The sequence below is a fragment of the Engelhardtia mirabilis genome (genome assembly GCF_007748095.1).
Taxonomy (GTDB): Bacteria; Planctomycetota; UBA1135; order UBA1135.
Window position 1 is genome coordinate 4,381,694 of the sequence record NZ_CP036287.1, and the last position, 461,373, is coordinate 4,843,066.

Here is a 461,373-nt window from a genome sequence, read left to right on the forward strand (position 1 = left end):
GGTCGACGAGGAAGCGGGCGAGCAGCGATCGGGCGCGGGATTCGATGAACTCGGACACTTGGCGGCGCTCGAGCAGGCCGTCGGGCGGGACAGCTACTGCCGACGAGCATCGGAGCGCTCAGCGCTCCACTCTCCTCGGCCCGAGGATAGCAACGCCCCCCGGCGACGGTGAGCGCGCGTTGGCCTCGACCTGTCCGGGCCGCCCCCCCACTCGTCCTCGGGTCGACGGCTCGGCCCGACCCGACCCTCGCAGCACGAGGGTTACGGAAACAGGCGCAGCCCGCGCGGGCCTGGCCCTCGGGGCCCCGGCGCGGTCAGTCGCAGGCGACGACCTGACCAGAGGCGAAGACCACCCGACGGTGCTCACCGGCCGGCACGCGTTCCCCGGCCAGAACCAGGCATTCGGTCAAGTGCGCTCCGGCCGCGACCACGGCACCGGCCATGACCACCGTCCGCTCCAAGCGCGCCGAAGGGTCCACCTTCGCGTCGGGAGCCACGAAGAAACGATGGCCCTCGCGCTCGAGCACGTGGAGGTTGAGGTCGAGCAGGTCGGAGGGTTCGGAGAGGTTGAGGTCGCGCTGGACGACGGGGGCGGGAATCACCCCGTAGCCGTCCTCGATGAAGATCTGGATCGCGTCCGTCAGCTCGTACTCGTCCCGCAGGGCCGTGCGAGGGGTGTGGCGGATGGAGTCGAAGATGGCCGGATCGAAGAGGTACAGGCCGCAACCCTTCAAGTTGGTCCGCGGGTGCCTGGGCTTCTCGATCACTCGCCGCACCATCCCGGCCTCGTCGAGGTCGACAGTGAAGTTGCGCCGGATCGCCGCGGGGTCCGACTCGACCTTGACCGCCAGGACCGCGTCGACACCGGGCCGCTCGAAGAGCTCGAGCATCGAGCCCAGGTTCTCGGTCTCGAAGAAGATGTCGCCCAGGAACAGCAGGAAGGGCCGCGTCAGGTGCGGCTCGAGCTGGCCCACCGCGTGGGCGATGCCGAGCATCTGGTCCTGCTCGACGTAGCGCAGGTGCACGCCGAACTGGGACCCGTCGCCGAGTTCCTGGACCACGCGGTGACCCAGGTGACCGATCACGATCGTGATCTCGCGCACGCCGAGGTCCCGCATGGCCTCGATCTGCCAGACCATCAAGGGCCGGTCCAGCAGCGGCAACAACGGCTTCGGGTAGCGCTCGCTGAAGGGGCGGATCCGCTTGCCCTTCCCGGCAGCGAGGATGACGCCCTCGATCGGGGCGTCGCTCGGGGCCGCCGGGGCGGCGCTCTCGGGGGGGCTCTCGCTCATGGTGTCTGCCGACGGTCGATCGTGGCGCGTTTCGGTGGGTCGGATCGGGGAGAGCCTAACAGCCCCGCAAGGGGAGCCCCAACTTCAGGCGATGCGACGACGCGGGCCGCCCCGACGACACTCGGTCATCGGCAGCTGCCCGCGTCGATCGCGGTCACTTGGTCTTTCCGCGGGCGAACCAAAGGGTGTCGGATTCGGGCGAGAGCATCAGTAGCTCGGGAGCCACGTCGCCCTCGGTATCGACGAACTGGGCGTGCTTCACTCCGAAGGGAATCGTCGCCTGGCCCTGGTCCCCGAACAGCAGCGTCTCGACAAACTCGAGCTGGCCCTCGTTCTTGAGGAAGATCGGGCGGCCCGTCGAGGTCAGGACCGCGAGATCGTCGTCGAGGTCCCCGTCGGCGTCGCCCACCAGGACAGCCGCCGGCTCGTACTCGAACAGCGAGGAGTTGCCCGCCGCGATCTCCAGGGCGACGTAGTCCCCCAACCCGGCCTTCGAGGTCAGGACCTGGATCGCGGTGGCCAACTGCCCGAGCTGGTTGCAGACCAGCTCGTCGATGCCGTCCTGGTCCAGGTCGGCCGGGGTGATCTCCGTCGACAGGAAAGGCAGGGCCACGAACGGCCCGGGAGCCAGTTCGCCGGTCCCGTCGCCGACCAGGACCACCACGCCGGTGACTGTCTGATCGACCTCGCCGGTGGTGATCGCTGCGTCGACGTTGCCGTCACCATCGAAGTCCCCGACGACCACGGCCAGGGGCCGGACATCGGGAGTCTCCACCACGGGCAGGGCCGTGAAGCCCAGCTCGCCGTCGCCCAGCAGCACGCGTACGCCGCGATCACCCGAGAGGGTCACCACCATGTCGGGAAAGCCGTCCCCGTTGAGGTCGCCGCTGTCGACGCCGATTGGCTGCAGGCCCACGCCATAGGAGGTGTTGGCATCGGGAGCTTGGAAGGGCAGCGCCCCGAGGTTCTCCATGATCCGCACCTCGCTCGACTGGTACACGGCGATGGCCACATCGAGGTCGCCGTCACCGTCGAAGTCCTCGAGCGCCAGGCTGCCGGGGGTCTCCGCAGCGGTCGGCTCCAGCGGCACTTCGCCAGCGAGTTCGTAGCCGCCCTCGGGCAGACCGCGCAGGAAGGCCACCGAGCGTTGGAACAGGTCGACGGTGACGACGTCGACGAACTGGTCGCCGTCGAGCTCGCCGGCGCGCAAGAACTGGCTCTCCAGAGGCACCGAGTAGCCCCGAGCCCCGCGGGTTCCATCGCTGTCATTCCGCAGGATGGTCGTGCCCATCGAGTGCCCGCAGACGATGTCGGGAAACTCGTCGGTGCCCAACTGGCGCACCTCGAGCAGGCGCGGGAACTTGCCGAGCTCGATGCGCTCGATGCCGTCGTCGGGTGCCTTGCCCTCGCTCGCGAGCGGCATGATCATCAGTTGGCCCGCGTCGAGCAGACCCACCAGGGCTTCACGCTGGCCGTCCAGGTCCAGGTCGGTGACCTCGAAGGTGCTGACACGACCGCCGACGAAGAGCTCGCCGTAATCCGCCATCACGCCGTCGTCGCCGCGGAGGTAGAGCTGCACGGACAGCGACTCACCGGAGAGGTCGAACACCGCGATGTCCTCGGTCCCGTCGCCGTCCACGTCGCCGGCGGATTCGAGCAACGGAATCCGGGGCGCCGGGAGGTCCCAAGTCGGGTCGGCGAAGCTGCCGTCCGCGTTCTGGAGGAACACGGCCACGCTGCCCGGACCCTCGCCGTCGTAGGCCTGCTCGCCGCCCAGGACGTCGTTCAGACCATCGCCGTCGACGTCGAAGACCAGCGAGCTGAGAACTGCGCCGACGCCGGTCGGACCCGTGGAGGTCAGGATCTCGGCGACCTCGAGGCCAGGTCCGAGGTCGCGGTAGACGTAGATCGACTGCAGGTCGGGGATCGGCACCAGCAGCGAATCGGTCGGATGGCCGAGGTTGCCCGCGGACAGGGTCAAGGCGTAGCTGGGCAGCGCGAACTCGTTGGCCAACTCGAGTTCGCCGACGCCCCCACCGGCGGCGGGGTTCCAGTCGTAGACGCTGAGGCGGCCGATGGTCCCCGCCAGGGCCGCGAGGTCGTCGCCGGCGCGGTCGAGCGCGTTGCCGACGGGCATGTCCGCCGTGACGCCGATCAAGCTGACGACGGCCACCTCGTCGATGCCATCGCCGTCGAAGTCACCCGACCCGAAGGAGAAGGGCACGCCCGCCGTGGTCAGGCTCTGGACCTTGACGAATTCGTCGGGGGCGATCCCCAGCCCCACGGTCAGGCTGGATGAGAAGGGATTGAGCTCCATCAGGTCGTCGAGGCCGTCGCCATCGACGTCCACGAGCGTCACGTCGCTCGCGCCTGGAGCACCGAGGATGATCCGCTGGCCGAGCAGCAGTTCGATCTCGGTGGAGCTGATGCCCGAGAAGTCGGAGGTGGAGTCCCCGCCGCCACCCGTGCAGGCGGTGGAGAGGGCCAGGAGGCCGAAAGGAAGGACGAGAGCGGTTGATCGGAGCAGAATCCGCATGGCGACGACGAGAGTTGAGCCGTCCCCGGATCGGCTGGCCCGCTGACGCCGACGGCGCCTGATTCGAGCTCCACGGCGCCCCTCGCGCCGCACCTCCCAGGGGAACGAGGCGGCTTCCCTGATTGCCGCCCTGAGAAACCTAACGCACGGAAGGGGCGGAAGCCGAACCCGGGTCCGCAAGGTAGCGTCGGATTTTGGAGACGTAGCCCGCCGCGCTGGCCCGAATCGCCGCCTGCTCCGCCTCCGTCACGGGTCGCAGGACCTTGGCGGGCACCCCGGCGACCAGGCTCCCGGGGGGGACCTCGAAGCCCTCCCGGACGACCGCTCCGGCGGCCACGATCGAGCCCGCTCCCACCCGCGAGCCGCCCAGCAGCACGGCCCCCATTCCGATCAGGCAGTGGTCCTCGACAACGGCCCCGTGCAACACGCAACGGTGCCCGACGGTCACCTCGGAACCGATCACGTTGGGCACCCCGGTATCCGCATGGACCATCGTCAGGTCCTGGATGTTGGTCCGCCGGCCGACCGTGAGCGGCGCGTCGTCCCCGCGCAGGACGCAGCCGAACCAGATGCCGACGTCCTCGGCCAAGGTCACGTCACCGGTGACGATCGCGTCGAAGGCACGAAAGGCGCCGTCCTCGATGGGCTCGAAGAGCCCGGCCGTCGGGTAGTGAGCCATGTGCCTCTTGCGCGCGGGTCAGAGCAGGGGATTGATCCCGGTCCAGGCCGCGCCGGCGGCCAAGCCGAGCCACAGGGCCTGGTGCAGGGCGTGGGCGGTAATCGTCGCCGCCAAGGACTGGGTACGCAGCATGATCACGCCCAGCACCACCCCCATGCCGAGGGCCGGGGCGAAGAGCTCCACCGGCTGGAGCAGGGCGAAGAGCAGGCCGCCCAGGGCGATGCCACCGCGCTCGCTGAAGTTCTGGACCAGCAGCGGTTGCAGGAAGCCTCGCAGGACCACCTCGCGCACGACGGGCGCCACGAGCACCAGGGCCAGGGCCCCCATGGTCCAAGCCGTTCCGTCGAGCTGAGCCATGCGGACGGCCGAGCCGACTTCGCGCGGCTCCCCGCCGAAGGCACCCAGCAGCAGCGGCCAGCCGATCGTCAGGCCGACCAGCAGCGGAAGGCAACACAGGTAGGTGGCGACCCCGGCGGCGATCGAGCGTCCCGTCTGGCCGCGGTGGAAGCCGAGCGAGCGCCAGCCCTCCGGTTGGGTGCGCTCCGCGGCCACCACGGCGACGATCGCGCCACCGACCAGCAGCAGATCCGGCCGCAGCAGCGAGGTCAGCTCGCCCTCCGGCAGCAGCCCACCCAACAGGTAGAGCAGCAGACCCGCGATCACGGCGACTGACACCTGACTGAAGCCCCAACGCGCGAAGAAGACGTTGCGACCGGGCCGCAAGCGAAGGGCGACCTGGGCCGCCACCGGCGCCAGGGCGACTCCGGCCCCGGTCAGGGCGAGTGCGGTGGCAACCGTGGACGGCGACGTGGGGAGCATGGCGAGGGTGGACAGGGCGCCGGCGGAGCCTGCGGTCGAGTGAGCGGGCGGAAGGGGACGGGACGGGACGGGACGGTGATGCAGATGCCCCCGCTCAGCCCTCGGCGCCGTCGATGCGGCCGGCCATGGGCGACGAGGCGTTGGCGTAGAGCTTGCGCGGAATCCGGCCCGACAGGTGCGCCAGGCGGCCGGCGATGCAGGCGTGCTTCATGGCCACCGCCATCCGCAGCGGGTCGCGCGCGCCGGCGATGCCGGTGTTGAGTAGCACACCCTCGGCTCCCAGCTCCATGGCCTGGGACACGTCGCTGGCCGTGCCGACGCCCGCGTCGACGATCACCGGCACGTCGATCAGCTCCATCAGGATGCGGATCGCGTTGGGGTTGAGCACGCCCTGGCCCGAGCCGATCGGTGAGCCCGCCGGCATGACGCAGGCGGCCCCGGCCTCGGCCAGGTACACGCCCAGGCGCGCGTCGTCCGAGGTGTAGACCATGACCGTGAAGCCGTCCTCGACCAAGCGGCGCGTGGCTTCGAGGGTGCCGATCGGATCGGGCAGCAGCGTGCGCTCGTCGCCGAGCACCTCGAGCTTGACCAGCGGCGTGTCGAGCAGGTCTCGCGAGAGCTGCGCCGTGCGCACGGCCGACTCCACGTCGAAGCAGCCGGCGGTGTTGGGCAGGATCGTGTAGCGCTGGCGATCGATGTGATCGAACAGCGACGGACCCGCACTGGGGTCCAGGTTCACGCGTCGCACGGCGACGGTCACGCAGTCGGCGCCCGAGAGCTCCAGAGCTCGCGCGGTCTCCTCGAAATCGCGGTACTTGCCGGTCCCGACCAGAAGGCGCGAGCGCAGGGTGAATTCGCCCACTCGGAGCGGGTCGTCGAGGAAGGCTGTTTCGTCCATGGTTCGATGGGCGCAGACGGGCCGCGCGGGGGCAGAGGATAGCAGTCGGCGGGCCGCCGCTGGGCGACTGCGCGCCGGTCAGCCGCCTCCGACGAGGGTCACCAGCTCGACCACATCGCCCTCGGCCAGGATCCGCTCGGCCCGCGTCGAACGCGGCGCCAGCTCGCGGTTGATCTCGACCGCCACGACCTCGGGACGCAGGCCCAGCCGCTCCAGCAGCTCGGCGACGGTGCTGCCGAGCGCGAGCTCCCAGGGCTCGCCGTTGACAGTGATGTGGACGGATTCCGGGTCGCTCATCGCAGTCTCGGTCGCCAACGCCTCGCCCGGCGATCCGCGCTCAGCAGACCCTCAGGATGGCGCACTTGAGGTATTCGCTCTCCGGCAGGGTGATCAGCACCGGATGGTCGGCGCCGGCGCCGTGCAACGCCTCGACGTAGACGTCGCGTCTCGAGTCCCGCGCCGCCTCGGAGACGAAGCCCATGAAGGCCTCGCGACCCACCGCGAAGGAGCACGAAGCCGTGACCAGGTAGCCACCGGGCTCGACCAGGTGGATCGCCCGCAGGTTCAGCTCGCGGTAGCCGCGCCCGGCGCCTGCGGCCTCGCGGCGGTTGCGCGCGAAGGCCGGCGGATCGATGACCACGAGGTCGTAGCGCTCCCCGGCCTCGGCCCGGGCGCGCAGGTCCTTCATGGCGTTGGCGCGCTCGAAGCGCACGCGCCCGGAGACGCCGTTCAACTCGGCGTTGCGGCCGACCTGCTCCCCGGCGGAGGCCGATTGATCGATGGCCAGCACTTCGCTCGCGCCGGCACGTGCGGCGGCGATGCCGAACAACCCGTCGTAGCAGAAGGCGTCGAGCACGCGACCACCCTGGGCCAGGCGCGCGGCGCGTTCGCGGTTCTCGCGCTGGTCGAGGTAGTGACCTGTCTTGTGACCGCCGGTCGGGTCGACTTCGAAGATCAAGCCATCGGCCTGCTCCACGCGCACGGCCTGGACCGGGTCGCCGCGGATCCACTCGACCCGATCGCCCAACTCCTCGAGCCGGCGCACGGAAGCGTCGGAACGATCGAGGACGGCGCGCGGCTCGAAGGGCAGTCGCTCGAGCAGCAGCTCCAGCAGGAAGTCGCGCATGCGATCGGAGCCCTGGCAACCGCTCTGGATCACCAGCACGTCCGCGTAGCGGTCGACGACGAAGCCGGGCAGCCGTTCGGAGTCGCCGCCGAGCAGGCGACAGGCCCGACCGGGCGCGAGCAGGCCGGCGCGCTCGCGCAGGGACACGGCGCGGTCGATCAGCCCGGCCCAGAAGGCCCGATTGGGCTGCTCCGGGCTGCGCGTGACCATCCGCACGGCGATCCGCGACGCGTCCGAGAAGAGTCCCCAGCCGAGGGGGTTGTCGTTCGGATCGAAGACCGGAGCCAGCTCGCCCGACTGGGCTTCCGCTGCCGCGACATCGTCCGCGTAGAGCCAGGGGTGGCCGCCATGCAGCCAACGCCGGCCCTTGCCGGTGGAGATCACCTTCGCCATAAGGCGCGAGAGTGTACGCGCGCGGCCCGTCAGCGCGGTGCCACGAGCGCCTCGAAGGTCGCATCGCCGCGCAGACTGGCGAGGTCCGGGTCCTCCGCGGCCCAACGCCGCTGGCGGGTCAAGGCCCCCGCGGTCAGCCGCGGCGAGGCGAACTCGAGGGCCAGGAACTCCAGGGCCTGGTCCCGATCGCCCAGAAGTGCGTGGGTGCAGGCCAGGTTGTAGTAGAGCTCTGGAGCGGGCACGACACCCTCGAGCAGGAAGCGCGCCTCCTCCGACCGCCCCACCCGAGCCCGGTAGCAAGCCAAGAGCACGCGCATGAAGCCGCTCTGCTGCAACTCGTAGGCGCGCTCGAAGTAGCCCACCGCACGCTCGGCCTGGCCCAGGCGCACGTTGGCGTTCACCGCCAGCGAGACCAAGAGGTCCGCGCGCAGGGTCCGCAAGGCGTCGCGCTGGGCCTCGAGGGCGGCCACCAGGTCGGGCTCGGGTTCGGTCAGCACCCGTCCGCCATCGCGGCCGGCGGCCAGATCGGCGATCCGGTCCGCGACCGAGTTCTCGACGGCCTCGATCCGCTCCAGAGCCGTGGTCAGCTCCTGCTCCGCCTCCACGGGCTGGCCCAGGTCGGTCAGGCACGCTCCGATCTCGCGGCCGACCAGGGCCGCGACCTGGTCGCTGCGCACCGGTCCGAAGTTCAGGCTGGCCCCGTCCAGGGCCGCGCGCAGCCCCTCGACCAGGGTCAGCGCGGACGCGGCATCGCCGTCCGCGCGCAGGTCCCGGGCCAGGTCGAGGGCCGCGGTGGACGGCCGGCGGTAGTCCTCGAAGGCGAACGTCTCGCGCTCGTTCTCGTCCTCGACCAGTCGCTCGAGCAGGCGCTCCTCCCGGTAGATCCAGAGTCGACGGTTGGCGCGGTCAACGGCCATCCGACGACCGACCAGATCCAGCTCCGCGAAGCGCAGCGCGACCATCCGCGCGCGCCGGGGGGCGTCGGCGCGCCAACTCCAATGCTCCGTGTCGCCCAGCGGCGCGATCCCGGGCAACTCCTCGGGCGCCACCGTGGCCAACCAACCGCAGGCCTCGACCAGCACGCCGAGCAACTCGGCGGTGGTCCAGCCAGGCAACTCGGGGTTCGCCACCAGGGTCCGGCGCGGGGCCAGGTCGCGGTCGAGCACCGTGTCGAGGCTCCCGGCCGAGATCCCGAGGTCGAAGGCGAGTTGCAGTCGCTCGGCGTCCAGCAGGAACCCATGCAGCTTGCTCGCGACGACGAGCAAGCGCCGCGGTTCGGCCTCGCCGGCCGCCACCCGCACCACCAGGCGCAGCCATTCGACCGCTGCCTGGAGCTCGACCAGATCGGCCGCTGCCGCGGCATCCAGTCCTGCGCGGGGGGCATCGAGCTTCTCTCGCAGCTCGAGGCGTCGACCGCGCAGCTCCTGCAGCACCCCCGCCGCTCGGTCGAGGGCCGGCTCGACCGCTTCGAGGTCGCGCAGGGCGAGCTGGGTCAGAGCCGTGAGGTAATGGCCGTAGAAGGCCCAGATCCGATCGTCGAAGGCGGCGCCGGCGGCCGAGCGTTGCAGCAGCCGATCGGCGGAGACCAGGGCGCGCTCGGGCGCCGCCCCCGCCGAGAGAGCCAACATCGAGCGCCGATAGTCCAGCCCGCGGGTGTCGTAGCCGTCGGCGGCCAGACCGTCGAGGAACGCGTCGGCGGCCGGGGGCCAACCGGCCACGTCGAAGCGCGAAAGGGCCAGATCGAGCCCGTTCACGGCCTTGGTTCGCACTTGGGCGTCCGGATGGCGCGCACCCAGGACCAGGGGCGCTCGGGCCCGAGGGTCCGATCCGGCGCCGGGTAGGTCCGGCAGGGAGCGGCCATAGGTCTCCAAGAGCGGTGCGAGGGCGGCCGGCGGCAGGCGCCTCGAGGCGTCGACATCGACTGCGCGTGCGACCAGGGCCGCCGCCCCCTCGGTCTCGGCCAGCGCCTCGGCCGCGCCGACCAGGTCATCGCCGTCGAGCAGACCCAGGAGCTCGACCAGGGCCCCGCCGGAGGTCGGACCACCGAGGGCGCCGAGGGTCTCGACCGCGGCCGCGCGCACCGCCCGGTCAGGATCCTCGGCCGCGGCCTGCTTCAGGAGCGCGACCCGCGGCCCCACGTCCCGCGCACCCAGGTCCACTCGACCCGCGGCCCGCGCGGCCAGGACCCGCACCGTGGGGTCGACGTCGGCAGCCAGGGTGGCGAGCTCGCGATCGGTGGGAATCGGACCGCCGGGACTCGCCAGCTCGGCGGCGCGCACCCGTCGGTCGAGGTCGGAGTCCAGGCTCGCGTCCGCGGCCAGCGGCGCGTCCTGGGGCCGAGCCGCGGCGGGCGCGAGCAACGGAAGCAGGGCGAGGAGGAAGGTTCCTGCGCCCATCAGCCGCCGCCTCGCTGACTCTCCGCCTCCGCCTCGTCGTGGTGGCCCCCGTCGTCACCCTCGCCGGTCCGCGCGACCCGGTACTCGAAGGCGCGGCGGGTGAGTCCGACTCGCCGCGCCGCGGCACTCAGGTTCCCGCGCTGCTCGCGCAGGGCCTCGGCCAGGAGCGCCGCCTCGAGCTGCTCGGCAGTCAGGCCGTGGGCCAGGGCCTGCCGCGCCAGTTCCTCGGGAATGCCGGCGGCGACCTCGTCCAGGAAGTCGAACTCGTGGACGTCGATCGGTGTTTGGGCCGGTCCCAAGGCGCAGACCCGCTCCAGGGCGTTCTCGAGCTCGCGCACGTTCCCGGGCCAGGCATGGGCGCCGAGCCGCTCCAGGCAACCGGCACCCAGGGGCCGCGCCGGACGCCCCAGGCGTGCGCCGATGCCCGCCAGGAGAGTCTCCACCAGCCCCGGCAGGTCCTCGGAGCGCGCCCGCAGCGGCGGCACCTCGAGGGTCACCACGGCCAGTCGATAGTAGAGGTCCTCGCGGAATCGCCCGGCCTCGACCTCGGCGCGCAGGTCTCGATTGGTGGTCGCGCAGAAGCGCACGTCGATCGCGACCGGCGCCTCGGCCCCGACGGGTTCGACGACCCGCTCCTGGAGCGCGCGCAGGAGCTTGACCTGCGCCGGGCCGGGCAGCAAATCGACGTCGTCGAGCACCAGGGTGCCGCCCTGCGCCCGGCGAAAGCACCCCGCGCGCGAGCGCGAGGCATCCGTGAAGGCGCCCTTCTCGTGGCCGAACAGCTCCGATTCGACCAGCGTCGGCGTCAGCGCGCCCAGGTGCACCTCGACCAGGGGGCCGTCCGCTCGGCGGCTGGCGGCGTGCAGCCGTCTGGCCGAGGCACTCTTTCCGGTGCCGCTCTCACCCAGAAGCAGCACCGTGGCCTCGGATCCGGCGACCATTCCCAGCTCGGCCTCGAAGGCCCGCTGGATCGGACTGGCCGGACCGCAGCCGCCCTCGGCGGCGGGACGGTCGGGGGGCCGACCCCCCTCTACGGGCCTCGAGGGGCTGCTTCCGCCACGCTTCCAGGGAGCGCCGCTGCCACTGGCGTCGGAATCGGCTGCGGGCGGTCTGGACTGGGTCATCGGCGTGGCCACGTCGGCAAACGTCGGAGGCGCTGTTCTGGAGCCTCCTACTACCCCGCCAGCGTTGACGTGGGCCGGTCCCGTATAGCACACTGCTCGCCCTAAAATCCGGCAAACCCCGGACCGACGGGCTCAACGGACCGTGCCGACCACCCCCTCTGGAGGTGCGACCACGCTCCGCCCGCGACGGCCACCGAGGAAGTCGGCGGACTCCTGCAGACGACTCATCAGGTCGCCTCGCCGGGGGGCCCCGGCTTTCGTCGTGTCAGGTCGTTCGCGGTGGGCACCACCCGGTCCGGATGCGCCCGAAGGAATCGAGACCCAGGCGCTCCGAGCGCCCACGGAACACGGGCGCCCCCAGCGCCCAGAGAACTAAAGTCACCCGCCCATGGATCGCGAAGCGCTGTTGCGGATGGTGGACATGATCCACCGGAATCGCGACATCCCCATCGAAGTCGTCTTCCAGAGCCTCGAAGAGGCCCTGGCCGCGGCGATTCGTAAGCGTTTGGGCGCGGGCGAGGACCTCGTCTGCGAGATCGATCGCAAGACCGGTGAGGTCGTCGTCGAGGACGAGGAGGGCGAGTACGAGCTCGACCTCGAGATCCTCGGCCGCATCGCCGCCCAGGCCTTCAAGCAGGTGATGATGCAGCGCATCCGCGAGGCGGAGCGCGACGTCCTCTACGACGACTTCGAGGCCCGCGTCGGGTCGCTGGTCCACGGCACCGTCCAACGCTTCGAAGCGGACAGCCTGGTGGTCAACCTCGGTCGCACCGAGGCCTACCTCCCCCGCGAGGAGCGGGTCCGCGGCGAGACCTTCTCGATTGGCGACCGCGTGCGCGCGATCGTGCTCGAGGTCCGCAAGGACGGCCCCAGGGTCCGGATCATCATCAGCCGCACCCATCCCGACCTGGTCCGGCGCCTGTTCGAGCTCGAGGTCCCCGAGATCGCGGACGAGATCATCGACATCAAGCGCGTGGTCCGCGAGCCGGGCTACCGCACCAAGATGGCGGTGATCTCCCAGGATCCGAAGATCGACGCCATCGGCGCCTGCGTCGGCGTGCGCGGGTCCCGGATCAAGGCGGTGATCGACGAGCTGCGCGGCGAGCGCATCGACATCATCCGTTGGAGCGACTCGCTCGAGACCCTGATCCAGAACGGCCTGAAGCCGGCCGAGATCAACATCGACAACATCTACCCCGACGTCGACTCGCACTCCGCGACCGTCCTCGTGGACGAGGACCAGCAGTCGCTGGCGATCGGCAAGAAGGGGCAGAACGTCCGCCTCGCCAGCCGCCTCTGCGGTTGGGACATCGACATCAAGACTCGCGCCGAATTCGAGGCCGAGCAGATGGCCTCCGAAGGGCAGATCACCGACGACGACGACCTGGACGAGTACCAGGACGACGACGGAGAAGGATCTGCCGAATCCCCGACGGGCTCGAATGACGGCGCTGAAGCCGACGACGAGTCCAATCGCTCAGCCTCGACTCTCGCGGCCCCCAGTCACCAACAGCCCGCGTCGTTGTCCCAGGGGGGCAACGAATCGTCACCTGGCGCCGATCACCCGGGCGATGCGCCCGAGGCTTCCGGTGTCCGTTGATACCCGGTGTGGGGTTCGCCCCACGCCCACCCCGCTCCGAACCTCGTCGAACTCTCTAGGCCCCATCGGGTCGGTCCTCGGGCCTCGCTGATACCAGCGGGGCGCGGGCTCGACCCGGCAGCCTCCGATCAGCAGCCCACGCGAGCACACGAGTGCCCGCGAACCCCAGGACACCGACCCACCCGTGACCTCGAAGAAGCGCGTCTACGATCTCGCCAAGGAATACGGCATGACCGGCCAGGATCTGGCCGCGAAGCTGCGCGAGATGGGCTTCGCCCAGGTGAAGAGCCATATGACGGCTCTTCCTGAGGCGGACCTGATGTTGATCGAGGGACGACTCGACGCCTACGGCTACAGCCGCAGCGGCGGCGATGCGTCGGCCGAGCCCGAGCCGGAGACCGGCGGTCTTGTGATCAAGCGCAAGAAGAAGCGCCGCAAGCCGGGTGAGGAAGAAGAGGTGGCAGCTCCCGTCGCCGCCGAGCCGGAGTCCGAGCCGCAGCCGGTCGCCTCGACCGAGCGCGGGGAATCGGAAGCCGCGACGCAGGCCACGGCCACCGAGTCGGCAGCCCCTCAAACGGCGGCGGACGCGGGCCTTCACGACGATTCGGACACCGTGCTGGTGCCGGCGAGGTCAGCGAGTACCCCCACGCCCCAGGTTGCCGAGACGCCGTCGGCGCCGGAGCAAACGGTCGCCAGTGTCGCTGCAACGGAACCATCGGTCGGCGAGCCCGCGGCTGCGGAGGCGACGTCGAAGGTGGCTGGCGCGCCGGAGTCCATCGACGCCGCTGGCGAGGGCCCGGCGACGGTCGATACGGCCGGTGCCGAACAGTCCCACGAGACGGAGTCCGCCCCGGCAAGGTCCGACGCGGCCACATCCCACGTGGCGTCGGAAGACTCGATCGGAGTTGAGAGCACACCGTCGGCGGCAGTTGAGTCGGCGGCAGCTGAGTCGGCGGCAGCTGAGTCGGCGGCAGCTGAGTCGGCGGCAGTTGAGTCGGCCGCAGTTGAGTCGGCCGGAGCGGAACCGGCCAGTGCCGGTGCAGGGGCCCCCGCCGCGGCTGCGTCGCCCGACGAGGCCGCCGCTGCATCGCCATCGGCCGCCGCAACACCGGCGGCAACAACTTCAGCGTCAGCCACACCGGCTGCTTCGACCCCCTCGGCGGTCCCGTCCGCAGCGCCTTCCGATCGCGTAGGAGCCCCGGCGCACTCCACTGGAGCAGCGGCCGGAGCGCAGGCCCCGACGGCCGGTCAGGGAGCGGCGGACCGCGCGCGCCCTGCCGCTGCCGCTGCCGCTGCCAAACCCGAAGCCGGCCCCGCTGACGGCGGGGAAGCCAAGCCTGCCGCCGCCCGGGCCAAGACCGCGGCCGCGAGTGGCGAAGTCACTCCGGTCAAGCCCGCTGCAGGCGAGGACTCCGACATCGTTCGCCCCTCGTCCAAGCGACGTCAGGGCAAGGTCGTCGGGTTCATCGACCTCTCGAAGCTGCAGACCGACAAGCCCGTGCGTCGCGAGTCGCGCCGGCACCGCTCGGCTGACGACCAACCGGCGCCCAACGTCCAGCCGACCTTCGGGAAGGACCGTAAGCGCGCCCTCTCGCGCTCCGGCGACGTCCAGCGGGGCGACCTGACAGCCGCCCAGCTACGCGAGCGCGAAGCCGGTCGATTCCTGCGTCGCCAGCGCCCCCAGCACGGCGGCGCCGGTCGCGGTCGCGGCGGCGGACGGCACCACGCCGGTCCCTCGATCTCGCCCTCGCGGGGCGGCACGGTCACCGTCGAGCACCCGCTCACGATCAAGAAGCTGGGCGAGGTGCTCTCGGTCAAGTCGAACGAGCTGCTCAAGACCGCCTTCCGGATGCTCGGCTTCGGTGCCGTCAACATCAACACGAACATCGACGAGGACACGGCGGTGCTGCTGGCCGCCGAGTACGAGGTCGATCTCGAGGTCACGCGCGAGATCGCGGCCGAGGAGGCTCTGCTCTCCCAGCTCGATCAGAAGCGGCAGGCGATCGACGAGGAGGACCTGGTCCTGCGCCCGCCCACGGTCGCGATCATGGGCCACGTCGACCACGGCAAGACGACGCTGATCGACTCGATCCGCGCCAGCCGCATCGCCGACGGGGAATCCGGCGGCATCACGCAGCACATCGGTGCCTATCAGGTCGAGACCAAGGCCGGTCACAAGGTGACCGTGATCGACACCCCGGGCCACGCGGCCTTCACCTCGATGCGCGCCCGCGGCGCCTCGGCGGTGGACATCGCGATCCTGGTGGTGGCGGCCGACGACGGCGTGAAGCCCCAGACCGAAGAGGCCGTCAACCACGCCAAGGCGGCGGGGACGCCCCTGATCGTCGCGATCAACAAGTGCGACAAGCCCGAGGCCAACCCCGACAAGGTCATGAACGAGCTCTCCGGGCTCGGACTGATCCCCGAGGAATGGGGTGGGACCACGGCCATGCTGAAGATCAGCGCGCTCAAGAGCGAGGGCATCGACGAGCTGCTCGAGCGGGTGTTCCTCGAGGGCGAACTGCTCGACCTGCGCTGCCACCCCACCGGTCCGGCCGCGGGCGTCGTGCTCGAAGCCGAGGTCCAGCAGGGCCGCGGCATCGTCGCCCACCTCCTGATCCAGGACGGCAGCCTCGAGCAGGGCCAGGTGATTCTGGCCGGCGAGGGCTACGGCAAGGTGCGCTCGATCCAAGACGACCGCGGCAAGACGATCAAGTCCGCCGGCCCGGCCACTCCGGTCGAGGTCAGTGGTCTCGACAAGCTGCCCGGTGTCGGCGAGCGCTTCCACGTGGTCCCGGACCTCCAGGACGCCAAGCAGGTCGCCGAAGAGCGCGCCCACTCGAACCGCATGGTCTCCCTGGCGGAGCGCCAGGCGGTCAGCCGCGAGAACCTGTTCGAAGCGGTGGCCCAGGCCGACAAGAGCGTCGTCAACCTGATCGTCAAGGGCGACGTGCAGGGCTCGGTCGAGGTGCTCAAGGCCCAGCTCGCGGAGCTCGTCCACGACGAGGTCGTGGTCAAGGTGCTGCACGCCGGTGTCGGCGCGATCGCCGAGAGCGACGTCGACCTGGCCACCACCTCGGACGCGACCATCATCGCGTTCCACGTGGGCACCAACCCCAAGGCCCGACAGTTGGCCGAGCGCGGCGGGGTTCAGATCCGCAACTACAACGTCATCTACGAGGTTCTCGACGACGTCCGCTTGATGATGGAGGGCGAGCTTTCGCCGGACATCAGCGAGCAGATCACCGGCCACGTCGAGATTCGTCGGCTCTTCAAGTCCTCGCGCATCGGCAACATCGCCGGCTCGTACGTCTTGGACGGCAAGATCATGCGTGACAGCAAGGTGCGCCTGATGCGCGACAGCAAGGTCGTCTGGACCGGCGAGATCGGGACCTTGCGACGGGAATCCGACGACGCCAAGGAGGTCCGCGAGGGCTTCGAGTGCGGCATCGTCCTGCGCAACTACAACGACATCCAGGAGGGGGATGTCATCGAGGCCTTCCGCCTGGTCGAGACCAAGCGGAAGATCTGAGCCGCGGCGGGGGTGGCTGGCGTGCCTCGCGGCACGCCGCCGCCCCGCGCGCGACTCGCTCGAGGCTACTGCCCTGTAACGACCCAGGCGGGAACGCCCCAAGCGGTAGCGCCCCACGGAGTAGGAACTCAGGCAGACATGGCCAACCCCCGCACCATCGCGAAGCTCCAGGCCCGGATCCTCGAACGCGCAGCCTATTGCGTGGAGTTCGAGCTCAACGATCCGCGGGTGGGCATGATCACGCTCACTCGCTGCGAGCTGTCCAGTGACCTGGCCCACGCGAAGATCTTCTTCACGGTTCTGGGCGGACCGACGGAGCGGCGCAAGACCGAGCGGGCCCTGGAGTCCGCCGCGGGCTTCGTGCAGCGCCAGCTCGGGCGGGTCCTGCGTACGCGCAAGATCCCGCGCGTGCGCTGGGCCTTCGACGAGTCCGTCGAATACGCCGACGAAATGGATCGCATGATCCGCGAGGCCCTGCAGCGGGACCAGCAGATCCGCCCTCGGGGCCACGAGGACGAGGGCCCCGCCCTCGACGACCCGCTCGAGGAGGACGAGTTGGACCGCGAGGTGGAGGAGTTTCTCGAGGCCCGGGACGAAGAGGCGGACTGAAGGCCACCCGATCTGAATCGGGGATTCGCACCGATCGACTACACCGTTCCAAGTGAACGGGATCGGATCAGAAGTGACGCAGCTTTCCGGTTACGAGATCGAGCGCGAGCTCGGCGCCGGCGCCGGGGGGCGCGTGCTGCTGGCCCGCGCCACGCGGTCGATCGACCGCGTCTCCGCGGGCGATCTGGTAGCGCTCAAGGTCCCCTCGGCCGAGGGTGCGGAGCGCGCTCGCCAAGTCGAGGCCCTGGCTCGGGAGGCCGCCGTCGCGCGACGGGTTCGGCACCCCTCGCTGGTGCGCGTACTGGCCTTCCGCGAGGACGCGGAGCTGCCCTACCTGTCGATGGTCTGGGTTCCCGGCGCGACCCTGTCCGAGGTCCTGGCCGAGGGCGAGCCCCTGCCGGAGCCTCGACTGCGCGAGATCGGCGCCGACCTGGGCTCCGCCCTGGCTGCGCTGCACGCCCACGACCTGGTGCACGGCGACGTCAAGCCCGAGAACGTGCGGCTCGATGCCGAGGGTCGCGCGGTCCTGATCGACCTGGGCTTCGCCCGGGACGCCAGCCTGGACGGCGAGGGCGGCCTCCCCGGCACCCTGGCCTTCCTCGCGCCGGAGTTCCTCTCCGGCGGCCGCTCAGGTCCGCCCAGCGATGTCTTTGCGCTAGGCGCCGTCCTCTACCTGCTCGCCACCGGACACCACCCCTTCGGCGCAGACGATGGCGAGACCTCCGACCTACTGGCCGCGTTGGCGACGGCGCGGGTCGTCCCCGCGTCGCGTCATGTGCCCGAGCTGAGTCCCCTGCTGGACGCGCTCCTGGATGCTTGCCTGCGGCGGAGTCCGAGCGAGCGACCCACTGCGGAAGCCTTGGCCGGCATCTTGCACGAGGGCGAGGAGAGCGGCTGGTGGCGGGCGAGGGTGCAGCAATCCCTGGGCTCCGGCGGCGGACCCGGAGCCCTGCGAGCCGAGAGCCACCGCCTGCAGTTCGTCGGCAGACGCGACGAGCTCCGCGGCTTGAGCCAGGCCTACACCCAAGTGCTGCGCGAGGGCCAGGGACTCGCGATCGCCCTGTCCGGGCCCGTAGGAATCGGCAAGACGCGTCTCGTCAGCGACCTGATCGAAACCCTGCGCGCCGGTGACTCGCCGTGCCTGTTCCTGCACGCGCGCTGCAGCGAGTTGACGGAGTCCCAGCGCTACGGCACGGCGATTCGATTGCTCGAGCATTGGCTGCAATTGCCTCCCCACCGCCCCCTCGGCCCGCGCGAGATCCAACTGCTCGAGCACCTGGTTCCGCCCCGCGATGCCGACGTGCTGCGTAGGGCACTGCTCGGAGACGGGGACGCCCCGGTTCAGGGCAGTGCGGCGGTCGCCCTCGCCGCCTGGATCGCGGCCCTGGCGGCCGGGCGACCGGTCGTGGTGCTGGTGGACGACCTGCACCTGGCCCACGCCGCGACCCTGGAGGCCCTCGACCGCATGCTCGAGCGGTCGGCGGACAGCCGTCTGCTCTTGCTCCTGGCCTATGACGACGACCGTCCGCCGGCAGAACCCGCCGAGCTTGCGCGCCTGCTGGAGCACGCCCGGCGCCGCGCCGCCCAGGTCGACCTCGCCGGCACGATCCACATGGATCCCTTGACCGTCGAAGACGTCACCGAACTCGTCACCCACCACTTCCACCACACCACGCCGCGCCTGCGACTGGGGCGCGTGCTGCACGAGCGCAGCCAGGGCAACCCGGGAATCCTCGAAGAGTTGTTGGTCGGTCTGGTCGACCGGGGCGAAGCCGCGCCGTTGGACGGCGAGCCCGGGCGCCTGCGCCTAGAGATCCAACCCGACCGGATCGCCCTGCCCGGATCGCTGCTGGTGACCATGCGCCAGCGCTACCGCGAGCTGGACCCGCTCATGCGCCGTTGGCTGGAGCGCTTGAGCGTGGTCGGCGGCCGTTTGGAGACCGACTTCCTCTGCACCGCCTTCGCCCCGGCCACTGCGGCGGAGGTCGATGGCGCGCTGGAGGAGCTGGCGCGGCGCGGCTGGCTGGTCGCCAACGGCCCGCGCTATCGCTTCGCCCGCGCCGCCCTGCGCGAGGCGGTCTACCGATCCCTTTCGCCGGACCGTCGCGTGCGCCTACACCGCATGGCGGCGCGCGCCTTGGCGACGATCGAAGACGACCGCGACGTGGACTTCCAACGGGCCTACCACCTGCGCGCAGCCGGTGAGCAGCGTGAGCTGTTGGAGGCCGTCTGGTCCCTGCTGCCGCCCGACGATCGACGCGGCTCGCCCCACCGCCTCTTGCGACTGGCGCGCTGGGGGCTCGAGGCCCTCGACGCCCTCGGAAGGCCGGCGAGCCTTCGCAAGCGGGAACTGAACCTGCTGGAGCGCGGCCTGGGCGCCGCCGACCGCTTGGGAGAGCGCGAGCTGCAACGCCGTTGGCTGGACCGACTGGCCGAGCTGGCCACCGGCACCGGCACCGACGCCGCCGAGGAGGCGACGGTCTACCTGCTGCACGGTCGCCACGCCTACTCGACCGGCGAGTTCGGCACCGCGCGGGGCATGCTCAGGAACGCCGTGGGCCTGGCCAAGAAGGCCCGCGACGCGCGCATCGAGGTCGAGGCGCTGCGCGGTTGGGCCCTGGTGGAGGCCGAATTCGCCTCCACTTCGCGCGCGCGCCAACTCGCCGCACGCGCCCTGAGCGCATCGGTCGAACCCGAGCAGCGGGCCCTCGCCCACCTGGTCAGCGCGCGGATCGAAGTGCTCGACGATCGACTCGAACGCGCGCTCGACGACGTGCGCTCCGCCCTGGCCACCCTGCGTCTGGCGGGCCGCGAGGCACCCGGGATTCGGGCCGGGGCCTACCTGATGCGCGCGCGGGTCTGGCGCGCGGCCGGACGCGTGAATCGCGCCCTGGCCTCGGCCCGCCGCGCCCAGGCCCTGGCACGGGAAGCCGGCGATCGCCGGCGCGAGGCCGAGGCTGCTGCCCGCATGGGCTGGCTGCTCTTGGACGCCGACCGCCCCGACGAGGCCGAGGCGCAGCTGCGCGAGGCACGGCTGGTGACCGAGGAGATCGAAGACCAGCGGGCGGGGGTCTTGGTCGACCTGTGGCTGGGCCTGCTCCTGTGCGAACAGCAGGTCGAGGGTGGACGCGCTTCGATCCAACGCGCCCTGGCAACCGCCGATGACATCGGCTACCACCGCGCGGAGGCCCTGGGCCGCGCCATCCTCGCGCGGGTCCAGTTGCTCGACGGCGACGACGCCGCGGCCCTGCGCAACTCCGACCGCGCCCACGAGTTGTCGGAGATCCACGGCTTGGAGCTGATCGACCGCATCGTGGTCGACGGCACCTGCGCCGTGATGCTGCGGCACGAAGACCGCGGGTCCGAGGCGGATGGATTGGTGCGGAGCCTGAGGCGACGCATCCGCCGTACCACTCGCAACATCAGGCGCCCCGACCTGCGCCTGGCGCTGGGGGCCTACACCGAGCGCCTGCTCGAGGCCGTCCTGACCCTGGACGGCCCCATCTACCCGCGCTCCACCGCCAACGTCGCGACATTGGACTGAGCACCTCGACTGAGTCCGCCGATCGGCTCAGCCACGCACTTGGGCGGCGCCGTCGCGATCGGCCGGGCTGGCACCGACCAGCCGCTCGAGCCACCAACCCAGACGGTGGTGCCAGGACCGCTGCTCGAGCGTCGCGACCAGGTCCGGCAGCAGCCCCCGCCAATCGGCACCGGCGTAGCCGCGCAGGAAGCGGGGCAGGTCGGTTCGGCGCAAGAAGGCCCTGCCGCGGCCCTCACGGCGTCGCACCGAGCGCAAGAGCCGCGCGAGGTTCTGCAGCCGCGCAGCACGGTCGAGCTTGGGAACGAGCTGACTGCGATCGAGGTCCAGAACCCAAAGACGCGGTTGCGCCGTACCGAGGGAGCCGCGCTCCACCAAGAGATTGCGGGGCTGCAGATCCGCGTGAGCCAGGCCGACGTCGTGCAGTTCCGCGATCAGGGCCCCGGTCCGGGCCAGCAGCGCCGCGCGATCCGCCTGCGCCAGCTCCCCCGCGCGCGCCATCTCGAGCACCGTGCCCAGGTCGAGCGCGTTCTCGATCCGTACCGACACCAGGTCCAACAGCCAGCCGGGACGAGCCGGGCGGGCCCGAGCTGCAATCACCTCGGGGGTCGCGAGTCCCAGCCGTCGCAGCTCGGCCGACAGGCACAGCTCGCGGACCGGTCGCGACGCGTCCATGAACCTGGCGCCGGTCAACCAGCGCAGGAGGCCGCCGTGACGGTAACGACGCACCACCAGGCGCGGCCCGCTGCCGTGGATCTCGCCCAGTGGGATGCGGCCCGAGAGGTCGCTGGCCGGCAGCGGATGCCGATCCCCGTCGGGTTCGAATCCAGCCGCCCTGAGCCGCTCGGCGGCGTGGTCGGCTACGACCAGTGAGCCACCGCCCGCGCGCTGGAGCGTGTAGTCAGCCGGCAATTCGGGCGGGCGAGGCAAGGCCAGGGATCGAGCCGTCCGCCGCCGCTCTCGCGAGCGACGGCGGCACGGGCTTTCGATCGGGGTCGGTCAGATTCCAGCGCCGAAGCCGCCGCCGGAATCGCTGGAGGCGCGCTCGCTGCGCTTCTCGACGGGAGCGCGCTCGGGCTCGGGCGCACGCGGTGCCCGCGGCGCTCGGCTCGACTCGCGCTTGGCCTCACGGGAGCTCGCTTCGGCATCGAAGACTCCGAGGCCGAAGCCTCCGGAACCGCGCTGCTGGGGCTTCGAAGCCGCGGCCGGCTCGATCGCGGGCTCCCGCTCCCGACGCGGCGCCCGTTCGGTCTCTTCACGGCGCGGGCGACGCTCTGCGCGGTCGGCATCGCGGTCCCGACGGGGAGCTCGCTCGGCTTCGGGGTCCCGGCGGGGCGCACGCTCGGGCTCGGAATCGCGGCGCGGAGCCCGCTCGGCCTCGGCGTCCCGGCGGGGCCTGCGCTCGGCTTCGGAATCCCTGCGCGGGCCGCGACTCGCGCCGCGATCTCGATCGCCTTCGCTGGGGCGGCTGCCGCGCTCGGGGCGCTCGTCACGCTCTTCACGCCGGCCGCGGGGCGCGCGGTCTTCGCCGCGAGCGCCTCGCTCGTCGGTCCGCTCGGCGCGGGCGGGTGCCCGGCTCTCGCGCTCGTCGGCGTCATCGCCGCGCCCGCGACCGTAGCGCGGAGCCTCGCGATCACCGCCAGCGCGAGCTCCACCCGCACGGTCGCGGTCGGAACTGCCGCGGTCGGAACTGCCGCGGGGGGTCCGATCGCGGCCGCTGCGATCGCGGTCTCCACCGTTCTCGTGCACGTCGGCGCGAGCAACGCGCTCCGGTCGCTCTTCACGCCCGCGGGGGCTGTCGTCGCGATCACGACCGCGTCGGCTCGAATCGGTCGAATCACGGTCCGACGCGTCACGACTGCCAGAGCTGCGGTCCGCCGAGTGCCGGTCGCTCGAGTGCCTCTCGGCCCTGTCGCGATCCCGGCCTTCGCCCTCGCGCGAATCGTCATCTCGACCACCACGGCCACCGCGCTCGCGGCCACCGCGGTCGCGACCTCGGCCGCCTCGCTCGCGCCCGCCGCGCTCGCGCCCGCCGCGCTCGCGGCCACCACGCTCCCGTTCGCCACCCTCGCGGCTGTCGTGCCGGATGGGATCGGACCCATCGTCGAAGGACTCCCCGATCTCGAGCATCTCGGTCGGGATCTCCTCGGCCAGGAACAGGGCCTTGCGGTCGTAGAAGCAGACGCCGTCCTCCCACGCGTCCAGGGCGTGGATGGTGAGCAGCGTGTACTCACGCGCCAGGCGCCGACCGGACTCGCGGGCGTCGTCCGGAGTAAGGGCCAGGTGCAGGTAGGAGCGGCGTCCGCCGCGCAGGCCGTAGCGGCGGGCGCGGTCCACGTCGCGGGTCGGCACGCAGACGTAGAGCTGCTCGGGCGGTTGGGCGTCGGGCCCGGCCTCGACGGGAATCGAATGGCCGTAGAGGGCTCGAATCTTGCCCTTCTCGATCTCGTAGCGCTGTCGGTCTCCACTCTCGACCGCGTCGGTGAGCTGGTCTTCGTCGACCGGCTCCCCGAGGCGCTCGTTCAGGGCGTGAATCACGTCGTCGACGTCGGCGAAGCCGTAGGCGTCAACTTCCAGATCGAATCGCTCGGGCTTGTGGCGCAGCATGAACGCCAGCGAGCGGGTGATCCTCTCGATGAGGGCCGAATCGGTCATGGGCGGTCGCTCGATACGGTGATCGAGCTCGCTTGGGGCCCGCGCGGGCGGGCGGGTGCCAGCGGCGCAGGGCCGCGTTGGAAGATGGGACCGTTGGATCTCGGGACCAGTGTCCGGCTGGGAAGCCCCCGGAGGGACTGCCTGGCAAGGAACACAGCGAACTCGGTGCGGTCAGGCACCGGGACCGGGGACCAGGGGCCGTTGGCTCCCGGGGCGCCGGCGGGCGCTCGCAAAGGGTCGGTTTCGAATCGGAACGGCTCGGAAAGGCCCGAGGCGGCCCAGCTTAGGACACGCCCACCAGGGGTGCCAGGGCGCTGAGGCGCCGGAGTCGATCCAGTGCCCCCGCGCCCCCCGAGAGGGCCTTCCCGAGGGCGGATTTGCCCTCGGAAGGGTCTCCCCCGAGCGTCTTTCCGGGGCCGGCCGGCCGGGAGCCGGGGCCAGCTCGCTCCGTCACCAGGATGCGTGGCCAGTGCGTCCAACTCGTCCGTCAGCGCGCGAGAGGCGGCCGCTGGCCCCCGCTCGGGGCTGCGGGGCGCGGATCATGGCGATGGATGTGGGTTAGTGTCCTGGATCAGAAATTCGGCGTCACTGCCCGGAGGTCCGATCGATGCTGGCTAGGCGCGCCGACGACGCGTATCCGCTGCGATGCTCGGAGGAGGCGCTGGCGACGCCAGCGGCGATCGGAGCCCGGGAAGTGACGCCGAATTTCTGATCCAGGACATTAGGTCCCGGCCTGCAGGGGTCCGGTCTCGCCCTCGGAGCGGGCGATGATCGCCGCCCCACAGGAGTCCGACCACACGTTGACCACGGTCCGCAGCATGTCCAGGGGCCGATCCACCGCGAGCAACAGGGCGGCGCCCTCCGCCGGCAGGCCCAGGGCGGCCAAGATCGTCAACATCATCACCAGGCCGGCCGAGGGGATGCCGGCGGCGCCGATGCTGGCCAGGAGCGCCAACAGCACGACGGTCGCCTGGCTGGCGAGGGTGAACTCGTAGCCCTGGGCGCTGGCGTAGTACTGGGCCAGGAAGACGACGCCGATGCACTCGTAGAGCGCGGTGCCGTCCATGTTGATCGTGGCCCCCAGGGGCAGGGTGAAGGACGTGATCTTGTTCGAGACCCGGCCGCGCTTCTCCACCGTCTCCATCGAGACCGGCAGGGTCATGCTGGACGAGCTGGTGCTGAAGGCGGTCATCAGCGCCGGTGCCATGGCCTTGGCCCAGCCGATCGGCGACAGCCGCCCGACGAACTTGAGCAAGAGCGGCAGGGTCACCGCGCTGTGGATCACCAGGGCCAGGGTGACCGTGAACATGTAGAGCAGGAGCGGCTCGAAGACCGAGAAGCCGGTCTGGGCCACGACGCGCGTCAAGAGGGCGAAGACACCCAGGGGCAGCAGTTTCAGCACGCCCTCGGCCATGCGCAGCATCACCGCGAAGAGCCCATCGACCAGGCCGCGCACGCGCGGCGCGTGGGGCTCCCCCACCTGAGTCAGGAAGTAGCCGAACAGCAGGGCGAAGAAGATGATCTGGAGCATCATCCCGTTGTCGGTCATGGCCGCCGGGACGTTCTCAGGGACCATTCGCCGCAGGATGTCGACCAGCCCGATCTTCTCGGTACTCGGGTTGACCAACTCCAGGCCGAGCGCGGCGCCGTCGCCGGGCCGAAACAGGTTCACCAGGATCTGGCCGGCGACGATGGCCAAGAGGCTGGTCGAGATGTAGTAGGCGAAGGTCTTGGCGCCCAGGCGCCGCAGGTCGCCCATGCGACCGACTCCGGCCACGCCGGCGATGATCGAGGACATCACCAGCGGCACGATCAGCATCTTCAGCAGCCGCAGGAAGATGTCGGCGATGAAGTCGAAGGGCGCGATCCAGGCTGCGAGGGACGAGTCGGGGTCGAGCTCCAGGCGGATCGAGCGCACCTCGCCGTCCGCGCGCTCGAGCCACAGCAGTTGGCCCGACTCCAACTGGGCCACGGCCACGTCCAGCCGGGCGCGACGGGTCTCCGGCTCGGCCCCGTCGTCGAAGCGGCGCCACTGGTCGCGCGGGACGTTGCGGTCGGCGCTGGCGGCGACGAAGACGTCTCCGGCGGCCATGGGCGACAGCTTCGAACCGGCCGCGGGCCCGCTGGCGCTGGTCAGCTCGAGGCCCTGCGGCCTGGCAACCCAGGTCCCCCCCGCCGTGGCCGGGCCGTCCAGCATCGACTGCATCGCCAGACCGAGCAGCAACCCCAGGACCATCGCGCCCAGGACCTTCCAGTGGAACTTCATGGGCGCAGGCTAAGGCCGCGAAGGGAGCCGTGCGAACAGCTCGGGCGTTCCGAGCGACGACTGCGGGGCTCGAGCGGCCTGGCTCGGCGCTGCCCGGCAGCTCGGGCGAGGGCTGTTCAGCGTCTCGCTTTTTTGAAATGGTCTGCGTTCTTTCACGAATTGGCTACCGTGACCAACCGAAGCAACAGGCCCGACCAGTTGGCCCTCGGCCCCCAGGCGGTGGCCGAGTTCTTCAAGCCCGCACGGCTCGAGTTGTACGACTGCCTGCAGGCCTGCGGGCCGGCGTCAGTGGCGGACCTCGCCGTGCGCCTGGGCCGCCCGGCCGACGCGCTCTACTACCACTTGCGCAAGCTGGAGCAGCTGGGCGTGCTCGAGCGCCTGAAGGATCGCGCGGCCGGCGAGGGCGAGGCCGGTCGCAACGGGGCGATCTATGCGGCCACCTCGCGCAGCGTGGTGATGCGTCTGGATCCCGGCTCGGCCGCCAGTCGCCGCGCTTGGCTGCAAGGCGCACAGGCGGTGCACCGAATGGGCTCGAGGAACGTCGAGTCCGCGCTCGAGTCGGGCTCCGTCCGCACCGAGGGCCCGGATCGCAACCTCACGGTCCAGCGCGTCCGCGCACGCCTTGGGCCGGACGAATTGAGGGAGGTGAATCGCCTGCTCGACGAACTCTCCTCCTTGCTCCGCGGCCACTCGAACAACGCCGAGGGGCAGGTTCACGCCTTGACCCTGACCCTGTGCCCGCTCGAGGAGCGCGCGCGCTGACTCCCACGGTACGGACCCCACAACCATGAAGAACTCCCTCCGGATCTCGGCGACCGCCTGCCTGCTGCTCTGCACCGCGAGCGCGGCACCCACCTTCCAGTCCCCGGACGGGTTGCTGGCGCGAGCCCGCCTGGCAGCCCAGCGGCCGCAGTGGTCGATGCTCGAACAGGGACTGCGCTTCACCGGGACGACCCGTGGGCGCGGCGTCGATGCCACCTTCGAGCTGTGCTTCAGGGCCGATGGCGCCTACCGCTACGAGACCGACGGGCCCTTGGCCCAGGTCAGCACCTGGGACAGCGACGAGTCCTGGTCCGCGGCGCGCGGCGGTCCGGCGAGGCCGTTGCGCGGCGCCGAACTCGACGCGTCCCTGTTGGCCCAATGGGTCCACAGCGGCTGGTGGGCCGATGCGGGTGATGCGCTGCGGGTCGAACCAATCGAGGATCAACCGGAGCTGCGACTCAGTTTCCCGAGCACCGGGGTCGAGGCCCTCCTGACCCTGGATCCCGAGACGGCACTCCCGAGGCGCTTGAGTCGCAACGACAACGGCTTCGAAGCCCTGGTCGAGTTCAGCGACTACCGCCCCGTCGCCGGCATCCCCATCGCACACAGGGTGGACTACTCCCAGGCTGGCGTGCGGGGCTTCGTGCGGATCGAAGCGGCCGGGCCCGACCCCGATCCGGCCGGCGACCGGTTCGGCCTGCGCGGTCGACGGGCGACCGACGTTCGCTTCAACCCCGAGGCACCCGCCGAGGTCGAGCTGCGCCGAGTCGCGAGCGGGCACCTGTTGGTCAACCCGCGCGTCGACGGGCGCGACGTGGGCTGGTTCATCCTCGACACCGGCGCCGGCCAACTCTGCATCGACCCCGGCGCGGCCGATCGGCTGGAGCTGCCCGAGTTCGGCGAGGTACCCGCCGTGGGCAATGCCGGCACGGTCCTCGCCAGTTTCCGCCAGGGCGCCAGCTTCGTTCTCGGCCCGCTGGAGCAGCGCGATCCGGTCTACGTCGAGCTCGAGCTGGACTTCCTCGAACCGGTCTTCGGCGTTCCGATCGCCGGCATCTGTGGCTACGACCTGTTCGCGCGGGCAATCGTCCAGCTCGACCTCGATGGGCCGAGCCTGTGGCTGCACGACCCCGCTGGCTTCGAAGTCGAGGACGCGACGTGGATCGACCTCGAGGTGCAGGGCGGCCTGCCCTGCGTCATCTGCAGCTTCGAGGGCGACCGCTCGGGCCTGTTTCGGATCGACACCGGAGACTCGGGCTCCGTGACGTTCCACAGCCCCGCGGTGCGACAACTCGGGCTGCTGGAGGGCCGCGAGACACGGCCCGCGATGCTGGGCGGCGTCGGTGGATCGGCCGAGGCCCGCTCGGGCAGGCTCGACTGGTTCACCCTGGGCGACCGGCGCTTCGAGGACGTGGTCACGACCTTCACCACCAACGAACAGGGAGCCCACGCGGACGCCGCTTCGCTGGGAACCATCGGCAGCGGACTGCTGCGCCCCTTCGTTGTCGTCTTCGACTACCCGGGCGAACGTCTGGGCTTGATCGCCCGCTCCCAGTGAGCAGGCGGGCTCAACCCCGCCTGAATCCGAGCAGGTAGCCCGCGATCAACCCGCCCGCCGTCGGCAGCTTGGCCGTCAGGATCTGGGTGAAGGTCTGGTCCTTCTGGATGTTCAGAACCAGATCGTTGATCAACTCCACCGCGCGGCTCCAGTCCACGTCGGCGATGCCCGCATAGACCAGGCCCTGGATGCCGGCGAAGAAGATCGCGACGAACACCAAGCCGATCTTGACCACCTTGCGCGAGGCGTAGCCCAGGGCGAAGCCGATCAGGGCGAAGAACGTGCCCTCGGTCACGAAGGGCAGGAAGCCCTCGAGTCCGCCCTCGGGCACGTCCGCCTGGGCCGAGCCGGCCTGGCCAGCGGGTGCTGGGCTACCCCCCTCGACGAAGCCCGCTACGGGTACCGCGCTGCCGCCAGCGGCGGGATCGGCCGATGGCTCGGACGATCCCGAACCCATCACCGCGCGCGCTATCACCGACGTCACGAGCAGTCCCAACAGGACGAAGAGAACGGTCTTGTGCCAGCCGTTCATCGTGGTGGTCTTGGAGCTGGTCATGGTCGCGGTGCCCGATCTAGTAGCGCGCCATGTCCGGATCGACCGTGGCCGCCCAGCCGTCGATTCCGCCGGTCAGGTTGATCAGCCGCTCGAAGTCGCGCTCGAGCAGGAACGCGGCGGCGTTGGCGCTGCGCATTCCGTGGTGGCAGATGCAGACGATCTCCGCCTCGGGATCGAGTTCGGCGCTGCGCGAGGCGAGCTGGTCGAGGGGGATGTTGAGCGCACCCTCGATCTGACAGATCTCGACCTCCTCGGGCTGGCGGACGTCGAGCAGGACGAGCTGGTCGCCGCCGTCGAGGCGCGCCTTCAGTTCGGTCGGTCGGATGGACTGGATCATGGGGAGGTTCGTCGGGGTCCGAAGCGCCAGGAGCATAGCCGGTCGGCGGTCGAGGGCGGGACCGGGCCGTCCCGCGAAGCTAAGATGCCGCGCCCGATGTCCGCGCATGTCCCCACCCCCGGCCGCCTTGGCCGCGCCGCCCTGGTCCTGCTCCTGACCGCCGCTCTGGCGTTGGTGGCCGGACTCGTGATCTTCGGCGGCCGAGACGGGACCACGGGCGAGGGCCCCACGGCGGGCAACCCCACCACGGGCGGCAGGGCCGACGGGCCCTCCAGTGGCGGGACCATCGTCGCACCCCAGCGCCCCGCGACCACCGGGCGCGAGACCGAAGGCCAGGCGGCCACGGCCCTGCCCCCCGACGGGCGCCCGGTGGGGATCCTGCGCGGGCAGGTCGAGACCCCGCAGGGCGTGACCTTTCCGGAGCGCTGGACCCTGGTGCTCGAGCCCAGTCGCTTCGCCACGGGCTCCCGCCACGCGGTCGGGCGGCGGATCGAGATCGAGGGCCGAGCGACCTTCGAGCTGAACGAGCTGCCCCTGGCCGGCTACGACGTCTTCCCCGAGGCCGAGGGCTTCAGGGCCGACCGCGCGCCGGTCGTGCTCAGCCCTGGCCGCGAAAACGTCTACCTGGTGCTCCACATGGAGCGCGCGGCGTTCGTCGACGGCCGGGTGCTCGACATGGACGGCTCGGTGGTCGAGGGCTTGCAGGTCACCCTCGAGGTGCCCACCACCGCGCTGCGTCGTACGGTCGACACCGACCACGCCGGCTTCTTCCGCTTCGACGCGGTGCCCGACGGCGACTATCGACTGCTGGTCGGCCCGCCCGACGCGCCGGTGCTCGACGCGCGCACGATCGAGGTCCGGCCGCCGTCGGTGGCCATTCCGACGATCCAGGTGCCGGTGCTCGAGACCGTCCGGATCCTGACCGTCGACGCCATCGGCGGTCCCCTGGCCGGGGTGCGCGTGCGCGGCTCCGGCAACAACGGCGGGTACGTGGACGTGGTGACGGACAGCCGGGGCGAGGCCCTGGTGCCGCTCTTGCCGGCTGGCACCTTCCGCCTACGCGCCGCCGAGGAGGGTCTCGGACGCGCCTTCGTCGCGGCCGACGTCCCGGACGACGGCGAGGTCCACGACATCGTGCTCGAGCTGAGGCCGTGAGCGAGGACGTCCAGCCCTCGCCCGTGCCGGTTCGCGAGGTGCTGCGCTACGCCTGGCCCGTGGCCATCGCGTTCCTGCTCAACAACGCCTACCGGATCAACGACCAGTATTGGATCCAAGGTCTGGGCGAGTCGGCCCAGAGCGCCGTGGGCACGTCGATGTTCGTGTTCATCATGAGCTTCGCCGTGGCCTTCCTGGCCGCCGGCGGGGCCCTGGCCCTGGGCGCGCGCGCCAAGGGCGCGGGCGACGAGACGCGCTTCGTGCGGGTCGCGCGCCACACCCTGGCCCTGGCCCTGTTCCTGGGCACGGCGGCCGCACTGATCGTGCCCCCGGCGCTGCCGTGGATCGTGGACCTCTTGAGCCTCGAGGGCGCCACGGCCACGAGCGCCGAGCAGTACATGCGCGTGCTCTTCCTGGGCTGCGCCGTGCTGTACCTGGTCCCGACCCTGGACGACATCTTCATCGCCCGCGGTCGCGTCTGGATCCCGATGGGACTCAACGTGATCGCGATCGCGGTCAACTTCCTGTTGAACCCGCTCTTGATCTACGGCTCCCACGCGGCCGAGGTCATGCCGGGCGCGCCGCTGGTCGGCCTCGTCGCGCGGGTCGGCGCAGCCCTCGAGCTCGAAGGCATGGGCATCGCGGGCGCGGGCTACGCCACGGTCGCCAGTCGCGTGGTCTCGGTCCTGGTCGGACTGGCCCTGTTGCGCTCGCTGTTCGCCGTCCCCCTGCGCCCGCGCTTCGCCGCCGACTTCGCCCTCCTGCGCGAGATCGTGCGCGTGTCCCTGCCCGCGTCCCTGTCGATCGCGCTCTACGCCGGCGTCTACTGGACCATGTTCGCGCTCGTGGTCGCGGAGCTACCGGACGCGGTCAAGGCGGGGCTGGGAATCGGCTTCCAGGTCTTCGAAGGCATCGCCTTTCCTTGCTTCCTGGGCGTGGGCATGGCGGCGGCCTCGCTGGTCGGCCAGGCCCTCGGCGCCGGCGACCGCGCACGCGCCCTGGGGGTCGTGGGCAGCTCGCGTCGCCTGGGTCGCATGGTCGGCCTCACCACGGCGGCCGGCTTCTTCCTCCTGGCGCGCCCCCTCGGGAGCCTGTTCACCCAGGACCCGGACGTGCTGCGCGAGACGGTGCTCTACGTGATGGTGCTCGGCTGCTCGCAGTACTGGGTAGCGGTCGAGACGGTCAACGAGCGCATCCTCCTGGGCTCGGGTCACTCGCGCTCGATCCCCTGGATCTCGGGCTTCGGCAACGTGCTGCGCGTGCCCCTGGCCTGGACCCTGGCCCTGGGACTGGGCCTGGGTCCGGCCGGGCTTTGGTGGGCGATCAACTTGACCACCGTGCTGAAGGCCACGCTGTTCTGGCGCGAGGTGGAGAAGCGCGAGTGGCTGGCGCGCATCGGCGCCTGAGCTGCGCGCGCCCCTTGGCTCAAGCGTGCTCGAGGGCGATCTCGAGGTCCTGGAGCAGGTCGTCGAGGTCCTCGATCCCGACCGACAGGCGCAGGCAACCCGGACCGATGTCGGCGGCGCGTAGGGCCGCATCGCTCTGGCCGACGTGACTCATGCGCGCCGGCGGGCTGACCAGACTCTCGACGCCACCCAGGCTCGGCGCCTCCGTGAACAGCTCCAGGTTGGCGAGTACCCGGGCCGCCGCCGGGTCGCCACCCGCCAACTCGAAGCTCAGCATTCCACCCGAGCCACGCATCAACTCCGAAGCCAACGCGCGCTGCTCGTGATCGGCGCGCGAGGGATGGTGCACCACGCTGACCTTCGGATGGGCGGCGAGCCAGGTGGCCAGGCCGCGCGCGTTGTGGTCGTGGGCGCGCATCCGCAGAGCGAGCGTCTTCAGGCCCCGTTCGAGCAGCCAGGCCATGTCGGGGTCGGCGCAGCCGCCGGCACGGGTGCGCCAGGCGCGGCAGGCGGATATCAACTTGCGCGGTCCGGCCAGCACGCCGCCGATCAGGTCCGAGTGACCGCCCAGGTACTTGCTGGCCGAGTGCCACACCAGGTCGGCGCCGAGCTCGAGCGGGCGCTGGAGCGCCGGCGTGACGAAAGTCGCATCGACCAAGATCAAGGCGCCGCCCGCCCGAGTGAGCTCCGCCAGGCGCGGGATGTCCGCCACGCGCAGGGTCGGATTGGAGAGGCTCTCGCAGATCACCAGGCGCGTCTCGGCGCGCATGGCCGCCTCGAGGCTCGCCGGACGACCGGGGTCGAAGGTCGAGACGCCGCTGCCGATGCGCGGCAGCAAGGCGTCGATCAGGCCCGTCGTCCCGCCGTAGATCCGATCGGACAGGGCCACCTGTCCCCCGCCGTCCAGCAGCGCCATCAGCGCCGCGTGGAGGGCCGCCATGCCCGAGGCGAAGAGCAGGGCCTGTTCGGCGCCCTCGAGTGCTGCCAGGCGGCGCTCCACGGCCTCCACCGTCGGGTTGGTCTCGCGGGCGTAGACCATCGCCTCGTAGCCCCGTCCGGCCTCGCGCAGGCGGTAGGCCTGTTCGTCCACGCGGAAGGTCGACGAGCGATCGAGGGGCAGGGACACGCCGCTGCCCACTGCGCCCTCGCCCCTGCCGGCGTGGACGCTGGAAGTCGAAGGGCCTCGCCCGGACCGCTTTCGAGGGTCGCTCATGGGCGCAGCCTAACCCCTCCCGGGCACCCGCGTTGAATCGGGGCGCGGCCCCCGTAGACTCGGCCGCTCCCCGCACCCCGATCCACTATCCATGGCCGCTGAACCCATCGTCCCCGCATCCCTCCTCGACGCGTCCACGATCGTCGCCGACAAGCCGAAGGTGCTCGAGACGCTGCAGCAGCGCGGGCGCTTCGAGATGGTCGACGCCATCGTCCACATGGATCTCGAGGGCGGCACGATCGTCGGCATCAAGGAGATCACAGCCGGGGACTGGTGGACCCACGACCACATCCCCGGGCGCCCGCTATTCCCCGGGGTGTTGATGATCGAGGCCGCGGCCCAGGTCTGCACCTACCACTTCCTGCACTTCCGCAAGGACCTCGAGGGACAGTTCGTGGGCTTCGGGGGCGTCGACAACGTGCGCTTCCGCGCCGCGGTGCAGCCGGGGGTCACGATGTTCTTCGCCGGCCGCGTGGTGCGCGTGCGCAGCCGGATGTTCACGTACAAGGCCCAGGGCTTCGTCGACGGCCAACTGGTCTTCGAAGCCGAGATCCTCGGAGTCGTCGTGTGAGTGGACCCACGCCGCTCAATGCCCGCATCACCACCCGCGAAGACCTGGGCGGTGGGCTGTTCATCCTGCGCGCGGTGTACGACAGCGGCGCGCACTTGGAGTTCGAGCCCGGACAGTTCGTCAACCTCGGCCTGCCGCCGCGCAGGGCCGAGGACGAGAGCGGCCAGACCGGCCTGGTCAAGCGGCCCTACTCGATCGCCTCGGCCCCCAAGGACGCCGAGATCGAGTTCATCATCCGGGTCGTGGACGGCGGCGCGCTGACGCCGCTGTTGATGGAGCTGCAGGTCGACGACCGGGTCTGGATGGAAGAGCGCGCGATCGGCAAGTTCACCCTGGCCATGCTCCCCGACGAGCCGGTCGCGGCCGAGCGGGACCTGGTGATGGTCTCGACCGGGACGGGCATCGCGCCGTTCATCTCGATGCTGCGCCAGTTCGAGCCGCGCCAGCTCTGGCGCCGCTTCGTGCTGATCAACGGCGTGCGGATCGAGACCGACCTGGGCTACCGCGCCGAGCTGGAGGCCATGGCGGCGGAGCGCGACGACGTGGTCTACGTGCCGATCCTGTCCAAGCCGGGTACCGACGGACGCTGGACCGGCCTGACCGGCCGCGTGGACAGCGTGCTCGCGCCCGAGGTCTACGAGGCCCAGGTGGGCGCGACCCTCGAGCCCCAGCACTGCCAGGTGTTCCTGTGCGGCAACCCGAACATGATCGACGAGGTCGAGCAGGACCTCGACGGCCGCGGGTTCAAGCGCCATCGCAAGCGCGACCCGGGTCAGCTGCACCTCGAGCGCTACTGGTAGAGCCGGCGTCGCGATGCCTGCCGGCGCGCAGCCGATCGCTCAACCGATGCCTTCGCCGAAGGCCGGCGGGCGACCGGGGGCGGGGCTGGGCGACTCGCCCTCCTCGTCGAGGATCTCGAGCACGTCGAGCTCCACACAGCGGCACTTGCCGCCGACCAGCCCGCCCAGGGACGGGCGCGTGCGCCCCTCCTCGCCGCTCAGGACCTCCTTGACGTAGGTTCCGTGCTCGGTGCGCAGATCGATCTGGTAGCGCAGCTCGCCGGAGTCCGCGATGGCCTCGATGTTGACGATCTCGATCCAGCGCGTGCGGTCGAGCACCGCGCGCCGGTGCGCCACCCGCTGGGGCGTCTCCTGGACGATCTCGATGCGCTGGCCCAGGAGCTCGTCGAGCTTGGCGCGCTCGATCGGCGCCTCGAACTCGACCAGGGCCGAGTAGAGCTTGGCGTGGGGCGTCTCCTTGATCGCGCGCACCCGCGTGCGCTCGGTCCAGTGCAGGTTCTGGATCTCGAGCCGCCCCTCGTTGCGACGGTTGATCTCCTCCTCCAGCTCGGCCAGGTCGACCCCGGACAGCTTGGGGTTGATCATCTCGAGCACGAACGGCCGCCCGCGCCCGAGCATCCGCACGTCCACGTCCTCGCGGCCGGCGCCGTGGAACTTGTTCTTGCGCGTGCCGAAGGCCTTGGCCGCGACCCAGCCGACCAGCTCCTGGACCGAATCGCGGGTCAGCTTCCCGAAGCCCTCGCAGGTCGCGCAGCCCTTGCGCCGGCGCTGGTGCCCCTTGCATTCGGGGCAGAAGAAGACCGTCTGGGGCAGGTCGCGCGAGAGCTTGCGGTAGCGCCCCTCCACGAAGACCTTGGACTGGGGCAGGTTGGCCTTGCGGCCCGACGGACGCGAGTCGGTGCTCGGGGTCTGGGTCATGGGTGCGATCTCGCCGCGGCTTGGACCGCCGCGGCAGGGCGGGGAGCGCGGCGCGCTGCCCCGGAACGACTCGAACGTTCGGTCGACGAGGACCTTTCCCCGTCGAGAGGGCGAAGAGGATAGCCGGCGCGGGCGTCCCCTTGAAGGCGCGCCCCGACTCGCGTCCCCTCGAGCCTGCGACCGGTCCCCCGTGAGCCGTACCATGCGGCCGATGCACCCCGTGCTGTTCGAGCTCCCCGGCGGGATCCCCGTGCGCGCCTTCGGCTTGATGGTCGCCCTGGGGTTCCTGGTCGGCGCCCACCTCCTGTGGCCCCGCGCCCTAGCCGAACACGGGGCCGACCCCGCCCGCGACCCCCACCGGGCGGCTGCGGTCTCCTTCTGGATCCTGGTCGGGATGCTGCTCGGAGCGCGCCTTGGCTACGTGGGCGTGGAGCTCACGCGCCTGGCGGCCGGTGGCGCGGCCGCGTCGCCGGTAGGAGCACGCCTGGTCCAGGCCCCCTGGGAGGCGCTCTACCTGTGGAAGGGCGGGATGGTGATGTACGGCGGCCTCATCGGCGCGGTCGTCGCCGGGGCCTGGAGCGCGCGGCGCCAAGGTCTGAGCCTGCCCAGCGCCCTCGACACGGGCCTCGCCTGCGGATTCGTCGGCCAAGCCATCGGTCGCGTGGGCTGCCTGATGGTCGGGGACGACCACGGGCGCGTCGTACCCGAGGCCTTCGAGCGGCTGCCCTTCCCCGTGACCCTGCGGGTGCCGAGCGCCGCCTGGCTGCAGGCCAACCCGGAGAGCCTGTTCCCCCACGAGCTGGCCGGGCGCGTCCTGTGGGCCACCCAGACTTGGATGTCGATCGGTGCCCTCGCCATCGGCCTCTGCGGCTTCTGGCTCCTGCCGCGCCGGCGCTACGCGGGGCAGGTGGCGTTGACGCTCGGTCTGGTCTACGGGCTCGGGCGCTTCGCGATCGAGGTCTTCCGCGGCGACGAGGTGCGCGGCCTGTGGTTCGGCGGCGCCCTCTCGACTTCGCAGCTGCTGTCGATTCCGTTGGCCGTGGGGTGTGGCGCCCTCTTGTTCGCCAGCCGCGCGCGGCGCGAGGACCTGCGCCGGGGGGAGGTCCGAGCCTGATGGCGATCCTCGCCGCCGGCGTCGACGAGGCGGGCCTGGGTCCGATCCTCGGACCCCTGTGCCTGGGTTGGGTCGTGCTGCGCCTGCCCGAGCGCGGCGTCGATCCCTGGGCGGCGCTGGAGTCCGTCGTCGGCTCGGAGCCGACCCACGACAAGGAGCGGCTGGTGGTGGCCGACTCCAAGCGCGTCTTCAGCCGCAACCCTCGCGGGCGCAAGCGGCTCGAGGCCACGGCCCTGGCCTTCCTCGGCGCGCGGCGCGGCGCCGAGCGCATTCCGGCGAGACCGGCGGAGTTCCTGCCGAGCGTGCTCGGTCCCAGCGCCGAGTGCCTGGCCGCGCACCCCTGGTACACGTCCTTGCCCGGGGCTCTGCCCCTGTGGTCGGAGGCCGGTTGGGTCGAGCTGCGCGCCGAGCGCCTGCGCCGCGCCCTGGCCACAGCGCAGATCGAGATCGTCGACCTGGGGGTGCGATTGGTGCCCGCCGGCGAGCTCAACCGCGCCTTCGACGCGACCGGCAACAAGTCCACCGCGGTCTGGGGTCAGGTCGGGCCGATCCTGCGCTACCTGTGGCGACGCAGCACCGACCACGAGTTGGACCTGGTGGTCGATCGCCAGGGCGGTCGCGCCCACTACGGACCGGACCTGGCCCGCGCCCTGGGGGACGCGACGGTGCACCTGATCGAGGAGAGCGACGGCCGCTCCGCCTACCGCCTCGAGCGCCACGGGGGCGGTCACGGGGGCGAGGCGGTCTTCGTGGAGAAGGCCGATCGGGACAGCTTCGCGGTGGCACTGGCCTCGTGCCTGGCCAAGTACGCCCGCGAGCTCTCGATGGAGGCCTTCAACGGTTGGTTCGCCGAGCGCCAGGTGGGGCTCAAGCCCACCGCCGGCTACGCCACCGACGGGCGGCGCTGGCTCGCGGACGCGGAGCAGGCCCTGGCCGCGGCGGACCTCGAGCGCGACCTGATCGTGCGACGACGCTGAGCGGGCGCGAAGCGCGGACACCGCGCCCGAGATCGGCTCCGCGCCTGATCAGGGGCCGCAGCCGCACGCAGGCCCACGTCGCCGAGCGGCAAAGATGCGGTCAGAAAGGTGGATGGCGGCGCCGCCGGGACGACGCCGAGCGCCGCCGCGGGCTAGGATTCGGGTCCGGCCCCCACCGATGGGGCGGAACCCTCCCCCACCGGCGCCTCCCCCAGCCCCGACCCTTGAAGACCGCCATCCTCGGTGCCGGCGTTTCCGGCATGGCCCTTGCACGCTTCCTGGTGGAGCGTGGTCGCCCCATCACCGACCTGCACCTGTTCGAGGCCGCACCGGTGGCCGGCGGGCTGTGCCAGTCGAAGACCGTCGACGGCTACACCTACGACGTTGCCGGCGGGCACATCCTGTTCAGCAAGGATGCCGCCGCTATGCAGTGGATGAAGGACCAGGCGGGCGGCGACGACGCGTTCGAGAAGCGCGATCGGAACACGAAGATCCGCTTCGAGGACAAGTGGGTCCACTACCCCTTCGAGAACGGTCTGGGCGACCTGCCGATCCAGGCCAACTACGACTGCCTCGAGGGCTACGTGCGCGCCTGGCACGAGCGCACGGCAAGGGACACGGCCGCCCCCGCCGACTTCGCGAGCTGGATCCGCTGGCGCTTCGGCGACGGGATCGCGGACCACTTCATGGCGCCCTACAACGCCAAGATCTGGAAGCGGCCCCTGGACCAGATCACATCGGAGTGGGTCGCCGGCCGCGTGCCGGACGCGCCGGTGGCGGACGTGCTCAAGGCGGCCATCGGCATGCGCACCGAGGGCTACACCCACCAGGCGCTGTTCTACTACCCGAAGAACGGCGGCTTCCAGGCCATCACCGACGGGCTGTACGAGGGCCTGAAGGCCCAGGTGCGGCTGTCGACGGTGGTCGAGTCGGTCAGACAAGTCGGCGAGCGCTACAGCGTCAACGGCGAGGACTTCGACGCGGTCGTCTCGACCCTGCCCCTGAATGTCCTGCCCGACATCGTCGAGGGCATGCCCGCGGGTCCCGCGGAGGCGATGCGAACCCTCGAGTTCAACTCGGTCACCTGCATCCTGTTGGCGCTCGACCGCGCCGAGCACCCGAACCTGTCCTGGATCTACCTGCCCCACGACGTGCAGGGTCCCGCCAACCGCGTGACCTACATGTCGAACTACGCGACCACCAACGCGCCGGCGGGCAAGACGTCGTTGATGTGCGAGATCACCTCCGACGGCAAGCTGCCCTACCCGGGCGCCGAGGCGGAGAAGCAGACCATCGCCGGCCTGATCCACGCCGGGCTGATGCGCGAGGAGGAGCTGCTCTTCACCGACCGCAGCTCGTCCAAGTACGCCTACATCGTCTACGACCACGGTTTCTCAGAGCGCAAGCGCACCGCGCTCGAGTACCTGGACTCGGTCGGCGTCGTGCCCCTGGGGCGTTTCGGCAAGTACGAGTACCACAACTCCGACCAGTGCGTGATCGAGGCCCGCAAGCTGGCGGACCAGCTCGCTGGTCAAGCGGTGAAGGGCTGAGGCGAGCGCGGCCCCGCGCACCTGTCCTGCCGTGAGCGCGATCACCGCCAAGCCCCGGGCCCTGTCCGTCGCCATTCCCACCTGGAACGGCGGCGAGCGCTTCGGCGAGCTGCTCACGGCCCTCGAACGCCAGGACGTCGAGGGCGGCTTCCAACTGGTGGTGGTCGACTCCGGGTCAAGCGACGGCACGGTCGAGCGCGCCCGCGCCGCCGGGGCCCTGGTGCACTCGATCCCCCAGTCGGAGTTCAACCACGGGCGCACGCGCAACGTGGCCATCGGGCTCAGCTCGGGCGAGGTGGTGTGCCTTCTGACCCAGGACGCCGTGCCCATGGACGCCCACTACCTGCGCGCCCTGGCCGCGGCCTACGAGGACGAGCGGGTGGACGGCGCCTACGCGCGCCAGTTCCCCCAACCCGACTGCGACCCGATCCTGGCCGAGCGCCTGCGCCGCTGGAGTGCGTCGCGCGAGGAGCCGGTGCTGCAGCACCTGGCCATCGGCGACCCCGAGGCGGCGCGCGCGCGCTTCGACGAGCTCCAGCCCCTCGAGCGCCTGATGGCCTGCGCCTTCGACAACGTGGCCAGCTCGGTGCGCCGCTCGAGCTGGGAGCGCCACCCCTTCCCCGAGGCGCGCTTCGGCGAGGACGTGTCCTGGGGCCGCGAGGTGCTCCTGGCCGGCGGCGCGATCCAGTTCGTCCCCGACGCGCGGGTCGAGCACAGCCACCCGATCTCGATCAAGCGCGAGTTCAAGCGCCTGTACTGCGACCACCACAACCTGTATCGCCTGTTCGGCGTGCGCACGGTGCCGACCTGGAAGCACGTGCGCGAGGGCTGGGGGCCGCAGACCGCGTTCTACGCCGAGCTGCTCGACAGCCAAGCGGGCTTGAGCGAGGCCGAGAAGAAGCGCTGGAAGCGCTACGCGAAGTGGTACGCCCTGGCCGAGGCCACGGCCCAGTTCCTGGGAGCCCGCAGCCACTGGAAGGTGAACGAGAGCGCTTTCTGGCGCTGGTTCGACGGCAAGGTGCGGCGCGGGGTGTGAACACCAGCGGACCTGGCAGACCCACGCGGCTACCGGTCCACCCGCCCTGAGGCCTCGGCGCGCACGAGACCTGGCGGCACGGCCTCCCCCGCCGCCTTGTGGGCGAGCGGTGACCCGCCGGTAGGCCGCGAGCGCACCCTTGGCTCGAGCGAAACGGCGACCACCCTCGAAACCGGATTGCACGGATCGGCCGCGGGCGTGGTACGACGCTGCGAATGCCCACCTATGCGCCCGCGGACGAACCGCGACTCCTCGCCGCTCCTCGCCCCTCCGACGGTCAAGCACGCTCCGTGGACGGCGGCGACTCGAGCGGCGAACGGGGCCTCGACCCCGGCGACGAGGGCGACCCACCAGCATTCGGCCCCGACCAGGTCGCGGGCCTCGGGCGCGGGCAGGCGCTGGTCTTCGATCGGGTCCTGGGGAGCGCCGCGGCGGCCCTCTTGGCGGCGGAGCTGCGGGCAATGGAGGGCTCGCTGCAGCCGGCCGCGGTCGGGCGCTCGGAGCGGCGCTTGTATGCGACCGACGTCCGCAGCGACTGGAGCTGCTGGCTCGACCGACCGGAGGGGGCCGACGCCGGTCCCCTGTGGCGCCTCTTCGACGTCGTGGCGGGCGAGCTGCGAGACCGGGCCTGGCTGGGCATGGAAGGCGTCGAGGTCCAACTCGCCCTGTACCGCGGCGACAGCCCCGGCTACCTGCGCCACCGCGACGCCTTCGTCGGGCGCGGGCGGCGCCGGGCCACGGCGATCTACTACCTCAACCCGAACTGGCGCGTGGGAGATGGCGGCGAGTTGCAGCTCTTCGACGAGGACGGGCTCGGAAGCGAGCGCGACGTGCAACCCGTCCTCGATCGCCTGGTGGTGTTCCTGTCCGACAGGCTGGAGCACGCGGTACGCCCGTGTGTCGCTCCGCGCTGGGCGGTGACGGCCTGGTTCCTCGGGCCGGAGAGTCCGTAGCCAGCGGCGCTCGGTGCGGACGGAGGCAGAGGCGAGCCCAGGGACCGGACGGCGCCGGCCGCCTGCGGATCCTCGGAGCGAGCCTGGGTCGCCCATCGACGTCCTGGCGGGGCACCCTGCCGGACCACCGCGCGCCGACGTGCTCCCCCGGAGCCGCCCCGCCCGCCGAGTAGACTTCCGGGCCCCATGCCCGCCCCCCCCGCCCCTGGCCACGCCGTCGTGTCGACCCCGACCCGACGGCCGGGCTTGATCCCCGAGCTCGACGGCCTGCGCGCGATCGCGGTGCTGATCGTGCTGTGGGAGCACTCCCCGCGTGGGGTGACCGACGGACTGGTCCCCGGTGCAGACCACCTGGGGCGCTGGCTCCTGGGGCCGGGCTACCTGGGGGTGGACCTGTTCTTCGTGCTCTCGGGCTTCCTGATCACGCGCATCCTGCTCGCGGATCGGGCCCTGGGCACCCCCCTGCGGCAGTTCTGGATCCGCCGCTTCCTGCGGATCTTCCCGATCTACTACCTGCTGCTGGCGCTGGTCTGGATCTTCGCGCCCGGGCCGGAGCTGCCCTGGTGCGCGGCCTACCTGGCCAACTTCTACCAGGCCCTGCACTTCTCCGACGGGCCGCTGCTGCACACCTGGTCCCTGTCGGTCGAGGAGCACTTCTATCTGGTCTGGCCCCTCGCGGCCTATTGGCTCAGCCCACGCTGGAGTCGGCGCTCGATCGCCTGGTTGGTGCTGCCGGGCGCACTCCTCGCAGCGGTGCTCTTGACCATGGATGCGGCCAGCGCCGCGCCCCTGTTCAAGGGCCCCGCGATCCAGAAGCTGACCTTCACCCGCGCCTTCTCCCTCGGCGCCGGGTGCCTGCTCGCCTACGCCGAGCCGTGGCTGTGCCGCGAGCGCTGGAAGGCGAGTGGCATGGCCCTGGTCCTGGTCGCCTTCTCGATCCTGTCGGGCGTGCCGGCGCTGGTGATCCTGTGGAACCACAAGTTCCTGCCCTACACCGGCGTCGCGATCCCCATGAGCTTCGCGCCGGCCTTGAACCTGGTCAGCTTCGCCGCCCTCTCCACCGCCGCGGTGGTCACGGGGATCTCGTGGCGGGGCAGCCGCGCACCCTGGGCCTGGCTCCTGCGCCGCGCGACCCTGCGCGGGGTGGGTCGCATCAGCTACGGGCTCTACCTCTACCACTTCCCGATCTACGACGCCTTGAACGTGCTGTACCCGCCTTCGGCGGAGGTTCCGGGGCCACCCCTGCTGCCGCGTACCCTGCTGGCAATCGGGTTGACGTTCGCGGCGGCGACCGCGTCCTACTTCGCCATCGAGCGCCCCCTGCTGCGGATCGGCGCGCGCTTTCGTGGTACTCGGACCGAGCACTAGCGGTAGCGCTGGCGGTCGTGCTCAGTCCGCCTGCGCGAGCGCCAGCGTGTGGGCATGGAAGTCGCGCCAGCCGTACCAGGCCGAGAAGTCGACGGCCCCCTCGTCCCGGCTCGAGCCGGGAACCTGCTCCTCCTCATAGTGCTCCAGCGCCTCGTCGCCGTAGACGAGCCTGAGCCCGTCTTCGTCGTCGAGCGCAACGGCAAGCAAGGGCTCCACGACAGTGCCGACGTCCTGCCTGACGGTGAGCCTCGCGCCCACGGTGCGTGGAGCGTCGAGCAGGACGTCCATGACCTCGTCGTTGAACTCGTCGATGCCGTGCCACACGCAACCGTTCCCTTCGAGCGGCGCACCACTCTCGTCCACGCCGAGGTAGACGGCCACGATCCGGCGAGAGAAGTCGCGGTCCCCGAAGGGCTGTTCCAGGTCCACGTCCAAGGAGCTCGCACCGACTGTGAAGCTCCCCGATCGACCAATGGATGGAATCCGCAGACGGCCGCTCCACTCGCCACCGGAGGTCTTGGTCAAGGACCCCGCGACCAGCTCCGCCTCGGCACCGAACTGGGCTATCAATGCGCGCAGGCCGTCGATGTCGGGGTTCGTTGAGTCGTAGAAGCCGGACAGGAACCCGTCCAAGTCGTCGAGCGGATCGTCGCTCGCCGACTCCTGCTCGTCTGCCGGCTCCGGCTCATCGGGAGTGCGCTGGTCCGCCGACAGGACCCTTGGTGCGGCGATCACGGTGGCCACGTCATCTCCCGAGTCGGCACTCGCCCCGGAAGTCCCGCTGCCCACCGCCGCCGCAACCGGCGCCGGCGCTCGACCGGTCCGCAGGAAGATGTACGCCCCTGTGGTCGCCAGCAGCACCAAGACCGTTCCCACCAGCACCGCCGCCTGGGCCTCCCCCCGCTTCGATCTCACCATCGCCAGACTCTAGTCGAGCCGATTCGAACCGTGTCGACCTCTCCCGAGGTCACGCAGGGAAAGCGGGTCTCGAGAACTGTTGGAACCAGGCTCGAAACCACCGCGAAGCGAGCTCCGGCGGTGAATGCGAGCCTGGTTTCGATGCATCGGATCAAGGATGCGGAACGTCCACGGTCACGCAACGTTCGATCACGACATGGGGCTGACCGTCGATCGTGAGGACACCCGCCACGGCGCCGACGAAGACCACGTCGTGGAAGGCACGGGGCGCCGCGCGGCCTGCGGGATCCAAGATCAGGAGGCTCGGATAGTAGCCCGTTGAGACCCTCCGCACGTCTCCGCTCCATCCCGGCAGAGACTGGGCGGGCCACTCATTGCCATCAGCGTAGAGCAACAACGAATGTCCCCGGATCAACTGGCCCCACTGGAGGCGCGCGCGCGACTCGTCGATCACGGCGCGCTTGAAGGCACCGGGGTTGAGAGCGGCCGTCTCGGTCACGGCGTTCTCGAAGGCCTCGCGAATCTGCGCCCGCGCCCCAGCTTCCAGGGAGGGCGACCAGGCGCGGCAGATCGAAGTAGCCATCCCGATCGAGGCCTTCCAGACGTCACCGTCCTCGCCAAGCTTGCGCCGTGCACAGTCAGCACAGGTCACTTTCACGTACCGCGTCGACTTGATCCCGGCAAGACCCTCCTCGCTTCGTTCCTCCTCGTACTCACCGGTCCCTGAGCACTTCGAACAGCGGGCGAGCTGCTGGTACTTGCGAGCGATCTTCTTCGCAGTCGCGCTCTTTCCGCGCGCCCAGACGAGCTGGGGGAACTGATAGGCGCGGGACTCCGAGCCAGAGACGATTCCGCGATGCTCGTGGTCCTCACCAGCGTCGCGGCAGGATTCGATCAGCGCCCTGACCACATCCACGTCGACGAACTCCAACCCACGCCCGGGGCTCGACCACTTCAACAGCGAAACGACACGACCCTGATCGTCCACGACCGGTGCGCCGCCCATGTGTCGACGTTGGCCGTCCAAGAGGGCAGTGCGCTGGCGCAGGGACTCCGCGGCCGCCTCGGCGACGGCATCGCCTGTGGCCGCAGCGTCGATCAGCGGTGCCGGCCCCGGGCCGAGGATCAGTTCACCGATCGGAACGGCACCTTCGCGCCGCCGCCCCGTGGGGTCGATCAGCAGCGCCCACCGCTCACCGCCGCTATTCGCAGGCTCATCGATCCGGAGCGGTCGACGGACGACTCCTTCCGCGATCCGCGCCTCCTTGTCCGAAGGATCCGACCCGAACGCCGGAATCTGGAGCAGGGCCAGGTCGTGAAGGGGGCTCACGCATGCGAGCTTGGCGCGAAAGCGATTGCGCGCGCTGCCGTCGGGGCTGACCTCGATCCCCTTGCCATTCTTGTTGCCCACCAGCCCCGCGAGACCAGTGACGATCAAGTCGTCCGCGACGAGCACGCCGGGTTGGACTCCGAAAGCACCGTCGAGGTCGTCATTGGCCCGGCTGGGCGACGGAAACTCGACCAGGACCTCGAACACCGACTGACGGACCCTCGCCGGACCGGCGCCCGGTACCCACTTGGTTCCGGCCGCCTCGTCCTGCGGCGCGGAGTCGTCCCGCGGCGCCGCCCCGTCCTGAGACACCGCCCCATCCTGAGACACCGCCCCGTCCTGAGACACCGCCCCGCCCTGCGACAGTCCTTCCCCCAAAACCGCCGGGGCCAGCCCTATGTGAGCGGCCGGGCCCACGGCTGGTGCCGCGAATGCAGTCACCGCCAAGGCAGAGGTCAACAGGACTGGCAGTGCTAGGGCAGATACGGCGGACCCAAGCCCGCGAGCGACGACGTCTTCCATCCAACTATGAAGCATGTTTCCTATCCGAATTGAGACCAGGACGACTCTTGAACGTTCGGAACGGGACCGGACCGAGAATCGCACAAAAAGTGCAGACCCAAATTCGCGCTCCAGCGGCAATCAGCCCCTGAGGCGCCGCCGTGTGCTCGAATTCCCGGGCCCCGTCTAGAACCTCGAAGCCTGTCAGGGTCCGAGGAGCTCGAGCCATTCCCGAGTCGAGAGCGGTTCGCGCTCGACCACTGTCGGTCTCATTGCGAATCCGCGGCCGCGCGCATCTCGCCGCACCACCGTGGATTCAGAATCGTGAATCTGTAGTCGCTATTTCACAGTCGTCAGTTCAGACCCGGCGCAGATCGCCTGAATTCCCCGTGGTGTCAGGGCGCGCGGCCCTTGTACCAGCAAGACTGCGCCGCGGCAAAAACGGTCTCGGCCGATCGACGCTTCTTTCCGCGCCATCAATGATCCGCAGGTGGAATCGGGGGCACCGTCGACCAAGCACCGTTCTCCAGAGTTCGAAACTCGCCCTCGATGCCGCCCTCCCCCGCTGCTTCGAGGGCTCGTCGCAGGTCTTCGAGCGGCTCGCCCCGCGCGTCGTCGGCGAGCTGGAAGGTGCCGAAGTGGATCCCGATGGAGAGCGGCGCGCCCAGGTCGCCGTGGGCCTGGACCGCGTCGGCCGGGTCCATGTGGACCGGCGACATGAACCAGCGCGGGACGTAGGCGCCGATCGGGAGCAGCGCCAGCCGAAAGGGGCCCAGGCGCTCGGCCGTGCGGCGGTAGTGCTCGCCGTAGCCCGAGTCGCCGCCGAAGTAGGTCGCCCCGCCGGGACCATCGATCACGTAGCCGCACCACAGCCGCGCGTTGCGGTCGAACAGGCCGCGGCCCGAGAAGTGACGCACCTCGGTGGCGTGGATGGTCAGGTCGCCGATCACCTGGCTCTGCCACCAATCGAGCTCGACCACCTTCTCGACCCTCCACGACTCGAGCAGCGCGCGGTTGCCCAGGGGCACCACGAACAGCGGATCGTGGCCGTCGCGCAGCCGCAGGATCGTCGTGCGATCGAGGTGGTCGTAGTGATCGTGGCTGATCAGCACCGCGTCGATCGGCGGCAGGTCTTCGAAGGCGATGCCCGCGGGCGTGCGGCGGTCGGGACCGGCCCACTGCACGGGGCTCGAGCGGCGCGACCAGATCGGGTCGGTCAGGAGGTTGAGGCCCGCCGTCTGCAGCAAGAGCGTCGAGTGGTTGACCATCTGCACCCGCAGCTCGGCACCCTCGACGCGCTGCGGCGGAAGGTCCGTCGGCCCCGCGAGGTCGCGCGCCGGGAACTCGCCTGGATCGCGTCCGGCCATCCAGCGCAGCACGGTCAGCGGATCGGTGTGGTCGGTGGCTTCGGCGTTGGCGAACACGTCGCCGTCGAAGTGGTCGCTGGTCGGCCCCGCGTAGCGTGGACCCGAGAAGTACCACCCGCCCGCGACGGCGGCGATTGCGATGAGTCCGACGCCGGCGCCGAGAACGGTCAGGGCGCGCCGCAGTCGACGCCTGAAGATCGGTGAGAGCACGGCTGTTCTTCGGATGGAGGGACCGGGCTTTCCACCTACCGGTCCGGGCTACCTGCCGCGCAGGACTTCGAGCGCGCCAAGCAGGTCCTCCGGCAGGGGCGCTCGGACTGACAACTCACGCCCACCGGCCGGGTGCCGCAGGGTCAGCGAGGCCGCGTGGAGCGCGTGGCGGCCGCGCGGCAGGCGCGGGACCGTCGGGCGCAGCTCGGCCGGGGCGCGGTAGAGAGGATCGTTCACCACGGGGAAGCCCGCCTCCTGCAGGTGCACGCGGATCTGGTGGCGGCGGCCGGTCTCGGGCTTGCACTCGACCAGGCTGGCGGCGCCCAGGCGCTCGAGCACCCACACCCGCGTGCGCGCCTCCTTGGCCTTCGCGTGACGCCCGGCGAGCTGGCGGTCCGCGCCGCTCGCGCCGCCGCGCAGGGGCAGGTCGACCTCGAACTCGTCGACGGCCGGCTCGCCGTGGACCAGGGCCGTGTAGCGCTTGTCGGTGCGCCGAGCGCGAAAGGCGTCGCGCAGGCGCTCGAGGGCCAGGGGCGTGCGCGCGAGCAGGATCACCCCGCTGGTGCCGCGGTCGAGGCGGTGCACGACGCCCGGGCGATCGGGGTCCTCGGCGTCGGCCAGGGGCCCGAGCTTGGCGGCGAAGGAGACGATCGTGGGACCGGCGGCGCGGTCGGCGGCGTGGGTCAGCCAGCCCGGCGGCTTGTCGAGGGCCAGGACGTGCTCGTCCTCGAACAGCACTGTCGGATCGGGAAGGGGGGCCACCTGCCCGGCCTCCGCCACCGCGCCGCCGACACTCACCCGCTGACCCTTCTGGATCCGCAGGTTGGAGCGGTTCACGACCTTGCCATCCAAGCGCACCTCGCCGCGCCGCACGCGCTTCTGCCAGGCGGATCGCGTCTGGTCGGGCCACAGGCCGGCGAGCACGCGGTCGAGGCTCTGGCCTGCGAGCTCGCGCGGCACGGCGCGCTCATCGGGAGGTCCGGCGTCGGTCACGCTGCGTACGTTACTCGCGCGGGTGGCTCGGTCGCGGGCTGGGCGGGGCGATTCGCCCGCCACCCGGTGTCGCCGCCGCGGGGCCGCCCGTTACCTTGCTCCGATGGCAGCGCTCCGGCCCGTCGTCCGTGCTTCTCTCGTGGCCCTGGTCCTGGCGGCCTGCGGAGGCGAGCCTCCTGACCAGTCGACCCAGCCGGCGTCCGGGACAGGGGCGGCCCCGGGGTCAGCGGTCGAGTTCACGACCTCCACGGGACCCGGGGACTTCGCCCCGCAGATCGCCCCCGCGGTCGGCGTCGAGCGGCCGGCCGTCGACCAGGGCCCCTCCGCCTTTCCACGCGCCGCGATCGGGCGACTGCGGATCGACCTCGCGGGCGGAGCCTCGCGCGAGCTCGGCTACGGCTTCCTGACCCGCCGCCAGGGCCGCACCGTGATGGCCACCGCGCGCCACCTGGCGGGCCCCCCCGGCGGCCTGCCGATCGAGCTGGACCTGTCGCGCTACGAGTCCACCGTGGCGCGGGCGAGCCTGACCCTGCCCGGCGGTGCGGTGCAACTGGGCTCGCCGTCCTGCGCAGCCCTCGACCATTGGAGCAGCGACGTGCTGCTGCTCGACGCGCCCGGCGCCGCCGCCGACGCGAGCATCACGCCAGCGGCCGCCATGCCGCGCGCGGGGGATGCGGTGCTGATGCTCTTGGGCCCGACGCTGTCGCCGATCGGCGGCACCGTGGCGGAGGTCTACGACGACTCCTTCTTCGAGATCGAGTTCGCCAGCACCGCGCCCTCCCTGCCCCTGGGCAACGTGGCCGGTCTGCCGGTGCTCGACGCATCCGGCGCGGCCCTCGGGGTGATCTCGGAAGTTCGGCCCCTCGCGGGCGGACGTCCCGGTATTGCGGCCCAAGCCCTGGCCCCCTTCATGGCTGCCCCCGAACGCCTGGACGGTCGCGCCGAGCGAACCCTCGACGACTACGCCGAGCAGGCCTCGATCTCCGTGGACGGCGAACTGTTGGCCGTGGCGTCGGTGACCTTCGGCCGGCTGCGCGTGGTCGAGCGCTCCACCGGCGAGTCCTTCGCGCCCCTGGCCTCCTTGGACACCGGTCGCCGCCTGTCGATCTCGAGCTTCACCGACGACGGCTACACCCTGCTCGCCGCCGGTCGCGACCGCGCGGAGCTGTACGAGATCCGCAGCGGCATTCCCCTGGCGGTCATCGAAGACCTGCGCGGATCGCCGCGCGACCTGTCGGTCGGCCCCCACCGCGCGGTGCTCGCCACCAACGACGAGACGGTGCTGATCGACCTCGAGGCCTTCGTGGTCCTGGGCCGCGGCCCGGCCGCGACCGCAGTGGCCCTGGCCGAGACGGGCGTGGTGATCGTCGGCCGCGAGGACGGCGCGGTCCAAGCCCTCGCCGTCGCGCCCGCCGACTGGCTCGGCCCGACCCTGCTGGAGTCCAGCGGCCAACCCGTCGGTGACATCGCGTTGGACGGCGAGCTGGTGGCGATCGGCCGCGGGTCCGAGGTGATCGTCCTGCGTCGCAACACCGACGGCGTGACGCCCCTCCAGCGCATCCCCACCGGCGACGGCACCGTCAACGCCCTGCGCTTCACCCCCGGCGGCAAGCAACTACTCGTGGGCACCGGCCAACTGCTCGAGGACGACGCCGGCGACCTCGTCGCAGCGGACTGCTACGTGCGCGTATTCGACACGGCGACCTGGCGCGAGCTCGCCCGCTCCCACGACCACTGGAGCCCCGTGATCGCCATCCTGCGCGTCGCCAGCGAACGCTGGCTGTCGGTGTGCACGGACGGCGAGTGCTTCGAGTGGAACGTTGCAGGCCTGTGACGGGGGCTGCTTGACGATCTGGCCGGATCGCCACCGCCGAGCTGGACTGGTCTCGCCTCGTGGTCACCTCTGCGCTCGAACACGTAGTCCAGGCTCGGACACTCGCCGACTCTGACCTCTCGACTCAGCTTCTCCAGGCGCCATAGGGTTTGGCGAGTGGGCAGGCCATGGCGAGGCTGGCGGGTCGGGATCCGGCGCCCTCGGGCCCAGGTTGTTCGCAGCCGGAGGGTCGGGCACGCCGACCCGCTGAGCCCCCAGCGGACGCGACCCGCTCGCCGAAGTGCCTCGCCGCCTGCCCGTGGGCGCAGGCCGCTCGCTGGTTGGGCCATCCAGGTCCGCGCTCCCACGGCGCGATTGTCGCGCGCCGAGGACAGGACGACGGGCACCTCGCCCGCGGCGCGGTCCCAGGGGAACGGGGTCGGCGAGTTTCCGGCGGTTCGCGCGGCGAATCAGGGCCGATGCGCCGCCAGAAAAAGTCACCGAGGCGGCCGAAGGTCTAGAGCGCCTCCCGTAGGTCGCAGGCCCTCTCCCCGCCGTCCCCTGGAGCGACGCCCCTCCCGTCGACTCGGTCCGGCACAGGCCCGTCCCTATCCGTCGCCACATCCACCCATGATCCGCCACCGAATCCTGCTCGCCGTCGCGGCCCTCGGCTGTACCTCCCTCGCCCGTGCACAGGGCGGACTCGACTGGAACTTGCAGGCCGGGCTGGCACCGCCCGGGCTCAACCTGAACGCCTTGTTCGGAACCGCCTTGGAGCTCGACGATGGGCTGCTCGTCGTGGGATCGAACGGCAAGCAGAACGTCGGGTCGTCGCCGGACGGCGCCGTCTTCACCTGGCGCCGGACCGCCGGCGGGTGGTGGGAACCCCTGCCGCTCCTCACACCGCCGATCGCGGGCCTCGGTGGCAACTTCGGTCGCGGGTTGAGCCTCTCGGGAGAGCGGCTGCTGGTCGGCGCACCACTCGAGGACGCGGGAGGAGTCAATGCATCGGGCGCAGCCCACCTCTACGACCTCGACCCCGGCGGCGGCGGGTGGCAGCTCGCCGCGTCGTTCGCACCGGCCGCGGCTGCGCCGGCGGACAACTACGGCTTCACCGTGACCCTCGACGGGGACCGCTGTGCCGTCATGCCCAAGTCGAACGGGTTCCCGGCTTCCGCGCCCATGTTGCTGTTCAGGCGATCGAGCACGGGCGAATGGGTTTCCGACGGCCAGATCCCGAAGCCGCCCACGGTCGGAGCCTCCGGCTGGTCCGCCTCCTTGAGTGGTGACCTGATCGCGGTTCCCTACGAGTCGGCCGACGGTGTGACCCCCGACAGCGGCGTCGTCGAGATCCACCGGCGAGGGTCGTCCGGATGGACTTTGGAGGCCACGCTGGCTCCGTCGGACGGGCCGGCTTTCGGCACCTTCGGTCGCTCGGTGTCCCTCGATGGGACCCGGGTAGCTATCGGCCGGGGCTCACACGGCGTCCTGGGCCCGGCCTACATCTACGTCCGCGACGGCGCCGGCAACTGGACCCTCGAACAGCAGTTGGTTCCGACCGATCCAGTCCTCGGCCTGGGGTTCGGCTTCTCGATCGACCTGAAGGGCGACCGGCTCGCGGTCGGCTCCCACATGATCGGAATCGCGCCCCACCCCGGCTCGGCACACGTCTACCGACTCCAGGCAGGCTCGTGGCAGTTGGAGTCGATCGTGGAGGGCGAAACGGTGCCGCCGGTGGTCACGCTCGAAGGCGTTGCGCGTGACGTCGCCATCGATGCGACGTCCGTCGCGCTTGGCGCAGGGCAGTCCGACATTCAGATCAATCCGTTCTCCGTCCAGAGCCGCGGCGCAGCTTTCGTGTACGAGCCCTCCGGCAGCCAGTCACTCGAAGCCCACCCAGTGCTCTTGCACCTGTGGGCCGGCGGAACCCAACAGCTCGCCCTCGACTTCGGCTCGTCCGCTGCCGGCCAGCTCTACATCGTCCTCGGCTCGATCTCTGGCACGACCCCCGGGCTCTCCGTCGACGGGCTGCTGCTCGAGTTGGTGCCCGACGGCTACACGAACACGACACTCGTAGCGCCGAACACGGCCCCGCTGGGCGCGACGTTCGGAGCGCTCGACGGTTCGGGCCGAGGCCTGGCGACCTTCTCGATCCCGCCCAACGCGCCACCCAGCCTGGCCGGACTGGTGTTGCACCACGCCGCGGTCGTGCTCGACACCTCGGGCCCGGTGAGCGTCTCCGCCGTGTCGCCGCCGTCGCCCCTGCAACTCGTACCGTAGCGGCCCGCATCGCGAGGGGGCGCCAGCAACGCGCGCGCTGGCGCACCCCTTCGCCCCCTCCAGCCGGATTCGCGTGACTTGGCGGTGTCGTCGCCCCTCGTCCTCGGTCACGGTCCGGGACTGGATGGAGCTCTACCTGTCCCTCGAGTCCAGTCGCTGAACGCGACAATCGCGACCGGCTGGCGCTACGACGCAGTAGCGTCGCAGGTTCAACCGGCAGCACCTGCGCTGTTGGCGAGCCGAGGAGTGCCAGCTCGAGGTGCCGCAGACTCTCCGTCGCTCGAGGGACCGCGCTCTCGGCGCACAGTGCGACGTGATCCGAAGGCTCCTCGCCCGCCTCTCGCGATGCGACAGGCCGGGGCCCCGCCGGCTGCGACCGAGGGAAGCGGTACGCGCCGGCAGGGGCGGCCGGAAAGGACCGATCCGCGGCGGATCAGCCCGCCGCGTCGCCGACCATCAGGTCGGTCATCAGCTTGGCCAGGTGGCCGGGGTCGGGCACCGGGGAGCCCTCGGCCAAGAGGGCCTGGCCCAGCAGCAGCTCGCAGTAGTCGCCGAAGCGCCCGCCGTCCGACTCGCGCAGGCCCTCGAGGCGCTTGACGATCGGGTGGGTCGGGTTCAGCTCGAGGGTGCGCTTGGCCATGGCGGGGCCGAAGGACTGGCCGGACTCGCGCATCATGCGTTCGACGTGGGGCGCCATGGAGTGCTCGGCGGAGACGAGCACCGCGGCGGAGTCGGTCAGGCGGGTGGAGAGGCGCACCTCGGAGACGTGCTCTGCGAGCTTCTCCTTGACGCCCTCGAGCAGGCCCTCGAGCTCCTTGGATTGCTCTTCGAGCTTCGCCTTGGAGTCCTCGTCGCCGAGGTCGACCTGGCCCTTGGCGATCGAGCGCAGGGGCTTGCCGTCGAACTCGTCCAGGCGCTGCAGGGCGAACTCGTCGACCTGGTCGACCATCAGCAGCACCTCGTAGCCCTTGGCCTTGAAGGCCTCCAGGTGCGGCGAGCGGCGGGCGGCGGTCAAGTCGGGGGCCGACAGCACGTAGATCGCCTCCTGGCCCTCGGGCATGCGACCGACGTACTCATCGAGGCTGGTCAGCTCGTCGCCGGCGGTGGTGTGGAACAGGCAGACCTTGGCCAGGTCCTCGCGCACGTCGTCGTCGTAGTACAGGCCCTCCTTGATCACCGCGCCGAACTGGCCCCAGAACTTGACGTAGTCCTCGCGGCGATCGGCCAAGAGCGTCCCGAAGGCGTCGAGCACCTTGCGGGTCAGGCGCTTCTTGATCTGACCGAGCTGCCGCGCGTGCTGCAGGGTCTCGCGGCTGACGTTGAGGGGCAGGTCGGAGGAGTCCACCAGGCCGCGCACGAAGCGCAGCCAGACCGGCGCCAGCTCCTCGCAGTCGTCGGTGATGAAGACCTTGCGGACGTAGAGCGAGATGCGCGACTTGGCCTCGGTCGGGTCGAACAGCCCCATCGGCTTGCGACTCGGCAGGAACAGCAGGGCTGTGTACTCGGTCGTGCCCTCGGCCTTGAAGTGGATCGTGTCGAGGGGCGGCTCCCACTCGCGGGTGAGGTGCTTGTAGAACTCGGTGTACTCGTCCTCGGTGATGTCCGCCTTGGAGCGCGTCCACAGGGGCCGCATGGAGTTGAGCGTGACGGTCTCGCGCACGGTCTCCATCTCCGGCTCGGCGTCGTCGTCCTCCTCGGCGTCCTCCGCCTTGGCCACCGGCTGCTGGCGCTCGATCTCCATCTCGATCGGGTACTCGACGAAGTCCGAGTAGCGCCGGATCACGTCGCGCAGGACCCACTCCTGGGTGTAGTCCGCCGCGCCGGCCTCCTCGGCGTCGATCTCGCGCAGCTTCAAGGTGATGCGCGTGCCACGCGCGAGGCCGTCGGCCTCCTCGAGGGTGTAACTGCCCTCCCCCGCCGACTGCCAGCGCACGCCCTTGTCGGAACCGGCGCGGCGCGTCTCGACGGTGACGTCGTCGGCCACCATGAAGGCGGCGTAGAAGCCCACGCCGAACTGACCGATCAGCTCGGGCACGTCGGCCCGCTCACCCTTGTGCTTCAGCTCCTCCAGGAAGCGCCGCGTGCCGGAGGAGGCGATCGTGCCGATGTTGGCGATCACCTCGTCGCGATCCATGCCCACGCCGTTGTCGACGATCGTGAGCGTGCGGGCGTCGCTGTCGGGCACCAACTCGATCCGCAGGCGGGCGTCGCCCTCGAGCAGGGCGGGGTCCTTCAGCGCCTCGAAACGCAGCTTGTCGAGGGCGTCGGAGGCGTTGGAGACGAGCTCCCGCAGGAAGATCTCCTTGTGGGAGTAGAGCGAGTGGATGACGAGGTCGAGGAGCTGGCGCGCCTCGGCCTGGAACTCCATCGTGGCTGCTTGGGCGGTCATCGTTCGTCGGTTCAGGAAGGCCGTATCGGGGTGATCTGGGTTCGCCGGGCCCCCTCCGGGGGCCGCCCGCGCGGACTTCGGCGCGCGGGGGCGAACCGCACACGATAGCGGGCGCCGAGCTGAAGGCAAAATCGCCCCATTCCACCGCCCCCCGCCCAGCGGGGTAGCTTTGAGGGTCGGCGGCCCCCGGGGGGACCAGGGGCGCCTGACGTGCGGGGACCGGGGATCCCCTAGCCATGACCAACCGATCGACTGGTACCGGAAACTTCTTCCTGCTGGCCCTGGGCGCCACCGCAGGCTCGCTCGCGGGATGCGGCGGCAGCGCGGGTGTGCCCGCCGGACCGCCCGCCCAGGTGCCGACGCTGACCTACAGCGACGGCAGCTTCGTCTACCTGGCCGACGTGATCGGCCCGGCGATCACGCCCGTCTCGCAGCCCAGCGGCACCACCGGCTTCAGCATCAGCCCCCCCCTGCCGGCCGGCCTGCTGCTGGATCCGCTCACGGGAGCGATCACCGGCATCCCCACGGATCCGGCCGCGCCGACCGTCTACACGATCACGGCCCTGGGCGCCGACCTCACGGCCGACGTCGAGCTGGAGGTGCGCGACTCGTTCGGCGCGCCGCGCTTCGCCTTTGGCCTCGACTGGGGCCAGGGACGCATCCAGACCTGGCGCGTGGACGGCGAGAGCGGTGAGCTCGTTGCCGGCGCGACGTCCCCGGCCGACCAGTTCCCCTTCCGCGGCGCGGCCGACCCCCTGGGCCGCTTCCTGTACGTGGCCCACTTCGGCACCGGCAGCATCGGCGTCTACGAGATCGACCAGGAGACCGGGGCCGCGACGATCGTCCAGCTCCTGCAGCTCGGCTCGGCCACAGTTGACCTGACGATCAGCCCCGACGGGCGCTTCCTCTATGCCGCCGACTTCGGTCTCGACGTTGTCGCCCTGTTCGAGATCGACGCGACCACTGGCCTGCTGGCGCCCACCGCGCAACTGCTGCCGATCAGCGACCCCAGCGGCCTGGCCCTGAGTAGCGACGGACAGAGCCTGTACGTGGCCAGCCTGACCGGCAACCTGATCGCGGCCTTCGACCTGGATCCCGTCAGCGGCGGCTTCGTGTCGGCGCGCGGCACGGTGATGACCCCCGGGCCCTTCGACCTGGCCCTGACGCCTGACGGCAGCGGGCTCTACACCTGCAACTTCGGCGTCAACGCGATCACGGCCATCGGTATCGACGGCGCCGGCGTGATGACGCGCCTGGACAGCTACCTGACTGCGGCCCAACCGGTGAGCCTCAGCGCCAGCATGGGCGGCGAGCGCCTGACCGTGTCGACCTTCGCAGGGGGCACCCTCGAGAGCTTCAAGATCCTGGCGGACAAGCGCCTGACCGCGACCTCGGTGCTATCCACCGGCGGCAACATGGCCTCGGTGGCCGAGCTGGGCGTGGCCGACCGCGTGCTCGCGCCGCTCTTCGACCGGTCCCTCGCAGCCACAGCCCTGCCCGCGACCGCCCTCGCGGCACTGGTCGACGGCACGCGCGAGATGGCCGCCGGCAACCCCGTGGACCTGATCCCGGTCAGCACCTCGCGCCCCGCGACCCTGGCGCCCGATCGCGTCTACTCGGCCAACATCAGCGCCGGGGACGTCAGTGCCCTGGCCTTCGACGAGGTCCTGGCCCAACTCGACTCGATCGCCGCGCCCAAGGCTGCCGGCGCCAAGCCGAGCGACCTGGCCATCTCGCCCGACGGACGCTTCCTCTACGTGGCCGAGGAGCTGGCCGGTCAGGTGCTGGGCTTCCGCCTCGATTCGACCAGCGGCGCCCTGTCGCAGCCGATCGCCACGGCCAACGCGGGCTTCCTGGTCCGCGCCCTGGCCATCTCCGGCAATGGCAAGCGCCTGATCGCCGCAGGCAACAGCGGCGTGACCCTGTTCGACGTCGACGTCACGACCGGACAAGTCGTGGAGCTCGACACGACGCCCGCGGGCCTCGCCCCCGACGACGTGGACCTCGACGCCAGCGGTCGCTTCGTCTACGTCGCCAACCGCAACTCCGGCGACATCTCCGTCTTCGACACCTCCAGCGGCAGCCTGATCGAGATCGCAGGCTCGCCCTTCGACAACGGCTTGACCTCCGGACCGCGCTCGTTGTCGCTGTCGCCGGACGGTGGGCTGCTCGCCGTCTCGAGCTCCAACCTCAACCGCATCCGCGTGCAGCGCGTCGATCGCAACACGGGGGCGCTCAGCTTCGCGCAGGACCTGATCATCGGCCTCGATCCGCGCGGCCTCGACTGGTCCCTGGACGGGCGCAACCTGTACGTGGCCCTGGCCGACGCCAACGCCGTGGCCGTGGTCGCCCGCGCCGACAACGATGCCCTGAGCCTCGTCACCACCCACTCCGCCGGACTCGACACCAAGTCGATCGACGTCGACCCCTCGGGTGAGCTGCTGTACGCCGCAGCCTTCAACTCGAACACGATCGAAGTCTTCGCCATCGGTGCGGCCGGCAGCCTGACCCACGTCGACTCCGCGCCCTTGGGTGCCGGGGCCGGCCCCGACGCCGTCCTCAGTCGCGCAAGGTGGCGCGACCTGGAATGACCTCCTGACCCCCCCCTCCACCGCGGCCCCGAACCGCGGTCGCCGAACGCACCCCCCTCCCCCCGACGGCGTTCGGCACCGCAGCGCGAACCCCCTCTAGCGCTGCGACGACGAAGCGACCCCCGTCGGCCTCACGGCCGCCGGGGGTCGCGCCTGTTCGGGCGGTGCGCTTCGAAGCGGGATCGGGCCTCTCCGGGCTTCACTCGATGATCGGCCAGACCTCTGCGCGGTCGGTGCCCCGCGCGTCCCTGGGGATGCCTTGCGCCGCAAGGTCTGGTGTTGCGGGCGGCCGACGCTCGACAGCGAGTTCCCTCTGCGGGACAGGCAGGACCCACGCTCGCGCGTGGCCACTGGACGTGGTCCGTTCGATCGGGCGGTCGTGGTCGTTAACTCCCTTTCGAGTCGTGCGTGGTCGCACCGCCCTCGACTCGAGCCCCGGCACGCCTGGCCCCGGGCCTCGCCACTTCCAGGCGTCGCAATTGCGAGCCTGACCCAGCCCCCCGACGGAGGAAACCCATGTCGAAGACATCCCAGCTCGCCTGCCGCTTCGCGAGCGTCGCCCTACTCCTGGTCACCTGCGCCTGCAGCACCGCGCGCATGTCGATTCGCATCGAGCCGCCTGGCGTCGGCATGGCCGACGTCACCGTCGACAGCAAGCGCGCCAAGCAGCTCGAGCAGGGCGAGTACGAGGCCCGCGTGTCGGTCGGCAAGGACGAGGTCCGGACCGTGGCCGTGGTGGCCAAGTCCGAGCAGGGCGTGCGCGAGGAGGTCACCGCCGAGGTCTCGAAGGACGGTGTGAACCGGGTCACGATCACCATGCCCGCGCGCGTCGAGATCCGCGTGGAGAGCGGCTCCGTGCGGGACTTGATCGTCGATGGCCAGCCGGTGCGCGACTTGAAGCTCCCCTATGCAGCCAACGTCCCCGTTTCCGCCTCGGGCCGCGAGGTCGTGGTCGAGGCCACCGGCGCGAGCGGCCTGCGCACCCGCGAGAGCGTCAGGTTGGTCCCCGGCCAGAGTGAGAACATAGGCCTCGAGCTCGAGCTGGCGGCGCGCCTGAAGACCGACCGACGGGACCTGTCCTTCGGCGACGAGGTCGTGTTCGACGCCTCCGAGTCGTCGCCCAAGGGCGCGATCAAGGAGTACGAGTGGTCGTTCGGCGACGGCACTCCGCCCCAGCGCACGACGGAGGCGATCGTGCGGCACACCTACGACTACAAGCGTGAGTTCGCGGATCCCCAGAGCTTCGGTGTGACCCTTCGTGTCGTCGCCGACGACGGCAGCACGAGCCAGACCAACGACACCCTCGAGGCCGTCCTGCACCGAGAGCCCTTGCAGGTGGCGGTCGAGACCTACCCCGCGGCGCGCGAGCTGCTGCGCGTGCAGGCACCGATCCAGTTCCGACTGGTCCCCAAGGCCGGCTTCCACCCGCGCGACGTCCGCGACGTGGTGCTGTCCTTCGGCGACGGGACCTCCACCGCCACCGATCCCGCGCAAGAGGGGGTCACGATCGACTTCGACGGTGACCAGCCGCGCTCGATCCTGGTGGAGCACACCTACCAGGCCCCGGGTCGTTACGAGCTCGAGCTCTCCTATGGCCACGCCACCCTCGGCTTGGAGGGTCCCTACCAGGCACAGCTCGAGACCCCGGGGTCGAAGCGCTCCACCGAGCTGGCCGTGACGATCCTGCCCCGCTACCTGAGCACCGAGGAGCTGCGGGGCCTGGCCTGGCAGGACGCCTACTCCAAGCTGCGCGGGGTCCTGGACCAGATCGAGCCGGAGAACGCCTCCGAGCCGGGACAGCTCCGCATCGCGCTGACGTCCTTGGAGCAGGCCAACTACGAGTCCGACCTGGCCTTCAAGGCCGTCCTCGAGCGACTGACGGAGCTGATGGTCGCCGACGGACGCAACGTCCTCGAGCGCTCGTCGGCCGTCATGGCGCGGCTCGCGCCGGAGTCCGTGATCGACATCAGTCGACGCACCTCCGAAGGCGTGACCGCCAAGCGCGACTACCAACCCCACCTCGAGTACGGCTTGGTCACCGGCGGGGGCGAGCGGGGTCAGCCGCTCGAGTACGGCATTCGGATCGAGGGCACGGACGATCGCCTGGTGCACCAGCAGGTGGCCGACACGGCGGCGGGTGAGTCCACCCGGCAGCAGGAGGCTTCGCTGCGTACAGGGGGTGATCGCGGCGGGGCGAACCTGAAACGGACCAGCGAGGACCTGGAGGCGACGGTGCGCGAGGCCGCGCTGACCATGGCGCGTCGGGACCTGCCGGTCCTGGTGGCGCGTTTCGAGACGGCCGACGTGCTCGTGGCCGTTCGAGCCCAGGAGCCGCCGGAGGAGTGGATCCCGGAGTTCCGCTTCAGCGACGCCCTCGGCGAGTCCCTGGCCCAGGAGCGTGTGCGCGTCGAGCTCGACGTGCGCCTGCTCGATCGCGGTGGACGGATCCTCGACGTCAGGCAGATCGAGGGTCAGGCCAGCCAGTTGATGCCCCAGCGACTGGCTGCGCAGCCCTGATCCCGACCCGGAGCGGGCGGGTCCCCGTGACCCGCTCGCCCTGCGGCTCAGTCCGCGTCGCGCACCAGGCGGAAGGTGTGGGTCGTCGCGCCGCGCACTCGCTCCGCGGTGGCGGACCCCGCCTCGAGGCGGGCGGCGCGGGCGAAGATCCCCGTGGGCGCGTCGTCGCACCAAGCGAGGTCCGTGGGCTCGTGCGCCACGGCGCCCCCCTCGATCAACTCGGCCAGCTCCCGCAGCTCGCCCAGGTCGGGGAGGCGCCAGGCCGACGCGCCGGACGGCAGATCGATGTTGGCTCGCCTCAGCACGGACGCCGCGTCCTCGAAGGTGCCCCGATCCGGTTCCGCCCGCCACTCACGTCCGCGGTACCGGACGTTGCCGGTCGCCGTCCGAGTCCAGCCTGGCGTCTGCGCCCGCCCAACCTCTTCGGCCAGGCCCGCATCGCTCGTGGACGGGGGCATGTCCTGCCCGCCTGCAGGCAGGGACTCGGTGGGCTCGATCGCCGGGGTGGCCCCCACCGGGTCTGCCCCGCCGAGCGCGTCGAAGAGCAGGTACAGGGGACCGAGCGCCACCGCCAGGGCGAGCAGGATCACAGGGGCGCGGGCCAGCCGGCGCCGCTCCCCCGCCGCTTGCGCGGGCCGCTGCGCTGCCTCGACCCGCCGGGCGGGGGCCGGCACCGAGACCTCGCGCTCCAGTAGGAGCCCCACGCTGCGAACCAGCTCCACCAGGTGAGGCTCGAGGGGCGCGCTCGTCGCATCCAGCCAGTGGTGCTTGCTGATGAAGTACTCGAGCAGCTTGGACGGCCGGACGTCCTCGACGCGCAGGGTCACGATCGGCAGCTCGCCGGAACCGGCCCGTTCGACTTCGCGGTGAACTTGCTTCGAGCCATTGCTGGCGTCGGAGAGCACCAGCACCAGGACCTTGGCGGCGCCGAGGGCATCGATGATGGAGGCGCTCCAATCGGCGCCGGCGAGGATGTCCCGCGGCGCCATCCAACACACGATCCCGGCCGCCTCGAGCTGCTCGCAGACGCGATCGGCAATCCGGCGGTCCACGTTCGAGTAGCTGATGAAGACTTGGTGCGTCATGGCGATCCGTGGCACCCCGCTCATTCCCCAGGCAAGGGGCGGTCCAGGGGCATGATCCACTCGGCCGGCGCGAGACTGCGGGGCTGGGCGACCAGGTCGACCTCGGGATCGATCAGGAGCTGCGGCTCGCGGCCGTTGAGGGACACCAGGGCCTCGACGCGGATCTCCACCTCGCCCAGGCCCTCCTCAAGCATGCGCTGGGCGGTGATCAGCGCGAACTGGTGGGCCAGGTCGGGCCACTGGCCAACCTTCTCCCGTTGGCGGGTGCTCAGGGTCGAGCCCTGGTCGACGACCCATTCGCGACCCGTTGCCGGGTCGGTGGCGAGGAAGCGCGTCGACACCGTGTCCTTGTCGCGCAGCTTCATGCGCCAGGAGAAGCAGTGACCCTCTTCGGTCCAGTTGACGTTGCCCGGGTACAGCCAGTGGCGCAGGGGAACCGCGAGTTGCACGACGAACCACAGGGCCAGGAAGCCAGTGAGCCAGCGCCCCACCCGCGGCGCGCCGACGCCCGCTGCAGCGCCGCGGTGGCTCGGGCTCCGTGAAGGCCCCAGAGGCGGAAAGAGCAGGCACAGGCGGCGCGGCCAGTCGGGCGACAGGAGCAGCGTCGTGGCCCCCAGCATCAACACGGGGAAGATGCCGATGTCGAAGAGCCACTTGTTGGTGACGTGGAAGAACACCGAGAGCAGGACCGCGAGCAGTCGCGTGCGTCGCCAAAGCAGCAGGGGCACGACGGTCAGGTCGAACAGGAAGCCACCCCAAGCGAAGACCGGAACGGCGATCGACTGACCGAGGAGCGGTCCGATCAACGGAAGCTCGTCGCGGGCACGGAGCCAGGCCCCCATCGGCGCGCCGCGCAGCCAGTCGCCGTTCAGCTTGGCCAGGGCGGCGTGCAGGTACACCACCGCGATCTGCCCGCGCAGGAGCCACAGGCTCCAGGCCGGCACGGTCTCCGAACGCAGGCCCGGCCTGCGCAGGGCGTCCAGGGACGCTCCCCGATGGGCCGGAACCAGCGCCATCAGGAAGCACAGGATCAGCGTCAGGTATAGGTGGTTCAGGTAGCGCGTCTTGTCGAGCAGGAACCAGTAGGCAAAGCCGACGAAGAGCAACGCCGAGCAGAGGCGATAGCGGTAGCCGACTGCGACGCCGAGGGCCAAGAGCCCCACCACGGCGAAGTGCACGTACATCCAATCGCCCGGCCAGGCCTGGACCCAGCCGAAGCCGAGGTACTTGAAGTGCACCTCGCGCGCGATGTAGTAGGTCCGGATCCAGCCGTTGTCGAAGAAGCGCCAGACCTCCCAGAAGAGCACGGCGCCGAACAGAACGCGGAAGACGGCCAGGGAGGCCACATCGACCGGAGTGGCAAGCGCTCCGCGGAGGCGGTCGAACCGGCTCGCAGTACGACTGTCGTCGTGCGCGCCGCTCCGGGTGGTCGGTTCGGGGTTGGGCATCGCTCGGAGCAATGGACCGGCGCATGGCGGTCCGAGAAGGCTGCGAGCTTCGGTTCGAATCCGCCTTCCGTCAACGGTCACCCTCGCGACCGGTGGCGATGGGCGGATCGCCCCTGAACGGCCAGACGCCCGGCCCCCATCGCTGGGTGCCGGGCGCCTGGCGCTCGCTGGGCCCCCGAGGGGACCCGCTCGATCACTCCGCTCCGGAGCCGACAGTCTTGGGCGCGCGCGGATCCTTGCTGAGCGAGCGCGGATCGGTCGTCGGCTTCTGCTTCGGACGCAGGGCCGGGTTCACGTGCAGGCCGTTGGGCTCGTAGATCTGGAAGCCGAAGCCGCTCCAGTAGTCCTTGGCGAACAGCACCGGGTGGGTCGTCGCGTACTCCACGTACTTGTCGACCTCCGCGTTGGTCAGACCCGTGGTCCGGGTGTACTCCACGTCGGAGAAGGCCTTGCGACCGTGGCGGTCGTGGACCTGGATGTCGGCGATGCCGTAGCGCTCGGGCTTGAGCGTCATCGGCGAGCCCATGGTGAGCTCGAAGGAGGCCAACTGGACCGTCTTGTAGAGGTCCGTGTTGTCGAGCAGGAAGTTGATGTTCTCTTCCATCTCTTCCTTCGTCTCGCCGGGGGTGCCGAGGATCATGAACAGGTGCACGTTGAGGCCGACTTCCTTGGCGTCACGCAGCACACGCCAGACGATCGGGATCTCGACGCCCTTCTTGATGATGTCCTGGACTCCCGGGGAGATCGACTCGAGGCCGAAGAGCAGCACGTGGCAGCCGGCCCCGTGCATCATCTCCAGGTACTCCTTCGTCATGCACTCCTCGAAGCGGATCATGCCCGACCAGTTGATGTCGAGCCCCTCCTCGTGGACCAGCTCGCAGAAGTCCTCGATCGTGGGAGGGTAGATCGACTCGTCGGCGAAGAAGAAGTGACGGACGTTGTACTTGGCCTGCAGCGTCTTCACGTCGTCGATCAGCTTGACCGCGCTGCGATCCCGCATGGCGCCGACACCCAGGGACCAGAAGTGCGCGCAGAAGGTGCACTTGGCCCAGTAGCAACCGCGGTTGCCCATGATCGGCAGGCGCACCGGCCGGTCGAGGTAGTGGTCCAGGGGCAGGTCGTCGTAGTCGGGCGCGGCGAAGACGTTGATGTCCCGCACGCGGTCGCGCTTGTGCTCGACCCGCACGCCGTCCTTCATGTAGATCAGGTTCGGCGCGTCCTCGAGCTCGCCCTTGCCCTCGAAGTGCAGCAGCAGGCGGTGCAGCGCGTCCTCGCCCTCGTAGCGCACCGTGTAGTCGAACTTGGCCAGGATCTCGTCCTCGAGCCACTCCGAGTCGTAGGTCTCGGAGATGTAGCTACCGCCCAGGATCAGCTTGGCGCGCACGTTGTGCTTGCGCAGCACCTCGGCCAGGATGATCGCGGTGTCGTACTGCCGCTGCACCGACACCGAGATGCCGACCACGTCGTAGTTGCCGTCCTTGACCATCGGCACGACGTAGTCCTCGTAGTAGGACTCAAGCGCCTTGTGGCCGAGGTTCAAGTAGTCGTTGAACAGGTAGCCCAGTCGCAGGTGGAGCTTCCAGAAGACGTTCTTCTCGCGGAGGCTGAAGAACTTGGGGTACGACTGATACGGGTAGTACCAGATCGCCATCATCTTCAGGATTCCCTGGGCCGTCCGCCGGTAGCGGATCTTGCCGTCCTCGGGGAACTGCTCGTTAACCGGCGTGTCGCGGCGGAACTTCTCGAAGAAGGCCAGGTCGCGCAGCTCCCAGCGGGTCATCAGCCACATGGCCGGGAGCCCGAAGAGGTGCAGGAAGAGGCGCTTGTAGAGCGGGCCCGTCTTCGGCGCGTGCTTGATGCCCTCCTTGAAGAGCCGCGACATGCGCTTGTACCCGTCGGCCTTCTGGGACGCGTAGTAGAGGTCGAGATCCAGGTCTCGCTGGTGGGTGTCGGGGTAGCCGACCTTCTTCAGGTGGGCGACAAGGGCCGGCACACCCATCCACGGCGCATCGCAAGGAGAGTCACCGGGCGCATGGAGCAGGAGCGTCTTCATGTAACAGCGAGCCGCGCGGGGGCGGTGGTAGAGGGGTCCGAGACGAGGCCGTGCGGGTCCCACCCGGGGGGCCGGTCGTCGGTGGACGATTCTCGATAGGGGGAGGAGCTGGGCAGATCCCTGGGGGACCCGAAACCATAGCATCCCTCACGTAACCTGGCGATTTTCGCGGCAAGTCCGTCACAGGACCTCGGGGTCGCCCGATCGGCCCGCTGGCCCCTTCCCGGCCCCTCCAGGACCCGACCGCCACCGCCGGCAGCCCGACGATCGATGCCCTGGTCCAGGCTTGTCGGGGAGCGGCCCTACCGCGCCGGCTCGAGGACTGCTCCGTCGCGGGTCGAGACCCTGCCCTCGCGTCCTCACGCGCCAGATCGGGCGCCTCAGGGCTACCGGATCGCCGTCGCGCGCCGCTGGGACCTTCGACGTCACTCCCCCGGGTAGGCCAGACTCTCCTCGAGGAAGGCCACGACCTCGAACCAAAGTTCCGAACCCGGCTCGATCACCGGTGGGGCCTCGCGTCGGCGCGCTTCGCCGAGAGCCTCGTCCAAGCGCCGCACGATCGGAAACTCGTCCAGGTCGAAGGCGAACCGGCGATTCTCCGCCCCCACGAGCCGACTGAAGACGAAGTCCGCATCCGTGACCGGGGGCTCCTGCCGGCCCGGAACCAGCACGGTGTAGCGATTCTCCGAGGACATCCGCACCGCAATCGCCTCCAGGCAACCGCGGCGGGCGTAGCCACAGAAGGGCTCGTCTTGCAACGTCGCCAGGGCCTTCTCGATCTCCTCGTGGGGCGTGGACAGGACTCCCGACTCGACCGCGACGGAGCTCGGTGCGACCGCCACGCCTGTCGAGGGAGCGGTCGGAGCCGGCCGCTCGACCCGATCCGATGGCCTCTCCCCGAGGGCCGAGCTGGCCGGCGACTCGAGTACGAGCTGTCGCCTGGGGCTTGGCGTGGCCGTCGTCCGCTCCCCCTCGTCCTGACTCCGATCGGCGGCCGCCTGGGCCGGACTCCGCCCGCCGGCCTGCCGCTCGCCACGGTCGACGTTCGCGGTCCCGAGCAGAACTCCGAGGGCCGCGAATGCCAACAGCCCGACGGCACCGATCAGAAACCTACGACTGAACCCGATCACGAGGGGAGGCTCCCCCCCCCCTCGACAAGGTCAACGGAGCCTGGGAACCGCCCGGTCAGGCCCCGGGCCGCTTCCAGGCCTCGATCGCGGCGTCGATACGCCCACGCAGCTCGGCCACGGGCACCCGCTCCTGCTCCATCGAATCGCGGTGACGCAGGGTGACGGTGTTCTCGGTCAGGGTCTCGCCGTCGATCGTCACGCAGAAGGGCGTGCCGGCCTCGTCCTGGCGACGGTAGCGGCGGCCGATGGCGGCCTTCTCGTCGTAGGAGGTCGAGTAGCGCGCCCGGCGCAGCATGGCGCCGATCTCGCGAGCCTTCTCGGGCATGCCCTCCTTCTTGACCAGGGGCAGGACCGCCACGGTGATCGGCGCGATCGAGGGGTGCAGGTGCAGCACCACGCGGGTGTCCTTCTCGAGCTGCTGCTCCTCGTAGGCGTCGATCAGGAAGGTCAGGGCCATGCGGTTGATGCCGCCGGCCGGCTCGATCACGAAGGGCGTGTAGTGCTCCTTCGTCTGGGGATCGAAGAAGAGCAGGTCCGTGCCCGAGGCCTCCGAGTGGCGCTTCAAGTCGAAGTCCGTGCGGCAGGCGATGCCCTCGAGCTCGCCCCAGCCGAAGGGGTATTCGTACTCGATGTCGCTGGTGGCGGTCGAGTAGTGGGCCAGCTCCTTGTCCTCGTGGACGCGCAGGCGCAGCTTGGCCGGGTCGATGCCGTGGCGCACGTACCAGTCGAAGCGCTCCTTGACCCAGAAGTCGAACCACTGCTGCTCTTCCGCGGGCGGCACGAAGAACTCCATCTCGGCCTGCTCGAACTCCCGCGTGCGGAAGACGAAGTTGCCGGGGGTGATCTCGTTGCGGAAGGACTTGCCGATCTGGGCGATGCCGAAGGGCGGCTTGGCGCGGGCCGACTCGAGCACGTTCTTGAAGTTCAGGAAGATGCCCTGGGCCGTCTCGGGCCGCAGGTAGGCCGTCGAGCCGGTCTCCTCCACCGGCCCGATGGTGGTCTTGAACATCAGGTTGAACTCGCGCGGCTCGGTCAGCTCGCCGTCGCACTCACCGGGGCGCTTGGAGGGCTTCTCCGGGCAGCGCGCGTCCTCGAGCTTGTCGGCCCGGAAGCGCCCCTTGCATTTCTTGCAGTCGACCATCGGGTCGGTGAAGCCGCCCACGTGGCCCGAGGTGATCCAGGTCTGGGGGTTCTGGATGATCGCGCTGTCGAGGCCGACCACGTCCTCGCGCTCGGTGACGGTGGCCCCCCACCAGGCCTCCTTCACACGCCGGATCAGCTCGACGCCGAGGGGACCGTAGTCGTAGGTGTTGCCGATGCCACCGTAGATCTCGGAGGCGGGGAACACGAAGCCCCTGCGCTTGCACAGGGACACGATCTTGTCCATCAAGGTCGGCTCGGGCTTGGCCATCGGAGAGCTCGGGGGGGCTGGGTCGGGATGCGGGGCGCGGGGGCTCGGGTCCGGGAAAGGGCCGAGCAGTCTAGCCGCGGCGCGAGCCCTATCCGAGGTCGATCGAGCGCGCGCCGATGACGCGGACCAGATCGGCCGGGGCCAGCTCCAGCTCCGCGCCGGGCCGGCCTGCGCTGACGAAGACCCGGCTCGCCGCGAGGGCCGCGGCCTCGATCAGCACCTCGAAGCGCCCGGGCGGCACGGCCAGGGCCGAGATCCCGCCGCGCACCAGACCCGTCCAGCGCTCCGCCTCGCCCCGATCGGCGAGGCGGGCTCGCGCGGCCCCGGCGGCGCGGGCCAGGCGCTTGAGGTCGAGCTCGGCGGCGGAGCCGTGCAGCACCAACGCCTTGGCCCGTCGGCCGGGTGCGCCAGCGGGGCCGGCAAACTCCAGCTCGCAGACGATCGTGCGCAGCACCCATTCGGGCTTCACACCCAGGGCCTGGGCCATGGCCTGCCCGCTCTTCACCTCGGGCCCGACCTCGTGCAGGACGTGGTCCACACCTTCGCGCTCGAGCAGCCGGACGGAGTTGGGCTTCCCCACCGCGGCGAGCCTAGCCGGCCGTCGGCTAGGATCCCGCCATGGCAGATCCGAAATTGGCGCAGGGGGGTGGCGGCGGTCGTCCGAGCGGTGGCCCGAAGCAGATTGCGATCGTCGGCCTCGCCCTGGGCACAGGCGTCGTGCTGTTCACGGCGATCTCCCTGGCGATGCCATTTCTCGAGCAGTCCGGCGCTTCGGGCATCGATCCCGCGGCCCCCGCTGAACCGGGCGGTACCGGCTCCATGGTCGGCCTGCTTTCCATGGTCCACGCAGGCTTCGCCCTCGTCGCTTGGACCGTGGCGATGACCCTCTCTTCGCGCCTGGCCGACGCCGCGCGCCGCGAGCGCAGCGCGGACCGACTGCGCACGGCCTACATCATCAAGTGGGCGCTGATGGAGGGGGTCGCGTTGTTCGGCATCCTGGTCGTACTGATGGCCGGCATGGAGGGCATCGTGCCGGAACAACCGGTCTACTACGCGAACCTGCTCAGCGCGGGCGTGTTCCTGGCCTTCCTGGCGATCGACATCAGCGCCCTGATGTCGTCCGACGCGAGCCGCTGACGCCCCATGCCCCACTCCCACAAGCACCTCTTCGCCCGCACCTTCAAGGCCGCGCCCGAGCGCCTGCACTTCGCTGCCCACAGCCACCACTACTGGCCGGACGTCACCCGCGACGCGCACCTGGCCGCCTGGGATCGCGCCGCCGAGCTGGCCGACACCAAGTGGGAGTGGCTCTTCGGTGAGGTGATTCCCGAGTTCCAGCGGCACTTGGCGCGCACCCTGGGCCTGGGCGACGGGCCCCTCGCCGATGGTTCGAGCTTCGCCTTCGCGACCTCGACCCACGAGTTGGTCTTTCGCGCCTTCACGTCCATGGAGCTCGCTCGCCCGGCGCGGGTGCTGACCACCGACGCCGAGTTCCACAGCTTCCGGCGACAGATCGATCGCCTGGCCGAGTCGGGCCAGGCCGAGGTCACGAGCGTCGCGGCCGAGCCGTTCGACACCCTCGCGGAGCGCTTCGCCGCCGCCCTGCGCGGGGGCCAGTGGGACTTCGTGCTCTGCAGCCACGTGCTGTTCGATTCGGGCTTCGTGTTCGACGCCGCGCCGCAGCTCCTGGCCGAGGCCGCAGCCACTGGCGCCCTCGCCATCTGCGACGGCTACCACGGCTTCATGGCCGTGCCGACCGATTGGTCCGCCGTCGCCGACCGCGTCTTCTACACCTCGGGCGGCTACAAGTACGCCATGAGCGGCGAAGGGGCCTGCTTCATGCACTGTCCCCCCGGCATCGCGCCGCGGCCCCTCTACACAGGCTGGTTCGCCGGTTTCGACGCCCTCGCCGCTCCGGGCTCGGACCGCGTGCCGTACCCCGAGCACGGCGGGCGCTTCCTCGGCTCCACCCTCGACCCCAGCGGCATCCTGCGCCTCAACGCGACGTTCGAACTGCTCGAGCGCGAGGGCTTGGACGTGGCCACGATCCATGCCCACGTGGGTCGACTGCAAGCGCGCTTCCTAGACGGCGTCGAGGCCGGCGAAGCAGGTCCCCTGTCCATCGCCGAGTTGATCCCCGGTCGCAGCCTGGCGCGCGGACGCTTCCTCACCTTCCGCCGCACCGATGCGGGCGAGCTCCAAGCACGCCTTCAGGCCGCCCGGGTGTTGACCGACCGTCGCGACGATCGTCTGCGCTTCGGCTTCGCGATCTATCACGACGACGAGGACGTGGATCGCCTGCTTGCGAGCCTGCGAGCGCTCTAGTGTCCTGGATCAGAAATTCGGCGTCACTTCCCGGGCTCCGATCGCCGCTGGCGTCGCCAGCGCCTCCTCCGAGTATCGCAGCGGATACGCGTCGTCGGCGCGCCTAGCCAGCATCGATCGGACCTCCGGGTAGTGACGCCGAATTTCTGATCCAGGACACTAGAACGAAGTTGCATCGTCGGCGCAGACGACCTCACCTTCGGGGGCGATCGACACTTGCGCCAAGTCCGGGAGCCAGGGGCACAGCGGGTCGCCGGATCGAAAGATTCGAACGTCGTCCCCCTGTCCCTGGGGCCGACCTTCAACGCCTTTCAGCGTTCCTCGGCAACCGTGGCACGAGGAACCCATGCAGTGGCAACCGCCGCCTGGAGGATCCCGGAAGTCCGCGCCTCCACCCCGACCTAAAGGCGGTGGTTGGCGGCCCACGTTGCACCTTCGGACCCGAATTCGTGCCGACCGATACCCGATTGGAAAGCGGACTTCCTAGCGATATCTTCATCGCCCGCGCGCGGTTTCGAGGTCATCGCGATCGGTGATCGAGCGGAGCCAGTCCACTCGGAAGTCGGAAGTCCGCGAATCCGCGCTTGCTCGACGGTCGGACGACGAGGGAGCAGCGCCATTGACAACTCGGCGTGGCCAGGCGTCTGCTGGATCAATGGAATCGAAGCTTGCCTCGATCGTTCTCGGCGCTCTCCTCCTGTCCATCTCCGGCGCGGAGTTCAGCGCTGGTCAGGAAGCCGGATTCGAGTCCTGTCCGGGTTGCCTGGGGACGTCCGACTCGGGCGCCGCGAGCTACATCTGGTCCTTCGGCCCATTGATCGGCGCCGGGGTGATGAGCATCGACGTCGAGGTCACCTCGGGTCAGTGCCTGTTGGGGGTCTCGGGTGACCCGGAGTTCGGAGCGGGCGAAGCCTATTGCGTGCCGTTCCTGTATTGCGGAGCCCTCGTCACTCGCGAGTGGGACGGCTTCCCGCTGATCGACACGGGTACTTTCGAAGCGTGCGTGCAGATTGGCGCCCGCACGCTGTGCCTGCCCGAGTACGCCCCCGAGTTCCCCCAGGGCTCTTCCGGTGTGAGCACGGTTTCGATCCCCCCAGGCTCGTTCGTTTGTGGCGTGGGTCCCTACGTCTGGAGTTTCACTTACGTGACCTCCCAAGGTTCGTCGACAAGTGCATGGGCCTCGGGGTCCTGTGGCAGTTGCGACGACGTCTGAATCGGCCGCCGGAACCAGACCGAGCGGAGCAGGAGAAGAAGCCATGGCAATGCAGACAACAGCGCTGATCGCATTCGGTCTCGTCGCGGGAACCGTCGGCCTGGCCACGATCGTTTTGGACGACTCGGGGCCAGCAGGAAGCGGTGCCCGGCCGGATTCGGATGCTGGCCGACTGTTGGTTACGAGTCGACTCACGCAACCTGGCGAGCTCCAAACTCGCTCGGTGGCCGAGGCGTCGTCACCCCCGGAGGACCTACCCGACGATGTTCGCGAGTTCGTCCTCTCGCACGATCGCGGCGACGAGATCCTCACGCGGTTGGTCGAGGCCGGAGTCGACTTCGAGGCCTTGGCGGTCCCGCAAGTCAGCGAAGCCGACGCCCGCCGCTTGCTCGCCGAACGCCTGCGCCTGAGCCCGAGAAAACTCGAGTCCAAGCGCGCCGCCCGCCGGAGCTGGCCCGCTGACGACCGACTGACGGTTCGCTGGCTGCAGACCGAGGTCGGACTGGTCGCCGATCTGGATGAGGTCCAACTGGTGGAGTTGTCCGCGGTCATCTCCCCCGAACAGATGGACCTCGAGGAGGCCGTCGACGCCTACTACTCGGCGCTCGATCAAGCGATCACGGCGGAGCTGGTCTCCGATCGCTTCGAGTCGTTCCCGTACCTTTCGCCCAACGACCCGACGGCTCCGCCCGCGGGTGAGCGGGACCGGGGCGGCGTCTTCTATTCGGGCTCGACCTCACTGGGCAACGGCTGGATCGGCTCCGTCGAGCTCCACCGGGACGATTTTCCCGAAGTGGATGAGCGGATGCAGCTCACGACCCACCGCCTGGCCCAGCGCAACATGCGCCTCCGCGCCATCGTCGCTTCCTGGGAGTGACCGGGGCTAACCCTCGAGCGCGCTCTCGAGCCGCGGGATGATCGCGTCGAGGTCCTGTTCCACGGCCACGATGCGCCCGTCGGCATCGAGCAGGAAGTAGGTCGGGAAGCTGCGCACGTGCCACGATTGGGTCCACGGACCCGAGCGCCGTCCTTCCCAGACGTTGCGCCAGTCGTAGCCCGCCTCGTCGAAGCGCGTTCGCGCGGCGGCGGGGTCGTCGTCGGAGTTGATGCCGACGACCGTGAACGGCCGCTGGTCGAAGCGCTCGGCCAACTCCCCCACTCGCGCGAGCTCGAAGGCGGCGACGGGGCTCCACCAGCCCCAGAAGACGAGCAGGGCAACCTCGCCCCGCAGGTCGGTCAACCGGATCGGCTGTCCATCGCCATCGAGGGCCTCGCGCGGCGGCGGAATCTGTCCCGGCCGCAGGTGACGCAGGGCGAAGAGCCAGCTCCCGGCGGCCTCCGCCAGACGGTCTTCCGGGTACTCGGCCTGCAGCCGCTCAAGCAAGGCGATGGCACGCTCGACGCTCTCGGGATCCTGGTCGTCGGAGGCGGCGATGGTCGCCATGCCGTGCAGGACCCAGGCCCGGACGTGGGGATCGCGGCTGCCCTCGAGCAGGCCGCGGCCCAGGCGCTCGACCGCCTCCAGGCCGAGGTCGGAGACGATGACCTCCGAGAACTGCACGGCCTCGGCCAGCCAGGGCGCGTCGGTGTGCTCCTCGATCAGACGGTCCAGGAGTTCGATGCGTCGCTGGGCCAGCTCCTCCTCGTCGAGGTTCAGGTGGCGCACCTCACGGGCCATCCACCACAGGGCCCGGCCCGATCCTGCGGCAGCCAGGGACTCGACCTGGGCCCAGGTCTCCGTGGCCGGGTGGGGACCGGGGTCGGCGCCGCTCTGGGCGTCGAGCCAGCGAACCACCCAGGCATCCGCGGCCGCCCGGTAGCGGCGCTCGACGTTGACCAGCAGCAGGTCCGCCGCCAGGGGCGCGGCCGCGGTCTCGGGATGGCCGGCGATCACGCCACGCCAGAGTTGCTCGGCCGGATCTGGGCCGCTCTGGGCCGGGCGTTCGCCGTTGGTCGCGGCGCCCGCGGGCGGGTCGGGGTAGACGTCGAGCAGGGCCCCGAGGGCCACCTGGCCCGCCGCCTGGATCCGGCCACTGGGGTAGGTGGACAGGGTTCGGCGGACCCAGGGTTCGGCCTCCGCCCGCTCGAAGTCGCGCGGGTGCTCGGCCAGGGCCAGCAGGGCCGCCTCGGCACTGGCGTCCGGAATCGGCCTGGCCCCGTCAGCCGTCGGGGTCAGCAGGACCTCGACCAAGCTGCGCCGCCGACGGCGCTCGTCCGAGGGCGCAAGGCCGGCCAGGTCCAAGTTCTCGAGCAGCCAGAGGCGGCCCCAGCTCCATCCGCGCTGCACCAGGTCGTCGAAGATCGGGTAGGCCTCGCGGGCAGGATGTCGCCCCCGCCGGCCACCCAGCTCCCACTGGGCATGGGCCAGGCGGAACTTGTAGACCGCCGAGTAGATCTCCAACGCGTCCGGTCGCTGCGCCTCGCCGTCGGGCGCAGGGGCCCCCTCGCTGACCGATTCCTGGACGGCGCCCACGGACGCCCCCGGCCGGGCTGACACCAGCTGGGCCGACACCGTCCAAGCGAGCAGCGGCAAGGCCAACAGGCAGGCGATTCTCGAGGTGGCTCTCATCGATGTCGGACGCGCAGCGAGCAGCCGCGCAGGATAGCAATCCGCCGGCACTCCTCTGCCTGCGTCCCGGGTGCCGAGAGTTACGCCGCCGGGGGGGCCGATGCGAGCCCTGGGCCGTCCTATATTGGCCCGCGATGCAGTCCGAAGGCACAACCACCGAACCCGTCCACGCGGGGCGCCACGGCGTGGGCGACCAGGCTCCGTCGGCCCTGTGGAACGCGCCCCTGGCCGCGGCCACGGCCACCGGCACCCTGGCCGCGGAGCTCGAGCGCGTCGCCGACAAGGTCCTGGACGGCGGGAGGATCACGCCCGAAGAGGGCCTCTTGCTGCACGAGCACGCCGACATCGGCCTGCTCGGCCAGCTCGCGGACGAGGTGCGCCGGCGCAAGCACCCCGAGCCGATCGTCACCTACATCGTCGATCGCAACATCAACCCCACCAACGTCTGCATCACCGACTGCGGCTTCTGCGCCTTCTACCGGCGGCCGAAGCACGACGAGGCCTATGTCCTCGACCGCGAGGTGATCGTCGACAAGGTGCGCGAGACGGCGGAGCTGGGTGGGCGGCAGGTGTTGATGCAGGGCGGGCACCACCCCTACCTGAAGAGCGACTGGTGGGCGGACCTCTTTGCGGACCTGCGCCAGCGCTTCCCCCAGATCAACCTCCACGCCCTCTCGGCGCCCGAGCTCGACCACCTCTCGCGCATCGAGAAGCGGCCGGTCGAGGAGGTCATCGCCGACCTGACCGCGGCCGGCCTGGGCTCGGTGCCCGGCGCCGGGGCCGAGATGCTGGTCGAGCGGGTGCGCGAGATCATCGCGCCGAAGAAGACCACGACCGACAAGTGGCTCGACGTGCACCGCAAGGTCCACGAGGCCGGCCTGCGCTCCTCGGCCACGATGATGTTCGGCAACGTCGAGACGCCGGCGGAGCGGATCGAGCACCTCGAGCGCCTGCGCGCGCTGCAGGACGAGACCGGCGGCTTCACCGCCTTCGCCTGCTGGAACACCCAGCCCGACGGCGTTCCCGAGCAGCACTTGTACCCGCCGCGCACGACGCCCGGCGTCTACCTGCGGGTCCAGGCCCTGTCGCGCATCTACCTCGACAACTTCGACAACATCCAGACCTCCTACGTGACCCAGGGCATGAAGATGGCCCAGATCACCCTGCGCTACGGCTGCAACGACTTCGGCGGCACGATGCTGGAGGAGAACGTGGTCTCGGCCGCCGGCTGCATGAAGCTGGAGGGCATCGAGACGATCGAGCGCATGATCACCGGGGCCGGATTCGCGCCGCGGCGGCGCAACTCCTGGTACGGAATCGTCGACGAGCGCCACGACGGGCCGTGCTTCCCCAAGAGCCGCGAGGAGGCCGCCGTGCGACCCGCCGGCAGCGCCAGTCTCGCGGAGGTGGGCTCGTGAGTGCGGCACAGGGATCGGGCATCGCGACGGGCGGCATCAACGAGACCGCGGCGGCCGGTAGCACCAAGGAACGACTGGTTCGACGGCGGGCCGAGGCCGCGGGGCTGGGCGACATCGCCGACAAGGTCCTGGCCAGCCAGCGCCTCTCCTGTGAAGACGGCCTGCGGCTGTACGAGGCCGACCTGCATGCGGTGGGCGCCCTGGCCAACTGGGTGCGCGAGCGCATCCATGGCGACCGCACCTACTTCAACGTCAACCAGCACATCAACTACACGAACTGGTGCAACAAGTTCTGTAGCTTCTGCTCCTTCGACCGGCTGCCGGGTCAGGAGGGCGCCTACCTGTTGGAGCCCGAGCAGGCCGCCGCCAAGCTGCTCGAGCACGCCGACCAGCCGGTGACCGAAGTCCACATGGTCGCGGGGGTCTGGCCCAAGATCCCCTACGACTACTACCTGAACCTGCTGCGCGCGGTGAAGGCGGCGCGGCCCGAGATCCACGTCAAGGCCTTCACGATGGTCGAGCTCGACCAGATCGCCAAGACGGCGCGCCACGAGGGGCGTCACGAGACCCTGGCCGAGGTGCTCGAGGACCTGAAGGCGGCCGGCCTGGGCTCCTGCCCCGGCGGCGGCGCCGAGGTCTTCTCCGAGCGCATCCACGCCGAGGGCTACAAGAACAAGATCTCCGGTGAGCAGTGGCTGGCCACGGCGCGCGAGGTGCACCGCGCCGGTCTGCGCAGCAACTGCACCATGCTGCACGGGCACATGGAGACCATCGCGGAGCGCGTCGACCACCTCGACCGCCTGCGGCGCCTGCAGGACGAGACCGGCGGCTTCCAGACCTACATCCCGCTCTCGTTCCACCCGGAGAACAACGAGTGGAGCCACTACTGCGGCCCCACTGCCCTGGACGAGCTGCGCGAGCTGGCGGTCGCACGGCTGCTGCTCGACAACATCCCGCACATCAAGGCCTACTGGATCCTGATGGACGTGCCTGTGGCCCAGACGGCCCTGGCCTTCGGCGCCGACGACGTGGACGGGACCGTGGTCGAGGAGAAGATCTACCACGATGCCGGTGCCACCACGCCCCAGGAGGTCGGGCGGGCCGAGCTGGTGCGCTGGATCCGCGACGCCGGCCGCGTGCCGGTGGAACGCGACACCCTCTACAACGTGGTCTGGTCCGCCGACGAGCAGCTCGCCCCGGTGGGCGCGCCGGCCCCCGTCGCAGGCTGACGACCGACCCGCCAACTCCGACCGAGCCGATCCCCATGAAGCCCCTTACCACGACCCTCCTCGCCTCCGCCGCCCTGTCCCTGCTCGTCGCCTGCGGCGGCGACGGCCACGACGGGCACGATCACGCGGACCACGAGCACGGCGCCGTGTCCGACGCGACAGTTCCCTCGGACCAGGCCCAGACCCACGCCCTGATCTGCGGCTGCGCCCTCGAAGAGGTCGGTGCCTGCGGCGAGTACATCGAGGTCGACGGTGAGTTCGTGGCCCTCGAGGCCCCGATCGACCTGGGCTACATGCCCTTCTGCCACAAGGACGGTCTGCAGGCCCGCGCCGACGGCGAGCTGAAGGACGGCAAGTTCGTGGCCACGACCTTCGCGATGGTCGACTGAGGCAGCCTGGAGGCTGCTGGCGTCACAGCCGGCCCGGCCCGGCCCGCCCCGCCGCGAACTACAGCGCCGCGACCGCCAGCGAACAGGACCGAGCGGCAGCTCGAAGGGTCGCGGGCGCGTGGAAGATCCGCGCGCCCGCGTCCGATTCACCTCAGTCCTTCGACAGCACGATCACCGTGTAGGGACCGACGCCCACGTTGGCGTTGTAGGACATGCCGTCCTTGGCGCCCCAGCTCGCGGTGGTGTCGTAGGCGGTCCAGTTGCCGAAGCCCGAGTCGTAGCCGCTCCAGTCGGAGTTGAAGCGCACCTTCCAGGTGCCCCCCGAGGGGAAGCCGACGTTGTAGCTCGAGTAGCCGGTGCCCGAGAAGTTGGCCACCACGACCACGTCGTCCCCGCTGCCGCCGCTGTCCCAGCGGTGGAAGGCGATGAGCTTGTTCGTGTTGTTGACGTGGTGCACGTTGACGTTGCCGCCGCGCAGGCCGGCGGTCTTGCCGCCGAAGTTGCGACGCAAGCCCACCAGATCGGTGTAGAGGTCGGTGATGCCCGAATAGGTCGAGGCCTTGGCCCAGTCCACGGGGTCGGTGTCCGCGAAGTACCCGTCCTCCAGGAACTCCTGCCCCTGGAAGAGCATCGGGATGCCCGGACTGGTGAAGACCAGGGCCGCTCCCAGGGTCGAGCGCTTCTTCGAGTACCAGCTCGCGGCGTTGCCGGGCCAGATCTCCTCGGGCACGCGCGCGCTGCCGTTGGCGACCTCGTCGTGGCTCTCGGTGTAGATCACGCGGTCGAGGTGGTCGCCGTTGTCGATCTTGGCGATGGCGTCGCGCACCGCGTACATGTCGCGGTTGGCGTCCGTGGCCTCGATCACCGCGTCGCGGATCGGGTGCACGAAGGCCGCATCCCACTGGGAGTCGAACCCGGCCCCGCCGGCGCCCGTCGTCTTGGTCATCCAGTCGTTGTTCTGCAGGTCCTCCGCGATCGAGATCTTCCAGCTGGCCGCCGAGTCGATCTCGTTGTTGATCCACTGCATCAACGTCCACCCCTCGGCGATGCTGCCGCCGCCGCCGTTGTTCTGGGTGCGAATGTTGACCGTCGAGTCCCAGCGCAGGCCGTCGCAGTTGAAGTCGTTCAACCAGTAGAGGGCGTTGTCGCGCAGGAAGCTGCGCACCTCGCCGCGACCGTAGTCGGGCCGCGTGTCACCCCAGGGCGTCGTCGCGCGCCAGTCCTGGAAGAAGTAGATGCCGCCGTAGGAGCCGGTCGAGGTCCCGTCGAAGCGCCACATGTCCAGGTCGCTCGGACCGAGGTGGTTGTAGACCACGTCGATGATCACGGCGATCCCGCGCTGGTGGCACTCGTCCACGAAGTCGCGCATGTCGTCAGGGCTGCCGTAGACGCTCTCCGGGGCGAAGGGATGGGCCGGGTTGTAGCCCCAGGAAAAGTCACCGGCGAACTCGGCCACGGGCATCACCTCGACGGCGTTGATGCCCATGTCCTGCAGGTGATCGAGCCTGGAGATAGCCGACTGCCAACCGCCCGGAGTGCCCCCGGGCGAGTCGTTGAAGGTGCCCATGTGGAGCTCGTAGATCACCAGCTCATGCCAGCCGGGCATCGAGAAGCTCGTCCAGGAGTAGGCCGCGGGGTCGGCCACGATCGAGTCACCGACCGAGTTGGTCACCGCCGTGGCGCGCGGATCGTTCTTCCACAGGGTGCCGTCGATCACGTACTTGTAGGTCTCGCCGGACTGGTCGCCGGCAACATCCACGGACCAGTGCCCGCCGCCATCGCTTCCGAGGGGGTTGGCCGTGCCCGACCAGGCGTTGAAGGAGCCGGCCACGGCCACGGTCGTGGCATTGGGGGCCCAGACGCGGAACGTCGTGTCGCCCCCATCGACCCAGGCCCCCATGCCCGCCTTGGCCGAGGGGATCAGGGCCGCGGTGTGGCTGTAGTTGGCTCCGCCGTTGTTGTCCCAGACGTTCGCGCCCCAGTTGTCGTAGCCGTGGAAGTAGTACTCGACCGTGCTGCCGGGCGCGATCGGCGCCGCCGGGGTGTGGGTCCAGACCGAGTTGCCGGCGTCGTTGCCCACGTAGGCCATCGATTCCGTGGTCCAGCTCCCGCCGTTGATCCGCAGGCCGACCTCGGCGTGCAGGCCCCAATAGTCCTGGTTCATCAGGATGGTGAACGAGCCCGGGTTCGAGCCGTCGTGGCGGACGTAGGCGCCGAAGACGCCCATCCAGCTCGGTGCGGCGGCCGCCGCGGGTTCGGGCGCGACCGAGCGCGCCGTGGGTCCGGGGGAGGCGGCCTGTAGCAATCCGACCAGGGTCAGAGCGCAGGCGGCGACGCTGGCACTGGTCCGAAACGATCGACCCGGTGCGTTCATGGGAGACCTCTTCTTGCGGGGAGGGAGGCGCCCGCTGCTTGCGCGCGACTCCTGGGATCAGGCGTGCTCGCGTGCTCGCGAGGACGATCACTCGACGCTAGCGCCGCGCCAAGGTGTCCACAAAGGAAGCCGCCTCGGCGCCGGTCTCCCGAACCGCACGACACCTTCAGGAATCAGGTGCAGGGTTGGGAACGCGACCTTGGACAACGTTGCGTCAATGCGGCCCCGCGCCGGCTCGCATCGCGCCGAACCGATGCGTCTTCCTTGTGACGATTCGGCGCGCGGCGCCCCGCGCCCGATACCTCGCCAGGTTCGCTCGTCCCCAGGGCCGTGCTTCCGCGGCCTCATCCGCTCGGCCGACTGGTAGCCTGCCGCCCATGCTCGATCAAAGTCGCGTCGCTGTGTTGGGTCTGGGGACCCTGGGTCGGGCGCTCGCGGAGGGCCTCGTCCGCTCCGGCGACGTGGCGCCGGAGCGCCTGACGGGAACGGTCCGGCGGGCGGAGCACGCCCTGGCCCTGGACCGCGAGTTGCCCTTCGCGGTCGGTATCGACGCCGCGGCAGCCGCGAGTGCCGCCGACGTGCTGCTGCTCTGCACCAAGCCCAAGGCGATCCTCGGCCTGGTGACGGACCTGGCGCGGGCGGGCGCGCTGGACCACGGTCCGCTGATCGTCTCCGCCGCGGCCGGGATCTCCACCGCGTCGATCGAGGCCGTCGCACCCGACGGCGCCCGCTGTGTGCGCGCCATGCCGAACACCCCCTGCCTGATCGGCGAGGGCATGACCGTGGTGTCGCGCGGCAGCCACGCCAGCGCGGCGGACGCCGAGTTGGCGCGTTCACTGTTCGCGCCCCTGGGCCGCGTGCTCGAGCTCGACGAGGAGCACATGGACGCCGTCACCGGACTGTCCGGCTCGGGACCGGCCTTCGTCTACGTGATTCTGGAGGCCTTCTCCGAGGGCGGCGTGATGATGGGCCTACCCCGCGCCGTCGCCACCGAACTCGCCGCCCAGACCGTGCGCGGGGCCGCCAGCCTGGTGCTGGAGACCGGCAAGCACCCGGCCGCGCTCAAGGACGACGTCCTGACCCCGGCCGGCTGCACCATCGCCGGACTCCTGGTGATGGAAGACGGCGGGATCCGCTCGACCCTGGCGCGCGGGATCCAGGAGGCGGCGCGGGCGGCCGCCGGCCTGGGCGGAGAGCGCAAGCGCTGACGCCCTACTCGATCGCCACGCGCACCAGACGCGCGCTCGCCAAGCGGCGCAGGTCCTCGCCGGCGTAGACGTAGTCGTCCGCGGTCAGACGCACGGTCAGGAAGGCCTTGCCGAGGGCGGCTTCGGGCAGGGACGCCGCGAGCCGCAGCTCGCCGTCGGCCGCGAGCTCGCCGCTGGCCACCGCCACGTCATCGACCCACAGGGTCAGCCCGACGCGCGCGAGGCTCGCGCGCCCGAGGCCTTCGACCTCGGCGGCCACCGCGCGACCGCCACTGCGCGCCAGGATCATCGACGCGTAGGGCCCCAGGGTTCCGTCGGACTCGACACCCCCGTGCACCTGCCAGGCCCGGGGCCCGGCCAGGGCCTCGCGATCGAGCAACGGATCGATCGGCTGTCCGGCCAACAGGTCCCCCACCGCCGGCACCTGCGCCGCTTCCGCCGCGCCGGCGGTGAAGAGGGCCTCGGCCTCAGCGCTGGCCTCGGGCCAGGGCTCCAACTCGAGGCGCTCGAAGGCGCCGGCGCGAGCCAACTCGCCGTAGACGGCGGTCGCCACGCGACGGTGGCCCTCCTCGCCCCAATGGGCGTCGTCGGCGGTGACCCAGTTCGCGCGGTCGTCGTAGAAGCTCCCGGGGATCACCACCCAGTCCGAGGGCGCCAGCTCGGTGACCACGAAGCGCGCGCCGATCGGCGTCAACCTGCCCCAGTGCAGCACGTGCAGGTAGGTGCCGCCGCCCGCCTCGACGCGCCCCGACAGATCCGCGATGTCCCGCGCGGCTTCGTCGAAGCGACGGGTCGACTCCCAGTCGAGACCGATCGGCAGGTACCCGGTCTGTGCCGACCCCATGCGCGTGCGCGGCCAATCGGAACGCAGCACCAGCCCGCGCTGGTCCGGTCGCTGGGGACTGACGTCTGCCATGGCGCCGAAGCCCCGCGCCCCGGCGGTGTCGTCGAGGTCGTTGGAGACGCTGACGTGCACGACCACGTCGGGCGCGAGCAGGTCCAACTGCCGCCGCAGGAAGGCGCACTCGGACTGCAGGTTCCAGCTGCCCAGGGCCAGGTGCAGGCACTCCACCGGCACCTTCGCGCCGATCTGCCTGGCGGTCAGCTCGCGCTCGAGCACGTTGCCCAGGCGCACCTGGGCCTCGGCGCCGTAGCCGAAGACGAACGAATCGCCGAGCAGCACGACGCGGAAGACGCCATTGGGCTTGGGCAGGGCGTACTCACGCTCGCGCAGGCCGAAGCGGTTGGACGTGATCGAAACGCCCATGTGTTCGCGGCCCTCGAGGCCGGGTTGCAACAGGCGCGTCACGTCCGGATCGCGCGCCGCGTCCCAGATGCCGCCCGACGTGGCGACCATGTCGGCCACGGCCCGCCCGCGGACGTCGTCCTCGCGCAGCGCGAGCCACCACAGGGCGACCACGAGACCCGCAGCGACGCCGGTCACCGAGAGCGCCCAGCGACGCCAGATCCGCTCGTGCGAAACAGCCATACCTTGAGTCTAGGAGGCCGGAGCGACGCGACCCAGGACGCGGATCAGGTGAAGTCCGGCCAGAGGCCGAGTTCGAGTTCCGGGCACAGCCCCGCCAGGCGCTCCACGTCGTGGCGGAAGTAGGCGGCCAGGCGACGGCGCCGCTCGGCGTCGGGCTTCGCGATCGTGTAGGCGCGGTCGTTGACCGGGCGGGTCAGGTCACTCGGCACGAAGCTCGGGTCGATCCCGAGGAACTCGCAGGTGCGGCGGAACTGAGCGGCGCCGTCGCGCTGGCAGCGCTCGTACTGCAGCACCTGCACCTGGTCGCGCCCGAACAGCTCGATCGCCCGCTCCAGGGGACCCGCCACCAGAGACGACTGCATCGCCTCGGGAAACAGCGAGAAGGCCAAGAGGGCGTGCTCGGCCTCGCCCTCGAGCCCGAAGAGCTTGGCCCGCCCGGTCTCGAGCATGTTGTAGGCCGAGACCGCGCGGTCGATCGGATTGCGCAGCATGGCGATGCAGCGCGCTGTCGGCGCGGCGGCGTGCAACCAGTCCACGGCCAGGGGCTGGTTCAAGTAGGTGCAGGTGAACTCGCCGCTGATCGCACCGGGCGGGGCCGCGAAGGCCCGGCGGTAGACCTCGATCGCCGCGGCGTCGGGCCCACGCAGATCGAAGTGGGAGAAGTGGTGCAGCTCCTTCTCGCCGGCGCGATTGGGCACTACCTGGGGGTGCTGCTCGAGCAGGCACCACCACCAGGTCGTGCCCGCCTTGCCGCAACCCAGGCCGACGAAGTCCGGCGGGCCCACGCGCCAACTCGCTGGGACCGGCGCCAGGTCCCCGTCGACGAGGGGGCGGGCCAGGGGTCGCGGCATGGCACGAGTCGACTCGCCGCGCCAGGCCGGCAGGGCCGCCGCGGCGCCGTCGGTCTCGGGCGTCGGCCCCGCCAGGGCCCGGCCGATTCGCAGGGGGGGTGCCACCCAGGGCCTATCGGCGCCACACCGGAGCCGGTTGAGGGGCCTCGGCGCCGCTTCCCAGGGCCGCTCCAGGCCCCCGGGGAGGTGTCCGGCCCAGTGGACAGGGATGGATCGCGCGGGAGGACAGGTGTCCTCACAGCCTTGGCGTCGACCCCGGCCAGGTGGCCTGGCGGGAGTCTTTGCGCCCCTGGCACGGTGCTTGCCTCGTCCCCGATGTGTCGTGCCCCCCGGCGCGACCCAGCCCGGAAGACCTGCCATGTCCAACCCTGCCGAACAACGCCGCCGCGGACCCGCCGCCCTCGCCCTCGTCTCCAGCGCCACCCTGCTGGCCGGTTGCTACGGCTCGGCCGGCCACGCCCACTACATCGCCCCGCCCCAGGTCGAGACGGTCTACGAGCAGGAGCCCAACAACACCTTCCAGACGCCCCAGGGACTGGGGGCGCTCTACGGCGGCGACTGCCTCACGGTCCTCGGCCACAGCGACTTCTTCGACGCTGACGGCTTCGCCTTCGTTGCGGGTGAGAGCATCGAAGTGCACGTCGCCCTCGACGGGGAGAACCCCTTCTGTGACCTCGACCTGTGCGTGTACGACCCCTACCTGGGCCAATACATCCTCTGCAAGGTGTCACCGAACAGCGACGAGTTCGCGAGCTTCACGGTCGACGCCGGCTTCGAGTTCCACTTGGTGGTCAGCAGCGCCTCGGGCGCCTCGAACTACGCCCTGGGGATCGAGGTGTTCGACTCCTTCGGCTACGCACCCTACTCGGCCGTGGCTGGTGAGGACGAGGCCCAAGGCGGCGCGGGCGCCAAGGTGCGCGCGCTCGACGCGGCTCCCGAGGAGTTGCAGCTCGACAGCGCGGACGCGGACCGCCGCCGTGCCTTCGACCGCTACCTCGACGGATCCCGGACCGACGCGAGCCCGCTGCGCTCCGAGCGCGGCATCACCTTCGACGCGCCCCTGGGCCGCTTCCTGTTGTCACCCGCTGGCCTGCCGCCGATCGCCGGCGATGTCGGTCTGGTGGCCTTGCAGTGGAAGTTCGCAGCCGCCGACTGACACGTCGCAGGCACGCAACGAGCGCGGCGGCCGGATCCATCCGGTCGCCGCGCTCGCTATCTCTGGGCGAATTGTCGCCAGGGGCCGATCTTCGGCGGCTCGGCCTCGAAGCGCATCGACTCGCGCAGGGTCGGGTGCTCGAGCACCAAGGCGCGGGCGTGCAGCGCGACCGACTTGTCGGGCAGGGCTTCGGTGGCGCCGTACTTGAGGTCGCCCAGGAGCGGCGCGCCGAGGCTCGCGGCGGCCACCCGCAACTGGTGCGGACGCCCGGTGATCGGCTCCAGCTCGAGCCAGGTCGTCTCGCCGCGCCGCTCGCGCACGCGCCAGCGGGTGATCGCCTCCTTGGCGTCGTCGCGGGGCGCCTCGAAGCTCGTCACGCGGTTGTTGGACGGGTTCTTGACGAGCCACTGGCGCAGCTCGCCCTCGTCTTCCGCGACCCACGGACCGCACAGGGCCCAATAGGTCTTGCCCATGCGCTTCGACTTGAGCTGGGACGTCAGGCGGTCGGCCGCCTTGGAGGTGCGCGCGAAGCAGATCACGCCGCTGACCGGCCGATCCAGGCGCTGCACGACCCCCAGGAACACCGCGCCGGGCTTGTGGTACTCGCGCGCGATCCAGGCCTTGGCGGAGTCGAACAGGCTCTCGTCGCCGCTGGAGTCGGGCACCGTCGGCACGCAGGCCGGCTTGTCGACCACCAACAGGTGGTTGCAGGCGTGCAGCACGCGCAGCTCGCTCACGCCCCGTCCTCGAGGGGCACACCGCGGGCCCAGCGCGCGCAGAAGCCGCAGGGCAACAGGCGCCCGCTCGACTCCTCGGCCAGGGCCAGCTCCCCCACCGCGCTCGCGCCGCCCTCGAACTCGGCCAACAGGTTCTCGAAGGCCAGGGGCGAGTAGCCCACCGCGTAGGTCGACAGGATCAACAGGCCGCGCCGGTCCACCAGCGCCCGCGCCGCGTCGAGCAGGGGCGCGAGGCCCTCCTCGAGCTGCCAGCGCTGGCCCTTGGGGCCGCGGCCGTAGTGCGGAGGGTCGAGCAACACCGCGGCGTAGCGCTTGCCGCGCCGCACCTCGCGCTCCGCGAAGGCCAGGGCGTCCTCGAGCACCACCCGAAAGGGCTTGGAGCCCAGGCCGCTGGCCTCCGCATTGGCGACGCAGACGTCGAGGGAGGCGCGCGAGGCGTCCACGTGGGTCACGTCGTAGCCGGCCAGGCTGGCCACGACGCTGGCGGCGCCGGTGTAGCCGAAGAGATTCAAGAGCGCCGGCCGCTCGCCCAGGTCCGCCCGGCGCTGGGCGATCCACGACCAGTTCGTGGCCTGCTCGGGGAACAGGCCCACGTGCTTGAAGGGCGTGGGCTCGATCTGGAAGCGCGCGCCGCCGTCGCCGGCCACGGCGGTGCCCTCGGGCAGGCGCCACTCGATGGTCCAGGGCGCCTTGGGCTTGGCGCCGCGCGCGCGCGAGCCCCGCTCGAAGCGGCCCCCGCGGTCGCTCTCGCGCACGAAGACCAGGTCCGCCGCGTCCCACTCCACCGCGGGCAGCCGCGGACGCCACAGGGCCTGGGGGTCGGGACGCCGCAGCAGCACCTCGCCGAAGCGCTCGAGCTTCTCGCCGCGCCCCGAGTCGATCAAGGCGTGGTTCTGGAAGGGAACGGGACTGAAGACCGAAGGGCGCACGTCACTGCTCCTGGGCGCCGGGGCGCGAAGATGGGCGATCCGGCGGACCGAGCGTGGAGTTCGAAGCTGTCGACATGGGGCCGGCACGCGGCTGGGCGCGCCATCCTAGCCAGCGTCGGACGTCGGGATCCGCGAACAGAGCCCCCAACTCGCTCGCTCACGGCACCTTGCGGAGCGCGCCCCCCACAGGCGGGATCCACGTCCTGCGCTGGGCGCTTCGCCCAGCGAGGTCCGGTCGCGACGGCACGTTGGCCGCAGGGCTGCGCCTGGTCCTGCGGGCGCGCGCCGCCGCCCGCTATCCTGCGCCCATGGACGACGATCCGGAGCCCCGGCTGCGCGTGGGCAGCGTGCCCTACCTGGTCGGGCGACCCCTGGACGCGGGGCTCGAGCGCGTGCCGGGCCTGGTGCTGCGGCGGGCGATCCCGGCCGAGCTGGTCGCGGATCTGCGCTCGGGGGCCCTCGACGTGGCCCTGGTCAGCTCGATCGAACTCTTCCGCCGGCCCGGCTACCGCTGGATCGGGGGTCTCGGGGTGCTCGGGGACGGACCGGTCTCCAGCGTGCAGCTCTTCCTGCGCCGTCCGCCCGCCGAGCTCGAGCGGGTGGCCCTGGACCCGGCCAGCCGGACCTCGGCCGTCCTGGCCCGGATCGTTCTGGCCCAGGCCCACGGGGTGCGGCCCGAGTTCGTCGAGGTCGAACCGGGAGCCGACCCGCGTGAGGCGACCGCCGACGCCTGGCTGCGGATCGGCGACGCCGCCCTGCGCGAGCGTCTGAGCGAGCCCGACCTCGAGTCCCTCGACCCCAGCCTCGAATGGAAGCGCCTGACCGGGCTGCCCTTCCCCTTCGCGGCGTGGATCGTGCGGCCGGGCATCGACCTCGCCCCTTGGTTGGCGCACTTTCGCGCCAGTCGCGACCTCGGGCGACGGGAGGCGGGGAGCTTCGCCGACCGCGCCGCCGAGGGTCTCGGGCTCTCGCGTGACGACTGCCGCCACTATCTTCTGGAAGAGTGCCGCTTCGACGCGGACGATCGCATGGCCCAGGCGCTCGTGCGCTTCCGCGACCTGGCCGCGGCCATCGGTCAGTGCGAGCCCGACCTGACACCGACCGCGATCGCCTGACCCACACCCGGGCTCCGCCGCCCGAACTCCGCCGCCCGAACTCCGCCGCCCGAACTCCGCCGCCCAATGTCTCCCCGCATCCTCGACCTCGAGACCTGCCCCCATTGCAAGGCCCGACTTCCGCGGCCAACGCCGCGGGTCTGCCCCGAATGCGCGGGCTCCTTGCAGAAGCGGTACTTGAGCAGCGGCTGCCTGACGTCCAAGCCCATGTTGCTGCTGATCGGCATTGGCTGTGGTCTCGTCGCGGCGACGGTGCATCTGGTCAAAGCAGCCGTCGACGGCGCTTGATCGCAGCCATCCCGATTCCTAGAACCGGGTCTTCGACGGGGCGTTCCGAGCGTCTCTACTCCGCCACCTCCCGAGCAGCCTGACTGGGCCCCCCTCCCTTGACCGACGACAGCGCAACGCCCGGCCTGTTCGATGCCCTCGAAGCGCCGATTGAGGCCAGCTCAGTGAGCACGCAGAAGAAGACCACCAAGCGCGGCACGAAGGCTGCCGAGCCGAAGGCCGCTGCGCCCAAGGCTGCAGCGGCGCCCGCCCCGCGCAAGCGGCGCAGCGCCGAGGACATGGCCGCGACCCAGCGGGAGATCTCGGTCTCCGAGTTCTTCACCAAGAACCGGCACCTGTTGGGCTTCGACTCGCCGCTCAAGGCCCTCCTGACCACCGTCAAGGAGGCCGTGGACAACTCCATGGACGCCTGCGAAGAGGCCGGCATCCTGCCCGAGATCTCGGTCGAGATCTCGGCCGCCGAGGAGGAGAACCGCTTCCGAGTCTGCGTCGAGGACAACGGGCCCGGGATCGTCCGCGAGCAGGTGGGCAAGATCTTCGGGAAGCTGCTCTACGGTTCCAAGTTCCACAAGCTGAGCCAGACCCGCGGCCAGCAGGGCATCGGCATCGCCGCCGCCGGCATGTACGGCCAGCTCACCACCGGCAAGTCCGTGCGCGTGGTCAGCCGCCCGGGCAAGCGCGCCAAGGCGACCGAGTTCCTGCTGTCGATCGACACGGCCAAGAACAAGCCCGAGATCCACCACGAGGCCACCGTCGAGTGGGAGCACGGCCACGGCACGCGGGTCGAGATCGAGATGGAGGCCAAGTACCAGAAGGGTCTGCGCTCGGTCGACATGTACCTCAAGCAGACGGCCATCGCGAACCCGCACCTGACCCTGCACTTCACGGACCCCGGCGGCGAGCAGGTCACCTACGAGCGCAACACCAAGGAGATGCCGCCCGAGACCGTCGAGATCAAGCCGCACCCCCACGGGGTCGAGCTCGGACGGCTGATCGCGATGCTGAAGAGCACCCAGTCGCGCTCGCTCTCAGCCTTCCTGCAGGACGAGTTCAGCCGCGTCGGGGCCAAGGTCGCCAAGGACATCGTCACCAAGGCGGCGGCCGCCAAGACCGGGCAGACCTTGACGGTCAAGAGCTACCCCAGCCGCATCGCGCGCGAGGAGGCCACGGCGCTCCACAAGGCGATCAACGAGACCAAAATCTCCAACCCGTCCACGGACTGCATCGCGCCGATCGGCGAGGACCTGGTCCTGGCTGGCCTCAAGAAGGAGATCGAGGCGGACTTCTACGCGGCTTCGACTCGCCCGCCCGCGGTCTACCGCGGCAATCCGTTTCAGATCGAGGTCGGCATCGCCTACGGCAAGCCCGGGGGCGTGGGCCTGGAGGTCACCGACGAGGGGCGCATCCGCAAGAAGGCCACCTCCCGCGACGTGGTCGAGGACCTGGTGGCGGGCGCCGACGAGCCGATCCGCGTGCTGCGCTTCGCCAACCGCGTGCCGCTGCTGCACCAGCAGTCGGCCTGCGCGGTGACCAAGGGCGTGATCCTGACCAACTGGAAGTCCTACGGCCTGACCCAGCCCCGCGGCGCCCTGCCCATCGGCCCCATGGCCGTGCTGATCCACATCGCCAGCGTGTGGGTGCCCTTCACCTCGGAGTCCAAGGAGGCCATCGCCTCCTACCCCGAGATCCTGAAGGAGATCCGCCTGGCCCTGCAGGACTGCGGGCGCAAGCTCGGCACCTACATCCGCAAGGGCAAGCGCCTCAAGCGCGAGTTCGACAAGCGCAACTACATCGAGAAGTACATCCCGCACATCGGCATCGCCCTGCAGGAGATCCTCGATTTGACCAACGTGGAGCGCGACGGCACGGTCGAGACCCTCGAGGACGTGCTCCACAAGAGCCGCAAGTTCTAGGGGCAGGAGCACCACGCCATGGCAGAGCAAGGTTCGACCGGCAACGTCGTCGCGGCGGTGTGCTCGTTCTTCATCCCCGGCCTCGGGCAACTGGTCCAGGGACGGCTGATGGCGGCGGCGCTGTTCTTCCTGATCACGGGTGCCTGCTACGCGACGTCGTTCCTGCTGGTGCCGCTGATTCCGGCGTTGATTCTCCATCTGTGGTCCATCGTCGACGCCGCCGTGTGGAAGGGCCCGCGGTGACCTCCCCCATCGCCAGTGGTCCCGCGCGCGCGGCATTGCTGGCCATCGCCTGCCTCAGCGCCGGATGCGCCGAACCTGAACTGCGGCGCCCGAACGTCGTGGTGGTCGTGATCGACACCCTGCGCTCGGATCGACTGCCCTTCTACGGCTGCGAGTCGACCCACGCGCCCTTCCTGACCTCGATCGCCGAGCGCGGCCTGGTCTTTGACGAGGCCTGGGCCGCCTCTTCCTGGACGGCCCCCTCCACGGCGTCGCTGTTCACCGGGCTCTATCCGGACCAACACGGGGTCAAAACCGGCCTGGTGGTCTACGAGCGCACCGTCGAGCGCGGCCGCGTCGAGCTGCGCCTGGGACGCATTCCGGAGCAGCTCGAGACCCTGCCGGAGCGCTTCAAGGCCGCCGGCTATCGAACCTTCGGCGTGGCCGACAACCCCAACGTCTGCGAGCGCTTGGGCTTCGCCGAGGGCTTCGACCACTTCGAGACCCTCGACTACGCGGGTGCCGACGCCTTGTGCGACGTGGCCCGCGACTACGGGGAGGAATTGGCGTCGTCCGACGCGCCCTTCCTGCTCTACCTGCATTTGATGGACCCGCACTCGCCCTACCACGAGCGCGCGCCCTGGTTCGACGCCGAGGCTGCCACGGCCCAGCGGCCGTACGCCGCCGAGCTCGCCGCCTACGACAGCGAGATCGCCTTCGCGGACGAGCAACTCGCGCGACTCTTCGGCGAGCTGGACCTGGGCGACGACGAACTGGTCGTGCTGACTGCCGACCATGGTGAAGAGTTCGGCGACCACGGCAGCATCGGCCACGACTTCAAGCTCTACGAAGAGCTGCTGGCGGTGCCGCTCGTCTTCGCCGGCCCGGGGATCACGGGGGGCGGCCGCAGCGCGGAGCCGGTCAGCCTGATCGATCTGCTGCCGACCCTGGCCGACCTGTGCGGTCTGCCACCGGCGGCGGATCTGGACGGCCGCTCCCTGCGCGGGATCCTCGAGGGCGACACGGCGACCCTCGGCGAGCGCCTGGTGCATGCCGAGCGAACCCGCGAGAACCTCGACCCGCCGCGGACCCTGAGCGCGGTGCGCGACGGGCGCATGAAGCTGATCAGCGACCTCTCGAAGGACGCGCTCGAGCTGTACGACCTGGAACGCGACCCCTTCGAGCTGCGCGACATCGAGAAGACCTCGCCGGAGGTCGCGCGCGGGCTGCTCGTGGAGCTGCGCTCCTTCGAGCGGCGCGGCGCGCGCGTCGAACGCCAGTTCGCCGTCCCCCTCGACCCCGACGACGAGAGCCTGAGCGTGCTCGAACGCCTGGGCTACGTGCGTTAGACCGAACTCTCCCGCCCCGCCGACCGCTTCCCCAACGATCCGATGGCCAAGAAGAAAGCCGCCAAGAAGGCGACCAAGAAGACCACCTCAGCCAAGCGGGCGGACAAGGGTCACGACATCACGGCCACAGCCCTGGGTCGCACCACCGACCTGGATGCGCTGGACAAGAAGACCCTGCAGTTGATCGAGTCGACGGCGCGGCGCGTCGAGGTCTCGATCAACAAGCGCGTGCTGCCCGAGCTCAAGTTCCCGATCCGCTCCCTGTCGAACGTCGAGTACGACAAGAGCGTCGGCCACTTCGAGCTGGGCAAGGGGCGCAAGTCCCGTGCGCTCACGGTCAACACCGTGCGCAACTTCGCCCAAACCCTGCGCCTTATGGCCGTCTCCAAGGAGATGGTCGAGAACGACGACTTCGCCACCAAGCGGGAGGCCTACTACGTCTCCAAGAACTGGGGCGACGCCAAGTTCAACGAGCAGTCCGAGTCCGACGGGGTGATGGACGACATCGAGGCCCTGGCGAGCCTCGACGGCCTCTCGCGCGAGCAGCTGCGCTACTTCCCGGAGGAGCACGGCGGCTCCTTGGCCGGCAACCTGGTCGTGATCGACAGGGACCCCGAGACCGGCGCCGAGATCCGCATCGACTGCACCGCCTTCGGCACCGGCTCCTACTCGATCCCCCACTCGGTCGAGCACCTGGAGTTCGAGACCGACGCCAAGTTCATCATCGCCATCGAGACCGGCGGTATGTTCCAGCGCCTGAACAACCACAAGTTCTGGAAGAGCGCGAGCTGCATCCTGATCGAGATGGGCGGCGTGCCGACCCGCGCCACGCGGCGCTTCATCCGGCGCCTGTCGGACAACAAGAAGCTGCCGGTCTACTGCTTCGTCGACTGCGACCCCTACGGCATCGCGAACATCTACCGCACGCTCAAGGTCGGCTCGGGCAACGCCGCGCACATCAACCGCTTCTTCTGTGTACCCCAGGCGCAGTTCCTGGGTGTCACGCCCCAGGACATCATCGACTTCAAACTCGAGGACGCCACGCACCCGCTGCAGACGGTCGACATCAAGCGGGCCAAGGACGCCCTGAAGAACGACCCCTTCTTCAAGAGCCACAAGGAGTGGATCAAGGCCATCACGGCCCTGCTCAAGATGGGCGTGCGCGCCGAGCAGCAGGCCCTGGCCAAGTGGGGGCTCAACTTCGTGATCGAGGAGTACCTGCCCAAGAAGCTGCGCGACAAGAAGAGCTTCCTGCCCTGAGGCCGTGGGCTTGGCGTTCGTACGGTGCCAGGCACAAGACCGCCGCCTACTCGAGGGGGGGGGCACCGCCGCCGTTGGCGGCGGTGCCCCCCCCCTCGAGTAGGCGGCGGTTTTGTGCCTGGCACCGTACGAACGCCAAACCCGCGGGGATCAGGTCCAGGGCGCTCGACTTCAGGGCCTGTCGGCAGCGGCCTCGGTCGAGCGCTGGACGAGCTCGGAGTTGGCGTCGTCCGCGCTGGTCGACTCCGCGGCCAGCATGAAGGGCATGCAGTACCAGATCATCAGCGCCGCGACGGGGATCAAGATCATCCACTCCGTCGCAATCGCGGCCACGATCCCTGCTCCGATGACCAGGAAGATCACCCAGCGGAACGACTCCCGGCCTCCGACGCGCGCGCCGGCGTCCTCGCCCTCGTGGACGACGCGCTCGAACTGCTCGTCCGAGAGCGCGGCGCGGGCCTGCTCCAGAACCTCAGGCAGATCCTCCTGATGCGAAGGGGGCGGAGGGAGGTTGGTAGCAGTCATGGGAGAGACTCGCGGTCGGTGTCGAAGACTGAAGAAGGGATAGGCAAGTCCTCTTACCCGGACAAGAGTCCGCCCTGCAATCCAAGGAGCGCGGCGCTCGAACTACCCGCCAGCAACACGAGCAAGCTCGAATCTCCAGTCCGTGGAAATCACCTCCGCGAGAGTGATCGCTGCCACTCGGGTCGCTCCGACGCCAGACAGCATCGCCCCGAGCGGCCCAGCTGCGAGCCCACTGCGCTCAGCTCACGCCCATGCTCGAGATGAACGCGTCGGCCTCGTCGATCGAGGCCTGCATCTCGGCGATCAGGGCTTCCACCTGACCCTCGATCGTGATCGCGGTGCCCTCGAGGGACTGGATCGCCTGGGCGTTGAGGTTGTGCTTGAGGAACAGCACGTGGTCGCGGAAGGTCGCCAGGACCGGGTCCATCTTCGACGCGGAAGTGTGCATCTTGGCCAGCAGCACGTCGTAGCGGTCCTGGGTCTGCTCGCGCAGCACCTTGCTCTTGGCCCGCAGGTCGTCGTCGGTGATCGTGGCGATCTCGTCGCGCCACTCGGAGAACATGGCCATGGCCACGCTCTCGATGCCCCGGATGGAGGCCTTGACCTCGTCCGACTTGGCTTCGCAGCGCCGGTACTCCCGGTCCAGGCTCTGGTAGGCCGCCTGGAGGTCGCCACCGTCGTAGCCGGTCAGGGCGACGAAGCGCTGGTAGGTGGTGCGTACCTGCTCCTGGGCCTCGCGCTGGGTCTGCTGACCGTCCTCGACCCGGTCCACCAGGATCTCGCGCTTGGCGAAGCCGAGCTGCTCCATGGTGGCGAAGTAGGCCGATTGGCAGCCGGCCAGGGGCTGGAGCAGCGGGAGCAAGAGCAGGATGGAGAGCGAGGTTCGCATGGGACGGGTCGGGAGGGGCCGCGGCGAGGACCGGCGCCAGGCTAACAAACGGTCGGGGTAGGCGTTCGTACGGTGCCAGGCACGAAACCGCCGCCTACGGGAGCTGCAACATCGCCGCCAAGGGCGGCGATGTTGCAGCTCCCGTAGGCGGCGGTTTCGTGCCTGGCACCGTACGAACGCCTACCCCGACCGTGGTTCAGGGCAGCAGGGTCACGTCGACCGCGTTGCTGATCGAGGTCACGGCGATCACCGACGAGACGCCGAGGGTCACGTAGGCGTGGCTGACGGTGATGCCCGCCAGGCTCGGGTCGGTCCCCGCGGGGATCACCAGGGCGGCGTCCCCCACTCCCAGGGCGTCCGGGGCGCCGAAGCTACCGGGCAGCAGGGGCGAGTTGGCGTTGGCGAGGGTGTAGCTGAAGTAGGCGTCGAAGTTCAGCGGGAGCACGAGGCCGTCGATCGGGATGCCCGGCGCCGTCCCGCTGACCGAACCCAGCAGGTAGTAGAAGTCCACGTCCACGTCGCGACGGGTGAACAGGGTGAAGTTGACGCTGCCACCGGTGCTCACGGAGATCGCTTGGCCATCGGCCTCGAGGTCCCGCACGGGAATCGACAGCAGGATCTCGGTGTCGTCGGTGGTCGAACTGGTCCCAAGGGTGTCCACGTCCGCCGTGAGGTAGATCGTGCGATCGCCGGACTGGGCGTGTGCGGCGATCCCGCCGAAGCCGACGATCGAGCTTCCGACCTCGGGGATACCGTCGAAGTCGAGGTCGGCCGGATCCCCTTCGAGGGCCACCACGCGGCCGTTGAAGAGCACCGCTTCGAGGTCACCGCCGCTGCCCACCACATCCCAGGTCAGGCTCAGGTCCTTGATCGGGCTGTATGCGGCTCCCTCGATCGCGCCGGTCAGGGTCTGACCAGCGATCACGTCGCCTTCGCGCAATGCGATCTGCCCGTCGATCACGACGATCTCATCGGTCGCGATGGGACCATCGGTGTCTCCGGTGAACATGTAGCTGCCGTCGTCGGTCAGGCCCATGAAGTCGAAGTTGTCCCAGGCCTCGGCCGGGTCGACCTGCAACGCGGCGGGCATCAACGTCAGCTCGCGCACCAGCGTCCCGCCGATGGTCAGGCCAGCGCCGCTGAGGACCAGGGCGAAGTCATCGGCCGCGCTGGCGCCCTCCAAGTCCACCGGCAGCAGGTAGCGCGTGCCGTCGGGCGAGAAGCGGACGTCGAAATCGACCGAGCTACCCGAGGCCAGGGGCAGGGGCAGGCCCGGTACCACGTCCCCGGACTTGATCACCGCGACGGGCACGAAGCCCTTGAACACGCCGTTGCCGTTGTCCGCGCCGCCCGCATCATCGATGCCGCCGACGAAGTACGGCTCTGCGGAATCGGTGAAGCCCGGACGGCTCGCGAAGCGCCAGACCTTGCCGGGCAGGGTCGGGATCGCGTCTCCCTCCTTGGCCACGATCAGGTTGTCGTTGGTCCAGACACTGTCGAGGCTGCCCGGGTTGAGGACCGAGCTGTAGGACACGAAGCCCTGGGCGCTCACTCCGACGCTGAACTCGAAGCTGCCCTGGTCGAACCCCAGGTAGGTCCCTTGGGTGGCCAGGACGGAGGCGGGCGCGGTGCCGTCGTAGCTGCCCCAGATCACGTCACCGGTGGTGGTCCCGCTGACACCGACGCTCACCGCGTAGCCTCCGGGACCATTGGCGGCTGGGCTGTCGATGCCGGTGACCACGGCTCCCGGGAGGCTGGGAAGGTCGAGGCCCTCGACGATCAGGGTGACGGGCTGCTGCGCTGCAGCGCCGGCGGCGAGGAGGCAGGTGGCGGGCAGGACGGAGATGGCAGTGCGCATGGGGGTCGTCGAACAGGGACCGATGATCTGGCCGGTGCGGGCCTCGCGGCCCGGACGCGCCGGGGGAGCAAGGCTAACCGAGGCTCGCCGATCATTGGGGTGTGCGGCGCTCAGCGCGGGGGAACGGCGGCGTCCGCCGGCCCCACTCGGCCTGAACCACGGCCCGCAGCTCGGGCCGCTCGATCGCGAAATCCCCGTCGTGCGCCCAGCCCCCCTGTCCGGGGAAGCACTTCCAGAGAAACGCCCCACGCAACCAGTCGCGCTCAGGTCCGAGTCGCGCGAGCGCGACGCCCAGGCAGCGCTCCTGTAGGGCGCAGGCCCGCGCTTCGCCCGGTCCGCGGGTCGCGCCCGAGGCCCAGGGCTCGACCGCGGCGACCAGGGAGCGCGGGTAGCCGAGCTCGGTCAGCACGACGGGCTTGCCGGTGCGCTCGTGCACCGCCCGCAGCTTCGCGATCCACGGCTCCCAAGCCGCGGTCAACTCAGCCGCAGCCGGCTCCGGCAGGTTTGTGCCGGCCAGGGGGAAATAGGCCTGCACGCCCACCGCGTCGAGGGCGTCCCAGAAGCCCAGGGACTCGAAGCGGTCCCAGTTGGCGGCGTAGGTCAGCGGGGCGTCGGTCAGCGCTCGCACCTCGTCGATCAGCTCCCGCCAACGCTCCTCGTCGACCTCCATCAGGCCCAACTCCGTGCCCACCACGAAACCGTCGGCGTCGGAGCAGGTCCGCGCCAGGGTGCGGATCCACTCCGAGTAGGTGGTCCAGAAACGTTCGCGCGTGGGCCCCGGCTCGAAGTCGATCTCCCCGCGCCAGGCGAAGGGGCTGCCCCAGTAGGCCAGGTGCGGCTTGATCAAGAGCCCGATGCCGCGGTCGCGGGCCTCGCGCAGCGGACGCGCCAGCCACTCGGGCGGATGCTCGGGGTCGATCTCGCGCCAGCGCACCTCGCCGTCGGCCCCGATCGAGGCGTAGGGATGGATCGCGATCCAGTTGCAGCCGATCCCGAGCAGCTCGTCGAGCTCGGCCGCGAACTCGTCGCTGGCCCAGCTCTGACCCGAGCCGTGGCAGGACACGGTCATGCCGCGCACGTGCTCGAGGCCCGCGGGCGGCGCGGGCGCCTCGTCGGATGGGACGGACGACGAAAGCGTCGCGACCAGGCCGAGGAGCGAGGCGATGCGGCGCCGCATGGTGGCTCCCGCTCAGCCCTTCGCCGCGGCGGACAGGTCGGCCATCAGCGCCTGGCGCTGGTCGACGCTCAGCTCGGTGCGCGCGTCGATCCCGGGCAGGCTGCAACCCACCGCGACCGGCGCGCCGTCGCCGACCACGAACTTGACGTAGTGCACCGAGGAGAGGCGCCCGTCGCTGATCTGGCGCGGGTCGAAGGTCCCGGCAACCCGGCGCCCGTCATCGACCTCGACCCAGACGTGGGCCGGCAGCTCGGTCCATTCGCGCAGCTTGCGGTCGCGCTCGGCCGGCTCCTCGATCTCGATCAGCAGGGTGCAACCGATCTCGCCGGCGGAGCCGAGCAGCTCGTTGTAGGTGTCGATCTCGTGCTGGATCGACGCGGCGTCGGTGCGCTTCTCGATCCGCAGCATCTCCTGCACCTGGTAGCGGATCGTCTCGGCGTTCTCGAACAGGAAGGTCAGGTGCTCGCCCACGTGGATGCGACGGCGCTGCTTCTCGAAGCGCACCCGCTCGGCCAGGGCCGGCCGGGCGGCCTCGTAGCGCTCGAGGTCCATGATCTGATCGGTGGTGACTCTGCTCACGTTGTTGCTCGCTCTCACTGGTCTGCGGTCGGTGACTTGCGGAACGCGTCGCCACGGTAGGCCCGGGCGAGGACGCTCATCGGATGCATGGCCTTGACGCCTGCGTGCTGTTGGAACTGGATCGCCGCCAGGGGACAGTCGGTGACCCAGATCTCCGCGCCGGCCTCGGCCATGCCGTCGAAGGCCTTCTTGCCGATGCGCGCGCTGGGCTCGAAGCCCTCGACGGTCATGGCATAGGTGCCGTCGTGGCCGCAGCACTCCATCACCAGTTCCGGCTGCACCCCGGGTAGCTTGCGGAGCAGGTCACGCCCGCGGAAGCCCACGGCCTGGGCGCGCAGGTGGCAGGGCGCGTGGTAGGCGACCTTGGCCTTGGGCTCGCCCTCGGCGTTGCCGGGGGTGGACTTGAAGTCCTCGTCGAAGCGCTCTTCCTTGCGGATCGACCACAGGTACTCGCTGGGGTCCATCACCGCCGCGGCCAGAGCCTTGGCCTTGTCACGCAGCTCGGGCTCGACCAGCTCGGGGTACTCGCGGCGCATCATCATCGAGCAGGTGGGGTTGATCGCCAGCACCTTGGCGCCGGCCTCCACGTGGGGTGACAGGCGCTCGATGTTGTGGGCCGCACGCTTGCGCAAGGTCTCGAGGTCCCCCGACTCCCAGGCCGGCATGCCGCAGCACTCCAGCCCCTTCTCGCACACCAGGTCGACCTGGTTGCGCTGCATCACCTCGACCGTGTCGCGGCCGATCTGCGGCTCGTTGTTCTGCACGTAGCAAGTCTGGAACAGCACCGCCTCGGTGGCCGGCCCGGTGGCCATCAGGCCCTCTTGGGTGGCCCACTTCTCGAAGGTCGAACCCGCGAAGTCGGGCAAGAGCTTGTCGCGGTGGATGCCCAGCACCTTCTCCAGGAACCAGCGGTGCAGGCCGTTGCGATTGGCCACATTGGCCATGCCGAAGCTGGCCCGCGCCAGCTTGCCGGCCGTGTCGGGATCGCCGAGGACCTTCTCGCGCAGGCCGGTCCCCCGGCGCTCGCGATGGACGGCCTTCCAGCGGTGCACCAGCTTGGGGAAGTCGAGTTGGAACTCGTGGCTGTCACGCGGGGTGTAGGGGCACTGCACCTCGCACAGCTTGCACTGGAAGCAGTCGTCGATGACCGCGTCGGTCTCGGCCACGTCCAGCTTGGTGGTGTCCCCGTCGTGCTTCTCGTCGATCAGGTCGAACAGGCGCGGGAAGCTGTCGCAGTACTTGAAGCACATGCGACACCCGTGGCAGATCTCGAAGGCCCGCGTGACCTCCTTCTGCAGGGCGCTCTCGTCCCAGTAGACCTCGTCGGCGGGGTCGTAGCTGAGACCGTCCGTGGGCTGGTAGCTGATGATGCCGTTCTTCGCGGTCATGGGGCGTGGAGTCGGGGCTGCGGTCGAGGCGGCGGTCGGGCCGGGAAGGCCGCCTCATTCATGGGTGGCGCGGGCGTGAAACGCCAGGGAAGGCTGCCGGAAACAAGCGGGGCCCCGCCGCCGGTTGGCGGGCGGGGCCCCTTGATCCTGGCCGCGACGCCGGCCCGCGCGCGGAGCCGACTCCGAACCGGCGACGCCGTGTCACCGATGTCGGATCCGCGACCGTCAGGCTCAGCCGAGGTCGTCGAGCAGCTGCTGGAAGCGGCCGGCGTGGGACTTCTCGGCCTTGGCCAGGGTCTCGAACCAATCGGCGATCTCGCCGAAGCCCTCGTCGCGGGCCGACTTGGCCATGCCCGGGTACATGTCGGTGTACTCGTGGGTCTCGCCCGCGACCGCAGCGGCCAGGTTGTCGGTGGTGCTGCCGATGGGCAGGTCCGTGGCCGGGTCGCCGACGCGCTTGAGGAAGTCGAGGTGGCCGTGGGCGTGGCCGGTCTCGCCCTCGGCGGTCTCGCGGAAGTTGCCCGCGACCTCGGGGTAGCCCTCGACGTCCGCCTGCTTGGCGAAGTAGAGGTAACGGCGGTTGGCCTGGCTCTCGCCGGCGAACGCGTCCTTGAGGTTCTGGTGGGTCTTGGTGCCCTTGAGGTCGGCCATGGGAGTTTCCTCTGGTCTGCTGTGGCCCGCGCGGACGGGTCCGCGTGGAGGGTCGGGATGATCGGCGCCGGCGGCCCGCTCCGAGGGAACGGTCGTGGACACCAGTGAGCGGGCCGAGATCCTAGACCCCCCCGCGTCGCCGGTAAACCGCCGCATGGTCGTCCGGGCCCCGCAAGCGGGGACCTGTGATAACCCTGGGCGATCACAACGCGGTTCGCCGGGCGCTGCGCCGCCCTCGGGGCCTGCGGCGCGCACCCGGCCTACGGGTGCAACGCGAGCGCGGCAGACGCGTGGCCCTGACGAGCGCGAGACCGCTCGGGTCCGCAGCGCCTACGGCAGGGCGATCTCCACCGTGATGACCTCGCCCGAGCGGACCTCGACTTCAATCTCCGCCTCGGCGCCGTCCTCGATGCCCCCCTCGCTGGCCTTCACGAGCCAGGTGCCCGGTCGCAAGCCGGACAATCGGACGTCTCCGCCGCCGATCGAGAACCCGGACACCGGCGCAACCGGTACTTGGGCGGATGAATCTTCGGTCGCTGCCACGTCCGTCGGACCGTCGCCGCCGGCGAGGGCGAGTGGCTGGGCCAGCTGAGCCTGGGGGCCGTCCTTCGGCCTGGCGACGACCCGCACGAAGGAGAAGCCGGTCGAGTCTTCGCCTCCGGACTGCGGCTGGACGACGATCGTCCCCGCCTGCTCGACCACTAGCTCGATGCCGGTCTTGACCTCGTCCTCGGCGAGCTCGAACACCGCGCTGACCGCGGAAGTGACCGTATCTCCGTCCGCGCGGGCGACAAGTCGCGCTCCCGCCGTCAGGCCTTCGAGACGGAAGTGTCCCTGGGCGTCGGTCAGGCCGCGATCGTCCGATGCACGCGGCCCGCTGGCGCCAACCACCCCCACGTCCACGACATCGATGCCGCTGCGCGAGAACCCGCCGTTGTCGCGGTCCAGCGACTGGAAGCGGCGCGACTCGGGCAGCGCGCGCACCCGCACCCCGGCGATGCCGCGCCCTTCACTGTCGACCACGCGACCCTCGACGGCACACAGGGGCAGATCGAAGTTCGCCGTGACCTCGCCGTCGGTGACCTCGACTGTCGTGGTCCAGGCCAGGGCACGCGAATCGTGGGAGACCGAGACCGTGTAGGTCCCGACTTCCAGCCCCTCCAGGCGGTACTCGCCGCTGCCGTTGGTGTCGGCCGAATCGCCCCCCCACCAACCCCGCGAGCCAGTCATCCTCGCGAGTTGCTCCTCGACGTCGTCACCCTCGTCGAGACGCTGGGCGCGGACCTTGGCGCTGGCCAGGGTGCGGCCGGCCTGACGCACTCGGCCCACCATCGTGCTGGTCGCGCGCGCCTCGAGGGTCAACTCCTGGCTGCTGCCGTGGCTGACCGAGACCATCGTCCAACCCTCGTCGTCATCGCCGCCGCGCGCTCGGCGCCAGTTGTTGCGACCCGAGTTGTCGCCGTTCGAGACGCGGAAGGAGTGGGTCCCCGGCGTCAGGTTGCGGAAGCGCGCGCCATTGCGCTTGCTGGTATTCCGTGTGCCGCTGGAGTCGTCCTCGTCGTCCGCGTCGCGGCGCTCGACGATGACCCCGGCCAGGCGTTCGCCGCGTCGGTCGACCACGAAGACCTCGACATCGCCGCCCTCGCCCAGGGCGACTTCCAGCTCCACGGGACTCGAGCCCACGACGAGGTCGGCGATCTGGTGGGGCGCGTAGCCCGCCCGGTCGACCTCTAGCGTGCAGGGGACGTCCGGAATGCTCTGGATCTCCGCCCAGCCGTCGTCGTCGGACTTGGTCTTCTTGACCTGGTTGGCCAGGTCCATGCGCTCCATCCAACCATTGGGGCTGTCCGCGTCCTCCGTAGGTTGCGGGGTCAGGCGCACGCGCGCGTTGCGCAGGGGTTCGCCGTCATTCAAGTCGGTCACGTGGACCCGGATCAGGGGCGCGGCCCGCAGCGAAATCGTCCCCACGTCGATGCTGGCGCCCTCTTCGATCCCCTCGACGTCCTCACGGCCCGCGGCGTAGCCCTCGGCCTCGATCGAAAGGCGCACGCCCGAATCGCCACGGTTGCCGAAGAACTGGAAGTCCGACGGGAACAGGTCCGAGAACTCGTCGCGACCGCCCGCGTGGAAGGTCTTCTCCTCTCCGTCCGCACCTTCCAGGCGCCGCTGGTTGAAAGCCATGCCGAGCCGCGCGGTGAAGCGCTCGATGGGCTTGCCGCTGGCCGCGTCCACGACGGCGAAGGACACGCTGGCGGGCTGACGGTAGACGAGCTCGACGCCTTCCGCCCCAGGCAGGACCGAGACCGACTCGGAGCGGTTCGCGCCTCCGCCCATCATGGCGAAGGCACCGCGCCCCTTCTCGACCAGCTCGACCTCGTACTCGCGGTCCGGGTCGAGGCCACCGATCTCGAAGCTCCCGCCCTCGCCCAGCTCGACCTGAGGCGCGCTGCCGGAGGCCATCGCCATGAAGGTCGCGCCCTCCGAGGGCCTGGCGACCACCCGCAGGTCCTCGACCTTCACCTCGGGCAGCCCCACGGCCACGCCGCGAATCGTGCCGCCGCGCGGGATCTCGAAGCGCAGGGGCGACCGGACGCGTCCGGGCGCCTCGGTCGATCCGCGGTAGACCCGAATCGGATAGCCCTCGGCCTCGATCCGGATGCCCCAGGCACCGACCTCGAGTTGCGCCAGTTCGAAGCCGCCGTTCTCGTCGGTAACGGTGTCCGCCACGCTGCCGCCGGGACCGAAGTTGAAGTTGAAGCCCTGCTCGGGGTCGACCAACTGCAACTCGGCACCCGCGATCGGCGAGCCGATGTCGTCGGTGACGGTACCCCAGAGGATGGTCCCCGGCTCCAGCACGAGGTCCTCGAAGGGCACCGACGTGGTCACGGGCAACTCGATGTCGCTGCGCTCGAACGGCGCGTAGCCGTCCGCCTCGACCTCGACATCCACCGTCGAACCACCGGGCGACTCGATCTCGTAGCGGCCCATGGAATCGGTCACCGCCGACTTGCTCGGTGTGATGATGTTGCCGAGCACGCCCAGCATCCCCGAGGCACGGCCGGCCTCCTGGGACTTGAGCCTTACCAGCGCCTCGGGCACGCCTTGGCCCGACGGGTCGAGCACCCGCCCGCGGTAGAGCGGCCCCGTCGGCTTGGTCTGCTCGGCGGCCTCGTCCAGGGCCTTCGCCGCCGACCGGCGACTGTCCGGCTGGGGCGCGAGGGTTCCCCGGACGGGCTCGGACACAGGTCCCGCAGCAGCACTCAGAGTCGCGGGGGCTCCCGGCAGGGCCGGGGCGACGACCTCGGACGACGAGACTCCTGCGGCGGCATCCGTCGACTCGCCCCCGCCGACGAGAACCCAGGCGACAGCACCCACGAGGGCGAGTACAGCGACGGCGAGGAGGGCGGACTTCTGCATGGGACTCACTACGTGCGTAGGGCGGCGCCATGCCCGAGGGCTGGAGCCGATCGTTATCCGGGCGGCGCGAGATGAGGCGACCGGAGTGGGAAGCCGGGCAGATCGGAGGTTGTCCACCCGATCCCCTCTGCCCCAGTCCCGCTAGCATAGGCGGCGTGCCGGACCTCTTCTTGTTGATCCTGATCGTGACCGCCCTACTCGCGGCAACAGACCTCGTCACGACCCTGCGGCTCGGACGCGTCCTGGATCGGCAGCCCGTCCAGGTCGAGCGCCCCCTGGCCCCGCCCCCCCGGCCGGATGCCGCCGGAGCCGTGCTGTTCCGCCTCGCGGGGGCCACCACGGGCGAGTGGATCGACTTGAGGGCCCAGGCCTGGGAGGCCCGGGCCCGTTGGTTCGGCGACCAGGCCTTTCGGCGCAAGCTGATCCGTCGGCTGATCCCGGGTGGCGGCCAGGCGCCGGTGCCGAAGGGTCGCTACGGGCAGTCGATCGAGCGTTGGCTACTGTTCCTGGCCGGTTTGGCCGAGGGAGCCCGTGACGCCGACGCCCGCGAGGCGATCGCCGGGGTCTACGCCCCCTGGCGAGGGTTCTGCATCGACCTGTGCCGCGCCGTCGAGGAAGTCCGCGAGGGCCTCTCCGATCGGGAGGCCCGCCAGCTCCCCGCGCCGGCCTGGTTCGAGCCCCTGCGACGCCTGGATGCCGCGGCCTTCCCCGACACGGCCCACGACTTCGCCGCCCACCTACACGACCGCGGCCTGCTCCAGCGCGACGGCGACGGCGCGGACGCCTAGCCCGGCTCGGAAGGACACCGCGCTGAACGATTCAGCGCGGGAGAGTTGAGCGCGCAACGATTCCGCGCGAGTCCCGCCGCCGGTTCCGTCGCCGTCAGCTCGCCGCGGCCCCGCCGCCGAGCTCGACGATCAGGTCGAGCGAGCGGGCCACCTCCGGTCCGAACTCCTCCGGCAGGGTCGAGGCGAGGATGGTCAGGCCGCCGAAGTCCTCGAAGATGCGAGACAGGGGATCGGTGTGGCGAACATCGACAGCCCGGCCCTTGCCGTCGACGACGTCGCTCGCCAAGCCGAACAGGCGTTCGGCACCGATGAAGAGCAGCACCGCACCTTCGACCTCCGCCGTGTAGAGCAGCTCGGCCAGCGCCTGCTGGACGCTCTCGTCCCAACAGGCCGCCACGGCGCCCGAATCCACTCGAAGCAGGGCCCGACCCAGATCGGAAGCCAGGGCCTCCGCAGCCGCGCCACACGGATCGGCGCCACACGGATCAACGCGTGGGTCTCCTCCCCACTCCGCGCTCTGCTGACAAGACAACAGGACCAGGTGGTTGCGGCGGTTGCGGCTGGTCCAGCGATCGTCCACGGCGCGCGCGCCTCGCACTTGCTCGCCCAGAGCGCGCAAGGAGCGGAGCGCCGCAGCGGGCTGATCCAGGTCCTCGAATCGTCGTCGCGAGACGATTCGCTCGGCCAGAACCTGCTGGGAAACCGTTCGAAGCTCACCCGAGGCGGAACGCGTCGGGTTCGGCCCGGTCGGGCTGGTCGGTGTGTCGGTCACGGTGAACAAAGCGGGAGAGGAGCGGGCGGCGCACTCCCCCCAAAAGGGAATGGCCTACCGGACTCGACCGCCGTGAACGCCTTCCCTGGGGGCGACGAACGGACCGATTCGAGATTTCTCGTCGGACGCGCCGAGACCCAGACAACCGCCCCCGATTGCCCCGATCCCGCTGGTGCCGCAGCGCCAAGTCGGTGGGCAGACGGACTTCGGCGAACCACCGCCGACCATGGGCGCGGGCGTCGCCCCGGGCCGCAGCCCGCTCGACCCGCTCGACCCGCTCGACCCGCTCAGCCGACCTTCCGCCGACCATGAGCTTCGGCGGCCTGGGCGGCGAAGCGCAGCTTGTTGGCGGCGTTGTAGGCCGCGACCTTGTAGCACTCGGCCAGGGTCGGGTAGTTGAAGACCGTCGACAGGAAGTAGTCCAGGCCCCCGCCCAGGGTCAATACCGCCTGACCCACGTGGATCAACTCCGTGGCGTGGGTCCCGATGCAGTGGATGCCGAGCAGCTCGCGCGTGTCGCGGTGGAAGAGCAGCTTCAGGAGTCCCGAGTCGTCGCCGAGGATCTGCCCCCGGGCGATCTCGCGGAAGCGCGCCACGCCCGACTCGTAGGGCACCTTGTCGCGCGTGAGCTCTTCCTCGGTGGCCCCCACCATGGAGATCTCGGGGATCGAGTAGATCCCCACCGGGAAGTTGTCGCGCATGGGCTCCGACTCGATCCCGAACATGTGGCAGGAGGCCAGGCGGCCCTGCTCGCTCGAGGTCGCGGCGAGGGCCGGGAAGCCGATCACGTCCCCTGCGGCGTAGATGTTCTCGGCCTCGGTGCGGAACTGCCCGTCGACGGTCAGGCGGCCGCGGCTGTCCGCGCTGAGCCCGATGTTCTCGAGGCCCAGGTCGGCCGTCGCGCCCACGCGGCCGATCGAATAGAGCACCTTCTGCGCGACCACGTGCTTGCCCGACTCGAGGGTGATCAGCCCCGCCTTGTGGGGGCTCTCGACCACGTCGATGCTGGCCACGGCCTCGCCGCAACGCAGGGTCACGAGCTCGCAGCGCATCTGGTGGATCAACTCGTCCACGATCTCGCCGTCCAGGAACTCGAGCGGGCGCGGACGCCGGTCGACCAGCGTCACCTTGACCCCGAGGTTGGCGAACATGCTCGCGTACTCGACTCCGATCACCCCCCCACCGATCACGGCCAGGCTGCGCGGCAGCTCGTCCATGTCGAGGATCGCGTCGGAAGTCATGACGGTCTCGCCGTCGACGAGCACGTCCCCGGGCTCGGCCGGAACCGTGCCGACACAGACCAGGAAGTTCTCCGCGGTGACGGTTCGAACTCCCTCGAAGGAGTGGATCTCGAGCGTGTGGCGATCCCTGAAGAAGGCCCGGCCGCGCAGCATCGCGACGTCGTTGCGCTCCAGTTGGTCCTGGACGATCTCCAACTCGCGCTGGACCACGTGGGTCACCCGCCCGGCCAGCTCCGCCATGCTCGGCCGCACCCGCGCGGCGCGGTCTGCGCCGGAGGCGCTCAGGCGCATGAAGCTGCGCACCGCCTCTCGGAAGGTCTTGGAGGGGATCGTCCCCGTCTCGATGCAGACGCCCCCTGCGCTGTGGCGCCGTTCGACCACAGCGGCGCGCTTGCCGAGCTTGGAGGCCTGGACGGCGGCGCGCTGGCCCGCGGGGCCGCTGCCGATACAGACGATGTCGTAGTCGTACATGGGGGGTCGGGTCCGCCACTGCCGGGCCAGGAGGGCGCCGGGGGGCAGGACTTTGGACCCATCGGCTAGATTCGAGCGGGGGCCCGAGCGCCGGGAAGCCCCGGTCCCGCGCCTGGGCTGGGCGCGGAGCCCGGCCCGCGGGATCAGGGCTGCCAGCGACCGATGCGGTCCCGCACCCGCCCGAAGCCGAGGCGCTCGAAGAGCGGGTCGATCAGGGCTGCGTCGGCACCGCGGTAGGCCAACTCGCGCAGGCCAGCCGCGACCGGGGCGTCGCGGGCGATGGTGGCCAGGTCGCGGGAGAGGAAGGCCAGCTCGCGGCCGGCCTCGAGCTTGGCGGCCACGCTCTTCGCGCCGCGGATCGACATCGCCGCCACCGCGCCCAGGTCGGCGTAGATCGCGTCGAGATCGTCGAAGGCCTCGAGCAGGGCCACCGCCGTCTTGGCCCCGACGCCCGCCACGCCCGGGATGTCGTCCACCGCGTCGCCGGCCAAGCCCAGGAAGTCCGGGACCTGGTGGGGCCAGACCCCCAGCTTGGCGCGCACACCCGCCGCATCGCGCCGGTCGCCCTTGGCGAAGTCGTAGAACTCGACCTGGTCGTTCACCAACTGGCCCAGGTCCTTGTCGTTGGTCACCACCACGCAGCGGTGGCCACCCTTGGTGAACTTGGCCGCGAGGGTGCCGATCAGGTCGTCCGCCTCGTAGCGGTCGTCGGCGTAGGTGGGCATGCCCAGAGCTCGACCGAGGTCGACACAGGCCTGGATCTGGTGCACGAGCTCCGGCGGCGCCGGTTCGCGGCTGGACTTGTAGGCCGGATAGGCGTCGTTGCGAAAGCTCGTGTCGAGGCTCTCGTCGAAGGTCAGGGCAATGTGCGTCGGCTGCTCCTCGGCCAGGTAGCGCAGCAGCATCCCGCAGAAGCCGTAGACCGCGTTGACCGGGCGCCCTTCGGGGTCCGTCATCGACGCGGGGATCGAGTAGTAGGCCCGGAAGACGTAGGGCAGGGAGTCGATCAGGTGGACGGTTCGCATGGATCTAGGGGGCTCTCGCCGTACGAACGCCTACCCGGACGCACTCTTCAGGACCCTGTGTGGCTCCAGGGCGACGACTCGAGCCAGGACACCACCTCGCGAGCCATCGCAGCGGCCGCGCCGGTGAACACGTGGTCGACGCCGCTCAACATCCGCAGCTCCACCGGACCCCCGGCGCGCGCGGCGATGTCCGTCGACTCCTGCGGCGGCACGACCGTATCGGCGTCCCCGTGCACCAAGAGCCACGGGACGCGAATGTCCGCCGCCAGGGGCGCGACCGTGCCCACGGCGGCCATGTCGTCCAGGAAGGTCTGGGACAGGGGGCACTCGGGCTTGTCCCACATCAGATCCCCGGGCTGTTGGTCGCCGAACTTGCGCCGGGCGAACTCGGCCGTGTCGACCATCCCGGCCAGGGACACGAGCGCGCCGATGCGCCGGTCCCGGCTGGCGGCGATGACCCCCACCGCCCCACCCATGGAGTGGCCCACGTAGACGACCCGCTCGTGACCGGCAGCTTCGGCGGCGTCGATCACCGAGTGCAGGTCGCCGGCCTCCTTGGTCGGGCACGAGTCGCCGAACTTGCCCCCGGAGTCGCCGTTGCCGGAGAAGGAGAAGCGCAGGGCCGCACAGCCCGCATCGGCCAGGGCCTGGGCCAGGGTCACGGCCCACTCGCGGTCCTTGTTGGCCGTGACGCCGTGGCCGATCAGGACCAACACTCGCGACTCGCCGGCGGGTTCGTGCAAGCTCGCGTCCAGGCGCTCGCCACGGTTGTTGTGGAGGTCGTGGAGCATGGCCGTCACGAGAACTGGATCACCGAGCGGATGCCGTCCTGGTGGTGCATCAGGTCGAAGCCGTGGTTGACCTGGTCGAGGGTGATGCGGTGGGACACGAAGCCGTCCAGGTCGAGCTTGCCCTGCAGGTAGAGGTCGACGAGCTGCGGCACGTGGGTGCGTCCCTTTGCGCCGCCGAAGGAGCCGCCCTGGACCTTGCGGCCGGTGATCAGGAAGCGCGGCACGATCTCGAGCTTCTCGCCCCGCCCGGCCACGCCCAGGATCGTGCACAGGCCCCAGCCCAGCCGCGCCGCCTCGACCGCCTGACCCATCACGGGCGCCAGTCCGGTGGCCTCGAAGGTGTAGTCGGCGCCGAGGCCATCGGTGCGATCCAGGACCTGCTGCACGCCGTCCTCGCCGCCGGGCAGGACCTCGGTCGCGCCGAAGTGAGTGGCCAAGGCGCGACGCTTCTCGCTGGGGTCGAGCACCAGGATGCGCTCGGCCCCGCGTAGCTTGGCGCCCACCACGGCCCCCAGACCGACCATCCCCGCGCCGAACACGGCCACGGTGCTGCCCTGCTCGACCTCGGCCTTCCACAGGGCCGCCGCGATCCCGGTGGTCGCCCCGCAGGCCAAGAGGCAGATCGCATCCATCGACGCCTCCGGGTTGACCTTGGCCAGGGCGATCTCGGGCATCACCGTGTACTCGGCGAAGGTGCTGGTACCCATGAAGTGCCGCATGGGCTCGCCACCGCGGGACAGGCGCGCGGTGCCGTCCGGGAGGTAGCCCTGGTTCTGCTGCTCGCGGATCGCGGTGCAGATGTTGGTCTTGCCGCTCTTGCAGTTGACGCACTGGCCGCACTCGGGGCTGAACAGGCAGACCACGTGGTCCCCCACGGAGACGCTGGCCACGCCCTCGCCCACGGCCTCGACCACCCCGGCGCCCTCGTGGCCCAGGACGCAGGGGCAGTAGCCGCTGGGGTCGGCGCCGCTGGCGGTGTAGAGGTCGGTGTGGCACACCCCGCAGGCGTGGACCTTGACCAGGACCTCGCCGGCCCGCGGACCGGCCAGATCGACCTCCTGGACGACGAGGGGTTGACCGAATTGCTCGAGGACTGCGGCGCGGATCTTCATGGGTGCTGTCGGGCGGGTCGCGGGACGAGGGGGGCTCGAGGCACACCGTAACGGCGGCGCGTGCCCGGGACGAGAAGCCCGCCCGCGGAGCCGAGGATCTGGCGAACGCGAGTACCGCCGGGCGCCGGGTTTTGGTGGGATTCGCGCCCTCCGCCCCTTCCCCATCCAACTGCCATGACTCGCTCCCCCGGAGAGTGCCGCATCGTCGTCTGCGACGAGTTGCACGCCGACGGCATCGCCCGTTTCACCGAACTCGGCTACGAACCCCAGGTCGTCGTCGGCGCCGCGCCGGAGGTGATCCACGCGGCCCTGGCAGAGGCCCACGCGCTGGTCGTGCGCTCGGCCACCAAGGTCACCGCCGAGCTGCTCGACCGGGCTCCCGCGCTCGAGGTCGTCTGCCGCGCCGGGGTCGGGGTCGACAACGTCGACGTGGCCGCGGCCACGGAGCGCGGCGTGGTCGTGATGAACACGCCCACCGGCAACACGGTCACCACCGCCGAGCTGGCCCTGGCGCTGCTCGTCTCCTTGGCCCGCAACGTGCCGGCCGGCGACCGGCGCGTGCGCAGCGGCCAGTGGAACAAGAAGGGCCTGATGGGCACCGAGCTCAGCGGCAAGCGCCTGGGCGTCGTCGGCCTGGGCCGCATCGGCCGCGTGGCCGCCGAGCGCGCCCAGGGTCTGGGCATGGAGGTCATCGCCCACGACCCCTACCTCGAGAAGACCGGCAAGGGCTCGCCGCTGCACGGCGTGGCCCTGGCGAGCCTCGACGAGCTCTTGCAGACCTGTGACTTCGTCACCCTGCACGTGCCCCTGACCGACGAGACGCGCGGCATGATCTCGCGCGAGCGCCTGTTCGCCATGAAGCCCGGCGCGCGGATCATCAACGCGGCGCGCGGCGGCCTGATCGACGAGGTGGCCCTGGTCGAGGCCCTCGACGCGGGGCACCTCGCGGGTGCGGCGCTCGACGTTCTGGCCCAGGAGCCCCCCGGCGCCGACCACCCCCTGGTCGGTCGCGACGACGTGATCGTGACGCCGCACCTGGGTGCCTCGTCCCACGAGGCCCAGCGCGCCGTGGCCCTGGACTCCGCCGACCAGATCGGTGCCTGGTTCGCCGACGGGGTCGCCAACAACGCGGTCAACGCTCCGGCGGGCTCGCCCCAACTGCTGCGTCAGTTGGCGCCCTGGATCGACCTGGTCGAGCGCATGGGCTCGTTCCTCGGCCAGCGCGCGGGCGAGCCGATCAAGAAGCTCGAGGTCACGGTCCACGGCAAGGTGGCCGAGGCCGGCGGGGTCGAGCACCTGCGCCTGGCCCTGCTCGCGAGCCTGCTGCGGCACCAGGGCTTCGACGCCAGCGTCAACGTGGTCAACGCTCCGACCCTGGCCGCGGGCCGCGGCTTGCAGGTGCTCGAGGGCGAGTCGGAGGGCAGCGACGGCTACACCAGCCTGATCCGCGCCCGCGCCTCCTCGCGCGGCGGCGAGGAGTCGCACTTCGTCGCCGGAACCGTCTTCGGCGGCCAGCCCCGCTTCGTGCGCGTCGAGGGCGTCTACGTGGACCTGGCGCCCCAAGGGCACCTCCTGGTCACCCGCCACCGCGACCGGCCCGGGGTGCTCGGGGCCCTGGGCACCAACCTCGGCGCCGCGGGCATCAACGTCCACCGGGCCCAGCTGGGCGCGATCGGCGCGGGCCACGCTTCGGCCTTCCTCAGCATCGACCGCCAGCCCGACGACGAGGTCATGGCGCGCCTCGAAGAGCTCGAGCCGATCGAAGAGATCAGCTACCTGTTCCTCTGATCCCCCTCCACGCGATGACCACCACCTCCCTGTGGATCCCCGGACCGACCGAGGTCCGCCCCGAACTGCTCGCGGAGTGCGCGCGGCCGATGATCGGGCACCGCTTCCCCGAGATGACCGAGCTGCTCGAGCGCATCGATCCGGGCCTGCGCCTGGCCTTCGGTCTGGAAGCGGACTCCAGCGCCCACGTGGCCGTGCACTCGTGCACGGCCTCGGGCCTGATGGAGTCGGTGCTGCGCGGCGTGACCGGGCGCGTGCTGTCCCTGGTCAACGGCTCCTTCTCCAAGCGCTTCGCCGAGGTGGCCGAGTCCCTCGGGCTCGAGGTCGTGCGGCTGCAACGCGAGCTGGGTCAGGCCTTCAGCACCGAAGACGTCGCCGTCGCCCTGCGCGACCAGGGCCCCTTCGAGGTCGTCACGGCCTGCGCCAGCGAGACCGCCACCGGTACGGCGACCCTCCCGTCGCGCATCGCCGCGGCGCTGGTCGAGCACCCGGACACGATGCTCTTCGTGGACTGCGTGACCTGGCTCGCGGGAGCGCCGATCGACCTGGACGCGAACCGCATCGACGCCGCCATCGCGGGGACCCAGAAGGCCCTGGCCCTGCCCCCCGGCCTGGGGTTGATGGCCGTGTCGGACCGCTTCCTCGAGCGCGCCCGCAAGGCGCCACGGCGCGGATGGTTCCTCGATCCGGTCAAGCTGGTCGAATGCCACGCCGCCAAGAAGCCGCCGATGACGCCGACGATCTCGCTGCACTACGCCCTCGCGCGGCAGCTCGAAGAGATCAGCTCCGGCGACCTCGAGGCGCGGCTTTCCGACCGCCCGCACCCCGGCCCGGGTGCGGCGGCCTGGGCCGCGCGCTTCGCCCGCCACGCGCGCATGCGCGACCGCACGATCGCCTGGGCCACCGAGCGCGGTCTGCACCACACCTGCGCCCGGGAGGACGTCTCCCCCACCGTCTCGTCGATCGACGCCGGCGGCCGCGACGTGCCGGCCTTCCTCGCCCACATGCGCGAGGAAGGCTTCCGCATGGGCGGCGGCTACGGCGACCTGAAGCAGACCGCCTTTCGCATCGGCCACATGGGCGACCACACCGAGGCCGAGCTCGAACAGCTGCTCGCCGCCGCTGACCGAGGCCTCGGCAGCACCGCGTGAACCCCACGATCTTGGTTGTCGCGGGTGGCACCCTCGCCGCGTCGTTCGTGTGCAGCCTGCTGGAAGCAGCGCTGTACTCGATCACGCCCGCCAAGATCGAAGTGCTCAGGCAGTCGGGCGGTACGGCGGCCTCGAAGCTGGCCCGGCTGCGCAGCGACGTCGAGGAGCCGATCGCAGCCATCCTGACCATCAACACGATCGCCCACACCCTGGGCGCGGCCTGGTGCGGTGCCCTGGTCGGCGAGGAGTTCGGCAACGCAGCGGTGGGCTTCTTCGCCGCTGTGTTCACAGTGCTGGTCCTGGCCCTGACCGAGATCGTCCCCAAGAGCCTCGGAGTGCGCTATGCCGACCGCCTCGGCCCGCTGATCGTCTGGCCGATCCAGCTGATGATCTGGAGCGTGTGGCCGATCGTGTGGATCGCCAAGCGCGCCATGGCCAGGCTGATCGGCAAGTCGGGTCCGGCGGGGCCGAGCGAGGATGAGCTCCTCGTCATCAGCGGACTGGCGGCCGCACACGGCTCGGTCCGTCCCGAAGAGCACCGCTGGGTCCAGAACGCTCTGCGCCTGGACCAGGTCACCGCCGGCGCTCTGCGCACGCCCCGCACGGTGGTCGAGTCCTTTCCGGCCGATACGCCGATAGCGGAACTGGCCAGCCGGGTCGACGACTGGGTCCACAGCCGCGTGCCGGTCACCGAGAATGGGCAGCCTGACCAGGTGATCGGCATGGTCCTGCGCCGGGAAGTCCTCGATCGCGTCCTGCTCGACTCCGCGACGTCGATGACCCTGCGCGAGCTGACCCGCCCGATCCACTTCGTGCCCGAGGCGATGCCCGCCCACCGACTGCTGAAGCACTTCATCGCCGAGCGCGCGCACATGGTCGCGGTGGTCGACGAGTTCGGCGGGTTCGAGGGGGTCACGACCCTCGAGGATGTGCTCGAGTGCATGCTCGGGGCCGAGATCATCGACGAGCACGACGAAGTCGACAACTACCAGAACCTGGCCCGGGAGAGCGGCGCCGAGCGACTGTCGGGCGACGGGCCCGCCGATTGAGGTCGGGGCCCGGTCAGAGCACGACGACACCTGCGACCAGCGGGCTGGTCGGCAGCGGCAGCGCCGGTCCGCCGGCGGTCGCCACGGCCGTCTGGATGTAGAAGGTGCCACCCAGGGGCATCCCGGTGGTCGGAACCGGCACGATCAGCGCCCCCTCGCCGGACGGCACCGCGACGCTCGCGAAGAGCAGGATGAAGCTGAAGTCACCGCCCAGCTCGAGCTCGATCAGGCCGGAGATCTGACTTGGCAAGTTGTTGATCGAGGCGATCACGAGGATCAGGTCGCCGGGTCCCGCGCCGACCGCCAACTCGGCGCCGCCCCCGATCGAGAAGGCGCCAGTGGGCAGGATCTTCAGCACCGGTGCGGACGGAGCGACGATCTCGATCGAGGCCCCGGCCGATCCCGCTGGACCCACGACGTCGATCGACGTCGTTCCGAGGGGCAGCGCCAAGGGCAGCTGGAATGTCAACTGATCGCCGCAGCCCGAGCCCTGGTACACGGCCGCAAGACCGCCGACGGTCACGCTGGTCACGTCGTCGAGCGAGCAACCCGAGAGGGTCACCTCCGTGCTGCCCTGCCCCACGGTCGGCGCGCTCGCCGGAGTCACCGAGGCGATCTGGGGAGCGAGTCCGCAGGCGCCACCGGGGAGCACGTCGAGGGTGCGATGGACCATGTCGGTCCCCAGCAGCTCGGACCGTCCGTCCCCGTCGAGGTCGGCCAGCTCGAAGGCCGCTAGGGCGCCCGCGCTCGTCTGGGCGCACTGCGGCGCCACGGCCAGTCCGGACAGGCCGAAGGCCACCTCGATCGATTCGTTCTGCTGCGAACCGGTCGAGCCGGTAGAGACCACGTCCAGCTCCGCGTCGCCGTCGAGCAGGCCGAACCTCGTCGCGCGGAAGTTGGTGCTCGAGAAGGTCACGTGGACCACCTGCGAAGTGAGGAAGACCCCACTACCGTCGTTGGGCGCCAACTCGGTGCAGATGTCGATCCCGTCGTCCTCGAGCCACAACAGGTCGAGGTCCCCGTCCCCGTCCGCGTCGCCCAGCTCGACCCAGGCGGTGAAGCCGCCGAAGGTCCCGGGCTGGGTCTCGACTGTGAAGCCGGAGCCGCTCTGATTGCGCAGGATCTTGGTCCCGCCGATGTCCGCGGCCACCACCAGCTCGGGGTAGACGTCACCGTCGATGGAGCCCGCCACCAGGTTGCGAACCTCGCCCCCGACGTCGTACTGGAACAACGCTCCCAGCGAACCGTCCCCGTCCCCGAGGCGAACGCCGACGAAGCCGCCCGCCCGATGGCCGACGGCCACGTCCAGGTCGCCGTCCCGATCGAGGTCGGCCAGGGTCACGGCCGCGGGCTCGTGGCTACCCGGTGCGAGTCCCGTCGCCCAAGTCTCTCCGGCAGTGAACAGACCGCCGGTCGGCTTGCCGAGCAGGAGGGTGACGCCGATCGAGCCGCGGCAGGCCACGGCGATGTCGAGGCGCCCGTCGCCGTTCAGGTCGCCCAGAGTCACGGCCACCGGTTCGGCCGCAGTGGCGTGGGTCACCGCTGGCGCGAAGCCCCCGCCGGACAGACCGTAGAGGATCGCCACTTGCGCGAGGTTGGGCAGCGTCACGACGACGTCGACGACTCCGTCGAGATCCAGGTCACCGACCGCAAGGCCGGCGGGCTTACCAGGCAGGGCGAAGCTCTCGGCTGGCCCGAAGACCTGGGCCTGGGCGGACGGCAGCGGCCCTGCCACGGCAACCAGAGCGAGCAGCCAGCGCACCAGGCGAGAGCGGAGATCGAGCAAGGCGGTCATCAGTGAGGCTCCTAGGGTCGGACGTCGCGGTCTATCCTAGGGCGCGCGCCAAGCTTCGACGCGTCGCGAGCAGTAGTGTCCTGGATCAGAAGTTCGGCGTCACTTCCCGGGCTCCGATCGCCGCTGGCGTCGCCAGCGCCTCCTCCGAGTATCGCAGCGGATAAGCGTCGTCGGCGCGCCTAGCCAGCATCGATCGGACCTCCGGGTAGTGACGCCGAATTTCTGATCCAGGACACTAACGGATACCATACGACGCTGGCGCGCCCCCCCACCGCAGGGGTCGAATTGATCATGCCGACCCCGATTCGAATCCGACTGCGCCTGCTGCGCGCCTGCGCCCTCGTCCTGGTCTCGGCCTGCGCTGGTGGCGAGCCGCCGAACGGCCCCCGCGCCCAGGCTCCGCCTTCGATCCTGCTGATCTCGATCGACACCCTGCGCGCGGATCGCGTCGGCTGCTACGGCTACGGGCGCGACACCACGCCGTTCCTCGATCGCCTCGCGCAGGACTCGATCCTTTACGAGCACGTGCAGTCCCCCGCTCCGTACACCCTCATCTCGCACATGACCATGTTGACGGGTCTGCACCCGCGTCAACACGGGGTGCTGCGTGAGGGCCTGGCCCTGGCGCCGACCTTCCCGACCCTGGCCGAGCGCCTCCACGAGCGGGGCTACCAGACCGCGGCGCTGTTCTTCCCGGGCTGGATCGACGACCGCTTCGGCTTCGACCGCGGCTTCGACCTGTTCGAAGCGCACTCGGACGCCGAGCACGCGGGCGAGCACTTCGACGAGTGGCTGGATCAGGTCGATCCCGAGCGCCCGTACTTCCTGTTCCTGCACCTGTTCGACGTGCACTCCGGACCCCTCAACGGGGGCACGGCGCCGCTCTACGACTCGCCAGCGCCCTTCGATCGCCTGTTCCTGGCCGATGCCCCCGAGCGCCTGGCGGGTCTCGACCGCCGGGACATCTGGACCACGCCAGGCCTCTTGGACCAGGCGCAGATCGAGGCCGTCGGGGCCATGTACGACGGCGGGATTCGCTACGTGGATTCGAAACTGGAGGCCTGGTTGGGCCAGCTCGACGGGCGCGGCCTGCTCGAGGAGACCCTGGTCGTCGTCACCTCCGACCACGGTGAATCCCTTGCCCTTCGCGACGGTCAGATGAGCGGCCACGGCGGCGTCTTCCAGGACGGCCTGCACGTTCCACTGCTGCTGCGCCTGCCGGGCGGTGAGCGGGGCGGCACCAGGGTCACCGACACTGCTGGTCTGGTGGACCTGGCCCCGACCATCCTTGCGGCGGTGGGCCTGGACTTCGACGAGGGCCTCCCCGGCAGGTCGCTGCTCGAGGCCGAGTCGGGGGCGGCGTCCGTCTACAACGCGCAGCACGCAGGCCTCGACGTGCTGGTCCAGTGGCCCTGGAAGTTGGTGGTGGCGGACGAGGCCGACGCCGCGTTCAACCTCGATCTGGACCCGGGCGAAGTCGCGCCGATCTTCAGCGTCCTCACCATGAACCTGGAGCAGCGACTGGAGGACGCCTACCAGAGCGGGCTGGGAACCTCCCCTGCGAGCCTCTCGCCGATCGCCGGCGCCGACGCGAGCTCGGACGAGCTCGAGAAGCTGCACCTGCTGGGCTACCTCGACGAGTAGGCCGCCTCCGGCCGGCGCAAGTGGAACCAGCCGTACTCCATGGCCCCCACTCGATAGGCCAGCCAGATCCGCACCAAGGTCAGAGCGAAGACGCGGTTCGAGCTGCGCCCGTGGACCAGGAAACGGCGCAGCTCGTGGTCCGTCGCGAGGCCCGCGAGGGTGCGCTGAAGACAGATCGACCAGGTCCGTAGCACCTTCGCGCTGAGGTCCTCGTAGCTCAGCACGTCGAGCCCGGCCGCCCGCGCCAGATCGCCGTAGGCCTGCGCCGAACCCATGCTCGGCAGACGCCCCTCGCGGCAGATCGGCTCGAGCAGGTGTCGACGCCGCCAGGCACTCGGCCGCTCCTGGGTGAGCCAAGCGGTGACCAGAGCCTGGCCGCCCGGTCGCAGGACGCGGTGCAGCTCGCGGAAGAAGCGCGCCTTGTCCGGGACGTGCCCGATGCACTCGAGGGAGACGAGCCGCTCGAAGGAAGCGTCCGCGAAGTCGTTCTCGAGCCAGTCGGCGAGCAGGAAGCGAGGCGGGACGGTAGCCGACGGAACGGGCCGCGCGCGAGCGCGCTCGACCTGCTCCGGAGTGATGGTCAGGCCGGTCACCCGCTGCCCGTAGTGCTCCGCCAGGAGCCAGCTCGTCCCGCCGTAGCCGCAGCCGACGTCGCACAGCTCCATGCCCGGCCGCAACTCCAGGGTGCGGGCGACCCGATGCACCAGCGACTCGATCGCCTCCTGTACCAACTCGCGCCCGCTCTCCCACAGGCCGTGGTGCAGGTGCTCGCCCCACAGGCGCCGGTAGGCCTCGTCGAGCTCGCCGTAGTGGGCGGCGATGTCCTTGCGACTGGCGGGACTGTCGATGGTGATCCAGGTGGACATGGACTGCGCGGGCGACCTGGCGTCCGCGGGTCGTGAAGCTACCGAGGATCCCCCTCCGGGCGGGAAGACAGAGTCCACGGGATCGGCAGGCCGCGTCCGAGGAACGACGACCCAGGGCTCCCGAGGACCCGAGCGCGCACGACCGCAGATGGCTTGGCTCGGCCGCGGCGACCCCGTGCCGCCGCCAACGACTGTCTCGGCGCTGGTGGCCCGGACCAGGCGTGCTCGGCAGGTCGTCTATCCGGCCCAGCGGTCACGCTCCGGCGCAGCAGTGCCCGTGCGGCGCTCTCGCCCTGGCGCGCAGTGACTGCCGGATCTGGCCGATGCGGCGGACAATCGGCGCCACGACCAATCAGTCGATAGCTGACGCGTCCCCGCCGACCTCCTCACGCCACTCCTTGATGCGCTGGTAGACCTTGGCGCGCGAGATGCCGAGCAGGCGCGCCGCCTCGCGCTTGTCGCCGCCGGTCTGGGCCACGGCGCGCTCGATGGCGGCGCGCTCGATCTCTGCCATGGTCGGGATCGGACCGGTCGCAGGGATGACCGCAGCGCCCAGGGTCGGCTCCCCCACCAGCGACGGATCGTCGATCTCGCCCTCGCTCAGGACGCACAGGCGCCGCACTTCATTGCGCAGTTCACGCACGTTGCCCGGCCAGGGGCGGCGCGTGAGGCGCTCCAGGACTGCGGAGGAGACGTGACGGCGCTCGCCCGTGCTGGCGGCCAAGAGCGTCAGGAAGTGCTCGACGAGCTCGGGGATGTCCTCGGCGCGCTCGGCCAGGGAGGGCAGCCGCACCTCGATCCCGCCAATGCGGTAGTAGAGGTCCTGTCGGAAGCTCCCGGCGCCCACCGCGGCCTCCAGGTCCCGGTGCGTCGCCGTGACGAGGCGGAAGTCGACGCTGCGCTCGTCCCCGTCGCCCAGGCGCCTGACCCGGCGGGTCTCGAGCACGCGCAGGAGCTTGGCCTGGAGCTCGAGGGGCATCTCGCCGATCTCGTCCAGGAACAGCGTGCCACCGTGCGCGCGCTCGAACAGGCCGGCGCGGTCGGTATCCGCGCCGGTGAACGCGCCACGGCGGTAGCCGAACAGCTCCGACTCGATCAGCGACGCCGGCAGGGCAGCGACGTTCTCGCTGACGAAGGCGGCGGCGTGGCGCTCGGACTGCTCGTGGACTGCGCGAGCCGCCAACTCCTTGCCCGTCCCACTCTCGCCGCGCAGCAGCACCGGCATCCCGCTGGGTGCTGCCTTGGAGATCAGCGCCCGCACCGTCTCGATCGACTTCGAGCTGCCCACGAGCCCGCTTCCGGGCGACTCGAGGCCACGGTCCTGCAAGGCCTTGCGCGCGGCCTCCAGGTCGCGCTCCTGCCTCACGACACGCTCGGAGAGTCGCTTGTTCAGGTCGTGGATCTGCTCGCGCCGACGCAGTTGCCCGACCGCGAGGGCGGCCTGGTCCGCCAACAGCCCGAGCAGTCGCTCGGCCCGCGGACCGAAGGCGCCCGTCCGCAGGCGATGGTCGACGACCACCACGCCGCGCAGGTCCTCGGTGGCCCGGAAGGGCGCGCACAGGATCGAGCGCAGCTCGTGCTCGACGATCGACGGCGCGCGGCCGCGCTCGGGATCGTCGGCGGCGTTGGACACGTTGAGGGTCTTCATGCTCGCCAGGGCCTCGCCCACGATCGAGGTGCTGACCGAAACGTCGCTGGCGGCCACGTCACCCCTCGCGAACTCCGTGGCCGCGTCGAGGCGCAGCTGCCCGCCTTCCTCGAGCACCAGGAAGCCGCGCTCGGCGCCGGTCACCTGGCAGGCGCTATCGACGATCTCCGTCAACAGGCCGTCGAGGTCCTCCTGACCCGCGAGCCGGTGGTTCAACGCGAGCAGTTGCATGATCTCCATTTCGAGTTCCTCGTCGTCGGTGGCCGAGCCGCTGCGCTCATCGAGATCGCGGGGGCGGGGGTCTGGAAGGTTCAACAGGGTCCGGCGCAGGGCAAAACGCTCGCGCTGCGAGAGTCCCACGGCGCAACGCTCGAGGTGATCGCGGGCCTGGGACGCGGCCTCTTCCGCAAGCTCTGGGTCGTCGCTACGTGCCGCGACTGCGAGCCAGGCGCGCGCCGCTCGATCGTCACGGCCGCGGGATGCCAGCTGGCGGGCCAAGTTGGCGAGGGTCGCGACGTCGCCGGCGACCAGGGCGTTCCACAGGGTCAAGTCCTCGGCCAGAAGGCCCGTGGCCCGGTCGTCGCTCTCGACGCCGTCGGTCACGGCGGCCTCGCCCTCGAGCACTCGAGCGAGGAAGCGGGCCTCGGCCTCGACCGGCACCTGGTCGAGACGGCGCGCCAACTCGGCCCCCCTGCCCACGAAGGCGCGAGCCTCGGCCGTGTGCCCACGCAACGCAGCGGCGCGGCCCTGATCGAGGAACACTCGCGGATCCACCGCCGCCTCCCCCGAGAGTTCGCTGGAGCCCAAGGGGTCGCGGCCGATTCGAGCCCGCTGCAGGTCGCTGCGAGCCAAGAGCAGCGGCGCGCTGAGTCGACGTTGTCCCGCAGACAGGCCTTCGACCGCGCGCTCCAGGTCGGCGATGGCGGCGCCGGCGTGCCCCCGTTCCGCGGTGAGCAGCGCGAAGAGTCCGCGCAGGGTCGCGGCACCGGCCTCGTCCCCCAAGCGCTCTCGCACCGCCAGGGCGCGCGCCAATTCGGGCTCCGCCGCCATCAGGTCGCCACCCTCGCGCAGCGCGCCGCCGAGTTGACCGCGGGCGTTGGCCTCATTCGCGATCCGGCCGGCACTACGCAGCGCCGCGGCCGCACTGGCGAAGAGCGCGATCGAGCGCCCGTGGCTGCCCGTGCGGCGCTCGATCGTCGCCAGGTTCATGGAGAGCGTCCCGACCGCCGCGTCGTCACCCCGCGCGCAGGCCTCGGCCAGCCATTGGTCGAGTTCGGAACGCGCCGCGTCGACCTGTCCGCGCCGACCGCGCGCCACCGCGCGCAGGCGACCGAGGTCGCACCAGGTCCGCCAGGCCGTCCGGTCGCCGGTGCCGTCGTCGAAACGCTGAAGCCTGTCGACCCGCTCGATCAGGGCCGCATCCTCGCCGCGCGCGAACTCCATCTGGACGCGCCCCAACTCGGCCTCCAGGCGCACGCCTGGATCCAGCTCGACCGCCCGATCGAAGTGCGCCGAAGCGCGCGGTTCGTCGTGCACGATGCGCGCGATCTGCGCCCGCGCCAGTTCGCCGCGAGCCTGCCCCGGGGCATCCGACGGCCTGTAGGCGCCCAGGGCATCCGCGGCCTGACGCGCGTCACCCAACTGCGCCCAGCACAGGGCCCGCTCCACCGCCAAGTCGGCCGGCGCGTCGTCCCCCGCCAGACTCTCCAGGACGTGAAGCCCCGCCAGGGCGAACTCCGGCGAGCCCGAGTCGCGCAACTCGTGCAGCTGCTCGTGCCACTCGGCCAGCAGGACGTCGTCCTGTCCAACCGATCGCGCCAGCCAGCGCAGGTGCCAGGTGGCCGCGCGCGACGCTCCCTGGCTGTCGAGCACGTCGCTCCAGCGGCGGGCGATCATCTGCCGTCGACCCCGATCGAGGAGCCCGATCGCGTCGACGTCCCTGACCAACGCCACTTCGCCCCCCTCCCAGCGCACCCAGCGACTCGAACTCAAGTGCGCCAGCCGGGTCGCGACCGTGGACAGCGCTGCTCCCACGACCTGCGCGAGCGCGTCGAGTCGACAACTACCCGGCACCATGGCCAGGGCCAAGAGGATCTCGCGCAGCCCCTCCTCCGCAGGCGGGTCGAGGTCTGTCTCCGACCAGCGCGCCAGGTCGGGCAGGGGTCCAGGTCGCAAGCGCCAACGGTCGCCGCCATCCACGATCCAACCCTCGTGCTGCGCGCGGCGCAGGAGCCGCTCGATTGCGGCGGGCGCGCCCTTCGAAGCGCGCACCAGCTGGTCGGCCAGGCGCTCGAGTCGTTCTTGTGAGCCGGCGTCCAGCAGGTCGTCGAGATGCTCGGCGAGCTCGCGAGCACGCACGGCCGGTGCGTGCTCCACGCGCCATCCGCTGGCCCCCTGTCCGAGGGCTGTGCCGACCACGAGCAGCCGCGCGTCGCCGCCGGACTGCTTCCTGGATCGTGCGAGACGGTCCACGGCCGCTGCGGCCAAGGCACTCGGCTCGTCCATGCTGACCGCGAGCCAGCGTCGACCCAGATCGCTCGCGTGTCCGGCGGCCCAGTGGTCCATGGCCGCGCCGTTCCCGAGTGCCGCCAGCTCGCCGGACAACTCGAGCGCGTCGAGCTCGATGCCGGCGATCGTCGCGCGCAGCCGGAGGGCCTCGAGCACCGCGCGCGGGTCGTCGCCCGCGGGCAGGGCAATGGCCAGGGCCTCGTGCGGCGCGGGCTCGAAGCCGTCGACGATCCAACGCAGGAAGGCCTCGCGGCCGAGGCTCGTCGGAACCCGCAGGGGCGCAAGAATGGACGCGCCCGCTTCGAGGCCGAGCCGCGTGCGCAGCGCCCTTCCGACGGCGGCCGCGCCCGCCGGCCGCGCCTCCGGGCGCCGGGCCACCAGGGCTTCGACGGTCTCGCGAGCCCAATCGGGCAGGTCGTCGACGCTCGTCCCGGACGCTTCGAGGAACGGTCGCGACGGGAACTGCGAGTAGAACTCGCGCGCGGTGCGCCGCGCGGGCACCAACAGCTCGTGGGCCAGGGCACCCAGGGCGAAGAGGTCGGCCGCGGGCGAGGGAGGCGAGCCGGCCAGGCGCTCGGGAGCGATGGCGTAGAGGGTCCCCGTTGCAGCGACGCCGGCGCGCTCCGCGTCGATCGCGCCGGACAGGCCGAAGTCCACCAGCACCGGCCGATCGCCAGCGGTGACCAGCACGTTGACCGCGCTCAGGTCGCCGTGGGCGAAGCCCGCCCGGTGCAGGGCCTCCAGACCGTCGGTGAGGTCCGCCAGGAGGCGACCGATGGCCTCCGGTGTCCGCCCGCTCGCCCACTGCTCCAGGGGGATGCCATCGATCCACTCCCGCGCCAGGAAGGTGCGGCCGTCTTCGAGTCGGCCGTGGTCGACCAGGCGGGCCGTGCCCTCGAGCCGCAGGGTCGAGAGCACCTCCAACTCGGCGGCCGCCTCGGCCAGCGAGGAGTCCGAGACCAGCCTCAACGCCACCTCGTCAGAGCCTCGTCGCGCCCGCCAGACCTCGGCTCCGTCGCGGCGCGCCATGGGCTCCACAGCCGTGTAGCCCGCCGGCCATGCGGCTTCGGTCGGCTGCTCGCGGGACGGATCGGGTTGGTGGGAGTCGGGGGCCATGGGGGGCGGATCGGCGGTGGCGGGGGTCTGGATTCTGGACTCCGGTCCAGGTGTTGGACCCTGCCGGTAGGTCCAAAACTCTTACGGCAGGAACGGGGGATCGCTGGCGGCCAATCACCCCGCTGGGTCGCTGATGGGGTAGACCAAGAGAGCGGCACGCAGATTGCGTGCCATGGAGGATCGCGACCGCCTCCCGCAGGTCGCGCGACCCAAGGACCCAACACAATGCGACTCTCATTCGCCGCCCTCGCCCTGCTCACGACGACCGCCGCCGCCGACTGGACCCTGTTCCAGGCGCCCGCGGGTGGTGTGGGAGCAGTCATCGGGGTCGACGATCAGGGGGCGATCGCCGCCGCGCCGGAACTCGCCGACGTGGCCCTGATCGCACTCGACTTCGTCGGCCGTACCCGAATCGAGCGCTTCGCCGCCGACCGGCCGCGCCACGAGCCCCTGCCGGGGGGAGCCAACCGGCTGGTCCTGCCCCAGGGCCATGGCTCGCTCTACGCCTACCGCGGTGGCGCGGGCGCCCAGACCCACTTCGGCCTGTTCCGGGTCACGCCGACGGGCGCACCGCAGCTGCTCCTGGACCTGCCCGGGATCGGTGCGACCGGCGATGCGCCGCCCTTCTCGCCCCGCATCGCCTGCGCCCCCGACGGCACGGCGATCCTGATCGCGACCGAGGTCGGCGCCGGCGGTGACCTGCTCGAGATCGACCTGCTCACAGCCGTCGCCGAGAACCGCAGTGCTTCGCTCGCGCCGATGGACTTCGAGCTGGAGGGGCTAGCCCTCTTCTCGACCTGGGGCGTGGCCCTCGATGCCGGTGGAGCCAATCGCTTCCAACGCGCGCCCGGCGCCCAACTCCAAACGGTGGCGGTGGAGGGCGCCACGCCTGCGTGGTTCGGCGGTCAGGTGGTCGGTTCCGGTGACGGATCGACCGCTGGAGTGCTCGCCGGCGACGGGCCCGATGCGGCGCGCGTCGCGACGTTCGGAGCAATCGGCACGGCCAAGCTGGCGTCGATGCCGGCCCAAGCCCTCGACGGAGCAGGCTTCCTGCCCGAGGCCGCGGACGGACCGTGGCTGGTGCTGTCCAGCGACGGCACGCGGGTCGGCTACAGGACTCGCGAACCCAAGCTCGGCGGCGGCCTCACCCGCGAGGTGTGGATGGCCGAGACGGTCAGCGGTGCGACCGCTGGGCACCTGACTTCGGACGGCAACTTCCTCGACACGATCGACGAGGTGGGCCTGCTGCGCTTCGTTCCGGGCGCGGGCCTGATGTTCGGCGCGGGCGAGCGCAACAACACGGTCCCTGCGGGACTGGACAACGTCGACCTGTACCTCGCACAGACGGCCGCCGGGGGCACCACGACGATCGTCAACCTGACCCTCAGCTCGGGCGACGCCGTGGCGCCGTTCCTGACTCCGGCGACGCTCAGCCCGGAGGACGGGCTGTATCGCCTCCCGGGCACCGACTCGATCGTGCTGCACGATGGCAACGGCGGCGGTGGCCGGCTGCTGGCCAGTGTGCCGCCGTCGACGGGCACCATCACGCTCCTCGCCGACGTCAAGTCCCTGGATGCCGCCACTTGGACGGGCGACCGGTTGGTGCTCTCGGTCCGCCGCGACCTGAAGCCCAAGCTCGAGCAGCTCGTCAGCGTCGCGCCCGCCAACGGATTGGCAACCCTCGCGACCCTGCCAGAAGGCACGAGCCTGCTCGGCCTCTCCTCCGCCCCCGACGGCTCCGTCGGAGCGATCATCGACCTGGGCCTGTCCCAGTGGGTCGCCCGGGTGAACCCGGCCGCCGGCACCGGCGCCCTCTTGACTCCCATTCCCGCGTCCTGGCTGCCCGTGATCGGCTGGACATCGAACTCGGACCTGCGCGTTTCCCTCGCACCATCGTTCCTGCCTGGCGTGCACGTCGAGTGGAGCGTCGCGGGAGCGATCGGCATCGCGCCGTCGCCCGCGATCGCAGGGCAGCTCCTGCCCGCGCTGTAGGGATCGGTCCGGGGCCCGGACCGCCGCGTCCATTTCGCGGACGCGCCGCGGTCCGATGCGCGCGCTGCGGACCTCGAGCGGGCAGCGGAGCTTGGCACGGCAGTTGCCTCAGGTGATTCGGATCGAGGGCGTCTGGAGCGTCGCCCTCGCCATTCCATCCATCCCTGACGAGTCGACACCATGCAAACCACCCTCCTCGCCCCCATCGCCCTCTTCGTCCTCAGTACCTCGGCCCTGGCCCAGGAAGTGACCTTCACCGGCAAGGTCGAAGACGTCAGCGGCACCACGAACCAGTTCGTGCTCGGCTGCACCGACACGCAACTGACGAGCGCCTTCTTCAACCTGAACCTCTTCGTCGGCGAGCAGGTCCAGATCACCGGGCAGTGGAACGGTTCCGCGGCCAACCCTTCGGTCGCGGTAGACGCCATCAGCGTGGTGCCCGAGGTGTTCGAGATCGGCGGCGGCACCAAGATCGGCAAGACCTCGACCCTGGGCTTTACCGCCGCGCCGGGTTCGGGGGCCCTGGGCTTCATCTCTCTGAACACGTCCTTCACGCCCTTTGGCGCCGAAGGCGTGATCTTCATCGACCAAAGCCAGATCGTGCTGAGCGCCAGCGGCACCGTCGGCGGCGCGGGCGTCCTCCAGATCCCGTTCCAGATTCCGAACAGCCCCGCCCTCGTCGGGCTCGACATCTACGGCCAAGGGGCCGTTGTCGCGGGCGGACTCGTGAGCCTCACGAACCCCGACTGCAAGACGATCGACAACTGATCGACGACAACCGGCCCGCGGGGGCAGGGTTCGCAGCGAGCCCGTTCGGCGGTCGGCGCGCAAGGGCGTCGACCGCCGGATTCGTTCGCGGCCAACGCCTCGCGCCCTTTGGAGCGTGGCGAGGGAACCGACCGAGTGGTCCCTCGATTCGGCGACAGCGCGAAGTGGCGAAGGAGCGCTTCTCCTCCACTTCCTGCGCGATTCTCGTCATCGCCTCCTTCGGGCTCTACTTGGTCGACTTCTTGGTCGCCCTTGTCGAGGCCTTCTTGGTCGTCTTGGAGGCCGCCGTCGTCGCGACCTTCTTCGTCGCCTTCTTGGCTGCCTTCTTCGTCGTCTTCTTGGCCGACTTCTTCGTCGCCTTCCCGACCGAGCTCGAGACCGCCTTCGTCGCGGCCTCCTCGGTCGCCTTGCCGCGAACCTTCGTCGTCGCCTTGCCGGTCGACCGGCTCCGCCCGGCGGGTGTTCCCGCGAGACCGGCCAAGTAGGACTTCAGGAACTTCGCCGCCGTCGCCCGCTTGATCGCTCGGCCGAGGACCTCCAAGGGCACGTCCTCGAGCTTCTTGAAGCGCACGCAGGACTTGCCCATGTCGAGGCGCTTGCCCGTTGCCTTCCACTCCTTGGCGAAACGCTCGGCCTCGCCGGGGGCGGTATAGATGCAGAAGAGATAGATCGCCAGGTGGTTCTTCTGCGACGCGATGCTGGCGAACGGCAGGGGCTGTGTGGGATCGCAGTGGTAGCCCGCCGGGAAGACCGAGTGCGGCAGGTAGTAGCCCACCATGCCGTACTGGATGCCCTCCTCGAACTTCGGGTCGAGGTTCGCCTTGATCGTCGCTCGCACCGCTTCCATAGCGGCGCGGCGGTCGGCGGGCAGGGCGGCGAGGTACTGCTTCACGGACGAGGGACGGTCGGCCATGGGCGCAGGATACCGATCCGGGCCGGGGCCGGGCGCGGTCAGCGCACCCGACGCAAGACCACCGCTTCCCAGGCGTCCAACCACTTCGGCACGCCCGCGGGGAAGCCGTGTAAGTCGACGTAGTGGCTGCCCTCGGGGGTTGCTGATGCATCGATCGGCGACCTGTCGGCCGAGAAGTTCACCAACACCAGGACCTCGCTGGACCCGCTCGAGCGACGGAAGGCCAGCACCGCCCGCGCCCCCTCGAGCTCGATGAACTCCAGCGTCCCCTCGCCCGCGCCATGGCCCAGTGCCGGCTCAGACCGCTTCAAGGCACACAGGCGCCGATACAAGTCGGCCGCGGGATCCGCGCGCCAGGTGATCAGATCCTTCTCGAAGAAGTCGAGCCGCTGGTCCAGGCCCGCCTCCTGCCCGCTGTAGATCAGCGGCATTCCCGGAAGGGTGAAGGTCAAGACCGTGGCCAACTCCCAGGCCGGCCCGAAGCGGTCGACGGCGAGGGTCTCCCACGAGTTCCAGTCGTGGTTGGTGGTGAAGTGCATCCGGAACGCGCCGACGCCTGCCTCGGCCAAGCGGGCGCGGTCACGCTCCACGTGATCGCGCACGACCGCCGCTCGCCCACCGGCCGCGGCGGCTTCGATCGAGGCAGCGAAGTTCCAGCCGTAGGTGGCGTCGAAGCCCGCCTCGTAGAGCCATTCCCGCTCCCCCTCGGCGAGCATGAACTGCGGTCGTTCCGCGCGCAGCTCCGCGATGGCGGCCCTCCAGAAGTCCGCGGGCACGAGCTCGGCCACGTCGCAGCGGAACCCGTCGATGCGGCACGCGCGCACCCAGTGCAGCATCGCGTCCGTCATCGCGCGCCGGGTCGAGGGCTCGTCGTAGTCGAGACCGATCACATCCGTCCAATCCGGGTTCGGGGGCACGAAACCGCCCTCCGGCCCCGCCCTGAAGCGCTCGGGGTGGCTCCGGGTCCAGACGTGATCCCAAGCCGTGTGGTTGGCGACCCAGTCGAGGATCACGGCCATGCCCAGCCCGTGGGCGGCGTCGACCAGCTCACGCAGGTCGTCCTCGCTGCCGAACTCGGGGTTGACCGCCATGTAGTCGGTGGCGGCGTAGTAGCTGCCCAGGCTCCCCTTGCGGTGGAGCACTCCGATCGGATGGATGGGCATCAGCCACAGGATCCCGACCCCCAGCTCCGCCAGCCGCGGCAGGTGCTCGCGAAAGGCGTCGAAGGTCCCCTCGGGGCTGAACTGGCGGAGGTTGACCTCGTAGAGGGTCCGGTCGGGGGTGTTCACGATGGCGGTCGAGCGGGGTTTCGTCGATTGATCCAGAGTGGGACCCAGCCCCGTCGGAACCGTCGCCGATCGCGCTTCGAGCGTCGTCGAACGGGTCGGGCGAGGTGGTCGTTGCGGGCCAACTGCGCCGCGGGCCGGCGAGAGAGCCTAGCTACATCGGTCGCCAGGACCAGCGCGCCCGGGATCGGCCCCGCCGCTCAGCTCGGGAAGACGGCGGCCGCACCCTCGACGATGCGCGCGACGGCGGGGTGGGCGATCTTGCGCTCCGGCGAGATGGCCCAATAGCGCTCCGTCACCGTCGGCAGCACGCCGAGCGCGCGGACCCCGTAGCGCTCCACGATCTGCTCGGCCACTGCCGTCGGCCCGGGAAAGGCGCCACGACCGGCCTGGCCGAAGACCTTCATCAGCGCACTGTCGTCGAACTCGGCGACCGTGCGCGGTCGCAGTCGCTCGGACTCGAACCACCGATCCAACGAGGCGCGCACGGCGCTCTCGCGGGAGGGCAAGAGGAAGGGCGCACCGTCCAGGGAGCCCGGGAAGCCCGGTGCCAGGCGCGCGGCGAGCTCGGGGCTGGCGAAGAGCGTCGTCGTCGAGGACCCCACGCGGTGGCTGCGAGCCCGCACGTCGAGCCCCGGCGCCAGGGCCACGTCCGAGAGCACCAGATCCAGCTCGTGCACGGCCAGGGCCGCGAACAACCTGCGGGGAGAATCCTCGCTGAGCACGAGGTGCACGTCGTCGTCCTCGGAGAAGGCCGAGTCCAAGAGGGCGAAGGCGATCAACTTGGCCATCACGTCCGCGATCCCGACCCGCACCACCTGACGGCGGCCGAGCGACGATCCACGCACCACTTCGACCAGCTCGCGACCGGTGCGGAAGATCTCGCTCGCGTAGCCCTCGACCAGCTTGCCGGTCTCGGTCAACTCGAGACGCCGGCCGCGGCGCAGGAACAGCGGCGTCCCGAAGAAGGCCTCGAGGCTCTTGAGCTGCATCGAGATCGCCGGTCGGCCCACGTGCAGCTCCTGGCTGGCGGCGGCGATGCTGCCGGCCCGAGCCACGGTCCAGAAGTACAGCAGGTGGTGGTAGTTGAGCCATTCCATGGTCGCGATCGTTCAGGTAAACCGACGCTCTCGTTCAATCAATGGGCTACAGACTGAATCGAGATCGGTCGTAGATTGCTCCGTGCGGGGAGCGCGATGCTCCCGGCTTGATGCAGACGCCCGATGACCGCCACGCGAGCCCAGATGCGAGTTCGCCTCCCGTCGGAATCCAGCCCCGGGAGGCTGGCCCGTTGCCGCCTGACCTCGCTCGAGGCCAAGCGACGACGACTCCGGCGCTGGTTCGTGGACGAGCTGGCTCAGTTGATCGCCGACGACGACGGCATGCCTGCGGGAGCGCCGGCGCGACTCGACGAGGTACTTCGGGCAATGAACGAGTTGGACGGCCATCTGGCCACCTACCGAAAGGACCGATGAATCTCGAACTTCGATCGCGAGGGGTGCGGGTCACGCGGGAGCTGCGGGAACACGTGGAGAAGCGGCTGCACTTCGCCCTGGGCAGGTTCGCCGACCGACTGCACCGAATCCGCGTCGACCTCCAGGACGTGAACGGTCCGCGCGGAGGCGAGGACGTGGGCGTCCGCATCCGGGCCGAGATCCATCCCGGAGGCGTGCTGATCGTGGATGAGCTGCGCGAGTGTCCGTTCAGCGCCGTGGCCTCGGCCAGCGACCGCATTGGCCAGAGCGTCGCCCGCCGCATGAAACGAGTGGTCACTCGCCGCCGCCGACGGTCTGCCTGACCGGCGGCGCGCCGACCCACTGTGGAACTCGAGGACGCCCGCTAGCGCCGGCGGCCCTCGATCGAAGGGACGAAGCCGGGCGCTGCTGATCCAGCGGCGTCCGGCTTCAGCTTGATCCGGGCCACCGCGGCGGAGCTCGACCACCTCACGAGCGGCGAACGGATCGCGCCGTCTGTCCTGGAGCTTGGCTCGAGAACGTTCGACCGATGCCTTGGACCGGTCGTCGACGCAGGCGAGCGCTGCGATCATCGGACCGGCGGCGCGGGCGCGGCGTCGAGCGCGGACGAAGAGGCCGCTAGCGTTCCACGGTGACGTGCTCGGGGCCGTCTCCCCGGCCTCGCGAGTCCGGGACGAGTTCGACGGCCGGACCCAGAATCCACCTGCGCTGGAGCCCAAGTGGCCGCAACCCGCGCCGACTCCCGAGCCACCCGGTGTTCGGCCCGGCGGCCAGGCCGCACCAAACCGGATGTCAGGGTTGTCATGTCGCGTCGGCGAAGATCCGGGCCTACTGGTTCCTGGAACGCGCCCACATGTCGCCCGCCACTCCGCGGGTCGCTTCGGGCGCATGTTGAACCGGAGACCCTCCCCTTGAAGCACCAGCTAGTAACCCTCTCGGCCCTCGCCTTGCTCTCATCCGTCGCTGCGGCGATGGACACCGTCGTTGCCCCCGGCCAGAGCATCCAGGCGGCCATCGACCTGTCCCAGAACGGCGATCGCGTGCTCGTCCAACCGGGCACCTACTTCGAGACAATCAGCTTCGACGGAAAGGGGATCGAAGTCATCGGCACCGGTGGCGCCGAGGTCACGATCCTCGACGGCGCGGCGGCCGGACCGATCGTGCGCTTCTTGCCCGGCCAGGACGCCAGCGCCCTGCTCCAGGGCTTCACCGTCACCCACGGCCACGCGGCCTTGGGCGCGGGGGGCATCAACTCGGCCAGTGCGAGCCCGCGCATCGAGGACTGCACGATCCGCAGCAATAGCGGCAAGTTCGGCGGCGGCGTGTCGGGCAACCCGACCATGCGGCGCTGTGAGATCGCGGGCAACAGCTCGTCCCTCAGCTACGGTGGGGGCATCTACGGCGCCCCGCACCTGTACGAGTGCGTGATCGTCGACAACAGCGCGTCCGGGGCCGACGGCGGCGGCATCTACCTGACCGGTGGAGTCTGCAACGTCACGGACTGCGTCGTCGCCGCCAACCGGGTCGTCTTGGGCGATCCGGCCAGGGGTGGCGGCATCGCGGTCCACTCCAGCGCCGTGGCCACGATCGAGCGCAGCGTGATCGCCGACAACGCGGGCTTCGGCAACATCTTCGGCTCCTATGCCGGTGGCATCTGGGCCACGCCGTCGACCACCATCGACAGTTGCACGATCGTCGGCAACCGCTCCGTCTCCGGTGGCAACACCGCCGGCGGCGGCGTCTGGGGGGCGACGACGATCCGGAACACGATCCTGCGCGGGAACGAGCCCGACCAGCTCGCGAACAACCCCACGGTGGCCTGGTCGAACGTCGAGGGCGGCTACGCCGGGCTCGGCAACTTCGACGCCGACGCGCTCTTCGTCGCGCCCACGGCCTCCGCGGACCTGCACCTCGCGTCCGCGTCGCCCTGCATCGACGCCGGCAATCCGAGCCAGGTCGACCCCGACGGGACGCGCATCGACGTGGGTGCCTTCCCCTTCGCGACCCTCTATCCGCGTGGCAACACGGCCGCGGCGGATTGGGTCGCGCCGAGCTGGACCGAGCTCTCGACGACTACCGGCGGGCTGCACGCCCTGCGGATCTCCCTCGAAGCGGCGCACGCCGGTGAGCCCTACTTCCTGCTCGGCAGCTTCAGTGGCACCACGCCGGGCCTGGTGCTCGACGGACAGACCCTGCCGCTGGTCGTCGACGCCTACACCAGCCTGACCCTCGTCGCCCCGGCCGCCGCCGGTCTGGCCGGATCGATCGGGATCCTCGACGGCGACGGCCGCGCCGAAGCCACGCTGACCCTGCCCGCGGGAGCCGTGACCAGCCTGGCCGGCGCGACGATTCACCACGCTGCCCTGACCATCGACCTCGCCATTCTCGCGGTCGGTGCGACGACGAACGCGGTGGCGCTGCAACTGCTGCCGTGATCGCCGGTCGGGATTCCGCGCTCGGGTCCTGAGCGCGAAGTTCGGCGGCACCTGCCCGGCCTCGAGCCGCCTGCAGGTGCCGCCGAACCGTAGCGGCCGACCCTAGTGTCCTGGATCGGAAATTCGGCGTCACTGCCCGGAGGTCCGATCGATGCTGGCTAGGCGCGCCGACGACGCGTATCCGCTGCGATACTCCGAGGAGGCGCTGGCGACGCCAGCGGCGATCGGAGCCCGGGAAGTGACGCCGAACTTCTGATCCAGGACACTAGCCCCGGGTGCCCTGTGCGACGGCGCGCTCGAGCAGGGCTGGCACGAGGTCCACGTAGCGCGCGATCCCGCGCTCGAGTTCGCCGATGGCGATGCGTTCGTGCTCGGTGTGCGCGTCGGCGATGTCGCCGGGCCCCATCAACAGGGGCTGACCCCAGGCGGGCAGGTAGGGGGCGTCCGTGCCGAAGGCCACGACCTCGGCCGGCTCGCCCTCGGGCACCAGGAACTCCACGGGGCCGTAGCGCACGTGGACGTCCAGCTCCACTTCGCCCGATAGGCCACCGCGCAGGCGAGCCTCGACCTCCTTCGGGCCTTCGACGGCGCGCACCAGGAGGTCGGCGTGGGCCTCGCCGGCGACGACGTTGTCGGCCACGCCCCCCGCGATCACGCCGACGTTCAGCGAGCCCGCACCGAAGACCGGGTGTTGGCCCCAGTCCTGCCCGATCAGTCGCGCACAACAACCGACGAGCGCGTGCACCGCCGAGGGCCCGCGCGGATCCGAGGAGTGCGAGGGCACGCCCTTGGCGCGCAGGGCGGCGCGCAACATGCCCTTGTGACCGCGCACGAAGCGGTTGCCGGTCGGCTCCCCGACGACGATGAAGCTCGGCGCCTGGTCGAGCTCGAGGGCTCCGGAGACCAGGGCACGCTGGGCGGCCAGGGCACCGTCCGAGTCGACCTCCTCGCCGACGGTCCAGAGCAGGCCGAAGTCACCCAGTCCCCCGTCGACCAGCCGGCGCGAGGCCTCGGCCATGGCAAGGGCCACGCCCTTCGCGTCGCAGGCCCCGCGACCGTGGACGTGGGTGCGGTCGGCCCGCGCTCCGAACCAGGGCGGGACCGTATCCAGGTGCGTGCAGAGCACGACCCGCGGCGAACCGACGCGGGCAAACAGGCTCGCTCGGCCGGCACCCACGTCGATCGGCTCCACGTCGAGCCCCCGCCGTTCGAGGGCGCGCCGGGCGAGGTCTGTGAAGGGCGCCTCGGTCCCGCTGACGGACGCTACCTCGATCCAGTCCAGGAGCTCGGCGACCAAGGCCGATGCCGCCGGTCCGGTGCGACCCACTCCTGTTCGGTGACCCTCCATCGGCGTGAGGCTAACCGATCGAAGGTTCGGCGACTGGGGACCTCGATTCTCGGTCACCCCAGCGCGCACTATCCTGCGCCCATGATCGCTCGAGTCCGCGCCGCCATCGACACCGCCGACCTGGAAGCCCTACGGTCCTTGATCGCCGCCGAGCCGGAGCTGGCGGAGGCCGACGTGCACTTCGGCGAGGGTGGTAAGAACCGGGTGCCGCCCCTGCACTACGTGTGCGACGCGGCCTTCGAGGGCAAGCTCGACCAGGGCCAGGCCCTCGAGCTCGCGGACGCGCTGCTCGCCGCCGGGGTCGATCCCGAGCGCGCCTATGCCAAGTCCGGGGACACCTTCCTGATCGCGGCCGCCAGCCTGGGGGTCGAGAGTGTCGCCCTGCGCCTGGTGGAGCGCGGCGTCGATGTCACCGGACGAGGTTTGTTCGGCGCGACGGCGCTGCACTGGGCCGCCCACATGGGACTGGCGCGCTTGGTGGAAGCCCTGATCGCGGCCGGAGCCGACTTGGACCAGCGCGACGACAGGTACGAGGGCACGCCATTGCACTGGGCGCTGCACGGTTGGACCGAGCATCGCGCGAGCCAACGCGATCGCGTCCCCGCGGCGGTGCGAGCGCTGCTGCGCGGGGGCGCGCGCCTGCCTGCCGACATCTGCAACGGCCTGGGGCCCGGCGACGACGAGCTGCGGCGCGCCTTGACCGAGCCCGTGTGATCTGGCTTCGGCCCCGTTGCGCCAAAGGGGAGCCCCCGATCGGCGGCGGCGACCGACTCGAGCCAGGGTCGACTCCCGCTGTAATCGATGCGGATTCGGTTCAGTAGCCGCTCAAGACAACCGTCTCGCGGTTGCTGAGCTGCAGCGCGGGCCCGAACAGGGCCTGCAGCTCGACCACGGCTCCGACCAAGGCAGGGACGGCGGGCACCGCGATCGGATCACTGGCCGTCCCATTCGGATCGAACGCCCCGGACTCGATCCCGACCAGAGTCGTGAGGTCGATCAAGAGGGTCCCGAAGGGCGGCAACGGCAGGTCCGTGCGCGCGGTGGCGAGGGCCACCTGCCAGGTCGTGTGGTCTGGACTCCAAAGGTCGAGTACCAAGTCCTTGCCGACCCGCGGAAGAGCGCGCCACGCCAGTTGATGGGTGCGCTCGAGCGCCACCTGCAGGCGAACATCGCTGGCCAAGAGCAGGTCGGGTGCCCCGTCCCCGTCGAGGTCGGCGAGAGCCAGGTCGGTCTGCGGGCCGGACGGCGACAGACCCGCGAGGGGCGCGGCGGTGAACGTCCCCAGCCCGTCGTTCAGGTGCAACAGCGGACTGGTCGGGTCTCCGAACGGGCTCGTCGCGGGCAGCCCCGGCAGGAGCAGGTCCACGTCTCCGTCGAGATCGACGTCCCCCACTCCAATGCCTTCGGTCACGTTGAGTGCCGCGCCGAGGCCCGGGCTGTCGACCAACAGGCCGAAGCCCGTGTTGATCCACAGACGATCTTGGGCACCGACTGCGCCCGCTCCGTTGCCCACGACCACGTCCAACGCGCCGTCGCCGTTCAGGTCGGCGAGGGCGAGGGAGTAGCTCGCGTCCGCTTGCCCCGGCAGCAGGGCACTGACGTCCACGAGCAGCCCTCCCAGATTGCCGATCAACAGGTTGGGCGCACCACTGCCGTCCCCGGCAGCCGCCGCGAGCAGGTCTGGATCGCCGTCGCCGTCCAGGTCCCCGGCCACCACGTCGTGTAGACCCGCCGGCAGGGTCGGAAGCGCTCCGCTCGCGTCCACGAAGGTGCCGCTTCCATCGCCCAGCCACAGGCGCCCGCCATCACCCACGAGGACGGCGTCCAAGTCCCCGTCACCGTCGATGTCGGTCAACACCCCTGCGCGCAGGGCCGTGCCCACCGCGGGCACCGGAGCCGGCGCGAAGGCTCCGCCACCGACCGACAACAGCAGCACCGGATCGGCCGCTCCGCGGCAGAGCAAGAGATCCAGGTCGCCGTCGCCGTCCACGTCGCCCGTGGCGATGTCGAGGGCCCCAGCCGAGGTCAGCACGACCTCGGGCTCGAGGTCGCCACCACCGCCGTTGGGAACGAGCACGGTGCCCTCCGCCCGCGCCAGGATCACGTCGAGGTCCAGGTCCCCGTCGACGTCGATCGTGGCGATCGCCCGCGGCGAGCGGGGCGCGGCGCGCCAGCCGGCGGACGCGTCGGCGAAGGTCCCCGCGCCGTCGTTGAACGCCGGACGCAGGGGTGCGCCATGGCCGCCGCGCAGCAGGTCGAGGTCCCCGTCGGCGTCCAGGTCCACGAGCTCGATGAAGGTCGTCCGCTCACCGTAGCCAACCAGGGCGCCTACGGCTTCCGTGAAGACCCCGCCGCCGTTGAGCAGCAGTCGATCCGCTCCATCGGTCGCGCCAGGTCCGTTGCCGACCACTCCGTCGGGGTCTCCGTCGCCATCCACGTCACCAATGGCCAGGGCTTGACCCAGATCCGCGTCCGCAGGGAGTGCGCCCGTGGCTTCGGTGAAGACGCCCGCACCTCCATTCGACAAGAGTTGGTCCGCGCCTTCGCGTACGAGCCAAGCATCCAGATCCCCGTCGCCATCGGCGTCCAGCAGCTGCAGGTCATTCGCGCCGACCGTCCCTACGGGAAGTGCGGCCGGGTCGACGGGATAGCCACCCAGGCCGTCCTCGCGCGCTACCCAAGCCTGCGAGCCGACGAACGGCACGACTCCGGAGCCGAACAGGTCCATGGATCCGTTGCCGTCGAGGTCACCGACGCGGGCCAGGGAGGTCGGTGTTGTGACGACAGCGCCCCCTCCGCCCGCGAAGGAGATGTTCAGGTTGCCGCCGTTGGTTCGCAGCAGGTCCGCGCGGCTGTCCCCGGCGACGTCGACCAGATCGACGAACACGGTCGAGTCCGTGACGAAGAACTGCGCCTGGACGAAGTTGCCCGTCCCGTCGCCGACGAAGAGCTTGTCGCGCCCGCCCGCGTGGCCGTCGGCGGCGACGATCAGGTCCGTGTGGCCGTCGCCGTTCCAATCGCCCGCACCGATCGACGGACAGAAGTCCGAGAAGATGTCCAAGCCGGGGACGGTCGCGAGCAGGGCACCAGCCCCATCGTTCCCGTAGCGCGCCAGCATCGGCCCGGTCAGGAAGTTCGAAAGACCGAGCAGCACGTCGGGCCGTTGGTCCCCATCCAGGTCAGCCATCACCCCGCACAGGGTGTTGGGCGCATCGCCGGGCGCCGCGCCGTGCAGCTCTGCATAGGTCTGTGCCGCGGCGGTTGCACTGCAGGCTACGGCGAGACCGAGCGCCCGAGCGAACCAGGTGGACCGGCGGGCATCGACGAACATGCGGTCGAGCGAGGGCGGAAGGTCGAATCGATTCATGGCGGATCTCCTCTGCGGGGTGTTCGCCGGCGGGGCCGAGCAGTCCTGCGTGACGATCAGACCAGGATCCGGGCCGGACGGCGTGTGGACCCGGTCAATAATCGGACCCAGGACTCCTCAGACCCGGTCGGCTCGGCCGAGGATCGTCCGCCGAGCCCGTGGCCCGCCCCACCCGCGCCCCCGTACCCTGCGCCCATGGCCGACCGCCGCATCACCCTCGAGACCGCCGCGTTCCTCGACTCGCCCCAGGCAGCCGCCCTGCGCGGCATCTCCGCCGCCGATCGGCGCACGGTCTCAGAGCGCCTGCTCGAGGCCATCCATCGGGACTTCGGGCGCGACCCGGCAGAGCTCGACGGCGAGGCCCTGCGCGACCTCTTGGGCACGGTCCTGCCAGGGCGCTTCGCCCCGCGCGATCCCCTCGCCGCCCACGTACCCGCGGTGCTCGAGGCCTACCTCGCCCACCTGCGCGAGGTGGCGGTCGTGACCCACGCCTTCGAGCTCTCCATGGCCGTGGATCCGGGCCTCGAAGCCTTCGCCGCCGCCGTCGCGTCCGGCGCAGCCCCGCGCCGCACCACCGCCCGCGAGTCCAAGCCCTTCGAGCACGGCGCCGCCAAGACCGGCCGCAACGACCCCTGCCCCTGCGGCTCCGGCAAGAAGTTCAAGCAGTGCCACGGCAAGCAGGGCTGAGAGCGGCCCTTCGGGATGCGCGCGGCGCCGATAGCGGCGCGTAGGCGACGGCAACCCCATGAGGCGGTGGTTGTAGAGGCTGTAACGCGTCGCCTGCGACGGTGTAGGCGACCGCGACCTTCCAGCGCGCGGCCGCCGCGCTCCGTGAACGACATCGTTCCCCGGAGCGCGGCGAGCCCTCTCAGTTCACTGACCGAACCAGTCCACCAGAAGCGCCACACCGGGCACCGGGATCGACTGGGTCCCGGCCAGGAAGGGGTCGGTGTCGTAGGGGCGGAGGTTCGCTTGCAGATCGATCACGTCGACCACGCCACCGCCCTGGCTCGAATCGGCGACCGCCGCGAACAGGAAGTGCGGCTCGCGCGTGGGCAGGATCTGGATCCCCGCCTGGCGCACCAGGGACTTCGAGTTGACGGCGATCGGTTGCGCGGCCGCGAAGGCCGAGGCCGGGGGCCGCAGGCCGCCGAGGTTGACCAGCTCGTCGAAGGAGATCGAGACCGGGATCCCGGTCAGCACTTCCTCGCCGATGGAAGCGCTCACCGCCAGTTCGAGCTTGCGATCGGCGAGCGTCGTCGGGCTGCTACCACCGACGGGCAGCGGACCAAGGGTGCGGGTCGTCAGCTCGAGGCGCGTGAGTGCCCCGCCCTGTTGGCCGCTGGCCACGCCGGTGGCCGGATCCAGCGGCTGCTCGTGGGCGACCCACACCGCGCCGCTGAGCGAAGCCGGGTCGATCCGCAGGTCCTTGGGCGAGGCCAGGGACAGGCCGTCGACCGAGAGCACACTGTCGGACCCGATGGCGTTGATCCCACCCGGTCCGGACTCGTACACGCAGACGCGCCCGTTGCGTCCCAGGACGTAGGCGAAGTAGACGCCGCGGCCCAAGCCGAAGTTGGTCTGCCGGTTGCCCACCGCGATCGCGAAGGGCTGACGCACCTGCGCAGCCACAGTCGAGAGCACCTTGCGGACCTGCAGGTTGAAGGCGCTGATCACGACCAACTCGTGGGTGGCGCCGTTGACGACCAGCACGTCCTCGCCGTCGGGTTGCCAGACCACGTCGGAGATGCCCGGAGTCAGGTCCACGCTCGACACGACTTCATGGAACATCGTCGAGGCGGGGTCGATGTCGACGAAGCTGACCCGCCCCATCGACTGCGACGTGACCGCCAGGAGGTTCAGGTTGGGCGCGACTGCCAGATGGGTCGGCGCGCCGACGTCGATGCGATCGAGGACCGTGAAGCGGTTCGAGTTGACCACCACGACCTCATCCGCCATGGCGTCGACCAGGTACAGGAAGTGGCCGACCTGCTGCCGGATCTGGTAGGGCTCGCACGCCGCGACGCTCGTTTGCGAGTCGCCGGGCCCCTGGAAGAAGGCCGACTGGGCCCCGGCCAACAGGTCGCCGGGCGGCACGCCCTGGGCCGGAACCCCCAAGGGGTTGGGGCCGGGCACGAGCAGGTTGGAGAAGATCGCCGAGACGACCGAGGTCGGCTCCTGGGCCCCGATCAGCGGCGCCGAGCAGGGGGCCGGGAAGACCAGCGGGGGCGGGTTGGGGTGCGGCGCCCAGGAGATGATGTTGCCCACGCCGGGGCTCGGGTTGGAGAACTGCCCGGGAAGGGCCGGGACCAAGCCATCACCCGAGAGCACCGGGTTGACCAGCTTGAGCCCCGCGGTCGCGCACAGGTTGGGCGTGCCCGACTGGCAGCCGAAGGGCGGCGGACCGTTGTTGAACACCAGGTCGAGGGGCTGCCCCAGGGCCATGTCCGCGATCGAGTCGACCTGCGGCGCGCGCAGCAGGCGGTCGTCGAGGTTGGAGTCCAAGGTCAGGGTGAAGACGCCCGCCGAGCCACCGTTGAAGGTGCAGTTGCCCGGCGCGAGCGGCGGCGTCAGCAACGCCCCCTGGATCGCGAGGTTCGGGTTGTTGGGGTAGTTCGAGTTGCCCTTCACGATCGGGTTCGCAGGGTCGAAGGTCGGGTTGCCGGTGCCCGCGCCGAAGCCGTTGAGATCGATCACCGAGACGCTCGCGCCCCCGTCGGCCCGAACCACGTAGATGGCGTCGGGGGCCACGGGCGCGTTCACCAGGCCCACCCCCTGGCCGACGTCGAAGAAGCTCGAGACGGCCTGCTGACCCGTGTTCTGCGCGAGGTCCTGGAGCGCTGCGGTGTCGAGCTGCACGTCGACGGATGAGAAGCCGCCGCAAGCGCCCCCGGCGCCGCCCATCCCGGGCAGGTCGTAGGCCAGGTCACAGTGCCACGTCGCGAGGTCGTAGGGACCGGCCGGCAGGATCGTGAACGGGACGCTGATCTGATTGCCCAGCGGCCCGAAGGCGATCGACAGGGCCGGCGACAGGCCAGGGGCCGCGCCATTCGCCAACTGGCCCAAGGTCGCTGGCTGTAGGGACTCGGTGAAGGTCAGGACGACGTCGGTCGACGGATCCACATCGACCGCACCCTCGGCTGGCTCGATCGCCGGCTCGCCGCCACTCGCCGTGGGCAGGTGCAGCAGCGCGGGTCCCTGCTGGTCGGCGCCCACCGTGGTCGAGGCCAGCACCGGCTCGCCCAGGGTCGCCCCCTGCTGCGAGGTGACCTGCCCTTCCAGGCGCAGGGCCAGTTGCGCCCCCGCCGGGAAGGTCTCGTGGGTCGACAGGTCGCCGTCCGTGTCGGCCACGAGCACGAGGCTGCTCGGCGCGATCAAGACCTGCGCGCCGGGTGACGAGCCGCTCTGCGTGTAGGGGAAGCCGACGCCCTGCGGCGTCAGGGCCAACAGGCCCGATGCCCCCGCGCTCGGGCCCACGTGGGTCTCCAGCAACAGCTTGCCGGGGGTGGCGGGATCCGGGTTCAAGTAGCCCTGCCCGCCGACGAACGCGGCCGCGCCCACGGGCGTCGAGAGGCCGGTCGCGGGATCGATCGACACCAGGCTGAGGCCCGACTTCAGCGGACTCGCGGCGCCCGCATCGGCGACGAGCACGGATCCGACGTCCAGCGCGCTCGAGAACTCCACCACCAGGTAGTGGTTCCCCGCGCTGCCGTCGGGCAAGAGCGCCGCGTTGCCGAAGACGGCGCCGGGCAGGACAGGGTTGGCCGGCGCCAGGTTCTCGACGAGGTCGGCTACCGATCGGATCTCGATCACCTGGGAGCCGGGGCCGCCGCCCGCGAGCTTGAAGATCCGGTGCGGCAGGATCGATCCGAAGCCGTTGCCGACCTGGACCAGGTCGAGTTGAGGCCCGCCGCTTTGGGGCGACGGAGCGAGCGAGCCCGGAGCTGAGTAGGCGAGGGCGGTCGGGGCAGCGACCGTCACAAGGAGTGCAGCCGCTAGGGATCGGCCGTGGGAAGAGTGCATGGCAGCCTGAAACGAGAAAGCCTGGCGCCCAGATCGTGAGCGCCCGTGGGGTGGCGAGGGGGGGCAGCCCAGGCTAGGTCCAGGAGCGAGGTCGAGTCACACCCGCGGGGACTTCGGACTCGACTGGCCCCTGGCGCGGGTCTACGGGAGATCCGGGTGCGAATCCGTGCCGCCGTCGCACCGCAGCCTGACCTGTTCCAAGCTCCCGACCATGGCCGACAGACATCGACTGGAGCGGATCCGGCGCCGCGGCACCGCGGCTGGCCTCGATCACGGGGACCCCGAGCACGAAGCCCGACGCCCCGACCCGGTCGCGCTCGAGGGCGCAGCCCTCTTGCCCATCGCACGCGCGAGCTGGATCGCCGCGGCCTGCTTCGGGCTGCTGGCCAGCCTGGCACCGAGTTGCACCGGCTCCAATGGGGCCGCGCTGTTGACGGGCGTGCCGGCGGCAGCGATGGCCGCCGCCGCTTGGATCGGTGGTCGGCCCGGCTGTCGGCGCGTCTGCATGGTGGCCGCCACCGCCGCGGCAGGCTTCGTGGCACTGGGTACCGTCGGCGCCCTGGGCGGGATCGGGCAACTTGGCAGCGAACGAGCGGGCGCCGCGGCCTTCCAGCTCGCTGGGCTCGTCGTAGCCAGCCTCTATCTGATCGTGGCCTGGCCCAGTTGGCAGCGCTTCCACCGCGCGAGTCGAGCGGCCCGCGCGCGGCTCGCACTGTTCGAAGAGCTGTAGGCCTCCGAGCCCTGCACGCGCCGACGCTCAGCCTGCGAGGGCCGCGCGCAGGGCCGCGTGCAGGTCGCGGTCCTGACCCAGGGCGTCCGCGACCCGCGCGGCGCCGAAGTCGTAGGCCTCGAAGGGACCGAGCAGCCGCTTGACCGGATCCTCGGCGGCAAAGCGCGGGATGCAGTGGCCGTGCAGCTCGGGCACCTGGTTGCAGAGCACCAGGTAGTTGATGCGCTCGGCGCCGGTCACTTCGAGGATCGCATCGCCGATGCGGACCAGGTCCGTGAAGAACTGCCCGCGCTGCTCTGCGCTCAGGTCGTTGGGCGAGGCCACCACGGGATCGGGCAGCAGCATGCAGCAGCCCTGGATCGCGTCCGGCTGGAACTTGCCCAGGATCGCCCAGCCCGAGGCCATGCGGGACAGGCACTGGGGATCCTCACCGGCGCGAATGCGGGCGACGCGGTCGGAGATGGCTCGGTTGGTCATGGCTGCGGCGCAGTCTGGAGCAACCGCTCGTCGACGCAAGGGGTGATCCCGTGCGAGGCTCGCCGAACCTCGGACACGTCCCTCAGCGAGCGATGCCCGGAGGCCAATCGGGCAGCGACCACATCGGCTCGAAGTCCGGGTTTCCTTCCAACTCACCGGGCACGTACCAGCCCAGCTCGACGGCGCCCTCGAGCGTTGCGAAGGCACGCTCGACGTAGGCCTTAGCCGTGTCGCCCTCGACGGTCTGCGACAGCGCGAGCCATCCGTCCACGAGCGCGCGTTGGGCCAGGGCGTCGCGGGGCGCGGCGGCCGCCGCCTGCTCGATCGCCTCGCGGACCTCGTCCGTGCGCTCCAGCGCGACAAGGCTGTGCGCCCGCGTCAACAGGGCGAACTCGAGGGCACGCGCGCGCAGCACGTCGCCGGGCATCAGCGCCAGCGCCCGCGCCAGCGTCGTCTGTGCCTCGTGGGAGAGGTCGATCGCCTCGTCGTAGGCCTCGGCCGCCCGGCGGTTCGAGGCGAGGTTGCCGAACGCCAGTCCGGCCTGGAGCAGGGCCTCGTTGGTGGGCTCCGTCTCGGCCATCAAGACCCGCGCCTGGTCCGCGGCGGCTCGCCAGGCGGCCTCGCAACCCAGGGTGTCGCCCTGGGCCTCGCGCACGACGCCGAGGTTGATCAACAGCCCCGCCTGCTTGACCCGGAAGGACTGCGCCAGGGGGAACTGGGCCAGGAGGCGCTCGCCATCGACGCGCGCGCGCTCCAGGACGACCAGGGCCTGGGCCGCGTCGCCCGTGCGCAGCAGCGGTCCGGCGAGGGAAATGCGAAGGGCGACCGCGTCCGCCATCGCCCGCGCGGCCTCGGGGTCCCCGGCGATGATCGCGTCGAGGTCCGCGATGGCTCGCTCGAAGTCCGAGCGGGCGGCGTCGTCGTTGCCCACGATCGCCGCCTGGTTGGCGCGCCGGCTCAGGAGCTTCGCGCGCAGGCCGCGCACTCGGTCCAGGTCGAGCTGCTGACCGAGCTCGTCGAGCTGAGCCAGGGCCAGGTCGAGCTGTTCGACCGCTTCCTCGCGCCGCCCCTGCCCCGCGAGCACTTCCTGGAGGCTGGCGCGCGCCAGGAGTTGCTCCTCCCGCGCGTGCACTTGAGAGGCGTCGAGTTCGATCGCCACCGCGGCAGTCAGCAGCTCCTGGGCTCGAAGTGGGTCGCGTCGTTCCTGCAGCCGGCCGAGCCAACGCAGCAGGGACACCTGCAGCGCTCGCGTGCGCTGGGGGTCGGAGGTCAGGCAATCGGGTCGTTCGTCGAGGCGCGCGCGGGCCTGGTCCAGGAGCGCCTGGGCCTCCTCGATCGCGCCGCCTTCGTACTCGACCACGGCGCTGGCCAGCTCGATCTCGCAGGTCTGCAAGACATGGCGCGGCGCCGAGGTATCGGACGGCGTCAGCTCGTCGAGCACCTCGCGCGCGCGCGCCAACAGCGTGCTCTCCACCCGCTGCATCAGGGGCACCTCGTCCAAGAGGGCATCGCCGGTCTCGCGCAGCATCACCTCCACCGCGCGCGTCGCCCGCTCGAGGTTCTGATCGGCGCGCTCGCGCTCGCTGCGTTCGCCGGCCAGGGCGGTCTCGAGCTGTGCGTTGATGCGCGCGAGCTCGCCCCGCGCGCGCGATTGGACCACGGCCACGCTGGTGGGGATGCCCACCACCAGAAGGGCCGCCAGGGCCACCGCCGTACTGGCCGCCGGACGCCGGCGCACGAGCTGCGCGAGGCGCGCGCCCGCGCCCGCCGGACGGGCGGCCGTGGGCCGCAGGGCGAGCAGGTTCTGGATGTCCTCGCCGAGGGCGGCGGCGGTCGGATAGCGACGCTTCGGGTCGCGCTCGAGGGCGCGCAAGAGCACCGCCTCGTGGTCCCCCGACAGGCGCCGCGAGTGCCGCCGCGGGGTATCCGGCGTGCCCAGAAGGATGCGCGATACCAGCGCCGCCGGCGAGGCACTCTCGAAGGGGCGGTGCAGGGTCAGGAGCTCGTACAGCGTGGCCCCGGCTGAATAGACGTCGCCGCGCACGTCGCTGCCTTCGCCGGCCAGGGTCTCGGGCGCCATGTAGGGCACGGAACCGACGGCGCTCCCCGCGGTGGTCAGCGTGGCCGTGTCCGGCGCGCTGGCCAGGCCGAAGTCGGTCAGGTAAACGCGGCCATCGAGCCCCAACATGACGTTGGACGGCTTGATGTCGCGGTGCAGCACGCCGTGGGCGTGGGCGTGGGTCAGGGCCGTCACGACCGCATTCGCGATCTCCAGGGCGAAGCGCGACCAGGAGCGCGGCGGTCGCTGGGCCTCCCCCACGCGCAGCGCCGCCGGCGTGCACTCGCGCACGATCTCGGGCAGGGCCGCGGGGTCGATGGCGTCGGCCGTACCGAATCTCGTGCGCAGCACGTCGAGGACGCGATCCAGGCTCGCGCCATGGACCAACTCCAGGGCGAACCAGGGCAGACCGCGCTCCTCGCCGAACGCCAGCACCGGCAGGATCGCCGGGTGGTGCAGCCGGGCGCTGAGCTCGACCTCGCGCCGGAACCTCTCGCGCGCGCCGGGGAACAGGAGCTGCTCCGGACGCACGAACTTGAGCGCCACGTCGCGGCCGGTCGAGACCTGCCGGGCGCGCAGCACCAAGGCCATGGCGCCGCTGCCCAGGCGCTCGAGCAGCTCGAAGTCCCCCACTCGATCAGGGAGCCCGTCCGGGCCCTCCGAGAGGTCGATCAGGTTGGCCGTGACCAACAGGGCGACCCGGCGCCGCAGGGCGTCGGCCAGGTCGGGGTGGGCGGCGCAGGCCGAGTCGACGGCCGTCGGGCCCTCGAGCTCGAGGGCTTCGAGGCAAGCGCCGAGGACGCGATCCAGGTCCGATGGGGAGAGGGGGGAGGTCACGGCCTGACCCGGAATGCGATTGGGTAGGAATGTCGCCGCTGCCCGGCGGGCGCGATCGAGCGTATCCTCGCGATGTGCTGGACGAGCCTACTCTCGACGAGGGCGAACTGGTCAGGCGGGCCCAAGCTGGCGATCGAGCCGCCGTCGACGCCCTCCTGTTCCGGCACCTGCCGGGCCTGGAGGCCTACGTCCGCCTGCGGGTGGGCCGCGCCTTCGGCGGCAGGGAGGGTGTCAGCGACATCGTCCAGTCCACCTGCCGCGACCTGCTCGAGCGCATGGACGGCTTCCGCCACGGCGGCGAGCACGCCTTCCGCCATTGGCTCTACGCCACCGCGGCGCGCAAGGTGGCCGACCGCTTCGCCTTCCACGGCGCCGAGCGCCGGGACCGCCGGCGCGAAGCTCTCGGGGAGGACGCCTCGCGGGCCCTCGCTGTGGCCTTCGCCGGCCTGGCCAGTCCGAGCCAGGCCGCCATGGGCGCCGAGTTCCTGACACGCCTGGAGCAGGCCTTCGCCGAGCTTGAGGAGGACGAGCGCGAGGTGGTCCTGCTCTCGCGCGTCGCGGGCCTGTCGCGCGCCGACGTGGCCCGCGAGCTGGGACGCAGCGAGAACGGTGTTCGCAACCTGCTGCACCGGACGCTGGTCAAGCTGGCCGAGCGCTTGGACGTCGCGGGCTGAGCCAGCGATCGGTCGCCCGGTAACAGCGGCTCGGCGCAGGTGCGGATCGACTCGGACGCGGTGGGCGAGCCTGTCGTTCGGCCGGGGTCGGAAGGTAGCGCTCACTGACCTTCCCGATCCGCATGCAACAGCCAGCGTCCCGCGGCGATCGGAAAGTTCCGGATCGCGGCGCGGGTGTGGCTTTCTTGCGGGACAGGCGCGGCGGCGCGCGGATGCGGAGGGGCGCGCACTGCGCCACGCCCCCACCACTCACGGGGCGACGAACTGATCCTCAGCCCCTCCGGATCCCGCCCATGCAAGCCAAGTCCCTGGTTCGCCTCCTCTTCGCAACGGCCCTGATGGCCGCTCCCACCGCCGCCCAGGAGCTGCCTGGCAGCGTCACCCCCCTGGCTCCCACCGGCGCCCTGTCGAACAGCGTCGGCCTCTCGGTCGTCGACGACGGGCTGATCGGGGGCGCGGGGAGCTTCGAAGCGCGCTTCGACCCGAGCGGCGTGACCTTCGTGCCCGTCCTCGGACAACAGGCCCCGGTCGAACAGACGCTCACCTTGTCGGCGACGTCACTGCGCCGGGTCGGCGCGTCCGTCGATCTGAAGCCGGTCGCGCCCCGCGCCGAAGGCTTGGTGGCCAGCTACGACCGCGCCGAGGGTGTGGTCGAGCGCTTCGAAGTCACCGGCGAGGGTCTGTGGCACAGCGTCGTGCTCGACCGGGCCCCGCTCGGCAGCGGCGACCTCGAGCTGCGGCTCACCATCGGTGGCGTGCTGCGCGACCGCGCCCTGGGCACCGCCGACGGGGGCCTCGAGTTCGACGCCGGCTTCGGCGGAGTCCGCTACGGCGCCCTGACTGGCGTCGACGCCCGCGGACGCACCGCGCCTGGGTCGGTCCGCGTCGAGGGCACGCAGTTGGTCCTGCGCCTCGCGGCGGACTTCGTCGACTCGGCCAGCTACCCGATGGTGCTCGACCCACTGATCGGGACGCGCTTCCCCGTCGACAGCTCGACCTTCGACGACGCGGAGCCCGACGTGGCCTGGGACGCCTCCTGGGGCCGCTTCCTGGTGGTCTGGAAGCGCACCTTCTCAGCAATCAGCAGCGCCATCCGCGGTCAGGTCCTGATCGGCGACGGGACCCTGGACGGCGGCACGGTCTTCTTCGGTAGCAGTGGTCAGGTGACCCGGCCCCAGGTCGCCAACGCCAACTATGCGAGCACCTTCGTGGTGGTCTGGCGCCAAACGGCGTCGGGTGCCGACTCGATCCGCGCCCAGGCCTTCTCGCCGGGCGTGAGCGGGCTGACGGGCGTCGTCCCGATCGCCATCGGAGCAGCCGGCAGCCTCTCGCGGCCGGATGTCGGCGGCGAGCTGCTCAAGGTCCCGTTCAAGCAGGCCCTGGTGATCTGGGATCGCAGCGGCGTCGGGATCGAGGGCGTCAAGTTGAACGTGGAGCTGGACAGCACGCCCACCGCGGTCTCGGCTTTCACGGTGGCGACCGAGGTCCCGCTGCTCAGCACGGTCGACTCGCCGTCGATCACCCGCAACGCGGGCAACGTCGGGCTGTACGGCGTCACGTACCTGCGACGTGCTTCGCTGATCGGAGGGGTCTCCTCGGTCTTCGCCGCGGTGCTCGACCGCGACGGCACCGTGGTCAACCCGGGCCAGAAGATCACCAGCGCCCCCAGCCAGGAATACGAGCCCGAGATCGAAGGCGGCGGCGTGGCGGACTCGCGTTGGATCGTCGCCAGCTCCTACGAGCAGACGCCCGGCAGCGGCGACTACACGGTGCTGTTGACTCCCGTCGTGCCCGGTGCCACGACCCTCACGGCCTCGCCCTCGCAGGTCCTGACCCAGGTCGCCGGCGCTCCGCGCGTGGCCCTGGGTTGGCGTCCCGGCAAGACCTACGTCGCCTGGCGCGAGAACGGGCTCTTCGCCGACGCCCTGCGGGTGACGGGCGTCGACGCGACGACCTGCCTGACCTGTGAGGCATCCCTGTTGGTCGAGGTCCTGTCGGCGGGCGATCCCACCCTGGCCCTGTGCACCACGGCATCGGGTGGCAACTACGGCGAGGGCCGAGCGCTCTTGGTCTGGAACGAGGAGTCGGTCTCGCCCCTCAGCACCGACCAGGATGTTCAAGGTCAGTTGCTCGACGCCTTCACCTCGACCTACTCGATCACCGACCTGGGCGGCGGCTGCGGCGCCGGCGGGACGGCGGTCACCCCGAATCCGGCCACGATCGGCAACGGCTACTTCCAAGTTCTGCTCCAGGGCGCGAGTCCGTTGGCGCCGGCCGCGATCTTGAACCTGAGCGTGACCACCGCCGTGCCGCTGGCCTGTGGCCCCTGTCTCTGGGTGCCCTTCGGCACGACCTTCGTCCAGCCGGTTCTCGGCGGTGGGGCCGGAATGGTCCTCGCGATCCCCTGCAACCCGGCTCTGGTTGCAGCCCAGCTCGACTTGCAGTGGACGGTGCTCACGCCCGGCAGCAGCCCCTGCGCCCTGAGCCCGGACGTGTCCGTGTCGAACCGGATGCGACTCCTGCTGGGCTCCTGAACCCGTCGGCGTCCGTACGCGTCGAGATCCGGCCGACCTGGACACCCAGGCCGGCCGGATCCGCTTTCGGCGGGCCTCGCTCGGGGCGATCTCGGCGCCTGGAGCGGGACGTCCCCCCCAACGCGCGGGTTTGTCCATCAGCGGGCGCAGCAGCGCCCACGGTTCCAAGCACTCCTCGCCACCCAGCCCGATGTTCACCCACAAGATCCTGCTCGCCTCGACCCTCGCGTTCCTGTCCCCGGCCGCCCTCGCGGGCGACGGCGGCTTCGCCACCGGCGACCTCTGGCTGCGGACGTCCGTGCAATCCGGCACGCCCTTCGGAGCCCTGGTCCGCGTCGACGCCTCGACCGGTGAGAGCGAGGTCGTGCTGCCCTTCACCAACTGGCACGGCAACAGCGAGGTCTACCAGACCCTGTGCTACGACCCGCGCCGGGACCGGATCCTGGTCTACGGCGTGCTCGACGTCGCCGGCATCGCGAAGACGCGGGTCTGGGCCGTGGACGCCAAGGGTCAATACACCGAGACCAGCCTGGGCGGCAGCGCCCTCGCGCCGGCGTCGGACGGCAAGGTCTATGCCGCGCTGACGGGCGTCGGCACGGCGCCCTTCATCAACTTCTACGACACCGCCGACGTGCAGCACCCACTGCTGAACGCGGCGGGGACGGGCCCCTTCGCCCCCGGCTTCACCCTGGGGTTCGGCCCGACCATCGCCAGCCTGATCTACGACCCTGGCACCCACTCCCTGTTGTGGGCCGTCGGCAACGCCGGCAGCCAGTGCGCGGGGCCCAGCGGCAGCGGCATGGGAGCCATCTACCGCCTCGACCTGTCGCCCGACGGGACTCGCGTCGTGTCGTCGAGCTGCACCACCTACGACCTGGACGGCGCGAACCCCTTCACCGTCGGGGGCTACCCGATGGGCTTCGGGCGGCGCGCGGATGGCAAGTACGTTCTGACCCTGCGCGGCGGCGGCGCAGCGGGCACCAACGACGACCAGGCCGCGCGGATGGTGCTGGTCGATCCAGCGACGCTGTCGACGTCGACCTTCGCCTCCAACGGGCCCTACACCCAGGCGCTGTACACGAATGCCGGCACCTGGAGTCGCGTGCGCGGCGAGGCGGTGATCTTCGACCCGGCCGGCAATCAACTGCGGGCCTTCGCCCTGGGTGAGGTGGGCGGCGGGACGCTGCTGGCGAGCGGCGCGATCGGCAGCTCCTCGGACCCCTTCGGCTTCCCGATCGACTTCGAGCGCGCCGGTCTGATCGAGATTGCGCCGCTGGTCCTGAACGGGCACCTCAGCGCCGCGCCGACCACGGCCTCCATTGCCAGCGGTGGCCTGCAGTCCCTGAGCCTGGACTTCGGCGCGGCCTCGGCCGGGTCGATCTTTCTGGTCCTGGGTAGCGTCAGTGGCGCGGTCCCGCCGACGCCGATCGATGGCAAGCTACTGCCCCTCGCGATCGACTCCTACCTGCTGTTCAGCCTGAGCAACGCCAATTCGGCGGTCTTCGTGAACACCCTCGGAGTCCTCGACGGCGCCGGGAAGAAGACCGCGGCGATCTCCGTCCCCACCGGCCTGGGCCCGGCACTCGCCGGCCTGGTGCTGCACCACGCAGCCCTGACCCTCTCGCCGATCGGCGCGGTCACGGCCGTGAGCGACGCGGTCTCGCTGCGCCTGGTGCCGTGAGCCAGCGGGTAGTCTAGGACCGATGGATCACCGCCAGCCGGCGGCGGGATAGGCACCGCGCGGGATCGTTACCGCGCGGGATCGCTACCGCGCGGGATCGCTACCGCGCGGGATAGGCACCGCGCGGGATAGGCACCGCGCGGGATAGGCACCGCGCGGGATAGGCACCGCGCGGGATAGGCACCGCGCGGGATAGGCACCGCGCGGGATAGGCACCGCGCGGGATAGGCACCGCGCTCGCCGCTGACCCCGGGCCTCGATCGACCTGGCCACGCCCCTCGCCCGGAGCGGGCCTCAGCGCGCTTCGAGGACCTCGATCGCGTACCCGTTGGGGTCCGTGACGAAGATGTAGTTGCTCGAGTTCTCGGGCTTCGAGCGACGGTACTCCAGACCCTTGGCCTCGACCTTGGCCACGAAGGGCTCGAGGTCGTCGACGGTGAAGGCCAGGTGACCGAACTGGCTGCCCAGCTCGTAGTCGCGACCGTCGTGGTTGTAGGTCAACTCGATGAAGTAGTTCTCCCACTCGTCGCTGAGGAACACCAGGGTGGCCTCGTCGCCGATCGTGCCCCGGCGGGTCTCTTTGAGGCCCAGGAACTCGGTGTAGAACGCGATCGTCTCTTCCAGGTCCTTGACCCGGATCATGGTGTGGGCGAGTTGCATGGCGGGGAGTCTAGCGCGGGCCGATCCCCCCCATTCGGACGGTTCCCGACGTTTCGGCCCATCGAGCGAGAAAGTCGCCGGCGTCCGGACCGCTCGGCGATCCGCTCGGCGATCCGCAAGCACCGAGCCCGCCGAGCGATCGCTTCACGCCGATCGCTCCCGGATCCGGCTCAGCCGCCGCCTGCGAGCACCGAGGCCGCCGGCATGTTCAGGAGCTGGTGCACCCCGATCGAGGCCGCGTAGCCCAACAGGATGGCCGGCGTCCAGACCAGGTGCCGCATGAAGGTGTACTCGCCGCCTGTGGTCCCCATCAGAGCCACGCCCGCGGCGGAGCCGACCGAGAGCAGGGATCCTCCGACCCCGGCTGCGAGGGTGGCCAACAGCCACTGGTGGATCTCCGCGGCCGGCGTTGCGCCCATGACCGGGTCCATGGAGAGCACAGCGAACATGACCGGGACGTTGTCCACCACTGCCGAGATCAGGCCCACGGCGATGTTGGCGTTGGTCGGCCCGTGGCCCGTATAGAGGGCCTCGCTGGTCACCGCCAGGTAGCCCAGCTCGGACAGGCCTCCGACGCACATCAGGACGCCGAAGAAGAACAGCAGGGTGTCCCACTCGACCTTGGCCACGTCGTCGAAGACGTCGACCGGCTCGGCCATCTGATAGCGCCGCGCATTGAGTCGGGTCCAGTAGCCCCAGAGCATGTAGTAGCCCAGACCCGTGGTCATCCCCAGGAAGGGCGGCAGGTGCAGGACTGCATGGAAGCAGACGGCGGTGGCGATGGTGGCCAGGAACATCAGCATCACCATCAGCCAGCCCGGCTTCAGCTCGACGTCCTCGGTGACCGCCTGGGGCCGGACCGCGGGCACGGCCAGGCTCATCAGGATCGCCGGCACGAGCCAGTTGACCAGGGCCGCGGGGACGAGGTCGAGGAAGACCAGCGTCGGCACGTGGCCCGCCTGCCAGACCATCAGCGTCGTGATGTCGCCGAAGGGCGAGAAGGCCCCGCCCGCGTTGGCGGCGATGACGACGTTGATGCACGCCAGCGAGATGAAGCGCGTGTTCCCGCGGCCGACGGTGGTGACCACCGCCCCCATCAGGAGCGCCGTGGTCAGGTTGTCGGCGATCGGCGAGATCATGAACGCCAACGCGCCAGTGGTCCAGAAGATCGCGCGCAGCCCGAAGCCGGCGTTGACCAGCAGGGCGTTGAGCTTGAAGAACACGTTCCGGTGGGCGATGGCGCTGATGTAGGTCATCGCCACCATCAGGAAGAGGAACAGCTCAGCGAACTCCGCCACGTGCTGCTCGACCCGGTGCGCGATCGTCTCCGGATCGTTCATGCCGATCGCGGTCAGGATCCAGATCACCCCCGCGGCGATCAGCACCGGCTTGGACTTGCGCAGATGGATCACGTCCTCCGCGACCACCAGCAGGTAGGCGAAGACGAAGACCACGACGGCGGCCAGCCCGACGGCAGAGCCGGTCAGGTCGGTGTCGTGGTGGGCGCCCTCCGAGAGGGCGGCGAGGGGGCCGAGCAGGGCGGGGAGGATGGCGTTCACGGTGGGCTTCGCGTCTTCGGCCGGAATGGGGCTCCGACTCAGGGGCGGAGACGTCGCCGACTCAGGACCGGGAAGCCCAGACGACCAGCGCGCCGATCAACGCTCCTGCGACCAACCCCACGCCCAGCGCGAGCCGGGCGACTCGGGCCTGCGACCGGGACGCGCGGGAGGGACCTGCGCGATCGGGGCCGCCATACCCGCCGGGGGGGCTCCCGAGGAATGGGTCCACGTCGGATCCACTGCCGTCGGGCGGAAGGAGCGCCGCTCCGCAGGCCGGACAATAGTGGTACGACCCGGGGCAGCGGTACCCGCAGGCCGGACAAACCGTCAGCTCGACGCCGATCCGCTGATAACTCTCGGGGGGAAGCACGGCGGGCGCAGGGTACGGGTCTCGGCCTGGACGTGGATCAGGGTTCGATGTCGAAGCCGGCCGCAGCGGTGACCGACGGACCGGCGCCGAGCACCAGAGCGGCCAGGTCGATCCGCCCGCCGGCCACTGCGCCGAGGACGCCGGGCGGAATGGACAGGCCCGCCGCCGCGTGACCGAGGGCGTCAGTGCTGCCCAGGGTGTTCACGAAGGGCCCCTGGTTGGGCTGGACCAGGCTCAGGTCCACGAGCGGATCGGGATTGAGCGGCAGGGTCCCGAAGCCCAAGGGCACCCCGGGCGCGGTGCCGGAGAGACTGGCCAAGACCAGGTACACGGCGTTCGAATCGGTGTTCAGGGTCAGCGGCACCTGGGCGCCCTGGGCAGCCGACACGGCGTCGAAGCCACAGTGCAGGTCCACCAAAGGATCGACCCGCAGCTCCAGGTAGGGGTACAGCAGCACCGGCCCCGAGCCATCGTCGGCGGTGATCGCCAGGGACTCGACGCCGGCGCTGGTGCCGGCCGTCAGGGCGAAGGTGTAGCTGCCGTCGCCGTTGTCGGTCACCGCTCCCACTTGGGTCAGGGTCGCGCCACCGCCGGCGCTGGCGATGCCGAGCGCGGCGCCGCCGGAGCCCAGCGGCAGGCCGTCGAGGTCGACCAGCTGGACCGTCACCTGGGCCGACGAGGCTCCGTCGGCCACGAGCGACTGAACGTCCGCCTTGGCGCTGGAGAGCAGTTGGTCGGGCACCCCGGCCTGGGAGGCCCGCCAGGCGCCGTAGAGGCTCTGCAGGGTCAGGACCGGGTCGGGATCGGGGATCGACCCGATCACGTTGAGGTTCAGGTGGTAGCTGCCGTTGGTGCAGCCCGCCTGACCACTGCAGGTGCCGTCGCTGTCGCCCATGCGCGCCACCACCAGGAAGCCGATGTGGGCGGCCTTGGTGAAGCTCGGCGGCGGCGCTCCGCAGGAGGTGGGCTGCAGGATCGAGCACGAGCAGCGCCCATCGCCGCCGAGCGCGCGGGCGGCCTCCATGGCGGCCATGACCTTCTGGCTCGCGTCACCGGGAGTCGAGAGCAGCGCCGCGACCGCGTCGTCGATGACCTGGTCCGCGGTCAGCACGTTGCCCTGCACCGAGTAGATCCAGGGCAGGGACTTGCCCGCGAGCGCCTTCTTGGCCTTGCCCGCGCCGTTGCCGGTGAACTTGGCCGGGTTGTGGAGCACGTCGACGATCCCGTACTGCCGACTCTGGTGCTGGGGATCGCTCCCGGCGAGCAACTGCAGGATGTTGGCGGGCGGCACCTCGGCGATGAACGAGTCCCAGATCAACTGGCGGTTGACGCCGCTCGAGTCGACCAGCGACTGGGCCGCGGCCGCGCCGTAACCCACACGCACCACGGGCAGGGCGACCTCGAGGTCGAAGTTCGCCAGGCAAGTGGCCGAGGCGATCACGACCTCGCGCGTCTCGATGTTGACCAGGATGATCGACCAGGTGGCCGAGGCTGGCGCGGCGAACAGAGTGGCGCTGGCGAGGAGCGCGGCGAGGGGGCGCGGTGTACGCATGGGAATCGAGGGACCTGGGACCGAGGGTCTGCTCGATCCTACCCGGGCGCTCCGCCCTCGGACCCGCTCGGCAGGATCCACTGGTAACGCGGCTCTAGGGCGCGGGTCCCGAGCCTGGACAGGGGGCCCAATCCGAACTCCTCGACGAAGGAGCAGCACTCCCAGCGTCCCGGGTAGAAGGACTCGGCCGCGGCCCGCGCCACTTCGACCTCCGCGCTGGTCGGCCCCACGTCGAGTTCGATCAGCCCCCGCGTCCCCAGTCGCACCCATTGCTTCTTCCAGGGCACGAGGCAACTGGCGTGGCCCTCGTTCCGATCGAAGGCGGCGAAGACCCGAGCCCCGTGGCCGGCGCGGCGCAGGACGTGGCAGGCGTAGAGCGCCCAGTCCTCGCAATCGCCCTGGCGCAGGGCGTGGGTCTGCTCCGGCGTCTGCCAGAACTCCTCCACCCCGTGCAGGACCTGGTCGTGGACGTACTCGAAGCAGGTCTGCATGTAGTCGAGCACGCGGTGCGGCGAGCGACAGCGCCGCTCGACGGTCGCCAAGCTCCAGCCGTGCCAACGGTGCGACGCCAGGTAGCGCTCCACGCGCCACAACACGCCACCGGTACGCCGCGCGCGGCCCAGTTCGGTGAGGGGCACGGAGCCCAGGTCGGCTCGCCCCTGGTCGTAGGCGAGGGTCGGTAGGGATCCACGACCGGCGGGTTCGTCCCGGCTCCGATCGTCGCTCCGGGGTGGGTTCTCGACTCCGTCGGCCATCTGGCGGCCGAGTCTAACCCCGCGCTCCCGACGCGGCTCAGCGCACGATCAGAGCCAGACCGAAGGCCGGCTGCTCGACCCCGTCGCGGGTGACCGAACCGTCGACGATCGCTACCGCCACCCCGCCGAAGACGTAGTTGACCAGGGTCTCGCGGTCCTTGAGGCGCACGTCGAAGGCCACCGCGGTGGGCGACGCGTTCTCCGCCGCCGGGACGTTCCAGCTCGCGCGATAGCGACCGGGCCAGCGGAAGAAGCCACCCAGGCTCAGGTTCGAGATCTTGAACGCGGGCTCACCCGTCACCGCGAGGGTCTGCGCGCCCCGGGTGGCGAAGCCCGCAAAGCGTCCCACCAGGGGTCGCAGCGTCCCGCCGGAACGGTGGAAGCGCAGGTCGTCCGCCGTCGCCGCCTCCCCCACGAATGCGTAGACCCCGTGGTAGCCGTCGCCGAACAGATCGGTGTAGGTCTTCACCAGCGGGTTCTTGTCGGGCAGGTGGCAGAACTCGTAGCTGACGCGGCCCTCGAAGCGGCGCTCGCCCAGGGTCAGGCTCGCGCGCGACGAACCCGTGTCGAAGCGCGCCCCGGCGTCCTCGGAGCTGCGCCGAATCTCGATCGGCTGCGCGACCAGCTCCAGACCGTTGGGCGGGCTCGCGACAGTGATACCGGCCAGGGCGGTGCCGGTCACGGCGAAGCTCGCCGTGCTCGGGATGGACTCGTAGCTGACATCGGTGCCGGCCAGGTCTCCGGTGCCGGACAACTTGCGCCAGCCGTCACCCTCGACCCACAGCACGGCAAAGTACTCGGCCTGTTCCTCGGTGCCCTTGCGGCCCCGGTTGGCGTCGAAGGCAAAGACCACACGCCCCTTCTCGTCGCCCCCCGCAAAGCAGAAGAAGTCTGAGAGGTACTCCAGGTCCGTGGCGCTGGCTGCGGGCCCCGGTGCGGCCCCCGCAGCGGGCGCGGCAGGTCCATCCGCGGCGCTCGCGGCACAGGCGGGAGCGGTGAGCAGGGTCGACAGCAGCAGGCTGGTTGCGATTCGAAGCATGGTCGTGTTCCTCGGTTCCCGTGCGGACGGGGGGCGCTTCGAGCCGCGGACGCGGCCGGATGCAGTCGATCTGGCCCGTCCTTGGACAGTGCTGCCCGCCGCAACATCGCGGCGGCTGCGCCGAACGGCCAGGGGCCCCCGGCGCGCCACGCGCAGGGGGCCCCTGGCTCCTATCGGACCGGACGGCCTGCAGAAACGAGCGCCGGCCTACGAGGGTCGACGCGGCTCCTTCCAGAACGGCGGCGTCCTACTTCTGCGCCACGATGTAAGTGACCCAGGCCGGGCAGTTCTCGCCGACGTCCGACTTCTCGAACTCGCCGTTGCCCTCGAGGTAGTCGTCCTCGCCGGCTTCGTCGTCTTCCTCGGTCCCTTCCCAGTAGGAATCGACGCTGCTGAAACCGGCCTCACGCAGGATGTCGACCACCTCAGGCAGGAACCACAGGCGCCAGTCGTAGTCGAACATGTCGCGGATCTCGCTGCCGTCTTCGAAACGGAAGTGGATCTTGCAACGGTAGCGACCGCTGGCAGGGTGGTAGCTGTCCTGGTCCCAGACGTAGGTGAAGTTCGCGCCGTCGATCTCGCGCTCTTCCTCGAGTTCTTCGAAGGCTTCAGGGCCGCCGTAGATGTCCATCACGAACAGGCCCTTGTCGGCCAGGTCCGCGTGGGCCGCCTTGAAGTACTCGAGCAGCACCGCGCGCTCCGTGAAGATCATCCACGAGAAGTTCGGCGCAGTGCGAATGTCGGGCTGGCGGTCGCTCGGCTCGCGCACGTCGCCCAGGTGCAGCTTGAGCCGCGACTCGTGCGCCTTGACGTCGTCGAAGTTGTGGGCGAGGCCCCACTCGATCGGCTCGGGGTCGTTGTCGAAGCCCTCCGCGGTGTTCTTCTTGTTGCGCCGCAGCCACTCGGCCAGCAGGTAGCCGGTGCCGCAGAAGTCCTCGCGCAGGTGCCGCGGCTCCTTGTTGCGCAGCTTCTTGAAGGTGTCGATCAGGAAGTCGACATCGGCGCCGGGCGACTGCACGGCGGCCTGGTACAGCTCGTACTTGTCGGCCGTCGCCGCGGTCAGCCCAGCAACCTTGCGCTTCTTGCCGGCCCCCTTGGCCTTGGCGCCCGCCTTGCCACTCTTCTTCGGACCACTCTTCGTCGGACCATTCTTAGCAGCAGCTGCCGCGGGTCGCTTCGTCGAGGGTTTCCGCTCGGCCTGCTTGCCGGCGCTCTTGCTCTTCTTCTTGGCGGTGCTGCTGGGGCTCATCTCGGTGGTCTTCGGGTCCAGGTTTGCGTGGGGGGGCAGATACTACGCGACGGGCCGGCCTTGTGCGACTGGCCCAGTCATCGCTGCGTGCTCCGAGCGGCTCGCCGCCGCTCAGCGCTGGGCGGGCTGCATGCCCTCGTTCCAGGCCGGAGTCACGGCGCCGGAACCGAGCAGGGCAGCGGCCTTCGCGGAGACGGTCACCGCCTGCTCCATGTGGTCGTAATCAACCGTCCACCACTCGTCGGTGACCTGGTGGTAGTCGTCGTGCAGATCGAACGACGAGAGGGTCTGGGCCACGATGCCTTCCATCACGAAGGCGTAGTTGTCCGAGCGCTGGAAGAAGCGCTGCTCCGGCCGCGGATCGGGGGTCAGCTCCACCCCCAGCTCGGCGCAGAGCGGTCCGACGTTGGTCAGCTCATAGCCCGTGAACCACATGTGACCGGGGCCGCCGACGAGGGCGTCGGGACGCCCGAGCATCTCGAAGTTCAGGTTGTAGATCGTCTCAGCCAGGGGCCTGGCCGGCCTGCGCAGGTACTCGCGGGTGCCGAGCAGCCCGCGCTCTTCGCCCGTGGCCAGCAACGCCACGAAGGTTCGCGCCGGACGCGGACCGAGCGCCAGGGCTTCCGCGACCTCGATCACCGCCGCCACGCCTGACGCGTCGTCGTCGGCGCCGTTGTAGACCAGGTCGGCCTCGGGATCGTCACTCTGGGTCGTGCCGATGTGGTCGAGGTGGGCGCTGAGCACGATCACCTCGCCCGCCAGCTCGGGGTGCGCTTCGCTGCCCGCGCCGGGCAGGATCGCGACCACGTTGTGGGACGACAGCTCCACGCGCTCGGCTTCCAGGGCGATCGCGAGCTTGCCGACCGTGCCCGCTTCGATGCGACCCAGGAACTCCCCGCGGGCGCGCAGCACCGGGAAGATCGCGCCGCCCGTCTCCACTTCCATGCGCGGGCTCGGCAGGCGACCACCCGGGCGACCAGGACTCGAGGGCCCAGGCAGGATCACGAGTGCCGGCGCGTCGTCGCCGCGCGCGGCGAGCTCGGCCAGCACGGAGGCGCGCTCGCTGGTGGAGGCGGGCACGAACAGGGCCTGGTCGGTGAACGGGATCGAGTCGAGGTCCTCGGCCACGACCACGTCGAACTCCCCCGCCAGGGGCGCCCAGGTGACCATCGTGTAGTCGACGCGCCACTCGACGACGGCGTCCGTGCCGACCTCGGCCACGCTCGGATCGACTTCGACGGTGGTCACGGACAGGGGCACGCGCTGGAGGAACGTCCCGTCGTCTCCGCCGGGCTGCCACCCGGCCGCCTCGAGCCGCTCGGCGATGTAGGCCACCGCCAGGGCCTCGCCCGCGCTGCCCGTTTCGCGCCCGGCCAGGAGATCCTGGGACAGGTAGCCCACGTGCGCTTCGAGCTCGAGCGCCGTGACCTCCTCGGTCAAGAGGTCGCGACCCTCGTCGATCCGAGGTCCGCGATCCGGCCGCTCGCGAGGAGCCGCGGCCTCGTCGGTCTCCTGAACTGCCCCATCTTGCGCGCCTGCCGCAGTCGAGGTGAGCCCGACGAGCGCGAGGACGAGCCCCTGCGTCAGACGAGGGGCGTCCAGCGCCAGCCGCAGTCCCTCAGATCGCATCGTCGTCCTCGGACTCCTCGTCTTCGCCCGTGTTGCCCTTGAGCAGCTCGGCGATCGAGGCCAGCACGCGCTCGTTCTCCTTGGCGTCGCGCACCGGGATTCGCAGCGCCCCGGGGATCCCGTGGGGCACCGACACCGCACCCGCGTAGAGGCGCTGATTCAGACGCTCCGCGAACCCCGGAGCGTCGTCGAGCTTCATCAGGATCCAGCTGCCTACCGACGGCATGAGTTCGACGTCGGGGAGGGTGGAAAGACGCGAGTAGAAGCGCTCGTGCTCGTGATTCTCGGCCATGCTTTTTCTCCGTGCTCTGCGGGCCAGCTCCATCGCGGAGCGGCGTTAGGACCCTTTTCGAGCGGTCCTCCGGAGATGAGGGGCGCCGAGTCTACCCTGCTACAACGGATCGCGACACTGGGCCGCTAGACCCTGCGGCGGCGCGCGCTATCGTCGGGACACGATGGGCGACGGGCAAGAGATCGACGGAAGGGCTCGGCCGCGGGGCGACAGGTTCCGGTTGGCCGTCCCCTGCTCGACCTCGAACCTGGGACCCGGTTTCGACCAGTTGGGTCTGTGCCTCTCCCTCTTCCTGCATGTCGAGGTCGGGCCGCGCCCCGCGGGCCAACCGCAGGTCGTCGCGCATTCGAGTCCCAGCGGGCCGAGCAGCAGCGGTCCGGAGCCCAGCCCCGACTGGCCGGAGCCGGGGCGCGACCTGCTCCTGCGCGCCTTCGAGCGTTCGGCTGGTCCCCGGGCGCAGGAGGCCCAGTTGATCGTCGACTCCGAGATCCCGATCGGGCGGGGACTGGGCTCCACCGGCGCGGCCGTGGCGGCGGGGCTCTTGCTCGGCCGAGCGTGGTGCGGCGAGCTCGAACCGGACCGTCGCGGCCTGCTGAACGCAGGGATCGAGCTCGAGGGGCATCCCGACAACGTGACGGCCTCGCTCTTCGGCGGCTGCACGGTCTGCGTCCCGATCGCGGGTGAGCCCGCGCCGCTGATCCAGGTCGACGTGCACCCCGACCTGGGCTTCGCCGCGGCCTGGCCCCGCGAGCCCCTGGCCACCGCGCGGGCCCGTGCCGTGCTCCCGGATCGGGTGCCCTTCGCCGATGCCGTGGAGAACGCGCGGCGAGTGCCCCTGTTGCTCGAGGGGCTGCGTACCGGGAACCCAGCCCTACTGCGCCACGGCACCAGCGACCTGCTCCACGAGCCATACCGCCTGGGCCTCCTGCCCGGCGCGAGTCGCGCCCTGGATGCCGCCCGGCAGGCGGGAGCCTTCGCGGCCAACATCAGCGGCGCCGGCTCCGCCCTCGTGGCGATCGGCCCTCCCGCGCGTCGGGACGAGATCGCCCGGGCCATGGCCGACGAGCTGCGCGCCGCCACGGGCTGGGCCGCTGGACGACCCCTGGACGTGGTCCGAGCGGCGCCCGTCGTCGAGCGCACCTGACGCGCGCCCGGGCCGCTCGGAGGTCCGCTCTATGGGGCCGGCCATGCGGCCCGACCGGCGGCGGCTGCGCCTTCGCGCGCCCCGCTAGCGGGTCAGTCGCCCTCGCCGGACGCGAAGCCGTGGTGGAAACCGGCCACCGGGGAGACTCCGCGGGCGTGGCTGCCCGCGCGACGGGCAGCATCCAGCTGGCGCCCGGCCGCTTCCATGTCGGTCGCACGCACCGCCGCAACCACCTGGGGCGTGGCGTGTAGGGACGGACACAGGCGCCGGAAGCCCAGCGCCAAGAGCAGCGGCACGTTCTCGGGCCGATCGACCAGACCGCCGAAGACGGCGTGCTCGACCCCACTGGTGTGGACCGCCTCGAGGGCGTGGGCCAGGGCCCGCAGGACGAAGGGGTGCAGGCGCTCGAACAACGGACGGAAGACCGGCGCGGTGCGATCGGCGACCATCAGGTGCATCACCAGCGCGTCCACGTTGAAGTGCACGAAGTTGGCGTGCTCGCACAGGTCCTCGAGCCCGAACAGCGCGCCGGGGGTGTCGATGGTGACCCCGAGCTGCACGTCGTCCGCCGGCCTGCGGCCGAGCTTGCGCAGGGACTCGCGCGCGGCCACCAGGGCGTCGCGCACGGCGATGAACGAGTCCACGTCGTCGACGAACGGGATCGCGATGCGGACCGGATCGTCGGCGGCGACCATCAACAGCGCCGCGAGCTGATTCTGCAGCAGCTCGGGCTGCGCGCGCAGGAAGCGCACCCCGGGCTGGCGCGCCGCCGCGGACTTGGCATCCATGAACGGCAGCGGCGTCTTCGCGTCCGCATGCAACAGGCGGAAGCTGACCCGCGCGCCCCCGGCCGCATCGGCGATGGCGCGGTGGTAGGTCTCGAGGCGCGCGACGTCGGGCGCCGTGGACTCGGTCACGAAGGCCATCTCGGTACGCACCAGGCCGATCTCGCGCGCGCCCCACTCGACCACCCGCGCAACCTCGTCGCGGCCGGAGCACAGGGGCAGGATCGCGATCGAGCGGCCGTCGCGGGTGGAGACGTCGTCCAGTCGCTCGACTTCGATCGAGTCGATGTCCGCGCCGGCGGCTTCGATCGAGTCCCAGTCCGCGATCGCCGCCGGGTCGTCGGAGACGCGCAGCACCCCGGCGTCGGCGTCGAGCACGGCCCACTGGCCGTCGCGCAGGGACTCGAACGCCCCCTCCACACCGGTCAGGGCGGGGACGCCCATGGATCGCGCCAGGATCGCCGCGTGGGAGCTGCCGCCGCCCGTCTCGGCCACCAGGCCGGCGACCGCGCCGCGCTCGAGGTCGAACAGGTCCACGACGGAGAGCTCGCGGGCCACGAGGATCCGAGGCCCGTCGTCCGCCGCGGCCACGGGCACCGCCGGGACCGTGTCGGGACCCTCGGGCCCGTCGAGGTTGCGGAGCACGCGCAGGCCCACGTCGCGCAGGTCCGCGGCGCCGCGCCGCAGCTCCTCGGACTTGACCAACCGGAAGATGCGATCGAAGTCCCCCACGACCTTGCCGATCGCAGTCTCGAGGCGCAGTTGGCTCTCGAGGATCAGGTTCTCGACGTCGGCGATGAAGGCGCTGTCCTTGGACAGGGCCAGGTGCGTGTCGAGGATCCTCGCGTCCTCGGCACCGACCTCGTCCTTCAGCCGCTCGCGGAGCTCGCGGAGTTGGTTGCGCGCGCGGCCCAGGGCGCGGCGGAAGCGGTTGAGCTCGTCCTCGACCGCGTCCCGAGCGATGCGCTCGGTGGGCAGGCTACCGAGGGCGTCGGGCACCACCACCAGGCGGCCGGCCACGCGCCCCCGGGAGGCGCGCTCGCCGCGCAGGGTCAGGACCTCGGCCACGGTCGGCGCGCCGGCCGGCTCGGGGGTCCCCTGGATTTCACTCGCCTGGCGCGCGGCCAGGGCTTCCGCCGTTCGAACGTCACTCATCGCGTCGGCAAGTATGCTCTGCCGCCCCGCGGACCCGAAAGGCCCGCCACCCGCCTCATCCGCACATCGACGGATTCGCAAGCCATGCCCCCGACCCTCGACGCCCCCCACGACCGGCTCTCGCGCCTCGCCCAGGCGTCCGGCCTGGCCGCCGCGCTGCTCGCCGGCCTCTTGGCCGCCTGCGCCTCCCCGGGCCCCGGGGCCCTGCACGCGACCGCGCTCCAGGACCCGGCAGCCACTGCGGCCGCCGAGTCGGCCTGGGCCCCGGCGGCCCCCACGGAGCTGTTCGATGTGGTGCGGGTGGTCGACGGCGACACGATCCACATCCAGCGGGCGGGCCAGGTGGAGAAGCTGCGCCTGCTCAACGTGGACACCGAGGAGAAGCTCTCGGGCCGCTCGGACGTGGACCCGCTCAAGCCCGAGACGGTCTTCGGCCAGCAGTGCGCCGATTGGGCGGTGGAGTTCTTCGCCGAGCACAGCCTCGTCGACGGCGTCCAGCGGGTCGGCCTGCTGTTCCCGGGCGGGGTCGAGCGCCGCGACGTCTACGGGCGCCTCCTGTGCCACGTCCTGCTGCCGGACGGCACCGACTTCAACCTGCTGCTGATCGAGCGCGGCAAGAGCCCCTACTTCAACAAGTACGGCAATAGCCTGGTCTGCGACGCCGCGATGCGCGCCGCGCAGACCCGCGCCCGCGCGGCGCGGATCGGCATCTGGAACCCGGCCACCAATCGTGCCGCGAACGAAGCTGGGCCTGAGGTCCTGCGGCCCTACGCCGAGCTCTTGCCCTGGTGGGACGCTCGCGCGGCGGCGGTCGACGCCTACCGCGCGCGGGCCGCGGCGGTGGACAGCGCGGTCGGAGCAGCCGACGACCCCGACGGCCTTGAGGCCCTGCGCCAACGCGCGACCGCGGAGGTGGAGGTCTTCGGCGCGATCGACCGCATCTTCGACGAGGACGACGGCGGCGTGACCCTCCTGCTGCGCGGCGACCGCAGCCGCGCCGTACGCGCGCGCATCGCCGCCGACGCGGTCTCGAAGTTCGACCGCGATGCCCTGGAGCACTCGCGCGAGTCCTTCACCCAGAACTTCCTGTGGTTCCGTGGCAAGCTGCGCACGGATCGCTCCGGCTTCGACATGGTCATCGAGGACCCGGCTCAGATCCACAGCGCCGGGCCCGAGCCCGGGGGCGCCTGAGCCAAGGGGGTCGGCGTCGAGAGCGGGTCTCGGCCAGCCGGGCACGCGCGGCGGGATCCGCTCAACCGGCCAACAGCGCGTTGCCCACCGCGCGCCCCGCGACCACCGCGGCGAGGCCCACGAGGAGCTGGCCGAGGGCGTTGGCCAGGGCCAACCCCGCGCGGCCCTCGCGCAGCAACTCGACGGTCTCGTAGCCGAAGGTCGAGAAGGTCGTGTAGCTGCCGAGGAAGCCGACCACGAGCACCAGGCGCCAAGCGACCGCGGGCTCTTCGCGCGCCTCGAGCCAGGCCACGGCCAGGCCGATCGCCAGGCAGCCCAGCATGTTGGCCGTGACCGTCGCGAGCACCGTGTCCAGGCCCAGCCTACGCGTCACGAAGCCCCCGGTCAGGTAGCGCGCCACGGCCCCGGCGAAGCCGCCCGTGCCCACCAACAGAACCTCGCGCAGTCCGCTCATCGCTCGAAGCTCTCCACCGTCACCGGTCGCACGGTCAGCTCGACCTCGCGCCCCTCGCGCCAGACGAGCAGCGGCACGGCGGATCCGGGCTCGTGCTCGGACAGCTCGACCACCAGGTCGTCGCGATTGCGCACCGGCATCCCCGCCACCTCGAGCACCACGTCGGCAACCACGCTGCCGCTGTCGCTCATGTGCAGACCGCGCAGCCCGGCCACTTCCGCTGGTGAACCCGGCACGACCTCGCCGATCGGGACCCCGTGGTCCAGCCCGAGGTCCAGGAGCAGCCCTCGGTTGGCGATGAACACGCCGATCGCCGTGCGCCCCACCGCTCCGGTCTGGATGATCTGCGGAACGATGCGGTTGACCGTGTCGACGGGGATCGAGAAGCCGACCCCGGCCGACGCGCCCGACGGCGAGAGGATCGCCGTGTTGACGCCGATCAGTCGCCCTGCGCTGTCGAGCAAGGGCCCGCCCGAGTTGCCGGGGTTGATCGCCGCGTCGCTCTGGATCAAGCCGCCGACGACCTCGCCGAGCTCGGTCCGCACGGTCCGGTCGACGCCACTGATGACGCCCGTCGTCAAAGTCTGGTCCAAACCGAACGGATTCCCGATGGCGAACACCTGCTGCCCCACGAGCAGGTCGGACGACTCCCCCACGGCGATCTGCCGCAGTTGCGCGCGGGGCGCATCGATCCGCAGCACCGCCAGGTCGAAGGACGGGGCGGTCCCGATCAGGGTCGCGCTCCATTGGGAGCGATCCGCGAGAGTCACCACGCAGGTGCGCGCGCCGCGGATCACGTGGTTGTTGGTGACGACATGCCCCTCTACGTCCCACAGGAAGCCGCTGCCCGAGCCCTCGGGCCAAAGATCCCCCAGGACCAACTTGCCCAACTCGTCAAGGCGCCGTGAAGACGTATCGATGTGGACCACCGACGGCGCTGCCGCTTGGAAGATCTCGATCGTCGTCCGCTCCTGATCCGAAAGGTCTCCGCGCGGCGTGACCGACCGGGGTACGGCATCCGGATCGAGGAGCGCACGGCCACCGAAGCGATCGACCACCGTCGCCGCGCCCACCACGGCCAGGAGCACGACCAGGCCGATTCCGGCCGCCGTCAGCACGCCCCTCAGCGCGGGGCTCGTGGTCGCGGATGCAAAATGCATGTTCGAGTGGGGTTCGGGCCCTGGGCTGCGCGGATCCCAGTTCCCGGAAGGTCCGAGGGGCCCCGTTGACCCGAGCGCCCCGGCGCGGCGGACTGGGAGTCCGGTCGAAGTCGCCAGGGTGCCAGTTCGGCGCTTGCTACGCCTCGGTCCGGGAGCATGTTAGATCGCAGCCACCTCGAATCGGAGCCCACGTCGGGACCGATCGTCGCCACTCCGCCGCGCGGAGAGTTTCCCCTCGGACGCCGCACGGGCGGCATCGCGGACGTCGTCGACGTGCTCGTGGTCAGCGCCAACGCGGGCCTCGTGAGCAACCTGCGGGCGCTGCTCGGCGGCGATGGGCAGTTCGCCGTCGCGTCCGCGCTCAGCTTCTCGAGCGCCGAGCGCCAACTCCAGGAGACCGCACCGGACGCCATCCTCTTGGACCTGGCCCTCGAGAGTGACGACGCCCTGGCTGGCTTGGAGCGCCTCTCGGCCACGGCTCCGGACCTGCCGCTGATCGCCCTCGACCGTACCGAGTTGGCCGACCGGGCCCTCGAACGCGGCGCCCAGGACCACCTGCCCGCGGACGACCTGAGGTCCGAGGGTCTGCGCCGCGCGGTGCGCCACGCGATTCGGCGCCAGCGGGTGAAGAACGACCACGAGACCGTCTCCAGCGAGCTTCGCAAGGCCAACGCTCGGCTGGCCGAGCTGGCCCTGGTCGACCCGCTGACCTCGCTGCTCAACCGACGCGGCCTGCAGCAGATGTTGACCCGCGAGCTACGCTGGGCTCGGCGCGACGGCTCGGAGCTGGCCCTTTTCCTGGTCGACCTGGACGACTTCCGCCGCATCAACGATTCCTTCGGGCACACGGTGGGCGACATCGTGCTGCGCGAGGTAGCGGAGTGCCTGCGCGATTCCCTGCGCGCCACGGACTACTTGGCCCGCATCGGCGGGGACGAGTTCATGGTGCTGCTGCCGCAGACGCGGCTGGGCGAGGCCCTGCGGGTGGCCGAGAAGGTGCGGCGTTCCGTGGCCAGCACCCCCGTCGCCGTGCGCGAGAGCTCGGTCCACGTCAGCGCCAGCGTGGGCGTGACCCTGGTGGTCGACGAGGGCGTGTCCGTCGACGAGCTGTGGTCCATCGCCCACCAGCGCCTGCGCGCCGACAAGCGCCGGGGACCGAACCGGGTTTGCGGACCCCAGTTCACCGACGTGCCCAATGATGCAGCCGAGCGGGGTGGCGCCGGCTCGCTGGCCGAAGCCCTGCGCGCGGGCCGCTTCCTCCGCATGGCGCGCCAGCCGATCCTGCACCTGCCGGACTCGCGCGTGATCGGCTACGAGATGCTCGCGCGCTCCACCGACGAGGCCTTCGGCGAACCCCAGGACTTCTTCCGTCGGGCATTCGAGGCCGGGGCGCAGACGGCCCTGGACCGACGCTGCTTCGAGCTGGCCGTGCAGACCGCCGGCGAGCTGCGGCCCGAGCACGACTGCTTCTTGAATGTGCTGCCCTCGACCCTGATCGACGTGCCAGTGGAGCACTTCGTCGAGCTCTTGGAGTCGGACGACCGACCGACGCGCTTCGTGGTCGAGATCAGCGAGCAGCAGATCATCGGTGATCCCTCCTACCTGCGCGACGCGGTGGGCGCGTTGCACGCCGCCGGGGCGCGGGTCGCGATCGACGACGTGGGCTTCGGGCGCAGTTGCCTCGAGAGCCTGGTGATGCTCGAGCCGGACCTGATCAAGATCGACCGGCGCTGCATCGACGGGATCGCGACGGCCGGCGAGCGGCGACGCTCCCTGGAGCGGCTGCTGAAGGTCGCGGCGACCCTCGAGGCCCGGGTCGTGGCCGAGGGCATCGAAGCGGACGCCGATCTGGCCGTCCTGCTCGACCTGGGAGTCCCCCTGGGCCAGGGATTCCTGTTCGGCAAGCCCCAGTGATGCCCGGCGCCGCTGGCTGGCCGGATTGGTCCCTCTGAGCTGCCCCGAGCGCGCTCTGCCCCTCTCCTGGTCCGCACGATCGGCCTCTGGGCCACTGCCAGGCGGCCTCGCCCCCTCCCGGAGACGCCCGGCCGAGCCTCGACGAGGGCGGCGATTTCTCGTCCCAGTCGACGGGATCGACACATAGCCCGGCCTGCACCGGTTGATCACCGCGCCCGAGGCGCCGACAATATTCCGCCGGATCGGTCCCCAGGGATCCCTTCCCGCTCGTGAGCGACGTCCCCCTGACGCCGCTCACTCGCAGCGCAACCGCGGCGCGCGCCGCCGCGAACATCCATGCCCACGACCACGTCCTCGTCCCACCCCCACTTCGACGACCGCGGAACCCTCGACTGGTTCAAGACCTTCGCCGAGGCCCAGGCGGCCGCCCGTCGCGACGGCAAGAAGATCCTGATCGAGTACGGTCGCGAAAAGTGCAGCCAGTGCCGCGCCTTCGTCCAGAGCGTGGTGCCTCGCCCCGAGGTCGCCGAGCTCCTGCGCGAGAACTTCGTCGCCCTGGCCTCGGACTGCGACGACCCGGAGGAAGAGGTCGAAGAGCTCGCCATGAAGCTCGAGGACGCGACCACCCTGCCCTTCATCGTCCTCGCGGACGCCAACGGTCAGTTCCTCGAGGGGATCGCCGGCGCGGTCGAGGCGACCACGCTCCAGCGCATGCTGGAACGCCTGACCCAGGACTGACGTCCGCCCCGGGGTAGGCGTTCGTACGGTGCCAGGCACAAAACCGCCGCCTAACCCGGCAGCCCCGCCTGCCCGTCGCCACGCTGCTTGCCGAGCTCACGGTCGCGCAGCTCGCGGCGCAGGATCTTCATCACGCTCGAGCGCGGCAGCTCCGGGATGAATTCCACCTCCGACGGCACCTTGTAGGGCGCCAGGCGTTCGGCGCAGTGGGTGATGACCTCCTCGGCGGTCATGGTCTTGCCGGCCTCGAGCACGACGAAGGACTTCACGTACTCGTTGCCCGAGGGCTTGGGCAGTCCGATGGTCGCCGCCTCCAGGATCGACGGGTGGTCGTGCAGCACGTCGTCGACCTCGTCGGGGAAGACCTTCAGGCCGCCGACGCTGATCATGTCCTTGGTGCGCCCGACGATCTTGAAGTAGCCCTGCTCGTCCATCACCGCCAGGTCGCCGGTGTGCATCCAGCCGCCGGCCAGGGCCTCGGCGCTGGCCTCGGGCTGCTGCCAATAGCCCTGCATGACCTGGGGGCCGCGGACCAGCAGCTGCCCGGCCTCCCCCACCGGCATCACCTGCGCGTCGTCCTCGACGGCCACGATCTTGGCGTCCGTGTCCGAGAGCGGAATGCCGATGGTGCCGATCTTGCGCGTGCCGTGGAACGGGTTGGCGTGGGTCACCGGCGAGGTCTCGGTCATGCCGAAGCCCTCGAGGATCTTGCCGCCGGTGAGTCGCTCGAACTTGGTCTGGACGTCGCTGGGTAGGGGCGCGGACCCGGAGACGCAGACGCGCACGGACGACAGGTCGAAGTCGCCGATGTTCGGCAGCTTGTTGATGTTGGCGAACAGCGCCGGCACGCCCGGGAAGAGACTCACGCGGTGCTTGGCGATGAGCTTGACCACCGTCGGGATGTCGCGTGGGTTGGGCTGCAGCACCTGGTGCGCGCCCATCGACAGGGCCAGGTTCATGGCGACCGTCATCCCGAACACGTGGAACAGGGGCAGGGCGGTCAGGATCACCTCGTCGTGGGGCTGGTCCGAGTTGATCCAAGCCACCAGCTGCTGCACGTTGCTGGTCAGGTTGTGGTGGCTGAGCACCGCGCCCTTGGAACGGCCGGTGGTGCCGCCCGTGTACTGCAGCACCGCGATGTCCTCCGCGGTCGAGGAGATCTCGGGGAAGGACGTGGACTGCCCGGAGAGGAGCTGCTTGAAGCGGTGGATGCCCGGACCATCGGGCACCTTGGCGATGGCCGGCGGGTCCTGTTTGCGCAGCTTGAAGGGCGCCAGGAGGTTGAGCGGGAACTTGAGGTACTCCGGGATCGAGAGGATCACGAAGTGCTTCGCGTTGACCTTGGAGCGCACCTTCGCGACCGTGCTCGCGTAGAGGAAGTCCGCCACGAAGGCCACCTCGACCTGCGCGTCGTTCCACTGGTGCTCGATCTCGGGCGCCGTGTAGAGCGGGTTGGTCAGGGCCACCTTGGCGCCGGCCGCCAGGGCCGCGTGGTAGGCAATCACCGTCTGGGGCAGGTTCGGGGCCATGATCCCCACCGTCGTGCCCTCGCGCACGCCGAGGCCGCGCAGGGCGTTGGCCATACGCGCGACGTCGGCACCCAGCTCGGCGAAGGTCAGGGTGCGGTTGATGAAGGTCACCGCGGGCCGCGGGCCGTTCCCGTCGATACTGCGCCGCAGCATCGCGGTCAGGGTGCCCTGGTCGTAGTCCAGCGACGTGGGGACGCCGGAGTCGTAGTGGCCGTGCCAGATGCGCTCTTGCATGGAGGGCGGTTGTTCCTCGGGTGCGGCCGAATGCGAGCGGAACCACCGTTCTCGCAGGGGGCCGTAGAATGGCGAGCCTACCCGCTGGCCCCCCGATCTCCGCGACATGAAGCAAGCCCCCCGCCTCGCCGCCCTCGCCGCCATCTTCGTTGCCACAGCAACCCCGGGGCACGCAACCCAGCACAAGCACCGTTTTGCGGACGTCTACGAGACCGGCGGCTTCCGGGTCGCGGGCCGGGCCCTGGAGGGTACGGCACCGTTCGAGCGGGTCGAGCGCAGGCGCGTGGACGCCGGCGCGCCGGCCCTGCTCGTCTTCGCGCCGCGCACCGTGCGCGAGCTGGTCCGCATGGACGCCCAGGCCCTCTTGTACGAGTGGCTGCCCCAGGGCGAGCGCGCCTGGCTCGAAGAGCTGCGGGTCGTGGCGGACGGCCATGTGATCGACGCCCGCGAGCTATCGGGCGCGATGGTCGGCGACCCGCGCTTCGGCCACGTGAACGCCGACCTGGAGCGTCTGCCGGAGACCCTCTCGCACCTGCACCGCCACGGGCGCCAGTTCGCCTCGCCCCTGGCGCCGACGCTCGAGGGCGACGCGGCCCTGCTCATGGCCGAGTCCATCGGCGAGCGCGTGAACGACCTCGTCGCCGACCTGCGCGCGACGCCCGACCAGCCCTACGGCCGGGTGGACTTCAGCCTCGACCTGGACCAGATCTTCGCGGGCACGGACCCCGCCGGCAGCCTGCGGCCGGTGACGATCGAGGTCGACTACCGCCTGTCCGACGGACGCCTGGCCACGGCCTGGCGCACCTTCGAGCTGCGCTGGCTCGGCGAGCGCCCGGGCGTCGGCTCCGGTCCCCTCCCGATCGCCGGTGCCAACTTCGAGGTGCACCGCGGCGACCTGCACGTGCACTCCTGCCACGGCGAGGCCGTGGGAGCCTGCGCGCCCAGCTCCAACTGCGCCGCCGAGACCCTGCAGGTCTCGGGCTCGTTCAGCTTCGCCCAGCTCAAGACCCAGTACCAAGCCCTCGGGGTCGACTTCTTCACCTCGACCGATCACAGCTACTGCATCGACGACAACGCCGAGTTCGCCGTGATCGAGGGCGAGCTGGCGGCGATCACCGACGCCGGCTTCATCGCGATCATGGACACCGAGCTGTCCAGCGACGAGGTCGGACCCCAGACCGGCAGCAACAGCGGTGACCTGACCTGCCTGGGCCTGTCCCAGCACAACCACATGGGCGCCCACGGCATCGACACCCGCAAGGCCGGCGGCGGCAGCGGGCTCTTGGGCTGGTGCGACGGGCTCTTCTCCGACGCCCTCGACTCGTTCACGAACAACATCGCCAAGGTACGCGCCGAGGGCGGCTACCCGGTCGTCAACCACGGCACCGCGGACTTCTTCGGCTGGCAGAGCTTCCAGGCCACCACCGGCATCGAGGCCGGCGGCATGCACGGCTGCGAGATCTGGAACGGCGAGTTCGTCTCCGGCCAGGGCGGCGACGTGGGCCAGTGGGTCGACTGGCTGCTCGGGGGTCGCATCCTCTACGGCTACGGAGGCAGCGACACCCACGACGCGGCCTTCGACTTCGGCGTCAACCACGTGCTGGTGCCGCCGGGTGGCTTCTCGACCGCCGGCCTCGAGGCCGCCCTGAAGGCTGGCCGCGTGTTCGTCTCCAACGACGCGACCCTGATCCTCGAAGCGCGCCTGGGCACCCTCGAGCTGCCCATGGGCACCCTGCAGTCCTTCGACCCGGGCACCGTCGCGCCGAACCAGGTGACCCTCGAGGTGACCTACGACTTCGGCGCCAAGCCCAGCCAGATCACGATCTTCACCGGCCGCGTGGGCGACGCGGACGAGACCGTGGCCTGCCAGAGCGCGACACTTTCCGGCGCGGGCAGCTTCGAGTGCACCGTGCCCCTGGAGCTCGGCGCCCGTTCCTGGTTCCGCGCCTACTCCCAGAGCTCCGCCGGCACCGAGGCCGCCTACACCAACCCGGTCTTCTTCCTGCCCAGCTCCTGCGCATGGGCCCCCTACGGCCTGGCCCTGGGCGGCGCCAACGTGGGCAGCCTGTCGAGCGCCACCGGCCCCAGCGTCGGCTCGATCCAGCGTCTGGAGTTCGCCGGGCTCGGCACCTCGCCCGCGGCCGTGGTCGCCGGCGGCCTGCCCCTCGCTGCCCCGGGCCTGCCCTTCGCCGGCGGCTCGCTCCTGCTGCAGCTCCCCGCCCCGATCCTGACCACCGCACCCATGGCCGGCGGCGCCGGCGTCTTCGACGTCGAGCTGCCCCTGATCCCCGCCCTGGTCGGCGCGACTCTCGCCTGGCAAGCGGCGGCGGTGGACGGCACCCAACCGGGCGGGCTGGCCTTCACCAACGGCATCAGCGCGAGCCTCTGCGCGGTGGGCGGCTGAACGGGGGCGGCGGCCGGCGCGCGCGCGCCGGCTGCCACCTGCCGCTCCAGTCGAGATCGCCAGGCTCTGGGCGGGCGCGGCGCCGCTGCACGGGTCGCGGGGCGAGGCCAGGGCCAGGAACGGCTCTGGCGTCAGGTGCGCGCGCATGCCGCCGAGATTCGGTCCGTTCATGCGCCCGACGCCCCACATCTCACAGTCCCCCACCTCGTTCAGCCCGCGCATCTGCACGTTGGGTTTGCTCTCAAAGTCCATCACCTGGGTCCACCGGCTGCCGTCCCAGCGGTAGACGCCCAGTTCGCCGCAGGTGCCCGAGCTGGAGACGAGGTCACCGCTGGCGCGGTGCACCAGGGAGCTGCCGCCCCCGGGAGCCGACACCTGGATCCAGGACGATCCGTCCCAGTGCACGAACAGCGGCACGCGCGCCGGGATCAGGCCCTGGATCTCCGTGTAGAAGTCGCTGGCCCAGACGTCGTCGCTCGCGATGGCCGAGGCGGCGACCAGCGAGTAACCTCCGCCGCAGTCAGCCAGGCTCTCGCCCTCGCGCGACCGGTACTTTTCATCGATCGCCGACGTGATCGTTGAGCACATGCATTGGGGGCTGTCCTCCCCTCCAAGGCCGCTTCAGCCATCCCTTTCACCAGGGCCCGGAGCCTGGCCCAAGCCCCGGTACCTGATTCCGACTAGTGTCCTGGATCAGAATTTCGGCGTCACTGCCCGGAGGTCCGATCGATGCTGGCTAGGCGCGCCGACGACGCGTATCCGCTGCGATACTCGGAGGAGGCGCAACGACGCCAGCGGCGATCGGAGCCCGGGAAGTGACGCCGAATTTCTGATCCAGGACACTAGTGGGGTGAGTCAAAGCTTCGACTCATTTGTTTGCCGGGAACGAGTGGCGTTCGCTGTGTCGCAGTAGCGGCGGAGGCTGGCGAGGATCTGGTCTGCGGTCTTGGTCCAGACGTACGGCTTCGGCTCGTCGTTGTGGGCATCGATGAACGCCCTCACGTCCTTCTCGAGCGCAGCCGTACTTCGATGGACGCCGCGCTCAGTCACTCGCCGGGAGACGATCGAGAACCAGCTCTCGACGAGGTTGAGCCAGGACGACGTCGTCGGCGTGAAGTGCACGTGAAATCGGGGTCGGCGTAGCAGCCACCGCTTCACGGCTGGCGTCTTGTGCGTGGCGTAGTTGTCCATCACGAGGTGGACGTCCAGCTCCTTGGGCACGGACTGCTCGATCTCGCCCAGGAACTTCAGGAACTCCTTCGACCTGTGTCGACGGAAGCACTTGCCGATGACTCGCCCCGTGGCGATGTCGAGCGCTGCGAACAGCGACGTCGTCCCGTGGCGCACGTAGGTATTCGAGCGTCGCTCCGGGTGCGTCGGCGTCATCGGCAGCAGGGGCTGAGTGCGATCCAGTGCCTGCATCTGGGACTTCTCGTCGACGCAGAGCACGAGCGCATTGTCCGGAGGGCTCATGTACAGTCCCACGATGTCCCGGACCTTCTCGACGAACTGAGGGTCGCGGGACAAGGAGAAGGACTCGCTGCGGTCTGGACGAAGGCTGAAGGCCTTCCAGATCCGCGCCACAGCGCTCTGAGACAATCCGAGCTCGTTCGCGACTTGGCGGGAGCTCCAGTGGGTCCCGGTTTTCGGCGTACGGTGGAGCGTCATGTCCACGACGCGGGCGACATCGTCATCTGAGACGCTCCTCGGCCGTCCAATCCGAGGCTCGTCGTACAGCGCGTCCAGACGCTCCTTCACGAATCGGCGACGCCAGCGACCAACGGTCTGAAAGTGCAGCCCCAACTCGTCGGCGACATCGGTATTGTCCAGCCCCTTCGCACAGCGAAGGATGGCGCGCGCCCGCACCGCCACTGCCGCAGGCGTCGAGCGACGCCGAACCAGCCGATTCAACTCCGCGCGCTCCTGCTCGGACAACACGAGCTTCGCCTTCGGCCGTCCCATCTTGGTCGTCATGATGCAACCATCGGCGCGGCCGAGCCCGACTTGCCCGAAACTTGCAACTTATTAGTCGAATCTTTGACTCGCCCCACTAGCCGTTCGTAATTGGGCCCCATCGTCTCCGCGGGAACAGCCTTGCAATCCCGACTGGGAGGGGACCATCGTCCTTCGGCGGATCACTCCAGTGAGATTCGAGTAGTCAACCGCCGCTTGCGATCGACATCGAATCAACCGAACTGGAGCAAGTTCCCGTGCGTTCACACGACTACCTGGCCGTACTGTCCCCCATCGTCCAAGCCGCGCTCCCAGCCACCGCGCAGACGCCCCAGACCCCTTGCGGCGACCACAGTCCCGGCTAGTCGGTTCCCGCTTCAACCCAGGTGAACGGATCCGGCGCAACTGGCGCCGCCGCTACGAACCAAGCCAAGGCCAACCTGTTGCCCGTCGGCCTTCATTGCGGTGGGATCCGCAGTGGGCAGAACGAGACATGCGACCAAGACACAGGCTGGCGCAATGGAGTCGAGCCCACCACCACCACGCCGGTATGGGACCCGATTCAAGGCGATTGGAACTCAACTGCTTCGGTCGGCGGTTCGTCGTTGGTCGGCTGGATCACCTGCTCAGATTGCTACTACGTCGACCCGGGCGAACTGTAGAACTCCCGACTTCGACTCGCCTGAGGATCGGCGCGGAGTGGCCCAGGGGCGATCCCGCATTCGGATCGGCTTCGCCTCGACTGCCGTACCTGGCCGTTCGAGGCGAATCAGAGTCCGATTCAGGTGACTGAACCGTGTTTGCAATGAGAACCCGTCGCACATCACTGCTGTTGCTAGCCTCGATCGCGCTGCCACTGGGCGCAATCTGGTTCCTGTCGAGGCTAGGGGGCGGCTCGAGCGAGCAAGACCAGGAGCCGGGTCGCGCGAGCGGCGGCCCTCCCGAGGCTGAGGCACCCGAGGCAGAGGCACCCGAGGCAGAGGCACCCGAGGCAGGGGCACCCGAGGTTGGGCCCGAGGTTCTCGGATTGCACGACAACAGTCGGTCAACCGGGACGTCACCCGATCGCGAAGCAGTGCCTCCGCAGATGAAGGCGATGGTCTTTCGCTTCCACGTGCCGGATTCACGCAACGAATCGCCTCCGGGCGTCGAAGGTCTCCCGGGCCGAAAGCCGGCGCCCGTCGACGGAGTTGCCCGGATGCGGTTCGTCAGCCCATTCGACGGCGAGATCGCCATTCGAGTGGAAGACGGGTCGGCACGGGTCGAAATCCCGCCTTCCCAACTGCCTGTCGAGTGGTACGAGTCCCTCGAGCAGCAGAGCGTGGATGTCGCGTTCGATTCGCGCGGCGAACTGCGCTCCAGCTCGGGTAGTGGGGTACTCGAGATCGTCGACGTCACAAGATCGGAGATCCCATTGTGCTTCGACGTGCGACTGGAGTCGCCCGCGGAGTGGGACGTGCGAGTGGTCAGCTCGACGGGCGAGCAGATTCCAGACTCCGCGATCCAGGTCTTGCTGACGCCGGGCTCCAGGTGGCTCGCGCCCGCATTGGCCGCTCCCTCCGAGCATGCCGAGCCCTGTCCGTTGGACGCGCGCGACGGCGTCGTCAGCCTTCCGGCGCTCGAGAATCCGAACGGGATCTACTGGCTCGGCGCTGAAGGCTACAGCTGGACCCCGTTCCGCTGGTCTCGGCGCGGTGAGCTTGGTCACCTGGTCGAGCTGGACGCACCTGCACGCTTGACCCTCGACGCTCCGGCATCGCTGGCCCAGGTCGAATGCGACGTGCTCCTGTTCCACCCGTCGCGGATGTGGGGCGAACGCCCCCTGCTCAGGCTCCCTTACTGGCTCGGTAGGAACTCGCACGTCGCGATCCCGTCGGGCCGCCACCTCGTCGTCGTTCGGCTTCCGGGGCACGAGTCCAAGCCCCTGGCATGGCCCACGGAACTGATCGCCGAACCCGGCCGGGACTATCGGATGGAGCTCTGGAGCACGACCGATGCCCGCGCCGTATCGATCGCCATCTCGGTGAATCCGCAGGCCCCACCCTTCGATTGGACCCTCTGGCTGCTGGGCGACGGCACTCCTGGCACAAGCAAGCGAGTGGTCGCTGCCTCGGCTGAGGACGACTTCGGGACGCCAGAGAGGACCATTACCTGGACCGCGCTGCCTCTCGGCTTCTATGCGCTCCAGATCGATTCGGGTGTCTCCCTCGCGTTCCGTGTGAACCCAAGTTCGACCGTCATGGAGGCAGGCTTCGATCTGCAGGACTTCGTGGAGGTCGGCGTCTACTTGCCGCCGAGTCAGACGAGCGAAGGGGGCGCCCCGTCGCTCCCAGCGGCCGAGCCCGTCTGGGTCAGGGGCTCGATCGTCCTCGGGGACACCAGCGACTGGCCGACGATTCCTTTCCCCGCAGCCGAGCTGGGCGCGCCGGAAGCTCGAGTCGTCATGGTCCGCGGTCCCAGGGCATCGCAGCTCAGGATCTCCTACTCCGACGGCCCCGGTGTCGAAGGGGCAGTGCTCCATCTCGGCGACGCCAACCATGAAGAGGTCGAGCCACGCCCTCGTGCCATGCTGATCTGGTCGAAGGACGAGCCCCGCCCCCCGATGGGATGGCTCTCGGGCGTGCTCCTCGAGCGACGCGATGGCACGCGCTCGTCGGACCCGCCGGTCACCTTCACGGACGAGGTCGGGATCACTGGCGTCGGATCGGACGATCCTGATGTATCCAGGATCTACCTTCCTGCCTTCGCGGAGAATCAGTCCATCGGCGCCTGGTATCCGCTGCCGGGCCCACCGTCGACGACACGAATCCGTGACCTCTGAGACGGCGAGCCGTACCTGAGCGATCCGGTCGCTGGGGACTGGCGAAGCTGGGCCAAGGGTCCGCCCGTCGAGTTGACGCACCGCACGCTCCTGTCGATGCAGCGGATTGACCGTCGCTGCCTGGGGCGCTTCCGACGGCATGCTCCATTGGGGACTCTCGAGCCCGCGATGGCGCTCGAAGGCGTGACGGCAGACTGCCGACCGCGCACGCCTTCGAGCTTGCGATCAGTCGCCGATCGAGAGATCGACGCCCCCCGCCAGGACGATGTCCAGAGCCGACGGATCCACGAAGACCCCCTGGCTGTAGAGCTTCGCGCCGAGCAGCGCCGCGTCCATCGGGATCGGCACGTCGATCAGCGCGGGTGCGCCGGGGCCGCCCCAGACGGCGGGGCCGAGCAGGATCGGGGTGCTCGCCGAGTCGATCAGGATCTCGCCGCTCTGGCTGCCGGGGCCGAAGTCCGGCAGCAGGGTGCCGCAGGGGAAGCCGGGGGCGGGCTGCAGTGAGACGGCCAGGACCGCCAGGCTGCCGGGCATCAGACCCGCCTGGTTCGCCGGGTCGTCGAGGCGCACCGACATGGGGTGGCCGATCTGAGGCGCCGGCGAGATCGCCAGGCTCTGGGCGGGAGCGGTCCCGCTGCACGGGTCGCGCGGAAGGGCCAGGGCCAGGAACGGCTCCGGCGTCAGGTGCGCCCGCATGCCGCCCGGGCTCAGGCCGTTCATTCGGCCGACGCCCCACATCTCGCAGTCCCCCACCTCGTTCAGCCCGCGCATCTGCACGTTGGGCGTGCTCTCGAAGTCCATCACCTGGGTCCACTGGCTGCCGTCCCAGCGGTAGACGCCCTGCTCGCCGTAGGTGCCCGAGCTCGAGACGAGGTCGCCGCTGGCGCGGTGGACCAGGGTGCTGCCCCCGCCGGGAGACGCGTATTGGGTCCAGGATGATCCGTCCCAGTGCACGAACAGCGGCACGCGCACGGCCAAGAGGCCCTGGATCTCGGTGTAGAAGCCGCTGGCCCACACGTCGTCGCTGGCGATGGCCTCGACCGCGTAGATCTGCTGGTCGATGCCGGGGGTCGGCCCGGGCACGTGCTCCCAGGTCGAGCCGTCCCAGTGCGCCAGGTAGGAGTAGGGCGTGAAGTCGCCGTCGTGGGCACCGCCACCGGCCCAGATGTCGTCGCTCGCGATCGCGGAGGCGGCGATCAGCGAGTGACCCCCGCCGTAGCCGATCTTGTTGTCGAAGAAGGGCGTGTCGACCACCGTGAAGTCACTGCCGTCCCAGTGCATGGCGAGGGAGCGCTGCTCGCCCAGGGCACTGGCCTGGAAGCCGAGCCACTCGCCGAAGAACCAGATGTCGTCCGGCGCGACGACCTCGATGTCGTTCACGTGGGGACCGCTGCCACCGGAGGTCTGGGGCGCGGGGACGACCTCCCAGCTCGTGCCGTCGAAGTGCAGCACGAGGATCTGCGAGCCGACGAATCCGTCGGGGCTGACCACGCGGGCGCTGCCGGCCGCCCACACGTCGTCGGACGCGACGACTGCCACCGCATTGAGGGTCGAATAGCCGCCTCCGGGATACGGCTCGGGGTGCGGCAGGTCGGCGACGGTCCAGGTCGTGCCGTCGAAGTGCTCGGCGTAGACATAGGTCTCGCTGACGATGGGGAAGTCGAACTCGAAGCGCCAGCCGACGGCCCACACGTCGTCGGGCCCGGTGCCCTCGACGTCGGTGAACATCACACCCGACTGAATCGCCGGTTGCGGCACGATGTCCCAGTCACCGCAGGGATCCGACCCGGCCTGGAGCGGCGTGTCGTCGAGCCCGTAGAGCTCGAAGGCGAGGTCCGCGTCGAGGTCGTAGGTGTAGCTGCTCTGGTAGGGAACCCACGGGCCGCCGGGCTCGTGGCGGACCACGAAGGGGTTGTCGTTGGGCTGGCCAAAGTTCGAGATCGACCAGTCCCAGATGCCCGTCACGTCGACCTGCACCGAGAGGTAGGCGCGGTCGGTGGAGACGAAGGGGGGATCCAGGGTCATGTCGATCAGCGTCGGGCCCTTCAGCACGACGAGGTCCGGGTCGCCGTCGACGAAGGTCTCTTCACGCAGCAGTGCGCCGGGCCCCTGGGGCGTCCAGGCATAGAGGCGCAGCGTCGCCGCGTGGAAGGTCCCCGGGGCGCACGGCAGGCAGCCGCTTCCGAACGCCCGCACGCGGTGCACGTCCCCCACCACGTGGAAGTCGTCCGCGGCCTCGAGGAAGTCGGGAGCGACGACCGAGGGCACGGTGGCCCAGTAGTGGACCTGCTGCTGCAGGAGCAGTTCGAGCGGGCCGGTCTGGGCGAGCGCGAGCGGGGCCGCGAGCGCCGTGGCGCCGAGGGCGGGGAGGAGGGATCGAAGCATGGTTGGTTGGAGGTGTGGGCGGTGAGCGGGCGACTCTCCACCTGGGGGCAAACTCCGTTCCACCCCGCCAGTCGGCGCTGGAGCGTGGTCGGGCCCCTCGAAATCCAGCATCTGGACGGCCAGTCGGGCGGATGGACCCGTCGCGCCCGAGCGTTCCAACCGGGTCGACCTGTGAGGGAACGCCGGCCGAGCCCCACGGGTTCCCGCCTGACCGCCGAGCCGGGACGCTACGTCGCGAGCCAGGCCGACGGGATCAAGTGGCCGTTCACGAACAGAAGCAGAGCGAGGACGGGAAGCGCCGCGACGGCGAGACCGTCCTTCGTCGCATCGGGACGCCCGGTCCGACTCCCTGCAAAGCTCAGGCACAGCCCGAGCACTAGCGTCGGCAACGAACCGAACAGAATGCCGATGGCGATCGGAGAAACGAACCAATCGGCCCATTCCGCCCGCTTGAACGCGGCCACCAGCACGATGCCGAGCACCTGCGCCAAGGCCAACAGGCGCGCGAGGCCCGCGACGAACTTCCACCGTCCGCCCGTCGACGCTTCAGGGGATCGCGCTTGGTCTCTATTCCGCCCGTTGCCAGTCAAGGATCCTCTCGGCCACCCGCTCCAGGCCGAGGCTATCGGCTCCGGATCGTGCAGGGCGCGCGTTCTCTTGCAAAGCGGCCGGGATTGGCTGAAGAGAACCCTGCCGAGGAGCGCCTTGTCGCTCGCTCGAGCTGCCACTGTCCTCCCGCGGCCCGTGCAGCGACGGCGCGGATGCCACCGGCCGCGGGCGGTCTTCGAGCCGCGGAGGATGGCAGGCCATTCAGGTGGTTCGAAGTCCGGGCACCGCCCCCACACGGGCTCATCCAGCCTCCCGGGAGCTGGAGCAAGTCCTGGCGCTTCCCGCAGGACCGCACACAGGGTCACCCACCAACGCGCACTACGCGCCCCGAAAGAAGCCGACCGATGAGCCAATCCAAGAGCGTCAACCGTCGATTCGTGCTGGCGCAGCGCCCCACGGGCGAGCCCGACAACGACACGCTGCGGCTCGAGACCGCTGATCTGCCGACTCCTGCCGCAGGGCAGATGCTGCTGCGCAACGAGTACCTGTCGCTCGATCCCTACATGCGCGGTCGCATGAGCGACGCGCCCTCCTACGCCGAGCCCGTGGCCCTGGGCGAGGTCATGGTCGGCGGCACCGTCTCCCAGGTCGTCACCTCGCAGGTCGAGGGCTTCGCTGAAGGCGACTGGGCCGTCGCGTTCGGTGGCTGGCAGGACTACGCCCTTTCGGACGGCAAGGGGGTCATCAACCTGGGCAAGAACCCGGAGAACCCCTCGTGGTCCCTGGGCGTCCTCGGAATGCCCGGCCTGACCGCCTGGGCCGGACTCACGCAGATCGGACGCCCCGAGGCGGGTGAGACGCTGGTGGTCGCTGGCGCGAGCGGGCCGGTCGGCGCGACGGTCGGTCAAGTGGGCAAGATCCTTGGCTGTCGCGTCGTGGGGATCGCCGGTGGGCCGCAGAAGTGCGGCCACGTGGTCGACACCCTGGGCTTCGACGACTGCATCGACTACAAGGCCAGCGGCTTCCCGGACGCCCTCGCAACAGCGGCATCGGACGGAATCGACGTCTACTACGAGAACGTCGGTGGCGCCGTGTTCGACGCGGTCCTGCCCCTGCTCAACACCTCCGCACGCATCCCCGTCTGCGGCCTGATCTCGCAGTACAACGCCACGTCCCTGCCCGAGGGGCCCGACCGCATGGGCTACCTGATGGGACAGGTCTTGCGTCGGCGGATCACGATGCGTGGCTTCATCGTCTTCGACGACTTCGGGCACCTCTACCCCGAGTTCGCGAGCCAGATGACGACCTGGGTCAAGCAAGGCAAGGTCCGCTACCGCGAGGAAGTGATCGCAGGGCTCGAACAGGCGCCCGCGGCGTTCGTCGGCCTGCTTCGAGGCGAGGCGTTCGGCAAGCGCGTGGTTCACCTCGACGACTAGCGAACGGCTGGCCAGCTCTGCCGAGATCTACATCGAGAACGACAGCGCTGTGCCGATGACCTGCTCGCGCGCCCGGCGCGGATCTGTCAGCTCACGCCGGCCTCGCCCTGCGCGCGAGGGCGCGCCACAGGGCGCGGGGCCAACCACGCGTGAGCGCCAGGGGCACCGACAACTGCCAGGGGAAGGCGCAGATCGCCCGTCCGCGCTCGAGGTCGTCGACGATCCGCCGCGCCGCGCGGGGCGTGTTCCACTTGAAGGGCATGTGGAAGTCGTTGTGGTCGGTCATCTCCGAGGCGACGAAGCCCGGTTGGACGTCGACGACCTGCAAGCCCGTTCCCGCCAGGTCGACCGTGAGCGTCTCGAGGAACGTCGCCAGGGCGGCCTTGCTGGCGGAGTAGGCGCCGGAGCCGGGCATGCCGCCGCGGCTGGCCAGACTGGAGATGCCGCACAGGGTCCCGCGACCGCGTACGCGCATCCGCTCGAGGGCACAGGTGAGCGTCGCCATGGCCCCCACCACGTTGACCAGCAGCACCGGCTCGACCTCCTCCCAGGTGAGCCGCCTGGCCGTCACCGCCCGTCCGACCCCGGCGTTGGCGATCACCAGGTCGAGCCCGCCCAGGCGCTCGTCCCAGCGCGTCACGACTTCGCGCACGGCGGCCGTGTCGACCACGTCGAGCACCTCCACCTCCGCCTGGCCGCCGGCCGCGCGCAGCTCCGCAGCCAAGGACTCCAGACGGTCGGCGCGCCGGGCGGCGAGCACGACCCGCGTCCCCCGCCGCGACAGCTCGCGGGCGAGCTCCGCGCCGATTCCGCTCGAGGCCCCGGTGATCAGTGCGCTGTTGAAGTGAGCCATGGCCGGAGTCTGCCGTCCGAGCGCCGTCGAGTCCCGCGCGGAGGCCCTTCGCGAAGGTCCGGTTGCCGATCGCACAAGGCCCGCCGAGGACGGGATCAAACTTGCATCAACCCCCGAAAGGGGCGCTTGCAAGCCTCCCACCGCGCCGAACGACCGGTTAGACCGAGCCCGCGCACAGGCCCGGCGACCGTCGCCCGACGCCACGCGCACCGCCTTCGCCCCTGCCCCGACAGCGACATGTCGCCCGACGACCACGGCCGCCGGTACCGCACGATCTGGATCTCCGACCTCCACCTGGGGACGCGCGGCTGCAAGGCCGAGTTCCTGCTCGACTTCCTGCGCCACACCGAGAGCGACACGCTCTACCTCGTGGGCGACATCGTCGACGGCTGGCGGCTGCGCAAGGCGCCCTACTGGAACGCGTCCCAGGGCAACGTGGTCCAGGCCCTGCTCCGCAAGGCGCGCAAGGGCACCGAGGTGCGCTACGTGCCCGGCAACCACGACGAGGCCCTGCGCGGCTACGTGGGGATGATCTTCGGCGGGGTCAAGATGATGCCCGAGGCGATTCACACCTGCGCCGACGGCAAGCGCTACCTGGTGGTGCACGGCGACGCCTTCGACGGGGTCGTGCAGTGCCACCGCTGGTTGGCCCTGCTGGGCGACCGCGCCTACCAGACGGCCCTGCACCTGAACCACTGGTTCAACGTCGCGCGCCGGCGCCTGGGCCTGCCCTACTGGAGCCTCTCGGCCTACCTCAAGCACCGCGTGAAGAACGCGGTCGAGTTCATTGCCCACTTCGAGCGCTCACTGGCCCGCGAGGCGCGCGAGCGCGGCCTGGACGGGGTCATCTGCGGCCACATCCACCACGCCGAGATCCGCGAGATCGAGGGGGTCCTGTACTGCAACGACGGGGACTGGGTCGAGAGCTGCACGGCACTGGTCGAGCACCGCGACGGGCGGCTCGAGATCCTGGACTGGGCCCAGTTGCGCGGCGAGGACCTCTTGACCCTGGAGCGCGCCGAACCCGCCGCAACGACGCCCCAGACGGCCGCCATGCTTCCGACCGGCACGGCCGCCCACTAGGCTCGACGACCTTGGCCACGATCTTCTACAGCATGGCCGGCGAGGGCCGCGGTCACGCCACGCGCGTGCGCACCGTCGTCGAGCATCTGCGCGAGCGCCACCGCCTGATCCTGCTCGCGCCGGGGGACGCCTACGACCTGCTCGAGCCCGCCTACCGCGGCAGCGACGTCGAGGTGGTCCGGATCCCCTGCCTGCGCTTCGTCTACGACAGCCGGCAGCGGGTGTCGGTGGGCGGCTCGGTGGTCGGTGCCCTGCGCTACGTGGGCGGGCTGCGGCGGCTGGTGGCCGAGCTGGGCGCGCGCATGCGCCGCGAGCGCGCGGACCTGCTCCTGACCGACTTCGACCCCGGCGCGCCGCGCGCGGCCGAGGCGGTCGGGGTGCCCTACCTGGCCCTCGACCACCAGTCCTTCATGTGGGCCAGCGACCTGTCGTTCCTGCCCACCGGCCTGCGCGCCCAGGCGCGGCTGATGGTGCCCGGCCTGCGCGCCATGTACCGCCGCCAGACGCACACCATCTCGTCCAGCTTCTTCCAGCCGGACCCCAAGCCGGGGCTGCGGGACGTGACCTTCGTCGGGACCATGCTGCGCGACGGGCTGCTCGAGGCTCGCCCCTCGCTCGGCGAGCACCTCGTCGCCTACTGCCGCCGCACCATGCCCACCAACGTGCTCGAAGCCCTGCGCGCCAGCCCGGTGGAGGTGCGCGTGTACGGCCTGGGCGAGCGCCTGAGCGACGGCCCCCTGCGCTTCCGGCCGATCAGCGAAGAGGGCTTCATCGAGGACCTCGCCACCTGCCGCGCCGTGGTCGCCAGCGCCGGCAACCAACTGCTGGGCGAGGTGCTGTTCCTGGGCAAGCCGGTCCTGGCCCTGCCCGAGGCGCGCCAGTCGGAGCAGCTCATCAACTGCCACTTCCTGGAGCGCATGGGCGGCGGTGAGTGGGTCGCGCCCCAGCTCTTGAGCGGCGCGCGGCTCGGGGTCTTCCTGGATCGCGCTCCCGGCTTGGCTGGGCGCATCGACCGGGACTTCGCGCGGGGCAACGAGCGTGCTGTGGCCGCGATCGAGGCGCAGCTCGAGGCTGTCGGCGCAGGCGTCTAATCGAGGGGACGGACCGCGCGCCGGCGAGTGCGAGGCCTAGGATGGCGCCCATGGCCGCATCGATCCCGCGCCCCTTCGCGCCCGCCCTCGTGCTCCTCGCCGCCCTCTGCGGCCCCACGTCCGCCGCTCAGGAGGACGAGCTGCTCACCGACGCCCCGCCGCGTCCCGGTCGCGGGTTGGCGCTCTTGGCCTTCGCCGGGGAGTCGCAGCCGGTACTCCTGGCGCGGGCCCTGCGCCTGGCGGGCAGCCGCGAGCATCCGGGGGCCGACTTCAGCCACTTCCTCGGCATGCGCTCGGCCACGGTCGACATGCGCCCGCGGGACTTCGGCTTGGAGGTACGGGTCGAGGCGCCCTCGCGACTTCTGGGCGAGGTGCTCGCCGCCACCGGCAACCTGCTGGCCGAGCCGGCCTGGACCGACGATGTCGCGCAGAACGCGGCCCTCCAATTGGCGCTGACTTGGGGCGACCCCCTGGACACCTTCGAACAGCAATTGGAGCTGCTGTTGGACGGGGCCGGGCGCGCGCGCTACGTGGCGCAGCTCGCGGGCGGCGGCGGATCGGGCGAGGATGCGGACGGACACGGAGGCGAGTCGGAAGTGGACGCCGACCAAGGGGGCGACCACGGGCTGGATGCGGACGACGGCGCAGATGTCGACCGCGGCGACGGCCACGCTCGAGGCGCGGACGAGGGTAACGGTGACGGTGACGACGGCAGCGGCGACGACGGTGATGGCGACGGCGGCTTCCCCTTCGACCTGCCGCCGATCCCCGCGCCCAGCATCGACGAGCTCGAAGCCCTGCGCGGCGCCATGCTCCTCGGACCGCGACGGGTACTGATCGCAGTCGAGGACGACGGCGAAGCGATGGCGGCCGCCCTGGCGGTACTGCGCGCCCTGCCCCCCGGTGACCTGCCGACTCCCACGCCCCCGGCGGCCACTCCGGCGATCGAGCGTCTGTTCCTGGCCGCGGTCGACGAAGTTCCCGGCGCCCTGGTCGGCTGGACCGCGCCCCTGTCGACGGAAGGCCCCGACGCCCTGGCGACGGTGGGCATCGCCGCTTGGGAGCAGGGTCCCCTGACCCAGGCCCTGGCCGAGTTCCTGCAGCCCGGCACGCGCGCCAGCGCGCGGCTGACCGAAGCCGGCGAGGGTCCCCTCTCGATCCGCGTCCGCGCCCTGGTGCAGGCCCCCTACGCGCGCGACGCGGCCGAGGCCATCGACGCCGCGCTCGCCGGCCTGGCCCAGTGGAGCCCGAGCGAGGCCCAGATCACGGCCACCCTCGATCGCATGTTCGACCCAGGCGCCGCGACCCTCGCGCCGGGCGAGCCGCGCTCGTCGGTGCGAGTACGACGGGCGCTGTACGGCTGGCCCCTGCAACCGGCCACGCGTGACGAGCTCGAGCGCGCACTGGCCGCGGACCCGTCCCAGGCCGCACGCAGCGCTGCCGCCCTGTTCGACCTCAGCGCCGGTCGCACCCTGATCGCCGCCGACGAGGCGATCGTGTCGGCCCTCGGCGCCGGCGGCCTGGCTTCGACCTGGCGCCTGGACCGCAGCGCCGCGAGCCAGGCGGGCGAGCGCGCCGCGGCGGCGGCGGCCGCGCTACTCGAGGCCGTCGGTGGCCGCGAAGCCTGGGCAGCGCTGGAGACGATCCGCTTCCGCTCGGAGACCCAGCCCGGCAGCACCAGCGCACGCTCCGCCGTGCGCACGGCGATCCAATGGCGCGACTTGGCCCGGCCGCGCTTCGTGCTCGAAGAACTGGCCCAGGAGAAGGTCACCACGATCGTCACGCCCGATCTCATGGAGCAGCACGTGGAGGGCGGGCCGTCGCGTCGCTTCGGGGTGGAGTTCTCCGAGCGCATGCTCGACATCCACCGCGCCACGCTGATCGTGCTGCTGCACGAGCTGGCGGCGAGTGACCAGCTCGCGCCTCAGCTGGACGAAGCGGGAATCCTCCAGTTGAGCGACATCGACGGTCTGCGCTCGCGCCTCACCATCGGCGACGACGGGCGCCCCGCATCGGCCGAGGGCGTGGGCGGAACCACGGAGTTCCGCGCTTGGACCGAGGTCGAGGGCATCTGGCTGCCCCTCCAGCAGCGCTCCCTGCAACCGCCGGCGAACCACACCTGGTCGGAGATCGAGCTGAATCCTGCGACGCCCGGCTGGCTGCAGTAGCCCGCTCATCTGCAGTCCTCGTCGCGAGCGGTGGCGCTGTGCCCGCTGGCGTGCCTCGCCCATGGCCGCTCGGTCCGAAGGGTCGGTCGGTCGTGACGAGCCGCGCTCGACCCCGCTGCCCAATCAGCCGTCGCGGCGAACGCGGTGCCAACGCCCGGCTTCGAACGCATCCAGCTGAGCTGTCTCGCCGTCGGGCCAGTGCACCTCGACGCTGACCAGGCGACCCGCGCCGAGTCCCACGTGGATCCGCGGATCGCTGCTGGATTGGTAGGAGGACGCCGCGCGCGCGGTGCGGTGGATGCGGCGCTCGCCCGCCGGCGTCTCGACCGTCACCACCACCTGCGCGTGCAGAGACGGCGCACCACTGGACTCGCGCAGGTCGAAGCCGATCCAGCCGCCGCGTTCGGCGCACAGGTTCCGCAGCAAGTGCGCCGGTCCGTCGCGGTTGACCACCAGCACGTCCACCCCACCGTCGCCATCCACGTCCCCGAAGGCCGCGGCCCGCGCGGTCGCGACCAGCACCGGCTCGGTGCCGCCGAGGGGCTCCACGCGCTCGAAGCGACCCTGCGCCGATCCGCGGAAGAGCTGGTTCGGCTCGGCGTAGGGATCGTCCGCGGGCGAGCGCCCCGGGGCGCGCTGCACCCGGCCGTTGGCCTGGAACAGGTCCAACCAGCCGTCGTGGTCGAAGTCGCAGAAGCCCAGGCCGAAGCGCGTGAAGGGCTTGCTGCTGGCCCCCATCCCGACGCGACGGGTGGAATCGGCGAAGCGCTCGCCGCGCAGCATGTAGATCGAATCGGACTCCCGCGCGAGGTTGCCGACCAACAGGTCCTCGCGCCCGTCGTCGTCCAGGTCCGCCACGGCCACGCCCATGCCCGCCTTGGCCAGGCCGTCGGAGTCCACGGCGATGCCCAGCTCGGCCGCGTCGTCGCGAAAGCGCGCGCCCGCTTCGGAGCGCCACAGGCGATCGGGCATGGCGTCGTTGGCGACGAAGACGTCGAGCCAGCCGTCCGCGTCCACGTCCAGGATGGCGACGCCGAGGCCGGTCCCCACCGCGCCCATGCCGACCAGCTCGGTCTCGTCCACGAAGCGACCCTGGCCCGCGTTGCGCAGGAACGTGTCGCGCGCCGGCGACTCGTAGCTGGCGGGACTGCAGTAGTCCGGAGCCCCGCGCGGGTTCACGCAGGGCAGCTCGTTCTCCGGCCGCCAGGCCAAGTAGTTGCACACGAACAGGTCCAAGTCGCCGTCGCGATCCGCGTCGAAGAAGGCGGCGCTGGTGCCCCACCCGGGATCGGCGGCGCCGCCGTCGTCGCGGGTCTCGAAGCGCAGCTCGCCGCGGTTGAAGAGCAGCGTGTTGGGGCCGAGGTTGGTCACGTAGAGGTCGACGCGGCCGTCGCCGTCGGCGTCGCCGCAGGCCACGCCGTTGCCGTAGCCCCGGTCCCCGGCGCCGCTGCCCTCGGTCACGTCGGTGAAGTGACCGCCGTCGTTGCGCAGCAGCAGGTTGGGATCGCGCTCGGAGGCTGGCCCGCGCACGGCGCCGGCCTGCACCAGATAGGCGTCCAGGTCGCCGTCGTCGTCGCCGTCGAACAGGGCTGCTCCGCCGGACATGATCTCGGGCATGAACAGCTCGCCCGTCGCGCCGGAGTGCTGGACGAAGTCGAGGCCGCGGGCAGCGGCCTCCTGCGCGAACCAAGGTTCGTTCGCGGCCGGGCGCACGGCGGCGCTGCCCAGGTCGGCCCCGGCAGGTTCACCCTGCGGATCCGCGCCACAGCCCAGCAGGGCCAGGCATCCGAACACGGCGCACAGGACGGCCGAACGCTCGAGCGTGACGCCGGTCACGGTCCGACCTCCTCGGGCGGCACGCCCAGTCGCACGAGCCGCGGGGCGACGCGCTGACGCGGATACCCCAAGCGCAGGGCGCTGCGGTAGGCGCTGACCGCCTCGTCACGATGCCCGAGCAGCTCGCGCAGCCGGCCGAGTTGGAAGCGCGACGTGGCGTGCTCGGGATGCAAGGCAACCGCCCGCTCGGCCTGGTCGAGGGCCTCGTCAACGCGGCCGCAGGCCTGCAGGTTGATCGAGCGGTTGAGGGCGATGCGATAGTGCTGGGGCTGGCGCGCGGCCGCCGCCTCGAGCATCGGCAAGGCGTCCTCGGGGTGACCCAGGGCCGCATGGGTCGCAGCCAACATGCCCTGGATCGTCACGTCGTCGGGCCGATCCGCGTGGAGCTTCTCGAGCAGGTCGAGGGCCTGCTGGGGTCGACCAGCCTGGAGCGCGGCCAAGGCCTCGCCCAGCTCCGCACCGCGGCCCACGTGCAGGTCCTCGAGCTCGTCGACCCAGGGGTCGTACCAATCGTGGAAGGCCTCGCCCTCGGGCCGCACGCGCTCGGCGTCCTCGGGGCGGCCGAGCTCCGCCAGGGCCCGAGCGAGGAGCAGGCGCGCGTAGGGTCGCTCGAGCAGCCCCGGGGGCGCCGACTGCAGTGCCGCCAGGGCCAACGCGGGCTCGCCCGCGTCGAGCTCGATGCGCGCGCTGGCGAGGTAGCAACTCGGATCGAGGGGGTCGGCGACCAGGGCGCGCTCGAGGGCCGCGCGCGCGCCCTCCAGGTCGCCGAGCTCCCCCAACCACAGGGCCAGGCGCCAGTGCGCCGGGGCGCGCTCGGGGGCCTGGGCGATCGCGAGGCCCAGCTGTTCGACGGCGGACTCGAGCTGCCCCAGCTCGTAGAGACAGCGGGCCAGGTGGAAGGCCGCCTGGGGGTGCCGCGGCTCGCGCTCCAGCAACATGCGGTAGGCCTCGGCCGCCTGGGCCGGCAGCGCGTGGGCGTCGAGCAGCATCCCCAGGCGCAACATCGAGCCCGGACTCGGAGCGCTGCTCGCCGTGACCTCGGCCCGCGCATCGCGCAGGGTCGTCGCCAGGTCGGCGTCCAGACGCTCGAGCAACTCGTCGCTGGGCGGCCAAGCCCGCTCGGCGGGCGAGCTCGGCTCACCCCTGGGCTCCGAGCCGCCCCCACAGGCCGCCAGGGCGACGAGGGCGAGCCACGCCAGCGTCCGGCTGACGAGTCGGGGCAGGGAGGCGGCGCGCATCGGCCGCGCAGTGTAGCGGCCGCGGACCCCGATCCCCCCGTGGGGTGAGTGCGCCCCCGGACCCCGAGCGAGCTGGCGAGGGTACGCCGGCGCCGAGGGGAGCACTCCCTCCCAGTGGCCGCCGGCGCAGGCCCTCTGCGGGGCTTCCCTTTCACCTGCGTCCGAGTGTGCCGCCTGCCCCCTGGGGTGGCCGACCCTGCTCAAGTAGATCCCCGCGCCCGGGGCGTGAGGGCGCTGCTCCTCTCGGTGATGAACTTCAGCCCCCGGGTGCTCTTCTGCAGGTTGCCGCCGATCCGCTCACCACCAAAGGCCAGGGCGCTGATCGACGCCGCGCTCGGCAGGCCGGGCCCAATCTGCACCCTGCCCCCCCGGCCAAGTGGGCCACCACGTCCGACTCCGCGAGGCTGCGGCCGCCCAACTTCATGGCCGCCAGCCCGAGCACGGCCCAGGGCGCTGCGAGGGTCGCGTCGAGTGTCGGCAAACCACTCGTCCCGGCCGGCCCGGTAACGAATGCGGTCCTGGAGGCCGGTCCGTAGACGGCCGTGTGATTCGCCTCCGCCGAGCACTCGAGGTCGCCGTGCTCGTCCATACCGTGGCCGTGCTCCGCGACTGTGGCGACCACGTTGGCCGGCTGCGGGCCGCGCTCGCTGCGTGACGTGGGTCTGCGTTCAGTTGGCCGAGGCGGAGTCCTCGTCGGTTTCTGCGACATCCGACGAGGAGGGTCACCTGGAGTGGACCGAACCAGGGTCGGATGCCCGCACCGGTCGCTCCCGTACAGCTTGTCGTCCGCCGAGAGGCCGGCCACGTGAAGGCCCAGGTCACCGTCGTGGTCATTGTCGGGCGAGCCCGCGTCGTCTGGGCAGCCGAAGGCAAGTGCGCGGCGACGCTCGAGCCCTCCTCCGTGGATCCCGACCCCGAAGCCTGCACGTTGTTCGTAGTGTCATCACCGATCCCTGTGCCGTCCGTAACAAGGCGGTGACGGTATCGAACCCCGAGGCGATCTCGGTGGCGATGCCAAGCCTCGACGGCCTCCACCTCAAGTGTCTAGTCCAAGACGCGCGCGTCGAGATCTGCGAAAACCACGGCAAGAACCCGAAGCCCGCACTCATCTGCCCCTGCTGGGCGCTAAAGAAGCGCCCCGGGCATTCGACGACGTCGAGGCCCAGATCCGCGCGGAGTTCCAGCGAACCAGCCGCTGCATCCTCCGTGCTCACATACCCGGGAGGTCCGTGGCGGCCATGCTCAACGGAAGTCGGGTCAACGTCGCGCCCATGAGGATCGAACGATGCGTCGCCAAAGCGCCCCACGGTCGACCCTCACACTCCACCCGCGCGTACCGCCCGCTCGAGAAACAGCTCGACGGCAATCCGCAGCCCATCCGCCCCCGCATCACCTAGGGTCCAACGGAAGCGCTCTGCGGCAAGTCCAGCGCAATCACCGAGCGAATATGCGCGTCTCCAGTCCGCCTCCGCATTGGTCGCGTCGATCGCGAACACTCTTTCTGCCGCAGTAGCGTGCATGGAACGCCAGCCCCCACCCCAGCCCAACAGAACTTCCACAGACGGCGCGGGTGAACCCAGCATCGGCGTGCTGGCGTGGGGTGCCGCGCCGTCCGGTGTCTCCAGGTCGCTTCCGGTGCGAATCCCCCGCGCCAGCGAAGTGGTCGCGGCGCAGGAGCAATTTTCGCGACTCTTGGCATCCGCAAATCTGGAACTTGGAGGGTGTTATGACCCTGAACCTGATCTGAAACCTGATCTGAAACCTGATCTGAAACCTGATCCGGAACCTGACCCGTATCATCCGAGACCGCGGCGCCCGACGCCAGCTGCCGACACCAGTCGAACACCATTTCTTCTTCCGCTTGGCCGAAACCATGAATCGCTCGCTCGTCTTCCCCGTCTCCTTCCTGGCTGCCGTCTCGGTCGGCTTTGGTATCGCCGCGATCGCATCAGCCCAAGTTACTGGCGGCCCATCTCAAGTCACGTTCACGATCAAGTGCGGCGAAGACGACCAGGGGTCGGGCAGGTTTGAGATCGTTGGCGAGAAGTGCTCTGGCTCGCCGAACTCCGACAAGAAGTTCGAAGCGCTCGACGACGCGAACACCGCGTGGTCCCAGACGTTCGGCTGCTACTGCGAGAATGAGCCCTCCGCGACCTGCGAGAAGACATTTGCGCCCGCGGAGCCGTTCTCGGCCTCCGACCTTGATCCGGGGGGTGATTGCACCTACGAGCACATCGGAGCGTGTCCGGATAACAAGTACAAGCACCTTCACCGGGTGACCTGCGTCAAGTTCATCGCATGGACCTTGAGCTGCAGTGACTGTTGATTCGCCGAGGGTGGTTCCACCGTCGAGTGTCGTCATGGGTTGGAAGAGACTGGCCAGCGTCTGCATCGCGGCGTGCATCTGTGTGATTTTTGTGTTCTGGCCGCGCGCCGCGCAGCCCCATCGCGCCGCGGACTCACCAACGGATTCCGTCGCGGCGCTGGGCCCGAGTACCTCTGGCGAGCAGGCTTTCTCGGCTCACGGCCCGTCAGAGCGCCAACTGCTTCCGCGTGACGAGGGTCAGCGGGAAATCGTGCAACACGGTGGGAACGCGCGGGCAGAACCGGGCCCAGTCGTCGCCCCATCGACCGTAGCGAACAAGGTCGGCGGCGAAGACGTGGCCCGCGGCCCCATTCGGGCCCCCATCTTCGACGAAGGCCAAGCCGTGATCTTTGGGCCGACGGGGCTTGTGCTCGTCGAGGGCCCCTACACCGGCCCCCCGGTGCCCGACGCCCGCGACTACGACGACCTCGACAAGCAGCACATCAACGGCACCTGGTACGAGTATTCGGACTCGGGCGTCTTGCTCGTCGTCACCGACTATCGACGCGGCGTCGCGAACGGCTACGGCGAGGCCTTCTACGAAGACGGCTCCCGCCGCGGGCAGGGTTGGCAAGTGAACGGGATTTTCCACGGTCAATGCACCTTCTGGCACGAGGACGGAACCCTCGACACCGACCGGACGGGCTTGTACCAGTATGGCGAGAAGGTGTCCGAATGAGGGCTGCAAGTGCCGTCGTCCTCGGCGGCGTGCTCGGTCTCTCGATCGGCTGGTTCTCGGGCCACAATCACAGTGCGGCCACCCTCCGGCTCCCGGAGGTCGTCGCGACAGATTCGCTGGAGGCCGTGAACGCGGGAGGATTGCGGGTCGCGGTCGACGCGCATTGGATGACCGATATCGTCGCGCGTGCCCGATCGCGTCCAACGGAGAGCTTGCGCGCGGACGTGGCGGCACTGCGGTCCTATCTCGAGGACGAGGCGAGCCGAGAGCTCGACCGGCTCCACGTCCTGGGAGACTCGCACCTCTTGGCCCATGCCGACAAGTCGGGAGACTTGCCTCGGATCATCGAGGCCCAGCGAAGGGTGTTCGACGGTCTGCCGGAACTCGTCGAGGCCCGTGCGGTGCGCGCGGCCGACGGCACGGCGGAGTACCGCCTGGCAGTCCTGGACCGCGCCCGCTACGGACCGCTATGGGACGTCGCACTCGAACTCCGGCTTCTCGAATCGGTGCTCGACGAGCGGCCCTGATCAGCGGTCCCGACGTGCGACGTGACCGGGCTCGGATCCGTTCGAGTTCGTGTTGCGGTAGGTCGAGCCGACCCGAGCGAATTGGATTCGTCCGGCCTGCGGTCGCGAAAGTCGGCGCGACGGCGCTCGGTGGCGGCCGCCTCGATCGCATGTGCGGTCGAGCCTTCGGCAGCCGACGCCTCGGTGAGCCCGGGAGGATCTTCGCGGATCGTCTCGCCGCGCGTGAAACACGAGCGTTGACTCACGACATGAGAACTGGCGACAGCGAGGGCACAGTCGCTGCGCCGTCGAGGAGTGAGAGGGCGTAGAAGGACAGGGTCGAGCCGTTGGTTTCCCCCTTACGGCAGGTGGCGCCCCACTCGTGAAGCATCTCGCGCGCGGCCGCGCCCAGCACCGAGACCTGGGCGCGCGGGTTTGGGCACCCGCGGGCGACAGGTGCGACGCCGCCGGCCGCTAGCAGGTCCTCAACGGTGGCGACGATCGGCGGAAGGGCAATGCTGAATCAACAGCTGGGCCGAATCGGCGCAGCTCGCCCTCGCTCAGGACCGCGACCAACGCCGCGGGGGCCGCCCTCGGAGGCAATGCGAGCATTCCCTGGATAGGCTTGACGCCCGTCGTCGCACAACCGCCGAATCTACGCCTCCGGGACCCGACCAGTCTGCAGTGCCACCAGAGCCTCGCCCAGCTCCGCACCGCGGCCCACGTGCAGGTCCTCGAGCTCGTCGACCCAGGGGTCGTACCAATCGTGGAAGGCCTCGCCGTCGGGCCGGACGCGCTCGGCGTCCTCGGGGCGGCCGAGCTCCGCCAGGGCCCGGGCGAGGAGCAGCCGCGCGTAGGGTCGCTCGAGCAAACCCGGGGGCGCCGACTCCAGGGCCGCCCGGGCCGCCGCGGGCTCGCCCGCGTCGAGCTCGATGCGCGCGCGCGCCAGGTAGCAACTCGCGTCGGCGGGATCGGCGGCCAGGGCCCGCTCCAGAGCCGCACGCGCGCCCTCCAGGTCGCCGAGCTCCCCCAACCACAGGGCCAGGCGCCAGTGGCCCGGGGCGCGGTCGGGCGCCAGGTCGATCGCCCGGCGCAATTGCTCGACGGCGGCCTCCAGCTCCCCGAGTTCGTAGCGGCAGCGCGCCAGGTGGAAGGCCGCGCGGGCGTTGTGGGGATCGCGCTCGAGCAGCAGGCGGTAGGCCTCGGCCGCCTGGGCCGGCAGCGCGTGGGCGTCAAGCAGCATCCCCAGGCGCAACATCGAGCCCGGACTCGGAGCGCTGCTCGTCAGGACGTCGCCGCGCGCCTCGCGCAGGGCCGTTGCCAGATCGGCGTCCAAGCGCTCGAGCAGCTCGTCGCTCGGCGGCCAGGCCCGCTCGGCGGGCGGGCTCGGGTCACCCCTGGGCTCGGAGCCGCCACCACAGGCCGCCAGGGCGACGAGGGCGAGCCACGCCAGCGTCCGGCTGACGAGTCGGGGCAGGGAGACGGCGCGCATCGGCCGGGCAGTGTAGCGGCCGCCGACTCCGATCCCCGCGCCAGGTGAGTGCGCCCCCGGACCCCGAGCGAGCTGGCGACAAGACACCGGCGCCGAGAGGAAAGTGCGCTGCGAGGGGGCAAGAAGCACCGGTCGCCGCCGGGCCCGGGGGAAGCACTCTCCCCCAGTGGCCGCCGGCGCCGGTCCATTACAGGAATTCCCCCAGCGCGCGAGTGGGCCGCCCATCCCACTCGGGACGAGCGGCCTGGGCCGACTAGAGCTCGGCGGCGAGCCGTCTCAGCGATTCGCGGTCGCCTGGATCCGCGACCGGTCCGATCAGCCCGATCCCAGCTGCCGCCTCCTGGATCGACTCCCCGCAGCCGCGGCTTCACGCTCCGTCGAGGGCAGTTCGCAGTGGAAGTTGCTGCCAGCGGGGCGAAGGGCCGTCCCTGCGACGTGCGGGGCGCGAGCCCTGGTGACCGCCGGAGCCTGCTACTGCGTGATGACCTCGAGTCCCTGGGTGCTCGAGAGCAGGTTCCCGCCGATCCCGTCGAGCCCGAAGCCCTGAGCGTAGACCGAAACGCCGGTCGGCAGGCCGGACCCGATCGGGATCTCGACCGCCGCCTGGCCGGCGGCATTGGCCGTGCCGTCGAAGTCCGCGAGCACGTTCCCGCCCACGTTCAGGGTCGCCAGCCCGGGCAGGGGCAGGGGCGACGCCAGGGCCGCGTCGGTCACGAACAGCAGCCAGCCAGAACTCGGGCTCAGGCCGTCGAGGGTCAGGAAGAGCGAGCTGTCGCTGGTCGCCGTGGATGCCGCGTCGAGGGTCGGCACTCCGCTGGCCCCGGCTACGCCGGCACCGAAGCTGGCCTTGAAAGCCGGACCGAAGGTGGCCACGTAGGTCTGGTCCGCCGAGGTCCCCAGGTTGCCGTACTCGTCCGAGGAGTGGATGCGGTATGCCACGTTGCCTACCAGGTTCGACGGCAGAAGGCCGCGGAAGATCTGGCCCTGTGAGCTCATCATCGGGCGGCTGGTCAGCGTCACGCCGTCGACGTCGAACTCGATCGAAGTCGGGTTGTACCAGGTGATGTAGTAGGGCGCGTTGTCGTAGACCTGAGCGCGCACGGGGAAAGTGCCGGGCGCCGCGGTGCGATCGCCCAAGTTCTCCACGTGCGGAATGTAGGGAGCGTGGGTGTCGGGCACCTGGGTGCCGTTGATCAGCGTGCGGTTGGCCGAGAAGGAGTCCTCCGCCACGATCAGGTCGTAGTCGCCATCCTTGTCGATGTCCGCGGCGTCTGCGTCGAGCGACGAAGCGCCGCCCGGCGTCGACTGGACCAGGGTCATGAAGCCGTTCCCGTCGTTGGAATAGAGCTTGTCGTTGCCCGAGAAGTTGGCGACGAACAGGTCCAGATCGCCGTCGTTGTCGAAGTCGAGGAAGTCGCCCTCGTTGTCGTCGGCGTTCGAGCCCTGCAGGTTGGTCTCCAGGTTCGCGAACAGCCCCGAGCCGTTGTTGCGGAAGGTCTTGTCGCTGAAGCCGTTCCAGTTCAGGCCGTAGATGTCGAGATCACCGTCGCCGTCGAGGTCCCCCATCTCCTGCTCGTAGTTGCCGCCACCCGTGGCCCAGTTGTTCGGGAAGGCGCGACCGGTGATGTCGCGGAACCCCAACACGCCGCCGTTCTCCTCGAGGCGGTTCTCGAACAGGCGCGGCTCCTCTTGGCGCGCGCCGTGGAGGATGTCGAGATCGAAGTCACCGTCGATGTCGCCCACGTCGATGTCGAGGGCAGTGCTGGCCACGTCCGCGAACTGCCCCAGGAAGTTGATGGTGTTCGCCTGCTGGGTGCCCTGGGCCCAGATGGCCGGGTTGCCATTCGAGATGAGGTTGCCGGTCAACTGGAAACCGCTCGGGTTGAACTCCTTGAAATGGCCGCCGCCATCGTTGAGGAAGATCCGCGTCGGAACCTGCCCGCCGAACGCTCCTCCGTAGGAGGAGTGCACCAGATCGAGGTCGCCGTCGTTGTCCAGGTCACCGAAGTCGCAGTCGCAGGACCAGTCGATGAAGGTGCCGCCGCTCAGCAGTGCGGTCGCGATCGACGACCCGTTGACGCCCAGATCGATCCAGCGGGACGAAGTCTCGTCGGTGTAGAAGCCGAGCGTCCCGCCCTGCTCTCCACCGTTGTTGACCCACCACTTGTTGCCCTGATTCGAGAGCTGTGCGGTGTTGGAGACGTAGATGTCCAGGTCTCCGTCGTTGTCGATGTCCGCGAACTCGATGTCGCGGCTGTCGTCCGACTCGGCGGGCAGGCGTGCGCCGGTCTCGTCCGAGAAGGTCCCGATGGTCCCGGCCTGGAGGCCGCCCTTGTTGATCCAGATGCGGTTCTGGTCGTTCCCGTTGTCACCCCCGTCGGCGAAGATCGCGTCCCAGTCACCGTCCTGGTCGACGTCGCCGAAGTCGACGTTCTCGGTCGAGGACGCGATCCCCGGCCCCGTCGGATTGCCTGAGTTGTCGGAGGTGAGTTGAGCGCTGGCGTCGGAACCGAGGGTCAGCCAAGCGGCGGCGCTGGCGGCGGTCCAGGCGAGGATCGGTGAGTTCTTCATCGGGGGTCGGGTCGCGTGCAGGGGGGGCGATAGGCCGAGGCAAACGGGGTGGATGGCCCGGCTACCACGGCGACAAGGGGCTGGCGACCGGCTCGATGGCCGATCGACGGCTGACTGCCACCCTAGCTTGACGCTCTGCGATCAGCGGGCGAGGCGTGCCCACCGCCGCCGACTCAGCTCGTCGCACGCCGAGGCTGCATGCCGAAGAACTCGCCCAAGAGGACGTGAATCGCCGATCCGGCGCCAAGGGGTCGAGCACGCGAACCTCGGCCCCGTCATGTTGCGCTCATCTGAGAGATCGCGATTGCGCCCCGATCGTCTCTTCGCGGTCGCCGACGGATTCGACCTGCGACAGACTCGGCTCGAGGGTCAACAGGCCCGAACGGCAGGAGGCCGGGCTCCGAAGAGCCCGGCCTCCGCCGGTGCTGGATCGCCGAGGCGAGTCCAGCCGGTCTGTCCGGTCGGCTGACCGTCGTGCCCGGCCCGGAGCCGGACGCGACGTCCTAGTCGACCGTCACCAGGCTAGATCACTGCGTGATGATCTCGAGGCCGTTCGACGTCGAGACGATGTTACCGCCGGTGCCGTCGGTGCCGAAGGCCTGCGAGAAGACCGAGATGCCGGCCGGCACCGTGGGGCCGACGGGGATCTTGACCACGACTTCGTTGCCCGCAGCGGCCGAGCCGGAGAAGAGCGCGAGAACCGAACCGGTGACGTTGAGGTTACCGATGCCGGGCAGGAACAGCGGGCTCGCCAGCTTGGCGTCGGTCAGGTACAGGAAGTAGCTGGCGCCGGCCGTGATGTTGGTGGCGGTCAGGTACAGGTCCGAGCCAGCGAAGGCGACGGACGCCGCGTTGAGGCTCGGGACACCGCTGGTGCCGGCGGTGCCGGCGCCGAAGGCGCCGCCGATGCCGAGACCGGTCGAACCGACGTAGCTCTCGTCAGCCGAGGTGCCGGTGTTGCCGTACTCGTCCGAGGAGCGGACGCGGTAGGTGACGTTGCCGACGAGGTTCTCGGGGAGCAGACCACGGAAGATCTGACCCTGCGAGCTCATCATCGAGCGGCTCTCGAGGGTGACGCCGTTGACGTCGAACTCGATGAAGGTCGGGTTGTACCAGGTGATGTAGTACGGGGCGTTGTCGTAGACCTGGGCGCGGACCGAGAACTCGCCGGCGGCCGCGGTGCGGTTGCCGTCGTTCTCGACGCGGGGGATGTACGACGGGGTGGTGTCCGCCACGTTGGTCGTGTTGATCAGCGTGGTGTTGGGACGGTTGTTGTCCTCGGCGACGATCAGGTCGTAGTCGCCGTCCTTGTCGATGTCAGCCGCGTCGGCGTCCAGGGACGCAGCGCCGCTGGCGGAGGTCCCGGTCTGCTGGGCCAGGGTCATCGTGCCCGTGCCGTTGTTGTTGTAGAGCTTGTCGAGGCCGGAGAAGTTGGCCACGAACAGGTCGAGGTCGCCGTCGTTGTCGTAGTCGACGAAGTCGCCTTCGTTGTCGTCGGCGCCCGAGTTCGGGAGGCTGCTCTGGAGGATGGTGAAGACGCCGCTGCCGTTGTTGCGGAAGGTGCGGTCGTTGAAGCCGTTCCAGTTGAGGCCGTAGACGTCGAGGTCGCCGTCCCCGTCCATGTCGCCCATTTCCTGCTCGTAGTTGTCCCCGGTGCTGACGTAGCCAGCGGGGAACACGGCGGAGGTGACGTCGCGGAAGGCGAGGCTGCCGGTCTCCTCGAGGCGGTTCAGGAACATCCGGGGATCTTCCTGACGGGCGCCGTGGAGGAGGTCGAGGTCGAAGTCGCCGTCGATGTCACCGAGGTCGATGTCGAGCGCGGAGCTGGCGATGTCGGCCTGGGCGCCGGTGCTGTTGTTGGTGTTGGACTGCTGCGTGCCCTCGGCCCAGATGGCCGGGTTGCCGTTGGAGATCAGGTTGCCGGCGAGCTGGAAGCCGCTCGGGTTGAACTCCTTGAAGTGGCCGTCGCCGTCGTTGAGGAAGATTCGGGTCGGGACCTGCCCGCCGAACGCTCCGCCGTAGGACGAGTGCACGAGGTCGAGGTCACCGTCGTTGTCGAGGTCACCGAAGTCGCAGTCGCAGGACCAGTCGATGAAGGTGCCCGCGCCGACGAGGGCGGGGGAGATCGACGAGCCGTTGGTGCCGAGGTCGACCCAGCGCGCGGCCGTCTCGTCGGCGAAGAAGCCGAGCGTGCCGCCCTGCTTGCCACCGTTGTTGACCCACCAGTGGTTGCCCTGGTTGGCGAGCTGAGCCGTGTTCGAGATGTAGAGGTCGATGTCCCCGTCGTTGTCGATGTCCGCGAACTCGATGTCGCGGCTGTCGTCCGACTGGTTCGGGAAGCGGGTCGAGGTCTGGTCCAGGAAGGTTCCGGGCGAACCGCTCTGGAGGCCGCCGCGGTTGATCCAGATGCGGTTCTGGTCGTTGCCGCCGTCGCCGCCGTCGGCGAAGACCGCGTCCCAGTCGCCGTCCTGGTCGACGTCGCCGAAGTCCACGTTCTCGGAGCTGGAAGCGATTCCGGCGCCGGTCGGGTTGCCCGAGTTGTTGATGGTGTACTGGGCGCTGGCAGTGGCGCCGAGCGCCATCCACAGGGCAGCGCTGGCAGCCGTGCAGGCGAGGGTTTGCTTGCGATTCATGAAGGGGTCTCTCCGGGACGAGATTGCGGCCAACGGGCCGCAACAGAGGGTTCGACGCACGGTCGTGCGATCGAGTGGGAGTGATCCGTACGTCGAGTACGTGGCACCCAGCCGCCCTTCGGCCCTGGCGGTTGGTGATCGCGAAAGTCTACGTCGCCAATCAGAACGTGCCAGCAGCCGGATCGGGGTGGTCGGCGCCGTCAAGACGACCTGAGCCGCGACAAGGTTCCCGAAACCCCAAGCAGAGGCCCACCAAGGCGCCTTGCGGGGGGGCACCGGCCCCGATCGGCGCCGGGAACCGAATGGGGCTTCGTCATGCGCTCGTCATCTAACTAGGCCCATTCACGCCCCACGCGACCGAGGCGGGTCTGATTCCCCGTCCGAGAGAACCTCAGGGCCGTCCAGCCAGGGCCGAGCACAGGGCGGCGACCCGTTCGGGATCGACCGGCCGGTCCACACGGCCCCCCAATTTGATCGAGGTCCCCACGATGGCCGCATCGATCAGCCTCCGGTAGTCCCCCGCATTCTCGAGGCTCAGGCCCGAGCCCAGCAGCAGGGGCGCTTCCGGGCAAGCCTGGCGGACGGCCTCGAGGGCCGCCGGGTCGGCTGCCTCCCCGGTCCCCGCCCCGCTCACCACCAACCCGTCGGCGAGGCCGCGCCGGAGAGCATCGCGCGCCGCGTCAGCGATCGTGCCTCCGGCCAGGGGCTCGGCGTGCTTCACGTGGACGTCGGCCAGGATCGCGCAGGCGAGGCCGAGTCGCGCCCGCTCGCGCAGGGTCTCGTCGGCGCGCCCCTCCAGCAGCCCCTGGTCGGCCACCGCCGCGCCACAGTGCACATTGACCCGCAGGAACTCGGCTCCGGTCGCTGCACACAGCCCCAAGGCCGCACGCGCGTCGTTGCGCAGCACGTTGACCCCCACCGCCAGCTCGCCAACCGCCCGCTGAACCCGAGCCGTGGCCAGGGCCATGGCCGCCACGGTCTCCGGGTCGACGCGATCGCGCCGGAAGGGGATGTCGCCGAAGTTCTCGACGATGATCGCGTCCCCCCCACCCTCCGCGATGGCCAGGGCGTCGGCGACAGCGCGCTCGAGGACCAAGGGCAGGTCGCCGCCATAGCGCGGCGCGCCCGGCAGGGCCCCCAGGTGCACGACGCCGATCAGTGCCGGGTGTCGCCGGCCGCGAAGGAAATTGAGCACAGCGGGAGTCATGGGCGGCCTACGTTAGCGGCCGCAACGCCCGTTCGGCAGCTATCCATGACGACCTCTTCCCCCTCGCCCCGCGACGACTTCGAACGAATCGTCGAGCGGCGCTTCTCACGCCGCGAGGCCCTGCGCGCGACCGCGGCCGGCATCGCCCTGACCGCGTTCGCCCCGGGTGCCGCCGCGCGCCGACGTCCCTCGGCGAGTTCGCTCGGCTTCACCGAGGTTCGCCACGGACTGGACGAGGTCCATGAGGTCTCCGACGGTCACACCTGCGAGCCGCTGATCGCCTGGGGCGATCCGGTGGTCGCGGGAGCCGCCCCCCTCGACGTGCGCCGCCCCGACCCCGAGGCCCAGTCGACCCAGTTCGGACACGGCAACGACTTCGTCGCGTTCTTGCCCCACCGAGGCCAGCCCCACTCGTCGACCCGCGGTCTGCTCGCCGTCAACCACGAGCACAGCGTCGGCAAGCTGATGTGGGCCGAGCCCGGCGCGGTGCCGCCGCTCGTGCGCGCTCGTGCGGAGCTCACGGCTCAAGGCCTGTCGGTGGTCGAGGTCACGCGCGTTGGCGGCTCCTGGAGCACCGTGCACGGCTCGCGCTTCGGTCGCCGCATCACCGGCGAGACGCCCATGCGCCTGTCCGGTCCGGCCGCTGGGCACGCGCGCCTGGCGACCTCCGCCGACCGCTCCGGCGGCTTGGTGCTGGGAACCTTCGGCAACTGCTCCGGCGGAACGACGCCCTGGGGCACGGTCCTGTCCGGCGAAGAGAACATCCACGAGCACTTCGGGGGCGCGGTTCCGACCGCAGGCCCCGAGGCCGACAACCACCGACGCATGGGGATGGGTGCCACGGTCTACGACTGGGCCGCCTGGATCCCGCGCTTCGACATGGAGCGCGAGCCCAACGAGCCCAACCGCTTCGGCTGGGTGGTCGAGGTCGACCCCCACGACCCCGACGCGCTGCCGGTCAAGCGCACGGCCCTGGGTCGCTTCAAGCACGAGGCCGCCGCCACCGTGGTCGATGCCAGCGGACGCCTGGTGGTTTACCTGGGCGACGACGAGCGCGGGCAGTGCCTGTATCGCTACGTGTCGGACGGCGTGGTGGATCTGGAGCAGCGCAGCCGCAACGGCGAGCTGCTCGACCGCGGCGTCCTGTCGGTGGCGCGCTTCGAGTCCGACGGCAGCCTGCGCTGGCTGCCGCTGGTGTTCGGCGAGGGCCCGCTGATCGAGCGCAACGGGTTCCGCTCCCAGGCCGACGTGTTGATCGAATGCCGCCGCGCCGCCGAGCTGCTCGGCGGCACGCCCCTCGATCGCCCCGAGGACGTGGAGGCCAACCCGGTCACGGGCCTGGTCTACGCGGCCATGACCAACAACACCCTGCGCGGCAAGCACCGCCATCAGCCGGTGGACGCCGCCAACCCGCGGCCCGAGAACCGCCACGGGCACGTGGTCGAGCTGATCCCGCCGGGCGAGCCCGGAGCCCGCCACCACGCGGCCTCCGCCTTCCGTTGGGAGCTGTTCCTGCTCGGCGGCGATCCGGGCGGCGACGTCGGCGCCCGCGCCCACCCCGACACCACCGTCGACGGCTGGTTGTCCTGCCCCGACAACCTGACCTTCGACTCCCGCGGGCGCCTGTGGATCGCCACCGACGGCATGGGCAAGCTCGGCCTGGGGGACGGCCTGTACGGCTGCGACACCGCCGGCGAGGGACGCGCCCTCACCCGCCAGTTCTTCCGCGCGCCGCGGGGAGCAGAGGTCTGCGGCCCGTGCTTCACGCCGGACGACCGCACCCTCTTCCTGGCGGTGCAGCACCCGGGCAACGAAGGCGGCTCGACCTTCGCGCAACCCTCCACCCGCTGGCCGGACTTCTCCCCCGACCTACCGCCGCGTCCGGCGGTGATGGTCGCCGAACGGCTCGACGGCGGACCGATTGGCTGAGCGGCCCCGCTGGGCCCCGCGCTTCAGCGGCCGTTGACCGCGCTTCAGCGGCCGTTGGCCGAGGGGCCGGTCATGCCGTCGGGGGCCAGGAGCGCTTCGAGCTCGGCGCCGTCCAGGAGTTGGCGTTCGCGCACCAGCTCGACGATGCCGCGACCGGAGCGCTTGGCCTCCTTGGCCAGCTCGGCGCACAGGTCGTAGCCCAGGCGCGGCACCAGCGCGGTGACCACGCCGATCGAGCGCTCCACGTAGTCGCGACAGCGCGCAACGTCCGCGACGATCCCGTCGACGCAGCGCAGGGCCAGGGTGCGCACGGCCTTCTCGAGCATCGACTGGGACTCGAGCACGGCCAGGGCCATGACCGGCTCCATCACGTTCAGCTGCAACTGTCCGGCCTCGGCCGCCATGGTCACGGTCATGTCGGCGCCGATCACGCGGAAGCAGACCTGGTTGACGACCTCGGGGATCACCGGGTTGACCTTGCCGGGCATGATCGACGAGCCCGGTTGCACCGCCGGCAGCTCGATCTCGGCCAGGCCCGCGCGAGGGCCCGACGACAACAAGCGCAGGTCGTTGCAGATCTTGCTGAGCTTGATCGCCAGGCTCTTGAGGCCGCCCGAGTACAGCACCAGGCCCTGGGTGTCCTGGGTGGCCTCGATCAGGTCCTCGGCCAGGCTCAGGGGCAGCTCGGTCAACTCGCGCAGGTGCCCCACGGCCCTGGCCGCGTAGCCCTTGGGCGCATTGAGGCCCGTGCCGATCGCCGTCCCGCCCAGATTGATCACGCACAGGTGCTCGCGCACCGCGCGCAGGGCCCCGACCTCGCGCTCCACGCTGTGTGCCCAGGCCCCGAACTCCTGGCCCAGGGTCATGGGCACGGCGTCCTGCAGCTGCGTGCGACCGATCTTGGTCACCCGGGCGAACTCCACCGCCTTGTGCCGCAGGGACGCCACCAGAAGCTCGAGCGCCTCGACCAAGCCCTGGTTCGAGTCCGCCACCGCCAGCTTGATCGCCGTGGGGTAGACGTCGTTGGTCGACTGGGAGCAGTTGACGTGGTCGTTGGGGTCGCAGTGCTCGTATTCGCCCTTGGAGTAGCCCATCGAGATCAGCGCGCGGTTGGCGATGACCTCGTTGACGTTCATGTTGGTCGAGGTGCCCGCGCCGCCCTGCACCACGTCCAGGGGGAACTGGCGCAGGAGCTTGCCCGAGCGCAGCTCCTCGCAGGCGCCGTCGATGGCCTCGGCCACGACCGGATCCAGCGCGCCGCAATCGCGGTTGGCCCGCGCCGCCGCCTGCTTCACCGCGGCCAAGGCGCGCACCAGGGTCGGGAAGTCGAACAGCCGCTGGCTCGAGATCTGGAAGTTGTCGAGGGCGCGCTGGGTCTGGGCGCCCCAGTAGGCGTCGAAGGGCACCTCCATCGGGCCCAGGCTGTCGGACTCGGCGCGGTGCTTGCCCGTGGTGAACTGGCGCACCTCGGCCTGATCGACGGTCGCGGTCTGATCGAGCCGCCGCGTGAGGATCTTGACCGCGGCACCCAGAACGATCGCGCGGCCCTCGCTGTTCTCGCGCAGGATGCGGACCAGCTCGGCGCGCGGGAAGGCCACCACGACGGTGTCGACGCCGGCGCGCCCGGTGGAGCTGTGCATCGACCCCTCGAGCAGGACGCCCTCGCCGAGGGTCTCCGCCGGCCCGTAGCTGACCAGGTGGTCCTCGGCGCCGTCGAAGCGGCGCGCGGTGACGTCGACCCGACCGGAGACGATGCGTAGGAACTCGACCCGCGCGTCCCCCTCCTCGAAGACCACCTCGCCGCGCACGTAGCTGCGCCGCTCGGCGACAGCGGCGAGGTCGGCTCGCAGGGGCTCGGGGAGCTCTTCGAAGAGCTCGATACCGCCCACGAAGGCGGCGTCGATCGGTCGGTTCATCGCGTGGGGGGAGGGGGGGGCTGCGGGTGGCCGGACGGTCAACCGGGCGGGAGAGCATACGCGCCCGAGCAGGGGCGGGATCATTCGTCCCACCGGGTCATGTGGAGGCGGGACGTACGGTGGCGGGACCATTCGTCCCACCGGGGCGCAGCGTCGCCGGCAGATCCGGCGACGCTGCGCCCCGGTGGGACGAATGGTCCCGCCACCGTACGTCCCGCCTCCACACGACCCTGCTCAGTCCCGCGCGAACACGACCCGCCCCCCCACCACCGTGGCGACGACCCGCGCCTCGGCCAGGCTCTCCTCACTGGCGAAGAGGTCCCGGTCGACCAGCACCAAGTCGCCCACGTAGCCGGGGATCAGGGCCCCGCTCCAGCCCTCGCTGTGGAGCGCGAACGCCGCCCCGCGGGTGTAGGCCGTCAGTGCCTCGTCCAGGGTCAGTGACTGCTCGGGTACGAAGGTCTTGCCGTCGAGGGTCCCGGCCTCGACCGCCGCGGCCAGGCCCAGTAAGGGATCGGCGCTCACCACCGGCCAGTCGCTGCCGAAGGCCAGGGTCGCGCCGGAGTCGACCAGGTCACGGAAAGCGTAGGACGTCGCGCAACGCACGGGGCCAATGCGCGTCTGGGCGTAACGACCGTCGTCGGCCTTGTGGTACGGCTGCATCGACGCCACCACGCCCAGCTCGGCGAAGCGGCCGACGTCCTCGGGCGCCAGGTGCTGGGCGTGCTCGACCCGCGGGCGCAGGTCGGCGCGGCGCTCGACCGGGATGGCCTCGTACCAATCGAGGATGGTGCGGTTGGCGCGATCGCCGATGGCGTGCACAGCCGGCTGTAGGCCGCGGTCCGCGGCCAGGTCGATCAGCGTCTTCAGCTCTCCCGTCTCGGCCAGGGCCAGGGGGAAGCCGACGTTGCCCGGCGCGTCGTCGAAGTCCGCGAGCATCCACGCCGTGTGCGACCCCAGGCTGCCGTCCATGAAGCCCTTGAAGCCGAGCAACTCGACGTTCGGCGAGAGGGTCCGCGGCCGATCGAGCCAGGCCAGGGCGCGACTCCAGGCCGAGAGGGTCGGGCCCGCGTCGCGCACCGTAGCGCGCACGCGCAGGGTCAGCTCGCCCGCGCTGTCGAGGGGCACGAGCTCCTGCTCGATCGTCGCGCGCGAGTCGATCGCCCCCACCTGGGTCAGGCCCCAGGCGTTGGCCTGGGCCAGGGCCTGACGCATCAGCGCGCGACGGCCCTCGACCGTGTCCGCCGCCGAGGGAGCATCCACGAGGCCCATGGCGCTCTCGTACAGGGCCCCATCGGGCTGGCCGTCCGCGAGCCGTCCGATCTTGCCGCCGGCCGGGTCGGCGGGGCCCTCGGCGTCGATCCCGGCCAGCTCGAGGGCGCGGCTCGATGCGATCAGGCTGTGGCCGTCCATGCGCACCAGCACCACCGGCCGCTCCCCCGCCGCCGCTTGGAGCTCGTCCGCGCGCGGCGCTCGCGGATCGGGCCAGCTCTCCGCCGACCAACCGCGCCCGACGATCCAATCGCCGGCGTCCGTGGCCGCCGCCCGCCGGGCCACCAGCTCGAGCAGCGCCTCTCGACTGGCCGCCCCGCGCACGTCGAGGAGCGCGAAGCCTTCCGCCGCGCCGGCCAGGTGGACGTGGGCGTCGATCAGGCCCGGCAGCACGCTGCGCCCCCGGGCCTCCAGCACCACGGTGTCCTCGTCGATCAGGTGAGCCGGCGGCTCCCCCATGCCGAGGGAGTGCACGCGACCGTCCATGATCGCGACCCACTCGGCGTCGGGTTGCTCGGGGTCGGCGGTCCACACCCGTCCGTCCCGCACGACCAGGTCCGCCGCGCCGTCGCCGGCCGACGCGAGCGCTCCAAGCGCGAGCGCCGCAAACAGTTGCATCATCGTAGTCCTCAAGCTCGGAGCCAGTCGAGGGCGGCGTCGCGCCGGCCCTCGGGGAAGAAGCGCACCACCGCCTCGGTCAACAGCATCTCACCCACGCGCACCAGGAACTCCCGGTGACGCTCCTCCCCGACCACGGCGCAGGCCTCGACGGTCTCGAGCAACTGCGACGTGAACTCGAAGCTGCGCCAGGGCTGGCCCGGCTCGTCCGTGCCCAGCGCAGTCACCTCGAGCAACACGGCGGCGGGATCACCCGCGTGGCTGACCAGGGTCTCGAGCGTCCGAGGGAAGCGGGAGTAGTCCCCGATCAACTGGGCGCCGTCCACCCGCACCGCGAGCAACCCCTCGTCACACAGCTCGTCGAGTGTCTCGTGCACGGCGTGGAGGATAGCGGTCGCGGGATCGAAGGTTGACATCGGACCCGGAACGGCCTGCAGGCTCGTCGTCCCCCTCTCAGTCCGACAGGCGCTGCCGAACCGCCTTCGAGAGCGCGATCCTGGCGCGCGCGTGGAGCATGGTGGCGGCCCCCTCGGAGTCGCGACCCAGCTCCTGAGCGACATCGCGCCAACTCAGGCCCAAGTAGTCTCGTAGCAGGAGCACTTCGCGATGTTGCTCGGACAGCCCGTCCATGGCGACCAAGATGATCTCGCTGGCCTCGGCCCTCGCCGCGGCCTCGGGTGGCAGGGTCGAGTCCCCGGCGGGATCGAACCTCACGCTACCCGAGGTGGCCTGCCGCCCCAGACTCTCGATCGCGCGGTCCCGTCGCACATCGCGCTTGGCGGCCTGCAAGTAGTCGAGCTCTCCACGGATCTGGTTGATGGCGATGGTCGACAGCCAACACATGAAGGCCCCCTCGGTCCGGTACTCGAAGGACTCGATCCCCGCCAAGGCGTGAAGGAAGGTCCGCTGAACCAGGTCGTCGATGTCCGTTCGACCGCGCAGGGAGGGACCGATCTTCGAGCGCACGACCATGCGTACGCGCTCGTAGTAGCGCTCGAACAGCCGGTTCAGCGCCCCGTCGTCCCCTTCGCGGTAGCGCTCCAGAAGCTGGACCGTAGCCGTCAACGATTGCTGTTCAGCGACCGAGAGAGATTCGTCGTGGTCCATCGAGTCGGGCGAGATTCGGAAGCGGGTTGCTACCGTCGGCCACTGCGGAGGATCGACCACAGCAGCCCGGCACCCACGGCACAGGAGGTCAGGAAGCCGAGCAGGCCGAGGACAGGAATCCCCAGCAGCATCGGCCCCTTGTCCACGGTCATGGCGATCGACGTGCCCACGATCAGCGCCGCGGTGATCATGCCGACGGTGACGCGGTTGGCGCTCTCGGTGATGCGGTCGCCGAACTCGGGGAGGCGGTTGACGCGCACTTCGAGGCGCAGCTTGCCGCGGCGCGCCTTGTCGAAGAGCTGGCGCAGGTCGCGGGGCAGCTCGCGCACGAGCCCCGCCAGGTCCTCGGTCTGCCGGCCGAGGACGTTCAGCAGCGAATGCTGCTCGCGGATCGCCCGCTCGGCCATGGGTTGGATCTTCGAGGTCAGGTCGAAGTCCGGGTCGAGCTCGCGGCCCAGGTTGTCCAGAAGGGCGAAGACGCGAATCAAGCTCGACATGTCGGCGGGCAGGATCAAGCCGTTCTCGCGCACCATGTCGACCACGTCCCCGAGCACCGCCTGCAGGTCGACATCGCCCAACTTGGCGCCGTGGTAGCGGTCGATGAAGGCGCGCGCGTCCTGGGCGAGCAGCTCGGTGTCGACCTCCTCCTCGTCGCCGGCCCAGTCGAGCAGCACCGCGACCACCCGCCGTTCGTCGCGCTTGAACACGGCCACGAGCAGGTTCATGAACTCCTCGCGGCGTCGCTCGGACAGGCGCCCGACCATGCCGCAGTCGAGCAGCACGAGCCGTGCCTGGGGCTGGAAGAACACGTTCCCCGGGTGCGGATCGGCGTGGTAGATGCCGTCCACGAAGATCATCTTCAGGATCGCGTCGGCACCGCGCGCGGCGAGCAAGGGCCCCTCGCCCGTACCGGGCTCGTGCTCGTGCGCCCACTCGCCCGCCGAGACGCCGTCGACGAAGGCCAACACCAACAGGCGTTCGCGGGTGAACTCGTCGATCACTTCGGGCACCTCGACGAACTCGTCGTCGGCGAGGTTGCGACCGATCAGTTCGGTGTTGCGCGCCTCGAGGGACAGGTCGAGCTCCTCCCGCAGGGTCCGCGAGAACAGGCGCACCATCTGCACCGGGCGGTAGCGGCGCAGCTCGGGCAGCTCCTGCTCGGTCAGCTCGGCGAAGCGCTCCAACAGGCGCAGGTCCGCCTCGACCTTGGCGCGGATCCCCGGGCGCCGGATCTTGAGCACCACCCGTCGACCGTCGGACAACCTCGCCGAGTGCACCTGCCCGATCGAGCCCGCCGCCAGGGGCGTCTCGTCGAAGCCCTCGAAGAGCTCGCGCGGGTCGGCGCCCAGGTCCTCCTCGAGCTGCGGCAGGAGCTCGGCGAAGGGCACTGGAGTGACGGCCTGGTGTAGGCGCTCGAACTCGGTGATCCAGTCCGGCGACAGGAGGTCGGGGCGCGTCGCCAGGAGCTGTCCGAACTTGACGAAGGTCGGCCCCAGTTGCTCCAGCGCCCGCCGCACCCGCTCGTGGGTCGGCATCTCGCGCAGTTGGTCGGCACCGGACCAGTGCAGGGCGCGTCCCGCGCGCTCGAGGGGTCCGGACAGACCCATGCGCTGGACCACGTCACCCAAGCCGTGGCGGGCGAAGGTAGAGGCGATCTCTTGCAGGCGCCCCAGGTCGCGGGCGGCGAACAGCACGTCGAGCACGGACATGGGCCCGACTATGGACACCGGCGCGGCCCGAAGCCAGCCCCACGCACGGGTGGCCCAGACCCCGCTGGCGCGGTCCATCCATGAACGCGCGCCCGAGACACCCTGATCCGCCTGCTGTTCGGGCCTCTCGGTCCCAGTCGGCGCCCTGCGAACGCCAGCCTGCTCGACCACCCTTCGCGGTCACCCTCGCGGGTGCCATCCACGGTGCAGCGGCGCGAGGCGTGCGGCGCAGTTTCGAGCACGTCTTCGTCGTTGGTCCGGGCTAGTCTCTGCGCGCCATGGTCGAACGCGCCGCCGGATCCGGCTCTCCCACCCTGCTGCTGTTTCCCACCGAGTTGGAGCAGCGCCGCTTCCTCGACGCCGGCGGTCTGCCCGTCGGCCTGGCGCTTCAGGCCCTCTGCGGCTTTGGTCCCGTGGCCGCCGCGGCCCGCACGGCCGAGCTGTGCGCGCGCGTCGCGCCGCGGCGGGTGCTGTTGATCGGGATCGCCGGTGCCTACGACGTGGAGCGCGATCCGGTGGGCTGTGCGCGGGTCTTCGAAGGCACGGCCCTGGACGGGGTCGGCGCAGGAGAGGGCGCTGGCTTCCGCGGCCCCACGGCCCTGGGCTTTCCCCAGTGGCCGTCTCGACCGGGTGTCGACGGCGCTGCGATCGAAGACCGCCTGCCCCTGTGGCGCCCGCAGCAGTCGACGAACGACCGTTACCGCGGCGGCGGAACCCTGCTGACCACCTGCGCCGCCGCCGACGGACCCGAGATGGCCGCGCGACGCCGCGAGCGCTTCGCGGACGCGGGGGCCGAGGACATGGAGGGATTCGCCGTGGCCTTCGCCTGCACCCTGGCGCGGGTGCCGGTGGCGGTGGTGCGCGGCATCTCCAACCTGGTGGGCGATCGCGACGGCACGCGCTGGCGCATCCCCCAGGCCTTGGCGAGCGCTCGGGAGGCCGCGTTGGAGATCCTGGCCCAGGACGCCTGGGAGCCTTCGGCGTGAGGCGCCTGTCGATCGGCATCTCCACCTGCCCCAACGACACGTTCGCCTTCCACGCCCTGCTTACGGGCGCGGTGCGGGTGGACGGTGTCCAGTTGGACTTCGAGCTGGGCGACGTGCAGGAACTCAACCAGCGCGCCGCGGCCGGCGACTTGGACGTGGCCAAGATCAGCTACGCCGCGGCCCTGGAGTTGGCGGCGCAGCGCGTGATGCTGCCGGCCGGCTCCGCCCTGGGCTTCGGCGTGGGTCCGGTGGTGTTGGCCGGCCCCCACCCCCACGCCAGTCCGCCGCGGGTGCTGTGCCCCGGCGGTCAGACCACCGCGACGCTCCTGTGGCGGCTTTTCCACCCCGAGACCGTGCGACTCGACCAGGTGGTCTTCAGTGCGATCATGCCCGCACTGCGCGACGGCTCCGCGGACCTCGGCGTTTGCATTCACGAGGGCCGCTTCACCCACCGCGACTGGAATCTCGAGCTGGTCGAGGACCTGGGAGCCACCTGGGAGCGCGAGACCGCATCGCCCCTGCCCCTGGGTGGTATCTCGGTGCGCCGCTCCCTGCCGGCCGAGGTGATCGCGGCCGTCGCAGAGGGCGTGCGCGAGTCGGTCGAGTGGGCCCGGGCCAACCCCGATGCCTGCCTCGCGACGATGCGAGCCCACGCCCAGGAGCACACGGACGAGGTGCTCTGGAAACACGTCGAGCTCTACGTCAACGACTGGACCGTGGACCTGGGCCCGGTCGGTCGCGGGGCGATCGCGGAGCTGGCACGGCGGGCACGTGCGGTCGGCCTGGGCCAGGGCGAGTCGATCGTCGTCGACTGAGGCGACAGCCGCCCCCTGCGATCACTCGCCGTAGCGCAGCTCGAGGGTCGACACCGGTTGCGCGTCCTCGGCGGACGGGTTGCAGGTCACCACGAACAGACGGTCGTACTGGTCGTCGGCGAGCATCGGACCGTAGCGCTCGTGCTGCTCGAGACCCTCGATCTCGCCGCCCAGGGCCGCGACCAGGCCGGGGACCGTGTTGGAGTGGCCGGCGACGACCGCCACGGATCCGCCTGGCAGGGCCTCGATCGCTGCCACCTGGGCGGCGGGCTCGCGCGCGGAGATGACCTGAACCTCGAGGTCCGTGGCGGCCGCGAGGGGCGCGACGGTCAGCTGGGTGCGCTGGAACTCGCTCGCGAACACGTGGCTCACGCCACTGTGCCCGAGCATGCGCGCCAGCTCGGCCGCCCGCGCGGCGCCGGCCTCGGTCAGCACGGGGTCGCTGCCCTCCGCCACCTTCTCAGCGTGGCGCACGACGATCACGGTGATCGGCGCCGGCTGCTCCGGCGAAGCGGCCCGTTCCTGGACGGTCGTCGACGCCGAGTCGGTCGCAGTCAGAGTCGAGATCGACGGCAGGAACAGGGCCAGGGCGGCGGCGCAGGCCGCGACGAGGGGTCGTTGGATCAGCATGGGACAGGGTTGTAGCGCGCGGCGGGCCGGTCGGGGCAGGGGATCGAACCTCGACCGATGGGCTGAGTCTGATGGTCCAGGTCGAGCGCTCCCCCAATGAGCGACGCCCGCCGACTCCCCGGGGGAATCGACGGGCGCCGCCCGCTCGGGGCCGGAATCGGCCCCATGGGGAACGCTGCGGCTCAGTCGCCGCCGCCCGAGTCACGAAGCTCGAGCATCTCCTTGCGGATCTCCTGTGCGTGGTTCTTGACCTCTTGCATCGCCTTGCGGACGCGGGCGCACGCGGCCTTGTTGCCGGAGGCGGCCTTCTCGACGTCGTCGCGGACGCTCTCGATGGTCTGAATCAGGTTCTGGTAGTTCTGCGTCATGCCTGGATATCCGAAATGCGAGGAGCCGATCCGGCTCCTCTGGGGGGCGCTGGATGGCGGTAGACGGGCTTCATGGTGGCGATTGCGGGCCAGCGATCAAGGCGCCAGCCCCCGTTCCAGGGGCCGCCAGGGCCGATTCTGAGCCGCGACCGTCCCACGGCGGCTCGGGGCTCGATCCCGGCCCCGAGGGTCGAAGAGCCCTTCTTGCCCCCTAAAGGCCTGCCATCTTGCGGACGACCTTCCACTCGTCGGCGGTGACGGGCTGGACGGAGAGGCGGCTGCCACGCTGGACGACGGCCATCTCAGAAAGCTTCGGATTCGCTTTCAGGTCCTCGAGAGAGACCAAATTGGGCGCTGACTCGACCCCGGCGATGTCCACCAGCATCCAGCGCGGGTCCTCGGGATCGCTCTTGGGGTCGAAGTGCGGGTCCTTCGGATCGAGGGCCGTGGGGTCCGGATAGGCCTCGCGGACCACCTCGGCGAAGCCCGCCACGCCGGGGGGCTTGGCGTTGGAGTGGTAGAAGAGCACCCCGTCGCCGACGGCCATGTCGTCGCGCATGAAGTTGCGCGCCTGGTAGTTGCGGACGCCGTCCCACATGGTCCGGCGGCCCTTGGCGGCCATCAGGTCGTCGAAGGAGAAGACGTCGGGCTCGGACTTCATGAGCCAGTAGCGCGTGGCGCGGCGGGGCATGGCGGGGCGGGGGTCGGGGGCTGGGTCGAATCGAACGGAACGAGAGGGTGGGGTCGCGAGAGGGAGCGCGTCAGCGCGGGGCGCGACTGCGGGCCCGGCGGGCGTCGCGCCATCGAGGGCGTGATCGCAGTGCCCTCCGGCTGTGCCCTGGGTGACGGACCTCAGAGCAGGCCCGCACGACCGAGGGCGCCGCCCTCGAGTTCGCGCAGGGCCGCCGGCGGCCCCAGAACCTCCGCGAGGACGACGGCGCGGCGCCAGGCCTCGCGGTCGGACAACGGGTAGCGGGACGCGACCTTGCCACCGGACTCGGCCGCGGGGCCACGCTCCGTGGCCGGCGGGAATCGGTCCAAGGTCCCAGACACCGGCAGGGACGAGCGCAGGCCACTCAGCTCAGCGAGGGACCCGCGGGCGACCATCTCATCACCGCCCGTGCGCTCCAACTCGGACTCGCTCGGCATCGGCCGCAGGGCCGAGGGCAGGTCGTCGCGCAGCTTCTCACGCGCCGCCGAGGGCAGGACCGCGGTCAGCGGTTCCTCGTGGACGCGACGTGCGGGCTCCGGCGTCGCTGACGCGGTCGCCACCTTGGCCTGCTTGCGCTGACGCCGATGCACCGCTGATTCCGGCCGCAGGTGCGGGTCCCCCATCGGATCCTGGGGACGCGGCACCTTCGCGGCCGGGCGAGTCGGCTCCACACCTTCGAGCAACTGCTTCCACAGGTCGCGGCCGCTCAGTTCCCCATCGACCTCGGTGGCCACGGGCCTGGGCGCCCGCCGCGCGGGAGCACCGGGCGCTGCATTGCGTTGACGCTCGCGGAGGATCCCGCGCACGATCGGCACGCCGAAGAACAGCGCGACGAAGGCGATCTGGATGATCCCCTCGAGGATGTCGTTCGGCTTGGCCTGGGCCAGGAACGGCCCGGTCTCCAGCAGACTGACGTCCAGCAGCGCCGCGCCCATGACCGCGGAGATCACTAGCTCTCCAGCCCCTCGGGCTTCGAGTCTCCGCCGCCCGCGATGCCCTCCCGCATGCTGGTGTCGGCCTGGATGTTGCGGAAGCGGTACTGGTCCATGACGCCCAGGTTGCCCGCGCGCAGGGCCTCGGCCATGGCCTTGGGAATCTCGGCTTCGGCCAGGACCACCTCGGCGCGGTTCTCCATCACCTTGGCCTTGAACTCCTGCTCGGCGGCCACGGCCATCGCACGACGCTTCTCGGCGTTGGCCTGGGCCACGCGCTTGTCGGCCTCGGCCTGATCCGCCTGCAGGCGCGCTCCGATGTTGTTGCCGATGTCCACGTCGGCGATGTCGATCGAGACGATCTCGAAGGCCGTGCCGGCGTCGAGTCCGCGGGCGAGCACCACCTTGCTGATCGCGTCGGGGTTCTCGAGCACCTCCTTGTGGGAGGCCTTGGAGCCGATGGTCGAGATGATGCCTTCACCCACGCGGGCGATGATCGTCTCCTCGCCGGCGCCACCGACCAGGCGCGCGATGTTCGTGCGCACGGTCACCCGCGCCTTGGCCAGGACCTGGATGCCGTCCGCGGCCACGGCGGCGATCTCGGTCTTGCCCGACGCCGGGTTGGGGCAGTCGATGACCTTGGGCGTCACGCTGGTCTTCACGGCGTCCAGCACGTCGCGCCCGGCCAGGTCGATCGACGCCGCGGTGCGGAAGTCGAGCTCGATGCCCGCGCGGTTCGCCGCGATCAGCGCCCGCACGACGCGGCCGACCTGACCGCCGGCGAGCACGTGGGCTTCGAGGTCGCGCTTGTCGACCTGGTCGAGGCGCGCCTGGACCAGCATCACCTGGGCGTCGACGATCTGCGAAGGCGGGACCTTCCGCAGGCTCATGGCGACCATGTCGAGCAGGCCGATACCGGCGCGCGACAAGAGCGAGCGGACGTAGAGGTTGGCGTAGCGGATCAGCAGCAGGACGAAGGCCAGGCCGACCAGGACCGCGGCGACGGTGAAGACCGTCATGGCGGTGTTGCTCGCCGCGGCGAGGGTGAGTTGCAGAGTGCTCATGGGAGCGACGGAGGATCTCGGTTCTTCTCGGGAGCGCCGCGGACGGCGCCGGTAATTGGTTCAGGCGGGTCGCTCGATCAAGCCTGCGAAGCCGGCTCGCCGCCGTGATCGCCGCCGGGCTCGCTGCGCACGACGACCACGCGGTTGCCGACGACCTCGAGCACCCGCACGGGCTCACCGATGCCGATGCTCTCGCCACGGCTGACCACGTCGACGCGGCGCCCGCCGATGCGCGCGTACCCGGCGGGGCGCAGGGGCGTCAGCACCTCACCCTCCTGGCCGACCAGGTCGAGGTCGCGCGCGTCGGTCGCGGCGGTGCTCTGGAAGCTCAAGCCGCCCAAGGTGTAACGCTTGCCGAAGGGACTCTGTGGCAAGAGCTTGAAGGCCACGACCAGGGTCACCGGCAAGAGCAAGGCCACGGCCAGCAGGAAGTTGACCCCGGTGCCGGTGTCCTCCTGGAAGGCCGCGATGACCGAGCCGATGATCGACGCGGCCGCCAGGAAGCTGAGCACGCCGAAGCTGGGGATGAAGACCTCGGCCAGCACCAGGGCCAGTCCGAGACCGAGCAGGATCAGGGCCAGGGTCACGCGCTCGCCTCCTTGGTGTCGACGTCCTCGACGTCCTCGACGCCTTCGACGCCCTCGACGCCCTCGACGCCCTCGACGCGCAGCCGACCGCCCTCGGTGCCGATCACCCGCAGCCGCTGGCCCCGCTCGAGCGTGCCGCCCACGGCCCAGGCCTCGAAGTCGGCGATGCCCTGGCCGTCGAGCTGCACGTGGCCCACCGGGCGCAGGTCCGTGGACGCCCGCCCCAACAGGCCCACCAGGTCGCCCGGGCGCGCTCCGACCGGGCCGCCGCCGACGGCCGAGCCGAAGGTCGGACCGGTGTCCGTGGGTGCCACGGCCATGCGCGAGTACAGGGGCGTCTTGGGCAGGATGAACGACAGGCCGACCGAGAGCACGAAGCCCACCGCACCCCAGAGGGAGGTGCGGAAGGCGGCCTGCAGGGCCAGTTGGCGGTCGAACTCGTGGGCCAGGGGCAGGCCCGGTCCGAGCTGGGACCAGATCAAGCCGGCCACGACCAACACCGCGCCGACAATCCCCGGCCACAGGGTCCCGGGCACCAGGAACAGCTCCACGGCGATCAGCACCGCGCCGAGCCCCATCACCAGGAAGTGCTCGATCCCCGCCAGGCCGACCAGGTAGCGCCCGAACAGGAGCGCGCCGAAGCAGGCCAGGGACAGCACCGCGGCGATCCCGAGGCCGGGGGTCTTGAGCTCGATGTAGGCCAGGGTGATCCCGAGGATCAAGAGCAGGGGCGCGAGGGAGTCCAGCAGCGACGCCAACTCCTCCGCCCTCGACTCCTCGACTCGCGTGACCTCGGCGTCGGCCGGCAGGCTGAGGTGCACGGTCATCAGCTCGGCCAGGCTGGCGACCTCGTCGTCGGCCAGGCGGTACTCGAGCGCCTCGTCGGTGGTCAACGCCACCAACCGACCGCGCGAAGCGATCACGTCGATCTTCTTCACCGGCGAGCCCTCGAGCCGCAGGGTGTCCCACTCCTCGCCGGTGACCACGCGCCGGAAGCCGTCGACCTCGACCCACAGCACCTCAAGGGACGGGTCCACCATGCCCTCGGCCAGGCCCGTGGGCCGCGCCGTGCGCTCGGCCACGCTGCGGAACCCGCTGCGCGCCACCGAGAGGAACTTCTCCTCCACCGCCTCGACGCCCGTGGGCACCGAGACGATCGGGAGGGCCGCGCCGATCTGCCCGTCGGGCCGCATCAGCAGCATCTCGCACGACATGGCCACCAGGGCCCCGGCCGAGAGGGCCTTGGGAGCGACCCAGGCGACCACGCGCAGACCGTCCTCGCGGGCATCGAAGATCGCCGACGAGAGCTGCCACATCAGGTCGACCCGCCCGCCGGGGGTGTCGAGCTCGATCACCAGGGCGTCGCGGCGCTGCTTGGCCTCGCCCACGGCCCGGCGCAACAGGCTCAGGGCCCCGCGGTCGAGCTCGCCCTCGAAGGTGATCACCGTGACACCGCGGATCGCTTCCGACTGGGTCTCACGCTCGTCGTCCTCGCCGCCGGCGAGATCGCGGATCATCTGGTCGAAGCCCGTCTGCGTCAGCACGGGGGTCGCCCACGCCTGCTTCGGCGTCACCAGCAGCAAGACCATCGCGAGCAGCAGCGCTACTCTCGAGGCTGCCGCTCGCGTCACGATCGCCGAGATCGAGGACCCGCCGCGCAGACCGGATTTGCGGCGGGACTGCGCGAGTCCGCAAGCGGCGCCCGCGCGGGATCGCCAATCATCCAGAACCCAACTGACAACGTGAGTCACTTCGGGATCGTAGGCCACGGGGCCATTCTCCCCAACTGGCGCCCGACGCAAAGGGCCGACTACGGAGGATGTGGCCGGGAGAGGCGCCAGGGCTGGCTGGTTCCGGCAGCGGCCGGGCCGGCGCTCGTGGAGCGCCTGGCACGCGAGTGGACAGCCCTGGCCGTCATTGGCCCCTGCAGCTCCGAGCCCTGGCGCAGCCCCGACCTCAGACCAAGTCCGTGTCGGCCAACTGGTACCACCAGTTGTCCCGCAGCCACAGGTCGTTGTAGCGGGCGTGGAAGCTGCGGGTGACCATGAAGTACTCGCTCGGGTGGACCCGCCAGCCCCAGTCCTGGAACCTGTCGAACCAGGGCGACCAGTCGACGGTCAGGCTGGCCACGGCGCTGACGCCGTCCCGGGCGCCGCGGTGGCGCACGGCGCGCTCGAGGGCGGCGCCGACCTCGGGCTCGTCCGGCGGGACGAGCCAGTCGACGATCAAGCCCATGTTGGGCAGGATCCAGTCGGCGCGCCGGTAGATCGCGACGCCGCGCAGGATGCCCTCGGCGTCGCGCACGCCCAGACGCTCGTAGTCGAAGTTCGGGTGGTCGACGAAGCGCCAGTTCCAGAAGTCGGCGTCGCGGATCGCGCTGGCCCCGAAGGCACCCGAGCAGCGGTCGTAGAGCCAGCGCGCCTGCTCGTCGAAGCGCTCGATCAGCTCGACCTCGGGCGCCTCGCCCGGATCCGGCCCGGGCTCGCGGGCCAGCACCCCGTGGGTGCGCGAGATCTCGTACTTGAGGAAGGTCTGCCCGATGCGCCAGGCGTCGGCCACGGGCATGCCGTAGTGCACCAGGTCCTTCTCGGGGCCACCGTAGGCGTCGAAGAACTCCCAGGCGGTGCGCACGAACAGGCCCGGGCGCTTGAGGCCCGCGCGGTGCTCGGGGTGCACCATCGAGTCGACGATCTGGGCGAAGTTGCGCTCCTGGCCGTCCACCAACAGGCGGTAGGGCCAGGCGGCGTACTGGGCCACGACCTTGCGCGGTCCGCCGTCGTTGGTCAGCGCCAGCCAGATGCGCCAACCGGCCGGGTTGCCCAGGGCCGTCCAGCGCCACTCGTCCAAGGTGCGCGGAACGTGGTCGGCGCTCTTGGCGCCGAAGACCTCGTTGAAGGTCTCGACCAGGCTCTCTTCGTCACCCTCGCGGTACTCGCGGATCTCGTAGTCGGCCATGGCTCAGACGAGGTCCGTGTCGCCGAGGGTGTAGTACCAGTGCTTGTAGACCCAGCGCGTGTCGTAGCGCTTGGTGTAACGCCGGATGACCATGAAGTAGCTCGAGGTGCGCGCGCGGAAGCCGCGTCCTTGGAAGGGCAGCCACTCGGGGCAGGTGTCGGGCAGCAGCGTCACCAGCCGCTCGCGACCGGCGGCGCGGGTGCGCTCGGCGGCCCATGCGATCAGGGCGGCGCTGGCATCGGGCCGTCCGGGGTCGACGATCCAGTCGCAGATCAAGCCGTCGTCCGAGCGGTCGAAGACTCCGGCGCGCCAGACCGCGAGGCCGACCAACTGACCGTTCGCACGGGCCAGCGCGACTTCGTAGCGAAAGCCCGGCCGGTCGCGGTAGCGCCACTGCATGTGCGCCCGGTCGCGGATGCCGATCGCGCCGAACGGCTCGCAGGCGCGGGCGAAGAGCTCGTCCAGGTCGTCGGGCCAGGTCTCGGTCTCGGTCACCTCGACCCCGGCCGCGGACTCGAGCGTCAGGCCGCCGTCCGCCGGGACCACCAGCTTGGTCTCGGTGCGCAGCATCTGGTAGCCGCAGTGGACCTTGCCGATGCGCCAGGCGGGCGGGATCGGCATGCCGTACTGGATCGGGTCCTTGTCCGGGGCCGGGCCGCCGTAGTTCTCGGCGTAGGGGTAGGAAGTCAGCACGAAGAAACCCGGCTTCTTCAGGCCGCGCCGGAAGGCCGGGTCGGTCATGGAGTCGACCGCCTGGCTGAAGTGGGCGCGCTCACCCTCGAGCAGCACGCGCAGGCCCACCCCGGCGTACTGGCTCATGACCCGCCCGTCGTCGGTGATGGCCAGGTAGATGCGCCAGCCACTGGGGTTCTCGAGGTACTGCCAACGCCACTCCTCGATGGTGCGCGGGGTGAAGTTGGGATCCACGTCCGCGAAGCAGCGGTTGAACGTCTCGAGGATCGCCTCCTCGTCGCCGGCGCGGTACTCCCGGATCTCGTAGGGCGGCAGTTCGGACACGGGCGATGCTCGGGGGGGAGGGAGGAGTCCGTGGCGGGGGGACCGGGGCCGGCGGCGGTTGGATGGCGGGAGCGCATGGGAATCGAACCCACCGGTCACGCTGTTCACGCAACCCTCGCGGCTTTGAAGGCCGGGCGGCACACCAGCACCGATCCGCTCCCCCGTTGCGCGCCATTCCAGCGTCAACCGCTCCGAGGTGCAACGGATCCCGGTAGCCTCCCGCCATGGGAACCCTCCGACGGCTGCTGCCCGCCCTGGTCCTATCGGCCTGCCTGGGGTCCTGTTTGAGCCCCGGTGGAGATTCCGGAGCGGTCGACGGGCGCGTCGAGCACGTGGTGTTGTGCTGGCTGGCCGAGCCCGCCAGCGACGAGGCCCGGCAGAAGGTCATCGAGGCCAGCCGTGAACTGACGGTGATCCCCGAGGTGCTCTCGATCACGGTCGGCACGCCCCTCGCCAGCGACCGCGAGGTGGTCGACGACTCCTTCGACATCGGGCTCGTGATCACCTTCCGCTCGGCGGGCGACCTGGCGGTCTACCTCGACCACCCGGAGCACGTGCGACGGGTCCAAGAGGTACTGGGCCCGCTGACCGAGCGAATCCTGGTCTACGACATCATCGACCGCTGAGCGAGGACGCGCCCGGCTAGCGGGGTCAGCGCCCCGCGTCCTCGGCCCTGGCGCGCCAGTAGTCCAGGGCCACCGGCATCCAGACCTGCGCCCCATCGACCGGCGGCGGTCCACCCTCCGTCGGACGCGGCGGCTGGTCGGCGCCCACGTTCCAGGTGAGGACGCCGGACACCACCGCGGGCCCCTCGATGTACTGCGATCCGAGCAGCCCCAGCCGGAACTCGATCACGGTCGACCAGTCGTCGCCCGGACGGAGATCGAGGGTCACCGCACCCCCGCTGACTGCCTTGAACCCGCTGGTCAGACCGGGTGAATCCGACGCGTGGTGGACGCCCACAGCGATCAACTCCTCCGCCGGCCCACTCAGGTCGATCAGGAAGTAGACCCAAGTGTTCTCGAACCAATCGCCACCGCCGCCCCCTTCGAGGAGCAGCAGCCCGCCCTCGAGGAACTCGTAGCGCCCGACCGCCACCGGCCACGGTTCCCCTCGCCAGCCCGCGAAGAACGTCGGCTGGTCCGGCCCGGCGAGGGATCGATGGATGACCTCCAGCTCGACCTCGTCGGTGTGGAGCGAGTCCTCGAGGCCGGGCAGAGTCCTGCCGACTGGACTGGCCAAGCTCCGCCGGGTCTCGAGCACCGGGTCGGAGGCGTCCTGCCCCTCGGCACATCCTGCCAGGGGCAGCGTCAGAGCCATGCCGGCCAACATCGACCGGCGCCCGCCCCACCTGCGACGGCCCGCGCCCGTCACCCCGCCGGCCGCCCCAGCGGCGTGGTCGCGTAGCCCGCTGCGGGAACTGCTGGCCCCCAGGGCGGAATCGCTCCTGGCAGACTTCAACGGGAACTTCCGGCGCTCTCGACCGTCCATGGTTGACCGAGAGTAGCCCGAGACTCCGCGCTCCCGTGGCCCTTCGACTTTCGAACGTGCGGCGGCTGGTCCCCGGGGACACAGGGAATCAGACCCGTGGGGCCCAGCGAGTCGTGGCCCCTCGCCGATCGGCGATACCTGCCCCGATGTAGGAACAACTAGACTCCGCAAGACGTGGACCCATCCGATCCGAGCGACGCAATCGCGCAAACAGTCGAACTCGTCCGACTCGCCCAGGGCGGCGACGACCGTGCTTTCGGTGAGTTGATCGAACGCTACCTGCCGCGCGTCGAGACGATCGTTCGGGCGCGCTTGGGTCCAGGACTGCGACGTGAGCTGGAGTCGGGCGACGTGGTGCAGGAGACGCTGATCGAGGTGTTGCGCAACTTCGATCACTTCGAGCTGCGGGACGAGCGCTCCTTCGTGCGCTGGGTGTCCACGATCGTCGAGAATCGCTTGCGCCAGGATGCGCGCTTCTTCGGCGCCCTGCGACGCGATCGCCGCAGGGACGTCGAGTTGGGCGGCGAGGGGGCGGGTGCCACCGCGGATCCCAGCGACGGCGCAGAGGGTCCTTCGACGCTGGCCGAGAAGGGCGAGTTGCTCGAGCGCGCGCGTGTCGCGCGCGCGGCCCTCTCGCCTCGGCACATCGAGGTGCTCGATCGACGCGACGCCGGCGAATCGTGGGCAACGGTGGCGGCGGACATGGGACTGGCGAGCGCCGACGCGGCGCGGATGTTGCACGCACGTGCGCGCACCGCGCTGCTGCACGGCGTCGTCGGCGATCGAGGAAGCGGTTAGCAGCTGCTCGAGGAACAAGGGGAGGAACCATGGAGAACGCAGTCGTCGACGTCGACAGCCTGTTCGCCGAGTACCTGGCAGGGGTCGAGTCCGGTCAGGGACCGGAGCTGGAGGCGCTCTGCGTAGCCCATCCCTCCGCGGCACCGGAGCTGCGCGTTCTGCACGAACATTGGTTGCGCCTGGCCAGCGCGATCGGAGTCGGCGGGGCGACCGACTCGCTGATCGAGTCCTTCGGCGCCGAGGTCGATCCGCGCATCTCGATCGACGGCGCTCCCCCACAGTCGCGCTTCCGCGTCAAGCGTGTGGTCGGACGCGGAGGCATGGGCATCGTGTTCGAGGTCTGGGACCCCGAGTTCCGTCGACGCCTGGCCATGAAGGTGGTGCGCAGCGGAATCGGTGCCCTGGGCGAGCAACCTTCGCCGCGCACCGCGCGGGTCGTCTCCCGCTTCCTGCAGGAAGCGCAGATCACCGGGCAACTTCAGCACCCCGGCGTGCTGCCGGTCCACGAGCTCGGCGCGGACGCCTCGGGCCAGGCCTGGTTCACCATGCCCCTGGTCGAGGGCTCGACCCTGGCCCAGGTCCTGGACCGCATCGCCGCTGGTGACGTCGAGTGGAGCCGCGAGCGCGCGCTCGAGATGCTCGCCCGCGTCTGCGAGACGATGGCCTTCGCCCACAGCCGCGACGTGATCCACCGCGACCTCAAGCCGGCCAACGTGATGGTCGGGAGCTTCGGCGAGGTGCACGTGATGGACTGGGGCCTGGCGCGGGTCCTGGGTCAGGCGGACCGCCACGACCTGCGCCTGGAGATGCTCGCACGCCACGCCCCGGCCCTGGAGGCGGCCCGCGAGGAGGCGCCGCTGATGACCATGGACGGCGACGTGATCGGCACGCCGGCCTACATGTCGCCCGAGCAGGCGCGGGGGGAGCTGGATTCGCTCGGACCCCAGACGGACGTCTACGCCGTGGGCGCGATGCTCTACCACCTGCTCACCGGCGCGGCCCCCTACCGCAGTGCTCGGGGTCCCCACGAGGTGCTCGCCGCCGTCGTGACGGGCCCGCCGCACCCGATCGCGCTCGCGGCTCCCGGCGCGCCGCCGGCCCTGGTCTCGATCGCCGAGCGCGCCATGCGCCGTGAAGCGGCGGATCGCTACCCGGACATGGCGGCCATGTCGGCGGACCTGCGTGCCTACCTCGAAGGCCGTGTCGTCGTCGCCCACGAGAGCGGCCGCTGGGCCGAGGCACGGGCCTGGGTGCGGCGCAATCGGCGGCTGAGTATCGCCATGGCGTCCTCGGCGATCTTCCTATTGCTGGGCGGCATCGGGATGTATGTCGTGCGCAGTGTGGAGCGCTCCCTCTGGGAGCGCTTCCTCGACATGCGCCGCTTGACCGTGCTCCAACGTGAGTCCGACGAGCTGTGGCCCCCGACGCCGGATCGCGTCGAGGCGATGGAAGCCTGGGTGTCCCTGGCCGAGAACGTGGTCTCGCGGCGACCGATGCACGTGCGTGAGCTCGCGCAACGGACCTCCAGGGTCTCGTTCGCCGCCGGCGCGGAGCGGGCGACGGACAGCGAGCTCGACGCCTGGATCATTCCCGAGCTGCGCGAGTTGGTCGATGGCCTGGAGCAACTCAGGGCTTCCGACCCAGTCGATCAGACCAGCATCGCTCGCATGCGCGCGCGACTCGACGCGGCGAGGTCCCTGGCGGAACGGACCACCCAGGACCCCTCTTGGGAGGCGGCGATCGACGCCATCGCCGACCCGGCCGGCCCCTACGGCGGACTCACGATTGCACCGCAGCTCGGACTCTTGCCCCTCGGCACGGACCCACACTCCGGACTCCAGGAGTTCGCGCACCTCCTCACCGGCGAGCCACCGCGGCGCAATTCGGACGGAACCTTCGACCTCTCGGTCGACAGCTCGATCGTGCTGGTCCTGATCCCCGGGGCGCGGCACGTGCTCGGCGGCGTGGGCGACCATCCAGAGCTGGTCGAGACCTTCGAGCGCGCCGAGAACGAGGTCGACTTGGACCCGTTCTTCATCTCCAAGTACGAGTTGACCCGCGCCCAGTGGGCTCGTTGGTCGCCGCCGGTCCCTGACGAGGTCGCCACCGATCCGAGCCTGATGCCCATGGGTAGCCTGTCCCACGACCAGGGCTTCGAGATCGTGCGTCGGCTGGGATTGATCCTGCCGACCGAGGCTCAGTGGGACTACGCCTCGCGGGGCGGCGCCGACACCGATTGGTGGTGGGGTCCTGACTACCGGGACATGACCGTGTACGAGGTGACCGGCACGGACGCGGGCCCGAGCCCCGTCGGCAGCCGTTCACCGAACGGGTACGGCTTGTACGACATGCTCGGCAACCTGCGCGAGCTGGTGCGAGATCCCTGGCGTGACTATTCCGCCCGGGCATCGCGCGCACGGGGCGATGGCATGCTGCTGGACGTCGGTCTCGACCAAGCCCAGATCTTCACCGCGCGCGGTGCCTACTTCTTCGTCGGCTTCAACCAATCGACGCCGCTGACGCGACAGATGTCACGCTGTTCGATGCGGTTCACCTCGGGACGCGCGCAGACCATGCCGATCACCGGTTTGAGGCCCGCGCGCGTGGTGGAGTCCTGAGGAGCCTGTCTCAGCCCCCGTTTGCGAAGATCCTGCCAGCTCCGACCGGTCCGCCGGGTCCCTGGATCGACGTCGTGATCAAGGTCTTGTGGATGGCCTCGAGCTGCTCCGAGGCGTGCCCGGTGCCATCATCGATCGTCTCGAGGTCACTGAGCTGCAGGCTCGGATTCGCCCCGCACTTCTCGACGGTGAAGATCTTCGTGCCGACGCCTGCGTCGCTCCCGACCACGTCGTCACCACGGCAGTCGATCACCGTGTACTCGTAGCAGCCTCCTCCCTTCGGCAGGCATTCCACCGTGGGATCGACGGTGACATTGAAGGGAGGACCCTCCATCCCCCAGGTGGGCCCGCTCGGGATGTAGGAGAGGTTGGTCAGTCCGGTCGACTGGACCAGGGCGAGGTCCTCCCCGCCCGGCGCCAGTCCGGGCAAGTACAGCAGTGACGTCGCGCCACCGACCAGGAAGACGCCACCGTCGCCCGATTGAACGGTGCCGTGGAAGGCGCGGGCGACGGGCAGGGACGGGCCACTGGAGATCGAATTGGTGGCCGGGTCGAAGCTGAGTACCTCGTCGGTGGTCGCCACCGGCGGTCCACCGAAGATGGGCGTGCCCTCCACTCGACCTCCGACGATCAGCACGGTTCCGTCCCCGAGCAGCGTCGCCGAATGGCCGTAGCGACCCCCGGGGAGCATCGGCCCCGCCGACCAGGTATTGGTGACCGGGTTGAAGAGCTCGGTTCCCGCGGGCAATGCGGCGCCGAAGTCCTCACCCCCCAGGGAGTGCCGCAGGTCCACGTCCGAACTGCGTCCACCCACCACGAAGACCCGCCCGTCGAGCAGCCTGGTCGCCGTGTGCTGGACCCGGCTGACCGCCATCGACGGGCCGGCGCTGAAGGTCATGGTGACCGGATCGAAGAGCTCCGTCGTCGCCAGGGCCAGCGCGCCGGCGCCGCTCCCCGAGCTCGCCTGTGCGCCTCCCGTGACCAGCACGCGGCCGTCCAGGAGCGGCGTCGCCTGGAGTCGCGATCGCGACGTCGAGAGGGTGGTCGCACCTGCCGTGAACGCCTCCGTCTGGGGGTCGTACACCTCCCAGGCATTCGTCGACAGGGCGTTGCCTGAAGCGTCCGTCACCTCACCGCCGATCAGCAGCACCCTCCCGTCCGGGATGCGCGCCATGCAGTGGCCACGGCGCGAAACGATGGTCGGGTTGTCGGTCGGGAAGAGCTGACCGGGGAACGTCAGGGTGGTCTGGACCGCTCCGCTCAGGTCATCGAAGGGCGAGCCAACGAAGGAGAAGTCGATCGAGACGGCCTGGGCGCGGATCTGCACCCCGGCCAGGGCGGGAGCGGCCGAGAGGGGGTAGGCGACCAAGGCCTGGCCGCCGCCGTCGAGGACGAACAGGGAGGCCAGGGAGACCAGGTCCAAGCCCACGTCGAGCGATCGGGTCTCGCCGGCGTAGAAGAGCGACAGGGGCGTGGGACCGTCGGTGAGCGACGGGAGCAGGATCACCGGCGCGAAGGGGTCACCCTCGAGGGTGTAGTCCAGGGACGAACCGAGGAAGCCATCGGTCCAAGTCAGCTCGAGATCGGGGACCAGCGGCGTAAGGACGGCGAGCAGGTAGGCGGCGGAAGTGATCATTGCGTTGATGGGCAGGTAGTTGTCGATCCGATCGGCCATCGGAACGACGAGTGCCACGCGCTCGCGAAGCGAACGCAGGGCCACGATCTGAGCAGCAGGCCGAACCGGACGACGCGCCAATCCGGAATCCCGAATTCGAGCGATTCGAAGTCCCGGGGACGGCCAGCTCGCTGACGGGACCGACCGGCTGCGGTTGCAGCGTGCCGTGCACGGCACTGCCCCCCGCTCGAGTCGACCTGCGCCCCTGGCGGCCCCCGTCAGCCCTAGGGATTCGAGGCGTCTTCGCATTCGCTCCGGGAGGGCTCGGCACTGGCGTTGTTCGAAGGCCCGGTCGACCGACCGGACCACCAACCTGACCCTTCACCCCTTCAGCGCCATGCGAACCCCGATCCTCCCGCTCCTCCTTCCCGCCGCCATCGGCCTGTCCGCCGGCCTCGGCTTCGCAGGGGACCCGAGCGTCAACCAGTACGGCTCCGCCTGCGGCTCGGCGCCCGGCTTGACCCTGCTCTCCAGCCCCGTGGCCGGCACCAGCCTCGACTTCCAGGTCAGCGGCGATCCCCTCGGCGTGCAGATCCTCGGCACCGGCTTCAGCGACACGCACTTCGGTGGCCAGCCGATCCTGCCCTTCAACCTCGCGTCACTGGGCTTTCCCAGCGGCTGCTCGCTCTACAACTCCCTGGACCTGACCAACGTCTACAGCGGCGGCACCGGCGTCCACCTCGACTCCTTCAACCTGCCCCCGAGCTCGGCTGGTGTGCCCTTCTACATGCAGGTCCTCGAACTGAGCCTGTTTCCCCAGGGCTACACGGGCACCAGCGACGGAACGGCTGTCGTCATCGGCGACGCCGGCCCGAACATCGGCAGCATCAGCGTCACCAGCGGTGGCGACGGCACGCTGATCACCCTCACCGGGACCGGCTTCAACACACCCGCCAAGGACAACTGCGTCGGCATCGCCGGCAAGGGCTTGGGGATCATCCAGAGCGGCACCTCCACCAGCATCACCGTGCGGGTCGAAGGCTCGGCCGCGGCGGTCGGCCCGATCGCGATCCTCAGCGGCCAGCGCGACCTGGTGCCCGCGAGTTCGTTCATCCAACTCCCCGGCGCGCCGGCGATCCCCGGCGTGGCGGCGTTCACCGGGACGCCCTCGGCCTCGACCATGGGCACGTCGGCCCAGTCCTTCAACCTGGTCGCGGACCCGAACTTCAAGCCCTTCGTGGCCGTGCCGCCGCCCGCGATCGCGAGCCTCGTTCCCGGCCTGAAGGTCAAGTTCGACTTCGACCCGTGCAACGCCGGTGACTGCCTGCGCGTCTGGATGCGGATCTACGAGAACGGGCGCTGCCACGACGTCTACTTCACCGACGAGAGCGGCTCCTTCATCGGCAAGACCCTGGCCATCCCCGGCAACATGTCGCCGCAGTTCTGCGCCCTGTGGGCCTGCGCCTGGATCCAGCAGTCCCTCGAGCCGCGCATCCCGGGCTTCAAGTGCGACGTCGAGGGCGGCTCTATCGTGCTCTCCGTCGACCTCGGCACCGGCATCACCGGCTTCGAGGGCGGCTTCAGCGTGACCACCGGCTGCTGATCGCCGGAGCGACCCCGCGCCGGTCCCCGCCGACCAGCAGCACGCCGACCTCGAGCCGGCCCACCGAGCCGTGGACGCGGACGGGAGGGAGGGAGCGAGGTCGGCGGTCTCCTGGGCGTGCGGGACCCGGCGCGTCGAAGATTTTTTTGGGGGAATCTCCGCGAGATCCGCAAGGTCGCGACGCCGTTGATCCCTGGGCCGCAGGCCTGACCTGCCCCGAGGGGGGCCGGTGGCCTCCGTGGCGACTCAATCTCCGGCTCACCGGATCCCGAGGACCCTCGTTGCTGCACCTTCCGTTCACGCTCATCGCCTGTCTGCAAGGCCCCATCGAGGTCCCGGGTGAGCTCCTGTTCCGGCCCCACGGGGACCCACTCATCCGCCACACCGAGCTCCCGGCGCCGCCGGCTCCAGGCGGCAGCAGCCCGGGGGAGCTGCCGCCGCTCCTGGGCCAAGCCGGCCAGCTCTGCTCCGGCCTCGGGCTCGTGTTCGCGCCGAACTTCGACCAGATCGAGGGCGACACCCCCAGCGCCGTGGCCTTCACCCCGGATGGCTCGCGCTACCTGATCGCGCACCGCGACTCGAAGAACCTGATCGAGTTCGACACCGCCACCAACGACTTCCTGCGGGCCATCGACGTCTCCGGCTCGCCCCAGGATCTGGCCCTGACGCCGGACGGCTCGACGGCGGTGGTCGCGAACATGCTGGAGGGCACGGTGAGCTTCATCGACCTGGCCAGCGGTACCGAGACGACCACGGCCACGGGCTTCAGCCAACCCGCCGTGGTGCGCCTGACGGGCGACGGATCCCGCGCGGTGGTCGGCAACTGGGGTGCCCAGGAGCTGGTCGTGCTGGACGTGGCCAGCGGCGCCGAGCTGCTACGCGTGGGCGGCATGGGCTTTTGGGCGACGGGCTGGTTCGCGTCCGAAGCCGGCGCGTCGGGCACCCTCGTCGAGCAACTCGAGGTGAGCGGCAACACGGCGGTGCACCCCGATCGCGTGCACGACGAGATCGTCCTGGTGGACGTCGTCACGGGCACGACGACCCGCTTGACCAGCCTCGAGGAGCCCCGCGGCCTGGCTCTGACTCCGGACGGCGCCACCGCCGTGATCGCCCACGGCGGTCTGGCCAAGGCGATCAGCGTCGTCGACGTGGCCTCCGCCACGATCACCAAGGCCATCTTCCTGAACCTGTTCCCGATCGGCGCGATCACTGTCGACCCGAGCGGCACCACCGCGGTGGTCGCGGCGTCCACGGGCCCCACCATCGGCAACAACTCGCTGGTCGTGGACCTGGTGTCGGGCGCCGTGTCGCCGGTGGTCCCCACCGGCTGGATCGGAACCTACCGCCGCACCGCCGACGGCAACCACGCCCTCGGCTTCGGCCAGCGGATCGTCCTGGTGGAGTTCGCCAGCGGCGCGATCGTGGCCGACCTGGACGGTCCGGCCTGGACCGCCCTGGGAGCCATCTCCCCCACAGCCGACAAGGCGGTGCTGGTCACCAACAGCGCGGGGGAGGATCGATTGGTGGTCGAGACCACCGGCGCGGGCGCGTCGATCTCCTTCCAGGACACCACCGGCCAGGGCCTCGAGGCCGATGCCACGCGCAGGATCGCGATCAGCGCCGACGGGAGGGTCGCGGTGACCACGAATGTGCTGAGTGACACGGCCACCATCTGGGACGTCCCCGGGGCGACCTTGGTCAAGGTCGTCGAGGTCGGCGATCGGCCGGAGGGCGTCGCGCTGACTCCCGACGGGTCCCTGGCCGTGGTCGCAAACCTCGACTCGACCTTCGTCTCCGTGATCGACGTCGCCACGGCGACGGTGACCCAGATCCCGATCTCGTTCCGGGGCAGCGAGGTGGCGATCTCGCCCGATGGAACCCAGGCCTTCGTGGCGACCATCGACGACGGCGACGGGGTCTGGCGCATCGACCTCACGACGCTGACCGTCTCCGGGGCCAAGATCCCCACCGGGGACATGGCCTTCTTCAACACGGGCTACGGCTACGCCAGCGGGATCGCCCTGTCCCCCGACGGATCGCGCCTGGCGGTCTGCAACACCTTCTCGAACTCGGTCACGGTCCTGGACACCCAGGCCTGGTCGACGCTCGGCACCGTGGCGGTGAGCTCGCGGCCCCTGCGCGCGGTGTGGAACGCGGCCGGGACCACCTGCTACGTCGGCTGCTACGCGGGGAACCAGGTAGCGCGCATCCAGGTCGGCGCCGGGCCCCCCCAGTTGACGGGCTCGTTCCCCTCGCCCAACGGGCCCCTGCACCTCGCCCTGGCGCCGGACGAGCAGAGCCTGGTGACGGCGGGTGGACTGGCGGGCATGGTCCGGATCGCCCTGCCCTCGGGCGCGGCCACGGCGACGGCCCCCCTGCCCGGCAAGGTCGTCGGTCTGACCTACTCGGCCAAGGGCGAGCTGCTCGCACCCTTCGGGCGCTGGGACTTCCTGACCAGCTCGGGCACCTACTTCGCGAACTACGAGGGCACCCTGCGCTTCGCCGACCCGGCGACGCTGGGAGTTCTGAACGAGATCGTGATCGACCCCCACTCGCCCTCGGACTACGCCATCGACGCGGCCTCCGAGGTCCTGGTCCTGCCCAGCGTGCACGTGCAGGGCGTGACCTTCGTCCGGCTGAACGCCGGCTTGGTCGCGGAGCCGGCGGCCATCTCGATCACCTCTGGAGGCAGCCAGGACCTCTGCCTCGACGCGGGCGTCGCCTTCGCGGGCCAGGTCTACCTCGTGCTGGGCTCGGCCAGCGGAACCGCGCCGGGCCTCACCGTCGACGCGGTGACCCTTCCGCTGGTCCCCGACCCGTACCTGTTCTGGACCCTGACTGCCGCGGGCAACGCGCCGTTCGTCGGCACGCTCGGGGTGCTCGACGGCCTGGGCCGGGCCACCGCCGCGATCGTGCTCGGGCCGCTGCTCGACCCCAACCTGGCGGGCCTCGACCTGCACCACGCCTTCGTGGCCCTCGATCCGCTGATGGGGACCGTGGGCTTCGCCAGCGAGGCCGTGGGACTCGAGCTGGCTCCCTGACCCGGGTCGCGGCGGCGAGCGCGGGGCCGCGGGGTCGCGCGCCGCGGGTGCGACCGAGGGTCGGTGCGGTAGTCTCAGCGCCCCATGCGGACCTTCGACCCGCCCTACACCGCCGCCTCCCGCGCCGAACAGGTCCTGGCAGAGCAGGGCTACGTGGTCCTCGATCCCGAGGCAGTGCGCGAGCGGCTCGGACTGGAGCGCGAGGGACTGGAGGCCCTGGGTCCAGCCTGGGATCGGTTGCCGCCGGACGAGCACCTGCGCGACGGCGGCCGCTACCGACGCCGCCGGCACGGCTGCTTCGTGGTCGAGGGGGACACCGTGACCCACGAGGCCCACCGCGCCCACTGGCAGCCCGAGCGGTACAACGCTCTGCACGGCGGCATCGAGCGCTGGTTCGAGCCCCTCGAGCGCGAGTGGCTCGACTCCCCCACTTGGCGACGGATGATCCTGGGGCTCGCCGAGATGTTCTCGGAGCTCGCGCCCGGCGCGCGCTGGTTCGTGGAGGCCCACCCCTTCCGGATCGACACGACCGGCGGCATCGGCCGCCCGACGCCCGAGGGCGCCCACCGTGACGGCGTCGACTTCGTGGCGCTGTTTCTGGTCGCGGCCGAGGGCATCAAGGGCGGCGAGACCCGTGTGTTCGATGCCGACGGTCCGACGGGGCTGCGCTTCACCCTCGCCGAGCCCTGGACCGCGATGCTGCTCGACGACCGGCGCGTGGTGCACGAGTCGACGCCGATCCAGCCCCTGGCCGACGAGGGCCATCGCGACACCCTGGTGCTGACCTTCCGGCGGGACGGGTTCCAGGCGCCGCGCGACGGGGCCGATCGGACGGAGCGGTCAGCCTGATCGCGGACCGCGGGCTCGAATCGTCGATCGCGAGGTGCCCCACTGGCGCCCTGGGAGGGTCAAGCGACCCGCAGTTCCCCACGAGCTTCACGGCAGGCGCCGCCCCCCCCCGATCAGGGCGCGGTTTGCGGGATCTAAACGCGCGGACGGCGCGTCCGGGACCTGGACAAGACGAACGGCTCCGGTCCCCCGCGGACCGCGAGCCGCGCGGCAGCCGGTGGAGGGCGATTCCCGCCGTCACCGATGGCCACGTGGCCGCCCGCCGCCCCCCCATCCAATCGCGCAGGCTCGAAGGAGCTCCCATGCGACCCCTCCTCGCTGGTTCCCTGTCCCTGACCGTGCTCGCCCTCGCCACCGACCCCGCCGGAGCGCAGACCGAAGGCATCGCAGCCTACGGCTCGACCTGCGGCTCCGAACCCGTCCTGGCCCTCACGGGGATCCCCATCGAAGGGGGCAGCCTCTCGTACGTGCCCCTCGGCTCCGCGCCCGGCAACCTGCTCGTGCTGGGCGTCGGCTTCAGCGACGCGAGCTTCCTCGGCCTGCCCCTGCCCCTCGGCCTGGCGCCCTTCGGCTTCCCGGGTGGCTGCGAGCTCTACACCTCGGCCGACCTGGTGCTCTTCACCCAGGGATTCGGCCAGCTCGAGCTGCCCGCCAACACCTCCGGGCTGCACCTCTACCTGCAGCTGATCGAGTTCGCGCCCCTGTCCAGTGCCTTCGTCGGCGCCAGCGAGGCCTACGACGTCACGATCCTGACCCCCGGTTCGACCGTCGACCTCTTCGGCCCCGCGACGGGCACCGACGGCACCCTGGTGACCATCGCCGGTAGCGGCTTTGCGGTGCCCTTCCAGAACAACTGTGTCGCGATGACCTCCGAGGGACTCGGCATCGTCGAGAGCGGCACCGACACCAGCTTGACGGTCCGCGTCGAGGGCTCCGACCCCGCCCTGGGCAAGATCGGTGTGGTGACGGGCCTGCGCGAGCAGGTCGACACCTCGGCCTTCGTCTACCCGGCCGGCTCGACGCCCGTGCCGGGCATCTCGGTCTTCAGCGGGGCGCTCACCGCCGCGACGGTCGGCATCTCGGCGGCGCCCTTCGACCTTCAGGACGACCCTCTGTTCACGCCCTTCCAAGCCCTCGCCACCACCGACGCCGAGGGCGCCGTTCCCGGCCTCACGTACCAGTTCGACTTCCCGAACTGCGACGTCGGGGACAAGCTGAAGGTCTGGATGCGGATCGAGGAGAACGGCATGAACCACGACGTGTACTTCACCGACGGGATCAGCTACGCCTCCAAGCAGCTCAAGATCCTGGTCGCCATGCACCCGGCGAAGTGCGCCCTGTGGGCCCGTGCCTGGCTGATCCAATCGCTGCAGCCGCGCATCGTCGGCATCCAGGTCGTCGCCAACGGTGGCTCGATCCAGATCTCCGTCAACAACGGCACGGGCATCGTCGGCCTGAAGGGCGGCTTCAAGATCGTCGTCGGACCCTGAGCCGCCCGCCCGGGATCAGGGCCCGACGAAGGTCGAGGCGTTGCCCTCCGGCTGACCGTCGGCGTTGTACCAGGAGTCCAGCACCAGGCCGGTGCTCGGATTCGCCAGCAGCTCCGTCAGTGTGGTCCCCAGCGGCCCCGCCATGTTCAGGTCGCTCGCGCCGTCGCGCAGGAGGTCCGCCACACCCGGCGTCAAGAGCGGGTGGTTGTTGGAGGCGAAGCTGGTGCCCGTCTCGCTCACGATCCGGTCCAGGTCGTAGACGATGTCGGCCGGGTCGTAGACCGTCGACGGTGCCACGTTCAGCGGCTTGCGCTGGGGGTCGATGTCCAGCGGGTTGACCGGCGCCCCGCCGGCGTCGAACAGGAACATGCCCGAGCCCAGGCCGGCCACCATGTGGACGAACATGGGCGAGTTCAGCTGGTTGCCCGGGTTGCGTCCGATGTGGTCCTGCAGCAAGGTCCAGTTGAGGCTGTCGTAATCGCCGGTCTGGATCGCGGTGCGGAAGGAAGCGTACTCGGACCCGAAGTCGGTGATCGCGTCGTCGGTCAGGTGGCAGGCGACGCAGTACCGGGGCCCCTCGTTCTCGCTGTCGACCCGTCCGCGGATCGAGTGGGCCATCATCGCGTTGTGCGACAGGGCCGGGAAGTTCGCGCTCGGCGCGTTGCCGGCGACGTTGCGATCGGAGAAGGCGAAGACCTCGCTGCGAGCTCCGTTCAGGTCGTTGTAGCGGAAGAAGGTCTTGGTGTTCGCGCTCATCTGCGCGATCTCGCCGTTGTGGTCGACGCCGAGCTGGAACATCAACGGCGACTGGTAGACGAAGTCGGCGAACTTCTCCCGGAAGACGATCCTGTCCCCGGTGATGTTCGAGAAGTTGTTGCCCTGGTTGTACTCGCCCTCGAGGTGACAACCCATGCAGGTGTTGGTCCAGGAGGCGTGGCAGGTGGCGCAGTCCAACCGGTCCGTGTGGCTGAAGCCAGTCGCGACCCAGTCCTCTTGCTGCGGGCCGATGCCGGTGCTGGCCAATCCGTCGATGCGCCCCATGGCGTAGGAGGCGGAGGCCGAATAGACCGGCTCACTCCCGGGCACGGTGCTGAGCGGGTTGACGACCCCGTTGTCGACGATCGTGTCCAGGGTCTGCGGCACGAAGTGCTTCACGCCCGTCAGGCGGCTGTACAGGTACAGGTGCCCGTCGCCCTCGCGGCGCACGTGGCGCAGAACGTTGCCCTCGGTGTCCGTGGCGTGCTGGCCGGCCTGGCCGGCGTAACTCGTGCCCGCCACCGTCGGCGCGTAGGCAGTCGCCGTGCCGTGGCAGCTCTCACAGGCGATGGCCACGGCCTGCTCCTGCCGCGAGCGCAGCTCGGAGCGTCCGTCGCCCACCTTACCGCCGTGCAGGTCGTTGCTGCCGTGGCAGTCGATGCAACCCATCCCGGCCTCGTGGTGGACGTCCGGCGGGGTGTCGTCGCGCCCGTCGCCGTCGTAGTCCTCCTCCGCCAGGTACTGGCGGTGGTCACGGCCGTTGAACTCCTTGTTGCCCAGCACCGGATCGAACAGGCGCGTGTCGTTCTGGGTCGTGGTGAACGACACCGGGTTGGCCGGGTACTGGCGGTTCTTGCGCACGTTCTCGTTCTGGTCGAGGCGGATGCCCCAGTACTGCATCACCGTGCGGTTGGAGCCCTGGTGACAGCCGGCGCAGGTCAGGTCGTCCATGCCCTCGACGGTGGCGCCGTTGGACAGGGTCTTCTTGACGCTGACGATCTTGTGCGCGCGCACGTGGGCCCACTCGGGGTCGTCGATGTCGTCCGGATCCAGGGGTTCGAGCTTGTTGACGTGGGGGTCGAGACTCCCGCTGCGCCCGCCCAGGCTGTAGGGCATGTGGCAGGCCGTGCAGCCCGAGGAGCGGTAGTCGCCGGAGCGGTTGTTCGCACCGGCGCTGCCCAGGTGACAGTCGCCGCAGGTGAAGGCCACCTGCTCGTGGTACAGGTTCGCCAGCTCGGAGCCCGTCACCAGGCGCCCGTCCGCCTGCACGTCGTCGAGCAGGTTGGCGGCGTTGTAGGCCGCGTTGTTGTGGATCGCGTCCGGCGCCGGGTCGTTGCGCACGCTGAAGACCGGGTACTCGATCAGCTCTGAGACCTCGCCGATCTGCGCCGTGCCCAGGTTGAAGGCCGGGTCGACCACCGCGCGCCAGCCCAGGTCGGCGGCCGTGTCCTGCCACAGGTCGACGCTGGCCGGGACCTCGTTCTCGACGCCCGAGGCGAAGGACGCGCCCGAGAAGATCCCGCTCGAGGTGGCCAAGAGCGAGTGCGCCACCGAGTCCGAGTGGGGTGCGTGGCACTGACCACAACCCAGACCCGCCTCGGTGACCCGCAGGTCACCCGGGTTGATCCACTGCAGGTAGTCGAGCGCGGTATAGGTCGTGCCCCCCACCGTGTAGTCCGGGAACTTGTCGATCCCGACCAGGGTCAGGCGGTTGAAGTACGCCTGGGCGTTGACGTCCTGAAAGTCGCGGTCGCCGATCTGCGGCGGCGGCGGCACGTGGGCGAGCTCCTTGGTGTCGCCCGCGACGTTGCCGCCGTGGCAGGTGGCGCAGTCCAGGTTCGCGGCGCCAGGGAAGGGGTGCGGGTTCTCGATGCCCGGTCCGGCGTAGTCGCCGGAGAGCGTGCCGTTGTGGCACAGCATGCAGCTGGTCGAGCTCTGAGGCGTCAGGCCCGCGGTGTCCCCACCGGCGCCCCCGCCGCAACCCGAGAGTGCGAGGGCCGCGAAGGCCAACAGCACCAGGGCCACGGCGACCACGCGCACCAAGCCCGACTCCCGCTCGACGGCCGCTAGGCCCTCCAGCTCGGCGGTCGCCTCCACCGCGCCCTGCTCACCTGACAACTGCCCCATGCCCAAGCGCTCCTGTCCCCTCTGCTGCCCTTCGGTACCCCCACGCGCCCCGACGCGCTGCCCCCGGGAGGTCTTCCGTTCGCCCTTCATCGGAGCTGCGGGACGGGCGCCTTGACCCGGACCCCCGCCCCGCGGGTACGGCTTGCGTGAAGGCGCGGGCGCTCAGAAGCCCTGGGCCGCCTGCCAGGTCGTGGGCAGGTGGCAGCGGTCGCAGTCATTGACCCAACCGAAGGCGAAGTGGTCCGGGTTCTGGGCCGTCAGCAGGTTGTCGTAGTGGCACGTCACGCACTCGATGTCCGTCGGCGTGAACTGCCCGACATCCGCCCCCGGGTGACAGCGACTGCAATCGGTGATCGCGTGGACGCCGTTGAGCGGGAAGCGCGTGCGCGAGTGGCGCTCGACCTGCCCCACCGGCAACCAGCTCATCTGCTGGTGGCAATCGGTGCAACGCGAGCCCAGCCGTCCCTGGTGCACGTCCTCGTGGCAGCCGCCGCAGCCGCGCTCCGCGAAGACCTGCACCGGTCCGCGGTCGTTGTGACAGCGCAGGCAGTGGGCGTCCAGGTGCGCGCCCTCGAGGGGCACGCCGGTCTCGGCCGCGTGGTCGAACTCGAAGTCGTCCCGCAGGCTGTTCCAGTCGCTGCCGTCGTGGCACAGGGAGCAGTCGGTCGGGAACTGGTCGTGGGGAATCACCGGCCCCAAGCCCGCCCACCAGCGATGCACTTCCAGGCCACCCGGGCGCTGCAAGGCGCAGGCGACCAAGAGGACCGTCGCGGCCAGGGCCAGGATCTGCGGGCGACCGTCGCGGACCAGGGCCCGCCCGAGGCGTCTCAGAAGCTCCATTGGGCGAAGACTCCCGCGGTCAGCCCGCGCTCGGTGTTGAAGATCGTGCCGTCCAGGTAGCCGCTGACGGTCACGCCGCCACCGGCGCGCCAGGCCACCGAGGTACGCAGGCGGTGCTGGACGAAGTCGTCGTTGTTCTCGTCGAAGCCGACCTGGTCGTAGTTGGCCAGCTCGTAGAACAGGTCGAAGCTCAGGCTCTCGCCGCTCACGCCCAGGCTGGTGCGCGAGCCCGTCACGTCGGTGAACTCCCCCGCCGAGCCGAAGACCAGCACCCGCACGCGCGTGCCCGGCCCCATCAGGCCCTCGAGCTCCACGCCGAGCTCCGCGTCGCCGCCCTCGTCGTCGGCGTCCTCCCAGACCCCGAGCCGACCGACCAGTCGACTCTTGACCGGCATCGCGACCCAGAAGTCGCCGCCGAGCCGGTGGATACGCTCATCGGCCAACTGGGTGGCGAGGACGGGCGGAAGGAGCTCGTTACGGTCGAGCTCGGGGTAGCGCTGGTGCGCGTAGGTCAGGTCCAGTCCCCAGGACCGCCCGGTGTAGGGCGAGCTGGTCAGAAGCGCCTGGGTAACCTCGGCGCCGCTGCCCTTGGCCTCGTCGCTGGACGTGTACAGGTCGATCCAGAGCGTGCCGAAGGTCGTCCAACCCCGGCGCGGCAGGTAGTGCCCCTTGGCGACCACGAGGTCACGGTCGACCGCGCCGTCGTGCCAGGTCTTCTGGTAGCCGATCTGGGCCGAGGCCAGCTCGGTGGGATCGGAGACCCAGCGGTACCAGCCCGCGATCTCGAAGTCGTGACCGCTCTCGTAGTCCTGGTCCGGCTCGGGCATGAAGCCCGTGCTGACGCCGAAGGAGTGCGAGCCGTCCAGGCGCCGACTCCATTCGAAGCCGTCGACCACGCCGAACTCGGGCGCGCCTGTTTGCAGGAATCGCCCGACCTGCATGCGATCGCCCTCGAAGCGCGTGCCCCCGAGGGCGTAGGACAGGCGCTCCACCCGCAGCTGGCTGTAGGTGATGTCGTCCAGCTCCGGGCGGTTGAACTGCCGCCGGTCCCACTCGCCGCCGATGTCGAGGGTGCCGCCGCGACCGAAGACGTTGTCGAAGGTCAGGCGGCCACCGCTGCGCAGGAAACTCTCCGAGCGTCCTTCGTCGCTGGTGGCCGTGGCGTCGGCGGCCACGTAGTAGCGACCGGTGAAGCTGGCCCGGCGGTCCGCGGGTCGCACCGCCCGCGCGCCGGCGAGCAGGGGCATGTCCTGGGAGAAGCCGTCGTCCTCGTAGCTCCAGTCAGAGCTGTCACCGTCGTCCACGGGTTCGACGGCCTCGGCTTCCGGCTCCGGATCCTCGTCCACTGGCGCCGGCTCGGGCGCACCGAAGCGCTCGCCGGGCAGGATCGCCTGGCCCCGGGTGCCAGGGCTCGGCACGAAGTCCGCCAGGGACAGCTCGATCACCGCCGAGCGCTCGTCGACCTCGACCACGCTGGCGCGATAGCGCCCGCCCTCGCGCGGCGTGAGCCAGATCGCGTCGCCGACCTCGAGCCCGTCGGCGCTGCCGCGATCGACCGTGGCGCGCCGGTCGCCGAGGCTCGCGGTCACCCGCAGGTCGACGACGACCTCGTCCTGGGCCTGTCGCGCGGCCCCCGCCGCGCGGGCCTCGATGCCGCGGGCCGTGGCAGGAGCTCCCAAGAGCGCCGCCCCCAACATCGCGGCACAAGCCGCCCCCCTGGCTCTTCGAGCTGTCATCGCGCGCCGCCCCTCGGGTCCCTATCGGTCTTCGCTCGCGCCACGCCGGAGGGAAGTCGCACGAACTCCGTGGCAATCGGTGCAGGCCGTGCCCAGCGGCTTGTAGCGGATCGCGGTGGTGCCGCGGATCTGCTCCGTGCGGTGGCACTGGGCGCAGTCGAGGGCCTCGTGGGTCTCGTCGAGCTTGAAGCTCGAGTCCCAGTCGTGATTGAAACGCAGGGCCGCGAAGGACTTGGTGCTGCCGTGGCAACGGGCGCAGTCGATCGAGCCCGCCTGCTCGAATTGCGCGGCGTGGGGGTCGTCGTGGCAATCGGCGCAGGCCTTGCCCGCGGCCGGGCGCCAGGTCCGTCCGCTCTCCGTCGGCGGCCGCAGGGGCGCGTGGCACTGGGTGCAGCTCGCCTGGCCGTGGGCGCCGTCCAGCTTGAAGCCCGTCCACAGCCCGTGGTCGAAGCCGTGGGCCAGGTCGCGGAAGGAGCTGTCCACGTGGCAGCGGGCGCAGCCCTGGCGCTCGTCGAACAGCGCCGGCAGGCCGGCCTGGTCGAAGCGACCCTCGTGGGGATCGGCGTGGCAGGCGGCGCAGGATTGCCCCACCTCGGCCCCGCCGTGCAGGGTCGGGAGCTCGCCGTGTGCGGGCTCGACCCGTCCGAAGTGACGCCCCAACTCGTCGGCCTGGGAGCTCGGTCGGTGGCAGCTGTCGCAGCCCTCGGCTGCGTGGGCACCGGCCACGGGGAAGCCGGTCCAGCGACCGTGCTCGAACCCGTCGCGGTCCAGGTCACTGAACTCGGTCGCGCGGTGGCAGCGGGCGCAGTCGCCGTGCTCCAGCGGCGCGAGGGCCGCGGTGCGCAGGTCGAAGAAGCCGCTGTGGGCGTCTCCGTGGCAGGCGTCGCAGTCGTTGTCGGTGCCGCGAAACAGGCGCGGCAGGTCGGGCTCCGCGGCCACGTGGCACTGCTCGCAGTCGGTGGCCAAGTGGCTGCCCTCCAGGGGCAGGCTGGTCCGCGCGTGCAGCGCCGTGTCGAAGCCGTGGGGCTCGAACCGCTCGCGCCCGTGGCAGGCCACGCAACCCTCGGCCGCAAAGGGCCCGGACTCGAACTGCCCCCCGTGGGGATCCGCATGGCAGGCCGCGCAGGCGTCGCGCTCGCGGCCGGGGTAGCGCTGCGCGAAGCCGTCCAGGTGCGGCTCGTGGCATTGGGCGCAGGTCACGTCCGCGTGGGGAGCTTCCAGGGGGAACCCGGAGAGGCCGTGCTGCGCGTCGCTGAGCTCGAGCCCCTCGTCGCGGAAGCTGCGGTGCTCGCTCGCGTGGCAGGTGTCGCAGCTGCGCGCCAGGCCCAGTCCGGCGAGGCGGGCGTTGCCCACCGCGAAGCCGGCCCCATGGGGCGAATCGTGGCAATCCGTGCAGGCCCGCGCGTCGGGCAGACTGCCCCCGCCTGCGACCACCTCGAGGGCGTGGTCGTCACCCTCGCCGTGGCAATCGCGACAGGAGAGGCCCCCGTGCCCGCCCACGAGCTTCAGGTGCTCGTCGTGCCCGCGCGACCAGTGCTGCTCGAAGGACGCCTGTACGTGGCAGTCGTTGCAGGTGCGGCCCAGGGCGCCGTCGTGCTCGTCCTCGTGGCAACTCACGCAGCGTTGGCTGAGCCCGATGAAGCGCGTGGCGCCCTCCGGCAGCACCTCGTCCTGCGCGTGGGCGTGGCACTCGGTGCAGTCGAGCTCCAGGTGCGCGCCCTCCATGCGAAAGCCGATCGAGGCGTGGTCGAAGGCCTGGATGTCGTCGACGCCGGCCTTGGCGAAGGACAGCTCGTTGACCATCGCGAAACCCGCGCCGTGGTGGTCGGAGTGGCAGCTCGCGCAGCGGCGCTGCTCCTCGGGGAGCTGGCCGTGCAGGCCCTGGCCGGAGTCGAGCTGCTTCTCGATCGGGGTGTGGCAGTCGAGGCAGGCGGCGGCCATGTCCTGGAACCAACCGCCGTGGCAGGCGGAGCAATCGTTCGCCCCGGCCAGCTCGGGCACACGCGAGTGCACCGAGGCCAGGGGCCCGGGCGAGCTGCGGCCGGTGTCGACCACGGCCATGGCCATCACCGCCACGGCGCTGCACAGGGCCACCCACAGGCTCGGCCGGCCCAGCCGCTTGGCCAGGGAGCTCGCTTCGCTCACGTGAGGCCCCCGTCGAAGAGGTGGGCCCCGTAGGCCAGGGCGTAGACCACGTGGATCGCGATCAGCGCGAGCAAGAGCACCGCCGCCCAGCGGTGCAGCCAGCGCCAACTCTCCATCAGGCCGCGCAGGTCGTCGATGTGCGCGGTGGCCAGGGCCGCGCGGTGGGCGGAGCGCGCCAGGCCGGTGACCTCGTCGATCTGATCGGACGCGAGGCCCGCCACCAGCCCCTCGTGGCGCACCTGGCGCAACAGGCGCCGCAAGCCCGTCTCGGCGCCGACGAGCGCCAAGAGCCGCGCGGGCAGGCTGGCCTTCCACTGACGCCGCTCGACCAGTCCGCCCACCTCGTCGCGCACCAACGCCGCCAGCCGCGGGTGCACGCGGTCGAAGCCCTCGGCCACCCGCGTCAGGCGCCCGCGCAGCTCCGCCAGCTCGAGCTCGCGACCATTGGCGGCGCGGGGCACGTAGGCGTAGAGGTAGCGCCCGATGGCACCGGTCGCGAACAGCGCCGCCAGGGCCCAGAAGGCGTGGCCGCCGACCGTGTCGCGCGGTTGCATGCCGCCGTGCAAGAGGGCCGCGAGCAGGGCCAGCACCCCCGTCGCCACGTGCAGCGTCATCCAACCGGCCAGGGAACCCAGGCGCAGGGGGAAGCGCGGACTGCGGCGCAGGATGTAGAGCAGGTTGGCGAGCACCAGGGCGATCGAGCCGACGCCGAGCCACAGGCCCAGGCCCAGGCCCGGGCGCAGCTCGTCGTGCTTGGTGTGGGCCGCGCGCAGGCCGGCGGGCAGGGTGTAGTAGTCCCGGTGCCACAGGGCGAAGGCCAGGCCGAGCAGCGCGATCACGAAGCCGGCGGCTAGGGCCTTGACCAGGCCCGTGCCCTGTTCGCCGAGGGCCGCGGCAGCCGGCCGCAGGGCGGGATCGAAGGAGACGCCTGCGGCCTCGAGTTGGGCGATCGGCGGCGTGCCCCCGACCATCACGAAGACCGCGTCGGTGGGCAGCACCAACTCCTCGCGCGCGCCGTCCGCACCGACGCTCAGACGCACCTGACCCTCGTCGATCGCGAGCACCTGGCTCTCGAACAGGGCGCGCACGCGGCCCTCGGCGATGGCGGCGGCGATGCGGCGCTCGTTGGACGGCTTGAGCCGGAACAGCTCCGCGCGGCGGTAGGACAGGGTGACGTCGTTGGCGCCGCGCGCGGTCAGACCCAGGGCCGCCTCGACCGCGCTGTCGCCGCCGCCGACGACCAGGATCCGGCGCCCCTCCCAGGCGTCGGCGTCGAGCAGGCTGTAGGCCACCCAGGGGCGATCCTCACCGGGCACGCCCAGGCGGTTCGGCAGGCCGCGCCGGCCGATGGCGAGGCACACGTTGCGGGCCCGGCGCGGGCCTTTGCTGGTGCGAACCTCGAACAGGCCGTCCGCGCTGCGCTCGACGCCCTCGAAGGTCACGCCGCACTCCACCGGCAGCTCGTGGTCGCGGGCCAGGGACTGCCACAGCTCGATCAGCTCTTCCTTGAGGTAGGTGCGCTGGGGCAGGCGGCCGTGCAGGGGCAGGTCGATGGGCTGGGTCGCGACCAGCTTGCGGCGCGGGTAGCGCGCGACGGTGCCGCCGACGTCGGACTCGCGCTCGAGCAGCGCGAAGTCCAGGCCCAGGCGACGCGCCTCCAAGGCGCAGGCCAGGCCGCCGGGCCCGGCGCCCACGATCACGAGGTCGAGGGCATTTGGGGCCCGCTCGCCGCCGACTCGCTCGGCCACCGTCCGGGCCACGAGCACGCCGTGGTCCACGGCCGTCTTGACCAGGGCGTGGGCGGTCACCTCGCCGGCTAGGAACAGCCCCCGCTGACCCACCGCCTCGAGCCCCTCGTCGAGCACCGGCACGTCGCGCCGCGTGGCCAGGTCGGTCAGGGTCACGGTGATCGCGCCCGTCGGGCATTCGCGCGCGCAGGCGGCCGTGCCGACGCAGCCCGAACCGCGCACCACCACCGCCTGGCCGTGCAGGAGGTCGAGCACGCCCTCCTCGGGGCAGGCCCGTACGCAGGTGCCGCAGCCCAGGCAACGGGTCAGGTCCACCACCGGATGCTGCAACTCGGCCGCGGCCGCGCCCGTGCGCTCGGCCTTGTGCCGCGCGCGCAGGGTCTGGTGCTGTTCGCGCCGGTCGACGCGGCGCAGGGCCACGCCGCCCAGCGCGGCGCCGAGGGCCGCGACCAGGCCGATCAAGACAGCCCAGCCCATGGGGAACCGCTCCGCCCCTCAGGCGGAGGGGCACCTCCACGGACGCGCTGCCTGGGTCGCCGTCACTCGAGTTCGCTCAGCGACCCTCGGTCGCCTCGCCGGTCAGGCGCACCTGACCGAGGGGCGCCGCCGCGCGGACGTACTCGCTGGCCGCCTTGAGCAGCGTGTCGATGCGGTCGTCGAGCACCTCGGCGTGGTCGCGCATCACGTCGAGCTCGGGCGCCAGGTCCTTCACCGACGACGCGTTGAGGTCGTAGGACAGGAACAGCGCGTGGTCCCGCAGCATGCGGTTGTAGGCATCGAGCCCGTCGATCGCCGGGGTGATCGCCTCGACCACGACCTTGTAACGCGCGGTGGTCAGGTCGCGGCGCTGCTCGCTGCGCTCGCGCAGGGTCTTGCTGGTGAAGGACTCGAGGTCCTCCGTCCAGGCGTCGTAGACCTGGCTCGCGCTGGCCTGCATGGGCTCGACGTTGGAGCGCAGACGGTTGACCTGGGCCTCCGACCGCTCGACCGCCTTGACGAAGTCCGCATAGGCGTCGGCCGCGTCGCCGGAGAACTCCTGCCGCACGATCACGCGCAGGTTACCGACCGCATCCTGGATCTTCTCCCGACCGAGCTCCGCGTCGAGGTGGACCTTCTCGATGCGCGCGACGAGGGTGTCAACCTGCTGGATGCCGACCGCGTGCTGAGGGCCCATGCACCCCGTGAGGACCAGCGCCAGGGCGCCGAACAAACCGAATGACCGCTGGAGCAATTCCAGCCTCCTGTACTGAGGACTCCTGGCCCGCGACCCCAACGGCGCGGCGCTTCCCCCGCTTCGACAGGGGGGCCTGGCGGTCTTGAAGCGCATCGGCGGGCGCTTCGCTCAGGCTTCGTTTGGAGCTGGCCCCGGGGTCGATCCGGGAAGATCTTTCGCGCCACCGGGCGTTCTTCCACTCGGCTCGGCGCGCGACTCAGAAGTCCAGGGTCGGCGGCGGACAGGTCCGCTCGGCCCCCATCGCCCGGCGCAGCCCCGGGTAGCTCCGCGAGCCGAGGGTGTTGACCCCCAGCTCCGCGAAGGCGGCGTCGCCGTGCGCCTCGCGCAGCGCGGCCACGCGCTCGGGTTCCGCGTTGTCACCGCCGACCACCTGGACCGCGTGGTCGTGGACCAGCTTCAGCACCGGCGGGAGGGCCGCGGGATCCTCGAGCAGTTGCCGCAGGAGCAGCCTGTCGACCCCGGCCTCGACCTCGACCGCCATGCGGAGGTTGAGCTGGGTGCACGCACCACAGTCGTCGGCCATCAAGGCGCTGATGCGGGCCAGGTAGTGGGCGTCCAGGGGCAACTGGTCGCGGAACTCCGACATGGCCATGGCGCCCTCGAAGACCTGGTAGACACCCGGCGACAGCTCGAGGAGCTGCAGCTTGTGATCCACCTCGTAGTCGTAGGCCTCGCCGAAGGCCAGGAGTTCCTCGCGGCCGAAGGTGATCTGCAGGCCCTCGTCGTCGGCTGCGTGGCCGACCTCGCTTTCCGACAGCGCGGGGAATGCGACGCTCGATGCCGCCTTCGGCCCGGGGCCTGCGCAGCCGACGACGGTCGAGACCAGGGCGGTGACGAGGAGGTTTGACTCGAGCTTCTTGGCGCGCGGTCCAAGAGGCGGTGGTCGATCTGGCCTGGGCCCGCGCGGGAACCGAGCGCCACGAGCACCCGACGGACCCGCTCCACTACCCGTCCACCCCTTCCGCGACGCGCTCGATCAGTCCACCGGCTCGAACTCGAACAGGTCGCGGCGCTCTGTGCCGTGGTGCGGGTCGTCGAGGGTGATCACCAGGCGCTCGTCGGACTCGCGGTGGTAGGTGATGCGCGTGGGGAAGTCGTTGGCGGGGTTCTCGAAGACCGCCTTGCGCGCCTTGGCGTCGAACTCGCTCAGCTCGAAGGGGTCAGCGGCCTCCCCCTCGGGGTGCGGAACCAACAGGACCGTGCCTTCGCGCACGAGGAACAGCTCGAACTCGAAGAACTGCGCGCGCTTCTTGACCAGGAGCTTGCTGGCCGAGAGCAGCACACCGCCTTCGGGGGTGCCGTAGGTGCTCTGGAAGCGGCCGCCCCAGATCTCGCACTCCCACGCCCCCTCGAGCCAGGTCATCGCGGCGAGCTGTTCGGCGCCCGTCAGCGCGGTGGGCTGCTCGGGCTCCTGCGTCGGAGCAGTCGATGAAACCAGAACGGGCGCGACGGCGCACAGCATCAGGGCCAGGGCGTACTTCATTGGCGCGAGACTAGAGGCGCCGCGGCGTGCCCTATTGGACGTTTCCGACAAACTGGTCGTTGAGGCCGTGGGTCTCGCGCAGGTAGGCGGCAGGGCTCGTCCCGGCGAAGCGGGTGAAGTCGCGGATCAGGTGGGGCTGGTCGCTGTAGCCGCAGGACTGGGCCAGTTCGGCCCAGGCCGGCGGCGGGCCCGAGCCGATCGAGCGCAGGACTGCTTGGAAGCGCTCGACGCGCGCCAGGAACTTCGGCGCCAGGCCGACCTCGCGCGCGAAGGCCCGCTCGAGGTTGCGGGCCCCCACTCGGAGTTCGTCCGCGAGCTGGCCGATCTCCACCTGACCGCGCGAGGCGCGGATCGCGCGCGCGGCGGCGCGCACGAAGCCGCTGCTGGGCCCGAGTCGATCCAAGAGCGCGACCTCGATCGCCGCGACGCTGCGTGCACACCGAAGGGCCTCTCGCAGGGCTCCTTCGAGGCCTTCGAAGCCGTCGTTCAGCTCCGCCACCGAACGACCACCTAGGAACGGGAACAGCCCGCCAGGCTCGAAGCGAATGCCGATCAGTCGCGCCTCACCCGTGGGCGCGATGGCCAGGGGGCCGCGCAGCTCCCCCACCGCCATCCACAGGGGCTGGACGCCGTCCTGGGTGCGAAAGGGGTCCGCGTGGTTGAGGATCACCTCGCAGCAACCGTCCGGCAGCACCCGCTCGAAGTTCGTCGCTGGCCGCGGATCGCAGAGGGTCCAGATGCAACGCACATAGGGCCGCAGCGCCGGACACGGGGAAACCTCCGCATAGCCCGGGGCACCGCTCAGGAGGGCTGCGACGGCGTCGACCATGGCCGTCCGTTCTAACCCGACCGGGCAGGTACCGTCACCGGGTGTCCGGCACGGATTGGCTTCAGGCCGCGGACTTGTCGAGCGCGGGCTCGATCGCCTCGAGCTTCGGTCGGCGCTCTTCGCCGCGCGTTCGCGCCTCGACCTTGGCCCGGTACCAGACCACGACGCCCAGGGCGCAGATGGCCCACTGCAGGCCGTAGTAGGTCCACAGGGCCCGCGCGATGCCGCTGGTGAAGCCGTAGCTGTGCAGTCCGACCCCGAGCAGGTTCACGCCCCACCAGGAGAAGGCCACCACGCTCCCGCCGAAGGCGGCGGCGACGCAGATGCCCAGCTCCTTGAGGTGTCCGCCCATGCGCCCGTGCAGGATCGCCGTCATCGTCAAGCAGATCAGCAGGGCGCCGTTCTCCTTGGGGTCCCAGCCCCAGAAGCGGCCCCAGGAGTCGTTGGCCCACAGGCCGCCGAGGATCGTGCCCACCAGGCTGAACAGGAGGCCGAAGCAGAGGGTGCCGTAGACCATCCGCGCCAAGGCGCGGAAGGTCTCGGGCGCGGCGTCGCGGCGACGCAACAGGCGCATCACCACGTAGGCGCTGCCCAGGAGCGCGGCCAGCATGCCCGCGGCGTAGCCGATCGTGATCGAGGTCACGTGGGTCGCCAGCCAGAAGTTGGTGTCGAGCACCGCCACCAGCTCGGGCATGGTGTCCTTGGCGTCGAGCTTCTCGTAGCCGGAGGCCAGGAACAGACCCACGGCGCCCAGCGCGGCGGCCGCCGAAGCGGCGATGCGGCGGCGATCGATGGCCTCGGTGACCAGGGCCAGGAGCACCGCCGTCGCGGTCACGAACAGCACGGTCTCGTAGAGGGTGCTGACCGGCGGGCGGCCGCGGATCACGCAGCGCACGGCGATGGCGAGGGTGAGCAGGGCCAAGCCGGTCCAGGCCAGCGTGGTGCAGAGGCGATAGGGCAGGCGAGCCTTGGGCCGCAGCCAAGTGGCCGTGGCGGCGACGAAGGCCACCAGGAACGCCATCAGGGCCCACATCAGCGGCTTCGCGCCGTAGTAGCTGCGCTCGAGGTCGAGCTTGCCGGCCTCGCCGCGCGCCTCGGCCGCCGCGCGCGTGCTGGCGGTCAAGAGCGCCAGGGCCGACTCCGCCGAATCGTTGTCGATGGCCGCCGCCAGGGCTTCGAAGCCGCGCAGGGCCGCGAGTTCGGCTTCGGAGGCCGGCGCGCCGTCCAGGGCCGCGGTCAGGATGTCGCCCGGCGTGCGCCACTCGGGCGCTTCGTCGGCGCTGCCCGCGGGCGGCACCAGGGCCAGGCCGTCGGCCGAGCGGCCCAGCTCGGCGGCCAGGCGCAGCACGCCGTCGATGCCGCGCAGCTCCTCCCGCTCGAGGGGGTCGTCGCTGGTGCTGAGGGTGCGGTAGAGCTGCCCCACCGCCGGCGCGGCGGCGACCAGCTCCGAGAAGTGAGCGCGACCGCTGTCCGCGCCGAGCAGCTCCGCCAGGGCGCTGTCGCGCACCACAGGCAGCTCGACCCGCGCGAAGTCCAGGAAGCCGCCCAGGTCCAGGAACTGATCCACGGCCTCGGCCAGTTGCACCGTCTGCTGTTGGGTGGCGCTGCGCTGAGGGGCCTCGATGCGGCTCCAGTCGTGGGCCAGCTCGAACAGGCGCGGCAGGGCCGGACGCAGCTCGTCGAAGCTCCAACGCGCGCGGCGCTTCTTGAGCGAGCCATCGAGGCCGATGGCGTCGATGGCCGCGCTCTCGGCGACGAGGAACAACGGCAGGCGCGCCGCCGACTCCGGCCGCACCAGGGTCTCGAGCAGGAAGGCGTCGGGGCCCAGACGCTCGCCCGCGGCGTCTTCCACCGAGCGTCGACCCGCCAGACGCAGCAGGGTGAAGCCGGCGTGGGTCGAGAGCGGCTTGACGCGACCGCCCGCTTGGATCGGCAGGGCGCCGAGCGCGTCGAGGGCGGCCTCGGACCAGCGCTCATGGACGACCGCGGGCGTCAGCGGTCCATGGGGCGCGCCGTGGGGCCCCATGTCGACCCCGCCCTGGGCGGCGAGCGGCAGCGCCAGCGCCACCGTCGCGATCAGTCCTCGCACCAGCCCGGTCACCGCGCCACCTCCCGGCGCACGTGGCGCGCGAGCTTGCGCCCGAAGTGGAACAGCAGCCCGCCCGCGATCACCAGGCACGAGTAGAGCGGCCATTGGTCGGCGGGGTTGCGGACCACCGCGAGGGTCGAGAAGAGCCGGTCCCCCGGGCGCGCGTTGCCCGGTCCCCAGGAGGCTTGGTAGAGCACCAGCCCGGCCTCGCGCAGGGGCCGGTTCATGGAGATCGTCACCGGCCGCTCGCCGCTGCCGTCGTCCACGCTGACGTCGCTCGAGAACCAGGCCGGCATGTTGGTGCCCGGGTGGTCCTCCTTGGTGAACTCGTCGAGCCGCACCTCGAAGGGCATCGGGAAGCGCTGGCGCCGCAGGTCGAGGACGAAGCGCGCGCCGCCCACGTCGACGGTCCAGGGCGCGGCGTCGTAGGCCCACAACAGGCCCACCTGCCGCCGACCGTCGGCGCCGGTGACCGCCACGTAGGCGCCGGGGCCGTTGCGCTCGGCCTGGGGTGAGAGGGGCTCTGCGCGCAGGAAGAACCCGTCCACCACCGGCACGTCCACGTCGAACATCGGGCCCTTGGGGCTGACGTTCGCGTTGTCGAACCAGTGGGTGACCTCGAGGCGGAAGGGCAGGCCCGAAGCCACGACCGGCGCCGCGCTCGTCGCGCCGCGCAGGGAGTCGCCGGGCAGGATGCGCTCGGTGTGCCGACCGGCCGGATCGACCGAGATCACCGCCAGCTCCGTCTCGGTGTAGCTCTGGAACCAGGCGGCCGTGTCGCCCTCGTAGAGCGTCACGTGGCCCTCCTCGCCGGTGGCGTACTTCACGAAGCCCGCCACGAGCATCAGCACCATGCCCAGGTGCGCCACCAGCACGCCCGCCGTCCCCGCGCCGCGCCGCAGGCGCACGACGCCGCCCAGGATCAAGTTGACGAACAACAGCCCCATCACCAGCCCGCCGCCCGGCAGGGGGATCGGGACGCCGCCCGCCTCGTGGATCAGGTAGCTCGACTCGAAGTAGCGCTTCTGGACCTCGTACAGGCCGTGTTCCGCCTGCTCGAGGGTCCCCAGGAAAGTCAGCAGCGCCAACAGGCAGATCAACACCCCCGCCAGGGAGATCGACGACAGGACCGCGACCAGGCGCGCGGATCCGCTGGACAGGACCTTCACCGGCTGGTCTCCAGGCTGGCGACGAAGGCGCGGAAGCGCTCGCGCTCGGGCGCCGCGGCGTCGCGCGGTCCGACCAGCTTGACGAAGACGGTGCTGCCCTCGAGCGAGGCCACCGCGCCGAGCATCAGCGCCTCGTCGTGGGTCTGTCCCGACATGCCCTCGAAGGCACCCTCGATCTCGATCAGGATCGCGGTCGAGCCCAGGCACGGCACGCGCTCGAGCGAGGCCAGGGCCGCGTCGTCCAGCGGCGCGAGACCCATCTGCCCGCGCCAGCGATCGAAATTGGAGCGGATCCCGCCCCCATCGCCCCCCAGCACGCTGATGTAGCACTCGACCGATCCGGCGGGATCGGTGGTGAACGTCACCTCGCGCATCATGCGCGGCGGACCTTGGACCCAACCCTCGGGAGCGCTCCAGGTCAGTGGTCCGCCGGCCGGACTCGGCGCGGCGGTCGCGCTCGGAGCCCCGCCCAGGGACTCCGCCAGGCGCTCGAAGGCGAGCAGTTCCGCCTCGACCACGTCGGCGGGTCCGACGAACTTCAAGAACGCCGAGCCCCCGCTGTCGACCGCGAGCAGGCCCACCATGCGGAAGCCCTCGCCGCCGCCACCAGCCATGCCCGAGTAGCTCCCCGCGAAGTCGACCCGCGTGGCCGGGCGCCCCAGCAGCGATCCGGACGGCAGGCTCTGGAACTCCGACTCGGTCAGGTTCGAGAGGCCCATCTGCCCACGCCAGCGATCGATGTTCGCCCGCAGTCCCCCGCCCTCGCCGGGCAGCAGCGTCAGGCTGCAGTCGGCGCGCTCGTCGCGCGCCACGCGCAGGTTGAGGGTCCTCATCGAGGTCGGCGCCAGGGCCAACCATCCGTCGGGCAGCTCGAAGTCCGGTCCGCTCGCCATCGACGGCACCCCGCTGGCGACCGCCGCCGGCTCGAAGCCGAAGCGCCGCGCCGGGCTGGCTCCCACCTCGAGCTGGTCCCCTTGGAACGGCCGCGCTTCACCGATCGCGACCGTGCGTGAACCCTCGTCCGCTCCGCAACCCACCAGCGACGAGCAGAGCATGACCCCCACCGTCACTTGCAACAGGACCACGCCGCCGAGGAGCGCCGCTTCCATGCGCCGCACCGGCTCGACCGTCCCCGCGCCCGACTGCTCGATTCCCATGGTTCCCAAGTCGCTCCGAGACGGTGTCGGACACCGGTCACGGGAGGATCTCGACCTGGGGTCGCACGTGCCTTGAGCGCGAACAGGGCTTCACGCAGCTCGAACCGGGCTCCGCGAGGCACTCGGAGAGCCCCAGCGGCTCTTCGCCACCGACGGGGCTCAGCGCACGAGCGGGAAGACCGCGTCGCGCGCGAGCCAGCCGCGGGTGCCGTCGCGGCGCTCGATGCGGACCCAATCCGGTAGCTCGTCGATGCGTTGGGCGACTTCGCCGGCTGAGACCTCGCCGATGGCCGGCCGGCCCTCGAGGGGCTCGGCGCGCACCGTGGTGGTCCCCTTCCTGACGACCATCACCGGGTCGTCGACCCCGTGCAGGGAGTGGTGGGCCAGGGGCACGGCCCCGGCGGCCGCCGCGAGCACGGCCAGGGCCACGGCCAGTCGCCAAGCGCGACCGCCGCGCACGGCCTCGCCCAAGAGGGCCACGAGCAGCGGGCCCAGGGCCAGCAGCGCCAACCAACGGGCCTCGGACGGCGTGATCAGGTCGAGGCCCTCGCCCACCGACGCGGCGAAGTCGTCCTCCAACTCCGTGTCGAGCTCGGCGGCGCGACGCGCCAGGGCCAGGTTGGCCCGGGTGTCGAGGCTGCGCGGCGCGTGGCGCAGGGCCGCCAGGTACCAACCCATGGCTTCGAGCGGCCGCTCCAGGCGGAAGGCGGCGTTGCCCAGGTTGTGGAGCAGGGCGTGGCGATCGAGGATGCGCTCACGCCCGCGCAGGCTGGCGGCGCTCGACTTCGACTCGGCCAGCACGTCGAGCCAACGGCCCTCGGCGATCGCGTACTCGCCCCGGCGCCAGGCCTCGACGCCCTCGTCGAAGCGCCGCGCCAGGGCGCCGAGTTGCAGCTCGTAGGGATCCGGCGCCGGCGCGGCGGGGACCGCCGCTGCGGTCGCCGTCGGAGTCGCGGGAGCGGACCCATCCAGCAGTTCGGGGCCACCGGGGACCAGGGCGTCGTCGTCCAGGGTCGGATCGATCCCACCCCCCTGGGCCCGGGCCACGGCAGGTAGCAGGACGATCGCGAGCAACGCCAGGATTCGAAGCTTCGTGTTCACAGTCCATCCCCCAGGAGGTCGCGCGCGGTCCCGATCAGCTCTTGGCGCGGCACCCGCTCGCCGTCGCCGAAGACCGCCGACTCCAGGTCGCGGTTCATGCGGACCAGGGCGTCGACCGTGTCCGCGGGCAGGGGCCGCTCGCCGTGGGGTCCGAAGACCTCACGCGGATCGCGGCCGAACCAGGCCTCGGCCTCCTCGCGCGTGCGCGCGCCGAGGAACCCGGCCCAGGCGCGCAGGTCGGTCTCGGAGTCGAGGCTCGTGCGCAGTTCGCGCTCGAGCAGGCGCAGGGCCCGCCTGCGGCGGCGTTCGTCGATCGAGCTGGGATCGCGCCCACCCTGACGCACGGCGCTTCGCAGGGCGAACCAGCACAGGATCACACCCACCAGGGCGCCGCTCACGGTCCGCAGGCCCGGCGCGCTGGTCGCCGCGCCGCCGTCGATGACGGCCTCGGCCTCGATGTCGCGCAGGTCCTCCACGAAGCGCGGGGCCTCCTCGCCATCCAGGCCCACGCCCTCGAGGGCGCGCACGCGGATCGGGATCGGTTCCGTGGCCAGGCGCCGATAGCTCCAGGTCTCGGTGTCGAAGACCGGCAGCTCCAGGGACGGGATCTCGGTCACCGTCGAGTCCAGGGGCGCGAGGTCGTAGACCACCCGCCGCCGGCCGCTGAGCTTCTCGCCGGTGGTGCCGAAGAAGCGGAAGCCCTCGAAGCCCGGTTGGCGCGAGGGATCGGGCGGCTCGAAGTAGTCCAGGTTGCCGTTGCCGATCCACTCCACCGTGAGCTTGATCGAATCGCCCACACGCACGTCGCGGGTGTCGGCCTGGGCGCGCACGCTCATCTGACCGATGGCACCGGTGTAGTCGAAGGGTTGGCCCTCCGTCGGCAGGGGCTCGACCTCGAGCTTGAACTGCGGCGCTTCGGCGAAGTAGCTGCGCGTGAGGCGCGATTCCTCGAAGAAGCTGCCGCGTTGCAGGGTCCCGAACTGCAGGAACGACGTGGGCAACTCCAGCACACCCGAGCGCACCGGTAGCAGCTCGAGCTGCACCTTGAAGACGCGGAAGGGCTTGCCACCGACGAGCTCGTCGGCCATCTCCCCCACGACCAGGTTCGAGCGTCGGTTGAGGATCACCTCGACGTCGCGCCGCGCCCCGCGCCGGGGCAGCTCCTGCAACAGGGCCCCGGGCAGGTTGTCCCACCAGGGCAGCAGCAGGTTGGCGTAGTTGGTGGCGCTCTCGATATCTCGATCCCAGCCGAAGACCAGGTCGACCTCGATCGGCTGGCCCTCGACGATGCGGTCGGTCAGACCCCGCAGCTCGATGAAGCCGAGCTCGGCGCCCAGCAGGTCGGCTTGAACTGTGAGCGGCTGAGGCGCGGTGCGGTAGACCGCCCCGTCGACCTCGACGCCGATCGCGGGCACCTCGAAGTCCCCTTCGCTGGCCGCGCGCACGCCGACGGAGAAGGTCAGCGTGCGCTCCACGGTCAGGCGCCCGCCGATCAGGGTGCTGGACTGGCGCAGGCTGGGGCCGGCCACGGGGCCGAGCTCGAGCCCTTCGACCTTGGGCAGCTCGAGCAGGCGCGCGCTGCCGGCGCCCTCCACCGTCACCACCAGGGACGTGTCGTCGCCGAGCTTGAGCACGCCCTGTCCGAGCCGCGCCGACACGCGCACGTCCTGGCTCGCGGCGGCCAGGCCGCCAAGGCTCGCCACCGCCAACAACAACGTGGCCAAGTGCGCCATCCGGCGCGCGGCACGCCCGATCGTGTTCGTCATCGTCACCATCACCAGTCGCGCTCAACGGGTACGTGGCGGATGCCACGCAGCTGGCGGCGAATGTCCTCGCCGTTGCGTTCGATCTCGGCCAGTCGGTCCAGCAGCTCGGTCATCTCCTCGGCAGACAGGGACTCCTGCTGGGCTGCTTCGGAGGCGACACCTTCGGGCTGCTCGCCCTCTTCCTCGCCCTCCTCGGGCAGGGGCTGCTCGGCATCCATGTCGTCCTGCCGCTCGGCGTCGTCGACCTGCTGTTCCTCTTGCTGTTCGCCCTCCTGGTCGGACTCCTCGCCGTCCTGGGGCTTCTGCTCGTCGGGCGGTTGCTGCTGGTCCGAGTCGGAGGGCTGCTGATCCTGGTCCTGCTGCGGATCGCCCTCCTGCTGTTGGTCGCCGTCCTGTTGCTGCTCCTGCTGCTGTTGCTCCTGCTCTTCCATCTGCTGGAGCGCGCGCTCGAGCTCGCGGATGCGGCGCTGGGACCACTCCAGGTTGGCGCGGGGATCCGCGTCGCTCCAATCACTGCGAACCCGCTCGGCGAGCAGGTCGCGGGCACCCTCGAAGCGACCGATCAGCTCCTCGATCTGCTGCTTGGGGTCCGGCGGTTCCTCGGGCTCCTGGCCGGGCACGGGCAACGGCGGCGTCGGTGCGTCCGGGCCGTTGGCCACCACGAAGCGACGCAGCTCACGCTCGGCGAGCCACAGCTCGAGGGTCCCGGCGGCGTAGACCGCGCGCTGGCGCAGGATCCCGCCTCCGGCGTAGGCCCGCGCCTTGGCGAAGGCCGCGCGGGCCCGCTCGACGCGCTCGGCGGCCGCACCTTCGGGCGGGTCGTAGGGCGCCTCGAGCACCGCCAGGGGCTCGCTCTCCACCAGCAGCAGGCCCTGGGCGTAGTTCAGCGCGGCCAGCTCGGGCTCGGGCAGGTCGTCCGCCCGGCCGCTGCGATCGAAGGCCTCGACGAGCTGCAGCGCATGCTCGAACTCACGCCCCTCGCCCAGCTCGACGATGCGCGCGAGCAGGTCGGCGTCCACGAGCTCCGCCAACTCCAGATCGGCCGCCACCCGGGCGGGATCGGGGGGCGCGACCTCCGGCGGCGCGTCGATCGGTGCAGCGTCCCGCTGTGGCGCGTCCCGCTGTGGCGCGTCCCGCTGTGGCGCGTCCCGCTGTGGCGCAGCGGGCGCCGGTGCCACCGGTCCTCGGGCTTCGAAGGCCATCGCTCGGCCCTGCATGAGGCAGAGCGCGATCAGCGCCATCGGTCGCGTGAGTCGCATCATTGGACACCTGCCGGGTTCTTGCGCCCGCGCTCGCGCAGGGCGGATTCCGCGATGGCCAGGGCCAGGGCCAGGGCCAGGGGCCATTGGTAGCGGTCGTAGGGCACGCGCCGCACGCCGTCCTCGAGCTCGCGCGACTCGAGGCCGGCGATGCGCTTGCGATAGAGCGTCTCGAGCGGCGTGGGCGAGCCTTCGGTCGACAGGTACGCGCCGCCGGTGACCTCGGCCAGGGCTTCGAGGGTCTCGCCCGACAGGCGCGAGGAGACCTCCACGCCGTCGGGCCCGACCAGGAAGGACTCGCGGCCATCGGGACCTGTGACCGGGATCTTGCCCCCGTCGCTGGTGCCGACGCCGACCACGAAGACGCGAATGCCACTCGCGGCGGCGCGCTCGGCTACGGCGCGCCCGCGGCCCTCCAGATCCTCGCCGTCGGTGATCAGGACGATCGCCTCGCTGGCGCCGGTGCGCCCGTCGAAGAGGTCGAGGGCGCGCTCCAGGGCCACGCCGAGGTCGGTGCCGCCGACGCGGTTGTCGTCCACCTGCACGCGACTCAGTAGGTCGCGCAGGGCCTCGCGGTCGGTGGTCAGGGGCGCGACCTGGCGCGCGTCCCCGGCGAAGGCCAACAGCGCGACGCGGTCATTGGAAAGCTGGTCCAGGAGGCCGGAGACCTCGCGCTTGGCGCGGTTCAGTCGGTCCGGACGCAGGTCGCGCGCGAGCATCGAGCGCGAAGTGTCGATCGCGATCACCAGGTCCACCCCGCTGGACATCACCGCGCGCTCCGCGTAGCCCAGGACCGGACCGGCGAGGGCCACGCCGCCGGCCAGCAGCGCGCCCGCGGCCAGGGCCGCGCGCAGCAGCCGCCGCGTCGCGGAGAACTCACTTGCCGCCGCCTCGCGCAGGCTCGGTGAGAAGACCAGGCCGAGGGCCCGCCGCGCGCGCAGGATCGCGAAGGGCGCCAGGGCCAAGAGCGCCAGGCCGCCCAGGGCGATCAGGCCGTCCGTGGGCCGCAGCCAGTCGATTCCTAGGAAGCTGGCGGCGATCACGGCGTGCGTCCTCCGAAGGTCAGGCCACCGGCCCAGGCCAAGAGGTACAGGGCCAGGGCCGCGAGCAGCACCGGCGGATACAGATCGAAGGTGTCGACGTGCCGTGACGACTCGCGTGGCGTGCGCTCGAGGTCCTCGATCTCGGCGTAGATGGCCTCTAGCGAGTCCCGATCCCGCGCGCGGTAGAAGCGGCCGCCGGTGCGCTCGGCGATGGCCTCGAGCTCGGTCGAATCGAGCTGCTCGTCGGTGCGGACCACGCCCCCGAAGCCGCTGCGGTAGACGTAGCGTCCGGCCAGGATCGTGTAGACCTTGACCCCCGCCTCGGCCGCCAGGTCCGCGGCCTCGAGGGGCAGGATCTCCTCGCGGTTGTTCTCGCCGTCGGTGAGCAGCACGACGATGCGCGAGGTCGCCTGACTCTTGGCCAACAGGTCCACCGACTTGGCCAGGGCCACGCCGACGGCGGTGCCGTCCTCGACCCGGTAGCGCACCAGCTCCACCTGACTCAGGAAGTCGAGCAGGGCGTCGGCGTCGAGGGTGAAGGGGCAGACCAGCTCGGGGTAGGCCGCGAAGGTCAAGAGGCCCACGCTGTCCGCCGCATCGACGCGGTCGGTCATGCGCCGCCGCGCGAAGTCGCCGACGACCTCCTTGACCACTTCGAGACGCGAGCGGCCGTTCTCGAGGTCCTCGTAGTCCATCGAGCCGGAGCGGTCGATCGCGCACAGGATGTCGATGCCCTCGGTGGTGTCGGTGGTCTCGACGTCGGCGCGCAGGGGACGCGCGAGGGCTACTGCCAGGAGCACGAGAGCCGTGCCGTGCAGGAGCGGCAAGAGGCGCGCGGCGCGCTGGCGCAGGCTGCTCGGCGGAGCGCCTCCCGGCAGGCCCGGCAGGATCGCCGCGGCGCGCCCCTCGCGGGCGCGGCCGAATGCGAGCAACAGCAGCGCCAGGGGAATGATCGCCAGAAAGACCGGGTCGGCCAGGGCCAGGTTGCCCCACAGCTCGAGCCCCACGTCGGCGGTGCTTTGTGCTGCGTCGATCACGCCGCGCCCTCCACCTCGACCGGGTCGCCCGCGGGCGCCGGGCGGTGGTTCGCCACGGCGTCGAGGATCCCCAGGCACTCGGTGGCCAGCTCTTCCACGGCCCATCCGGTGGGCTGGTGGCCGCTGTACTTGGCCCGGGCCGAGCGCGCCAGGAACTCGGCCGCCCGCTCGCGCAGGCTCGCCATGGACGGGTCGCGGGGCAGGGCGGCGATCCACTCGCTGTCGGTCAGCCCCGGCCGCGGCTCGCCGAGCAGCTCGTCCACCGCGCTGCGCGCCAGGTCCGTCAACTCGAACACGAGCTCGGGCTCGGTCGCGCCGCTGCGCAGGGCCGCGTCGATGCGTCGACGGCGCTCGGAGAGGCCCGGCTTGGGCGGGGTCTGCTCGCGCGGGCCCGTGCGGCGCAGCAGCACCAGCCAGGCCCACAGGAGCACGCCCGCGCAGACCACCGCCACCGCGCCGGCCCGCTCCCACTGGGCCAGGGCCGTGGGCCCCTGCGGCGGGTCGGTCCAACCTGGGAAGCCGCGCGGCAGGTCCTCACCCACCGCGAGCAGGCTGGTGGCCACGATCGACGCCGGCTCGCAGGTGAGCTCGAAGGTCTCCTCGCCGCTGACCAGCGTCAGGGGCGGCGGCGGGACCTCGCGCGTCGCACTCCAGGTCCAACCGTCCTCGGTCTCGACCTGGGCCTGTTCGGTCGCCGCCACGCGAAAGCGCGTGGTCGTGACCAGGCCGCGGCCGTCGGAACGGTCCAGGGTCAGCGGATCGCCGGCGTCGAAGAGCAGCCAGCCTTCCTCGAGCGTCCAGGGCAACTCGCCCAGGCGCAGGGTCGTGCCTGCATCGTGCTCGACCTCCACCCGCAGCTCGAAGGGCTCGCCCAGCTCGACCTGGGGGCGCTCGACCACCAACACCGCGCGCGCGTCGGCAGCGGGCGCGAGGGAGCCCTGGGGCAGCGCACCGGCGTCGGCTGCCGGCGCAGGCGCGCAGAACATCACAGCGCAAAGCAGTCCGACCGCGATCACGCCCGCGCTCCCTGCCGGCGGGCGCGGCGCTTGAAGAAGCGGATCACTGGCTCGATGTCCACGAGATCGTGGACCGCTTGGCTGCGCTCGCGGTCCCAACTCGGCGAACGCAGCTCGATGCCCTCGACCCGCGCGCTGCGCAGGATCGCCTCGTAGGCCTCCCGGCGGCTCGCGGCGCGCTCGCTCCACCAGCGCCGCACGGCCCCCGAGCGCGCGTCCAACTCGACCCTCTGGCCGCTCTCGGGGTCCAGCACGGTGGCCAGGCCCAGCTCGCGCGGCAGATCTTCCTCGAGCGGATCGACGATGCGCACGCAGACCACGTCGTGGCGCTGGCCGAGCAGGCGCAGGGCCTGGGTCGCTTCCTCGCCGGTGACCTCGCGGAAGTCGCTCACGACGAACACCAGCCCGCCCTTGCGAAGCACGCGGCGCAGCTCCTCGAGGGCCGCGACGAAGTGCAGCGGCGAGCCGACCCGTGCGGCCTCGCGGCGCGCGCTCTCCAGCGCCACGAGAATCCGCTGGGTCTGGACCGCGCCCGGCTTGGCGGGCAGGTGCACGCCGGGGCCGTCGGCGAAGAGGTTGAGTCCGACCGGATCCCGCTGGAGCTCGGCGGCGCAGGCGATCAGCGCCGCGAACTGCTCGGCCACGTCGAGCTTGGTCACGCGGCTGCCGAAGCGCATCGACGCGCTGGTGTCGACCAACAGCTCGACCAGGAGCTGGCGCTCCTCGATGTAGGTCTTGATGTGCGGCGTGCCGGTACGCGCCGTCACGTTCCAGTCGATCGAGCGCACCTCGTCGCCCGGCTGGTAGGGCCGCACCTCGTCGAATTCGATCCCGCTGCCGCGGAAGCTCGAGCGATAGGCTCCGGACAGCACGTCCGAAACCATGCGCCGGGTACGCAGTTCCAGGCGCTTGACGCGGGCACGCTGTTCAGCGCGCGTGGAGGCGGGAGTCCGACTCAACGGTTTCCTCAGTCCGGCGGGTCAAGGGACCGGAACGGTCTCGAGCACGCGCCGCACGAGCGCGTCGGAGTCGAAGCCACTGGCCTCGGCCTCGTAGGTCGGGGCCACGCGGTGTCGCAGGACGTCGGGCGCCACGCGCTTGATGTCGGTCGGAGTGACGTAGTCGCGCCCCTCCAGCAGGGCCTCGGCCTTGCAGGTCAGGGCCAGCACGATCGTGCCCCGCGGGCTGGCGCCGTACTCGATCATCCCGGCCAGCTCGGACAGGCCGGCCTCGGCCGGTCGGCGGGTGGCGTGGACCAGGCGCACGATGTACTCGCGCAGGCGCGGGTCGAGGGTCACCGCGTCCACCAGGGGCCGCGTGGCGAGGACCGCCTCGGGCGAGGTCACTGGCGTGACCTCGATCGGCTCGGCCGTGCTGGCCATGCGGTCGAGGATCACCAACTCTTCGTCCTGGCGCGGGTAGTCGAGCACGACTTTCAGGGCGAAGCGATCGAGCTGGGCCTCGGGCAGGGCGTAGGTGCCCTCCTGCTCCAGCGGGTTCTGGGTCGCCAGCACCAGGAAGGGCCGCGGCAGGGGGAAGGTCTCCCCGCCGATCGACACCTGGCGCTCCTGCATCGCCTCGAGCAGGGCCGACTGGACCTTGGCCGGGGCGCGGTTGATCTCGTCGGCCAGGATGAAGTTGGCGAAGATCGGGCCCTTGCGCGGCGCGAAGCTGCCGTCGCGGGCGTGGTAGACCTCGGTTCCGACCAGGTCCGAGGGCAACAGGTCCGGGGTGAACTGGAGGCGGGCGAAGTCGCCCCCCACCGCGCGGGCGAGGGTCGAGACGGCCAGGGACTTGGCCAGGCCGGGCACGCCCTCGAGCAGCACGTGGCCGCCGGTCAGGAGGCCGATCAGAAGGCTGCGCACCAGGTGCTCCTGACCCACGACCACCCGTCCGAGGGCGTCGGTGAGGTCGCGGGTCCAGGCGCTGCCGCGCTGGATCGTGTCGGCGTCGAGTTGCGCTTGCGTGGGCGCCATCGGTGTCGTCGAGGTCGAAAGGCCAGGGGTGAACGATCGCGGTCCGAGTCGGACGCGCCGGCTCGGACCGCAGACTACGTTTCTTCACCGCCGGACGTTGGTCCGCCGTGGGGAACGGTGGCGATTCCCGCCCGTTCCCCGCGGCCGCCCTCCGGCCGCCCCGCTACTGATCCGAGCCGGGGATGCCCGATCCGCTGCGATCGGGACCCTTCGGGCGGCGTCGCTCGGGGGCGGAGTAGCTCTCGAGTTCCTCGAGCAGCTGGGTCACGCCGGCCTCGAGCTGGGGATCGCCGCCCTTGGCCAGGGCCGTGGGATCGTCGATCACCTCGATGTCCGGAGCGACGCCGTAGCCCTCGACCCCCCACGTCCCGTCCGTCTCGTAGAAGGCGAAGCGCGGGATCGAGGGCTCGGTGCCGTCGATCAGGGCCGGGTTGCCGGAGATGCCGACCAGACCGCCCCAGGTCCGCATGCCGATCAGCTTGCCCAGGCCCGACTGGCGGAAGTACCAGGGGAAGGCGTCGCCGCCCGACCCCGACCAACCGTTGATCAGCATGGCCTTGGGCCCACGGTGGCCGCGCGGAGGCCAGTTCCAGTCCTCGCCGTGGCGGATGGCCCAGTAGTTCGTGACGGGGCGATCGAGCAGCTCGATGAAGCGGGTAGGAATCTGGCCGCCGGCGTTCCAACGCTCGTCGATCAACAGGGCGTCCTTGTGCTGTTGGCCCAGGAACTGGCGCATCAACTCGTTCTGACCGTCAAAGCCGGTGTCCGGCACGTGGATGTAGCCGACTCGCCCGCCGGAGAGCTCGTCGACGCGGGCCCGGTTGTCGGCCACCCACTTGCGGTAGCGCAGGCTGGACTCCGAGCGGAGCGGCTCGACGATGACCCTGCGGTCCTCGTCGTCGACGGTCGGATCGGCGCTGAGCAGCAACTCCGTGGGCCGCCCGGCGGTCCCGATCAGCGAGGCGTACACGGCCCGACTGCCGTCCACCGGCACGCCGTTCACCTGCAGCAGGTAGTCACCCACCCGGGCGTCGACCCCTGGCTGGGCCAGGGGCGAGCGGGCGTCCAGGTCGTAGCTGCCGCCGCCGAGGATCGCGGCGATGCGGTAGGCGCCGGCCTCGGCGTCGAAGTCCCAGTCCACGCCCAGAAGGCCCACCGGCTCGCTCGGCGCCGAGGGCAGAAGGCCACCCGGGGGCTGGCGGTTGTAGGCGTGGCCGACGTTGAGCTCGGCCATCATCTCGCCGGTCAGGAAGTGCAGGTCCTCGCGCGAGGTGACGTCGCCCAGGGACGAAACGTAGCGCTCGCGCACGGCGGACCAGTCCAGGCCGTGCATGCCCTCGTCGTAGAAGTAGTCGCGGAACAGTCGCCAGCAGTCCACCAGCATCTGTCGCCACTCCGCCCGCGGGTCGGTCAGCGAGACCATGCCGGAGAGGTCGACGGGCTCGTCGAGCTTGGCACCCGGAGCCACCTCCACCACGGAGAAGCCCCCGCCGGCGAACAGCAAGAGATGCTTGCCATCCGCGGTGACGCCGTAGCCCCCGACACCGGCGGCGATCGTTTCCTCTTCCGCGTCGGCGCCGTCCTCGAGCTTGAAACGCATCAAATTCGGCGGGCTGTCGTCGGCCCCGGTGCGGCTGCCGCGGATGTAGAGCAGGCCGCCCTCGACCCCGGTCGGCTGGCGGAGCTGACCCGCCTCGATCGGTAGCAACATCGCGCGCGACTCGAAGCCGTCGATCTCGATCGTCAGGCTCGTCGGCGCGTCGTCGGCGTCCTCGTCGCCGTCACCGTTCTCGTCACCGCCATCGTCGTCAGCACCGTCGGCGGCGTCCTGATCGTCGTCGCTGTCCTCGGTGCCCTCGGCCGCGGCACCGTCGTCGGAATCGTCATCGGCACCGTCCGCGGATTCGTCGTCCTTGGCCGACTCGATCGGCTCCGCCTCGTCGGTCGGCGCGAAGGGATTCTCCACGTCGGCCCGCAAGGGAACGGCGACCAGCTGGCGCATGTTGGCGTAGATCCAGGTCGTATCCAGATCCGCGTAGATCGGCTCGAAGTCGCGCGCGGACGAGAAATAGAGGTAGTCGCCCTCGGGTCCGAAGGTCGGGTCCGAGTCGTCGAACATGCCCGAGGTCACCTCGTACGTCGTGCCCGCAGCTACGTCGTACAGGTAGATCGCGTCCAGGTCCGAGGACGAGTGCTTGTGGCTCCAGGCGAGCCAGTCGGAGGTCTTCGACCAGGAGGACGAGAGGGGGTTGCCGGACGGGTTGACCGCCACGGTGCGGAGCTCGTCGGTCTCGAGGCTGTACAGGTACAGGGAGCCGTCGTTGGCCGTGAAGCTGATCCACTTGGAGTCCGGGCTCCAGGCCGACTGCGAGCGGAAGCCGGGGCCGAGGGAGGTCAGGGTCTTCTGGCCGCGCTCGTCGCTGCCGTCGAAGGCCGCGCCGTCGATGCGCCGCAGGGTCAACTCGTACTCGCCGCTGCGATCGGAGAAGAACGCCAGCCACTGGCCGTCGGGGCTCCAGGCCGGGTCACGCTCGGCGACACCGTCGCTCGAGGTCAGGTTGCGGGTCACGCCCTCCTCGACGGGGACACTGAAGATCTCGCCGCGGGCCTCGACCGCCAGGCGCACCCCGGTCGGACCGGGCGCGACGCTGGCGACGCTGTCTTCCAGCTCGTGGCGCTCGGGGCGCAGGTTGGGACGGTCTCCGGGAATCGTGACCTCCACCGGCACCATCGATCGAGTGGCCAACTCGAGGCGGTAGAGCTGGCCGCCGTTCTCGAAGACCACGTCCTCGGGCCCGATGGCCGGGAAGCGCACGCCGAAATCGGTGACGAAGGTCAACTGCTGGGCAGCGCCCGACTGGGTGTCGATCGACCACAGGTTGAGGATCCCGTTGGGACCGCGGTCGCTGGTGAAGATCACCTCGGACCCCGACCACATGGGCTGCGCGTCGGTGCCCGGGTAGTCCGTCAACTGGCGCGACTCGAACGTGCGCAGGTTGAACAGCCAGATGTCCTGGGCCAGCCCGCCCTGGTAGCGCTTCCAGGTGCGGAACTCGCGCGACGCGGGGGTGTAGGCCAGCCACTCGCCGGTGGCGTCGATGCTGCCGAAGGTGCCGTAGGACACGGGCAGGGCCTCGGGTTGGCTGCCGTCGATACCGACCTTCATGATCCGCGGCGCGCGGCCCATCGCGGCCACCTCGCTCGACCAGTACAGGAGGTGCTCGCCGTCCGGGTGCCAGTCGTTGAGCGTCTTGCCGCTCGGGTGGTAGGTCGCGCGCTCGGGCATCCCGCCGCTGATCGGCAGGGTGTAGAGGTCCCCGGCCCCGTCGTAGTTGCCGACGAAGGCGATCGTCTTGCCGTCGGGGCTGAAGCGTGGGAAGGACTCGGCTGCGGGGGTCGCCGTCAGGCGTCGCGCCTCGCCCCCCTGCTTGTCCACGATCCACAGGTCGCCCGAGTAGCGGAAGACGATGCTGTCCGCGCTCACGTCGGGATAGCGCAGCATCACCGCGCTGGGCTCGATCTGGGCGGAGGCGGCGCCGGCCAAGGAAGCGATCGCGAGGGCGGCCGGGGCGGCGGCTCGGACCAGGGGGGCGGGGAGGAATTGCATGGGATGTGGAGTGGAGCTGACTCCCGGCTCCCCGGATGGGGGCTGGAGCGGGCGAGAGAGGCTAGTCGGGCCGCGGACCGCGATCCAGACAGCCCTGGGCGGGGTCTCGGGTCGCTGGGGGTGCGCCGGAGCCGAGCCCTGCGGACCCAATCCTGCGAAATTCCGTCCCCGGGCCTCAAACAATCAACTACCACGGTCGTAGTAGATCCAGCCGGCGCCCCACCCGGGCGCCCGGCCTCCCCGACCCCCGCAACCGCACGGCCACCATGGACCGCAGTCACCACCTGGGCAGCCTCCAGCACTCGATCATGCGAGTGCTTTGGGAGCGCGAGGAAGCCACCGTCGCCGAAGTGCACGCGGCCCTCGACACCGACCAGCCCAAGGCGCTCACCACCGTCGCGACCATGCTCTCGAAACTCGAGAAGAAGGGCGTGGTGGCCCACCGGCGCGACGGGAGGCAATTCGTCTACCGACCGCTGGTGACCGAGATGGACGTGCGTCGATCGATGATCTCGGGCCTGGCGGAGCAGCTCTTCGACGGCAACGTGACCGAGCTGGTCAGCCACCTGATCGACGAGCAGGGCATCGACTCCGGCGAGCTGGATGCTCTCAAGCGATTGATTGCCGAGCGCGCGGAGCGGGATGGCGACGATGTTTGAGTCGATCGCCGGGTCCGTTGCGGCCGGTGCCCTGGCTTGGGCGCTCACCTACCTCGTCCACTCCACGGTCCTGCTCGGGTTGGCCTGGTGCGTCACCCGCTGGTCGCGCCTCAGCGACGGTCGCCTGCGCGCCGGCGCCTGGCAGGCGGCGCTGGTCGGCGGGCTGCTGACCGCCTCGATCCAACTGGGCGCCGGCCTGGAGCCCGTGGGCGGTCGCTTCGTCCTCCCGGACCTCTCGGGTGCGTTGTCCGCCGCCGTGGCCCCGCCCGCTGCGGACGTGGAATACCTCGAGATCAGCGCTCTGGACGCCGCGAGCCTGGCCGCCCCGCAGGCAATTCCGATCGAACCGTCCTTCGAACACCCCGCCGCGCCCGAGTCCCCCGCCGATCGCTGGCGACCGGCCATCGCCATGGCCTGGCTGTCGGGCGCCCTGTTCGGCCTGCTGCGATTCTTGACCCGCACCGGGCGCTTCCGTTCCCGCATCGCCGACCGCCTGCCCGTTTGGGACGAGTCGGCCCTAACTTCGCTCGAGGACCTGCGCCTGCGCGCCGGAGTGCGACGTCGGGTGAGGCTGTCGCGCTCGCGCACCATCCGGGTCCCCCTGACCTGGGGCGTGCTGCGACCGGAGATCTGCGTGCCCGATCGAGCCCTGACCGACCTGACTCCGGCCGAGTTCGAAGCCGTCCTGGCCCACGAACTCGGGCACGTGGCCCGCGGCGACGCCTTCTGGTTGGGCCTCGGCGCCTGGCTCGGCGCGGTGATGTTCTTCCAGCCCCTCAACCGCGTCGGCCGCCGGAGCCTCGCGCGCGAGGCGGAGCACCTGGCGGACGCCTTCGCCGTCCAGCTCACCCGCCGACCGATGACCTTGGCGCGCTGCCTGGCCAAGGTTGCCGGTTGGATCGAGCGCGCGAGCGTCGACGTCACCGGGACCGCCACCGCGGGAGTTGCCGCGGCGAGTATGGCCAGCTCCCGCGGCGTGCTGCTGGAGCGCGTCGAGCGGCTGCTCGAGCGCCGGCCGGCTCCGCGTCCGCGACGCATGGCGGCCCTGATGATCGCGGCCACGCCCCTGGCCCTCTTGCCGGTCGCTCCGGCCATCGCCGCGGATGCGCCGGCCGACGCCGAGTTCGACGTCGTCGAAGTGGACGAGGACCGACTGCGTGCGGGCGCGGGCAGCCTCGAACTCACGGCTGCGCTCGACTCCCTCGAACCGGCCGAGCAGATGCTGTTCGCGATGCTCGAGCAGCTCCCGGTGCTGCGCTCCGAGATCGACGAGCTGCGACGGATGCCCCAGGCCGCCAACCACAGCTCCGAGCTCGATGCCCTCGATCGCCGACTGGCGACCTTGGAGTCACTCGGCAGCCGCGCCTACGGCCTGATCGGCGCCACCGGCGCCGAGCCCGAATCAACGTCGCCGCGGAACGCGAGCCGCGACGTCGTGCCCTCCTCCGACGTTCCCGACCAACGCTAGACACCCACCCATAAACGTGATGAACATCGACACGATCGGATTGGCCGCAGCCTGCGCCTTGCCCCTGGGCTTCGCGCTGATCGGCGAGGGCAGCACGACCCAGAATGCCGTGGCCCAGCTCGCCTCGGCTCCCGTCGCGAGCACCGTGGCCGCGCCGGCCTCCGCGCTCGCTCCCGCCCCACAGAGCACCGAGGGCGTGAACGACGAGCTAGACGGCCTGCGCCGCGACATCGAGGAGCTGCGCGCGAAGCTCGAGGCCGCTCGCGCCGACTCGCGCGACTCCCAGCTCGCGGTGGAGCAGGACGCCCGACTGCGCGAGCTCGAGCGAGCCGAGACCGAGCGGGTTCGCGCCGATACCGAGCGCGCGGCCGTCAAGCTGAAGTTGGCCGAGCTCGAGCGGGAGGGAGCGTTGATTCGAGAGCTCGCTGCAGGCGCTAGTGATGACGCTCGCGAAGTGCTCGAGGTTCAGCTGGCCGAGATCGGCGCCGCGCTCTCCAAGGGCGAACGCATGGTGCAGCAACGGCGTTCGCTGGCAGAAGCCCTTGCGGCGGAGCCCTCGGCTGCCTCGACCGACGCCCAGGCCCTGCTGGCCAAGGCCAAGTACAAGGCCGCCGTGGGTCAGGCCCAACGTGCCGAGCTCGAAGAGCAGCTGGCGCGGGCCGAAGCCGGCTTGAACGACGCCGAAGTCAGGCGCATCGACGCCCTGAGACAGGCGAAGGCTCAACTCGACGCGGCCACCGCCGAGACCGAGCAGGTCCGGAGCCTGGTCCGCAAGCTGGCCGCGGAACGCTCCGCGCAGCCGGACGGCGGCGGAGCCCAGGTGGACGAGTTCGTCATCGGAAAAGGCACCAACGTGATCGTCGAGCGGATCGCCGCAGGCGCCGATGGGGCGAAGCAGAAGGCCTTGCTCGGGAAGCTCGGGTACCTGGGCAGCTCCGACGAGAGCGACGGGGCGAAGATCAAGGGCCTCCTCAGCAAGCTCGGATACCTGCACGCCTCGGACGACGATCGCGAGGGCGTCAACGTGACGCAGTCGGGTACTCGGATCGTTCGGGTCCAGGTCGGCGAGGGCGAAGGCTCGGGCCCCGTGGTCGAAGCGCAGGGGTTCAAGCTCGAGGGCGAGGACGGTGACCAGCCCGTCTACCTCGAGCTGCAGGTCGACAGTGACGGCGACACCCTTCAGATCCAGCCGCAGCTGTTGCAGCTGTTCCGCGCCGCGCCGGCCGGCGGAAGTGGCCCGCGCGCGAGCTCCGGCGGCGGGAGCACCTTCGTCTTCAAGTCCGCCGACGGCTCCTCGGCCTTCGAGGGCAAGGGCGGCAACGTGTTCTTCGGAGGCTCCGGCGGCCCGAGTGCCGGCGGCGGCAGCACCCCGCACAAGATCATCGAGATCCAGGAGGGTGGCTCCGCCTTCAAGGGTCAGGGACACAACGTGTTCTTCGGACAGGGTGGCGGCCAGGTGCTCCGCGTCGACGGCATGACCGGCACGCTCCTCGAGCGCCCGTCGGGCGACGGCGACGAGTCACGCGAAGTGCAAGTCTGGGTGACCGGTGAGGGCAGCGGTGGCTCCGGAGCCTTCTCCGGCAAGGCGGAGAACTTCTTCTTCTCCGACAATGGGGCCGTCGAGGTGCACAAAGGCCAGTTCGGCTCCGACGACCATGGGGACCATCACGACGGTGGCGCCGTGAAACGCTGGACCACGGAGGACGGGACCCACTACGAAGTGCGGACGGTCATCGGGAAGTCCACCGGTCAGGGCTCCGACGCGCCGAGCGCCGGCCACTTCACTCACGACTCCCACACGCCCTTCAAGTGGAAGTCCGCCGAGGGCGAAGACGGCGAGGTCGGCTTCGGGCTGATGTTCGGCGGCCAGGAGGGCGAGCATGGCATTGGCTGGGCGCCCGCGGACAGCGGCGACGGGGGTCCCGGCGTGCACTGGTTCAGCGGTGGCGGCGCAGGAGGCGCTAGCCCCTTCAAGTTCGAGCTCCAGGGCGGGCCCGACGGTGAGGCGCCCCACGCGCCCCACGGCGGGATGGTGTTCGGCCAACCCGGCGGCGGTCGCGAGCTGGTCGTGATCCACGGCGACGGCTCGTCCGGCTTCGAGGTCCACAACCACATCGGCAGCGACGGGCCTTCGGGCAACAGCGCCGAGCTGAAGGAGATCCTCGACTCGATGCAGCAGGAGCTCAAGGCGATCCGCAAGGAGCTCGCCGAGCTGCGCAAGTCCATGGGTTCGGACCGCTGACCGATCGGCGCCCGGTCCGGCGCCCCCGCGAGGGGCGCCACTGACCGCGGCGGCTCACTGGCTCGAGGTCCCCGCGGCCGCGCACCGATCGGCGCGCCGTCGTCGGGCCCTCCGTTCACCGCCCGTCTCAAGGGGAACGCGGCGGGCGGTGTCTCGCGCGGCCACTCCACCGGTCTTCCGGCGGAGTGGCCCTTCGCCGTTCGCGGGGGCTCAGCCGACCGGCGGCGGCGGTGGGCTTCCCGGGGGGCCCAGGCTCGACGTGACGATGGCATCGGCCAACTCACGGCCGCGACCGGCGGGGTCGTCGAGCTCGCCGTCCTCTCCCCCGCCGTCGCCGGACCGCCGCAGGCTGATCGACTGGTTCGGCACCGACAGGCGCACTCCCAGCTCCCGAGCCAGGCGCAGGATGTCCGCCAGGAGGCGGTGGCGCTCGCGCAGCTCCGTGGCCCAGTCCGGCGTCTCGACGAAGGTGTAGAGCAGCACGTCGAGGGAGTCCGCGCCCAGGTCGTTCAGGTAGACGTGGAACTGCCGCTCGGCGCTGTAGGGATGGCGCCTGACCACTTGCCGCACCCCCTCGCAGAAGGCGTCGACCAGGTCCGGCGGCGTGTCGACCGTCAGGCGCAGGGTGGTCTTGAAGCGCCTGAAGCGGCGGCGGCCGTAGTTGTCGACCACGCCGCTGATGAACTTGCGGTTGGGGACCGACAGCACCGAGTCGTAGAAGGTGCGGATGCGCGTGGAGCGGAAGCCCACCGTCTCGACGGTGCCCTCCAGGTCCTCGACCACGATCCAGTCCCCGAGCGCGAAGGGCTTGTCGGTCAGCACGGTGAAGGTGCCGAACAGGTTCTCGATCGAGTCGCGGGCGGCGAAGCCGATGGCCAGGGAGCCGATCGAGAGCCCCGCCACGATGCTCCACAGGTCGTCGGTCCAGCTCGCGGCCAGGTAGACCAGGCCAATCACCACCACCAGGATCCGCAGGGTCTTGCGCAGCAGCGGGACCAACAGGTCGTCGAAGCGGTTGGCGCTCTGGCGCGCGCGCTCTTCCAACACGCCGCATCCCAGGTCGACCAGGCGGAAGGCGGACCACAGGCCGGCGAAGGTCGCGACCAACTCGGCGGCGAAGGCGATGGCCGTGCGGACCTGGCCGTCGAGGCCGATGATCGGCAGCAGCCAGGCGAAGACCAGGGCGCCCAGGAACAGGCCGCCGGGACGCACGAAACGCCCCAGCTCCCGGGCCAGGCGGGCAACACTCTCGGCGCCGGCCGCGCGGCGGGCCGCGGTGCCCAGGAGCACCTGCACCAGCTTGTCCAGCAGCACGCACAGGCCCAGGAGCAGCCCGAGCCCGATCCACTGCCAGTTCTCGAGCACGAAGGACTCCGCCCGCAGGGACTCGGGCAGCTCGGTTCGCAGGTGGTAGTGCAGCCGCTCGAGGGCCGGCAGGCTCGCCAGGACCGCCTCGGCGGGGGGCACCGCCTCGAGCTGCTGCGCCGCGATCGGAATCCAGTCGGCGACGCTGCGGGCGAAGTGCCAGCCGAGCTGGTCGGTGCGGACCAGCTCGACGTAACGCACGCGGGGCGAGAGGGCCGGGTGGCCGATCGTGAACGACGCCCGATGGTCGGACTGCGGGCCCGCCTCCGCCAGGTCCTCGGCGTTGTCGTAGCCGGTGCGCAGCAGGATCTCGTAGAGCTGGTGTGCGAGCTCCTCGCGTCCCGCCCCGCTCTCGCTGCCGGCGCGGAACAGTCCGGTCTCGGCCACCGCGGACGCCTGTCCGGCGCGCATCTGCCCGAGGAAGGCCTCGAACGCCTCGGGCGCGCTGGTGTAGCGGGCGAAGACCGCGCCGGACGGGGACTGACCGCTCGTCGATTCGCCTGGCGCGGCGTCGCTCTGGACCGCGCTCGTGATCGCGGCCGCGCTGGAACGCGTCGCGGCGCTCGAGCTCGACGGAAGGACTCCGACCAGGCACAGGGCGAGCGACGGCACCAAGAGGCCCTTCACGAGCCGTTGGCCCCTCACGAGCCATTCGATACGGGCGCACATGCCCCGCGACCCTAGTGTCCTGGATCGGAAATTCGGCGTCACTGCTCGGAGGTCCGATCGATGCTGGCTAGGCGCGCCGACGACGCGTATCCGCTGCGATACTCGGAGGAGGCGCTGGCGACGCCAGCGGCGATCGGAGCCCGGGAAGTGACGCCGAATTTCTGATCCAGGACACTAGTCCTGGGCCCCGGCCTGTGCCAGGCGTTGCAGCCATCCGTCGCCCAAGAGGTGCTCGTAGATCGCCCGCGCGATCAGGCGATGCCCCTCCCCGGACCAGTGCAAGCCGTCGTCGGCGTACCAGCGCTTGCGGTCCTCGGCCATGGTGCTGATCGGCACCGAGAGGTCCCAGGCCTCGATCCCCAGCTCGCGGCAGCGCTCGCCCATGACCTCCACGCCCTCCAGGCGCGGGGTCGTCGACGGCGGGGCCCCGAACTGGGCGAAGTTGCGGGTGTAGTGACTCCAGCGCGCGTCGCTGTCCTGCTCCGAGTCGGGCATCAAGAGCGCCACCAGGCGGATGCCGCGGGCCTGGCAGGCCAGGTGCAGCTGCTGGAGCTCGTCGAAGGCGCGCTCGATGCGCTGGGCCAGGGCCGGCGCCGCCTCCTGGCGCGAGAGCATCCAGCTCTGGATCTCCTGGGGCCGGTCGTCGCCGTCCAGGTCGAGCTTGGCGCGATGGCGGACGTAGAGGTTCGAGTTCATCAGCGCCCGGTGCAGCGCCACCCGCGCCGGCACCAGCACCTCGGGCCAGCCCTCGATCACGTCCTCCTCGACGAGCTTCTCGCCCACGCGGACCCAGCGGCGGGCCGACGAGTTGTCGATCAAGGTCTGGGCCCCGGGCGACAGGGCGATCAGCACCAGGTTCGGATCGACGCGCACGCCGTCACGCTCCTCGTCCAGCAGGCGGATGCCGCGCCGGGCGGCCTGGGCCAGGGAGTAGGCCATCACGCCCCCGTTCAGGACCCGCGCGGGCGGCGTGGTCGAGCCCGCCAGCATCTGCTCGAGCCAGTAGGACCAGGTCTGCGACTGGCGCACGTTGCGCGCCCCGTAGATGCGCGAGGCCCCCAGACCGAGGATGCGGATCTCGTCCGGCGGGGCGTCCGCGGGGATCTCGGCGTTGCGCAGGCCGAAGCGGTCGAGCTTGGTCTCGAGCTCCGGGTTCTCGAAGTAAGGCCGCGGCGCCCAACCGAGCTGCTCGTCGATCAGCCACGAGCCCTCGTCGCTGCCCTGGTCCCGGTCGAGCCAGCCCACCCACAGGTCGAAGGCGACGACGCCGGGGATGAAGCCCAGCAGCAACTTGGCGGCGGCGCGCAGCGCGAATCGTCGGGGAACAGCCATGGGGCGAAGGGTCGCCGGCGGCGGCGTCGGCGCGGGGAAAGTTACCACATGGGCAACGGCCATCCGGCCACCAGTCAACCGGCCGCCGGGGCCTCGGCGGGCCGCAACCCATCGTCGCACCTGCCCACAAGCGGAGCCGTCCCCGCCCCCGCTCAGCGGCTAGACTTCCCGGCTTCGACGGGGGCTCGCGCGAGCCCCCCCCACCGACGCCGCCCCTCGGCTACCGGTCACACCGCATCCCCCGGTGGCGCCGGCCCCGCGCCCGATCCCCCCCTTGGTCTTCCACAGCGCCACCTTCGTCGTGTTCCTGATCGTCGCGTTCGCGGCGTTCTGGGCCCTGGCGGGCAAGCGCGACGCGCGCACGGCGTTGCTGCTCGTGGCGAGCTACGTGTTCTACGGCGCGTGGGAGTTCTGGTACCTGTGGCTGATCGTCTTCTCGACGCTGCTGGACTTCACCTGCGGCAACCGCATCCACGCGGCGAAGAGCCAGGGGGCCAAGCGCGCTTGGTTGAGCGTCAGCCTGGTCGGCAACCTCGGGGTCCTGGGCTTCTTCAAGTACTACGACTGGGGCATCGAGGGCCTGGCCACCCTGCTGTCGAGCTTGGGCCTTGCGAACAACCTGCATTCGCTCGGAATCCTGGTCCCGGTCGGCATCTCCTTCTACACCTTCCAGACGCTCAGCTACACGCTGGACATCTACCGCGGCCAACTGAAGCCGGCGCGCAACCTGCTCGACTTCGGCATGTTCGTGGCCTTCTTCCCGCAGCTCGTGGCGGGCCCGATCGTGCGCGCGGCGGAGTTCATTCCGCAGATGGACCTGGAGCCGCGGCTCGACCGCGCGCGCTTCACGGACGCGATCTGGCGCATGGGCACCGGCCTGGTCAAGAAGGTCGTGCTGGCGGACGGCCTGGGCGCCTTCCTGGTGGACCCGGTCTACGAGGCGCCGGGCTCCTTCGGCGCTTGGATGCACGCCCTCGCCCTGCTCGGCTTCACCTTCCAGATCTACTACGACTTCTCGGGCTACTCCGACATCGCCATCGGCGTCGGCAAGCTGTTCGGCTTCGACCTGCCCGAGAACTTCGACGGCCCCTTCAAGTCGCGCTCGGTCAGCGAGTTCTGGCGCCGCTGGCACATGACCCTGTCCTTCTGGGTCAGGGACTACGTGTTCTTCCCCTTGATGGGCCGCACCGGCATCCGCTCGCGGGTTCGCATCGCCTTCAGCGTGATGACGACCATGGTCGTGATCGGCCTGTGGCACGGCGCGAGCCTGCTGTGGCTGCTCTACGGCGCCGTTCAGGGTGTCGTGATGGCGATCGAGCAGGTGGTGACGGTCGCACGCCGACGGCGCCGCAAGGCCTCCGGCGGGCTGGCCCTCCTGCAGTGGGCCCTGACCTTCCTCTTCACGGTGCTGGTCTCGAGTCTCTGCGTGCGTCCGCGGTCCTTCGAACAGGCCTGGGCCATGCTCTCGGAGTTCGGCAGCGGCGGCGCGGTCTCGATCTGGGGTCCGGTGACCCTGGCCGTCGGCGTGGCGATCCACTTCCTGCCCAAGGCCACCGTCGAGGCCACACGCCGCGGGTTGACGAACCTGCCACTGCCCCTGGCCGGGGTGCTCTTGGGCCTCGTCGCCGGCTGGGTCGCCTACCTGGTGATCGGCGCGACGCCGTTCATCTACTTCCAGTTCTAGCCCCTTCGCGCAGCCGGGTAGACTGCCCCCGTAGGTGGCTCGGGCTGTCGTCCGTGAAGCCGCTCCCCGCCAAGGACTTACGAACAAATCCCGGCCCAGGTGCCGGCCCCCCCCCCATGGATCGGAATCAATTCGTCGCGGCGCTCGAGTCGGCGCTGCAGATCGACAAGGGGATCCTGACCCCCGAGACCGTGCTCGACAGCCTCGAGAGCTGGGACTCGCTCGGGGTGCTCGAGTTCCAGGCCCTGGCCGACGAGGAGCTGAACGTCCAGGTCGAGCCGACCGAGATCGGCGTCTGCCGCACGGTCGAGGACCTGTGGAAGCTGATGCAGGCCGGGGAAAAGTCGTGACCACGGGTCGACGCGCGGCGTTGACCCACGTTGCGTCCTACCTCCCCGCCGGCAAGATCACCAACGACTCGCTGGTCGAGAACTACCCCGGCTGGACGAGCGAGAAGATCGAGGCCAAGACCGGCATCCGGGTCCGCAACAGGGTGGCGGACGACGAGTTCACGAGCGACCTCGCCATTCAGGCCGCCGAGCGACTGTTCGAGCAGTCGGGCTTCGATCGCGAGCAGGTCGACTTCCTGTTCCTGGTGACGGTGACCCCCGATCAGATCCTGCCCTTCACGGCCAGCACCGTGCAGAACGGGCTGAAGCTGCCCACTTCCGTCGGGGCCACGGACCTCTCCCTGGCCTGCTCGGGCTACCCCTACGCCCTGGCGATGGCGGCCTCGATGATCGAGTCGGGCCGCGTCCGCAACGTGCTTCTGTGCACTGCGGACCGCTTCACGGCCTACGCCGACGAGGCCGAGATGGGCTCGAAGACCCTGTTCGGCGACGCGGGAACGGCGACCCTGGTGCAATGCGTCGAGCCCGGCGCCAGCGGTGCCGGAACGATCGGCCTGTGCCGCTTCGGAACCGATGGCTCTGGCGCACAGCACCTGATCGTGCCGACCAGCGGGATCAAGGGCTTCGTGGGCCACACCACGACCAGCGCCTCGAAGCCGACCTTCGAGATGAACGGGCCCGAAGTCTTCGACTTCACCATCCGGACGGTGAGCCGCTTCATCGCCGACTTCCTCGCCGAGGCGGAGCTCGAGGTCGACGCCGTGGACTACTTCGTCTTCCACCAGGCCAACCTCTTCATGCTCGAGCACCTGCGACGGCGGATGAAGATTCCGAAGGAGCGCTTCGTGATCCACCTGGCCGAGGTCGGCAACACGAGCTCGTCGACGATCCCGCTGGCCCTGGCCGACCTTTCCGCGCGCAACAGCTTCCAGCCGGGCCAGACGGCCGTGCTGGTGGGCTTCGGCACCGGCTACTCCTGGAGCGCGACGCGCGTCGACTTCACGTAGTCACCTGGTGTCCTGGATCAGGGAGTCGCTGCGGGCTGCTGCTCGAGTAGCGCGGCCGCGCGGAACTCCTCGGTGGTGGCGATCACGCGCGCGGCGAAGGCACGCACGGAGGTGAAGGGCACCAGCCCCTCGGCGGCCCGCGCCGCGCTCCAGGCTTCCCAGCCTCCGGCGTCCTTCAGCCAGCGATCGAACTTGGTGGGCCCCGCGTTGTAGGCCATCAGAGCGCGTTCGAGGCTGCCCTCCTGCCGAGCCACCAGGTAGGCCAGGTAGGCCGCCCCCAGGCGCAGGTTGAGGCCTGCGTCCTCGAGCAGGTCGTCGCGCTCGGGCTCGCGCAACCCGAGGACCCGCGCCCGCTCGCGCGCGGTCTCGAGCTTGAGTTGGACCAGCCCCAGCGCGTCCACCGACGAGACCGCATCCACGCGCCCGGAGGACTCGTGGAACACCAGGGCCGCGAGCAAGTAGGGATCGAAGGCGAACTCCTGCGCCGCGGCGCGGAGTTCCGGCGCGAGGCGCGCGATCCGCACCTGCGCCAACTCCTCACGTACGACCCCGCGCAGACTCCCCCAGGGTGCCGCCACGACCAGGATCACGACCAGGGCAAGGCCGCCCAGAAGGGCCAACCGCAACCGCCGCCGGCCGCCCCGGCTGCGGCGGGCGCCGACCACGAAACCGATCGGTTCGGACCGCCCGCCCACCGTAGGTCAGCCGAAGTGGCTCTCGACCTCGGAACGCAAGAGGTCGCGCCACTCCGCCCGCAGCTCGGACGCCGGGGGCGGCTGGACCACGCGACCGAGCAGGCGCGAGAGCTCGCGCCTGGCCCGCTCGACCAGCAGTGGATCGTCCATGGAGAGGGTCTCGATCAGGGACAGGGCCCCCTCACGGGTTCCGTTCCCCTCCAGGCTGCCGATCGGGGCGGCGGCGATCGACGCACGCTCCTGCGCGCCGCGGAACCAGGCCAAGGCGTCGTCCTGGACCGCGTGCTCCCACCAGGCCGCCCAGGCCCGGCCCGGCTCGCCGCCCTCGCGCAGGTCGACGCAGGTCAAGACCGCAAGCTCGTGGGCCACTCGGGCGTCGTTGGGATCGGCCAAGAGCACCTCGATCAGGGTCGGGGCGGCCTCCGCCGCGCCCTGCTCCGACAGCAACAGGCCGGCCTCACGCCGGGCCTCGATCCGGTCGGACTGGGCCAACTGGCGCAGCTCCGGCCAGGACCGCTCGCCCAGGGCCAACAGACCCGCGCGCGCCGGCGCGTAGTGCGGCGTCCCCGGTCCGCGTCGGACGAAGCTGGCCAGGAGCGCCGCCGTGGCCGGGTCGCGCAAGGCAGCGAGGCCCTCGACCGCGGCCCGTTGCAGGGTGGCGTCATCGGCACCCAGGGCGGACATCATCGCGTCACGGGCGCCCTCGCCGCCGAGCTGGCCGGCGGCCCGCAGGGCCGCGGTCCGCACGACCGGCGGGCCGATCCGCGCACGCACCAACACTTCCGTGCGCAGGTCCTCGAGCCCAGCCGCGCCGACGGCCTCCACCGCCGCCGCCTGGACCAGGTCCTGATCGTCGTCGAGCAGGGCTCGCAGCAGCGCCAGGTCGATCGGTTGGGCGGAGGTCGCCATTCGACCGGCTGCGATCGCCCGCGCCAGGGCTCGGGGATCGGTCGACAGGTCCCGCGCCAGATCGACGGGTGCGGCCGCGACCGTGCGCTTGAGTCCCTCCATCGAGGTCTCGCGGAAGAGCTCGTAGAGCTCGTCGAACAGCTCGCGGGCCAGGACCGGATCGACCCCCTGCCCGCCGTCCGCGGCCCGCAGGGCCAAGCCCGTGATGCGGTCGGCGCGCGAGCCGTAGATCAACTCCTTACGCAGAACCACCCGCAGGGTCGCGAAGTCCGCGAACACGAGCGCGCCGTCGACGCGGCAGAGCTCCTCGAGGTCTTCCAGCAGCTGATCCCGTTCGCCCGAAAGCGCGCCCGACAGGGCACCCAAAGCGAGATCCTTCAGCCGCCGCTGGCGCTCCAACTCCGTGCGCGGCTCGAGCCACCAGCCGCGTTCCGTGGTCCAGAACTCGCGCCTGGTCGCGTACTCGCCCGAGTCGTAGTAGCGCTGCCACACGTTGCGGTCGCGCAGGTCGCGGGCCATGGTCAACACCGCGTCGAACCAGGGCTCGTCCACGACGCCGGCGAAGGTGAAGCGCTTCGATTGACCGGCGATGGCGACCTCGAGCGTCCGCAGCCCGCCGCCCGAGCCGTACTGACCGGGCAGGCGCTCGCGACCGAAGACACCCTCGCGAGCCAGGAGCTGGGTCAGGGCCAGGGCCTCCTCGGGACCGACGTAGAGCACCTCCCCCAGCATCGCCTCGGGCTCGTCCGCCTGGGGCCCCACCAACACGAAGGCCTCGGGCCCCGTGACCGTGCCGCGCACGGCGACGCTGAGGGTGCCCTCGTCGCCCGGTTGCACCAGGATCGTGGCCCGGCGTGCCTTGAAGGTCTTGGCGTTGGCGGTCCACCAGCGCGCCCAGGCCGGTCCGTCGGCGCCGAAACGCTCGCCCGTGAGCCGCGCCAGGCGGCGTCGAGCGGGAAGTTGCACCGAGCCGAAGTCCGCGTGGAAGTTGTCGCCCATCACGGTGCCCACCAGTTGGTGGGGAACCTCGAGGTCCAGCCACTCGGTCCCCTCGCGCGACTCGGAGCGGAAGCCGATCCCGGCCAGGGCCACCGCCGCCACGCTGCGCACGAATGGATCGGGGCCGCGCAGGTTCTCGAGCAGCTGCGGAATGTACTCGTCGCCCAGGATCGCGACCCCCGCGCGATCCTCGCGCTCGACGATCGCCAAGAGTGCGTAGGCGCTGTCGCGGAACAGCAACGTGGAAGACCGCACCGAGGCGCACAACTTCGGCACGATCGACTCGGACGGGTGTTCGGACAGCAGCTCGGCGGCCCGGAAGGCCACCTGTGCCGACTCGTCGTCGAGGCGGTCGAACAGGAGCGGCACGACGGCGTCGTCGTCGACGCCCGCTACCAGGTCGAGGGCCCGCACGCGGGTGTCGGTGCGCTCGGAGCGCAGGGCGGGCATCAGGCTGGGCAGCAGCGCGGCCCGCGAACGCTCCTCGAGGACCCGCTGTGCGGCGGCGCGCATGGCGCCCTGGCGATGGTCGAGCAGCTCGACCAGGGTCGCGTCATCGAGGAAGGTCGGGTCGGCCGCGGCGATCGCCTCGAGCAGCGGCGCGGGCGCGCCCCCCGGAAGCTTGCCGGCCAGACGCACCCCCAGGGCCTCGCGGTCGTTGCTCCCGCCGCTTCGCAGGAGGACCCGCGCCGACGCCACCACGGGCGCCGTCGCATCCAGGGTCAGCGAGGCGCGCGCCGCCCGCAGCCCCGACTCTCCGAGCACCTCGAGCTGCGCGGCGATGGCCGCCACGTCGCTCGAGTCGTAGCGCTCCATGGCCGCCAGGCTCGCCACCAACTCCGCCGCGCGGGCCGCGTCGCCCACCGTGGGGACGACGTCGCCCAGGGTCGGCGCCCGATCCGCCTCGGCGGTCGGAGCCTCGGTCGCTTCGGGAGCCTCGGCGGTGCCGCGGTTGCGGGGCAGGACCAGGTCGCCGGTCGACTTGCGATCACCTTGATCCGAGCGGGCGCGGTTCATCTGGCGCGGCAGGTCGAGCTGCAGGGCCGCGCCGAGGGGTGCCAGCACCAGCCATCCGGCCAGGGCATAGATCGATCGAGAGGAGCGCATGGGGGCTGTCCTGGGCCGTGGTGCTTGAGCTGCAGGGCTTGGGCTGCAGTGCCGAGGCCGGGGGCCGGGGCTGTGGGGCTCGGGCGAAACCGGGGAGTGCCGCCTCGCAGCCGCAACCCGGGTCGTTCCCTACCCCTGGAAGGCGGGAGAGGATACGCGATCCGTGGCGCATGGCCGGCGGGCCGACAGCCTCCCCGGCGCAGATCCCCCCGATGGCGCCGAGATCGCCACCGGACGGGCCCCCTGGCCAACCTCGCTCCCACGGGACCAAGCGGCGGCGCGCACTCGTGGACCCTGAGGGCTCGACCCTCAGCCGACGGGGCGCACCATGTAGTGCGCGCGCAGCTCCGCGTCCTGTGCCATGAGGTCCCGGGCGCGCAGGATCAACTCCAGGTCCAGGTCCGGCGAGCGCAGCCCCTCGGCGTTGTCGCCGGCCTGGCGCAGGCCGGCCAGGTCCCCCATCCCGCGCTGGGCCAGGTCCTCCTCCGCCAGGGCGAAGCCGTCCTCGGTGCGCTCCAGGAGCTCCAGTCGCTCGGCGGCCGAGTCGGCGCCGAACAGGAAGCAGGTGCCGCCGCGCGTGCCGCGCCCCACCCGCCCGCGCAACTGGTGCAGCTGGGCCAGGCCGAAGCGTTCCGCGCCTTCGATCACCATCGCAGTGGCCTGCGGCACGTCGACGCCGACCTCGAGCACGGTGGTCCCCACCAAGAGGCCCACGTCGCCGCGCCGGAACCGATCCAAGCGCGCCGTCCGCTCGAGACTCGGCAGACGCCCGTGAACCAGCTCGATGCCGTGCCGCGCCAGGGGGCTGCACGAGAGCCAGGCGTGGGCATCGATCGCCCCGCGTCCGCCGGCACCGGCCTCGATGCGCGGCGCGACCCAGAACACCCGCTCACCCTGGGCCAGGCGCCGGTCGAGGAAGCGCAGGAGCCTCGGGACGTCGGCCATCTTCACGCGATGGGTCCGCAGCGGCAAGCGGCCCGGCGGTCGCTCGCGCAGCGACGAGACCTCCAGGTCTCCATACAACGTCAGGGCCAGGGTGCGGGGAATCGGCGTCGCCGTCATCAGCAACACGTGGACGTCGCGACCCTTCTCGAACAGCTCGCGACGCTGTGAAACGCCGAAGCGGTGTTGCTCGTCGACCACGGCCAGGGCCAGCGACGCGAAGCGGACATCGCGCGAGAACAGCGCGTGGGTGCCGAACAGCACGTCGATCTCGCCAGATGCCAGGCGGGCCAGGGTGGCGCGCCGCTGGGCCGCGGGTTGGGACCCGGTCAAGAGCTCGGCGCGCAGGCCCTCGCGCGCGAGCAGCGGCCACTGCCCGGCGAAGTGCTGCTCCGCGAGCAACTCCGTGGGCGCCATGAACGCCGCCTGGGCTGCGCGCGCCGCGACGGCCGAGCAGGCGTAGATCCCCAACGACGTCTTGCCCGAACCCACGTCCCCTTGCAGCAGGCGGCGCATGGGCGCGCGCCGTGCGAGGTCCCGGCGCAGCTCGTCCATGATGCGCCGCTGGCCGCCCGTGGGCTCGAAGGGCAGCCGCGCGATCAACGCCCGATGCTCGTCGTCGTCCAACTCGACCTGCAGCGCGCGGCCCTTGATCCGGCCCGCGAGGCGCTCCTGGAGTCGGGCCTGCAGGGCCAGCACCGGTTCGAGGGCCAGACGTCGACGGGCCCGCTCGAAGCTCGCCCGCGACCTCGGCGCGTGCAGGGCGTCGAGGGCTTCGGGCAGCGACGGAAGCTCGAGGTCGGCGCGGGCCGCGTCCGAGAGGGCCTCGACGAAAGAGTCGCGCGCGATCTGGTGCGCGCGCTGCACCAGGTCGCGCAGCACGCCGAGCCCGATGCCCTCCACGTTCGGGTAGATCGGCAGCAGCGCGCCGGGCACCAGGCCGTCCTCCCCAGGCGCCGCCCGCCGCGGCGAGGCCAGGGCCGGACCCTTGATGTCGACCGCACTGCCGTAAAGGTCGACCACCTCGCCCACGGGCAGAGCGTCGCGCATCCACGGCTGGTTGAAGAAGACCGCATCGGCCGCGCCGGACTCGTCCGAGAGTCGCACCCGCAACATCGATCGCCCCCGCCCCGAGCGGACGAAGCGCGCGGACAGCACCTCTCCACGCACGAAGACGCGCGCACCCAGGTAGTCGCCCAATCGCGCGAGCTCGACCAAGGGGCCGACCTCTTCCAACTGACGCGGGTTGAGGCAGGCCAGGTCGGCGATGCAGCGCACGCCGGCGCGACCCAGGGCCGCTGCCCGGGCGGGGCCCACGCCGTGCAAGCGGTCGACGCGATCGCGGGGACCGGGCTGCGCGGCCGCGGGGGACTCGCCGCCCGCCGCGCCGGCGCGGCGGGCACCCGACGCGTCCTTCGGCGACCGGGTCACTGCCGCCCGAGCACCAGCGGCAACAGCGGACGCGCGCCGGGCCCGTCCAAGGTGAAGCCGCGTCCCGTGCGCACGCTCTCGGTGGCCCCCACCGGCCAGGACCAGAGGAACGCTCCCTTGAAGCCCGCTTGGTTCGTACGCGCGTGTTCGAGCGCCCGCGCCAGGGCTTGCAGGTACAGGGTGCGCGCGCCCGGGTCGGTCTCGCCTTGCCGCAGGTGCGGCAGGAGCCAAGCGTCGTCGGTACCCGGGAAGCCCAGGCCCATCAGGACCACGCCGCGCTTGCTGCGGCGGGCGAAGGACGAGATCGTGCCGAGCTGGGCGCGCAGGCGTTGCTCGAGGAATTCCAGGGACGGCGCGTGGTCGCGGGCCGCACGCTCGTCGATCTCCTCCGGATCGCCGCCGCTCGGCCTCGAGTCGTCGAAGGGCTGGAACAGGTTCGCGCCGACCACGTCCAAGTCCGACCAGAAGGCGATGCGCGTGCGCTCGCCGGCCCAACTCGATGAGTAGGTCAACAGGCCGGCGAAGATCTTGCGCGCACGACTTGTGATCTCGGACCAGGCGGCCCCGCGGGCGGCGCCGAGCTCGTTGCGCAGCTCCGTGTCGTGGATCAACTTGTGCAGCTTGGCCCGCTCGATCGGGTCCAGACGGCGCAGTTGGCGCTCGCGGATCTCGGGATCCTTGCTGAGCGGGTCGGCCTGGTCGGTGCGCGAATCCGTGGCCGGGCCCAGCTCCGTGCCCAGGGACAGAAGGTGCATCCCCGACAGCTCCGCCAAGAGCGCGTAGTGCTCCACGAAGCGCGTGTAGTGGTCGAGGAAGCCGACCCACTGGTCGACCTCGACCAACTCGTGGTCGTGGGCGGCGAGGCCCGCCGAGGAGCTCTCGAGCAGGTCGGGCTCGAGCGCCACCGAGAGCCCCGCCCGGCGCGCGAGCATGGTGAACAGGAACAGCTCGAGGTCGCTGTGATCGGCCGAGAACTCGGAGGTCCAGGCCGCCGGGCCACGCCGCGCCTCGAAGGGCTGGGAGGGCAGCGGCGCCTCGTCGTAGGCGAAGACTGGCAGCAACACGGCGTTGGCGCCCAGGCGCGTGACGTCGTCGATGGCCTGGGAACCGTCTTCGGAGAGCAGCCCGTCGCGCACGCGGGGCGGGATGAGGCGCAGGCCGCGCAGTTGCTCGACCTCGCGCGTGCGGCGGAAGCGATCCTGACGCACCAGGTCCAGGCGCTCGGCGCGCTCGGCGCGCAGGGCCTCGAGGCGCCCGTGGAAGGACAGCTCGAGATCCTCGTCGATCACCAACTCCGCGTCGCCCTCCCACAGCTCGCGCACGAACTCGGGACCGCGCGTCTCGAGCAAGTGCGCGAAGAGCAGAGCACGCTGGGGAACGTAGCGGTGCGGCGACGGCAGGGGCGTCGTGACCCCCTCGACCAGTTCGGTCACGGTCGCCGCCAGGGCCGCGTTCTGCAGCAGGGCCAGCCAATCGTCGAGGGGGTACTGCCACCAACGCTCGGAGGCCCAGACTCCGAGGGCCTCGAGCAGCCACGGGGCCGAGGGCTCGCCCAGGGCCGCCAGCACCGCGGCCTCGGCCACCGCGCGGCCGCCGTCGTCGGGCAACTGGCGCGTGATCAGCACGTGCACCTGGTCGCCGGTGGGAGCCAGACAGCCGAGCTCGACCTGGCCCAGGAGCTCGAGCATCGACGCGGAGGAGGTGTGCAGGACCCCGCGCACCTCGAACTCGCCTCCGATCACGCCGGTCCAGCCCAGCGCCCGCTGCCGCGCGGACTCCGCCACGCGCAGGTAGTCGTTCAGGCGCTTGGCCAGGTCCTTGTCCTCGCGGGCGACGAAGGCCAGGCCGTCGCGCTCGAGCGCGGCGAAATCGCCCTGGGCCTCGTCCCAGGCCACCGCGCGATCGACCTCGATCACGGGCTCGCAGGGCCACAGCCCCTCGAGCCTGGCGATCAGCTCCACGTGCCCGTCGCGGATCACGTGCAGGCCGGGCCGCCAGGAAGGCACCAACAGGCGCCACGAGCGCGCGAGGGCTTCCACGTCGTTGCCGGCCACGACGGTGACCGGCAGGCCGATGCGATCGGGATCGGGCGCCACCAGCACCACGGCGTCCGCGGCTCCGTAGAACTCGCGGCCGTGGAAGTGGAAGCCGCCCGCGGCGGGATCGACGCCCAGGGGCGAGAGCAGCACGGTGATCGACGGCTCGTCCACGCGCCCGTAGAGCAGGCGCGGCCGCGCCCTGTCGCTCGCGGTGCCGAAGGGCACCACCTCGGCGCCGAAGTGTCCGTCGGCGCGAATCGAGTCGGCGGCCAACTGCGCGCCGGGGATCAGCGCCTCGCTGACGTGGACCTCGACCGTCTCGGCGTCGTAGAGCCGCTGGAACAGGCCGTGGGCCAGGTCGGCATTGACCAGGTGCACCGGGCGCCCGCAGGCGGCGGTGACAAGGGCCGCCAGGAGGGCGAGGAGGAGACCGTGGCGCGGTTGCACGGCCCGGAGTGTACCGGTGGGGTCAGTCCGGCGAAGCCCCGAAGGTCCCGGGGCAGGCGTCGTCGGGACGTGGCGTCGGGCGGGAGCGCTGCCGCGCCATCAGGCGCGCGTACTTGAGCCTCACGTAGTGCGCCCCGAGGTAGGCCAGGAGCAGGCCGCGCCATCCGTCGAGGAAGCCGAGCTTGAACAGGTAGGCGCGCAGAAAGTGCACGGCCGGTCGCAGGACCAAGTCCGAAGGCCGCGCCCGCCGGCCCTTCTCCGACATGCGCTCGGCCGCGACCTCCGTGTAGCGGTCGATGATCGCCAGGTGCTCGCCCAGGTTGCGGTAGGTGTCGTGGAGGATGGTCCCAGCGAGGCGACCCACCGGACCGTCGACGACCACGTAGGCGTGGGGGTCGGTGCCGCCGTAGTGGCCGCGCCGGCGGTCGAACAGCCGCAGTTGCAGGTCGGGCGTCCAGGTGCCGTGGCGGATCCAGGCGCCCAGGTAGCTGGTCGTGCGCGGCATGCGCCAGCCGGCGCGCGCGGGGAAGCCCTCGGCGCGCAGGGCCACGATCTCGTCGCGCAGGGTCGCGGAGAGGCGCTCGTCGGCGTCGAGGAACAGCACCCAATCGTTTTGCGCCGCGCGGGTGCCGAACTCCTTCTGGGCCATGAAGCCGGGCCAGTCGCGCTCGATCACCTGCGCGCCGAACTCCGCCGCGAGCTCGCGCGTGCGGTCGGTGGAGTGCGAGTCGATCACCAGCAGCTCGTCGCAGAAGTCGAGGCTGCGCAGGCAATCGGCCAGGCGGTCTTCCTCGTTCAACGTGACCACGACGCCGGTCAGGGGTTGGGGTGCTGTCACCTCAGCCCCTCGCGCGAAGCACGTCGCGGTAGATCCTGTCGTAGGCCTCGACCATGTGCTCGGGAAGATAGCGCTCGGCGACGCGATCCCGGCCGGCCTGTCCCATTCGGTCGCGCTGCCACGAGTCGCGGGCCATCTTCCCGAGGGCCGACGCCAGGGCATCCACGTCGTCCGGTGGCACGAGGCTGCCGGTCTCGCCGTCCACCACCACCTCCGCCAACCCACCGACCGCCGAGGCGACGATCGGACGTCCCGCGGCCATGGTCTCGAGGGCGGCCACGCCCACGCCCTCGGCGCGCGAGGGCAGGACGCCGAAGTCGCTGGCGCCCAGGAGGTCGCCGACGCCGTCCACGCGGCCGAGGAAGCGCACGCGCTCGGCGATGCCGAGCTGCTCCGCGAGGGCTTCGAGGGCCGGGCGATCGGGGCCGTCCCCGGCGATCCAGAGCACCAGCCGCGGTTCGGAGCGCCGCAAGAGGGCCGCCGCCCGCAGCAGAACGTCCACGCCCTTGCGCCGCACCAGGGCCCCGCAGAAGGTCACCACCACGGCGCCGGGGTCGGTCTCGAGGGCGGCGCGCACCTCGCCTGGCGGGCGGCGCGGCACGACCCGGGCCGGGTCCACCGCGTCCCAGACGGTCTCGATCTTCGCCCGCGGCACGCCGCCGGCGGTCAAGAGCCCGCTGACCGCGGTCGAGATCCCCACCGCCCGATCGACCAGGGCGCCGTAGATCAGGCGGTTGCGCCAGGAGCGTTTGACCGTGCGATCCATGCGCCGAGTCGTGATCGCGGGGCGCCCGGCGCGGCGGGCTGCCAGGCCACCCAACCACGTGGCGCGACCCGTGTGCAGGTGCACGATGTCGGCGTCGACCTCGGAGAAGAGGCGCGAGAGGGCGCCGACCGCCAGCAGGCTCAGGTCCGATCGCATGGTCACCTGGGCCACCCGGAAGTCGCGCTCAGCGGCGACACGCGCCAGCTCGCCGCCGGTGGCGCAGGCGATGACTTGGGTGTAGCCGCGCTCGGCGAGGGCCTCGGCCAGGAGCAGGACCTGCACCTCGCCACCCGAGAAGCCGCGCTCGGCGTCGACGTGCACGACCGTCAAACCCGGCTCTGCGCCCATCCGCCCGCCTGCGACCATCGGCGCAGCTTACACCAGGGATGGGGTCGAGCTTCCCGCGCGCCAGGCGCCGCTGGGCGGCCACGGGTGCGAGCGCCCAGAGTTCAGAACGCGCCGGGCGCCCCGTTACAGCACGCCGTTCGGGGCACGTTGCGGGACGACGCGACCGCGCGGAGGGCGGCCGACCGATTGGACCCGCGCCGCGGCAGGGGCGCCTCCCCGCCCATGGTCCGGCCTTGTGAACCTCCCCCTGCCCCCTCGGTCCCTCCGACCCCGTCCGTATACTCACCTCGGATGCAAATTGCCCTCGAGGTCACCTCTGCCTGTCGGCCCCAGCCGACCGGCGTGAGCCGCTATGTGACGCAGCTCACCAAGGCCCTCGTGGCGGTCGCACCGGAGAACGACTACCGCCTGCTCAGCCGCCTCTCGCGCTGGAAGGACCGCCACCTGCGTCTGTCGATGCCGGGCACGCGGCACTCCTGGGTGCAGGAGGGTCTGTTGCCCCTCGACCGCCAGGCCGACGTGATCCACGGCCTCGACGCGCGCGTGCCCCGTTGGAGCCAGCCGGCGCGGGTCTGCTCCCTGCACGACGTGTTCGTGATGCACGTGCCGGGCATCTCGCCCAAGCGCTTCACGACCAAGTTGCGCCGGCGCTATTCGGAGCTGGCCGAGACCTGCGATCGGCTGATCGCCAGCAGCAGCTCGACCAAGGAGCGCTTCCTGGAGCACTTCGACTTCGACCCCGACCGCGTCAGCGTGGTGCACCTGGGCGTCGACGAGCGCTTCCACACCGAGCCCACCCTCGAGGGCCTGGTCCGGCTCGGCTCGCTCGGCATCCAAGAGCCCTACCTGCTCTACGTGGGCGAGTTGACGCTACGCAAGAACCTGCCGCGCATCCTCGAGGCCTACTCGCTCTCCGAGCTGCGCGCGACCCACCGCTTGGTGCTCGCCGGTTCGCCCAGCTACGGCTCCGACGAGACCTTCGAACGCGTGCACGAACTGGGCATCATCGACCGCGTCGTCCTGCCGGGCTTCGTCCCCGACGACGACCTGCCCCAGCTCTACGCCCACGCCGACACCCTGATCTTCGCGACCCTCTACGAGGGCTTCGGCCTGCCGGCGCTCGAGTCCCTGGCGACGGGCACACCGGTCGTCGTGGGCCAACACGGCGCCCTGCCCGAGGTCACGGGCGGTCACGCCGAAGTCGTCGACCCCTACGAGGTGGGCTCGATTCGCGCAGGCATCGAGCGCGCCTGCGGTTGGAGCGCCGAGAAGCGCCTGGCCGGGCGCAAACACGCCCGCGAGCTGACCTGGGAGCGCTGCGCCGAGCAGACGCTCGAGGTGTACTCCCAGGCGATCGCCGAGCGGGAGTGAGCGGCGCGAGCTGGCCCCGGGGCAAGTGTCCGGGCGCCGAGACACAGGCCGCACCCGAGCCGCGCCGACGCCCGTGAGCGAAGCCGGCGCTCCAAGCGCACCGACCCCTGAGTTAAGCTCCGCCCCCGAGGCAGCGTTCCCCGACGCCGTGCCACCCACCCGCCATGCCATCCCACGAGCTCCGCCCCCGCCCCCCCGTGCACCTCTCCGGAGCGATCCTCTGCCAGGACAACGCCGCCTACATCGGCACCGTCCTGGAGAACATGTCGCCCTACTGCGACGAGATCGTCGTGGTCGATGGCGGCAGCACCGACGGCACCCAGGACGTGGTCTCGGCCTTCCCCAAGGTGCGCCTGTTCGAGCGCCAGTGGGACGGCAACTTCTCGCGCCAGAAGAACTACGCCTACGACCGCTGCAAGGGCCGCTGGATCCTCAACCTCGACACCGACGAGCTGCTCGGCGGCCCCGGCGCCAAGTGGCTCCGCGCCCTGACCTACCTGCCGGGGGCGCATTGGTACTCCTTCCCGCGCATGTGGCTGGTGCGCGGCGAGGACGGCGAGCTGAGGTACCTCACGTCAAAGCGCTACTGGCGCGACCGCCAGCTGCGCCTGTTCCGCAACACACGGGGCTTCCGCTACGACGAGGTGCGCACTCCCACGCACACCGAGTTCGCCGGCAAGCACGGCCTGGGCCGCGCCCTGCGCCAGCCGTGGCTCTACCACTACACGTTTCTGATGCAGAGCCGTGAGGAGCGCGAAGCCAAGTGCGAGCGCTACAGCAAGGAGCACCCGAACGTGGAACACCTGAACCGGATGTACCTGTGGGAGGAGAGCGGTTCGGCGCTGGACCCGGTGCCCACCGATCCGCCGAAGTTGCCGACGGCCGAGCTGGCCATGGGCTGAGCCCCCGCGCCCGCCTACCAATCCGTCGGGGCGTAGTCCTTCCAGAACTTGCCCCAGTAGTGGGTTCCGGTCAGGAAGCCGGTGAAGATCGGGTCGAGCACGCGGGCGGCGCCGTCGATCGAGTCCAGCGGCGGCACGAAGCGTTGGTCGGCTTCCTTGACCACGGCCTTGGCGAAGGGGTCCTCGTCGGTGACCCAGCCGGTGTCGACGCTGTTCATGTGGATGCCGTCCTGCACGAAGTCGGCGGCGGAGGTGCGCGTGACCATGTTCAGCGCGGCCTTGGCCATGTTCGTGTGCGGGTGGCGGGTGGTCTTCAGACGGCGCGAGAACTGGCCCTCCATGGCGGAGACGTTGACCACGTGCTTGTCGGTCGAGGGCTCGCGCAGCATCAGAGGCTTGAGCCGCGCGGTCAGCACGAAGGGCGCGATGGCGTTCACGAGCTGCACCTCGATCAGCTCAGGCGTGGGCACGTCGGCGAGCTCCATGCGCCAGGAGTTGGTCTTGCGGAGGTCGAGCTGCTGGCCCTCACCGTCGTTCATGCCGACGGGGAAGAGGTAGGCCTGGTCGCGCTCGCCGAGCAAGTCGAGCTGGGTCAGCGCCGCGGCGTGGGTCAGGCCGACGCTGGCCTCCGAGGGGGCCTTGGCGCCCCGCTCGGAGCGCAGGGCGACGGTCCGCTCACCCTCGGCCTGCTCCTCGGCCCGCACGGCCTCCAGGTGCTGCCCGAGCAGACCCAGGGCCCGCTCCCCCAGCCCTTCGATCGACTCGCGCTCGACCAGGTGGGTGTAGTAGTGCGGCGGCCGCCGGACCGTCTGGCAGGCGTTGTGGATCAGGAAGTCCAGGCGCGGCAGGCGCTGGCTCAAGAGGTCCGCGAAGAACTCGACGCTGGGCGTGTGACGCAGGTCGAGGCCGTGGACGTCGAGGCGATCGCCCCACTCCTCGTAGTCGTCCTCGGCGGCGTAGCGCCGCGCAGCGTCGTGGGGGAAGCGCGTGGTCGCCACCACTCGGCAGCCCGCGCGCAGGAGCTTGAGCACGCACTCGTAGCCGATCTTGACCCGTGCGCCGGTGACGACCGCCACGCGACCGGTGAGGTCGGCGGTCTGGTGGCGCTTGGTCCAGTTGATCGGCGCGCAGACCGGGCACATGGAGTCGTAGTGCTCGTGGACCAGGTCGTAGTCGGCCTTGCAGATGTAGCAGGCCTTGGGCTCGGCGAGCCGCTTGGGGCCCGCGGCCGCCGGGCCGCCGCTCGCCGGCCCCAGCCGATCCGGCGCCTGCACCTCGAGCAGCCGGCGCGACTCCCCGTCGATGGCCAGGCTCGGCGGAGCCACCGGGAAGCTGAGAGAGCGCTTCAGGGCCCGGTTGCTGGTCCGGTTCAAGAGGTCGTCGTCGTGCTCCCGCTTGCGATGGCGCAGGGCCCGGTTCTTCTGGCGCACGAGCTTGCGACGCTCCAGTCGATCCAGGGGGAGGAGCTGATTCGCCACCCGCTGCAAGCGCGCCCGCAGCTCCGGCGAGAGCCCCGCCATCCCCAGGGGGTCCCCCACCAGCCCCTCGAGCCAACGGACTGCCTCCAGGGCCTCCGCCGGGTCGGAATCCATCGCACCGCTGTCCATCCGCCCACTCTAGCCGGCGGCGGGCGCCGGGATCCGCGGTCAGTGGGACCAACTCGCCCATGGACGGCCCGCGCCCGACGCTCAACCGCGCGAGGTCGGCAGCAGTCCGCGCAGCTTCGAGCGCAGCCAGCGGGCGCGCAGCCGGCCGTGCTTGAAGCCCGCGGGAGCCTGCGCCGCCGCCGAGCGGCACCAGGCGTACTCCGCACAGGCCTCCCGCGGCCGCCCGCTGCGCTCGAAGGCGCGGCCGAGCTCGTAGCGGTCGGTGAAGGCCGCCTCGGCCAGCAGGCGCTCGGGAATGTCCGGAACCCCGGGCGCGATCGCCGCGCGGATCTTGGCCCGTAGGCGGACCTGCTTGACCTCGCTGTCGCCTCCCCACATGCCGCCGCCGTGGTTTCTGTGGGCGGCCATGAAACGGTCGACGTAGGCGATCTCCCGCTCGCCGGTGAGCAACAGGTGCAGGGCCCAGTCCCCCACCGGCGAGTCCCACCACCACTGGGGGAAGTCCCAGACCTCCGGTCTGCGGTGGAGCACGCCACAGGAGGCCGCCGGACAGATGCGGAGCACGTCCAGGCGATTCAGCCGCCGGCTCGCGTCGCCGATGCGATCCAGGTGCAAGTCGCGGCCCACCGCGTCGACCTCCCGCACGCCGTGGTAGGCCCAGGCCAGGCTGTCGTCCCGCTCGAGCACGTCGACCATCACCGCCAGGCGCGCGGGGTCCGTGAAGTAGTCGTCGCCGTCGAGCTGGGAGAGGTACCGCCCGCGCGTCGCCTCGAGGGTGCGGGCGAAGTTCCGGCGCCCCCCGAGGTTCTCGTCCGTCGTCAGGACGCGGATCTTGCCCGGGTGCTGGGCCGCGTAGCGCTCGGCGATGGCCCGCGTGCCGTCCGGCGAGCAGTCCTCCCCGATGACCAGCTCCCAGTCGTCGAGTTCCTGGGCCAACACGCTCTCGATCGCCTCCGCGATGAAGGCCTCGTGCTTGTAGGTGACCATCACCACGCTGACCAGCGGGCGCTCGGCACTCGCTTCGACCAAGGCTCAGGCCTCTGCGGCGGTCAGGTGCGCCACGACCTCGTCCGCGTGGTCGAAGGCGCGGTGCACGACGCCGCACAGGGTCCGCACGTCGCTGTCGTGCATCGCCGTACCAGTCGGCAGGGTCATCACGCGCTCGGACAGGCAGCGGGTCTCGGGCAGGACCAGGTCGGCGGTCGGTTGGTTGGAGCGGTAGGGCTCCATCTCGTGCACGCCGGGGTAGAAGTAGCGGCGCGCCAGCACGCCCTCGGCCTCGAGCACCTTGACGAGCTGATCGCGATTCAGGGGCGCAACCGAGCCGTCGATCTCCACCACCACGTATTGGTGGTTGTTGTGCTCGGCCCCGTCGTACTGGATCACCGTCAGGCCCGGCAGGTCCGCGAGCCCAGAGGTGTAGGCGGCGTGGATCTGGGCGTTGTGGGCGCGGAACTCCTCGAAGCCGTCGAGTGAGGTGAGGCCCATGGCGGCCGAGACCTCGCTCATCTTCCCGTTGCTGCCCAGGTAGATCACCTGGTCCTTGCCGGCGAAGCCGAAGTTCCGCATCAGGCGCAGCTTCTCCGCCAGCTCGTCGTCGTCGGTGGTCACCATCCCGCCCTCGAAGGAGTTGCAGACCTTCGTGGCGTGGAAGGAGAAGACCTCGGCGCGGCCGAAGGAGCCGATCGGGCGCCCGCCGTGGCTGCAGCCCAAGGCGTGGGCCGCGTCGAAAATGAGCTGCAGGCCGCGGCGATCGGCGATCTCCTGCAGGGCCTCGACCGCGCAGGGCCGGCCCCACACGTGCACGCCGATGATGCCGGTGGTCTGGGGCGTGATCAGCTGCTCGACGCGGGCGGGGTCGAGGTTGTGGGTCACCGGATCCACGTCGCAGAAGATCGGCTTGATCTCCTGCCACTGCAGGGCGTGGGCCGTGGCCACGAAGGTGAACGAGGGCACGATCACCTCACCCTTCATCCCGAGTGCGCGGATCACGATCTCGAGCGCGATCGTCGCGTTACACATGGCGACCGCGTGGCGCGTCCCGGCCAGCTCGGCCACCCGGCGCTCGAAGTCGCGCACGTAGGGGCCGTTGTTGGTCAGCCAAGCGCTGTCGAGGATCTTCTCCACGCGGCTCATGAAGCGCGCGCGGTCGCCGATGTTGGGCCGGCCCACGTGCAGGGGCGCCTCGAACACGGGCGGGGCGCCGAGCAGAGCGAGGTGGGGAGCGTGGATCGGCCCCGACTCGGGGGCGACAGGATCGGTCGACGGTTGGTTGGACATCCGGGACCGACGCTAGCGTCCCCGCCGGCTCACGGGAAGCGCTGGCAGGCGGCGGTCAGGTGGGCGGCCCGTTCCAGATCGAGTTCGACGCGATTGGTGACCCGGAAGGAGCCCGGGGCGCCATGGGAGGCGGGCAGGGGGCTGCCCTGGGCGGCGAAGCGCTCCGCCAGCGCTCGCCACAGGGGCGCGGTGTCGCTGCAGAACTCCTCGTAGCTGACCCGCAGCCAACGCTCGGGGGGCAGGCCCTCGAGGCCGGCGCGCACGGCGCTGATGTCGAGCTGGACCTGGCCCGCCACCTGCTCGATCGGATCGAGGCCGTCGAGCCGCTCCGAACCGGGCGGGCGCGAGGAGTACCACTGCCGCTCGTCGCCGTGGAAGCGCTGCCTCGAACGCAAGAGCGACTGGGCGTTGAAGAAGGGCTCGCGCTCCACGTGCACGAACAGCGCCTCGGGCAGCAGCTCGGCCACGGCCGGCAGGTCGTACTGGAGCATGAGGCCCTTGAGGGCGAAGGGGAGTCCGAAGCCGGACTCCAGCGCGGCCAACTCGGCGCGCAGGCGCGTCCAATCGACCGCCGCAAGGCGCTCACGCCCGAGGGGCTCGATGGAGCCGTGTCCGAGGTGACGTCGCCAGAAGAAGAAGAACTCGTTGGCGGCCAGGGCGCCGCGGGTCTTGCCCAGGTCCGACTCGAAGTCGGCGCGCGCCGCGGTCAGGTCGGCGAGCTGGTCCCCGTAGGCGAAGTCCGGGTTGAACAGCGCCTGCTGCAGCCTCGCGGCCAGGCCGGGCGCGCCGGCGAAGCGGGCCATGAAGTTGGTCGGCACCGCGAAGGCGCCGGTGGCCTGCAGCCACTGGACCATGACCGTCGTGCCGCTGCGCGGCGCGCCGACGATCAAGATCACCGGCTGACGTGGCGTCGCGCGAGCCGCCTCGGCCTGCTCGGCGACGAGGCGCGTTTCGGCCGCCTCGAGGGGCCCGGCGAGCTCGGCCAGGAGCGCGTCGAGGCGCGGGTTGCGTTCGGGATTGCCGTTGCTCACGTGGAGGCTCCTCGGGCCAGGACCGGTTCGAGGGTACGCAGGACGCGGGCCATGTCACCCGCTCCGTAGCGCTGGTCCAGGGGCAGGGTCAGGGTCCGCGCCGCGAGGCCGTGGGCGGCCACGTGGGTGGCCGGCACCGCGCCCTCCAGGTCCCAGTGCCAGGGCGCGTACACCGCCGCGGCGTGCAGCGCCGCCCGCGCGGCGTCGCGCTCGGGTCCGCTGGTGAAGCGCACCGGACAACCCATGGGCACGACCTCGGCGGGGAGCTGACCAAAGATCAGGCGACCTTCGAGCCCGGCGGCCAAGACCTCCCAGTTCGCGCGGCGCGCGGCGGCCACGGCGCGCCAATCGACGGCGGCGAGGCGCTGGGCAGTGTCGTCGGCGCAGGAGCGCGCGTCCGTTGGCGCGGCGCTCTCGGCGGCAGCGAAATGGGCGTACCAACCGCGTTCGGGGCCGTTCCCGCCGGCCGCGTCGAACTCCCGTCGCTCGCGGCCGGCGACGAGAGCTTCAGTCACCGCTCGCCAGGGTATCAACTCCGGCAACGCATCCGGCCAGGGCGCGTCCTCCACCGGCACCAACAACCCGCCGTCGGGCACGCCGACGAACTTGCGCGGACTCGCCAGCAGGTAGTCGGCGCCGATCTGCGTGCCCTCGGTCAAGAGCGCCTGGCTGGCGTCGACGACGATCGTCGCGCCGCGCTCGCGTAGGGCGCCGAGCAACCCGCCGCGGATCGGCCAGCCGAAGTAGGCGATCGGCGCCACCAGGTCCCCCGGCGCCAGGCGATCGAGCCAGTTGCCGGTGGACGGCACCAGGTCCTGGTCCACGTCGAAGAAGCTCGCCCGCGGCCTGACGCGGTCGGACAGGAGCGCGTCGCACAGGTAGGCGGGCAGCCAGACCCGCGCCGGCTCGAGGAAGCCCACCAACCAATCGAGGGCGCCGCGGGCATGGCTGGCGGCGAGGAAGCGTCCGCGCCCGGCGAGGGCGTCGCGGAACGGACCCGCGGCTGGTGAGCGTTCGGCGCCGCCGCGCGACTCGAGGGCGAAGACGCCGCCGATGACCTTGCGCGCTTCATCGTTCACGACTTGCTCCCCACAGCAGCCGGCGCACGGTAGTCCGGGAAGAAGTCCGTCCCCTCCGGCGTGATCCAGCGCTCGGCGCACAACCGCTCGTAGAGGTCGGGGTCGAGCACGGCGCCGCAGAGCCAGGCCTCGCAGCGCTCCTCTCCCCAGCCGGCTTTGAAGGCGGCCAGGCCGCTCGATTCGTCGTCGTCGAGCCCCGCACCCCCGCCCAGGTCGGCCACGGTGCAACCCCGCGTCGCGTGGTCCCCGAGGGCCAATGCCACCAGACCGTAGGAGGCCTCGTGCCTGCGCCCGGCGTCGTCCGTCGCCGCCAGGTGGTACCAACAGCGCTCGCCCCGGCGCAGCCACAGGGACATGCCGGTGGTGCGGCCGTTCTCGCTGGCGCGGTAGACGCTCAAGCCGTCGAGGGCGAAGTGCCGCGCGAAGGCCACGTGGGAGAAGGCCGAGGGCCCCGTGAGCCCGAACCGCGCCGCCAACTCGCCGTAGAGCGCACACCACTCGTCCAGGCCCTCGGCGGGCGCGATGCGCTCGAAGTCGGCGAAGCGCTCGGCGCGCCGCAGGCTCTTTTCGTGGTGCGCGCTGCGCTGCAGCTCGGGGTCGCGGGACAGATCCACCAGGAAGTGCCGCTTGAAGGGCCGCGCGCAGTCGGGGAACAGTCGCGCGAGCAGCTCGCCATCCGGCGCTCCCAGGGGCTCGGCCACGAGCACCACACTGGCGCCCGCACGCTCCGCGCGCAGACGCGCCAGGTCCGCCTCGAGCCCCGACCAGTCCCGGCAGTCGAACAGGGGGTAGGCAGCCGTCAGATCCCGCGCGCCCTTCCCGCCGGGCACCTCGCGGGCGAGCAGCCAGCCGCCACTGGCCGGCAACGCGATCGGCTCGCCGAACTCCCCCATCGCCCGGGCGTAGTCCGGGTCCGCGTAGGCCAGGCCGTCGCCCGCCTCGAAGCGGTCCCGTTGCTGTTCGAGGCCCATGGCCGGCCATCCTCACCAGCGGGAACGCGAGGAGCAAGGCGCATCGCGCGGGTCCGCGGTCAGGAGCCGATCGCGGCTGTTGAGCAAAGCTTGATCGACGCGCGCACCCAATCCGCGCGCCCCAGCCCGATCATGTGGCCATGCGCTGCACCCTCTTCGCCCTGGCCGCCTCGGCCCTGCTCGCCGCCCCCGCCCTCGCCCAGCTCGACCTCGGCGGTCGGCACCTCTTCTCGATCGAGGGCGAGGTCTTCCTCGGCCGCTTCGGCTGGGACGTGGCCGCGGGGGACGTGGATGGCGATGGATACACAGATCTGATCGCGGGGGCGCCTTCGGAGCCGGTTCCCGGCACGCCGGGTGGGCGGGTGCGGATCTACTCCGGTCGCGACGGCCTGCTGCTGCGCGAGCTCTCGCCCATGGGCGCGCAGGGTGACTTCGGCGAGGCGGTGGCGGCCCTGGGCGACCTGAACGGCGACGGGGCGATCGAGGTCGGCGTCGGTGCGCCGGAGGCCCAGGCCGGGGGCGAGTATCCCGGTCGCGTGCACGTCTACGACGGCGCTACCGGCGCGCTGCTCGCGGCCCTGGCGGGAGGTGAGTGGTTCGACGCCTTCGGGCAGTCCCTGACGAACCTGGGCGACGTGGACCTCGATGGGGTCGAGGACTTCGCGGTGGGTGCGCCGCGGCCCCAGACCCAGGGGCCCTTCCTGCCCGGACCGGGCTCGGTGCGGGTCTACTCGGGTGCGACGCTGTCGCCGTTCGGGACGCTCTTCGGCACGAACGACTACGACCGCTTCGGCGAGGCCGTGGGCGCCGCCGGTGACGTGAACCAGGACGGCCATCCCGACCTGGTGGTCGGCGCGCCGGGCTTCGACTCGGGCGGCTTCAACGGCAACGGTCGCGTCGTGGTCGTCTCCGGCGAGTGGATCGCATCGAGCGCCGCCGGCTTCACGCCGCTCTCGCCCCAGGTCCTGGCCGGCGTCGACGGCGACTTCGACGGCGGAGCCCTGGGCTTCGCCGTGGCGGGCGTGGGCGACACCAACGGCGACGGCTTCCCGGACGTGCTTGCCGGTGGGCCGAATTCGAACTTGAACGGCGCGCTGCGGGGGGTGGCTGACCTGATCTCGGGCGAGTGGATCACGGCCACGTCCCTCGGACTCACGCCGACCACGCCGAAGGTCCTCGATCGCTTCGCCGGGGAGCAGGAGCGCGACCTGTTCGGTCGGTCGGTCTCGGCCCTGGGCGACGTGGACGGCGACGGGCGGCCCGACTTCGTGATCGGCGCCTCCGAAAGCGTGAGCCCGGGGCCCGGGCCCGGCTACGCGACGATCTACTCCGGCGCCACCAGCGACGACATCGCCACCTACCGTGGCGGCGCGGGTGGGGACCGGGTGGGCTGGGCCCTCGACGGCGGCGCCGCCGACTTCGACGGCGACGGGGTGCTCGACCTGGCCCTGGGCGCCGACATTGGCAGCGGGGCGATCAACGGGGTGGGGACGGCGCACATGCTGTCGGGCCGGGAGCTGCTCCTGAGCGCCGACGCGCACCTCTTGTCGAGCTCGGCGGGCGGGACCCAGACCTTCCTTCTGGACGCAACGAACACCTCTGCCGGGGACGCCTACCTGCTGCTGGGCAGCCTCTCGGGGACCGACCCGGGCACGCCCCTGCCGCTGGGTGCAGGGACCCTGCCCCTGAACGTCGACGGTTACTTCGGGCTGACCCTGACCCTCTCGATGCCCCTCTTGGGGGCGCCCTTCGGGGTCCTGGACCAGGGCGGCGAAGCGCTTGCGAGCTTCTCGATCGGCGCGGGGAGTCTGCCTCCCGCTGCGACCGGGCTGACGGTTCACCACGCCTACGTGGCGCTCGACCTCGGCGCGGGCGGGGCGATCACGACGGTCAGCAACGCCGTGCCGACCACGATCGTGCCTTGATCCGGGAGCGGCGCGGCCGCGCGGGGGGCGAGCTTCGACTCAAGTCGCGATGCAGCGGTCGACTCCGGTGCCGGTGTGGACGACAATCACCCGGTCACACCGATGTCCCTCTCGATTCTGCTGCTCCTGGCCCTCTTCGCCTGCGCCGCCCTGGTCCGCCTCGGCTGGGGCCCGGGCACGCATCTGGAGTACGCGAGTCGCGTCCATCGCCGGCGGGACGAGCTGCCCGCCGACCGCGCGGCCCTGATCGACGAGCACCGCGACGCCTACGACTACGGCAACCTCGCGGCGGACATCATCAACTTCAAGGCCTGGGGCGGGCACTACAACCACTGCCACCGCTGGACCATCGTGGACGAGATGCGTGGCCACGCGCAAAGCGAGAAGGACGAGGCCTTCTGCCTGGGCTACCTCTCCCACCTGGCCGCCGACACCATCGCCCACAACCACTTCGTGCCCTACCACCTGGCGCGTTACGCGCGGGGCGGCAAGGGGCTCGGGCACCTGTTCTGGGAGCTGAACGCCGACCGCTTCGTGGCGGACGTGCACTGGCAGCGGGTGGCCGAGCTGAAGGGTGATCCGGACCTGGCGGCGCTGGACGAGATGGTCGGCCGCACCGTCGCCAAGAAGGCCCTGTCGATGAAGACCAACAAGCTGGTCTTCAACCACGTGCTCTTGGTCTCGGAGCGTGACGCCTGGCGCGCGCAGATGGAGCGCGTGCTGCCCCAGGCCAAGGTGGGCCTGGCGGAGGACTTCCTGGAACGCTTCCGCACTGCGGCGACCGAGCGCGTGCTGTTGGCTCTGCAGTACGACGGCGTGCCCCAGCTCAACCACATCGACACCAACGGCAAGGCCGCCCAGGCGGCTGCGCGCAAGAACCACCGGGCCGCGCGCTGGGTCGGAATCGGCGCCGCCGGGCGCGCCGACGAACGGGCGCACCGGGCCGAGTCCTTCCTCGAAGGTATGCAGTCGCCGCCGCCCGACGCCGACGCGCCGGCGCACTGGTAGAGGACCGGTTCGCGTCAGTCTCGCGAGGGAAGGCTGAGCAGCAGCGCGCCGACGGCTATCAACGCGCCGCAGGCCCACAGGGGCAGCACCGCGTCACCGCCCACGCGACCGAGGCTGTCGACGACCTGCGGATGTTGCGCCAGGGCCGGCATCAGGCCGACGCCCCAGACGAGCATCAACAGGCCCGTGCTGAAGAGTAGGCCGCCCCACAGGACTCGCATGCGTTGGCCGTGGGAGCCGTCGGCGCGGTCCACGGCCTCGACCGCGATCAGGCAGAGCTGACCGAGGCCCAGGCCGCAGGCGACCCCGATGGCGCCGAGCTCGAGGCCCAAGAGGGGTTCACCGGCGGTCGCGACGAGGATCCCGAGCGCCACGGCCCAGCAGGTGAAGCCGATCAGCGTCCCCAGGCGGGCGACGAGGGGCAGGGGGGTATGGGTTCGTCCAGTCATGGGATCCACGAGCGTCGAAGGGAACGGCACTCGTCGCGCGATCTGAGAAGTCTGGGAACGCCTACCGCCGGAGGACTCAGTGCCCCCAGGGCAGGACCCATGGACGGGTGCCCTCGCCGTGGGGAGCGGGGAGCTGGCCGAACTGCAGGCGCTTGCCGTAGACCGGGACCAACACCTCGGGCCGCAGCACCTCGCTCGGTGCTCCCTCCGCCGACGCGGCGCCGTCGTTCATCAGCAGCAGCCGCGTCCCGAACTGACTCGCCAGGTTCAGGTCGTGGGTCACGACCAAGACCCCGTGCCCGGTGCAGGTCAGTCCGGCGATCAACTCGAACACGTCGAGTTGGTGCGAGAGATCCAACGAGTTCGTCGGCTCGTCCACGAGCAGCACGTCGGGCTCCTGGGCCAGGGCGCGGGCAACGAGCGCGCGCTGCAACTGTCCGCCGGACAGCGCCGTCAGCGACGCCCGCTCACGCCCCGCGAGGTCGACCTGCTCGATCGCCCGGCGCACCGCCGCGCGGTCGGCCTGGGTGCGGCGCGCGAAGGGCGGCAGGTGGGCGTAGCGGCCGGCGGTGACGAAGTCATCGACCGTGACCTGCGGCACCCGTTGCAAGCCCTGGGGCACCACGGCCATGCGGCGCGCGCGCTCGCGCGGCGCAAGCTCCGCGAGTGGATCGCCGGCCAACTGCACGCTACCCGACCAGGGCCGCGCCAGACCGGCCAGGCAACGCAACAGGGTCGACTTGCCGGCGCCGTTGGGCCCCAGCACCACGAGCAGCTCGCCTGCCGTCAACTGGACCGACACCCCGCGCAGCACGGGCACGTCCGGCTCGTAGCCGAAGACCAGGTCCCGGGCGGCGAGCACCGTTGCCGGCTCACGCGTCGCGCTCACCACGTCGCCACCTCGCGGCGGTTGCGCCACAACAGGAAGAAGAAGAACGGCCCGCCCACCAGCGAAGTCATCACGCCCGGTGGCAACTGTTGGCCGGTGACGAGGCTGCGCTGGGCCAGGTCGAGGCCGGCGAGCATCAACGCCCCGCCCAAGGCACTGGCCGGCAGCAACAGCCGGTGCGAGCGACCCACGAATTGGCGCATCACGTGGGGCGCCACCAGCCCGACGAAGCCGATCTGCCCGGCCACCGACACCGCCGTCGCCGCGGCGAGGGACGCGGCCGCCAGGGTCAACCACTTGACGCGCCGCACGTCGACGCCGAGGGAGGCCGCGTCCTCCTCGCCGGTCTGGAACAGGTCCAGCTCGTAGGCCACGAAGGGACCGATCAGCGCGGCCACGGCGAGCCCGCCCCACAGCACCGCGACTTGGATGCCGAGGCGGTCCTCCAGGGTTCCGAAGGTCCAAGCGAGCAACGCGCGCCCGGTGTCGTAGTCGTCGAGCACGAGGCTCTGCACCAGGGTCAGGAGCCCGCCCCAGGTCGCGTTCACAGCGACACCGAGCAGCAGTAGGGTCGGCACCGACAGGGGCCCGCGCGACGACGCGAACAGGGCCACGATCGAGACCGAAGCCATGGCGCCGACGAAGGCCGCCCCGCTGACTGCCAGGGGTCCGAAACCCGCCGCGGTCTCGAGCACGAGTTGCCCGGCGTAGCCGCCCAGCCCCAAGATCACCAGGGCCGCGCCCAGGGACGCGCCGGCGCTGACGCCGATCACTCCGGGAGCCGCGAGGTCGTTGCGGAACACGCCCTGCAACAGGGCGCCGGCGTAGGCCAGGGCCGCCCCCACCCCGACCGCGGTCAGCCCGCGGTACAGGCGCAACTCGAAGTAGATCTGCCGGTAGGCCTGCCCGGCCAACTCGGGGCGCTCCTCGAGCACCGGCCCCAGTCCCAGTTCCGCCAGGGTCGCCTTCCAGGCCACGTCCACGGGCCACCAGCCGCTCGAGCCCTGCAGGACCCCGACCGCGACCACCGCCACCAGCGCCACGGCCAGCCCGATCAGGAGCACGACACCGAACGAGCTGCGTTCGTCCGCGGGGCGGGGGGAGGGATCGGTCATGGGATCGCCCGACAGCGAGCGGGGGCAGCGTAGCCCCCCCACGCGGGCCCCACAACGCGCCCGCCGTTGACAGGGGCCGGCCCCTAGTCGATGGTCCGCGGCCAGATGGCCGTCCACTTCGTCACCCGTCGCGCCTGCGTCGCCCTCGCGGCCCTGACCCTGGTCGCCTGCGGCCCGCCCGACTCGACCGACGTCGCCGAGGCCGCCGTCGACGGCTTCCCCCTCGCGATCCCCGGCCCCGGCGGCGGCGAAGTGCTGCTCGAGCGTCCGGCCTGGCGCATCCTGCCGGGCAACGCCGGGGCACTCGACCTGCTTTCGTCCCTGATCGAGCCCGAGCGGGTGGTCGCCATCACCGTCGGCACTCGCCCCTACTCCGTCGCCCTGCGGGGCGACTTCGACGGCAGCGGCGTGCGCGAGGTCGAGTCCTTCGACCTGGAGACGATCGTCTCCCTGGAGCCCGACGTGGTCGTCTCCCACGCCTGGCAGAGCATCGACAAGGGGCCCTTCCTGCGCCGCGTCGGCATCCCGGTGTTCGAGATCCCCGACGCGGTCGACTTCGAGGGACTGTGCGACGTGATCGCCCTGCTCGGCGCCGCCGTGGGCGAGGACCAGCGCGCGTCCGCGACCATCGCCGACCTGCGCGCACGCCTCGCGACCCTGGCCGAGGTCGACCGCAGCCGCTTCGACGCGATGACCTACTCGTCCAGCGGCGCGGGCGGCTGGACGGCCGCCGAGGGCACCACCGCGGAGGCCTTCATGACCTGGGCCGGCCTGACCCCGGCCGCCACCGCGGCGGGCCTGCGCGGCCACCACCAGGTCGACCACGAGCGCCTGCTCGACATCGATCCGCGTGTGCTGATCATCGCCTCCGACGACGGCGATCCGGACGCCAGCACCACCCTCCTCGCCCTGCGCGCCGACGAGCGCCTGTCGAGCCTGCGCGCCCTGGGCGACGACGGACTGGTGATCGTCCTGCCCGACGAGCTCTTCTCGTGCACATCGCACTACCTGGTCGAAGCCGCCGAACGCGTCGCCGCGGCCGTCGACGCCCGCTGGCGGCCCTGACGACGAGCGCGAGCTCGGCCCCGGCGCGATCTACCCCGCGCCTGGCTCCACTCCTCGGACTGTGCCCGCGGGCCGGGGGGACTGCCCCGGCCCCGGGGCGCTGCGACGGCGTCGGCCCGGACTGATCCCGCCGCGGGCGCTCAGTCCGCCTGGGCCCGTTGGCCGCGCAGCATCAGCGCGGTGGCACCCGCCTCCGTCCAGAGCGTCTTGCCGATCACCAGGCCGCCGTCCGCCTCGCGCTCCAGGTCCACCGGACCCAGTCCGCGCAGGCGTCCGTCGTCCGGGTGCAGCCCGCGCGCGCGCACGTCCAGGGCCCCGTCGCCGAGCAGCTCGCTGACGAGCTTCGGGTCGAGGCGCACGAGGCTCGTGCTGACGACTCGGTCGCGCCGCTGCTCGTCGAATCCGACCACATAGTCCGGGCAGGGGATCAGCTCGAGCAGGCCGGGAGTCTCGAAGCGCAGGGCCACTGCGCCAGCCACCTCGACGCCCTCGAACTTCACGCGGCCGCCGCGACCGTCGACCCACAGGCTCGTCGGCGTGCGGGCGTACTCGACTTCCTTGCCGCCCGCGAGCACCAGGCCCGACTCGATCTCATCCGAGATCAGCAGGCGCCCGTTGCCCGGCAGCGTGACCCGCCGCCCGCCACCGACGTCCACGGTCCAGGGCTGGGAGGTCAAGTTGGCCCACACGCGCGTGCCGTCGACCCAAGTCACGATCAGCCGCGTGTCGCCCACCCGCGGCACGCGGCCCTGGGCCAGGTAGCCTTCGAGGGGTACGAGCCGCTCGCGCGAGTCGACGTAGCGCACCTGGTCGAGCACCATCCCCGGCGAGGTCAGGTGCGCGCGGGTGGCCGCCGTCGACCACCAATCGCGCACCACGTCGCCGGGCTGGGTGCGCGCCCACCACCAGTAGTAGCCGGCCAGCCCGTAGACGGTCCCGACGGTCATCACCAGGTCGCGGTCCGTGGGCTCGTAGCGGCCCTCGGAGAAGTCGCGGTCGGGGAAGTGGAAGATCGCCGGGTTGCCCAGGCCCGCGTGGACGAACAGCGGGTGCAACCGGCGCAGGCGGTAGTCCGGCACGATCGGCACGTACTTGCCGAGGGTCTTGGTGCTCCCGGTCTCGCTGACCATGCCGGGCATGCCGGTGATCACGTCGACCACCCCGGCCCAATGCAGGTTGCCCATCTTCAGCGAGCCCTCCCCCGCCACCGGCGCGCCGTGCACCCGGCGCAGGATGTCGAGCACCTCGCCCCAGCTCTCGATCGCCGCCCGCAGGCTGCCCCAGTCCGGGTTGGTCGCGTCGAGGTCGACCGTCGGGAAGGTGGCCGTGATCGAGTCGGAGTAGGTACCTACGGTGTCGAAGGCGCGGTGGAACTGGGTTTCGATCAGCGGGGCCAACTTGACGGCCACCGACGGCTTGAGGCGCACGCCGCTGCCGCCGTAGAAGGGCTCGTCGCTGCCATCCCAGTTCAAGGCCGAGGCGTTCGGCATGCGCTCGTCGTTGAAGACCCAGTTGTGACCGACGCCGAAGTCCCAGCCGGCCTCGCCAGCCGCGCGCCGCACGTCGGCCATGCCCTCCATGCCGCCCCACTCCGCATTGGGCGGCATGACCTGGGTCGGATAACCCACGTCGTAGCCGTCGCGCTGCCAGTGGCGCATCCAGATCACCAGGTCGCGCAGTCCACAGGCGTTCAACAGCCGCAGGGCGTGGGCGGCCTCGTCGAAGGGTGTGAGGTTGTAGTCGAGGTAGAAGCGCTGACCGGTCCAATCCCGCGCCGGCGACGGCGGCCGGCGCTGGCTGGGCAAGACATCCAGGAGCTGATCGGACCAGGTGATCCAGATGCGCTCACGCAGGGGCCGATACTCGCCCACCGTGCTGGGCCAATAGCGCGCGTGCTGGGAGTAGTAGAGCTCGCCGTCGAGACCACGCGTGTTGGGGTCGCGGATCTTGATCTGCGACGCGCCGGAGAGGACCGGGTCGAACCAGGCCGAGAGGAACCGGATACGTCCGTCCACCAGGCGCACCACCGCCACCGACCCGTTGTCGTGATACGGCACCTGCAGCACCTGCGCGGTGGCGCCGGCGGGCAGAAGCGAGCGCAGGCCACCCAGACTGACGTCCTTCGCGAAGCCGCCGCTGACCTCGACCTCCATCGAGCGCCCCTGCGCCCGCCAACGAATCTGCAGGCCCTTCTCGTAGGTGACGAGGATCGCGTCACGCACCTGCTCGACCCGGTCGACCTGGCGCTTGTCCTCGCCCGGATCGATGATCGCGTTGAACAGGGGCTCGACCGCCGCGCCCTCGTCCTCGATGGTCAGTACCGCCAGGGGCGTCCCGCCCTGGGGTCGCACGCGCCAGCGGAAGGCGGCCTCGCGGTCGTCGACCGAGAACTGGCCTTCGCCGTCCTTCAGCCGCACCGAGGTGCGAATCCCCTCGCGTACCGCTCCCGCGGGCTGCACGGCGTGCACCAGGTCGAGCAGCGAGAAGGCGCCCTCATCGGATTCGGCCAGGGCGGACTCTGGCCCCGCGGGCGGCGCTCCCCGCCCACTGCGTCCGGCCGCCGGACCCTGGGCTCCAGCGGCCGACGGGGCGGCGCAAAGGAACACGGTCGCGACAATCCAGGCCAGGCGCATCGCACGATTCTCGGCCGAACGCGGCCGGCTGACAATCACGCTCGTGTCACAGCCGAGCGGGCCCTCGGAACCCGGGTCGGCGAACACGGATCTCAGTAGTCCCGGAAGTACCGCACGGCGGAGCCGAGGATCACGCCGTCCAGGTTGAGGTCCTTGTTGGCGCCGGCTTCGTCGCAGTACATGAGCGCCCCGTCGACCCCGTCGGTACGAATCGAGGGTCCCGGCCCGGCGTCCAGGATCGAGGTCAACACCGGCGAGCAGGTCACCAGGGGCGTGCGCACCAGGACTCGATCGGTCGCGTCACCGTCCAGGTTCCAATCGCGCCCGTCCGCCTGCTCGCTGACGCGCACGAAGGCGCGCCCGAAGGCCACGACCACCCCACCGTCCATGGGCTCGGTCGCATAGCCCAGGCCGGAGGCGACCGAGCTGTTGTAGGTCGGGCTGTAGCGGACCCAGATCGGAATCGCGTCGGTCTGATCGGCGACGAAGAAGTCCTTCACCTGCGCGTTGCAACCGACGTTGAGGTTCAGCCCCTGCGACGATTCGAGCAGCTCCGCACGCAGTCGACCGGCCTGGGTCACCTCCATGCGCGCCAGCCCCAGCTTGAGCCCAGTGGGCCCGTCGGGGTCCAGGTGCGTCAGGTTCCAGGAGGTCGACGAGCCGGGGAAGACGCGACCGAGCCAAGGCAGGGCCAGGGGCGAGCCGCCGACATTCACCGTGGTGTCGATGGCCGCGAACAACAGCGGCTCCACCGCTGTCAGGCCCAGGCTCTCACCGGGCACGGCCGTGTCGACGGGGTCGTAGAGGTCGGGGCCGTCGACGGCCACGGTCGGATCGTCCAGGGGCGCCCAGCGCACGACGATGTCGTCGGTGGGCCCGTCGCCGGTCAGGTCGCACCCGCCGGCGCCCAGGTCCGACTCGCGCGAGAGGGTCACCAGCCAGTTCTCCATCAACAGCAGCTTGATGGCGCCGGCGAGCTCGGTGTTGGTCGTGCTGGCGATGGTGCCCGCCTGCCACTCGAGCAGGTGCAACACGTCGTCGACCGTGTCCGTGTCAGCCGGGCAACCGGCCGGTACCGCCGCGATCGACGGGTTCAGGTTCACCGCCCCCTGCTGGGTCTCGGAGACCAGGCACAGGACGTCGAAGTTCCCGTCGGAGACTTCGCGCGCCGCGAAGGGCGCGTCGGCCGCGGGCTGGGCCAGGCCCGTGCCCACCACCAAGGGCGGCGAGGCGTCGACCTCCACCAGGGCCAGCACCGCGGTGTCGCCCCCGTCCAGGTCCCCGTTCAGGTCGCCCTGGCCCCCGGCGGCGGTCTCGTCGATCGCCAGGCGGATCAGGCCGCCCTCGCGCGCCACCAGCTGCACCCGCACCGTGCCCAGGGTCACCCCGTCGGTGTCGATCTCGACCGGCAGGTCCGGGTCCGCGATGTCGATGTAGCGCAGGTTGGTGCCGTTGACAGCGATCGGGTCCGCGTCGACCGGGTACCAAAGGCGCGTGCCGGCGGCGACCAGGCCCAGGGGCGAGTCGGGGTCGATCAGGTCGACGAACTCGGGCTCGGACAGGGAGAAGTTCCAGTGCAGGAGCACCAGCTCGTCCATGCCGTTGCTGTTCCAGTCCTGGTTGTTCGTCTCGTCGACCACCAAGTAGACCTGGTCACCCAGGATCTCGATCTCGCGCGGCGCCGCCCCCAGGTTGCGCTGGGCGCCGTCTGAGAAGCGCAGGGCGATCGCCACCCCGTCGTCCATGTCGCCGTCGTCATTGAGGATCGTGCCGCCGGCCTGGGTCGCCTCGTCGGCCTTGAAGACCGCCAGGTTGCCGCGCACCCGCGCGCTGCCGTCGTCGACGCCGACGTAGCCCGTCGCGCGCACTTGGAAGGCGCCGTTGGAGTTGCTGCCGCTGCAGGCCGCGAGGCCCAGGACGACGAGCAGCCCAGGGAGCAGGACGCACGCCTTGGGGGTGGATTGGGTCTGCTCGGTGCTCATCGGGCCGAGCAGTGTAGCGGCGACCCCCGGCGGAGCTGCACCGCGCTTGCGAGGCTGGGATCGGACATCGATCCGTAATCGAACGGGACTGGCCGGCGGGGGCTTCAGGCGCGACCATGCGCCGGTGACGTTCCTGCTCGCCTCGGCGCCCCACGCAGACACGTTCGGCTACTCCATGCCGCCCCCCGGCCTGCTGCGCCTCGGGGGGGAGCTGCGCCGACGGGGGCTGCCCGTGGGCCTCGACGACCTGGCCTTCGCCCTGGCCCGCGGGGAGCTGCCCGGGGACGCGGAGCTGGCCCGGGCCTGCGCCGACCGCCTGCTGGCGCGGAAGCCGGCCGTGGTCGGCCTGTCCGTGATGGGGGCGACCCTGCCCATCGCCCTGGCCATCGCGGACCAGCTCCGCCGGCGAGCACCCCAGGTGCCGGTGTGGCTGGGTGGTCCGGGGGTAACCGGGGTCGACGTGGCGCTGATCGAGCGCTTCTCGGCGGTCGGCCTGGTGGCCCGCGGGGAGGGCGAGCGCACCCTTCCCGAGCTGCTCGGACGCCTGGCCGAGGGCGCCGGCCCGGCCGGGGTCGCGGGGGTCACCTGGCGCGCCGCCGATGGCCGCGCGGTGCGCGAGCCCGACCGGCCGCCCCTGGCGGACCTGGACGAGGTCGCGCCCTACGCCTGGGACCTCTTGCCGTCGATCGCCGAGTACAAGGCCCTGACCGGCGAGGACGAGGGCCTGGTGCCGATCGACTCCGGGCGCGGCTGCGTCTACGACTGCTCCTTCTGCACCATCGGGCGCTATTGGAACCGTCGCTCGCGGACCCTGCCCGCGCCGCGCCTGGCCGAGGAGATCGCGGCCCTGGCCGCGATCCCGGGCGCGCGCAACGCCTACCTGTGCCACGACATCTTCGGTGCGGACCGGCGCCACGCGTTGGAGCTGTGCCGCTTGCTCGAGGAGCGTGACGCGGGCGTGCCCTGGGAGGTGCGCGCGCGCATCGATCACCTGGACGACGAGCTGGTGGGCGCCATGGCCTCGGCCGGCTGCTACCGCGTGCTGCTCGGCGTCGAGTCGGCGGACGGCTCGGTTCGCAACCGCAACGGCAAGCGCATGGAGGAGGGCTTCGACGTGGTCGAGCGCGTGGGGCGCCTGGGCGACGCGGGCATCACGCCGATCCTGTCGTTGATCTTGGGGCTGCCCGGCGAGGGTGAGGCGGAGCTGCGCGCGACCTGCGAGTTGGCCCTGGCCTGCAGCCTGCGGACCGGCGCGCAGCTCTCGTTCCACCTGGTCAATCCGCAGCCCGGTTGCGGCCTGGGCGAACAGCAGGGAGCGCGCTCGCGTCCGGTGGTGGGCATTCCGCCGGACATGGCCCTGGGCGCGGGCCTGACCGAACCCGAGCGCGAGCTGATCGAGGCGCACCCGGACCTCTTTTCGACCTGGGCGCTCTTGACCGACCTGCCGGGCGGCGTGGAGCACCTGCGACGGCTGCACGCCCTGTCCCAGGGTCTGCCGCCGCTGTTGATGCGCTACCCGCGCAGCTTCGCCCTGGTCGCCCGCCGGCGCGGGCTCGATGCCCTCGACCTGTTCGATCACCTCGTGGCGACCGGGCGCAGCTTCGAGAGCCTGGCGAGGAGTGAGCGCGACGCTCTGGTCGACGACTGCCTGGCCTGGGAACAGGCGCAGTTGCGCGCCGCGGTGCTCATCGCTGGCGACGGGCAGAGGTCCTGCGGCGCGCCGCGCCCGGCGGGCGTGCTCTTGCGCGCGCGACACGACCTCGCGGCCCTGGCCGGGGCCCTCCGCGCCGGCGGACCGATCGATCCCGTCACGCGAGCCTGCGATTACTTGGTCGCGGCCGACGAGCGCGGGACGCGAACCCTGGCCGTGTCCGCCGACGTTGCGGATCTCCTGGGCGAGCTCGACGGCCGCGACGTCGAGGCCCTCGAGGCGCAGCGCGCAGGCTTCGGCCGCGCGCTCGAAGCCCTGGCCGCCAAGGGCCTGGTGCGACTGCCCACGAACATCGACGCCGCCCTGGCGACGTCCAGCGAAACCGGAAGACCGAAGAGCAACCGATGATCCGCCAGGCCGACTTCCCCGTCTCGCTCGTGTTCCCGCCCCAGGGGCACTTCACCCAGCCCTACCTGGCCCTGCCCTGCCTCAAGGCGCACTTGGCTTCGGAGGGCTTCGGCGACGTGGAGCTGATCGACGCCAGCATCGAGGCCTACGACCGCTTCCTCTCCGCCGACTACCTGGCGGCCGCGGCCGAGCGCGTGGACCGGCGCCTCGCTCTCTCGAGCTTCGAGGGGCGCGAGCAACTGGCCTTCGAGGACCTCGAGGCCTTCCGCGCCGCGGCCGAAAGCGCGGTCAGCGCCGCCAGCCTGATCGACGAGGTCGAGGACGCGAAGGCGGTCGTGCGCGGCGAGGCCTTCTGGGACGCGGACCGCTACGTACCGGCGGTGCGCACCCTCTACCACGGCCTGCGCCTGGTGTCGGCGTCCTGGTTCCCCAGCCAGCTCACGCCCCACAACTTCACCATGCGCTACGCCAACGACCACTCGGACCAGGTGCTGGCCGCGACGTTGGACGAGGCGGAGAACCCCTTCATCGAGCACTTCCGCGCCACGCTGCTGCCCCGCCTGGTCGCGCGTCGGCCGCGGGTCGTGGGCCTGTCGGTGATCTACGGCAGCCAGTTGATCCCGGCCCTGACCCTGGGGCGGATGATCAAGCAGGCCCTGCCCGATTGCCACGTGACCGCCGGCGGCGGGTTCCTGGCCTACATCGGCGAGAAGCTGATGGGGGCGCCCGGGATCGGCGCCTGCCTGGACTCGATCATCTTTCACGAGGGCGAGGCGCCCCTGGCGGCGCTCTGTCACGCCCTGCGCGAACAGCCGCCGGGGACGGCGGTGGACCTCTCCGAGATCGGGTCGCTCCTGTGGTTCGATCGTCGCGACGGAGCGGCGCACCCGGTTCGCAACGCCCCCGCCCACCCGATCAAGCTGGACGAGGCGCCGATCCCCGACTTCGACGGCCTGCCCTTCGAGAAGTACTTCAGCCCCGAGGTCGTGATCCCCTACGACATCAACCGCGGCTGCTACTACGGCGAGTGTGCCTTCTGCACCCTGCCCACGGTGATCGGCCCCGGCTACCGCACGCGCTCGGCGGCGCACATCGTCGACCACGTGCTGGCGCTCAAGGAGCGTTACGGCGTGCGGCACTTCAACTTCATCACCGACTGCATGCCGCCGGGGATGATCGCCGACCTGCCGACGGAGCTGATCGAACGCGAGGCGGACATCCGCTGGTGGTGCGATGCGCGCGTCGAGCCCAAGGCCTACGACCGCGAGGGGGCCGAGCGCCTGTACGAGTCGGGCTGCCGCAAGTTGCTGTTCGGCTTCGAGACCGCCACGCCGCGCCTGCTCAAGATGATGCAGAAGGGGCAGAGCCTGAAGTCGACGGTCCAGGTGGCCGAGAACTGCGCCGCCGCCGGCATCAGCGTCACCTTCTACGCGATGGTCGGGTTCCCCTCCGAGACCCGCGAGGAGGCCCGCGCGACCCTCGACTTCCTGCGCCAGCACGCGGGCACCGTGCGCGAGGTTTCGCTGCAAACCTTCCACATCGACGAGGTGGCCCTGACCTACCGCGACCCCGAACGCTTCGGCATCCGCATCCTCGACGAGCCCGGCGCCGACCTGCAGCTCTACCACGACTACGAGTCCGAGTCGGGCATGACCCAGAACGAGGCGGCCGAGATGTTCGACGAGATGATGAGCGGCCTGCGCGCCAGCCTGCCGCTGTTCTCGGGCGACAACATCTTCTGGTTCATGCAGAAGAGCCACTACTTCCTGCACCTGGCGCGCGACGTCAAGCCCGACGCCTTCGAGCGTGCCTGCGCCGAGCGCACCGCGCGCCGCGCGGCCGGCAGCGCCGACCCGAGCCTGCGCGTGGTCGACTCCCTCGAGCTGGTGGAGCTGCCCTTCCGCTACGGCGAGGTGATCGAGACCCTCGGCCACCCCCTGGCCCGCGCCGTGCGCCCCGACTTCCTCACCGGCCGCTTCGTCGCCGGCGCGCGGGACGAGGCGGCGGCGGTGTTGGGATCGATCGCCCCGCGGCCGAGCGTGCTGGCCTACGCCGGCGGCGGCGCGACAGAGTTCGTGGGCCTGACCGCTGACGGCGCACGGGTGCTGGAAGCCATCGCCGAGGCCGGCGACTACGGCGCCCTGCGCGCGTCGCTGCAAGACCAGGGCGAAGCCGCCCTGGCCAAGCTCGACGCCTTTGCGACCGAGCTCAACCGCCTCGGCCTCTTGCGCGTGCCCACCGCCGATCCCAGCGAGCTGAGCCCCGCCCCGGGCACCCCACGCCGATCGAGCGCCACGCCCTCCAACGCCCACTCCCCCCGCCCCTGACCCCCAACACCCCCGAAGGCCCCCATGTCGCAAAAAGACACCGACGCCGCCAAGGAACGCAAACCCGGCGCCCCCCCCACCTCCCCCGACGCCAAACGCCCCTCCAAAGCCCCCCTCGACCTCGAGAACCTCGATCTGACCGTGGAGCAGGTCGACGAGCGCATCAGCCCGCGGGAGACGAACGTGTTCGACAAGTAGGGCGCGCGGGGGCGACTTGCGAATCCGGGTTGCGCGACCCCGAATTCCGGGGTCGACTTGGAAGTTCCAACCACCCGCGGGATCGCCCCCGGTGGCCCCATGCTCCCCCCCTCCCTCAGATCCGCCGCCCTCGCGGTTGCGCTGGCCGTCTGCCCCGGTGGCGTGGCGTTCGCCCAGTGTGGCGAGACCCTGGCCGCGGACTCGCCGGGGCTGATCGACGACCACTTCGGCGAGTCGATGGACGTGCACGGCAAGCGCCTGGTCGTCGCCGCGCCGCGCGACGGCGACGCGGGGCACTGGGCCGGCGCGGCCTGGGTCTTCGAGCGGGTCATGGGTCAGTGGCAGCTCGAGCAGAAGCTCGTTCCCACCGACCTGCCACCCGGCGCGGTGTTCAGCCACGCCCAGGTGGCCCTAGAGGACGAGTGGCTCTTCGCCGCCTCCGTCTGGGAGCCGACGCCCGACCTCAACGGCGACCGCGGCGTGGTGCGCGTCTACCGGCGTGACCAGAGCGGTTGGCAGCCCTTCCAGAAGCTGTGGCAACCGGGCACGGGCGCGTCCTCCGGCTTCGCCGCGCGGATCGAGGCCGACCAAGACCAACTGGTGGTCAGCGCCCGAGGCCAGCAGAAGCTCTACCTCTACGGCTTCGACGGGAGCCAGTGGGTCCTGCGCCAGGGCCTGACCGACCCCGAGCCCGCCGCGCAGGGCGATTGGCTCGGCGTCGACGTGGCCATGGACGACAAGTGCCTGGCGACCTCCAGCGTGCGCGAGGTCGACGGCGACGGTGTGGTCGGCAACAGCCCGGCGCGGCTGGTGGTCTACATCTTCGAGCGCGGCTTCCAGACTTCGAACACTGACGACTACGGCTTCCTCGGGCGCATCGACTTCGCCGCGTCTCAAGCTCTGCAACCGGGCGCCCTGACGATTCGCCACGACAAGCTCGCGGTGCAGGGCATCGTCAGTCCCGAGAGCCAGGAGGCGGAGCTGCACCTGTTCGACATGAGCCTGGGCGCCGAACCCTTCCAACGGCTGAAGCCACCGGACGGGGTCGACGTCGAGTTCGGGCGGTCCCTGGCCTTCGCCGGCGACGACCTCTTGCTGGTCGGCGGGCGCGGGTCGTCCGTCCTGGGGCCCATCGGACGCGCGGTCACCTTCCGCCAGACGCCTCTGGGTTGGCAGGCGGAGTCGGAGTTCCGGCCCCTCGCCACCGACGGCTCCACCAAGTTCGCGACCAAGGTTCGCGCCAAGGGCGACGACGACCTGTTCGTGGCGTCGCGGATCTACCAGGGACCCAGCATCACCGGCGAGGTCCACGTCTACGACGCCCTGCAGAGTCCGTCACTGCAGGTCGACGTGTCCGACGTCAGTCTCTCGGCCGGCGGGGTGCAGACCCTGAGCCTGCGCTGCTGCGACGACCTCGCCGGCTGCACCTATCTGGTCCTGGGCGCCCTCAGCCTGCCCCCGGCCGACGCCGGCATCGCCCTGGACGGCAGCCACCTGCCCCTGGTGATCGACATCTGGTTCCTGACCACCCTGGCCCAGGCCAATGCGGGCATCTTCTCGTCCACGGTCGGGCTGCTGGACGCCAAGGGCGAGGCCCAGGCACAGATCCAGGTCCCGGCGGGCTCCGATCCATCCCTGGCCGGCATCGAGCTGTTCCACGCGGCCCTGGTGCTCGAGGCCCCGGGGAGCGGGCGGGTGCTGTCGACCACGGTTCCGACCCGGCTCGGGCTCGCTCCCTGACGGGAACCGCCAAGCCGGTCGCAAGTGGATCGCAACCGCGTGCAGCAGCCGCGCTAGGGTCGGGTGGGATGAAACCGGCCCCCGTCCTCGTCAGCCTGCTCGGCCTCGTCGCCAGCCAGAGCGCCTTCGCGGCGGCCTCGATGGCGTGGGAGCCGGCCGCGGCGGTCTGCACGACCGCGCCGCGGCCTAGCCCGAGCGCGGGTCGCGCGACACGACTGATCGAAGCTTGGGGCAACGGCTCCGAGCAAACTCGCGCGCGGGTCTCGCCCGAGCTGCTCGCGTCGACCATCGACGCCATGCTGCGCGAGGAGCGCGGCGACGACCGGCGCCGGGCCGATGTGGCGCTCCTGACCCTGGCCGGCGTCACTAGCCGGCTCGAGGCCACGCCGCACGACCTGCGACTGCGGCGCGAGGTGATCGACGGGTTGATCGCGCGCAAGGGCGGGCGCGGCGGCGACGGCTTCCGCGAGTTCGTGCTCGCCGACGTGCTGCTGTTGGGCGCGAGCATGCCCACCGAGACTCGCCGGGGCGCTTGCATGGCCCTGGCCCTCGAGCGCACACCCGCCGCGCTGCTACCGCTGCTGTCCGTCGCCCGCGATCCCGACCTGGAGCTGCGCGCCGCCGCCCTGGTGGCCCTGACCGGGTGGCCGGAGCGGGGTGTCGGCGAGGGCTTCGTGCGCGCTGTCGTCGACGCGCCGGCTGCTCACCAGGGACGCTTCATGCAACTCGCCCTGGGTCACCTGCACGCCCTGCACTCGAGCGGGACCTTCGACCTGGCCTGGCCCGATGACCTGGGCCTGTCCCTGGGCGATGAGGTGCTCGGCCTGACCCTCGACCGCGACTGGCGCCGGGCCTCGCCGGCGGTGGCCCTGGCGGCCTTCGTGCCGGCGGAACGCTCCGTGCCCGTGTTGATCGAAGCGCTCGGTGTCTGGACCCGGCGCGAGGGCGAAGCCGACCGCGCCGCGGCGATCCCGGGCGCTCGGCGCCTGCGCTTCGAGTGCGCCGACACCCTCGAGTCGCTCACGGGCCGCCCGATCGGCCCCTCACCCGAGCGCTGGCGCGACTTCTGGAGCGCCGTGCGCGAGGGCACGCCCCTGACGGCCGCCAACGGAGCCGACGGGAGCCGCGCGACGGTAGCTTCCTTCTTCGGCCTGCGACTGCGCTCGGGGTCGGTGGCCTTCGTGGTCGACGCCTCCGGTTCGATGGAAGCGAGCCTGCCGAATGCCCGGGGGGACTACGGCACCTCGACCCAGATCCCCACCCGCTTCCAAGCGGCCTCCGGGGAGCTCTTGGACGTGCTCGCGGCGTCGCCGGATCCGACTCAATTCGGTGTGGTGCTGTTCAGCGACCAGGCCGTGAGCTGGAAGGGTTCGCCGACGCGCGCGGACGAGGACAGCCTGCGGCGACTGCGGTCCTGGCTCGGCGCACGCCATCCCGATGGCGGCACCCAGCTGGCCACGGGGCTGCACGAGCTGATCGACAGCGTCGACGACCTGCACGAGCTCGAGTTCGACACCGTAGTCGTGCTCTGCGACGGCGAGACGACCGAGGACGGGACCTGGGCCCGCGATTGGCTGCTGCGCTTCAACCCCGAGGCGCAGCTTGTCTTCCACTGCGTGCAGATCGGCGGCGCGCGGGCCGACGCCTTGCGCGCCTTGGCCTCGGGCACCGGCGGCAGTTTCCTGCGCGTCGAAGGCTGACGTCCGCCACGGGCCGCGCATCGGCGGTCACGTCCCGAACGGTCACGTCCCGAACGGTCACGTCCCGAACGGCCACGTCCCGAATCGGGATAGGGGCCGGGGAGTCATCGCCTCCCCGGAGCCCCTCCCACACCACCGGGCATACGGGTCCGTACCACGGCGGTTCGAAGATTGAGGTCACGGCGCCAGTTGGGGGAGCCCCAGCTGGGCGAAGTGGGAGTTGCGAAGGATGAGGTGGACTCGGTGGCAGGCGTTCCACCACCAGCGGTGGGTCTGGGCGGCGACTTCGGCGGCCACACGCGTCGAGGCTCCTCGAAGGCGTAGCTCGCGGAACACCGTTCGCCCGCGCTTCCACTGGTGGAGTTGGAGCGCCCGGAGGCGCCTGCGGATCCACTGGTCGAGGGTGGCGAAGAGTCTCGGCGTCGCGGCCAGGGCGAAGTAGCCGTGCCAGCCGAGCAGGTAGCTTCGCAGCTCCCCGATGACGTGGCTCAGGCTTCGTCCTGCGTGGCGACGCGTGATCTGCCGCACTCGATCCTTCATCTTGTCGAGAGCTTTGCGGGCCACCCGCAGACGTACGGTCTTCCCCGGAGCCACCCACATCGAGTAGCCCAGGAAAGGTCGGTCCCATGCGGGGGCCACGGCGCTCTTGGCCTCGTTGATGCGCAGCCGAAGTCGGCCAAACAGAGTCCGGAGTTGGCCGAGCACGCGTTCTCCCGCTCGTTGCGAGCGGACGAACACTCGGGCATCGTCCGCGTAGCGCACGAAGGCGTGTCCGCGGACCTCCAGCTCCTTGTCGACTTCGTCGAGCAGCACGTTGGCCAGGAGCGGTGAGAGTGGGCCGCCTTGCGGCGTCCCCTCCCAGCGCTGCATCAGCACTCCGTCCACCATCACGCCGGATTGCAGATAGCGACGGATCAGTCTCAGGACGCGGCGGTCCTCGATCCTCTTGGCGAGCTTTCCCATCAGCACGTCGTGATGGACTCGATCGAAGAACTTCTCCAGATCGACGTCGACCACGACTCGGTGTCCGGATTGGACGTGTCGCGTCGCCGCCCGAAGGGCGTCGTGGGCGCTGCGTCCCGGTCGGAAGCCGAAGCTGTGCTCGGAGAAGGTCGGGTCAAAGATCGGTTGAAGGACCTGCAAGAGGGCTTGCTGGATCAGACGGTCGAGCACCGTCGGAATCCCCAGTTCGCGGGTGCCTCCCCCGCTCTTGGGGACCGACTGCCGCTTGATCGGGGCCGGGGTGTAGGTCGAGTCGAGCAAGCTCGCTCGGATCCGGGCCCAGTGGCCTCGAAGGTACGGCAGCAGCTCGTCCGTCGTCATCCCGTCCACGCCGGGACTGCCTCGGTTCTTCTTCACTCTCCGCAGAGCGGCTTCCATGTTGCGGCGCTCGAGCACCGCCTCCATCAAGCCGACTGCTCCTGGGCACTCGGTTCCGTGAGCCGCCGTCGGCGCTTCGTCGCTTCGCGGTACGTTCAGGGCTTCACCCCTATCCTCCCACGGGAGCTCCAGTTGCCTGGACATCTGACGCGGTTCGCCTTCGAGGTTCATGGGCGTTGAGCCCTTCTCCCCGTTCGGGCCTTCGCCGGCTCGGGCCGACTACTACGCCCTCTGCTGACTTCTCGCTCCGCCAACCGGTGGCGTCGCCCTTTCAGACGTGAGGCGAGATCTCCCTGGGTAAGACAGATGGCCGTCCCCACACAACCGCCGGATTTACGCCGCGTCCCTTTGACCGCAAGAGCTTCGCTGTCACGTGCCAGCTCGCCCTGGTCCGCGGCGCCTCGAATCCGATTCCTGTACGTCGGCCCGTGGGTTCGTTCCACGCTTCCTTCAGACGGACCCTCGCGAGCCCGCCCTTGCGCTTCCCTTCGGTCCCTGCGGCCAGGTTCCGGGGGGACTTTCACCTCCAAGTCATCTGTCATGCCAGGCACACACGGCCGCGGGGCCCCTCCGCCCGAGCGGAAGAGCCCCGCACCGCGCGGCGACCCCCAAGTCGCCGCGGATCCCCGTGTCAGCGCTCGAGGAACAACAACTGGCCGCCCTCGACCAGGTCGTTGTCCGTGAGGCGCGAACCCGCGTTGAACTGGTCCTGATCGTCGATGCCGTGGGCCTGGATGTCGATCAGGAACAGGTGACCGGGCTGCTCGCCGAACAGGGACGAGACGTCGAGGATGCCAGAGCTCTCCCACGCGCCGACCGAGCCGGCGTCCACGTCGACAGCCTGGATCGGATCGACGAGTGAGGCATCGAGCACCACGTTCCGATCGATGTTGGCCACGCGACGTGCGATGCTGCCGGTGGACAGGCGCACGATGCCGGCCTCGTTGGTGTTCACGGCCCCGGGACCGAAGAGCAGCTCCCCGTTCAGGGTGTCCGTCTCGGCCTTGTCCTCTTGGGCGTAGATGAAGCCGTCATCGGCCCAATCGAGGTTGTCAGGCGAGCGCAGGGTGCGCTTCGGGTCGGCGTCGCCGTCGTACACGATGATCAGCGTGCCCGTCCCGTCGGTGGGGTTCACGTCGAGCACGTAGACCGTGCCGAAGGTGTCCACGCCGTCGCCCGTGTCGGGATCCACCGCATAGGTGTCGACGCCGGTCGAGGCCAGGGCGATCTGCGTGCCGTCGGCGGGGTTGGTGGCCACGTCCTCGGGGCGCGAGAAGCCGAAGGCACCGACCTGCTCGGCCTGGATCCACAGGTTGCGCTGGGTCGGGAAGCCGTACTCGTCGAAGCCGGTCGAGCCGTCCTCGGAGGCCAGGGCCGGAATCGGCTTGTTGTTGATCGGGACGAAGCCGCCGTTCAGGAAGCCACTGCCCTTGAACTCCAGGGGCGAGGTCTCACCGGTGGACGAGACCCAGACGAAGAGCTGGCCGTTCTTCAGGCCATTGCGACCGAGGAAGCCGCCGGCGGGGTTCTTCACCCCCACGTAGGCGAACAGCGGCGCAGCCTCGTCGATTCCGTCGCCGTCGGCGTCGAAGGGCGAGGTGTCGTCGGCCAGGATGAAGGCCACCAGATTCGGGTTGCCGATGGCGACGGGGGTGATGTTCTCCCAGGCACCTCGGCCCATGAAGGGCACCTGCCACAGGTCGCCGGTGGCCACGTCCAGGGCCCACTCGGCGCCGCCGATGGGGTTGAAGTTGCCGCCGTCTTCCTCGCCTGTGAAGAAGATCGTGTCGACCAGGCCATAGCTGCCGGCGGGGACCAGTTGCGCAGAGCACAGGCGGCTGAGGCCGGTGAACCCGGCGGTCAGGAAGCTGTTGTCGGTGGCGACCGCTCCGGTGGCGTCGTAGATCTTGTTGATCGCCAGGCCAGCGTCGACGATCTGGCGGCTGGTGCGATCGACGTCGAAGTAGGAGACGCGCGCGCCGGTCAGGGAGAAGCTGCCGCCCTGGCCGTCGTTGACGAGGTAGGGGTAGCCAGCGCCGGCTCCCAACTCGTGGTTGGCGAGCACGCGCACCGTGTTCGCGTCGAGGGCGAAGGCACCGAGCCCGTCGAGCACGCCGGGGGGCGTGTAGTCCCCGGCGGTCAGCGGGTTCAGCGCGCCACGGGTGCCAGTGAAGGTCTGACCGACCGTGAAGAGCGGCGCGGAGACCGAGTAGCCGCCCTGGCCTTGGGCCATGGGCGAGAGTTGGGCGGAGGCGGGCAGGGCGGCCGCGGCGCTGACCGCGAGGGCCAGGGCGGGGGAAGCGAGGACGAGATTCACGTGCGGATCCTTCGTTGACCAGTGCCGATCCCCGCCCGAGCGACCAGAGCTCGGCGTCGGTTCGGCGATGGGCGCAGATGATCCCGATCACTGCTGCCCGGCCATCAATCGCGCGTGGCGTTCGTATCAATGCGCGCGGCACCGTCGCACGCGCTCGGACGCAGCGTCGCTACTCGCTCCGCAGGCGATCGAAAGCGCTGGCGATCTCGACCTGCATCAGGTGCTCGTCATCACACTCGTCCAGCGTCGGCGTCGAAGTCTCGGCCGGATCGTCGAGCGTGCTGTCGTCGACGTCGCGCCCCAGCAGCCCGCGGTCGAGGATCTTGCGCAGCGCTCGGGCGTCGAGGTCGCCGGCTTCGTGGCTTCCTACCGAGGCCAGGAGGGCGGTGCGCTGGTCCCGTTGGACGGCGGACCCGGGCTCGACGGCGTTGAGGGCCGCGGCGGCGCCGAGCAGGGTCAGGATGAGGATGGTGGGCCCGTGCTTCACGGTTCGGATCCCGGTGAGGGTCGGCCCTGACCCGCGGGACACGATCGCGTCCAAGAGCGGGGGCGGGCTGGATGGCGAAGGATCGCCCGCCCCTGCTGGCCTCCGAACAAGGCCGTGTCAGGATCCGATTAAGCGCCGCGAGCTCGGGCTCAGTCGCCCGCAGACCGCTCGTCCAGGGCTGTTCGCCAGCGGCGGTCCAGCTCCGCGATCGAGTCGAGGGCGGCCCTCGAGCGGCCCACCTCCTCGCTCACCAGTTCTGCTGCGGCCTCGATCGTGCGATCGGCAGCCAGGCGCGTGTGGTCGCGGACGTCGGCCACCAGCCGGCGCGCTCGCCAGCCCAGGGTCCCGCGCACCACCAGGCGCGCCATGAAGGCGAAGGCCAGGCCGAGCAGCAGCCCATTGATGAGGAAGTCGAGCCCCACGTAGTCCCCGGCCAGGAAGCCCTCCCCAGCCCGATAGAGCAGCCAACCGGCAAAGGCGTAGATCGGCAGGTCCAGGGCCCAGCGCAGCCAGACGGGTGCGGCCCGCTCGGCGGCCTCGGGCAGGCCCCGGTGCATCAGGCGGCTCCAGGCCTCGGCGACCCCTTCGGTCAGGTCGCGCTCGAGCTGCTCGCGCCCGGGCACGCCCAGGCGCTCGGGCTCGCCGCACAGGCGCCCGGCCCGCACCCGCACCGGACCGAAGTGCTGGGCGTAGCGCTCGGCCACGTCGCCCGACTCGGGACACAGGGTGTCCGCGTCCTCGAGCCGCCGGCGGCCGGTGGCTTCGCGCGCCTTGCCGACCGCCGCACCGCCGACGGCCACGCCGGCCGCCGCCAGGGGATTGCGCCGGGCCAGGGCCAGGCCGAGGCCGGCGCTGACCGTGGACCAGGTTCCGGCGCGAAGGGCCCAGCCCACGGGGCCGTCCCAACGCCGCCCGGCCTCGCCGGCCAAGAGGGAGCTGAGCTCCGAGCGGCGCAGGTCCAGGCGGGCTTCGACCTCTTCGAGCACATCCTCGGCCAGGCCGCGCGTGGCCGCCGCGACCTCGTCGGGCAGGCTGGTCAGGTCCTCCGCGGTCTCGGCGCGGACCTTGGCGACCAGCGCGGCGATCCGCCCGGCCACGCCGATCGCGTTGTGGCGGCGCACGCGCTCCATGCGCCCGGCGCGCAGGAGGTCGCGCAGGCGATCGAGGAAGCGCTCGAAGCCTTCGCCACCGTGGCCCTCGCGCGCGGCGCGGGCGCTGAGCGCGAAGGCGTCCACCGAATCCACTTCCAACTTCGCGCGCGCGACCTCGCGGGCTTGTTCCAGCAGCTCGGCGGTAGCGCGCTCGGTCAACTCGTCCGCGCGGCCGAGCACCACCACCAGCTCGCGCCGGCCGGCGAAGTCGCGCAGGAACTCGACGTTCTTCTCCTCCACCACCGATTGGCGGTGCAGCACCGCCACCAGCACGTCGGCGCGATCCGCCATGGCGCGCACCGTGGCGTGGTGCTCCACGGCGACGCTGTTGGTGTCGGGCGCGTCGATCAGCACCTGGCCGCCGAGCAGGGCGCGCTCGGGGTCGTAGCGCACCACCTTGGGCTGCACGTCGAGCCCGGCCAGCAGCTCGCTCAGATCTGCGTCCAAGGGCGCGAAGACCGTCGGCGTCGAGGTCGTCGGTCGCGACTCGCCCTCGCGCGCGATCTCGGCGCCGGCGAGCGCGTTGAGCAGCGTCGACTTGCCCGCACCCGTCGCCCCGACCAGCACCACCACCGCAGCCGCGCTGACCCGCGCCAACTGGCGATCCAGGTCGTCGAGCAGGTCCTCGAGCTCCAGCGACCGCCGCTCGAGCGCGACCAGGGGCCACAGGCCCTCGAGCTCGTCGTCGAGCTCGCGGCGCAGCCGCGCCAGGCGTCGTTCCCAACCGTTCGCGGTCACGCGGCGTCCTCCTCGGAGTTGTGTTCGGCGCCCTCGAGCAACCCGCGCAGGGCGTGGCTCAGCTCGCGATCCTCGAGACTCGCGCGCAGGAGCGGCTCGCGGGCCGTCGGCAGGGCCGCCGCCAGGAAGGCCTCGGCGAGCCCCCCACCGCGCTCGCCCTGCCACCTGCGTCCGGCCTCGGCCACGATCTGGCTGCCGAGCACGTGGCTGTACTTCTCGAACAGGAAGGTCGTCACCGCGCCGCCCGCCGCTGCGCCCACGTCGGCGGCGAAACCGCCGGTCTTGACGATCACTGCCGCTGCGATGGCCACTGGCAACAGCGTCGCCAGGTCGGCCGCGGCTTGGATGTCCCAGTCGCTGCCCCGTTCGTCGAGGCCCCGCTCGACCAACTCCTCGCAGGCCTTCTGGAAGCGCCCGAACTCCACCGGCAGCTCCGCCAGGGCCGCGCGAGCGGCGTCGCGGCGCTCGCCCGTGGGGCGCGCCAGGTCGGCGTCGAGCAGGTGCGCCAGGGGCGCCGGGCAGTCGCGCCGCGCGGGACTGCGCGCCTCCGCGCCGAGGTCCCGGGCCAGGCTCTCGTGGAAAGCGGGCCACAGGCGCTCGAGCACCTTGGTCTCGACCGCTTCGAGACCGCCGGCCACGCGCTCGGGCTCGGGGGCCTCCTTCATCAGGCCGATCGCTCGCGGCAGGGCCTCGAGCCGCACGCGCAGCCCCTGCAGCCCCGCGCGCCAGCGGCGACTGACGCGGTTGGACCGCCGATCGAGCACCGCTCGGAAGGCGGCCAAGAAGGGTCCGGCCGGCATGGCCTCACCTGCGATGCGAAAGCCCAGGTCCCGCGCGGCCTGACTGGCCTGGGCCACGACCTTGCCCGCGCGCAGGGCGCGCTCGTCGAGCCGGTCGGCGATCGCGACCACGTCGTCGCGCAGTTGAGCCAGGGATGCGTCCAGGGCGCTGCGCTTGAGCTCGCGCAGGGCGATGGTATCGGCCAACATTTCGGCCAGGGGCCGACCGTCGGGCCGCGCGCCCTCGCGCGCGATCAAGGGCCGCTCCCCGTCCATCACGCCCGCGTCGTAGGGCGCGCCGAAGATCGCCAGGGGAGCATGGCCCACGTCCTGGGCCAACTTGGCCGCGTGCTCGTCGACCAGCTCCGGCCGCGCCGCCTCGTTGTAGACCAGGATCCACGGACGACCGTGGACCAGCCAACGGCGCAGGTACTCGACCACCTCGGCGTTCTGGTAGGTGTGCCGCGTCACCACCACGATCACCACGTCAGCCACCGCCAGCAGGGCTTCGCTGGCCGCGCGGTTCTCGCGCGCCACCGAGTCGAAGTCCGGCGTGTCGATCAGGAGCACGGACTCGGGCACCTGGGCGGACGCGGTCAACAGGAGCTGGGCAGGGCGCTCGGGCGCGCGGGTGGGCAATTCGGAGTCGGATTCGGTGTCCCAGGGCACCACTTCGAAGCGCCCCCAAGCCTCCATCTCGGTCAGCTCCCGAGCCAGCGGCGCCCGGGCCGCCCCGACCAGTCGCCGCGTCGCGCCGCCGGTAGGCAGGGACGGACTGACGACAGCGCCGGCGAGGCCGTTGAACAGGGCGCTCTTGCCGGCGTTGTTGGGCCCGACGATGCCGGCCACCACTGCGCCGCCGGCGGCCGCCGTGCGCGGGAGCAGGTCGCGTTCGAGCCGGTCCTGGGCCCGCCCCACCGCCTCGTCGTCAGCCCCCTCCGGCACCCGGGCGAGGGCGTCGCGCAGGGCACGTAGGCGTTGGGCGAGATCGAGGTCCATGGACGGGGGGAGCCTATCGGAGGTCCGCGGGGCGAACCATGGACCATTCCGAAAGGGCCCCGGCGCCTTCCGAACGATCGGAGGCCGCCCCCCACTGAAGAGAGGCGGCCTCCGGTCTGTCCCCGCTCCCCGTGGCTCTGCAGGAGCGTCGGGTCAGGGGGTCGGGCTCACTGCTTGTCGCAGGCCTTGGCGGCGGTGCAGCAGCCGGCGTCTTCGACCACGTCGGCGACCTGCTGGGCCTTGGGGGCGACGGCGGCGACCTGGGCCAGCTGCGCGCGCAGGACGACCGCGCTCGAGGAGACCTGGGCCAGCTCGGCGCGGACCTGGTTCAGGCGACCACGCACCTGGACGATCTCGGCCTGGATCGGGCAGCCGCTCGCCTTGGACGAGCACTGGGCCTCGTCAGCGACGAGCTCGGCCTTGGCTTCGGAGCAGCAGCCGGCAGCCTTGTCGGCAACCAGCTCAGCCTTGCCCTCGTCGCAACAGCCCGAGGTCTTGTCGGAAACCAGGGCAGCCTTCTCCGAGCAGCAGGCCATCGCGCCGTCGCACTCGGTCATGGGCGCGGCGACCAGTTCGGCCTTGGCACCTTCGCAGGCGGTCTTGGTCGAGCAGGCGGGCGCGTCGCTCACTAGCTCGGCCTTGGCACTGTCGCAGGTCGACTTGGTCGAGCACGCGGGCGCGTCGCTCACCAGCTCGGCCTTGGCGCTGTCGCAGGTCGACTTGGTCGAGCACGCGGGCGCATCGCTCACCAGCTCGGCCTTGGCGCTGTCGCAGGTCGACTTGGTCGAGCAGGCGGGCGCATCGCTCACCAGCTCGGCCTTGGCGCTGTCGCAGGTCGACTTGGTCGAGCAGGCGGGCGCGTCGCTCACCAGCTCGGCCTTGGCGCTGTCGCAGCTCGTCTTGGTCGAGCACGCGGGCGCGTCGCTCACCAGCTCGGCCTTGGCGCTGTCGCAGCTCGTCTTGGTCGAGCACGCGGGCGCGTCGCTCACCAGCTCGGCCTTGGCGCTGTCGCAGCTCGTCTTGGTCGAGCACGCGGGCGCGTCGCTCACCAGCTCGGCCTTGGCGCTGTCGCAGCTCGTCTTGGTCGAGCACGCGGGCGCGTCGCTCACCAGCTCGGCCTTGGCGCTGTCGCAGCTCGTCTTGGTCGAGCACGCGGGCGCGTCGCTCACCAGCTCGGCCTTGGCGCTGTCGCAGCTCGTCTTGGTCGAGCAAGCGGGCGCGTCGCTCACCAGCTCGGCCTTGGCGCTGTCGCAGCTCGTCTTGGTCGAGCAAGCGGGCGCATCGCTCACCAGTTCGGCCTTGGCGCTGTCGCAGGTCGACTTGGTCGAGCACCCGGGCGCGTCCGACACGAGCTTGGCGCTCGCGCTGTCGCAGCTGCCGCCGGCGAGGGTCGACTTCAGCTCGGCCAACTCGGCGCGGGCGGCGACGAGGCGCGCTTCGGCGACGACCAGCTCGCTCTTCAGCGAGGCCAGCTCAGCCTGGGCCAGGGCGACCATGTCGACCTCGACCACTTCGGCGACCAGCTCGGCCTTCTGCGAGTCGCAGGTGGCGGTGGCATCACAGGGCAGAGCGTGGGCGCTGCAGCCCTCGTCCTCGGTCACGACGTCGGCAACCAGCTCGACTTGTTTGCTGCCGCAGGCGGCGGCGGCGTAGGGACATTCCTGGGCGGCGGCGGGAGCGGCCGCGAGGGCCAACAGTGCGATCGGAAGTAGAGCGAGTCTCATCAGTGTCGAAGATCGGTTCTGGAGAGCCGGGATCCTGAGGATGCCCGCGGCTCTTGTGGGATGGTGAGCGGCTCGTGCAGTACGGGACCGGAGCAGCACGACTGCCGCATCCAGCCCTTGGGGAGCGTCGAAAATAGCATCGGCGGGGCGTCGTTGCCGGCTTCCCGGCCTCGTATTCGGCACCAGGGGCCCGCTCGGCGGTTCCATGTGGCCAGTCGAGCACGCCCGCGCCCGATCTTGTGCCATAAGGATGAGGTCCCCAGCCCGTGACGGGCACCCACCACCATGATCGACCGACGCACGCAAACCCTTGGAACCGCTGGAGTCGTGGCCGCCGCCCTGGCTGGGTTCTTGACCCTCAAGCCGGCTCCGGCGCCCGAGTTGGACCCTGTCGCGATCGCGGGCGCGCTGTCCATGGCGACCCAGGTAGCAAGTGAGCACGCAGGCCCCGCGGTCGTCGGAGTGAGGCGCTACGAGTCGGGCCGCTGGGGCAACCGCCAGACCCAACGGGGGTCCGGGGTCATCGTCCGCGCCGAGGGGGTGGTCGTGACCAACGCCCACGTGATCCGCGACGCGGACGAGGTCCGGGTGGCCTTGCAGGACGGTTCGGAGGTCGTGGCCGAGGTGCTCGGCATCGACGACGACACCGACCTGGCGATCCTGAGGATCCCCGGCGACAACTTCCCCTTCGCCGACCTCGAACTCGAGCGCGACCCCGTCGTGGGCGAGTGGGTGCTGGCCATGGGCGACCCCTACGGCCTCGACCTGACCGTCACCATGGGGATCGTCAGCGGCACCCAACGCGGCGACCTCGACATCGCCCGCTACGAGGACTTCATCCAGACCGACGCCGCCATCAACCCAGGCAACAGCGGCGGGCCGCTGGTGGACCTGAACGGCAAGGTGATCGGCATCAACACGGCCATGGGCACCCCGCGCGAGGGCAGCACCGGCATCGGCTACGCGACCCCGGCCAGCTTCGTGAACGTGGTGGTCGAGTCGATCCTCTCCGAGGGCCGTGTGCGGCGCGGGCGCCTGGGGGTCAACCTGTCCGTGCTGTCGGACTCGTGGGGCGAGCGCCTGGGCTACCACGGCACCAGCAGGGTGGTGGTCAGCAACGCCCTGGTCGGCGGGCCCGCGGCCGCCGCGGGGCTCGAGCGCTCCGACGTGATCGAATCGATCGGCGGCAAGCCCATGAAGACGCGCCAGCAGGCCAACAACGCGATCGGCCTGCGCCGCCCCGGGGAAGAGCTGGAGTTGGTGGTCTGGCGCGCTGGAGAACGGCTGACCCTGGTGGCAACCTTGGAAGACCAGGAAGCGCGTTGAGCGCGACCACCGACGACGCCGACCATCTTCGAACGACTCCCATGACCACCGCCGCCCGCCCCACCAAGCTGACCGAGGCCGAGATCGAACAACGGGCCGGTGACCTGAAGGCTTGGTCGGTCGAGGCCGGCAAGCTGCACCGCGCCTACCGCTTCCCGAACTTCGACGAGGCCTTCGGCTTCATGTCGGCGGTGGCGCTTGAGGCCAAGGCCTTGGACCACCACCCGGAGTGGTCCAACGTGTACGACCGCGTGGTGATCGACCTGACCACCCACGATGCGGGCGGGCTGACCAAGCTCGACTTCATCCTGGCGGCGCGCTGCGAGCAGCTCGCGGCGGACTTCGGCGCGCGGTCGTAGTGTCGCGGCGTCAGTCCGCTTCGCCCGCGAAGTCGACTTCGAACATCCGGTAGCTCGTCTTGTCCATGCCCAGGTGGCTGTAGACGGACGCTGCGTACTCGTTCTCGACCTCGACGTACAAGCGCACCCCGCACACTGAGCCGTCCGCCTTGGCCTCGGCCAACACGTGCTCGTACATGCGGCGGTAGATCCCGCGCCCCCGGGCCTCGGACTCGACGAAGACGCTCTGGATCCACCAGAACCAGCCGTCGCGCCAATCGCTCCACTCGTTGGTGAGCAGGAGGCTCCCGAGGGCGCGCCCGAGTTCGATATCCTCGGCGATCAGGTAGCGGCCCTTCTCACCGTCGGCGAAGACCGCCTCCACGCCGCGTCGGACGCGCTCGAGGGGCAGCTCGCGATCCTCGGTCTCTGCGGCCATGGCCACCTGCCAGGCGGCGATCTGCCCGGCGTCGTCGCGGGTGGCGGTGCGGATCCGGATCTTGCTCAACTGGAGTACCTGTCGTCGAACCAGGGCTCGGCCGTGTTGGAGTAACCGCGCAGCTCCCAGAAGCCGAGGCGGTCGGCGGCCAAGAACTCGATGCGCCGGATCCACTTGGCGCCCTTCCAGGCGTACAGCCGCGGCGTGACCATCCGCACCGGACCCCCGTGCTCCCGCGCCAGGGGCTGGCCGTCGACCGTGTGGACGATCATCACGTCCGGGTCCAAGGCCCGCTCGAGGGGCAGGTTGGTGGTGTAGGGCACGTCGGTGCCCGGGGCGCAGTCGTAGCCGGTGGCGAAGACGAATCGCGCCGACTCCTTCGGCACCACCAGGGACGCCAGGTCCCGAAAGGTCACGCCGCCGAAGGTCATGTCGAGCTTGCTCCAGGTGGTGACGCAGTGGAAGTCGGCGTCGATCGAGACCTGGGGCAGGTCCATCAACGCGCCCCAGTCGAGGGTGACCGGGTTCTCCACGTCTCCACCGACATCCAGGCGCCAGTCCTCGCGCGCGATCTCCGGGTGGTGCCCGAGATCGAGCACGGGCCAGTTCGGCACCGAGCGCTGCCCCACCGGGACCAGCGGCATGCCGTGACGATTGGGCGGCCCCTCGCCTTCGGGCGCACGCCCCTCGAAGCGTACGTCGACCCGCTCCGGGTGGGACGCGATCTGCCGCTCGATGAAGTTGCGGCGGCGGGCGACGAGGGAGTCGGGGTCCATCCTGGCGAGCGGATCGGCGTCGGACATGGGGCTCACTCGGGGCTCTCGCCCAGGCTCTCGTCGAACTCGATCGCGTAGGCGATGAACTCCTGACTGGTGCGCTGCACCCGCACCAGGTGGCCGGTGACCTGGATCCGCCGCCCCTCCTCCTCGAAGGTCACCTGCACCGGCAGGCGCTCGCCGCTGAACAGCAGCATGCCGTTGTCCGACAGGTCGCGGGTCGTGCCGCGGACCTCACCGGGCTTCAGCTCGAGCTGCACGATGGAATTCACATCGCGGCGCGCCGAGCGACGGCTGTTGCGGCCGGGCAGGTGGGCGTCGATCCGTCGCTTGAGGTCGTCGGCAGACATCGTCGGGTGCGCTCGCCGCTGGGCGAGGGTCAGAAGGTATAGCTCAGGCCCACGAAGACGATCCAGCCCTCGGGCTTCAAGGAGGCCTCGAAGGGGATCTCGAACCCGGGCCCGCCGGGGCCGAACTCGACGGTCAGGTCGGCCTCGATCGGCGTCAGGGCCCATTCGCGCAGGACCCCGAGCTCCAGCAGCACGTGGTCGTCCCACTGGTACAGGAGCCCCGTGCCGAGCGCACCCAGCCAGTAGGGCTCGCCCTTGGTATCGATCCGAATCGCCGGCTCGTCGGGGATCGGCGTCGTCACGTCGAAGCCGATGTCGGTGGTCGGGAACCACGACAGGATCGCCTGGCCATAGGCGCGCAGGCGCCGGCTGGACGCGAAGGGCTGGAACTGGTGCCGCAGGGCCCAGTAGTACTGCAGCGACTGCACGTCGTCGACACGGATGTCGAGCTGGTCGATCGGGTTGAGATCGCGCACCACGTACTTGCGAAGGTCGGCGCCGACGCCCATGGACCAGCGGTCCGTCATGTGCCAATCGGCGCGCACGGCCACGCCGAACTTGCCCAGCACGTCGCCCGAGTCGGTGGCCTGCTGCAGGCCCCCCGGCGTGTCGGCGACGAAGTCACCCTCGAGGGTGTAGTCGTCGAACAGGGCCGGCTTGACCGCCAGCGCGAAGGATCCGCCGCGCAGGGGATGCCAGGGCTCGCGTTGCAGCTCGGGCACTCGGCAGGCACCGGTGGCCAGGGCCGTCGTCGCCACGACGGCGTGCAACGCGCGCCGCGACCGAGTCCGGGCGGGACGATCGGCGCGCGCGCCACCCGCCGGGGGGAACGGGTGTGCGGGGAAGCTGGGGACGGACAACGGCCGGATGATAGCGCGCGGGACCGTCGGGCACCCCGGCTCGGTCGGGGCGGTGCCCACAGCCACGCCACGGCCAGGGCCGGCCCAGATTCGTCACGTCGACGTCGGGCTTCCGCCGGCCCGCTATGCTCGGACGATGTGCCGCCCCGCGGCCCACTCCCGCGCGAGCACCGCGCGGGGTCCTCTCCCCCCCTGACGACTTCGGAGGATCGAATGCGTGTGTCCCTCCCCGCAGCCGGCCTGCTCGCCGGACTGAGCCTCGCCCACCTCGCTCCCCTCGCCAACGCCGAGGACGCCGTGCTCACGGTGGACGGCGGAGTGCTCGGCACTCCGGTGACCTACGCCACGGCCGGCGACCTCGGCCAGTTCTACGTGCTGTTCGTCTCGTTCAACCAGGGGCCCACGCCCCTGGCGCTGATCGACCCCACCAACCCTGGCTTGCTCTCGGTCGGCATCGACCTGCTCGACTTCCTGACCGTCTCCGCCATCCCGGTCCCCGCGGTCTACCCGCTGCCGGCCAGCGCGGCCCTCGACGGCCTGGCCCTGAACGCCCAGTTCATCACCATCCTGGGTCCGACGAGCTTCGTCGACGAGGTCTCCAACCCCTGTCGCATCGTCCTGGCCCTGCCGGGTTCGACCCACTTCACCCTGGGCGAGAACGTCACCGCGCGCCAGGGCCACACCCTCAGTCCCCTGCCCGGCGGCGGCGCGATCGCCATCGGCGGCGACGAGCCCGACGGCCTGGGCAACCTGACCACGCTCAACTCGTTCGAGATCTACGACGACTGCGGCCAGAGCTTCGCGCAGACGACCGGCACCCTGACCCAGGCGCGCTCGACCCACACCGCGACGGTGTTGACCGACGACCGCATCCTGCTCCTGGGCGGCTACGGAGCCGACGGCGTGGTCGACAACACCGGCGAGATCTACGACCCGGTGACCGGAACCAGCGCGGCGACCGCGAACATGTCCATGCCGCGCACCCAACACACGGCCACGCGCCTGGCGGACGGGCGCGTGCTCGTGATCGGCGGCAGCTCGCTGTTCGACCTGTCGGACCCGATCAACTCCCTGGCGTCGAGCACGGCGACGACCGAGATCTACGATCCCGTCGCGGACAGTTGGTCGCCCGGGCCGAACCTGCCCGAGCCGCTGATCGGTCACACCGCGACCCTGCTCGGCAACGGCAAGGTGCTGGTCGCCGGCGGCGTCGCGACGGCGGTGGTGTTCGGCATTCCCTTCCCCGACGTGTCGAACGCGGCGCGGCTCTACAACCCGGTCACCAACACCTTCGAGTCGGTGGCGGCCGTGCCCGGGAACCGCGCCTACCACGGCGCGGTGGGTCTGCCCGACGGCAGCGCCCTGGTGTACGGCGGCGCGGACGGCAGCTTCGTGACGCTCACGGCGACGACCCTCACCTCGGCGGCGCGCTTCAACCCGTCCACCAACACCTGGGCCGCCACCGGCAGCCTGAACCAGGCCCGCGCCTACCCCAACACGGTGCTGGGTGCGAGTGGCGGCACCCTGGTCATGGGCGGCCTGCAGACGGTCGACCTGGTCAGCGGCAGCGGACAGCCGAGCCTGAACTACGAGCGTCTCGATCCGGTGAGCCTGACCTGGACCACGGCGGGCGCCGGCCTGGTGGAGCGCGAGGTCGGTCGCTCGGTGGCGATCGACGGCGGGATCCGCGTGTTGACCGTCGGCCGCGGCGAGATCGCCGGCGGACCGGCGGTGGTCAAGTCGGCCGAGGTCTACGTGCCCTGAGGGTCGGCGAGTGATCGAGTCCGGACGTCGAGGCCGGCGCTCTCCTCGGAGGGTGCCGGCCTCGGCCGTTCGGAACAAACGCTGGAGCTGCGGCGGAACCGACGGGCTCAGGCCGGTTCAATCCGGGCCCCCAAGCCCACGCATCGACCTCGATCGCACCCGCCGACCTCGAAACGCCATGCTGAGCCAGCTCTTCGTCGCCGCCGCCCTGATCCAAGCCCCCGCAGCTCCCCAGGCACGAGCCACGCAGCCCGTGCGCCGTGGCCTGCTGACCAAGGCGGAGGGTGCGGAAGGCGGCTACACCCTGATCGCGCCCCTGCGCTCGACCACCACTTGGCTGCTCGACGCCGACGGCGAGCCGGTCCACACTTGGACGAGCGATGCGCCCCCGGGGCAGTCGGTCTACCTGCTCGAGAACGGGCACCTCTTGCGCTGCGAGCGGGTCGACAGCGACGTCTTCTCCGGCGGCGGCCAGGGCGGGCGCGTGCGCGAGTACGACTGGGACGGCGAGCTGGTCTGGGAGTACGTCTGCGCCGACGACACTCGTCTGCAGCACCACGACGTCGAGCCCCTGCCCAATGGCAACCTGCTGGTGATCGCGTGGGAGCTGAGGACCGAAGAACAGGCCCTTGCAGCCGGACGCAGCCCGCAACTGCTGCCCGCAGAGCGACTCTGGCCCGACATGGTGCTGGAGATCGAGCCCAACCCGCCGAGCGGCGGGAAGGTGGTCTGGGAATGGCACGCCTGGGACCACTTGATCCAGGACCGCGATCCCGAGTTGCCCCACTTCGGCGAGGTCGCCGCCCATCCCGGGCGCATCGACGTGAACATCTCGACGCGCGAGCCCGAGGCGACCCCGGAGGAGTTGGAGCAGCAGGAGCGGCTGGCGCGGCTCGGCTACGTGGATCCGGGACCGGCCGCAGCGACGGACGACGGCGGCCCCCCCGGTCGCGGCGCCGACTGGCTGCACTGCAACGCGATCGACTACTCGCCCGAGCTGGACATGATCGTGCTCAGCTCACGCGAGTTGTCGGAGCTGTGGTTCATCGACCACTCCACCACCACCGACGAGGCGCGCGGCTCCGAGGGCGGACGCTGGGGCCGCGGCGGCGATCTCTTGCTGCGGCTGGGCAACCCCCGCTGGAGCGGCGCCGAGGGCGAGCGCACCCTGTTCGGCCAGCACGACGCCCAGTGGATCCCCGCCGGCCTCCCGGGGGCCGGCAACATCCTGGTCTTCAACAACGGCGAGGACGGCGTGCGTGAGTCGTCCACGGTCGACGAGTTGAAGGTGACCTTCGGTGAGCCCGGCCAGACGCCGCTCGTCGAAACGGTGGCCCGCTACGCCTCGCCCGACTACTCCAGCCACATCTCCGGCGCTCAACGACTGGAAGGTGGCAACACCCTGATCTGTGCCGGCGAGTCGGGCCGCGTGGTCGAGGTCACGCCCGGGGGCGAGGTGGTCTGGGAGTACCTGAACCCCCACGGCGGCGACGTCGAGCTTGGCGGGCCCGGCGGCCCGGGCGGACGAACTGGCCCGGGCGCGGGTGGCCCGCACCCCGGCAGACCGCCCAGGGACGGGGGACCGGGCGGACGCCCGGGCCGAGGCCCCGGCCCGGGTGGCGACGGCAAGTCACTCTTCCGCGCCACGCGCATTCCCGCCGGCTACGCGGGCCTGTCGCGCCTCGGCTCCTGAGGGCGGCGCCTGGCCAGCCCCACTTGCCGGCGTCGATCACCGCCGCGTAACAGCCCGCTTTCCCCGTGACCACGCGGGCCGATCGGGGCGATGCTCGCACCATGCGAGCCCTCATTCTGTTGCCTGTGCTCCTCGTCGCGTCGCCCTCGACAACCCAGGCCCGGACCCAGGAGACCTCCGCATTCCAGGTCGTCCTCGTCGCAGACCCCCGCGCCGATCGCACGGTGCAGCTCGCCGAGCTCTTCTCCACCCGCTTCGGCGAGATCGAGGTGCGGCGACCGGCCGCTTGGATCTCGACCGCCCGCGAGCACGTCTACGTCTTCGACGGGGACCTGCCCCTGCCCCGGCCGGACCGCTGGCGGCACGAGGGCCGCCCCGTTGCAGGGGAGTTCGATCATCCGTGCGTGTTCATCGGAGCCATGGCGAGGCGCGCCGTCGACGAGTGGGGCCTGGTGGGCGGCGAGCAGGCTGCAGTCGCCGACGCGGTCTGGCTGCGCGCGCAGGCGCAGGGGCCCCGGACAGAAGCCGACCCCGCTCCGGCGCGGGCGCCGGGGTCCTTCACGCCCCTGGCCTTCGGACTCGAGGGCTGTCCCGAAGCGGACAGGCTGGCCGGCAGCGTGGACGCGGAAGAGCGTCCGGTGGCCGTCGCCTGGCACCAGGGTCGCTACTTCAGCTTCGGCCCGGCAGCGCCCGTGCAGGACCTCGACGGCGGCGCGCGGGAGCTGCTGTTGGATCTCGTCGAGATGGCGGGCGGCTGCGGCGTCTACATCGAGGGCAAGCCCCTGGTCGCCGACGCCCCAGGCCTGGGAGCGCTGGCCGAACTCGCCTGGGAACTCGACGCGGACACCTTCTCGCGCCCGCGGGTCGACGCGCTGCTGGCGCCGGATAGCGGTGCGCCCGAAACCCGCGAGGACCTGCGCCGGTGGTTCGGCGAGAACCGTGGCGTCCTCTCCGTCGACGAGAGCGGTCGCTTGGCGATCTCGGAGGAGCTGCGCGCGTCCGGCTGCGGTCCGCTGGATGACGTGGCCTTCGTGGATCGACTGATCGAGCAACTCGCTGACGACTCGCTGCGGGTGCGCGAGCGCACGCGCCGACTGCTGGGCCGCCATGTGAAGGGCGGACCGACTGAAGGTGCCTCGCAGGCCGCCTGGCTCGGGTGGCGCGAGGACTGGCGCGGGCACCTGGCCTTCGCGCCGGCCACGCAACGCTGGTACACCGACGAGTTCGCCAAGGCCTTCGAGCTCGAGAGCGCCGAGCTGACCGCGGCCGATCGCAGGGTGCGGCGCCGGCCGGCGGCCGCCGCCGCCCCGGCCAAGCCGGTGGACGTGGAGGCCGAGCTGGCGCGATTGAGCGCCGAGCTCCGCTTCGCAGCGGCCAACGGGACCAGTGTGGAGCCGTACGCCGAGATCCTGAAGGACCTCGCCGCCGTCGAGGGCGTCGGGGCGCCCGAGGCGCGCACCCAGGTGCGAGCGCTGGTCGCGTCGGGGGTGCAGCGCGATCGGGACGTCGCCGCCTTCGCCGTGGCCTTCGCACGCGACGACCTCGCCTCGATGGTCGACGAGTGGGCCGCGGGCGGAGAGCTGAAAGAGCTGGCCCTCGACGCCGCCGCGCGCTCGTGGACCCTCGCCGGACGACTTGCGGCGACGATTCGAGAGCTGGCGGCCGACCCGCAGAGCCCCCTTTCGAAGCGCGCCGTGCAGCTGCTCCCCAATGTCGATGGCGAGGCGCAGAGCCTCGCTCGCGAGCTGCTGACCGAAGGCGACCTGTGGACGCGCCGCGCCCTGGCCTTCGAGTACGGGACGATCCTGCGCTCCAACCACGGCGCCCGCGCGGCCCTGCGCGAGGCGACGACAGACGCCGACGCCTGGGTGCGCGCCCTGGCGACCTGGAGCCTGCGCAACGGCGCGCCCGCCGCCGCCGATGTCGAGCAGTTGGAGCTCTCGAGCGGGAGCCACGACCGAGTGGTCTCCGCGATCGCTGCCGAAGTCCTGCGGCATGGCAGTCCGCGCCTGGGCAACCGAATGGCGGCCTACCTGGACTCGATCGACGGCGAGACCCAGCCCCGGACCCTTGCCACCGCGAGCCTCGATGCTTCCGAGGCCGCCGACCGTTGGGCCGCCGCACGGGACCTCGCGGCGAGCCGTGGGCGTGAGTTGCTCGATGCCATGGAGACCGATCCGGAGGCCAGCGAACTCGTGCTGAGGATCGAGTACGAGTTGGAGCAGTGGATCGATGACCTCTGCGAGCGCATGGACGACGAGTTCGGCGAGGGCCCCGCCACCCGGCGTCTGGCCGAGCTGGGGCGCACCGCCTTGCCCGAGCTCGAGCACGAGTTCACGCGCCCCTACCGCTTCCCGATCGGTCCGCCCAGCTACGACGAGCTGTTCATCGCCGTCGAGAAGATCGGCCCCGACGCCTGGCCGATCGCCGTCAGCGCCTTCTGGCACTGGCGCGAGCACGGCCTCTGGAACGCACGTGGCCTGTTCGCCAAGCTCGGCGACAACACCGACCTGGTCGCTCCCTTCGCCGCCATGGCCTTCGTCCGCGATGCGCTCCTGCGCGACCGGTTCACCCTGACCCCCGAGGGCGAGTTCGAGAACCGGCGCTGGTGGCACGAGTACTCCGAGGCCTGGCTGGACGTCTGGCGGGGCCTCGGCGAGGACGGGCTCGCGGCGCTCGACGAACTCACAGGGCATCCGGACCCGCGTGTGACCGAGGCCGTCGCCGCCCTGCGGCGCCGTCTCGAGGACTAGCAACCGGGCCCCGGCGGTCCTATGCAACCGGTCGAGTTTCTCGACCCCCGCCGCCGCCCCACCCCGAGGAGTGCCCCCCATGACCCTGATCGAGTTCCTGATGTTGCTGCTGGTCGCCGGTGTCTGCGGCTCGATCGGCCAGTCCATCGCGGGGGTCACCAAGGGTGGCTGCCTGGTCTCGATCGCCGTGGGCTTCATCGGAGCCCTGCTGGGGATGTGGGTCGCGGGCGCCCTCGGGTTGCCGGAGGTGTTCGTGATCCGCATCGATGGCGAGGGCTTCCCGATCGTGTGGTCGATCGTCGGCTCGGCCCTCTTCGTGGCGCTGATCTCGTTCATCAGCCGCGGCAGCAGGCGCCGCTGAGCCCCCGGAGCCCCGGGCCTGTCCACGCCAGGCGACAGGGCGTCCACAGGGTTGGTCGCCCGCGGAGGACACTCGCGGCCGAGGCCCCCGCACCGGGCGTTCAGAGGCCACTTCGCCGCTTGGCACGGGATTCGGTTGAGCCGGGGCGTCCGCATCGCCGCTCCCGGCGCTGCCAACTCCCGAAGCTGCCATGAAGAACCTCCAAGCCCTCCGGATCCTGGCCATCTCCGCCCTCGCCGCCGCCCTCGTGGCGCCCGCGGCTTCGGCCCAGCCGGCAGCCGCCGCCTACGGCCAAAAGCCCCAGGTGACCGTCGGCATCGGCGCCCACATCGGCGGCGGCAGCCACGGCACGATCGCCGTCAACATCGGCAACAAGGCCAAACTCGGCGGCCACGGCGGTGTGTCGAACCACGGCCCGCACATCGGCTACCCCAAGCCCTACTGCGCGCCGAAGCCCACCTGGATCCCCGGCTGCTGGGTCATCGAAGCCCAGCCCGTGTGGATCCCGGCCAAGACCGTGCAGGTCTGGATCGACCCGGTCTACGCCACCAAGTGCGACTACTTCGGCCACAGCTACCAAGTGCTCGTCACGCCCGGTCACTTCGAGACCGTCTGCGAGCCGGGCCACTGGAGCTCCCAAAGGGTGCGTGTCTGGAAGGCCGGCCACTGGGCCTGATACGACGCTCCCATCGACTCCGCGCGGAAGTGAAGCAGTGTCCCGGGACGGGACACGAACCGCGGCTCCTGGGGGGGAGCCGCGGATCAGCAGGGGCCCGACCGCCACCACTGGCGGTCGGGCCCCGTTCTCGTGCAGTGGCGTGGGCGTGCGGTGGGGGGACGATTTTGGGCGTACGGTGGCGGGACCATTTGGCCCAAGCGGGGGCGTACCAGCCGCCTGCGGCGGCTGGTACACCCCCGCTTGGGCCAAATGGTCCCGCCACCGTACGCCCAAAATCGTCCCCCCACCGCACGCCCTGCTCGCCCACTACCACACATCACCAAGTTCACCTGAAACCTCTGCGAAGCGACTCCGTCCTCCACGCTGGAGGTCCCCATGGCTCGCAGACCCAGAAGAGACACGCCAGGCTCGTGGCACCACGTCATGAATCGAGCGTTGGCGCGACGCCCGCTGTTCGAAGATCGCGCGGACATCCGCTACTTCCTGTCGCGACTCGCCCGCCGCGTGCGAAGCGGCGAGATCGAGGTCCACAGTTGGTGCGTCCTTACGACTCATTTCCACCTGATGATCCGCAGCGTCACCGGTGACCTTTCACCCTCGCTCGGCCTCGTTCAGAACGAGTACGTCCGCTACTTCAATCGGCGACATCGGCGCGACGGGCCTCTCGTTCGCGGCCGCTTCACCTCCCGTCTGGTCGATTCGCTCACCTATCGGCTGAGGCTCTTGCGATACATCGACGCCAACCCGGTCCTGGCGGGCCTTGCCGCCTGGCCCTGGGAGTACCCCTTCGGCAGCGCGCGGCAGTACGTCCTTGGAACCTCGTCGCCGTGGCTCGACAGGACTTGGGTCGAAGCAGAGATTCGCGCTCGTGGTGTCCGTAAGGGCTCCTTCGGCGACGCTTACATGGACCTCACCAGAACCAAGTCGGCGGAGGCGGATGCGGCGTTCGTGAGCAGTTGGTTGAAGCGGGGCCGGCATGGCTCGAACGACCTGGACCGGCTGGTGGCGTCGTCGCCGCCGGGCGTCCTCGATTGGATGCTGAGGAAGTCCGCACTGGCTGATGGCCAGGTGCCCGGGTTGCCCATGTGCGACTTGCCTTCGGTTCGCGCGGAACTAGCGGAGTATCGAACGAAGGCTACGAGTGGCGTCTCGATCGGACGGGGAAGGCTAGCTGATCACGCGCTCCTCGCGGAAGTCGGTCTCATGCGGTCGATGTGCGGCCTGACGCTCGCGCAAGTGGCGTCGATCTCTGCCCTGCCGCGAACGACGACCCAGCGCGCCGCGCAGGCCTGTCGAGAGCTGATGCAGTCGGACCCCGAGTTCGCTCGGCTGATCTCGGAGCTCGGGCGCCGAGCCTTGGACCGATGTCACGGGACGGATCGGTGGGGGGCGTGATGCTTGTGGGCGTGCGGTGGGGGGACGATTTTGGGCGTACGGTGGCGGGACCATTTGGCCCAAGCGGGGGCGTACCAGCCGCCTACGGCGGCTGGTACGCCCCCGCTTGGGCCAAATGGTCCCGCCACCGTACGCCCAAAATCGTCCCCCCACCGCACGCCCAACCGCACGCCCACAAGCATCAACGCGGGTTCAGCGTCGCTCGTTGGAGGTGATCCCCAGGCGCCTCACGAGCCCGACGCCAGATCGACAGGGCGGGGGCGCCGGTGGCGCCTTCGCGCAGTCCGGTGCGCCAGACGAGCTCGAAGCCGGGGATCGAGCCTGACCCCACTTGCTCGTCGTGGATCGCCATGCGCCACAGGAGGGTCTGCAGGGCGCGCGGGCTGTAGGTCTTGCCCCGTTCCGTGCGCGTGAACAGCGAGCTGCGCTCGGGCGCGCTCCAACCCGCGGTGCGACCGAGGAAGGGGAACTCCCCCACCATGCGCGCGCCGACCACGACGTAGGCGGCGCCCAGGGCATCGACGGCGGGGCCAGCTTGGCCGGCGGGCTCGAGCAGCGCGGCCGCGGCGGCGCGGAAGTTCGCCTCGCCGACGAAGCTGCGGCGGCACCCACGGCACGATCGCCGTCAAGATCGGTAACAAGGCCAAGCTCGGCGGCCACATCGGTGTGACGAACCATGGCCCGCACATCGGCTACCCCAAGCCCTACTGCGCGCCGAAGCGCACCTGGATCCCCGGCTGCTGGGTCACCGAGGCCCAGCTGGTGTGGATCCCGGCCAAGACCGTGCAGGTCTGGATCGACCCGGTCTACGCCGCCAAGTGCGACTACTTCGGCCACACCCACCAGGGGCTCGTCGCGCCCGGTCACTTCGAGACCGTCTGTGAGCCGGGGCGCTGGGGCTCCCAAAGGGTGCGCGTCCGGAAGGCCGGTCACTGGGCCTGACAAGACGCACCCGTCAACTCCGCGCGGAAGTGAAGCAGTGTCGCGGGACCGGATACGAACCGCGGAGCAGCAGCGGCCCGACTGCCACCACTGGCCGTCGGGCCCCGCTCTCGTCTGGAGCCTCAGCGCTCTTGGAGGGCCTGGAAGCGCCGCCGCAGGTAGTTCCATTCGTCGCGCGCGTCGTAGAGTTCGGGGTGCTCTTCGTAGCGCAGCCACGTGACCTGCGCGAATCCGTCGGGCACTGGCCCCCCGCGACGAACGACCGCATGGGGCGTCGAGCTGCCGAAACCGACCCAGTTCGAGATCGGTATGCCATCGACGCTTATGGGAATTGGTCTCTCTTCGAAGTCACCCCGATCGAAGGCAGCCTGTCCGAGCTCCAAGGCCCGCTTCTGCCAAGCGGTCGACTTCGCCGTCCAAGCTCCGAAGAGGTCGTCGTAGGTCAGGTCCTCGGGGTAGATCTCGTCGAAGACATAGTCCTGAACCTCTACTCGCGTGAGGGAGCCAATGGTCGACCAGGACTCGAGACCGTAGGCCTCCGACGGTGTGGGGGCAGATTCGATCGCGACCTCGATGTCGGGGCGTTCGGACGTGCCGCTCTCGTCCCCAGCTCGACCGGAAACCGGCTCACGCATCTCTGACATCGTGACCTCAGCGGGCGAGTCCTTGGGCCTGCTGACCTGGCCCCTGGAGCCGGCAGTCATCGCCTCCTCGGTACTGTCTGTGAACAGAACCGGAAGCACAAGATAGACCACCAATGCGGCCACCACCGCCGCTGCGACCCCGTACACCTTCCAGTTCATCGCGATTCGCGCAGCTCAGCAGCCGGACTGCGGAGGTGTGCAAGTGAATGCGATCACCACGATATTGCCGCCCTGTGGACAGGGCATTCGAACCCGAGTCTCGATACCACAAGCTAGATTGCCCGCGGTGGAATAGGGCAAGGTCGATTGGATAAGCACGCCAGTCTCGGGGTCGACGTAGGTACAGGCGACAGTTCCTGCAGCTGAATAGGGACAGGGCCCACAGTTGATCCCGTCATCGATCGTGTAGGAGTAGACGGAAACGCAGTCTTCGCACGGCTTCTCGACTGGAGTCCCCGCACCCGTGCACGTCGGATCATTGGCGAACACGGAGACCGACAAGAGAGCAGCAAGAGGAGCCGAACAAGAGAGTGTCTGTCGGAGCATGGGGATCATTTTCAAGTGGACGCTGTGGATCGAGTTCAAGGGCGAGAGCCGTAGCTCGTGAGCACTCTGCCGAGTCTTAGCCCGTTCATCTTGGGGGGCAAGAACCAATCGGGAGCGTTCAGGGTCCGGTTCGTACTCTTCAACGCGGCTTCAGCGTCGCTCGTTGGAGGTGATCCCCAGGCGCCTCACGAGCCCGACGCCAGATCGACAGGGCCGGGCCGGCCAGCTCGCCGGGGCGGGCGGGGGCGCCGGTGGCGCCTTCGCGCAGTCCGGTGCGCCAGACGAGCTCGAAGCCGGGGATCGAGCCTGACCCCACTTGCTCGTCGTGGATCGCCATGCGCCACAGGAGGGTCTGCAGGGCGCGCGGGCTGTAGGTCTTGCCCCGTTCCGTGCGCGTGAACAGCGAGCTGCGCTCGGGCGCGCTCCAACCCGCGGTGCGACCGAGGAAGGGGAACTCCCCCACCATGCGCGCGCCGACCACGACGTAGGCGGCGCCCAGGGCGTCGACGGCGGGGCCAGCTTGGTCGGCGGGCTCGAGCAGCGCGGCCGCGGCGGCGCGGAAGTTCGCCTCGCCGACGAAGCTGCCGAAGTTGGTGGTGATCGTGGGTCGACGCGCGTGGTACTCGATCAGGTGGCCCATGCCCCAGACCGACAGCACGCCCCAGGCCTGCGGCGCCTCGGAGCGGTACCAGAGCCCCGGCTCGGGCGTACTCGTCCGCATCCAGCGCAGGCCCTCGAGCCGCGCGGCGCGCCAGTTCGCGAGCTGGGTGTGCTCGACCGCCGGCACCGACAGGATCGTGTAGCTCGACAGGGCACAGGAAGCGACGCAGGCCGCGAGCCCGAGCACCGCGACGGTCCGGCGCCAACCCGCGGCTACCGCACCGATCCAAGACACGCTCGCCAGGGGCAGCAGAATCGCGAGCGGCACGATCAGCGAGTTCCCGAAGCGCCGTTGGGCCAGGGTCAAGACCCCCAGGATCGCGGTCAGGGTCACCAACAGCACGAGGCCATGGCTCGGACGCCGCCAGGCGCGCACGAGCAACCAGACCACTGCCGCCAGGGCCAGGGGCGCGAGCAGGGACGCCGCGCCGAGGTCGAGCACCGCCCCCATCCAGGCCGGCCCCTGGGGCGGATCGAGCAGCGGACGGCTCTCCTCGACCACGTCCATGAACTGGTTGTTGCGGCTGGCCCAGGCGAAGCCCTCGCGCGCCCCCGACAGGAAGCCGGGCAAGAGCAGCACCGGCCCCACCACTCCCACGGCGGCTGCGAGCCAACGCGGGAGCGGCCCCTTGGCGAAGCGCGCCGCGAGCAGGATCAGCTCGAAGGGCGCGATGGCCCCCAGGAGCGCGAGAGTCACTCCGCTTGACAGGTTGATCAGCGAACCCGGCTGCACCGCGTTCCACGGGCTCTGCTCCGCCGGGACCATCACCGTCACCGCGCACACGGCAAAGAACAACGTCCCCGCGCGGCAAGCGGCGGCGCGGTGCTCGTCGTCTGCCATCAGCGCGCGCAGGGCCAAAGCCCCACCGCAGGCACCGACCAGCAGAGCCGAGGCCAGCCACGACAGAAGGGCCACGCCGCAGGCCAACCCGCCTACCATCGCCATGGCCATGACCTCCGTGCGCTCGCGCGATTCGAGGCAACGCCCCACCGCGGCCAGAGCCAGGGCCGTGAGCAGGGCCACGAACACGTGGTGGTCGATACGCGTGACGCCGCCGTACCAGACCGCGATCGGCGCGCTGGCGTAGATCGCGGCCGCCACCGCCGCCGCTGCGACGCGCCAACCGACAGCCACCCTTCCGGCGAGCATCAAGGTCGCCAAGAAGATCGCCGCGGTGGTCAGGGCCCCCATCGCCACGGGCGCGTGAACGAGCATGTTCTCCAGCTCCGCCTCGCCCACGCCGCGCGTGCTCGACGGCGCGCCGCCGCTGCCGTGCACCATCTGGGCGATGCGAGCCAGGAGGCCGTCGAAGGCCGGCGGCCAGGGAATCGCCGAGCCCTCCGGGTGGTTCAGGTAGCGGTCGTTGAGGGGCACCGCGCCCTCGGCGATGGCCACCTCGATGCGGCGTAGGTGGTAGGCCGCATCCGGGTCGTCGACGAGCCAGGCGCTGCCGCCTTCGAGGTTGCCGTTGGGCGCACGGTGGCCCGGGGCGGTGGCCTCGCGCAGCACGACCGACAGCAGGATCGCGCCCAACAGGGCCAGGGCACCGAGTAGGCGGGTCAACGCTCGCCTTCCCGTTCCGCACCCGCGCTGCCGTGCCGCTCGAGCCACCAAGCCGCTATCTCGTCCGGCAACTCGAGCTCGCCGGCGAAGGGCCACGAGGGGCCCTCGACGAACTCGAAGCGCGAGCCTTCGGCCAGCGCCCCCAGCGCGCTCGGCCCGATCAGCAGCCCTTGCAAGATGCCGCCGCCCGGGGCCCTCGGCCCGACCCGCGTCAGCACCCAGTAGAGGTCATCGGCCACGACGCCGCCCGCGCCGAACAGGGCCAGGGCCGCGCTCGCGCCGCGGGGAACCAGCACCAACTCCCGCTCGGGGAAGGCATGACGCGCCGCGTCGACCGTGCGCGCGAAGGCGGCGCCGCCGACGACATCCGCCGGCAGGCCCACGACCGTGGCCGACAGGCGCGCGGCCGCCGAGCGCCAGGCTGCGCCGCGCAGTCCGTTGAAGACGCCGCCAGCCCCGTCGCTCGGCGCAGCGACCACGAGCAGAACCGGTCCCGAGCCGTCGGGCTCGCCGACGGTCCAGGCCTGGAAGGTATCGATCACCAACGGCAGGGCCAGGTCCGGCCGCGCCTCGCCCTCGAGGTGTGCCAGCAGGTCCTCGACGCTCGCGCCGCGGGCCGCGCGCACCCCGGACGTCATCAGCAGCTCCAGCTCGGCTGCCAGGGTCGTTCGCACGAAGTCGTCCGTGCCGGCCGCGTCGCGCACCGCTGCCCAACGCGCGTCGAGGTCCAGGACCGCTTCCACGGGAACGCCGGCGCCGCGCGCGGTGAGCCCCTCGGCCTCCACTTCCGGCGCCAGGTACCAGGTGCCGCGTCCGCTGAGCGGCGCGCGCACGAACAACTCGAAGCCGGGGGAGCGGAAGGCCGAGGCCTCGAAGCCCGCCGTGCGGGCCAACTCGCGGCGGCCGTCGGGGTGCTCCCAATAGAGCCGCAGCTCGCCCGCCGGCGGGGCCGCCGCGCTGGCCTCGGCCCAGACCCGCACGGTCAGCCGCGCGCGCGCGGCAGAATCGTCGGTGGCCTCGAAGGCGCCGGGCACGACCATGGTCTGGATCGCGTCGACGAAGCGCTCGATGGCGAGCAGCTCCGCGCGCTCGGGCTCCATGTAGGCGCGGCGCCAACGGTCGAGTTGACCGCGGCTGGGCGCGCTCAAGGCCGGCGGTGAGCTGCCACGCAGCCGCTCGATCGCCGCGGCCCCGCGTGCGCGGCCCGCGTCGTCGGCCTGGGCCTGGGCCCGGTGCAGGGCGTCGACGCGCTCGGCGTAGAGCGCCTTGGCGAAGCGCGCCATGGCGGGGTGCGAATCGGGCAGGGTCTGGGCCGAGCCTGCGCCCCCGAGGAGAGCGCTGGCCCAGACGAGCATGGCCATCGCCAAGGCCCTCACGACTCCACCCCACGGCCCAGGCGCGGACTCGGGTAGTCCCCGCGCTCGTAGGCCAACTCGCCGCCGACGACCACGGCCGCCACCGGCGAGCGCCCCAGCTCGTAGCACAGGTACTTGAGGTTCGGAACGTCGAGCACCAACAGGTCGGCGCGCTTGCCCGGCTCGAGGGTGCCGCGATCCGCGCCGCGCCCCAGGGAGCAGGCGGCGTTCAAGGTCGACGCCGTCAGGCACTCCGCCGCGCTCATGCCGTAGCGCAGGGCGCTCCACGAGCAGACCTCCGCCATGGACTGCAAGTAGCACGAGCCCGGGTTGAAGTCGGTGGCGATGGCCGGGGCCAGGCCGGCGTCGATCATCGCCCGCGCCGGGGCCTCGTGGTCGTCGCGCAGGAACAGCGGCACCACCGGGCACAGCACCGGCTGTACGGCGGCCGCCGCCAGGGCCTCGATGCCCGCGCGCGTGACGCACTCCAGGTGATCGGCACTCGCCGCGCGCAGCTCGGCGGCGAGTTGGGCTCCGCCCAGGGGCGTGAGTTGGTCCACGTGCAGGCGCAGCCCGAAGCCCAGCTCGCGCGCCCGGTTCATGATGCGCCGCGACTGGTCCAGGTCGAAGACGTGGGCCTCGGTGAAGATGTCGGCGTACTCGGCCAGCCCCGACTCGGCCACCCGCGGCAGCATCTCGTCGCAGACGTGGTCGACGTAGCCGGCGCGGTCGTCGCGGTACTCGGGCGGGAAGTCGTGGGCGCCGAGGAAGGTCGAGACCAGCTCGATCGGGTGCATGCGGTTGGCCGTGTCCAAGACCCGCAGGCAACGCAGCTCGGTCTCCAGCTCGAGGCCGTAGCCGGTCTTGGCCTCGACCGTGGTCGTGCCCAGGGCGAGGAAGCGGTCCATGCGACCCAGGAGCTGGGCCACCAACTGCTCCTGCGAAGCGCCGCGCACGCCGCGCATGGTGCTGACGATGCCGCCGCCGGCCAGGGAGATCTCGACGTAGGTCTTGCCGGCGGCGCGCAGCTCGAACTCGTCCTCGCGGGTACCGGCGAAGATCGGGTGGGTGTGGGCGTCGACGAAGCCCGGCACCACGGTCCCACCGTGGGCGTCGAGGCGCCGGGCGGGCGCGAAGCTGGCCTCCAGCTCGCGCGCGGGCCCGACCGCCAACACGCGGCCGTCGTGGATCGCCACGGCACCTTCGTGAACGATCGAGATGCGTCCGAGGTCTGCCCCGCCGCGGGGGGTCGAGCCCTGGGGCGTGGCCACCTGGGCCGCGCCGTGGACGAGCAGATCGATCACTTGCGGGGCGACATTCATGCGACCGGGAGTCTACCGGCCGCCCCCTGCCGCCGCGATCGCCGCGCGCCGAGAGGGGCCCGTCGCAGCGCGGCCCTGGTCGTCGCGACTCGTCCGTCGCCGCTCAGGCCGCCTGGGCCCGCTCCACCGCGAGCAATCCGCGCAGGTGCGCGAACAGGCGACGCCGGGCTCGGAAGACGATCATCTTCATGTTCGACGCGCGCACCTTGAGCCGCTTCGACGCCTCGGAGTAGGTCAAGCCGTCGACCTCGACCAACTCGAGGGCCAGGCGATCCCGCTCCGCGAGCTCGGACCAGGCGCTGTGGTAGGCGGCGAGCAAGAGCGGCCAAGCGGCGTCGAGCCGGCTGACGCTCTCCAACATGTCCGCCTGGACCGCGGGGCCGCAGCGGTTGTCCGCCGGCTCCAATCCACCCTCCGGCAGCTCCACGTAGCCCTCGCGCGGCAACCTGCCCCGCGCGCGGCGCACCACGTTGCCGGCGATCGTACGCACCCACACGCGGAAGCTGCCGTCGTGCTCGTCGCGGAAGCTCGCGGGGTAGCGGTACACGTTCACGAATGTGTCCTGCACCAACTCGTAGGCGTCGAGGTGAGCCGGACCCTGCCGCAACAGCGACCGAACCCAGATCAGGACCGAGTCGAAGCTCGCCCGGTAGAGGTCGTCGAACGCACCGGTGTCGCGCGAGTCACGGAAGTCCGCCATCAGGCGCGTGGTGAGCCGATCGTGGTCGTCGGCCGGTCGCCGGGACCTGGGCCCCGGCACGCGCGCGGCGGGAATCTCGGTGGTCAGGAGGCAAGCGACCGCGGGACCGGCGAGCGGCAACGCGGGTCCGGGGAGAGCGGCAGGGGGCGAGAAGGTCATGCCGGTCCCCCGAGCACACGCCGTGCCGGAGGTTCCGTTCAATTTCGGCACTCGCCCCCAAACCCCACGTTCGCAACGGCTTGGGTTGAGCCGGGGACCGACCCGATCCATCGCCAGAGGCCCGAGCGATCGAAATCGCACTCCCCTCGGCGGTCCCCTGACGTGCGATGCGCGTTCTCGACCGGAACGCGGGCCGAGCCCCCTCGCGACTGCTTACACTCCGCCCCGACCCTTTCCTGAGCGCGGTGAACGACAAGGACCCAACTCCGACCCCTCCCCTATCGGGGAGCAACCTGGCCCTGGCGGCGCTCCCGCCGGCTCTGCTCGCGATCGGTCTCCCAGCGGTCCCGCTGGAGCTCGACGACCGGCTGATCTGGATCATCCTGCCCCTGGTGCTGGTCCTGTCCGGCGCCCTGTCGACCTTCCGCATGGCCCTCCTGCGCTCGGTGCCCGAGCGGGTCCTGGGCCTGGTCGACGACGAGGCCCGGCGCGAGCGCCTCGGACCGCTGCTCGAGCGCGCGGACGTGCTGGCCTCGACGGCAGGCCTCTTGCGCTTGGGTCTGGACCTGGGCTTCGCGGTTCTGATGCTCACGGCCACCGCGGCCGGGGAGCCCCTGTCCTGGGGCGTCGTCGCCTCCACCATCGCCCTGGCCGTGCCGCTCCTGGTGGTCGCCGGCGAGCTGATGCCCTCGGTTTGGGTCGGCACCCGCGGGGACCAGTTGCTCGCCGCGCGCCTGCCCCTGTTCGCCCTGCTGCTCGGGCCCCTCTCGCCCCTGGGCTCCGCCATCGAGCGCACGCGCAAATTCGTGCGCCGCGTCGCCGGCCTCGAGGACGACCCGGCCACCACCCGCCGCATCGTCGAGGGTCTGCGCGAGGCCATCGTCGACGCCGAGCTCGAGCGCGACCTGGACGAGACCGAGCGCGAGATCATCGGCAACGTGATGGAGTTCCACGACGTGGACGTGGCGGCGGTGATGACCCCGCGCACCGAGATCTGCGGCGTGGAGGTCGGCAGCCCCGTGCGCGAGGCGGTCAAGCTGGCCGCCGACAGCGGGCACAGCCGCATCCCGGTCTTCGACCGCAGCCTGGACGCGATCATCGGCGTGCTGTCGATCAAGGACGTGGTGCGCAAGGTCGAGCCCGACCAGATGGACCAGGCCAACCTCTCTGAGCTGTTGCGCCCGCCCTACTTCGTGCCCGAGACCAAGCGCGTCAGCGAGCTCTTGGCCGAGTTCCGCCGCGAGCGCGCCAAGATGGCGATCGTGCTCGACGAGTACGGCGGCACCGCCGGCCTGGTCTCCATGGGCGACGTCATCGGCGAGCTGGTCGGCGACCTGCACGACGAGCACGACGACGTGCAACCCGAGCAACTGCGCCAGATCGACGAGAACACCTGGGAGCTCGACGCGACCCTGCACGTCACCGAGGCCAACGAGGAGCTCGACATCGAGCTGCCCGAGGAAGCCGACTACGAGACCGTCGGCGGCTTCGTCCTGGCCCAGCTCGGGCATTTCCCCAAGCGCGGGGAGACGGTGCTGTTCGACGAGCTGGAGATCGTGGTGACCGAGTCGAGCGACCGGCGCGTGCTGAAGCTGCTGCTGCGTCGCTTGGCTCCGCGGAGCTAGGGAACTTGAGAGCCCCCGAGCCGCCGAACCAGCACCTCACGACCCTCTCGCAACGCTCAGTCTCAATCCTGCATCGCAGGCGTCGATCGGCCAGGTGCAACCCCGCGGCGTCTTCACGACGGACCTCCTCCCCAAGTCAGGGCCAGGGGCTACTGCGATCGGCGGGGGTTGGTGGACAGGGTTAGAGCGGCCGCGAGGCCGCAGGGGTCGGGGCGAGCAGGCTGGCCGGAGGTAAGGCCCGGAGGGCCGAGCCGGAGCCCAGCCTGCGGTCGTACTCGGCGGGCGTCATGCCGCCGAGAGAGCTGTGGGGTCGGACATCGTTGCAATCACGCTGCCATGCCGCGATGACATCGCGGGCATGGCGGAGGTCGGTGAACCAGTTCTCGTTGAGGCACTCGTCTCGGACCTTCCCGTTGAAGCTCTCGGCGAATGCGTTCTGCACCGGCTTACCTGGCTGGATGAAGTGCAGCCGGACGCCACGAGCCCACGCCCACTGGTCGAGAGCCTTGCTGGTGAATTCTGGGCCATTGTCGACGACGATGACCTCTGGCCAGCCGTAGCGGGCAGCCGCCCGGTCGAGGACTCGGCCGACGTACTCACCCGAGATCGACAGGGCGACTTCCATGGCGACGGCCAACCTGCCGCAGTCGTCGACGACGTTGAGCACGCGAAAGCTCCGCCCGTCCATGAGCGAATCGCCCATGAAGTCCATCGACCAGCGCTGGTGCGCCCGGTCGGAGACGGGGATCGCTTCACGAGGGGCCGCCGCGACCCGTTTCCGGCGCCTACGGCGCACCTGGAGCTGTTCTTCCGTGTAGATCCGATAGGTCAGCTTGTGGTTCTGCCGGAAGCCGTCACGGCGAAGCAGGATGTGCAGGCGTTGGTATCCGAAGCGGGGTCTTGCCGCGGCGAGCTCGAGGATTCGGTCTCGAAGGCCCTTGGCCTCACGGCGGACACTCCGATACCTAGCAACCGACCTGGCTAGCCCCACGAGCCTGCAGGCTCGTCGCTCGCTCATGTTCCTGGCGGTCTGCAAGTACGTCGCAGCAGACCGGCGGCTCGCGGGGCTCACCACTTCTCTGACAGGACGTCCCTCAGCCCTGCGATGTCTAGCTGTTGGTCGGCGACGATCTGCTTCAGCCGCCGGTTCTCCTCCTCGAGCTGCCTGAGTTTCTTGGCCCCGCTCACCTCGAGGCCGCCGCACTTGCGGCGCCAGTTGTAGATCGTGTTCAGGCAGACGCCGTGGCGCCTTGAGAGTTCTGCCGTCGGCGTTCCCGCCTCGGCCTCTTTCGAGATCGCGACGATCTGTTCCTCAATGAATCGGCTCTTTCGCATCTCCACTCCTCGGTGTCGATTCTAGCGCCGATCGCATTATCCCCCGGACCGGATCTAGGGGAGGAGGTCAGGGACAACGCACTGACCTCAATGGCTACCAACAGCGAGCGGATGAAGCATCCATCCCAAACGGGATGTGTCACCACCCTCCACTTGCCAAAATCAATCCACCGTCACCATCCCGCAACAGAACCTGTCGATATCGAATCGGGCTCCAGCTGCGCTCCGCCTACCGCACTATCCGGATCATGGCGATACTCAACCCGCGCAGATTGCTCATCATCAACGGATACAACAACTAGCGACACGTACTCCCAAGAGGACGACTGAAAATACCGCAAAAACCCAGAGCCATCAAACCGAAGGACTCTACCTGGTGAGGCCACCGAGCCTCTACCACCAAAGAAGGATCTCGATTCGCCGAAGTTGACCCGAGCGGCAGACTCCCCCCACAGCATCAAACTAGAAGCTACGAGCCCCCGAGTAGAGTCGCGATATCGTACCTGACCGTGCGGCACCCCTTCCTGCATCGGGCAAATCAAAGACCGACCTGGCGCCAAATCAACCCTCACATCGCCGAAGAGACGCCCGAATCCATCGATTCCAGTATATGACAGGCCCCCAGCATCGCTCACTGCGCTCGATCGTGTCAGCCGAGTCTCAGCCGGAATGAGCGGACTCGCCCCTGCATCTGCGCGACGCCTACAGCTGCCGCACTTCTCGACATTTGCGCAAACTGAAATCGACCTCCAGTACGGGATTCCAGCTACGACATCAAACCACCCAGCAAAGGCAACGAGCAGACTCTTAGATTCGGCATCCGCAAAAACTCCCCAGGAGGTAACCCAGATGCGCTCGGCGCCCGCACCCTCTCTTGGCAGAATCACCGAATACTCTCCTCTAACCAAATCAACGACGAACTCGCCGTCGCCACGCTCCATCGCGCTGCCGCCGCCCCCCTGGCTACCAGCACAATGCAACACTGTGCAATGAGCATCACCACTTCCCCCACAGCTAATAGTCAGGCCCGCCGATGACCGTGCCGGCGCTGCTAACAGATACGTTCCGAGCCAATCGACATCAATTGCGCGAGTCATCAACAGCGCTCGACGCTCCAAGCACTCCGCAGACGCGGCACCTCCACCTACTGGCCTGGCGGATGTGGGGCTGACACAACCGACCAAGAGATGCGAGAGTAGGAGCAGTCTTGCAATCCAGGCGCGCTGCTGCACTAGGTCGCCGCTATTCGAACTGGGGACAGTCACATGCGTACGTGTCCGGCCGTCCCATCTCGCCGCAAGGCGGAAGATCGAGTAGGAGCGGTCCTCAGGAATTCGCCTGAGCTTCGACGTCGGCCGCCTGACGAGCCTTCCAGCCCCACGGTGTCAGCTCAGCGATGCGCTCCTGCGGCGTTGTCGAGACCCGCTGGATCACGTCCTCGATGTAGGCGTCGGGCGGTACCTCGGCGAGCTTGCAGCTCATGGTGAGCGAGTAGAGCCGCGCGGCGACCTCGCCGCCACGTTGGCTGCCGAAGATCCCCCAGTTCTTCCTCCCGACGGCGACGTGGCGCAGGGCCCGCTCGGTGTCGTTGTTGTGGATCGGGAGGCGGCCGTCGCGAAGCATGGCCGTCAGCGGCTCGCGCTGATTGATGACGTAGCGGGCGGCTTTGCCGAGGCTGCCGCGCGCGCCGATCGATGCGTCCTCGTCGAGGGCGAAGACGACCTCGAAGATCGTCTCGAGTACGTGACGCGACCGCCGATCGCGGACCGTCGCGCGCAGTTGGGCGAGTCCGCCCAGCTCCAGACCGTCACGCTGCGCCCTGGCCACGACGGCGCGTTCGATCCAGAAGAGTCTCTGGATCGGTCGAAGCACGGCCGCGGCCTTCTTTTGGTTCGAGTCGAGCGCGTCGACGAATTTCCGTCGCGCATGGGCCCAGCAGCCCGCGCGCACGATGCCGTTGCGATCCGCGACCGGATTCACTCCGTCGTACCCGTCGGTCAGCAGCGTTCCGGACCAGTCACCGAGGAAGGCCGCGGGTTCTTTCGCCGACCGGTCGGGCCAGAAGTCGGCGAGGACCTTCTCCTCGGGACTGCCGCGAACGTTGCGCCAGGCCCAGAGCTGTCCTCGGCGGGTCCCCTTCTGGCCCTCCGTCTGGACCGCGATCGGCGTCTCGTCGGCCTGCAGGACCTCTTCTTCGAGGAGCTGGCGGCGCATCTCGCGCAGGACCGGCCGCGCGACGATCTCGTCGAGCCGCACCATGAGGTCCCACATCGTCTGCCGCGCGAAGTGGACGCCGTCGCGTTTGAAGATCGACTGGATCCGATTGAGCGGCAGGTGATCGGCGTACTTCGAAGTCGCCACGTGGGCGTAGACCGACGCCTCGTACTTGCCACCGTCGATGACGCCATCGGGCAGCGGCGCGACCTTGACGGTGTGGCCGTCCTTGCAAGCGTACTTCCGACGCTCGTAACGTTTCACGACGAAGCGCGCCGGGATCAGGTGGCCGCGCTCGGTTACCTCGACGCCAATCTCGTGCAGAGGTCCACTGCAGTCCGGGCAGCTGCGGTCCGCTTCGGGGACGTCGAGCGTCACCGTCTGGCGCGGGAGGTCCTCCGGGAAAGGCGCACGTCCGTGTCCCTTGGCGGGCTCGCGCTTCGGCTTGCGAGGCATCGCTGCCACTTCCTCCTCGAGCTTGGTCAGGAGGGCCTGGCTCGTCTCGAAGAGCCGCAGCTGGTTCGGGTCGATCGTTTCGCGGCGACGACCGAAGAGGTGTCGCTGCAGGTGGGCGAGTTGCTCCCGCAGCACGGCGATCTCTTCGCTCTTCGCGTCGATCGCCCGCTGCTGCTCCTCGACGGTGGAGTGCAGCGTCTGAAGCTGGGCATTCGCTTCGTCGATGTCCGTCAGCGGCGTCACGTCCGCAAACTTAGCCCAGCGAGTCTCGCGGTCAAGCGCCGATTAGCTCCTTCACCTCCGCTCTTTGCATCACCCGCCGGGCGCCGCGAAGATCGATGCCGTCGAGCACCAGCGCAAGCTCATGGCTCGCGAGCTCGTAGCTCGTCGCGTTGCCCGATGCACGATCGAAGACCTGGAAGCGACCACCCTCGAGTCGCTTCGAGAGCACCCAATAGCCTGAAGCCTCCCAGACCAGCGCCTTCATCATCGAGCGGCGCTTGTTGAAGAAGAGGAACAGGTGCCCCGATTGCGGGTCCTGGTCCACGACGTCGATCACCGCTCCGCTGAGCCCGTCAAAGCTCTTTCTCATGTCCACCGGCGTGCGACACACGAAGATCCGCACCTGCGGTGAGGGCGGAAAGCTCAGCATGACCCGAGCACGCCGAGCAGGCGACGAAGCGCAACCTCGTCGAAGTCACGCCGCACGCGCAGCGACAGACCAGAGGGCAGCACGAGCTCGATCAGGGTTGCGTCGGCGCCCTCCGTTGGGGCCGGCTCCTCGAGCCGAAGCTCGAAGAAGGGCTCCGGTCGAGGACGCATTGCCCGGCGACGTTCGGCCGCCCGAGCGTTGTAGAGGCTCCAGGGCTTCACTCCCTTGGAGCGGGCGAACGCGGCCAAGCTGACATCGGACCTGGAGTGCTCCTTCAGCAGCGCGAGTGCCTCCTCGGCCGGGACTGAACGGGGCACGGAGTTCGAGTTGGGGTTCATCCCGCGCAGCCTCCCGTCTCCCCACGGACGCGCAAGATGGGCTCACCGGACACGTACTCACATGCATCCTCGGCCCCATTGCCTTTCCACTCTTCGAGCAAATGTCCCGCCAGATTGCCCAGGCCCAACCCCTTCGCGCAAATGCTCCAGCACTCGTCTCCGACGCTGCACACAAAGTCGCATTTCGCCTTCCTCTTGATCCAGTCATGATGCGCACCCACAGTAAACTCCTCCCAGAGCGGTTGGAGCATCAAGACACCTGGAGCTGCATGGCGCTCGGGGAGCCGAATCGGAAGCCACTAAGGAAACGGCCAAACCCCTGCTCGCCCGCCCCTGGCTCCAGCGCCTCCGACCCGGCTAGGGCACGAGAACTGGGGCGAGCACAACCCGGAAGCCGTAGTAGTTGTTGTGGACGAGGCCGGGATCGACGTAGTACCGGTCCGCGGAGCGGCAGTAGGTCGAGTTGAAGGCCCAGCTGCCGCCCCGGAGGACCCGGTAGAGGCCGCCAGAGACGTAAGGGTCCGTCTTGGCCGAGGCCGTGTAGCTGCTGAAGCCGTCCATGCACCACTCCCACACGTTGCCGTGCATGTCGTAAAGGCCCCAGGCGTTCGGCGCGTAGCTGCCCACCGGCACGGTGCCGAGGGGGTTCTGGCAACTCGCGGGCGGCGACGAGTGGTCGGAGTAAGAAAACCTCGCTTGGTTGCAAAAGAGCGCAGGCCCGTAGTGGAACTCCGTCGTCGTCCCCGCGCGGCAGCCGTACTCCCACTCCGCCTCCGTGGGCAAGCGATACTGGTAGCCCGCAGGCACCTTGCCAAGGGCAGTCTGTTGGGCATTCAAGGCGTCGCAGTACGCCACCGCGTTGAACCAGATCACAGTTTCCACCGGCTTGTCAGCGCCCAGGTAGCCCGAAGGGTTGGTACCCATCAACCCTTGGTACTCCGCCTGGGTCACCTCGTACCGGCCCATCCAGTACGGCTGGCTGATCGTGACTTGGTGGACGGGCTGCTCGGTGCTCGATCCGTAGTAGGGTGCCCCGCCCGCCGCATTCGACCCCATCTGGAACGTGCCCGCCGGAATCGGCACCAGCCCTGAGAAGCTCGGCTCGGACAACGTGACCGCCAGGCCGTTGGTCAGACCCAGCGACGGAAATCCGACCGACTGCAGCAGCGATCCCTGCAAGTAGATCGTCAGTCCCGAAAGGGCGGGATCGAGCGGTACTGCGAGGTCGAAGCTGGCCGGCGCGGCCGCGCCTCCGTCCCAAGCGACGGGACCCAAGGTCGTGAACGGGTCGGGAGCAGCGAGGCTGAGCAGCACTTCCCCGAGCGCCCCCGGGAAGGCGAGCCCGAAGCCCGGCAGGACCGTGCCCGCGGGGAACGCCGGATCGGGCGCGGTAGCGAGGCTCAGGAACGCGATGGACGCGGGCGCGCTGGCCGAAGCGGTGTTCGACACCCCGACGCTGAAGCTCTCCCCCACCACGGGGAGCCCTGAGGTCACCACCAAACTGCCCGGCGGGTTGAGACCTGCGCCGTAGGGCATCACCTGGAATGCGGCCGCTTGGGTTGTGGCCAGGGCGCAAGACACGAACCCAAAGGCCGCGGCGCGGCCGAGGGCGGGGAATGGTCGAGTCATCGGGAAATCGCTCCGCGGAAGGGAAGCCGAGGGCCGTTCAGCCGGGGGCGACAGTAGCACCCCCAATCCCATGCAACCATGAACTGCAGGTTTACAGGCTGCCTGGTCTGGCTCGCCCTTGCGGGGGTAACCGTCCCTTGAAGCCCGCATGCTGCATCGGCGGCCCAGCGTCGAGAGTAGGCGTACGCTGCAGTGTGTCACGCGAGAGCTAGGCTCAGAGCCCGGCGAAGTAGGCCATCGCGGCCCGGCGCGCCACTTCGACCTCCGCTGCGAAGTGCACCTTCGGGCCGAGCGGGGTCAGCTTCGATACGTCGGGCTCCCGGCCGATGCGCAGCAGCACGTCGCGCAGGAGGCTCTGCACGTTCAGCCCGATCGCCCTGGTGGTCATCACCAGGCTCAGCATCACCTCGGCGGTCTCTCCGCCGCCCTCGGCCGGGAAGAACATCCAGTTCTTCCTCCCCACGGCGACGGGTCGCATTCCGCGCTCTGCGCGGTTGTTGTCGATCTCCAGGCACCCGTCGCTGGCGTAGACTCGCAGGGCGGCCCCGAGCTTCAAGCTGCACCTCAGCACAGTTGCCATCGGGCCAGCCGGGAGGACCTCGCCCTCCTTCAGCGCCATCCACGCGAACAGCTCGTCGAGCAGGGGCACGGTGTGCTTCCGGCGCACCTCGAGCCGAAGTTCGTCGCTCTGCTCGGCTCCCCTGAGGGTCAAGGGTCGTCTTGGTGAAGCTGGCCTTGGCACCCTTCGCGTGCTGAAGGGGAGCGTTCCGCCGCAGATGCTACGGCACGCACACCTCTACGATCTCGGCCCTGCGCTGGGCCAACAAGCGTGGGGGGACATCAGGCGGTGCCCGGCTCGAGCCGTGCCCGCTGCTCAGCGCCCGTTGCCCAGGACCACGACCTCGCGCCAGCGGTTCTTGTCCTCGATCCAGCACCTGCGTTCCCAGAGCACCTCGGCGCCCTCGGGCAGGGTCGTCGTCTCGAGAGCTTCGTCCAGCGTTCTGCGCGGGATGACGACGACCGCGGGGTCGGGGCCGTCGAAGAAAGCGGTGATCTGCGTGGCTTGGACCTTCGACGTGTTGGGCGAGTCGAGGTAGTAGAGCAGCGCGAACTGGCTGTAGTCGGACAGGCCGATCTGCAAGCTGTCCAGCCGGTCGGCGTAGCGCTCGCGCAGCAGCTCGGCGATCGCTTGGGGCGACTTGCCGGCGTCGAGTCGGCCTAGAGCGAAGGGCGTGAGCAGGGCCAGTGTCGCGAGGACCAGAGTCCCTGCGCCCGCCAGGGCCGGCACGTCGCGGCCGGCGCGGGCCGCGCGGTGGACGAGGAAGGCGCCGAGGGCCGCGACCGCGCCCGGGGCGAGGAAGGCCCAGGTGGCGATGGGCGCTCCAAGGAGGGACGGGCCGGCGATGATCACGGCCGCGGAGAAGAGGCCTCCGCCGAGCAGGTAGTTCGACCGCCAGCCGGTCCACAGGCGTTCGCCTCGCTCGAGGGCTCCGTCGATCCAAACGCCGATCAGGATCGCGAGGGCCGGGAAGAAGGGCAGCACGTAGTGCGCCAGCTTGGTCGAGACCAGGCTGAAGGCCACCAGCATCGAGACCACCCAGCCCAAGAGGAACTGCCGACGACGTCGCGCACGCTCGTCCTGGCCCCGCGCGCGCAGGGCCGGCACGAGGAACGGCGCCCAGACGCCGAGGCCGAGCCAGACGATCGGCAGGTAGACCGGCAAGAGCGCCAGGTAGGCCAGGGTGTTCCCGCCGCCGTGGCCCTGGAGCGGCGAGAAGATCGGTTGGATCGTGCGCACCCACACCAGCTCGTGCAGGTACGCGCCGTCGGTCTGGATCGTCGCCGGCACGGCCCACAGGGCGACCACCGCCAGGGCCAGGGCCGCGCTGGCCAGGGGCCGCATGCGTCGCAAGAGTCCGAAGTCGCGGGAGGCGACCACGTAGCCCACGAGCGCGAAGATCGGCAGGGCGGCGCCGAGCGGTCCCTTGGCGATCACGCCGAGCCCGGTTCCCAGGGCGAAGAGCCACCAGCCGCGCCGCTCGCGCCCGTCGATCGACTCCCACAGGCCGGTCATGGCGAGCACGACGCAGGCCAAGAGGGACGCGTCGAGCAGGGCGATCCGCATGGCGAGGGCGGGCAGCAGGCTCGTCGCCAGGGCGAAGCCCGCGAGCCACGCCGCGCGCGCGCTCACCATCCGCCGCGCCAGGGCCACGGTGAGTCCGATCGCGAGCAGGCCGAACAGGGCCGCGGGCAGCCTGGCGGCGAACTCGGTGCGACCCAGGCTGCCGATCGACGCCATCATCGCCCAGAAGGTGAGCGGCGGCTTCTCGAGCCAGGCCTCGCCCGCGACGACGGGCACGAACAGGTCGTGGCGCTCGAGCATGGAGCGCGCCGACTCCGCGTAGTAGCCCTCGTCGCGGTCGAGCAGCGACCAGCCGTAGAGGCAGGGCAGGGTCGCGCCGGCGAGGAGCAACAGGAAGGTCAGAGTCCGCGCGACAGGGCGCCCCGAAACCTGCGACGCATCGGAATCGACCGCCAGACGCCGCTGGGCGAGTCGTCCGAGCGCCACGGCGAAGGCGAGAGCCACGAGGCTCGCGAGTGCCACGCTCCAGATCATCGCGGGGAGCATAGCCAGGGAGGACTCGTGCCGGAGGCACCGCGTGGAATCGGCGGAGCCGATCGAATCCCGTGTGCCACTGCCCCCCCGCCCCTGGGAACACCGAGCGCGGACGTCCGTCGTCCGGCCCCAGCGGGTTCACATTCCCGAACGCGCCCGCTGCGCCGGCGCGAGTCGCCGCGGGCGCAGTTGCTAGACTCCCGGCCGCCCAACCCCGACCACGACACCGACGCGCGCCTGGAACCGCACCCGCCGGGCCACGCTGAGGTCGCGATTCAAACCGCCACGAGCCATACCTTGACTCAGCCGATAGACGCGGGCCCCCAGGCGGATCCGTCGCAAGCCTCTCCCCTCCCGCGGCTGATCAAGCGGCTGCTGCGAGGGGTCGCCCTCGCCCTCGCGGCGCTCGTCGCCTTCGCCGGCGCGTGGTACTTCAACCTGCCGCAGCACCTCTTGCGGATCGTCGGCTCGAGCGAGGTGCAGGCGCGGCCCCAGAGCGCCGCGACCCTCGCGCCGTCGCCTGCCTCCCTGGCTCTGCGCGTGGTCAGCGCGAATGTGGAGTGCTTCTACTGCGAGGCGAACTGGGACGAGCGCTCCGCCTCCACCGCCGGCTACCTGGGCGGGCTCGCAGCCGACCTGATCGGTCTGCAGGAGCTCGTCACCGACCGGGACCTCGAAGCGGTGGTCCCCACCACCGGCGACTACGAGCTCGTCGTGCCCCGCATCTTCGGCCAGGCCTACGGGGACGCCGCGATCCTGTTCCGCGCCTCGCGCTTCGAGCTGCTCGAGTCCGGGGTCGTCTGGCTCGGCCGCAACCAGGGCCTGCCCCTCTCGGCGGGCTGGACCGTAGGCCTGCCGCGCTACGTGAACTGGGTCCTGTTGCGCGAGCGCGACAGCGGCGCCGAGCTGATCTTCGTCAACACCCACTTCGACCCGAATCGCCCCAACAAGGACGCCTCCGCGCCGATCTTCCACGAGGTCGTGACCGCCCTCTCGGCCCGCGCGCCGGTGATCGCCACCGGCGACTTCAACACCTGCACCGACGCGGAGCGCTTCGCGATCGTCTGCGCGCCGCCGATCCGCGACACCCACGCCATCGCCTCGGCCCAGGGCGGCGAGGTCGACGCCGGCGGTTGGAGCGATGCCCTCGACATCGACCTGATCGACCACGTGCTGGTCGCCGCCGACGCGGTCCAGGTCGTCGCGTGGCGGGTGGACGACTCGGACCCCGATCGTTCCGACCACCCCTACGTGATGGTCGACCTTGTGCTGGGCACCGAGCGCGCGTCCGGACCGAGCTCGCAGGACTGAGCCGAGTCCACGATCGGAGCTCAGCCGCTCGGGCGTGCCCCACCGCCACCCGTCGGCCCTACCATCTCCCCATGGACGACTTCGACCCGCGCCCCTCCGACCAGTTCACCTTCGGCCTGTGGACCGTCGGCAACCCTGGCCGCGACCCGTTCGGCGAGGCCGTGCGCGAGCCCATGGCGCCGACCCACATCGTCGCCAAGCTGGCGGAGTGCGGGGCCTACGGGGTCAACCTGCACGACAACGACCTGGTGCCCTTCGGGGCCTCGGCCGCAGAGCGCGACCGCATCGTCGCCGACTTCAAGGCGGCCCTCGAGGACCACGGGATGGTCGTGCCCATGGCGACCACGAACCTGTTCGGCCACCCGGTCTTCAAGGACGGCGCCTTCTCGGCCAACGACCCCAAGGTGCGCGCCTTCGCGATCCGCAAGACCATGGACGCGATCGACCTGGGCGTGGAGCTGGGCGCTTCGACCTACGTCTTCTGGGGCGGGCGCGAGGGCACCGAGGCCGACGCCTGCCGCGATCCGCGCGAGGGCATCAAGCGCACGCGGGAAGCGATGAACTTCCTGTGCGAGTACGTGCGCGATCAGGGCTACGACCTGCGCTTCGCCCTGGAGGCCAAGCCGAATGAGCCGCGGGGCGACATCTACTTCGCCACCACCGGCCACATGCTGCACTTCATCGAGACCCTCGATCACAAGCAGATGGTCGGCGTGAACCCCGAGGTCGCCCACGAGACCATGTCGGGTTTGTCCTTCGTGCACGGGGTGGCCCAGGCCATGGAGGCCGGCAAGCTGTTCCACATCGACCTCAACGGCCAGCGCATCGGGCGCTACGACCAGGACCTGCGCTTCGGCTCCGAGGACCTGAAGCAGGCCTTCCTGTTGGTGCGCCTGCTCGAGGGGACCCTGGGCGGCGAGCGCTACGAGGGCCCGCGCCACTTCGACGCCCACGCCTACCGCACCGAGGACGAGGCCGGCGTGTGGGACTTCGCGCGGGGCTGCATGCGGACCTACAACATCCTGCGCGCCAAGGCCCGGGCCTTCGACGCGGACCCGCAGGTGCGGGAGTTGATCGCGGAAGCGCGGGACGAGGGCGTCCAGGCACTCACGCGCAGCTACTCGAGCGAGAACGCGGCGGCCCTGCGCGGGCTCGAGCTCGATCCCGCGGGCCTCGCGCGCCGCGGTCTGGGCTACGAGCGGCTCGACCAGCTCATGTGCGAGCACCTGATGGGCGTGCGCTGACGTGGGGGGCCAGGGCCTCACGATCGGAATCGACGTCGGCACCCAAGGCACCAAGGGCTTGGTCCTGAACCTCGCCAGCGGCGAGGTCCTGGTGCGCGCGAGTGCGTCCTACGGCTTGATCGAGGGCTTGGCGCCCGGCGCGGCCGAGCAACATCCCGACACCTGGCTGAAGGCGACCCAGGTCGTCGTGGCCAGGCTGCTCGAGAGCGTGGATCCGGGGCGCATCGTGGGCATCGGCGTGTCTGGACAGCAGCACGGCTTCGTGCCGCTCGACGCGCGGGGCGAGGTGATCCGGCCGGCGAAGCTGTGGTGCGACACCGCGACCACGGTCGAGGCGCGCGAGCTGTCCGAGCGCTTCGGGCACCACCTCCCGGTGGGCTACACGGCCTCGAAGATCCTGTGGCTCGCTCGCCACGAGCCCGAGCACTTCGCGCGCCTGGCCCACGTGCTGCTCCCCCACGACTGGATCAACTTCCAGCTCACCGGACGCATGACCATGGAGGCCGGCGACGCTTCGGGGACCGGGCTGTTCGATCCGCGCGAGCGCCGCTTCGCGTCGCAGGCCCTGGAGGCGTTGGGCGAGCTGTGCGAGTCGCGATCCTCCATCGCCGATCTGCTCCCGCCCTTGATCGGCCCCTCCGACCTGGCCGGCGAGGTCGATCGGCGCGGCGCGCGGACCTTCGGCTTGGAGCCCGGCGTGCCCGTGTCCGCGGGCGGCGGCGACAACATGATGAGCGCCATCGGCAGTGGCGCCACGCGGCCCGGCATCGTCGTCGCGAGCCTGGGGACCTCCGGCACCGTGTTCACCCACGCGACCGAGCCGATCGTCGACCCCGAGGGCCTGATCGCGCCCTTCTGCGACTCGACCGGCGGCTGGCTGCCGCTCTTGTGCGTGATGAACGCGACCGGCGTCACCGAAGAGGTGCGCACCGCGTTCGGCTACGACGGCGCCGAGGGCCTGGCTCGGATCACTCGAGAAGCCGAGCGCGTCCCGATCGGCTGCGACGGGGTCACCTTCCTGCCCTACCTCGCGGGCGAGCGCGTGCCCGACCTGCCCCACGCCAGGGGAAGTCTGCTCGGCCTGCGCCCGGGCTCCCTGCGCCCCGGCGTGTTGTTCCGTGCCGCCCTCGAAGGCACGAGCCTCAACCTGGCCTGGGGCGTCGAGCGCATGCGCGCCCTCGGCGTGCCCGTCGACACCGTGCGGCTCGTCGGCGGCGGCGCGAACTCGCCCCTGTGGCGCCAGATCCTCGCCGACGTGCTCGACGCGCCGGTCACGGCCCTGGCCGAGCCCGAATCCGCCGCCCTCGGCGCTGCGATCCAGGCGGGGTGTTCGAACGACCGATCGGGCACTGCGCCGAATGGCGTCGACGCCCTGGCCAGCGCCCTGGTGCGCGTCGCCGACGCAACGACCGAGCCCGCGCCGGCCTCGGTCGCGCGCTACCGCGAGCTGGGCGTGGCCTTCAGGGCTCGGGTGCTCGAGGTCAACGCGCCACCCGGGTCCCCGTCAGCGTGATCTGGCCTCCACCTCCTCGTCGCGCGCCTGTCCCAGGGCGCTGGACACGAGGCCCGTGGGCACCGCGACCACGCCCAGGCCGAGCATCAGCACGATCACGGCGAAGAGCCGCCCGCCGGCGGTGACGGGGTAGACGTCGCCGTAGCCGACCGTGGTCAGGGTCGCGACGGCCCACCACAGGCCGTCGAAGACCGAGGCGAACACCTCGGGCTGGACCGGGTTCTCGAAGTAGTAGATCCCAACCGCGGCGAAGTAGATCAGGATCGCCGCGGCGAACAGGAACAGGACCAGCTCCTCGCGCGCGATGGCGAAGGCCCGGTGCATGCGCTTGAGCGCCCGGCTGTAGCGCAGCAGCTTGAAGGCCCGCAGGAGGCGGAACAGGCGCAGGGCCCGCAGCGAGCGCATGTCCACGCCCAGCGACAGGTAGAAGGGCAGGATCGCGAGCAGGTCGATCACGCCGTAGAAGCTCGTCGCGAAGCGCAGCCGGGGCTTCGCGACTGCCAGGCGCAGGGCGTACTCGAAGGTGAAGACGGCCACCGAGCCCGCTTCGATCCAGTCCAGGATCCGCTGGGCGCGAGGCGTGAGGTCGGGCAGGGTCTCGATCGAGAAGGTCACCAGCGAGATCAGGATCAGCGCCTGGATCACGAGGTCGAAGATCCGACCGGCGCCGGTCTCGTTGTGCTCGACGAGGTGCGCGAGGCGCGAGGTGCGGTTCGGGGTCACGTCTGCTCCTGAGTCACGCTGGGATGCTTCGTGGTCCGGCGCAGCGAGCCGGGAGCCGCGCGGGCGAAGGGCGCGATGATCCTGGCGTTCGCGCCGGCTGCGGTCGACGGTGAAGATCGGGCGGGCGAGTCGCGCCCCTTCGACGGTGATCCGCGGACCGGCCGCCAGCCCCGTGTCGACCTCCGAGCCGAGGGGTCAGGTCGGAGGCGCGCCCGATGAAGCCTCCACCTCCCGGTGCCCGACTCCGCGGCCGCCGGCTCCGCACAGCCCGATCCGAAACTTCGCGTTTCACCCGTGCGCCCGTCCCCGACGGGTCTCTCCGGAAGGCATCGGCCCCACCGCGGGCCTACAGTCCATTCCAGAGCACGAGCGAATCGAGAAGCGTGATGAGAGCAAAGAACATCGTGGCCGCGGCCCTGGCGCTGGGTGCGCCGGCCCTGGCCCAGAGCGGACAGGTCACCCCCTACGGCTGCGGCACCAACCCGGCCGGTTCCCTGAAGGTCACCGCCGGAGCTCCGGCCGTGGGCCAGAGCTTCGAGCTGACCGCCCTCGACGCGGCGGGCTCCCTGCCGCCCGGGTCGGTGGCGTCGATCCTGCTGTCGGGCGCGCCCCTGGCCCTGCCCTGCGGCGTGAGCCTGCCGGGCTTCGGTCCCGGCGACACGGCGGGCGCCCTGTTGATCGGCCTGGGCGGCAACATCCTGGCCAGCTCCGGCCCCCTGCCGATGGTCGGCGGCGACGCGGCGGTGTACCCGTTCGCGGTCCCCGGCAACCCGGCCCTGGCCGGCTTCAAGGTCTACGCCCAGGCGCTGATGTTCGACCCGGCGGGATCGGACCAGTACCTCAGCGAAGCCCTGGCGATCACCCTCGGGGGGACCGCCCAGCCGAACCTGACCCTGCGCTCGGTCAGCACATCCGACCACGTGATCGCCCCGGGCGAGAGCACGGTGCTGCACGTGGTGGTCCGCAACGAAGGCGGAGCACCCAGCGCCCCGACCACCGTCGAGGTCTGCAACGCGGCGGGCAAGTGCGTCAGCGGCGACGTGCCCGCCCTTCCGGCGGGGACGTCGCTGGTGCTGAACCTCTCGGTGGGCTGGAACCTCTTCGAGCCCTCGAACAACCCCAACTTCTTCACCGCCGTCATCGACCCCGACGGGAAGGTCGCCGAGTCCGACGAGTCCGACAACGCTCACACCGCGGTCAAGCCGCTCATGGTCGTCGAGCCGATCCTGGTCTCGCCGGTGGTCGAGATCGACCACGACGAAGTGCTCACGATCGAGAACGGCGTGCTCACCAGCTACCAGCGCAAGGACTACCCCCAGGGTGCTCCGGTGGAGCTGGACGTCCCGGTCGACCCGAACAAGGGCGGCACGAACCCCGCCAACGGGCTGATGGAAGCCCTGGGCCAGGGGCCCGCGCCGGCGCCCAAGGTCGATCCGAAGTTGCAACAGCTCGAGCAAGCCCTCGAGCAGGGCCAGCAGATCGACTACGTGGTCAAGTACCGCCACCAGGTGCCGATGCCGCGGCTGCCCGACTTGACCGCCGAGCTGGAGCGCTTCGGTCCCGACAACATGGCCGCCTTCGAGCTGCGTGCCGCCATGTTCGAGGGTGTGCGCCGGGCCCGGCGCAACGCCGCCGCGGAGCTGGTCCAAACCATTCAAGGCCAGTTCGGCGCCCAGGTGCTCGAGCACTACGCCCTCTGCGGTTCGATGCTGGTGCGCGCGCCCAAGGGCCTGTTGCAGTTCCTGAACCAGTCCGACGACGTGCTCCACGTCGAGCGCGTGCTGGAGGACGAGTCGACGCCGCCCGACAGCGTGGCCGACGGCCGCGACCTGATCGACACCGACGCCTACTTCAACGGCGGCGCCACGGGTGTCAACTACACCGCCCTGCTCGACTCGGGCATCCGCTCCAGCCACACCCTGTTCACCGGCCCCGACCACATCTACTTCGAGGAGGACTGCGTCTATGGCAACTCCAGTTGCGCCGACACGGGCAACGCCAGTTACGACCCCGACGACGACTTCTGGGACCACGGCACCTCCACCGCGGCGATCCTGACCGGCAACTCCGACCTGGGCAACGACAGCCGCGGCGTCACCGCCGGTTGGGTCGACTCCTGGAAGGTCTACAACTCGGCGGGCCTCAACACGACGGCCGTGCTGCGCGGCTTCGACGAGGCGGTCTACTGGGGCGACAAGGTGATCGTGTGCGAGATCCAGTCGACCCAGAGCGAGACCGGCTCGATCGCCGATGCAGCGGACGATGCCTTCGAGGCCGGCTGCTGCGTGATCGCGGCCAACGGCAACTACGGGCCCGGCCTGGGTACCGTGGCTTCGCCGGCCAATGCCCACAAGGCGATCGGCGTGGGCGCCTACGACGTGGACTCGCTCGTGAACGAGAGCTACGTCAGCCAGGGTCCGACCGGCGACGACCGCTACAAGCCCGACCTGCAAGCGCCGACCAACACGGACACGGCCTCGAACATCAGCTCGACGACGATCAACAACTTCGGCGGGACTTCGGGCGCCACGCCCTACGCCGCCGGAGCCGCGTCGATCTTCGCCGACTGGTTCGGTCTGGGCGCCCTGACCGAGGTCGCCGCCGGCAAGGTCTACGCCGGCTTGCTGGTGGGCGGCACCAGGGAGTGGGACACGCCCTTCAACAACACCGAAGGCGTGGGTCGCTTCGCCCTGCCGCTGAACGGGACCCTCTACACCGGCTCGCGGACCCTCTCCAACGGTGACAACGCCTACGTCACGATCAACGTGCCCTCGACCGCCGACACGGTCGAGGTGGCCATCTGGTGGGCCGAGAAGCCCGGCTGGACCCACCGCGACATGGACGTCTACATCCAGCGCCCCGACGGGACGACCTCCGACTCGAGCCTCTCGGTGCCGTCGGTGTTCGAGCGGGTCAAGGTCAACAACGCGTCCTCGGGCAACCGCGACATTCGCATCCACGCCTACAGCGTCCCGTGGTTGAAGAACCAGACGGTGTACTACGCGATCCACGTGCACTGATCGCAGCGCACGGATCGAGGTTGCCCGCCTCGGCGGCCAGCCACCAGCCGGCCCGGATCGCCCCGCGCGATTCGGGCCGAGCTCGTTCAAGGGGCCGGGTCCATCGCGCCCAGCGGGGGCGGGTCGGTTCGAGCGCTTGGACGGAGGCCCGCGGGGGGTAGAGTCCGCGCGGATGGCTGTCTCGACCTCGAGCCGCGCGCTGCTCCTGAAGCGCTCGCCCTACGGCGAGACCTCGCTGGTGGTCCAGGTCCTGACCCGCGACCACGGCCTGGTCTCGCTGCTGGCGCGCGGGGCCTACCGGCCGACTTCGCGGTTCTTCGCGGTGCTCGACCTGTTCGACACCCTCGAGTTGGAGTGGCGGCCGCGGCGCTCGAGCGATCTGGCCCTGCTCGTGTCCGGTGACCGACGCGTCCTGCGCCGATCCATCCCCCGCGACCTGGAGGCCTACCGCGCCGGGCTCGCCGCCCTGGAGGCCGGCCAGTTCGGGGGCCGCGCCGGCGCGCGGGACCACGAGCTCTACGACCTGCTCGAGTCGACCCTCGATCGCCTCGACGCGGCCCCCGTCCGGGCGGACCTCGAGTTGATCGTGTTCGACCTGCGCTTCCTCGCCTCCCAGGGGCTGGCTCCGGCCCTCGAGGCCTGTGCCGCCTGCGGGCGACCGGCGCCGGTGCCCCACGATCCGCGCGAGAAGACCGCCTTCTCCGCCGAGCGCGGCGGGCGCCTCTGCCGCCACTGCGCGCTGGCGGCGCGGGCCGAGGGCGCGCGGGTGGGCCTGCTTCCGGCCCAGGTCCTGGTCGCCGCGGCGCTGATGGGACGCGAGGGCGCGGACGCTCTCCGCGACCGGGGGCTGGAGTCGTTACGGGCCGCCGTGCGAGACTTCGTGGAGCGCTTCCTCGAGTACCACCTCGAACGCAGGCCCAAGGCCAGGCGCCGACTCCCCCGCCCCAGGCGCCGGTCGGGCGCCCTCGCCGCGCCGACCGCTGACGACCATGCCGAGCGTTCCCACGATCTCCCCCCGTCTTGACCGGGCCGGCTGCCCGCGCCCCGCGAAGACCCTCCCGTCCGCCGCCCTGTGGGCCGTCGTGGGTCTGTTCATGCTGGCCAGTTGCGCCGGTCCGGGCCGCATCAAGGGCAGCAGCAGCGACCTGCCGCGGCCGACCGGCAACCTCGACCAGGACCTGGTCCAGCCCCAGATCGACGCCATCGGCTCCGACCTCCAAAACGGCGCCGCCTGGGCCGCCGCGCGGCGCGCCGCCGCCCTGCGCCGCTCCCAGGTCCTGAGCCCGGACGACCGGGACGTGGTCGAGGGCCTCTTGGAGGTCTCCCTGGAGACCGCCGCGGCGGTCACGGACGACTCCGACATCTTCGACGCCTTCGACGACCGCGAACTGTCGCGCCGCGCGAAGGCGATCCTGGTCATCGGCGAGGCGCGGGCCCTGTTGGGCGAGGACGAGCCCAATGAGGCCTTCATGGCGGTGCGACGCTTCGAGAAGCAGTCCCCCGGTCACCACCTGCGCTCCGAGGCCGGCGACATCATCTACGAGGCCGGCATCCGCCTGTCGACCTCGAAGAAGCGCACCCTGTTCTTCTTCAAGAAGTCGGGCTACGCACCGCAGATCCTCGAGTACCTGGTGCTCAACCATCCCTCGCACCCCGCCTGCGGCGACGCCTACGCGACCCTGGCGAACATCTACGAGAAGAACGGCTCGACCGAGCTCGCCATCGCGCGCTACGAGGACCTGCTGCTCTACCACCCCAAGAACTCCGAGGCGCCGCGGGCCGAGGCCACCATTCCGCGGCTACGCCTGGGCCTGCACCTGCGCGACGACTACGACCGCAACAGCCTCAAGCGCGCCCGGCGGGAGCTGGAGCAGTGGTTGGCGCGCTACGCCCAGAGCGGGATCGACCCGTCGATGTTGGCGCAGGTCCAGGACGACCTGGCCGACTGCCTCGGGCGCCTGGTCCACAACGACCTGATCGTGTCGCGCTTCTACCGCCGCGTCGACGAGCCCTACGGCGCGAGGTTGCACGCCCTGCGGGCCCTGGGCCTATCGCGCGAGGTCGGCGCCCAGGACTACACCACCCAGGCCGAGGAACTGATCGCCTGGGCCGACGCCGAGCTGGCCGAGCGCAACCTGCCGGCCCCGGCCGAGGCCGAGAGCGAAGCCCTCGCCACGGAGAATCCGGACCTCGAACCGTGAGACAGCCGATCACCCTCCTCTTGGCCGCCATCGCCAGCCTGGCCCTGACCGCTTGTGGCTGGCGGGCGGGCCTGCCGACCCCCGACGGGGCGCGAACCCTCGGCGTCGCCTTTCCGGGCAACGATTCTTGGGTCCGCGACATCGAGGTCGACCTCGGGCTCGCCCTCTCGGAGGCCGCCCTCGAGCGACTGTCCTTGGAGCCGGCCGCCGCCGACCGGGCCGATCTGGTCATCAGCGGTCGCGTCGACGAGGTGCGTGGCCGCGCCGGCATCCGCAGCCAGGACAACGTGCTGCTCGAGACCGGGACCGAGATCCTGGTCAGCTTCGAGCTGCGCGATCGCCGCAGCGGCGAGCTGCTGGGCCGCTCGGACCGGTCCATCGAGGCGGGTTTCCTCGTGCCCGAGGCCACCAGCCCCCTGCGCGCCCCCGAGTTGCCCGAGTCGCGTTCGCGGGTGATTCGCAACCTGGCGGAGGGCCTGATCCTGGATCTGTTCGCGCCGCCGTCCTACGAGGATGAGGCTTCGTCGGGCCAGTCCGGCCCCGAGCCCACATCACCTTCGTCCGACTAGTCGAGCGTCCCCGGGGTCCTCCCACGTCGGCCCGCGGCACGGGGTCATCCCAGCGGGGGTGATTCCTGGGCCCGGACCTGCGAAGATCCGTGGCGTCGATCGAAGACGGCGCCCATCCCCGTCGGCGCCTCTCACAGGCTTCTGAGTCCCCCGGGCCCAAATGACCCGTATCGGGGACCCCTGTAGCCCTGAGGGCGCCCCTGAGGCGGCGATGGGCCCAAGTCTGACGCCGTGTGCGACGATCGACCGACGGGGCACGCCCCTCCACCATGAGCCAAGAGAAGAGCACCGAGCCCGACAAGGGCCGCCAGTCGCGCTACGGCCCGTTCCTGGTCTTCCTGTTCGTCCTGATCATCGTCCTGGTGGTCGTCGGCGGCGGGAGCGTGAACCAGCCGGAGGTGCTCAGCCAGGACGAGTACCTCTACCAGCTCCACAGCGGCACGGTCGCCTCCCAGGAGTTCCGCGGGACTTCCGAGGGCTCGACCGTCATCGAGGGCGAGTTCCAGCGCCCCTCCGACCCGGATCCGAAGCTCTTCCGGGTCGAGTTCGCGGACGCCGCCTCCCGCGAGGACGAGTTCCGCGAGGTCAAGGCCCGCAAGTACCAGTCGGTGGATCCCGATGGACTGCGCCAGGGCCTGGCCGGCGGCTACTACACCGTCACCCGCGGCACCTCGATCACGACCTTCAGCGAGTTCCACGAGCCCCAGCTGCCGCCCCGTCGGCCGGGTGAGCGGCTCGAGACCGAGCAGACCGAGGACATCGTTCACCAGCGCCCGGCCGACCGCCTGTTCGTGGAGGTCGTGGCCAAGTCCGCGGACTCCTGGCAGGGCCTGGCCCAGCCCGACTTCCCGCTGCCGAAGGAGTCCGGACACGTCTGGCTCGACGTGCGGCTCGACGACGAGGACGACCTGGGCTCGCTCTTGGGCGTGGTCACCGCCGGGGGCACCCCCCTCGAGCGCCTGAACCTCGAGCTGACCAAGGACAAGGGCACGACCTTCTCGGACGCCTCGACCTGGGTCGGGACCTTCCTGCTGATGATCGGCCCTTGGCTGCTGATCCTCTTCTTCCTGCTGTTCTTCATGCGCCAGCTCCGCTCCCAAGGGGGCGCCGGCGGCGTGATGAACTTCGGGCGCAGCCGCGCCCAGATGTACACGAAGGAGAACCGCACCAACATCACCTTCGACGACGTGGCCGGCGCCGAGGAGGCCAAGTCGGAGGTGCGCGAGATCGTCGAGTTCCTGAAGAACCCGGGGCGCTTCCAACGCATCGGCGGGCGCATCCCGCGCGGGGTGCTGCTCAACGGCCCCCCCGGCTGCGGCAAGACGCTGCTGGCCAAGGCCATCGCGGGCGAGGCCGAGGTGCCCTTCTTCTCGATCAGCGGTTCGGACTTCGTCGAGATGTTCGTCGGCGTCGGCGCCAGCCGCGTGCGCGACCTGTTCAAGCAGGCCCGCGAGAACAGCCCCTGCATCATCTTCCTGGACGAGATCGACGCGGTCGGTCGTCGCCGGGGCAGCGGCATGGGCGGCGGCCACGACGAGCGTGAGCAGACGCTGAACGCGATCCTGGTCGAGATGGACGGATTCGCCACGGACGAGGGCCTGATCATCGTCGCGGCCACCAACCGGCCGGACGTGCTCGATCCGGCGCTCCTGCGCCCGGGCCGCTTCGACCGCGAAGTGACGATCGACCTGCCCGACTACGAGGGACGCTTCGCGATCCTCGAGGTGCACCTCAAGAAGGTGCAGCACGAGCAGGACGTCTCGGTCGGCGTGTTGGCGCGCTCCACACCCGGCTACTCCGGCGCCGATCTGGCGGCGATCGTCAACGAGGCCGCGATCATGGCGGTGCTCGACAAGCGCGAGCAGGTCAGCCTCGAGGACCTCGAGGAGGCCCGCGACAAGGTCCGCTACGGCCGGCAGAAGATCTCGCGCACCATGGAAGAGGAAGACCGCAAGGTCACCGCCTACCACGAGGCCGGCCACGCCGTGGTCGCCTCCGTGCTCGAGGACACCGACCCGCCCCACAAGGTCACCATCGTCCCGCGCGGGCGCGCCCTGGGTGCGACGATGATCCTGCCCGAGAAGGAGAGCTACCACACCCAGCGCAAGCGTCTGCGGGCCCAGCTGGCGATGCTCTTCGGCGGTCGCATCGCCGAGGCCGAGTTCTGCGGGGACATCTCCGCGGGGGCCTCGGACGACATCCGTCGCGCCACGGAGCTGGCGCGGGCGATGGTCACCGAGCTCGGCATGAGCGACGCCATCGGGCCGATCAACTACGCCGACCGCCAGGGCTCCGACTTCCTCGGCACCGAGTTGGGTCGCGGCAAGAACCACTCCGAGGAGACCGCCCGGGAGATCGACCACGAGGTGCGTGCGATCCTCGATGCGGCCTACGCCGAGGCCGAGGCGGCGATCCGCGCCAACGCCGGAGCGATGCACGCTCTGGCCCAGGCGCTGTTGCGCTTCGAGACCATCTCGGGTCGCGAGGTGATTCAACTGGTCGAGGGTGTCTCCGTCGACAACCTGCGTCCGGAGCCCGAGCCCGAGCCCATCGACACCGGCAAGGCGGCCCAGCCGTCCACGCCGACCCCCGAGAAGGCCCGCGACGAGGGCGAGCGTGGCGGTGAGATGACCGGAACGCCCGGCCTTTCGCCCGCCTGATCGAGAGCGATGACGGCGGACACGGCACGGTCGGGAAGGGTCCACGGCGCGCGAGCCCTGCGACTCGCCCCCCGCGCCGTGGGCCGCGACCTGTCGCAACTCGCGAGCGAGGGCCTGGTGCGCCTGTCCTTCGACGAAGCGGGGCTCGAGCCCTCGGCCCGTCGCGCCCTCGAGGTCGCCGCCCTGGCGCGCCGCGACGGCCCCGGGACGCGGCGCACGCTGCTGTTGCCGCGCGCCCGACTGGAGCGGGAGGACGCTGCCGACGAGGGTCTCGACGAGCTGCTCGCCGCCTGGGACGCCGCGGCCTCCCCCTGCCCCGCTCCGCAACTCGTCGGCGTCTTGAACCTGACCCCGGACAGCTTCTCGGACGGTGGCGAACTCGACGGGCCCGCGGCCGCCGTCGCGCGCGCGCGGGCGCTGCTCGAGGCCGGCGCCGACCTGCTGGACCTTGGCGGTGAGTCGACGCGCCCGGGCGCCGAGCCGATCTCGACCGAGGTCGAGCTGGAGCGCGTCCTGCCCACCCTGCGCGCCCTGGCCGACGCGGGCCTGGGCCCGATCTCGATCGACACGCGCCGCGCTCCCGTGGCCGCCGCCGCCCTCGCGGAGGGCGCCACGATCGTCAACGACGTCGAGGCCGGGACCCGCGACCGCGAGATGCTGCCCCTGGTAGCCGAGTCGGGCTGCGGCTACGTGGCCATGCACATGCGCGGGGATCCGCGGGACATGCAGCAGGCGCCGCGTTACACCGACGTGGTGGCGGAGGTGACCGAATTTCTGCGCGCGCGCCTGGCCGCCTGTGACGAGGCCGGCATCGACACCGAGCGCGTGTGGCTCGACCCCGGCATCGGGTTCGGCAAGACCCTGGAACACAACTTGGCCCTGTTGGCCCGCCTGAACGAGCTGCGCTCCCTGGGGCGACCCCTGTTCGTGGGCGTGTCGCGCAAGCGCTTCATCGGAGTGCTGACTGACGAGCGCGAACCCGCGCGACGGGCCTTCGGCACGGCCGGGGCCATCGCGGCCTGCGTCGCCGGCGGGGCCCAGTGGCTGCGCGTGCACGACGTCGCGCCGATGCGCGCGGCCGCGCGCGTGGCGGCCGCCGTTGTCGGGAGGTCTGCGCCGTGAGCTTGACGGCCTCCTGGATCCTCGAGCTGGTGCTGGTCGGCGCGGCGATCTACCTGTTCCTGCGCGTGGTGCGTCGCAGCCGCGGCAACCGCCTGGCGCGCGGGTTGATCGTCGCCTTCCTGCTGGGGGCGGTGGGCCTGTTCGGACTGACCGAGCTGCTCGAGCTGGAGGAGCTCGGCTTCCTGCTCGGCCACGTGACCGGCTACGTCTTGGTCGCCCTCGCCATCGTCTTCCAGCCGGAACTGCGGCGCGCGATCTCCCAGCTCGGCGAGAGCCACTTCCTGGTCGGACCCAGCGCGCGCCTCGCCCATCAGACCGTCGACGACCTGGCCGCCGCCGCGCGCGGCCTGGCCAAGCGCCGTCACGGCGGCCTGATCGCGGTGCAGTGCGAGTCGTCCCTGCGCCCCTGGTTCGAGAAGGCGGTGGCCGTGGACGCGCCGGTGTCGCGCGCGCTCTTGCAGAGCATCTTCCAACCCGGGGGCATGCTGCACGACGGCGGCGTGGTGATCCGCGAGGACCGCATCGTGGCGGCCCAGTGCATCTTCCCCCTGTCCGAGAGCTCCGGCCTCTCCGCCTTCAGCGGCACGCGTCACCGCGCGGGGCTCGGCCTCTCCGAGGAGACGGACGCGCTCGCGATCGTGATCTCGGAAGAGACCGGCCGCATCACCCTGTTCCGCAACGGGCAGCGCGTCGGCCCGGTTCCGCCCCAGGAGCTCGACCACGTCCTGCGCGACCTCCTGGGTCTGGGCGCTTCCGGTGAGGCGGCCGCGGGTCAGCGCTTCGGCCTGGCCCCGATCTTCGCGGCCCTACGCGGTGACCTCACCTGGCTGGCCCTCTCGACCGCCGTCGCCGCCGCCATCCTGTGGGTCGTGCACGGGCAACTCGAGAGCAGCCAGCCCCTGTCCATGACCCTGCGATTGGCCGGTCCCACCGACACCTCTCCGGCCAGTTCGGGCGAGCTTGTGCTGCGGATGCCGGACGAAGGCTGGCTGCTCTCGACGGGCGGCGATGCGCCCACGGTGAACCTGACCCTGGGCGGTACCCGGCGTCAGATCGACCGCAGCGGCGTGCGCCTGGCCGGGGAGTGGAAGGTCCCCTCCCCCACGCCCGAGCAGCTGCCCCTGGATCTGCGACTGGTGAACTGGCGCGGGCGCGAACCCGGCCTGGAGCTCGAATGGACCGACGGGGAGCCACCGGTCGCCGAGCTCGAGCGCGTCCGCAGCCAGACCTTCGACCTGAGCCCCGAGCACCTGCCGATCGACGCCAGCGGCCTCGACCGGCGCTTCACCTGGGACCTGGCCGCCACGCAGATCCGGCCGCGTCAGGTGACCCTGCGCGGACCGGAGAGTGCCCTGGCGGAGCTGCTCGACGATCCCGACGCCGACCTCCTGGCGCCCCTGACCCTGCCCGCCGACAGCCGCGGCGAGGTGACCCTGCGGATGGTCCTGTCGCCCGAGTTGGTGGCGCGCGGGGTGCTCCTGGCCAACGCCGAGGAAGTCGAGGTCGAGCTGCTGATCCGCCCCTCGACCCGCGACGCGGGCACGGTCGAACGGGAGATCGCCGTGGGTTGCCTGGACCCCACCGTCGCCGCGCAGATCGACGAGTGGGCCATCGAGCTGCACGCGCGCACTGCCCGCCTGCGGATCGAGACCACGGGGCTGGTCCCGGCCGACACCAGCCCCGGCTCCGCCGCCGAGCTGGAGCGGGTCCAAGCCATCCGACGCTTCGTCGAGGACGCCGTCCACGTGTACGTCGACCTGGCGGAGTTGCCCGACGACGGCAGCAGCCAGAGCCTGCCCGTGCGCGTCACTTTGCGCCGAAACTGGCGCGACTCGCTTGCCGAGCTGGGGCTCGACGACGCTAGGCTCACGGGCGAGGAAGACCTCGTCTTGAAACTCGAAAGCGACCCCTACGTGTTCCTGACCCCCGTTGCCGGCACCGCCGGTGAGTCCGACAGCGACGACAGTTGAATGGGTGGTCGCAACGCTGATGGTCGCCCGAGGCTGTTCGGGACCGACGGGATCCGTGGCCGCGCCGGCGAGGGCTGGCTGCGCGAGGATCGTGCCGCGGTGCTCGGTCGGGCCGTGGCCGCGGTGCTGGGCGAGTCCCTACCCGGCACGCCGCGCGCGCTGATCGGCCACGACGGCCGGCGCTCCGGGCCCGGCCTCCTGGCGGCGATCGGCCACGGCATGGCCGAAGCGGGATTCCATGTGGACGGCGTCGGCCTGATCACGACTCCTGGGCTGGCGGTGCTGACCCGCGACGGCGACTACGCCGTCGGCGTGATGATCAGCGCCTCCCACAATCCGGCCCACGACAACGGCATCAAGATCTTCGACGAACACGGGGGCAAGCTCGGCGACGACGTCGAGGACGCGATCCAGCGCTACGTCGAAGCCCACGGCGAGCCCGTGCGGGAACGACGGGGAGCGCGGCACGGCGAGGCCGTGCTCGAGTCGAAGTACGTCGAGTACCTGCTGCGGATCGCGTCGGACCTGGACCTGAGTGGTCTGCGGATCGTCCTGGACTGCGCCAACGGCGGCGGCAGCCACGTGGCGCCGCGGACCCTCGAGGCCCTGGGCGCCGACCTGACCCTGATCGCCGCCGATCCGGACGGGGACAACATCAACCGCGACTGCGGATCGACCAAGCCCCAGGCCCTGCAGGCCGCGGTGATCGAGCTCGGCGCCGACCTGGGCGTGGCCCTGGACGGCGACGGCGACCGCTGCGTGCTGGTCGACGAGCGCGGTGAGCTGGTCGACGGCGACGCGATGCTGACGCTGCTCGCCATCGACGCCAAGCAACGCCGCCTGCTCACGGGCGACGCGATCGTGGCGACCGTGATGAGCAACAAGGGACTGCACAAGGCCCTTTCTGAAGCGGGCGTCGGCGTGCACACCGTGGGCGTCGGCGACCGGCGCGTGGTCGAGGGTCTGCGCCAGCACGGCCTCAGCCTGGGCGGCGAGCAGTCCGGCCACGTCCTGTTCGAGGTCGATCAGGATCCCGGTGACCAGCGGCCCTCGGCCCTGATCGGCGACGGGACCCTGACGGCCCTGCGGGTGATGGCGGCCATGCGTCGCGCCGGTACGTCCCTTTCGACCCTGGCCGGCACCTTCCGGGCCTTCCCCCAGGTGCTCGTCAACCAGGTGGTGGCCGACAAGCCGCCCTTCGAGGAGCTGCCAGGGGTCCTGGACGAGGTGCGCCGGATCGAGAGCGAGTTGGGCGACGAGGGCCGCGTTCTGCTGCGCTACTCGGGCACCGAGTCCCTCGCTCGGGTGATGGTCGAGGGCCCCGATGAGGCGCTGATCCTGTCCTACGCCGACGGCCTGGCCGCGATCATCGCCGCTCGAATCGCGGACCGATGAGCGGCCCGAACTTTGGGCCCGATGCGGGCTCGTCCATGGGTCGCTCGAGCGACCCACAGGGCGGCGACCCCGAGCTACTGATCGCATTCGAGACGTCGACCCGCGCCCCCAGCGTGGCCGTCGCACGCAGGGGCGGTGAGATCCACACTGCTTCGCTCGAGGGCCAGCGCGCCCATGCGCGCGACCTCTTGCCGACCCTGGCGCGGCTGCTCGAGTCCATCGACGCAAAGGTGGGCGATGTCACCGCCATCGGCGTGGGCCTGGGCCCCGGGAGCTTCACCGGTCTGCGCGTGGGTCTCGCCACGGTGCTCGGTCTCGAGCGTGCCCTGGGAGTGCCCACGGTCGGCGTGGCGTCCATGGCCGCGGCGGTCTTCGACCACCTGGCACCCGGCGCCGTCGGCGGACAGCTACTCGATGCCCGCGGCGGTCGCGTCTACCTCGGTGCCTTCCGTCGTCAGGGTGACGGCTTGGCCACGGTGCAGGAGGTCTGCGCGCCGAAGCCGGCGGAGCTGCGGACGCTGCTCGCCGCCGAGCCCTGGTGCGCCACCGATCCGCGGCCGACGCTGTTCATCGACGACGACGCGCGGCGCGCCGCCGGCGACGCACTCGGGGACGGCGAGTCGGGGCCCCGCGTCGCCACAGGAATCGCGCCACGCGCCGAAGCCGTCCTGAGACTCGCCCGCGACGAACTCGTCCGCGGGACCGCCGCTCCTGCTGGCAGTCTGCGGCCGCTGTACTTGGCTCGATTCGGCGAATAGACGCCCAGGACAGGCCCGGTAGCCCTCGGACGCTGCGGGTGGAGATCCGTCGAGCCGTCCTGCGCGCAGCCTCGAATTCGCTCCGAACTCGGCCCCGAGCGAAACGCTGCCCAATCGGATCGGGGCCACGACGGTTGTTGCGAACGAAGGCCGCTGCCTACGAAGATTGCCGCGAACGAAGACTGCTGCGAAAGAAGAGAGCCCGCCACGCGATGCGCGGCGGGCTCTTGATTCACTGGCAACGGACGAACCCACTGAGGCTCGGACGTCTCCAGTCCACTCGCTCCGGAGCGCGCTCCCGAAGGTCCAGTACCCGAAGGTCCCGGCCCCGAGGGCACAGCCCCGAGGGCGCAGCGCCGAGGGCGCAGCCCCGAGGGCACAGCGCCGAAGGACGGCCTACAGGTCGTGCGGACGGAGGGTCTTGCGACCGTTGTCGACAGCGCGCTGCTCGGCACCCGCGATCAGGCCGCGAACGGCCGCGTCGAGGGCGGCGTAGAACTCGCCGGAGACGTTGATACCAGCGGCCGCCTTGGTGCGGCTCTTGCTGATGATGAAGTCAGCGGCGGAGGCCTTCGTGCGGCGGCCGGCAGCCTTCTTGGTGGAGCGCTTGGCGCCGCGGGCCGGAGCCTTGCGGGCGACTTTTTTCTTGGCTTTCTTCTTGGCCATGATCGATCTGATGATTTTCGCAGCGAGTTGCCCTCGAGGGCGATTCGGCCTGTCCCGTCGGCAAGCTCAATGAGGTTGCGTCCGGGGCGTGTCGTCCACGAGGGACGTTCACGAGGGTCGTCGGCGAGTCGGCGTCGAGGGGGGATGCTGCGAGTGGTGTCGGACGAGAGAAGTGATGAGGCTGCCCTCGAACCGTATGACGCGCCCAGAGAATGGGAGTCCGCACAGGCGATGTCAACGACGCTATTTGGCGGCTCCCCTCCGAATTCGCCCTTTCCCGCCCCGTCGTTCCGGTCGCGGTACCCGCGGCGCCCGCCCCTTTGACGATCGGCGCTGACTGCATGCCTGGTCGCCGACCAGGAGCTACCCTGTGGCGGTGAACGTCCCCCGCGTCTGGGCCGAGATCGACCTCGCGGCTCTCGAGCACAACCTGCGCGCGATCCGCGCGCGGATCGGACCCGCGGTGGAGCTGATCCTGGTGGTCAAGGCCGATGCCTATGGCCACGGCGCCGTCGCCATCGCGCGGCGAGCGGCGGCCCTGGGCGTGATCGCCTTCGGCGTGGGAACGGTCGAGGAGGCCCTCGAACTGGGCGCTGCGGGCATCCGCGGACGAATGATCGTCCTGGGGACGATCGTCGACGAGGAGGCCGAACCGGCCCTGCGGGGCGGGGTCGAGTTGGGTGTTCACTCCGCCGATCGCGTGCGAATGCTTTCGGCCCTGGCGGTGAAGCTGGGACTCACCGCACGGGTGCACCTCAACGTCGACACCGGCATGGGGCGCCTGGGCTCCGGGCCCGCGCGGGCCCTCGAGTTGCTCGAGGAGATCCACGCCAGCCCCGGCCTCGAGCTCGCCGGCAGCATGACCCACGTGGCCTCCTCGCGGGGCGCGGACGACCCCGGTACAGCGGCGCAACTGCGCTCCTTCGACCAGTACCTCGGGCCCGCGCGCGAACGCGGCCTCTTGCGCGGTTGGACCCACGTGGCCAACTCGGCCTGCATCTTCACCGGACTCGAACCGCGCTTCGACGCCGTGCGGCCCGGGATCGCCGCCCTGGGCATGCTTCCGGCGGAGATGGGCGTGATTCCCGCCGGGGGCGGCCGCCTCGAGGCCCTGCGCCCGGTGCTCTCGCTGCGCAGCCAGGTGGTGTTCTTCAAGGACGTCGAACCGGGCACGCCGATCGGCTACGGCGGCACCTGGAGGGCCACGCGGCGCTCGCGCATCGCGACCCTGCCGGTGGGCTACAACGACGGTGTGCCGTGGCGACTGGGCAACCGCGGACGGGCCCTGATCCGCGGCTGCGAGGTGCCCATCGTCGGTCGCGTCTCGATGGACTACACCACCATCGACATCACCGACGCACCCGGCGCTGACGTCGGCGACGTGGTGACCCTGATCGGACGCGACGGCGAGCGCGAGCTCTCGGCCAGTTGCCTCGCCGACGAGGCCGGCACGATCCCCTACGAGATCACCTGCTCGATCGGTCGGCGGGTGCCGCGCATGATCGTGGAGGGCGACGCGCGTCCATTCGCGGGCCGTTCGGCCAGCAGCGCGGACCAGGATCCCTCCAACGCGGATCGGAGCGGCGCGGCCGCCGAATCGACAGTTGCACCGGGGGCGACGCCGTGAGGCGAATCCTGCGCCTGCTCGAGATCGCCGTCTTCGTCGGCTGCGTCGTGTTGGTGGTTGGAACCCTGGCCCTGTTCCCGTTGGAGCGCAGCGGAGCCCTTCGCGACGCGCTCCAGGCGGAGCTCGATGCCGTGCTCGGCGAGGGCGCCCACATCGGCTCGGTGCGCTTCCACTGGAGCGATCCCGGCCTGCGGCTGCGCGATCTGACCATCGCCAGCATCCCGGACGAGAACGGCGGCGAGACGATCGAGTTGATCCGCCTGGACGAGGTGCGCGTGCAGCTCGGACTCTTCCCCCCGCGGGTGCGGCGCGTGGCCGTGCTCGGCGGCGTCGTTGCGGCGGGGCCGGCCCTGGGCCAACGGGCCTTGGCCCTCGACGCGAGCATCGGCCGGAATGAGGCCGACGAGGATCCCGGAGCCGAGCGCGCCGCCTGGTTCGCCGAGGATCTGCCGCAGATCCTGGTGCGCGACCTCGAGGTCCTGGTGGCCCTCGACCCGTCCGCGCCGGCCCGCCCCCTGGGCCGCGTCGAGCTGCGCGTCGAACCGACGGCCGGTGGCACGCCGAGCGTCGAGGGCAGCATCACGCCTCGCTTGGGACCTCCGGATTCGCCCGGCGCACCGGTGCGTTTCGTCGGGGGCGTCGACGACAGGGGCGAACTCGTCATCTCGACCGCGGCCACAGCCGTGCCGATCGCGACCGCTGCACTCCCGGACCAACTGCGCGCCGGAGCCGAAGCCCTGGGCGCATGGATCGCCGCGGTGGACCTCGAGGGCAGCGCCCACTTCGAACCGGGGGCCCTGATCCCCGCCCGCACCGAGCTGCGCGCGCGCGCCTCGGGGCTGCGCGGCGAGGCCGTCGACTCCGGCCACCTGCCCGAGGGCGCGCAGGTCGATCTGCAAGCTCGGTTGTTGGCGCCGTCCGACGGCGAGTTGCTCTGGGCTCGGGACCTGGGCTGCCTGAGCGAGCTGCGCTGCGAGTGGCGCGGAGCGCAGATCCTGGTCCGCGGCGCCCTGGGCGCCGATGCCCCCCCGGGCATTGCCGCGATGCTCCAACTCGACGCCGACCAACTTCCGATCGGACGCGGCGCCCAGACCCAGGCCCTCAGCTACCTGGAGTCGGCACCCTACGTGGCGGAGGAGATCGAGCGGGTCTTCGCAGCCCTCGACCCCCGCGGCACCCTCGACCTGCGCGCGGCAATGATCCTCGACCGGCGCAACGATCCGGATCTGCCGGTCGAGCCGCGCGTCGTGCTCGTGGCCGATCCCGCCGGCGACGCGCAGCTCGCCTACCGCGGCTTCGAGGACCAGATGGGCGCGCGCCACGGCTTCCCGATCCGCGCCAGCGAGATCCACGGCCGGGCGATCCACCTGCACGATCCGCTGCGCTCGCCCAACGACGTGACGGCTCTGATCGGGCTCCGAGCCAACCATCCCAGCGGCACGGTGACCGCCGACCTCGGCATCGTCGGGTCGACGCCCGACACGGGGCCTTGGCCTCGGGTTCTGTTGGACCTGCGCGTGCCGCGGATCGACGTGCCGACCGACATGGTCAGGGGCGTCGAAGGGCTGGGGCTCGAGTTCGACCTGACCGAGGTCTTCGCTCCCCGCGCCGGCACCGCCATCGGGCGCTTGCAGTTGGACCAGCCCCACGAGCGGGTGCCGCCGGTGATGGCCATCGACCTGGAGGTCCAGGGCGCCGCCGCCACCTGGGACGTCTTCCCCGCTCCCCTGGACCAGGTCGACGGCAGCCTGCACCTGCGTTGGAGCGGCGAGACCGTGGTCGCCCAGGGGACCGAGGAGGACGAGCGGCCCTTGAGTCGCCGAGCCTTCGGCCTGGGCTTCGCCTTCGAGGCGCGCGCCGCCGATGGCTCGTCGATCGACATCGCCGGCGCACTGCGGGATCCCGAGCTGGCCCAGCTCGAGTCGCCCCTGCGCTACCCGCCGGGTCAGTTCGCCATGCTGCGGACTGCCGCGGTCAGCCTGCGCGGTGTGATGGCGGGCGGACCGGTGGTCGACGTCGCGCGTCAGAAGTTCCCGGAGCTGGCCGAACTCCTGGACCAGGTCGTCGCCGAGGGCGCCGCGACGGTGCACCTGAGTCATGGGATCGTCGATCGGTCCGGACCTGCGCGGACCTCGATCGAGGTCCTGCCCGACGGGCTGCGCGCGGCTCCACAGGGACTGCTGATCGACGAGCTCGAGGGTTGGGTCCGGGTCGTGGCCGAGAATCCACCGCCCGCCGCCGTGGCCGTCGCCAGCGGCGATTCGATCGAGGGCGAGACGGCGGCCGCGGACGCGGCGCCGCGTCCCATGGTCTACGCCGGCTTGGACGCGCAGCTGATCGCTGTGGGACCTGCGGCCGAAGCCCTGGCGAGTGCGGTGCCGATCGCACTGGACCTGCGCCCCGCCGCGGCGGGCCTGCACGCCGCGGGCCTGGAGCTCGACGATCGCACTCTGTTGGATCAACTCGCGCGGTCGGGCGGCGCCGCTGTGGCCGAAGCGCTCCTCGCCGCGCGGGCCCGAGGTCCCGTCGACGTCAACGCCGCCGTGCGCTTGGGCGTCGAGGGCGAGACCTTCGGCGACCCCCGCGCGGCCCTGCACCTGCGCGACGACCGCTTCACGATCGGCGGCCTCGAGGCCAAGACCCTGCGCGGGACCCTGCGCACGGACGGCTCGCGGGTCGACGCACCGTGGATCCGGGGCGAGGTCGGCGGCGTCGCGATCGAGCTGCGCGACGGCCTGGCCGGAACCGCGGCCGACCTCGTGCGCAGTGACCCGGGCGCGGCGGAGCTGTTGCGCTACGCGGACCCCGAGGGCCTGGCCGAGTACGCCTTCGGCGGCAACCTCAGCTTCGACGACGCCGAGCTGTCGCCGCGCATCCTGGCCGACTACGGGTGGGGCGAGCCCGTCACCGACCCGGTCCTGCGCGCTCCCTGGGAGCGGTCGATCGCCCCTCCCGCGTGGCAGCTGCGACTGGACGCCGAACGCGCCCGGTTCGTCGCGGCCCTGCCCCGGGACCGCGAACCGTCGGTGGCCGTCGCCGGTCGCTTCGTGCCCCACGACGTGCGCGTGGGCGTCGGGCTGCCCCTCACGATCTCGAGCGCCGAGCTGGTCGTGCCCCACGCGGTGATCGAAGGCGGGCGCATGCGCGCCCTGGCCGAACTCAGCGAGGCCTACGGCCGCCTGGGAAGCTGGTCCCTGGCAGGGCTCTCATCGACCGTCAGCTACGTGGAGGGGCGCCTGACCCTCGACGGCTTGCAGGGTGGCTTCGCCGGCGGCCTCGTGGGCTCTCCCGACGCCCTCGCGCCCGAGGCCCTGCCCGGCGGTCGGGCCTTCTCGATCGAGCTCGGCGAACCCCACCGCTTCGACCTGGCCCTGGGCTTCACCGAGCTCGACGTGCGTCAACTGCTCGAGAGCGCCCTCGCCGGCGGTGGTGCGGACCGCGGCAAGCTGCGCGGCTACCTGCGCCTGACCGGCGACCCGGGCGACCCCATGGGCCTGGAGGGCAACGGCTTCGTCGCCCTCGAGGACGCGCGCCTGTGGTCGATCCCCGTGGTCCGGGAGGTCTTCTCGCAGCTCGGCTTCGAGAACACCGGGACCTTCGACTGGATGCGCACGCGCCTGGCCCTGCGCGACGGGGAGCTGCGGATGACCGACGCCGTGGCCCACAGCCCGCTGCTCAAGTTGGTCGGCGAGGGCACTCTCGGCCTGGATGGTCGCCTCGAACACGAATTCGACATCAACTACAGCCTGTTCGACGGCCTGGGGGTGATCGCGCGGGTCTTCTATTGGTTCCAAAGCCGCGTGGTGCGCCTGAAGGTGCGCGGCGAGATGACCCGCCCGCGGGTGATCGTGACCAACCCGATCATCGACCTCTTCGGGCTCTCCGCCCGCCAGCCCCCGCGGCTGCCCTTCCCGTCGATGGCGGACGTCCCCGAGCGGTTCTGACGCCGTCGCCGGTCTCGGAGCGGCGGTGCGCCGGGGCAGCCCGTTAGACTGCGGCGCCCTGGCCACGCTCCCCATGCCCCACTCCGATCTCTACGCCGTGATCATGGCCGGCGGCTCCGGCACCCGCTTCTGGCCGGCCAGCCGCACCGCCCGCCCGAAACAGTTCCTGCCGATCGCGGGGGCCCGGCCGATGCTGGCCGAGACCGCGGCGCGGATGGAGGGGCTGGTGCCCTTCGAGCGGATCCTGGTGGTCACCGCCGCCGACCAGGCGCAACTGGTGCGCGACTGCCTGCCCGAACTGCCGGCCGAGAACCTGATCGCCGAGCCGGTGGCGCGCAACACCGCCGCCGCTGTGGCCCTCGGCGCGTTCGAAGTCGCCCGGCGCGATCCCCGCGCGGTGCAAGTCGTGCTGCCCGCGGACCACCACATCACGCCGGTGGCGGACTTCCGCGCGACCCTGTCGGCGGGCGCCGACGAGGTACGTGAGCACGGGGGTCTGTTGACCTTCGGCATCCAGCCCGACCACCCGGCCACCGGCTACGGCTACATCGAGGTCGGCGAGGGCCTGCGCGGCAAGGGAGCCCACCGCGTGAGCGCGGTCAGCCGCTTCTTCGAGAAGCCCGACCTCGAACGGGCGCGGGAGTTCCTGGGCTCCGGTCGCTTCCTGTGGAACGCGGGCATCTTCTGCTGGCGGGTCGACACGATCCTCGAGGCCTTCGCGCGCTACATGCCGGACATGCACGCGACCCTCTCGGACGTGGCGGCCAGCGATCCGCGCATCACCGAGGTCTACCCCGGGCTCGAGTCCGCGCCGGTGGACGTGGCCATCCTCGAGCGCTCCGACCAGGTGCGCACGATGCCGATCGCCTACACCTGGAACGACGTGGGCTCCTGGGCGGCCCTTCCGGACCTCTCGGCGGCGGACTCGGACGGGAATTGGCGCCGATTGGTGGAGGGCGCGGAGCTGATCTCGGCCGACTCGACGGGCTGCCTGGCCTATGCCGAGGAGCCCGAGTTGATCGCCCTGGTGGGCTGCGAGGACCTGGTGGTGGTGCGCTCGGGCAAGACCACCCTGGTGTGCCCGCGCGAGCGGGCCCAGGACGTCAAGTTGATCGTCGAGGCCCTGCGCGCGCGGGGCTCGAAGGAGTTCCTCTGAGCGCGGCCGCCCAGGGCGCCGGCCGGCGCAGCGGCGGCGTGCTGGCCGTGGACCACGGGGCCTCGAAGACCGGCCTCGCGGCCTGCGACGCCCTGCGAATCACCACGCGGGTGCTGGAGACGGCGCGCCTGGACGGGGACGCCCCGGGCCTGGTCGAGCACGTGGCCGAGCTCGCCGACGAGCGCGACGCGGCCACGGTGTTGATTGGCCTACCGCGCCTGGCGAGCGGCGACGAGGGCGCGCGCGCGGTGCCCACGCGGGCCTTCGCCGGCCGCCTGGCCTCGCGCCTGGCCGATCGCCAGGTGCTGCTCTACGACGAGAGCCTGACCACCAAGGCCGCCGAAGAACGCATGCGCGACGACGACGTCCCGCGCGAACGGCGGCGCGAGCTGCGCGACAGCTACGCAGCGTTGGTGCTGCTCGAGGACTGGCTCGAGGGCGGCGGCGTGGGCGGCGAGCGGGTGCGCGCCGACGCGGAGGCCGAGCGATGATCGTCGACCTCGCCACGGACGATCGGCGCGAGCTGCCCGAGTACGACGTGTGCGTGATCGGCTCGGGCCCGGCGGGCGGGACCGTCGCCTCCGAGCTGGCGGACTCCGGCCTGCGCGTGTGCGTGGTCGAGAGCGGCCGCAGGAAGAACACGCGCTACGCCGACGAGCTCAAGCGCGTGGTCAGCGACGGCCTGCCGATCAAGGACTACAGCCGCGAGCGCGTGCTCGGCGGCGCGTCGACCACCTGGGCGGGTCTCTCCGCGCCTCTCGATCCGATCGACATGCAGCGCCGCGAGTGGCTCCGCCTGGCGGGCTGGCCGATCGAGCGGGAGCAGCTCGAGCCGTACTGGGAGGCCGCCGCCGCGCGCTTCGCCTTCCCCACCGCCGAGTTCTTCGGACCGTCGGGCTTCGGACGCTTCCGCGCCGAGAGCGAGGTCCGCGCCCGGTGGGACCAGCTCGAAGAGAAGGTCTTCCTGGCCCTCGACCCACCCCAGCGTTTCGGCAAGTTGCTGCGCTCGATCTACGAGAGCGAGCGGGTCGACCTGTACCTGGACGCCAGCGTCTCGCGCCTGGCCGCCGGCGGCGACGGCCCGCGGGTGACCCACGCGGAGCTGCGCCCCTCCGACGGCCGCACCCTCCTTCTGCGCGCGAAGCGCTTCGTGGTGGCCTGCGGCGGGATCGAGAACGCGCGGCTGCTGCTGCTCTCGACGGACCTGCACCCGGCGGGCCTGGGCAACGACCGAGATCAGGTCGGGCGCTGCCTGATGAACCATCCGAAGAACTACCACGGCATGCTGCACCTGCGCGCGCCGGTGAAGCGCGCCGCGTACTTCTTCGGCTGCCTGTTCGAGGGCTTCGCCGGCTACGCGGGCCTGCGCCTGACCGAAGACGAGCAGCGCCGGCGCGGCCTGCTCAACAGCTACGTGCGCTTCGAGCCCATGTTCCCCTGGTCGGGCAACGACGGGGTCGAGTCGGCGGTGCTCCTCGCCAAGCGCAGCGCGGGCCTGCTGCAGGCCTGGAAGCGGCGCCAGAAGGGTCCCGTCGAGCTGCGCGACTACTCGGAGACGGGCGACGACTCCGACCTGCAGAACGCGCGCAAGGGCCTGGCTGGCTGGGCCGGCGTCGGTTGGAACGTGGTGCGCCACTCCCCCAGCGTGGCCAACTACACCTTCCACCGCCTGAGCAAGGCCGCCCCCGCCATCCGCCGCGTGCGGCTGCGGAACTTCATGGAGATGGAGCCCGATCCCCAGAACCGCGTGACCCTCGCCGAGGAGCGCGACGCGGCCGGCAACCCGATCCCGCGCGTGGCCCACCGCTGCACGGAGCTGGACCAGCGCTCGCTGGTGGAGCTGCACCGAGTCCTGGCCGACGAGCTCGAGCGCAGCGGCGTCGGCCACCTCGAGACGACCCTCGCCGACGAGACCGAGTGGCCCATCACCCAGGACGCCTCGCACCACATCGGCACCACGCGCATGGGCACGGACCCCTCGAGCTCCGTGGTCGACGCGAACCAGCGCGTGCACGGCGTCGACAACGTCTACCTGGCCGGCGCCTCGGTCTTCCCCACCAGCGGCTGCGCCAACCCGACCTTCACCATCGTGGCCCTGTCGATCCGCCTGGCCGAGCACCTGCGCTCGAGCCTCGCAAGCCCCCGGGAGGTGGCACGCCCGTGACCCGCAGCCGCATCGCGATCGTCGGCGCCGGACAGCGGGTGGTACAGACCGCCCTGCCGGTGCTGCGTACCCTGACCGCCGAGTTCGAACTCGCGGGCATCTTCTCGCGCACGCCGCGCACCCTCGAAGCCGCCGGCGCCAGGCACGAGGTCGAGCCCCTCGAGAAGCTCGACGCGGCGCGGGTGCGCGAGCTCGACGCCCTCTACGTCGTCGTCGCCAAGTCGGCCGTGCCCGACGTGATCGAGCGCCTGGCCGGGCTCGAGCCGCGCAACGTCGACCTGTTGATCGAGACGCCGGTGATGCTGCCCAAGCACCTGCACCGCGCCGGGGCCCTGGGCGCCTTCCGCACCGCGTCGGTGACCGAGGACTGCCTGACCCTGCCCTTCGTCGAGGCCATCGGAGACTGCGTCCGCACGGGCGCCATCGGCGAGCTGCGCTCGGCGGTGCTGTCCCACGCCGCCTACGCCTACCACGGCATCGCGACCTTCAAAGCCCTGCTCGGCGCCCGCCACGTGGTCTCCGCCCGCCGCCGCCACCTGGGCGGCCCCTTCCACCTGCGCGAGTACAGCTTCGACCGCGGCCTGCGCGGCGTCGCCATCGATCCCCGCGACTACTCCGCCGGCCGCGTGATGGTCGTCGGCAGCCGCGGCAGCATCGCCGATCACGCGCACCGTGAGGACGGCCACATCGAGCTCGAGACCCTGCGCGAGGGCTCGCGCTGCGCCGGCTTCAAGGTCGGCGACGCGGTGCGCCGCCTGAACGACGCCGAGCAGGACTTGATGGGCGAACCGCGCCCCGGTGACGGCGTGTGGGTCTGGATGGACGGCTGCAAGCGCGTCGGCTTCCGACAGCTCCTGCTGGGCCTGTGCCGCAGCGTGCCGGCGTATCCGGTGCAGAACGCCCTCGAAGACGCCCTGGTGGACTACCACCTGGAGAAGTTCGGCGGCTACGTCCGCAACCCCCTGACCTCCGCCGGCGGCCTGGTCGTCGGCACGATCCTGCGCAGCGTCCGGCCCCGCCCCCGCGAATGGCCGGGGCCGGTGGGCGGCGGGCGGTGAGGCGGAACGCCAGAGGACGGCAGCAGTCCTTCGCCGGTTCGCAACCGCTACCCTCCCCGGCTTCCAGCTACGCCCCCCTCGGGCCGAGAACCCGACCAGGATGACCCTTGGGGTCGACCCTGGAGTGGCCCGCGTTCGCGCCCCCGTGACTCTCCACGGGGCCGAGCGACTCGCCTGCCGGCTCCTCGGAGCAGGGACCTAACTTGGGGCGGGGTGGCGGCGCGAACGAAGGCAACCGGTTCAGACTCCACTCAGAGCGACTGGTTCGATGGCAACGAGCCACTGGACGGGCCAACAGAGCAAGCCGCTCGCCTATCGCCACTCCACCGCGTCGACTCCTGCGCCAATGGAACTCCCCTTGAGCGCATCGACGGGAGCGACTCACTCTCTCCCCGAGTCATGACGAGGCCGTCACGAACCGAAGGTGCCTTCCAGTTGAAGCCGAGTCTCAGGCCGCCCAGTGGAACTGTCGAGGAGCACGACCACTTGAACCACCGTCCCAGCAGCCACGGACGAGTAGGGAGCGATCGTAAAGGTGCTGCCAGAGACCGCGATGGACGATGAGACTGGGGTTCCGTCCGTGGTCTGCAACTCGACGTCGACCAGATTTCGCGCCCCACCATTGGGGAACGAGAGTTCGCCGTCGATCTGCACGAGATCCCGGCTGCTGTCGTCGTTCCTGACGAACGCAACCCCGCCTGCATGGTCCATGAACGCGATCGCGGTCCGCTGAAGGTCTCGGCTCTCCTCGAGTTCGAAGAGAGGAAAGACATTGACCTCGACGCTACCGCTGTTGATCGATTCAGACCGGGACGGCGTCGCGTAGATCTCGATATTCTTGCCGGAACCATCCGGGGCGATGTCGTCGATCTCGAGCTCCATCGATTCGTCGGGACCTACACTCTCGCCGAAGCTGACATTGAAGGAGCTGCTCCCCGACGAGGCCCCCGACGACGTCCCGTCGACTGTTACACCCCCGGCTGTCGCATTGGTCACGTCGATCGTGACGTCGGTCATCGAGGCCCCAGCGGGCAGCTTGTTGTAGAGCGTTCCCGCAGCGTCTGGCCCCGACCCCGTGACACCGCCGGGGGTCAGTGTGTCGACTTTGTCGCTGCCACCATCGAGATTCTTGGTCCCGAGCGGGATCGTTCCGAAGATGCCTCGACTCTCGGCCAGTGCCAATGCGGCGCAGCCAACGACTGCGAGCGATGCCCAGGCGGCCCGGTACTTTCCGTTCTTCATGCTTCGTCTGTTCCTCGCGTCCTTATCACCGACATCAAATTGATTCTGCCGAGTCCGGCGGCAAGACCGTCGCCCAGCGTAGTCGCAGAAACGGATCTGTCGGATCGATCGGCGGAACTTAACTGAAAACCTGTAGCCCAGCCCCCCCCCCCCCCCGTCGCCCCAAACCATTGCCGGATAACCCGTTAGCCAGGACCACCCAATTGTCTTCCAGATGGCGCGTCGGTCGCGCTCGCACAGGAGAGAGGACACTCGGATCTTCGGGCGGGTCAATCGCGTCGATGAGCGGATTGTGAGCGATCCGGCCGTTCAGAGCGCGTCAAGCGTGGGGCTGGAGACACCGCGCGAACCTGAACGGGCCGCCGATGATGCAGGGGCTGAGGCAACAATCAGCAGTCCGACGCCTTCGGGGTCAGCGTGATCACATCGACCTGAGCCCCACGCATCACGGCGAGTGCCAGACGAGAGTCTCCGAATCGCCCGGCTGAGACCATCCGCACATGCCCAGCGGACTGCACGAGCCGCGCCACGATCTCGGGTGGGGTTCCACTCGGCAAGTCCAGAGGCTCTGTGGGGCCCAACTCGAGGCGCGCCATCAGCGCACCCTTGTCATCGACAACGACCTGCTCGCCCGACTCGAGCCCGACGACGGCGAGTGGACCCAGAGGAGTGTCCTCCAGAAGCGTTAGCCGCGAGACTCGCTCGGGAAGGTCGACACACCACCGCTCTTCCCCGGTCGAGGTCAGGCGGACCAAGACAAAGCTCTTGCCCTCTGAGGTGCCCGCCACCACGAGTGCCGCTCGTCCATCGACGTCAGGATAGAGAAGGACATCGGCGGCATACATCCGGTCTTCTAGCCAGCGTTCTGCCAGAGCCGTGTCCGGAGGGAATGTGCGATGGACATGCAGTCGTCCGAAGCACTCGACGAGCAGCCCCGGAAGCCGCTCATGCGTGTGAATGCCATAGCGCCCCCATAGCTGATCCGATCGCCAACGCTCTCGTCCCTCGAGGTCGACGCAGACGATGCCGCGGGCACTTTCGGGCGAAAGGGCAACTCCGCCGAGGAGAACTCCGCCCTCCCCTTCCGGAGTGCGGCACCGCATCGGAGGCAAGAAGGTGTGGTTGCCGTTGTCAAGCGCCCAACGGACAGCTCCTCCGGCGTCGATGCACGCGAGCCGATTCGGACCGCTGTGTTGCAGCCCGAGTCCGACCAAGAGCAGGAAGCGACCATCCTCGGCTGGGATCGACCAAGCGTTCTGAGCCAGGCCCGTGGACCTCGTCCGATCGCCGAACTCGACCGGATCGGGCAAGGGCACGGAATCGAGCAGGACACCGTCGTGGTCCCGCAGCTCCACCTTGCTCCCGAGACCAAGCAGCAGACCCACTCGGCCATCGAACCAGCGCCCGAATGAGGCGAATGTGGGCTGCGGAGCGAGGGGCCCAATCGGTGAGAGGAATCTCGGTGTCAGCACCCGTGCGCTTCCAAACTCCAGCATCTCCGATCGATCCGCCGTCGGCCGAAGCGGGTCTGGCCGCGCGATGCACGGTTCGCCGGTCAGCTTCGAAAGGGCGTCGGCTGCAGCCCTGCGAAGCGACCCACGATCGCTCGTCAACAGCTCGCGCGCCGGTCCCACCGCGTCCTGTATTCCGGCGTCGGCGGCGAACTGAAGCGCCCTTTCTTGGGCGAACCAGCCTCCCCCTCCGAACTGCGACATGACGAACCGAGGCCAGCGGGGGTCGTCCGCGATCGCGCGCTCGACGACCGACCGCGGATTCTCGAGATCGGCTACCAGGTCACCGAGAGCGGGCGTGAACGCCAGTGTCACGAAGAAGTCGCGACTCCGAATGCTCCCGTACCCTTCGAGGACATCCAAGATGACCTTGGCGGCGTCCGCCGCGCCGGTCTCGAAGAGCGCCGCCTGGAACTGGATCGTGTTCGATCGGGCCTCAGGACGCAGCATTAGCGCTTGAATCGCCGGGAGCGCCAGCTCCCCCCAAGCTCTCAACTGCTGGCGAGATGCCTCAGCCCTGGGGCCGAGGCCGACGCAGGACTCGACCGCACGGGCGACTTCCTCGAGTCCGGCTTTCCCCTGTTCGTGATCCATGTAAGTCCTCAAAGCAGCAGTCACAACACCGGTTTGTCGCCCACTGATCGCGGCCGCGACGATCCATTCCCTCGCTGTTGGTCTCTACCCCGCCAGCTGTCAGTCATCGACCCCCTTTGGCCTTCACTGTCGGGATCGAGGCTAACGGGTGCCGACTGGGCGAGGGACGCCGTCCACTCGAGAATCTCGAGTCGCCGCATCCGACGGCTCGCCTATCCCGACGACGGCGCCGGCGCCCCGCACTCGCGCCCGAACTTCCGCCCGCAGCGCAGCCGGCAGAGCTTGCAGGAGGCCGAGAGGACCTCGATGCTCGCAGCGGACCGCCGCATCGAGCACGGGTGGACGGAGGTCCTGCGACGCAGGGAATCGAGACTCTGGCGGGGGGTGAGGTCCAGGCGCTCGATCAGTTCGGTGTTGCTCGACCAGCGCCCAATCCTCTCGTCCTCCCGATCCCAGGGTCGGTGTGGTGAGGTCGGCCCGCCTGAGCGGAATCGGGGGTGCGCGAGTGCACCCGTCCCCGGAGCGCGAGACTGGATTAGATTCCCACGGCTTCCGATCTGCCGATCTGAACCGCGCGCCAGATGCAACTTCAGACACGTCAACTCATCGCGGCGATAGCCGTCGTCGTCCTGGCATCAGGGGTCTACTGGACCCAGGTACGGAGCGGCGGCTCGGGTAAGGGGATCGGGTCGGTTGGCAAGGTAGCGATGGAGACGCCCCCCGAGGGGGGAGTGCTCATCCCTGAGACCGCACCGTTGTCGTCGGGAAGGTCGAGAGAGACCGGATCGGTCGGGGGAGCGAGTCGGCGGCAAGAGTCCCTTCCAGCGGTACGAACCGAGGTAGCGGTGAGCTTCGACTTCACCCCCGAGGATGGGCTCCTGCGGCCCGAGCTACCGCCGACCGCACAATCCATGGGGTCGAGGACCACCTCGGCGCGGGTGCAGCCTGCGGCCGCACGGTCCGACCTCGCGGTCGCGCGACCGTCGATCGCCGGAGAACGGGCGCTGGCGCGGTCTTGAGCTCCGGCCCTTGACGCTGGGCCTCGAGGGCCTGGATCTACTCTTGATCCCACCGCACCGGGCCCTTCCGAACGGGCTCATCGTCGAACTCTCGGGCGCCCAGGCACCCGATTGGATCGTCCGCGTCGGAGAGTAGTTAGGCTCTGGGGCCGGCTGCGACCGATGCTCGGTCCCCGGAAACCACCCATGAAGCACGCCTGCCTGCTCCCCCTCCTCCTGCTCGCCACGCTCACCTCGACCGGCTGCCTGTTCGGCGGTCGTCACGTGAAGCTCGAATACCCCGCGATGGCCGCCGTGGAGCCCGCCGAGGGCGTCACCGCCGGCCCGAAGATCACGATCAAGTCCTTCGTCGATGCGCGCAGCCGCAAGGTGATCGGCGAGGTGCGCGGGCCGGACTCGATGCCCACGGACAAGGTCAAGTCGGACGGTTCGGTGATCAAGTGGGTGCGGGCGGGGCTCGAGGCGGAGCTGGCCAAGGCCGGGCTCACGCCGGTCGCCAAGCCGGGGCCGGGCACGCCGGTGCTGCAGGGCAAGCTGATCTCGGCCTACTGCAACGCCCTGGCGAGCTACGACGCGGAGGTCTCCTTCCTGGCGAGCCTGGAGCGCAACGGGGTGCGGATCTTCGATCGGCTCTACACGGGTTCGGCCAGCATTCCGCTGGACTTCGGTGCGACCGAGGATCCCTACGCGGAGGCCCTCAACGCGGCCCTGGGCGACGCTCTCTCCAAGCTGATCGTCGACCTGCCCCGCTAGCCGACGGCGGACTGACGGCCGCCGGGCGCGATCGATCGGATCCCCCGCGATCTGGCGGGCGGGCTAGGATCCCTCGGGGAGGTGGAACGAGGGGCGGACGCGGTTCGTCCTAGCTTCTTCGTAGGCGGCCCACCTGGACGCCGACTCTCCGCGACGCCCACCTCCGTGCTCCCGATGCCCCAGCTCCCGCTCGCCCGGTCCCGCTCCCTGGCACTCCTCGCCGCCCTGACCCTCGGGCTCGGCCCCCTGGCCGCCGCCCAGACGATCTATGTCGACGCCGGCCTGGCCACGGGCGCGAACGACGGCTCGAGCTGGGCCGACGCCTTCCAGGGCCCGGACGGCCTGCAGGCCGCCCTGCTCTCGGCGACGCCGGGCGAGCAGGTCTTCGCGGCCCAGGGCTCCTACCTGCCGACCAGCGGCACGAGCCGCACGGCGTCCTTCGTGCTGCAGAGCGGCGTGGAGGTCTACGGCGGGTTCCTGGGCGGCGAAGCCACGGTCGACGAGCGCCCGCCGATCGGCACGGCGCCCTCGATCCTGACCGGCGACTTGGCCGGCAACGACGGGAGCGGGATGTTCGGCGAGAACAGCTTCCACGTGGTCACGGCCCCCGGCGCGGACCTGACCGCGGTACTCGACGGCTTCACCGTGACCAGCGGCACGGCCAACGGCAGCGGCAACAACAACAAGGGCGGCGGGATCATCTGCACGGGCGGCGACAGTCCCCTGATCCGCAACTGCCGCTTCGTGGCGAACCGCTGCACCTTCGGGGGCGCGGCCGGCTACATCAACACCGGCAGCGCGCCGCGCTTCATCGCGTGCAGCTTCGAGGAGGGCAACGGCGGCTCCTTCGGCGGCGCCTTCGACATCGCCGGCGGCGGCGCGGTCTGGTACGACCGCTGCCTGTTCCTGAACAACACCGCGAACCGCGCCGGCGCCCTGGAGGTTTTCTCCACCAACGGCGTGCGCGTGCGCAACTGCGTGTTCCGCGGCAACGTGGCCACGGGCGGCGACGGCGGCGGCGCGATCTGGGTCGGCTCCGGCGGCAACACGCGCATCCAGAACTGCACGATCGTCGAGAACTCGTCCACCAACCAGGCCGCCGGCGGACTGCGCAACCAGGGCGCGAACAACACCTCGGTGGTGAACTGCATCTTCTGGGACAACTCGGGCCCGGGCGGTGCCCAGGGGCCGAACAACCAGCTCACCGCGGGCATGAACGCCACCTACACCATCGTCGAGGGTGGCTATGCGGGGACGGGCAACCTCGCCGGTGATCCCCAGTTGGTGAATGTGGCCGGCGGCGACTTCACGCCCGGGGCCAGCTCCCCCGCCGTGGACGCGGGCGACAACTCGGCCCTGCCGGCAACGCTGCTCCAGGACTACGTCGGCAACCCGCGCTACGTGGACGCGCCCGCGGTGGTCGACACGGGCTCGGGCACGGCGCCCTTGATCGACATCGGCGCGGTGGAGCTGCAGGTCGCGGGCCTCGCCAGCGTCAGCGGCTGCTTCGGCAACCCGGCCACCCTCAGCTCGTCGACCGCGCTCCAGTCGGGCCAGAGCTTGAACCTGCAACTGGACGCCTCCGCGATCGTCTCCGGTCTGACGTTCTTCTACGTCGGCGTCGACGGCAGCGACGCCTCGGGCTGCGGCCTGTTCCTGCCCGGCCTTGGTGAGATCCTGCTCTCGCTGGCGCCCTTCCCGTCGACCCTGGGCTCGCCCCCGATGGTCGCGGGCCAGGCGATCTTCTCGGCACCGGTGCCCGCCGATCCGGGCCTCGTCGGTGCGACCCTGGCTTTCCAGGCGGCCGCGATCGATCTGCTGACCACGGGCTCCCCGATCGAGTTCAGCAACATGCTGGTCGGTACCGTCGCGCCCTGAGAGCGGGGCTTGAATCGCCATGGCGGGATCGCAGTAGGATCCCGCCATGGGACTCAGCGAATTCCTCCTCAGCGGACGGGCGGTCTACGGGCACGAGCTGGACGACGTGGTCAAGTCGGGGCGGCGCTTTCGGCGCACCCACCGGCGCTTCAGCAAGGAGACGTCCAAGCGCCTCGACGCACTCGAGCACGACGTCGGCTACCTGACCCTGGTGCTCGGCACCTTGCTGGCCAAGGCCAATGACAAGGGCCTGGTAACCCTGGACGAGATCAGGGGCACCCTCGGCGAGTTGGACGAGGTCGACGGGGTCCGGGACGGTCGCCTGAGCGTGGAGGTCTTGCGCGACCTCGCGAGCGGTGTGGGCGGGGCGGACGACGCCTGACACGATCGGCGCGGGCCCTGTAGGTTGGCGGGAGGAGCCGACTGAGCGTCGGACCCTCCCCATGCAGCCCTCGGATCCCTTGCCGCGCTACCGAGCCCTGGCCCGCTGGGCCCTGCCCGTCGCCGCCGCGCGCTTCGCGGTGCTGTGGTGGCTGTGGATCTCGGCCGATCAGCGCATGGTCGCGTTCGCACCGACATCGGGGGTCGTCAGTCTGCTGGTGCTGGTCGAGCTGCTGTTCTTGACCACCACCGTGTCGGCCATCGCCGACGCGCACCGGGCCATGGGATTGCAGGAGCGCTTTTCTCGGCACGCCCTCGGGCTCTTGTTCGCCGCCCTCGCGCTGCCGCTCCTGGTGTCGGCCTACTGGCGCAGCGAGATCGCAGAGTTGGTGGGCACCTCCAGCACCTGGCTGCGCACCGTCCACGAGCCAGAGCCGATCAACCCGGTATGGGACCCCTGGGCCGAGGAGAAGCTCGCCCAGGCCGATTGGCTGGTGCGTTGGCGGCGAGGCGAGATCCTGGCGGTGGAGTTGGTCTTCGCCTTCGGGCTGGCCCTGAACCACGTGGCCTGGGCTCGGGCAGCGGGCCGAACTCCTGTCGCCTCGGCCCTCTTCGCCGCCATCGGCGGGTGGGTGCTGGCCCTGGTGACCGTGGCGGTCTTCGGCCTCTACGAAATGACCTTCGACTTCATCCACCACGGAATCCTCGCCGCCCCGCTGCTGGTGGACTGGACCACGCTGCCCTTCCCCTGGGGTACCGAGGCCCTGGTGACGACGCCCTTCGTGCTCGCCTTCCTCCTGGCGCTGCGGGTGATCGCGCGACGGCCGGTCAGTGGCTCTGGTTGGTCAGGTCCAGCTTCCAGTCGTTCGTGAAGAAGCCGGCCACGGACACGCCGCCGTCGCCGGAGCTGAGCACGGCGCTCGAGAACACCGCGTAGTCCGGAATGCCGACACCCGAGACGAAATGGTTGCCGATCGCGTGCAGGCGCGAGCCCGCGGCACCGGTGTCGGCGAAGACGCCGGCCAGGGCCACGTCGCTGCCCAGGCGCGGGTAGCAGAAGACCGCCGCGTGGTCGGGCCCGCGGAACTGGGCCTCCCCCACCAGGGCGAAGCCGCGGCGCATCTGGATCGGGCAGTCGCGGCCGAGCACCTGGAACCAGGCGGCGTTGGTCTCGGAGTTGCCGTAGAGGATCACGTTGTGGTGCGCGAGCTCGGGCCGCGCGAGCAGGTCGCGGTCGGTGATCACCGGCGCGCGGCCATTGCCGCGGTACCACCAGGATTGAGCGTCGCGCAGGGCCAGTTGGGCCAAAGCGTCGGTCTCGGCCGGGGTGCCGGCGGTGCCGCGCACGAGCAGGAACTCGCGGTCGAAGGCGCGCTTGAAGGGGCCGGAGCGCTCGGGGCGGCGTTCGCCGGCGGGGATCGCCGTCGCGACCGGGTCCCAATCGCCCGCGTCGCGCACGAACTCGAGTGCCGCGCCCGTCGCGATCGGATCCTCGCTCAGCTCCTGCGCCTGGCCGTCGAGCACCACCTCGGTCGCCCGCGCGCTCGGCAGCAGCGCCAGGCGGCGCACGTTCTCGGTCACGACCTCGACGCGCCCGTCGTTCCAGCTCGCCCGGGCCCGCGCGCGGTCGCCGATCCGGGTGACCTGGTCCACACGCAGCCAGTGGTGCTGGCTGTCGACGGCCGGGTCCACGGTCACGAAGTGCAGCTCGCGCGGCTCGGGCGCCGCGCCTTCCGCCGCTGTCGCGCGCCGATGCTCGCCGAAGAGCTCGAAGATGCCGCGCCACTGGACGCAGTCCGCGCCGGCGGCGTTGTCGCCGTTCCACCAGTGTCCCGCCCCGGGTTGGAAGTGCGAGCGCAGGTCGACCGCGCCCGCGGCCTCGAGCCGCTCGAGCATCGACCGCGCCTCGCTGGCCGGCACCGTCTCGTCCGCGTCGCCGTGCAACACGAAGGTCGGCACCTGGGCCAGGTTCTCGAGCAGCGTCTCGGTCAAGCTGGCGGCGTCCGCGCGCTGCCACAGCTCGGCGAGCTGGCCGTCGGGCCGACCGCCGTAGGTGTCGAAGCTGCGCCAACCGGCGCTCGGAGCGATCGCCACCCAACCGTCCGGATCGTTAGCGCCCAGGTGCCAGGTGCCGTGCCCGCCCATGGAGTGCCCGGTCAGGTACAGGCGCGTCGGATCGATGGCCACGCGCCCGCGGAAGGCGTCGCGCACCTCGTAGGCGTCGGCGCGACCCCAGTCCTGCCAGTCGAAGCCGTAGGGACGCCGGTTCGTGGCGGCGACGATCCACAGGCCCGGCTCGGGCGCATAGGCGCCCATCTGGTTGCGCGGCGCCACCGACGCGCCGTGCAAGCTGACGACCAGGCCCGGAAGTTCGGCAGCGCCGGCGTTCTCGTCGCCGCCCTTGTCCGAGGCGCTTGCGACCTCGTCCGCGCCCTCGGCGTCTTCGCCACGGCCGCCGCTGTTCGAGCTGGCCCCAGCGTTCGCGTCAGCCGCGTTCTCAGCGCTCTCGGCCCGCTCGGCCCGGCCGCGCAGCTCCGCGGCAGGCGGCGGAACCTCACCCCAGACCTGGGTCGAGCCGTCGATTCTCGAGCGGAAGCTGCGCAGGCGCCGGCTGTCCGGCGCCACGACCCGCACCGTCTTGCGCGTGGTCGCGAGCTGGGTGCCGTCCGCCGCGCACACGCGGAACTCGACGGTCAAGTCCCCGGGCTCGGCCGCCGCGGCGGCGTCGCGCAGCGCGGCCTCGATCGCCACCGTCCGCGTCTCGAGCGGCTGCATCGACAGCAGCGACACGCCGCCCTCGAAGTCGCCACCGAGCTCCAGCCGCGCGCCGACCAGGGGCACGCGCGAGGTGCGGTGCAGGGTCAAGCCGATATCGATCGAGCCGCCCTCGCCCGCAACGATGTCCGGCAGGGTCACGTCCCGCTTGGCGAAGGTCACCGGCGCCTCGGCGCGGGTGAACTCCAGCCCGAAACCGCCGCGTGAGCCCGAGACCATGACCTGATTCAGGCCCTCCTCGAGCAGCACCGGCACCCCGCCGAAGCCGTAGCGGTAAGCGTCTCCCACGTGCGCCCGGCCGCCCACCCACAGCTCCCAGGCTCCGCCGAGCTTGGCCATCCAGACCCCGCCCTGGCCCGCCTCGACCGGCACCAGGGCCGCGCTCCAGCTGCCGGCCTGCTCGGGACCACCGTTGTCCTTGGACGGTGTCCAAGCCCAGGTCTCGCTGCCGCGCTCGCCGGTCATCCGCTGGCCCTCGACCGGGAAGTCTTCGGCACCCGGCGTGGCCAGGAACTGCGCGAAGACGGCATCGGGCCGGAAGGGCCGCCGCCCGCGCCCGTCCACGGCGCCCAACACCAACCAGCCGTCCGCGCGCGGCGCGGAGGGCGCCGCTGCGACCTCCGGTGCGGCGTCCTGGTTGGGGAGAAGGAGCAGAGCGAGGAGCAGCGGGAGGGTCGGCATGGGGCGTTGGGAGGTCCGGGGGTCCTGGGGTGGGCCCGCCAGGTTACGGGCCGACGGCGCGACGCGCGCGGGCGCGGGCGACGGTCATCGCTAGGATGACGCGCCCCCACTCCACCGAGCCCCCACCATGAAGACTCTCCTCGCATCCCTCGTCGGCGTGGCCGCCCTGGCCCTGGCCGTGCGGCCCAGCCCCGCCCTGGAGCACGGCCAGGAGCCCGGCCCTGACACTGCCTCGGCCCAGCCCGAGAACCTCGTGGCCTTCGTCGGCGCGACCCTGCTGCCGATCACCGCTCCCGCCATCGACGACGGCGTGATCGTCGTGCGCGACGGTCGCATCGCCGCCATCGGCGCGCGCGGCGAGGTCGAGATCCCCGCGGGAGCCGAGCTGATCGACGCCACCGGCCGCACGATCATGCCCGGGCTGATCTGCACCCACAGCCACGTGGGCGCGCCCTTCGCGGCGGACTCGTCCGACCCGATCCAGCCCGAGGCGCGCTCCCTCGACAGCATGGACGTGCGCGCCTCGTCCGTGCACCGCGCCCGCGCCGGCGGCCTCACCACGCTCAACTGCATGCCCGGCTCGGGGCACCTGATGAGCGGGCAGACGGTCTACCTGAAGCTGCGCCTGGCGGTGACCGTGGAGGAGTTGGCCTACCGCTTCGAAGACGGCTCGATCATGGGCGGGCTGAAGATGGCCAACGGCACCAACCCCCAGGGCGACAAGCCCTTCCCGGGCACCCGCGCCAAGTCGGCGGCCCTGGTGCGGCAGAAGTTCATCGACGCGGTGGCCTACCGCGACAAGCTGCGCGCTGCGGCGGACGACCCGGAGGTCGACGCGCCTGCCCGCGACCTGGGGCTCGAGGCCCTGGTCGAGGTCCTGGACGGCAAACGCATCGTCCACCACCACACCCACCGCCACGACGACATCCTGACCGTGCTGCGGCTGGCCGAGGAGTTCGGTTTCCGCGTCGTGCTGCACCACGTCTCCGAGGGCTGGCGCGTGGCGGACGAGATCGCGGCAGCGGGCGTGCCCTGCTCGGTGATCGTGGTCGACTCGCCCGGCGGCAAGCAGGAGGCCACGCGCCTGTCCTTCGACACCTGCCGCGTGCTCGACGAGGCCGGCGTGCGGGTGGCCCTGCACACCGACGACTACATCACCGACTCGCGCCTGTTCCTGCGCTCGGGCGCCCTGGCGGTGCGCGCGGGGCTGTCGGAGCAGAAGGCCCTCGAAGCCCTGACCATCGCGGGGGCCGAGATGCTCGACCTGGACGGGCGCGTGGGCAGCCTCGAGGTCGGCAAGGACGCCGACCTGGCGGTGCTCGACGGTCACCCCTTCTCGGTCTACACCCAGGTGCTCGAGACCTGGGTCGAGGGCGAGCGGGTCTTCGACCTGTCCGACCCCGATGACCTGATCTACTCGATCGGCGGACCCGGCGCGGGCGACGACGTGCCTTTCACCCAGTGCTGCGCCAACGTCCGATGAGGTCTTCTGCGATGAACCACGTGATCACGAATCGACGGGGCCTGGGCGCGATGGCGTTGGCGGTGGCGACCCTCGCCGCGACTGCCGGTGCGACCTCGAACGAGGGCGGGGGCCGAATCGCCATCAAGGCCGGCCTGATCCACACCGCGGCCGGCGAGCCGATCCGCGACGGGGTGATCCTGATCGACGAGGGTCGGATCACGGCCATCGGACCGGCTGCGCTGCTGACCGTTCCCGACGGCTGGACCGTGCGCGAAGCCGCGGTCGCCACGCCGGGCCTGGTCGACGCCCACACCTGCGTGGGCCTGGCGGGCTTCCTCAACACCGATCGTGTCAACGACGAGCTCGACCGCTCCGAGTCCGTGCAGCCGGAGTTGCGGGCCCTCGACGCCTACAACCTCGACGACCCGTTGATCGAGTGGGTGCGCAGCTTCGGCGTGACCACGGTCCACACCGGCCACGCCCCGGGCGCCCTGGTCTCGGGTCAGTCGATGGTCGCCAAGACCACGGGCTCGTCGGTCGAGGAGGCGGTCATGGTGCCCGCGGCGATGGTCACCGCGAGCCTGTCCGACGCGGGGCGCGGCGGAGCCGGCAACCCCGGCACCCGCTCGAAGTCCGCGGCGGTGCTGCGCGCCAAGCTCTACGAGGGTCTGGAGTACTCGAAGAAGCTCGCGGGCGAGGAAGCGCCGCCGCGCAACCTGCGCAGCGAGGCCCTGGCCCAGGTGGTCACCGGCGAGTTGCCGCTCCTGGTCACCGCGCACACGAGCCAGGACATCGTCACCGCCCTGCGGATCGCGGCGGAGTTCCCCCACCTGCGCCTGGTGCTCGACGGCGCCGCGGAAGCCCCGCGGGTGATCGACGAGATCCTGGCCGCCGGCGTGCCGGTGATCGTGCACCCGACCATGCAGCGCTCCGGCGGCGAGGCCGAGGAGCTCTCCATGGGCACGGCTCGCAGGCTGGTCGAGGCCGGCGTGACGGTGGCGCTGCAGACCGGCTACGAGGGCTACGTCCCCCGCGCGCGGGTGCTGTTGTTCGAAGCGGCGGTCGCGGCGCGCTACGGCTTGGACCGCGAGCGGGCCTTGGCCCTGGTGACGATCGAGGCCGCCAAGCTGTGCGGCGTGGGCGATCGCGTGGGCTCGCTGGAGGTGGGCAAGGACGGCGACGTGGCCCTGTTCGACGGCGACCCCTTCGAATACACGAGCCACTGCGTGGGCACCGTGATCGAAGGCCGGGTCGCCAGCGAGCACGAACTGTGGACCGTGCGCTGAACGAGCGCGCGGGCAACGGTCCGGGGCCGAGCCCCGGATCGCGAGCTGCTCGAACCATGATCCGCCCCTACCGCGCGGACGACCTCGACGCGCTGCTCGAGGTCTGGTACGACGCCTCGCTGGTCGGGCACCCCTTCCTCGAGGCGGAGTTCCTGGCCACCGAGCGCCGCAACATCTCCAGCTTCTACATGGACGTGACCGAGACGCTGATCTTCGAGGTGGAGGGTCGCGTCGCGGGGTTCCTCTCGCTGGTCGGCAAGCGCGAAGTCGGCGCGCTATTCGTCGATCCCGCCCACCACCGCCGTGGCATCGGCCGCGCGTTGGTGGAGCGCGCCCGATCGATGCGCGGGCCGCTCGAGGTCGAGGTCTTCGTCCAGAACCCCGTCGGCCGCGCCTTCTACCGGAGCTGCGGCTTCCGCGAGCTCGCCCGCAAGCACCACCACGTCACCGGCGACGAGGTGCTGCGAATGCGGCAGCACCTCGAGGCCGGCGACCAGCGCGCCGACTAGTGTCCTGGATCAGAAATTCGGCGTCACTTCCCGGGCCCCGATCACCGCTGGCGTCGCCAGCGCCTCCTCCGAGTATCGCAGCGGATACGCGTCGTCGGCGCGCCTAGCCAGCATCGATCGGACCTCCGGGAAGTGACGCCGAATTTCTGATCCAGGACACCAGACGCCGCTCACAGGTTGCCCAGGGTCACGTCGAGGGCGTTGGCCAGGATGAGTCCACTCGGCTGGAGCGACGCCCCCTGGGTGCAGAGCTGCAGTCCGGGCAGCACCGGATCGTTCGGGATCGGCACCTGGAACGGCGTGCCTGCTGCCGTGGCCAGGGTCTGGAACACCGTGGTCGGATCGCAGAGCAGCGTCCCCAGCCCCGCCAGGGGCAGGTTCGTCGGCGACAGCGCCAGGAGCGCGAAGTCTTGGGTCGCCGCCGTCGCGAACACGGCGTGGTCGATGGCCGGATCCCAAACCGCGCCGACGATCGGAGCGCTGGTCTGCCCGGCCAGGAACGCGTTGGGGTTCGGCGGAGTGCCCAGCCGCACCTCTTCCAAGGCCAGCACCGGCGGGTTGACGGGCCGCAGGATGCCGGTGCCGACGATCGAGAGGCCGCCGCTGTTGGTGAGCTGCACCAGGATCTCGCCGTCGTTGTTCACGTCGACCGGACGGGCGACGAACAACCCCGAGGGCACGAAGCACGACAGGTCGGTGAAGCTGCCGTTCTGCCACAGGAAGCCGCGCGTGAAGCCGAACAGGTCGTTGGGCGCCACAACCACCACCTGGCCGAGGTCGTTGACCGCCAGGGCGTCGGACACGAAGTAGCCGAAGGGCGAGCCGAGGGTGGTCAGGGTCTGGCCCTGGTCTGACCAGTAGGCGGACTGGTGGCCGAGGAACTCGTCCAGGACCGTCCCGGCCACGTTGCCGCCGGGGCTCACGTCCACCGCACGCCCGCCGAAGCCCGTCGGCGACATGGCCAGGTCCTCGATGCCGTCGCGCTCGGACCAACGGTAGGGGCGCTCCAGGTACATGCCGGCGCCGTCCTCGAAGACCACCTCCCCACCCACCGCGACCCCGGCCGCGTTGATCGAGACGGCCCCCGACGTGCCGACGCCGACGGTCGGCACCTGCCCGAAGGCGATCGTGGTCGCCTCGCCTGTCGTCGCGTCGAGGGCGTAGCCGAACAGGCCGTCGGCATCGAGGCCGACGACCGTGCGCGCGTCGTTCACGTCGGCGGGGTAGTGCTCGAAGGGCGCCTTGGCGAAGTCCACGGTGTCGGTGGCGCTGTCCCACAGGAAGGTCTGGGGCGGCGATCCCGCCGCGAACAGGTTGCCCACCACGAGGCCCCCATCGCTCAGGCCGCTGACCGACACCGTCGAGCCGGGGAAGGCGTGGGTCACGAGCTGGCCGTTCTGCCAGACGAAAGCCTGTTGGACGCCGCCGGGCTGGGTGGCCAAGATCTGCCCCGCCACCTGCCCGGCGTCGTTCAGCTCGACGGCGACGAAGCTCTGACCCTCGAGCCCGGTGAGGGGAATCAGGTCGAAGTCGATCGAATCCTGGGCGCAGCTCGTTCCCTGGGACCAGGCCACGGACGAGAGGGCGATGACTGCGGTGCAGCCCCGGATCGCGAAGGGACTGCGTGCGAGTACGGCGGGCGTCATGTCGATTCTCCTCGGTTGGATCACGGGGGGCGACCCGGGCGATGTGGGCGTCGGGGACCTGCGATCCTAACGGGCTCCGAGAATCCCGCCCGCATGCGCGCGAACGCGACGTGCGCCGCGACCGACGGAACGTCGGCCACGGCGCCCATTCGCTCGACGGCTCTCAGGGCTGGAACTGCGCCAAGATGCCGTTGGAGAACTCCACCTGGCCCGGCACGCTCGGGTTGATCACGAGCGCCTGCAGGAAGAGCGCCGGCGACAGCGGATGGCCCCCGGCCAGGCCGAGCTGCTCATACTCCCCGGCGGCGTCGGTCGCCAGGGGGATCGTCAGCACCGGATTGCCGGCGACGAGGATGCCCGCGAAGAGGGGTGTCGGCTGCTCCACCAGGCCGACGGCGAGCACTCCCAACGCGGCCGGCGCCGCACCGGTCAGTCGCAGGTCCGAACTCTGCCCGCTGCCCAGGCCGGTGCCGCACAGCGTCAGGACGCTCTGGCCCGGACCGCCGAAGCCCAGGTCCGCCTGGCACACCGGACCGCTCACGCCGGTGTCCCAGCGGCTGAAGTTGTGCGCGATCGCCCCCCCGGCCGACTGGAAGATGCCGCCGACGTCCAGGCTCCCACTCTGCTCATGGGTGGTCATGGTCAGCGGTTGTCCAACCATGCCCGTGCCCAGGGCCTCGAAGCTGCCGCCCGCGAGTCGCGCGATGTACTTGTTGGCCGGATTGCCGGGCACGAAGAGGTTGCCACCCACGAAGAGCTCTCCGCCCAGTGCCGCGAGGGCTGTCACCTCGGTACCGGTCAAGGGCCCGACACCGGACCAGCCGGAGTCGCTCCAACGTGCGAGCAGCGGCGCCTGGACCCCACCGGCGGTGCCGAACTCGCCACCCACGTAGAGGTCGTCGCCCAAGGACGCGAAGGCGCGCACCGCGTCGTCGGTTCCACCGCCCAGGCTCGCGAGGGTCTGCCCGTCCCAGGCCAGAACGTTGCCCTGGCCGAATCCGTAGGAGCCGCCGACCAACAGCAGGTCCCCGTGAACGTGCAGCGCGTAGGGCGCGCCGAAGATCGACATGCCCACCTGGTTCCAGGTCGAGCCCTCCAGACGCCACAGCCCGAAGTCCGCCAGTGCGTAGAGCTCGCCGCCGTAGACTGCCGCGGCCACCGCATTGGCCATCGCCCCCGACCCCAGGCTGTGCCAGGTCGTCCCGTCGAAGCGCGCCGCCGGCGCGGGCGTGCTCACGCCATCGACACTGGTGAAGTTGCCCACGACGACCAAGTCGTTCTGAAACACGGTTCCGCCGTCTGCTGCTCCGTTGAACGTGCCCAGTGGGAACCAGTTGTCGCCGTCCAGGAGGGCCACGCTGTCGACCTGCTGGTCTCCCGCCTGGTTGAAGTCGCCGAAGGCCACCGTCGCGCCGTTCCAGTCCAGGCTCGCGCGCACGGGCCCGTTGACACCCAAGCCCTTGCCGCCGCCGCTCCAGGAGCTGCCGTCGAAGGCGCCGACGCTGTTGGTCACGATCACCTCGCCGGCGGGTGGCAGGTAGCCGACCGAGGAGAACTCGCCGCCGACCCAGAGGGTGCCGTCGATGGCGACCATGTCGAAGACGAACTGGTTGATGCTCTGGGCGAAGATGCCCCCGGGAGAGGTCCAGGAGGTCCCGTCGAAGCGCGCCATCCGTCGCACCGAGAGCCCGTCGACGCTGACGATGTTGCCGCCCACGTAGACCTGGTCCTGGAAGACGCAGATCGCATCCAGACGCGTTCCGACAGCGGAGTCGGGGAAGTTGCCCGCCGCCCGCCAGGTGCTGCCGTCGAAGATCGCGGCCTTCTCGTCACCCGCTCCGCCGGCGGCCAGGTCGTAGGTGCCCACGGCCCACAACTCGCCGTCGTACCAGGCCAGGTCACGGACGCTGGCGCCGCCGAAGACGTTGAAGCCCCCGCCCACGGACGCGAAGTTGCTGCCGTCCCAGGTCGCGATGTTGCCGGTCGCGGCCACTCCGCCCGCGGCGGGGAACTCGCCCGCCAGGTAGAGCAGGCCGTCGGGGCCGACGCTCATCTCCCATGCGAAGCCGGGCGTGCCGCCGGCGACGGGCGGCAGGCCGCCGCCGACAGCGTGCCACTGTTGTCCGTCCCAACGGGCGAGACCCTGGACCGGAATGCCGCCGGCCAGGTTGAACTGCCCACTGGCGTAGAGATCGCCTTGGAAGACCTCCAGGGAGAAGACCGACCCGGTGGGAGCGAAGCTCAGGTCCAAACCACCACCCAAGGGCTGCCAGTCGACGCCGTCGAACAGCGCGATGCTCTTGGCCGGTTGTCCGCCGGCGGAGGTGAAGGTGCCGGCCGCCACCAGCCCCCCGTCGTAGATCGCGAAGTCGCGCACGTCGTAGTCGACGAAGGCGCCGGCGCCGGGGATGCCGCTGCCAAGGGGGCTCCAGGACGTGCCATCGAAGGTCGCCACGAGGCCCAGGCTCTGGGCGTCGGCCTGGAGGTAGTCGTAGCCGCCGACCACCAACTGGTCCTGCCAGGAACTGGTCGAGAAGACACGGCCGGCGACGCCGGGCAGGTCGAACTCCTCGGACCAGCTCTGGGCCTGTGCCGGCGCGCCGATCAATGCGATCGAGGCCAGGGTCAGACCTGCGGTCCGTGAACGGTGCAATTTCATGTCGAGTTCTCCTGTGGCGGATGCGCCTGGATTCGGCGCCACTGATCGTGATCGCTCGTCTCGGCGCCTTGGTGGTGCCGAGCAGCCCAGGACCAGATCAAAAAGGGTGCCAGGCTCCTACAGGCCCCCAACGCGCGCTTGTGGCCGTACTCGCCTGCGGTGGCCCGATGACGTCCAAGGATTGGACGCACGTCCGACAAGCAGACCCGCGCCCCAACACGGAACGCGGCCGCGCTCAGCCGCGCAAGCGGTCGAGGAAGCGCTGGACGTTGCGGCGCATCCAGACTCCTACCGTCTCGGCGCGGGCAGGGAGCCACAGCCGGCCGAGGGCGCGGTCGGGCAGTCTGGCCGCAGCTTCGTCGTCGAGGATCGCGGTCACCGTGAAGTGCGGGACCAGGGGCACGCCAGTGACCGGATCGACGGCGATCTCGCCGCCGCCCAAGTGCGTCAGGGACACTTCACCCAGGGCCGCCATGGCCAGGGGTTCGACCGCGGTCACCCGGCCCTCCAACTCGCCGCCGGGCCAGGCGCTCGGTCGGAAGCGCACCCGCTCGCCCACCTCCGGACGACCGCGTGCGAGCTGCTCGTCGCGCAGGAGCGCCCGCACCACCCTGCGCCCCGAGGCGATGCGAGCGATGGGCGTGCCGACGCGCAGGAAGGTGCCGCTCGTCCGCGGATCGACGACTTCGACCACCCGACCGGCCTGGGACGCGACCGGCGTGCGCCGGGCAGCGCGCTCGACCCGCCAGCCGAAGTCGCTCACGAGGTAGTCGCGCTCGCGCTGCAGGCGCAGGGCCTGGGCCGGATCGACGTCGCGGGCGGCGGCCAGTCGCAGGTCCAGCTGGGCCAGCTCGGCCGCGGATTCGGCCATGCGGAGGTCCTCCTCCGGCGCCTCGATCGTCGCCAGCGTCGCACCGGCCTCGACCCAGTCGCCAACGCGCGCGGTGGTCTCGACCAGGGTCCCGGGAACCTCCACGTAGACCTCGGCCACGCGCTCGGAGGTCATGATCGCCGGGGCAGTGAACCAGGCCGGCAGGGGCGCCGCCACCACGCCCAGGGGCATGAGCCCAAGGCCCACGACGCCCACGGCCACCGCTCGGTTGCGGACGTGCTGGGTCGACTGGCACAGGAACAGCAGCGAGATCAGCTTGCGGCCGAGCTTGAAGACCTCCATGCCGATGTAGGTCAACCCGATTGCCACGCCGATCGTGAAGTACTTGCTGGCGATGGCGGTCGAGATCCCCAACACGAGAGTGATCTTGTAGATCGCCGCGCTGACCCCGTAGGTGACTAGCAGCGCGCGCAGTCGACGGCCCCGTTCCACCACCGCGGCTTCGGTTCCCAGGAACAGCCGCTTGATCAGATCGCCGGTATAGGCGCCCGCTCGCGCCCGCAAGTTGGGGATCTCTAGCAGGTCCGAGGCAACGTAATAGCCATCGAACCGCATCAGCGGATTCAGATTGAAGGCGACCGTGACCACGCTGCCGAGCAGGGCCACGTTGTAGGCGAAGGCGTTGGTCAGTGAGGCCTCGGTCATGCTCCAGACGATCAGTCCGATCGCCGCCAGGAACAGCTCCACGTACATCCCCGCCAAGCTGACCATCAGTCGGTGGGACTTCTTGTGGAAGCTCCAAGCGGCGCTGGCGTCCACGTAGGGCAGGGGCGTCAACACGATCAGGTTGACACCCATCTCGGGCACCGCGCCGCCCCAGAAGCGACAGGCGTAGGCGTGGCCGAACTCGTGCACGACCTTGAGACCGATCAGGCCGATCCAGAGCAGTGGCAGGTTCTGCAGCAGGAGCACCTGGCCCAGGGGAGCGCTGAGCTCGCTCCAGTTGGCTGCGGCGATCCAACCGGCCACGGCCAGGACCGCCAGCCAGATGCCGAAGGCGGTGCGCGTGAAGACCGGCGCCACGTAACGCTCGGTGCGCTCGAGGAACGGATCCGGATTCCACAGGCTGCGCTTGTGGAACAGAGGCGCGGAGATCAGAGATCGTTGCCGGCGCGCCAGGGCCTGGCGGTGGCGCCGGAAGAGGGCCTTGTCATCGGCGATCGGCAGGCGCAGGAGGCGCTTGCGGTGGAGCGAGACGATGAAGGCATAGAAGTGCTCCTCGTCGTCCTGTTCCAGGGTCCCGTCGCCCGCCAGGGACTCGAAGATGTCGCCCAGGGCAACTCCCGAGACCAGGCGTTGGACCACGCCGTAGTCCCCCACACCCAGGCGCGTGGACTCGAAGGTCAATGGGTCGCGCAGCACGTAGCACGGCTCGCCGCGGAACAGGTGCCGGGTGACGACCAGGTCCGAACGGGCCGCTACGACGCACTCACGCAGGCTGTCGGCGAGAGTCGGAGGTCCGGGCGCGGCAGCCTCGGTCACAGGACGAACCTCAGTCGCAACCAGTCGATCAGGGGTCCCGTGACCTTCTTCCAGGGCGCGCGACCGGCCACGCGGAGCTGCGCCGATCCGGTCATGCCCGGTCGGACCCACGCCACTTGGTCGGTCACCGCGGCCTCGAGTCGCAGCACCGCGGCCCCGTGCACGGACTCGACGGCGCCACCTACGTGCTCGACCTCGAAGCCGTGGCGCACCTCCGGCCTGGCGCGGGTCGAGAACAGGCCGGTCTGTCCCACGGCCACCTCGAGGGCGTCCTTTTCGGCCACCAGCAACTCCACGCGCCAGCCGTCTCCCGGCGCCAACTCGAACAGGTCCTCACCCTGGGCCAGGGTGTCGCCGATGCGGTCGCGCAGGTCCCCGGACAGCACCACGCCGTCGAAGGGCGCCGTGATCCTCGCGCGGCCCAGGCGCAACTCCGAGAGGGCGAGCTGGGCGGAGAGCGATGCGCGCTGCTGCTCGAGGCGGCGTTGGGACAGGGCGTCATCGCCCGCCAACGCCTGGCGCAGGTCGACCTCCAGCACGTCCATCTCGGCCAAGAGGTGCGCGCGCTGTAGTTCCTCGAATGAGGTATCGAAGACGGCGAGCACATCGCCTTCGCGGACCCGCCCTCCGGGGGTGAACGGCGCCGCGCGCAGGACCCCCTCGAAGGGCGCCGCGAGGTGACTGACTTCACTGGCGCGCACTTCGCAGGGCACGGACAGGCTGTGCGGGAGGCTGCCGAACAGGAACCAGAGTCCGAACAACGCTATGGCAGCCACGATCGCACGGCGGCCCCATGCGCCCGCTCGGCGCAAGGCGTCGAGCTGCGCGCGCCCGGTGTCCGCGACGTGGCGAGGCAGTCCCCGGCTGGCGCGGCGCAGGAGCTCGAGCGCCGGCAGGTAGGGCCCGATCAGTTCGGCCACCCGGTCTAGCTCCGCCGGCTCGAAGGTCAGTCCGGGCGCCCGCCGCAAGGCGACCACGCCGCGTGGCCCATCGCCACCGAGCAACGGAATCACGGCCACGCTGCCACCCACCTTGTGGTGCCAGGCCGCGAGCAAGGCGGGGACGCGGTGTCCCGACTCCAACTCGGAAGCCGGCGCGCTGGCCCGTCGCTCCAGGTCGATGCCCTCGCCCATGGCCATCCGCAGGGCTTCGACTGCGGGGCTCTCCTCGCGCACGTCCTCGAATCCCGAGACGCTGAGCACCCGCACGGTCGGACCCTCGGCCAGGCCGATCGCGACCAGCTCGCAGTCCAGTCGCGTGCAGAGGTTGTTGGTCAGGGCGAAGGCCAGGGCCACGTCGGACTCGTAGGCGGCGGCCTTGCCCAGCTGGCTGGCCTGGGCCAGCACCGCGTCGTCGGCAACCGACGCCCGCCCCGCGACCGTGTTCCAGGAGGGCGCGAGTTCGACCAGGCGCGCAACGGCGTCGAGGTTTGCGAGCTGTCCCTCGAGGTCCGTGGCAGTGCGGACCGCGCAGGCGATCCCTACGGCGCCGACGGTCAGACCGGACTCGTCGTGCAACGGGGCGGCGACGAAGGCGATCTCGAGCCGCAGTTGCCGCGAGGCGAAACGGCGCTGGATCGACTGGTTCGCAGCCATCGCCTCGATACAGGTGTCCTCGAGGCGCGATCCGAAGAACTCGCCCTCGCGGGCGTCGCGGGCGTACTCGGCGACGATCGGGGCGCCGCGCACGCGTCCGATCGCCCTCGCGGCATAAACGCCCAACCGCTCGACCAGCGGCCGAGGCAGGGCCTCGATCACGCCACCAGCGGTGTGTGCCCCGCGGACGGCTTCGAGCACGGCCACGAGGGCGGTCGCCGTTCGAAGGTCGCTGAGGGACCGGGCGCTGCGCGCCAGTTCGGGAGCGTCGGCCATGGGGTCAGCCCAGCAGGTCGTCGCTTCCAGGCGAGCGCTTGGCGAAGAGCTCGGAATCCTCCAAAGGCGAGAGGAACTGGAAGGCGGCTTCGACTTCCGCATCCCCGACCAGCGCCGTGCGCAGGCAGAGGGCATGGACGCGGGGCAAGGCTCGGCCGTCCATGCTGAGGTGGACCGTGTAGACGTCGCCAACGGTCGGCGGCGCGCTCAGGCGCATGCGGCAACCGCCGGGCGAGACGTCGAGTGTTCGGCCCTGGGCAATGGTGTGGACGCCCGCCGAGAGGTTGGCGGGCCTCAATTCGGCGTCCAGTCGCAGCTCCTGCCGCTCTTGGCCGCGGAGCTTGCTGATCTCGGCCTGCGTCTGGCGGGAGAGCTCATTCAAGAGCTCCCCTTCCGCGCGGTCGGGCTTGAGGGTCTTGCGTCGGGGGAGGGACATCGTCGGGCAGGGCAGGGCCGTCGAGGGGGGGAGCAGACTTGTGAGTTGAGATCGGCCACCCAACTGAGACCCTGGAGGTTCGAATCAGCGCGATGCGCCCGATTCCGGGACATGGAGAGCGGGATCCGCGCGCATTCCTCTCCTGGCGATCTGGGATCGACGGCGGACGCGTCAAGGACGTGCCTCGCAGGTCGTCGACGGGTCGGGAGCGAGCACGGCTCCTCGCCCGACGCCCGCTGCATGGAATCGCACCGGTTCCCGCCGCGGATCAGCGCCTGGCCCGGCGACCCATGAAGCGTGCGACTACCGCCCGCTGCGCCCCTCTTCACCCTCCCGGTCGTCCCGGACTCCGGCCAAGCCGCGCATCATGGCCCAGAGCCCGAGCAGGCCGCGCGGGCCCTCGACCTCGGGTTCCGCTCCGCCATCACCCCCAGCGTCCGAGCCGCCGTCGGGTAGGGCTACGGGCGTGAGTCGCACGGACTCCGCGCCGACTTCCCCACGATCGTCGACCGGCTCGAACAGGCTCTCGAAACCCGCGGCGAGGGCCTCGGCCGCCAGGGCCGGCGCCGTGTCGTCCAGGTCTTCATCGCTCGCTCCCAGCTCGGTCACGTCGTGACGCTCCATGGGGAGATCGGGCTCCACCTCGAGGCTGGGCAGCTCCATTGGAGCGCCTACACCAGTGGGCGAATGGGCAACCTCCTCGAGCGATGCGCCAGCGCCGGCCGCCAGTCCGGTTCCAGAGGCCTGCGGAGCCTCGTCAGACTCCGGCTCGGGACCCGCGGCCTCGGGTCCACCGACGTCAGCCCCGCCCCCGTCCTCGAGGCCAGAAGAACCGAGCACGTCGTCCTGGACGTGCAGCTCCACCATCTGGGTCACGACGTTGGTCCCGTCCGAGACCTCCAGCTCGAAGCGCAGGGTGACATTGCCGAAGTCCGCCGGCACTCCGACGACCGGCTGCGGCGTGTCACCGTGGATCAGCGAGACGGGCGGTCCCTCGACCTGACGCCAGGTGTAGGTCAGCTCCTGCCCTTCCAGGTCGAAGGCACCGGTCTCGAACTGGATCGAGTCGCCGGCCTTGACGTAGAGGTCGCCCTCGTCGATGCGAATCACCGGCACGTCGTCTTCGGCCTGCACATGGACCGTGACCGTGTCGATCGAGGTGTTGGTCCCATCCGAGACGGCGAGCTGGAAGACGAGGTCGCTGTCGCCCGCGAGTTCTGGGGCGTCGAAGCGAAGGTCGGCCGAATCGGCGTCGTCGAGTTCGACCTCGGGACCCGAGACCTGGACCCACCTGTAGCTGAGCCCCTGTCCTTCCGGATCGACGCCACTGCCTGAGAGCACCACTGGCTCGTTCTCGCCCACGACCAGGTCTGCCCCCGCATCCGCGCTGGGCGCATCGTCGTCGGCGGCCACGTGGATCGTGACCGTGTCGACCGAGGTATTCGCCCCGTCGGAGACCCGCAACTCGAAGGTCAGGTCGGTGTTGACGAGGCCCTCGGGCGCGTCGAAGGACGGCTCGGGTCCATCGGCGCCGACCAAGCCCACGGCGGGACCGCCGGTCTGCACCCACTCGTAGGTCAGGCCCTGGCCCTCCGGGTCGACGCCGAACCCCGAGAGCTGAACGCGGTCGTGCTCGTCCACCCACTGGTCGACCCCGGCGCCGGCCGTCGGCGCGTCGTCGTCGGCGGCGACGTGGATCGTCAGAGTGTCGACCGACGTGTTCACGCCGTCCGAGACGCGCAGCTCGAAGGTCAGGTCGGTGTTGGCAAGGCCTTCGGGCGCGTCGAAGGTCGGGCTCGCGCCGTCGGCTCCGGTCAGTGCGACGGTCGGACCGCCGGTTTGCACCCACTCGTAGGTCAGGCCCTGGCCCTCGGGGTCGACGCCGGAGCCGGTCAGGGTCACCGGGGAGTTCTCGTCGACGAACTGATCGGAACCGGCGCTCGCGCTCGGCGCGTCATCGTCGGCGGCCACGTGGATCGTGACCGTGTCGACCGAGAGGTTGACGCCGTCGGAGACGCGCAGCTCGAAGGTCAGGTCGGTGTTGGCAAGGCCTTCGGGCGCGTCGAAGGTCGGGCTCGCGCCGTCGGCTCCGGTCAGTGCGACGGTCGGACCGCCAGTTTGCACCCACTCGTAGGTCAGGCCCTGGCCCTCGGGGTCGACGCCGGAACCGGTCAGGGTCACCGGGGCGTTCTCGTCGACGAACTGATCGGAACCCGCGCTCGCACTCGGCGCGTCATCGTCGGCGGCGACGTGGATCGTGACCGTGTCGACCGAGAGGTTCACGTCGTCGGAGACCCGCAACTCGAAGGTCAGGTCGGTGTTGACGAGGCCCTCGGGCGCGTCGAAGGTCGGGCTCGCGCCGTCGGCTCCGGTCAGTGCGACGGTCGGACCGCCGGTTTGCACCCACTCGTAGGTCAGGCCCTGGCCCTCGGGGTCGACGCCGGAGCCGGTCAGGGTCACCGGGGAGGTCTCGTCGACGAACTGATCGGAACCGGCGCTCGCGGTGGGCGCGTCATCGTCGGCGGCGACGTGGATCGTGACCGTGTCGACCGAGAGGTTCACGCCGTCGGAGACCCGCAACTCGAAGGTCAGGTCGGTGTTGACGAGGCCCTCGGGCGCGTCGAAGGTCGGGCTCGCGCCGTCGGCTCCGGTCAGTGCGACGGTCGGACCGCCGGTTTGCACCCATTGGTACGTCAGGCCCTGGCCTTCGGGGTCCACACCGGAACCGCTGAGCGTGACCGCATCGTTCTCGTCGACGAACTGGTCGGAGCCGGCGTCCGCGCTCGGCGCGTCATCGTCGGCTGCCACGTGCACCGTGACCGTATCCACCGAGGTGTTGACCCCGTCGGAGACGCGCAGTTCGAAGGTCAGGTCGGTGTTGGCGAGGCCTTCAGGAGCGTCGAAGGTCGGGCTCGCGCCGTCGGCTCCGGCCAGTGCGACGGTCGGACCGCCGGTTTGCACCCACTCGTAGGTCAGGCCCTGGCCCTCGGGGTCGACGCCGGAGCCGGTCAGGGTCACCGCGGCGTTCTCGTCGACGAACTGATCGGAACCGGCGCTCGCGCTCGGCGCGTCATCGTCGGCGGCCACGTGGATCGTGACCGTGTCGACCGAGAGGTTCACGCCGTCGGAGACCCGCAACTCGAAGGTCAGGTCGGTGTTGGCAAGGCCTTCGGGCGCGTCGAAGGTCGGGCTCGCGCCGTCGGCTCCGGTCAGTGCGACGGTCGGACCGCCGGTTTGCACCCACTCGTAGGTCAGGCCCTGGCCCTCGGGGTCGACGCCGGAGCCGGTCAGAGTCACCGCGGCGTTCTCGTCGACGAACTGATCGGAACCGGCGCTCGCGCTCGGCGCGTCATCGTCGGCGGCCACGTGGATCGTGACCGTGTCGACCGAGAGGTTCACGCCGTCGGAGACGCGCAGCTCGAAGGTCAGGTCGGTGTTGGCAAGGCCTTCGGGCGCGTCGAAGGTCGGGCTCGCGCCGTCGGCTCCGGTCAGTGCGACGGTCGGACCGCCAGTTTGCACCCAGTCGTAGGTCAGGCCCTGGCCCTCGGGGTCGACGCCGGACCCGGTCAGAGTCACCGCGGCGTTCTCGTCGACGAACTGATCGGAACCGGCGCTCGCGCTCGGCGCGTCATCGTCGGCGGCCACGTGGATCGTGACCGTGTCGACCGAGAGGTTCACGCCGTCGGAGACGCGCAGCTCGAAGGTCAGGTCGGTGTTGGCAAGGCCCTCGGGCGCGTCGAAGGTCGGGCTCGCGCCGTCGGCTCCGGTCAGTGCGACGGTCGGACCGCCGGTTTGCACCCACTCGTAGGTCAGGCCCTGGCCCTCGGGGTCGACGCCGGAGCCGGTCAGGGTCACCAGGGCGTTCTCGTCGACGAACTGGTCGGCTCCAGCAATGGCGCTCGGAGCATCGTCGTCCGCAGCGACGTGGACGATGACGGTGTCCACCGACGTGTTCACGCCGTCCGAGACCCGCAGCTCGAAGGTCAGGTCGGTGTTGGCGAGGCCTTCAGGAGCGTCGAAGGTCGGGCTCGCGCCGTCGGCTCCGGCCAGTGCGACGGTCGGACCGCCGGTTTGCACCCACTCGTAGGTCAGGCCCTGGCCCTCGGGGTCGACGCCGGAGCCGGTCAGGGTCACGGTCGCGTTCTCGTCCACGAACTGATCCGCACCAGCGCTCGCGGTGGGCGCGTCGTCGTCGGCAGCGACGTGGACGGTCACCGTATCGACCGAAGTGTTCACGCCGTCCGAAACCCGCAACTCGAAGGTCAGGTCGGTGTTCGCGAGGCCTTCGGGGGCGTCGAAGGTCGGGGTCGCGCCATCGGCGCCGGTCAGCGCGACGGTCGGGCCGCCGGTCTGAACCCACTCGTAGGTCAGGCCCTGGCCCTCGGGGTCGACGCCGGAGCCGGTCAGAGTCACCGCGGCGTTCTCGTCGACGAACTGATCGGAACCGGCGCTCGCGCTCGGCGCGTCATCGTCGGCGGCCACGTGGATCGTGACCGTGTCGACCGAGAGGTTCACGCCGTCGGAGACGCGCAGCTCGAAGGTCAGGTCGGTGTTGGCAAGGCCCTCGGGCGCGTCGAAGGTCGGGCTCGCGCCGTCGGCTCCGGTCAGTGCGACGGTCGGACCGCCGGTTTGCACCCACTCGTAGGTCAGGCCCTGGCCCTCGGGGTCGACGCCGGAGCCGGTCAGGGTCACCAGGGCGTTCTCGTCGACGAACTGGTCGGCTCCAGCAATGGCGCTCGGAGCATCGTCGTCCGCAGCGACGTGGACGATGACGGTGTCCACCGACGTGTTCACGCCGTCCGAGACCCGCAGCTCGAAGGTCAGGTCGGTGTTGGCGAGGCCTTCAGGAGCGTCGAAGGTCGGGCTCGCGCCGTCGGCTCCGGCCAGTGCGACGGTCGGACCGCCGGTTTGCACCCACTCGTAGGTCAGGCCCTGGCCCTCGGGGTCGACGCCGGAGCCGGTCAGGGTCACGGTCGCGTTCTCGTCCACGAACTGATCCGCACCAGCGCTCGCGGTGGGCGCGTCGTCGTCGGCAGCGACGTGGACGGTCACCGTATCGACCGAAGTGTTCACGCCGTCCGAAACCCGCAACTCGAAGGTCAGGTCGGTGTTCGCGAGGCCTTCGGGGGCGTCGAAGGTCGGGGTCGCGCCATCGGCGCCGGTCAGCGCGACGGTCGGGCCGCCGGTCTGAACCCACTCGTAGGTCAGGCCCTGGCCCTCGGGATCGACTCCAGAACCCGTCAGGGTCACCGGCGTGTTCTCGTCGACGAACTGATCGGCCCCAGCACTAGCGCTCGGCGCGTCGTCGTCGGCAGCCACATGGACCGTCACGGTGTCGACCGACGTCACCTGCCCATCGGAGACCCGCAATTCGAAGGTCAAGTCGGTGTTGGAGAGGCCCTCGGGAGCCTCGAAGGTGGGGTTGGCTCCGTCTCCGCCGGTGAGAGTCACGGTCGGCCCGCCGGTCTGGACCCACTCGTAGGTCAGCGCGTCACCATCCACGTCGCTGCCCGATCCACTGAGGGTCACGATGTCGCCCTCCGAGACCGCCTGATCGACGCCTGCGTCGACCGCCGCGGCGTCGTTGGCGGAGCGCACGAAGACTTCGACGGTCCCCGTGGTCACGCCGCCGTCGGCGTCCACGGCCTCGTAGGTGAACGAGTCGGGGCCGCCGTAGTCCACGTCCGGCGTGTAGGTGAAGGTCCCGTCGCCGTTGTAGACCACCGAACCGTGCTCGGGCTGGGTGAAGGAGCCGACCGACAGGGCGCTGCCTTCGGGGTCGATATCGTTGGCCAGCACGTTCGGCGTGGTCAGCGGCACGTCCTCGAGGGTCACGAAGTCCGCGGAGACGATCGGCGTGTGGGAGTAGGCGATCTCGTCGATGACGAGCGCGTTGGCGAACTCGACGTTGGAGGAGTTCAGGATCTCGACCCGGGCGATGATCGCCTCGTCGAGCTGGACGGCGAAGGCCGACTCGTAGTTCTGGGTCGAGGAAGAGCTCTCCCAGAGCTCGGTGTCGAGCGTTCGCTGGCCGATCTGGTTGCCGTCGGCGTCGAACAGCGTGATCGTCAGGGTGTGATCAGTGCCCTGCACGCCCATGCCGACGATCGCCCCGATGCTGGCCACCGGCTCGTCGAAGGTGATCGTGAAGGGCGACGCCGGATCGTCGTTGGCGAACTTCACGTAGGCGCTGTCACCGTGGGGACGGATCGAGCCGTCGTAGCCCGTGAGGTGCTCGACGATGTTGCCGCCCTCGGGGCGGACGCCCGAGTAGGCGGCGTACTTGTCGCCCACAGCGTTCTCGAAGTGCACCCCGTCTGCGGACCACTGCTCGCCGGCGATGGTGCCCTCGGACAGCCCGGTGAAGGAGATCGTGCTCTCCTGGTTACCGAGGAAGTCCGCGAAGTCCGAGTGCAGCTCCTGGAACGACTCGTACTCGCGGGCCTCGTCGAACCAGATGCTGTCGTCCCCGACCAAGGGGCCGTCGTTGTCGGCGGAGAGGTCGATTGAGACCGTGTCCGTGGTCTCGTTGACGCCGTCAGAGACGGTCAGCTCGAAGGTGAGCACCTCCCCCGCCACGAGGTTCGGTGCCTCGAAGGTGGGCCGGGCGGCGTTGGCGTCGCTCAACTCCACGGGCGTTCCGGAGGTTTGGACCCAGGTGTAGGTGAGGTCCTGGGCCTCGGGATCGATACCGGAGCCGTCGAGGGTCACGCTCGTGCCCTCGTCGACGAACTGGTCAGCGCCGGCGTTGGCGCTCGGCGCGTCGTCGTCGGCGGCCACGTGGACGGTCACGCTGTCGATCGACGTGTTGACGCCGTCGGACACCCGCAGCTCGAAGGTCAGGTCGGTGTTGGCCAGGCCCTCCGGGGCCTCGAAGTTCGGGCTCGCGCCGTCCGCTCCGGTCAAGGCCACCGTCGGGCCGCCGGTCTGCACCCACTCGTAGGTCAGCCCCTGGCCCTCGGGGTCGATCCCCGTTCCGGTCAGGGTCACGGCGTCGCCCTCGTCCACCGCCAGGTCCACACCGGCATCGGCGGAGGGCGCGTCGTCGTCGGCTTCGATCGTGATCGTGACCGATTCCGTCGACGTGTTCACGCCGTCCGAGACGCGCAGCTCGAAGCCGACCTCCGTGTTGGCCAGACCCTCGGGGGCCGTGAAGGTCGGCGTCTGGCTCGCGGCGTCGTCGAGTTGGACCGCGGGGCCGCTGACCTGCACCCACTCGTAGGTCAGCTCGCCGCCCTCGGGGTCGGTCCAGGTCTTCGTGGTCTCGAGCGTGTACTCGCCGCCCTCCTCGACCACCGTTCCCGCGTCCGTCTGCGGACCCTGCATGGTCTGGGTGACCTCGTCGACGGACAGCACCCGACTGAAGACTCGAACGTCCGCGAACTCGGCCTCCAGGTGGACGTGGTCCGTGCCGTTGTAGTCGTTGGTCTGGCCCAGGTGTGCCTCGGGGATGGCGAACTCCCCGGTTGCGCCTGTCCCTTGCCCCACGAGCACGCCGTCGATGAAGATCTCGATCTCACCGGTGGCTGCGTCGCGTGAGAGGGCGACGTGGTGCCACTCCCCGTCGTTGATGGCGACGTTGCTTGCGACGCCACTGGAATTGCCGGTGGAAACGTGCAGGAAGCCGTTGGCGTCGATCGATCCCCAGCGCATGTCGTCGACGGCGCCACTGTCCTCCGAGCCGACGATCGACGGCCAACCCCAGACATTGCCCGTAGCGGCGCTGTCCGAGGTGCGGATCCAGGTCGTCAGGGTCGCCGTCCCACCGAGCACCTCGCCCACGTCGGGTCCGAGGTCCACGTAGTCGTCCACCCCGTCCAGGGCGATGGCGGCGTCGAAGGGGAGTCCCTCCGGCACGTCGACGGTGGACACACCGCCCACGAAGGTCGCGCTCTCGGCGACCACGGCGTCCGTGCCCGCGGCGCCGTCGACGCCGTCGAAGCTCCAGGCGAAGGACTCACCGACGTCCCCTCCCAGCGCGATCGGACCATCGTCGTCGGCGGCGACATGGACCGTGACCGTGTCGACCGAGGTACTGACCCCATCGGAGACCCGCAGCTCGAAGGTCAACTCCGAGTCCTCCAAGCCCTCGGGGGCGGCGAACGTCGGCCGGGTCGCGTTCGCTCCTGTAAGAGTCACCGACGGGCCCCCGGTCTGGACCCACTCGTAGGTCAGGCCCTGGCCCTCGGGGTCGACGCCGGAGCCGGTCAGGGTGACGGTGTCGTTCTCGTCCACGAACTGGTCGGCGCCGGCGTTCGCACTCGGCGCGTCGTCGTCGGCGGCCACGTGAACGGTGACCGTGTCGACCGAGGTGGTCTCGCCGTCGGAGACCCGCAGCTCGAAGACCAGATCGGTGTTCGTCAAGCCGTTCGGGGCCGTGAAGCTCGGCGAGGCCCCGTCGGCGCCAGTCAGGACCACGCTCGGTCCAGAGACCTGGACCCACTCGTAGGTGAGCGCGTCGCCCTGGGGGTCGACCCCGATTCCTCCGAGCGTCACCAGGTCGCCTTCGTCGACAGACTGGTCGGCTCCCGCCTCGACCGTGGGAGCCGTGCCGTCCAAGGCGACGGCCATGTCCGCCAGCTCGACGACGGCCACGTTGGAGTAGACCACCGTGTAGCTCACGCCGTCGGTCGTGATCTGGAGCTGGCCCTCGCTGAACTCGACGTCCGACAGCGAGACGCCCGACAGGTCGATGGTGTTGCTGCCCCCTCCGCCGTCGATGGTGTAGGTCGCGCCGTCCGTCGGGCTCGTGAGCGCGATCGTGTCGTCGTACCTGCCGCCCACGAAGCCCTCGATCCCGGACAGGGTGTCGATCCCGCCCCCACCCGTGTCCTGGGCAGTCTCGATCGTCAAGTCGACGGTGACGCCGGAGGATGCGTCGACGTAGGAGACCGTGTCCGTGCCCGCCCCACCGGTGAGGGTGTCCGCTCCGGCGCCGCCCTGCAGCAGATCGTCGCCGGCCCCGCCGTCGAGCACATCGTCTCCGGCACCACCGGTCAGCACGTTGGCCCCGGAGTCGCCGCTGAGCGTGTCGTCGAACGAACTGCCGGTGACGTTCTCGATCCCGCTCAACATGTCGTTGCCGGCACCGGTCGCGGTCCCGGCGACGAGGTCCACGACGACCCCACCGGCGGCGGCGGAGTAGTCCACCGTGTCGACGCCGGCGCCGCCGCTGATCGTATCGTCGTCACTGCTCGCCCGCTGGCCGTGGAGCGCCTCGACCTGCCCGTCGTCGAGCTGGCCGTCGATCAGCGCCACGTCGGCGATGCGCCCGCCGAAGAAGTCCTGCAGGCTGTTGGCCACGCCATCGCCCGAGACCCGTTGGCTGGCGCCGATGGTGATCGGCTCCGTGTTGCCCGATCCGCCCGAGGTGCTGCCGAGTCCCCCGGTGTAGGCATCCGTGTCTTGCAACACTCCATCGACGAAGAGCTCCATCCCGCCGGCGCCGAAGGTGAAGGCCATGTCATGCCACTCGCCGGCGGTGATCCCCTCCGCGTAGACGTAATGGTTGGCAGTATCGCTCTGCAACCTGACGGTAAGGGTCGAGCCATCGAGCCAGGCCGTCAGATGGCCGCCGTTGTCGTAGCCGCTCGAGTCCTTGGAGAAGAGCGTCTGCGCGCCCGTCGTGTCGTCAGCGTTGAAGCTGATCTGCAGCGTTCCCGAGTCGAGCTCGAAGGCGCTGTCGTGGGGAATCTCGACGTAGTCGTCGCTGCCGTCGAAGCCGGCCGCGGTCTGCCCGGGCTCGGGGCCACTCTCACCGAGGGTCACGCCACCCGTGTACGTGCCCGCGGCGATGCCCATCTCGTCGACCGCGGCGGCGTCGGTGGAATCGCCCAGGCTCCAATGCCCGACGCGGGTGAAGTCCTCGAGCTCTGTCGGCGCCTCGACCTCGCCGGCGGCCAAGAGGGTGTCGTCCCCATCGCCGCCGTCGAGCACGTCGTTACCGCTGCCACCCTCGAGGACGTTATCGCCCGCGTCGCCGACCAGGGAATCGTCGTGGGCGGTTCCGACGACGTTCTCGATGTCGATCAGGGTGTCCATGCCCGCGCCGGAGGCGGTTCCGGCGGCCAGGTCCACGTCCACGGCCCCGTCCACCGCCGAGTAGTCGACCGTGTCGACGCCTGCGCCGCCGTCGATGGTGTCGTTGTCCGACTCGTCGGCGCGCGTGGCCGCGTGGAGGTTGGTGACGGTGTCCGCGTCCACCTGGCCAGCGGTGATCGCGACGTCGGCAATCTTGCCCGAGAAGAAGTGTTGCAGGTTGTCGGCCGCGCCGTCGCTGGAGCTCCATTGGTTGGCGCCGATGACGACAGGCTCGGTGTTCCCCGTGCCCCCGGAGTTCGAGCCCAGACCGCCCGTGTAGGCGTCCGAGTCCCGCAGGACCCCGTCGACGAAGAGCTGCATGCCCTCGGAGCCGAAGCTGAACGACACGTCGTGCCATTCTCCGGCGGTGATTCCGGTGGCCTCGACGAAGTAGGAGTCGCTGGCACTCTGCAGACGAACCTTGAGGGTCGAGCCCTCCAGGTACATGGTCAGGTGACCGCCGTTGTCGAAGTCCGTGGAGTCCTTCGAGAGCAGCCCCTGGGTGCCCGAGGTGTCGTCGGCGTTGAAGGTCAGGTGCACCGCACCGTCATCGAGTTCGAGACCGGCGTCGTGCGGGATCTCGACGTAGTCGTCCGTGCCGTCGAAGTCCGCGGCGGTGGTTCCGGGCTCCGGGCCCTCGACGCCGACGACCGGGCCATGGTAGGTGCCCGCGGGGCCGCCCGCGTCGTCTACGACGGCGCTGTCATCGGCGTCGCCCAGGGACCAGTGCGAGACCCGCGTCAGGTCCTCGAGGTCGATCGGACCCGCGCCCTCCTGGGCCACGGTCTCGACGAAAGTGTCGTCGCCCTCGCCGCCCTCGAGCAGGTCGTCGCCCGAGCCGCCGCTGAGGACGTCGCCCCCATGGCCGCCGACTAGTTGGTCGTCACCGGCGCCGCCCAGGAGCGTGTCGTCGCCCTCGTCGCCGTCGAGCAGGTCCGCGCCGCCGCCGCCGTCCAGCAGATCGTCGCCGTGGTCGCCGAACAGCGAGTCGTCGCCGTCCAGGGCGTAGGCGATGTCATCCGCCTCGGTGCCGGTGTAGATGTCGTCGCCGTCGGTCGCTCCCCCGAGGGGATCGGCGGAGTCGGCATCGACCCAGGTGGCCGACAGGAGGATGCGCGGTTCGAGGCCCTCGGCGAACAGTGCAGGCCGATTCGGCCGCAGGGCCTTGGGCTGCTCCTCTTCCTCGGCCTCGGTCTGCGGCAGCTCGTTCTCTTCCAGGTTGTCGTCGGTCATGGCGGGGCTCGTTGATCGTGGCGGCGGACTGCGAAGAGGCGGTCGGAGACGTCTCAGTCCAGACTGCTGAAGAGCACTCGCGCGGGAGCACCAGCGGGCAAGGCGTCGTCGGCGTTGGGCAACTCGATTCGCACTCGGATCGTCCCGCTGGCGGCGTCGGCCACGCGGTCGACCGCGGTGACCCGCGCCTCGACCTCGAGCCCGCCATCCAGGTCGACGCGGGCGGTGACCACGTCCCCCACGCGCACGTCGTCGAACAGCGTCAGCGGCACGCGCACGTCCGCGATCAGCGGGTCGATCGCCGCGAGCTCGACCAAGGCGACCTCGCCGGAGCGGGACGAGAACTCGCCCACCTCGAGGTGCAGCTCGGTCACGATCCCGTCGACCGGGGAGCGCAGCTCGCGCTGGGCCAGGCGGGCCTGGGCGCGCTGGGCCTCGAGGCCGGCGATGTCGGCCTCGACGGCGGCCTGTTCGAGTTGAAGGCGGGCGGTGGCGAGCTCGACCTGGGCCCCGTCGAAGACCTCGGCGCTCGCGATGCGCTGCTCGGCCAGGGGTGCGAGGCGAGCCACCTTGCGCTCGAGCTCGTCGACGCGGACGCGGGCCAGCTCTACCCCGCGGTCCTGGTCGGCGCGCGTCCTGGCGAGGGCCAGCTCGGCGGCCTCGACGCCGCTCTCGAGCCTGGCCACCAGGTCACCGGCGCGGACGCTGTCGCCCCGCTCTACCAGGATCTCGGCCAGGACCCCGTCCGCGGCCGGCGACAGGCGCACCTGGGCCGAAGGCAGCAGGACGCAGGGATAGCCGGGGTCCTCGATTCGGGAGGCGGTGGTCGGGAACGACGCGAGCGCCGCTACTCCGGCCACCAACAGGGCGGGGAGAAGTCGATTGGCCATGGGGAGAGACGAGGCGCGGCCACCAGGGAGTTGGCTTACCGCAGCCCGACGGCCGGATCGGCGGCGGCGCGCGAGCACCTTGAGGCGATCGATCGAATCGGGAGCACCCCGCGGGGGCCCTGGGGCCCTACCAGCCCCGCGGGTCGGCGCCCATGGAGAGGGCGGCGATGCCGTACAGGGCACCCAGCCAGATCACCGTCGCCAGGGCCAAGCGCCACTGGAAGCTGCGCTTGACGGTCTTGTGCCGGAAGGTCCGCATTCCCAGGAGCAGGCCGGGGAGGGCTCCGAGGTAGACCAGGCCGATCAAGCGCGCCTCGGGGATTCGCCGCCCGCCGCGGATCGCCCGTCGCTTGTCCCAACCCAGGAGCGCAAAGGCGAAGAGGTTCGTCGCGAGCAGGATCACGGCCAGGGAGAGCCAGGGCTGGGGCATGGCGGGATCCTAGCCGGCTTCGGAGATCAGGATCCGTGGGCGGTGCGCGCAACTCGTTCGGAGGCGGGGCCTCGGGGCCCAATCATCCCGGGCGGGGCTCCGCGACGGGCTGGGAACGATTGGGTTCGGGAGATGCGGTCAGCGAGCAGGAGGCTGCCGCAGGGGCGCCCGCGGGGCGTCCTGGGCGTGGATGCGATCGACCGATGGGAGTTGGCCGCTCCCGCGACATTTTGCGGGCGAAGTTGGCAACGCATCTGGCCCCATTGCCGTTCCTACCCCACGGGGCCTGGAATCTCTCCGCTCACTGGTCGTACCAAGCCCCGTACAACCAGTCCGCGGGCAGCAACCCTTGCGTAACACGACGGTTCAGGGTCGCTAGCACTCCTCTCATCCGCTATCACGCCGTAGCCCGCCCGCGCCCCGCCCACTCATGGCGGAGCAGAACACCGCTCAGCTGACATGCAACCCAGCCGATCGATCTCCGCCCGGCTCGCCGATTCGCCGTCTGCCGTTCCGACTACCACAGCCCTGTTGAACGTGCTTGATTCCCCGATAGTGTCCGGTTCCACGGGTTCGCCCGCATCGTCGCCCATGTTGTTGAATCTTGGCCGGATCTTGTCAGTCGGGCTCCTGATCGGGAGTTTCGCCGGTTTGTCGAACCCGGCCGCAGCGGCTGCGCTGCAGGCTTCCCACGCGAAGCCGGTTCCCGTCGAGTGGGAGGGCAAGAAGTACGCGGTCGACGAGCTGCCCGAGGCGCTCTCGGATGCTTCGATCAAGGCCATCCTCGGCTGGGCCCAATGGGCGGGCGACAACGACTATCGGATGTCGTTGACCGACGACCAGCGCGTCCTGGTCGTCCAGCACGAGCGGCGCAAGCCGAAGGACTCGTTCAAGCTGATCGAGGAGACCGCCGCCATCGTCGACGCGCTGCTGCCGGCCCCTGCGCGCGAAGAGGAAGACTCGCAGACGACGAAGCGCGGCGAGACGCCGGTTCCGATCTACGACGAGGACGGCACTTGGACCTGGAAGTGGGAGGACGACGGCGGGCCGCTCGAGACGGACACCGCGGTCATCCTGCAGCTTCGCAGCGAGCCGGCGCAGGTCGCCGCCGTCGAGAAGTTGACCCGCGACTTCGACTACCTCGCGGAGTGGGGTGCCTCCGCGGCGGCACGGGCGGGTTTCTCGCTCGAACGTCCCCTCTGCTCCGCCTGGCTCGAATCCGCCAACGGTCAGGAGGAGTGGGACCCCGACCACGAGTTGATCAACCGCGTGGCGAACATGCTCGTGCTCCGGCGGTTCGGGCAGTTGCCCTTCTGGCTGCAACAGGGCATCGCCTGGCACGTGGAGTGGGAGTCGAAGGAGACGCTCTACTGCTATCCCTATCGGGCGGAGTTCGTCTACGAGTCCGAGCACAGCACCTGGCCGACGCTGCTCAAGCAGGAGTTCAAGGAGCGCAAGGACGACCCCATGGCCCTGGCCGAGGTCGCCGAGTGGCACCGCGGCACCTTCGACCGCGAGCGCGCACGCAAGGCCTTCGGCTTCGCGCGCTTCGTGGCCGAGCACCACGCCGACAAGTTCTCGGCGATCCTCGAGGACCTGCGCCTGAACCGCGACGCCAACGGCCGCTTCTTCAAGGAGGACGGCAGCTGGACCCGGATCCCCGGCTGGGAGGTCCCGATCAAGGACCAGGACGCGATCTTCGCCAAGCACCTGGGGGACGATTACCTGAGCGAGGCCTCCGAATACTTCGCCAAAGGAAAGTCGTACCGCCCGCCGAGCTAGAACTGACGCCCCTGGGGTCTCCCACGCGCCCAAGGAGGCACTCCCCCTCGGGGGCACTCTAGACGGGGACGCCCCGGTTCAGGATCATGGTCGGCCTCCGACGGCCGGCCAGGACGTCGGGAACCGATCCCCCATGCGCGTCCTCAACCTGACCGTCAATGGCGACGCGACCGAGGTCGCCGCCCCCGCCCACTGGACCCTGCTCGAGGTCCTGCGCTATCGAATGGGCCTCACGGGCTCCAAGCAGGGCTGCGACAAGGGCGACTGCGGCGCCTGCACCGTCCTGATCGACGGCGAACCCCAACTCTCGTGCCTGACCGTGGCCGCACTGGCCGAGGGCCACGAGATCACGACCATCGAAGGCTTGCTGCCGGCCCACCTGAGGGCGGGCGGCGAAGGTCCCGATCCGGTCCAGGAGGCCTTCGATCGCTGTGGGGCGCTCCAGTGCGGATTCTGCCAGCCGGGGATGATCCTCTCGGCCCGCGCCCTCTTGAGTGAGAACCCCGCCCCCACCCGGGACGAGATCAAGGCCGCCCTGTCCGGAAATCTCTGTCGCTGTACCGGCTACACCCAGATCTACCAAGCGGTCGAGCTGGCCCTGGCCGAGGCCACCGGGGCGGAGCCAGCCAGCCCCTCCTGGGCGCCGGGAGAGAATCCTTGGGCCAAGACGCCCGAGGGCAACGCGCGCCCGGCGGTCGGCGCCGCGGGTCTGACCGAGGGCACAGGCGTCGCGCCCTCCGGCGGCGACTCACGAACCAACGGGAAGGCGCACTGATGGCCTCCCGCGACCAACACGGGATCCACCCGCCCTTCGCTGACGCCGACGGCAAGCGCCGGTTCGGCGTGATCGGCAAGCCCCTGCGCAAGGTGGACGGCATCGCCAAGGCCACCGGCCAGGCGGTTTATGCCGACGACATTCAACTCCCGGGCATGCTGCACGCGAAGACGCTGCGCAGCCCCCACGCCCACGCGCGCATCGTCCGCATCGACACCAGCCGCGCCGAGGCCCTGCCCGGGGTGCACGCGGTGATCACCGGGCGCTCGATGCCGATCCCCTACGGCGTGATCCCCTGGACGCCGGACGAGAACGCCCTGGCCGTCGACCGGGTGCGCTTCATCGGTGACGAGGTGGCCGCGGTCGCCGCCGTCGACGAAGACACCGCCAATGCGGCGCTGGAGCTGATCGACGTCGAGTACGAGCTGCTCGCCGTCTACCTGGATCCCGTCGAGGCGCTCGAGAACTGCACCGACGCGATCCATCCCAACCCGAAGCGACCCGAGCGCGGCAACCTCTCCAAGCGCGTCGAGCTCGACTTCGGCGACGTGGCCGACGGCTTCGAGCGGGCGGACGTCATCGTCGAGGACGACTACACCTTCCACGGCACCACCCACACGGCGATCGAGCCCCACTGCGCGGTCGCCACCTACTCGCCCGACAAGCTCCTGACCCTCTGGTCGGCGACCCAGATCACCCACTACGTGCACCGCGCCCTGGCGCGGGTGCTCGAGCTGCCGGCCCACTCGATCCGCGTGATCCAGCCCTGCCTGGGCGGCGCCTTCGGCGGCAAGTCGGACCCCTTCAGCCTCGAGTTCTGCGTGGCCAAGCTGGCCATGATCACGGGCCGGCCGGTGAAGATGCTGTGGACCCGCGAGGAGGTCTTCTACGCCCACCGCGGCCGCCACCCCATGCGGCTGCACTACAAGACCGGCGCCACCAAGGACGGCAAGGTCACCGCGGTCGACGCCAAGATCCTGATCGACGGCGGCGCCTACAGCTCCTTCGGCCTGGTCACGACCTACTACTCGGGCCAGCTGTTGACCGGGCCCTACGACTTCCCGGCCTACCACTACGACTCGACGCGCGTCTTCACCAACAAGCCGCCCTGCGGGCCGAAGCGCGGCCACGGGTCGGTCCAGCCGCGCTTCGCCTTCGAGGTCCAGCTCGACGAGGTCGCCGAGGCGCTCGCGATGGACCCGATCGAGCTGCGCCGCGCCAACTGGCAGGGCGAGCACACCAAGACCGTCAACGGTCAGCGCATCACCTCCAACGGCTTCATGCAGTGCCTCGCCGAGGTTGAGCGCGCCAGCCGCTGGAAGGAGCGTCGCGGCAAGCTGCCCTTCGGCCGCGGGCTCGGCGTCGCGGGCTCGATGTATATCTCGGGCACCAACTATCCGATCTACCCCAACGACATGCCCCAGGCGGGCATCCAGCTCAAGGTCGATCGCTCGGGGCTGGTGATGGCCTTCACCGGCGGCAACGACATCGGCCAGGGCTCGAACACGGTGGTGCGCACGATCGTGTGCGAGGAGCTCGGCCTGGAGCCGGACATGGTGCGCGTGGTCGCCGCCGACACGGACCTGTGCCCGGTGGACCTGGGCGCCTACTCGAGCCGCGTGACGTTCATGGTCGGAAACGCCACCATCGACGCGGCCCGCAAGCTGCGCCACCAGATCGCCGGCGCGGTCGCCGCCGAGTGGGAGATTGACCCTGGGCGCATCTTCATGGGCTCGGGCCAGGTCTTCGACCTGGAGGACCGCGCCAAGTGCATCTCCTCGATGGAGGCCTTCCAGATCGCCGAGGCGCGCTGCGACACCCTGGGCTCCACCGGCGCCTACAACACCCCCACCCTGGGCGGCGACTACCGCGGCGGCACCATCGGCGCTTCCCCGGCCTACTCCTTCACCGCCCACGCGGTCGAGGTGCAGGTCGACGTGGAGACCGGGCGCATCACCGTCGACAACTGCTGGATCGCCCACGACTGCGGGCGGGCTCTGAACCCGATGCTGGTCGCGGGCCAGATGGAGGGCTCGGCCTACATGGGCCTGGCGGAGGCCGTGCTCGAGCACCACGACGTGAACCGCTTCGGCCTACACGCCGGGCCGTCGCTGCTCGACTACCGCATCCCGACCTCGGTCGACACGCCGGAGCTGCACGCCTTGATCGTCGAGAGCCTGGACCCCGAGGGTCCCTACGGCGCCAAGGAAGCGGGCGAGGGTCCCCTGCACCCGTCGATACCGGCCATCTCCAACGCGGTCTTCGACGCGGTCGGCATCCGCCTTCGGCACCTGCCCTTCACCCCCGGCAAGGTGCTCGCCGCCCTGCGCGAGCGGCGCGCGGCCGAGACCGCAGTCGGCTCTGCCAAGGAGAGCGTCTGATGCTGCGCCTGCCCAAGTTCGAGGTGGCCGCGCCCCAGACGGTGGACGAGGCCCTGGCCCTTCTGGCCGAGTACGGCGCGGACGCCATGCTGATGGCCGGCGGCACCGACCTGGTGCCGAACATGAAGCACGGGCTGTTCGAGCCCAAGCTGGTGGTGTCGGTCTCCGCCATCGACGAGCTGCAGGGCGTGGCCATCGAAGACGACGGCACCCTCGTGATCGGAGCGGCCACGACGCTCCAAGCCGTCGCGACGAACGACGAGGTTCGGCGCCGCGCGCCCGCCTTCGCCCAGGCCGCCGGCCTGGTCGCCGGGCCCCAGCTCCGCCGCATGGGCACCGTGGGCGGCAACGTGATGCTCGACACGCGCTGCCAGTGGTACAACCAGACCCACTTCTGGCGGAAGTCCCTGGGCTTCTGCCTGAAGAAGGACGGCAGCCTGTGCCACGTGGTCGAGGGCGGCTCCAAGTGCGTGGCCGCGGCCAGCAACGACACCGCGCCGACCCTGATGAGCCTGGGCGCCAAGCTGGTCTTCGCGCGCCGCAACTCCGAGGGCCAGGTCGTCCGCAAGACCCTCGCCGTCGACGACCTCTACAAGTCCGACGGGGCCTTCAACAAGAAGGTCGCCGGCGACGAGCTCTTGATCGCGGTCCGCATCCCGGCCGGCGCGCCGCAGCACCGCGGCGCCTACGGCAAGCTGCGCGACCGCGGCTCGATCGACTTCCCGCTGCTCGGCGTGGCCGTGCGGATCGACCTCGACGACGCCGGCGCCGTGGCCGACGCGGACCTGGTCGCCGTGGCATTGCAGGCCCGCCCGATCCGGCTCAAGAAGGCCGCCGAGGCCCTGGTCGGCAACACGCCCGGCAAGCCCGGTTGGGATGAAGCCGTCGACGCCGCCGCCGAGGCCGCCTACGGCCAGTGCCACCCCATGCCGAACATCCCCGGCGACCACGACTACCGCCGCGAGATGGTGCCGGTCTACGTGCGCCGCACGATCCGCGCCGCCGTCGCCGGCGAGGGGCCGGTCCACCACGTCTGACCGTCGACGCCGGCCGGGCGCCGGCGGGTCGAGGCCCGTGCACACCGCCGCACCGTGATCCAACCCGTCGATCGCCCCTCGCGCTTCGCCCGCGCGCTCTTCGCCGACGAACCGGCCCCGCGCCTGTGGCGAGTGGGCTGGTGGGTCGTCTGGGCGGTGCTGTTCTGCGCGGTCTTCGCCCTGTTGGCGGACCTGCCGCCGGGCTCCTACATGCCCCTGGCCGGCTTCGCGACCTTCGTGGCAGCCTTGGTCGCGCCGATCTGGTTGGTGGGCACCTACCTCGGGATCCGCACCGCCCTGGCGCGGCGGCGTTGGGTCGACGTGGCCCCGCTCATGCCCTGGGCCATGGCCGCGCTGCTCGCCACCGGCGTGATCGGCACCGTGCTGGGCGACTTCCCCGAGCGTGCCGCTTTCGCCCTCTCCCGCCCCGCCCTGGACGACCTGGTGGCCGAGGTCACCGCCGTCGAGCCCGAGCTCCAGGAATTCCCCCCGCGCCTCGTCGGCCTCTACCTGGCCGACGAGATCACCCACTTCCGGTCGGGGCGCGTGCGCTTCACCGTCCTGGGCACGCGCGACTTCTGGGGCCAGTACGGCCTGTTGTGGATCCCCGAGGGCGGCGCGATCCCCGCCGGCAACGACTACGAGTTCGAGGACTGGGGCCACGGCTGGTTCGCCTGGCGCCGGGACTACTGATCGAACTCGAGGAATCCGAGTTCGAGGGTCTGGCCCGCCTCGACCCGCAGGCCCTCGCGCGTCGCCCGCCGGTCGCCGCTGAACACCTTCAGGGTGTAGACACCCGGCTGCAGCGGCGGACGACTCCATTGCCCCCCGGGGTCACACCAGGCCCGGTCGGGGAGAGTCACGCCGTCGCGCTCGAGGGTCGCGACGGTCATATCGAGTTGACTGCCCTCAGGCGGCCGCTCGAAGGCGATCGCGCCGGGTTGCTCGAAGACGATGGACAAGTCACGACGTGCGAAGGGCAGCAGGTCGACATCGGGAACCACGATCGAGCCCATCGACGTGGAACGCGCTTGGACCTCGAGCCGCGTCGCCGCGAGCGGACCGATGGTCACGCCGTCCGAGCCTGCGTCGAGGTTGAAGCGCTGCACCCTGAACTCCGAATCGCTGGGACTGACCCAGAGCTGCACGTCGCGCACAGGGTTGCCGAGGCTGTCGGTGACCCGGACGCGCAGCTCCGCGGTCGGCATCCGCTCCGCGGGAACCTGGAGCAGCAACCCAGTCGTCCCCGGCTCGACGTCTTCGACCAGCAGAGCAGGGTTCAACCCGGAGATCCCCGGAGGCTGAACCTCGAGGTCCCCGGGGGTGTTGAACGTGCCAGTGATCTCGAACTCTCCCTGCGGGCCGGTTCGCACCGTCGAATGGCCCACCACACCCGGTCCGCCGCCGCTGAACGAGACTCCCCAACCCTCGAGGCCCGAGCCCCCGTCTCCGACCAACTGGCCCGAGAGGGTCGTCATCGCGGGCACGACCAGCTCGACTCCATCCAAGCCGGTCGGACCCACTTCGACCTCGAGTTCGACGGCGGCGCCGCGCATCGCCCCCCTGCCCACCTTGGCCGCCAGCCGCGCCTTGCCCCCGGGCGAGATCCGACGCAACTCGAAGCTCCCATCGTCGTCCGTACGTGCGACGTCCGCGGCGCCGGCCATGCCATCCCAAGACCAAGCTCGAGGCTCGCGCCGATCGTAGACAACCGCGCCCGCGACCGGGTTCCCGTCGACCTCCGTCACGCGACCGCGAATCGAGACCGCCGCCTCGAGGACGATCCGGAGCGCCTCGACTCCATCCACGCGCACGTCGACGGACTCGATCGCGTGACCCGCGGCGCGCACCCCGATCTGATAGTCGCCCGGCGCGACGTCGTCGAAGTGGACGTTGCCCCGCTCATCGGTGCGCTCGAACAGGTTCGGCGATTCGGTCCAGACGCTTCGCGAGCCGTAGTTGGACACCCGCACCGAGTTGGAGCGAGGGGCCAGGAGTACATCGGCGCCTACGGCAGCGGCGCCATCGGCACCCACCACGGTCACGACCAGGGATCCGCCCCCCGGCGCCAGGATCAGATCGATTCCGGCTGCATCCTTGCCGTGGAACATCGGGCTCACCGTCTCCGTGGCGTGCCAACCGGGCTTGCTAGCGTGAAGTCGCCCAGTGCTGCCGGCGCCGTCGTAGGCGAATGTGCCGTCGGCTCGGGACTCCGCAATTGGGAGCACGATCCCGCCTTGGCAGACGACACAGACTTCGGCGCCTGCGACTGGCATGCCGCGGGTGTCGAGAACCCTCCCAGAGACTCGAGAACTCCCGACGAGGTCGATCACGACCTCGACCTCACCTATCTCGGGCACGGTGACCGACCGCCGCAATCCGCTGGCCAACATCACCACGGCGATGCCGCTAGGCAGATCCGAAACGAACGCCTGACCTTCTCGATCGGAGAAGAGCGCAATCGGATCGTGACCCAGCCCCTCACCCTGCGGATCGACGATCACGTGGCGCCCCGGAACGGGCTCATCGCCTCGCACCAGGCGCACCCGGATCGAGCGTCCCATCGGAACTTCTGCGGCGGGGACCTCGGCCGGCCCCTCGACTGGTATCCGATCGACCGCAGCCTGCCCTTCGAGCATCGCGAGTGGGCTTGTAGCGGCGTCCGCAACCTCGTCGTCCGCGACGAGAGCCCGACCCTGCGCCTGGGCCTGGTCCGGGATCGACGGCCGGACTCCGATCGGATCGAGGGACCAGATCGAGAACGCCGCCAGGGCCACCAACGCCGCCGCCACACTCCAGGTCTTCCAAGTCATCAGCACACTCAGGACGCCGGAGGCGCCGATCAGGGTCTTCGTCGTCGCAGCCCGGGCGAGCACGACTTCACGCACATGTCCCAGGCCGCTGTCCACATCGACCCCGCCCCACCACACCGGCAACACCCCCGCCGGGACCGAGCGCCGCAAGAGCGCCACGGCCCGGTGCAACTGGCTGCGCACGGTGCCCGGGCTACGCCGCAGGGTGTGCGCGATCTCCCCCGGCTCGAGGCCGTGGCGAAAGCGCATCAGGGCGGGCTCGCGATAGGGCTCCGGCAGTCCATCCAGAGCCTGCAGCAGGGCGATCGAGAGCTCGCGATGGGCGAGGATCTCGACCGGGTCGTCGAGGTCGAGCCCCCGGGCCAACCATTCCACGTCGAGCGCGCGCCCGCGGTCGCGATGCACGCGGCGCGCGCGGTTGGCCAGGATCCCCGCCAGCCAGGCGCCTAGCTTGCGCTGGCCGTCGAACTCCTCGGGAGCCTCGATGGCCGCCAGGAAGGTCTGCTGGACCAAGTCCTCCGCCGTAGCGACGTCCCCGACCAGATGCAGCGCGAGCTGCAAGAGGTCGGTCGCCGTGGCGTCGAAGACCTCCGCCAGCCGGCGCGGGTCGCCGGTCCGGCGCCAGGCGAGGAATCCGTTCGTAACGCTGTCAGTCACCGCGGGCCCTGCACTTCAGGACGCCCAGCGTTGCAGATTCCTGGGGGATTCGTTCCGCCCGCTCGTGGAGCGTCAGGCTCGTGGCCTGGCCTGGGCCGGGGCCCGGCTCCCCCAACCTCGCTCAGGGCTCAGGAACCCAGGTCGATGCGGCCCAGGTCGAGGGTCTCGCCGGCCTCGATCACGAGGCCCTCGAACTCGCGGGCGCGGTCCGAGTCCAGGATGCGGAGCAGGTAGCGTCCGGGTTGCAGGGGCGGGCACCACCAGCGGCCCGCACGGTCGCGCCAGATCCTGGTCCCGACCTCGGCCCCCTGCGCTTGCACGGCGGCGTAGTTCGAGATCGACGCACCGGTCGCCCACTCGAAGCGCAGGCAACCGGGCTGCTCGAACCGGGCCTCGACCTCGGTCGTCTCGCCCGGCTCGAGCACGAGCGGGCCGACCACGAGGCTGCCGCAGGACGACGAGGTCACCTCGAGCATGACGGCACCCGGCGGCATGGGTCCGAGGGTCACGACCGGCGCGCCCGGCACCACCGCAGTCCGTCGCCGCGCGTCGGGCCCGGGGTCCTCGCCCTCCATCCACAGGTCGACGACGGCGTCGTCGAGGGGCCGCCCCGCCTGGTCTACGACTCGCATCGAGATCAGAGCGCTCTCCTCCTCGATGGCGGGCACGCTGAAGTCCTGACTCGGGCCACCAGGCACGATGCCGTCCCAACTAGCGACTTCTCGCGAGCTCAATTGGCCCGGCCGGAACACCGACAGGGTGCCCTGCTGGTCGGACTGCAACTGGAGCTCGAAACGGCCGTCGGGTCCGCTGGCTCCCTGCGCCAGACCGGCGACGCTGAACTGTTCGGCCACAAACCTCAGCCCCCAACCCTCCAGGGGCTCGCCCGTCGCACTCACCAAGCGTCCGGCGATGAGATGGAGCTGCGGCAGCTCGAAGTCGACCGTTCGAGTCCGCCCCTCCCGCGTGTCGATCGACTGCGAGACGCTGCGCCCGAACAACGTTGTCGAAGCGGCGGACAGCCGTACGGCCGATCGCCGGGGAACCAGCGGCAGCACGTAGCGCCCGGCCGCGTCGGTCAGGGCCGCGATGCGCGCCTCCGACCACGGCATCATGTCTCCTGCAATGCCGAAGTACACGGCAGCGCCCTTGACCGGTCGACCGTCGCTGCCTGTGACCCGACCGGCGACCTCGACTCCGGGCTCGAGGGTGATCTCGCGCGACGCCTCGTCGCCTACCTCGTGATCGATCTGCTGCACGGCGAAACCGGCTGCTCGGACCGTCAAGAAGTACGGTCCGGGCGACAGGTCGTCGAGTCGTAGCCTCCCCGCTGCGTCCGTCAGACCGCTGGCTCCGGGTGGTTGGTCGCACGATTCGAAGGGCCCGCGATCTACCGACCGCACTTCGGTGACCCGAGCGATCGCGTCCACTGCCGCCCCAATCACCGGCTGACCGGCCGGATCGACCACGGTCAGGTCCACACCAGCCGATCCAGGGGCGAGCACCAACTCCACGTGATCGGCGTCTCGCCCCATGAAGTTCGGCGTCGCCGATCCACGGGCCGACCAACCGGGCTTCGTCGCGTGGAGTCGGACCCGTCCCACGGCGCCGTCGAACTCGAAGCTCCCGTCATCCCTCGACCGTGCAACGGCCAGGATTCGACCTCCCCGTACCTGCGCGAAGACGACGGCGTCCGGAACGGCCATGCCACTCGGATCGACCGTGGTACCGCGAACTCGAGCGCTGCCGACCAGGTCGAACTCGATCGTGGCCGTGTGTCCAGCTTCGATGCGAGCAGTCCGCCGCTCGCCACCGGCCAGCTCGACCTCGTAGTCGCCGGGCACGATCCCGTCGAGCCTGAACCGTCCCTGTGAGTCGGTCCGCCCATTCGACGCGGGGGCCTCGATAGCCGAGCCGGGCCGGACGAGCAGCTCACGCCCCGCGACCGGACTGCCGGCACGATGAACTCGGATGGCGAGCGCGCCGTCGAGGACCGCGCTGGCGGCCGCGGCGGAGACTGACTCCGACCGAACAGGAACCCGCTCGACGACTGCGATCGATTCGAGCTCCTCGAGCGCGCGACTCCCCTCGGCGACGCCGTGAACGAGGACCAGCCCCGCCTCCCCGGCTTCGATCGCCGCTCCCTCGCCGTGGCCCGAGCCGGCGAATAGCCCGCGCAGGCCCTCGCCGACGAACGCCACCGCCAGCAACACCAATGCGGCCCCGATCCAACTCTTCGCGCTTGTCATCAATGCTCCGACTCCGGCCAGGTTGACCGCGACTTCCGACTTGCTTGCAGCAGCGACGATCCGCTCTCTCAACGACCCCCACGAAGGGGCCGGATCGAATCCGGTGACCCAAGCCGGCAGCACCCCCGCCGGTAGCGACCGACGCAGGAGCGCCACGGCCCGGTGCAACTGGCTGCGCACGGTTCCGGGGCTGCGTTCGAGGGTGTGGGCGATCTCGAGCGGTTCGAGGCCGTGGTGGAAGCGCAACAGGGCTACCGCGCGGTAGGGCTCGGGCAGGCCGTCGAGGGCCTCGAGCAGCGCCGCCGAGAGGTCCCGGTCGGCCGCCAACTGGGCGGGGTCGGGGGCTTCGAGGGCGGCGGTGAGCCGCTCGGGGTCGACCTCGCGCGCCTGTTCCCGCCGATGACGGCGCGCGCGGTTGGCCAGCACTCCGGCCAACCAGGCGGCGACGAACCCCTCGCTGGCGAAGTCCTCGGGGGACTCGATCGCGACCATGAAGGTCTGCTGCACCAGGTCCTCGGCGGTGGCGACGTCACCGACCAGGTGCAGGGCCAGCTTGACCAGCTCGGGCGCGGTGGCGTCGAAGACCTCACCCAAGAGGCGCGGGTCGCGGCGGCGTCGCCAGGCGAGGAAGAGCTCTGTGGACGGGTCGTTCACGGTGAACTGGCGCGTGGCGCCCGCCCAGCGTTGCAGGTTCCCGGCGGATTCTCGACGCCTCCGCGTCAGTCGAGCGCGACTTGCCCCAGCTCCAGCGTCTCGCCGGCGACCACGACGAGCCCTCGGCACGGCACAAGCGGCTCGCCGTCGCGATCCACCAGCAAGAGGTCGTAGGTGCCGGGTTGGAGCGGTCCGACCCGCCAACGCCCGTCGCCCATGCGGGTCGCAGCCTCGGTCAGGCCGGGGCTCTCGGTCGACCGCGCAAAGACCGCGGGCTCGACGACGTCGGCCGTCGGCCGCCAACTGAGGTCGATGTTACCGGCCTCGAGGATCGCCGCCGTGCCGAGGTCGCGCAGCTCCCCTGCGCGGAGCTCGACCTCACCGAGGGACAGCCGCCCGCGATCGGCCGTGCGGACCTCGACGCGCACGGGACCCGGCGCGAGCTGTCCGACCTCGAGCACACCGGTTGCAGGTTCGACCGGCTCGAGGCTGCCCATGGTCGGGTAGCCCTCGCGCTCTACCGCGTAGCCGATCTGCGCACCCGACAGGGGCCTGCCCGCACCGTCGACCACCGCGATCCGAAAGCCCGCATCGGGGAAGCGCTCGGACTCGACCCACAGGTCCACGCGATCGCCCGGACGCACGTCACAACGCTCGGCCACGGGCGGCAGGCCCCCGCGTGCGGGCGGCATCGCGACCAGGCAACCTGGCTCCGTCCCGGCGGCGTCGACCTCGAAGGAGCCGTCGGCGCCGGTGGCCTCTTGTCGGCCGCGCGCGACCAGGTCGCCGCGGGTCTCGAAGGCCACCCACCAGCCCGCGAGGGGCTCGCCGTCGGGGCCGCGCAGGCGACCGCCGATCCGCGCGTCGGGTGCGAGGGTCAACTCGACCGTGGTCAGCTCGCCGGCGCGCAGGGCACGGGTCGCCCGGGCGCCGGACTCGTCCGCGCCGGCGCGGCGAGCGGTGATGGTCGCCTCGGGATCGGGCTCGACGCCGTCCAGACGGAAAGCCCCATCGCCGTCGGTAAGCGTCGTCACGCGCGCGAACTCCACGCCGCTGGGACCTGCGACCTGGGCCCCGGCCAGCGGCCGCCCCTGCGGGTCGCGCACGTGTCCAGCCACCGTCGCTCCGTCGGTCAGACGCAGGGTCACGCGCGTCGTGCGACCCGGTTCGAGCTCGACCGTGCGCGACTCGCCGACGCGACCCGGCGCGCGAGCGCCGACCGCCACGGTGGCCGCGGGCAGGGACTCGAAGCGAAAGCGCCCCTGGTCGTCGACCCGCACGGCCCGCGGCCGCAGGCCCAGGGTGATGCCCTCGCCACGGCGCCGCATCTCGACCTCGGTCCAAAGGGCCAGCTCGGCCCAGGTGCCGGGCACCGGATCGCCGCGCTCGTCCACGGCGAGCCCCTCGAGCACCGCGGACTCGGCGTGCATGACCAGCCGGACGTCGATCGTCGTGCGCGGCTTGGCGTCGGCCCAGACCGTGTCGAGCACGTGGTAGTCCGGGTGCTCAGCGACCAGTCGCAAATCACTGCCGGCCCCGTCGATCGTGAAGCGGCCGTCGGCGTCGCTGACGGCTACCTCCATCGGCGGCGCGTGGCGATTCAGGGCCAGGATCCGCGCGCCCGCGATCGGCTCGTCCAGGGCGTCGACGACGTTGCCTTCGACGCGCGCCAACTGCGCCAGATCGATCTCGATCGACTTCGACTCGTCCCTCCCGATGGCTCCGTCGCGCCAGATGCCGCCGGCAACCTCCACGGCGAACGAACACGGGGGAAGTCGGTCGACGACGGCCAGCCCGCGCTCGTCGGTCTTGCGCCAGCGCGCGTTGAGCTCCGGATCGGGCCCGTCGACACGCAGACGCAGCTCGCGCCCGGCGACCGGGCGACCGTCCGCATGGATGTGAATCGTCACGCTCCCGTCCGCTGCAGAGTCGTCCACGGTGGATCCGATCGGCGAGTGTGCGCCAGGAACGTCGACTGCAGACGATAGCAGCGCTGACCGCTCGGTGTCGGCGGGCGTCGTCAGCGCGACCAGTGCGTCGCCGCCGGCCTCGGGACTGGCGGTCGGTGCAGCGGGGGCCGCGTCGCGGCCGCCCTCGAACACGATCAGGGCGAGTAGGGAAACGGCCGCCGCGGCCGCTGCGATCCAGATCTTGGTGGTCACGATCAGTGCTCCCGCATGGGTGAGGGCGGTGAGCGACCCCGCGACCAGGCCGGGCTTGGTGCCCGCGGCCAGGACCGCCTCGCGGACGCCAGCGAGCGAGGCTCGAGCATCGAACAGCGGCAGGATCCCCAGGGCCGCACCAGTTGGCAGCGCCCGCCGGAGTTGCTCCAGAGCCCGGTGCAACTGCACGCGCACGGTCCCCGGCGCGCGGCCGAGGGCGTGGGCGATCTGCGCCGGCTCGAGGCCGTGGACCAGCCGCAGCACCGCCGCCTGGCGGTAGGGCTCGTCCAGGGCGTCGAGGGCCTCGAGCACCGCGGCGGAGAGCTCACGGTTCGCCGCCAACTCGGCCGGGTCCGCGGCGGCGAGGGCGCGCTCGACCCGCTCCGGGTCGATCCGCCTCGCGCGGTCGCGGTGCACCCGCCGGGCGCGGTTGGCCAGGATCCCCGCCAGCCAGGCCTCGACCCCGCGCGCGGCGTCGAAGAGCTCGGGCGCCTCGATGGCCGCCAGGAAGGTCTGCTGCACCAGGTCCTCGGCCACCTGCGCGTCCCCCACCAGGTGCAGGGCCAGGCGCAAGAGGCCCGGCGCAGTGGCGTCGAACACGGCCTCCAGGGAGGCCGCGTCCCGGCGCCCGCGCCAGGTCAGGAAGTGCCGTGTGGAGAGGTCGTTCACCGGGGGGTCTGCACCAGAGCCGCCCCATCGTTACAGGAATTCCGGCAACCGCGGTCCGCCGCTCGCTCGGTGGTCGGGCCGAGTGAAGGCCTTCCGGAGGCCGCGCTACACGAAGCTCCGAGTCGAGCCTCCTCTAGCGACTGAAGTCGACGGGACCGACCGCGAGGACCTCGCCCGCGGCGACCACCAGGTCCTCGAGTCGGTGCTCCTCGCCGCCGCTCGACAGCGCGAGCGAATAGCGCCCGGGCTGCAGCGGGGGGCAGCGCCACTGGCCTCCAGCGTCGCGCCAGAGGCTGTCGACCTGGTGTCCCTCGCTGTCCTGCAGCTCGACCTCGCCCGCCCCGCGCGGGCTCCAGTCGAGGGCGATCGAGCCCGGCTCGGCGAGGGTGATCGTGTGCTCGACCGTCGAGCCGGCCACGAGCTCGAAGCTCTCCGACCGCAGCCGACCGTGGGCGGGGGACTCGATCAGGACGCTCACGGGACCGGGCGGTCGACGGCCGAGGTCGAGGGTGGACTGCCCCTCGGTCAAGAGGCCACTCGCCAACGAACGATTGCGACGGTCGACGACCACGTAGCGCGCGCCCACGGCGGGCAGGCCCCGCGCGTCGACGATCGACAGGAGCAGCCCCGCCGTGTCCGCTGGATCGCCGCCGAGGACCAAGTCGTGGGGAGACTGCGACGGCCGCACGCCCTCGAAGGAGCCGCTGTCGGCGAAGCCGCCGACGTCCGGCGTGTCGACGTACAGCGTGCCGATCGAATCGGGACGCACCACGACTGCGAAGCCGCCGTCGTCCTCGGCCGTCGCCCCCGCGGCGCCCTGTGGATCGCCGTCGTCGGGGATGAAGATCAGGGACGCCCGGCCGACCGGCGAGCCGTCGGCGAAGACGACCCGGCCGCTGATCGATTCGGCGGGCGGGAAGGTCAACAAGAGGTCGTCGATCCCCGCGCCGGCGAGTCGGACCTCGGTCGACGTGCGCAGGATGCGCGAGTCATTCACCTGCGCGAGGATCTGGACCGACCGCTCGAGCGGCACCGCGCGGAGCACGAAGCGCCCGTCGTCATCGGTCTCGACGGTGACGCCGCCGCCGCGCTCGAAGCCGAGTGGCCCGCTGGCTCCCTGACGACTTACCGTCGCGCCGGCCACGGGGCGTCCGTCGGCGCCGACCACTTGCCCGGCGACGGTGCCCCCGCGCTCGAGTGCAATCGCCATCTCGCGCGAAGCGGACAGCTCGACCTGCGTCCGGACATCGGCGAAGCCATCGGCCCAGACCGTGAGCAGGTAGTCACCCCGCGCCAGCCCGCCGAGCCGCAGAGTCCCGTCCGTGCTGGATCGCCCACCGCCACCGGGCGGTAGGTCGGTCACCTGCATCCCACCCCGGAACTGGGTCGCGCCCTCGACCAACACGGGTGCGAGGTCGACCAGGGCCCCGGGCACGGGTCCGCCGCCGTCGTCCGTCAGATGCAGGTCGAGCCAGGTCTCTCCCGCCTGGAGCACGAGCTCGACGCCGAGCACGTCACGTGAGAGGAACCGCGGATGGAACGTCTGCGCCGCCGAGTAGCCGGGGAGCGTCGCGCGCAGCTCGATCTGCGTCCTGGCACCGTCGAACTCGAAGCGCCCTTCGCGGTCCGTGCGGGCGACGGCTTGCGGCTCCCCGTCGCGCGGCAGGCACCAAACTCGGGCCTCCGCCAGGGGCATGCCCGCGCCATCGACCACGCGGCCGGCGACCCGCGACGAGTCGGCGAGGTCGAATTCGGCCACGGCCGGCTCACCGGCCACTAACTCGACGGTCCGGGTGAGCCCGCCGCCGAGCTCGACGGTCGCCGTTCCCTCGCGCAGCTCGCCCACGCGCGCGCGGCCGTCCGAGTCCGTCACGCCACTGACCTCGACGCTCGTGGACGCTGCGCCATCGCCGCGCGCGACGAAGTGTCGACCCTCGACCGGAATGCCGCCGCGGCGGACCGCAATGGTGAGCAGCGGCCGCGGATCGACGGCAGCGACTCGGGCCTGCGGCTGCGTGGGCTCGACCTCAACCCGCGAAGCGTCGACGGGGCCGAGCCCGGAGACGTCCGGCGTGGTGACGGCGTCGAGGGACGACAGGCTGGCGCCACCGCTGGGCGAGTGCGCCGCGACCGGTTCGCCGGAGGCGGCCTCGGGCCGCAGGAACGCGCCGCCGACGGCGACGGCGGTGGTGACGATCAGGGCGACGACGATCCAGCTCTTGAGTCCCATGACGAGGGCGAGGGCGCCCGCGGCGCCCGTAGGAATCGGAGCCCCGGCGGCCCGCGCGAGAACGGTCTCGCGCAGGCGTCCGAGGCGGGCTTCAGCGTCGATCGTCAACATCCAGACCGGCAGCGCGCCGGCCGGGACCGCCCGCCGCAGGAGCTCCGCCGCGCGGTGGAGCTGGCTGCGTACGGTCCCCGGACTGCGCCGCAGGGCGTGGGCGACCTCCGCCGGCGAGAGGCCGTGGCGGAAGCGCAGCAGGGCGGGCTCGCGGTAGAGCTCGGGCAGGGCGTCGAGGGCGCGTAGGAGCGCCGCCGAGAGCTCGCGGTCCGCGAGCGCCTCGGACGGGTCCTCGCCACCGAGCACCCGCTCGAGCCGCTCGGGGTCGAGCTCACGCCGCCGCTCCCGGTGCACCCGCCGGGCCCGGTTGGCCAGGATTCCCGCCAACCAGGCGCCGGCGGGGCGCTCGCCGTCGAAGCGCTCGGGCGCCTCGATCGCGGCCAGGAAGGCCTGCTGGACCAGGTCCTCGGCCGTCGCCCCGTCGCCCACCAGGTGCAACGCCAGCTTCAGAAGCTCTGGCGCCACCGCGTCGAAGACCCGCGCCAGGAACCGCGGATCGCCGCCGCGGCGCCAAGCCACGAAGTCGGCTGTGACTGAATCGGACACTGGAACCCTTGCACCCACAGCGCCCGATCGTTGCACGGATCGAGCGATTCGTCGGGGACCGTCGCCGAGGGAGGCATCGCCGGCCGATCGAGAACGCATCGATTCGGGACCCCGGCGAGCTGGGGGCCCGACGCGGTCGGCGGCCGTCGCGCGCCCCCTGGCGGCGACGCGTGCGCGCCCCCACTCGGCGAGGGGGCCGGCGGGGGGCTCGGACGGCGATCCGCGCCAGGCACGGGCCGACGGGCGGCCGACCCCCGCGCTTCCCGTGCGCGCTGCGGCGCAGGGGCGTCGGCCGCTGCCGCTCCGGTGTTCCTACAATCGCGCCGCTATGTCCGTGTCCCGAAGCTCGACTCGCATCGCACTGGCCCTGGCCCTCGTCGCCACGGCGGCCAGCGCCAGCCTTCGACCGCACCCGTCAGCCCAGGAGCAGGGGGGCCCGCTCGACAAGCGCTACGCCAAGGAGCTCTCGAAGCTGGCCGAGGACTGGTTCGAGGTGCGGCCGGTCTCGCGCTTCGAGGACTGGGACGCCGAGGTTCGCGCGGAACTCGAGCAGCGCGTGGCGGAGTTCGAGCCCCTGCCCGCCGGTCATCTCGCCGAGGCGACCCAGATCCTCTTCGAGGCCGCCCAGGACGAGTGGCCCGTCCCGTCGCCCAAGGGCGGCAAGTTGACCTTCGAGACGCCCTGGGGCGAGGCCTGGTCCTTCGTCGGCAACACCAAGAAGGATGAAGGCTTCGTCGTCGGCCTGCACGGCGGCGGTCCGGGCGTGGGCGACGCGGGGGCGGCGCGTTCCAACTGGCCGATCAAGGAGCTGGCCGCGGCCTGGCCCCAGGCCGTGCGCCTGGACACCGACGCCTGGAGCACGGTGCACGGCGAACGCATGGTCCTGAGCCTGATCGACTGGGCCAAGATCGCCCTGGGCGTCGACCCCGACCGGGTCTACAGCGTCGGCTTCTCCATGGGCGGCACCGGCACTTGGCACCTGGCCGGTCGCTATCCCGACCTCCTGGCCGGCGCGATCCCCGCCCACGGCGTGATCATGGCCGCGCCCAAGGCGCAGTTGCCGGCGCCCGAGGACGTGACCGCCATGCAGCACGGGGTCCTGCCCAACGTCCGCAACCTGGCCATGTACTGGTACACGGGTTCGGTGGACAGGAACTGCATGCCCGGCACCTACCTCTACGCCTGGAAGCGTTTGCAGGAGTTGGCGGCGGCCGACGAGGGCGGCTACGTGAAGCAACACTTCACCCTGCACGAGGGCCTCGACCACAGCTTCCCCGGCGGCGAGCCCGGCGCGGGGCTCGAGTGGATCTTCGAGCAACGGCGCGACACCTTCCCCGGGACGATCGTGTGGGAGTACGCGACCGAGCCCTTCCCCTTGCAGACCGACCAGGACCCCCTGGGGCGGCTCGAACAGCACGGCCTGTACTGGCTCGGCTGCGATCGACCTGGCGACGTGATGCGCGTGCGGGCCACGCGCGACGGCGCGCACTTCGTCCTCGATGCACGCGGGGGTCGCGATTTCTCGATCCTGCTGCACCCGGACATGGTTCCCTACGGCGCCGAGGTGACCGTCGTCGACGCCGCCGGCAAAGTGCTCTACCGCGGCACCCCCGAGCCCGACCTCGCGGTCCTGTTCGAGACCTTCGACGCCCGTCTCGATCGGCGCCTGGTCTTCGACCGCCGCATCGACCTTTGAGCCCAGCCGTGCGTGACGTCGTCCACACCCTCCAACTCGAGCTCGCCGACGAGACGCGCAACCTGTGGCGCAGTCTGAGCCTGCGCGTGGCGCGCCATCCCTCCGAGACGGTAGCCATGTTCCACACGCGGCTGATCGCCTGGGCCCTGTTCTGGTCCGAGAACCTGCAGCTGCGCGAGGGGGTCTGCAAGGGCAACGAGCCGGCCCTGTGGGAAGAGGACTTCACCGGCCAGACCAAGTTGTGGATCGACGTGGGCCTGCCCGATATGGCACGCCTGCGCCACGCCATCAGTCGCGCCGAGGAGGTCGTGCTGGTCGCCTGCCCGGCCAACGAGACGGCGCTGGCCGCCTGGAAGGGCAAGCTTTGGAAGGGCCGCCGCTTCCCGCGCTTCATCCTGCCGCCGCCGGCTGTGATCGCGGCCCTGGAGGACGAGCAGGAGCGGCGCCTGGAGTGGCACGTGCACCGCGAGGCCGACGAACTCACGGTCTCGACGCCCAAGGGCATGCATACGGGGTTGTTGGTCGAGGTTCAGTTGACCTGACCGGTCGGGCCAGGCCGCGGTCCGCCCTGCATCGCCTGGAAGCCCATCGTCCCCGAACCCGGCCGATGGTTCATCCGAACGCACCGCGTCGTGGGACTCGCGCTAGCATCTTCAAGGCATGAACATCCTCAAGCAGGTCTGGGGCGCGTTGGTTCCCAAGTTCCTCGGCGGCGAGGTCCTCACCACCGTGGGCAGCGTGCGTGGCCAGGCCGGCGTGGGCGTCACCGCCGATCCGCAGAAGGCCACGGGCGAGGTTCGCGTGCACCTGGTCAAGCAGATCGACGGGCAGCCCCTCGTGACCCTCGAGTTGGCCCAGGCGGAGTTGCCGGGCGATGGGCGTGAGTTGCTCTGCGTGCGACTCTCGCCGTCGGAGGCGGAGCACCTGGCGTCGATGTTGGGTTCGGCGGTCGTGTCGGCGCGCCGCAACTCCGGCGAGCGTTGAACGGCGGCGACGATCGCGCGAGACTCGGCCCATGAGCCACGGCCCCATCGCCATCTTCGTGTGCGGCACGACGGTTCCGCCGGTCAAGGAACGACGCGGCGACTTTGCAGACTGGTTCCGCAGCGGACTCGGTCTCGACCCCGCGGGGGTGCTCGTGGTCGACGTGGAGGGCGGTGAGGCCCTGCCGGCGGTCGAGCAGCTCAGTGGCTGCGTCGTGACGGGCTCGTCCGCGATGGTCACCGACGGCCTCGCTTGGAGCCTGGCGATGGAACGCTGGCTCACCGCTGCCCACGGCCGCGGGCTGCCGATCCTGGGCGTCTGCTACGGCCACCAGGCCCTGGCGCGCGCCCTGGGTGGAGCGGCGGATTGGAACCCGGCTGGCCGCGAGGTCGGTGCGGTCGCGCTCGACCTGCTCGAGGCTGCCGAGGACGACGCGCTGCTGGGCGATTTCTCGGGGCCGCTGATCGCGCAGGAGAGTCACAGCCAATCCGTCACCGAGTTGCCCCCCGGCGCGATCCTCCTGGCGCGCAGTGAACTCGATCCGCACCAGGCCTTCCGCGTGGGTGCGAGCACCTGGGGCCTGCAGTTCCACCCGGAGTTCGACGCCGACATCACGCGCGGCTACCTCGAGCATCGACGCGAGTCGATCGAGGCCGAGGGCATCGACGTCGGCGCGCTCCTCGAGCGGCTCCGCGACGACGATCGCGCGACCCAGATCCTAGCTCGCTTCCGCGCGGTCGCCCTGGGGCGGGACCTTGGTGCGAACCAGGCGCAGGGCGCTCACTAGCGCGATCGTCGTCCCGCCGGCCACGCCCAGGCCGTTGCCGGCCAGCATTCCGCCCATCTCGCTGGCCCCCATGGCGACCGCGATCAGTCCGCCCGCGAAGGTGCAGGGCACGATCAGCCCCAGGCTCCGCAAGCAGCTCAGGAGCAGGCCGGTCCTCGACGCGGCCATGGCATCGAACAGGGGCCGCGTGATCATGAAGGGTCCGAGCACCAGCACCACGAGCGGCAGGATCCAGCGCGCTCGGGCGGCGAACTGGATCGCCTGCTCGCTCTCGAGCAGAACGTCGGTGAGCCAGGGCCAGCCGAACAGCCCCAGGGGCACCACGACCAACAGACCGAAGCCGGCCCAGGCCAAGAGCGCCGTCCGCAGCTCGCTACGCAGTCGACCTCCCTCGGCCGCACCGCCCAGGCGCGCCGCCAGGGGCAACATGGCGACCCCGACCGCGATGGCCGGCATGGCCAGGAAGGACACCGCCGCGCCGAACACCGACCAGGCCGCGAGGGCGTCCGCCTGGATCGCCTTGAGCGCGGCACCGGTCGCACCGGAGCTGGTGTGGCTGTTGGCCAGGATGCCGTTGACCGCGAAGCCCTCGGCCGCCATCAGGACGTAGGTCAGCCCCGAGGGGATCGCGATCGTCAACAGCGCCCGGATGGGACGGTCGTAGAGCCCCGGCGCCGTGTCGCGACCGGCGCCGACGCGGGCGCGCTCGTGCTGGCCGGCCTTCCAGATCGAGTAGGCCAGGCCGCCCAGGCGTCCGATTGCCGTGGACAGCCCGATGCCGAACAGGCCCCAGTGGAAGACGAACACGAACAGCGTGTTGAAGGCCACGTTGACCACGGACGAGATGATTCCCGCCCACATGGTCGTGCGCGTGTCCTGGTGGGCCTTGACCAGGCTGTCGGGCAGGATCGCCCAGAAGCCGGTCAAGGCCGAGCCACCGATCAGGGCCACGCCGTAGACCTGGAAGCCGCGGGCCAGATTGGCCTCGAGTCCTAGCCGCGGCGCGCTGAACCAGATCGCGGCGGCGATCAGGACGAACAGGACAACCAAGCTCCAGATCAGCCGCAGGCTGGCTCGCTTGAGCTGCTCGACGCGCGCGCCTTCGCGGGCTCCCATGGCTGCGGCCAGGCGCGAGGTCAGACCGTTCGAGCTGCCGACCCAACAGGCGATCAAGAGGAACTCGATCGGCTGGGCGAGTCCGATGGCGGCCTGGGCCACGTCCGGATCGGGCAGGTAGGCCGCGTAGATCCGGTCGACCCAGGTGAACGCCGCTCGCAGCGCGAACGAGACCACCAGCGGCCAGGCCAGGTGGAGGATCCCCGGAATCCGGGGCTGCGGTTCGGCCGGGCTCGTCACGGGGCGGGCACGATACTCGGGAGCTCAGGCGCGCGAGCGGTGCCAGGCACGAAACCGCCGCCTAGCGGGAGACGCCCTGCCGCCTGTGGCGGCAGGGCGTCTCCCGTTAGGCGGCGGTTTCGTGCCTGGCACCTGACGTCCGCCTGAGCTCTTGAGCCCCGTGGCCGTACTCGTTGCACTGGGCGCGATTTGCTCCTCGCCCTGTTGACGCTCGCTGCCGGTGCTCCCACGCCGGAATCGGAACTCCCCTCGCACGATCTCCTGCGCCGACCGGCGCAGGTGCCCGCTCCCGTCGTGGACGGCCGACTCGACGACCCGATCTGGGACCTGTGTCACGTGATCGACGAGTTCGTCCAGGTCCTGCCGATCGAGGGCGGCGAACCCAGCCAACGCACCGAGGTGCGAGTGGCCTACGACGAGGAAGCGATCTACATCGGCGTCGCGTGCCTCGACGACCGGCCGGATCTCATTCGGGGCACCCAGATGGCGCGGGACGCGGTCCTGGATCCGGACGATCGGGTCGAGATCCTGATCGACACCTTCCTGACCCGCCGCGACGCCCACTGGTTCCAGATCGGGCCGGCCGGGGGCAAGGGCGACGCGCTCTTGACCAAGAACGGCTCGCGCTTCGACAAGAACTGGGACGGGATCTTCGACGCGGCCTCGACCTGGACCGACGAGGGTTGGTTCTGCGAGTTCGCGATTCCCTACGCCACCACCGGCTTCGCGCCCGACGCGGAGCGCTGGGGCTTCAACGTGCGGCGCTTCATCCGGCGCAACTCCGAGAGCGTGCGCTGGGCCAGCCCCGAGCGGCGGCTGGGCTTCTTCGAGGCGAACAGCGCCGGCTTCCTCGACGGCGTCGGGGGACTCGAGCCGGTGCTCGGGCTCGACTTGAAGCCCTTCGTGGTCGCCGGCTATTCGCGTGACGACGAGAGCGGCGACCGCGACCACAGCGGCGACGCCGGCCTCGACCTGTTCTGGCGCGTCCGGCCCCAGACCAAGCTGGCCCTGAGCCTGAACACCGACTTCGCCGAGACCGAGGTCGACGCGCGGCAGGTGAACCTGACGCGCTTCCCGCTGTTCTTCCCGGAGAAGCGCGACTTCTTCCTGGAGGACTCCGGTGCCTTCTTCTTCGGTCCGCCGGGCGCCGGGCAGTCGGGCTCGGACCTGATCCCCTTCTTCAGCCGGCGCATCGGTCTCGACGCCGATGGCAGCGAGACGCCGATCCTGGCCGCGGCCAAGCTCACCAGCCGCGGTGACGGCTACACGGTCGGGGTGCTCGACGTGCAGACCGGGGACGCGGGCGATCTGGACGGCCAGAACCTGTCGGTGGCGCGCGCTTCCTTCGACCTGTTCGAGCAGTCCGACGTGGGCGGCATCGTGACCTGGGGCGACCCGGCGGGCGACGGCCGCGCGGTCACCTACGGTGCCGATCTCAACCTGCGAACCGACGACTTCCTCGGCGATCGCAGCCTGCGCTTCTCGTCCTACGTCGTGGGCACCGACAACGAGGACGGTGGCGGCGCGGCCAACGCGGTGCTGTTCGAGCTCGACTACCCCAACGACGAGATCCAGCTCGAGACCAAGTACGTGGAGATCGGCGCGGACCTCGATCCGCGCCTGGGTTTCGTGCCGCGCACGGACATTCGGCGCTGGGCGGGAACCTACAAGTGGGAACCGCGCATCAACGGCACGATCCGAGCCCTGGAGTTCGCGATCGACCCCAGCATCGTGACCGACCGGGAGGGCAACACCGAGAGCGAGCGCCTGCGCCTGCAGCCGCTCGAGATCGACCTGGAGTCCGGCGACGAGCTGTCCCTCTCCGCCATACGCGAGCGCGAGGTCCTCGACGAGGACTTCGAGATCGCGGACGGGGTCACGATCCCGGCCGGGGACTACGACTGGTGGCGCTACTCCGCGAGCCTCGCCAGCAGCGACAAGCGCGAGGTCAGCGGCACCCTGAGCCTGGTCCTGGGCGACTTCTACGAGGGCGACCGGCTGGACCTCTCGACCGGCATCGAGTGGCGCCCGAACCGCTACATCACCCTGGACCTCGACTACGTCTACCGCGAGGTCGACCTGCCCCAGGGCGCCTTCGACGTGCACCTGGGACGCGCGCGGATCGACTGGACCTTCACCCCGCAACTGGCCTGGTCGATCTTCGCCCAGTACGACAACGGCTCGAGGCTGGTGGGGCTCAACAGCCGCCTGCGTTGGATCATCGAGCCGGGCAGCGAGGCCTTCTTCGTGCTCAACCAGGACTGGGAAGCGACCGGCGGAGACTACGCCCCTCGCGACAGCGCGATCGCGGGCAAGCTCGGCTGGACCTTCCGCTTCTGAGGCCGAATGAGCGGCGGGCTCGACAGCCGGCCGACACCACGCGCCCGCTGGTCGATCCCCGCCGGCTGCTAGACTCCGGCCATGGCACGACCTCGCACCGAGGCCAGGGTGAATCCGGAAGCCGTCCGATGATCCCCGGCAGCGCACACCTGGCCAAGTTCTTGGACGGGCTGCGATCCAGCTACTGGTTCGTTCCCACGCTGATGGTCTTCGCCGCCGGCACCCTGGCGGCCGGGACGATCACTCTGGACTTGGGCGGTGTGATCCCGACCAGAGTGTTCCCGCCTTGGCTGCAGGTCGGGGACTCGGAGGCCGCCCGGGCGGTGCTGTCGACGATCGCGGGAGCGACGATCACGATCGTCAGCCTGACCTTCTCGATCTCGATCGTGGCCCTGAGCCTGGCCTCGAACCAGTTCGGCTCGCGCCTGCTCTACAACTTCATGCGCGACCGCATGAACCAGATCGTGCTCGGAACGTTCCTGGGGACCTTTGTCTACTGCGTGATCGGGCTGACCTCCTTCAGCTCGAGCCTTGGAGGAGGAAAGCACCAGATGGCGCTGATGGGCGCGGTGCTGCTCTCCCTGGCCAACGTCGGGGTGCTGATCTTCTTCATCCACCACGTGGCTGAGTCGATCCAAGCCACCAACGTGATCTCCACCGTCGGCCGCGAGCTCCACAACCTGATTCCGCGCGTCCTGCCTGCGCTCGACGAAGAAGCCGACGCGGACCGACTGGACGGCGCACCGAACAGCAACCGCGGCTTCGAAGAGCCCGAGGGCGGGCTGCCCGTACTCGCCCACCAATCGGGCACCCTGCAGGCCGTCGACTCACCGGCCTTGCTGCGCCACGCCGAGTCCGAAGACTTGGTCCTGTGGGTCGCCCGTCGCCCCGGCGACTACGTCTTCGCCGGCGGGGTACTCGCGCGGGTCCACGGGACCCCGCAAGTCTCCGACGAGATCGCCGACTCGATCCGCCGCGCCGTGATCATCGGTAGTCGCCGCACCCTCATCCAAGACCTGGAGTTCGGCTTTCACCAGCTGGTCGAGATCGCGGTGCGGGCCCTCTCGCCCGGCATCAACGACCCCTTCACCGCCATGGGTTGCATCGACGAGCTGGGAACCGCCCTGTCCAGCGTGGCCCAGCGCGGCGCGATGCAGACCCACCTCGAGGACAGCGAGGGCCGAGTCCGTGTGCACCTGGACGCCACCGACTTCCGGGGGGTCGTCGACACCGCCATCGACCAGATTCGTCAGCAGGCCCAGAACGATCCTGCAGTCATGATCCACATGCTCGACATGCTGCGCTGGATCCTGCCCCTGATGCGAACCGACGAGCAGCGCGAGGCCATCGCCCGCCAGGCCCACTTGACCCACGAGCTGGCAGTCGCGCGAGTCTCCCTCGACGCCGATCGCGACTCGCTCGACGCTCGACTCGAAGCCTTTGATCTCGCTCGGAACCGCCGATGACCCTGGCCGCCGCGACTCAGTCGGTCTCGGGCAGCATCAACAGCTCGATTCGTCGCACCTCGAGCGGATGACTCTCGGCCTGGATCGAGATCCAGCCGTGGTCGAGCTCCAGGGCTGCACCAGCCTCGAGCAAGCGCGCCGCATCCGCATCGCCGGGGTCGAGCTGCAGGCCGCCGTACTCGAGCACGGGCTCGCCCTCGAGCCAGTGGACCACCCGCTCGGAGCCGTGGACCTCGAGCTCCAACAGCACCCACTCGTCCCCGTGGTAGGTGTGCGAGGTCGAGTCGGTGCAGTGGCGCGTGATCAGCTCGCCCCCCATCTCCACGTGGGTGCCCGGCGTGCACAGGTTGCCGTTGTGCCGCTCATGGACGCCGTCGCCGCCCAACATCTGGGCCTCGATCGAGACCGGGAACGACTGGTCCAGCCCCATCGTCGCGGGGTCCTGGCAATGCAGCATCACGCCGCTGTTGCGCAGAGCCCAGCCCGGCCCACCCGGGACCTGCTCACCCACGAAGCGGTACTCGATCCGCAGGCGGTAGTGCGACAGGGGCAGCTCGTGGAACAGGTGGCCGAAGCGCTCGGCGAAGTCGCCCTCGTAGTCGCCGTAGTCGACCACCAGCAGGCCATCGCGGACGCGGAAGGTCCGATCGGTATCACTGCCCAGGGGCTGGCCGACGAGCTTGGGCGTCCAACCGTCCAAGCTGGCGCCGTCGAAGAGCGCGATCCAATCCTCGCCCGCCTCCGACGCGGAGACCACGCCCCTGTCGGCGGCGCAGGAGGACAGGGCCATCAAACCACCGAGGAAGAGGACCTGGAGCACAGGTTGGGCGCGTCGCATGGCGCCATGTTGCCCACAGCAGCCGAGGTTCACCAGCGCGCGGGATGGACGAGTTCGCCCACCGTGGTCGGCGCAGGCCGCAGCAGCAACCGCTTCGACCACAGGCCGCGCCGCCCCCCCTACTGCAACCCGCCCAGCTCCTCGGTCAAGCGCATGAACTCCGCCTGCAGCTCGCTGTTCTCGAAGGCGCGCAGGCGCGGCACCTCGAGGTTCAGCAGCGTGTCCAGATCGCGCGCGCTCTCGCGCAGGATCTCGGCCACCTGGCTGGCCACCCGCACCGTCTCGTAGGTGTTGACCGCGTCGCGCAGGCGCGGTTGCAGGCGCGCGTTCTGCCGCTCCACGTCGGTGGCCTGGGCACTCAGGTACTCGACGTAGATCTCGGTGGCCTGGATCGTCAGGCGGTTGGCGGTGATGTTCTTGGCGCCGATGGTCGGGTCCCCGTCGCGGCGCAGGTTGCGCTCCGCCTGGACGATGTTGTCGCGCGCCTGGGAGGCCAGCTCGCGCAGGCGCGGAATCTGCTCCTCGCGCACCTTGGCAACGAAGTCCAGCTGCAGGCGATCCATGATCCGGATCAGCACCACGTACACGCCGTAGTAGCGCCGCGCCGTCTCCAGGTTCTCGCCCGACTGCTCGGTCAGCTCCTGGAGCTGCTCGGTCACCAGGCGCACGTTGTCGAAGACCGCGCAGAGCTTGATGAACTCGTCGCCGGACACGGCCGCGAGCAGACCCTCGGCGGCCTCGCGGTCGAGCTCGACGCCCACCGCCCGCAGCTCGTCGACGAAGCGATCGACCAGCTCGTCGGACTCGCGACGCAGGCCCTCTAGCGTCTCTTGGTCCTGGGCGATGCGCGCGTCGTACTCCTCGACGGTGACGGTGATCGCATCCTCGATTGCGTTCACCTCGTCCGAGCGCGGGGCCGAGACCCGCGCCTCGCGGTCGCGGGCGAGGCGGCGTTCGAGCTCGCTCGCCTGGTCCTCGAGTCCGCGCAACTCGGTCCGCACGTCGTCCAGGGACGACAGCTCGAGGGCCTCGACGGCCTTGTCCAGCAGCCGATCGATGGACTCCTGGTTGTCGCGCTGGTCGCGCCCGAAGAGGCTGCGGCGCTCGAGGCTCCCGTGCTCCTCGTAGCGCTCGGCGGCCTCCTCGATCGGCGGCAGGACCTTGGAGAAGACCCGCCGCACGCGATCGCGACGGGCACGCTGCCACTCGGCGATCTGCTCCTCGGTCCAACCCTCGAAGGGGTCGACGGGCTCCGGTTCGACGACGGGCGCCTGCACGCCCGCCGCGCCCTGCTGCCCGGCCACTTGGGAGGTGATGCTGCCGCGCCCACCCCGACCGCTGCCGGACGTGCCCCCCGGGCCATCGCTCGCTGGCGCGCAGCCGATCAGGCCGAGCGCGGCCATGAGCACCGCGACGAGGGTGCTCCGTGCTTCGGATCTGACCATGGGCTACTTCTACGCCAAGCGTGCGGGAGGATTCCACCCGCGGCGCTCCTCGAGCGGCCGGGATCTCAGGGCGGGTTCGTGCCGAACCCGATGCTCACGCGGAACTTCTTGCCGACCCAACCCCGCGCGGAGAGCTGCGACAGGGGAAAGCGCCACAGTCGCAGGGCGCGCTCGGCCCCGTCATCGAGGAGCCAGTGACCGCCGCTCTGGAGCCGCACGATGTTCTCGGCGCGGCCGAGGCTGTTGACGGTGAACTCGAAGCGCACGATGCCCTTGACGCCCCGTGCTGCCAGCTCCGGCGGGTAGGCGGGAGAGATGCGAATTACCGACAGGGCGTCGAGAGTCGCCGTGTCGAGCCCGATGGCTCGATCCCCGTCGGCCGCGCCGGTGTCCCGCGCCTGCTGCCCACCGCTGCCGGCCAGCTCCCCCGCCCCCGACTCGTCCGGACCCTCGGTCGGGTCGTCGGCGGACTCGCTCCCGGCCAGGTTCGGTTGGTTGGGCGACCCCGACTCCGGTGTCGGCGCGGCGGGCAGCGACTCGGGCGCGCCGAGGACCGACTCGCGCAGGGTTTCGCGGGTCGGGGCCTGGCCGCTGCGCCCCGCGCCGAGATCGCCCAGGGTCGGCCCGCCCCCGAGGGACGAGCCGCTCGGGCCCTGGGGTCGCGGTGACAAGAGCGGGATCGGCGTGGTCGTGGCCGACCGCCCCGCGCCGCCGGCCTCGACCAGGATCGGCACGCGCTCGGAGCCCCGCCGTGCCAGCAGCAGGCGGGCCTGGTCCGGCGTCAGGGCGACGACCTTGAAGTCACCGCGTGGCCCCATCCCGTGGCCCAGGGCCAGGGGCTTCGCGTCGAGGGAGTCGGATCCCATCAACAGCACCCCGGCATGGACCAAGGCCGCCACCAGCAGCGCCGCGCGCCAGTCGCGCCCCATCAGCCGTCTCCACCGCTGAGCGGCGCGGGCTCGGCCACCAACAGAACTTGGCCCGCGCCCTCCGCGCGCACCGCGTCGAGCAGCTCGGCCACGTCCCCGTGGCGCGCCTCGCGGTCGGCCTGCAGCAGGACCTGCAACTCGGGATCGGCGGAGAGCGACGCGCGCAGCCGCTCCCGCAGTCCCGCGAGGGTCGTCTCTTCACCCGCCGCGAACAGGCGGCCCTGGGCGTCGACGCCCAGCAGCAGCACCGCCGGCACGTCGGCCTGCACTCCGGTGGCCATGGCCGGTAGGTCCACCGGCACGGCGTAGGAGCGCACCATGCGAACCACCGAGAGCAGGAACACCGCCAGCAACAGGAACACCACGTCGAGCAGCGGCAGCATCTCGACGCGCGCGCCGCGCTCCCAACGGGCCGCGCGCGATCGGGGCCGCGAGGCTCTCACCCGCGCGCCTCCGAGTCCTCGCCGACGATGCGCCAGTCCCGCTCCAGACGCCCGATGCGCCGGCCGACCGCCGCGCGTAGAGCGTTGAACGGCAGCAGCGCCAGGAGCGCGATGGCCAGGCCCGTGGCGGTCGTGATCAGTGCCTGGGCCACGCCGCCCGAGATCGCCAGGGGATCCACCGCCCCGTCGGCGGCGAGCAGCTCGAAGCTGTCGATGATGCCGAGCACGGTGCCGAGGATCCCGAGCATCGGCGCGGCGGTGACCGCGGTGTCGAGCCAGCCCAACCCGCGCGACAGGCGCCCTTCCTCGCGGTCGAGCAGGCGTTCGATCTCCGACTGGCGGCGACCGGGAACGCCCAGGCGTTTGCAGGCCGATTGCAGTGCGTCCGCGCTGCTGACCCGCGCCTCGCGCAGCCAGAACAGCAGGCGCTCAACGACGATCGTCAGGGTCACGAACGAAACCGCCAGGAGCGGCCACATGATCGGCCCGCCGCGCTCGATCCAGGCGCTCATTCGACCTCCTGCAGCCAGGCGCGCACCTGGGCGTCCTCCCCGGCCACGGCCAGGAAGCGCCGGTAGGCGGCCGCCGCACGGGCACGGTCGCCGAGACGGAAGTGGTAGTCGTTGCCGAGCTGCATCCAGGCCTGGGCCATGTCCGGCTGGGCGGCTACCGCGGCCTCGTAGGCCGCGACGGCTTCGGTGTAGCGGCCCAGGCGATCGAGCACGGCGCCGCGGTTGAACTGGGCCAATCCGCTCAACTCGCCGCTCGCGGCCCGTTCGAAGTCGGCGGCGGCCAGCTCGAGCTGACCCAGGGCGAAGCGCGCCAGGGCCCGTTCGTAGAAGGCGCGGGCCGGCCCGCCGGCGGCGCACAGGGGCTCGAGCACGGCGATCGCCTCGGACTCGCGCCCGCCGCGGCGCAGGGCCTCCGCGCGCAGCAGTTGGAGCTCGGCCGTCGCACCCTGCTCGCCCAGCAGCTCGAGCGCTTCGCCGACGCGGCCGTCGTCCAGGGCGCGGCGACCGAGCCAAGCCCGGGCCAGGTTGTCGTCGTCACGCTCGAGGCGCGAGCGCAGCAGAGTCTCGACCAGGCGATCGGACTCGCCCAAGAGCTCGACCGTGGCGTCCAGGGCCGCGGCCGACGCGCCGTCGCGATCGAGCGCCGCCAGGGAGGCGCGCAGGGCCTGTAGCTCGCGCCCCGAGGCCCGAGCCGCACGCGCCGCGAGCACCAGCGCATCGACGTCGGGAGCGCTGGACGGCGCGACCAGCCAGGGATCCGCCGCATTGACTGCGCGGCCCGCGCGGCCGGCGTCCAGGGCGATCTCGATCGTCGCCCGCCGGACGGAGCCGATCGCGTCGTCCCCCGCCAGGGCGGCCTCCAACTCGGCCAGCGCCGCGTCCACGTGCCCCTGGGCCGCGCGCAGACGCGCGTCGGAAGCCACCGCCCAGGCCAGGTCGGGCGCCTGGAGCCGCAGTCGCGTCAACTGCGCGCGCGCCTCTTCGGGGCGTCCGCTCGAGCGCAGGAGCTCGATCAGCTCGGCCCGCGCCGGGCCACTGGCCGGGTAGAGCGCCAGGGCCCCGCGGGCGTCCTGCTCGGCCCCGCTCCGGTCTCCGGCTCCCACCTTCGCGCGGGCCCGAGCGGTCAGGGCTCGGGCCGACTCGCCGCGCGCGGCGATCAACTCGTCCAACGCCTCGATCGCCTCGCCGTGGCGGCCGAGGTCCACCAAGAGCTCCGCACGCACCAGCCACGCCGCTGGATCGCGGGGAGCCACCGAGAGGGCGCGATCGGCCGCCGCCAGGGCCGTGTCGAGATGCCCCGCCGCGCGCTCGAGCGCCGAGCTCTCGAGCGCGCTCGCCAGGGGGTCGTAGCCCACGACCGAAGGCTCCGTCTGCGCAGCGCTCGCTCCCCATCCGCCGGCGGCGCCGACGAGGACCCCGGCCAGGGCCCCCAGGGCGATCCCCCCGATTCGATTCCTGAGCCTCATGGCCGCCAGTCTCGCAGGCGACGGCCCGGGCACCAACCGCCGATCCCGCCCGGGTCCCGCAGGACCTCGAAAGGCTCGTCTTCCGGCCACGCCGACCCGGGACCACGGGCTTAACATGAGCCCATGCGCCTGCTCGTGGTTGACGACGATCCGCGACTTCGAGACTACGTCGGCCGCGGCCTGCGCGAGGCCGGACACGAGTGCGAGACGGCGGCCGATGGCGCCGAGGCCCGGGCCGCCGTCAAGGCTGGCGGCTTCGACGTCGTGCTGCTCGACGTGATGCTGCCGGACGAGGACGGTTGGAGCGTCCTGAACGACCTGCGGAGCCAAGGCGACGAGACTCCCGTGATCTTCGTTACCGCCCGTGACGCCGTGGCCGAGCGCGTTCGCGGCCTCGATGCTGGCGCGGACGACTACCTGATCAAGCCCTTCGCCTTCGACGAGCTGCTCGCCCGCGTGACGGCGGTGGTCCGTCGCAGGCAGGGTTCAGCGATGGTGCGCGGCCCCCTGCGGATCGACCCGATCGATCGCCACGCGGACCTGGGCGGTCACCGCATCGATCTCAGTCCGCGCGAATTCGACCTGCTGGTGGCCCTGGCCCGCGCCGACGGGCGGACCCTTTCGCGGCCGGACCTGTTGCGCTCGGTCTGGGGCATCGAGTTCGATCCGGGAACGAACACCGTCGACGTGCACGTGGGTCGCCTGCGACGTCGATTGGGCTCCGCGGCGAGCTGCATCCAAACCGTCGTGGGCGAGGGCTATCGGCTGCAATCGGGCGAGGCGGCGCATTGAAGTCACCGGGCTGGACCCTGCGCAACCGCCTGCGGTTGACCTTCGGCCTGCTCTCAGTCGGTCTGGTCGTGGCGATCGGGCTGGTCAGCACCTGGTGGCTGGGCCAGGGGGCGCTCGACCAACTGGCGGCCCTCTCCCAGGAAGAGGTGCACGAGTTCAGCGTGCTCTTCGACACCGGCAATCGCTCCGACGAGCTGGCGAAGTCGATCGCGTTGCAGTTGGACGCCGAGCACATCGACGTCGAGCTCGGCTGGCGGGTCAAGCCCGCGGGGGCTCCGGTCTACGTGATCGATCCCCACGGGCTCCTGCCCCGCCTGCCCGCGGGTGGCCTCCAGGACGACGGTCCGGTGCACCTCGAGCGCGGCGTGGTGGCGTTCGGGATGACGACGCAGGAGGGCACGCGCGTCGAGTTGGTGCTCGACGGGATGGAGTTGGTCGATCGCCTGCGAGGCTTCGAGTGGGCGCTGGTCGTGCTGCTCTTGGGCGCCCTCGCCCTGGGCTGCAGCGTGGGCGAGTTCGCGAGCCGCCGGGTCGCGGCCATGTTGGCCGGGGTGGCCAGCGCGGTGCGCGCCCAGCGCGATGCGGAGTCGCCGCTCGAAGTGCTCTTGGAACACCCTCCCGAGGAGGTGCGCGAGGTGGCCGAGGAGCTGCAGCGGATGCTGGAGCGGATCCGCGCCGAGAACGAGAGCGCGCGAGTGATGACCGCCGGCCTGGCCCACGAACTGCGGGCCCCGATCCAGAACCTGATCGGCGAGACCGAGGTGTGCCTGATGTCCGAGCGCGAGCCGGCGGAGTACGCGGGCGTGCTCGGCGAACAGCTCGGTTCCCTGCACGAGTTGGCCGACGCCGTCGACAACCTCTTGGCCCTGTGCCGCGATCGGCAGACGACCGAACCCACGCGGGCGGAGCGCTTCGACCTGACCCACGAGATCGAGCTGCGTTCAGGCCGTTGGCGCCGCAGCGCCGAGCGGGCTGGGGTCGACCTGCGCTTCGAGCTGGGTGGCGGTCTGGCCCTCGACGGCGACCGCGAGGCGATCCTGCGCGCGGTCCGCAACCTCGTGGCCAACGCCCTGTCGGTCTCCCCGGTTGGCGCCGCGGTCGAAGTCTGCCTGCGCGGCGACGCGAAATCGGTCGAGCTGACCGTCGACGACCGCGGACCGGGCATCCCCGCAACCGAACGGACGCGGGTCTTCGAACCCTTCTATCGCGGCGCTTCCGCGGCCGGCAAGCGGGCCGGCTACGGCCTCGGGTTGGCGCTGGTGCGAGCCGCCGTCGACGCCCACCGCGGCTCGGTCCAGATCGAGGAGCGCAGCGGCGGCGGCACGCGCTTTCGCCTGACGTTGCCGCGCGCCGGTGGGGCCACCCCCCACCAGGGCCTCGGCGCCGCCTGAGTCAGGGCCGCTCGTCCGCCCGCGGCAGGCCGCTGGACAGGTGCATTTCACCGTTCAGGTCGACGATCAGCGCCTCGACGCGCTCCATGCGCTCGATCAGCTCGAGCCCCTGCTCAGGGCCCATCACGCACAGGGCCGTGGCGAGCGCGTCGCACAGCCCCGCCTCGGGACCGATCACCGTGGCGCTCATGGCGCCGGTCGCCGGGCGGCCCGTGCGCGGATCGAGGATGTGGTGGTAGCGCACGCCGTCCAATTCGAAGAAGCGCTCGTAGTCGCCGCTGGTGACCACCGCGATGTTGGCCAGGGGAATCACCGCCAGCACGTCCCCGCGCCGACGCGGGTGACGCACCGCGATCTGCCACACCTCCCCGTGCTTGCGGCCGATCACGCGCAGGTCACCGCCCGCGTCGACCATGCCGTGCTCGATGCCGTGCTCGCGCAGCACCGCCAGGGCGCGGTCGACACCGTAGCCCTTGGCGATCCCGCCCAGGCCCAGGACGGTACCGGCTTCCAGCTCCACCGTCGAAGCGGCCAGGTCGACCTTCACGCGGCCGTAGCCGACGTGCTCGAGGGCAGTCGCGATGTCCTCGCCCGCGGGGATCGTCGGCACCGGCGCCTTGAAGTCCCACAGCTTCCCGGCCGAATACCACGTCGGGTCGAAGGCACCGCCGGTGGCCTCGGCCACCCGCAGGGACTGGTCGATGATCTGCGCCAGCTCGCGTTCGACGACCACCGGACCTTGCCCGCTGCGAGCGTTGAGCTCGGTCAGTGGCGAGGTGCGCCAGGTGGTCATCAAGTCCTCGATGCGGCGCAGCTCGGCCTCGGCGGCGTCCAGGGCGGCGTCGAGGCGCTCGGCGTCGGCGCCCAGGGCCTCGAGCATGAAGGTCGTGCCCATCACCCCGCCGCGGCGCTCGCGCAGGATCAGCCCATCGGCCGCCGCCGGTTCGCTGACTGCGGGCTCTTGGCTCCCACCCGCCTGGACCGCGACCTCACCCGCGGGGGCCAGCGATCGATGGACTCCCGCCGGCCCGGCGCAGGCGGCGGAAACAACCGCGACCAGCCCCAGGCCCCACCGTGCCAGTCGGCGCCGTGCCGGGCCGCGCAGGATCACCGGGCCAGCCAATCCTCGGGCACTTCGTGGCCGCGGAAGGAGACCTTGCCGTCGGGACCGATCACCAGCAGCGTAGGCGTGCCCTGAACGTCGAAGGTCTCGGTCAGCGACAGGTCGCGATCGCGGATCTGCGGGTAGGTCATGCCCTGCTGCTCGACCTTGGCCAGGACCTCGAAGTCGTTCACGTCGTCGTCGGTGCCGGGCACCACACCGAAGAAGGCCAGGTCCGGCCGCGCCTTGGCGGCGGCGACGACCGAAGCCGCCTCGCGCTCGCAGGACAGGCACCAGGTCTGCCAGAAGACCAGCACCACGCTGCGCCCGGCGGACCATTCGGCTTGGACCGGGTGCTGTCGGCCGTTCATGTCGACCAGCACCAGGTCCGCGAGGTCCGCGGGCGCGGCACTCGACTCCAGCGTGGCGCCCGTCGGTGTCCCGGCGCAGGCGCCGAGCAGAACCAACGACGCCACCAGGGCGCCGCGCATCGATGTCACTCGGTTCATCATCGGTTCCTCGAACAGGCGCTCAGAATGACCACGTGTAGCCCAACCAGGCCCATACGTAGTCGAGTCCATCACTGCGCAGGGTGTAGTTCAGTCCCAGTCGCCAGCGTCGACTGAGGCCGTTGCCGAAGCTCACGATGCCGCCCAGGGTGTGGGCGTCGAGGTCCCCCAAGTCCGGGTCCTGGGTGCGGAACTCCGGCGTCCCGTCGGCCAGCAGGAACTGGTCGGAGAAGTCGTCCGCCGCCGACTGGACGTAGAAGCGGTACAGGAGCTCCAGGTCGACGCGGTCGGGGACCAGGTTCATGAAGTAGCGCGGCTCGAGGGTCAGGCTGGTGATACCCCAGTCGTCCCCGTAGAGCCGTCCGCCCAACTCGACGGCCCGACCCGGCCCCAGGTAGCGGCGCGCGCGGCTGGTGACCGACAGGCGCAGGCGCGAGTCCGGCAGCTCTTCGTTGACCACCTCGCCGGACACCGGCGTGTCGAAGATGGTGATCGGGGTTCCGGCCGTGTCCTCGAGCACGACGGCGTTGTACGGCGTCTCGAGGAAGCCCGACTGGGCGCCGAGGGTCACGACCATCTCGCCGCGCCACTTGGGGTTCAAGAGGCGCGAGTGGGCCCAAGTCCCGGCCAAAGACGTGCGCGTGTCCGTGCCGTCGGCGGTGGTGCCGTCGTAGCGGATGATCTCGACGTCGTCGTAGTAGCCGTCCAGGCTCCAGGTCGTGGTCGAGCCGTTCTGGGCCTGGGTCGAGTAGCCGCCGCCAAAGCCGATCGAGGTGTAGTCGTACTCGGTGCTGACTCCGAGGTGCCAGTCGTATTGGCTCTCGGCGTTCAGGCGGTGGCGCGACCCGTAGCGCAGGCCCGTGTAGTTGTCGCCGCTAGCCCCCGACTGCTCGGGGAACTGGCTCAGGCGATCGATCGAGGCGCTGGTCACCAGGTCGTAGGAGAACTCGAGGCTGTAGCCCCAGTCGTCGCTCACCTGGTGGTCCCAGACCACGACCGGTTCGATCACGGTCAAGGCCTCGTCGATGAAAGGGTTGCCCTCCGAGACGGCGGCCGACTGGTCGTAGAAGCCCAGCTGCAGGGTCAGGGACCTGGTCCCCGCCTCACCATGGCCGGCGGCCTCGAGGGGGGCGGGCGCGTCCGCACCGACGGCGCCCGCGGGGCCGTCCTGGAGCGCGACGAGAGCGAGGGTCAGTAGCACCCGCAACCTCCGCCGCCGCTGGTGCCGATGCCGCCGATGCTGCCTTCGTTGCTGTAGATGACCTTGGCCGCGAAGTGGGACTCCGCGGAACTGGCTCCGGGGTACGCGTAGGTGCCCATCACGGGGTCCGCGAATGCCTGCCGCTGGTAGAACGGCACCTCACTGGTGCAGCCCATGAGGGCCCCCAGTCCTGCCAGGCCGAGGCCTGCCAGCGACTTGCTGATCTTGGTGTTCACCGGCAAATCCTCGTCGCCAGGTCGGACGAAATCCGGTGACAAGGCTGTCATCCGGGGGGGGTCTCCCCGAGATCGATGCTCGGATCGATCGAAGTTCGGACCTGGACAGGATTCGCGGCGCTATCCTGCCCGGCTCGCATCCTTCCCGTCCCCGACGGCTTCCTCAAGTGAAAGGTAGGAAGATCACGCCCATGACGGTCATGACCAACCGCCGCACCCTACTCGGTGTGGCCGGCTGCGCGTTATTGATGGCAGCCTGCAGCGGCTCCTCCACCAGCGCCAGCGCTCCCCCCCTGCGCTTCACCGCGATCCCCGACGCCGACGCGACTGAGTTGGAGGCCAAGTTCGCCCCCCTGGCCGCCCACCTCAGCCGGGAACTCGGGGTCCCGGTCGAGTACCTGCCCTCCGACGACTACACGGCGTCGGTGGAGATGTTCAAGAACGGCGACATCCAGCTCGCCTGGTTCGGCGGCCTGACCGGCGTCCAGGCCCGCCAGGCCGTCGATGGCTCCCAGGCCATCGCCCAGGGTCGCACGGACGAGCTCTTCAAGAGCTACTTCATCGCCAACGCGAGCACCGGCCTCGAGCGCAGCGACGACTTCCCCACCGAGCTGGCCGAGTTCACCTTCCTGTTCGGCTCGCCTAGCTCGACCTCCGGTCGACTGATGCCCGAGTACTTCATCCTCGAGGCGACCGGCAAGTCCGCAGAGAAGTTCTTCGGGACCCTGCCGACGTTCTCCGGGGACCACAAGCAGACGGCCCTGATGGTCGCCCGCGGCGAGGCCGACGCCGGCGCCCTGAACTACGTGGTCTACGACGACCTGGTCGCCTCGGGCGAGATCGACCCGGAGGTCTGCCGGGTGATCTGGGAGACGCCGGCCTACGTGGACTACAACTGGACCGTGCGACCCGAGGTCGACACCGACTGGCCCGGGGTCTCCAGCGCCAAGTTGCGCGAGGTGCTGCTGGCGATCGACGACCCCGAGCTGCTCGCGGCGCTCCGCCGTCCGGAGGGGCTGATCGCTGCGGAGAACTCCGACTACAGCTCGATCGAGGCCACGGCCAAGGCCCTGGGCCTGATCCGCTGAGCGTCGCTTGAACCTCGGAACCCGCTTCGAGCTCGCGGGGGTGGGACTCGAGCTGGGCGGCAATCCGGTGCTCGAGGGCCTCGACCTCGTCGTGGAACCCGGCGAGTGCGTGGCGCTCGTCGGGCCTTCGGGGGCGGGCAAGACCAGCCTGTTGCAGATCCTGTCGACCGGGCACGCCCCCACCCGCGGGCGCGTCACGATCGACGGGATCGACCCCGCCACCGCTTCGGCCGAGGTCCTGCGCGAGCTGCGCTCGAATGTGGGCTCCGTGCACCAGCACCACGCGCTGGTGCCGGAGCTGCGCGCGCTGCAGAACGTGCTCGTCGGCCGCTTCGGTCGGCAGGGCACGCTGGCGGGACTGCGCAGCCTCTACCTCCCCCGCCGCCGGGAGCTGCGCGAGGTCCACGCGGTGCTCGATCGCGTAGGGATCGGCGAGCTGCTCTACCGCCCGACGACCCAGCTCTCCGGCGGCGAGCGTCAGCGCGTGGCCATCGCACGCGCCCTTTACCAGGCACCCCGAGCGCTGTTGGCCGACGAGCCCGTCGCGTCGGTGGACCCGGCGCGCGCGCGCGACACCATCGCCCTGTTGGTCGAGCTGGCGCGGGAGCGCGGGATGACCCTGCTGGTCTCGCTGCACGACCTTCGACTGGCGCTTGACCACTTCCCGCGCCTGATCGGGCTACGCAACGGCCGGGTGGAGTTCGACCTCGCCACCGACGAGGTCGGTCCCAGCCGATTCGACGACCTCTACAGGCTGCCGCGGACGGCCGGGGGGACGTGAGCGCTGGCTTCACCGCGCGACCGCTCCTGGGGCGTCGCTCGGCCACGGTACTGGCCGCTCTGGGCCTGGGCGTGATCGCCTGGTTCCAGCTCGGTCTGACCCTCGACGATCTCCTGCCGGATCCGGCTCGCGGCGCCACGGCGCGGGCCTTCGCCACGGCCGCCCTGCACCCGGCCTTCGACTACCAGGGCGACTTCGTGCCCGCCGCCGCACCGCCCTTCTGGCGCGGCGTCGCCGCCGCGGCCCTGCGCACGGTGGTCTTCGCCGCCGGGGGCATGTTCCTGGCGGTGATCGGCGGACTGGTCCTGGGCATGCTGGCCTCGGCCAGTTGGTGGCGCACCGCGGGGGCCGGCCCACTCGGCGGCCGCCTGCGTCCGGTCGGGCTGGTGGCCGCGCGCGTGACGATCGCCGGGCTGCGCTCGGTGCACGAGCTCCTGTGGGCGGTGCTGTTCCTGGCGGCCCTCGGCGTCAGCCCGGCGGCCGGCGCGATCGCCATCGCGATCCCCTACGCCGGCACCCTCGCCAAGGTCTTCTCCGAGCAGGTCGACGAGGTGCCGCGCGACGCGAGCCGCGCCATGGGCGCCCTCGGCGCGGGCGGCACGTTGCAGTTCACCTGCGGGCTCCTGCCCCGAGCGGCGCGGCAGATGGCCTCGTTCACCTTCTACCAGTTCGAGTGCTCCGTGCGCGCCGCGGCCGTGCTCGGCTTCTTCGGCTTCCCGACCCTCGGCCAGAAGATCGCCGCGTCCTTCGCCAACGGGAACTACGGCGAGGTGTGGAGCTACCTCTACGCCCTGATCGCCCTGGTGTTGACGATCGAGATGTGGAGCGCGCGGCTGCGCAGTGGGAGGTCCGTGCGATGAGCGATGCGCGCGACGCCGAGCTCGATCGCATGCGCCGCCAGCGCCCCCGCGACCGCTTCGCGCGGGCCACGGCGCTGCTCCTGTTCGCCTTCGGCGCCGGGGCCTGGCTGTCGGGCGCGCTGCGTCCGGGCGAGCTGTTCGGCTCGCGCCAACAGGGCAACCTGCGCCGCTTCCTGTTCGAAGAGCTGCCGCCCGCACCCCTGCGCGGCGATGGCGCTTCCTGGAGCGATTGGTTTGGCGGCCTGCTCGGCGGGCGCGGGATCGAAGCGGCGCTCGCGGGGGCCAACACGACTTTCTGGATCGCGGCCCTGGCGATCGTCCTCGCGGCCACGGGTGGCGCCTTGGCCGCTCCCTTCGCCGCGCGAACCCTGGCTCGCCCCGACCCCTATGGTCGCGCGGACGCCGAGCACCCGAGTCGCGCACGGACCCTCACGGCGGCTGCCACCGCCCTGCGATTCCTGCTGGTCCTCGCCCGCGCGATGCCCGAGTACGTGCTCGCCTACCTGGGTCTGGCCGTCTTCGGCTTCACCGTCTGGCCCCTGGTGTTCGCCCTGGCCCTACACAACTGCGGGATCCTCGGGCGCCTGGGCGCGGAGACGATCGAAAACCTCGATCCGACCCCCATGCGTCAACTGCGCCTGGCCGGCGCCAGCCGGGCTCAGATGCTCGCCGCCAGCGGCCTGCCGGCCGCCACGCCGAACTACCTGCTGTACGTCTTCTACAGGTTCGAGACCTGTGTTCGCGAAGCGACGGTGTTGGGCCTGCTGGGCGTCGCCTCCCTCGGCTACTGGATCGAGGAAGCACGGATTCGCGCCTACTACGACGAGTTGGTGCTGTTGATCCTGCTCGCCATGGTGTTGGTGCTGCTCGCGGAGGTCGCCTCGACGGCCGCGCGGGCCTGGATCCGGCGCTCGGGCTGAGTGGCCCATCGGTACTCCCCGGCAGCGGCACAGGCCCATGATTCGGGCCCGAAACGCCCCTCCGCGGAGCGTCCCCAGGGATAGGCTTGGAGCTGATGCTCCCCCATCACTCTCCCGATCTCACTCCCCACCAACCCTCCCACCAACACTCCCGCAACCCGCTCCCCCGACCTCGCCTCCATCGATCGGTCTGGCTTCTCGGCCCCCCGCTTCTGGTTGCGGTCGCAACCATCGCCCTGCCGGTAGCCGGACGAGAATTACGATCCAGCAGCGAGGGAGCCGTTCTGCCCGGGACCGACCTGGCCGCCGCCGACGCCGGCGCGGCCCTCGACCTTCTCCGGAAGCACTGCTTCGAGTGTCATGGCCCGCACGCCCAGCGGGCCAAGGGCGGTCTGCGGATGGTGAGCACCGAGTCGCTCGTCAACGACTACGTGGTGCTCCCAGGTGATGCCGACCAGAGCCTGCTGATCGAAGCCGTGAGGCGGTCGACCAAGGATCTGGCCATGCCGCCGGACTATGCCCTCGATCGCGAGGAGGTGTCGGTGTTGGAGCGCTGGGTCAACGACGGTGCGCCCTGGCCCACGGAATCGGTCGGCACAAAGGTCGGCGCGGCGAACATCCCGACTCCGCGCGCCTTCCGCCCCATCGAACCCGTCGCTCCTCCGAGCGACACGACAGCGGGGGCGGACGCCCACCCGATCGACGCGTTCGTCACCAGCGCGCTCGACTCGGCGGGTCTCGTGCCCGGTCCCCCGGCCGACCCGCGTGAGCTGGTCCGACGGCTGTACTTCGACCTGACCGGACTGCCCCCGACGATCGAAGCCGTCGAACGCTTTGCCGCCGATCCGTCGGATGACGCCTATGCCGCGCTGGTGAACGAGCTCCTCGCGCGGCCCGCGCACGGCGAGCGGATGGCGCGCCAGTGGCTCGACGTGGTCCGCTACGCCGAGTCGAACGGCTTCGAGCGCGACGGGGACAAGCCGCACGCCTGGCGCTACCGCGATTGGGTGGTCGGAGCCTTCAACGAGGACCTGTCCTACGACGCCTTCCTCACCGCTCAGCTGGCCGGTGACGAGCAGCCGGAGGTAGCCAGAGATGCGCCCATCGCGACCGGCTTCTGGCGCCTGGGCGAATGGGACGACGAGCCCAACGACCCGCAACAGGCCCTGTTCGACGAGCTCGACGACTCCCTGCGCACGATCACCGAGGGCATGCTCGGCGTGACCGTGGGCTGCGCACGGTGCCACGATCATCGCTTCGACCCCATCAGCCAGCGCGACTACTTCTCCTTCCTCGACTGGTTCAGGAACGTGGAGCCGTACGCCGAGCCGCAGCACGAGCTGGGCTCGCCGGTGCTGACTCCGGTCGGTGCCACCGACGAGGCCATCGCGGATTGGCGCGCGGATCGCGCGGAGCAGGCCGAGCGGCGTCGAGCCGAGTTCGATGCCCTGCTGGAGCCGGTCCATCGCCGCCTGCTCGAGGAGCAGCTGGCAGGCTTCGATCCGGCGGTCGCCGAGCGCGCGCGCGCGCGCTTCGAACGTGCGCTGGAGCTGCCGATCGAAGAGCGCAGGGGTTATCTCCTCGAGCAGCGCCTCCCCAACATCGACAGGGTCCTGCACGCACTGACCTTCCTCGAGCGGCAGCGGGCATGGGTGACCCTGGCCCGCATCGAGGAGGAGGGCGGCCTCGGCGACCACGAAGGCGACCTGCGCTGGGCCCTGACCGTGCGCGAGCGCGAGGGCGAGCCCCTGCCGACCCACTTGCTCCGTCGCGGCCTGGCCTCGTCGCCGATGGAGCGGACTCGGGCCTCCACGCCGGGAGCCATCGGGCTGCCGGCCCCGGCGGCCCCTGTCGACCCGTCGTCCTCGCAAGGGCGCCGCTCGCTGCTGGCCTCCTGGATCACCGATCACGCGAACCCGCTGACTCCGCGAGTCTGGGTCAACCGCATCTGGCAACAGCACTTCGGGGTCGGTCTGGTTGCGACCCCGGACGACTTCGGCAACACCGGGACCGCGGCTAGCCACCCTGAGCTCCTCGATTGGCTCGCCTCGAGATTCGTCGAAGACGGCTGGAGCACGAAGCAGCTACACCGCCTGATCGTGACCTCCGACGCCTACCGCCGCTCCTCCCGCTCGATCGACGGGAGAGCCGAGGAGATCGACCCGGCCAACTCGCTGCTCTGGCGTCAGCGGCCTCGACGCCTCGAGGCCGAGATGGTGAGCGACTCCATGCTGTTCGCCAGCGGTGAGCTCGTCACGACCCTCGGAGGTCCCTCGGTGCACCCGCGCATGCCGCGCGAGGTCCTGGCCGGCCAGTCGCGGCCCGGCCGTGGCTGGGCCCCTCCGGAGCACGACGCCGAGCGTCGGCGGGCGCTCTACGTGCGCGTCCAGCGCGGCCTGATCGACCCCCTGTCCCAGCTCTTCGATCGCCCGCTGCCGACCCTCCCCAGCGGCACGCGCTCGGTGACCAACACGGCGCCCCAGGCCCTGCACCTCCTGAACGGCGAATTCGCCGGGTCGCGAGCGTACGCGTTGGCCGAGCGGGTCGCGCGCGAGGCCGGGCCCCGCGTAGAGGATCAGGTCGTACGCGCCTTCGAGCTGGCGCTCTCCCGGCGCCCCGACAACGTCGAGCTCGAGGCGGGCGTCGACCACCTGCGCCGGATCGCGCTGGAGGTGGAGGGCCAGTCCCGGTCCCTGCGGTTCGAGCCTCGCGTCCCGGAGCGCATCGACAACCAGTACTTCGAGCAGGCGGAGGGAGCTGACCTGCTGGCGGCCCCTGGCGGTCCTTGGCGCAGCGCTGCGGGTCAGTGGGGCGAGCCCTACAACGGCACTCTGGCCGCCGATCGCGAGCGCGGGCCCCGTGCAGTGCTCGAAGGCGAGCTCGGTTCGGACTTCCGCTTCGAAGGAACGCTGCACTTCGACCGCGGTACGGCCGGAGCCGACCTGATCCTGCGCGCCACCGATCAGGCTGCTGCCGGCGGCGTGATCGTCAGTCTCGATCTTGCTCACGGGAGGCTGATCGTCCTCGAGCAGGCCACCGAGACCCGCATGGTCGCCCTCTTTGCGGGTCTCCCGATCGCCGCGGATTCGCTCCCCGTGGAGCTCGCGCTGAACGGCGACCGGCTCACGATCGTGGTCGGCCCCCAAGAGGCCGGTCCACTCGTCGTCGAGGGCTTGACGCAGCTCCAGCCGGGCTCATTCGCGGTCGCGACGGTGAAGGAGGGGCTCGAGTTCTCGGGAGCGACCCTGACGATCGACGGCCGCTCGGTCGACCTGTTGCCTCCGGCGCTGTCCAGCGAACGCACCGCACTGGAGTCCCTGTGCCTCGTGCTGCTCAACTCGAACGAGTTCCTGTGGCTCGACTAGCCCACCACATCGCCCCCATGGACGACCTCAGAACCGACCGACCGAGCCTCTCGCGACGAGACCTCTTGACCCACGGTGTCCGCGCCGCTGCCGGCCTCTCGCTGCTGGGCGCGCTCGGCGGCGCCGGGGCGTTTGCAGCACCGAGCGCGCTGCGAACGCTCCCCGCCGGCAGCTTCGGCCGCGCCAAGCGCTGCATCTTCCTGTTCATGTTCGGCGGCCCATCGCAGATGGACCTGTTCGACTACAAGCCCGAGCTGCAGGCGCGCGACGGGCAGACGGTCGACATCGAGCGACGCGTCGGCGATGTGCGCAAGAGCGTCATCCTCGGCTCGAAGCGGAGCTTCAGGCAGTTCGGGGAGACCGGCCAGTGGTGCTCCGATGCGCTCCCGCACCTGTCCGCGCACATGGACCGCCTGGCGGTGATCAAGAGCCTGCACACGGACTCGTTCGCCCACGGCTCTGCCGTGCTGAAGATGAACTCGGGTGAGATCCGGCAGGGCTTCCCCTGCATGGGCTCCTGGGTCTCCTACGGCCGCGGCTCGGAGAACGACCAGCTGCCCGGCTTCGTGGTCATGCACGATCCGCGCGGGGGGCCGATCTCCGGACCCGCCAACTGGTCCAGTGGCTTCATCCCCGGAGAGCACCAGGGCACGCTGTTGCGCGCCGCGGGCCAGCCCCTGCTGGACCTCGCTCCGGCGGCTTCGAACCTCCGCCGGCAGCTTCCGATCGAGGCGCGTGAAGAACAGCTCGCCCTCCTGCGCACGCTCAACGAGTGGCACCAGGCCAGCCGTCCCGCGCGCACTGACCTGCGCGCTCGCCAGCTCAGCTACGAGCTCGCGCGCGCGATGCAGGACAGCGCGCGAGAGGCCCTCGACCTCGAGCGCGAGGACGAAGAGACCCTGCGCCTCTACGGGATCTCCGAGCCCAGTCAGGCGGATCACCCCATGTCCCTGGGCTCCGCGCCGTTCGGTCGTCAGTGCCTGATCGCTCGGCGACTGATGGAGCGCGGCGTCCGCTTCGTCCAGCTCTACCACGGCGGCGGCCACCAGCAGCAGACCTGGGACGCCCACCACGGCGTGGAGGAGAACCTGTCGATCCACTGCCCCGAGATCGACCGCCCGATCGCCGGCCTCCTGTCCGACCTCGACCGCACCGGTCTGCTGGACGAGACCCTGGTCGTCTGGGGCGGTGAGTTCGGTCGGCAGCCTGTCTCGCAGTCCGGCGGCGAGTTCCAGGTGGCGAACGCCCTCGGACGCGATCACAACCCGAAGGGATTCAGCATGTGGTTGGCCGGGGCCGGAGTCGCGCCGGGCTCCTACGGCGAGACCGACGAGCTGGGCTCCGAAGCCGTCGTGAACCGCCATCCGGTGCGCGACCTGCACGCCACAGTCCTGCACCTGATGGGACTGCGACACGAGCAGCTGACCTACCGCTACGGTGGCCTCGACCGCAAGCTCACCGGCGTGCGCGAGGCCCACCCGATCGAAGGCGTGCTGGCCTGAGGGCGCGCGGTCCTCGGTCGGTGCCGTGACTCGCGCGGGCCGTGCGCCCGCTCGTCGCAGGCAGAGCCAGCGAACCTCGGGCCGGGCCGACCGGAGCGGTTCAGGCGCGGCCCAACCGCCCCAGGGTGCCCCGCGCCAGCTCGATGGTCGTACGGCAGGCCATCGCCGCGCGCGCACCCGGACCGACCCCGAGTGCCAGGGCGTCGCGTCGC

General features: G+C 70.8%; 331 protein-coding genes, 1 tRNA gene and 1 pseudogene (2 of these 333 only partly in view). 144 read left to right on the forward strand and 189 right to left on the reverse strand.

The window, feature by feature from the left end:
- From Pla133_RS16200 to Pla133_RS16250, 10 genes are all read right to left on the reverse strand, one after another.
- Positions 1-58, reverse strand: partial view of a bifunctional serine/threonine-protein kinase/formylglycine-generating enzyme family protein gene (locus Pla133_RS16200; RefSeq protein ID WP_145067083.1) — the beginning only. It extends 2,924 nt beyond the left edge of the window; 58 of the gene's 2,982 nt are visible here — the first part of the coding sequence; the start codon lies at positions 56-58; its stop codon lies off the left edge, out of view.
- 256 nt (positions 59-314) lie between these two features.
- Entirely contained in the window at positions 315-1,292 is a 978-nt protein-coding gene (locus Pla133_RS16205; RefSeq protein ID WP_145067085.1) for a sugar phosphate nucleotidyltransferase, read from the reverse strand.
- A 154-nt stretch (positions 1,293-1,446) separates the two neighbouring features.
- Positions 1,447-3,828, reverse strand: a complete 2,382-nt coding sequence (locus Pla133_RS16210; RefSeq protein ID WP_145067087.1) for an FG-GAP repeat domain-containing protein — start codon at positions 3,826-3,828, stop codon at positions 1,447-1,449.
- 139 nt (positions 3,829-3,967) lie between these two features.
- On the reverse strand, positions 3,968-4,507 hold the full coding sequence (locus tag Pla133_RS16215) for a gamma carbonic anhydrase family protein (protein ID WP_145067089.1): 540 nt from the start codon (positions 4,505-4,507) through the stop codon (positions 3,968-3,970).
- 18 nt (positions 4,508-4,525) lie between these two features.
- Entirely contained in the window at positions 4,526-5,326 is an 801-nt protein-coding gene (locus Pla133_RS16220) for a CPBP family intramembrane glutamic endopeptidase (RefSeq protein ID WP_145067091.1), read from the reverse strand.
- Between the two features lie 94 nt (positions 5,327-5,420).
- Positions 5,421-6,224 carry a thiazole synthase gene (locus tag Pla133_RS16230; protein WP_145067093.1) on the reverse strand — a complete coding sequence of 268 codons (804 nt, stop codon included), beginning with the start codon at positions 6,222-6,224 and terminating at the stop codon, positions 5,421-5,423.
- A gap of 78 nt (positions 6,225-6,302) precedes the next feature.
- A complete protein-coding gene (gene thiS, locus Pla133_RS16235; protein WP_145067095.1) occupies positions 6,303-6,521 on the reverse strand; it encodes a sulfur carrier protein ThiS in 219 nt (72 codons plus the stop codon).
- 40 nt (positions 6,522-6,561) lie between these two features.
- Positions 6,562-7,743 (reverse strand): class I SAM-dependent rRNA methyltransferase, encoded by a 1,182-nt coding sequence (locus Pla133_RS16240; protein ID WP_145067097.1) that lies wholly within the window; start codon positions 7,741-7,743, stop codon positions 6,562-6,564.
- 29 nt (positions 7,744-7,772) lie between these two features.
- Positions 7,773-10,139, reverse strand: coding sequence for a HEAT repeat domain-containing protein (locus tag Pla133_RS16245; RefSeq protein ID WP_145067099.1), 2,367 nt, complete (start codon positions 10,137-10,139; stop codon positions 7,773-7,775).
- Positions 10,139-11,263: a sigma-54-dependent transcriptional regulator gene (locus Pla133_RS16250; RefSeq protein ID WP_145067101.1), complete on the reverse strand. Its 1,125-nt coding sequence runs from the start codon at positions 11,261-11,263 to the stop codon at positions 10,139-10,141. Before Pla133_RS16250 ends, Pla133_RS16245 begins: the two co-directional genes overlap by 1 nt.
- 388 nt (positions 11,264-11,651) lie before the next feature.
- Here Pla133_RS16250 and nusA point away from each other — a divergent pair, with 388 nt between their 5' ends.
- The 4 genes from nusA to Pla133_RS16270 all read left to right on the forward strand — a co-directional run bounded on the left by nusA (position 11,652) and on the right by Pla133_RS16270 (position 20,548).
- The gene (nusA, locus tag Pla133_RS16255; RefSeq protein ID WP_145067103.1) at positions 11,652-12,863 is read left to right on the forward strand and encodes a transcription termination factor NusA; all 1,212 of its coding nucleotides are present in this window, start codon (positions 11,652-11,654) and stop codon (positions 12,861-12,863) included.
- A gap of 184 nt (positions 12,864-13,047) precedes the next feature.
- On the forward strand, positions 13,048-16,395 hold the full coding sequence (gene infB / locus Pla133_RS16260) for a translation initiation factor IF-2 (protein ID WP_145067105.1): 3,348 nt from the start codon (positions 13,048-13,050) through the stop codon (positions 16,393-16,395).
- A gap of 138 nt (positions 16,396-16,533) precedes the next feature.
- Positions 16,534-17,004: a 30S ribosome-binding factor RbfA gene (gene rbfA, locus Pla133_RS16265; protein WP_145067107.1), complete on the forward strand. Its 471-nt coding sequence runs from the start codon at positions 16,534-16,536 to the stop codon at positions 17,002-17,004.
- Positions 17,005-17,077: 73 nt separating this feature from the next.
- Positions 17,078-20,548, forward strand: a complete 3,471-nt coding sequence (locus Pla133_RS16270; RefSeq protein WP_145067109.1) for a serine/threonine-protein kinase — start codon at positions 17,078-17,080, stop codon at positions 20,546-20,548.
- Between the two features lie 27 nt (positions 20,549-20,575).
- Here Pla133_RS16270 and Pla133_RS16275 read toward each other — a convergent pair whose 3' ends face one another.
- The 3 genes from Pla133_RS16275 to Pla133_RS16285 form a co-directional block, all read right to left on the reverse strand.
- Positions 20,576-21,475 (reverse strand): lipopolysaccharide kinase InaA family protein, encoded by a 900-nt coding sequence (locus tag Pla133_RS16275; RefSeq protein ID WP_419191603.1) that lies wholly within the window; start codon positions 21,473-21,475, stop codon positions 20,576-20,578.
- Between the two features lie 69 nt (positions 21,476-21,544).
- Positions 21,545-23,200 carry an RNA 2'-phosphotransferase gene (locus Pla133_RS16280; protein WP_145067113.1) on the reverse strand — a complete coding sequence of 552 codons (1,656 nt, stop codon included), beginning with the start codon at positions 23,198-23,200 and terminating at the stop codon, positions 21,545-21,547.
- A 721-nt stretch (positions 23,201-23,921) separates the two neighbouring features.
- The gene (locus Pla133_RS16285) at positions 23,922-25,466 is read right to left on the reverse strand and encodes a dicarboxylate/amino acid:cation symporter (protein WP_145067115.1); all 1,545 of its coding nucleotides are present in this window, start codon (positions 25,464-25,466) and stop codon (positions 23,922-23,924) included.
- A 168-nt stretch (positions 25,467-25,634) separates the two neighbouring features.
- Between Pla133_RS16285 and Pla133_RS26410 the strand changes: the two genes are divergently transcribed.
- Together Pla133_RS26410 and Pla133_RS16295 are read left to right on the forward strand one after the other, a co-directional pair.
- Positions 25,635-26,228 carry a winged helix-turn-helix domain-containing protein gene (locus tag Pla133_RS26410; protein WP_419191604.1) on the forward strand — a complete coding sequence of 198 codons (594 nt, stop codon included), beginning with the start codon at positions 25,635-25,637 and terminating at the stop codon, positions 26,226-26,228.
- A 25-nt stretch (positions 26,229-26,253) separates the two neighbouring features.
- Positions 26,254-27,786: a retropepsin-like aspartic protease gene (locus tag Pla133_RS16295; protein ID WP_145067117.1), complete on the forward strand. Its 1,533-nt coding sequence runs from the start codon at positions 26,254-26,256 to the stop codon at positions 27,784-27,786.
- A 10-nt stretch (positions 27,787-27,796) separates the two neighbouring features.
- Here Pla133_RS16295 and Pla133_RS16300 read toward each other — a convergent pair whose 3' ends face one another.
- Together Pla133_RS16300 and Pla133_RS16305 are read right to left on the reverse strand one after the other, a co-directional pair.
- Positions 27,797-28,342, reverse strand: coding sequence for an FUN14 domain-containing protein (locus Pla133_RS16300; RefSeq protein WP_145067119.1), 546 nt, complete (start codon positions 28,340-28,342; stop codon positions 27,797-27,799).
- A gap of 16 nt (positions 28,343-28,358) precedes the next feature.
- Positions 28,359-28,679: a rhodanese-like domain-containing protein gene (locus Pla133_RS16305; protein ID WP_419191605.1), complete on the reverse strand. Its 321-nt coding sequence runs from the start codon at positions 28,677-28,679 to the stop codon at positions 28,359-28,361.
- A gap of 96 nt (positions 28,680-28,775) precedes the next feature.
- On the opposite strand from Pla133_RS16305, the gene Pla133_RS16310 reads away from it, so the two are divergent.
- On the forward strand, positions 28,776-29,834 hold the full coding sequence (locus Pla133_RS16310; RefSeq protein WP_419191606.1) for a carboxypeptidase-like regulatory domain-containing protein: 1,059 nt from the start codon (positions 28,776-28,778) through the stop codon (positions 29,832-29,834).
- Positions 29,831-31,240 (forward strand): MATE family efflux transporter, encoded by a 1,410-nt coding sequence (locus Pla133_RS16315; RefSeq protein ID WP_145067124.1) that lies wholly within the window; start codon positions 29,831-29,833, stop codon positions 31,238-31,240. The genes Pla133_RS16310 and Pla133_RS16315 overlap by 4 nt, the downstream gene beginning before the upstream one ends.
- Before the next feature lie 19 nt (positions 31,241-31,259).
- On the opposite strand, the gene Pla133_RS16320 is transcribed toward Pla133_RS16315, so the two are convergent.
- Positions 31,260-32,453: a trans-sulfuration enzyme family protein gene (locus Pla133_RS16320; RefSeq protein ID WP_145067126.1), complete on the reverse strand. Its 1,194-nt coding sequence runs from the start codon at positions 32,451-32,453 to the stop codon at positions 31,260-31,262.
- Positions 32,454-32,544: 91 nt separating this feature from the next.
- Here Pla133_RS16320 and Pla133_RS16325 point away from each other — a divergent pair, with 91 nt between their 5' ends.
- Positions 32,545-33,024, forward strand: a complete 480-nt coding sequence (locus Pla133_RS16325) for a 3-hydroxyacyl-ACP dehydratase FabZ family protein (RefSeq protein WP_145067128.1) — start codon at positions 32,545-32,547, stop codon at positions 33,022-33,024.
- Positions 33,021-33,824: a ferredoxin--NADP reductase gene (locus Pla133_RS16330; protein ID WP_145067130.1), complete on the forward strand. Its 804-nt coding sequence runs from the start codon at positions 33,021-33,023 to the stop codon at positions 33,822-33,824. Before Pla133_RS16325 ends, Pla133_RS16330 begins: the two co-directional genes overlap by 4 nt.
- 39 nt (positions 33,825-33,863) lie before the next feature.
- On the opposite strand, the gene Pla133_RS16335 is transcribed toward Pla133_RS16330, so the two are convergent.
- Positions 33,864-34,742, reverse strand: coding sequence for a tRNA pseudouridine(54/55) synthase Pus10 (locus tag Pla133_RS16335; RefSeq protein WP_419191607.1), 879 nt, complete (start codon positions 34,740-34,742; stop codon positions 33,864-33,866).
- Positions 34,743-34,932: 190 nt separating this feature from the next.
- Between Pla133_RS16335 and Pla133_RS16340 the strand changes: the two genes are divergently transcribed.
- The 6 genes from Pla133_RS16340 to Pla133_RS16370 all read left to right on the forward strand — a co-directional run bounded on the left by Pla133_RS16340 (position 34,933) and on the right by Pla133_RS16370 (position 41,740).
- Positions 34,933-35,856, forward strand: coding sequence for a prolipoprotein diacylglyceryl transferase (locus Pla133_RS16340; protein WP_419195396.1), 924 nt, complete (start codon positions 34,933-34,935; stop codon positions 35,854-35,856).
- Entirely contained in the window at positions 35,856-36,833 is a 978-nt protein-coding gene (locus Pla133_RS16345) for a ribonuclease H family protein (RefSeq protein ID WP_145067136.1), read from the forward strand. The genes Pla133_RS16340 and Pla133_RS16345 overlap by 1 nt, the downstream gene beginning before the upstream one ends.
- A gap of 224 nt (positions 36,834-37,057) precedes the next feature.
- Positions 37,058-38,383: a protoporphyrinogen/coproporphyrinogen oxidase gene (locus tag Pla133_RS16355; RefSeq protein ID WP_419191609.1), complete on the forward strand. Its 1,326-nt coding sequence runs from the start codon at positions 37,058-37,060 to the stop codon at positions 38,381-38,383.
- 31 nt (positions 38,384-38,414) lie between these two features.
- Positions 38,415-39,419: a glycosyltransferase family 2 protein gene (locus Pla133_RS16360; protein WP_145067142.1), complete on the forward strand. Its 1,005-nt coding sequence runs from the start codon at positions 38,415-38,417 to the stop codon at positions 39,417-39,419.
- A gap of 215 nt (positions 39,420-39,634) precedes the next feature.
- Positions 39,635-40,372 (forward strand): 2OG-Fe(II) oxygenase, encoded by a 738-nt coding sequence (locus tag Pla133_RS16365; RefSeq protein ID WP_145067144.1) that lies wholly within the window; start codon positions 39,635-39,637, stop codon positions 40,370-40,372.
- Between the two features lie 186 nt (positions 40,373-40,558).
- Positions 40,559-41,740, forward strand: a complete 1,182-nt coding sequence (locus Pla133_RS16370) for an acyltransferase family protein (protein ID WP_145067146.1) — start codon at positions 40,559-40,561, stop codon at positions 41,738-41,740.
- Positions 41,741-41,761: 21 nt separating this feature from the next.
- On the opposite strand, the gene Pla133_RS16375 is transcribed toward Pla133_RS16370, so the two are convergent.
- The 4 genes from Pla133_RS16375 to Pla133_RS16390 all read right to left on the reverse strand — a co-directional run bounded on the left by Pla133_RS16375 (position 41,762) and on the right by Pla133_RS16390 (position 47,059).
- Entirely contained in the window at positions 41,762-42,658 is an 897-nt protein-coding gene (locus Pla133_RS16375) for a hypothetical protein (protein WP_145067148.1), read from the reverse strand.
- Between the two features lie 151 nt (positions 42,659-42,809).
- Complete coding sequence (locus tag Pla133_RS16380) at positions 42,810-44,630, reverse strand: hypothetical protein (RefSeq protein ID WP_145067150.1); 1,821 nt, start codon at positions 44,628-44,630, stop codon at positions 42,810-42,812.
- Positions 44,631-44,965: 335 nt separating this feature from the next.
- A complete protein-coding gene (locus tag Pla133_RS16385; RefSeq protein WP_419191610.1) occupies positions 44,966-46,066 on the reverse strand; it encodes an MBL fold metallo-hydrolase in 1,101 nt (366 codons plus the stop codon).
- Positions 46,067-46,114: 48 nt separating this feature from the next.
- The gene (locus Pla133_RS16390) at positions 46,115-47,059 is read right to left on the reverse strand and encodes an RluA family pseudouridine synthase (protein ID WP_419191611.1); all 945 of its coding nucleotides are present in this window, start codon (positions 47,057-47,059) and stop codon (positions 46,115-46,117) included.
- Between the two features lie 103 nt (positions 47,060-47,162).
- Between Pla133_RS16390 and Pla133_RS16395 the strand changes: the two genes are divergently transcribed.
- Positions 47,163-48,893: a WD40 repeat domain-containing protein gene (locus Pla133_RS16395; RefSeq protein ID WP_145067154.1), complete on the forward strand. Its 1,731-nt coding sequence runs from the start codon at positions 47,163-47,165 to the stop codon at positions 48,891-48,893.
- Between the two features lie 609 nt (positions 48,894-49,502).
- Positions 49,503-51,152 carry an FG-GAP repeat protein gene (locus Pla133_RS16400; RefSeq protein ID WP_145067156.1) on the forward strand — a complete coding sequence of 550 codons (1,650 nt, stop codon included), beginning with the start codon at positions 49,503-49,505 and terminating at the stop codon, positions 51,150-51,152.
- Between the two features lie 433 nt (positions 51,153-51,585).
- Here the strand turns inward: Pla133_RS16400 and htpG are convergent, their stop codons facing one another.
- Positions 51,586-53,541 carry a molecular chaperone HtpG gene (gene htpG, locus Pla133_RS16405; protein WP_145067158.1) on the reverse strand — a complete coding sequence of 652 codons (1,956 nt, stop codon included), beginning with the start codon at positions 53,539-53,541 and terminating at the stop codon, positions 51,586-51,588.
- Positions 53,542-53,777: 236 nt separating this feature from the next.
- Here htpG and Pla133_RS16410 point away from each other — a divergent pair, with 236 nt between their 5' ends.
- Entirely contained in the window at positions 53,778-56,132 is a 2,355-nt protein-coding gene (locus Pla133_RS16410; RefSeq protein WP_145067160.1) for a beta-propeller fold lactonase family protein, read from the forward strand.
- Positions 56,133-56,648: 516 nt separating this feature from the next.
- Positions 56,649-58,649: a PKD domain-containing protein gene (locus tag Pla133_RS16415; RefSeq protein WP_145067162.1), complete on the forward strand. Its 2,001-nt coding sequence runs from the start codon at positions 56,649-56,651 to the stop codon at positions 58,647-58,649.
- 47 nt (positions 58,650-58,696) lie between these two features.
- Here the strand turns inward: Pla133_RS16415 and Pla133_RS16420 are convergent, their stop codons facing one another.
- The 6 genes from Pla133_RS16420 to Pla133_RS16445 all read right to left on the reverse strand — a co-directional run bounded on the left by Pla133_RS16420 (position 58,697) and on the right by Pla133_RS16445 (position 66,356).
- The gene (locus tag Pla133_RS16420) at positions 58,697-59,734 is read right to left on the reverse strand and encodes a toll/interleukin-1 receptor domain-containing protein (RefSeq protein ID WP_419191612.1); all 1,038 of its coding nucleotides are present in this window, start codon (positions 59,732-59,734) and stop codon (positions 58,697-58,699) included.
- A gap of 20 nt (positions 59,735-59,754) precedes the next feature.
- A complete protein-coding gene (locus Pla133_RS16425) occupies positions 59,755-61,080 on the reverse strand; it encodes an HTTM domain-containing protein (RefSeq protein ID WP_419191613.1) in 1,326 nt (441 codons plus the stop codon).
- Positions 61,081-61,375: 295 nt separating this feature from the next.
- On the reverse strand, positions 61,376-63,235 hold the full coding sequence (locus Pla133_RS16430) for a B12-binding domain-containing radical SAM protein (protein ID WP_419191614.1): 1,860 nt from the start codon (positions 63,233-63,235) through the stop codon (positions 61,376-61,378).
- A gap of 425 nt (positions 63,236-63,660) precedes the next feature.
- Positions 63,661-64,077, reverse strand: a complete 417-nt coding sequence (locus Pla133_RS16435) for a hypothetical protein (RefSeq protein ID WP_145067170.1) — start codon at positions 64,075-64,077, stop codon at positions 63,661-63,663.
- Between the two features lie 343 nt (positions 64,078-64,420).
- Positions 64,421-65,776, reverse strand: a complete 1,356-nt coding sequence (locus Pla133_RS16440; protein ID WP_145067172.1) for a glycine--tRNA ligase — start codon at positions 65,774-65,776, stop codon at positions 64,421-64,423.
- Positions 65,777-65,864: 88 nt separating this feature from the next.
- A complete protein-coding gene (locus Pla133_RS16445; protein WP_419191615.1) occupies positions 65,865-66,356 on the reverse strand; it encodes a YbaK/EbsC family protein in 492 nt (163 codons plus the stop codon).
- A gap of 38 nt (positions 66,357-66,394) precedes the next feature.
- Between Pla133_RS16445 and Pla133_RS16450 the strand changes: the two genes are divergently transcribed.
- The 4 genes from Pla133_RS16450 (at position 66,395) to Pla133_RS16465 (ending at position 70,191) form a co-directional block, all read left to right on the forward strand.
- A complete protein-coding gene (locus tag Pla133_RS16450; RefSeq protein WP_145067176.1) occupies positions 66,395-66,913 on the forward strand; it encodes a hypothetical protein in 519 nt (172 codons plus the stop codon).
- Between the two features lie 6 nt (positions 66,914-66,919).
- Positions 66,920-68,101: an aminotransferase class V-fold PLP-dependent enzyme gene (locus tag Pla133_RS16455; RefSeq protein ID WP_145067178.1), complete on the forward strand. Its 1,182-nt coding sequence runs from the start codon at positions 66,920-66,922 to the stop codon at positions 68,099-68,101.
- A 655-nt stretch (positions 68,102-68,756) separates the two neighbouring features.
- A complete protein-coding gene (locus tag Pla133_RS16460) occupies positions 68,757-69,314 on the forward strand; it encodes a hypothetical protein (RefSeq protein WP_145067180.1) in 558 nt (185 codons plus the stop codon).
- Between the two features lie 43 nt (positions 69,315-69,357).
- Entirely contained in the window at positions 69,358-70,191 is an 834-nt protein-coding gene (locus Pla133_RS16465; RefSeq protein ID WP_145067182.1) for a hypothetical protein, read from the forward strand.
- A gap of 6 nt (positions 70,192-70,197) precedes the next feature.
- Here Pla133_RS16465 and Pla133_RS16470 read toward each other — a convergent pair whose 3' ends face one another.
- Entirely contained in the window at positions 70,198-71,883 is a 1,686-nt protein-coding gene (locus Pla133_RS16470) for a TlpA family protein disulfide reductase (RefSeq protein WP_145067184.1), read from the reverse strand.
- Between the two features lie 134 nt (positions 71,884-72,017).
- Here Pla133_RS16470 and mqnC point away from each other — a divergent pair, with 134 nt between their 5' ends.
- The 3 genes from mqnC to Pla133_RS16485 are packed head-to-tail and all read left to right on the forward strand — an operon-like array spanning position 72,018 to position 74,919.
- Positions 72,018-73,301: a cyclic dehypoxanthinyl futalosine synthase gene (gene mqnC, locus Pla133_RS16475; protein ID WP_419191616.1), complete on the forward strand. Its 1,284-nt coding sequence runs from the start codon at positions 72,018-72,020 to the stop codon at positions 73,299-73,301.
- Entirely contained in the window at positions 73,298-74,530 is a 1,233-nt protein-coding gene (mqnE, locus tag Pla133_RS16480) for an aminofutalosine synthase MqnE (protein WP_419191617.1), read from the forward strand. Before mqnC ends, mqnE begins: the two co-directional genes overlap by 4 nt.
- 35 nt (positions 74,531-74,565) lie before the next feature.
- Positions 74,566-74,919 (forward strand): hypothetical protein, encoded by a 354-nt coding sequence (locus Pla133_RS16485; protein ID WP_145067186.1) that lies wholly within the window; start codon positions 74,566-74,568, stop codon positions 74,917-74,919.
- Positions 74,920-75,070: 151 nt separating this feature from the next.
- On the opposite strand, the gene Pla133_RS16490 is transcribed toward Pla133_RS16485, so the two are convergent.
- A complete protein-coding gene (locus tag Pla133_RS16490; protein ID WP_419191618.1) occupies positions 75,071-77,293 on the reverse strand; it encodes an alpha-amylase family glycosyl hydrolase in 2,223 nt (740 codons plus the stop codon).
- A gap of 377 nt (positions 77,294-77,670) precedes the next feature.
- Between Pla133_RS16490 and proC the strand changes: the two genes are divergently transcribed.
- Complete coding sequence (proC, locus tag Pla133_RS16495) at positions 77,671-78,501, forward strand: pyrroline-5-carboxylate reductase (protein WP_145067189.1); 831 nt, start codon at positions 77,671-77,673, stop codon at positions 78,499-78,501.
- A 4-nt stretch (positions 78,502-78,505) separates the two neighbouring features.
- Here the strand turns inward: proC and Pla133_RS16500 are convergent, their stop codons facing one another.
- Together Pla133_RS16500 and Pla133_RS16505 are read right to left on the reverse strand one after the other, a co-directional pair.
- Positions 78,506-79,990, reverse strand: coding sequence for an SGNH/GDSL hydrolase family protein (locus Pla133_RS16500; RefSeq protein ID WP_145067191.1), 1,485 nt, complete (start codon positions 79,988-79,990; stop codon positions 78,506-78,508).
- A 44-nt stretch (positions 79,991-80,034) separates the two neighbouring features.
- Positions 80,035-80,946, reverse strand: coding sequence for a sulfotransferase (locus Pla133_RS16505; RefSeq protein ID WP_419191619.1), 912 nt, complete (start codon positions 80,944-80,946; stop codon positions 80,035-80,037).
- A 253-nt stretch (positions 80,947-81,199) separates the two neighbouring features.
- Here Pla133_RS16505 and Pla133_RS16510 point away from each other — a divergent pair, with 253 nt between their 5' ends.
- A complete protein-coding gene (locus tag Pla133_RS16510) occupies positions 81,200-81,997 on the forward strand; it encodes a hypothetical protein (protein ID WP_145067195.1) in 798 nt (265 codons plus the stop codon).
- A 56-nt stretch (positions 81,998-82,053) separates the two neighbouring features.
- Here the strand turns inward: Pla133_RS16510 and Pla133_RS16515 are convergent, their stop codons facing one another.
- Together Pla133_RS16515 and Pla133_RS16520 are read right to left on the reverse strand one after the other, a co-directional pair.
- Positions 82,054-82,734 (reverse strand): RluA family pseudouridine synthase, encoded by a 681-nt coding sequence (locus Pla133_RS16515; protein ID WP_419191620.1) that lies wholly within the window; start codon positions 82,732-82,734, stop codon positions 82,054-82,056.
- Positions 82,731-83,663, reverse strand: a complete 933-nt coding sequence (locus tag Pla133_RS16520) for a class I SAM-dependent rRNA methyltransferase (protein ID WP_419191621.1) — start codon at positions 83,661-83,663, stop codon at positions 82,731-82,733. The genes Pla133_RS16515 and Pla133_RS16520 overlap by 4 nt, the downstream gene beginning before the upstream one ends.
- A gap of 308 nt (positions 83,664-83,971) precedes the next feature.
- On the opposite strand from Pla133_RS16520, the gene Pla133_RS16525 reads away from it, so the two are divergent.
- The 6 genes from Pla133_RS16525 (at position 83,972) to Pla133_RS16545 (ending at position 89,810) form a co-directional block, all read left to right on the forward strand.
- Positions 83,972-84,778 (forward strand): menaquinone biosynthetic enzyme MqnA/MqnD family protein, encoded by an 807-nt coding sequence (locus Pla133_RS16525; protein WP_419191622.1) that lies wholly within the window; start codon positions 83,972-83,974, stop codon positions 84,776-84,778.
- 66 nt (positions 84,779-84,844) lie between these two features.
- The gene (locus Pla133_RS16530; protein WP_145067201.1) at positions 84,845-85,066 is read left to right on the forward strand and encodes a molecular chaperone DnaJ; all 222 of its coding nucleotides are present in this window, start codon (positions 84,845-84,847) and stop codon (positions 85,064-85,066) included.
- Between the two features lie 98 nt (positions 85,067-85,164).
- Positions 85,165-86,979, forward strand: a complete 1,815-nt coding sequence (locus Pla133_RS16535) for a DNA topoisomerase VI subunit B (RefSeq protein ID WP_145067203.1) — start codon at positions 85,165-85,167, stop codon at positions 86,977-86,979.
- An 18-nt stretch (positions 86,980-86,997) separates the two neighbouring features.
- The gene (locus Pla133_RS26415) at positions 86,998-87,222 is read left to right on the forward strand and encodes a hypothetical protein (protein WP_419191623.1); all 225 of its coding nucleotides are present in this window, start codon (positions 86,998-87,000) and stop codon (positions 87,220-87,222) included.
- On the forward strand, positions 87,219-88,550 hold the full coding sequence (locus Pla133_RS16540) for a sulfatase family protein (RefSeq protein ID WP_419191624.1): 1,332 nt from the start codon (positions 87,219-87,221) through the stop codon (positions 88,548-88,550). The genes Pla133_RS26415 and Pla133_RS16540 overlap by 4 nt, the downstream gene beginning before the upstream one ends.
- A gap of 42 nt (positions 88,551-88,592) precedes the next feature.
- Complete coding sequence (locus tag Pla133_RS16545; protein ID WP_145067207.1) at positions 88,593-89,810, forward strand: DNA topoisomerase IV subunit A; 1,218 nt, start codon at positions 88,593-88,595, stop codon at positions 89,808-89,810.
- Between the two features lie 171 nt (positions 89,811-89,981).
- Here the strand turns inward: Pla133_RS16545 and Pla133_RS16550 are convergent, their stop codons facing one another.
- From Pla133_RS16550 to Pla133_RS16585, 8 genes are all read right to left on the reverse strand, one after another.
- Entirely contained in the window at positions 89,982-90,335 is a 354-nt protein-coding gene (locus tag Pla133_RS16550; RefSeq protein ID WP_145067209.1) for a hypothetical protein, read from the reverse strand.
- 238 nt (positions 90,336-90,573) lie between these two features.
- Positions 90,574-91,224, reverse strand: a complete 651-nt coding sequence (locus tag Pla133_RS16555) for a DUF2959 family protein (RefSeq protein WP_145067211.1) — start codon at positions 91,222-91,224, stop codon at positions 90,574-90,576.
- Positions 91,225-91,420: 196 nt separating this feature from the next.
- Positions 91,421-93,082, reverse strand: a complete 1,662-nt coding sequence (locus tag Pla133_RS16560; RefSeq protein ID WP_145067213.1) for a hypothetical protein — start codon at positions 93,080-93,082, stop codon at positions 91,421-91,423.
- 91 nt (positions 93,083-93,173) lie between these two features.
- Complete coding sequence (locus Pla133_RS16565; protein WP_145067215.1) at positions 93,174-94,259, reverse strand: glycoside hydrolase family 113; 1,086 nt, start codon at positions 94,257-94,259, stop codon at positions 93,174-93,176.
- A 12-nt stretch (positions 94,260-94,271) separates the two neighbouring features.
- Entirely contained in the window at positions 94,272-94,838 is a 567-nt protein-coding gene (locus Pla133_RS16570; protein WP_145067217.1) for a DUF3501 family protein, read from the reverse strand.
- Between the two features lie 14 nt (positions 94,839-94,852).
- Positions 94,853-96,226, reverse strand: a complete 1,374-nt coding sequence (locus tag Pla133_RS16575; protein ID WP_145067219.1) for a heterodisulfide reductase-related iron-sulfur binding cluster — start codon at positions 96,224-96,226, stop codon at positions 94,853-94,855.
- Positions 96,227-96,457: 231 nt separating this feature from the next.
- Entirely contained in the window at positions 96,458-96,877 is a 420-nt protein-coding gene (locus Pla133_RS16580) for a rubrerythrin family protein (RefSeq protein ID WP_145067221.1), read from the reverse strand.
- Between the two features lie 330 nt (positions 96,878-97,207).
- Positions 97,208-100,294 (reverse strand): carboxypeptidase-like regulatory domain-containing protein, encoded by a 3,087-nt coding sequence (locus tag Pla133_RS16585; protein ID WP_145067223.1) that lies wholly within the window; start codon positions 100,292-100,294, stop codon positions 97,208-97,210.
- 155 nt (positions 100,295-100,449) lie between these two features.
- Here Pla133_RS16585 and Pla133_RS16590 point away from each other — a divergent pair, with 155 nt between their 5' ends.
- Positions 100,450-101,082, forward strand: a complete 633-nt coding sequence (locus Pla133_RS16590) for a hypothetical protein (protein WP_145067225.1) — start codon at positions 100,450-100,452, stop codon at positions 101,080-101,082.
- A 94-nt stretch (positions 101,083-101,176) separates the two neighbouring features.
- Here Pla133_RS16590 and Pla133_RS16595 read toward each other — a convergent pair whose 3' ends face one another.
- The 5 genes from Pla133_RS16595 to Pla133_RS16615 form a co-directional block, all read right to left on the reverse strand.
- Complete coding sequence (locus tag Pla133_RS16595) at positions 101,177-101,701, reverse strand: ATP-binding protein (protein WP_145067227.1); 525 nt, start codon at positions 101,699-101,701, stop codon at positions 101,177-101,179.
- A gap of 440 nt (positions 101,702-102,141) precedes the next feature.
- Complete coding sequence (gene sthA / locus Pla133_RS16600; protein WP_145067229.1) at positions 102,142-103,566, reverse strand: Si-specific NAD(P)(+) transhydrogenase; 1,425 nt, start codon at positions 103,564-103,566, stop codon at positions 102,142-102,144.
- A gap of 143 nt (positions 103,567-103,709) precedes the next feature.
- A complete protein-coding gene (locus Pla133_RS16605; protein ID WP_145067231.1) occupies positions 103,710-104,591 on the reverse strand; it encodes a 5'-3' exonuclease in 882 nt (293 codons plus the stop codon).
- A 47-nt stretch (positions 104,592-104,638) separates the two neighbouring features.
- A complete protein-coding gene (locus Pla133_RS16610; protein ID WP_145067234.1) occupies positions 104,639-105,382 on the reverse strand; it encodes an alpha/beta hydrolase in 744 nt (247 codons plus the stop codon).
- A gap of 5 nt (positions 105,383-105,387) precedes the next feature.
- Positions 105,388-106,494, reverse strand: coding sequence for an alcohol dehydrogenase catalytic domain-containing protein (locus Pla133_RS16615; protein ID WP_145067236.1), 1,107 nt, complete (start codon positions 106,492-106,494; stop codon positions 105,388-105,390).
- Positions 106,495-106,668: 174 nt separating this feature from the next.
- Here Pla133_RS16615 and serA point away from each other — a divergent pair, with 174 nt between their 5' ends.
- From serA to Pla133_RS16630, 3 genes are read left to right on the forward strand one after another with little or no spacing between them, the layout of a single operon-like run.
- Positions 106,669-108,282, forward strand: a complete 1,614-nt coding sequence (gene serA, locus Pla133_RS16620) for a phosphoglycerate dehydrogenase (protein ID WP_145067238.1) — start codon at positions 106,669-106,671, stop codon at positions 108,280-108,282.
- A gap of 14 nt (positions 108,283-108,296) precedes the next feature.
- Positions 108,297-109,433, forward strand: a complete 1,137-nt coding sequence (locus Pla133_RS16625; RefSeq protein WP_145067240.1) for a pyridoxal-phosphate-dependent aminotransferase family protein — start codon at positions 108,297-108,299, stop codon at positions 109,431-109,433.
- Entirely contained in the window at positions 109,430-110,482 is a 1,053-nt protein-coding gene (locus Pla133_RS16630) for a CNNM domain-containing protein (RefSeq protein ID WP_145067242.1), read from the forward strand. The genes Pla133_RS16625 and Pla133_RS16630 overlap by 4 nt, the downstream gene beginning before the upstream one ends.
- Positions 110,483-110,495: 13 nt before the next feature.
- Here the strand turns inward: Pla133_RS16630 and Pla133_RS16635 are convergent, their stop codons facing one another.
- On the reverse strand, positions 110,496-112,277 hold the full coding sequence (locus Pla133_RS16635; RefSeq protein ID WP_145067244.1) for an FG-GAP repeat domain-containing protein: 1,782 nt from the start codon (positions 112,275-112,277) through the stop codon (positions 110,496-110,498).
- 291 nt (positions 112,278-112,568) lie between these two features.
- On the opposite strand from Pla133_RS16635, the gene Pla133_RS16640 reads away from it, so the two are divergent.
- A complete protein-coding gene (locus tag Pla133_RS16640; protein WP_145067247.1) occupies positions 112,569-113,921 on the forward strand; it encodes a sulfatase in 1,353 nt (450 codons plus the stop codon).
- Here Pla133_RS16640 and Pla133_RS16645 read toward each other — a convergent pair.
- Both Pla133_RS16645 and Pla133_RS16650 read right to left on the reverse strand, forming a co-directional pair.
- Complete coding sequence (locus Pla133_RS16645; protein ID WP_145067249.1) at positions 113,906-114,787, reverse strand: SAM-dependent methyltransferase; 882 nt, start codon at positions 114,785-114,787, stop codon at positions 113,906-113,908. The two genes, Pla133_RS16640 and Pla133_RS16645, sit on opposite strands and share 16 nt — an antisense overlap.
- 352 nt (positions 114,788-115,139) lie before the next feature.
- A complete protein-coding gene (locus Pla133_RS16650; protein ID WP_145067251.1) occupies positions 115,140-120,059 on the reverse strand; it encodes a sigma 54-interacting transcriptional regulator in 4,920 nt (1,639 codons plus the stop codon).
- A gap of 225 nt (positions 120,060-120,284) precedes the next feature.
- Here Pla133_RS16650 and Pla133_RS16655 point away from each other — a divergent pair, with 225 nt between their 5' ends.
- Together Pla133_RS16655 and Pla133_RS16660 are read left to right on the forward strand one after the other, a co-directional pair.
- Complete coding sequence (locus Pla133_RS16655) at positions 120,285-122,051, forward strand: hypothetical protein (protein WP_145067253.1); 1,767 nt, start codon at positions 120,285-120,287, stop codon at positions 122,049-122,051.
- A gap of 180 nt (positions 122,052-122,231) precedes the next feature.
- A complete protein-coding gene (locus Pla133_RS16660) occupies positions 122,232-122,819 on the forward strand; it encodes a hypothetical protein (RefSeq protein ID WP_145067256.1) in 588 nt (195 codons plus the stop codon).
- 226 nt (positions 122,820-123,045) lie between these two features.
- On the opposite strand, the gene Pla133_RS16665 is transcribed toward Pla133_RS16660, so the two are convergent.
- The 3 genes from Pla133_RS16665 to Pla133_RS16675 all read right to left on the reverse strand — a co-directional run bounded on the left by Pla133_RS16665 (position 123,046) and on the right by Pla133_RS16675 (position 126,118).
- The gene (locus tag Pla133_RS16665; RefSeq protein WP_145067258.1) at positions 123,046-123,732 is read right to left on the reverse strand and encodes a DUF1801 domain-containing protein; all 687 of its coding nucleotides are present in this window, start codon (positions 123,730-123,732) and stop codon (positions 123,046-123,048) included.
- 38 nt (positions 123,733-123,770) lie between these two features.
- A complete protein-coding gene (locus Pla133_RS16670) occupies positions 123,771-125,021 on the reverse strand; it encodes an alpha-amylase family glycosyl hydrolase (RefSeq protein WP_145067260.1) in 1,251 nt (416 codons plus the stop codon).
- 197 nt (positions 125,022-125,218) lie between these two features.
- Complete coding sequence (locus Pla133_RS16675; RefSeq protein ID WP_145067262.1) at positions 125,219-126,118, reverse strand: LysR family transcriptional regulator; 900 nt, start codon at positions 126,116-126,118, stop codon at positions 125,219-125,221.
- 123 nt (positions 126,119-126,241) lie between these two features.
- On the opposite strand from Pla133_RS16675, the gene Pla133_RS26420 reads away from it, so the two are divergent.
- From Pla133_RS26420 to Pla133_RS16685, 3 genes are all read left to right on the forward strand, one after another.
- Complete coding sequence (locus tag Pla133_RS26420; RefSeq protein WP_419195397.1) at positions 126,242-126,493, forward strand: hypothetical protein; 252 nt, start codon at positions 126,242-126,244, stop codon at positions 126,491-126,493.
- The gene (locus Pla133_RS26425; protein ID WP_419191627.1) at positions 126,490-126,816 is read left to right on the forward strand and encodes an HPF/RaiA family ribosome-associated protein; all 327 of its coding nucleotides are present in this window, start codon (positions 126,490-126,492) and stop codon (positions 126,814-126,816) included. The genes Pla133_RS26420 and Pla133_RS26425 overlap by 4 nt, the downstream gene beginning before the upstream one ends.
- Positions 126,817-127,404: 588 nt before the next feature.
- Positions 127,405-128,928 (forward strand): right-handed parallel beta-helix repeat-containing protein, encoded by a 1,524-nt coding sequence (locus Pla133_RS16685; protein WP_419191628.1) that lies wholly within the window; start codon positions 127,405-127,407, stop codon positions 128,926-128,928.
- Between the two features lie 265 nt (positions 128,929-129,193).
- On the opposite strand, the gene Pla133_RS16690 is transcribed toward Pla133_RS16685, so the two are convergent.
- Positions 129,194-130,276 (reverse strand): M20/M25/M40 family metallo-hydrolase, encoded by a 1,083-nt coding sequence (locus Pla133_RS16690; RefSeq protein ID WP_145067268.1) that lies wholly within the window; start codon positions 130,274-130,276, stop codon positions 129,194-129,196.
- Between the two features lie 81 nt (positions 130,277-130,357).
- Here Pla133_RS16690 and Pla133_RS16695 point away from each other — a divergent pair, with 81 nt between their 5' ends.
- Positions 130,358-130,990 (forward strand): ankyrin repeat domain-containing protein, encoded by a 633-nt coding sequence (locus tag Pla133_RS16695; RefSeq protein WP_145067270.1) that lies wholly within the window; start codon positions 130,358-130,360, stop codon positions 130,988-130,990.
- Between the two features lie 100 nt (positions 130,991-131,090).
- Here Pla133_RS16695 and Pla133_RS16700 read toward each other — a convergent pair whose 3' ends face one another.
- Positions 131,091-133,643 (reverse strand): FG-GAP repeat domain-containing protein, encoded by a 2,553-nt coding sequence (locus tag Pla133_RS16700; protein WP_145067272.1) that lies wholly within the window; start codon positions 133,641-133,643, stop codon positions 131,091-131,093.
- Positions 133,644-134,255: 612 nt separating this feature from the next.
- Between Pla133_RS16700 and Pla133_RS16705 the strand changes: the two are divergent.
- Positions 134,256-134,330, forward strand: a pseudogene (locus tag Pla133_RS16705) (SEC-C metal-binding domain-containing protein); the annotation flags it as partial.
- A gap of 186 nt (positions 134,331-134,516) precedes the next feature.
- Here the strand turns inward: Pla133_RS16705 and Pla133_RS16710 are convergent.
- Positions 134,517-137,666: a YncE family protein gene (locus Pla133_RS16710; protein WP_145067274.1), complete on the reverse strand. Its 3,150-nt coding sequence runs from the start codon at positions 137,664-137,666 to the stop codon at positions 134,517-134,519.
- A 211-nt stretch (positions 137,667-137,877) separates the two neighbouring features.
- On the opposite strand from Pla133_RS16710, the gene Pla133_RS16715 reads away from it, so the two are divergent.
- Positions 137,878-138,396 (forward strand): hypothetical protein, encoded by a 519-nt coding sequence (locus Pla133_RS16715; protein WP_145067276.1) that lies wholly within the window; start codon positions 137,878-137,880, stop codon positions 138,394-138,396.
- Between the two features lie 27 nt (positions 138,397-138,423).
- On the opposite strand, the gene Pla133_RS16720 is transcribed toward Pla133_RS16715, so the two are convergent.
- On the reverse strand, positions 138,424-138,873 hold the full coding sequence (locus Pla133_RS16720) for an HIT family protein (RefSeq protein WP_145067278.1): 450 nt from the start codon (positions 138,871-138,873) through the stop codon (positions 138,424-138,426).
- An 82-nt stretch (positions 138,874-138,955) separates the two neighbouring features.
- A complete protein-coding gene (locus Pla133_RS16725) occupies positions 138,956-141,769 on the reverse strand; it encodes a serine/threonine protein kinase (protein ID WP_145067280.1) in 2,814 nt (937 codons plus the stop codon).
- Positions 141,770-141,843: 74 nt separating this feature from the next.
- On the opposite strand from Pla133_RS16725, the gene Pla133_RS16730 reads away from it, so the two are divergent.
- The 3 genes from Pla133_RS16730 to Pla133_RS16740 all read left to right on the forward strand — a co-directional run bounded on the left by Pla133_RS16730 (position 141,844) and on the right by Pla133_RS16740 (position 146,658).
- Entirely contained in the window at positions 141,844-142,443 is a 600-nt protein-coding gene (locus Pla133_RS16730; protein ID WP_419191630.1) for an RNA polymerase sigma factor, read from the forward strand.
- Between the two features lie 293 nt (positions 142,444-142,736).
- Positions 142,737-144,977, forward strand: a complete 2,241-nt coding sequence (locus Pla133_RS16735; RefSeq protein ID WP_145067284.1) for a hypothetical protein — start codon at positions 142,737-142,739, stop codon at positions 144,975-144,977.
- A 190-nt stretch (positions 144,978-145,167) separates the two neighbouring features.
- On the forward strand, positions 145,168-146,658 hold the full coding sequence (locus tag Pla133_RS16740) for a hypothetical protein (RefSeq protein ID WP_145067286.1): 1,491 nt from the start codon (positions 145,168-145,170) through the stop codon (positions 146,656-146,658).
- A 294-nt stretch (positions 146,659-146,952) separates the two neighbouring features.
- Here the strand turns inward: Pla133_RS16740 and Pla133_RS16745 are convergent, their stop codons facing one another.
- The 8 genes from Pla133_RS16745 to Pla133_RS16780 all read right to left on the reverse strand — a co-directional run bounded on the left by Pla133_RS16745 (position 146,953) and on the right by Pla133_RS16780 (position 155,763).
- Positions 146,953-147,318, reverse strand: a complete 366-nt coding sequence (locus Pla133_RS16745) for a VOC family protein (protein ID WP_145067287.1) — start codon at positions 147,316-147,318, stop codon at positions 146,953-146,955.
- Between the two features lie 170 nt (positions 147,319-147,488).
- Entirely contained in the window at positions 147,489-148,877 is a 1,389-nt protein-coding gene (gene nhaD, locus Pla133_RS16750; protein WP_145067289.1) for a sodium:proton antiporter NhaD, read from the reverse strand.
- A 407-nt stretch (positions 148,878-149,284) separates the two neighbouring features.
- A complete protein-coding gene (locus tag Pla133_RS16755) occupies positions 149,285-150,799 on the reverse strand; it encodes a DUF1028 domain-containing protein (protein WP_419191631.1) in 1,515 nt (504 codons plus the stop codon).
- Between the two features lie 38 nt (positions 150,800-150,837).
- On the reverse strand, positions 150,838-151,437 hold the full coding sequence (locus tag Pla133_RS16760; RefSeq protein ID WP_419191632.1) for a transglutaminase domain-containing protein: 600 nt from the start codon (positions 151,435-151,437) through the stop codon (positions 150,838-150,840).
- A 154-nt stretch (positions 151,438-151,591) separates the two neighbouring features.
- Positions 151,592-152,593, reverse strand: a complete 1,002-nt coding sequence (locus tag Pla133_RS16765; protein ID WP_145067295.1) for a hypothetical protein — start codon at positions 152,591-152,593, stop codon at positions 151,592-151,594.
- Between the two features lie 247 nt (positions 152,594-152,840).
- The gene (locus Pla133_RS16770) at positions 152,841-153,842 is read right to left on the reverse strand and encodes a class I SAM-dependent methyltransferase (RefSeq protein WP_145067298.1); all 1,002 of its coding nucleotides are present in this window, start codon (positions 153,840-153,842) and stop codon (positions 152,841-152,843) included.
- Between the two features lie 111 nt (positions 153,843-153,953).
- The gene (locus tag Pla133_RS16775; RefSeq protein WP_145067300.1) at positions 153,954-155,471 is read right to left on the reverse strand and encodes a M28 family peptidase; all 1,518 of its coding nucleotides are present in this window, start codon (positions 155,469-155,471) and stop codon (positions 153,954-153,956) included.
- A complete protein-coding gene (locus Pla133_RS16780; RefSeq protein WP_145067302.1) occupies positions 155,461-155,763 on the reverse strand; it encodes a hypothetical protein in 303 nt (100 codons plus the stop codon). The genes Pla133_RS16775 and Pla133_RS16780 overlap by 11 nt, the downstream gene beginning before the upstream one ends.
- A gap of 163 nt (positions 155,764-155,926) precedes the next feature.
- Between Pla133_RS16780 and thrB the strand changes: the two genes are divergently transcribed.
- A complete protein-coding gene (gene thrB / locus Pla133_RS16785) occupies positions 155,927-156,907 on the forward strand; it encodes a homoserine kinase (RefSeq protein WP_145067304.1) in 981 nt (326 codons plus the stop codon).
- Positions 156,908-156,999: 92 nt separating this feature from the next.
- On the opposite strand, the gene Pla133_RS16790 is transcribed toward thrB, so the two are convergent.
- Positions 157,000-158,847, reverse strand: coding sequence for a putative PEP-binding protein (locus tag Pla133_RS16790; protein ID WP_145067306.1), 1,848 nt, complete (start codon positions 158,845-158,847; stop codon positions 157,000-157,002).
- 84 nt (positions 158,848-158,931) lie between these two features.
- On the opposite strand from Pla133_RS16790, the gene Pla133_RS16795 reads away from it, so the two are divergent.
- Positions 158,932-160,038, forward strand: coding sequence for a thermonuclease family protein (locus Pla133_RS16795; protein WP_145067308.1), 1,107 nt, complete (start codon positions 158,932-158,934; stop codon positions 160,036-160,038).
- Positions 160,039-160,099: 61 nt separating this feature from the next.
- On the opposite strand, the gene crcB is transcribed toward Pla133_RS16795, so the two are convergent.
- On the reverse strand, positions 160,100-160,492 hold the full coding sequence (gene crcB / locus Pla133_RS16800) for a fluoride efflux transporter CrcB (protein ID WP_145067310.1): 393 nt from the start codon (positions 160,490-160,492) through the stop codon (positions 160,100-160,102).
- Positions 160,489-161,652 carry a S1C family serine protease gene (locus Pla133_RS16805; protein WP_145067313.1) on the reverse strand — a complete coding sequence of 388 codons (1,164 nt, stop codon included), beginning with the start codon at positions 161,650-161,652 and terminating at the stop codon, positions 160,489-160,491. The genes crcB and Pla133_RS16805 overlap by 4 nt, the downstream gene beginning before the upstream one ends.
- A gap of 156 nt (positions 161,653-161,808) precedes the next feature.
- On the opposite strand from Pla133_RS16805, the gene Pla133_RS16810 reads away from it, so the two are divergent.
- Both Pla133_RS16810 and Pla133_RS16815 read left to right on the forward strand, forming a co-directional pair.
- Positions 161,809-163,566, forward strand: coding sequence for a diguanylate cyclase (locus Pla133_RS16810; protein WP_145067315.1), 1,758 nt, complete (start codon positions 161,809-161,811; stop codon positions 163,564-163,566).
- A 336-nt stretch (positions 163,567-163,902) separates the two neighbouring features.
- Positions 163,903-164,304, forward strand: coding sequence for a thioredoxin family protein (locus Pla133_RS16815; protein WP_145067317.1), 402 nt, complete (start codon positions 163,903-163,905; stop codon positions 164,302-164,304).
- Between the two features lie 50 nt (positions 164,305-164,354).
- Here Pla133_RS16815 and Pla133_RS16820 read toward each other — a convergent pair whose 3' ends face one another.
- Complete coding sequence (locus Pla133_RS16820; protein WP_419191634.1) at positions 164,355-166,067, reverse strand: long-chain-fatty-acid--CoA ligase; 1,713 nt, start codon at positions 166,065-166,067, stop codon at positions 164,355-164,357.
- A 106-nt stretch (positions 166,068-166,173) separates the two neighbouring features.
- Here Pla133_RS16820 and Pla133_RS16825 point away from each other — a divergent pair, with 106 nt between their 5' ends.
- Positions 166,174-168,471, forward strand: coding sequence for a CehA/McbA family metallohydrolase (locus tag Pla133_RS16825; protein WP_145067321.1), 2,298 nt, complete (start codon positions 166,174-166,176; stop codon positions 168,469-168,471).
- Positions 168,472-169,326: 855 nt separating this feature from the next.
- Here the strand turns inward: Pla133_RS16825 and Pla133_RS16830 are convergent.
- Positions 169,327-170,433 (reverse strand): IS630 family transposase, encoded by a 1,107-nt coding sequence (locus Pla133_RS16830; RefSeq protein WP_145070953.1) that lies wholly within the window; start codon positions 170,431-170,433, stop codon positions 169,327-169,329.
- Positions 170,434-171,622: 1,189 nt separating this feature from the next.
- On the opposite strand from Pla133_RS16830, the gene Pla133_RS26430 reads away from it, so the two are divergent.
- Positions 171,623-173,245, forward strand: a complete 1,623-nt coding sequence (locus tag Pla133_RS26430) for a hypothetical protein (RefSeq protein ID WP_419191635.1) — start codon at positions 171,623-171,625, stop codon at positions 173,243-173,245.
- 225 nt (positions 173,246-173,470) lie between these two features.
- Here the strand turns inward: Pla133_RS26430 and Pla133_RS16840 are convergent, their stop codons facing one another.
- The gene (locus tag Pla133_RS16840) at positions 173,471-175,630 is read right to left on the reverse strand and encodes a beta propeller repeat protein (protein ID WP_145067323.1); all 2,160 of its coding nucleotides are present in this window, start codon (positions 175,628-175,630) and stop codon (positions 173,471-173,473) included.
- A gap of 227 nt (positions 175,631-175,857) precedes the next feature.
- Complete coding sequence (locus Pla133_RS16845) at positions 175,858-176,121, reverse strand: hypothetical protein (protein ID WP_145067325.1); 264 nt, start codon at positions 176,119-176,121, stop codon at positions 175,858-175,860.
- Between the two features lie 462 nt (positions 176,122-176,583).
- Here Pla133_RS16845 and Pla133_RS16850 point away from each other — a divergent pair, with 462 nt between their 5' ends.
- On the forward strand, positions 176,584-177,615 hold the full coding sequence (locus Pla133_RS16850; protein WP_145067327.1) for an NADP-dependent oxidoreductase: 1,032 nt from the start codon (positions 176,584-176,586) through the stop codon (positions 177,613-177,615).
- Between the two features lie 91 nt (positions 177,616-177,706).
- Here the strand turns inward: Pla133_RS16850 and Pla133_RS16855 are convergent, their stop codons facing one another.
- Positions 177,707-178,468: an SDR family NAD(P)-dependent oxidoreductase gene (locus Pla133_RS16855; protein WP_145067329.1), complete on the reverse strand. Its 762-nt coding sequence runs from the start codon at positions 178,466-178,468 to the stop codon at positions 177,707-177,709.
- Between the two features lie 237 nt (positions 178,469-178,705).
- Between Pla133_RS16855 and Pla133_RS16860 the strand changes: the two genes are divergently transcribed.
- From Pla133_RS16860 to Pla133_RS16870, 3 genes are read left to right on the forward strand one after another with little or no spacing between them, the layout of a single operon-like run.
- Positions 178,706-179,551, forward strand: a complete 846-nt coding sequence (locus Pla133_RS16860) for a UDP-2,3-diacylglucosamine diphosphatase (RefSeq protein ID WP_145067331.1) — start codon at positions 178,706-178,708, stop codon at positions 179,549-179,551.
- An 11-nt stretch (positions 179,552-179,562) separates the two neighbouring features.
- Positions 179,563-180,642 (forward strand): glycosyltransferase family protein, encoded by a 1,080-nt coding sequence (locus Pla133_RS16865; protein ID WP_145067333.1) that lies wholly within the window; start codon positions 179,563-179,565, stop codon positions 180,640-180,642.
- 50 nt (positions 180,643-180,692) lie between these two features.
- Positions 180,693-182,810 (forward strand): hypothetical protein, encoded by a 2,118-nt coding sequence (locus Pla133_RS16870; RefSeq protein ID WP_145067334.1) that lies wholly within the window; start codon positions 180,693-180,695, stop codon positions 182,808-182,810.
- A gap of 123 nt (positions 182,811-182,933) precedes the next feature.
- On the opposite strand, the gene Pla133_RS16875 is transcribed toward Pla133_RS16870, so the two are convergent.
- Both Pla133_RS16875 and Pla133_RS16880 read right to left on the reverse strand, forming a co-directional pair.
- On the reverse strand, positions 182,934-184,646 hold the full coding sequence (locus Pla133_RS16875) for a CRTAC1 family protein (protein ID WP_145067336.1): 1,713 nt from the start codon (positions 184,644-184,646) through the stop codon (positions 182,934-182,936).
- Entirely contained in the window at positions 184,643-185,884 is a 1,242-nt protein-coding gene (locus Pla133_RS16880; RefSeq protein WP_145067338.1) for a tetratricopeptide repeat protein, read from the reverse strand. The genes Pla133_RS16875 and Pla133_RS16880 overlap by 4 nt, the downstream gene beginning before the upstream one ends.
- Before the next feature lie 1,873 nt (positions 185,885-187,757).
- On the opposite strand from Pla133_RS16880, the gene Pla133_RS16885 reads away from it, so the two are divergent.
- From Pla133_RS16885 to Pla133_RS16895, 3 genes are read left to right on the forward strand one after another with little or no spacing between them, the layout of a single operon-like run.
- Positions 187,758-188,210: a hypothetical protein gene (locus tag Pla133_RS16885; RefSeq protein ID WP_145168440.1), complete on the forward strand. Its 453-nt coding sequence runs from the start codon at positions 187,758-187,760 to the stop codon at positions 188,208-188,210.
- Between the two features lie 34 nt (positions 188,211-188,244).
- Positions 188,245-188,928 carry a toxin-antitoxin system YwqK family antitoxin gene (locus Pla133_RS16890; protein WP_145067343.1) on the forward strand — a complete coding sequence of 228 codons (684 nt, stop codon included), beginning with the start codon at positions 188,245-188,247 and terminating at the stop codon, positions 188,926-188,928.
- A gap of 29 nt (positions 188,929-188,957) precedes the next feature.
- Entirely contained in the window at positions 188,958-189,455 is a 498-nt protein-coding gene (locus tag Pla133_RS16895) for a hypothetical protein (protein ID WP_145067345.1), read from the forward strand.
- Between the two features lie 634 nt (positions 189,456-190,089).
- Here Pla133_RS16895 and Pla133_RS16900 read toward each other — a convergent pair.
- From Pla133_RS16900 to Pla133_RS16915, 4 genes are all read right to left on the reverse strand, one after another.
- Entirely contained in the window at positions 190,090-190,926 is an 837-nt protein-coding gene (locus tag Pla133_RS16900) for a tetratricopeptide repeat protein (RefSeq protein WP_419191636.1), read from the reverse strand.
- Positions 190,927-191,397: 471 nt separating this feature from the next.
- Positions 191,398-193,497, reverse strand: coding sequence for an FG-GAP repeat domain-containing protein (locus tag Pla133_RS16905; RefSeq protein ID WP_145067348.1), 2,100 nt, complete (start codon positions 193,495-193,497; stop codon positions 191,398-191,400).
- A 527-nt stretch (positions 193,498-194,024) separates the two neighbouring features.
- Positions 194,025-196,130 (reverse strand): FG-GAP repeat domain-containing protein, encoded by a 2,106-nt coding sequence (locus Pla133_RS16910; RefSeq protein WP_145067350.1) that lies wholly within the window; start codon positions 196,128-196,130, stop codon positions 194,025-194,027.
- A gap of 391 nt (positions 196,131-196,521) precedes the next feature.
- Positions 196,522-197,337: a BtpA family protein gene (locus Pla133_RS16915; protein ID WP_145067352.1), complete on the reverse strand. Its 816-nt coding sequence runs from the start codon at positions 197,335-197,337 to the stop codon at positions 196,522-196,524.
- A gap of 45 nt (positions 197,338-197,382) precedes the next feature.
- Here Pla133_RS16915 and Pla133_RS16920 point away from each other — a divergent pair, with 45 nt between their 5' ends.
- Positions 197,383-199,266: a PhoX family protein gene (locus Pla133_RS16920; RefSeq protein WP_145067354.1), complete on the forward strand. Its 1,884-nt coding sequence runs from the start codon at positions 197,383-197,385 to the stop codon at positions 199,264-199,266.
- A 44-nt stretch (positions 199,267-199,310) separates the two neighbouring features.
- Here the strand turns inward: Pla133_RS16920 and Pla133_RS16925 are convergent, their stop codons facing one another.
- From Pla133_RS16925 to Pla133_RS16945, 5 genes are all read right to left on the reverse strand, one after another.
- Entirely contained in the window at positions 199,311-201,182 is a 1,872-nt protein-coding gene (locus Pla133_RS16925) for an aspartate ammonia-lyase (RefSeq protein ID WP_145067356.1), read from the reverse strand.
- A 234-nt stretch (positions 201,183-201,416) separates the two neighbouring features.
- Positions 201,417-203,075, reverse strand: a complete 1,659-nt coding sequence (locus Pla133_RS16930; RefSeq protein WP_145067358.1) for an amidohydrolase — start codon at positions 203,073-203,075, stop codon at positions 201,417-201,419.
- Positions 203,076-203,083: 8 nt separating this feature from the next.
- The gene (locus Pla133_RS16935; RefSeq protein WP_419191637.1) at positions 203,084-203,449 is read right to left on the reverse strand and encodes a SpoIIAA family protein; all 366 of its coding nucleotides are present in this window, start codon (positions 203,447-203,449) and stop codon (positions 203,084-203,086) included.
- A gap of 76 nt (positions 203,450-203,525) precedes the next feature.
- Positions 203,526-204,179, reverse strand: a complete 654-nt coding sequence (locus Pla133_RS16940; protein WP_145067362.1) for an RNA polymerase sigma factor — start codon at positions 204,177-204,179, stop codon at positions 203,526-203,528.
- Between the two features lie 29 nt (positions 204,180-204,208).
- On the reverse strand, positions 204,209-205,888 hold the full coding sequence (locus Pla133_RS16945; protein ID WP_145067364.1) for an ABC1 kinase family protein: 1,680 nt from the start codon (positions 205,886-205,888) through the stop codon (positions 204,209-204,211).
- Positions 205,889-206,166: 278 nt separating this feature from the next.
- Between Pla133_RS16945 and mqnB the strand changes: the two genes are divergently transcribed.
- Both mqnB and Pla133_RS16955 read left to right on the forward strand, forming a co-directional pair.
- Positions 206,167-206,874 (forward strand): futalosine hydrolase, encoded by a 708-nt coding sequence (mqnB, locus tag Pla133_RS16950; protein ID WP_145067366.1) that lies wholly within the window; start codon positions 206,167-206,169, stop codon positions 206,872-206,874.
- Positions 206,871-207,689 (forward strand): 1,4-dihydroxy-6-naphtoate synthase, encoded by an 819-nt coding sequence (locus tag Pla133_RS16955; RefSeq protein WP_419191638.1) that lies wholly within the window; start codon positions 206,871-206,873, stop codon positions 207,687-207,689. Before mqnB ends, Pla133_RS16955 begins: the two co-directional genes overlap by 4 nt.
- A 21-nt stretch (positions 207,690-207,710) precedes the next feature.
- Here Pla133_RS16955 and Pla133_RS16960 read toward each other — a convergent pair whose 3' ends face one another.
- The 10 genes from Pla133_RS16960 to Pla133_RS26440 all read right to left on the reverse strand — a co-directional run bounded on the left by Pla133_RS16960 (position 207,711) and on the right by Pla133_RS26440 (position 216,115).
- On the reverse strand, positions 207,711-208,319 hold the full coding sequence (locus tag Pla133_RS16960; protein WP_145067369.1) for a histidine phosphatase family protein: 609 nt from the start codon (positions 208,317-208,319) through the stop codon (positions 207,711-207,713).
- A 182-nt stretch (positions 208,320-208,501) separates the two neighbouring features.
- Positions 208,502-208,687, reverse strand: coding sequence for a histone H1 (locus Pla133_RS16965; RefSeq protein WP_145067371.1), 186 nt, complete (start codon positions 208,685-208,687; stop codon positions 208,502-208,504).
- 211 nt (positions 208,688-208,898) lie between these two features.
- Positions 208,899-209,378 (reverse strand): EVE domain-containing protein, encoded by a 480-nt coding sequence (locus Pla133_RS16970; RefSeq protein ID WP_145067373.1) that lies wholly within the window; start codon positions 209,376-209,378, stop codon positions 208,899-208,901.
- A gap of 161 nt (positions 209,379-209,539) precedes the next feature.
- Positions 209,540-210,349: a flagellar biosynthesis protein FlhF gene (locus Pla133_RS16975; RefSeq protein WP_145067375.1), complete on the reverse strand. Its 810-nt coding sequence runs from the start codon at positions 210,347-210,349 to the stop codon at positions 209,540-209,542.
- Entirely contained in the window at positions 210,349-211,395 is a 1,047-nt protein-coding gene (gene floA, locus Pla133_RS16980) for a flotillin-like protein FloA (protein WP_419191639.1), read from the reverse strand. The genes Pla133_RS16975 and floA overlap by 1 nt, the downstream gene beginning before the upstream one ends.
- Before the next feature lie 77 nt (positions 211,396-211,472).
- Entirely contained in the window at positions 211,473-211,982 is a 510-nt protein-coding gene (locus Pla133_RS16985; protein WP_145067377.1) for an NfeD family protein, read from the reverse strand.
- The gene (locus tag Pla133_RS26435) at positions 211,979-213,571 is read right to left on the reverse strand and encodes an NfeD family protein (RefSeq protein WP_419191640.1); all 1,593 of its coding nucleotides are present in this window, start codon (positions 213,569-213,571) and stop codon (positions 211,979-211,981) included. Before Pla133_RS26435 ends, Pla133_RS16985 begins: the two co-directional genes overlap by 4 nt.
- 367 nt (positions 213,572-213,938) lie before the next feature.
- Positions 213,939-214,937, reverse strand: coding sequence for a GNAT family N-acetyltransferase (locus Pla133_RS16990; protein ID WP_145067379.1), 999 nt, complete (start codon positions 214,935-214,937; stop codon positions 213,939-213,941).
- Between the two features lie 3 nt (positions 214,938-214,940).
- Positions 214,941-215,954, reverse strand: coding sequence for a GNAT family N-acetyltransferase (locus tag Pla133_RS16995; protein ID WP_419191641.1), 1,014 nt, complete (start codon positions 215,952-215,954; stop codon positions 214,941-214,943).
- A 63-nt stretch (positions 215,955-216,017) separates the two neighbouring features.
- Positions 216,018-216,115 (reverse strand) — tRNA-Sec (locus Pla133_RS26440).
- Positions 216,116-216,178: 63 nt separating this feature from the next.
- Here Pla133_RS26440 and Pla133_RS17000 point away from each other — a divergent pair.
- A complete protein-coding gene (locus Pla133_RS17000) occupies positions 216,179-216,580 on the forward strand; it encodes a Dabb family protein (protein ID WP_145067383.1) in 402 nt (133 codons plus the stop codon).
- Positions 216,581-216,605: 25 nt separating this feature from the next.
- On the opposite strand, the gene Pla133_RS17005 is transcribed toward Pla133_RS17000, so the two are convergent.
- Complete coding sequence (locus Pla133_RS17005; protein WP_145067385.1) at positions 216,606-217,274, reverse strand: hypothetical protein; 669 nt, start codon at positions 217,272-217,274, stop codon at positions 216,606-216,608.
- A gap of 345 nt (positions 217,275-217,619) precedes the next feature.
- Between Pla133_RS17005 and Pla133_RS17010 the strand changes: the two genes are divergently transcribed.
- Both Pla133_RS17010 and Pla133_RS17015 read left to right on the forward strand, forming a co-directional pair.
- Entirely contained in the window at positions 217,620-218,243 is a 624-nt protein-coding gene (locus Pla133_RS17010) for an RNA polymerase sigma factor (RefSeq protein ID WP_145067387.1), read from the forward strand.
- Positions 218,244-218,272: 29 nt separating this feature from the next.
- Positions 218,273-220,861, forward strand: a complete 2,589-nt coding sequence (locus Pla133_RS17015) for a bifunctional serine/threonine-protein kinase/formylglycine-generating enzyme family protein (RefSeq protein ID WP_145067389.1) — start codon at positions 218,273-218,275, stop codon at positions 220,859-220,861.
- Positions 220,862-220,871: 10 nt separating this feature from the next.
- On the opposite strand, the gene Pla133_RS17020 is transcribed toward Pla133_RS17015, so the two are convergent.
- Positions 220,872-222,581, reverse strand: coding sequence for a Kelch repeat-containing protein (locus Pla133_RS17020; RefSeq protein WP_145067391.1), 1,710 nt, complete (start codon positions 222,579-222,581; stop codon positions 220,872-220,874).
- Positions 222,582-222,873: 292 nt separating this feature from the next.
- On the opposite strand from Pla133_RS17020, the gene Pla133_RS17025 reads away from it, so the two are divergent.
- The 4 genes from Pla133_RS17025 to Pla133_RS17040 all read left to right on the forward strand — a co-directional run bounded on the left by Pla133_RS17025 (position 222,874) and on the right by Pla133_RS17040 (position 229,459).
- Complete coding sequence (locus Pla133_RS17025; protein WP_145067393.1) at positions 222,874-224,079, forward strand: IPT/TIG domain-containing protein; 1,206 nt, start codon at positions 222,874-222,876, stop codon at positions 224,077-224,079.
- Positions 224,080-224,360: 281 nt separating this feature from the next.
- Positions 224,361-227,120 carry a YncE family protein gene (locus Pla133_RS17030; protein ID WP_145067395.1) on the forward strand — a complete coding sequence of 920 codons (2,760 nt, stop codon included), beginning with the start codon at positions 224,361-224,363 and terminating at the stop codon, positions 227,118-227,120.
- 84 nt (positions 227,121-227,204) lie between these two features.
- A complete protein-coding gene (locus Pla133_RS17035; RefSeq protein ID WP_145067397.1) occupies positions 227,205-227,969 on the forward strand; it encodes a 2OG-Fe dioxygenase family protein in 765 nt (254 codons plus the stop codon).
- A gap of 302 nt (positions 227,970-228,271) precedes the next feature.
- Entirely contained in the window at positions 228,272-229,459 is a 1,188-nt protein-coding gene (locus Pla133_RS17040; protein ID WP_145067399.1) for a hypothetical protein, read from the forward strand.
- 15 nt (positions 229,460-229,474) lie between these two features.
- Here Pla133_RS17040 and Pla133_RS17045 read toward each other — a convergent pair whose 3' ends face one another.
- The 21 genes from Pla133_RS17045 to Pla133_RS17145 all read right to left on the reverse strand — a co-directional run bounded on the left by Pla133_RS17045 (position 229,475) and on the right by Pla133_RS17145 (position 259,577).
- The gene (locus Pla133_RS17045) at positions 229,475-232,342 is read right to left on the reverse strand and encodes a cytochrome c3 family protein (RefSeq protein WP_145067401.1); all 2,868 of its coding nucleotides are present in this window, start codon (positions 232,340-232,342) and stop codon (positions 229,475-229,477) included.
- 162 nt (positions 232,343-232,504) lie between these two features.
- A complete protein-coding gene (locus Pla133_RS17050; RefSeq protein WP_145067403.1) occupies positions 232,505-233,182 on the reverse strand; it encodes a cytochrome c3 family protein in 678 nt (225 codons plus the stop codon).
- Positions 233,170-234,918: a hypothetical protein gene (locus Pla133_RS17055; protein ID WP_145067405.1), complete on the reverse strand. Its 1,749-nt coding sequence runs from the start codon at positions 234,916-234,918 to the stop codon at positions 233,170-233,172. Before Pla133_RS17055 ends, Pla133_RS17050 begins: the two co-directional genes overlap by 13 nt.
- A gap of 21 nt (positions 234,919-234,939) precedes the next feature.
- On the reverse strand, positions 234,940-237,063 hold the full coding sequence (locus Pla133_RS17060) for a cytochrome c3 family protein (protein WP_145067408.1): 2,124 nt from the start codon (positions 237,061-237,063) through the stop codon (positions 234,940-234,942).
- Positions 237,060-239,288 carry an NAD(P)-binding domain-containing protein gene (locus tag Pla133_RS17065; RefSeq protein WP_145067410.1) on the reverse strand — a complete coding sequence of 743 codons (2,229 nt, stop codon included), beginning with the start codon at positions 239,286-239,288 and terminating at the stop codon, positions 237,060-237,062. Before Pla133_RS17065 ends, Pla133_RS17060 begins: the two co-directional genes overlap by 4 nt.
- 76 nt (positions 239,289-239,364) lie before the next feature.
- On the reverse strand, positions 239,365-240,042 hold the full coding sequence (locus Pla133_RS17070; RefSeq protein ID WP_419191642.1) for a DUF2959 family protein: 678 nt from the start codon (positions 240,040-240,042) through the stop codon (positions 239,365-239,367).
- 199 nt (positions 240,043-240,241) lie between these two features.
- Positions 240,242-240,700, reverse strand: a complete 459-nt coding sequence (locus tag Pla133_RS17075; protein ID WP_145067414.1) for a hypothetical protein — start codon at positions 240,698-240,700, stop codon at positions 240,242-240,244.
- 321 nt (positions 240,701-241,021) lie between these two features.
- Positions 241,022-241,528: a DUF6265 family protein gene (locus tag Pla133_RS17080; RefSeq protein ID WP_145067416.1), complete on the reverse strand. Its 507-nt coding sequence runs from the start codon at positions 241,526-241,528 to the stop codon at positions 241,022-241,024.
- 31 nt (positions 241,529-241,559) lie between these two features.
- Positions 241,560-242,357: a helix-turn-helix domain-containing protein gene (locus Pla133_RS17085; protein WP_145067418.1), complete on the reverse strand. Its 798-nt coding sequence runs from the start codon at positions 242,355-242,357 to the stop codon at positions 241,560-241,562.
- Between the two features lie 61 nt (positions 242,358-242,418).
- The gene (locus tag Pla133_RS17090; protein ID WP_419191643.1) at positions 242,419-244,458 is read right to left on the reverse strand and encodes a cytochrome c biogenesis protein; all 2,040 of its coding nucleotides are present in this window, start codon (positions 244,456-244,458) and stop codon (positions 242,419-242,421) included.
- On the reverse strand, positions 244,455-245,615 hold the full coding sequence (locus Pla133_RS17095) for a cytochrome c biogenesis ResB family protein (protein ID WP_145067422.1): 1,161 nt from the start codon (positions 245,613-245,615) through the stop codon (positions 244,455-244,457). The genes Pla133_RS17090 and Pla133_RS17095 overlap by 4 nt, the downstream gene beginning before the upstream one ends.
- Positions 245,612-246,772 carry a hypothetical protein gene (locus tag Pla133_RS17100; RefSeq protein ID WP_145067424.1) on the reverse strand — a complete coding sequence of 387 codons (1,161 nt, stop codon included), beginning with the start codon at positions 246,770-246,772 and terminating at the stop codon, positions 245,612-245,614. The genes Pla133_RS17095 and Pla133_RS17100 overlap by 4 nt, the downstream gene beginning before the upstream one ends.
- 159 nt (positions 246,773-246,931) lie before the next feature.
- Positions 246,932-247,873, reverse strand: coding sequence for an SH3 domain-containing protein (locus Pla133_RS17105; RefSeq protein ID WP_145067426.1), 942 nt, complete (start codon positions 247,871-247,873; stop codon positions 246,932-246,934).
- Positions 247,870-249,639 (reverse strand): BatD family protein, encoded by a 1,770-nt coding sequence (locus tag Pla133_RS17110; protein ID WP_419191644.1) that lies wholly within the window; start codon positions 249,637-249,639, stop codon positions 247,870-247,872. The genes Pla133_RS17105 and Pla133_RS17110 overlap by 4 nt, the downstream gene beginning before the upstream one ends.
- Positions 249,640-249,647: 8 nt before the next feature.
- A complete protein-coding gene (locus Pla133_RS17115; RefSeq protein WP_145067430.1) occupies positions 249,648-250,688 on the reverse strand; it encodes a hypothetical protein in 1,041 nt (346 codons plus the stop codon).
- A 209-nt stretch (positions 250,689-250,897) separates the two neighbouring features.
- Complete coding sequence (locus Pla133_RS17120) at positions 250,898-251,941, reverse strand: VWA domain-containing protein (protein ID WP_419191645.1); 1,044 nt, start codon at positions 251,939-251,941, stop codon at positions 250,898-250,900.
- Positions 251,938-252,978 carry a VWA domain-containing protein gene (locus Pla133_RS17125; protein ID WP_145067432.1) on the reverse strand — a complete coding sequence of 347 codons (1,041 nt, stop codon included), beginning with the start codon at positions 252,976-252,978 and terminating at the stop codon, positions 251,938-251,940. The genes Pla133_RS17120 and Pla133_RS17125 overlap by 4 nt, the downstream gene beginning before the upstream one ends.
- Positions 252,975-253,964, reverse strand: coding sequence for a hypothetical protein (locus tag Pla133_RS17130; protein ID WP_145067434.1), 990 nt, complete (start codon positions 253,962-253,964; stop codon positions 252,975-252,977). The genes Pla133_RS17125 and Pla133_RS17130 overlap by 4 nt, the downstream gene beginning before the upstream one ends.
- Positions 253,965-253,990: 26 nt before the next feature.
- The gene (locus Pla133_RS17135) at positions 253,991-254,953 is read right to left on the reverse strand and encodes a DUF58 domain-containing protein (RefSeq protein WP_145067436.1); all 963 of its coding nucleotides are present in this window, start codon (positions 254,951-254,953) and stop codon (positions 253,991-253,993) included.
- Positions 254,954-254,974: 21 nt separating this feature from the next.
- A complete protein-coding gene (locus tag Pla133_RS17140; protein ID WP_145067438.1) occupies positions 254,975-255,970 on the reverse strand; it encodes an AAA family ATPase in 996 nt (331 codons plus the stop codon).
- A 163-nt stretch (positions 255,971-256,133) separates the two neighbouring features.
- A complete protein-coding gene (locus Pla133_RS17145) occupies positions 256,134-259,577 on the reverse strand; it encodes a S41 family peptidase (RefSeq protein WP_145067440.1) in 3,444 nt (1,147 codons plus the stop codon).
- 266 nt (positions 259,578-259,843) lie between these two features.
- Here Pla133_RS17145 and Pla133_RS17150 point away from each other — a divergent pair, with 266 nt between their 5' ends.
- The 3 genes from Pla133_RS17150 to Pla133_RS17160 are packed head-to-tail and all read left to right on the forward strand — an operon-like array spanning position 259,844 to position 263,946.
- Positions 259,844-260,236 (forward strand): BlaI/MecI/CopY family transcriptional regulator, encoded by a 393-nt coding sequence (locus tag Pla133_RS17150; RefSeq protein ID WP_145067442.1) that lies wholly within the window; start codon positions 259,844-259,846, stop codon positions 260,234-260,236.
- A complete protein-coding gene (locus Pla133_RS17155; RefSeq protein ID WP_419191646.1) occupies positions 260,229-261,704 on the forward strand; it encodes a M56 family metallopeptidase in 1,476 nt (491 codons plus the stop codon). Before Pla133_RS17150 ends, Pla133_RS17155 begins: the two co-directional genes overlap by 8 nt.
- Before the next feature lie 19 nt (positions 261,705-261,723).
- Positions 261,724-263,946: a hypothetical protein gene (locus Pla133_RS17160; protein WP_145067446.1), complete on the forward strand. Its 2,223-nt coding sequence runs from the start codon at positions 261,724-261,726 to the stop codon at positions 263,944-263,946.
- Between the two features lie 210 nt (positions 263,947-264,156).
- Here Pla133_RS17160 and Pla133_RS17165 read toward each other — a convergent pair whose 3' ends face one another.
- Positions 264,157-265,980, reverse strand: coding sequence for a mechanosensitive ion channel family protein (locus tag Pla133_RS17165; protein ID WP_145067448.1), 1,824 nt, complete (start codon positions 265,978-265,980; stop codon positions 264,157-264,159).
- 174 nt (positions 265,981-266,154) lie between these two features.
- Positions 266,155-267,312 (reverse strand): alginate O-acetyltransferase AlgX-related protein, encoded by a 1,158-nt coding sequence (locus tag Pla133_RS17170; protein WP_145067450.1) that lies wholly within the window; start codon positions 267,310-267,312, stop codon positions 266,155-266,157.
- A 274-nt stretch (positions 267,313-267,586) separates the two neighbouring features.
- Here Pla133_RS17170 and Pla133_RS17175 point away from each other — a divergent pair, with 274 nt between their 5' ends.
- The 3 genes from Pla133_RS17175 to Pla133_RS17180 all read left to right on the forward strand — a co-directional run bounded on the left by Pla133_RS17175 (position 267,587) and on the right by Pla133_RS17180 (position 270,353).
- A complete protein-coding gene (locus tag Pla133_RS17175) occupies positions 267,587-268,996 on the forward strand; it encodes an MBOAT family O-acyltransferase (RefSeq protein ID WP_145067452.1) in 1,410 nt (469 codons plus the stop codon).
- A 116-nt stretch (positions 268,997-269,112) separates the two neighbouring features.
- Positions 269,113-269,346: a phosphopantetheine-binding protein gene (locus tag Pla133_RS26445; protein ID WP_419191648.1), complete on the forward strand. Its 234-nt coding sequence runs from the start codon at positions 269,113-269,115 to the stop codon at positions 269,344-269,346.
- On the forward strand, positions 269,343-270,353 hold the full coding sequence (locus tag Pla133_RS17180) for a ketoacyl-ACP synthase III (protein ID WP_419191649.1): 1,011 nt from the start codon (positions 269,343-269,345) through the stop codon (positions 270,351-270,353). Before Pla133_RS26445 ends, Pla133_RS17180 begins: the two co-directional genes overlap by 4 nt.
- Before the next feature lie 17 nt (positions 270,354-270,370).
- Here the strand turns inward: Pla133_RS17180 and Pla133_RS17185 are convergent, their stop codons facing one another.
- The 6 genes from Pla133_RS17185 to Pla133_RS17210 all read right to left on the reverse strand — a co-directional run bounded on the left by Pla133_RS17185 (position 270,371) and on the right by Pla133_RS17210 (position 280,892).
- Positions 270,371-270,973 (reverse strand): lytic transglycosylase domain-containing protein, encoded by a 603-nt coding sequence (locus Pla133_RS17185; RefSeq protein ID WP_419191650.1) that lies wholly within the window; start codon positions 270,971-270,973, stop codon positions 270,371-270,373.
- Positions 270,974-271,054: 81 nt separating this feature from the next.
- Positions 271,055-274,063: a HEAT repeat domain-containing protein gene (locus tag Pla133_RS17190; RefSeq protein ID WP_145067458.1), complete on the reverse strand. Its 3,009-nt coding sequence runs from the start codon at positions 274,061-274,063 to the stop codon at positions 271,055-271,057.
- Positions 274,064-274,372: 309 nt separating this feature from the next.
- The gene (locus Pla133_RS17195) at positions 274,373-276,436 is read right to left on the reverse strand and encodes an ATP-dependent DNA helicase RecG (protein ID WP_145067460.1); all 2,064 of its coding nucleotides are present in this window, start codon (positions 276,434-276,436) and stop codon (positions 274,373-274,375) included.
- The gene (locus Pla133_RS17200; RefSeq protein WP_145067462.1) at positions 276,433-278,922 is read right to left on the reverse strand and encodes a glycoside hydrolase family 113; all 2,490 of its coding nucleotides are present in this window, start codon (positions 278,920-278,922) and stop codon (positions 276,433-276,435) included. The genes Pla133_RS17195 and Pla133_RS17200 overlap by 4 nt, the downstream gene beginning before the upstream one ends.
- Before the next feature lie 22 nt (positions 278,923-278,944).
- The gene (locus tag Pla133_RS17205; RefSeq protein WP_419191651.1) at positions 278,945-279,760 is read right to left on the reverse strand and encodes a glycosyltransferase family 2 protein; all 816 of its coding nucleotides are present in this window, start codon (positions 279,758-279,760) and stop codon (positions 278,945-278,947) included.
- Position 279,761: 1 nt separating this feature from the next.
- Entirely contained in the window at positions 279,762-280,892 is a 1,131-nt protein-coding gene (locus tag Pla133_RS17210; protein ID WP_145067466.1) for a glycosyltransferase family 4 protein, read from the reverse strand.
- A 273-nt stretch (positions 280,893-281,165) separates the two neighbouring features.
- Between Pla133_RS17210 and Pla133_RS17215 the strand changes: the two genes are divergently transcribed.
- Complete coding sequence (locus Pla133_RS17215; RefSeq protein WP_419191652.1) at positions 281,166-282,245, forward strand: glycosyltransferase family 4 protein; 1,080 nt, start codon at positions 281,166-281,168, stop codon at positions 282,243-282,245.
- Between the two features lie 197 nt (positions 282,246-282,442).
- A complete protein-coding gene (locus Pla133_RS17220; RefSeq protein ID WP_419191653.1) occupies positions 282,443-283,147 on the forward strand; it encodes a glycosyltransferase family 2 protein in 705 nt (234 codons plus the stop codon).
- A gap of 14 nt (positions 283,148-283,161) precedes the next feature.
- Here Pla133_RS17220 and Pla133_RS17225 read toward each other — a convergent pair whose 3' ends face one another.
- The 6 genes from Pla133_RS17225 to Pla133_RS17250 all read right to left on the reverse strand — a co-directional run bounded on the left by Pla133_RS17225 (position 283,162) and on the right by Pla133_RS17250 (position 290,115).
- Positions 283,162-284,754 (reverse strand): SDR family NAD(P)-dependent oxidoreductase, encoded by a 1,593-nt coding sequence (locus Pla133_RS17225; protein WP_145067472.1) that lies wholly within the window; start codon positions 284,752-284,754, stop codon positions 283,162-283,164.
- A gap of 81 nt (positions 284,755-284,835) precedes the next feature.
- Positions 284,836-285,783: a glycosyltransferase family 2 protein gene (locus Pla133_RS17230; RefSeq protein WP_145067474.1), complete on the reverse strand. Its 948-nt coding sequence runs from the start codon at positions 285,781-285,783 to the stop codon at positions 284,836-284,838.
- A gap of 3 nt (positions 285,784-285,786) precedes the next feature.
- Entirely contained in the window at positions 285,787-287,034 is a 1,248-nt protein-coding gene (locus tag Pla133_RS17235; protein ID WP_145067476.1) for an aminotransferase class I/II-fold pyridoxal phosphate-dependent enzyme, read from the reverse strand.
- Positions 287,035-287,063: 29 nt separating this feature from the next.
- On the reverse strand, positions 287,064-288,065 hold the full coding sequence (locus tag Pla133_RS17240; protein ID WP_145067478.1) for a sulfotransferase: 1,002 nt from the start codon (positions 288,063-288,065) through the stop codon (positions 287,064-287,066).
- Positions 288,062-289,144, reverse strand: a complete 1,083-nt coding sequence (locus Pla133_RS17245) for a hypothetical protein (RefSeq protein ID WP_145067480.1) — start codon at positions 289,142-289,144, stop codon at positions 288,062-288,064. Before Pla133_RS17245 ends, Pla133_RS17240 begins: the two co-directional genes overlap by 4 nt.
- Positions 289,141-290,115, reverse strand: coding sequence for a GNAT family N-acetyltransferase (locus Pla133_RS17250; protein ID WP_145067482.1), 975 nt, complete (start codon positions 290,113-290,115; stop codon positions 289,141-289,143). Before Pla133_RS17250 ends, Pla133_RS17245 begins: the two co-directional genes overlap by 4 nt.
- Before the next feature lie 140 nt (positions 290,116-290,255).
- On the opposite strand from Pla133_RS17250, the gene Pla133_RS17255 reads away from it, so the two are divergent.
- Complete coding sequence (locus Pla133_RS17255) at positions 290,256-292,040, forward strand: FG-GAP-like repeat-containing protein (protein ID WP_145067496.1); 1,785 nt, start codon at positions 290,256-290,258, stop codon at positions 292,038-292,040.
- A gap of 102 nt (positions 292,041-292,142) precedes the next feature.
- A complete protein-coding gene (locus Pla133_RS17260) occupies positions 292,143-293,048 on the forward strand; it encodes a zinc dependent phospholipase C family protein (protein ID WP_145067498.1) in 906 nt (301 codons plus the stop codon).
- Positions 293,049-293,062: 14 nt separating this feature from the next.
- On the opposite strand, the gene Pla133_RS17265 is transcribed toward Pla133_RS17260, so the two are convergent.
- From Pla133_RS17265 to Pla133_RS17275, 3 genes are all read right to left on the reverse strand, one after another.
- Complete coding sequence (locus tag Pla133_RS17265) at positions 293,063-293,497, reverse strand: hypothetical protein (protein WP_145067500.1); 435 nt, start codon at positions 293,495-293,497, stop codon at positions 293,063-293,065.
- A 76-nt stretch (positions 293,498-293,573) separates the two neighbouring features.
- On the reverse strand, positions 293,574-294,386 hold the full coding sequence (locus tag Pla133_RS17270) for an ABC transporter ATP-binding protein (RefSeq protein ID WP_419191654.1): 813 nt from the start codon (positions 294,384-294,386) through the stop codon (positions 293,574-293,576).
- Complete coding sequence (locus Pla133_RS17275; RefSeq protein WP_145067504.1) at positions 294,383-295,501, reverse strand: FecCD family ABC transporter permease; 1,119 nt, start codon at positions 295,499-295,501, stop codon at positions 294,383-294,385. Before Pla133_RS17275 ends, Pla133_RS17270 begins: the two co-directional genes overlap by 4 nt.
- 105 nt (positions 295,502-295,606) lie before the next feature.
- On the opposite strand from Pla133_RS17275, the gene Pla133_RS17280 reads away from it, so the two are divergent.
- A complete protein-coding gene (locus Pla133_RS17280) occupies positions 295,607-296,566 on the forward strand; it encodes an ABC transporter substrate-binding protein (RefSeq protein ID WP_145168450.1) in 960 nt (319 codons plus the stop codon).
- A 140-nt stretch (positions 296,567-296,706) separates the two neighbouring features.
- Here Pla133_RS17280 and Pla133_RS17285 read toward each other — a convergent pair whose 3' ends face one another.
- Positions 296,707-299,199, reverse strand: a complete 2,493-nt coding sequence (locus Pla133_RS17285; RefSeq protein WP_145067508.1) for a hypothetical protein — start codon at positions 299,197-299,199, stop codon at positions 296,707-296,709.
- Positions 299,200-299,291: 92 nt separating this feature from the next.
- Positions 299,292-301,181, reverse strand: coding sequence for a hypothetical protein (locus Pla133_RS17290; protein ID WP_145067510.1), 1,890 nt, complete (start codon positions 301,179-301,181; stop codon positions 299,292-299,294).
- 124 nt (positions 301,182-301,305) lie between these two features.
- On the opposite strand from Pla133_RS17290, the gene Pla133_RS17295 reads away from it, so the two are divergent.
- From Pla133_RS17295 to Pla133_RS17310, 5 genes are all read left to right on the forward strand, one after another.
- Complete coding sequence (locus Pla133_RS17295) at positions 301,306-303,240, forward strand: B12-binding domain-containing radical SAM protein (protein WP_145067512.1); 1,935 nt, start codon at positions 301,306-301,308, stop codon at positions 303,238-303,240.
- Positions 303,237-305,567: a B12-binding domain-containing radical SAM protein gene (locus tag Pla133_RS17300; RefSeq protein ID WP_145067514.1), complete on the forward strand. Its 2,331-nt coding sequence runs from the start codon at positions 303,237-303,239 to the stop codon at positions 305,565-305,567. The genes Pla133_RS17295 and Pla133_RS17300 overlap by 4 nt, the downstream gene beginning before the upstream one ends.
- A 24-nt stretch (positions 305,568-305,591) precedes the next feature.
- Positions 305,592-305,765, forward strand: a complete 174-nt coding sequence (locus Pla133_RS26450) for a hypothetical protein (RefSeq protein WP_419191655.1) — start codon at positions 305,592-305,594, stop codon at positions 305,763-305,765.
- Between the two features lie 99 nt (positions 305,766-305,864).
- Positions 305,865-307,505, forward strand: coding sequence for an FG-GAP repeat protein (locus Pla133_RS17305; RefSeq protein ID WP_145067516.1), 1,641 nt, complete (start codon positions 305,865-305,867; stop codon positions 307,503-307,505).
- Between the two features lie 68 nt (positions 307,506-307,573).
- Positions 307,574-309,205 carry a VWA domain-containing protein gene (locus Pla133_RS17310; protein ID WP_145067518.1) on the forward strand — a complete coding sequence of 544 codons (1,632 nt, stop codon included), beginning with the start codon at positions 307,574-307,576 and terminating at the stop codon, positions 309,203-309,205.
- Between the two features lie 177 nt (positions 309,206-309,382).
- Here Pla133_RS17310 and ltrA read toward each other — a convergent pair whose 3' ends face one another.
- The 6 genes from ltrA to Pla133_RS17345 form a co-directional block, all read right to left on the reverse strand.
- Positions 309,383-310,756, reverse strand: a complete 1,374-nt coding sequence (ltrA, locus tag Pla133_RS17315; protein WP_145067520.1) for a group II intron reverse transcriptase/maturase — start codon at positions 310,754-310,756, stop codon at positions 309,383-309,385.
- Positions 310,757-311,216: 460 nt separating this feature from the next.
- The gene (locus tag Pla133_RS17325; protein ID WP_145067524.1) at positions 311,217-312,902 is read right to left on the reverse strand and encodes a PhoX family protein; all 1,686 of its coding nucleotides are present in this window, start codon (positions 312,900-312,902) and stop codon (positions 311,217-311,219) included.
- 169 nt (positions 312,903-313,071) lie between these two features.
- Positions 313,072-313,389 (reverse strand): hypothetical protein, encoded by a 318-nt coding sequence (locus Pla133_RS17330; RefSeq protein ID WP_145067526.1) that lies wholly within the window; start codon positions 313,387-313,389, stop codon positions 313,072-313,074.
- Positions 313,390-313,538: 149 nt separating this feature from the next.
- Complete coding sequence (locus Pla133_RS17335) at positions 313,539-315,278, reverse strand: dynamin family protein (protein ID WP_145067527.1); 1,740 nt, start codon at positions 315,276-315,278, stop codon at positions 313,539-313,541.
- Entirely contained in the window at positions 315,275-317,056 is a 1,782-nt protein-coding gene (locus tag Pla133_RS17340) for a GTPase (protein ID WP_145067529.1), read from the reverse strand. Before Pla133_RS17340 ends, Pla133_RS17335 begins: the two co-directional genes overlap by 4 nt.
- Positions 317,057-317,223: 167 nt before the next feature.
- A complete protein-coding gene (locus Pla133_RS17345) occupies positions 317,224-318,780 on the reverse strand; it encodes a hypothetical protein (protein WP_145067531.1) in 1,557 nt (518 codons plus the stop codon).
- Between the two features lie 285 nt (positions 318,781-319,065).
- On the opposite strand from Pla133_RS17345, the gene Pla133_RS17350 reads away from it, so the two are divergent.
- Complete coding sequence (locus Pla133_RS17350) at positions 319,066-320,106, forward strand: S1C family serine protease (protein WP_145067533.1); 1,041 nt, start codon at positions 319,066-319,068, stop codon at positions 320,104-320,106.
- A gap of 41 nt (positions 320,107-320,147) precedes the next feature.
- Positions 320,148-320,465 carry a 4a-hydroxytetrahydrobiopterin dehydratase gene (locus Pla133_RS17355; RefSeq protein WP_145067535.1) on the forward strand — a complete coding sequence of 106 codons (318 nt, stop codon included), beginning with the start codon at positions 320,148-320,150 and terminating at the stop codon, positions 320,463-320,465.
- 10 nt (positions 320,466-320,475) lie between these two features.
- Here Pla133_RS17355 and Pla133_RS17360 read toward each other — a convergent pair whose 3' ends face one another.
- Genes Pla133_RS17360 through Pla133_RS26455 form a run of 4 tightly spaced genes read right to left on the reverse strand, consistent with a single transcriptional unit; the run spans position 320,476 to position 322,779 of the window.
- Complete coding sequence (locus tag Pla133_RS17360) at positions 320,476-320,952, reverse strand: GNAT family N-acetyltransferase (RefSeq protein WP_419191656.1); 477 nt, start codon at positions 320,950-320,952, stop codon at positions 320,476-320,478.
- Positions 320,949-321,686 carry a molybdopterin-dependent oxidoreductase gene (locus Pla133_RS17365; protein ID WP_419191657.1) on the reverse strand — a complete coding sequence of 246 codons (738 nt, stop codon included), beginning with the start codon at positions 321,684-321,686 and terminating at the stop codon, positions 320,949-320,951. Before Pla133_RS17365 ends, Pla133_RS17360 begins: the two co-directional genes overlap by 4 nt.
- Positions 321,687-321,691: 5 nt before the next feature.
- Positions 321,692-322,009 (reverse strand): PilZ domain-containing protein, encoded by a 318-nt coding sequence (locus Pla133_RS17370; protein WP_419191658.1) that lies wholly within the window; start codon positions 322,007-322,009, stop codon positions 321,692-321,694.
- Positions 322,010-322,038: 29 nt separating this feature from the next.
- The gene (locus Pla133_RS26455; RefSeq protein WP_419191659.1) at positions 322,039-322,779 is read right to left on the reverse strand and encodes a hypothetical protein; all 741 of its coding nucleotides are present in this window, start codon (positions 322,777-322,779) and stop codon (positions 322,039-322,041) included.
- Positions 322,780-323,082: 303 nt separating this feature from the next.
- Here Pla133_RS26455 and Pla133_RS17375 point away from each other — a divergent pair, with 303 nt between their 5' ends.
- From Pla133_RS17375 to Pla133_RS17400, 6 genes are all read left to right on the forward strand, one after another.
- Positions 323,083-324,633, forward strand: coding sequence for a Kelch repeat-containing protein (locus Pla133_RS17375; protein WP_419191660.1), 1,551 nt, complete (start codon positions 323,083-323,085; stop codon positions 324,631-324,633).
- 178 nt (positions 324,634-324,811) lie between these two features.
- Positions 324,812-326,326 carry an aryl-sulfate sulfotransferase gene (locus Pla133_RS17380; protein WP_145067542.1) on the forward strand — a complete coding sequence of 505 codons (1,515 nt, stop codon included), beginning with the start codon at positions 324,812-324,814 and terminating at the stop codon, positions 326,324-326,326.
- Positions 326,327-326,427: 101 nt separating this feature from the next.
- Positions 326,428-329,079 (forward strand): hypothetical protein, encoded by a 2,652-nt coding sequence (locus Pla133_RS17385; RefSeq protein WP_145067544.1) that lies wholly within the window; start codon positions 326,428-326,430, stop codon positions 329,077-329,079.
- A 79-nt stretch (positions 329,080-329,158) separates the two neighbouring features.
- Positions 329,159-329,440 (forward strand): hypothetical protein, encoded by a 282-nt coding sequence (locus Pla133_RS17390; RefSeq protein ID WP_145067546.1) that lies wholly within the window; start codon positions 329,159-329,161, stop codon positions 329,438-329,440.
- 190 nt (positions 329,441-329,630) lie between these two features.
- Positions 329,631-330,116, forward strand: a complete 486-nt coding sequence (locus Pla133_RS17395; protein ID WP_145067549.1) for a hypothetical protein — start codon at positions 329,631-329,633, stop codon at positions 330,114-330,116.
- Positions 330,117-330,554: 438 nt separating this feature from the next.
- On the forward strand, positions 330,555-331,514 hold the full coding sequence (locus Pla133_RS17400; protein ID WP_419191661.1) for a transposase: 960 nt from the start codon (positions 330,555-330,557) through the stop codon (positions 331,512-331,514).
- Between the two features lie 181 nt (positions 331,515-331,695).
- On the opposite strand, the gene Pla133_RS17405 is transcribed toward Pla133_RS17400, so the two are convergent.
- The gene (locus tag Pla133_RS17405; RefSeq protein WP_145067554.1) at positions 331,696-332,010 is read right to left on the reverse strand and encodes a hypothetical protein; all 315 of its coding nucleotides are present in this window, start codon (positions 332,008-332,010) and stop codon (positions 331,696-331,698) included.
- Positions 332,011-332,180: 170 nt separating this feature from the next.
- Here Pla133_RS17405 and Pla133_RS17410 point away from each other — a divergent pair, with 170 nt between their 5' ends.
- Positions 332,181-332,456 (forward strand): hypothetical protein, encoded by a 276-nt coding sequence (locus tag Pla133_RS17410; RefSeq protein WP_145067556.1) that lies wholly within the window; start codon positions 332,181-332,183, stop codon positions 332,454-332,456.
- A 122-nt stretch (positions 332,457-332,578) separates the two neighbouring features.
- Here Pla133_RS17410 and Pla133_RS17415 read toward each other — a convergent pair whose 3' ends face one another.
- The 5 genes from Pla133_RS17415 to Pla133_RS17435 all read right to left on the reverse strand — a co-directional run bounded on the left by Pla133_RS17415 (position 332,579) and on the right by Pla133_RS17435 (position 339,367).
- The gene (locus tag Pla133_RS17415; protein WP_145067558.1) at positions 332,579-333,259 is read right to left on the reverse strand and encodes a hypothetical protein; all 681 of its coding nucleotides are present in this window, start codon (positions 333,257-333,259) and stop codon (positions 332,579-332,581) included.
- A gap of 526 nt (positions 333,260-333,785) precedes the next feature.
- The gene (locus Pla133_RS17420) at positions 333,786-335,870 is read right to left on the reverse strand and encodes a hypothetical protein (protein ID WP_145067560.1); all 2,085 of its coding nucleotides are present in this window, start codon (positions 335,868-335,870) and stop codon (positions 333,786-333,788) included.
- A complete protein-coding gene (locus tag Pla133_RS17425) occupies positions 335,867-337,231 on the reverse strand; it encodes a hypothetical protein (protein WP_145067562.1) in 1,365 nt (454 codons plus the stop codon). Before Pla133_RS17425 ends, Pla133_RS17420 begins: the two co-directional genes overlap by 4 nt.
- A gap of 11 nt (positions 337,232-337,242) precedes the next feature.
- A complete protein-coding gene (gene hutI / locus Pla133_RS17430; protein ID WP_145067564.1) occupies positions 337,243-338,547 on the reverse strand; it encodes an imidazolonepropionase in 1,305 nt (434 codons plus the stop codon).
- Positions 338,548-338,650: 103 nt separating this feature from the next.
- Positions 338,651-339,367, reverse strand: a complete 717-nt coding sequence (locus tag Pla133_RS17435; protein ID WP_419195398.1) for an RNA polymerase sigma factor — start codon at positions 339,365-339,367, stop codon at positions 338,651-338,653.
- A gap of 284 nt (positions 339,368-339,651) precedes the next feature.
- Here Pla133_RS17435 and Pla133_RS17440 point away from each other — a divergent pair, with 284 nt between their 5' ends.
- Positions 339,652-341,031 (forward strand): hemolysin family protein, encoded by a 1,380-nt coding sequence (locus tag Pla133_RS17440; RefSeq protein ID WP_419191663.1) that lies wholly within the window; start codon positions 339,652-339,654, stop codon positions 341,029-341,031.
- A 181-nt stretch (positions 341,032-341,212) separates the two neighbouring features.
- Here the strand turns inward: Pla133_RS17440 and Pla133_RS17445 are convergent.
- From Pla133_RS17445 to Pla133_RS17475, 7 genes are all read right to left on the reverse strand, one after another.
- Positions 341,213-342,366 (reverse strand): IS3 family transposase gene (locus Pla133_RS17445; protein WP_419191664.1). Its coding sequence is split into 2 segments (ribosomal slippage): positions 341,213-342,114 and positions 342,114-342,366, totalling 1,155 coding nucleotides; the frame shifts between segments, so codons are not numbered across the junction.
- A gap of 1,326 nt (positions 342,367-343,692) precedes the next feature.
- Positions 343,693-345,279, reverse strand: coding sequence for an IS66 family transposase (gene tnpC, locus Pla133_RS17450; RefSeq protein WP_145066460.1), 1,587 nt, complete (start codon positions 345,277-345,279; stop codon positions 343,693-343,695).
- Between the two features lie 31 nt (positions 345,280-345,310).
- Positions 345,311-345,688: an IS66 family insertion sequence element accessory protein TnpB gene (gene tnpB / locus Pla133_RS17455; protein ID WP_145066462.1), complete on the reverse strand. Its 378-nt coding sequence runs from the start codon at positions 345,686-345,688 to the stop codon at positions 345,311-345,313.
- On the reverse strand, positions 345,682-346,005 hold the full coding sequence (locus tag Pla133_RS17460) for a hypothetical protein (RefSeq protein WP_145067572.1): 324 nt from the start codon (positions 346,003-346,005) through the stop codon (positions 345,682-345,684). The genes tnpB and Pla133_RS17460 overlap by 7 nt, the downstream gene beginning before the upstream one ends.
- Before the next feature lie 378 nt (positions 346,006-346,383).
- Positions 346,384-347,655 carry a formylglycine-generating enzyme family protein gene (locus Pla133_RS17465; RefSeq protein ID WP_419191665.1) on the reverse strand — a complete coding sequence of 424 codons (1,272 nt, stop codon included), beginning with the start codon at positions 347,653-347,655 and terminating at the stop codon, positions 346,384-346,386.
- Positions 347,656-347,869: 214 nt separating this feature from the next.
- Positions 347,870-348,367, reverse strand: a complete 498-nt coding sequence (locus Pla133_RS17470; protein WP_419191666.1) for an IS66 family transposase — start codon at positions 348,365-348,367, stop codon at positions 347,870-347,872.
- 162 nt (positions 348,368-348,529) lie between these two features.
- Positions 348,530-350,272: an ArnT family glycosyltransferase gene (locus tag Pla133_RS17475; protein ID WP_419191667.1), complete on the reverse strand. Its 1,743-nt coding sequence runs from the start codon at positions 350,270-350,272 to the stop codon at positions 348,530-348,532.
- 297 nt (positions 350,273-350,569) lie between these two features.
- Between Pla133_RS17475 and Pla133_RS17480 the strand changes: the two genes are divergently transcribed.
- From Pla133_RS17480 to xylB, 3 genes are all read left to right on the forward strand, one after another.
- Positions 350,570-351,583, forward strand: coding sequence for an endonuclease/exonuclease/phosphatase family protein (locus Pla133_RS17480; protein ID WP_145067580.1), 1,014 nt, complete (start codon positions 350,570-350,572; stop codon positions 351,581-351,583).
- A gap of 71 nt (positions 351,584-351,654) precedes the next feature.
- Entirely contained in the window at positions 351,655-352,827 is a 1,173-nt protein-coding gene (xylA, locus tag Pla133_RS17485) for a xylose isomerase (RefSeq protein WP_145067582.1), read from the forward strand.
- 1 nt (position 352,828) lies between these two features.
- The gene (gene xylB, locus Pla133_RS17490; RefSeq protein ID WP_145067584.1) at positions 352,829-354,340 is read left to right on the forward strand and encodes a xylulokinase; all 1,512 of its coding nucleotides are present in this window, start codon (positions 352,829-352,831) and stop codon (positions 354,338-354,340) included.
- Here xylB and Pla133_RS17495 read toward each other — a convergent pair.
- Positions 354,332-355,063, reverse strand: coding sequence for an ion transporter (locus Pla133_RS17495; protein WP_145067586.1), 732 nt, complete (start codon positions 355,061-355,063; stop codon positions 354,332-354,334). The two genes, xylB and Pla133_RS17495, sit on opposite strands and share 9 nt — an antisense overlap.
- A 386-nt stretch (positions 355,064-355,449) precedes the next feature.
- Here Pla133_RS17495 and Pla133_RS17500 point away from each other — a divergent pair, with 386 nt between their 5' ends.
- The 9 genes from Pla133_RS17500 to tsaB all read left to right on the forward strand — a co-directional run bounded on the left by Pla133_RS17500 (position 355,450) and on the right by tsaB (position 368,758).
- Positions 355,450-358,083, forward strand: coding sequence for a S8 family serine peptidase (locus Pla133_RS17500; RefSeq protein WP_419191668.1), 2,634 nt, complete (start codon positions 355,450-355,452; stop codon positions 358,081-358,083).
- A gap of 172 nt (positions 358,084-358,255) precedes the next feature.
- Positions 358,256-359,107 carry a DNA repair protein RecO gene (gene recO, locus Pla133_RS17505; RefSeq protein WP_145067590.1) on the forward strand — a complete coding sequence of 284 codons (852 nt, stop codon included), beginning with the start codon at positions 358,256-358,258 and terminating at the stop codon, positions 359,105-359,107.
- Positions 359,073-360,284, forward strand: a complete 1,212-nt coding sequence (locus Pla133_RS17510; protein WP_145067592.1) for a hypothetical protein — start codon at positions 359,073-359,075, stop codon at positions 360,282-360,284. The genes recO and Pla133_RS17510 overlap by 35 nt, the downstream gene beginning before the upstream one ends.
- Entirely contained in the window at positions 360,281-360,853 is a 573-nt protein-coding gene (locus Pla133_RS17515; protein WP_145067594.1) for a hypothetical protein, read from the forward strand. Before Pla133_RS17510 ends, Pla133_RS17515 begins: the two co-directional genes overlap by 4 nt.
- A gap of 269 nt (positions 360,854-361,122) precedes the next feature.
- Positions 361,123-363,513 carry an ATP-dependent zinc metalloprotease FtsH gene (gene ftsH / locus Pla133_RS17520; protein ID WP_419191669.1) on the forward strand — a complete coding sequence of 797 codons (2,391 nt, stop codon included), beginning with the start codon at positions 361,123-361,125 and terminating at the stop codon, positions 363,511-363,513.
- 9 nt (positions 363,514-363,522) lie between these two features.
- Positions 363,523-364,635: a dihydropteroate synthase gene (gene folP, locus Pla133_RS17525; protein WP_145067596.1), complete on the forward strand. Its 1,113-nt coding sequence runs from the start codon at positions 363,523-363,525 to the stop codon at positions 364,633-364,635.
- Positions 364,632-366,605, forward strand: a complete 1,974-nt coding sequence (locus Pla133_RS17530; protein ID WP_419191670.1) for a diadenylate cyclase — start codon at positions 364,632-364,634, stop codon at positions 366,603-366,605. Before folP ends, Pla133_RS17530 begins: the two co-directional genes overlap by 4 nt.
- Positions 366,606-368,000: a phosphoglucosamine mutase gene (glmM, locus tag Pla133_RS17535; protein WP_145067600.1), complete on the forward strand. Its 1,395-nt coding sequence runs from the start codon at positions 366,606-366,608 to the stop codon at positions 367,998-368,000.
- A complete protein-coding gene (gene tsaB, locus Pla133_RS17540) occupies positions 367,997-368,758 on the forward strand; it encodes a tRNA (adenosine(37)-N6)-threonylcarbamoyltransferase complex dimerization subunit type 1 TsaB (protein ID WP_145067602.1) in 762 nt (253 codons plus the stop codon). The genes glmM and tsaB overlap by 4 nt, the downstream gene beginning before the upstream one ends.
- A 396-nt stretch (positions 368,759-369,154) precedes the next feature.
- On the opposite strand, the gene Pla133_RS26460 is transcribed toward tsaB, so the two are convergent.
- Positions 369,155-369,424, reverse strand: a complete 270-nt coding sequence (locus Pla133_RS26460) for a hypothetical protein (protein ID WP_419191671.1) — start codon at positions 369,422-369,424, stop codon at positions 369,155-369,157.
- A gap of 376 nt (positions 369,425-369,800) precedes the next feature.
- On the opposite strand from Pla133_RS26460, the gene alr reads away from it, so the two are divergent.
- From alr to Pla133_RS17575, 6 genes are all read left to right on the forward strand, one after another.
- Positions 369,801-371,051: an alanine racemase gene (alr, locus tag Pla133_RS17550; RefSeq protein WP_419191672.1), complete on the forward strand. Its 1,251-nt coding sequence runs from the start codon at positions 369,801-369,803 to the stop codon at positions 371,049-371,051.
- Positions 371,048-374,995 carry an AsmA-like C-terminal region-containing protein gene (locus Pla133_RS17555; RefSeq protein WP_145067606.1) on the forward strand — a complete coding sequence of 1,316 codons (3,948 nt, stop codon included), beginning with the start codon at positions 371,048-371,050 and terminating at the stop codon, positions 374,993-374,995. Before alr ends, Pla133_RS17555 begins: the two co-directional genes overlap by 4 nt.
- A 73-nt stretch (positions 374,996-375,068) precedes the next feature.
- Positions 375,069-376,151, forward strand: a complete 1,083-nt coding sequence (locus Pla133_RS17560) for a mannose-1-phosphate guanylyltransferase (protein WP_145067608.1) — start codon at positions 375,069-375,071, stop codon at positions 376,149-376,151.
- A 47-nt stretch (positions 376,152-376,198) separates the two neighbouring features.
- Entirely contained in the window at positions 376,199-376,642 is a 444-nt protein-coding gene (gene ruvX, locus Pla133_RS26465) for a Holliday junction resolvase RuvX (protein WP_419195399.1), read from the forward strand.
- A complete protein-coding gene (locus Pla133_RS17570) occupies positions 376,639-378,315 on the forward strand; it encodes an FAD-dependent oxidoreductase (protein WP_145067612.1) in 1,677 nt (558 codons plus the stop codon). Before ruvX ends, Pla133_RS17570 begins: the two co-directional genes overlap by 4 nt.
- Positions 378,312-379,373 (forward strand): Gfo/Idh/MocA family oxidoreductase, encoded by a 1,062-nt coding sequence (locus Pla133_RS17575; protein ID WP_145067614.1) that lies wholly within the window; start codon positions 378,312-378,314, stop codon positions 379,371-379,373. Before Pla133_RS17570 ends, Pla133_RS17575 begins: the two co-directional genes overlap by 4 nt.
- Positions 379,374-379,784: 411 nt before the next feature.
- Here Pla133_RS17575 and Pla133_RS17580 read toward each other — a convergent pair whose 3' ends face one another.
- Together Pla133_RS17580 and Pla133_RS17585 are read right to left on the reverse strand one after the other, a co-directional pair.
- On the reverse strand, positions 379,785-380,615 hold the full coding sequence (locus tag Pla133_RS17580) for a hypothetical protein (protein WP_145067615.1): 831 nt from the start codon (positions 380,613-380,615) through the stop codon (positions 379,785-379,787).
- Positions 380,616-381,004: 389 nt separating this feature from the next.
- Complete coding sequence (locus tag Pla133_RS17585; RefSeq protein WP_145067617.1) at positions 381,005-382,720, reverse strand: hypothetical protein; 1,716 nt, start codon at positions 382,718-382,720, stop codon at positions 381,005-381,007.
- A 1,205-nt stretch (positions 382,721-383,925) separates the two neighbouring features.
- Here Pla133_RS17585 and Pla133_RS17590 point away from each other — a divergent pair.
- The 4 genes from Pla133_RS17590 (at position 383,926) to Pla133_RS17605 (ending at position 387,623) form a co-directional block, all read left to right on the forward strand.
- The gene (locus Pla133_RS17590) at positions 383,926-384,492 is read left to right on the forward strand and encodes a hypothetical protein (RefSeq protein ID WP_145067620.1); all 567 of its coding nucleotides are present in this window, start codon (positions 383,926-383,928) and stop codon (positions 384,490-384,492) included.
- A gap of 174 nt (positions 384,493-384,666) precedes the next feature.
- On the forward strand, positions 384,667-386,370 hold the full coding sequence (locus Pla133_RS17595) for a right-handed parallel beta-helix repeat-containing protein (RefSeq protein WP_145067622.1): 1,704 nt from the start codon (positions 384,667-384,669) through the stop codon (positions 386,368-386,370).
- Between the two features lie 46 nt (positions 386,371-386,416).
- On the forward strand, positions 386,417-386,752 hold the full coding sequence (locus tag Pla133_RS17600; RefSeq protein ID WP_145067624.1) for a hypothetical protein: 336 nt from the start codon (positions 386,417-386,419) through the stop codon (positions 386,750-386,752).
- A 61-nt stretch (positions 386,753-386,813) separates the two neighbouring features.
- Complete coding sequence (locus Pla133_RS17605) at positions 386,814-387,623, forward strand: hypothetical protein (protein ID WP_145067626.1); 810 nt, start codon at positions 386,814-386,816, stop codon at positions 387,621-387,623.
- On the opposite strand, the gene Pla133_RS17610 is transcribed toward Pla133_RS17605, so the two are convergent.
- Entirely contained in the window at positions 387,580-390,207 is a 2,628-nt protein-coding gene (locus Pla133_RS17610) for a carboxylesterase family protein (protein ID WP_419191674.1), read from the reverse strand. The two genes, Pla133_RS17605 and Pla133_RS17610, sit on opposite strands and share 44 nt — an antisense overlap.
- A 127-nt stretch (positions 390,208-390,334) precedes the next feature.
- Between Pla133_RS17610 and Pla133_RS17615 the strand changes: the two genes are divergently transcribed.
- Genes Pla133_RS17615 through Pla133_RS17625 form a run of 3 tightly spaced genes read left to right on the forward strand, consistent with a single transcriptional unit; the run spans position 390,335 to position 393,467 of the window.
- Complete coding sequence (locus tag Pla133_RS17615; protein ID WP_145067630.1) at positions 390,335-391,690, forward strand: amidohydrolase family protein; 1,356 nt, start codon at positions 390,335-390,337, stop codon at positions 391,688-391,690.
- An 11-nt stretch (positions 391,691-391,701) separates the two neighbouring features.
- Complete coding sequence (locus Pla133_RS17620) at positions 391,702-392,958, forward strand: amidohydrolase family protein (RefSeq protein ID WP_419191675.1); 1,257 nt, start codon at positions 391,702-391,704, stop codon at positions 392,956-392,958.
- Positions 392,959-393,014: 56 nt separating this feature from the next.
- Entirely contained in the window at positions 393,015-393,467 is a 453-nt protein-coding gene (locus tag Pla133_RS17625) for a GNAT family N-acetyltransferase (protein WP_145067632.1), read from the forward strand.
- Positions 393,468-393,637: 170 nt separating this feature from the next.
- Here Pla133_RS17625 and Pla133_RS17630 read toward each other — a convergent pair whose 3' ends face one another.
- The 8 genes from Pla133_RS17630 to Pla133_RS17665 all read right to left on the reverse strand — a co-directional run bounded on the left by Pla133_RS17630 (position 393,638) and on the right by Pla133_RS17665 (position 415,086).
- A complete protein-coding gene (locus tag Pla133_RS17630) occupies positions 393,638-395,113 on the reverse strand; it encodes a hypothetical protein (RefSeq protein ID WP_145067634.1) in 1,476 nt (491 codons plus the stop codon).
- Between the two features lie 163 nt (positions 395,114-395,276).
- Positions 395,277-397,772, reverse strand: a complete 2,496-nt coding sequence (locus tag Pla133_RS26470; protein WP_419191676.1) for a hypothetical protein — start codon at positions 397,770-397,772, stop codon at positions 395,277-395,279.
- A gap of 235 nt (positions 397,773-398,007) precedes the next feature.
- Positions 398,008-400,146 (reverse strand): hypothetical protein, encoded by a 2,139-nt coding sequence (locus Pla133_RS17640; protein WP_145067636.1) that lies wholly within the window; start codon positions 400,144-400,146, stop codon positions 398,008-398,010.
- Positions 400,143-402,017 (reverse strand): efflux RND transporter periplasmic adaptor subunit, encoded by a 1,875-nt coding sequence (locus Pla133_RS17645; protein ID WP_145067638.1) that lies wholly within the window; start codon positions 402,015-402,017, stop codon positions 400,143-400,145. Before Pla133_RS17645 ends, Pla133_RS17640 begins: the two co-directional genes overlap by 4 nt.
- A gap of 4 nt (positions 402,018-402,021) precedes the next feature.
- Entirely contained in the window at positions 402,022-402,453 is a 432-nt protein-coding gene (locus Pla133_RS17650) for a PilZ domain-containing protein (protein WP_145067640.1), read from the reverse strand.
- A gap of 303 nt (positions 402,454-402,756) precedes the next feature.
- Positions 402,757-413,766, reverse strand: coding sequence for a PKD domain-containing protein (locus Pla133_RS17655; protein ID WP_145067642.1), 11,010 nt, complete (start codon positions 413,764-413,766; stop codon positions 402,757-402,759).
- Positions 413,767-413,819: 53 nt separating this feature from the next.
- On the reverse strand, positions 413,820-414,656 hold the full coding sequence (locus Pla133_RS17660) for an efflux RND transporter periplasmic adaptor subunit (protein WP_145067644.1): 837 nt from the start codon (positions 414,654-414,656) through the stop codon (positions 413,820-413,822).
- A gap of 127 nt (positions 414,657-414,783) precedes the next feature.
- The gene (locus Pla133_RS17665; protein WP_145067646.1) at positions 414,784-415,086 is read right to left on the reverse strand and encodes a DUF1294 domain-containing protein; all 303 of its coding nucleotides are present in this window, start codon (positions 415,084-415,086) and stop codon (positions 414,784-414,786) included.
- A gap of 615 nt (positions 415,087-415,701) precedes the next feature.
- Between Pla133_RS17665 and Pla133_RS17670 the strand changes: the two genes are divergently transcribed.
- The 5 genes from Pla133_RS17670 (at position 415,702) to Pla133_RS17690 (ending at position 421,754) form a co-directional block, all read left to right on the forward strand.
- Entirely contained in the window at positions 415,702-416,868 is a 1,167-nt protein-coding gene (locus tag Pla133_RS17670) for a hypothetical protein (RefSeq protein WP_145067648.1), read from the forward strand.
- Positions 416,869-417,001: 133 nt separating this feature from the next.
- Complete coding sequence (locus Pla133_RS17675) at positions 417,002-417,643, forward strand: (2Fe-2S)-binding protein (protein ID WP_145067650.1); 642 nt, start codon at positions 417,002-417,004, stop codon at positions 417,641-417,643.
- Positions 417,643-420,024 carry a xanthine dehydrogenase family protein molybdopterin-binding subunit gene (locus Pla133_RS17680; RefSeq protein WP_145067652.1) on the forward strand — a complete coding sequence of 794 codons (2,382 nt, stop codon included), beginning with the start codon at positions 417,643-417,645 and terminating at the stop codon, positions 420,022-420,024. The genes Pla133_RS17675 and Pla133_RS17680 overlap by 1 nt, the downstream gene beginning before the upstream one ends.
- Positions 420,024-421,061 (forward strand): FAD binding domain-containing protein, encoded by a 1,038-nt coding sequence (locus Pla133_RS17685; RefSeq protein WP_145067654.1) that lies wholly within the window; start codon positions 420,024-420,026, stop codon positions 421,059-421,061. Before Pla133_RS17680 ends, Pla133_RS17685 begins: the two co-directional genes overlap by 1 nt.
- 54 nt (positions 421,062-421,115) lie before the next feature.
- Positions 421,116-421,754: a hypothetical protein gene (locus Pla133_RS17690; RefSeq protein WP_145067656.1), complete on the forward strand. Its 639-nt coding sequence runs from the start codon at positions 421,116-421,118 to the stop codon at positions 421,752-421,754.
- Here the strand turns inward: Pla133_RS17690 and Pla133_RS17695 are convergent.
- The 4 genes from Pla133_RS17695 to Pla133_RS17710 all read right to left on the reverse strand — a co-directional run bounded on the left by Pla133_RS17695 (position 421,748) and on the right by Pla133_RS17710 (position 433,152).
- A complete protein-coding gene (locus Pla133_RS17695) occupies positions 421,748-424,531 on the reverse strand; it encodes a sigma-70 family RNA polymerase sigma factor (protein WP_145067658.1) in 2,784 nt (927 codons plus the stop codon). The two genes, Pla133_RS17690 and Pla133_RS17695, sit on opposite strands and share 7 nt — an antisense overlap.
- 128 nt (positions 424,532-424,659) lie before the next feature.
- Entirely contained in the window at positions 424,660-427,434 is a 2,775-nt protein-coding gene (locus Pla133_RS17700) for a sigma-70 family RNA polymerase sigma factor (protein ID WP_419191677.1), read from the reverse strand.
- A gap of 65 nt (positions 427,435-427,499) precedes the next feature.
- Positions 427,500-430,265, reverse strand: coding sequence for a sigma-70 family RNA polymerase sigma factor (locus tag Pla133_RS17705; RefSeq protein ID WP_145067662.1), 2,766 nt, complete (start codon positions 430,263-430,265; stop codon positions 427,500-427,502).
- Positions 430,266-430,398: 133 nt separating this feature from the next.
- A complete protein-coding gene (locus Pla133_RS17710; RefSeq protein WP_419191678.1) occupies positions 430,399-433,152 on the reverse strand; it encodes a sigma-70 family RNA polymerase sigma factor in 2,754 nt (917 codons plus the stop codon).
- 328 nt (positions 433,153-433,480) lie between these two features.
- On the opposite strand from Pla133_RS17710, the gene Pla133_RS17715 reads away from it, so the two are divergent.
- The 4 genes from Pla133_RS17715 to Pla133_RS17730 all read left to right on the forward strand — a co-directional run bounded on the left by Pla133_RS17715 (position 433,481) and on the right by Pla133_RS17730 (position 436,619).
- A complete protein-coding gene (locus Pla133_RS17715) occupies positions 433,481-434,848 on the forward strand; it encodes a dienelactone hydrolase family protein (RefSeq protein ID WP_145067666.1) in 1,368 nt (455 codons plus the stop codon).
- A gap of 8 nt (positions 434,849-434,856) precedes the next feature.
- Positions 434,857-435,390 carry a YaeQ family protein gene (locus Pla133_RS26475; RefSeq protein ID WP_419191679.1) on the forward strand — a complete coding sequence of 178 codons (534 nt, stop codon included), beginning with the start codon at positions 434,857-434,859 and terminating at the stop codon, positions 435,388-435,390.
- Positions 435,391-435,508: 118 nt separating this feature from the next.
- The gene (locus tag Pla133_RS17725; protein WP_145067668.1) at positions 435,509-435,832 is read left to right on the forward strand and encodes a hypothetical protein; all 324 of its coding nucleotides are present in this window, start codon (positions 435,509-435,511) and stop codon (positions 435,830-435,832) included.
- A 31-nt stretch (positions 435,833-435,863) separates the two neighbouring features.
- Positions 435,864-436,619: a glutamine amidotransferase gene (locus Pla133_RS17730; RefSeq protein ID WP_419191680.1), complete on the forward strand. Its 756-nt coding sequence runs from the start codon at positions 435,864-435,866 to the stop codon at positions 436,617-436,619.
- Here the strand turns inward: Pla133_RS17730 and Pla133_RS17735 are convergent.
- Entirely contained in the window at positions 436,551-437,975 is a 1,425-nt protein-coding gene (locus Pla133_RS17735) for an MATE family efflux transporter (protein WP_145067672.1), read from the reverse strand. The genes Pla133_RS17730 and Pla133_RS17735 overlap by 69 nt on opposite strands.
- Positions 437,976-438,269: 294 nt before the next feature.
- Between Pla133_RS17735 and Pla133_RS17740 the strand changes: the two genes are divergently transcribed.
- Complete coding sequence (locus Pla133_RS17740) at positions 438,270-440,315, forward strand: carbohydrate binding family 9 domain-containing protein (protein WP_419195400.1); 2,046 nt, start codon at positions 438,270-438,272, stop codon at positions 440,313-440,315.
- Positions 440,316-440,443: 128 nt separating this feature from the next.
- Positions 440,444-441,781, forward strand: coding sequence for a DUF2254 domain-containing protein (locus tag Pla133_RS17745; RefSeq protein WP_145067676.1), 1,338 nt, complete (start codon positions 440,444-440,446; stop codon positions 441,779-441,781).
- 16 nt (positions 441,782-441,797) lie between these two features.
- Here Pla133_RS17745 and Pla133_RS17750 read toward each other — a convergent pair whose 3' ends face one another.
- The 6 genes from Pla133_RS17750 to Pla133_RS17775 all read right to left on the reverse strand — a co-directional run bounded on the left by Pla133_RS17750 (position 441,798) and on the right by Pla133_RS17775 (position 447,414).
- Positions 441,798-442,619 (reverse strand): 3-keto-disaccharide hydrolase, encoded by an 822-nt coding sequence (locus Pla133_RS17750; RefSeq protein WP_145067678.1) that lies wholly within the window; start codon positions 442,617-442,619, stop codon positions 441,798-441,800.
- 119 nt (positions 442,620-442,738) lie between these two features.
- A complete protein-coding gene (locus tag Pla133_RS17755) occupies positions 442,739-444,064 on the reverse strand; it encodes a hypothetical protein (protein WP_145067680.1) in 1,326 nt (441 codons plus the stop codon).
- 65 nt (positions 444,065-444,129) lie between these two features.
- Entirely contained in the window at positions 444,130-444,993 is an 864-nt protein-coding gene (locus Pla133_RS17760) for an energy transducer TonB (RefSeq protein WP_145067682.1), read from the reverse strand.
- A complete protein-coding gene (locus Pla133_RS17765; protein WP_145067684.1) occupies positions 444,993-445,436 on the reverse strand; it encodes an ExbD/TolR family protein in 444 nt (147 codons plus the stop codon). The genes Pla133_RS17760 and Pla133_RS17765 overlap by 1 nt, the downstream gene beginning before the upstream one ends.
- A complete protein-coding gene (locus tag Pla133_RS17770; RefSeq protein ID WP_145067686.1) occupies positions 445,433-445,948 on the reverse strand; it encodes a MotA/TolQ/ExbB proton channel family protein in 516 nt (171 codons plus the stop codon). Before Pla133_RS17770 ends, Pla133_RS17765 begins: the two co-directional genes overlap by 4 nt.
- A complete protein-coding gene (locus Pla133_RS17775; protein WP_419191682.1) occupies positions 445,945-447,414 on the reverse strand; it encodes a tetratricopeptide repeat protein in 1,470 nt (489 codons plus the stop codon). Before Pla133_RS17775 ends, Pla133_RS17770 begins: the two co-directional genes overlap by 4 nt.
- A 123-nt stretch (positions 447,415-447,537) precedes the next feature.
- Between Pla133_RS17775 and Pla133_RS17780 the strand changes: the two genes are divergently transcribed.
- Both Pla133_RS17780 and Pla133_RS17785 read left to right on the forward strand, forming a co-directional pair.
- A complete protein-coding gene (locus Pla133_RS17780; protein WP_145067690.1) occupies positions 447,538-448,206 on the forward strand; it encodes a response regulator transcription factor in 669 nt (222 codons plus the stop codon).
- Complete coding sequence (locus Pla133_RS17785) at positions 448,203-449,597, forward strand: sensor histidine kinase (RefSeq protein WP_145067692.1); 1,395 nt, start codon at positions 448,203-448,205, stop codon at positions 449,595-449,597. Before Pla133_RS17780 ends, Pla133_RS17785 begins: the two co-directional genes overlap by 4 nt.
- 1 nt (position 449,598) lies before the next feature.
- On the opposite strand, the gene Pla133_RS17790 is transcribed toward Pla133_RS17785, so the two are convergent.
- From Pla133_RS17790 to Pla133_RS17805, 4 genes are read right to left on the reverse strand one after another with little or no spacing between them, the layout of a single operon-like run.
- Positions 449,599-450,708: an FAD:protein FMN transferase gene (locus Pla133_RS17790; RefSeq protein ID WP_145067694.1), complete on the reverse strand. Its 1,110-nt coding sequence runs from the start codon at positions 450,706-450,708 to the stop codon at positions 449,599-449,601.
- On the reverse strand, positions 450,705-451,190 hold the full coding sequence (locus Pla133_RS17795) for a TlpA family protein disulfide reductase (RefSeq protein WP_419191683.1): 486 nt from the start codon (positions 451,188-451,190) through the stop codon (positions 450,705-450,707). The genes Pla133_RS17790 and Pla133_RS17795 overlap by 4 nt, the downstream gene beginning before the upstream one ends.
- A 40-nt stretch (positions 451,191-451,230) precedes the next feature.
- On the reverse strand, positions 451,231-452,409 hold the full coding sequence (locus Pla133_RS17800) for a DUF3570 domain-containing protein (protein ID WP_145067698.1): 1,179 nt from the start codon (positions 452,407-452,409) through the stop codon (positions 451,231-451,233).
- The gene (locus Pla133_RS17805) at positions 452,400-452,645 is read right to left on the reverse strand and encodes a DUF4266 domain-containing protein (RefSeq protein ID WP_419191684.1); all 246 of its coding nucleotides are present in this window, start codon (positions 452,643-452,645) and stop codon (positions 452,400-452,402) included. Before Pla133_RS17805 ends, Pla133_RS17800 begins: the two co-directional genes overlap by 10 nt.
- Before the next feature lie 200 nt (positions 452,646-452,845).
- Between Pla133_RS17805 and Pla133_RS17810 the strand changes: the two genes are divergently transcribed.
- The 6 genes from Pla133_RS17810 to Pla133_RS17835 all read left to right on the forward strand — a co-directional run bounded on the left by Pla133_RS17810 (position 452,846) and on the right by Pla133_RS17835 (position 461,161).
- Positions 452,846-453,733, forward strand: a complete 888-nt coding sequence (locus Pla133_RS17810; protein ID WP_145070973.1) for a putative selenate ABC transporter substrate-binding protein — start codon at positions 452,846-452,848, stop codon at positions 453,731-453,733.
- A 7-nt stretch (positions 453,734-453,740) separates the two neighbouring features.
- Positions 453,741-454,514, forward strand: coding sequence for a phosphonate ABC transporter ATP-binding protein (locus tag Pla133_RS17815; RefSeq protein WP_145067702.1), 774 nt, complete (start codon positions 453,741-453,743; stop codon positions 454,512-454,514).
- A complete protein-coding gene (locus Pla133_RS17820; protein ID WP_145067704.1) occupies positions 454,511-455,374 on the forward strand; it encodes a PhnE/PtxC family ABC transporter permease in 864 nt (287 codons plus the stop codon). Before Pla133_RS17815 ends, Pla133_RS17820 begins: the two co-directional genes overlap by 4 nt.
- Positions 455,371-456,294: a PhnE/PtxC family ABC transporter permease gene (locus Pla133_RS17825; RefSeq protein WP_145067706.1), complete on the forward strand. Its 924-nt coding sequence runs from the start codon at positions 455,371-455,373 to the stop codon at positions 456,292-456,294. Before Pla133_RS17820 ends, Pla133_RS17825 begins: the two co-directional genes overlap by 4 nt.
- 398 nt (positions 456,295-456,692) lie before the next feature.
- Entirely contained in the window at positions 456,693-459,659 is a 2,967-nt protein-coding gene (locus Pla133_RS17830; RefSeq protein WP_419191686.1) for a DUF1553 domain-containing protein, read from the forward strand.
- A 17-nt stretch (positions 459,660-459,676) separates the two neighbouring features.
- On the forward strand, positions 459,677-461,161 hold the full coding sequence (locus tag Pla133_RS17835; RefSeq protein WP_145067710.1) for a DUF1501 domain-containing protein: 1,485 nt from the start codon (positions 459,677-459,679) through the stop codon (positions 461,159-461,161).
- A gap of 100 nt (positions 461,162-461,261) precedes the next feature.
- Here Pla133_RS17835 and Pla133_RS17840 read toward each other — a convergent pair whose 3' ends face one another.
- On the reverse strand, positions 461,262-461,373 hold the final stretch of the coding sequence (locus Pla133_RS17840; protein ID WP_145067712.1) for a DUF1501 domain-containing protein. The gene runs 674 nt beyond the window's last position; 112 of the gene's 786 nt are visible here — the last part of the coding sequence; its start codon lies beyond the right edge, outside the window; its stop codon occupies positions 461,262-461,264.

Coding starts and splice junctions, on each gene's coding strand:
- Pla133_RS16885 (WP_145168440.1), top strand. CDS start 187,758: ATGAATCGCTCGCTCGTCTTCCCCGTCTCCTTCCTGGCTGCCGTCTCG.
- nusA (WP_145067103.1), top strand. CDS start 11,652: ATGGATCGCGAAGCGCTGTTGCGGATGGTGGACATGATCCACCGGAAT.
- Pla133_RS16490 (WP_419191618.1), bottom strand. CDS start 77,293: ATGAACGCACCGGGTCGATCGTTTCGGACCAGTGCCAGCGTCGCCGCC.
- Pla133_RS17825 (WP_145067706.1), top strand. CDS start 455,371: ATGAGCGATGCGCGCGACGCCGAGCTCGATCGCATGCGCCGCCAGCGC.
- Pla133_RS16450 (WP_145067176.1), top strand. CDS start 66,395: ATGGCAGATCCGAAATTGGCGCAGGGGGGTGGCGGCGGTCGTCCGAGC.
- Pla133_RS16415 (WP_145067162.1), top strand. CDS start 56,649: ATGTCGAAGACATCCCAGCTCGCCTGCCGCTTCGCGAGCGTCGCCCTA.
- Pla133_RS16625 (WP_145067240.1), top strand. CDS start 108,297: ATGACCACCACCTCCCTGTGGATCCCCGGACCGACCGAGGTCCGCCCC.
- Pla133_RS16775 (WP_145067300.1), bottom strand. CDS start 155,471: ATGCGATCTGAGGGACTGCGGCTGGCGCTGGACGCCCCTCGTCTGACG.
- Pla133_RS16320 (WP_145067126.1), bottom strand. CDS start 32,453: ATGAGCGACCCTCGAAAGCGGTCCGGGCGAGGCCCTTCGACTTCCAGC.
- Pla133_RS16815 (WP_145067317.1), top strand. CDS start 163,903: ATGCCCACGACCACGTCCTCGTCCCACCCCCACTTCGACGACCGCGGA.
- Pla133_RS16960 (WP_145067369.1), bottom strand. CDS start 208,319: ATGCTGATCCAACGACCCCTCGTCGCGGCCTGCGCCGCCGCCCTGGCC.
- Pla133_RS16650 (WP_145067251.1), bottom strand. CDS start 120,059: ATGGCCCCCGACTCCCACCAACCCGATCCGTCCCGCGAGCAGCCGACC.
- Pla133_RS16695 (WP_145067270.1), top strand. CDS start 130,358: ATGATCGCTCGAGTCCGCGCCGCCATCGACACCGCCGACCTGGAAGCC.
- Pla133_RS16965 (WP_145067371.1), bottom strand. CDS start 208,687: ATGACGCAGAACTACCAGAACCTGATTCAGACCATCGAGAGCGTCCGC.
- Pla133_RS16525 (WP_419191622.1), top strand. CDS start 83,972: ATGGACGACGATCCGGAGCCCCGGCTGCGCGTGGGCAGCGTGCCCTAC.
- proC (WP_145067189.1), top strand. CDS start 77,671: ATGCTCGATCAAAGTCGCGTCGCTGTGTTGGGTCTGGGGACCCTGGGT.
- Pla133_RS17210 (WP_145067466.1), bottom strand. CDS start 280,892: ATGGTCGCAGGCGGGCGGATGGGCGCAGAGCCGGGTTTGACGGTCGTG.
- Pla133_RS17250 (WP_145067482.1), bottom strand. CDS start 290,115: ATGGGCCTCGAACAGCAACGGGACCGCTTCGAGGCGGGCGACGGCCTG.
- floA (WP_419191639.1), bottom strand. CDS start 211,395: ATGAGCACTCTGCAACTCACCCTCGCCGCGGCGAGCAACACCGCCATG.
- Pla133_RS16970 (WP_145067373.1), bottom strand. CDS start 209,378: ATGCCCCGCCGCGCCACGCGCTACTGGCTCATGAAGTCCGAGCCCGAC.
- Pla133_RS16430 (WP_419191614.1), bottom strand. CDS start 63,235: ATGAAGACGCTCCTGCTCCATGCGCCCGGTGACTCTCCTTGCGATGCG.
- Pla133_RS16240 (WP_145067097.1), bottom strand. CDS start 7,743: ATGGCGAAGGTGATCTCCACCGGCAAGGGCCGGCGTTGGCTGCATGGC.
- Pla133_RS17620 (WP_419191675.1), top strand. CDS start 391,702: ATGAACCACGTGATCACGAATCGACGGGGCCTGGGCGCGATGGCGTTG.
- Pla133_RS16280 (WP_145067113.1), bottom strand. CDS start 23,200: ATGACCGATTCGGCCCTCATCGAGAGGATCACCCGCTCGCTGGCGTTC.
- Pla133_RS16665 (WP_145067258.1), bottom strand. CDS start 123,732: ATGGCCGACCGTCCCTCGTCCGTGAAGCAGTACCTCGCCGCCCTGCCC.
- Pla133_RS16740 (WP_145067286.1), top strand. CDS start 145,168: ATGTTCACCCACAAGATCCTGCTCGCCTCGACCCTCGCGTTCCTGTCC.
- Pla133_RS17100 (WP_145067424.1), bottom strand. CDS start 246,772: ATGGGAATCGAGCAGTCGGGCGCGGGGACGGTCGAGCCGGTGCGGCGC.
- Pla133_RS16820 (WP_419191634.1), bottom strand. CDS start 166,067: ATGCAAGAGCGCATCTGGCACGGCCACTACGACTCCGGCGTCCCCACG.
- Pla133_RS17750 (WP_145067678.1), bottom strand. CDS start 442,619: ATGCGACGCGCCCAACCTGTGCTCCAGGTCCTCTTCCTCGGTGGTTTG.
- Pla133_RS17380 (WP_145067542.1), top strand. CDS start 324,812: ATGCTGAGCCAGCTCTTCGTCGCCGCCGCCCTGATCCAAGCCCCCGCA.
- Pla133_RS16900 (WP_419191636.1), bottom strand. CDS start 190,926: ATGCGCGCCGTCTCCCTGCCCCGACTCGTCAGCCGGACGCTGGCGTGG.
- Pla133_RS16245 (WP_145067099.1), bottom strand. CDS start 10,139: ATGGGCGCAGGAACCTTCCTCCTCGCCCTGCTTCCGTTGCTCGCGCCC.
- Pla133_RS17305 (WP_145067516.1), top strand. CDS start 305,865: ATGCTCCCCCCCTCCCTCAGATCCGCCGCCCTCGCGGTTGCGCTGGCC.
- Pla133_RS17755 (WP_145067680.1), bottom strand. CDS start 444,064: ATGGTCAGATCCGAAGCACGGAGCACCCTCGTCGCGGTGCTCATGGCC.
- Pla133_RS16655 (WP_145067253.1), top strand. CDS start 120,285: ATGCGACTCTCATTCGCCGCCCTCGCCCTGCTCACGACGACCGCCGCC.
- Pla133_RS16300 (WP_145067119.1), bottom strand. CDS start 28,342: ATGACCAGCTCCAAGACCACCACGATGAACGGCTGGCACAAGACCGTT.
- Pla133_RS16210 (WP_145067087.1), bottom strand. CDS start 3,828: ATGCGGATTCTGCTCCGATCAACCGCTCTCGTCCTTCCTTTCGGCCTC.
- Pla133_RS16545 (WP_145067207.1), top strand. CDS start 88,593: ATGGCCAAGAAGAAAGCCGCCAAGAAGGCGACCAAGAAGACCACCTCA.
- Pla133_RS26430 (WP_419191635.1), top strand. CDS start 171,623: ATGCGGTTCGTCAGCCCATTCGACGGCGAGATCGCCATTCGAGTGGAA.
- Pla133_RS16770 (WP_145067298.1), bottom strand. CDS start 153,842: ATGAGCCCCAGCAGCACCGCCAAGAAGAAGAGCAAGAGCGCCGGCAAG.
- Pla133_RS16930 (WP_145067358.1), bottom strand. CDS start 203,075: ATGATGCAACTGTTTGCGGCGCTCGCGCTTGGAGCGCTCGCGTCGGCC.
- Pla133_RS16790 (WP_145067306.1), bottom strand. CDS start 158,847: ATGAGTGACGTTCGAACGGCGGAAGCCCTGGCCGCGCGCCAGGCGAGT.
- Pla133_RS16675 (WP_145067262.1), bottom strand. CDS start 126,118: ATGGAATGGCTCAACTACCACCACCTGCTGTACTTCTGGACCGTGGCT.
- Pla133_RS16640 (WP_145067247.1), top strand. CDS start 112,569: ATGCCGACCCCGATTCGAATCCGACTGCGCCTGCTGCGCGCCTGCGCC.
- Pla133_RS17350 (WP_145067533.1), top strand. CDS start 319,066: ATGATCGACCGACGCACGCAAACCCTTGGAACCGCTGGAGTCGTGGCC.
- Pla133_RS16335 (WP_419191607.1), bottom strand. CDS start 34,742: ATGACCCAGACCCCGAGCACCGACTCGCGTCCGTCGGGCCGCAAGGCC.
- recO (WP_145067590.1), top strand. CDS start 358,256: ATGGCTGTCTCGACCTCGAGCCGCGCGCTGCTCCTGAAGCGCTCGCCC.
- tnpB (WP_145066462.1), bottom strand. CDS start 345,688: ATGCTGAGCTTTCCGCCCTCACCGCAGGTGCGGATCTTCGTGTGTCGC.
- Pla133_RS17625 (WP_145067632.1), top strand. CDS start 393,015: ATGATCCGCCCCTACCGCGCGGACGACCTCGACGCGCTGCTCGAGGTC.
- Pla133_RS17660 (WP_145067644.1), bottom strand. CDS start 414,656: ATGGCCAATCGACTTCTCCCCGCCCTGTTGGTGGCCGGAGTAGCGGCG.
- Pla133_RS17045 (WP_145067401.1), bottom strand. CDS start 232,342: ATGGGGCAGTTGTCAGGTGAGCAGGGCGCGGTGGAGGCGACCGCCGAG.
- Pla133_RS17150 (WP_145067442.1), top strand. CDS start 259,844: ATGGACCGCAGTCACCACCTGGGCAGCCTCCAGCACTCGATCATGCGA.
- Pla133_RS17365 (WP_419191657.1), bottom strand. CDS start 321,686: ATGTCCGACGCCGATCCGCTCGCCAGGATGGACCCCGACTCCCTCGTC.
- Pla133_RS17510 (WP_145067592.1), top strand. CDS start 359,073: ATGCCGAGCGTTCCCACGATCTCCCCCCGTCTTGACCGGGCCGGCTGC.
- rbfA (WP_145067107.1), top strand. CDS start 16,534: ATGGCCAACCCCCGCACCATCGCGAAGCTCCAGGCCCGGATCCTCGAA.
- Pla133_RS17290 (WP_145067510.1), bottom strand. CDS start 301,181: ATGAGCACCGAGCAGACCCAATCCACCCCCAAGGCGTGCGTCCTGCTC.
- Pla133_RS16925 (WP_145067356.1), bottom strand. CDS start 201,182: ATGAACCGACCGATCGACGCCGCCTTCGTGGGCGGTATCGAGCTCTTC.
- Pla133_RS17655 (WP_145067642.1), bottom strand. CDS start 413,766: ATGACCGACGACAACCTGGAAGAGAACGAGCTGCCGCAGACCGAGGCC.
- Pla133_RS16840 (WP_145067323.1), bottom strand. CDS start 175,630: ATGCTTCGATCCCTCCTCCCCGCCCTCGGCGCCACGGCGCTCGCGGCC.
- xylA (WP_145067582.1), top strand. CDS start 351,655: ATGGACGACTTCGACCCGCGCCCCTCCGACCAGTTCACCTTCGGCCTG.
- Pla133_RS16410 (WP_145067160.1), top strand. CDS start 53,778: ATGACCAACCGATCGACTGGTACCGGAAACTTCTTCCTGCTGGCCCTG.
- Pla133_RS16860 (WP_145067331.1), top strand. CDS start 178,706: ATGTCGCCCGACGACCACGGCCGCCGGTACCGCACGATCTGGATCTCC.
- Pla133_RS17465 (WP_419191665.1), bottom strand. CDS start 347,655: ATGACTCGACCATTCCCCGCCCTCGGCCGCGCCGCGGCCTTTGGGTTC.
- Pla133_RS17085 (WP_145067418.1), bottom strand. CDS start 242,357: ATGGTCGACGCCGTCGCAGCCCTCCTGAGCGGTGCCCCGGGCTATGCG.
- Pla133_RS17080 (WP_145067416.1), bottom strand. CDS start 241,528: ATGAAGTACGCCCTGGCCCTGATGCTGTGCGCCGTCGCGCCCGTTCTG.
- Pla133_RS16635 (WP_145067244.1), bottom strand. CDS start 112,277: ATGACCGCCTTGCTCGATCTCCGCTCTCGCCTGGTGCGCTGGCTGCTC.
- Pla133_RS16745 (WP_145067287.1), bottom strand. CDS start 147,318: ATGCAACTCGCCCACACCATGATCCGGGTCAAGGACCTGGAAGAGACG.
- Pla133_RS16795 (WP_145067308.1), top strand. CDS start 158,932: ATGCCCCCGACCCTCGACGCCCCCCACGACCGGCTCTCGCGCCTCGCC.
- Pla133_RS16830 (WP_145070953.1), bottom strand. CDS start 170,433: ATGGGACGGCCGAAGGCGAAGCTCGTGTTGTCCGAGCAGGAGCGCGCG.
- Pla133_RS17760 (WP_145067682.1), bottom strand. CDS start 444,993: ATGGGGCGCGACTGGCGCGCGGCGCTGCTGGTGGCGGCCTTGGTCCAT.
- Pla133_RS17730 (WP_419191680.1), top strand. CDS start 435,864: ATGAGCCACGGCCCCATCGCCATCTTCGTGTGCGGCACGACGGTTCCG.
- Pla133_RS17190 (WP_145067458.1), bottom strand. CDS start 274,063: ATGCGCTCCTCTCGATCGATCTATGCCCTGGCCGGATGGCTGGTGCTG.
- Pla133_RS16825 (WP_145067321.1), top strand. CDS start 166,174: ATGAAGCAAGCCCCCCGCCTCGCCGCCCTCGCCGCCATCTTCGTTGCC.
- Pla133_RS16400 (WP_145067156.1), top strand. CDS start 49,503: ATGATCCGCCACCGAATCCTGCTCGCCGTCGCGGCCCTCGGCTGTACC.
- Pla133_RS17040 (WP_145067399.1), top strand. CDS start 228,272: ATGCGACCCCTCCTCGCTGGTTCCCTGTCCCTGACCGTGCTCGCCCTC.
- Pla133_RS17225 (WP_145067472.1), bottom strand. CDS start 284,754: ATGGACAGCGGTGCGATGGATTCCGACCCGGCGGAGGCCCTGGAGGCA.
- Pla133_RS16230 (WP_145067093.1), bottom strand. CDS start 6,224: ATGGACGAAACAGCCTTCCTCGACGACCCGCTCCGAGTGGGCGAATTC.
- sthA (WP_145067229.1), bottom strand. CDS start 103,566: ATGTACGACTACGACATCGTCTGTATCGGCAGCGGCCCCGCGGGCCAG.
- Pla133_RS16765 (WP_145067295.1), bottom strand. CDS start 152,593: ATGCTTCGAATCGCAACCAGCCTGCTGCTGTCGACCCTGCTCACCGCT.
- Pla133_RS17160 (WP_145067446.1), top strand. CDS start 261,724: ATGAACATCGACACGATCGGATTGGCCGCAGCCTGCGCCTTGCCCCTG.
- Pla133_RS17560 (WP_145067608.1), top strand. CDS start 375,069: ATGCCCCACTCCGATCTCTACGCCGTGATCATGGCCGGCGGCTCCGGC.
- Pla133_RS16325 (WP_145067128.1), top strand. CDS start 32,545: ATGGCCGCTGAACCCATCGTCCCCGCATCCCTCCTCGACGCGTCCACG.
- Pla133_RS26415 (WP_419191623.1), top strand. CDS start 86,998: ATGGCAGAGCAAGGTTCGACCGGCAACGTCGTCGCGGCGGTGTGCTCG.
- Pla133_RS16465 (WP_145067182.1), top strand. CDS start 69,358: ATGGCAATGCAGACAACAGCGCTGATCGCATTCGGTCTCGTCGCGGGA.
- Pla133_RS17415 (WP_145067558.1), bottom strand. CDS start 333,259: ATGAACTGGAAGGTGTACGGGGTCGCAGCGGCGGTGGTGGCCGCATTG.
- Pla133_RS17810 (WP_145070973.1), top strand. CDS start 452,846: ATGACCAACCGCCGCACCCTACTCGGTGTGGCCGGCTGCGCGTTATTG.
- Pla133_RS17680 (WP_145067652.1), top strand. CDS start 417,643: ATGGCCTCCCGCGACCAACACGGGATCCACCCGCCCTTCGCTGACGCC.
- Pla133_RS17275 (WP_145067504.1), bottom strand. CDS start 295,501: ATGACCGATCCCTCCCCCCGCCCCGCGGACGAACGCAGCTCGTTCGGT.
- Pla133_RS17500 (WP_419191668.1), top strand. CDS start 355,450: ATGAGAGCAAAGAACATCGTGGCCGCGGCCCTGGCGCTGGGTGCGCCG.
- Pla133_RS16560 (WP_145067213.1), bottom strand. CDS start 93,082: ATGCGCACTGCCATCTCCGTCCTGCCCGCCACCTGCCTCCTCGCCGCC.
- Pla133_RS17130 (WP_145067434.1), bottom strand. CDS start 253,964: ATGTTCTGCGCGCCTGCGCCGGCAGCCGACGCCGGTGCGCTGCCCCAG.
- Pla133_RS16735 (WP_145067284.1), top strand. CDS start 142,737: ATGCAAGCCAAGTCCCTGGTTCGCCTCCTCTTCGCAACGGCCCTGATG.
- hutI (WP_145067564.1), bottom strand. CDS start 338,547: ATGAATGTCGCCCCGCAAGTGATCGATCTGCTCGTCCACGGCGCGGCC.
- Pla133_RS17145 (WP_145067440.1), bottom strand. CDS start 259,577: ATGCAATTCCTCCCCGCCCCCCTGGTCCGAGCCGCCGCCCCGGCCGCC.
- Pla133_RS16510 (WP_145067195.1), top strand. CDS start 81,200: ATGTCCAACCCTGCCGAACAACGCCGCCGCGGACCCGCCGCCCTCGCC.
- Pla133_RS16580 (WP_145067221.1), bottom strand. CDS start 96,877: ATGGCCGACCTCAAGGGCACCAAGACCCACCAGAACCTCAAGGACGCG.
- Pla133_RS16915 (WP_145067352.1), bottom strand. CDS start 197,337: ATGACTCCCGCTGTGCTCAATTTCCTTCGCGGCCGGCGACACCCGGCA.
- Pla133_RS16585 (WP_145067223.1), bottom strand. CDS start 100,294: ATGCAGAAGTCCGCCCTCCTCGCCGTCGCTGTACTCGCCCTCGTGGGT.
- Pla133_RS16710 (WP_145067274.1), bottom strand. CDS start 137,666: ATGCACTCTTCCCACGGCCGATCCCTAGCGGCTGCACTCCTTGTGACG.
- Pla133_RS16990 (WP_145067379.1), bottom strand. CDS start 214,937: ATGGCCGACTACGAGATCCGCGAGTACCGCGAGGGTGACGAAGAGAGC.
- Pla133_RS17725 (WP_145067668.1), top strand. CDS start 435,509: ATGAACATCCTCAAGCAGGTCTGGGGCGCGTTGGTTCCCAAGTTCCTC.
- Pla133_RS17055 (WP_145067405.1), bottom strand. CDS start 234,918: ATGACAGCTCGAAGAGCCAGGGGGGCGGCTTGTGCCGCGATGTTGGGG.
- Pla133_RS16810 (WP_145067315.1), top strand. CDS start 161,809: ATGTTAGATCGCAGCCACCTCGAATCGGAGCCCACGTCGGGACCGATC.
- Pla133_RS17600 (WP_145067624.1), top strand. CDS start 386,417: ATGGGACTCAGCGAATTCCTCCTCAGCGGACGGGCGGTCTACGGGCAC.
- Pla133_RS17375 (WP_419191660.1), top strand. CDS start 323,083: ATGCGTGTGTCCCTCCCCGCAGCCGGCCTGCTCGCCGGACTGAGCCTC.
- Pla133_RS17370 (WP_419191658.1), bottom strand. CDS start 322,009: ATGTCTGCCGACGACCTCAAGCGACGGATCGACGCCCACCTGCCCGGC.
- Pla133_RS16455 (WP_145067178.1), top strand. CDS start 66,920: ATGCCCCACTCCCACAAGCACCTCTTCGCCCGCACCTTCAAGGCCGCG.
- Pla133_RS17585 (WP_145067617.1), bottom strand. CDS start 382,720: ATGGATCACGAACAGGGGAAAGCCGGACTCGAGGAAGTCGCCCGTGCG.
- Pla133_RS17235 (WP_145067476.1), bottom strand. CDS start 287,034: ATGTCCAACCAACCGTCGACCGATCCTGTCGCCCCCGAGTCGGGGCCG.
- Pla133_RS17580 (WP_145067615.1), bottom strand. CDS start 380,615: ATGAAGAACGGAAAGTACCGGGCCGCCTGGGCATCGCTCGCAGTCGTT.
- Pla133_RS17835 (WP_145067710.1), top strand. CDS start 459,677: ATGGACGACCTCAGAACCGACCGACCGAGCCTCTCGCGACGAGACCTC.
- folP (WP_145067596.1), top strand. CDS start 363,523: ATGACGGCGGACACGGCACGGTCGGGAAGGGTCCACGGCGCGCGAGCC.
- Pla133_RS26470 (WP_419191676.1), bottom strand. CDS start 397,772: ATGAAATTGCACCGTTCACGGACCGCAGGTCTGACCCTGGCCTCGATC.
- Pla133_RS16880 (WP_145067338.1), bottom strand. CDS start 185,884: ATGCGCGCCGCCTCCCTGCCCCGACTCGTCAGCCGGACGCTGGCGTGG.
- Pla133_RS17795 (WP_419191683.1), bottom strand. CDS start 451,190: ATGCGCGGCGCCCTGGTGGCGTCGTTGGTTCTGCTCGGCGCCTGCGCC.
- Pla133_RS17215 (WP_419191652.1), top strand. CDS start 281,166: ATGCAAATTGCCCTCGAGGTCACCTCTGCCTGTCGGCCCCAGCCGACC.
- Pla133_RS16530 (WP_145067201.1), top strand. CDS start 84,845: ATGTCTCCCCGCATCCTCGACCTCGAGACCTGCCCCCATTGCAAGGCC.
- Pla133_RS16375 (WP_145067148.1), bottom strand. CDS start 42,658: ATGGTGAGATCGAAGCGGGGGGAGGCCCAGGCGGCGGTGCTGGTGGGA.
- Pla133_RS16370 (WP_145067146.1), top strand. CDS start 40,559: ATGCCCGCCCCCCCCGCCCCTGGCCACGCCGTCGTGTCGACCCCGACC.
- Pla133_RS17000 (WP_145067383.1), top strand. CDS start 216,179: ATGGGAACCCTCCGACGGCTGCTGCCCGCCCTGGTCCTATCGGCCTGC.
- Pla133_RS17645 (WP_145067638.1), bottom strand. CDS start 402,017: ATGGCCGACGCTCCCGAACTGGCGCGCAGCGCCCGGTCCCTCAGCGAC.
- Pla133_RS16310 (WP_419191606.1), top strand. CDS start 28,776: ATGTCCGCGCATGTCCCCACCCCCGGCCGCCTTGGCCGCGCCGCCCTG.
- Pla133_RS17110 (WP_419191644.1), bottom strand. CDS start 249,639: ATGACGAACACGATCGGGCGTGCCGCGCGCCGGATGGCGCACTTGGCC.
- Pla133_RS16555 (WP_145067211.1), bottom strand. CDS start 91,224: ATGCGAACCTCGCTCTCCATCCTGCTCTTGCTCCCGCTGCTCCAGCCC.
- Pla133_RS17005 (WP_145067385.1), bottom strand. CDS start 217,274: ATGGCTCTGACGCTGCCCCTGGCAGGATGTGCCGAGGGGCAGGACGCC.
- htpG (WP_145067158.1), bottom strand. CDS start 53,541: ATGACCGCCCAAGCAGCCACGATGGAGTTCCAGGCCGAGGCGCGCCAG.
- Pla133_RS16645 (WP_145067249.1), bottom strand. CDS start 114,787: ATGTCCACCTGGATCACCATCGACAGTCCCGCCAGTCGCAAGGACATC.
- Pla133_RS17355 (WP_145067535.1), top strand. CDS start 320,148: ATGACCACCGCCGCCCGCCCCACCAAGCTGACCGAGGCCGAGATCGAA.
- serA (WP_145067238.1), top strand. CDS start 106,669: ATGACTCGCTCCCCCGGAGAGTGCCGCATCGTCGTCTGCGACGAGTTG.
- Pla133_RS17310 (WP_145067518.1), top strand. CDS start 307,574: ATGAAACCGGCCCCCGTCCTCGTCAGCCTGCTCGGCCTCGTCGCCAGC.
- Pla133_RS16660 (WP_145067256.1), top strand. CDS start 122,232: ATGCAAACCACCCTCCTCGCCCCCATCGCCCTCTTCGTCCTCAGTACC.
- Pla133_RS16395 (WP_145067154.1), top strand. CDS start 47,163: ATGGCAGCGCTCCGGCCCGTCGTCCGTGCTTCTCTCGTGGCCCTGGTC.
- Pla133_RS17630 (WP_145067634.1), bottom strand. CDS start 395,113: ATGACGCCCGCCGTACTCGCACGCAGTCCCTTCGCGATCCGGGGCTGC.
- Pla133_RS16305 (WP_419191605.1), bottom strand. CDS start 28,679: ATGATCCAGTCCATCCGACCGACCGAACTGAAGGCGCGCCTCGACGGC.
- Pla133_RS26425 (WP_419191627.1), top strand. CDS start 126,490: ATGAATCTCGAACTTCGATCGCGAGGGGTGCGGGTCACGCGGGAGCTG.
- Pla133_RS17155 (WP_419191646.1), top strand. CDS start 260,229: ATGTTTGAGTCGATCGCCGGGTCCGTTGCGGCCGGTGCCCTGGCTTGG.
- Pla133_RS16550 (WP_145067209.1), bottom strand. CDS start 90,335: ATGACTGCTACCAACCTCCCTCCGCCCCCTTCGCATCAGGAGGATCTG.
- Pla133_RS16460 (WP_145067180.1), top strand. CDS start 68,757: ATGGAATCGAAGCTTGCCTCGATCGTTCTCGGCGCTCTCCTCCTGTCC.
- Pla133_RS16250 (WP_145067101.1), bottom strand. CDS start 11,263: ATGACCCAGTCCAGACCGCCCGCAGCCGATTCCGACGCCAGTGGCAGC.
- mqnB (WP_145067366.1), top strand. CDS start 206,167: ATGGTCGAACGCGCCGCCGGATCCGGCTCTCCCACCCTGCTGCTGTTT.
- Pla133_RS16720 (WP_145067278.1), bottom strand. CDS start 138,873: ATGACCAACCGAGCCATCTCCGACCGCGTCGCCCGCATTCGCGCCGGT.
- Pla133_RS17390 (WP_145067546.1), top strand. CDS start 329,159: ATGACCCTGATCGAGTTCCTGATGTTGCTGCTGGTCGCCGGTGTCTGC.
- Pla133_RS26420 (WP_419195397.1), top strand. CDS start 126,242: ATGACCGCCACGCGAGCCCAGATGCGAGTTCGCCTCCCGTCGGAATCC.
- glmM (WP_145067600.1), top strand. CDS start 366,606: ATGGGTGGTCGCAACGCTGATGGTCGCCCGAGGCTGTTCGGGACCGAC.
- Pla133_RS16945 (WP_145067364.1), bottom strand. CDS start 205,888: ATGTCCGTGCTCGACGTGCTGTTCGCCGCCCGCGACCTGGGGCGCCTG.
- Pla133_RS16755 (WP_419191631.1), bottom strand. CDS start 150,799: ATGCGTACACCGCGCCCCCTCGCCGCGCTCCTCGCCAGCGCCACTCTG.
- ltrA (WP_145067520.1), bottom strand. CDS start 310,756: ATGAACCTCGAAGGCGAACCGCGTCAGATGTCCAGGCAACTGGAGCTC.
- Pla133_RS16940 (WP_145067362.1), bottom strand. CDS start 204,179: ATGGACCACGACGAATCTCTCTCGGTCGCTGAACAGCAATCGTTGACG.
- Pla133_RS17035 (WP_145067397.1), top strand. CDS start 227,205: ATGCGGACCTTCGACCCGCCCTACACCGCCGCCTCCCGCGCCGAACAG.
- Pla133_RS17265 (WP_145067500.1), bottom strand. CDS start 293,497: ATGACTGGACGAACCCATACCCCCCTGCCCCTCGTCGCCCGCCTGGGG.
- Pla133_RS17475 (WP_419191667.1), bottom strand. CDS start 350,272: ATGATCTGGAGCGTGGCACTCGCGAGCCTCGTGGCTCTCGCCTTCGCC.
- Pla133_RS17770 (WP_145067686.1), bottom strand. CDS start 445,948: ATGAGCGCCTGGATCGAGCGCGGCGGGCCGATCATGTGGCCGCTCCTG.
- Pla133_RS17170 (WP_145067450.1), bottom strand. CDS start 267,312: ATGGCTGTTCCCCGACGATTCGCGCTGCGCGCCGCCGCCAAGTTGCTG.
- Pla133_RS16420 (WP_419191612.1), bottom strand. CDS start 59,734: ATGACGCACCAAGTCTTCATCAGCTACTCGAACGTGGACCGCCGGATT.
- Pla133_RS16905 (WP_145067348.1), bottom strand. CDS start 193,497: ATGAAGAACTCACCGATCCTCGCCTGGACCGCCGCCAGCGCCGCCGCT.
- Pla133_RS17595 (WP_145067622.1), top strand. CDS start 384,667: ATGCCCCAGCTCCCGCTCGCCCGGTCCCGCTCCCTGGCACTCCTCGCC.
- Pla133_RS17255 (WP_145067496.1), top strand. CDS start 290,256: ATGCGCTGCACCCTCTTCGCCCTGGCCGCCTCGGCCCTGCTCGCCGCC.
- Pla133_RS16485 (WP_145067186.1), top strand. CDS start 74,566: ATGAAGCCCCTTACCACGACCCTCCTCGCCTCCGCCGCCCTGTCCCTG.
- Pla133_RS17280 (WP_145168450.1), top strand. CDS start 295,607: ATGGCCGTCCACTTCGTCACCCGTCGCGCCTGCGTCGCCCTCGCGGCC.
- Pla133_RS16855 (WP_145067329.1), bottom strand. CDS start 178,468: ATGGCTCACTTCAACAGCGCACTGATCACCGGGGCCTCGAGCGGAATC.
- Pla133_RS17675 (WP_145067650.1), top strand. CDS start 417,002: ATGCGCGTCCTCAACCTGACCGTCAATGGCGACGCGACCGAGGTCGCC.
- Pla133_RS17425 (WP_145067562.1), bottom strand. CDS start 337,231: ATGGCCATGCTCGTCTGGGCCAGCGCTCTCCTCGGGGGCGCAGGCTCG.
- Pla133_RS16780 (WP_145067302.1), bottom strand. CDS start 155,763: ATGGCCGAGAATCACGAGCACGAGCGCTTCTACTCGCGTCTTTCCACC.
- Pla133_RS17285 (WP_145067508.1), bottom strand. CDS start 299,199: ATGCGCCTGGCCTGGATTGTCGCGACCGTGTTCCTTTGCGCCGCCCCG.
- crcB (WP_145067310.1), bottom strand. CDS start 160,492: ATGAGCGGACTGCGCGAGGTTCTGTTGGTGGGCACGGGCGGCTTCGCC.
- Pla133_RS16910 (WP_145067350.1), bottom strand. CDS start 196,130: ATGAATCGCAAGCAAACCCTCGCCTGCACGGCTGCCAGCGCTGCCCTG.
- Pla133_RS16890 (WP_145067343.1), top strand. CDS start 188,245: ATGGGTTGGAAGAGACTGGCCAGCGTCTGCATCGCGGCGTGCATCTGT.
- Pla133_RS16365 (WP_145067144.1), top strand. CDS start 39,635: ATGCCCACCTATGCGCCCGCGGACGAACCGCGACTCCTCGCCGCTCCT.
- Pla133_RS17385 (WP_145067544.1), top strand. CDS start 326,428: ATGCGAGCCCTCATTCTGTTGCCTGTGCTCCTCGTCGCGTCGCCCTCG.
- Pla133_RS17665 (WP_145067646.1), bottom strand. CDS start 415,086: ATGCCCCAGCCCTGGCTCTCCCTGGCCGTGATCCTGCTCGCGACGAAC.
- Pla133_RS16285 (WP_145067115.1), bottom strand. CDS start 25,466: ATGAAGTTCCACTGGAAGGTCCTGGGCGCGATGGTCCTGGGGTTGCTG.
- Pla133_RS16295 (WP_145067117.1), top strand. CDS start 26,254: ATGAAGAACTCCCTCCGGATCTCGGCGACCGCCTGCCTGCTGCTCTGC.
- Pla133_RS16220 (WP_145067091.1), bottom strand. CDS start 5,326: ATGCTCCCCACGTCGCCGTCCACGGTTGCCACCGCACTCGCCCTGACC.
- Pla133_RS17395 (WP_145067549.1), top strand. CDS start 329,631: ATGAAGAACCTCCAAGCCCTCCGGATCCTGGCCATCTCCGCCCTCGCC.
- Pla133_RS16690 (WP_145067268.1), bottom strand. CDS start 130,276: ATGGAGGGTCACCGAACAGGAGTGGGTCGCACCGGACCGGCGGCATCG.
- thrB (WP_145067304.1), top strand. CDS start 155,927: ATGGGCGACGGGCAAGAGATCGACGGAAGGGCTCGGCCGCGGGGCGAC.
- Pla133_RS17780 (WP_145067690.1), top strand. CDS start 447,538: ATGCGCCTGCTCGTGGTTGACGACGATCCGCGACTTCGAGACTACGTC.
- Pla133_RS17605 (WP_145067626.1), top strand. CDS start 386,814: ATGCAGCCCTCGGATCCCTTGCCGCGCTACCGAGCCCTGGCCCGCTGG.
- Pla133_RS16605 (WP_145067231.1), bottom strand. CDS start 104,591: ATGCGAACCGTCCACCTGATCGACTCCCTGCCCTACGTCTTCCGGGCC.
- Pla133_RS26435 (WP_419191640.1), bottom strand. CDS start 213,571: ATGGTCTTGCTGCTGGTGACGCCGAAGCAGGCGTGGGCGACCCCCGTG.
- Pla133_RS16440 (WP_145067172.1), bottom strand. CDS start 65,776: ATGGCCAAGCCCGAGCCGACCTTGATGGACAAGATCGTGTCCCTGTGC.
- Pla133_RS17685 (WP_145067654.1), top strand. CDS start 420,024: ATGCTGCGCCTGCCCAAGTTCGAGGTGGCCGCGCCCCAGACGGTGGAC.
- Pla133_RS16575 (WP_145067219.1), bottom strand. CDS start 96,226: ATGACCGCGAAGAACGGCATCATCAGCTACCAGCCCACGGACGGTCTC.
- Pla133_RS17165 (WP_145067448.1), bottom strand. CDS start 265,980: ATGTGCGCCCGTATCGAATGGCTCGTGAGGGGCCAACGGCTCGTGAAG.
- Pla133_RS16215 (WP_145067089.1), bottom strand. CDS start 4,507: ATGGCTCACTACCCGACGGCCGGGCTCTTCGAGCCCATCGAGGACGGC.
- Pla133_RS16870 (WP_145067334.1), top strand. CDS start 180,693: ATGGCCGCATCGATCCCGCGCCCCTTCGCGCCCGCCCTCGTGCTCCTC.
- Pla133_RS17615 (WP_145067630.1), top strand. CDS start 390,335: ATGAAGACTCTCCTCGCATCCCTCGTCGGCGTGGCCGCCCTGGCCCTG.
- Pla133_RS17345 (WP_145067531.1), bottom strand. CDS start 318,780: ATGAGACTCGCTCTACTTCCGATCGCACTGTTGGCCCTCGCGGCCGCT.
- ftsH (WP_419191669.1), top strand. CDS start 361,123: ATGAGCCAAGAGAAGAGCACCGAGCCCGACAAGGGCCGCCAGTCGCGC.
- Pla133_RS16565 (WP_145067215.1), bottom strand. CDS start 94,259: ATGCGGCGCCGCATCGCCTCGCTCCTCGGCCTGGTCGCGACGCTTTCG.
- Pla133_RS17745 (WP_145067676.1), top strand. CDS start 440,444: ATGATCCCCGGCAGCGCACACCTGGCCAAGTTCTTGGACGGGCTGCGA.
- tsaB (WP_145067602.1), top strand. CDS start 367,997: ATGAGCGGCCCGAACTTTGGGCCCGATGCGGGCTCGTCCATGGGTCGC.
- Pla133_RS26445 (WP_419191648.1), top strand. CDS start 269,113: ATGGATCGGAATCAATTCGTCGCGGCGCTCGAGTCGGCGCTGCAGATC.
- Pla133_RS17015 (WP_145067389.1), top strand. CDS start 218,273: ATGGAGAACGCAGTCGTCGACGTCGACAGCCTGTTCGCCGAGTACCTG.
- Pla133_RS16470 (WP_145067184.1), bottom strand. CDS start 71,883: ATGAGAGCCACCTCGAGAATCGCCTGCCTGTTGGCCTTGCCGCTGCTC.
- Pla133_RS16615 (WP_145067236.1), bottom strand. CDS start 106,494: ATGAAGATCCGCGCCGCAGTCCTCGAGCAATTCGGTCAACCCCTCGTC.
- Pla133_RS17830 (WP_419191686.1), top strand. CDS start 456,693: ATGGTGAGCACCGAGTCGCTCGTCAACGACTACGTGGTGCTCCCAGGT.
- Pla133_RS16700 (WP_145067272.1), bottom strand. CDS start 133,643: ATGAATCGATTCGACCTTCCGCCCTCGCTCGACCGCATGTTCGTCGAT.
- Pla133_RS16205 (WP_145067085.1), bottom strand. CDS start 1,292: ATGAGCGAGAGCCCCCCCGAGAGCGCCGCCCCGGCGGCCCCGAGCGAC.
- Pla133_RS16805 (WP_145067313.1), bottom strand. CDS start 161,652: ATGCATTTTGCATCCGCGACCACGAGCCCCGCGCTGAGGGGCGTGCTG.
- Pla133_RS17065 (WP_145067410.1), bottom strand. CDS start 239,288: ATGGGCTGGGCTGTCTTGATCGGCCTGGTCGCGGCCCTCGGCGCCGCG.
- Pla133_RS17140 (WP_145067438.1), bottom strand. CDS start 255,970: ATGGCGCCCACGCAAGCGCAACTCGACGCCGACACGATCCAGCGCGGC.
- thiS (WP_145067095.1), bottom strand. CDS start 6,521: ATGAGCGACCCGGAATCCGTCCACATCACTGTCAACGGCGAGCCCTGG.
- Pla133_RS17715 (WP_145067666.1), top strand. CDS start 433,481: ATGTCCGTGTCCCGAAGCTCGACTCGCATCGCACTGGCCCTGGCCCTC.
- Pla133_RS16610 (WP_145067234.1), bottom strand. CDS start 105,382: ATGCTCCACGACCTCCACAACAACCGTGGCGAGCGCCTGGACGCGAGC.
- Pla133_RS16345 (WP_145067136.1), top strand. CDS start 35,856: ATGGCGATCCTCGCCGCCGGCGTCGACGAGGCGGGCCTGGGTCCGATC.
- Pla133_RS26460 (WP_419191671.1), bottom strand. CDS start 369,424: ATGGCCAAGAAGAAAGCCAAGAAAAAAGTCGCCCGCAAGGCTCCGGCC.
- Pla133_RS17340 (WP_145067529.1), bottom strand. CDS start 317,056: ATGGACCTCGATCTCGCCCAACGCCTACGTGCCCTGCGCGACGCCCTC.
- Pla133_RS17300 (WP_145067514.1), top strand. CDS start 303,237: ATGATCCGCCAGGCCGACTTCCCCGTCTCGCTCGTGTTCCCGCCCCAG.
- Pla133_RS17775 (WP_419191682.1), bottom strand. CDS start 447,414: ATGAGGCTCAGGAATCGAATCGGGGGGATCGCCCTGGGGGCCCTGGCC.
- Pla133_RS17260 (WP_145067498.1), top strand. CDS start 292,143: ATGTCCCTCTCGATTCTGCTGCTCCTGGCCCTCTTCGCCTGCGCCGCC.
- Pla133_RS17650 (WP_145067640.1), bottom strand. CDS start 402,453: ATGTCCCTCCCCCGACGCAAGACCCTCAAGCCCGACCGCGCGGAAGGG.
- mqnC (WP_419191616.1), top strand. CDS start 72,018: ATGCAGTCCGAAGGCACAACCACCGAACCCGTCCACGCGGGGCGCCAC.
- Pla133_RS17610 (WP_419191674.1), bottom strand. CDS start 390,207: ATGCCGACCCTCCCGCTGCTCCTCGCTCTGCTCCTTCTCCCCAACCAG.
- Pla133_RS17570 (WP_145067612.1), top strand. CDS start 376,639: ATGATCGTCGACCTCGCCACGGACGATCGGCGCGAGCTGCCCGAGTAC.
- Pla133_RS16715 (WP_145067276.1), top strand. CDS start 137,878: ATGGCCGACAGACATCGACTGGAGCGGATCCGGCGCCGCGGCACCGCG.
- Pla133_RS17050 (WP_145067403.1), bottom strand. CDS start 233,182: ATGGAGCTTCTGAGACGCCTCGGGCGGGCCCTGGTCCGCGACGGTCGC.
- Pla133_RS16500 (WP_145067191.1), bottom strand. CDS start 79,990: ATGGCTGTTTCGCACGAGCGGATCTGGCGTCGCTGGGCGCTCTCGGTG.
- Pla133_RS16920 (WP_145067354.1), top strand. CDS start 197,383: ATGACGACCTCTTCCCCCTCGCCCCGCGACGACTTCGAACGAATCGTC.
- Pla133_RS17590 (WP_145067620.1), top strand. CDS start 383,926: ATGAAGCACGCCTGCCTGCTCCCCCTCCTCCTGCTCGCCACGCTCACC.
- Pla133_RS17025 (WP_145067393.1), top strand. CDS start 222,874: ATGCGAACCCCGATCCTCCCGCTCCTCCTTCCCGCCGCCATCGGCCTG.
- Pla133_RS16850 (WP_145067327.1), top strand. CDS start 176,584: ATGAGCCAATCCAAGAGCGTCAACCGTCGATTCGTGCTGGCGCAGCGC.
- Pla133_RS26450 (WP_419191655.1), top strand. CDS start 305,592: ATGTCGCAAAAAGACACCGACGCCGCCAAGGAACGCAAACCCGGCGCC.